This is a genomic window from Oceanobacillus oncorhynchi (genome assembly GCF_000821065.1).
Lineage (GTDB): Bacteria > Bacillota > Bacilli > Bacillales > Amphibacillaceae > Oceanobacillus > Oceanobacillus oncorhynchi.
In genome coordinates this window covers 1,207,454-1,668,826 of sequence record NZ_CDGG01000001.1, presented here as the reverse complement: position 1 = coordinate 1,668,826, position 461,373 = coordinate 1,207,454, and the positions used below count along the sequence as shown (strand labels likewise).

Below are 461,373 nucleotides of genomic sequence, written 5' to 3'. Positions count from 1 at the left end.
TCTTGCAATCGACATATGATCTTTTACGTCCGCAAAGATAGTCGGTTCTACAAAATATCCTTGATCCCCTGTACGCTTACCGCCAGTAATAAGCCGCGCACCTTCTTCCTTTCCTTTTTCAATATACCCTAAAACAGTATTCATTTGTTTTTCAGATACAAGCGGCCCCATATCCGTAGCACTGTCTAACCCAGGGCCAACGACCGTTTCTTCAGCTTTTTTCTTGAGCTTATCCAGTACTTCATCATACAAACTTCGATGCACAAAAATACGGGTAGTTGCACTGCAATTTTGACCGTGATTATACATCGTACCATCAAAAACACCATCTAATGTTGTTTCTAAATCAGCATCCTCTAAAACAATAGCTGGAGATTTCCCTCCAAGTTCTAAAGTGACCGCCTTCACATCATCTGCTGCTTTTCTCATAATTTCCTTACCAGTTTCTGTGGAGCCGGTGAACGCAACTTTGTTCACTTGAGGATGTGTTACCAAAGCATTTCCAACAACACTCCCCGGCCCGGAAACAATATTGACTACACCATCCGGAAAACCAGCTTCTTTAAATAACTTCGCTGCATATAAAATGGATAATGGTGTATCTTCTGCAGGTTTTAAAACAACCGTACACCCTGCTGCAAGTGCTGAACCCAGCTTCCAAGCAGCCATTAGCAAAGGATAGTTCCATGGAATAATCTGCGCTACTACACCAACAGGCTCGTGAACTGTATACGTAGCATATTCCGGTGAAACGTTTGTTGTCTTTCCAAAGATTTTTGTTGCCCAACCTGCATAATATCTAAAATGCTCAATCGTCCCTTCTATATCATCTTCCAAAGCTTGCTGATAAGGCTTGCCGTTATCAAGAGACTCTAATTGGGCAAGTTCTTCTTTATGCTCCTCTAATAAGTCTGCAAATTTATAAATTATACGGGAACGCTCGGCAGCCTCCATCTTGGTCCATTGCCCTTCATCAAAAGCTTTACGAGCTGCTTGAACAGCCAAATCAAGATCGGATTCATCTGCTTGGCTTACTTTTGCAATCACTTCCTCCGTTGCCGGGTTCAAAACGTCAAATGTTTGACCGTTCTGTGCTGTAACATATTGACCATTAATATAGAACCCATTCACCTCTTCTAAAAACGCTTTCACTTTTGGTTTCAACGTATCTAGTGACATACACAAACATCTCCCTTAATATAGATTTATTTAACCTCAAAATATAGCAATCTCCAGATTAAATATTCTGTTAATTAACAGGATAGTCTATGAATACATAAAAAGCAATCATTTTTTCACTCACCGTGAAAAAATGATTGCGCTTTTACCTATTATGCAGATAAATACCATACATTATTTTATAAAATTTCAGGCTCTCCATTTTATTTCAAACCAAACAAAAGGTGACTCAAAAGGAATTTAACAAGAATTATTCTGTGTCCTTTTCAAAATATCAAAATCAAAATAATTATATCCTCTATAAAACCGAATTAATTTTCAAAATACTAACATAATGCTATAGTAAAAAATAGATTGTGTCATTACAATATCATAACTTTGATAAATTTTACCTCTATGGGAATTTACGATACCTTTTTTCAAATATCCCAATGGATTATTTGATCATAAACACATGCAATATAATATAACAAAAATGGAGGTTTAAAAGATGATTATTGACTATCAAACAAGATTACAAACTTTACTGGAACACTTAAACGAAAAGAACATTGATATCGCTTTGATCACTTCACCAGCAAATGTTTTCTATTTCACTGGGTTCAATTCCGATCCGCATGAACGTTTTATGGCATTAATTATTGATTGCCGCAACAACAAATTCACTTTGTTTGTTCCCGCATTAGACAAAGAGATAGCTGGTGCAGAATCCTTTGTGAAAAATATCATTCCAATTTCTGATGAAGAGAGTCCCTTTTCCAAACTTAAAAGCAAGCTCAGTTCAAATGTGAAATGTATTGGTTTAGAGATGAAAGTGGTCAGCATGTTTCAACATAATCAATTACAAGCTGCCTTCACAGATGCTTCGTATATTGATATTCAATCCGATATCAATAAGCAACGACTTATAAAATCAAGAAACGAAATTATATATTTACAACAAGCTGTTGATATTATTGAGAAAGTACTATCTGAAGGGATTAAAAAAGTGCACGTCGGCATGACAGAATTAGAACTAGCCGCAGAACTAGAGTATTTAATGAAGAGTTTTGGTGCAGTTGGTCCATCTTTTCCAACAATTGTTCTAGCCGGTGAAAGGGCCGCATTACCCCACGGGACTCCTGGTGAACGTGAATTTAAAAAGGGGGATTTCTTATTAATTGATTTTGGTGTCTTAACAAAAGCGGGATATTGTTCAGATATTACCAGGACTTTTATTATTGAAGAGGCTTCAGACAAACAGAAAGACATCTATAACATTGTTCTCCAATCTAATCAGGCCGGTGTAAATGCTGTAAAAAGTGGAGTCCCATTAAAAACATTTGATATGGAAGCAAGGGATGTCATAAAAGAAAATGGTTATGGAGACTATTTTAACAATCGTGTAGGGCACGGCCTTGGTATCGAATTACATGAAGAACCATCTATCCATGAAAATAATAATCAAATAGCAGCAAATGGCTTACTATTTACAATCGAGCCTGGAATATACATACCTGATTATGGTGGAGTTCGTATTGAAGATGAAGTTTATATAAATGAGGTTGGTGACGCTGAATTATTAACTTCGTTTCCTAGAGAGCTTCAGGTACTATAGAGTAAATAACCTTCTGTACAAATAAATATAAGAAACCCAAATAAAATAAACAAGCAGGCTATAAAGACGAAAATCCTATATTAATGCTAAAACCATTATTAATATAGGATTTTATATTGTAATTGGCATTACATGTCTTATGCTTTAAAAGCATTATTAATTTACTTAACGTCTGCTTCCAATTCATAATCATTTGCTGCTGTACCAGTAAATTGATCTGGTGCTATCTTTGCTTTTATTTTCATCGCTGCATAGTATACAACACCGGAAGCAATTAATGATTGAACTGCAGGAAGTCCAAAAGTTACAACATATTGTGTTACATAACCCAGCGCCGTACCAGCCGCTAAGGCAATTGTTGCCATCCAGTTCCATCCGCTATTGTCCTGCCATGTACGTTTTCTAATGAGGAAAAAATCGACCATCATAATGCCCGCTACGGCTGGATAAATCAATGCTGTTAAATATAAAAAATCCATAAAGTAATCTAGTATTCCTGCTAATGCTACAATAATAGCAATAAAAGTTCCAGCTAATGTTAGCAGCGCTCTTCCTTTATTTGAATTGACATTTAACATATTAGATAACGCCAACCCCATGCTGTAATTGTTTACTAGTTGACTCGTCCATGTTGCAAACCATAATATAAAAAATCCCCAAACCGGAAAACCTAAATTCATCATTACATTAACGATGTCAGCATCCCCTACACCTACAGACATAACAGCTCCAACAATAAATAAAGGAAAACCTACTAGAACAATACCTGCTGGAATTAGTACATTGTCTTTAATAGTTGGTTTTGCATATCTGGTATAATCTGAAGCAATAACCCACTGGGATACATTAGCACCAATAATAAGACTGATTGCTGCTAAAATTCCCATGGATGGTTCCGGGCTCCAATTCGCAATTGTTTCCCACCCAGTATTTTTTAATGCAAAATAAATACCTCCCCCAATTAGAAGTAAACCAGCCGGAACTGCAATGTAATCGGTCCACTTCATTGAGTTATAACCGATAATGGAAGGGATTGCAAAAAGTAATCCTGCTACTACAGTTATTATTGCCCACAATCCCCATTGTTGGGTATAATCTATTCCTAACATTACAGAAATTGCATTTCCAGCAACCGAAGTTTGTACAGCCCACCAGCCAAGCGAAACAACAAAAATAGTCAACCCAACGATAAAACGTGCTTGCATAGCTCCAAAACTAGTACGAGCAATCACAGATGAAGAGCGGCCAGTCTTCGCACCCATATAACCTTGCAATGTATTACCAATCCATTGGATACCGAACAAAGCAATGATTAAGAGCAAAAAGATTTTACCAAGACCAAAACTCCCCGCTAATGTTGCCCCGACCATTAGTACAGGTATCGTAAACTCTAGTCCTCCAAAAATCATCGCGGGGGTAATCCAATGTTGTCGCTGGTTATTTGGAACTGGCTGAAGTGCTTCATCTTTTTCAATACTTTTTTCGTTTTTCCCACTCATACTTATACACACTTCCTTCATAATTTAGGATTCTTTACATTGATTTTGAATGGCATTACCGCTGTTATATTTAAAATATTCAGATAAATAAAAATGTAGTGGTAGCAGAAATTATTCTTTTCTACTACCTTTTTTCATTTACTTTTCCTTCACAAGTGCCCACACTATTTCGCATGGTTCTTTACCTGAATTAATAGCCCAGTGTTCTTCTCCAGCAGGAATTAAAGTGGCATTAGAATCAGAAACTGCGAAGGGGATACCTCCACATTCACCTTCGATTTCACCTTTAATAATAATGGAATATTCGTTTTCCTCGTGTAATGATAAACCTTCTTTGGGAACTCTTTCACCAGGAGAAATTGTTACTGTTCCAAATTTAACCTCTATATTATCCGTTTTTTCTTCAAACAATGTTAATAAACCTGTTTCATCAAAACCGCGTTCTTTTACTTTCATATCCATTGTCCTCCTCATTAAGTTATTTTCTGACATCTAGCTCTTGATAATTAAATGTAGCTGGATCAATCTCAACACCAAATAAATCTTTTGCTTCTTCCGTTGTGTAATATTCATTTTTCACATCTTTCACAACTTGTTCTGCTGGTCTATTTAATGGATTCCCATAACCGCCACCAGTTGCAGTCATTAATTTTAAAACATCATTTTTTTGTAATGCATAACGTGGATAAACACCATAAGGACCATCAACTTTTCCACTTGCTTTATGAATATAAAATTCATTCACAGATCCTTCAAAACCGCCATTTGTACCCCATAAGCGGTATTGATTTCTACCATAGGTGATAGTAGCAGCTTGTTCATCTGTTAATGCTCGATATGATCTAATTACTCCTTTACCGCCAATATACTCACCTGCTCCCGTACCATCTATTCGTAAACTATATTCGTCAAGCATTACACCATATCGTGTTTCTGCTACTTCAACAGGAACATTGTATGTCTCTCCATCTAAAATACAAAATTGTCCACTTGCTCCATCTTGTCCATCAGCTCCGCCCCATCCACCAACAGAAGGTTCCACAATAAGAAACGGTTCGTTCGTATCTTGATGCAAACCAGATAATGTAACCGAACAAACAGATAACAGATGGGCAGCAGCGAGTCTATGAGGTATATGTGGCGCCAAAGCTTTCCAAATTAAATCTGCACATCCTAACATTGTTTCAAAGTAATTCGATGTTGGAGCAGGTCTTTCAGCTGACATAATTGATCTTTCATCCACTATTATTTCTAATGGTCTAAATACACCATCATTAACATTTTGATCTGGATTGGTTATTGCAAGGAAAATAGTTCGAACCGCAGATGCAAGACCAGTGAAAGAACAATTTACAGGTCCAGGAACTTGGGAACTGCTTCCTCTAAAATCACATGTGAATTTATCATCATCAATTGTAACTTCCACTTGTATAGGAAACGGCCCATTTCCAAGTCCGTCCGTTTCAACATAGCCATCTGCTGTAAACGTACCTTTTGGTAATTTTGTAAGTTCTTGCTTTGATATCGTTTCCCCATGATCCAACTGGTCATTTATAGCTGCAAGTATCATCTCTTTCCCATGTTTTTCACAAATTTCCTTTACTCTTCTTTCACCTGTTTTAAGTGCAGCTACTTGCGCCCACATATCACCAAGAGATAAATCAGGAAAACGGACGTTTGCACGGATAATTTCAACAAGTCCCTCATTTAATTTTCCAGCGTCATATAACTTAACAGAAGGAAATTGCAAACCTTCTTGAAAAATATCTCTTGAATCATTCGTAAATGAACCAGGGTCTTTTCCGCCTACCTCTGTCCAATGGGCTTTGTTTGCAGAAAATGCAATTAACTCATCTTCGTAAAAAATAGGCATTACTAATCCAACATCTGATAAGTGAGAACCTCCCCCACCATATGGATCATTAATGATAATGATATCGCCTGGGTTAAGTTCATCTTTTTCACCGTATTTTTTAATTGTTTGCTTAACCATAAATGAAAGCATTCCAATAAAACCTGTAACTCCATTACCTTGTGTCAATAATTGTCCCTTCGCATCTGTAAGTCCACTGGCATAGTCCAATACCTCATATATAATCGGACTCATTGATGTTTTTGCTAAAGCAATAAACATTTCATCTCCAGTAGCAAGTAGCGAATCCTTTACAATTTCCAATGTAAATGGATCAATTTTTGTTTCATTTATCTCCATTTATTCCGCCCCCGTTTCGATTATTAAGTTCCCATAATCATCTACCATAAGTGTTTGCCCTTTATAGATTACTGTAACTGCTGCTTTTTCTTCGACAATTACCGGACCTTGAACTATTGTGTTCACAGGTAACCATTCACGTTGATATACACCCGTTTGGACCCATCCCTTAGGATTTTCAAAATACACATTTCTTGTTTCAATTTTTGCATCTTCTAATGTTGTATTTCTATCTATCTTTTGAATGACAGGCTTTTCAACTTTTCCAAATGCTGTTACATGTATATTGACAATTTCTGTTCCAGAGTCGTCAAGTCTGAATGTATAGTTTTGTTCATGTAGCTGATGGAATTTTTCAACAATTACTTCTACATCCTTTTCTGACCAATCTCCATTTGGAACAGGAACCTTCACTGTATGTTCTTGACCCAGATAACGCATATCTGCAAACCGATTAAATACGACATCTTCCTTTAAAATACCTTCATTTTCAAACTGTTGATAAGCTTCACTTTCAATCTCATTCCATTCCGCCATCATTTCATTCAGTTCTAAATCTTCTATTCTTTTTATATATGTTTTGATATAATCATGACGCAAATCACTCATTAACATTCCCCATGCAGAAAATACAGGTGATGCTATTGGAATAACAACTTTTTTGACCCCTAATTCCTTCGCTAAAGCTGGGGCATGCATTGATCCGCCCCCTCCAAAAGCAACTAATGTGAAGTCTTGCGGATTGTGACCTTTTCTAATTGATATTAACTTTAAAGCATTCAACATATTGGAATTTGCGATTCGAATAATGCCAAGTGCTGCCTCTTCTGCAGTCATATCAAAGTGATTTGCGATTTTTTCTTCGATAACTTCTTTTACAAGATTTAAATTGACATCATAATCGAAGTTCTTAGCTGATAGTCTGCCTGTTAAAAGATTAGCATCTGTGGTAGTTGGTTCTGTCCCGCCTTGTCCATATGATACCGGTCCCGGTACAGCTCCAGCAGATTCAGGGCCAACCTTTAAAGAACCAGCTTCATCCAGCCAGGCAATGGACCCGCCTCCATTACCAATCTCCACTATATCAACTACCGGTGTTTTAATTGGATATCCTGCATTTCGATCATTTCGTTCGATATAGTAATCCGTAGAAACTTTTACTTCTCCTTTCTCAATTAGCGAACATTTTGCAGTTGTTCCACCTATATCAAATCCAATAATATTTTTCTCCCCAATTAATTCACCCAGTACTGCAGCACCATATATACCTGCTACAGGACCTGATTCAACCATGTTAATCGGAACTTTTTTCGCCTCTTCAAATGTGGTAGTACCACCATTTGACTGCATAATAAAATTTTGATTGCTTGAATTAAAATCTATCAATTTATTATTTAATTTATTTACATACGTAGCTGCAATAGGTTGTACATATGCATTTAACGCCACCGTATTTGTACGTTCATATTCACGCCATTCTTGTGTAACATCAAATGAAGCAGAGACTGCAACTTCTGGCCAAAGCTCTTTAATTAATCGTACTGTTTCCTTTTCATGAACTGGATTTACATAAGAATGCAAATATACTATTGCTATTGCTTCCACCTTTTCTTGCTTAAAATATTCTATAACTTCTTTTACTTGCTCTTTATCAAGCGGTGTAAGAACTTCTCCTTTATAATTTAACCGTTCATTGACTTCCTTTCTTAAGTAACGTTCTATAAAAGGTGTCGGTTTCTGATAACGGATATTAAACAGATCAGGGCGGTTACCACGAGCGATTTCTAGAATATCCCTGAATCCTTTTGTCGTAATTAAACCAGTCTTTGCACCTTTCCTTTCTGTCAGTGTATTAATTATTACAGTTGTACCGTGAATAAAAGTGGAAATTGCTTCTTTATCTATGTTACTTCTATCAAGTACATCTAGGACTCCATTTTCAAAATTTGGCGGAGTTGTATGACTTTTAGCAACTTCCACTTTTCCACTGTCATCAACATAAACCAAATCTGTAAATGTTCCTCCAATATCTGTTGCAACTCTCATTTTTTTCACCCTTCTCTAAATATATTTAAAATTCTTAAAAAATAACCGGAGTTAATACACTTATTAAAACTGTTTCTTCATTTGCAGGATTCTTCCACTGGTGTACTTTTTCTGAAGGAAAATGAATCGAATCACCCTTTTTTAAGATATATTCTTTATCTTCAATCCTAAATATCACAATGCCTTTTAATACATAATAAAACTCTTCTCCCGGATGACTATACCTTTCAACAAATATTTCGTTTGGAGGTATTGTAACCATCATTGGTTCCATTCTGCGATCTGAGAACTCTCCAGCCAGGCGAACGTGAGTAACATCGGAACCTTCTAGCTTAAATGGTCTTTGTTCTTCTTTATGTAATGCATAATTATGTTGCTCTATTTCCTCAAAAAAATAAGAAATATTAATCCTAAATGCATCTGATATTTTTTTTAAAGAAGTTATAGCAAGAGATGATGATCCCCTCTCTATTTGTGATAGGAAGCTTACGGAAAGTTCTGTTTTTTCACTCAGGTCTTTTAATGTCATTTCATTTTCTAATCTTAGATTCTTTATTTTTTTATGAATATTTTCCATTTAATTCTCCATTTTTCACAATTTAATTACAGTGACAACGGATTTTTTTCACCTCCACTTGATTTTTTATTATACTAACATAAAAAATATATAATTAAAAGAAAAATTAATTTATTTTTTCAATTACAATATTTCTGAATCTTACTTCATGAAGATAAACTTAGTGAATAAATTATTTTAATAACTTTTATAATTTTTATCACACAAAAGATATCCCTACCTTTTTCTATCAAAATAATTTTTCAACGTCTACAATTAATGGTATAGTTATGAAAGGGATTGTAAAATAAGGTACGGTCCTTAAAATGTTTTTTCAAGCTTAACAACTCAAAGAAATCGAAATAGATATACACTCCTATTTTCGCAGCGAATATAGATATACAATTAATGACACTCAAAAGGAGAAACCAAGTGGAAAAAACAGTAGAATCCGGAATATCCAGTGCAATCGGAAAACTTTTTCGAGATAATTTCGGAAAGGGACCCGAAGCTATTTTTGTATCTATAGCAAAACCATACATTACAATCTATTTAAGAAACTTTTTAGCTCCGATGGAAAAAATTCTGCTGAAGCAGGAAAATGAATTGAAGTTTCAGGAGACCCGTGATTTATTAATGAAAGAACTGACTCCGGAGATACAATCGATTATCTCCTCGCAGGCCGGCGTAAAAGTGGACAAGATCTACTATGACTGGTCGGTAGAAAATAGCAGCGGAATTCTTTTTACCGAGCTGGATTCCAATCTGGATGAGACAATAGAAGATTATCTTGATTATCCAGCCAAAGAACAAGTACACGAGGAAATCAGCCGTTTTACTCAAAAAGCACAAAAATCTCCGAAACAGCTTACGTCTAGTATGCTTAATTCCCGGACTTTAATCTCAAGACGCGAGGATATCCTTGTGCTAATTGAAAAAGAGCTGATTCAATCGGGCTTTGAAAACCAGCTTAGGCTGTCCAAACGAAAGCTGGAAAAGAGTTTAATTGATAAACAATTCTTAGAATCTGTACTCCATCAGGAAATACAAGATTTATTTGTAGATTGGGATTTTGACAATGATACAGGGTTTGTTATATTTATACTTAAACCCAAAAAATAATATGGTGGAAATGTCTAGACAATAGCGCTAAGGCATGAGCCGAAAAGGATGTTTATTCCTTTTCGGCTTTTTTTATTAAATAAAAGGAAAGCAGGTTAATAAATAAGAACGCAAACAGAAAGACTGTTTTATTTAATATATTGATTGATTTAGATATCCATCTCCAGAAGCTTCCTACTGTGCTGAATCTGAAGCAATGCATCTTAAAACTTTATCAGAAACTGGGGGAAACGACTATGAAAACATCTTATGTAAACATCCATAAGGAATTGGATATCGTTCATGCAAGGCAGATTGGCAGGGATATAGCAAAGCAGATTGGCTTTGGTACAGTGGATCAGGCACGTATCACCACTGCCATATCCGAATTAGCCCGCAACATCTATTTATATGCAGAAAAAGGGGGAATTTCTTTTGAGGTCATCGATACTCTTGGGCGTAAAGGTATTATTATGACTGCAATCGACTCCGGCCCAGGAATAAATGATATTCGATTGGTACTCCAGGATGGCTATACCACTTCAGGAGGACTGGGGGCTGGTCTCCCTGGCGTGAAGCGTTTGATGGATGAATTTGAAATCCAATCAGACATTGGACAAGGAACAACAATTAAGGTGGCCAAATGGATTTAATTAGCAGCATGTCGGCAACTGGAACAATTCCGGCATATTCCCAAAGAGAATTTCATAAATTTTTGCTTGTAACACTGATCTTTTCTACGTTTGTTTCATCGTTGCTGTATTCAGGTTTTGATTCATTGCTTTTACATAAGTAAGAGAATACAATCCTCAAAGAAATCTTATTCATCTTTAACTCCAGCCGCTTTGAAAGTTAATTACAATTCAGCCTCTAAACCCGTCTTATCTTACCCAAACAAATTTTTTATTTATCTAAAAAGCATCTCTTCAGATAAAATATCCAAAGAGATGCTCGATAGATTTAAAATAATTCAGCGATTTTTTATCATCCCTTTATTCCGGCCACGGGGAATGTATAATACAGCTGCAGAAATTCTTATTACGGTATTCCGGCCGAAAATGCTGGACGACATCTTCTTTCATATTACCAAAAGTTGTTTCCGGCTTATGCTTAAATCCTTCATAAAATGCCGGGATAATTTTCTTTTTAAAATTATTCCGAGGGAAAGCCTGTATAACTTCTTCACGCAAATCAGCCGGGAACTCTTCAAATCCGTCTCCCATCACATCTAAACCAACACCAGAGAAAAGAAGGGCTACTTCCGATTCCTTGTGTTCGGCAACTCCAGGAGTTGTGTGTAGAGCAATCGCATCCCATACAAGCTGAATAGATTCTTTTGGAATTTGATACTGCTGTAAAAAGCTTCTGGCTGCATTAGCCCCGTCTACTTCAAAACGCAAATCGGGACTGCTGTACGCTTTGGTCAATCCTAAGTCATGGAATAATGCACTGACATACAGCAACTCTAAATCATAATTCAACTTTGCCTGTTTACCGTTTACCGCTCCAAAAAAGAAGACACGATTGGAATGGTTCCACAGCAAGTCATTTCCATATTCCCTTAGAATATCTGCCGCATCCTTTGCCAATCGCGTATCTGGAACTTTGATACCTGCTACTTCTTGAATCATCATTCAAACTCCCCTTTACGATTTATTTTCATCTTGGCTCCATTGTAAAAGGATTATTTCCATATAGCAATGCAATTATTTCTATGATAATCATAGAAATCATCTATGATAAAGTATTTTGTAAAGTAGTCATTTCCTTTTCTTCTGTATGGAATTGCAGCTTTACAATTTCCTGCATTAATAACTCCAAATACTTACGAGCAGGCAGGGTAGTTCACAAAACAATTCTTTTTCATTGCTAAATATACTGCTCTTGTCAAAGTTGGCTTTTCGATATGTTGGAAAAACAAATCTTCTGTATCATAAAATTCATATAACGTACGTGATACAACACTATGACCAACCCCATTGCGCACTAGATTTAAGATAGCTTCAATACTGGAGGTTTCAACAGCAGGATCCAATTGTCTCCCAACTTCTTCGCTCGTTCTATCAAGTATTTTTCTGCATTGATGCTTATTAGGAAATAATACAATTGGGCTGTCAAAAATAGCTGAAAAAGGAATCTTCTTTCTTCCATCATGCTGGTTACTGATTAAATAAAAAGCTTCTTCATACAGCTTGGTTACTTGCAATTTATCCTGTTGATGGAAATGAAAACCAATCCCAAAATCCGCTTGATTTTCCAAAACAGCTTTTTCTAACTCATCTGTAGTCTGAATAACTACCTTAATGTTCGGATACAAGCGATTAAAATGAATACATAAGGTAGATACCAAGTCGGTGATTTCTCCAGGCAATACAGCTATCTTCAGCTCTCCTATCTCCGCTTTTGTAAATGCAGTATTTTGAGAGGTCATGCTTTGCAGCGAGCCTTGAACATTTAATGCCTCCTTCTGTACAATTTCTCCCGCCTTTGTCAGCTCAATTTTCTTGCCAACACGGTTGAAAAGAGGGTAGCCAACCTCTTGTTCCAATATTTTGATTTGATGACTTAAAGTAGGCTGTGATATTCCTAATTTTTCAGCTGCTTTAGTAAAATGCAGCTCTTTGCAAACCATTAAAAAGTATTCTAAATGTCGTAATTCGATTATAGTTCAGTCCTTTCAGTTGAAATAGCCTTTTCATTTCTATCTTAAATCAAATTCATTATGAAGTTAATTTTTTGAGGTAAATTTAGAAGGAATACTGCAGAAAGTCCATTAGCCTGGTGTAGTATACTTTCGGATGAATTCATTTACCATATCTTGAACTACCCCCACTTACCAATCTTCAAGGTTGCTTGAAGTGGGAGATTCCTAAGAACACCAACCTACCGGTCAGTTATGGATTAGGCTATCCCCGCAGTCCCTGCGGTTAATCGTAATGCTTCTTTACGAAGATTCCTGCTTGCGTTAATATCTCTTTGGTGATGGCATTGACAGATATCACACGTCCATGCACGCAAAGCAAGATTTTTAACGTCTTTGTTTTGGTGTCCACAATGAGAACATAACTGACTGGATGGATAGCTTTTCGAAACTACAACAACCTGCTTTCCATACCAAGCCGCTTTATATTCCAGCATCGTTCGGAACGTTGACCAGGATACATCGCTAATAGCTTTTGCAAGATTATGATTTTTCAACATGTTTATCACAGACAAATCTTCTATTCCGATGATATCGTGGTTTTTGATTATCTCGGTGGAGATTTTATCTAACATGTCTTTTCTTTTATTAGCAGCCGATTGTCTTATGGATGAAGGTGATTTGTTTTTTGTTCGGATAGATACGAAAACGAAATGCTTTTTTTACTTTCATGGCTTCTTACCTCCTCCTGTCTATTATATCAGAAGAAGGATGTTTTTGGAACGTTTGTTCGATTCGATGTTGAACAATTGAGACACTCCAAAGCAATCTTTTGTACATGGGAGATTCATCTCCCCCTTACCTCTGCGCGCTTGAAGAGAGAGTTTTCTCTCCTTTTTTTGATAAATTAATGGTAAGATATTTTAAATTTAACTCTGAAGGGAGAAAATAAAATGGAAAGAAACAGCCAGATCATCTGTGAAAAAAGAACCTATTCAAAAGAATTTCATTCGCATCAGCATGCCTTCGGACAGTTTCTTTTCTCTTTACAAGGCTCCCTGGATATCCAAACAAATCAACAGGAACTTCATCTGAAAGCGGATTGCGGATTCTATCTGCCGCCAAACTTCCAGCATCATTACCGCTCTATTGACAGAAATGAATTTCTAATATTGGATATACCGCTGCGATATTTGCCCAGTGATACGGAAAGTATGCATATCAAACTGGATAAACAATGGAATGCAATCCGGTATTTACTATTGGAAGAGGCGGACGCAAAGGACAATATCTCTGCCTTAACCGATTTGACCCGCTATGTAACCAAAAAACTGCAGACTTCCAATCCTCCTTCCATAGACTATATTCACAACCATTTTAAGGAGCCGATTCGATTGGAAACGCTGGCAAAAATAGAGCATTATCACCCTGTTTATTACTCGGAATGGTTTAAGAAAAGAACTGGCAAAAGCCCGCAAGCCTACATTTTAGACCTGCGTTTACAGGAGGCGGAGCATTTATTGCTTTCAACCAGATTGTCCATATCCCGAATTAGCGAGGAATTAGGCTTCGAGAATGCCTCTTCCTTTACAAGATGGTTTGCTAAACATAAAGGAATGGCGCCAAACAAATATAGATTTCTTTAAAGAAGGTAAAAAGTATATGAAACTCAGTATAGAAAAAAGAACAGTCTTTATCTATGATGGGTATATATTCTTTTATTTCGGAGTGAAATCGATGCAAGGAAAACTTTCTGCCTTTCTTATTCTTTTTGCTGCTGTACTTTGGGGAACAACTGGGACAGTACAGGCTTTTGCACCAGAAAATGCCCATCCTATTGCGATTGGGACGATTCGTTTAGCAGTAGGAGGACTCTTTTTATTATCACTTGTCCTTCTATTCGGCAAATTAGAACTAAAAAATTGGCCCATCAAAGCTACGGTGTTAGCTGCTTTAAGCATGGCTTTATATCAGCCGTTATTTTTTACCGCTGTCACCGTCACTGGCGTAGCTATCGGAACCGTTGTAGCCATCGGGAGCGCGCCAATTTTATCAGGGCTTCTGGAATGGATATTTTTTAAAGCTCGTCCGTCAAAAATTTGGTGGGTGTCTACTTTCCTCTCCATTTCCGGCTGTATCCTGTTATTTACCAACAGAGAATCCACGTATGTTGATCCAGTCGGTGTCGTGATGGCTTTAGGTGCAGGACTTACCTTTGCCAGCTACACCCTCGCAAGCAGAGATATGGTTCAAAAATTCTCTTCCTTAAACGTGGTTGCAATCATTTTTACAATAAGTGCGATTTTCTTAGCTCCATTCCTATTTATTTTTGATATGTCATGGGTGGCGAGCTTGCAGGGTATCGGCGTCAGTATTCAACTAGGTGTTGTAGCTACAGGCATAGCCTATTTTCTTTTCGCCAAAGGGTTGGCTAACGTTTCTTCTTCGACTGCGGTTACTCTTGCTTTAGCAGAGCCGTTAACAGCAGCATTATTAGGGGTATTTCTGTTAGGAGAGAGCTTAAATACGACTGCCTGGCTGGGTATCTTTCTTTTGATTATGGGGATTGCGATATTGATTGGTTCATCCAGAGCAGCTAACCGGAAGAATAAAACTGCCGTGAGAGCTACACTTTAAAAACGTAATGATTTCATTTATTTAATTTTTCATCATACAGCTGAATAAAGGGCAGCGAGATACTATTCTCATTGCCCTTTTTAAATTTACTTTTTACCCGTCGCAATAAATAATGAAGCGTCCTGATTCATGAAAATATTGCTTCCATGATGAAATGTATGCATTTCTGTATCTCGAAGACCTGCGTGATTCAATGCTTGATTTATTTCTGCTTCTGTGAAGCCATTATGCACTTTGGGATGCTGTATCTTTTCATTTTTATCAAAATCGGCAATAATAAGTATTCCATTTGGGTTTAGGCGCGTACTTAATTTTTGCAGAAGTGTTTCTATATCTGGCACATGCAGCAAAACCAACGATAGGATGATGATATCTGCATACACATCCAAGTTATCTTCTTCTGCTAAATTACATTCCATCGCTTTAAAATGCTTTAATTGCTGCTGTTCTATTTTAGCTTGCGCAACTTGAATCATTTCCTCCGAAGCATCCACAATCCATCCCTTCTCAAAGCGGTCAGCCAGTTGAAAAGCCACTAATCCCGTTCCACCGCCATAATCCAATATGGAGTGATATTGCTTCTCAGCTATGCTTTTCTTTATCTCATCGGCTATCACCGTTGCCAGCTCTATTCGTTCTTCTGTGTCATATTTTTTTGCCATTCGATTGAATACATTCTCTTCCAACTTATAGCCTCCTGCACATGGGTGTCTTTTATTTTCCCAAATGAAATCTCTTTGGCTTCTCAATATACCATAATCGCAGATATAAACAAGCCATATGCTGGTACAATCAAAACCTTCTAATCATGCATTACCGCTACAATCATCCCTAATTTGTGAAGAATCCGGCACATTTAAAAATCAAACAAACGATTGATTTATTATATCGGGAAGCTTTATATACAAGCCTTTTGCATCCATCTTATAATCATCACTGTTTGTTCCTTATCTGGTTTAATAGTCCATTCTATTCTCAGCGTCTTTCCAGATTTGAAATGGTTTATCGTACTTATCCGGGCGAACCTGCATCATCTCGATATCACGCTCTTCTACAGGAAGTGCAATTTGCTCATAAATAAAATGATCATCAAACCCTGCTTCTGCAGCTTCTGTTTTAGAAGCCGCATAATAAACCGCCTCTGGCCTGGCCCAATAAATGGCGCCAATACACATGGGACATGGCTCACAGCTGGTATAGATTTCACAATCCGTTAATTGGAAACTGCCCAGTTTCTGGCACGCTTCCCGAATCGCCTGCACCTCTGCATGAGCTGTGGGATCATTCGCTGCTGTGACTTGATTATTTCCCGTACTGATAATTTCTCCACCCTTTACAACAATCGCTCCAAATGGACCGCCGCCCGCAACTGCACTTTCCAGGGCAATTTCCACTGCCTTTTCCATCCATTTCTTATTACCCACAAGTAACCCTCCATTTTGTTCATAAATTGTCTCCATCCTACACATATTGAAAACGCATTCACCATTATAACATATCAGCTTTTACTCATCCTATCATGCCCGACCCCTTGATAAAAAAAACTGCTGTGTTATCATTGCCTCAGTATTGAAATAAAGGAGATATTACCCATGAATGTTCCAATCCTTTATGAGGATAATCATTTACTTTTTGTAGAAAAGCCTGTCAATGTGCCTGTACAGGAGGACCAGTCAAAGGATCAGGATTTGCTGAATTTCTTGAAGGAGGATATAAAAATACGTTATCAAAAACCAGGCAATGTTTACCTGGCGCTGGTTCATCGCCTGGACCGCCCTGCAGGAGGTGTCATGGTATTTTCGAAAACATCTAAAGCAGCCTCCCGTCTATCTGATGCCATTCGCCGGCAGGATGTAGAAAAGAAATATTTGGCAGTTGTGCGGGGAGTGCCTGATAAAAAGCAAGCTTTATTAGAAGATCATTTAGTCAAAGATAAACATGAAAACAAGGTATATACAACGCACGCAAATCATAAAGATGCCAAAAAAGCGAAGTTAGAGTATGAAGTAATTGGGAGCAAAAAAAATTTAAGCCTCCTTTCCATTAAACTGCACACCGGCAGACCGCATCAAATTCGTGTACAGCTCTCCTCCCGCAATTTGCCGCTTTACGGCGATCAAAAATACGGAGAAAAATGGAACCAGACTGGCGAACAGATTGCTTTATGGTCAGAAACACTTGCCGTAGAACATCCTACTAAAAAAGAAGAAATAAAAGTACAATCTCAGCCGCCAAATAAATTTCCATGGAATCTGTGGTGAATCGAAAGAAGCCTTTTTGTTCTCCCCAGCAGCAGATTTTTCCGTTAATTTCCTCTGCAACACCATCGCTGCACTCCAGAAAAAGAGCGTACATTGTTAAATTTTCCATTCATAGATACATTCATATTTCCGCATAATAAGCTTGAAATGCCTGAAGGAGGTATCTATAATGGGTGAAATCAGTCAGTTCAAGGGTGGAGAAAAGGCTCCCAATAACGGGATCTATATTGAAGTTGGTGAAACAGGCAGCAATGTAGAAGACCCGCAGCAGGTTTCGATGAAAGCTGGGGAAAAGTTTCCAGGAACGAAGAACAACGACCGTGTTTGGAAAAACAAACGCAGCCAGTCCCATCCAAGCCCGCGAAATAGCAGAAGTACGAATTAATTCAAAAAAGCAAAGGAGTTTCTAGTCTGGATTCCTTTGCTTTTTGTATATACAATCTCTTTTATTACGCCTTTTCCTATTCTGATTGCCTTCCGTATCTATGAAATAGCGCTTCTCCCACCAAGCCCAGTCCTATTCCTATCATGGTTCCCGCAGCAACATTTCCTGTAAATAAACCAACACCGATTCCCAAACACGTCAAACCTCCGATAATCATCCTATCCCTCCTCTATTCAAACTAAAAATAAACGCCTTATTTTATTACCCGTTCTTTTAATAAAAATTTAATAAATGATTTAGATTTCTTTAAGATATTACTCTTAGTATATGAATTGTAAGCGAAAAAAGTATGATAACAAAATAGAAAGGAGCTTATTTGATGACCATTCATAAAATAAATGATTATTTAGGTATACCGGTGCTTACTTTACTATTGCTTTCTCTGTTAGGCGTTCCCCGCGTCGTTTTACACGATTTATCCATGGTGGAGGAGGGAAGTTGGATTAACAGCATCTTGGTCTTTGCACCGATTATTATATGGATTCTGTTTATTGTTTTAAAAAAGGTGGAAAAACCCTTTTTATCTTTATTACTCATTGGGTTTTTCTACGGGATATTTTTAGCAATCGTTCACCAAATTCTTTGGACTACTGCTTTAGACACACCTATTCAATTTGGCGGTAACTTAAGTGACCTGCCACAGTCAGCAGTAAATATTATTGCTCGTACATTTGCATTCTTCAGCAGCGTCACAACCGGCATCGTAATAGGCGCAATCACAGGAGCAGCCGGCTCCCTAGTGAATGTTATTAAGAAAGGCTTTAAGTCAGCATAAGCACAGAAAACAGACCAGCATTAACAGACAGCTGCGCTCCGATAAAGGAAAAGCTCCTGAAATTTATAAAATGAATCGGATTATGATGCGCCATTTCAATATAAAAAAATAAAGCAAACCGCTCTTTTCAAAGGGCAGTTTGCTTTTTGGAATTAACATTTACTAATCATCAGGATATTCCCGTCCGGATCTTTAAAATTAAAATAATGATGATGCTCTATCTCTGTAAGCAAATGCACCTGTTTATCTTTCATATATTGAAATGCTTCTTCAATATTATTAGTATTCAGGTGAAATGCCGGTGTTTTAAAAGTTTTATCCTTTGCGTATATTTTACTATCCAACACAATTCCCGCGCCCTTCATAGGGATAACATAAAGATGACCAAAAAGGATTTCTCCATCTGCATGTAATCCTAAAATATCACAATACCAGTCTCTTGCTTTTTCGATATCACTTACCGGGATAAACACGGTTCCAATCTGTTTGAGGATAGGACTATCCATTAAAGCACCTCTCTTCTAATTTTTCAAACGGATTATTCATACATACTTCCCGTAACAAAAAATTTGTCTTTTCCTCCAAATGAAAAGGACTATCAAACCTGCTTTTCATCTAAATCTGAATAAAGCATTCCGTACACAATGCTATCTGTCCATTCACCCTTATTCCAAAAATCCTGTATAAAATGCGCTTCTTTCCTCATCCCTATACGCTCACATAATTTTTGCGATGCTTCATTTCTCGCATCCAGATTTGCCTGGATACGATGCACATCAAATGTGTTAAACAGTCTTTCCACTAAACCACGCACAGCTTCAGTTGCATAGCCTTTTCCCGAAGCTTCTTGAGAAAAGCTGTAACCAATTTCAACCGTACCTTTCATCTCTGTATACCATACAGATAAATCACCAATCACCTTATTGCCACTTACCACTGCTAAATTTAAAGCAGTTTCTTTTGTAAGCACATTATTCTCCAGCTTATTATGAAATTCCTCTTGTTTATTTTCATCGGTCCACTTCTCATGCAACAGATATTTACAGGTGGCTTCGTTATGATAAATATGAAATACATCCTCTAAATCGTCCACATTAAATGGTCTAATAAGTAACCTGTCTGTTTTAAATTCCAAAGCGTATCCTCCTATTTTTCTGTTATTTTGAATGGTGATGATAATACAAATTTGTCTAATTAAATTATACCAAATCTTCTTACAATATATCACTTTTCGTGCAATTCGGAATCACCTTCTTAAACGAAACATCCTTTTATCAGTGTTCATAAGGGATTATCTATAATAAAATATTTTGTATCAAACTTTAATATGCACTTTACAATAGTGTGTGTCATACACTATAATGAAAGTAGGAGTTGATAACATGGCGGATGCAAATGAACATTTAGATAAAATCATGCAGGAATTGAGAAGAGGAACCATTACAATAGGTGCATTAAGCCAGCTCTCAGAGCCGCAGTATGGTTATTCTCTCGTGACAATGCTTCATGAAAAAGGAATACACGTTGAACCTGGCACATTATATCCACTGCTGAGGAGACTGGAAAAACAGGGACTCTTAGATAGTACATGGGACACGAATGAATCGAGACCGAGGAAATATTACGTACTGAGTAAAACAGGAAAAGAAGTCTTTGATTTACTGGTTGTTGAATGGAAGAACATTGCTGCCAGCATGGATCAGGTAATAGAAAATAAGAGAGGTGACGAAAATGGAGATGATTAACCGGTATATTTATGCAGTTACGCAAAAGCTGCCTCAATCCCAGCGTGAAGATATTGCTATTGAGCTGCGCGGGCTAATTGAGGATATGCTGGAGGAACGATCCGGGCAAGGGAACAGAAGAGAAAACGATGTAGAAGAAATCCTGCTGGAGCTGGGCAGTCCAAGGTCATTAGCTGATAAATATCGAGGGAAAAAGAAATATATCATCGGCCCAGAGCTTTTTGATACCTATATTTTAGTAGTTAAGATTGTTCTCATTGTTATAAGTTCTTTGATAGGTATTGTATTTATCATCCAAACTATTTTAGAGCCGATGTCTATTTTAGATCATTTTATTGATATGATTGTTTCTGCCGTTACAGAACTTCCACAGGCTTTCGGCTGGACGACATTTTGGTTTGCTATTGGTGAGCTGTACGGTGGAATGAAACAAAAAGATTTAATCGGGAAGGAATGGAAGCCTGCAGACTTACCTCCCATTCCAGATGAAAAGAGACAAATCAAACGCAGTGAGTCGATTATCGGAATTATTTTCTACACGATTATCATTGTATTTCTCGCCTTTTCGAATGAGTTCTTTGGAATTTGGGTATTTCAGGATGAATTTAACGGTGTTGTTCCATTTTTAAATGAACAGACCTATGGCTCCTATTTATTGTTCATTGTTCTCATATTCGGATCTGGAATTATCAAAGAATGCCTGAAGCTCGTCGCCGGGGAATGGACGTATAGGTTAGCTGCTTATACAACAATTGTAAATGTCGTATCGATGGCAGCAGTACTATTTATGATTAGCGGGCCTGATTTTTGGAATCCTGAATTTATGAATCAATTGGCAGAAGCCGGAGTGGTTACGGCTGGTTCTGAAACATTTAATACGGTAACCATGATTTGGAATCAATCCACGTTCTGGATCCTTATTCTGTTTATTGTCGGTTTAGTGTGGGATGCTGTGGACGGATTTATCAAGTCTCGAAAAAAATAATTATATTCTAATGACGCATGGTTGAACAGAGAACAATTCAATCATGCGTCATTTCTCAGATTTTAACGTTGAGATAATTAGCGAATAGTTGATGCATCCATATTCACCTTTCCTGGTTAAAGGAATGTTCTGCCCATTTAGATACGTTTAACCAACTTCCCATTTTTTTAAATAATGTAAGTACTGTTTGCTTGGGCATCTATCCTCTCTATCCCCAGTCATTTTAAACCATTTATCCATATTTTCATTTGGTTGTCTCTCTTCAATCAACACCTTTAAATAATAACATTCAGTTTATAAGCTGATAATATTTGAATTAAAGACTCCAAGTACCAATCCTCTCAAAGCCGAATAAAACCGTTTCTGTATAATAGCTTTTCCAGTAAAGAATTATGAAATTTTATATTCTCACCGTTTTCTAATCAAATTGTAATCATCATCTTATCCGTTTCATTTAAGATGTTGTATGGAATGGAGGTGAAAAAATTGGCAATAGAGATTTTCAAAAGAAGAGAGCAAAAATATCTGATTACGTTAGAACAATATTCGCTCTTGCTGGAACAAATAATGCCCTATATGCGGTCAGATAAATTGGGTGTAGATGGAAGATATGTTGTCAGCAGCTTATATTTTGATAGCGATGATCACAAAATTTATTTTGAAACAAAGAATAAATTGGCTTTCCGGCAAAAACTTCGCCTACGCACCTATAATGAAACTGGTATTGAGAAGTCAGCTTTTTTTGAGATGAAGCAAAAACATAACAATGTGGTCAACAAACGAAGGATGTTACTTCCGTTAAAAGAAGCATATCACTATCTTGAAAAAGGAGATAAAAAACATTTAAATGACTTTCATACATCTAATTCGCAAGTACTTCGTGAAATTGATCACTTTCGAACATTATACGGACTAAAACCGGAAATGGTTGTTAGTTATGATCGCCATGCACTTCACGGAATAGACAACCCTGAGTTGCGTATTACATTTGATTTTAATCTACGCTGTCGCAATGATGATTTGCTTCTGGAACACGGTTCTGATGGAGAGTACTTTATTGATTGCAATCTAGTTGTATTGGAAGTCAAAGTAAATGATAGTGTTCCATTATGGTTAACCCGTATTTTACAGGCCCTTCAATGCGAACAGCGAAGTGCATCTAAATACTGTACCAGTATGGAATTGCTGCAGAGAAATCAACTGCCAGGTAAAATTGAAAGAGAAGTTGTATAAACAGGAGGAATATAGAATGGATTTTATGAATAAAATATTCGATTTACAAGCAAGTGAACCATCCAGCATTTATATGATTTTACTTGCATTGGTCATATCAACTTTATTGAGCCTAGTTATTACGAAGGTTTACATAATCACATTTACAGGCGAACGTTATGCACAATCCTTCGTACACACTATTATTATTTTGAGCATTATTGTCTCTGTCGTTATGAACGTTGTTAGTGATAATGCCGGAGTTGCGTTTGGACTATTTGCTATTTTTTCACTGATTCGATTCAGAAGTGCGGTCACCAATGTGAAAGATATTGCGTATATTTTCTTCGGTCTTTGCGCAGGCATGACATGTGGGCTTTTTCGATTTGATTTAGCGATCATACTTACCTTATTTGCTTGTTTAGTACTTTACTTGCTTTACAAATTTGAATATGGAAAAGGAAAAGATACACAAATTTTAAAGGTAACTGTACCGGAAAACTTAAATTATGAAAATCTGATGCATGATCTACTTGCTGAGTATACACTAAGTTCTTCATTACGACAGGTTGAAACTACTAATCTCGGAACAATGATTTTGTATACTTATGCTATCCGTATGAAAAATGAAGTGCATGATAAAGAACTATTAGATCATATTCGCGAAAAAAATGCTAATTTAAAAGTATCCATTACTTATATGGAAAATACTGATGGGTAGAGTAAGCAGATAGCGTAAAGCCTTTTTATTAAGATGCGCTATATAAAAGAGGATATTAAAAAAGCCGAAAAGCAAGCGTTAAATAAGATAATCCTTTGAAAAATCATTTTATTTAACGCTGGCATTCTAACCTCGGAAATATATTATGACAATATACCTACCGAGAATGCTGAACAACTTTAATTGTTATATTTACATTACTCCTTTATTTATTACGCCTTCTATAAAATCGACAATGCCATCTTCCACTTCTTCTCGAATATCTCGATAGTTGTGAATTTCGTGGCGATAACCACTGTACAGTTTTGTTTTTACCGTATGGCCTGTCTCTGCTAACCAATTGGATACAGCATAAACCCCTTCTCCATATAAACCGACTGGATCCTGATCACCAGCAATATTATATATAGCTATGGAGATAGGGACATTCTCTGCCCACTCTGTTCCAACAATCTGCTCCATCATTTGTACAAAATCATATAAAGACCGGATATTAGGAGGCGATGTGAAGTTATTAAATGGATCATTGGCATGATCAGCTACAATATCCGGATCTCCACTGATCCAATCATTCGCTGTATTCGGTTGATCTATCCGATCTGTCATCCAGCCCAATAACTTACCCAGCGCCTCTGCATCCACTTGGTCCCCCTCACCTGCATCAATTCGGTTTTTCAACTCTATACTCAACTCAGCGGCAGTCGGTAAAACACCCGATGTGCCACATAATATAGCACCTTCCACTCCTTCACCATATTTAGTTAGATAATTTCTAACAATCATCGAACCCATACTATGACCAAATAAGAAAAATGGCAGATGAGGGAATCTCTCTTGTACCATTCGACGTAATTGGTGTTCATCTTCCACCATCGTCATATATCCTTTCTCTCCCCAATTCTCCCAATTACCAGAATCAAATGCTGTTTTTCCATGACCAATATGGTCATCACAAGCTACAATAAAACCTTCTTCATTTAACCTTAAAATCATATGCAAATATCTTCTGGAATGCTCTCCGAATCCATGCACCAGCTGTATAATTCCTTTTGATTTACGAATTGGTGTATAAATCCACCCCTTAATCGTATCCTGCTCACTAAATGACGTAAATGATATCTCATGCAGTCCCATATTCATTTCCTCCTTCATAAAAATAATAAAAAAAGATACACTAAAACCGATCCTTTCTAATTCAGACCATCTAGTGAGCCTTCTCCAATTCTCATCTCTTTTTCATTAACTTTAATTTCAATTAAAAACCCGTTTGTAAGCGTTGTCAATATATATTTGTAATTATGAATTTTAAGAGAGTATCTTCTTTATTAACAAAAAATGATTTCATTAGCACACCTATTAACTCTTAATACAATTTATAATAGCATTTTATTGACAAACCAAAGACACTGATTCTCCTTTCATTGAATCCGTGTCTCTCCATTTCAATCTTTATTCCCTCAATATCTTCTCCATCTTCTTCCCTTTTGCCAATTCATCAATAAGCTTATCCAAATAACGGATTTCCTGCATCAGCGGCTCTTCTATATCCTCTACACGCACACCGCAAATGACGCCTTTGATCAGGGAGCGGGAATCGTTCATCCGCGGAGCTTCTGCAAAGAAAGTCTCAAAGGTTACCTCTTTTTCAATTTGCGCTTCCATTTCTTCTTGACTGTAACCTGTCAGCCAAGTAATAATCTCATCGACTTCTTCTTTGGTACGGTCTTTTCTCTCTGCTTTGTTTACATAATGCGGATATACACTTGCAAAAGTCATTGTGTAGATACGATGATTAGCCATGGTATAGCCTCCCTTTTACTGTTCCGTCACTGCGTCTTCTGTTTCCAAATGAAACGCGTCCAGCAACTTTCGAACTTCATCCGTTGTTTCGGTATGCATCAATTGATTTCTTAATTCACCGGCTCCCCGGAATCCCCGCACGTAAATTTTAAAGAATCGGCGCAATGGTTTGAAGGCGCGCGGCTCCTGCTCTGAATATTTATCATGCAGATCCAGCTGCAATCGTAACAAATCCAGCAATTCCTGACTGCTGTGCTCCCGCGGCTCTTTTTCGAATGCGAATGGATTTTTAAAAATTCCCCGTCCAATCATCACCCCATCGACACCAAATTCTTCAACAAGCTTCAAGCCTGCTTCCCGGTCCGGTATATCTCCATTGATGGTTAACATCGTATCAGGTGCAATCTCATCACGAAGCTTCTTGATTTCTCCAATCAATTCCCAGTGCGCATCGACCTTACTCATTTCTTTTCTCGTACGCAGGTGGATGGAAAGATTCGCTATATCCTGCTCAAACACGTGCTTCAGCCAGTCACGCCATTCATCTATATTTGAATAACCAAGTCGCGTTTTCACACTGACAGGGATTCCGCCAGCTTTGGCAGCCTGGATGATCTCCGCTGCTACTTCCGGACGAAGAATCAATCCGCTTCCCTTTCCTTTGGAAGCCACATTCGGCACAGGACATCCCATATTAAGGTCTATGCCTTTATAGCCCATTTCCGCCATTCCAATGCTCATCTCACGAAAATTATCCGGCTTGTCCCCCCATATATGGGCAACCATCGGCTGTTCGTCCTCGGTAAAAGTCAAACGCCCGCGCACACTATAAATGCCCTCTGGATGACAATAGCTCTCCGTATTTGTAAACTCTGTAAAAAAGACATCCGGGCGGCCTGCTTCAGCTACAACGTGACGAAAAACAACATCCGTTACATCCTCCATCGGCGCCAATATAAAAAACGGTCGTGGTAAATCACGCCAAAAATTATTAGTCATTTCTCCATTTCAATCCTCTCATTTATGGATGGATAAGGCATTATATACTTATCCTATATGTTAAAGCAGTCATCGATACTGCTTCTTTTTTATTTTGTCCATGATAATATTATCATAAGAGGGCTGCAGAGTACAAAAAGACTGAATTACTATTGAATCCAGCTTTTGTAGATTTGAAATAAAGTTTGATCATTTTCTACCTGTGTTGTTCTGCAATCAATCTTGATTATAGATAAAACAAGCTTAAATTTACTTCAGGTTATTTTTGACTTGGTTTGTGCCATCCTTCTTTTGTGAGATACGTACTTAAAGAGAAAACATTTGTCCAGAATTATGATTGATTCCGATTTTCCACTTGATGAATCCAATTTAAATCTGCTTCTAAATGTAAAAGAGTACCAGTGATTAATAAATACCTATTCTCGTCTCCTTGCAAAAGAAAATCCGTTTTTAATTTAGTCAATTCCATGACATTTTTCATTATCATCGCTTTTTGCTGTTCGAGCATCTCCTTTTCCTGTTCGAAACCAACCTTACGAGCACAGCTCCATTTAAAATGAAAGTCGTCTTTCGTAGAATGATAGGGCACTGGTTCCAGCATCCAATTTTCCAATTCTTTTTTTCCTTCCGCAGTTATTTCATAAAGTTTTCTTTCTTGGTCATCCATTCCTACAGATAAGACAAGTTGATCACGGATGAGACGATCCAGAGTCGTATAAATTTGACCAGCATTAATTTTCCCTTTCGTTCCTAGAAGGGATTCTAGTTCTAATTTTAATTCATACCCGTGATTTTTTTGTGAATATAGTAATGTTAATATTCCGTACTTAACTGACATAATTGCTCAACCTTTTTTGAGTGATGATATAATATTGATTTTACTTGCTGTAGCACTAGAAATCCAAGCAGCAAAAAGGCTTAGTGAAATTCCAGCAATCAGTGCCAGTATAATATTTCTCAAAGGTAGTTGAAAAGATATAAATCCTCCCAAAAGTTCGGATTGACTAGTGACATAAAGTAAAACCACACCTGAAAGTATACCTCCAATGACCCCTGATAATCCAATAAGAAATCCTTCTCCAACTATCATCTTTTTAACCTGCTGTTTTGTAAATCCAAGCGCTCGCATCGTTCCTATCTCCGGTGCGCGCTCCAAAGTGTTCATTAATAACGTGTTAGCTGTACCAATACTTGCTAGCCCGATGATTAAAACTAACATGATTAGGATTAACTCGTTCATACCAGATAATGCTGAAGTAGTTGATTTAATTTCATCTTCTACAGTTTCCACTTTTGAGAGATGATTGCTGAAATCCAGCCATAATTGATCACGTAATTGCTCACCATTATATCCGTCAAGTAAAGTTAAAAGCATGTCAAAACTATTCGCCCAACCAAATTCATTGTTTAAATGATTCTCATTCATAAATGCGACATAACCTGAGTAATTCGATGTTTTCACCACGTCAATAACTTCAAGTTGTTGTTTGCCTGATGGTGTATTAATGGAAATATATTCTCCCACATTTCCGCCCCATTCATCAAAAGCTCTTTCACCAAGGAGAATAGAAGGTTCCTTAGTTAGGTCATTATATAAATTCTCTTTTTTAGAACTCTCAAACAAGGCAGGTCCTTCTTTATCTACAGCAAAAACGGAAAACTGTTTCTTCTCTCCATCGATTGTTTCCCATGTAATTGGTGCAGCTTCTGTTAACGGTTCAGCCTTGGCAACAGAATCATAAGATAGCAGTTTTGTTCTGTCCTGATTAGTCCAAGGCGCTTCTGATGTAACTCTGAGGTCACCTCCATACGTATCCCTGATTTCATTTTCATAACCTTCAGGAGCAGATTCTATAACAGCGCTTAGTAATAATATCACCGCTATCCCAACAGCAAGAATGGCAGCAGTATTGGCATTTCGATTTAATTGTTGTGTAAGGTTTTGGGCTGCAAGATTGCCAGGATAACCGAAGAACACCTTCAAAACCGGTTTAAGTATTCGCTTCAGCACCAGTAAAAGTAATGGAAACAACAGAATAACACTTATTAATATAGCTAAATAAGAGGCAGAGTGATCAATAAATATAAAAGAAAGTAAGCCGCCCCCCACAACAACTCTCAGCACAAATTGCCTTGTCGATGAATACGTTTGATTTCCCATTTTTAATGTCATTAAGACCGAAGTTTTCCCAGCATTGTAAATAGGAAATAAAGAAAAGACAACAGGAAACAGAATCCCAATTACTACAGATATGAATGTAGGCATTTTCCAATTTAATGTGTAAACCATATCAAACTCAAACACGCCCAGCAACGTTTGCATAAATATATCCCCAAGCCAAATTCCTATAGGAACTCCAATAGCTGTACCAATTAATGCTAAAAGTATTACTTCAATAAGAATAAGTCTAGAAACAGAACTTTGAAGATAACCAAGACTCTTCATTATCGCAAATTCCTTTTTCCGCTCCATAACGCTTGTATAAATCATATTAAAAACGATGAATCCGCTGATAAAAATCGATAGCCCAGCAATTAAGTAAAAAAATGTATAAAGTCCTCCAATATCATTACTTTGCAGATCATCTGCGACAACTGGCTGTATGTATACATTTGAATTACCAAATTCGTTCTGGAGAGATTGGAAAAGTTCCTCCCCTTCTCCATTTATTTGAAATCTTACATAGGAAAGCTCGTTATCCATACCAGTCCAATCTCTTAACAAATCAAGTGGAGCCATGATTCGGAAGTTATTTGACTCAGCACCTTCCCAATCACTCGGACTTGCAAGCAGTTGCGTATATTCAACAATAGCGGAAACCTTAGCTTCTCCCAAATCGGTAAACCTAATTGTATCTCCTACTTTTTTATTTAACAGATTTGCAACAACGTCTGGTATCACCAACCCTTCATTATCTAAATCCCCGTCGATAACAGGAAGTTTTAGTAAAGAACTATTTTGGTTATTTACACCTGTAATTCGTACGGACCGTTGATTTAAGGTTTGATCTCCCTCAAGTTCAAAGAAAGCTTGCTTGTCAAGCGCAAACATTGTTTCCGTTACATCTGGATTCGCCAAAATGGAGGAAACCGCATCTTCAGAATAAGTATGTTCATCACTTAGAACCCAGTAATCCGCATTTGCCACATACATTTGTTCGTAATAATCGAAAACATCATTTGTTGTTTTGTCGGCAATCAGCATGGATGTGACAAACGATATCCCTAAAATAATCCCCAGCATTGAAATGAAAAATCGTTTTTTATTTTGTGTTATGTTACGCCATGAAATTCGCCACATATTTAGCATAATCATCTTCCTTTCTAGAGATGACTTGATCAATAACTCCATCTTTAAAAAGAATAATTCGATCTGCAAACCCAGCTGCGAAAATATCATGTGTAACCATGATGACTGTTTGATTGCTTTCTCGGTTGAATCTTGATATTAATCCGAGAATTTCCTCTGCTTTATTTCTATCTAAATTTCCTGTTGGCTCGTCAGCTAATAAAACGGAAGGATTGTTGACTAGCGCTCTAGCTATAGCTACTCGTTGTTGTTGACCACCACTAAGTAAATTAACATGTTTCCGGCCAAGCCCTTTCAGTCCTACAGCATCAAGTAATTCTAAAATCATTTGGTTCTTCTCTTTCGTTAAGCTGCCATCTGCATGTAGAGGGAAAGCTATATTTTCCTTTACATTTAATGTAGGTAGCAGTTGGTAATTTTGAAAAATAAAACCTATATACTTTCTACGGAATATGGTTCTTTCTTTTTCCGTCATGTTACTTAAATGATTTTGATTTATTAATATATCTCCTTCAGTTGGTATATCGAGACCACCTAGGAGTTGGAGTAATGTACTTTTCCCAGAACCGCTAGGTCCCATTATAGCCACAAATTCTCCTTCTTCAACGTTCAAATCCACATTTTTCAACACTTCCGTTCTTTCTTGCCCTTGTATAAATTCCTTTTTTAGGTTCCTGACCTTAATCATGTTTTAATTCCTCCTGTCCTCAAAAACATTATATACTAAGTATATAATTTAATAAAGTTAATTCAATTATTTTTCTTTATATATTTGAGTTCACAGTAAAAACACCTATAAATAACACATACTTAGTATATGTTATTTATAGGTGTTTTTACTCTTTAAAACGAAATTTAATTTCCCTTCCAGCATTTACTGTTATGGCAAGGTGTCGCTCAATTGTACTCCAAGCCATTCAACGTGGGCAGGAACCAGCATCTTAATGCAGATAATTTGATGCCCTTATTTCTTTTCATCAAAATACCGCTAAGCGATTTTATTATATACATAACCGCCATTAAATGTATTGCTTTATCATATTGATTGTCGCGGATAAGTTCACGTTTTAGTTCCACCACAACAATGCCAACACCCTCTTCCATTAACTCCTCATCGTCGATATCTTGGTCCAGCAATTCCAGAAAAATTTCATATTGTCCGTCTAATGGAAGCTGTTCAAAGTGGTCAAACCTCTATTCTCTTTGTTCTGTGAAAGAGATCAACGTTATCAAACTCCCTATATCATTTCATCCTATGATTTTTTCTTGTGAGCAAAAATCGAACCATCGTTATGAAGTATCACTTACAACTATATATCTATATTCTGAAACGTATCGATTTCTTTGGAAAGTGCGTTTTTCATCTTCTGGCCACATTTATCATCGCAAACCGTAAACAGGCCGTCTTGTCCATGCTTTTTTGCTTCTGAGTCAGCAGTGGGAACAACCATTGGTACACTTGTCCCCCGTGAGGATAGATAGACCTGAATGATTTCTCCTTCTTTATCCTTGAAATCTACTCCTTCAGCAAACTTCACATTTAGCGCGGTTAATGGCTGGTTTTCTCCTATTTTCTTCATACACCATGCACATCGGAACATTATTGACTCCTCCCTCTATATAAATATTTGCTTTAAATCTAATTCTAAATTAGGCAGTGTCTCAACAGAAATCATATCGCTTTTTGTAAAGATTCCTTTAAATGGATATTGCTCGTCAGTTAGCAAATGGATTTCTACAGATTCATTCACCGGATCAACAATCCAGTATTCTTTCCCTTCAAGAAAACAGAAAAAGCAGCAGACAGCTCCCGCAATACTTGCTGGTGTTTACGTGAAGAGCCAGGCGAGATATTAAAAATAGCTCCATCAATTAATTGAATGTTTTCCTCTTCATCCCAGGTCAGATAATCCGCATACGAATATGTCTCCTTTTTATTTGGAATAGACGTAAAATCATTCTCTTTAACGCGTATTTTACAGTTAGCATAGCATAATCAGAACGATTACTCATCTAACATGGATAAGCTTCTTAAAAATAAATATATTCGTTTCGATAGTATTTCCTATATTTATTTTATCATTTCTTGATACATTATCATCAAAAAAAGACTGAAACATATCTTTCCTGAACAATCCCCAGATTCAGAAAAAGCGTTCCAGCCTTCACATCTATTTATTTTTATGCAAATATTTATTTAACGCTGCTTCCTGTCTTTTAAAGTATAGATACCAGCAGAACCAGTTGACGACATACAGAAGGATAAAAATCAAACTGCCCCATAAAATAACCCAGCCGTTGAGAGGAATCCAACCGACTAAACCAGCAATAATCAGCCAAAAACTATACGTAAGGACAAAATGGATAATCGATTTTTTAATCAGATGGTTCCCGCTTTCTCCAAAGATAAGCGAAGATATGCCGAAATAGACGCCCATTAACATGCTTGCTCCCATATGCATCCATATTTCCGAAACTGTTGACTCCACAGCATTGAGTTTCATAATGGTGAGGACAATAAACGTTAATATCGCTCCGAAAGCGATGCCCAGTGTCGAACGCTTCAACATTTCAAGTATCATATTACTGTCCTCCCTGCATTAGTTTGTTTTTAATGGCACTGACATATTTTCGCGTAATATATTCCTTGTTGCCAGATTGAAAATAAACACATAAATTTCCATTAAAGGATGCTTCAAATTTTTCAATACGATGGATATTCCCGATAACCGACTTGGAAAAGCGCATAAAACCATATGGAACTAAGAACTCCTCCACTTCATACAGCTTCATTCGTACTTCAAAACGCCAATCCTTGGACACCGCATAGATTTTTCGTTTTTCCGCATGAATAAAATCAATCTCCTTTGGCTCCAGCAGGACCGTCTGTTCCTCATCAACCCCAAATAAACGCTGCTGTTTTTTCCTTTTAATCACATTCACGATATCCTCCAGCTCCTGCGTCCATTCCTTAGCCTGGATAGTGATTTGCGTTTCTTCATGGTTATCATCGATATCAATGTTTATTTTCATTCCGACCCCTCCACATTCGTTTCACATCTACGGCTAATTCACAGCTCGTTTCAAAAAATATGGGTACCGGATAATGGCAATACTAAATGCAGCTAATCCAATCGCTAATAAGACACCTAACGTCTGGAATAATTCCGAAGCTTGCGTGGTTCCTGCCATCGCATCCTGAAAAGACTGGTGTGCCCAGTATTGAGGCAGAAAACGGGCAATTGTCTGCATAAAGTCCGGAAGCATTTCAAGGGGCATCCATAATCCGCTCAGCATCGCTCCACCGAGAGCAATAATTTGTGTAATTGCAATTCCCATATTTTCGGTGTTTACTATCAGTGACATAGCGAGCCCGATTGCTGTCACTGTAAATGTGATAAACAAGGACAAAATCAATAAAATAATCGGCTCACCTAACGAAATATCATAAACGACCTTTCCAAATAAAAATAACACAATAATCTGAAATAATACAATAAACATGAACGGAAGCCATTTACCTAGTAAATAGGAATAACTTTTGAGAGGGGTACTTGCCAGTCTTGCTGTTACCCCTTTGTCTCTGTCTTTAATAAATACCTGAACCATTGAAATCATAATAAAAAATACAAACATCACCACATATCCTGGAACAATGGACTGAATAACTTCCTGCCTCATTGCATCATCCACCCCTGAAGTAAAGATAGCAATAAATAATACCGTAAATAGAATAGGCAGTAAGAATATCCAAAACACAAGCCCTTTATCCTGTACATGCTTTTTTAATTCTACTATCATAACAGCATTCATCATGAACACCTCCAGCTTTATTTTTAATCTCTCAAGTTACTTCCAGTCAACCGGAAAAATACATCTTCCAACCGCGGTCGAACAAGCTCCAGCCGCTCTACGTCTATTTTCTTCTCTCTGCAATAGGAAATCAGATTTTCCATCGCTGACAGAGCTTCTTCTGTATAGATTAAAAATGCATCCTTCTCCTGCGAAACGTCACCATACGATTCCAGCTGCTCAGCCGAAATATGATCTGCTTTGATATAAATGGATGGAATCGCATATTGTTGAAGTAATTCACTTACCAGTCCATTCTCTATCAATTCTCCTCTATCGAGAAATGCCACATCGTCACAGAGTCTTTCCACTTCCTCCATGTAATGACTTGCATAGATAACCGTCTTCCCTGCTGTTTTCAGTTCTTCAATCATTTGAAATATATATTGCCTTGATTGGGGATCGATACCGACTGTTGGCTCATCCATGATGATAAGCTCCGGATTATGCATCAGTGCACAGCCAATATTCAGCCTGCGCTTCATTCCCCCTGAAAAAGTGGATACTTTATCTTTGCTCCTTTCGCTAAGACCGATTAGCGCCAGCACTTCCTTTGTCCGTTGAGCCAGTTTGTTTCCTTTTAATCCATATATTCTTCCAAATAAATATAAGTTGCCGGATGCTGTGATATTCTCTTCCAATACAATATCCTGTGGAACATAGCCTAATTTCTGTTTTGTTTTATCGGAGATCCGTTGTTCATTGAATTCAATTTTTCCTTCATAGTCGCGGATAATAGAAGTAATCATCTTAATTAAAGTGGATTTCCCTGCCCCATTCGGACCGACCAATCCATAGCAGGTTCCCTCAGGGACAGCCATGGAAATATCTTTTAATGCCTCTGCCTTCTCATAATGCTTTGTTACATTTTGAATCGTCAGCATTACTCACCATCTCCTTTTACTTATATTATGGCAAAGGAATGAAAGGCTGCGGGAAGAATTGGAATAACATGCGAGGTTGAATGTATGAAATGCTGCAAATTTTGCTTCACATTTACACAACTTAAAAAATCATTTTAATAATGGATGCCTTTTTTATATAACATCTTTTTCACATGAAAAAACCCTTCAGCTCAACCTACCTAAAGGGTTATCATTCATATCTTTTTTGAAAAATAGAATACCTGTAAACAAAAGCTTAATCTTCTTTCCCTATATTTCTAAACTTCCATACAATACTCACTATTAAGATAAACAAACCAATTACCGTTATTCCATAGACCGTTTGAAGCGCAGTGGTAAATGATGACTGTATAGCTTGAAGCATTTCCGGGAATCTTTCTGATACGGCAACAGCTGAACCAACGTTTTCCATGGCTGAATCAGCTATTTCTGCAGGCACTCCAGCGGGAATAGCATCCATCAGCACCGAACGGTAAACTAACATTCCAAGACTCCCAATGAATGCAATACTCACTACCGAGCCAAATCCGCTGCTTACATCGGACATCGCAGAAGCTGAGCCAGCGCGCTCTTGTGGAACACTGGAGATAAGCTGCTCACCGGTAATAGTCATAGCAGGACCTACTCCGAATGCGAGAAGGGAAGCACCAATAATTAACAGAAGTGCTCCTGCATCATGCACAGTTAACATAATAAATAATGCACCAGCTGAAGCAGTTAACAAACCTGCTACCATAGCATATGCCGGACGTATCCATCTTGTAAGCACAGGAGATATTAACGTTCCCGCCATCGACAAGAGTGCAGGGATAATCAACAGAAGGCCTGCCTCTGTTGGAGTCAGTCCAACAACTGCTTGCAAATGTTGTGCAAAAAGCATATCTGTCCCAGTCGTTACAAGTAATATAATCATCAAAGCAATCAATGAAAAATTAAATTTGCGAATTCGAAACATGCTCAAATCCAATAGTGGATCTTCCGCTTTTAACTGCCGACGAATAAACAGTACTCCAACTCCAATACCAATCACTACTGATCCAGCGTAAAGCATATTAAAACCAGCGTTAGCCATTTCCTGCAAACCGAAAATCAAAGTTATCAATGCGAATGAGGATAACAAAACACTGATAAAATCGAGACGTTTTGAATCCTTGTTGCGATACTCAGGAAGTAGGGGCGATATAACTAACAATACAATGGCAATCGGAACATTAATGAGAAATACAGCTCCCCATCCAAAGTAATCCAAGAGTAAACCGCCCATTGGAGGCCCTAGCGCCATGCCAGCTGAGAATGCGCTAAGGTTAATAGCAATTGCTACTGAAAATTGTTTTGGATTGAAAAACATATTGCGTAGTAAAGACATCGTGGACGGCATCACAGTTGCAGCCGCTACACCAAGAAGTGCTCTTGTCGCAATCAACATCCAAGGCTCCGTCGAAATTGTAGCAATAAAGGAGGCTGCCCCATAGACAGTTACACCAATCACAAGCAATCGCCTTCTTCCTATATTGTCACCCAAACGCCCCATCGTTAATGCGAATCCCACAGCCAGCAATTCGCCAACATGAATAATCCAAAGCATTTGTGTACTGCTTGGTTCCAAATCAGCAGCAATTGATGGTGTGGCAAGAAAGAGAACGGTCATGTCGGTTGAAAGCATAAAAACTGCTAAAGTTAATGCTCCAAGCCCTATCCATTCTCGCCATGTTGCCCTTTGCGCTTCATCAATATGCGCATTACTGCCATTTTGATTATCGTTTGTGTTACTCATAGCTGCCTGCTCTCCTTTTAATATGACTTAACCATTTCCATACTCAAGGTTATTGTTCACTTCTACAAATCTCCCTTTAACTTTTTAAAAATATCCATTCCAAGTTCCTCAAGCACATCTATGGCATTTTCGACTGGCAATTTAGGAAGTTCAAATTCCTGATTGATAACCTCGCGAATAGATTGACGATCTGCTAATATATGCTTTTCAACCTCTCCATCACTATATTGAATACTTAACACATTATTAACTAAAGATAGAGACCGCCGTTGATCCAATTGCCAAATTTGGCAACGTAAATCAGACGTAAATAATCCATTAGGCTGGAAATATTCTTTGATTGCCTGCTGAAAATCATCAAATTGGTAGATTTTCTTTGTATCAAAATCCCAGACTATATTCTCAGATAATTCTCTATTCACATATCGGTAATACCTATACGTTCCTGGTTCATTTCCCGGACGAAGTTTTATCTCAACATTTCCAAATCGGGAGACATTCATCGGGTCTGTTTGCAAATGAACCGGTTCAAAAAAAGGAGCACCATTACCAGCATCTACATACACTTCTTCCTCTTCACCTGGTATCTGAACGAGCAAAGCAACATGCCTTCCGCCTAAAAAAGCATAACGGTTTTGGAAGCCAAGCTGTTTTAATAGCTGATGAAGACTACTGTTGATTACATAACACGTCCCGCCCATATGATACTGAAATAGCTGTCTAACAAACCGCTTTTCATCTTGAACAAGCTTCCCTTTTTTTTGATATTCCTCCAATTGCAGCAACGTGCTAATATTTTCAAAAGGAATTTGATTTAAATGAGCGCTGGATATTTCAGTTAAATATTCCAGCGAAGGCTCTTTAACAGAGACCTGAATATAGTGCAAATACTCCCTTGCCCACCCAGGCAATTGTTTTTGATTCATCATTCTCTTCACTCTCCTTTATTTCTTGTTTTTATCTACTTTCACTATACTAACCCTTAAAATAAAGCACATCCTACAGCTGTCTAAAAATCCCATAGAAAAAAGGCCTTACCATAAATAAGACCTTTTCTACGACGACCGTCGTATACTTATACTTCAAACCATCTATGTTTTAAAGCATGAATCGCCGCTTGAGTTCGATCTTGAACCTCCATTTTACCAAGGATACTTGTAATATGTGTTTTCACCGTTTTCTCTGTGATATAGAGTGCTGCAGCAATCTCCTTGTTACTTTCTCCATATGTGATATGTTTCAAAACCATCCGTTCTCTAGGTGTTAATTCATAGTAGCTGGATTGTTTCTCATCTTCTTTGGCGACATGCACCATTAAATGGCTAGTTATTTGCGAATGAAGCGAAGTTCCTCCCTCCATAACAGCGATGAGGGTTTCTTCCAAAAAGGTTGGGTCAACATCTTTTAGCTGATAACCGCTGGCACCCGCACGAATTGCCGGTATGACATGGTCCTTATCAGAGGAGCTAGTGAGTATAACCACCTTCACTTCAGGATAGTCTGCTTTTATTTGTCTGGTCGCTTCGATTCCATCCATATTTGGCATGATCACATCCATCAACACAATATCCGGCTGCAGTTTTTTCACTTGCTGCAATGCTTCTTTTCCATCCTGGGCTTCACCTACAATATCGATACCAGGCCTTGTTTGCAGAAAAAAGCGCAGACCTTTTAAAACGACAAGATGATCATCGACAAGTAATACTTTCAAAGAATATCACCTTCCTTTTCGATGGATTGGAACACGAACAATAATCGTCGTACCCTTTCCTTTTTCACTATTTATATGGAAAGAACCTTCAAGTTCTTCGACTCTTTCTTTCATACTTGTAATACCAAGGGATTGCTGTTTCTCAACAGCACCTCCACTGCCTTGATCTCTCACTTTCATTGTAAAGCCATCAGCATCTGATTGTATGACCATCGCAGCTTTAGATGTCCCAGCATGTTTTTGAATATTATTCAATGCTTCCTGTCCAATTCGCCACAATGCTTCTTTATACGATTGATTTATCTCTAAATCATCCGGAGCCTCCATAGATAAATCCAGCCCAATTTTTTGTGCATATTCGTGGAATGAAGTAATCAGTCCCTGTTCAAGGTGATTGGGACGAAGCTGCCAAATCAAACTCCGCATGTCTATTAAAGCTTCTTTTGAAAGCTGCTGAACTTCCAGAACAGCTTTCAAAATGGCACGTTCCTTCTTATCAATTAATCTTTGCAGCCCACCTGATATTAATGAGAGAGCAAACAATTTTTGATTGACAGAGTCGTGTAGATCCCGTGCAAGTCGATTTCTTTCCTTATCGACAAGCAATGCTTCCCATTCTTCATGTAGACGGATACGCTCAATACCCATAGAAAGATGATCAGCGAGTCCTTCCAGCATTCCGATTTCCAAATGATCACATGCTGTGGTGTTTCGGCTAAGCAATAACACACCGAATGTTGCCTCAGGTCTATCACGCATAAACAAAGGAAAAGCAATGGAATAAAGAGATTGATAGTCTTTTAAAGAGAAAAAATGCAACGGCTGTTTATTGTTCTGTGTAACACGCTGTTGTGCATAAGCTTTTCGAATGAAATCTGGTCGAGAAAGGTTTATTTCTTGTTCCGTATCAAAAACTTCTTTAGGCCCATGTTCATCTGAATGGAATTGGACGGTCAGCCTCTCTTCCTCCATTGTAATAATAGCGGCATGTGTCCAATGGGGTAAATGATGATGCAACGCTTGCATGATTCTCTGAAACAATTCATTTCGGTTAAGAACATTTCCAATTTCATGTTTAATTTTTTCGGCATTGGCATAAGCATTGATAAGATAACGTGCAGTAGCATTTACTTCTTCTTTGGTTTGCTCCACGTGCAAACGCGTCCGTTCTACTGCTGCACCTATTTGATAAGCAATGGTTTCCAAAAGGATAAGGTCCTCCTCTTGAAAACGAAGACGCCCAGGTGAAGCTAAATTAAGCAAGCCGATTTTCTTCCCGCGAATCGTAAGAGGGATACTCGCATGATGGGTAAGTCCCCGTGTTTCACCCATCTTATCCGTGACAGCTTGTTTAAGACGAAAACATTTCACATGGTTGACAGCCTGTTTCATACGTCCTTCCCAATAAAGCTGCAAACACGTACAATCGGTGCATCCTTCCTGACAATGCATCAGTTCTTCTCTGTTATCAGCCATCGCAGGCGGAAGTTGATAATCAGCAGCAAGACGGTAAAAAGTAGCATCCTCCGTTAAAAATATCCATCCGGTTTCCAATTCCATTAATTCAAGCAAGCGTTCTAATGATAATTGCAGAATTTCATGGAGGTCCGTGCTCTTATTCAATGTCTCCGAAATTTCCCGCTGGATTTGCAGTGCTTTTTGATAATTTGATAGATGACTCGACATCTATGCTTCCTCCTTTTGCCCGCTTATACAGTCGTTTCTTCTTTACAGGAAGCAACATTATTCTTCGTTAAAGCTTTATTCAAAACTGTATAGCCTAAAACAATTAGCAAGCGCTTTCTTTCTTGAATTCATTATCCTTTAAACTGAATTATTTTTACTTTCTTCATCTTAAAGTTAGCGTATCAAATACTTTGTATCCTCACAAGATATCTATTTCAAAATGGATTATATCCATCTCCCTTTCATATCATATTATCTATTTTAGAAGAGAAGATGCCAAATACTTATATACTTTTCTTGTATAAAATATGCTTTGGATTAATAACAACAAACAGTAACGCCACAACAAAATAAAACAGCATAACATATACCAATATATCTAATAAATCTCCTCTAATGATTACAAGGGAAAAATTAAATATCTGATGGGCAACAATCGGTATGAGCAGATTTTTGTTTAAATTATAAAACAACGTCACAATAATGGAAAAAGAAATAATCCCAATCATAAACAGGACGATATACTTGATTAAGTCTATCCCAGTATACCCTGAGGCAAACCATAATGGCATGTGCCAAAAACCCCATAAAACACCTATGATGAATGCTGCTGATAAAGGAGAATGTTTCTTTTGAAGTTCATTTAAGGCATACCCCCTCCACCCCAACTCTTCACCTAAAGGCCCCCGGACGAATTGATCGAAAAATACGAGAGATAAGATTCCCATACTGGTATACGATATTGCTGCACCTTCCGTTGAAGTTGTTGAAGTTGATAATAGAAATATGGTTATGCCGATGATGATAATTTGGAGGATGAACACGCTGCTGAGAACAGAAAATTTAACCTTTGGCGCAAATTGTTGTTTAACAAAATCCTTCAGCCTTAATCCGGGATAAATCTTTTTAAATAAAATAATAAATGCAAAGGTGGATGACCATGCAGCTATGATTTGTAAAAGGTTTGTTATGCTCTCTGGCGCACCAAACATCATGCTGATACCGATAATCAGAAAAAGTACAATAAAAATGATGTAAGATAATACAACAAAACATTCAAATGCGCTTTTTGTTGTTTGGATGATTAAATTCCCCCTTAGTGCTATTTTTAGCCTCATGAAAGCTGCTAATTATATCTTATTAAATCATCTAGCTTTTTGACGCACAAGCGACCCAGGTCTGATTTCTGTATTTGGTTCCATTTCACGTGTGTTTTTAATATATAGGCAAAATCTCGGAAAAACGTTTGAATTCACTGATGTGGGAAAAATCTAATTTTTGCAAAACCATTCATTAACATGGTTTAGCCCATATCAAATACAAAGAGCCTGCCAAATAACGCTCCTCCCTGACAAGCTTCATATCAGCATTTTTTACAATAGCAGAAATATTTCTGTTTTGATGGCACCCTACAATCTTTACTGCCAATGGATCTGCCATTTTTTGCATTCCTGCCAGGAGTTTATTATCGCTAATCCCATGTTCCAGCATCAGTATCTTCCCTTCCGGCTTGCACCACTTTTGAAACTTATTCAGGACATCCACTGGTCTTTGATAGGCACAAAAACTAGTAGAAGATACGATGGTATCAAAGCTATTCGCATCAAAATCCACTCTTTCCACATCATTTTGGATAAGCGTCGTTTGAAAAGGATAATCTTTCGCCGCATGCGCTGCTTTTTTCAACATTTCGGGGCTAAAATCCACCCCTGTCAGTTCGATATCTCTACGATAAAAAGGAAAATTAAGACCCGAGCCAATAGCAACTTCCAAAACGTTTCCTTCTGCTTCTTGAAAAATTCGTCGGCGAAAACGAGACATTGGATCATTCTTACGCCGTTTATCATATTTTTCTGCCTGCTTATTAAATTTTTTAATTAATGTTTTTTGATCCATACCATCCCTCGATTTCCTATTTATTTAGTGATATTTTAGCTATTCTACATGAAATACTGCTTTTATGTTTTAATATTTTGTCTTTTCCGTCTAAAAAATTCTGTTTATTTTGAGTGCTTCATCTGGTAAGTCTATATAAATGGCAACGTACCGATATGCATACAGGTTCGATTTTCTCCATCCATTCTATTATAGTCCCCCTGGCTCACATATTGCATTATTTAGAAGCATTTACATTGTGTTGTATTTCACCAACAATACGCCACATCCTTTTCTCTTTCAATTTAGCACCAATTGCTTCTGCTCTTATATTATCGGGAAAGCCATTTGATTTCTATATAAAAATGAAAAAAACGTTAGCGAATTTCCATCCCTGTCTCCTTTCAAAAAAGATAGGAATTTTTTTCACCAACGTCACATATTGACTGGAATAAGGCCTTCACACCATTTAACGACTTTACAGAGACGTCTTTCAGCCATTCGAATACTTTCCCTCCCCATAAAAAAAAGACCTCACAGAGAGAGTCTATACCTTTGACCAGCAGCTTAGAAGGCTGTTACTCTATCCTTCTGCGTTAAGGGGACAATGATAATTCTTATATTAACATACGAATGTATGAAATTTGCACTGTGAATATATGTATAAGTAATGGGCCTGAGTGGACTCGAACCACCGACCTCACGCTTATCAGGCGTGCGCTCTAACCAGCTGAGCTACAGGCCCATTTTAGTAATGGAGCGGGTGAAGGGAATCGAACCCTCATCATCAGCTTGGAAGGCTGAGGTTTTACCACTAAACTACACCCGCATATTTAAGATGGTGGAGGGAGTAGGACTCGAACCTACGAACCCGATGGGAGCGGATTTACAGTCCGCCGCGTTTGGCCAACTTCGCTATCCCTCCACTATGAATTTAAAAAAGGTGGCTCGGGACGGAATCGAACCGCCGACACAAGGATTTTCAGTCCTCTGCTCTACCGACTGAGCTACCAAGCCAATTAACAATTATGTATGGAGGAGGTAGAGGGATTCGAACCCCCGCGCGGTTTGACCCGCCTGTCGGTTTTCAAGACCAATCCCTTCAGCCAGACTTGGGTATACCTCCACTTTATTATAAAATCTGCAAATTAAATCTGAATCATCAATGAATATGGCGGTCCGGACGGGACTCGAACCCGCGACCTCCTGCGTGACAGGCAGGCATTCTAACCAACTGAACTACCGGACCATTTTGGTTGCGGGGGTAGGATTTGAACCTACGACCTTTGGGTTATGAGCCCAACGAGCTGCCAAGATCAAACTCTCCATAAAAGTGTTTGAAACATTAGCTTTCAGAAGTCAACTTCTGACTTATTTTTTAAGAAAAACGAGGTTGTCTTTCTTCTTTCGTACTGGTTGTTTTGTTCAGTTTTCAAAGAGCAATTTGTTTGTCGCTGTTTCAAATTGGCGACTTTATTAATTTATCATATCTGCAATTCGATGTCAACAACTTTTTAAATTTATGTTAGCTGAACGATCGCTCGAATTAGCAACGAGATTAAATTTACCATGCTGAAAATAGAAAGTCAACGATTATTTTAAAATATATCCAAATTAAATTAAATTAAATAACTTCATACTATGAATCAATAATTCTATCAAACAGCAAATAACGCAACAAAATGCTGATACGCCAGTCTTTCAGTGGTAGTAACTTATATTTAAAACGTTAGATAAATAATAGTTAGTCAAAAACAATTTCGAACGAAACTTTCTTTCCCCAATTCTATTCGAGCTCTTCTTTGATTTAAAAAGAGGTGCCCGATTCTGCTTTTTGTAATAACGAGTATAAGAATCATGCACATTTTCAACGGCTTTTTAGAGGCTAATACAATCAGCTTCTTTGAGGATGGGATAATGAACTCCCGAACCGTTTTATTCGACGCACAGTCATTAAAAAACTGGCCATTCAATTATATTGAAGGGGCTGTCCGTTTTGCAATATCTCATCCCTTATTATTTTTAATTATTTCACTCAACTGAAATATTCCCTTTTCAATTTCATCCAGCGAAGCAAAACCATAGGACAGTCGTACAAATTGTCCTGCTTTTTCCTTATAAATACTTCCTGGATTGATGAGAATCCCTTTGGATAATGCTTTTTCAAATAGCTTTTTCACTTTAAAAGCAGGATTTATTTTCACCCATATAAAGAAGCTGCCTTTTGGAACATCCCAAGTGGCGACAGAACCTAAATATTTTTCCAATGCCTCTAAAGCTCTTTGTCGGCGAATCCTCAGTTGTTTTTGAACTTTTTCGATATGATGTTCATACAAACTGCTGGATAACCATTTCTCTGCTACAAGCTGAGATAATGTACTTGACCCGTAATCTAATTGCATTTTCAAGTCCGCTAACCGGTCAATAACAGGCTCTGGACCGACCAGCCAGCCGATGCGTAATCCAGGACTTAATGTCTTTGATAAGCTTCCAATATATAAGACATTGCCATGACGATCTTTGGCTTTTAATGGTTCTGGAGGTGCGTTATCCATCCATAAATCACGATACACATCATCTTCAATAACAGGAATCTGTTCTCTAATGCAGTATTCCATTAATTCTTCTCTTCTTCTGTCCTCCATTAAGATACCTGTTGGGTTATGAAAGGAAGGTATGGTATATAAAATATTTCTGCCCGTTTCCTTCGTTTGGTAAATAGAATCGACCTTAACGCCCTTGTTATCCATCGGCAACCCCTCGAGATCCATACCGGCTGACTGAAAAACAGATAACGAATAAAGGTAAGAAGGTTCTTCCAAGAATACCGTTGATTTATCCTTTAAAAGGCCAATGGAGATAAGATAGAGGGCTTGAAGCGCTCCAGAAACCACTAAGATGGATGATGGCGACACATCGATACCTCTTTCTTTCAAATAATTACTAATGGCCTCTCGCAGCTTTATATTCCCTTTTGGCTCTTCATACCCGAACGGGGTCAATTGTTTCGAAACTTTTTGGATGATATCCTGCATTTCTTCTAAAGGAAATAACTCTGGTGATAATTCCCCTTTACTTAATTGAATGAAACGATTATCTGATTCCGTTTCATTGATTTCTTGCACTGTAGAGACACTTGCCTTATGAATACCCTGCGTGACATTCCCATTCCAGTTTGTGGAAAGATGGTCTCCCATCAATGTCCATGTGTTATTGGTGACAACAGTCCCTTTTCCTGCTTTTCCTTCTATTAATCCATCTGCCATTAATTCCTCTAACGCTATGATAACCGTACTTCGATTGACTCCAAACATTCTTGCCAAATGACGCTGGCTCGGTATTTGGCTTCCAATCGCCCACTCTCCTTTAGAAATTTTCTCTTTTATAAAATCAATAATGATTTGATATTTGGGCTTTTTCATAGATACTCCTTTTCCAACCCTATTTAAACTGGTTGGATTTTTTCTATTTAAGCTGTTGCAGACATTCTAACACACTCATATTACCATAGGAAACACCGTTCGAAACTGGTTGTACTTAAAATAAATGAGGTGTACTTATGATAAAATCTTTCCATGTAAAAATCGCTTTTGCTCATTTGGTAACCATTATTTTATGGGCATCTGCATTTCCCGGAATCCGAGCTGCTCTGACTGCTTACTCCCCAGAGCATATATCCCTTTTACGATTATTAGTTGGATCATTGATGCTGATTCTTGCAGCTTTTATCAAAAGAATTCGTTTGCCGGAAATCAAAGATATACCCATTATTTTATTATTAGGTTTTCTGGGGTTCTCCGTCTATCAAACAGCACTAAATTATGGGGAACAAACGGTTAGTGCAGGGATTGCAAGTTTATTGGTCTCTACAACACCTATATTCGCTGCATTATTGGCTTTATTATTTTTCCGTGAAAAATTTGGCCTGTGGGGATGGATAGGCTCCTTTATCAGTTTTTGCGGGGTAGCTTTTATTGCTTTCGGTGACTCCGCCGGCAGCTTTTCATTTAACGCTGGCATTATCCTTATTTTAATCGCATCCCTTTCAGAAAGTATTTACTTTGTTTTTCAAAATGCTTACTTAAAAAAATATGGTTTTTTCGCATTCACGATATATACGATTTGGGCAGGCACGCTTTTCATGTTGATTTTTATGCCTGGACTTGGAGAGGCAATCATGAACGCGCCAATGGACGCAACACTGGCAGTGGTTTATCTGGGAATTTTTCCAACGGTTATTCCCTACTTCACTTTGGCCTACGTTACGTCCAAAACCGGGGCTTCCGAGGCAACGAGTTCACTTTATTTAACACCAGTGTTTGCTTTCCTTATTGCATGGGTTTGGTTGAATGAGATTCCTCATTTCCTTGCAATCGCGGGAGGCATGATTACTTTATCAGGGGTGTTTATGTCAAATATAAAGAGAGAGGATGAGTTACAGGTTAGCCAGACACCGTTAAAAAATTTATAAAAGCACAAAGAGAGAACCGGAGCTAAACTCAAGTAAACAAGTTTAGCTCCGATTCTCTCTGTTTATTTACAGCCATCCCTCTTGTAAACTCAGACAATGATATAGCGATAAAATCAATGGAGGAATAGCGCCTTATCGATTAGACGGAATTATCTTTTTTCAGACATAGGATATAAAGGATATTCCCATTGGTGCGTACATTCTTCCAGCATATAATATCCGCGTTCCTTGTTTGGCACAATACGCGAGCATTGCTGTGTCGGAATGGCTCCAGCCTCATTCTCATTGGCTATGTCAATCCACTCTTGATTTGCAGCCGCATCATACCGTACTGTTAATGTATTTCCATTCACGGTGATGGTTTTTCCGCCCTCTTTCTTTTCAGCATTATCCATAAACTGCTCTATCGCTTCCTCCAGGTTTTCCGTCTCGTCTGTTTCAGATGAAGGTTGTGTAGAATCTAAATAAACATCCTCCGTCCCTTTCCAAGTATGGAAACGAACAGAATCTGCTGTTAACCACTCTACATTTCCTAACCCCAAAGCATTTTCAGCATTGAAGCTTTCAGACGGATAGTCCCTGCGTCGAGCAACTATGCTAATGGATTGGTCATCCAGTTGTTTGCCGATAAAGCCAAATTTCGTCTTGTAAAAATTATAAGAATAGGTTGTCTCCCCAAGGGTAAAGCTGCGATGCTCGATTACCAGCGACTGCTGATCGTATGGTGAATCGATTTTTGTGTAACTATATTCCATCAACAAAACCATGAAGCCATGAAACAATATGATTGGTATAAAAATAACAAGCCCGGCAATTGTCCATATTTTAGGAAGGTTTGAACGAATAGGGAGCTTTGCACGAAAACCGATTGCAGCAAGAACGATCAGGTTTATAACCATAGGAATAACATATCCAGTTGGTTTTAAAAAAAGAAAATAATAATCGGTACCATGCATCATGATAAGAACCAAATCCATGATTCCTAAAACAAGGAGCGCCCATTTTGTTTTTGTCATAAGATTCCCCGTTCTTAGTTCATTTCTTGTGGAATGGTTTTCTTTTAACCCATTCGCCTTTATCAAAAGATTCTACTGAAACCAATACCCATTTCGCTTATTACGTGATTAATTTAAGCCCGATTACAGAGCATAAAACCATAGCGATAAAAACCATACGCTTCCAGTCTTTTGATTCTCCATAAAATATCATGCCGATAAGTGCGCCGCCGACAACACCAATCCCTGTCCAAATGGCGTAGCCTGTTCCCATAGGGATGAATTGTAAGGAATAACTCAGCAAAGCAAGACTTGAACCAAACCCTAAAATAAGTAGAATGACTGTTTGCCAATTCCGTTTTACAGAGAGCTGATTAATCATGGCAACACCAAATGTCTCCAGTAAGCCTGCGATAATTAAAGTAAACCAAGCCATCAGGATTCAGCTCCTTTCTCTGCCTTATCTGGTGTGACCAATTTCAAACCCATCACTCCAGCTAATAATGTTGCTATGAGAATTACTTTTTCCCATTTAAACGCTTCTCCAAAGAAAAGAAATCCTGCAATAACAGTACCTGCTGTCCCTAACCCTACAAAAATAGCATAAACCGTTCCTGCCGGCAGTACTTGTGCCGCTGTAATCATTAAATAATTACTAACAATAATACATATAACTGTGCCAGTCCATGTCCAAAAATCATATGCATGCGTTAAACCAATCACCCAAAAAATTTCCAAAAAAGCTGCAACGAATACTTTCATCCAATTTCGATTCACTGCAAACACCTCCACTTTTATTATTTCCAAAAAACGAATTAAAAAAAGCCCTGAGAGGCAACTGTACATACAGCTTCTCCCGGGCTTTTATCCCTCCGTGACACAGTAATTCACTGTGTGTTTTCTCTCGGACCAGACCAGCATTTGATGTGCGGAACCCTAGAAAACATTTTTTTCAACGTAATTTCTTATCATAATAGACGTTTTTTTTCTGCCATAAAAGCTTTCATTTAAAAAACCATATCAAAAAGAAGAAATTGATGCAACATTTTTACATACGTCAACTTTCCCCATCAACAAAGCGCAGCATCCCTCTATCAACCGATATAACATCCTCCTGATTAAAAATAATACAGGCTTTTCCACCAACATATTTATCAGACTCGAACTCCCCAAGAACAGTTACATAGCCTTTTTCAAAAAGATAAGCAAGCTGTTTGTCATTTTCCTCCGATTCAAAAGCCGTTAAATCATTATGTAAATACGCTGTTACCGGTTTATCATATAACCGCATGTATCTCTCTTCCTTCCCCTCATTTTGTCCCTTTCTTCCATCGCTTTCTAACACATTTATTCCCCTATTTTGCTGCTTTGTCCCGATATACAAATATAGTAATAGCATTTAATAGGATGGTAACGATAAGCAGAACCGCTGCGGCAGAAACAACAGCACCTGCTGTATCCATCAGAGCAATCCAATCCTCTATTTTTACTAAATGATAGTTATAAGCTAACTGAAAACATAACGAAATAGCACAAGCACTCATGCTCGCAAGGGAAAACGCAGCCCAATTCTTTGGATTGTTTTTATCATATCTTGTGAGAATAATAACAGGAAGTATCCACGCAACGAGTCCAAGCAGAAGACTGCCTATATTAAGTAAACCGATCATAGCTGGTTCCTCTTTTCATTTTTCAAATGGGAGACGGGGCTTCCGTCTTGATATATGGAATAAGTCCACTCGCCATTTTATTACTTCATGTATAAAACATTGATAATCTTTTATTCATAACCGCCCTTAGCATCAGGTAACGCTTTATACGCATCCTTTTCCTTAACAACGCTAAATACATCATCGCGTAATCCGATAAATTCCTTTGTATCTTCAGTCGGTTCACAGTAAGCTCCAGAAACAGAATGTGTTATTGTTTCTCCGTTGACGATAATTTCCCACGCATCCTCTTCATGTGGTTCTACACTGCAAATCGTTCCGTCGACGGGTTCTGGAGTAAACTCTTTTGGTTCTTTTATATTGATTTCTTTCATTTTTTCATAAATTTGGTTCATTTCTTCCTCTGTTAAGCTGATTTCTGCAGTTGCTGTACCATTTTCTATTAAATCCTTCGTCACTGTGCCTTCGAAAGTGTTAATCTCATTATTTTTGCCCACACCAAACTGGATGGAAAAATCAAAGTCATCCGGCATACTTTCCGGCATATTGGCAACCGAATCAACGGGAGTCGTTTCAGGTTCGGGTTCATTTGTTTCCGGTTGACTGCACGCGTATAGAGAAAGCGTAAGCAGCATAAAAAGGAATAACTTCTTCATTAGATATACCCGCCTTTACTAAAGAATAGTATGGTATGCTCACTTATTTCAGTTCCAAAGCAATATTTCCCAAAGCTCCCGATCTTCTATGACTAAGTCATACGGATTTTTTATGTCCAGACAATGAATACTCCTCTTTTTAAAAAGAGCTAAATCTTCTTCGCCATTCCAAGATGTAAAATACTCAACAACTTGACTATTTTGAATTGCTTCGTCCATATAATTGTATAGTATAGTTAAACATTTCTCTTCTTCTGCAGGTCCTTTAATTTGATTGTTCAAAGGAATTTGATTAGCATATGCAGCTGCTTGATGCTTGTATGAAAAATGAGAACTATACGAAAACCTGCGTTTAATTGTGCTATCATAATTATTTTCAATTAAATAATCTTGGCTCATTGAAGTAAAGTCATTTAATTAATAATAGCCTATCAAAGATATAGATTAATAATCTGACATTTTAATATCCTTATTCGAACATTCACTGCAAATCACAGGAACGTTCTCCCACTCAAAACTTTTTCTAGGCATTGTTTGCGTCTTCAAATGGCTGGGAGGGAAATTCCACTTTATCCAGCACTTTTCACCTGTTTCTATGATTTTATCGCAATGATCACAATGGAATTTTTTATCTTTATTATTATACATAATGAAGCCGCTCCTCTCTATGGCGTCCTTTGGTTAAGAAAAATGATCCGCATTTATTTTCATCCTTTAGAAACTCCAAGGTGCTTCTATTGGTGTCTTGCTTAGAAGTCTTCCTGCGTATTATCGTATTCATTGCATTCGCTTCTCAACAAATAACAAAATTAATGTTGCTATCGGGCCTAATACAAGGGAAAGCAAGAACCAATTTAACCCTGTCCGATTCTTTCCCTGTGCAAGTCCGGCATTTATCAATGCCAGTGTGCCCCATCCTACAAAATATTGGTTATCCATCATTGATCCTCCCCTCTAAAATAATCAGCACATCAGCTGCCAACAACACACCACACTTTATTATTGTCATCACGTTCTCCTAAAATCCTATTAATGCATCCCATCCTATGACGGCCTCTTTCCCTCTATGTTAACTGTAGTCATGCTTTGCCTGTCAACTTCATAAGAAGCTGTCCAAGTACCTGATTCCCTCCCCTTTTTCCAGTGTTCTGTAAAGGTGACAATATACGTTTCATCCCCAATTTCTTCTGCATCTGTTTCCTTTGTAATGTGATAGCCTTCCACTGTACCTTCCCATTGTCCAATATTGTCAGGGAAGTCATCTGTTAACGTTCCTTCACCAGAAGTTGCAAAATCAACCGCATCTTCTTTGGTAAATGGGGGCATAGGCGGAGAGGTTACTTCTAAATAACCCCAGCTTATTCCAAGGCAAGCGATTGGGATAATCCAAAAAGGTTTAACGCTCTTTTTCTTCCTCTTTCTTCTGTCTAGCCACTTATCAAACATCCCATAGATGATGGCGGCTGGCATTCCGTATAAGGCAGCCATTCCATCTTGAAAGATGACGCCATTAGCCAGTCCGAAAAAGCCGAGAATCAACACATACAGCCAGTCATGTTGACGAAACCACTTACTTTGCAAATATTCTATTGCTATTGCCACCGCGTTTCCATAAATCAGGATAATCATCCCAATATACAGGGCATAAACGGTAAACCAGCCCATGAATTGATTTCCGCGATGGTATGCAGATTCAAACCCATTTATAAAATGAATAACAATAAACAATGCCGATAGAAAGATGGTGGTCACAAAGGTTGCGCTTAGCTTTCTTAGAAAGAGGCTTTCTAAATTATTTTCCATATGTATTTACTCCTGACGCTTCGTAATTCATTTGAGTTTCACACTGTAAAACCGCATTGCTTTGGGAACACCTTTTATTTCAAAAACGCCCTTCAAAATTAAACGTCTTACGCTATACTCCACAAACACATCGCTAATATATTGATCTAAATAGCAGATCACCTCGCCAATAAGACGTGCTGATAGGATGAATTCCGTATTCTTTTGCTCCTGATGCAGCATTTTTGCTTTGTTGATTATCAAGTCGTCATAATAGCTTTCATCTACACTTTTTATATCTCTATTTTCCCATATCCTCAGAGCTTCTTGTGTAGCAGCTAATGCTTGCCATTTCTGCTCGAATTTTTCCCGCTGCTCTTTGCTTAAAGCAGGTGTCTTACTGCTATTTTGATAAATCAACTGCAGCTTTTCAGACATGATTTCCCCGGTGTGCAACGGATAATTATCCTTTTCTGGAATATTGAATTGTTTTTTATACTGTTTCGTTGTGTTTATAGCGGTTATATCATTCCTTTTATCTCTCAATAAATACAGAACATAGCTTAAAGCAATCTGTTCATGAGCGTTTTCCCCAGTCCAAATGATAATAGACGCCGTTTCAGGGATAGCACTTATCATGGAGAGTGTACGGTTGAAATGATGTCGGTATTCATCTAGATAATCATCATCCAGGAGAAGATGGTTTTTTAGCCATTCCTCCCTGTAGTCAAGTCCCGCTTGATTATGCAACTGCCAAATTGGGCCGATTGAAAAGACATCTGAAAAGGAGATAACCATTTCTTCATCTTGTAATCCCATTTCTTTTAATACCCATTTCAAGCTTCCAGCCGCGGAATCATCAAAGAGGATATGCACAACTTTATCATTGGTACTATTTTTTATTTTTGTTTGGCCTCTTTTGACATTTAGAAAATCATGGTATGTTTTCTTCAAGTCTGCTACAAACTGCTCCTCCGTATATTGGTCTAATTCTTCAAGCATATGGATTCGAAAAAAGGTTTGAAATAAAAGGGACTTCACTTCCTCTTCCCCAGCATGATTAAGGGTTCCTTTTAATTCATCGATCAATGTATCTCCCACCTTTATAGGTTTTATTACGATAGCGCCTATTATCTCTTAATTAAACGTAACTGCTCGATCACATAAGAATTTTTTTCATAATCCTCCATCATTCATTTCAACTATTTCCATACATTCACGTTACACGAAATTGCTTATTGATGTAAATACTTATTAAAAGATAACCTCATACTCCCTTTTCTAACTAATAAAAAATCTTTATAGAACGGATCTGTTTCTATCAATACCCTTGCCTATTTTGCTTGTGCATTTTTAAACCAGCAAAATTGCCCGGCATGCTTTATCCGAGCATGCCGGGTAATTTTTTAGTATGTGTTCAAAAAGCAGCCACGTTTTTCAAACATCCTCCTTTTATCAAAACTTCTCCCGATAATTCGCCAAAGCAAGCAACGGAAACAAATATTCATAGCTATGGTAATGAATATAAAACCCTCCAGGAAGCCCCTGCCCCTTCGGATAGGCTGTTGTCCAATCCACTTTTTCCGCCGTCTCCAGCAAATACGCAATACCCCGCTTGATTTCCGGCGTTGCTTTTCCTTCTGCAGCAATCAGTGCATCTAACGCCCAGGCGGTATGTGTACGCGTGCTTTCCTTGAGCGGGACATATTTTTTCTCTATATCACTTTTACACGACTCTCCCCAGCCGCCATCCTGATTTTGAATGGCGTATAACCATTGGATCGCTTTTTGCATCTGCGGATGATTGCTGCGTGTTTTAACCGCTGCTAATCCTGTAATCGCCGACCAGGTTCCGTAGATATAACAAATCCCCCATCTGCCATACCAGGATCCATCCTTTTCCTGATTTTGCAGAAGCCACTTCATGCCGCGTTTTATAAAAGGCTGATACGTATCTGTATGCGTGTCATTTCCAAAGAACTCCAATGTCCTCCCTGTTAAATCTGCCGTTGATGGATCCAGCAGCATCGATCCTCCCCCTTCAATCGGCAGCCAGGAAAGCAATGTATTATCTACATTCTTCTCAAAGGCCGGCCAGCCGCCATCATCATTCTGCATGGAGACTGCCCACTGAATTCCACGGTCCCAGGCTTGTCGATAGACGGGGGTGTGACGGGCAAAGGAACGAATAGACCTCAACGCAGCTGTTGTATCGTCCAGATCAGGATTGAACGTATTGATATGAGAGAAACCCCATCCGCCCGGTGTCACATCCTGGTTATGGATGCTCCAATCGCCGTACTTCATCTGTTGTCTCCCAAGTAAATACTGATTTGCCTTCTTAATTACCGTGGCAGAGGGGGATACACCAGCCTTTTGCAAAGCATGGCTGATTAAAGCCGTATTCCAGACGTTTGCTGTCGTATACTGCATGTGCGTTTGTTTTCCAATGCTGGTTTGAAAAGCTTTTAGTCCCTCTACTGCCTTGATAATAATCGGATCCTTTTTCGAATAGCCCCTGGCCATCAGAGCAAATATCATCAAAAATGTTGCACTGAAATAGCTGTAAAATGTCCCGTCTGATTCCCTTCGATTCAGCATATACTCCTCTGCACGCTGCAAGGCTAATTCATGGAGCTGTTCCGGCTTTCCTATCAGACTGCTAATCTCCCGCCCGAAAGGGGTTTGAAAGGAGCGCCAATCGTTTAACTCCGTTTCCCAATCGCCGTCATCTTCCCGTTGTAAAAATAAATCGGACAAATCAGGCGAACGCTTTGTCTTTCGGCTGAATTTATAATCCGCCGTAATTAATATAGGAACCAAATTGGACCGTGCATATAACGATAAGTCAAATAGATTAAGTGGAAAAGAAACTGGAAAAAGAATGAATTTAACTGGAACAGGAAGATAACGCGGCCATTTATACTGCCCTGTCAGAGCTAACATGACCTTTGCAAACATATTGATTTCTTTTAAGCCCCCATGCCGCTGGATAAACTTTGTGGCCAAACGTATCTCCCGGTCCTCCTCTTTTCGGCGGCCGGAATAAAGGAGCGCATAACAGGCCTCTACCGTTGCTGTGAGGTTCCCTTCCACTTCATCGTGGAATATTTTCCAGGCGCCATTTTTCCCTTGTTTACGAAGGATCCTGCTTACCAGCGCATCGATAAGGTCCTCATCATCCATTTCCAATGTACGCAAGAGGATAATCATATAACAATCTGTGGAAATCCCTGTTTCAAAGGGATACGCCCAGGAACCATCGTGCTCTTGTTCTTTTGTAAGCCTGTCAACCAGACGATTGATTTCTACATCTATCTTTTCCTTCATCAGAAAACCTCTCTTATAAGAACCGTTTTTCCTATACATATGAGACACCGTGTAAGCATATTCCTTAGAGAGGGAGGAGACTGGATGACAATTGGCTGTTTCAAAAAAAGAAAAGTGTATGAAAAGTCTGTTCTTGAGATAAAAAAAGAACTGAAGAATATAAGGAATCCAAAAGCAAACGGCCTATCCGTATCCATGCTTCCTAAAAGAGAGCAGGTATTCATTCAACGCATTCATCAACTGACAATTAAATGGAATAAAAATAATGTCACCCGGACACAAGCCTACTTCGATTTTTATATGCAGCACCCAGAAATCCATTGGGCTTTATTAGGGCATATGGTATCACGCAACGGCGGTTGGAACATGACTGATTTGAAAGGCGACCTCCTATCGCGTTTGTTATCCGAAAAAGAACAAAAAAACTTCTATTTATTTTTAGAACGGGGAAATTGGTTAATATTCCAGGATGTTTATCCGCAATTATTGCTGTATCAGCAAAGTGTAAGAATGAATCAAAATCTTTTTCACCTTCTTCCTTTCTTGAATGTCTCTGTATTTATGGAAGTGGTATGGAATCATTTTTGGGAGCATGGTGACCGTTATCTGTTAGCCATCGCAACCATTATTAATGAACAAAGCTATTTAGAAAAAAGAGTGGTGCATCACCCACATTTTAAAGAAACGGTATTAGATACATTGGGTTTTAAGCTGTATGATTTTTTACGCTTTAACCATGTTATTTTCCCGCATTATCACCTTGGAAAAATAGAAAAGAAGCCCGCATTAATCGGTGATACCCTGCACCATTTCGGCTCTCTCCATGAGCGGATTATGCTGGGGAAACGTTTATATGCCATCCTTTTTCAACAGAAATCTGTCTTAAAAGATATTCTGCTATGGGCAGGGAAGCATCCGCATACAGGCTCCCGAGCCGATTATTGGAAGGATTTGTTTCATTCTGTGAATGAATCTGCACCGGGTACGGTCTATCGGCGAAGAACAAGGCATTGTGAACGCAGAAAAGGAGCTCCCCGAATCTATAGCCCTCCATTGAAATATGCTTGGAAAAACGTTAACCACTCCCCGGCTGAAAGAGGAGACTGGTTTAACGATGTAAGTGTGATTGATTATTTCGTAGAAGAAGAAATAAATACAGGTGGGGAAATTCATGAAAAATACTGCAAAGCAATGGAAAAAATCGAGCTTATCATCATTGCAAAAAAGGCGACCTTCCTCAGACAGGAGTAAAGAACAGCAGGCGTATGTCATCGCAGCTCTCTTTTCTTCCATCGTCGGGACCTATTTAGATTTATTTTTTGTCGGCATCGGCATGTATCACTTTCCTATGCGGCTTTTCCCAGAAATATTTACAGTCAATATTGCCTTTACACTGCTGATTCTTCCTGTTTCCGTCATTTTATTCTTGTACCTGGCCAATCGGATGAGGACCCTTCCGCGGTGCATAATGATTCTTACGATTAGTACAGCGGTCATTTTTATCGAAAAAACCGCTGAAAAGCTGGGAGGATTTATGCCTCATCCAGATTGGAATCATGCCTATTCCTTTTTCGGGTATATGCTTTTCCTCATGATTGTTTGGATAATTTTTCGGTTTTTTCAGGTGAAAATTTGAAAAGCTGGTATTTACTCGTCCTCCTAATCATAGAAATGATGAGGAGGTGGCGTGATGCGGAATCGAAAAATTTCTATATTGCTGTTAGCAGCTACATATGTTGGAACGGTTATTGGGGCAGGCTTTTCTTCAGGGAAAGAAATTGTTACGTTTTTTAGTGTCTATGGAGCTTTAGGGACCGTCGGCATTGCAATCAGCGGAGTCTTGTTTATTCTGATTGGAACTAAAATAATGATTATATCAGCCCGAATTGGGGCCTATTCTTACCAGGATTTAAATGAATATCTCTTTGGAAGAAAGATTGCCAAAGTGATTAATCTTTTTATTTTCTTCGTTGTTATTGGCGTCACTTCTGTCATGCTTTCCGGGGCTGGCGCTGTATTTCATGAACAGCTCGGTCTTCCATTTCAATTAGGAGTGATCCTTACACTCATTCTCTCTTATATCGTTGTCATGAAAGGATTAATTGGATTATTTGCCATCAACTCCTATATTGTGCCACTAATGCTTCTTTTCGTCCTGTTTGTAGCAGGCTCTATCGCGGGCGAGCATCCGCATCTGCTGGCAGAAAAACTCCTACCTGTTCAGTTATCGGACAACCTTTCTTGGGCAGGCTCTCCTTTTGCCTATGCAGCATTTAATCTGATGACAGCACAGGTTGTTCTTGTACCATTGGGAAAGGAAATTCAGGATGAACACGTTTTACGCTGGGGCGGATTTTTGGGTGGAATGGCTTTATTTTTCATCCTATTATTAATCCATTTTTCATTGTCCGTCTTTCCGCAAACATTTCCTTATGAAATACCGATGGCCGAGATTGTCCAACATTTTGGAGCCCTTATTCATATTCTGTTCTTAATCGTTATTTACGGCGAGATTTTCAATACAGTGGTCGGGAATGTGTTTGGAATCACACGACAGCTGCAGTCGGCATTTCGTCTTCGTTATCAACATGCTGTCCTGGTAATTCTGTTTGTTGTCTTTTTAATCAGCCAGGTGGGATATGGAAAATTACTGTCGGTATTGTACCCGTTGTTTGGTTATCTGGGGTTGTTCTTTCTGTTGTGGTTATTGATCAAAAGAATGCCTGAGAAATAAAGCAGGGATAATAAAGTAAATAGATATTTCATTTTATTTTAATATGAATTCGCTTATACTTCAAATAAGGATGGTGCTTGAATTGCTTGTATCAGATAGGAATTTCAACACCTATGAAGCATTTGAAGAGAAACGACAACAAACCGATGAGATATTAGAATATATCGATGGAATTATTTACATTTCTCCTTCTCCAAGCATAACACATCAAAGAATGGCTTCTTTTCTTCATGGTGAACTTCATAACTTATTAAAAAATAGCGGTTGCGAAGTATTTTCCGCACCAACGGATGTCCTGTTTGAACAAAGCGGGAATGATCATAATAAAAATAAAAGGGTTGTTCCCGACTTATTTGTGACATGTAACCCCTAATTTTTGAAGAACTCTTTGAGATTGCGTATTTTCAACCATACACGATGCCTCAATCTTATTTACTTCCATATTTTCAAATTTAAACTTAATTACCTTAGAAACAGCTTCAACGATTAAACCTTTTCTCCAATAATCCTTTGATAATATAAATCCTGTTTCATCCCTATAATGAAAAGTTGGCCAGGCAACAAAATCTATGGTTCCTATCACTTTCTTAATTTCTTTGTATTCAATTGCCCAAGGAAGTAAATTCCCTTAACTATATAATGAGTAAGAATATAATTCAAAAACTTATTTGTATCATTACTCTCACACCGCTTCCCCAATCTTTGTCATAGAAAAATTACGTTCCTGCTGATGGATTTCCCAACGAAATTAAACATAAAAAACCCGAAGGTCCAGCGGCAATATACCGGGGAGACCTTCAAGTTTGGGAATGTTACTTTTTATAAGAAACGTTAATTTTATATACGCACTTCATTCTCTCTACTTTCATTATACTATTCTTTCTAAATTATTTATAGACTATTCTTTCTAAAATTCCGAGACTATACTATTATATACAAGCCTAAAATACGAGGGGATGTTTCCGTATGAATAACAAAAAAGATGTCTTAGATTTGGGTCCTTTTTTCCATGGTACTAAAACAAAATTAAAAATTGGAGATTTATTAGAACCACATTTCTTATCAAATTACCAAGACAAAAAATCTAACTATATATATTTTACTGCAACATTAGATGCTGCTAAATGGGGCGCTGAATTAGCAACATCTAAATCAAAAGAAAGAATTTATATTGTAGAACCTTTAGGTGATTTTGAAAATGATCCGAACTTAACTGACAAAAGGTTTCCTGGAAACCCCACACGTTCTTATAGATCTAAATCCCCTTTAAAAATAATAGCTGAATTAGGTTCCTGGCAAAGACATTCCGATGAAGAAATAAATCATATGCTTACATCTTTAAAAAAGCTGACGGAAGAAGGAAGAAATGTAATATACGATTAAGCCTTAAAATTTATAAAGCATGACCCAAGTAAACCAAAAATTAAGCCTCCAATTGAGGGGCTTAATTTCAATAAATTTATTTTCCCTATATAAAATTAACGCTCCACCCAGCACCGCTTCTCTCTCATGCTCTCACATCACATTTCTGAGTTCGTAAATATAAGAAAAATGGAGAACAGGACTTTCAAAATTGTCGTGGAAAGACATTAGAATCCAAGCCAAATCTGATGGAAGAAGAGAAATTAGAGCTTCAAATCAAGGAACTGGAACACCGTAAAATCAGTATTTGGAGACAAAAAATGGCCTCCTAAAAAAGTTAGAGGAAACCGACAGGAGAGAGTAGAACCATTAGAGAGACAACTTCCTGCATTTGAAGCGGTTCATGAATATCATAAAGAAGCAGGTATCTCTATTCAATTGTTATGCAACATTTTAAAGGTATCCCGCTATGGGTATATTCTGAAGTGCATTCGTCGATTAATGATTGTGTTAGACCTAAAATCAATTATACACCGTTCCAATGGTTACTCCACAAAACAAGCTATGTCAATATCGAGGAAATATTCTTGATCAGGAATTTACAGCAGACCCTTCAAATCAAAAATGGGTAACAGATATCAAACACTTAGAATACAGCTTGATTAATAAAGCATATCTAAGTGTCATCAAAGACCTTTATGATGGTCCTACCGTTGCCTATCAGGCGGGTTACTATAACAATAATGAGCTGGTCATGGAAACATCAAAGCAGCCTTGGAAGCAAACCCAGATGCCGCTCTTTGTTGCATAGGGTTCTGGTTCGCAATATACGTAAAAGAAATATCGGTACCAGCCTGTTGCATAGATTTTTTGTTTTTTCACTATCTAATTGACAGAGCACAGTACCCTTTACTTGTCCCGATTAGTCGTTTTGTATTTTTCGCCTTTGCTGTCATAAGTGATCCACTCACCAACAGGCTCCCCATTTCCAAAATACCCTGAACGTTTTATGGTTCCATCCGCACGATACCATTCCCAATAGCCCTCTGGCTGATCTCCAATCATTTTCCCCTTTGACCATATAGTTTTTCCGTTTGCATGATACTTTATCGTGAACCCGTCAATCACTTCTAGTTTCTTTTCCTTAACACCCTTTGGCTGTATTATATCGCACTGTTTTTTCTCCATAATGGACCTCCGTTAACTTTCAAAATTAATATCTCCTTTCCCAAAACTTATTCATCTTAAAAATAAAGACACTAAAAGCCTCATCCCAATTCTTTTTGTATGCATTCTTATCTTGTAAATCACAGAAGAAATACACTAAATTCCATTTTGTTCCTACGTATAATAAAACGAGAATCCCTTAAACCGCCTACCACAAACCCGTATTCCGCAATTTCAGTTAAAATAAAGAGTTCTGGCAAAATAGCAAGGCATACCACAGGATGAAGCCAGAATATATTAATTTTTTATTGAAGTATATCATACAAATTACGCGCTCTCTACCATGTGCCCACCGGAAAAGGTGAAGACATGAAGCGTGGTTAATTTTGAATTTTCTACCGGATTTGGACATAAAAAAAACCCGAAGGCACAGTAGAAATATATCAGAAAGGCCTTCGGGTTTGGGAATATTAATTTTCTATTGGGACACAAACAGAAATAATGAATATTTCCACTTATTCCACCGTAACACTCTTCGCCAAATTCCGTGGTTTATCCACGTCACAATCACGGTGCAATGCTGCATAATAAGCCAGGAGCTGCATTGGAATCACACTTACCAATGGAGTCAATAGCTCATGCACTGCCGGCAGTACAAAAGCATCCTCATCCTGCTCTAAGCCTTTTGAGCTGATGATAAGTGCATTTGCACCGCGTGCAACAACTTCCTGCACGTTTCCGCGAATAGAATAGTTTACATTTTCTTGTGTAGTTAAAGCAATAACTGGCGTACCATCCTCAATCAATGCGATAGTACCATGCTTCAACTCTCCTCCAGCAAAGCCTTCTGCTTGGATATAGGAGATTTCTTTTAGCTTCAATGCTGCTTCTTGCGCAACATGATAATCTGTACTGCGGCCAATAAAGAAAGCATTGCGTGTTGTCGCAAAATAATCTCTTGCTAACTGCTCCAGCTCTTCTTTTTGGTTCGTAATGATTTCCATTGCATTCGCTACGATAGCCAGCTCTTGTAATGGATCAAAATCTAATTTAATACCTTTTACCCTTGCTGTATCTACTGCAAGAACCGCTAAAACAGCAATTTGTGCTGTATATGCTTTTGTGGAAGCAACAGCGATTTCTGGTCCAGCATGTAAAGGCAAGGTATAATCTGCTTCACGAGAAAGGGTTGATCCAGGCACATTTGTTAATGTCAGTGCTGGATGTCCTAATTCTTTTACTTTAACTAATACAGCACGGCTATCTGCAGTTTCCCCACTTTGGGAAATAAAGATAAATAAAGGTTTTTCAGATAGCAGTGGCATGTTATAGGAAAATTCACTTGCAACATGTACTTCTACAGGGATATTAGAAAGCTTTTCTAGAAACTCTTTTCCAACTAATCCGGCATGATAGCTCGTTCCTGCTGCAATAATATATATGCGATCTGCTTTTTGCATGGCTTTACGAATATTTTTTTCTAGCTTTAATTCGCCTTTTTCATTCTGATATTCACGAATAATATTGCGCATCACAATTGGCTGTTCATCGATCTCTTTCAGCATGAAATGAGGATACGTTCCTTTTTCTGTATCACTTGCATCGATTTCCGCTGTAAACGGCTCGCGGTTGATAACTTCTCCATCTAATGTCTGCACTTCTACAAAGCTTCGATTGACAAGAACAATTTCTTTATCATAGATTTCCAAGTACTCGTTTGTTTCTTTCAACGTCGCCATAGCATCGCTGGCAATCAGGTTAAAACCTTCGCCTAAACCAACCAATAGCGGACTTTTATTTTTGGATACATATAAAGTTTCCTGATCTTCTGCATCAATCAGACCAATAGCATAAGAACCTTTCAGCAGGCTCATTGCTTCACCAAATGCTTTTTTGGTATTTTTATGTTTTTCATAAAGTTTTTCAATAAGCTGTACGATAACCTCTGTGTCTGTTTCACTTACAAAGTCAACATCTTCCAGATATTCCTTCTTCAGGTCTACATAGTTTTCAATAACCCCATTATGCACAATGGTAAAACGTTCTGTTGAGCTCTGATGTGGATGTGCGTTTTGCACACTTGGCACACCATGCGTCGCCCAACGCGTATGACCGATACCAATAGTCGCATCCTTGCTGTTATCTACTTCTTTGCGTAACGCTGCGATACGTCCTTTTACCTTTGTTACGTGTACGCCATCTTCCCCTAAAGTCGCAATACCTGCAGAGTCATATCCGCGATATTCTAATTTTTCCAAGCCTGTTAATAAAATTTCTTTCGTATCATTTTGTCCAATGTAACCGACGATTCCGCACATGTCGATGTCCTCCTTGTTTGAAGGGGCAGAGACAAAAGACCGATTCGAAGCGAAGGGGCCTTGTTCTGCCCCTTTCTCGTGTTAGTTTTTATAGACATCATTCTTTATCTCTTTGTTCATCAAGTCACCCTGATGGTTTAAAGATAAAGCAGCAGCTGCGATGGACAGCTGGGAGGCACCCGCCGAATAATTCGATAACCCCCGACCTCGTCAACTATTCTTCCTGACCGTCCGTAGAATAGTCCTGGCGCTTGTTATTATAGTTTCCTTTCGTGTTTCTCTGCTCCTCTCTCCTTTTATTTGCTCTTGTTAAACGGACTTCTTTCATTTGGAAAACAAGAACTTTCTATATTCTATCGGAAAGTCGTATTCAAGGTCAACCTTTTTCTTGCTTTCCGATAAGATAGTTTATGAAATCCTTCTAAAATGTTGCAGAATATCCATAAGTGTCGGGAGGTATCCGCCTTACAGAAGTGGATGGGAGAAGGTTTGAAGAGGGGTGAAGCAGAGTGATATAATGAAAAATAAATGAAAAGACTTTAAAGAAAATTTTAAAACCTCACCTGACAAAAGGAGCTTCCCCATGACAAAAATTATTTGGATCAACGGTGCTTTTGGAGCAGGAAAAACACAAACAGCATATGAGCTTCACAGAAGACTGGAAAACTCCTTCGTGTACGACCCAGAAAATATTGGTTTCTTCCTAAATCAGAATTTGCCTGACACGTTGAGAAAGAATGACTTTCAAGATTATGAAATGTGGAGAGAATTTAATTGCAAGATCATAAAGTATATCGCTGAAAACGATAAAGAGCCAATTATTATTCCAATGACAATCACAGATAAGCTTTATTTTAAAGAAATTACCGGAAGTTTGGAATCAGAAGAAATCCAATTATATCCGTTCGTTTTATCCGCATCAAAAGAAGTCATTGAACGCCGGTTAAAGAAACGGCTGGAAAGAAAGAATTCATGGAGCTTCAGACAAATGGACCGATGTATAACACGTTTAGCTGATGACGCATTTGGAGAAAAAATACAGACAGACCATTTATCCATTGACGGCGTTGTAGAAATCCTTGCAGCAAAAGCCAATTTAGTATTACAAGAAGATAACCGCTCCAATCTAAAAAAGCGATTGGACCGGATAACAACACAGATAAAACATATTCGATAATTTATAAACAAAAAACATCAGCAAAGCTATCCCATTCGCAGCTTCACTGATGTTTTTTCTACTTATGCTTTTCCATAAAATCTAACATCCGCTTATACACTTTAATCTCATTCTCTTTTTTAGAGAATCCGTGCCCCTCATCCTCCAGCACCAGGTACTCCACATCGCGGCCTTTATCCTGCAGCTTTTGGACAATTTGATCTGATTCTTCCTTCACCACACGCGGATCTTTTGCACCTTGGATAACCAGCATCGGCTTTGTCATGGTTTCCAAATAAGTCACTGGAGAATCATTTACAAAGCGCTCCTTATCACGCTCTGAATCACCTAGCCATCTTTCCATAATCGGCTTCCAATCCGCCGGTACAGAATTGACAAAGGTAAATAAGTCGGACGGGCCAAAGATATCAATCACTGCTTTAAAATATTCTGGATGACGTCCATGCAGGAGCAGCGCCATATAACCGCCGTAGCTTCCTCCTACTAAGAATAGATGATCCGGGTCCGTAATCTTTTGATCAAACAGCCATTTGATGCCTTCCACATTATCGAGGCGCGGTCCATGCCCCCAATCCTGCTCGACGAGTTTCACAAAAGAGGAACCATAGCCTGTACTCCCGCGAAAGTTTGGTGCGAAAATATGATAGCCGCGATTGAGGATGCTTTGGAACATCGCACGGAAAAATTTCCGTTCTGCTGCCTGCGGTCCGCCATGCGGCCAAAAAACGGTATACCCATTGGCATTTTCCGGTTTTGCCCTGAACAGAAGTGATTCGATTTCCATCCCGTCAAATGAAGCATAGGTCACAATTTCAGGATCCACGAGCTCCTCTTCCGATACACCCAGAACACGATTATCTGTGAGCTGCTCCCATTTCTCACCATTTGTCAGACGATAAATGTTATCCGGCTTTACTGCGGATCCTCCAAGGAGATATACTGCCCCTGATTCTGTTACAGTCACCTGATCAATCAAATCAAAAGGCTTTGTGATTTCTTTCAGCTCTCCTGATTTTATTTTATACTGATAAAGCTTATCGACAACACCCTTTTCTGTCACTACATACAATGAATCGGATGATTTATCATATTTTACGGTTTCAATCGATTCTTCCTCCAGCTCAAGAACTTTTGAAAACGTCTCTTGCTTCATGTCATACTTGGCTAAATACATATATTCGCCTTCATAATCCGTCGGGAAATAAATGCTGTGATTATCCGTAAAAACTGGATCATAGGATACATGCACTTTTTTCGGATCAGGAGTAAGATAGATTTTCTCTTCCTCTTTTTCGATGAATATATTATTATACGTGTTCGCAAACACGCTTTCGTATATTAGTGTCTCTTCATCTTCCGATACACCTGCCAGTGTAGTCGGCGCTCCTTCTCCCTCTGCTATCAGCTCATCTTTATCTGTATCCAGATGGCGCACATGTGTGTTTAAAAAGCTCGGATTATTTTTAGAGGTATTATAATAAATTCGTTTTCCGTCCTTGCTCAGGTGTGCAAACAAGTATTTTTCGTCCTCTGCTCCCGTAATCAGCGACTGCGGTAATCCGCCCTCCGGAGGCAGGGCGTAAATGTGATAATTTTCATCCCCATCTGCATCAAAGCTTGTTAAAACATACTTCCCATTTGGATCAAACTGAATAAATGAGGAGGATTCATCCTTTTGAGAAAACTGAAATGGATACGCATGCTCTTTACTCAAGTCTAATGCCCATAAATTACGTTTACCGCTCAAGTTCGTTGAAAATACCAGCTTTTGTTCATCTTTGCTCACTTGGAAATGATCAATACTATACGTATAAAAGAACTGTTCTACTTTCGGTTTTGGAAATTTTATCATTCTGCCCGCACTCCCTTTTATCTGTATTTTCTATATTATACCACTATTTATAAAATACACCATACACTCTGGCCTTTCCGTGCGGAACAGCAAAACTATCTTTAATTCAAGCTACTTTGATTGTCATTTTATCATTTGAATAGTAAAGTGATATAGAGAGGAGAATTTGAGACGATACATGCAGAAAATAACACGCCATTTTCCTATCTGCCTGTAGCTCACTTCCTCCCCAAAGCAATTTACTTCAAATACATTTTTTAATAGATAGGTTTAACCTTAAAATCTAAAACAATGGAGGAGCATAGGTATGGAACAATATCGCATTGACCAAAAGAAAGGATTAGAATTTGGGCTCTATACACTGGGAGACCATCTGGCCAACCCTTTCACCGGAAAACGGATTTCGGCACAGCAGCGTCTTCAGGAAATTATCGAATTAGCAAAGCTGGCAGAACAAGCAGGGTTAGATTTTTTCAGTGTCGGAGAAAGTCATCAGGATTATTTCACTACGCAGGCACACAGCGTGGTATTGGCGGCGATTGCGCAGGCGACCAAAACCATCAAGCTGGGCAGCTCGTCAACGATTATCAGCACTTCTGACCCCGTTCGGGTTTATGAAGATTTTGCTACGATTGATTTAATTTCGAATGGACGTGCCGAAATTATTGCCGGAAGAGCTTCCCGAATCGGGCTATTTGAATTATTAGGATATGACGTACAGGATTATGAAGCGTTATATGAAGAAAAATTTGATTTGCTGCTGCAAATTAATGAGAAGGAAAGGCTCAGCTGGGAAGGGGACTATCGTGCACCCTTAAAAGATGCCCATGTGCTGCCCCGCCCGAAAGATAATACACTGCCCATCTGGCGTGCAGTTGGCGGAACCCCGGCCAGTGCAATGAAGGCAGGCTATACCGGGGTACCGATGATGCTGGCAACACTTGGCGGACCGGCCAGCGCTTTTAAAAATGTTATTGATGCGTATCGGGAAACAGCTGAAAGAAGCGGACATCATACTGACGATCTTCCTGTCGGCGTCACCGGTTTTTTCCATGTGGCAGAAACAAGCCAGGAGGCACTGCAGCAAATGTACCCTTATATCAATGAAGGAATGAAGCTGACGAATGGACAAGGATTTCCAAAGCAGGCATTTGCACAAGCAAAGGATAAGCGCAGTGTCATCAATGTCGGCAGTCCGCAGGAGGTTATTGAAAAAATTCTCTATCAGCATGAGCTGTTTGGACATCAGCGCTACTTAGCGCAAATGGACTTTGGTGGCGTTCCATTTGAACAATTGGCTAAGAATATTGAAATGATTGGCACGAAAATTTTGCCTGCCATTCGTAAGCACACTGGCATGAATCAGGAGGATTAGCACATGAAGATCATTGGTTTATCCGGCTCCATTGTCGGTTCAAAAACACGGACAGTCATGGATGCTGTAGCAAAAGAAATTGCTGAAAAATATCCAGAAGCAGATTTTCAGCTGATTGATTTAAAAGATTATGATTTGCAATTTAGTGACGGCCGGAACTATCTCGATTATTCCGGAGACACCGCCTGGGTCACCAGGCAAGTGATGGAGGCAGATGTGATGATTATCGGCACGCCTGTCTTCCAGGCATCGATTCCGGCAAGCTTAAAGAATATTTTTGATTTGCTTCCTGTCGGGGCATTTCAGGATAAGACCGTAAGCTTTTTCGTAACCGCAGGCTCTTCCAAGCATTATTTAGTTGCTGATCATCAATTAAAACCAACTTTATCCTATATGAAAGCACAAATAGTACAAACCTTTGTTTATGTTGAGGAAAAGAGCTTTCAACAAAAGAAAATCGTCGATGACGATGTCTTCATTCGATTAGAGCGTTTGATTGAGGATACCATGGACACGTATGAAGCCAACGAAATCATCCGGAAAAAGAAAGAGGATTCCTATGGATTCTAGAAGCTAAAAAAACGCATGGATGGGTACATCCATGCGTTTTTTTACTTTAGGTACATGATATTATTAAGCACCTAAATGATTTTCAATGACTTTTACGATTCGTTCTGCATAGGTCTGGCAATCTTCCTCTGTCTTCGCCTCTACCATGACACGCACAAGCGGTTCTGTTCCAGATGGGCGGACTAAAACGCGTCCATTCTCTCCCAGTTCTTCTTCAACAGCTTGTACTTCATCTAAGATGATTGGACTGGTCAATGCTTCATTCTTATCTGTAACCCGAACATTAATCAATGTCTGCGGGAAAATAGTCATTTCGTCTGCCAGTTCTGACAAGGTCTTGCCTGATTCACGCATTACATTCACAAGCTGCAATGCAGATAACAGACCGTCTCCTGTCGTAATATAATCTAAAAAGATAATATGGCCGGATTGTTCCCCGCCTAGGTTATAGTCGTTTTTACGCATTTCTTCCATAACATATCGGTCACCGACTGCCGTCTTATCGCTTTTCAGACCAGCTTCTTCTAATGCCTTATAAAAGCCTAAGTTACTCATGACAGTGGATACGACAGTGTCCTTACGAAGCATCCCAATTTCTTTCAGGTATTTTGCGCAGATGAACATGATTTTATCGCCGTCCACGATGTTTCCTTTTTCATCCACAGCAATCAAGCGATCACCGTCTCCATCAAAAGCCAGTCCGACATCCGCTTCTTTATCCAGCACATATTGCTGTAGTCCTTCCGGATGTGTAGAACCGACACCATCATTAATATTCAGGCCGTTCGGTGTAGAGCCCATGGAATGAATGTCAGCCTCCAAATCTGCGAATAGATGTGTAGCCAGGCTGGATGTTGCTCCATGTGCACAATCTACAGCGATACGTATTCCGTCAAAATCGTTATCAATCGTATCTTTTAAGAAGGACAGGTATTTCTGTCTGCCTTCAAAATAATCACTCACTGATCCGATACCAGCGCCTGTCGGGCGAGGCAGATCATCCTCTTCTTGTTCTAATAAAGCTTCAATTTCCGCTTCCTGAGCATCTGTCAGCTTAAATCCATCTGAGCCGAAGAATTTAATCCCGTTATCTTCTACAGGATTATGGGATGCAGAAATCATCACCCCTGCCTGCGCGCTCATTGCTTTTGTTAAGTAAGCGACCCCCGGCGTTGAAATAACACCCAGCCGCATTGCTTCTACGCCTGTTGACAGAAGTCCTGCAATCAACGCGCCTTCCAGCATATGTCCAGAAATACGTGTATCTCTGCCGATTAAAACGCGTGGCTTTTCACTGCCTTTTGTTAACGTATATCCGCCAAAACGACCGAGCTTAAATGCCATTTCAGGAGTCAGCCCTTCATTTGCTACTCCCCTGACACCGTCTGTTCCAAAAAATTTACCCATTATTATATCTCTCCTTTGACCATACAATATACAACTATTCTTCTGCTGTTTCAGCCGGATCGATTATTTCCACCGTGACCTCTTCCACATTTCCTGTGGCAGTGACATCCTCAGGAGCTTCAATGTCAATAGGCACTTCATGCTCTCCTGATTCTAAATCAGATAAATCCAGTACGGCGTTGATATCATCTGCCGTTAAACCATTTACCACCGAGGCATCCCCTGTCACTTCTACTTCTAATGCAGGGTCTGCATAAGATGCTTCCAATCCATTTGCTAAGCCTTCTTCTTCTAAAGCTACATTCTCGATTACATTTGTTCCTTCTACTTCTACCGTAACTTCTACCTCTTCCGTCTCCGGTGCTTGCACGTTTTCAGGCAAATCAAGCGGTACTTCAACTGTGCCGGATTCTTCAATCTCGGATAAGTCCAGCGGCTCGGTAGTCACTTCTGAAATATCCTCCAGCACGTCACTTTGAGAGTAAATCTCCACTTCCTCTTCATTTGGAGAAATAGAGTCCAGCTCAAGGTCTTCTTCCAGCTCACCTGTTGTCTCTACAGACAGTGGTACAGACTTGCTTGGATTGTCGACTTCTACGGAGACCTGAACACTTTCAGGGTCTAATCCGACATTCAATTCATTTCCTTGTATATCATATACACTAATCGGAAGCTCCCGATTGTTAATTGACTCATCGACACCTTCCATATTCACATAAGCCCTTACAGAGCCAATCGATTCAATGACGCTCGCTGAGCTTGTTATCGTTATCGTTTCCGGATCGACACTATAATCGACCACTTCGTAACCATCTGCCATCAGGTCTTGATTAATCAGATCAGCAGTTACAGTAAACTCTTGAGATGCCCGTTCTTCAATGGTGACTTCTGCTGTTTTCGGCTCAATAAATACTTCCACATCTCCTGCTATATTATGCTGCAGTTCAACAACATGCGTTCCTTCTTCTAAGCCTTCTAAGTCGACGTATACATCAAAATTACGTTGAAGTATATACGGTGTCATACTGCCTCGATTCCCTTGTAAAGTAACATCGACCTCTTCTGGAACATCACTGACAACATAGCTGTCGCGGTCAATACGGATATCTACTGGAATTTGTTCCAAGGTTTCTGTGGAAGTGGTTGAACCAGAAAATGTTGAATCGGAATTTGGTGTTTCGGACACATTGACAAAAGCATAGAGTGTTACCGCAAAAGCTAAGGAAAGGATACGGACAAACCACTTACTCTTAAACCAATTATCCACGCTTACCAGTCCTCCGTTTCCATGATTTTTTGTCAGAGGCTTTCGGGACGATTGATAAATGCGTTAAAAGCATTTCTCTTAATTTTTCTTCATCGATATCACGATGCAGCTCTCCATTTTTTGTACAAGAGACGGCACCTGTTTCCTCAGAAACAACAATCGTTAACGCATCTGTTACTTCACTTATTCCCATTGCGGCACGGTGCCTTGTTCCTAATTCCTTGGAGATAAATGGACTCTCGGATAAAGGCAGGTAACAAGCCGCAGCTGTGATCTCTTCATTTTTTATAATTACTGCCCCATCATGAAGCGGTGTATTTGGTGTAAATATGTTTGTCAGAAGCTGGTGAGTAAGCTTTCCGTTGATTGGAATCCCGGTTTCCGCATAATCCCCAATTCCTGTTTCTCTTTCAATGGAGATAAGCGCACCAATTCTTCTTTTACCCATATAATTACAAGATGTAACGATAGCCTCAATTTCATTTTGAATAATTTCTTCAGCAGAGCTTCCCGATCTGGCGAAGATATTCCCTCGCCCCAGCTGTTCCAGTGCTCTTCGTAATTCCGGCTGGAATAAAATAACAATTACAATAACTCCCCAATTAATAACTTGGCCTGTGATAAATTGGATGGTTTGTAAGTTTAACAGCATACTTACTCCCCACACAACCATTACAACTGCTATTCCCTTTAATAGCTGAATAGCCTTTGTACCTCTGATCAGCATGATTAATTTATATAATACATACCAGACGAGAGCGATATCAACGCCAATTCGCAGCAGATCTAAAAAGTCAAATCCCCCATCAAGCATGTGCACACATCCTTTACCCAATAGAATTACCTGTTTGTTTTAAACATTATCTTAAAAGCAATTATTTCTCTCAGAGAACCGGCCGTAAAATTCCCGCCTTTAAATAGAGAATGAAACTCGATTTATTTAAGCAGAAGATAACGTGATGCAGCTCTCTGAATCCTTCAGCGGAGGGAAAGAATAAATTCCCGCTGAATGAAGTTTCGTTTTATATTATCATGAACTATTATGAATTACAGTCGATAATTATTATATCATAAATTTGTAAAAACAGACCTGTCTGTAGTTTTTTATTTTCTTTAGAAAATGGAACACCATTAAAATGTGTGTGTGTAGAAATCCTGCCAAATTTGACCACTCCAATACCCTGAACCAGCTGTTTTTTCATAATTGATGGAGCAGCTATGTTTTACTCCATTATGACAGTTTCTTTCGCCCAAAAAAAGAGAGCGACATCATCTCGCTCCTTTTTTCATTGTTTTATCTTAAAATGCGAATAATCCTTTAAAGAAATTCTTTATATGATACCATATCCACTCAAACGTTTGGTCTACGGTTTCCAGTTCTCCGTTGACTCCTCCTGCAGAGGCCATCAGGCCGCCGCCTTCCAGCTCCGATTCGCCGTCTAAAAGCTCTCCATTAAACAAGGTAACATTGCCGTCCACCGTTCCAAGCACTAATAAATCACCGTTTTTCACGTAGACATCTCCGGAAACAGTGACACCCTCCGGCACAATCACGGTGTCTCCATCAACGACAAGCTCTTCCTGTGCAGAAACAACAAGCTGATCCGTTCCTTGATTAAAAGTGGAGGAAAGACTGCCTATCATCAACAAGAAGAAAATAGCTGCTGCAACAAGGATTGGATGATGTTTAAACCAGCGCTTATACTTTACCGATTTCTTTTCTGTCGGCAATTTATTCATAACATTTTCTGTAAAACCAACCGGGGCTTCCATCCGTTCCGCACTTTTTATTAAAGCAATGGTTCGATGAAGCTCATGAAAATGCTTCTGACAATCTTCACAATCCTCCAGATGCCTTCTTAGTAAGCTTTCTTCTTCTGCGGAAATATCCCCATCTAAATAGTCATGCATTTTTTTTATATACTCTTTATTGCAGCTCACATCAAGCACGCTCCTTTACACATGTCGAAGCCTCTTTCTCAAGGCCTCTCTTCCACGATGAATCCGCGTTTTTACCGTACCAAGAGGAACATCAAGAATTTCACTGATTTCCTTTAGTGAAAATTCTTCCAGGTACCTGAGCATGATAATACTCCGGTATTTAGAAGGAAGCTGAGAAATCTCATGATGAATATACCGCTGCAGTTCTCTGCTTTCCACTTCTTCTCCAGGCAGACGTTCCGTACTGGCAAGCTGAGAATACATATCCAAACCTTCTGTCCCTTTTACTTCTGCATCAAGATGAAAGTCCGGTTTACGCTTGCGCATGCGGTCAATGGTTAAATTCGTAGCTATGCGGTATAACCATGTAGAGAATTTTCTGCTCTCATCAAATGAATCAATATTCACATATGCACGTATAAACGCTTCTTGTGCAATATCTTCCGCTTCGTGCTTATTACCCAGCATACGGTAGCAGTGCTGGTATATTTTATCTTGATAAAAGGATACGACATCCGAAAAAGCAGATTGGTCTCCTTTTTTAACTTCTATAATCTTTTTCTTTATAAATTGGTCCATCTAATTACCTCCGCACTATGCGGTACTCTCTATACGAAACAACCGCTTGTAAGGTTTCACATTTTAAAAAAGAATGTTTATTTTTTTTCCGACAGGGTATATCTAACGATAAGTATACTAAAAAAGGAGTGAAATTTGTGGATAAAAAATCGTTATTCATGGAGATTGAACAATGCAGGCAAGAAATGCTGGCATTGTCTGAGGAGCATGGATTAGACTCAGAACCTGTTCTGTCCACAAGCGAAAAATTGGATGCATTAATTTTTGCTTATTTAAAAAAAACCTCTTAAATCATCCTTACTCAATTTTCAAAGACATCTCCTGTGTATGTCTTTTTTTGTTACATTTCCTATCCACAAACATCTCTATGTAATCTTCCCCTCACCAACTATATCTCTATGAATAATAATATCTTATTTTGTCCTTCACTTCATTAAACATTTTTTATTTTTTATAAGAAACTTGAAAATATTTGAAGATGGTATCAGAATTCCTTTGATTTAAATGCAAAAATAAAAGAACCGATTTACAATGCATCGAATTGCAAAACGGCTCTCCTTTATCTTTTCTAATATTTCTTAAACAGAATGATTCTCTTCCATCACCGTCTCTCCGCCAGTAGAAGGAGATAACGTCAAAGCTTTGATTCCTGCTTCTTCCCACGCATGCGCTAGTTGTTCCGCAGCTTCCTGCGAAGGCATAAAAGCAATCCCGCAATCTCCGCCTCCAGCGCCAGAAGGCTTTCCTGCGCCACCCAAATCCTCTGCCAAGTTACATAAGACGGTTAAATCGGGTGTCTCAATATTTGTATCTGCTGCTTTCCCAACTTGATTCAACGCTTTTCGGTTAGCTGTTATCCCAGCAAATAATTGATTGATATCATTGTCTTTTGAGCCAGTTAAAAACTGAGATACGGCATGTTCACTGTCTTTCAGAAATGAAGTATAAGCTTTCGCATTGTTTATTTTCAATAACCGCACCTGGTTCACTAAATCTTTCGTAGATGCAGCACTGCCTGTCCAGCCTACACAAAAGTAAACATTTTCTGGCAGCGTAATCGGCTTCGTTTTATAATATTTCCAATCCTTCTCTACGACTTCTGTGACAGACCCCGCTTCCTGGTATGCTTCGAGAAGCCAATCTGCCTGAAAAGAAGAGAATTGAAGCAGCCCGCCATAAGTGGATGCAGCGATATCTGCTCCCGATCCGTTTCCTTGCGTAATCACATGCGATATCGCAGCCAGACGGAAAATGGTATCTTTTTCAGCCAATTGCGGAGCCTGAAAACGTAATACTCCCGCTACGATAGAAGTAACAATCGCTGCACTGGAGCCCAATCCATATTTCACGCCAGAGGCATCATCCAGCTCACTGCGTGTAGAAACATGCATCGGAAGAACTGGCAGTCCTTGTTCTTCTAAATAACGATATGTAATCCGGAGTGCATTCTTAACAAAAGACAGCCTGGGATCGTCTGAATCAATATGTATGTCTGTCTCTCGCCAAGACCATGGAACCTTATGAAGAGAAAAGTCCGAAAGAGTCAGCTGGTGGCTATCTGCTTCCGCTACCGTCGCATAGACAAAACGGTTCACAGCCATCACTGCCAGATTCTGATAAGGCTCTAATACGGCAAATTCTCCCGCAATCATTAATTTCCCTGGTACTTTGACCGTGATTGATTTTGCCACCATATTATCCTCCTATCTATAGCTTATTCCGCTTCCGGGTTTGCTGATTATAATATCCTCCACGCCTTCTGTTGCCTGCAGGCGTTTTTTCACCTTAGCTTCGTTTTCTGGTAAATATAAAACTTTTACATTTGGGCCGGCATCAATCGTAAAAAAGGCAGGAATCCCTTGTTCTCTTAAGGTTTGTACCGTCTGCATCACTCGCATCGTGGTATCCTGCCAGTATGTAAACGGAGGATTCGCTCCCAAAGTTGTAGCATGCATGCGCATGCAGTTCGCTTCTGCAACGCTTCCCATCTTCTCAAAATCCTTCACTTTAATGGCTTGTTTTATTTCTTGCAGATCCTTTGCTGTCTGCTCCAGCCAGCCTGCATAAAAAGGAGAGGTTTCTACGGTACGGCGCATCCCCTCCCTGCTTGAGACCTTTTTCTCTGTTTTTGACAAAACCACAGCAGCAATGCGAATATCCCAGTGTGACTTGTCAGCAATTTGCACGGCAAACGAATCGGATCCATCTTCCCGTTCCCCCATCTGCCATTCAACAAAACCGCCGAAAATCGAACGGGAAGCAGAACCAGAGCCTTGACGAGCCAGCTTCGATAATTCCGTATCATTTAGAGAAAGTCCGATTGCTTTGGAGCTTGCTGCAGCTAATGCTGCAAGACCAGATGCTGAAGAAGCAAATCCGGCAGCAGTAGGAACATGATTCACAGATTGAACCTGTGCATAGATTTCCTTTCCAGAAAGAGCACGCACCTTATCTAAAAATATCGCTACCTTTCCAAGCGCATCTCCTTCTACATTCTGTTCATTCAAATGAAAGGAATCTTTTTTTAACCCTTCCTGAAAATGAACGGTTGTCTCTGTAGAAAAACCATCTAATGTCACGGAAAGGTTACTGTTGGCAGGAAGAATCAATGATTCATTCCGCTTCCCCCAATACTTGATTAAAGCAATATTTGTATGCGCTCTTGCTGTTGCCTTCATATATTTGAATCTCCTTTTCTACAATCCCTGTCAAATCATTCTTTTCATGCGGCTTCATTCAGCCGGGGAAAAGCCCCGCCGAATGAGGCATCGCTTTATTTCTTCAAAACAAACGGCCAGACTGCTGCTGCACCAAAACGGCGTAATTTCTCTGCCAGCTGCTTTGAATGAACTTCATTTTGCGCAAGCGCAATGATACAGCCGCCATTTCCGCCGCCTGTCAATTTCGCACCCAAAGCCCCTTCTTCCCGGGCAAAGCGAATCAATTTATTTAATCCGGCATCACTGACTCCTAGTGCTTCCAGTTCTTTTTGTGCTTCATTTAACAGTTGACCTAAAAACTGTTTACTAGCTTTTTCCAATGCATCTTTTGCATGATGCGTTAACGCCCCGATCCGTTCTATTTTGGAATGGATACGCTGCGGAGCTGCTTTTAACAGACTTGCTACCGATTCAACTGATGTACGTGTATCCCCAAATCTGCCGGAGTCTGCAACAATAAAATGCAGGTCTTCTCCTAATTCAATGTGCTCAACAGGACTTCCTTTTTTATACCACACTGGTTTATCGGAAGTGATCGTTAAGGTGTCCAGCCCGCTTGGTGCTCCATGCGCATAGGTTTCTGCCACATTCGCTAATTGCAGCAAATCTTCTGTCGAGCATTCCTTATCGCAATAATGGAATAAAGAGCGAATAATAGAAATAGCGACAGATGCACTTGAACCAAGACCCTTTCCTGGCGGTACCGAGGAATTAATCCGTATTAACAAATCCTTATAAGGAATCCCAAGATATTCACAAGAACTAGAGACACATTCCACAATCCCTTCCAGCTCTTTCGGGGCATGCCGCAATGGGCCATGATAAAAGGTACTGTCCATTTTCACCGCTCCAGGAACATACTCAATTACCGTCTCTACGCCAATTAAAGGAAATGGAATAGCAATTGCCGGCTGCCCGTGTACAACCGAATGCTCTCCAATTAAAATGACCTTACTATGAGCTACGCCAATAGCTGTTTTTTCCGATGCTGTTACTTTTTCTGCACTCATTGTTTATACTGTTCCACCAATTCTTTAGCTTTTCCCACACGGATTTCTTGTTGTTCTACTAATTGTTTTGCTATCACATCAATCATCTCCCCAGTTGCTCCGCCAGCTATCGCAACAGAACGTGAATGAAGCGCCATATGCCCTTTTTGAATCCCATCGGTCGCCAACGCTTTGAGCGCTCCAAGATTTTGAGCAAGACCAACTGCTACAATTACCTGCGCAAGCTCTTCTGCTGATTCAATTTGCATAACGGATAAAGAAAAATCAGCTAATGGGTGCACGCGAGTCGCTCCCCCGACAGTTCCTATCGACATTGGCAACTCAATTTCACCAACGAGATTACCTTCTTCATCCTTTGACCACGTAGTCATGGAGCCATAATGACCATTTCTGGCAGCATAAGCATGTGCCCCCGCCTCTACTGCCCGCCAATCATTTCCTGTCGCAATCACAACAGGGTCAATGCCGTTCATAATCCCTTTATTATGCGTTACTGCACGATACGGGTCAGAGGCAGCAAATTCATACGCATGGATGACACCATCTCTGACCTCTTCTCCAGCAAACGAACCTGTTTTTAGCAGATGCGGAGGTATTACACATTTTGCTGTAGCCAGGCTGCGATCGGCATAGTTCGATAAAATACGCAAATGCACTTTTCCTTTGGTTATTTCTTCCACGATTGGCGCAATCGATTCCACCATGGTATTAATCATATTCGCTCCCATGGCGTCACAGGTGTCTACATAGATATGCATGACCAGCATTTTGCTATAAGACGATGCATCGTTCTCATTCAAAACCCGTACATCTAAGTCTCTCACACCGCCTCCGCGGCTGACAATGCTTGGATAGGCATTATCGGCAGCTTTCATTAATATATCTTTTTGACGAAGGATTTGCTGCTTTGCTTCTTGAAAATCCGGACATCCAACCACTTGAATCTGCCCAATCATCAGTCTTTCTTTTGATTCTGTCCGAAAACCGCCAGCCTCTCTGACTATCTTCGCAATATGACTGGCAGAAGCAACAACAGAAGCTTCTTCAATAGCCATCGGTACTACATATTCTTTCCCGTTTATTAAAAAGTTTAATCCCAATCCGAATGGTAATTGATAGGTGCCAATGACGTTTTCAATCATATTATCTGCTTTTCCTACCGTAAGCGCATCGGCGTTAGACAAATTTTGCGTTTCTGCATCTGTTAAAGTAAAGGCCTCACGTAATAATGCCCGCCTTTCTTCTACCGTCATATTATAAAAACCTGATATCCTTGAAGAGGTCATGCCTAGCTCATCCTTTTTATTTATCATATCTGAAATATGCTTTTTTATTACAATGTACTAAAATAAACTATTTTGATTATAACACGAATTCTATCGTTTTTTCATTCAGAAGATACTTATTTCGTGACTAAAACTATGTTTGCAGCATTACCGTAATGCATTGGTATTTCCAGCTTCTAACATATACCAAAAACGCTGGACTGCTCAGACTATGTCAGACTCTTTACTAACGTCGAACTGTTGTTCAAATAATATGAGATTTTTATGCTGATAAAGAAAAAAACGAGATAAAATTATCCCGTTTTTCTGTATTTTATACTTGTCATGCTTGTAGTGAGCCATGAAGGATTCGAACCTTCGACCCTCTGATTAAAAGTCAGATGCTCTACCGACTGAGCTAATGGCTCGTTTTATAAATAGAATGGTACCTTATTTCGTGCTTCTTTATTTGGTGGACCCCTGCATCTGCAAGCATTTGCTTCGAAGTGAATGCTTCGGGGTTACTCGAAGCTGATTCGGCAGAAGTTTCGCTCGTTGCTCTACCGACTGAGCTAATGGCTCCTATGATAAGACAGGTTATTATATATAGCCCTGTCCATAAAAAAATACTATTATCAGTAATAGTATTATCATGTATTTCTTCTAAAAAATAAAATTGGCTGGGCCACCAGGATTCGAACCTGGGGTACACGGGATCAAAACCCGATGCCTTACCGCTTGGCTATGGCCCAACAAAAACATGGTGGAGGGGGGCAGATTCGAACTGCCGAACCCTGAGGGAGCGGATTTACAGTCCGCCGCGTTTAGCCACTTCGCTACCCCTCCATATTATTGTTAACCATATTATCAATTATATACATGAAAAAATGGTGCCGGCCAGAGGACTTGAACCCCCAACCTACTGATTACAAGTCAGTTGCTCTACCAGTTGAGCTAGGCCGGCGTGATGGTGGAGGATGCAGGGCTCGAACCTGCGACCCCCTGCTTGTAAGGCAGGTGCTCTCCCAGCTGAGCTAATCCTCCATTTGGTGACCCGTACGGGATTCGAACCCGTGTTACCGCCGTGAAAGGGCGGTGTCTTAACCGCTTGACCAACGGGCCATAGTGCGTTTCTGAGAGGCTTTTTGAAAGCTTCTCTCGCAAACTGACGAATTTTATTATATCGAGGAACCAACCGTTTGTAAAGGGAAAAATGAAAAAAACTTTATTTTATTTTTCAAAAGTCGATAAATCACTCCACCAAACCCGTTATGACACTATTTCCAAGGCTTCTCATTTCTTATTTCCTCTCTTTTCTTCTATAAATATAAAACCAGCGTGAGTATCTTTTTTGACAACATGAATTCTCCGGCAGGAAAGTACCGTATATTTTCCCGACTGCGATTACCTGGGTTCTGAATCGGCAAAGCAGTCCAACTGAACTGCTTTTTTACTTATCACACATACTTCTTATAGAAAAGAAAAACAGTTTATAACTTTATCACCTGGTACTAATCCGTTATAATAGATGCTAAGTTAAATGTTGAATGGAGGATACGTATGACAAAATTATTAGAAGGTAAAAACATTGTTGTAATGGGCGTCGCTAACGAAAGAAGTATTGCTTGGGGTATTACAAAATCTCTACATAATGCCGGAGCGAACCTTATTTTCACCAATAGACAGGAAAGATCCTACAAAAAATTAGTAAAACTTTTAGAGAAGCATGAAATTGAACCAAAAGCAATCATCTCTTGCGATGTTGAATCCGATGAAAGTATTCAGGGAGCCTTTCATGAAATAAAAGAAAAAATCGGCGTGATTCACGGCTTGGTTCACTCTGTTGCCTTTGCAAAACGGGAAGACCTGCAGGGTGAATTTGTCACTACTTCCCGCGATGGCTTTCTGCTTGCTCAAGAAATCAGCGCTTATTCCTTAGTAACCATAACAAATGCTGCGAAGGAACTGATGACTGAAGGCGGTTCGATCGTGACACAAACTTACATCGGAGCAGAACAAGTCGTTCCTGGCTATAACGTGATGGGTGTTGCTAAAGCTTCTCTGGAAGCAAGCGTCCGCTACCTAGCTGAAGATGTGGGCAAAGATGGCATTCGTGTGAACGCTGTGTCAGCCGGCCCAATCCGTACACTCTCCGCAAAAGGAGTAGCTAATTTCAACGAAAAATCTCAAGTTGTGGAAGAAAAAGCTCCGCTGCGCCGCAACATCGATCAAGACGAAGTTGGAGATGCAACATTATTCCTTCTTAGCGAACTGGCACGTGGAATCACCGGCGAAGTATTGCATGTAGATGCCGGATTCAATATTATTGGCGGCTAATCTCTCAAAAACTGTCTCTCTTCATTATTTAAGAAGAGACAGTTTTTTTATTGGCTAAATCCATGTTCTCTACTACGTTTAATCACTTTTTATTGCGGGAACAAGTAGTAATGGATATTCAAAAAGGCTGATAACGTATTATTGAATATTCTTTATTGAAAAACAAGCAAAGGGGTGGAGAAAATGTATAACTATATACAGCATTATATTAACGGTCAGTGGGTTGATTCCACTGGAAACGAAACAATTGATGTAATCAACCCTGCAACCGAAGAAAAAATTGGTGAAATCAGCTCTGGTACCAAAGAGGATCTTGATAAAGCAGTTCAAGCTGCACGGGATGCTTTCCCGGCGTTTTCACAAACAACCAAAGAAGAACGTGCTGATTTATTAGACCGAATCGCAGATGAATATGAAAAACGAAAAGATCAATTTATTGAAGTTATCATGGCAGAGCTTGGCTCTCCAGTAACATTTACAACCAACGTACAATATCAGATGGGATTAAATCATTTCCGGACAGCGGCAAAACTGGTACGTGATTTTGACTTTACTGAAAACCGGGAAAACTCCTTTATCCAAAAGGATGCGATTGGCGTCGCTGGTTTAATCACGCCTTGGAATTTCCCGACAAATCAGGCGTCTACAAAGCTGGCTAGTGCGTTTGCAGCGGGCAGCACCGTCGTATTAAAACCATCAACAGAAACACCTTTCGCGGCTGTCTTATTAAAAGAAGTGTTCGAAGCTGCCGGTGTTCCAAAAGGTGTATTCAATCTGGTAAACGGAACAGGCTCTACCATCGGTAACGGCATCAGCTCTCATCCAGATATCGACTTTGTATCCTTTACAGGATCCGGCGGCGTAGGTACGAAAATTATGGAAAACGCCGCTCAAGATATTAAAAAGGTTTCCTTAGAGCTTGGCGGCAAATCGCCAATTGTCGTATTGGATGATGCAGATGTGGATTATGCTGCAAAAACAGCTATTTCCCATATCGCTGGCAATACAGGTCAAGTATGTACAGCAGGAACGCGAGCATTGGTCCCAGAATCCATGCATGATGATTTTATCCAAGCGATTAAAAACCATATTTCCGAATATCCTGTCGGCGATCCAAAAGACGAGTCTACTTTCACCGGACCACAGGTATCGGAGGATCAATGGAAAACCGTTCAAGACTATATCCAAAAAGGAATCGACAGTAACGCAACTCTAGTTACCGGCGGAACAGGTAAACCAGAAGGCTTGGAAACCGGATATTATTCTAAACTGACTGTATTTACTAATGTAAAACCTGAAGATACGATTGCCCAGGAAGAGATTTTCGGTCCTGTACTTTCCGTTATCACCTATAACGATTTAGATGAAGCAATTGAAATTGCCAATGGTACAATTTATGGGTTAGCAGGCTATGTTGTCGGTAATGATCCGGAGGCGCTGACCAAAACAGCAAAAAGCCTTCGCTCCGGCAGAATTGTAGTCAATAATGAACAAGCTGACTTTACCGCTCCATTTGGCGGTTTCGACCAGTCTGGTATTGGACGCGAATGGGGAGATTACGGCATCGAAGAATTCTTAGAACCAAAAACGATTGTCGGCTTACCTTAATAAATACCACATCCATTGTCAGCAGCAAATGAGCTGCTGACAATTTTTTTGTAAAAAACTCCTTGACAACCCCTCTAAAAACCTGTAAATTTTAAATCGTAACGATTACGAATAATAAGAATTACAGGTTCATTGTTTGTTTTTTACGAAGCAAACCATAATAATAAGGATTACTTATTTTTCTTTTTTATAAGAAATTCAAACGCACTATATAAATTAATGGAGGTTCAATTCAATGAAAAAACGGGTCATTCTCTTTTTCGGTTTATTCCTTCTTTTCCTTGCAGGCTGTCAATCCGCAGAGGACAGTCAGGATGGAGATCAGGAACAGCTTGAAATTTCTACTACTATTTTCGCATTAGAAGATTTTATTTCCAAAATCGGCGGCGATTATGTCGATGTAGAAAGCATCTACCCGCCAAATGCGGATGCACACACATACGAACCAAGCTCACGTGAGATGGTCGATTTAGCTAAGAAGGATTTATTTATTTATTCCGGTGTCGGCATGGAGCCTTTTGCTTCCAAAGCGGAGGATATTTTAGAAGGAGAAAATGTAGAGGTTTCTGCCATCGGTGAAGATATCCCTCTTCGCGGAGAAGCGGAGCACGCTCATGAGAATGAAGAAGAACATTACAACGAGGAAGAAGCAGAGGACAACGGCGACATTATCATTGACGGCATCAATGACCATTACCACAGCGGCGATACAGCTTCCATAGAAGCAGAAGCAAATGTCGATGAAGACATCGCGGAATGGAACTGGTATTTCCGCACAGAGGGTTCAGAGGAATGGGAATTGGATGAAGAAGCGGACGATGCTTCCTTTGAAACACAAATCAACGATACGTTAGAAGTAAAACTGGAGCTTGAAGATGCAGATGGAGAAGTAATTGCCGAATCAGGCGTCGTTGAATTATTGATCGATAATCATGACGGCGAAAGCGGTGTGGGTGATCCGCATGTTTTCCTTGACCCTGTCATCAGCATTCAATTAGCTGAAAATATTACCGATCTTCTTATCGAAAAAATGCCAGAACATGAAGCATATTTCACGGAGAACTTAGAGGAATTAGAAGGACAATTGGAACAGGTGGATCAGGAATTAGCACAAACGATTGAGAACGCGGACCATCCGCAAATGATTGTCTCCCATGCAGCATATGGCTATTGGGAAGATCGATACGGCTTAGAACAAATCAGCATCCATGGACTCTCCTCTTCGCAGGAGCCTTCTCAGTCTGCTTTGGTGGAAATAGTGGATACTGCCCGCGAATATGATTTAAAGAATGTTGTCTTTGAACGAAATATCAGCAGCAGAATTAGTGAAATTATCCAAGACGAAATTGGCGCTGACAGTGCTGTACTGAGCAATATGGAGACTATTACCGAAGAGGATATAGAAAACGGCGAAGATTACTTCAGTCTAATGGAAAAAAATATTGAAACGTTAAAAACCGTACTAAATGATTAAAAAGAAGCTTTCAGCCAGATATGATTTATCAGGTTGAAAGCTCCTTTTTTGTTCTATTATTCAGAAACCGGATAAGCATAGGCAACAAAACGATCCGGCGCACTGCCCACAAAGTGGAATGGATAACAGGTAGTGACAACTAATACCTCTTCCCCCATCTCACCGATGACAGAAGTGTCATCCTCAGGCACAATTTCCGTTTCTCTTATTTCATACGTATACTCACCATAAGGCATCTGCACCACAAATGTATCCCCTATCTCCAATTCACCAAAATCACGAAAAACCGTATCCCGATGCCCGGATAAGAGGATTTGCTCCCCCTGCCCAGGAAAAACGGAATTGGATAAGTGTCCGACTCCTTTTTGCAATGAATCTGGGTCTGTCCCCTCCACAATAGGCAACGTTTTTCCCAATTTAGGTATCTCTAATGTAGCAAATGCTTCGTCCTGGTCCGCATCGAACGCTTCTATTGATTTTTCTGTATCCTCCCCGCCTGCTTCACCCTGCTCATTGGCGCCTTGTTTGATTCTTTCCTCCGCCTGAATCAAAGACTGCTTTTGCGATTGTTCGTGTCCTATAATTTGATTGCCAAAAACACCAATACAAATGACACCTGCTATTATAAAAAGGATTCCTATCCGTTTCATTGAAGCCACTCCTTCATCAACCAAAATATGTATCTCCAACACTGAATCTATAACAATTATACTATACTTTCGCTTTTCTATCCAAACCTCGCCAGAAGTTATTTTTCACCGTTTTCATATGTTATAATTAATTTCTAAAATAGAAATAAAGAGGTGCGCAATGAATACCGGTCAACGAATCATTCAATTACGGTCGCAACGAAATTGGACACAAAAAGAGCTGGCTAAACAAGTAAATATGAACGTCAGTGTCATGAATCGGATCGAATCTGGCGAACGCCCAATTAAAGGAGAAGAATTAACCGCTATTGCCGATACATTGAAGGTTACTGCAGACTATTTATTAGGCAGAGCAGAAGAAGCTCCTTCTAGTGTAGCTGACCACGAGAATGAATTGGTCCAGCACATTCAAAAGATAAGTCCCGATGCCGAAGCGATGCTCCGTGATATGGCAGCTCTCACTCCCGAGGAAATGCAGGATGTGTATGATTATATGCTATTTAAAAAAAGCAGAAGAAAGGATTGAGAATCCTGTTTCTATCTGATTTGCCCCATGACGTTGGCACGGTGATTTAAAATGCACCCAAGCTGTTGAACAGCCATTCTTGTAAACTTCTACCTGAAAGGGGTGATGTATTGCCAAAACTCGAATTCGTCTGCCCTCCGGCGAATGTACAGTTTCTTTTAAAAGGTACAATGAAACACCTATACGATAGAGGGAAAAATACAATCATAAATGGAAACGCATTCAAAAAGCAGAAAGCGAGGATAATAATATGAGAAAACCAGTCGTTGGAATCAGCTATAAAACATATGTTAACACAATCGACAAAGCAACGGAATTAGTAAAAGCCTTAGCAGAAGTGGCCAAAAACGAAAACGAAGTAGAAAAATTCGCCTTCCCATCTTTAGGTGTCCTCTACCCAGCAGCACAAGCCTTAAAAGGGTCTGAAATTGCCTTTGGCGCACAAAATATTTCACCCTATGAAAATGGCGCTTATACCGGAGAGATTTCAATCGAATCCATTATCGACATGGGCGCAACCCATGTGGAAATCGGACACGCGGAGAGACAACATATTTTCCACGAAACACTGGAAATGATTCATTTAAAAACTAAGCTTACGCTGGAAAAAGGGCTGACTCCTGTTCTATGCATTGGTGAAGAAGCGTACTTGGAGAATAAATCGGAACGGAAACAGGTATTGAAGGAACAAATCCTTACTTCCTTTGGTGAGGTCGACACACAACATATTGGAAGGGTTATCTTAGCTTATGAGCCAGTCTGGGCAATCGGAAAGGCAGAAGCAGCCGATGCAGCATATGTGCAACAGACACATGAACTAATCCGCGAAATTGTTAAAGAAGCATACCATACAGAAACAGCAGAAGCCATCCGTATCATTTATGGCGGTTCGGTGAGCAAAGACAATGTCTATGAGATTATCACCCATGACGATGTAGACGGCGTATTCATTGGCCGATTCGGACATGACCCTGCAAATTACAAACAAATTCTTCATACGGTGAAACAAGTAAAAATAAAATAAAAGCAAATGAAATAAAATAATAATTGATTTAAAAAATAATTAAAGCCTTTAACGTCCTCTCGTATATCTAAAATGTATACTTTGAATCAAAAGAATCTTTTTCCGTAGAATTGTACACAGTCGAAAAAGATGCTTCCATAAAGTATGCAATTTTATTTTCATTTATTATCATATTGATTAAAAATGAAAATAAAAGTTGATAAAAGAAAATTAGAAGTATATAATGAAAGTAGATTAAATATACGAGAGGAGTTTGCAGAATGAAAATTGGTATTGGTGCAGACCATAACGGATATGAATTAAAAGAAACGTTAAAGAAATTTATTGAAGAATCAACCGATCATGAAGTGGTGGACTTCGGAGCACATTCCGGCGATGCTGTGGACTATCCTGGGGTTTCCTTCAATGTAGCAGAAGCCATCAGCGAGAAGAAAATAGAACGCGGCGTGCTTATTTGCGGAACTGGTCTCGGCGTTGCAATTGCAGCTAATAAATACCCAGGAATCCGCGCAGCAACAGCGCATGACACGTACTCTGCAGAACGCGCTCAATTAAGTAATAACGCCCAAATCATCGCACTGGGAGCCCAAGTCATCGGACCAGAGTCCGCTAAAAAAGTAGTGGAAGCCTACCTGAATGTAGCATGGTCCGGCGGATCTCAACGCAAAGTAGATCAAATCACTGACAGAGAAAGCCAATTTCTTGATCAGAACTTCAAAGATGCAGCAAAAAGTTCTTGTTAACGCTTTCGATATTGTCATAAGGAAAAGCACTGTACGTAAGAAAATTCTTGTACAGTGCTTTTCCTTAAAGTTATATAAAAACAAAAAATTACTGCCTTTACAGCGCAGAAATCACTTGAATATTATGATTCACAAGAATTCGCTCTGTATCCGAATCAATGGAATCATTGGTAATAAGTACATCTATCTGATCTGTACTTGCAAACGGCGCACTAGAAGTCACCCCAATTTTAGAATGGTCAATAACAGCCACAATTTTCTGCGCTTTCTTCACCATATGTTGTTTTAATTCAACCTCATACAAATTAAAATCGGTCATTCCATTTTCTACCGAAAACCCATTGGCAGAAGTAAAAAGAATATCAATATTAAGCTTGTTTAATAACTCCACCCCTAATGTGCCTTCCATTGTCGTAGAACCCTTCGTCACTACACCACCAATTAAAATAACCGTAATATTCGGGTTATCCTTTAACTCCAGCGCTGTTTGAATCCCGCTCGTTACCACTGTCAGCCGGATCATTTGTTCATTAAGATAACGTGCTAACTCAAGTGCTGTCGAACTGGCATCGAGCAAGATACATTGCTTTTCTTCAATGAACTGAAAAGCTTCCTTAGCAATCAATGATTTTTCTTTACGGTTTTGCTTTTCACGCACAGAAAAACTGGTGTCATAATCCACTTCACTCTGTTGATTTAACATTGCACCGCCATGTGTACGAGTTAAAAGACCGTTTTTCTCCATTTTGTTTAAATCTGTACGCAAGGTTGCTTCAGACACACCGATTTGCTCCGACAATTCTTTCACGGTCAGCCGCTGCTTATCATGCAAGAGTTCCATTATCTTGTTTCTTCTTTCCGTAACAAACATTTTCATCATCCGTCATCCTCGCAAAAAAAGTATCTATTCCTATTCCTAATTAGTCCATAGTTGTCTATGGTGTATTATACCATAAAATGAATGAATAAAATAATAAATGAAAGCGATTGATAATTTTACTTTAAATAATGAGTTTTTTTATTAAAAGTTATGTATCCATGCTCCCTAAGCAGAAACAAAGGAAATGAAATATCCTCCATCTATCGGATTCGGTTTGCTCCCGATTCTTCATAGATGAGGATATTATGAGTTTGGCAGAATTAATATTGGGTTCACCAAAAAATTAAATCTATGCGGATCCTAAACAAATAAATGCTCCACTTGTGCCACAATATTTTCAACACAAAATCCATATTCTTCGATTAACTTATCTCCATTTCCAGAAGCCCCAAACGTATCTATACCAATCATTACTCCATCATTACCAAGATAACGGTCCCACCCAAATGGAGAGGCCATTTCAATAGCAACCCGCTTCTTCACGTTAGGCAGCAAAACACTTTCTTTATAAGAGGATGTTTGTACTTCAAAACGATCCCAAGATGGCATACTTACGACAGAAGTATCTATATTCTTCTCCCGCAATACCTTTTGAGCCTCGACAGCCAGCTGAACTTCAGAACCGGTTGCCAAAAGAATAGCATCAGGCTCACCTTGAGAAGAATCACTCACCACATAAGCACCTTTCTTCACGCCTTCATAAGCACTTTCCTTTGTTCCTGGTAAAGTCGGAAGGTTCTGCCTCGATAATACAATAGCTGTTGGCTGATTCGTTGTCTCCAAAGCAAGTCTCCACGCTGCCTGCGTTTCATTTCCATCCGCAGGTCTGATAAGAGACAAACCAGGCATTGCACGGAAAGAAGCAAGATGCTCCACCGGTTCATGAGTGGGCCCGTCTTCTCCAACTGCAATAGAATCATGTGTCCAAACATAGGTGACTGGCAATTTCATTAAAGAAGATAATCTTACTGCCGGACGTAAATAATCACTGAATACAAAGAAGGTGCCGCCAAATACGTTTAACCCGCCATGAAGGGCCATCCCATTAAGCGCTGCCGCCATTGCAAATTCACGCACTCCAAACCAAATATTTTTCCCGGCGTAATCAGCCTTTGAAAAATCAGATACATCCTTTATCGTTGTTTTATTAGATCCCGCCAAATCCGCACTGCCACCGATGAAATTAGGTACATTCTTCGCGATGGCATTTAGCACTTCTCCAGACGAGGCTCGCGTTGCCAGAGAAGAACCAGCTTCATAGACCGGGAGATTTTTATCCCAATTAGCCGGTAATTCTCCTTTCATCACTGATTGCAATTGTTTCCCCTCTTCTGGATACTTATCAGCATAAGCTTCTACCAGTTCATTCCAATCACTTTCTGCCTTGGCACCTTTTTCTGCAACTTTATTTTTAAAATCGTCATATACTTCAACGGGGACGTGAAAAGCACCATATTCCCAGTTATAGTTTTGTTTCGTAAGTTTCGCTTCCTCTTCACCAAGAGGCGCTCCATGCGAAGAAGAAGATCCTGATTTATTGGGCGACCCATACCCAATTACCGTTTTCACTTCAATTAGTGTCGGCTGTTCCGTATTTTGTTTCGCTGCTTTCATTGCCTTTCTCAAAGCATCGACATCATTTCCATCTTCCACCCGAATGACTTCCCAGCCATAGCTTTGAAAACGCTCCTGCACATTCTCTGAAAAAGATCTATCTAAATCACCATCTAGTGAAATATCATTTGAATCATACAAGACAACTAATTTCCCTAAACCAAGATGACCGGCTAAGGAGGCAGTTTCATGAGAAATTCCTTCCATTAAATCTCCGTCACCCACAAGTGCAAAGGTATGATGATCGACTACATTAAAACCTTCCTTATTATAAGTAGCAGCCAGGTGCGTTTCCGCTATCGCCATTCCAACAGCTGTCGCAATTCCTTGTCCGAGCGGGCCAGTTGTGGTTTCTACCCCATCCGTATGATGCACTTCCGGATGCCCTGGGGTTTTAGATCCGTATTGACGAAAATTTTTAATATCATTTAATGATACGTCATAGCCTGATAAATGCAGCAAACTGTACAAAAGCATCGAACCATGACCAGCCGAAAGGACAAAACGGTCACGGTTAAACCATTTTGAACTTTTCGGATGATGCCTCATAAATTCCGTCCATAGCGTGTAAGCCATTGGTGCTGCCCCCATCGGCAGACCGGGATGTCCTGAATTTGCTTTTTCAATGGCATCAATGGATAATGTTCGAATTGTATTAATAGATAATTGTTCTGTTGATACGTTTGTAGTACTTGTCATTTTAAATCACCTTCTCCTTACTTTATATAAGCTGCTGTTTTTAATCGCCTCAATAATATAGAGGCACTCCTTAGAAATGCCTCTATATTAACCTCGTATCTATTTATTTAATTGCTCTACCCATTCTCTCATGGATTTAAAGATGATCCATACACTTGTAGCACCAGCATCTTGATTACCAAGCGCTCTTTCCCCTAAAGATTTTGCTCTTCCAAATTTCGCAATATAATTCTTAGATTTCTCTACTCCATCAGCAGCATTTTCTTCTGCTTTTTTCAAAGCTTCTAATAGTGTTGCAGAGTCAGTTACACTCTCTTTCAACCCATTAACAGCCGGCTCCAGAGCGTCAATCATTGTTTTATCTCCTAAACTGGCTTTACCCCGCTGCTTAATCGCATCTAAGGATGCACTAAAAATTTCCGAAAGTACAGGTACATCTAATTCACTTTTAGAATCCAGATCTTTTACACCGCCAAGAAACATCGTGCCGAAAATAACGCCAGAAGCTCCTCCCATAGATTGCACCATGGACATACCCGTCTTTTTAAAAATATCATTAATCGTTGTAAATTCTTGATCTTTTAGATTTTCTTCCACTTTTTCAAAGCCTACTGACATACCAATTCCATGGTCGCCATCACCAATCGCGCTATCCACTTTTGTTAACAATGGCTTATTTTCTCTTATTTTTTCTCCTGCATAGAGAATCATTGCTTTTGTTTGCGCAGCATCCAATTTTTTTACGTCCGTTGCCGTCATTGTAAATCCCTCCAACTCCATTATTTCTTGTAGTATGGTGCATTTGCCGGAGCATCATAATATGCTTTTAATTCATCATCCAATTCCAGTAAAGAAATCGAAAAGCCTCCCATTTCTTGCGTTGTACAATAATTATTTACATCGATATCATGAATGCCAATTCCTTTTTCATCCAGAATTTGCGCTACTTTGCGGTTAACGATAAACAGCTCCATTAACGTTGTTGAGCCAAGTCCATTGATTAAAACACTCACTTCATCATCCGAGGTCAATTGACTTTCATCTAACAACTTTTCCATTAATTGATTGGTAAGTTCATCAGCCGGCATTAGTTTTGTCCGCTCCATCCCTGGTTCTCCGTGGATACCCATGCCTAACTCTATTTCATCATCAGCTAATGTAAACGTAGGTTCTCCAGAATCAGGAATGGTTCCCGGCGATAATGCTACCCCAATAGAGTAAGTATGTTCATTCGCTTTTTGTGATACCGCTGTCACTTCTTCTAAAGAAAGACCTTTCTCAGCAGCTGCTCCTGCCACTTTAATAACGAAAATATCTCCCGCAATTCCACGACGATCTTCTTTTCTTTCTAACGGTGCAGAAACCACATCATCCGTCACTTTAACAGTCGTCGTCTGCACATCTTCAAATTCAAGTAACTCTGCTGCCATATCAAAGTTAAGAACATCCCCTGCATAGTTCCCGTATATAAATAAAACTCCTTTACCAGAGTCCACTGTTTTCGCTACCTCTTGAACCGTATTCGGCGTAGGAGCAGCAAAAACATTTCCAATCGCAACTCCGTCAGCCAGCCCATCACCAACTACACCAAAGAAAAGAGGTTCATGACCGCTTCCGCCACCAGTAACAACAGCAACTTTATCTTTTAATTCTTTTTTAACGATTCCGTTTACTCCCTCTACTTTTTGGAAGCTACCATGATGCGCGCGCATGATCCCTTCTAACATTTCTTCAACTACATCACCTGGATTGTTAATGACTTTTTTCATGAGAGGAACCTCCTCGGTTATTTATGTATTGTTTTGCAGAGTTCTCTCCTTTCTCTTTAGAGGAGGGAACTCTACAAGTTGTAATAGCTTTACTTATAGCCGTTATTGATTAATTTCACACACAATTTTAATGACTCTTCTAGTGCATTTGAATCGGCAATTCCTTTACCTGCAATATCAAATGCTGTCCCATGAGCAGGGGTTGTAATTACAATTGGCAATCCACCACTAATCGTAATTCCTTTGCTAAATCCTAATGTTTTCATTCCTATTTGAGCTTGGTCATGATACATTGCGAGCAGAGTGTTAAATGATTCTTTTTCTAACCTAAGGAACATTGTATCTGCCGGGAATGGCCCATGAGCATCCACACCATTCTCTTTCGCTTCTTCAATTGCCGGGATGATAATATCATTCTCTTCATCACCTAATAATCCATTATCTCCTGCATGTGGATTCAGCCCAGCAATTGCTATTTTTGGTTTAATACCAGCTTTAGAAACAATCTCATTAGCAAAATAGATACTTTCTAGTACACTTTCTTTAGTAATATTTTCTGCAACTTCTTTTAAAGGCACGTGAGATGTCACACGCGTAAACCATACATCATTCATTACATTCACTTCACTAAATCCTGATTCTAATTCAAATACAGAAGCTACTAAATGAATATCATCCTTAAATTCATACCCTCCCTGATACAGGGCACTTTTATTCATAGAACCATAAGTTAAACCGTCCAACTTTCCTTCTTTTGCCAAATTAAGCGCATATACTAAATTGTCTCCTGCAGCTTTTCCTGAAGCAGCAGATAAAGTACCATATTCGACATCATTAGGATCAGTAGATTTTACATCAATAAGCCATAAGCTGCCCTTCGCAGGATCAACATCGTCTATTGTATCTACCTTTTGATACTTCATTTCATTACCCGCTACCTCAGCACCTCTTTGAAAGATTCTTTCGTCTCCTATTAAAACCCATGTTGCTTGTTCTAAAATTTCTTCCTTTATCATTGCTCTCGCAACAATTTCCGGTCCTACCCCTGCCGCATCTCCATATAATAACCCAACTCGTGGTTTACTCATTTAAACTCCTCCTCAATAAATAATTTCACATTCTTTGATGATGATATTTCTCTTGCCTTTCATTTTAATGAGAGCAAATATAAATCATTAATTTTCTTTATCTATTAGGTTAGCCCTCTTGCTCTTGATTTTTTCTCTTTTTAAATAATCCGCTAATTAATGGGAAAAACAACATTAATGCTGAAATAATCAATAAAGTTAAGCTAATAGGTCTTGTGAAGAAAATAGAAAAGTCTCCGCTAGACATCTCAACAGCTCTTCTAAATTGACTTTCCGTTAACGGACCTAACACGACACCCAGAATAATTGTCGCCAAAGGAAAACGGTATTTTTCAAGGATAAAACCAATAATCCCAAACACAACCATAATCAAAATATCAACATAACTATTCCGGACTGTGTAAGTACCAATAACACAAAACACAACAATAAGCGGACCTAAAATAGAATAAGGAACATTAACTATTTTTTGAAATATTTTTATAAATGGTTTTGATACAATCAGCATAACTAAATTCGCAATCAGCAATGCTGCAAATATGGTATACATCAATTCTGGCTCCGTACTGAATAGTGTCGGGCCCGGCTGCATTCCATGAAGAACAAAAGCACCTAATAAAACTGCTGCAGTTGCGCCGCCCGGAATCCCCAATGATAATAACGGAACAAGCGTCCCCATTGCTGCAGCATTATTTGCTGTTTCCGATGCAGCAATCCCCTTTGGATTACCTTTACCATAAGAATCTTTTTCTTTTTCTTTAGACCACCTTACCGTTTCACTGTAACTAAGCATAGAGGCGGTAGTTGCACCTATCCCCGGTAAAATGCCGACAAATATACCAATAATAGTAGATCTGGCCATTGTACCTTTTATTTTTTTAAATATTTCTATTTCAAATAACTTTGTTTTAACATTTGATATTACCTCTTGCACAGCATGGCTCTCTGTCGTTTTTTTAAGGAATTCCGATAAAGCAAAAAGTCCAATAATTACCGGAATCAAATCAATTCCTGATAATAAAGCTGAAGATCCAAAAGTATAACGCAATGTTCCTGTCAACGGATCCATACCTATTGTACTAATCATTAACCCGATTAATACTCCTATCAACCCTTTTGCCAAAGCCTTTCCACTAAGCGAAGCTACTACCGTCAATCCCATTACTGCTAAAGCAAAATACTCTGGAGCTGAAAAAGAGAGGGCTACGTTCGCCAACGCTGGGGAAATTAGCATCAAACAGAGTGTACCAATAACTCCTCCTACAACGGAGCAGAAAATTGCTATCCCCAGAGCTCTTCCAGGCTGCCCTTTCTGCGCCATAGGATAGCCGTCAAACGTGGTTACTACCGCTTCTGGAGTTCCTGGTGTTCTAAGTAAAATAGCACTAATAGCACCTGAAAATGCAGTTATTGCATATATCCCAGTAAGTAAAATAAAAGCCGAATCTGGTTCAAATGAATAAGTAACCGGAACCATTATTACCACCAGCATTGTTCCACTAACCCCCGGAATAGCTCCGCCCAAATATCCAATAAATATTGCAGCAATTAGCATAATTAGGTTTATTGGGTCAGTGACTACATTTAATAGTCCCGATATTAAATAATCCAACATTGTGTTGCCCCCTTACAACTTAGTAAAAAAACAGGCTGAGTTCTCTAAAAACACCTATACCCCTTGGTAATGGGATTTGTAATAAAACAGAAAACAGAATAACAAAAACTACCATTGTTATAATTGAAAATAAAATAGCCGTTAATTGTTTTTTTGTACCAAGTAAAAGCGTAATGCCATATAAGAACAAAACGGTAGAGAAAATAAAACCAATTACATTCAGCAATAATACATAAATAATTACTACCAATAAAGAAACAACCGGAATGGACAAATGAAATATTTTCTTTACTGGTGCTGCTTCTTCTTTAGCTATTAATTCCTCTGACTTCATTACCTTTGCTTTAATTAATGTGCTAACAATCCCGTACAGTCCCAAAAAAATCATTAAAATCAGAAGAATATATGGCCATGTCGCTGGTCCAATAATAAAAGATTGATTTGTACTCTGGATTTGAGGAGTAGAAGCAAGAAAAAAAATAGCAAAGATCATGACAATACTATAGAAAATATAGTCTTTTTTTGCTTGATTCATTTTCGTCCCACCTTTATATCGTAATGCTTAAGAAAGGAGGGTTCTTCCCTCCCTTTCTCAATTAATTTCCTTGCAATTCATCAGCAACTTCTGTATATCGTTCAATTAACTCCTCTGTCCGCTGTGTAAACTCTTCTGAATCCATCCATCCTTCACGTAAGTGCAGATAATTTTCCTCTTCATACGCTTTATATTCTTCAGAATCATAGACTTCTTTCATAGCCTCTTCTAATACACTAATAATTTCAGGGTCAGCATCGCTTTTTATATAAAAACCACGCTCATTCCCATCTGTTAAGTCCCAACCATTCTCAACCGTTGTGGGTAAATCTGGAAATTCATCTAATCTCTCTTCTGAAAAAACTACAAGAGGTTCAACTGAACCATCATCATAAAGCGCTTTTGCCGGACCGAATTCTTCAACCATTGCATCTAAATGTCCTCCAATAACTCCAGCGTGCATATCACCTGCACCTTCCATCGCTATAAAACTCAAATCTACTTCTGCTTCTTGTCCTAGAAGAAATACTGTAAATTCATCCATCCCCATAGAACCTGTTCCACCTACAGTAATTTCACCTGGGTTGTCCTCTGCAGCTTGGATAAAATCTTCAATGCTGCTATATTTATCAGGGTCTACCCAAAGCGCATATGTATCACTTTGAAAACGGGCAATTGGGGTAAAATCATCTAACCCATGCTGATTCGTACCCGCAGCTACTGTAAGCGGGAAAGCAGCATCCCCCACTAAAGTATATCCGTCTGATGGAGCATTATAAGCATTCTGAGCCGCAACAACCCCAGCTCCTCCTTCTTGGTTAACAACATTAATATTTACTCCTAAAATATCTTCTAACTCCGAAGTCACAGCACGTGCAAATAAGTCTGTTCCTCCTCCTGCACCATGCCCTACTAAAACTTCAATGTTTCTTTCCGGATAATTATTTGCCGCATTACCCTCTTCACTGTTTCCCCCACATCCTGCCAATAACATCATCACGGATAATAAAACAAGACCTATTTTAAACTTCATAATAATCCTCCCTCATCCTTTATAAATATTGAAAATCAACTAGCGTTAAATTAAAAACCTAAAAATATTACTGTAAAACGGAAATTAGTTATCCTGGTTAACACCATCTGTAATCGGTCTCAATTTTTCCTCAACATATTTCCCAACATTTAAAATCACCTGATTCGGGTCTTCCGCAGCCTCTTCTGTTTCCTCTTCAATCATTATCCACCCCTGGTAACCGCTATCTTTTAAAGTCTGTACGATATAAGGGAAATCAATATCTCCAGTGCCCATTTCCTTCCACTCAAAATTATTAGAACAATCTTTAAAATGTACATGTTTGATAATAGAAAGATTCTCTTTAATAATTTCTTCTGGGCGCATTCCTCCAGCTTTTATATGACCAGCATCAGGAGTATAACTCATATATGTTTTATCTAGCAGTTCAAACAAAACATCATAGTCTTGCTTTGTTCTGAAATAAGACGTTTTTGGTGAAGCAGGATGAAAAGAAGCTTGTACTCCTTTTTCATATGCTCTTTTTCCTACGGCATTTGCACAAGCGATAATCTGCTTTTGACGCTTTAATAAATTATCTCTATTAGGACCGACACGAGACGGGAGATTCATAACTGCTCCAGGAAAATTTATCAGATAATCAATATAATAGTCCGCACGTTCCTTTTCTTTTTCTGTTTCTTCATCATTTTCCCAAGTAAAAGGTACTGTTAAAGCTGCTAAATATATACCTCTTTCATCTAATGCTCTTTTTAGTTTTTCAGGATTATTTTGATATCTTCCTAACATCGCAACCTGTACGTCTACCCCTTTAAATCCTGCATCCTTCACTGTGTTCATTACATTGTCTAAATAGTCTGTCTCTTTATCGTAATCTAGTTCCCAAGTTGATGTATGACAACCAAATTTAATACTCATTTGTAACCTCCCTATTTGTATAAAGGATAAAACTTTAAAAGTGACTTGAAATCGGTTTCAAAATCCTTAGATTAATATTATCATTTATTTTCGATTTGTCAATAATATTTTTGTTTTTTTGTGATAAATTTAGTTAATATTTTTTTTCGTTGTTGATTATGTTTGTAATTATTAATTATATCATTTTCATTTTGATTATTTTCCCAATTAAACCAACGAAAAGACCTATCTTATTTAAATTTCTCTTTTTTAACAAGTTCAATTACTTAATTCTTGCTATCTTATATAACTTAGATGCAGCGTTTGAGCATACTTATTGAAGCTACTCTGATTAATTACAATAGGTGTCAGAAATTACGAAATCATCAGGTTTTCAATATGAATGATTAAATACTATCTTTAACTCTAAAAGAGTCATCGTTTATTAGCCTTTAAAACATTATATTAAACGAAAACATTTGAAAAAAATCAAAAACAGGAAATTCATAAATAGAATTAAGAGATGTTGAAAAATCTACTTAGAAACATTTACAACATTGAAGGCAAAACAGAACAATAATGGAAAGGTTTTATTTAACAACCACCGAGGAAAACATTTTGAGGGTTTCATTGTCTTATGGAGAAATCTATTACTTACGCACATAAAAAAGGGGTGTCAGTATATGTAGTTCCCTAACTGAATACCCCTCATAGTTTATTCTTTATCAACAAGATAAAGTGAAATACTCTCTAATAGATCATCGCAGCTATCTGCATGAACTCTTAATTTTAAAGGTTCTGTCAAATCCAGGCTGAATATCCCCATAATGGATTTTGCACTTAATATATATGTGTCAGAAATAACCTCTGCCTTGTATTCAAACCCAGATACTCTTTCTACAAAATCTTTAACGTCATTAATTTTATCTAATTTAACATAACGCTCAACCATCAAACTCCTCCTCCAATACTTTTCTTTATCATCTAGCTCTTCTATAATAGATTATAATGCATTTATTCTATCAAGATATATACTATTTATTTTCTCATTCATCCCGTATTTTGTAAACTTTTTTCAAACCTGTTGTATCTATCTGCATAGATAATAATTAAGTAAGTCAAGATAATTACTGCATTTAAGGAGGCGTTCCTTTGAACCATGGTCTAATTCATCATATTGAAATTTATGTTACTAATTTAAATAAAACGATTCATTTTTGGGACTGGTTTTTAAGCGAGCTGGGATATACACCTTTTCAAAATTGGGACGGCGGGCAAAGCTGGAAACTGGGAGAAACGTATCTCGTTTTTGTACAAGCGGAAGAAAGATTTCTGGATATTCCTTATCATCGATGCCGAGTTGGCTTAAATCACTTAGCCTTCCATGCAGATTCCCGGAGATTTGTAGATGACATGACGAAAAGGCTCCAGCAAAGAGGGGTATCTATTCTTTATGCTGACCAACATCCATTTGCGGGCGGAGACAATCATTATGCCGTTTATTTTGAAGATCCGGATAGAATAAAAGTAGAGCTGGTTGCACCTTAATATCAGCTATTTGTTGTACAACGGATGTAGTATAGTTTAATGCCTATATAAAAAAGCAAATCCTATTTTCAATGGATTTGCTTTTTTATATAGGCATTTTCAATTTTGAAAAAGGTAGAGAATTTAAAATGGATTACACATGTTTTATTTACTCTTTTCCTCTATCGGATGCTAGCCTGAGGGAAGAAGACTCATTAGCTACATAATGCTTTTATTTCTACTTTTTGAGCTTTTTAAATTCAATTATTAACTATATTAAATTTAATTTTTTCTAACATCATATGTTGTTTAAACTACTTTGATTTCCTATGATCTAAGCGTTCCAAACTAAGACTGTACTCTTGAAAATTATTTGCTAAATTCCTACCACCCTATACTTCCAATACATAAACTTCTAACTAAAATTCGAAAGCAACATGTAATACAGAGATAGACGCAGTAAAAGGCTGCTCTTTTACAGAAACCTATGTTTAATCCGCTTTTAACAACTTATTTATGCAGAAACAACTATTTTTAGCGTTTGAATTAAAAACCTAATAAGTATAGCATTGATTCTGCCGGCTCATAACAAACTCTGTGTATTATAAAGTAATTGGTAACGTTATTAGAAAAGCAGTACATAAAATTGGAGGGTATTTTTACATATGATGAAATTTAAGAAATTCACTTGGAAAAGTCTCGGTATAATTACTGGTTTATCTTTATCACTCATTGTTGCAGGCTGCAATTCCAATGATGGGGACGTACACGCTGAAGCAAATATTAGTGACGAACTAGATTATACAATCACTGGAACAGAACCTGGTGCCGGGCAAACTCTAAAAAATGAAGAAGTTTTAGATTCCTACAATAATCTTGCTGGTTGGGAGCAGGAGCTGTCTTCCGCAGGAGCAATGTTAACGCAATTAAGTGATGCTATTGAAAATGAAGAACCAATCGTTTTCAGTGCTTGGTCTCCTCACTATAAGTTTGCTCAGTGGGATTTAAAATACTTAGATGATCCACAGGGAATCCATGGAGATGAAGAACAAATCACAACGATAGCAAGAGAGGGCCTGAAGGATGAAATGCCTGAAGCTTATACAATTCTTGATCGTATCGAGTTAGAGCTTCCAGACGTAGAAGATGCGCTATTAGAAGCTCAAGAAAAGGATTTTGAAACAGTAGCGCAGGACTGGGCAGATGCTAATCAGGAAATTGTTACAGAGTGGACAGATGGCGTAGATTCTGTAGAGGGCACTTCCATTGAGTTGGCTCTTTTACCCTGGGATGATGCTATTTTCACAGCAAATATTGCTAAAATTGCATTAGAACAACAAGGGTTTCAGGTAACATTGACACAGGTTGACCCAGCTATTATGTTTGAATCCATCGCTACCGGAAGTGCTGATGCATCCTTAGCTGTATGGATGCCCGTGACACATGCCGAATTATATGAGCAATACGAAAGCGATTTTGATGATTTGGGACCAAACTTAGATGGTGCTAAGACTGGTTTGGCAGTACCAGCTTATATGGATATTGATTCACTTGAGGATTTAGAACCAAAGGATTAATTCTTAGCTCTAATCATTGTTATATAATTAAAAGGTTTCCATTCAATAAATATATCTATTGAATGGAAACCTTTTTTAAGTCTGATATCCACACATCTACATGAGAATCTTTTATTCCTAATAACTCTGTGATAAAATGATGATGCACTCTTTTCCTCTCCCATTCCTTTTGTCTCGACAACTCAAGGGTATCAGAGAGAGGAAAAGGAGTGTATTTTTTTGCCTTCTTTCCATCTGACGATGGAACGGAGGACACCACCACATTCAGTATAGAGCCTTATAAACACAAAAAAACGCCCTACCCTTTATAGGATAAGCGTTTAACACTAAGCTTCCAAGCGGACTCGAACCGCTGACCCCCACCTTACCATGGTGGTGCTCTACCAGCTGAGCTATGGAAGCAAAAGGCTCCACAGGTAGGATTCGAACCTACGACCGATCGGTTAACAGCCGATTGCTCTACCACTGAGCTACTGTGGAATATAAATTAAATATGTAAAAAAATAAGCCTGGCGGCGTCCTACTCTCGCAGGGGGAAGCCCCCAACTACCATCGGCGCTGAAGAACTTAACTTCTGTGTTCGGCATGAGAACAGGTGTGACCTCTTCGCTATCGCTACCAGACTTACTTAATATAGGGATTTGCACCCTGAAAACTAAATAAGAGTAACGTGACATGAAAAAACTTAGATAAGTCCTCAATCGATTAGTATCCGTCAGCTGCACGTGTCGCCACGCTTCCACCTCGGACCTATCAACCTCATAAAAGTGTTTGAAACATTAGCTTTCAGAAGTCAACTTCTGACTTATTTTTTAAGAAAAACGAGGTTGTCTTTCTTCTTTCGTACTGGTTGTTTTGTTCAGTTTTCAAAGAGCAATTTGTTTCTGTCGTTTTTAGCGACAAGATATAATTTATCATGTTTCGTTTTTGTTGTCAACACTTTTTTAAAAGTATTTTGTCGAAATAATTTCGCTTTATTTCGTTTGCTTCCGACAACAAAAATTAATATACCATAGAAAATAGAGAAGGGCAATACCTTTTTATAAAAAAATGACTAAACAAATCACTTTTTCTATTTTCTATGTAAAAATGATTGTAAAACCGCAGACTGAGCATCGTCATTTTAATCAGGATGAACAGTTCCAGTCACAATCAGTAAATGTGATACATAATTACAACGCTTTTAGCCGGAATGTTTCATCAGTAATAGTTTTGGTGAAACAAGTAACCACAAAAAGCTCCTTCTGCCTCCTCTCAATTTTAACATTATCTCTGCAAAATATACCTATACCATATATAACTTGCCGTTTCTTTCCTTCGCCAACACATCCGCTGCTCCTCTGGATACCAATTGTCTTTAAAAGAATATTGCAAGCTTGTACATATCTCTATAAACAGAACATATACATAAACTAGAACGAATTATTTCGCACTACTACAAATGCTTGTCATGGGTTGTACTACATTAAAAAAGGAGGAACAAAAGTGAATCACTTCTACACAATTCGTTTGAACCGGAAGAAAATTATATTAAGCACCGTGATTGTTTTAGCAGCAGCCATTCTTATTTGGACGCAAACCCCTTCTATTATGGCTATGTTCACGAAGGATGAGCCTGCTGCTCTTTCAAAAGGGAATGAAGATTTAGAAGATGTTGCCGTCACCTTCAATATCAGTTGGGGAGAGGAAAAAGTAGAAAGCATTCTTGAAGTACTGGAGAAAGAAGAAGTACAAGCTACCTTTTTCGTCAGCGGAGAATGGGCGGAACGTCATCCGGATTTATTAGAAGCAATTTCTGAAGGCACACATGAAATTGGGCTGCTCGGCTATCGTTATAAAAGTTATTTAGATCAGGAACCAGAACAAATAAGACAAGATTTAATAAAAGCACAAGAGGTTATGGATAAATTGGGGTATGAAGATATTCGCCTTCTCCGCACACCTCATGGCCATCTGAATGAAGAAATCATCGAATTGGCAGAAAGTATGCAATTTCAGGTTGTTCATTGGAATGTCAACCCGGATGATTGGGAAAATCCTGGAGTAGAATCAATCATTGATGAAGTCATGGAGCAAACAGAAAATGGTGATATCATCCTGCTGCACGCTTCTGATAGCGCCAAACAGACTGCCGAAGCTTTAGAGACAGTTCTTCCCGGCTTGAAAAACAAAGGGTATGGTTTAATTACTATATCGGAAATGGTCAACCAGGCAAAAGCAGATACGGAACTTATTGATTAATCCTTGTTTCCATTTCTCAATTCTTCCTCTTTCATAAGGAATTTCATTCACAAATTTAGACTTAGGCGATGAGCCGGTCTTTTAAATATAAATTATCAACACAGACGTAAACGTGAAAGGCAGCTCCCCTCATTATCTGAAGAGGAGCTGTCTTTTTATCATATAGAAGAAACAGCTTCGGCATACTTTTACATAAATCAGATAAAGCAAGCTGACAGAGCTCTTCCATGGTAAGGAAGGGAGGGCTCTGAGACTTACGCTTTCTTCGTTTGCCCTTTTTTTGGATTTGATGCCGATTTTTGCTCCTTTTTCGGTTCTTTTTCCACAAAAGGCAAGCGATGCAGCGTTAACATCTGGTAGGTGTTGCATACTAATAGCGGAACAACCATTAACCAGGCATAATCTGTACCATCTACCATTAAGCCGGGAACCCATTCGACAGTTGTAAAAACAACCATGAAAAAAAGTGCTGGAATAAAAGCTGTCGAATTCGTCCCTTTTGCTTTTATCTTTGCTACAATCCAGCCAATCAAAAGCATCGCAGCAGCAATCAATATAAACCAATAAATTGCTACCTCTCCATCTGTGGCGCGATATGGAAAATGGACCAGATCAAATAAAATAAAAATAATCAAACCAACCTGCACAGTAGGCCAGTATCCTTTAAAAACATTCAGCCCCATCCGATTCACAAATAAATATGCAAAGAAACCTGTCATACTTACCGCCGCAAAAGTCAGGCCAAGCCCTAAAAAGAAAACAAATACCCCAAATAACTCCATTGCATCAAACGGAGACATATATGTAAGATATTCCTCCGGCCGTATAAAAAAGCTCGCAATTAATCCAGCAAGCCCGCCAAGCCAGAATGCTTTCCAAAAGAAATTAACCAATATTCTTGTGTTCAATTCTTCACCCCCTAAAGAAGTAACCACTGGTATTTTATCATGAAGTGACCTATTTTTCTTCATTGCTTGTGTATATTTTGTTAAATTATCAAACATATTAAGAGTGTAGATTATATTCTTATCACTGAAGAAGTATCAACGACTGAAACACATGATTATTGCGGAAAATGTTGATTTTTGGCACCTGAGGCCAAGCTAATGTAATCCCAACCTGAAAATAAATTCATGAAAAAGGTATACTTTCTGATTCCATGAAGAAAGGAGCGTATATTATGAAACGTCACCTGTCCATTCTATTTCTACTCCTATTGTTTTGCTTTATCTCTGCTTGTGGAAATAATGATGAATCCCGTGAAGCAGAATACGAAACCACGAAACGAATGGTTGTCGATATCCTGCAGACTGAGGAAGGTAAAAAAGCGTTAAAGGATATACTAAACGATGACGAACTGCAGGAAAGCGTGGTTATTGAATCGGATGAAGTAAAAGAGGCAGTTACAAAAGCTTTATCATCTGAAGACAGCAAGGAAAACTGGAAAAAAATGTTCCAAGACCCTGAATTCATACAAACTTATGCGAAATCCATCTCCGCAGAACAAAAGAACCTGATGAAGGACCTGATGCATGATAGTCAGTTTCAAGAGCAAATGATTGAGATATTAAATAACCCTAAGGTGGATGAGCAAATGCTTTCTATCATGACGAGCCAAGCATTCCGTGCTCATTTGGAGAAAACAATTCAAGAAGCGTTTCAATCTCCATTATTTCAGGAAAAGATAGATCAGGCATTAAAAGAAGCTGCCAAGCAAAACGCTTCCGGCGGTGGTGGAGAAAATAGCGGAAATTCCGAAGAGAATAAAGAAGAAAAGAAAAACGAAAACGAAGGCGCAAATTCATCCGGTTAAGGAATTACTGCATGCATTTCTCTAAAACAAATAGGGTGCTGTTTATCTAAACAGACACCCCGTTTGTTTGCACCCCTATTCCTCTAATTTCGCAATGATTTTGGCAGCTACCTTATGATACTCTTTGCCATTTGGATGGTCCTCCTGGTAAACAGACGGCGCGAATTCATCCTCTTCTTCATACGGCTGTTGTAGTGACAATTGACCAAGAACCTTTGTTTTCAAAACATCGGCAAGCTTCTTACCTCCGCCTTTTCCGAAAACATATTCCTTCTCACCGGTTTTCTTGCTTTCAAAATATGCCATATTCTCCACAACACCAAGGATTTCATGATCTGTTTTCAGAGCCATTTGTCCCGCACGAGCCGCTACAAAAGCTGCGGTCGGATGAGGTGTTGTTACAATAACCTCTTTACAAGATGGTAAGAGTTCATGGACATCCATTGCGATATCGCCTGTTCCAGGTGGTAAATCAAGCAATAGATAATCTAATTCTCCCCACTCTACTTCTGTGAAAAAGCTGTTTAACATTTTCCCGAGCATCGGTCCGCGCCAGATAATTGGCGAATTATCTTCCACAAAGAATCCCATGGAGACGACTTTGACACCAAAGCGCTCAACAGGAATAATCTTTTCTCCGCGAACGACTGGTCTTTCCTCGATGCCCATCATATCCGGTACACTAAAGCCATAAATATCTGCATCAATTATTCCTACTTTTTTGCCTAGACGCATCAAGGAAACAGCTAAGTTAACGGTTACAGTTGATTTACCAACACCGCCTTTTCCACTTGCCACGGCGATAAATTGTGTATTAGTGGCGCCGCTGATCAGCGTTTCTTCTTTTTCTTTTTCTGCTTCAGACTGATATTTCTTCACTGTTTCATCAGGAAGCTGTTCAAATCGGAGACCAACTGTATTGGCACCATTCCGTTTTAAAACACCAACAATTTCTTGCTGCATCTGCATCTGCTCGCCAGTATTCATCTTGGAAATTCCAACCTTGACACTGACATGCTTCTTCTCTTCCTTAATGGTAACAGAAGTAATCGCGTTCAATTCCTTCAAGTTTCTATGTAAAAAAGGATCCTTTATAGAGCTGAGTAACTCAATAACCTCTTCTTGTGTTAACATATTTTCACCATCCCTTATGAATCTGTCCAAGTGCAAGTATAACATAAAACGAAACTTCATTCAGTTGGTTTGCTCTTTAACCAACTGAATGTTAGCTTGAGTTAATCAGGAAATGCAGCGTCCGTTTTTCTCCATCTATTATTTACATTTCTTTTCTGTCCCTCGTTGGAGAAATTACGGACGCTCATGCTGCGATAGTATTTATCCATAAAAAAGACCTGACATCTGCCAAAGCCTCTTCACGGGTCAAAGTTAAAAAGCCATCGTCATCCTGGCACTGTTTACTCACTTTCCTCTGCCTGCGGTTCTTCCGTAACGTAACGCAAGATTCCTTCATAAATACTAGCCGCCATTTGTCTCTGATACGTATCATCTTTTAATAGCTCCCGTTCTACCTCATTCGATAAAAAACCAATCTCTACTAACGCACCAGGAACCTCTGCATGCTTTAATAAATACATTTGGTCAATCGCAAGGGGCTGTCTATCCGTATTTTCTAAATTACGGATAATTTCCTCCTGAATCATTGTCGCCAGATGTTCTCCCTCCTCAAACCTTGGGTAATAAAAGGTCTGAGCCCCATGCCACTGGGAATCAGGTAATGCATTTAAATGGATGGAAATAAAAAACTCAGCTTCTTTCTCCTGAATAAACGCTAATCGATTTCGTATATCCTCTGATTTACGATTAGCCAGACCGCTTGTCCCCTCCGCTGCCAGATCCACATCCTCTTCACGCGTCAAATGAACAATCGCACCATGCTGCATCAAATAAGACTGCACAATTTTAGCTACAGACAGTGCAATATCTTTTTCAACGGTGCCGTCTGATCCTACCGCGCCGCCATCTGGTCCGCCGTGCCCCGGATCAATAACAATCACTTTTCCGTTTAACGGCATCGACCACGTAGAATTAGAAGAATTAATTGCTTGTTTGGTGGGATACTGTAATAAGAAAATAAGTAATAATAAACCAAGAAACCAGAAGGCCTGCTTTTTCTTTTTAGACATATTGTCTCGTTCCTTTCGTTCCCATCTTCAGGGATGTATTTTGGCACTATCCAGAAATAGTCGATATAAGGATGGCAATAATACATGTTAGTAACCTTTTACCGGGACGAGCAGCCGCTGTCTCAAGCTAATCTGAGAAAAACGGATTCTTCACACGTTCTGCTATTACAAAGCTGTTTCCTACAGCATGTACAAACGTTAAGGAATATAAACTGCCAAAGCCTTTATTAAAATTTATGGGCGCATCCTTAGGTTTATGACTTATCTTTTGTAGTATGCTAAAATAAAAATAAATGTTTGAAACTGTTCCTCATGTGATATTGTATATTTAGGAATAATGATTCGGAGGTATGATTATGGCTGATTGGATATTAATTGTATTAGGTATTGGAGCTGTTCTGATTGGACTTGGTTTATTGGCGGTAGCTGCTTTTCTTTTTCTAAAATTAGGAGGGGCGGGCAAACTCATCGCAAGTGCTCAAAAAACAACGGATCAACTGCCGGAGCAAGTAGAAGGCATCACCTCGCAAATAACAGATGTCCTTAAAACAGGAAATGAAACCTTGCAGCAAGTGAATCAACAAATCAAGGAATTATCTCCTTTATTCTACTTAGTTGGTGATGCAGGACGAGCTACACACAACCTGTCGTCGTCTGTACTTAAAACAGCAAATCAATTACAGGAAACTACAGAAGAAGCAAATATGACGATAGCCAATAAAAATTTGCAAGGCATTTATGGCTTAGCTACTATTGGATATTTTCTTGTAAAACAGAACAGAAAGTAGCTCCATTCAAAAACGCTTGGAACAAAGGTTCCAAGCGTTTTTTTTACTTTTCTTCTGCAATTCTATTTTCTACTTCCTGCCGTATCTCCTGAAGCTCTGTCGATTTTTGAAAACCATCATGATACAGACGCTGTTCAAAATCACGCAGACGAGTTAATAATGACGGATTTTCTTCTAAATTTCGTTTCTTATCTACATAAGAACTTGCTGCCCAGCCTAATACAGCACCAACAGCTGAACTGACAACGATACCCGTTTTAGATCCTTTATTGCTCATGGGTATATGCCCGTTTCTCGCGTTTTAAATCCCGCTTTTTCTTTAACCAATAATAACCAAGGGCAACTCCGCCATACACGCCGCCTAAGTTGTTTTTACCGGAAACTTCCTGACCAACTTCTGTTTTTGTTTTTACAGAATCGGTTACATCCACTAAGGAAGAAGATAGTTTCCGTGTTGCATTCCCAACATCACCAACGATATAAAACAGCGGGCTCAGCTGCTCCATCTTGTTATTAATATCAGCTAAAGCCTGGTTACTTTCATGCATAATACTTGTTGTCTCTTTTAAAATACCATCCATTTGCTCCGGTAATTGCTGTACTGTCTTATCGACGCCGCTTAATACACTTGCTAAGTTATTTAATAAATGAGCAATAAAAATAGCTAAAATAACACTTGCGACTCCAATAATAATGACGCCGACTCCGATTAATGTCATTTTACTTCCTCCCTCGTCTGGTTGACTTTATTTGTTTTACCTGCCTGGTAACTTTTATAAATCTGCATCGCAGCTTCACTCCACGTGATACCTTTCATTGCCAGATTTAATTTTTCTTCCAATTTCGCATCATCCAATGCTTGTCGTTTCACTTTATAAGCTTCATTTAAGCTCTGGACAGAGGTGCCTACATCTTCTAAAGACCCAAAGACACTGTCTGTTGCCTGCAGCTTCTCGTGCGTATCATCAATTAAATGGTTCACTTCTTGTAAGGATTTCGAAATTTCAGGTGTGATGTGATTCATTTCTTCTTCCATTTTTACGACTGATTTGCCGAGCGAACGAATATTATACGTAAGCCGATTTAACATAAAGGCTATATAACAACACACGACCGCAAACGCGATAGCAACAAGTAAAATCCCTACGGAAATAATAGGCATATGTAAAAAACCCCTCCTTCTTCAAAATATAAGCGCGTATAAGTTTGGGCTTGAATATTTCTTATCTAAGAACAGCTGCACCCGGCTCCTGCTTGTTCAAAAGGACCAAATGGCCTTGCCGATTCTCTTCGATTGCCGCCCATATTTCTCAATTTTTTCAATCAGACTTTTTGAATAGCCTCTTTAAACAATATTATACCACCTGCCAAAATAAATAAAACGTTTCTTCTTTATAATATCAGAAAACCCGGCATTCGTTAAAGGGAGTCATACAAGTACATGGTATTTTCTTCAAATTCTTTGCCCACTGACGCACAACTCTTCAGGCAAACAAACGCCTCCCCAGACAATCTTCCTGCGGTGATGAAAATCATCAAGGCTGGTGTTCGTCTTCTGTCATACGTACAGAAAGTTATCTTATTTCCCATTTACCAAGATTACATCTCTTCATTTTTGGGTATAGAATTTACATACCTTCATCTTTCCCTAATCGTTATGGATATATTTATTCCATTTTTCAGGGACTCCCTCTAAAATGGAAAGGTATGAAAAAATTTTATTGGAGGCGACTATGGATATTAAACAATTCGGCAAAGATTTTATGAAACGTTTCACCGAAAATAATACGACATTACTTGCAGCTGCGCTTGCTTATTATTTTCTATTAGCCGTCTTCCCGCTTCTTATCGTTGGCTTTGCAATTATCCCTTATTTTAACATAAGCCCGGAAGATGCTGTCGGGTTCCTCGGCTCCATCTTACCGCAAGAGCTTGCAGCAACCTTTGAAGAAAATATTATCAGCTTGGTAGAGACCCCCCGCGGCGGATTATTGACTGTCGGGATTTTAGGTACAATCTGGTCTGCATCCAACGGAATCAATGCTTTCATTAAGGTATCCAATCAAGCATTTGAAGTGGAAGAAACCAGATCATTTATTAAAGCCCGCGGAATAGCTATCCTGCTGACTATCGGCGTACTGTTAGCGGCCATTTCATCTATCATTTTGCTTGTATTCGGAGATGCTATTATCAATTTCTTGATTTCCTTTATCGGCATCAGCGAAGGCACCGGGTTTATTCTGCAAATCTCACGTTTAGTGATGGTCATTGTAATTGTTACCATTATTTTACTCGGCTTATATCGTTTTGCGCCCAATAAACGGCTTCCTTTCCGCCATATTTTACCTGGAACATTAACAGCAAGTATTTTATGGCTGGTGAGTTCTTTTGCTTTTTCCATTTATGTATCTAACTTCGGCAATTACTCTGCAACGTATGGAAGTCTTGGAGGAATTATCATTCTGATGATCTGGTTCTTCTTAACAGGTATTATTCTTCTGGTAGGCGCGTTATTAAATAGTATGTATCACCAGAAAAAAATAGATGATGCTACAGAAGCCAAAAAAGAAACGGCAAGCAGTAAGGAAGTCTAATGGAAAAAACCAAAGTCTGTCTTCTTGATATAGAGGATCGACTTTGGTTTTTATTGTAGTTTAGAAAAAATCTGCAAGATACGGATGTTTTTTCTTAGGGAGATACGTATCCAGCTTTATCATATTTTTTAATTCACCTGAGATAAACGCCTGCTGGTAAAGCTGCTCCAAGGTTTGTTTCCCTAACAAAATCATCGTTAATTGTTGAATTGTCACCGATGCTGTCACATTCTCTCCTGCCGTCTCCTCTGTTTTTTCTGCATAATGTGATCCGTTTTGAAAATAAATCTGATAAACGCCACTGTTTTCTTCCAAAACGCCATCTTCCACTTTCAATCTAAAGCTTTCTTCCTTTTCTGCCGGCGTCAAAAATGGATATACCTTTAGAAAGGCTTCTACATCAACAACTCTTGTCATAAAATATGGCTTTTGTTCTTGCTTTGCTCTCGGCTCTTCCAGAAAAAGCGGAAATAAATCATCATCCGGCAGTGTCATCTGTACTTCGTTTGCCATTGAATCATGATTAGCAATAAACTGCAGCAGCCGCTTTTTACTTTCCGGGGTAACCGCAGCCCATTCATCGATGTCCAGCTTACTATTCTTTACCTGATAACGGACATATCCGTCTGCCTTGCCCGCATCATCATAACTAATCGCTGTAATTAATTCTTCTTTACTGAAAATCTTGTGCTCCCACCAATGATTATCGCGTACCAGCATCCCTGTATACTGTTCGGTATAAGCATGATAAACCTCTTTTAAAATCGCTTCTTCACCCTTTTTCATCCGACGCACACAGCCTGTTATATCCTTGTATTTAGGCACATGTTCCATTGGAATTGTAAACTGCATTTCATTGATGGTCATTTCCCAGCCAAACTTCCGGTAAAACGGGACACTGAATGGCGCCAAATAAGAAACAAGATAACCTGCTTTTTTCATTTCACCTAGAGCGTGGATAAGCAGCTGCCGAACAGCTCCTTTCCTCCGATACTCCGGCCAAGTTGCCACAGAGGCAATGCCCCCTGTTTTGATAACCTTGCCATGGATACGTGTTTCCAATGGAATCAGATGGACCTTTGCAGCAAGATTTTCTCCTTCCACCCAGCCCCAAACTGTTTCATTCTTTTTTGCTTCTTTTTTCTTTTCTATTTCTCCTGGTGCGGGTGTAACTTGAAAGGCAAAAGCGGACAGATCATAAATTTCATCATTGGTTACTGGAATTTGTTTAATCATAACAGTCCTCCTCTTTGACGGATAAAATGAAACTTCATTCAGTGAAAATGATACGGGCGATTCCTCTTTTAAAGCCAATTATTTCTTCTGCTGGCGGTACAAATCAATCGATTTATACCCTTGAGACAAAATATCAAGCATTTGCTGTTTACGCTTGTCACGTGTTTTTTGCTGTTTCGCGGAAAAAAGATAGCGCGCCCAGTCTTTTTGATAGCCAGGTGTCAGACTCTGATAAAATGAAAGCACCTCAGGAAATGCTGCCAATAACGCTTCAATATCTTTCACATTCTCGGCATAATCTGCTACGCGCTGGCTCGACGAGGCGGATTTCTTCTCTTTTTGCTTCTCGCGTTTTAAGCCAATTACGGTAAACACGTCATCCATACTTACCATACGGGCAAATTTCAGATCACTTCCTGACACATACCCTTCTTCGTCCACCTTCATAGCGGGGAAAATCTCATCTCTATGGATAGAGGTTGTATACCGCTTATTTCCCTTTTTAGGGTAGGCAAAAAATAAATATCCTTTGGGAAGCAGTAATTGCTGCTCTAAAATTTGATTTGTATATGTAATCATCTCATCCAACGTTTCTACAAAAATAAATATCGCATCATGCTCTTGTTGCAATGCTTGATTTGATTCCGTGAATACACCATAGTCATTCGGCTGATTAATAACAGCCATACTGTTGTATTTATGAAGCTTTAATTTATCTATAATTGACATAATATTCACTCCCTGCCTTATGTAAATATATCATTTTTACCAAGAATCAAGAAAGCATATTGATGGGCAAATACGGTGTTCTCGTTCTTTTCTATTCAGTAAAGCACATTATCATTTTTCTCTAATTTCAAATGTTCAACCATAAAGGATACGAGTGTATCTAACGGGTTAATAATCGGCTTCGATGAATTACCCTCCACCTGCCGGGATGCCTCAACCATAGATAATTGCGCAACAGAAATAATTTTATTATTATCCTTTGTCATTTGATTTAAGAACTCGGAAATTTTTTGATTATATTCTTTTTTCATCCCCTGCATGATCAAGTCAAAAGTATCATAGATAATTTTAACTTCTATATCTAACGGTTGCTGATGACAATCTGCATGCTGCTTCAGACGTTCCATCGTCCCTTTAACAGTTGCAGGGTTTGAAAAAAGAATAACCTGAGGCTGATCTATCTGGCAAATGGAATCAAAAAAAGGTTCATCGATTTTTATAATCGGCACAGCTATAGAGAGCTGGTCTTCCTTTAAAAGGCCTATATAATTTGTACAAGTAATAAGGATGGCATCGACATCACATTGAGCCATCCACGCTATTTGTTCATTGACTTTCTTTTGAGCGTCGGATTCTTGGAATTTTTCATCAGAAGTAACTCGATACATTAATGCAGGATCAACAAAATGAATCAATTCGATATTAAATTCGGAAAGTACATCATCCAAATATTTTATATTGGAGTAATGAGCGTGTAAACATCCCATTCTTTTTCTCATCGTTATCCCGCCCCATCTTATTTTTTCATGCTGCTTACTTTACACGGAGTGATATTAAAAAGTCCCGGAATCAACCAATTGACTCCGGGACATCATAGCATTATTAAAAATCAAACATCTTTCTCACAAATTCATTAAAACCATTGTGAATGGAATACACCATCTTTATCCTTACGCTCATACGTATGCGCACCGAAATAATCGCGCTGCGCCTGGATTAAGTTAGCTGGCAGGTCCTCTGAACGATAGCTGTCATAGTAAGCAATCGCACTCGCGAACGTCGGTACAGCAACACCATGCTGCACAGCTAAAGAAACAACCTTACGAAGAGACGCTTGATATCCTTCAACAATCTCTTTGAAGTATGGATCGAGCATCAGGTTTGGCAGATCTCCATCGCGATCATATGCTTCTTTGATTTTTTGCAGGAAGTTTGCACGGATAATACATCCGCCGCGCCAAATCATTGCGATATCGCCATATTTCAAGTCCCAATTGTTTTCTTCAGACGCTGCACGCATTTGCGCAAAGCCCTGTGCGTAAGAAACAATTTTACTCATGTAAAGCGCCTGACGAATTGCTTCCACAAGCTCTTCTTTGCTCTCAGATACTTCCGTTTTAGCAGGACCGGAGAACACTTTGCTTGCTTTTACGCGCTCGTCTTTTAAGGAAGAAATAAAACGTGCAAATACAGACTCTGTAATTAATGGAAGCGGCACACCTAAGTCCAGGGCATTTTTGCTTGTCCATTTTCCAGTACCTTTTTGGCCCGCTTTATCAAGGATCACTTCCACTAACGGTTTGCCCGTTTCCTCATCCACTTTTGTGAAAATATCTGCTGTAATTTCAATTAGAAAGCTGTCTAGCTCTCCTTTATTCCACTCTTTAAACACTTCATGCAATTCTTTTGCATCTAAGCCGACCACATTCTTCATTAAATCATATGCTTCAGCGATTAACTGCATATCTCCATATTCAATTCCATTATGAACCATTTTCACAAAATGACCTGCACCATTTGGTCCGATATACGTTACACATGGTTCGCCATCTACTTTAGCAGAAATTGCTTCAAAGATTGGAGCAACTAAATCATATGCTTCTTTTTGTCCGCCAGGCATCATAGAAGGTCCTTTTAATGCGCCTTCTTCCCCGCCGGATACACCAGTTCCAATGAAATGGATACCGGTTTTATCTAATTCCTCATTACGGCGCATCGTATTTTCATAAAGTGTATTTCCTCCATCAATCAACACGTCGCCGTCTTCTAAGTATGGCTGCAGGGATGCGATCGTTGCATCTGTCGCTGGTCCAGCTTTCACCATAAGCATTATTCTGCGGGGCTTCTCTAAAGATTGAACAAAATCTTCAATCGTTTCGGCACCATAGAAGTTCTTCCCTTTTGCTTCGTTTGCCATAAATTCTTCTGTTTTCTGGTAGGTACGGTTGAAAACAGATACAGCGAAGCCACGGCTTTCTATATTTAATGCAATATTTTTACCCATAACAGCTAAGCCAATAACACCAATCTCTTGCTTCATATATACTCGATCCTCTCTGCCTAAAAATTTAAAATGAACCTTTTCCTATTATAACGGATTTCTTCTAAAGAAACCAAGTCCCACGCTATTTTTTCTCAATACTATGATAACTTGGCCGATTTTTTGACAGAGAAAAATCACCAATCCGCAGCATCACATCAAACTGCGAATCGATGATTTTTCTAGTTACACACAAAGCTCCTTAGCATCCGCAAGGGCCTTGCGGCGGACAAGGATGATGCGGCTTTCCGCACATAACATGCTGTTCTTTAATATCATTTACAACAGATTCTGTATGAGGGAAATAGTGTTTGTGTGTTGTCATATGCTTATTAACATTTGTAGTGTGACTAGGATGGACATGCTTTACCTCAGTATTAGAAACGTTTGTTTTAACGTATTGCTTTGTTGGAGATACTTGTGTTGGGCCTTGTTGTGTAGGTGATACTTGTGGTGCACAGTATTCTGGCTGCATTTGTTGCTGCGGCATTTGCTGCATTGGCATTTGCTGTGGCATTCCATTGCAATTCCCATTCAACCCATTCATCCCATTCATAGAAGCTCCTTGTACCTGTTGATTTTGGTTCCCCCAGCCTTGATTAAATTGTCCTTGATGATGTTTGTTACTACCTCTCACCGTAAAGGACCTCCTTTCCATTTCTTTAATCTTTCTCTATAGACTATGTGTCCCCCCCGTACTCGGTTTGATATAATAACCTATTTTTCAGGAATTTCTCTTGGATTCTTATTTAAGTGGCGATTCTAAAAAGGAACAGAGAGCTTTATTCTCCTGTTCTTTGTATGAGAGAGGGATCAGGATAAAAGTTTCAGATTAATTACATCCAAAATCGGGAAACTTTATATAATAGAAGCGTCATATTTAGTTCAGTTACTGGAGTGATATAATGGAATTTTTAACAGGATACTTACCAATCATGCTTGGCGTTGCCGCTATTCTCATATTAATAAGTATATTTGTGAAAGAGAAACGGATTGTTCCACCGATGGTTGTCAGTTCAATCAGCCTTATTTCTATCTTTATCAGTTATTTCTTTGAGGGGGAAGATGCCGCTCTTATCGGCAATATCAGTCTGGCTGCCTTTATCAGTTCCGTCATTGTTCTGATTATAATGACAGCTATTTCCTGGTCTCGTACACGTCCAAAAGCATAAGATTGGCTGCCTCCATCGGAGGAATTACAGCAAGTCCGGCTGTGAAAATATTGCTTAAACAAAAATCCCAGAATGTCTTCCGTTCAAATAATAGAAGACATCCTAGGGTTTGTTTGTTTGTTTCCAAATCAAAAGTGTAAACTATCGAAAGATACCTTTCAGGTTACCGCCGGCATTTTTTGGTTAAAACGCTTTGCAATTTCCTTTCCTATTTCAATCGAGCACGTTGCAGCAGGTGATGGCGCATTCAACACATGTAAACTTGACGCATTTTCTTCAAAATAGAAATCATCTAGCATGGTCCCATCCGGTTTCATCGCTTGCGCACGTACTCCCGCTTCCATCGGCTTGATATCCGCTGCTGTTAATGAAGGAATTAATTTTTGTGCTTCTTTGACAAATGCTTTTTTACTAAATGACCGATAATATTCACCGATAGCTTCCTTCATATTTTTTATGCCCATTCGATACAGCCCCGGAAAGGTTATGATTTGCGTTGTTTCTTTCAGGTTAAAACCAATTTTTTGATATGCTTCTTTTTTAAATCCCAACACGGCATTAGGCCCTACATCGACTCCGCCGCCAATCATATTTGTAAAATGGACACCCAGGAATGGCAAATCCGGATTAGGGACTGGATAAATCAACGTTTTTACATAATGTTCAATACGCTCATCTAATTCAAAATACTCGCCGCGAAATGGAATAATTTGAACATCTGTCTCGATACGCGCCATACGCGCCAGTTTATCACTATATAACCCGGCACAATTAATCAAATAATCCGCTTCATATGTCGTTTCATTCGTTACTACGGTTATTTTTTCTGTTTCCATTTGGATATCTTTCACTTCATTATGTAACCGCAGCATGCCGCCATTTTCTATAAACAGCTCGGCGTATTTCTCTGTAACCTTTTTAAAATCCACAATGCCGGTATTTTTAACGTGGATCCCGCCGACTGTATTTACAAATGGTTCAATCTCTTTTACTTCATCACGGCTTAAACGTTCGACATCTAATCCATTTTCGATTCCCCGCTCATATAGTTTATTCATATTCGCAAGCTGGGACTCACTTGTTGCTACAATTACTTTGCCACATTGGTTATACTCAATTTGATGCTTTTCACAGAACTCCACCATAGATTTCGATCCATTACGGGCAAATCTCGCTTTGTAGGAGCCCGGTTTATAATAAATTCCTGAATGAATCACACCGCTATTATGTCCTGTCTGATGCTTCGCTACCTCTGCTTCTTTATCTACGACTGCAATGTCTTTATCTGGATGCATTTTCGATAGCTGGTAAGCGGTGCTCAAGCCAATAATCCCTGCTCCAACAATCACTATGTCTACTTTCACTGTGCTTCCCCTGCCTCTGCTTAAGTTGTTTGAATACCGCAAGCTTCCGCGACTACTTCCACAATATGCTTCACTGAAATCACATTCGATAAGCCTTCTCTTTCTACTCCCAGCTGCATTTGGATATGACAGCCCGGATTGGAAGTGATGATTAATTCCGGTCTTGCTGTTTTAACGTTTTTCATCTTCATATCTAAAATTTGCATGGATTCCTCAAAATGCAGGATATTATAAATACCTGCTGAGCCACAGCAGAGCGCTTTATCTTTTAACTCCATGTAGTTCAGGCCGGGAATACGTTTAATGATTTTTAACGGGTCCTCAAACACCTGCTGTACATTCTCCAAATGACATGACGGCTGAAATACAGCATTCTTCGGAATTTCATATTGAAAATCCAAATCAGCCATTGCCATCAGTTCAGAAATATCCCTAACCTTTGCCGTAAACTTCAATGCCCGCTCATGCCATTCCGTTCCTTCCTGAAATAACTTAGGGTATTCTTTTAACGTCGCTCCACAGCCGCCGATGGTATTAACAATATAGTCAAAGTCATATCCCTCATAGGCTGCGATATTTTTCTTGGCTAGCTCTACCGTCTGATTGTGCTCTCCTGCATGATGCTGCAGGGCACCACAGCATGTTTGTGACGGAATATTCGTCACTTCCATTCCATGTCCGTTTAAAATGTTAACAGCTAGATCATTAATCCGGCTGAAAAATACGTCCATAATACAGCCTTGAAAGAAACCAACCTGAATTGCTGATTTTCTAAAAGGATTCGGCGGATTTTTCAGCCGCTTACTTAGTTGGACTTCCGGCATGGCTTTATTCAAGTCTCGGTATTTCTCCATCGGTTTTAGAAGATTACGCCGATTAACCACACGCTTCACTCCGGTCACCTGATAAGCATATAAACTCCTGTTCACCAGTCTCAGAATCTGTTTGTTTTTCAAAACCACTTTAAAAGCAGCTGTTCTGACTCCCTTCTCGAACAGTCCCATTTTTTTATTATCTTTCAGCACCTCGACGGCCGACATCAGAATATCGCCGTAACGGACATTGGTGGGGCATACTGTTTCACATGCCCGGCAACCCAGACATAAATCAATCCCTTCCCGCATGTCTTCTATATCTATCTTTCCTTCCGCTGCCATCTGCACTAAATTAATACGCCCTCTCGGTGAATGCTTTTCTTTTTTAAAAGCCAGATAGGTGGGGCAAGCAGGCAAGCAGTACCCGCATTGCACACAATCAAAGGTTGCCTGATAATCCAATTTTTCAATTAATTGCTCAGTCATTTTTTAACACTAGCCTTTTCTCTCCCGCTTCCGGGAATATTTTTCCTGGATTCAAGATATTCTTCGGATCAAGCGCTTGTTTAATCGCTTTCTGGAATACCATGCCGGCTTCTCCTACTTCTTTTGGGAAAAACGGTTTTTTCATCGTTCCGATTCCATGTTCACCTGATAAGGTCCCGCCTAATTCAATGGCGTAATGAAAGATTTCTTCGACCGCATCCTCCACTCTGGTAACTTCATCCGCATCCCGCATATTGGTATTAATCGTTGGGTGCAGGTTGCCATCACCAGCGTGGCCAAATACAACAATATTCAGATTATACTTTTTCTTCATTTCATCTATCTTCCGAAACATGTCTGGAATCTTACTCAACGGGACGGTCGCATCTTCTGATATTTTGGTGTAGCCGCTTTGGACAATTGCAGGTGAAACTAATTTTCTCACCTGCCAGAGCCTTGCTTCTTCCTCTTTGGTTTTCGCAATTTGCACATTCTCTACACCAATTTCTAAAAGAGCCTGCTGAATAACATGCAGTTCCTTCATCAATACATCTGTATCCCCATCCACTTCAACAAGCAGAATAGCCGCGGCCGTTCTGGGTAAATCCAGTCCGGCATAATCCTCCACTTTGTTTATCGCATTCTGATCAAGAATCTCCATTTTAGAAGGTCTTACTCCCGATGTTAATATTTTGGAAATAGACTTTCCTGCAGTATACAAATCCTCGAATATAATCATTGCTGTCTTCGTATCCATCGGCTTTGGAATCAGCCTTAAAGTTGCCTCTGTAATAATTCCAAGGGTCCCCTCTGATCCGATTAAAAGCTTCGTTAAATCATAGCCGGTCACATTTTTAACGGTATTTCCACCCGTACGGATAACTTCTCCTTCCGCGGTAACCACCTCCAGCCCCAATACATAATCCTTTGTCACACCATATTTTACTCCTCGGGGACCGCCGGCGTTTTCTGCTAAATTCCCGCCAATAGTGCAGATCGAGGAAGAAGAAGGGTCGGGCGCATACATTAAGTTATACTTTTCTGCCAATTGATGAATATCTCCTGTTTTCACACCTGGACTTGCCTTGATTAACAAATCATCCGGAAAAATTTCCAGATACTGATTCCACTGGGAAAAATCCATTACAATACCTGCGTGTACAGGTAGAGGACCTCCAGAAAGGCTTGTGCTCGCTCCTCTTGGATAAATGGGAATTTCATAAGCATTCGCCAGCTGTACAATTTTCTGTACCTCTTCCGTTGACATCACTTGAACAACATAATCCGGCATATACTGTCCAAAGGACGCATCATAGCCGTATGAGACACGGTCATCCACATCTATTAACAAACGCTCTCCTACTATTTCAGTCAATTTTTCTATTATTTTTTCTTTCATTATTTAACCCACCTATATTCTGTCGTCCCCCAACTTTCTGCGCATGTTTGTCAGATGTAAGTACATCGCTTCCTTGGCTTCTGCTGCATTTTGGGATTTGATTGCCAAATAAATACGTTCGTGCTCGCTATAAACCTCTTCTCTTTTTCTAGGTTTTCCTACATTCAGTTTCAATGAATATTCCAAAGCATTTCTGTGTACACGCTCTAAATTTTGAAAGGTTTGAATCATATAATTATTCTCTGTGGATTGGATAATCGCTTGATGAAAATTATAATCCGCTTTTAAACCAATCGAATATTCATTGCTCGTGATTTCTTCAAAGTCCTTCAGCGCCTGCTCAATTTTCGAAAGTGCTTCTTGTGTATGCCTTACTGCACTGTAGCCTGCTGCTTCCACTTCCAATAGCGCTCGCATTTCTAACAGATCAAATAACTCTTTTTTTGTAAATTCGCCGTAAGTATATTCTTTAAATTCATCCGCAGCATCCAGGCGCTTGACATAACTTCCCTTCCCCTGCATCGACTCTACATAGCCTACTGAGACTAATTTACTGATTGCTTCCCGAATAGGAACTCTGCTGACATCAAAATATTTTGCGAGCTCATTCTCTGAAGGAAGCTTTTGTCCTTCAGCGTATTCGCCAGTTTTAATCATATTTTCTAACTGGGAAAAAATAATATCAGATAACTTTTCTTTTTTGAACGGTTTCATTTTATTATCCTGCCTCCAGGAGCCGCCTGCTTCTTATAAAATGGAAAGCAAGTACAATTACAAACAATGCCAGGCCGATGACGTCTAATAATTGACTCGTAGAAATCAAGAAGAAGGCCACTCCGATTAATATGATTCTTTCTACTATATTTAATTTTACTCGAATATAGTTTCCGAATCCAACAGAGAGGGCATAAACTCCTATAATCGCAGAAATAAATGCTTGTGCTAATAGGAAATAATTAATCGGTCCTTCGTCCGTTTGCAGCAGCAAGATTGGATCATAAACAATAATGATCGGGATAATAAACCCTGGAAATGCTAACCGTAAAGCTGTCCAAGCTGTTTGCATCGGATTCGCTTTCGCAATTCCTGCCCCGGTATAAGCAGCTAACGCTACAGGCGGCGTTACGTTAGACATGGCACCATAATAAAATACAAAAAAGTGAGCTGCTAAAGGATTAACGCCTACTTGGACAAGCGCCGGCGCAGCTGTTACAGCTACCACAATATATAATGCTGTTGATGGAAGCCCCAGACTGAGCACAATACAAGTAATCATAATCAGTATTAATATAATAAACAGATTTCCGCCTGCAAGATCTGCGACATTATAGGCGAGCATCGATCCGACACCGCTCATAGAAACAACGGCAATAATAATCCCTACAGATGCACAGGCAATAGCAACCTGAACGGAGTTTCTGGCTCCATCAATAAGTGCCTCAAAGAGCTTAGAGAAGGTAATCCGATTTGTTTTATCTTTGGTTAAGTAGGAAGTGATAATCGTAGCAATGATTCCGGCAAAGCCGGCAAAAATTGCCGTTTTTCCTAATAGAAGCACCCCCATCACAACAATAATCGGCAAAAGCAAGGCGCCTCTTTCCAATAGTACCTTTTTGATATCTGGGATATTCTCCTTACTAATTCCTTTCAGTCCAAGCTTCTTTGCTTCTGTATCAATCGCAAATACCAAAGCAATAAAATATAACAAGGAAGGCAGAATGCTGGCTAAAACAATCGCCGTATAAGGAATTCCTAAAAAACCTGCCATAATAAATGCTGCAGCTCCCATAATCGGCGGCATCAGCATGCCTCCCGTAGAAGCTGCAGCCTCTACCCCGCCTGCAAACTTCGGCTTTAATCCGATACTTTTCATCAGTGGAATCGTAAAGGCACCCGTTGTCGCCACATTCGCTACAGCGCTTCCGTTCAATGACCCTGTCAGTGCACTTGTAATAACTGCAACCTGGGCAGGTCCTCCCCGGCGCTGTCCTGCAATCGCCAGAGCTAAATCATTAAACAAATTACTTGCACCGCTCACAGTAAGGAATGAACCAAATAAGATAAACAACACAATATAAGTAGAAGCAATGGATAGCGTGCTGCCGAAAACTCCATCAGACGTCATGTAAATACGATACAGCATTCTTTCAAATGTAAAGCCGGAGTGAGCAAAATCAATAGGGAAGTACGCACCATAAATACCATAAAGCAAAGCAATAACACTCAAAATAGGAATAAACCAGCCGATAGCCCGGCGTGTTATCTCAAACAATACTAAAATACATAAGACAGCAAATATATAATCGACTGTATTCGCCTGGGATAACCGATCCACATGCAAATTTGTATACGTTACCGTAATATAGCCAATGGAAATAATCGACAGGAACAGCATAACGATATCTATTGATGATATTTTCCCTGTCTTCTTTTTGTTTGACGGATGAAGCAAAAATCCCATTACAAAGATTAAGATTAAAAAAATCGTATTTCTATAAAATTCCTGAATGTTTAGATAACTGGAAGTGAGTAAAACAAAGACCGATAGGATAATACCGACAACAGCGATAATTTTATTACGCAACGATTTAGGATCTGCAACTGGATTATCATTTGGATTTTTCTCGATATCTACCTTTTTTGCCTGTGCATTCGCCATTAATTTTCCTCCTCTCTTAACTCTTCTGGTTTCAGATGCTCTTCAATCTCTATACCTTGCTCTTCAAAATAGCGGTAAGCTCCAGCATGAAGCGGTGTATTCAAGCCTTCTAAAGCTGTCTCCACCTGCATTTCCCGGGCGGAATTATGAATCCCAATCATATATTCACGATTTTCAAATAGTATCTTGGTTAAGTTATAAACCATTTCTTCATCCATATCCGAAGTGGTAACTAAAATATTCGGCTGGGCAATCGTATCAATATCTTTTTCCTGCCTCGGGTAAGAACCAGCCTCAATGGTGTAGCGATACCATGTATGAACAATATCGTTAATATCCTCCATTTGTTCATCGGTCACCTCTAAAATAGCGGCATTCAACCCGCTTGCATACATATCTGTAATAGCAGACACGGGTACCCCTGCAGGAAGAGATCCGCCATTTAGCCGGCCATCCCTCATTGCCGAAATCGTATCATCATATCCAAGGTATTCTGTTCTGATATCACTTTTCCCTAACTCAATCCCTTCCATCATTGTTACGGTAGATTGTTCTGTTCCACTTGCCTGAGGGCCTACAGAAAACGATCTGCCCGCAATATCAGAGATATCTCCAGACGCAACAAAATCTTCCATTAATACAAAATGCTCTACGTTTGGCCAAATCATCCCCACAGACCGAAGCTCTTCGTATTGGTCTCCTTCATAAATACCGCTTCCCTCTGCTGCCTGTGTCGAAATCAACCCTTGGAGTATGGCAAAATCAGCTTCTCCATTTTTGAGTAAATCAATGTTCTCAACAGAACCTGCGGAGGCCTGTCCATTAAATTTGATATTCTGATCCCGGTAATGCTCTGTCCAAAGCTGCCCCATTCCGACCCCGATCGGATAATATGTACCTCCGGTGGTTGCTGTTGCGATGTTGTAAATTTCTTTCTTCTCAAAATTACATCCAGATAAAACAAAGGTAAAAATAAGTACTGTAAATAAAAATAGCTTACCTTTCATTCAAACACCCCTTTGTATGCGCTTTCAGTTGAACTTGTAATACAATGTTACAACATTGAACATTTTGTGACAATACCTAAATATAAAATTCTGATAAATGATTTAAAATTTATTTTAAATTTCCCATTTTTTAAGGTTTATTCAATCCGCGTTCCGTATAGGCCCAAGCCTTGTTTTAGTAAGCATTAAAAAACAGGAAGAGATATCTACCCTTGTACAGAAATAGTTAAAAAGACATAACAGCAGGGAATCTGACACTTTTATTGGGCAAATCAAAAAACCAGAGTAATCCGAAGATCGCTCTGGTTTTTTGATTAAAATAAATTAAATTCCTCCAAAGTCCACGCCAACCAGGAAATACGATGCAACAATAAGCACCAGCTGATATACCGTTAATGTCCAAAAGACATCAAACCGGGATTTTTCCATAAGCGCTAAAAATAAATAAACATGTATAAAGCCGAAAAGTAATAATGAAAATACATATGTTACAATAAATAAATCAATGAATAATAAGCCAAAAAATAATGTCACGAGACAAAACACAAGGACAAACGGAATATTGACCACCACGTATTTTGTCAATAATTCCTTATGCTCCATTGTTTTATTCCCGAACTGTTTCAGCAGAATATAGAGCGAGAAGTAACCTATCGCAAAAGTAATAAGCCAAGAGACAAAGGTTTGTAAAACAAAAGTGAAATTAATGTCTCCCAAAAAGTAGAACAGCCCATCAAAACCATATCTATAAAATAAATAATGGCAAATACTTACAAGCACAGCTAATAAAGCGAAAATAATGAGACTGGTTTCCACTTTTATCGACCGGCCGGAATGAATAAGTGTATTTGGCCTTAATGTTGCGTCTAATGCAATTCCTTTGATTTCATTAAAGCTTTCTTGAAAATCAAATTGCGATCCCTTTGTTTTCTCCTTCTGCCCTGCTTCATTGGATTCGCCGGCAGCCTGCTCTAGATGTGTTTTTGCTTCGTTCGGCTCTTGCTCAAGCTGATTAGAAGGTTCCTGCTGCTGTGTCCCATGCTCCATACGCTGCTCTTCCGCTTTCTCTCCACCAGGTATCGATGCAGCATATCCCTCCTCTACACTTTCTTCTTGCTGTTTATCCTCTTTCTCCATCCTACCACTCCTTATTTTTTGAGTTATACTTCATCAAACGAATTACCCTAAGCGTTCATTACGCACAGAATGAAAATGTTTGGTATTTTAGTATATACTTAACATTAGCACAAATTAATTATTTTCAAACTCAAAAGCTGCAGAATTAGGGTATTTAACAGAAAAACAGGAAGGAAGTTTCACGTTCTATATATAAAAGCCTATATTCCCGATTATTAAAATCTAATTTAAAACTAAATACCCACACCCAAATCATCATATTAGACATCTATGTTTTATCAATGAATATTACACGTAAGACACCTGAAATTGTTTGTAAAACCAGATGTCTTTAACGTATACTGTTAAAAAAGAACAAAGGAGGAAACTTTATGAACAAATTTTTCAGTTTTGAAGAGATGATTACACCTATTATCATCAAAGTATTATTTTGGGTTGGTCTTGCTGCATCCGTTATATTCGGCCTTATTACTATTTTTACAGGTATTATTGAAGAAGAATTTTTACTTATTTTCTCAGGTCTTCTCACGATTGTTATTGGAAGCCTCTTAGTGCGAGTTTATTGTGAGTTATTGATTATTATGTTCAAAATCTATGAAACATTAAAACAAATAAGGGATAAATAATTTATCAGAGTTAAAAAAAGAAAGGGAATGGTGTATCACATAAAGCGATACACCATTCCCTTTCAAGCTTCAAACAAAAATCTTATTTCGATTGTACTCCTTCAATAATTACCCCGCTCTCTGGAACAGGCGGAATTTCATTCATCTCATAATCCAAATCCTGTTCAATAAATGTAAACGAAAGATGGTTTACGAAAAAGTCGAGTGTCGTTTTTAAAACATCCATTGTCATCCATTCGCCGGCACAGCGGTGACCGATGTCAAATTCTCCGCCGCCCTGCGGAATAAAATTAAATGGAGATTCCTTCCATCCTTGAAATCTTTCCGGCTGAAACCGATCTGGTTCTTCCCAAATAGCCGGGTCATGGTTTGTACCATATAAATCCAATAGGGTTAACGTTCCTTCTTTAAAAGTATATTCACCCCAGGTAAAATCCGCTTTGACTCGTGCAGGAGCAACTGGGAAAAACGGATAGAATCGTCTTACTTCCTGAATAAACCGATGCAAATCTTCTTCTGTCTCCAATTTCACTGCTTCTTCTGGATAATCGTGTACAGCCAGCAGGACAAAGTCTATATAAACAGCAATTGCGACGATTGGACGCAACAAGTTCAGTAATTCAACGGCAACAACAGAAGCATCCAGTAATTCTTCGTTCACGTCCCGATGCATTGCAAAATGGTACACGGCACTATCCTTACGAACCTCTTCCGCCGTATTTTCGCGAACTCTCTCCACCAAGCCTGTTATTCGTTCTTCCGCTTTCGATCTGGATTGTCTGGCCTGCCAATGGCTCCATCCAACTGCACCGGCATCTTCAAACATGTCACTTAGCTGGTCTGCCCATTCGGGGATGTCTTCTTGTTCATAAGGAACCCCCGTCCATCGTAAGGCCGATTTCGTCAATACATATTTGGCTGTTTGATAAACCTGTATTTCTTCCTTAGAATTACGCTTCATTTCCTGCTCCCATTCTTCCCGGATGATAGCAGATATCTCGTTCAGCCTTTCTTCTGTCATCAGAGACATAAACATTGCTTTCCGATGATGGTGATCCGCTCCGTCTAATCCCTGAACGCCTCCCTCACCAAACAGCGTTTTCTGAATTCGCCCGGGAGAAGCATCCTTTCGAGAAAATTTGGCATTATCATAAAAAAGTTCTGCTTCCTTCTCACCTACCATACAAATGGTTTTCTCCCCTAACAGCCTTGTTTCAAATACACGGGATTCAAACTTATCCGAACGATTGGTTACAAATCGGTACCCTTCATCCAAGAGCTTCAGCGTATGATCCAAACCTTTGTCTTTTGGCATGTGTGTCTCTGTCATTTCGTTTCACCCTCCATAAATAATGTACTTTATTATATCGTTCCTTTTTTATTTCCTATTTAAACAAAAAATAGTGATTCTCCACCCTTCGGTGAAAAACCACTACCTGTTATCCAGCGTATATTTCTGTCCTAATCTTTTTTCCCGCTTATCTCTAAAACCGTATCATAAAGTACATTGGCGGCAATCACAATGTCTTCATCTGAACTGTATTCTAATGGGTTATGACTAATCCCATCCTTCGACCTGACAAATAACATAGCAACCGGAGCGGCCGCAGCGATATTCATGGCATCATGACCAGCGCCGCTGACTAAAGCATAAGGACGGATGCCCTGCTTTTCAATACTAGCGGCAAATTGCTGCTGCAGGGATTCGTCAGCTTTTGCAGGCTTCGCACGCTGCAGCTCTACTATCGCTGCGGTGACATGACGGCGCGCTGCTATGTCATTAACTTGCTGCTCCACTTCTTGTTCTATTTCACGGATAGTATGCTCATCAATATCACGAATATCAATGGTAAAGGTTACTTTTCCCGGAATAACATTGACCCCGTTTGGCTCTACCTGCAATTTCCCAACAGTGCCCACAGAATCATCTTTTTTCTGGAAGCATTGCTCCACTGCCAAAATCATTTCACTGGCTGCGGTTAATGCATCGTGTCTGATATGCATTGGCGTTGCTCCAGCATGCTCACTGATTCCATTCACCGTTACCTCTAACCACAATGGAGCGGCAATTCCAGTGACTACCCCTACCGGCAAGTCTTCTTTTTCCAGTACTTTCCCCTGTTCAATATGCAGCTCCAAATAGGCTTTGATATCCTCCCGCTTTAATTTTTCTAAAGGAAAAGGGGATAATCCAAATTGCCGTGCTGCTTCTTCGATGGCGATATTCGCAGCATCGGTTTTCTGTAATTGTTCTGGCTTTAACAGTCCTGCCATCGCGCGGCTTCCAATCAGTCCGAAACCGAAACGCGTTCCTTCTTCATCTTTAAATGCAGTTACTTCCACCTTTTTATGAAGCGGAACCTGCTGTTCATGAAGGGTTTGCACGACTTCAATGGCCGCCAGCACCCCTAAAGCACCGTCGAATTTCCCGCCGTCCGGAACGGTATCGATATGCGAGCCCAGCATAACTGTTTCTTGCGCATCTCCATAAGAGCCAACAATATTTCCAATTCCATCCACATTTACCTGCATACCCGCTTCTTTCATATATTCTGTTACAAGGTCAATTGCCTGTTGTTCTTCCTTTGTAAAAGAGAAGCGGTTTATGCCGCCTGTTTCGTGGTTCCGGCCAATCTGGCTTAACTCATCCAGCCGCTGCAACAATCTTTTGGCATTTATCATGGCCTTACTCCTTCATCTGAAACTGGAAGTGACATTGACCTTCACGCAATACATACTGGTCATGCACCACTTCAAAATTTTTATTATATCCTTTCGCCACAGAAGGATCGATTACCTGGCAGTAAAGAATGCCGTATTTGCCCATATCATCATCTGCCCACTGCTGACCAAACGGACAATACGTAAAGGTTTGTTCTACTTCATTTTCTTTATGCACGGTATCTACTTCAAAGAGTTCACTGCGGGCCATATCATAGTTTTTCAAGTAATTATCCGAGTTATTTTCTAACCCATTGGCACGCGCACGCTGGGCAATCCCTTCTCCGCGCTTTCTTCCGTACCTTTCTACAGCACGCCGAATAACATCCTCTCCTTCTTCTTCATATTTGTCTACGACCTGCTTTGAAATTTGAGCGAACATTTTGGAAAAACGTGCAAAGGTTGTTAATTCTGCATATTTTTCTTCTTCCTCCACAACCTGTGGTAAATATTCATAAAAGGCATGATTTTGTCCTTCTGCTGTTGCTTTTTGTGCCATGGTTTCTGCATCTTTTAACCCGAATGCTTCCAAACCTTGCTGTACAAGCTTTCGTCCTTCTTTTTCACCATATGCTTCTATAATCGAAAGATGAAGTTCCGTAAACATTTTCGCTGTAATAATATCCATGGACAAAGCTTTCATCATCAGCTTTTCTTCACTCATCTTATCTATCTCCTTAAATTCTTATTATTTTACTTGGGTTTAAATCTATTATAAAATAAAATCAACTATAAATCGAATGAATATTTTAATATAGCACTATGAAATAAATTCATAGAAATACATTGAAAAGGGAGTTTATAATATGCCTACATTAGCGCAATATATTGCTCTTCATACGTTGATTGAAACCGGCAACTTTACAGAAACCGGTCAGAAGCTCAATCTGACACAATCATCTATCACCCATGCAATGAATAATTTAGAAAAAGAGCTGGACCTATCCTTAATCATACGGAATAGGAATAATATTATTTTAACAAGCAATGGAAAAATGGTCTATGAACACGTTTCGAAAATTCTGCAAGAGCAGCAAAGGCTTGAAAATACCGTTGCCAACTTAAAAAAATTGATTGGCGGAACGATTACTGTCGGCGTCCTTCCCAGTATTTCGCTTGTATTGCTGCCAAAGGTTTTATCCTACTTCGAGGAGCATCATCCAGACGTCACTATTCAGCTGATGGAAGGGGATTATGATCAAATTGAAAATTGGCTGCAGCACGGTGTCGTGGATATTGGATTTCTTGCGAAGCCTGTATCTGAAAATCTAGTATTTGATTTTATCTTTGAGGATGAGCTTCTGTGCATTATGGCAAAAGATCACCCGCTTGCTGCTGAAGATTACCTGACACTGAATCAGTTAAAGGACGAGCGCTGGATTATGCCAAAACAAAACATTGACCGCGATGTATTACGCATTTTATCCAAGCATAACATCACCCCAAATATCGTATATGAATTATCGGTCGATCAAGCCATTTTAACAATGGTAACGGAAAATTTAGGTGTTTCCATTGTTCCTAAATCTATTTTACACCATGCGCCTGCGAGTCTTGTTCAAAAGAACTTTTCTGAACACCACGCACGCACCGTTGGCATTGCTCATAAACGAAACACGTACCCATCACCGGCAGCAATGAAATTTGTAGAAATATGTAAAATATTAGCGGAGGATTTTCTAAATAAGGATTGACAAATCTTTAAAAACAGCATAATATCTGATAAAACTAATAGGTATTATCTTATTTTAATTGTAGATGGAGGAAAAAGCTTGTGCAAACGGTAATTTACGTAGAAATTATTCTCTATTTGCTCGCCATGCTTGCAATAGGAATTTATTTTAGCAAAAAAGATTTAACACATAATGATTATTTTCTGGGAGGCAACAAAGTCCCGGGCTGGGTACTCGCTTTTTCAGAACGTGCTACCGGGGAATCTGCTTATATGTTTCTTGGAGCAATTGGATTTATTTATGTCGCCGGTTTATCCGGTATCTGGGTATTATCAGGAATGTTCTTTGGCGTGCTCGCTTCCTGGTTATTCCTGTCCAAACGATTTATGATGGAACAGCAAAAATACAAGGTAAATAGTTTAACAGATTATATTGCAGTTAAATTTCCGGAGCATGCGGATATCATCCGCTGGTTAGCATCGATTGTCATGGTATTTTTCTTTGTCTGTTATTTAGCAGCCCAGTTTTCTGGAATGGGAAAAACCATTTATTCTATTTCCGGATTCAGCATTACCTGGGGAACGATTATTATCGCAATGATTATTATCGCCTATTCCTGTTTGGGCGGCTTTATGTCCGTTGTCTGGACAGATGCTGTACAAAGCTTTTTAATGCTGTTTTCTTTTATTATCATACCTATTGTTGCCTTTATGGAGATTAAAAACCAAGGCTTGAGCGTCTCTGCAGAACTCTCCTTAAGAGGCGGAGGTGCTGACAGCTGGACTGGCGGTCTGAACGGTCTCGCCTTAGGAGCAATGCTCTTTACCAATTTCTCTTGGTTTTTTGGCTGGCTCGGTGGACAGCCGCAGCTAAGCTCCCGATTTATGGCAATTACAACCGAAAAGGAACGGGTTACCGGACGAAACATGGCTATTATCTGGACAATGATTGTCTATGTAGGAGCCTTTCTATCAGCTATTTTTGCCTCTGCTTTATATTCACAAGGCACACTGGCTGACCCGGAAATGATTCTGCCGCATATGATATTTGAAATTTTACCACCATGGGTTGCCGGAATTATCATAGCAGGGATTCTGGCTGCGATTATGTCGACAGCATCTTCGCAGTTATTAGTTATCACCACCTCCATCAGCGAGGATATCATCCATAAAACGCTCAGGTGGAATATTACCAGTAAAAAACTCGTACATTTATCCCGTTTCGTGGCATTGATCAGCGGGATTATCGGCATTATTATTTCACTGAAATCAGAATCGGTTATTTACAGCCTTGTTTCTTTTGCATGGGCAGGAATCGGAAACACTTTTTCCGTCGTCGTGCTGCTCATCTTCTTTTGGAAACGCGTCTCAGGAATCGGGGTCATCGCGACCATTATTGTCGGCGCAGTCAGTGCTGTCGTCTGGTCTCTTTCACCGCTCGAAGCAATGGTATCTGCCAAAGCGGCAACCTTCTTTATCTGTTTGATTGTCGGGATTGTATTTTCTTTACTTTATCCGGGTAAAGAACCAAAAACTGCGGCTTAAAATAGGAAATAGATGTAAAAAGAGCTCATTCTTCAGGTTGAATGAGCTCTTTTTTGTCCTTATGTTACTGTTTACCCGCATGTGCCGCTATTCGGGAACAGGCAATTTTTTATCTTATTCAATATTATCCGGAAAAACAGATTCATCTAAATCATACGCATCTACCGCTTCTTGCACACTGATTTCCGTATCTATCAGCTCTGCTTCATAGAAGGTATCAGCTAATTGCTGTTGGTTTGCAATCACTTCTTCTGTCATCCTTTGCACGCCAAACTGCCGTCGCTCATTTGCAACCTCCATCGGTTCCGGATCTAATCCTAACTCTTCCGCCAAAATTTCAGCGGCCTCTCTTTTCTCTTCATTTGCCCACTGATCCATATTTTCCAATTCCTCTAAAATAATGGTGAGCGCTTCTGGCTGTTCTTCTGCAAAGCCATCTCTCGCTAAATAAAACGTACGGTTTTCAATGAGATCTGTTCCGTCAAGAATCGTATGTGTTTCATTTTGGTCCTGAACAATCGCATAGAATGGATCCCATGTTCCAAACACGTCAAATTCATCGTTGGAAAAAGCCATCAAGCCTTCGGAGGCATCCTTATAAAACTTCATATCTACCTCATCCCAATCGATACCTGCTTCCTTTAGTGATTCTAATAGGAGGTAGTGCTGGTTCCCGCCATTGGTCACACCGATTACTTTCCCTTTCAAATCTTCTAATGTTTCAATGCCTGAACCATCTCTTGCCAGTAACGCAACACCTTCTGGGTAAGGGGACTCCGACGCTACATAATTGACGTTATGCCCTCCCGACTGCATCAGAACACTATGTACATCCGAGGAATGACCAAAGTCAATATTATCCGTATTTAACGCTTCGATTAATGGAGCGCCCATAGAAAATTCTTTCCATTCTACGTTATAGCCGGCTTCATGTAATGCTTCATCTAACGTACCATGCGCTTTTAATAGATTCATGGTATTCCCTTTTTGGTAGCCTAAGCGAATCGTTTCGCCATCCTCAGACGCATCAGAATCCGAATTCGCTCCACAAGCTGCCAGCACAGCTATGAAACTAAAAATAATCAGTGCAAAGAGTAATTTCTTCATCATTTATCCTCCTACTATCTGGTCCAGTATTTTCTTTTCGTAACTTGTAAACTTGTCATCTCGTTCCCGAGGCCGCCCTAAATCAATCTCCTGATCCAATTTCACGCCTCCTTCATCCAGAACAATAACACGATCTGCTAAATAAACTGCTTCAGATACATCATGTGTTACTAAAATAGAAGTAAAATGCTGTTCTTGCCACAGCCCTTCCATTAAATGCTGCATGTCCATCCGGGTTAAAGCATCCAATGCTCCCAATGGTTCATCAAATAATAAAACATCCGGGCTGCTCGCCAAGGCTCTCGCTAGTGCTACACGCTGTTTTTGCCCGCCAGACAATTCATCTGGCCAATCCCCTTTTTTATCACGCAGCCCTACCTTTTCTAATGCTATTTCCGCGTCCACCTTGTTTACTCCGCCAATAGCAATATTCTTTAAAATATTTTTCCATGGAAGCAGGCGATCATCCTGAAACATAATGCGTATATTCGATTTTTTTGCTTCTGCACCTGTATAAGCTAAAGATCCGCTGGTCACCTCTTCCAGTCCAGCAATCACTCTTAACAGCGTACTTTTCCCACACCCGCTTTTTCCAACGATCGCTGTAAAGCTGCCTTTCGGTATGGATAAATCTATATCTCGTAGAACCTCATTTGCCCCAAAACGTTTCCCTACATTCTTTAACTCAATACCAAACATGTAACCCCTCCTGACTGACCTTGGCAGTTAATTCTTCCGGTATGCCGGGTTCCATTTTAACAAGCGCTGTTCACAAACCTTTGCAATGAAGTCGGACAGCTTTCCTAAAATCGCATAAAGTACAATCGTTAACACCACAATATCCATTTGCATAAACTCACGGGCTGTGGTTGCCAAATAGCCGATCCCTGCATCAGCACCTATCGTCTCCGCAACAATTAACGAAATCCATGTCACCCCAAGCGCATAGCGGATTCCGACCAAAATATTTGGCATCGCACCAGGTAAAATAATATTCGTGAACAGCTGCCATTTCGACATGCCGTACACTTTCCCCATCTCAATTAATTTATAATCCACATTCTTAATACCGTTAAACGTATTGATATAAATTGGAAACATTACGCCAACCGCAACAAGAAATATTTTGGCACTCTCTCCAATTCCAAACCATAAAATAACGAGCGGAATAAGTGCTAAATGTGGAATCGTCCGTATCATTTGTATCGATGTATCAATTAATTTTTCTAAAAATAGAACGGTTCCATTAAAGAGCCCAAGCAGAAAACCAATGGTACCGCCAATAAAGAATCCAATAATAGCCCGCTCCGTACTTATATACACATGCTTCTGCAGCTCCCCCGTCTGGAATAAATTTTTCCCGGCCTCGACAACTTCAAGCGGAGTCGGCAGCATAGTAGACTTAATCAAACCACGGTCGCCAAGCACCTGCCATAAAAGCACCACAACAATTGGTAATAACCACGGAAATAGCTGGTTATTATACCACTTATCCTTTTTCACTCGTTCTGCCCCTTTCGTATGTATGAATTTTTTGATAAGTTTTTGTATCTCATCCCCGCACTCTGTTTCAATCAGATCAACGAAAATATGTAAACAGATTGACTGCATTTGGTAAAAGCCAAAAAGAAGACTCGTAACTTCATGATGATATATATCTATTTCAAAGCTTTAAATACCCTTAATTCATTGAATAACGCTTTAATTATAACCTTTCTTCTAGGAATTGTAAACATTCAATTTTATGTCATTTCAGCTTGTACAACTGTATCATATTATAAATGAATTAACATGATAAATTTATATAACAGGATTTTTGCAATGAATAAAGGGAGTGTGTTCTGTTCATTTTGAAGCAAAATAAATGGTACGTTTTCTATATATTTAGCTAGTAAAAGTACACACTTCTAATTTATTGAGGAAGATTTCTCTAAAATTTACTTCATAAAAAATAACCTCTGACTACCAGAGGTTAAAGTATTTCGTTAAATAGAATAGTAGAAAGATTATTTATCCAGCAGCTTTCCTTCACTGATTAACGTGTTAAGCAAACCTGTAAATCGCATTCTTTACTTTAATTTGCTCCTGCCGATTTCCTCCCGAAATGGTAACGATAAAAGGTTTCTCATCTCTTTTTTTCAACGTATCAGAAACTATCCCTTCACCTTCAGGCTCATAAAACAAAATGTCTCCGCCTGGCAGCTTTAAACGATGTCCTGTTGCAGATAACCCTTCATCAAAGAACGATTCTCCCTGCTCCAATCCCAAATAAGTCTCCCACTTTTCGATAACAGCTTTTGCATCCTTTACAGCAAATCCAACAGATTCTAAGGAAAGATTTCCTTTTTGATGAGCAGCAATCGTTCCTTGCTTTTTCAGGGTTTCCCTGCGCTCTTCATCGGTTTCTTCCCATTCAATAAAGAATGGCAAGGATAGCTTTTCTTCTGGATTTCCCGCAAATAACAACTTCCAATGTATCATGCTGCCGTCTGGTCTTTTTCTTCCTAAAGGAACTGGACCAATAACCTCCAGTCCAAGTGATTTAAAACGCTTTGCTTCCTCCTCCAGATTACGAGACCTTAATGCAATTCTGGATAAACCTGAAGCATAATCGTCTTTTTGAAAGGTATCTCTCAGACTATATTTTTCAGCAGGCTGGTCAGCTAACTGCTTATCAAACACGCCAATCAGTTCGATATAACTTAAATCAAAATGGCTAAGCGCATTATAAGTACCGCCATTATCATGCTTTCCTCCATCTACAGCATGGAGACCAAGCTTCTTTAACGCTTCTTTTGCTTCTTCCGGACTGTCAACAAAATGAACGAGATGGTCAAACTGAAAATGCATTTGTGTTCTCTCCTTTTTATTTTTTGATAAAGTTATTCATATTGGAATCTTCTAAATTTCATACAGTTACTCCAAGCTGTATACCTTCTATTCATTTTAAACTATTTTCATACCTCTTGAAGAAAAAAACAATATATTCTTATCACGTAACTTGCTTTAAATTTAACAAGTTTGGGTTGAAAAAAGCAATTACACCAAAAAGCCGGCGGAGTATTCCCTCGCCGGCGTTATAAACAGAGAAGCTATGATATCCTTTTAATTTCTTACACTGGATGGAAAATATCGATTTTTCAATTGCGTTGAAAACACTTCGAGAATAATCGCAATCAATAAGATAGCGTACGTAATAAATCCAACCTCATTCAGATCGAAATAAAACCCAGAGGCCATAAATAATTCAAATCCAATTCCGCCAGCTCCCGCAGCAGCCCCCATCGCCACAGCCACAGAAAAGTTAATTTCAAAACGCAGGAAGGTCCATGATAATAAATAGGTAAACGTAGAAGGAATAATGCCATGTATAACAACATGCCACCAGCCGGACCCTGCAGCTCTTAATGCTTCCAAAATGCCTTTATCGACTTCTTCAAATGCTTCGGAAAATGCTTTTACTAAATACGCAATGGAATGAAACAGCATACCTAATACTGCAGCTTCACTGCCGAGCCCGGCAGCAATTGCAAAAATAAGCACCCATAATACGGTTGGCACTGCGCGAATAAAGGCTACAATGACACGAACGACCTTGGTAACCCATTCCTTCGATAAATTAGCTGCAGCTGTTAATGCTAAAAAGAAAGCAATAACAGCACCAATAATTGTAGACAAAACAGCAAGTCCCATCGTCACTCCAATTTGATATAATGCTTCGGCCCATGTGAAATGGTTAAGTGCCGGCTTAAAAAACATCGCATATAGATTAGAAGCTGTCTCCACTACCGCAGTTCTTATTTCTAAACCCGTATAATCAAACAATAAAAAACCGGCAATTGTTAAGACAAATAGCGTAATCATCGTCATCCGTATAACGAATTTTGATTTATTTCCAGCCCTTAAGGATATGCTTCCATTCTTCTTGCGCTTTATATACGTGGATTTTACTATTGTTTCCATTACATAATCACCTTCCGTATATAGTTTGACATAAGCTCAATAATGATTACTGCGAGCACAATGCTGAAGGTGACTAGAGCAACTGCATTATAGTTCATTGATTTATAGTACATATCAAAGGTATATCCGATTCCTGTACCTGTTAAAATACCTACTAATGTCGAACTGCGGATATTTGTTTCAATCATAAATAAAATCCAGCTGATCATTTGTGGTAAACTTTGCGGAATGACTGCTTTATTTACAATATGAAAATAGGTTGCTCCTGTAGCTGTCAAGGCTTCAACCGCACTGGGACTTGCTTCATCAATGGATTCAATAAATACCCTTGTTAAGAATCCAACTGTTCCTACAAATAATGCTAAATACCCCGTTAACGAATTTTGTCCAAAAGAAAGCAATAAAATCAATGCCCAAGCCACAACCGGGATATTACGTGATACAGATGCAATGAAGCGGGCAAACACACTTAACAAACTATTTACGCTCGTCGTTTTTGATCCCATGATGCCAAGAAAGATGGAAACAATCGCAGCTGTCGTCGTTGCTGCTATGGACATAAAAATAGTCTCTATCAGTTTGTCCAAAATGGTTGGCAGCCTTTCTAGCGACTCCTGGGTAATGAACAAATTAGAAAACATCCAGCCAATCGCTTCAGGAAATGCTGCGAACCCATCCATAAAGTTAAAATTCGTTATCGCTGCAGATAAATATGTTATGGCAATGATAATCAACAAAGCTATCGTCAGTTGCCATTTTCTTTTTTGCATCCCCTTTTCACTCACGTCAATTCCCCTCACACTGTTATTAATTCCCGCATTTGCGTACCATAAATATGATTGATTTTTTCCTCTGTCAGCTTATAATTTGGTCCGTCAAATACAACTTCCCCTTGATTTAAACCAATAATTCGATCTGAATATTGCTGTGCCACTTCTACTTGATGTAAATTAATCAGACAAGTTATCTCTAGTTCAGTAGTAATGGACTTCAAATGATCCATAATAATTTTTGAAGCATTTGGATCGAGTGAGGCAATCGGTTCATCGCACAGGATGAGCTTTGGATTTTGAATAAGTGCGCGAGCAATGCCAACTCGTTGCTGCTGTCCTCCGCTTAACTGATCACAGCGTTTATAAGCATGCTCCTCGATTCCAAGTTTACGAAGAAGAAAAAAAGCATGCTCTTTTTCTTCTTCTGTAAACCTGCCAAGTACGCCCTGCAGGGTGGACTTATAACCTAAGCGCCCGTGAAGAACATTTTCAATAACGGTTAGCCGTGGAACTAAATTATAATGTTGAAATACCATGCCAATATCCGTACGCAGTTGTCGCAATGCCCGTTTTTTTAATTTGGTTATTGGCGCATGATCAAAAACCACCTCTCCATCACTTATGGAAACCATTCGATTAATACAGCGCAGCAACGTAGATTTTCCTGCACCTGATGGGCCAATAATGGAAACAAATTCTCCAGCTTTTACGTTAAAAGAAATATCTTTTAATACGGTCGTTTCGTTATTATATGATTTACTTAGTCCTGCAATTTGTAAAAATGTCATACTTAGGCTCCCTCCTATAAAGTGAAACTGCATTCAGAGGAGGACTTTCCATCCCCCTCTGAAGGTTAGTTGAACGAATCGGGCCATTACTGGCTGTTTAATCTCCCGCTTCCCCTTGTTAGAACACCTGGATGATGAAAACGGGGTCCTTCCGACACATTACACGCGCAAAATGATGCGTGCAGTCCATTTTGTACTATTAACATCCGCTATAGATTTCATGACGAGCAGGTTATTGAAGTTCACGAATCGGGTCAAACCACTCATCTTCTACTGGCGCAAAACGTTCTTTGTCCGATTTAAAAAACAATGCCGACCTCTCCGAATCTTCCGGTACAAAAATCCCTTCATTATCAGCTACTTCATCTGAGGTTAATGCTTCTTGTAATTTCTTATAGTCTTCTTCACCCAAGGTATCCATGTTTGCTGCAAATGGCGCATTAAGAACAGGCGTTACATCCATTAACGTGAACTCTTTTCCTGTTACGTTGTTAAATGGCTGTTCCGCATTTTCCTTTACTTTGTAGATGGAGCCAACTTCATTCTCTTCTCCTTCAGCTACCTCTACGTAGTTTTCTACGCAGGTATCACAAAAAGCTGCTACATCTGCATTTCCATCCAATAAATTCACTGCAGAACCCTGGTGAGAGTTTCCAAAAAGAACTTGTGAAAAAAGCGGTCCGCCCTCCATTAAATCTTCTTCTGTCAAATCTTTATACGAATCTTGCTCTGTAAAATGAGCAATAATTCCTGAAGATGGCACTTTGAATCCTGAAGTGGAGCTGTTAGACACAAATGAAAACCTCTTGTCCGCTATTGTATCTAAGGAATATTCGCCATCTTTTTTATAATTGTCCTGATCGTCTACATTTACTGCCAGCCAGCTATGATACACTGCGTCATCTAATGTTCCAGACGGCCCAGTTGGAACAACGATTGGCTGGATCGCGTCGTTGCCATTCTTTGCTTCAATATAACCTTGAGCACCCATAAATGCTACATCTGCGTTATTATTCACTAACGTCTCAATTGCAATCGCATAATCTGTTGTTAAATGATGCTCTACTTCTTTTCCAGTAGTATCTTCAATTATTCTTCCAATCTCATCACGAGATGATTTCAAATCTTCCCCCGACTCATTGGGGTACCAGACAACATCAATCACATCATCTACTTCCGCTTGCCCTTCTCCTGCACCCGCGCTGCTTTCTGAACATCCTGCTGCGAATAGAACCAATAAAAGCAAAATACCTAATTTAGTTAACGTTTTCTTCATGGTAACGCTCCTTTTTATTGATAGATTAGTGATCAGAACGAATAATGAGATTTTCATCAGTTTGCTTCTGTTAGTAAATAGCCCTCCTTAATAATTATTTCCTCTGCTTTTCCTCTTCTAATTAAAACATGGCTTAACTGAATATAGTTTATATTTACAATAGTTTCATAGAACATTTAGCAACTTTACAAATGCTTAACCTTTAATCGATTAACACTTGATTTAAAAGGGAAGGGCTCGTAATCGAACCGACCTCTATTTGCATTCCAAAATCACCATGATAATCTGTACCGCCAGTCATGATTAAACCGTATTTTTCAGCTAATTCTTCTACTTGTTTATGATCTTTTGCAGTATGATCAGGGTGATTCCGTTCAATCCCGCCTAAACCAGCTTCCACAAGTTCGGGAATCATTTCATAGGAATTCAGCTGACCTGGATGGGCAACAACAGCTACACCTCCATCAGCCACTATCGCTTCTACAGCAAGAAATGCATCCACATATTCAATATCTCCGGCAGCAGACCCATCTCCCTTAAAAAGATTGTGATACAACGCTTGATACGACTTAGAATCGTATGCAGCTGATGTAATTTCCTGCATAACATGCTGCTTATAAATGGTTTCACTCGGGTACGCTGCTTGGATAACTGCTTGCGGATCAATCTGATAGCCATGTTTATTAAGCTGGCCGATTTGCCAAAGGGTATGAGCCTGTCTCCTGTTTCGTACCGTTTTACAAAGGGCTTCGATGTTCTTCGCTTCAGAATAATAATTATAGCCAAGTACGTGCACTTTTCGTTTTCGCTTCAAATCATAAGCCGATATTTCAATGCCTGGAATTACTTCTATGCCATAGCTTTTTCCTAAAGCTTTTTTTTCGAAAAAACCAGCTATGCTATCGTGATCGACAAAGCTGATTTGTGTCACGCCATGTTTCACTGCTTGCTCGAGCACCTTTTCCACATGGTCAGAACCATCCGAATAGGTGCTATGCACATGGAGATCAGCTTTCATGCATAACGCCTTCTTTCACAAGTCCGACTTGACTAATTTGCATATCAAATACGTGGTCACATAACCCATCCATAAATTCTATGTCGTGAAAAATGCCGACCAGTGTAGTGCCGCTTGCTTTCAGCTTTTCAATCATTTCGCGTACTTTCATTTTCGATTGCTGATCCAGACTTGCAGTAGGTTCATCAAGCAATAGCAATCGTGGTTTTTTGACAGTCGCCATGGCAATATTTAACCGCAGCTTTTCACCACCCGAAAATGTATTTGGATAATGATCCCAAAGCTTTTGGTCCAGCTCAAAATGTGTTAGCACCTTTTCCGCTTCTAATTTTGCAGTCTCTTCTGTTTCGCCCATTTCCAGTATTGCTGTCTCTACAAGCTCTCTAGATGTCGTTCGCGGCATGACATCTAAAAACTGCGAAACATATCCTATTTCATGCTTTCGCAAATAAAGAATTTCCCGTTCTGTTGCCTGGGTTAAGTCAATCAACCCATAGTGTGCCGAGTCATAAATAATATTCCCCGTATCTGGATAGTACGTACGATAAATGCTTTTTAAGATGGTTGATTTGCCGCTTCCGCTTTTGCCGACAATTCCAAGAAATCCGCCCTGCTCCAGTGAGAAATGAATATGCTCCACTGCTTGTCTCGTTTTGCCCAAATGATGAATTGTAAACCGTTTGCCAAAATCTTTCACTTGAAGCATCGTCATTGATGGAACCTCCTATTTTTTAGTTTATACGGTAATTTGTCGTTGTAATTAACGAACCATTTACCATCGCTTTCGTTAACATTGGATAACCGTCATCCATTCGTTCAATAACAAGCATATCTGCTTTTTTACCAGGTTTTATGGAACCTATTTCATTATCCATTCGCACAGCCTTTGCAGGATTAAGCGTTACTTTCATAAACATGTCGTGCAAATCATTTCCATGCGTTTCACTTAAAGAAAAAATGGCGTGCAACAAAGCTGCAGGGTAATAATCACTGCATAAAATATCAATACAATCTTCTGAAATTGCTTCAGCCGCTGATAAATTCCCTGAATGCGAGCCGCCAAGCAATACGTTAGGAGCGCCCGCTACTGTCTTCAATCCAAGCTTCTTTGCTTTCTTGGCAATTTTCATCGTAATTGGGAACTCGCTGATTGTCGTACCAAAGGATTGTACAAGATGAAGCTTATCGATATTGTCATCGTCATGTGATGCTACTGCTATCCCTTTGGATATAGCTAATTCAGCAACCTCCTGCATGCGTTCAATCGTGATACTCTCTACATTTTGTCTTTCTAAAATAATGGTTTGTACCGCCTCATCAGATAAATCGCGATAGCCTTGTAAGGTTTCTCGGTATACTTCTAAGTCACGATACTGTCCTTGACCAGGTGTATGATCCATAAATGAGAGGAGATGAACCTTATCTGCCTCGACATTGCGGATTAACTGGTCTACCTCTAAGATATTATCGATTTCAAATCGGGCATGTAATCGATGACGAATCAAATGCAGTTCATGATGGGTATTGGCAATCGCATCTATCATCCGTTGTACATTTTCAGGTTTACGGATTGGCTTATGACCAAATGCATCTTCCCGAAAAAAAGATAACGAGTGAAATATCGTTGTAATTCCGTGACCAATTAATATTTTCTCTGCTTCTCTCAAGCTGATATTAAAATCCATCATACTCGTTGGCCTCGGTGAAGCAACTGTTTCAATATAGTCTGAATGGATATCAATAAAGCCTGGCGAAATATATCCGCCATTCGCATTAACTCTGTCAGCCTCGGGATAATTATCGATTTCCGTTTCTTGAATGATTGATTGAATGGTGCTCTTTTCCACAAGTACAGCATGGTCTTCAAGTATCGTTTCTTCTGTAATCACTTTTCCATTATGAATAACATACACAATAAGCGCCCCTCCTATAATAATGAATAAACTAAACGTTGCGTATAAGCTTGTTGCGGATCTTCTAAAATTTGATCCGTCAAGCCTTCTTCAATAACAGCTCCATTCAGCATGACCATCGTTCGATCGGCCAGCATGCGAATAACTGCGAGATCATGAGAAACTACAATCATACTAATGCCCCATTTGCGCTGAATTTCTTTTATTAAATCGAGTACATTCGCCTGGACAGACAAGTCTAACCCTGTCGTTACTTCATCTAAAAATAGTATCGGCGGATTATTCGACAAGGCCTTCGCTATTTGCACCCGCTGCTGCATCCCGCCGGAAAAGTTTCGCGGTTCTTCTTTTGAACGAAACAGCGGGATTTGCACATGTTCAAGCAGCCTTTTTCCCGTTGCTTCCATAGATGATACATTACGGTTTCCAGCTGCAATAAGCTTTTCCGCAATATTTCCGATAGAAGAAAAATTCATTTTCAGCCCATTTACTGGGTTTTGATAAACCATTCCGTATTTGTGATTACGAATATACCTTTTCTTCTGTTGTGATAAATCAAAAATATTTTGACCAGTTAACTCCGCATTGTTTAAATAGACTTCACCAGAAGTTACTGGTGCATCAAAATAGAGACACTGCATCATCGTTGATTTCCCGCTGCCACTCTCTCCAACAATTCCTAATATTTCTCCTGGAAACAAATCCAGGGATACATCCTGGCATGCATACACTGTTCCACATATCGGGCAGTAATTTTTCTCCAATTGCCTTTCTCTTTTATCAAAACAATGGATACAACCTTTTCCAAACTGTTTATTTAGATTTCGCACATGTAATATCGGTTCTTCATGCATGATAATGCCCCACCTCCGCTGGTTCCTCGCTGTTTAATCGATCTATACAGTAGCTCGTATCATTACATTGATAATATGTTTCACCCGTTTCCTCATCGACCAGTTCATCAAGAAAAACATCTTTGGTTCCACATAAATGACACGCATGGCCAGCAAATGATTCCACGCTGAACGGATAGTCCTCAAAGGCAAGAGATGCCACTTCCGTATACGGCGGCACAGCATAGATTTTCTTCTCCCGGCCTGCACCAAGTAATGTCAGGGCTTTGGACGCATGCAATTTGGGATTGTCGAATCTTGGAATGGGACTTGGCGCCATCACATAGCGGCCATTTACATATACCGGATGATCTGCACCTGTCGCTGTCTTCCCATACTTCATAATCTGCTCAAACAGCAAAAGCCAAGCACCGCTGTATTCTTCTTCCGCATGCAGCCGTTTCGTTGCATACTCGCTAGCTTCTACCTTACGTAATGGTTCAGGTGTCGGGACCTGTAATACCAAAATTTGCTCTTCTGAAAGCTGTGCTTCCGGGATGCGGTGCCTCGATTGAATGATGGAGGCCGCTTCTGTATGATTTGTTAACTCAACATTTGTTGTTTGCTGTACGAGTTTCTTAATACTGACAGCATTGACCGATTCATCTGCACCTTGGTCAATTACTTTTAATGTATCTTCTTTACCAATTAAAGATAAGGTAAGCTGCAATCCTCCTGTGCCCCAGCCTCTTGCAATCGGCATTTCTCTAGAGGCAAATGGGACTTGATAGCCCGGAATAGCCACTGCTTTTAATGTTGTTCGGCGAATTTCTTTTTTTGACCCTTCATCAAAAAAAGCAAAATGTGTTGTATGCTTCATTGCGCTCCCCCTTTCTTTTTAACCTCACGTATACTTCCCAGCTTCGATTGGAAGGTAACATAATGCGGGAGTTTCAGATGCGATATAAATCCTGTTGCTTCCACCGAATCGATATGCAATAGAACAAACTCTTCATCATGCGTAGGAAAACTGGCTTCCGGATGCTCTAAACACTGATCTAAAATGCTCATTGCTATTGCTTTTGTTTCATTTTGTCCATAGCATATGCCATAGCCAATCTCAAAATCTAATTCTTCTTCATTTTGCTCGTTTTTAATAGAGACAGGTACAAACGATTCTACTTCAGAAACCTTGATCTCTCCGATATAGTAACTATCTTCTGCTGTCTGTTCAGGCTCATTGGGATGCTCTACATAGATTGGCAGCTTTCCGACACGAACCTCCCCAACAGTTGGATGAACCTGACCGTAACCCCGTAAAGAAGCATAACCAAGTGCTGTTACTGCACCTGTCTGTCCACGCGTCAGCGTTTGTAATCTGGCACTTCGGGAAGCTGGAAAAGAAAGGTTTTCTTTTGTAATATCGGTTGGCATGGTGTTATCTAATTCATATGTTCCAAACAGTCCTTCCTCCCGTAAATAATCTACTACCTTTGGTAAATATGAAATTTCGCCATCTTCTTTTACTTCTTGCTTTATTTTTTCCATATACTGTTTCATCCATTGATCATTCTTCAGCCGCGTTTCCTCTGCTAATGAAAAATCAAGTAAACGGTGGGTATAATCTGTGGTAGCCCCCAATATTTGACCACCAGGAATATCCTTGAAGCTTGCTGATATTCGTCGTTCTACCAGCATCGAGTCAGACTCTATGATATTGCTATAATATAATCTTGGTAATGTAGAGCGATGGGATCGCATAATAAACACCGCTTCTTCCATACTTCCTTCCGCTTGTTTAATAGCTAATGCCGCAAGAAATGGCGAATATAAGCTGCTTTCTGACATTACTTGATCTACCATTGCCCGCATTGTTGCGATAATCGTGTTTACTTCTATTATTTCTCTCTCTTTTAAACGGTCATATGTTAACCGATTGATAGATGCTTCAATTGCCATCGTTCCGCCTTTGACAGCTACATATCCCAATCATCTCACCTCCTGCTCAGAAACATTGGTTGTTCGGGGTATACAAGTAATTTGCCATTTTTCATCCGTAAGCATCAGATCAATGCCGAGTGGATATTCTTGTACTGTCTCACTTCTAGTTTGCCAAATACTTGGTTTAAAACTGGTAAATAAATCCTTTTGTTTTTTAATCCCTGGCCCAGTTAATTTCAATTGATTCTGATTCGAAAGAGGCGCGCTGCTTTCCATTATCCAGGTAGAAGAATGCTGCGGATTAATCAAGTCTCCTGTTTTTGCAGCTCTCATTCCTTCTACAATGGAAGCATCTGGAGCATCTTTCAATACAATAATAAAATCTGCTTCTTCTACAGGTGCATGCTTAGCTAATGTATAAGCTGCAATCTTATCTTTAACTACCTGGCTGTTCTCTGAAATAACATGAAACGATACTTCTCCATCCAGTAAAGTCATCGTAATCAATAAGGTCGTATCATAGCATGCTATTTCATAATCCATCCGCTCTTTATATGCTTCTAAATTAGTCACCTTTCCCGGTCTAGCCATACTGTCCAATATACTCCGATACACCTTTTGTAAATCATGAACTTGGTCAATAGGCATACAATCTCTCCTGTTTTTTTATTTTAAACTGCGGTTTACAATCATCTTTCATCTAAACATCCATTGTTTCAAAGCTTACTTTTGTTTCCATTAATTCTGCCTGTTGTTTTGCTTTTTTACGCTTTATCTCTGCTTCAGCCGCTACTAAAGCATCCTTCCAAGACAATGTTTCCGGGAAGCTCGCATTATAGGCAGCATCAATAATAGCTAAGTTCAATGCCAAACCATCATGCATTCCTTGTATTATCCCTATACCGATTTGCCCATTTAGCTCTACCTTTGCTTCTGTAACAAGAACTTCACCAATATAGAATAAAGATTTTTTTGCGCTTTCTCGCATTTTTACCATCGTTAATCCATATTGTGGAGCAACAATCTCCTTGAAGCTGTATGTCTGTTTTATTTGATTTGCCAAGCTCTCTGCCAAATCAGTGTCTGATTGGATAAGAATCTCAGTCCTTCTCTTTCTTTTCATTCATACATCCTCCTTTACAAGTTCATACTAACTTGTTGCCAAGTTGCTGTGTTTTAAGATAACGTAAAGTATTTGTAAACAGCACTTTATATTTATTGCTTAAGAAGAGACATCTTACACCGCAGGCATAAACAGATATTTAGACGTGACAAAAGTAAAAGAATCACAGCGAGATGCGGTAATCGATTTATCATTTTTTAACCATAAAAAAACGGTGAGATCTCAATATAGACCTCACCGACTTTCATCTGTTGTAATATCATATTTAAATTTATCACTGCGATAAATAATTTTCGTGTATTCCAGCACCTTCTCCGTTTTGACATCGATACAACCCGTCTCAAGCACGATAAGGGGAACCATACTGCCGCACGACAACAGTTCTTGTTCATAAGAAGTGGGAAATGTAATACTTAATAATGATTGTTTACTCTTAAATTCCTCATATCCTAATTGACGGTAATAAGCAAACATAGACAATATTTGCGGCCCATTTTGAGCTATATCCGGAAATAGTGCTTGGTTTACAAACGACTGATGAATCGCTATTGGTTCATTATCAATTAATCGTAGCCGGCCAATTTTATAAACTTCTGCTTCCAAATCTGCCTGTAACGCATCATAGACTGTACTATCATAATTAATTTTTGTACAGTACATGTTTTTTGTCGTCAAATGATAACCCGCTTGCTTCATCTTATCCGTGAAACTGGTGCTTCCTGTTAAATGCAATTGAATTGGCTTGGACGTTTCTTTTAAAAAGCGGCCTTTCCCCTGTACAGAATAAATATACCCTCGTGCTTCCAATGTAGTTAAAGCATTTCTTGCTGTGATACGCGACACATTATACTTTTCTGCGAGTTTATTTTCAGAAGAGAGCTTTTCACCAGGGTGCATCGTTTTCGCTATAATCTTTTCCATTATGTCGTCAATAATTCTTGTTTCTTTATCTATAGCCATCCATATCCCCTTACCAAGCTGCTTTGTTTTTTCTTTAATTCGTATTTGGCCATTTCCATACTGCCAACAAAACAAAAAAGACCATCATCAAATTCAAAGTGCATGTTATTTCCTCCTTTTCCGTTCCATTTTATACGAAACAGCTGATAAAATGAAGCAACGTTCAGGAAAAAATAGGTTGTTTTTCAAATAAGTCAGTTAATTCGAACAAAATAGAACACCTAATTACCATGGTTTCCTACACTTCTTTTCTATACTTCAGCGTGATTCCCCATCGCAATAGACAATCTATTCCATGTATTAATTTGAATAATTACCATTACAAGCTCCACATATTCCTTTTCATCAAAATATTCCCTTACCTTCTCATACAACGCATCACTGACTCCATTTTCTGAAACTAGCGTCATATTCTCTGCCAGTTCAAATGCAGCCCGATCCATCTCCGTAAATATTTCTTCCGTTTTCCAATGCTTCAGTGCATCTATCTGTTTGTCGGATACGTTTAGCTTTTTCGCTGCTTTGGTATGCATATTCAGACAATAAGAGCACCCATTAATCTGTGAAACTCTAATCTTAATAAGCTCTTTCAGCTTCCTGTCAATCGAAGTTTTCCGTACATATTTTTCAGATTCCATAATGGGTGTCATTGCATTTGGAGCAACTTTAAAATAGTTTATTCGATTATCCATTTTCATCATTCCTGCCGCTTTCACAATCCCTTTGTTGACCAGCTTTGCCATATCCATTCTCCTTTTTGTAAATGTTATAAAATCCACGTACCTTCTTATTTCCCATCAAATAAGTGCAACATTTGTTGCAATGTTAAGGGTATCTTATACTAGCAGTAATAAAGAATCAATACAATTTAAGTAAGTCCTACAAAACCCCATTATATGTAGGGTGTACAGAGAGGAGTGGAACAAGATGTCTGATACAAGCAATAATCCTTCTGCCATCAGGTCTCAAGAATGGCTGACAGACGCGCTTTTATCTCTTTTGGAAGAAAAATCCTTCTATAAAATCACCATTAAAGAGATTGCTGAACAAGCCGTTTTAGACCGAAGTACCTTCTACCGGCATTTTGATTCGAAAAATGCTGTTCTGGAACGATACCTCCATCAGCTGGCACAAGAATACCTGCGAAGGCTGGATGCAGGAGAAATTATGGACATGGGGAAAGTGGCAAGCATTTTCATTACTTTTTGGATGGAAAATATAGACTTTATTCGTATCATTCGAAAAAATGATTTAGATAGTTTACTATTAAAGACTTTTAATAAACACCTGCCTTCTATCCATAGGCTCACTGAAAACAAATTTAGCTATATCATCAGTGAAGAAAATATGGAATTTGCTTTAGCTTTCAACGCAGGCGGAATGTGGAATATCCTGATGAAGTGGGTTGATAGTGATTTTCAACATACGTATGACGATTTGATAAAAGCTTTTGAGGAAATAACCCGGTTTAACTATGCTAGGCAGGATATGGAAACAAAAGAAAAGTGAGCCGAACTTTTTAGGAGGGCTCACTTTTTTACTACAGTATAAGGAAGAACCAGCTTCTTTGATGGTGGATTACTTCAATTTATTGGCTGGGTTATTCTTGGGACATTAATGACTGTCTTCACACTAGGAATTTGTTATCTTTGGTCAATTACAATGATTTATGGGTGGAGAATAAATCATACAGTTGTTGATGGCAAACGAATGCATTTTTCAGGTTCAGCTGTCGGTCTTTTTGGCAACTGGATCAAATGGTGGGTTTTAACGATTATCACATTAGGTATCTATGGATTCTGGGTGTTTATTAAACTGGAAGATTGGAAAGCACGTCATACTCATTTTATTAATTGATTTTTATACTGCAAACATGTTGGTTTTTTTAAATAGAAACTCCTCTCATTACAAATTTGTAATGTAGAGGAGTTTTGTTGAAGCAGTAAAGAATACTTTTTTCGCTTTTACCTTCAAGCTCTAGTTTACTTCCTTTTCATCTAATTTCTTTTCAATGGCAGCAATTTTACTGTCAAAAGTACTTTTATAGTAAGCATTGTTTACTTTGTACTCCAGATTTTCGATATATTGCTCCATCTCTCCAAACTTGGAGAAAGGTTTTTCTGATGATTCATCCACGACCCGATTGATTTGGTGATTTGCTTTGGCAATATTTTCACGTCCCATCAGCTCCATACGACGCAGGTGCATATCCTTCAGGCGATGCTTCATTTCTTCGTATTTCTGCTCCAGATTTTCAAGCTGCGTAATCGCTTCTTCTCTGGATGCTTTCATGCGTTCAGCACGATTTTGATACTCTTCATGCTCTTTTAAAGCAAATTCATGCATTTCCTCTTCTTGCGCACGATCGGCAATTTGTGCTTGTTTTAAGCGCTTATCTGCAAGTTCTTGTGCTTTTATATACTCACGTGCAAACTCTTCTTTCAATTTATACTGACGGTCAATCAGCTTTCTTACTTTTTCTTTTTCCTGCTCACTTTGGCGTAAATAATGGTTTAGTGCTGCAATCGGATTTTTTTGTTCCTTTTTGTCCATCATCGTGTGTAAATCTGCTGAAATAGAATCCTTCATTCGCGTAAAAATATTTGTTGACATAGTCAATCTCTCCTTTAAATTTTTTTATTTATTTAACTCTGCCCACTGTTTTTCAAAATTCGTAAATGGATCATCATCTTCTTTTATTTCGTGGACAACAGAGTCTTCCGGTGTGTTCCAATTTTTATAGATAAGGTAAAGTGCATAAGCCGCTGCAACGCCTAAAACAGCATAAATGTTAGAGAATGTGATGCTTAATACGATTAACCCTAAAATCACCCATCCTATTTTTGCGGCAACTGAATCTGTTTTAATAAATTTTTTAAAGCATACATAAAGTAAGCCTACACTTAACACCAGCAATACCATCGGTCCTAAATTTGCAAGAAGGACAAGCACTGCAATGAGTCCTCCGATAAACAACATGAATTTTTTCATTTTGTTTTTCCCCTTTCGTTATCTTATCTTTATCTTATCGGTTCTAACGAGTTTTCGTAATGAGCCTGAGAAATATCTTTATCTACGCCTTAAGGTCTATTTGCATCTAATCCATGGTTAAGGGAGTATTCAAAAGAGACAATAATGAAGGTGGTCAGCAGCTTACAGTATCCTCGAACTGGGAAGATTTATGTGTCGTAAAGATAAAATTGGACAGACAGTGACTTTAAATAAGCTTATAGCAGTGTTGTTAAAAACTTTTTTTGGAAGTGATGTTCAAATTAAAGTTTATGGAAACAACGTACTTTTTCTTTTATACGCGCTTTTACTTCTACACTCCCCTCATAAAAAAACAACTAACACCTCAACTATCTTTTTATATAAGATAGTTGACAATTATCTTATATTCAACTATAGTGTATTACAAGATAGTTAAGGAGGAACGACATGTCAGTATCTGATCAGATGATGAAGGGATTATTAGACGGTGCAATACTAGGATTGATTTCGCAAGGGGAAACGTATGGATATGAAATCCTTGAGAAATTAAAAGAACGAGATTTTCCGGAAATCAGTGACGGAAGTATCTATCCTGTCCTTCTTCGCTTAAGCAAAAAAGGGTATGTTCAAACCGAACTTAAAAAATCCGATACGGGCGGACCGAAACGAAAATACTACACCATTACAGATAAAGGATTAGAAGAATTAGCTGTATTTCGTAATAAATGGTCTTATTTGAATAAGGGGATGAATAATTTGATGAGGAGTGTGGAGGATGCTAAGTAAAGAAGCGGAAAAATTCTTATTGAATTTACGCCTGGAATTAATGAGCCGGGGAAAAAAGGATAAAGATATTCAAGAAATAGAAGCAGAATTGCGAGATCATTTAAAAGAAGCAGAAGCACATGGACAAAGTGTCGAAAGCATTACCGGAGGCTCTGTCAAAGATTATATCCGTTCCATTTCCGAAGAACTGCCGCGGGATAAAGGCTTTATAAAATACAGTATTTTATTGCTTATCTATTTGCTGGGGGTATTTATCATTCCCGATTTAATTAGCGGGGATTTCGAGTTAAATACTAGTGTCATCCTTTATAACCTTGCAGTATTGGCTATTGGAACAGTTGGTACAATTATTATTGTAAAAAAAATCGTTACAAAATACGGCGACAGCAAAAAAACCTATATTAGCTATGGAATTTTCTTTTCCCTTTTCATGGCATCTATGGTCGGCGCACAGTTTATTATTCGAAACCACCCGGGAATCGTTATCGCAGAAAGTAATCAATCTGTAAACCTTATTATCGGGGCTATTCTCTTAAGCATATTCATTATCGTTCCGCTTATTATGAAACAAGGCTTTTTGGCTTTGTTTACATTCTTAATCTGCTTGCCCGAGATCATTGCTAAAATAGTAACTGGCGGCGGCAGCCCAGAGAGCGAATCTTATGTATGGATCTCTGCCATTGTATTTTTTGTTATCGCTATTACTGCGATAGGAATTTTAATATACACATCGAAAAAAGAGGATAAAAAGACCTCTAATTAAAAATTTTATAACGAAGCAGCACGTATAATACAGAAAACGTGCTGCTTTTTTCGATTATTCTTTTCATTTCTCCAATCTATTCTCCATCTGCTCTGCAATCCGCTCAGAATCAGAATCCCCTTCCTTCTTCAAATGCTCAATAATATGCTGATAATCTGTTTCGTTCCGGTTCTGACTTAATTTATACGCAGCCTGCACCTCTGTCACTTTTATCTCAAAACCCACAATTGCTTTCAACTGTGCATCCAATAGCTTCGGTGTATAACCCTCCACTGAAAAGGAAGGGTCCCGATGCTTTTCATACGTATCCGATAACGTTTTTAATGATTCCAAAAGTTCTTCTTTTTCCAATATACGCGGCGTTCCGTACATATGGACAGCTTGATAATTCCATGTCGGAACATTCTCATGGGCATACCATGTCGATGAAACATAAGCGTGAGGCCCTTGAAATATCACTAATGCATCATCCACGCTTTCAAATGTTTTCCATTGCAGGTTGGCATACGCCATATGACCTGTGATTCGATAATCATCATCCGCCCTGCTCACAGTTACTGGCAGATGTGTCGCAACAGGTATATTATCTTCTGCTGTCACCAGCGTTGCAAAAGAATGCTGTTTGACAAATTCCCATATTTCTTTCGTATCTGTTACTTTAAAACGCTTCGGTACATACATTGTCTGCCTCCTTTAAGCGTATACTTTCAATGTTTTCGTCATGATATAATCCGTCTGTTCATCGCTCCCCATAAAAAAGGAATGTGATCCCGTCTGTACAAAACCATTCTTTTCATAAAAAAGAAGCGCCTGTTTATTATATTCCCAAACTCCCAGCCATACTTTTTTCTTCTTTTTGTCCTTCGCTATTTCAATTGCTTTGTCCATCAAATATTTTCCTAATCCCTTTCGCTGGAACCCGCTTCGAATATAAATCCTTTCTATTTCCAATGCGTCTTCTCCAACTTCTTCTGATTGCGCATCATCGGTATTCACTTTCATATATCCAGCAAGCTGGTCATTATAAAAGATGAAAAAGAATGTTGAATCACTCTGTGACATTTCCTTTTGAAGCTTATCCAATGTATATGCGTTTTCTAAATACGCTTGCATATTCTCCGGTGTATTCTGTTCTTGGAATGTTTCCGTAAATGTTTCGATACTGATTTCTTGGAGCGCCTGCAAATCATCCTGACTGCAAACTTTTATTTTGATAGCCATCTTTCTATCTTCCCTTCTTCCCATTTAATACGCACGCTTATTACCTTTCTTCACAAATTCCCAGTCTACCTCCATATTTTTTCGAACCTTTTCAAGTAAATAAACCAGGGCTGCTGCTTCTTCCTCTGTCAGTCCTTCTAAAGCAACCTGATTAGAGTAATCATTTTCCTTTTTGATCATTGGATAAATGCTTTCTCCCTTTTCTGTGGGGAACAGCTTTTTTATCTTTCTGTTATTCGCATCCGACTTCTTGTGAATAAAACCATTTGTCTCCAATTTTTTGATGGCGCGGGCTGCTGTTGTCCGGTCTACTTTAATCATTTCAGCGAGCTTTTCTTGAATAATACCCGGATTTTCACAAATACGGACCAGATATAAATATTGACCTTTGGTAAGGTCATATTCCTTAAACTCAATGTTGCTGATAGAATCGAGCGCTCTCGCAATCATTCCAATTTCTCGCAGGATTTCAGCCATGCTTTCACCCCCGGCGATTTCTGTTATACGTAAATTTTAATTTATTTTTGTTGTATTTACAACAAAAAACACTCAACGAAATTTAAACAGTTCGCTGAGTATTGATTACTTATTACTCCATATTACTTTCCCTGCCCGCTCCTACAATTAAAACTGCAGCCTTTTTCTTTCAGAAAATCGATAATAGAATTAGCAAACATTTCCAAAAGGAAAGAATTTTCGTTTTAAAAACAGGTGATGACTGTCAGCTTCTCACAGTCATCACCTGTTTAGTAAATTTCTATTCCACCGGACCATCCGTCACTTTAGTCAATGTCTCATTGATCCCGAACACTTTTGCCCGTACATTCTCCAGCCCAAATTGTGCCAGACGTTTTGTATGCATATCTAAATATTTCTCAGCAGCTTCCTTTGTTTCAAAAACATAAATGCCGCCAGCTTCTTTTGCATCCGGATTTTCTGTCCATATCTTCCATTGGAAGCCTTCCTCTTCGCGAATGCTCATTGCCAAATCATGGAATGCAGTTGCCATCTCTTCGCCAAAAGGCCCTTCCATCGTAAAATCGATTTGTAAAATATATGCCATTCTTACGCACCTCTCTTATTTTTTAAGGGTATAATAATTTTCTCCAAGAAGATTATGAATCTGATAATCTTCCGCTTCCAGCTCTTTCTCAGCAAAGCTGCCGACTTGGCTGTGCTCCAGGTCATATAGTACTTCCACTTCTTTAGAGAATAAAAGGTTCTCCTGTTTTAATAAATCCGCAAATGCAGGAGTCTGTTTCGGCTGCAGTCTGTCTTCTGGAAGCACCTGCTGCAGACCTCTGACATAATCATCAAACGCACGGGCACCGACTATTTTAATTCCTTGTCCTTCCTGATTCACCATAATAATCGTCGGGAATCCTCTGACACCAAGATTGTCTTTCAGGTTGAAGTCTTCCTCCAGCAATTGATGCCCCAATGCTGAATCAGCCTGCTGAACAATTTTTTCTCCATCCAGACCCAATCCTTCTATCAGTTCAACAAGTATTTTAGAATCGGAGATGTTCTGGTTAAAAGCAAATAATGCTTCTCTTGCATGTCTCAAAAACGTATACGCCAGATTGTCATTGTATTCTTTTTGAATTACTTTAAAAACGCGGGACGGCGGGTACGATGAGGTGACATAGTCATCCGCCATTAATGACCCATCAATCGGCATTCTGGAATGCTGCCCAACCTCTTTCCAATGCGCTACGACGTCAGCTGGTCCTGATATGCCATTAGCCGGGTCAACTGGCGTATCGCTCCATTTTTCCAAAAGTCCGCCCATCACAGTATGAAACTTAAAATACGATCCAAATTGCAGCTGAAAACGCCGTAATACCGGCTCGAGCGCCCAGCAATGAGAACAAATCGGATCTGTCACATAATAGATATCAATCTCTTTCTTGGGCTGGTTGAATTGAACTGCCTCCATCTCTTCCCCGTCAGCTTCTCCACACAGACCTGTTTCCACATCGCATACCATCTTTTTTTGACTCATTCTTCAATCTCCTTATTCTAAATTACTTTAAATAGCAGCTATTTCATCCTAATTTCTTTTATTTACACTGTTCTTATTCTATTATAGGATACAAGCAATAACATAAAAACCAATAAACTTCTAGATTTATCGTATATACAACATATTTTAAAAACTGTTGAAAAACAGGAGGGATTCCGGTGACCGAAGAGAAAACAGATTTGAGAATATTACGGACGCGAAGACTCATCATGGATGCATTTATTGCCCTTTCCGAGAAGAAAGAATTCAATGATATCCGCATCACCGATATTACCGAAGCAGCGATGGTCAATCGCGCTACTTTCTACTATCACTACGAAGATAAATATGATTTATTAGAAAAAGTGTTATCTGAAGTCCTGCTTTTTAATTTAGATACGAAAGCAATCCATCAAATGACATGGGGGGACCATGCTGCCACCCAGTTATTTATTGCGGTGGCAAACTTTCAAACCACTTTATCATCCCGTTGTCACCAAGGGTATGAAGAAACAATTGCGCGTATTATTAGAGAACATCTGGCAGTTATCATCTATCCGCTGCTGCAAAAAGAGAATCCTGCTAAAGAAGAAGATATCCTTCGCAAAATGGCAGCCATCCTAAGCTGGACCATTTACGGAGCTTCCGTAGAATGGAAAAAAAGCACGTTGTCTCCTGAAGCATTCATTCAACCACTGCTTTCTTTTATTCTGCATAAACTGGAATGAGGATACAGGTGAAATGAGGTAAAATGAAGAGAATTCGGAAGGAATGAACTAAAATGCATAAACAAAAAATGATCTCTGGTTTACTTATTTCATTAGGCGGTCTAATATCCGCTATCCAGTTCTTTTTTATCTATTCCAGCTTAGACAGTTATGAATTTTCCGAGATAGATACAATTTTTCCATTCTTCCCAATCATTGAATTGACTTCCGGATTATTTGATCTCGTAAGCGGGATTTTTCATACAGGGTATATGATATATACGTTCATTATTATGTGTGCAGCTATTGTTGTCTTTTTCCTTGGGATTATCATGTCAGTCAAACCGCATATATCCGTAGCTGTCATTGCCATGATCTTTTCGTTTTTTCTCGGAAGTATTATTCCTTTATTGCTTACTTTATCTGGGGGCAGCTTGGGATTATATGCCATTTCAAATGAAACGCAACAAGCCTCGAAGGACGATGAATTTAGTGCATAATACAAAATCCTGCTTAAGATTTTTGGATATCTATCATTTCAGCCAAGAGGACTCCTTCCTCAAAAATTCGATGGAATTTTAGGTGGGAGGTGAATTGGCGGTTTTCGCTTTTTTTTGCTAGAATTTTTATTCCCTTTATAGTAAAATAAGTTATAGAACATTAGTTCGATATAGAGGGGGGGTGAAAAGTAAATGGCGAATTACCAAACAATGCAAATATGGGTAAAAAAGAATCACCGTATGCACGGATATTTCAAAGAAATGTGTCAACATGCAAAGAATATGCATAACACGACCAATTTTTATATCCGGCAGGTATTTACAGCTTTCACGCAGGAAAAAGCGTTTCAGCCGCTTCAGGAAGAAGTGTTAGATACTATCCAAAAACATATGCCAATAATCAACGCTAACCAATTCGTTGTTTATCAAAAGAAGGTCGTAAAAGAACATTCAAAACCCGCCCGAGAACGAAAAGAAATCAAGTGTCATTTATTCAAAGAACCTTCTAGAGAAAACCCTTATGTTGATTACAATTTTTTGGATGCTCTTTTTAAATCCATGGCACAAGAAGATTATCGCTCTCTGCCAACGCAATCGAGTCAAGGGGTTATGAAAACGGTGTTCCAAAATTGGAAAGCATTTTATGGCAGTTTACGAGAATATAAAACGAACCCTTCCAAGTTTAAAGCAAGACCAAAAATTCCAGGATATCGTCGTAAGAAAGAAAAAGAAGTTCTTTTTTCAAACCAAGATTGTGTCATAAAAGAGAATAAATTTTTGAAGTTTCCTAAAACGAAGGAACGTTTAAACATCGGTAAATTAGGGTTTACGGAAGGAAGACTGAAACAAGTCCGCCTTATCCCAAAGTATGGTCACTACATGGTAGAGCTGATTTTTCAAATGCCGTCAGAACAAGAAATGAAAGCATCGAAAAAACGGTACATGTCCGTTGATTTAGGAATGGATAACCTTGCAACCATTGTCACCAACACAGGACGAAAGCCTGTTATAGTGAAGGGCAAAAATATCAAATCCATCAATCAACGCTACAACCAATTGAAAGCGCATTATCACGGAATTCTTAGACAGGGTAAAAACACCAATGAAGGTCTGTTTACGTCGAAACGATTGGAGAAAATCAACTACAAACGCTTTAATCAAATCAAAGATTTATTTCATAAAGCGAGTTACCGAATCGAAAAAATAGCCCTGGAAGAGGATATTGATACCATCATTATTGGGCAAAATAAAGCGTGGAAACAACATGCCAAAATGGGGAAACGAAACAACCAATCGTTTACAACCATTCCGCATCGTCTTTTGATGCAAATGATCAAATACAAAGCCCAGAGACATGGAATCAAAGTTATTGTGACAGAAGAAACTGGCCGGGTTTCCCGCATGTCAATGCGCCGTCATCTGCCACAAAATCTACCGTATAATCAATATTTATCAATGCTTTTTTCATGGATTATTCCTCATTTCTTAAATGTTATGAAGCTGGTAATGATAATTAATGAATGCTATTTTATCTCTCCATCCACTTGCTTTTCCCAATCCTCCAGTACCCCCCAAGCAATATCCGGTTCTCCATTCAACGATTTCATCGTGCCTACATATACTTTATTTGTTGATTTGCCAATTTCCATATAGTGTTTCATCATTTCTTTCGTGGTGGCTGTGACTGCCTGATTAACAATATCCTGCGCATTCACCCAAGATAACTCTCCTTCGTCACTTTCAAGTAGATTAGAATGGACTGATACGCTTCCAAAATAGACATATTGGATTCTAATTTCACTGTTATTTCTCATTCTGTGTACAACATAGCGAAGTCTCAGATTGTTTAACTGCTTCTCTGTTAATCCTGTTTCTTCTTTAATCTCTCTTATACATGCATGATATGGTGTATTTATTTCCCCCGCCTCTATATGTCCGCCAATTGGAACCATTCTCCCGGGGAGAAAGGGACTGTTTGATTTTTTCTGAAGAAACAAAACTTCCTGCTGATCATTAAAAAGAAAAGCGACCGCCATTTGCCGAAGCTTCATTATATTTCCTCCCGCCATTTTAATTTGATAACGTTTCTATACAAATAATAACCGCCCTTTTTAAATCATCATGGCTCCAGCTGGGGATTTTTCCATGCTCGATTGCAAGCTCATGGGAGGCAGGAAGATGAATAAAACCAGCAGGTAGATGGCGGTTATTTGCCTTCGCATAATGCAAAGCTTGATACATTACATGATTACAGAGATAGGTTCCCGCTGTGTTCGAGATTTCAGCAGGAAGACCTTGAGCTTGTAATTGTTCAACCATCCTGCTTATCGGCAATGTAGAGAAAAGTCCGTCTGCTCCATCCTCTTGTATCACTTCATTTTCCGGCTTGTAACCTTGATTATCCCTGGGTCCATCATTCACATTAATGGCAATGCGTTCTGGATTAACCTTGAATCTGCCGCCGGCAAGCCCAAGCAAAATAATAGCATCAGGTTTCGTCTCCTCTATTAATTGGAGGAGCTGCTTCCCAGCCTTACGAAAATCTACAGATAACACATGGGAGATAACCGTGTAATCACCCATCACTGCCCCGTTTAATTCTCCTGCAATTTTCTTCGTTGGATTCACAGAAAAATCGAGAAAGGGTTCAAACCCAGTTAACAACAGCTTTTTTGTCATCTACTGCACCTGCCTTGTTTAAAAATATATATTTGATTTCAGTATAGCATACGATATGTGATATCTAATTGAATGTAATCACTAAACCCACCTCATCATAACCGTCCCGATATACAGACGCTGCCTCTTCCAACAATGCAGTAAACCATGATTTCAACTGCGATTCATCCACCTGTTGAAACCATAAAATGCTTTATCTTGACAGTTAACGATATATCGCTTATTATTACATTACGATATATCGTTAACTTTAAAGTAAAAAATAATAACAGGAGGAATATATTATGTTTCAACGAGAAGAACATCCCTTTTTCCAAAAGCAGGCTCATTTTAATCATCATCCTTTTGCTGGAGACAACACATTTCATAAGGATTTCTTAAAACGGAATAAATTTGGAATGGGGAATGAACATTTTGAAAGACGAGGCGGCCCTCATTTCTTTGCAGGACATGACGCTAGAGGCGGAGGCCGTGGCGGCGAACGTTTTTTCAAACGCGGAGATATTAAAATTGTTTTGTTGAAGATATTACAAAAACAGCCAAGACATGGCTATGACATTATCAAGGTGCTGGAAGAAAGATTTAAGGGTTTTTATTCACCCAGCCCCGGTTCAGTTTATCCAACCCTGCAAATGCTGGAAGATCAGGATTTTGTAGAAGCCGTTAAAGAGGGCAGGAAAAAGGTATATCACATTACCGAGGAAGGCAATGCCTATTTAGACCAACATCAGAAGGAGGATCCGTTTGTTTCACGGATGAATCAATTTGAAAATGTAGATATTGAGGAAATGCAGCACTTACGATCTGAGATGCAACAGCTATTCCATGATTTCTTTAAGACAGGTCGCCAGGTTATGGACAATCCCGAAAAGAAAAAACAGCTGCAGGAGCTGCTTGAAAAAACACGGGAAGAGCTTTTAGAAATTGCCGGCGATGAGAAAACAACGGATGATGAATAATCTAAAACTTCATTCCATGGGTGCAAAAAAACATGGAATGAAGTTTTACTTTATCATTTATTTAATCTATCTGCTGCAACAGCCAAGCTGAATACCTGTATAGATACAAAGATATTAGCTGCCATTGCTAGAATATACATACATCATTTCCGAAACCGATACCCCACGCCCCAAATCGTTTCAATAAACTGCGGCAAGGACGGATTCTCCTCTATCTTCTCCCGGATTTTCCGGATATGAACCGTCACGGTCGTATTATCTCCGACAGCATCATATCCCCAAATTTGTTCAAATAAATGCTCTTTCGTGAAAACGATATTCGGATGAGATGCTAGAAAATACAATAAGTCATACTCTTTTGCAGTAAATATTTTCTCTTCATTATCCAGAAAAACCCGTCGTGAATCAGAATCCATCATCAAGTTCCTAATATGAATTTCATTTAATTTCTTATCACGTTTGGTTAAGCGGTCGTATCTTGCCATATGTGCTTTCACTCTTGCGATCAGTTCATTCGGATTAAACGGTTTTACAATATAATCATCCGCTCCTCTGCCAAACCCGCGGATTTTATCAATATCTTCTTTTCTGGCCGTCACCATCAATATGGGCACATCCAATGTCGCCCGCAGCTTTTCACATAAATCAAAACCATCGATACCCGGCAGCATGAGATCTAATAAAATAAGGCTGTAGGAATTCGCCGCTGCAAGTTTCAATCCCTCTTCTCCCGTTGCAGCAATATCACTCTCAATTCCATTTATCTCCAAGTAGTCTCTTTCTAATTCTGCAATATCCTTCTCATCTTCAATAATCAATACACGTTGCATTTACATCATCCTTTTCAATGTAAAATAGATACTCGTTCCTTGCCCGCGCCGGCTCTCTGCCCAAATCTCTCCCCCATGCGCTTGAATGATTTTCGCAGCAATCGATAACCCCAGACCGCTTCCGCCGGTTGCAGAGTTCCTCGACGCATCTGTCCGGTAAAAGCTTTCGAAAATATAAGGAATATCCTCCTCCCTTATACCACTGCCATTATCTCTCATTTCTACAACGATTCTATCTGTATCAGATGTCAAATTCACTTGAATTTCTTTCTGCTTTTTATCGATATATTTTAAGCTGTTTTGAATAATATTCATCACAACTCTTCGTAATTTTTCCCGGTCTGCTTCTACCATATAGTCTTTCTTAGGATCAGCTGCTAAAATCGCTTTCCCTTGTTCCTTTTCTAAATTAAAGGCCAGTTCCTCCATAAAATCCGCATAGAAGGCATATAAATCTACTTTTTCAAATTGAAAGGCTTCCTTCTTTAAATCAAGTTTGGAGTATAGAAATAATTCATCAATCAGTCCGTCCATATCATTGGCTGTTCTATAAATCGTATCCATATACCTGTCCAGCTTCTCCGGCGTGTTCGCTACCCCGTCTTGAATCCCTTTCACATAGCCTTTGATGGAGGTCAGCGGTGTTTTTAAATCATGAGAGATACTGGCAATCAGCTCCTGCCGGTTCGCTTCATACCGCTTTTGCTCTCTATCCGCTTCTTTCAATTTAAGGCGCATGGTCTCAAATGTATTCGCAAGCTCGCCTAACTCATCTTTTTTATCCGACTGGACGCTGTATTCCAAATCGCCTTCACTGATTTTTTTAGCTGCAGTTGATAATTTAGAAATAGGGTTGATAATACTCCTGGACATAAAATAGGTCAATAAACCATTGGTCAGGATTAAAATAAGAGCAATTGCGATAAATCGAAATTGAACAAAAACCTTTAAATCATCCCCTTGCGGATTGCCGTTAAAAACAACAAATAGGAGATAGCCGAGAACAATTTCTGCTATCAACAATAAAGCACCCGGGATAAGAATCATCGCTATATTAGATAAAATCAGCCGTTTTCTGATAGACAATGGAAACACCTTCTTTCCCTTCTATTATAATAAAATCCAGGCTGCCATGCTGTAAAAAGAAGAGACAGCTGTCCCTTCTTTTATCCTTGACGAAATGTCTCGAATCTATAAAAGGGCGCTTTTCCTTCGTTCGGAAAAACGCGTTTTCCAAAACAACTATCCCTTTTTATATGGTATTGCTGCAGCAATGACACCCAGTACAAATCCCCAAACAATATTAGTAATAAAAACACTGACCAATGCAATTGGATTTGTCAATGGCCCCTGTAATCCGCCGTCAAGAACAGGCGACAGGATACCGCTTAGGATAATTGCAAAAGCTGCGTAGCTGACGCCTGCTAAAACAAGAACTGGAATTGGATTAGATACTCTTTTCTTGATAACAATCAGAATCCAGGCTATGGAGATTAGGATTATCATCGCAATACTTCCTATCGCTTCACTGCCAAAGATATGGATCAATCCGGTTATTTTCATCAATGGTCTGATAAGTGCTAACACACCTAATCCTAAAATAAGTGTTCTAGTTTGCTGCTTTGCTTGGTTAGTTGTCATTTACAGTCATTCCCTTTCCAAATATATTTTCGGCTTGCTTTCACGCTCCCCGTTTAGTTGTCTTCTGCATCATTCGATAGAATAGATATTACAGCCCGTCTATTATTAATTTCTAAAGCATTTATTAAATTTTTCTTAAACTGCAGGGAAACGTCTAGTTAATGAAAGAAAAGAAAGTCGATAACCGCAAAAAGAGGCTGGGACATAACTAGCCAAAAATAAAAAAGATGGATTCCACATCGAGTTTTGATGCGAAATCCATCTTTTTTGAAATCATTTATAAGTAAATACATAAAAAAGCGGCTAGAGGCAGTGTATCTTCTCAGATTCACTGCCATTAAGGCGAATCCCAATTCATTTTCCACTTTGGGTTTTCCTCGTACCGAGAAACGAGTGAAACCCAAATTAGCCTTCAAGAATCCAAAGAATGGCTCCACATCTATCTTACGTTTCCCGTAAAGCTTGCCCATTTCTTCATCTGAAAGCTGTTCTCGTATCGTCTTCTTTTGTGCTTCCCATTTTTCATTATAAAATATTTTCCGGTTGTTGCCTTCCTTTGCTTTGGTACATTGCTCTCGTAAAGGACAGCCTGTACAATCTTCACATTCATAGACTTTAAATTGTCGCTCGTAACCATACTTGTCTGTCCGTTTGGAGTCATAGCGATAAGTAACAGCTTGCCCATTTGGACAAGTAAAGGCATCTTTTTCGGCATCATAATCCCAGTTAGCGGTGTTAAAAGGATTGTTTTTGTATTTTTTCTTCTTCTCTTTCCGATACATATTGTAAGTGATGAGGGCAGTTCGTAATCGTTCCAGGGTGACATTTTCTATATTCTGTTCACTTCCATAAGCTGCATCTGCTACGAGGAAATCAGGCAACGCAAAATAATCCTTTTCTATCCGATCTAAAAAAGGAATCCATGTTCGTGTGTCCGTAGGGTTCGGAAAAATATCATAGGCTAATGCGTAACGTCCTTCCGTTGCCAATTGCACATTATAAGCAGCTTTCAACTGCCCATTCTTCATATGATCATCTTTCAACCGCATAAAGGTGGCGTCATGATCCGTCTTAGAATAGCTGTTACGTTCTTCTAAAATCTCCAATGCTTCTTCATATTTTTCTTTACGGCGAATGAAATCGTGTACCTTTTTTAAGGCTTGTTTTGGTTGCTTTCGTTCCGAACGCAAAACTTTTCGGTCTTGTGCTTCTTCCCTTGATTCGATTTGTTCCGTATAGGTTTGGACAGACTTATCCAAATCCGTTGCCATCTGTTGAAGTTCCTTTGTCGTTAGAGCCTCAGGGCTTTCCCGTTCGATTTCTGGAATAATTTCTTTTTCTACCAGTTCTTCATAGAGTGCATTCGATTTCTTGATAAGGTTTGCTTGATAGCGTTCAATCGATTTTCGCCAGACAAACGTGAATTTATTGGCATTGGCTTCGATTTTGGTTCCATCGATAAAGATAGCCTCTGCATCAATCAACTCTTTTTCCACCAGCTGACAACGAAACTGAACGAAGCACTGACGCAATAGTTCTTTTACTTCCGGATTCACACGAAAACGGTTGATGGTACGATAGCTGGGCTCATATCCTTGCGCAAGCCACATCATCCGCACACTGTCTTTTAATAATCCTTCGATTTTTCGGCCAGAGAACACTGACTGGGTATAAGCACATAAAATAATTTTCATCATCATACGCGGATGATAGGCTGGACAGCCTGTCTGACGGATAAAACCGGTGAAAGCTTCTTCTGGAATCTGTTCAATAAATTCATGGACTGTATAAGCTATATCATTTTCTTGTAATTTCATCTCGAAATCTAATGGCAAAACGATTTGATTTACGTTATAATATTTATACATAAGGATACCTCGATTCTGTTTTTGTAGTGGTACTTTAACTTTATCAGAAGGTATCCTTTTTTTGTACATTTATTTCATTTTTTTTATCCAATTAAAAAAGTGACTTCCTACTTGCCTTAGTAGAAAGTCACTTTTTCTGTTTTTACTGGGTTTTGTCCCAGCCTCTTTTCATGTATTATGAAGCAATGCTATTGAAATTATGCTGGGTGATGCTGGACAAATATTTCAAATGTAGATATTTCCGAACCAAGAATCGGATTGTCTTCTTTTTCTTGTTTGTCCTGTGATCCATGGGCTTTTCTAGTTTCTCTGCTTTCTCTCCAAACTTCAAAGGAAGCATGATCTTCCCATGTTGTGCAGACCTGCAGCTCATCATATTCCTCTGTGTTCTCTTTTATCAGTACCTCCATGAATACAAATCCATTAAAGGTATGCACCGATTTAGCCTTGCTGAATAATGCTGCGACTTCATTTACTTTTCCTTTTTTGACGCGTAATGTATTTACAACTTTAATCATCGTTCACAGCCTCCTTTGGTTTGGATAATCATCCTTATATCTATTCTAATACCGCTCCTGCTTGTTTTCCACCCATTTCCGCATGCTGAATGAGCAGGATGCCATGCGGACCTCTTACATGAAGCGCACTTTGCTGACTTTCAACAATATCATGAACAAATGTCATTTGTATACCGTTCATTCTGGCTATACATTAAACTGATGAAAAAACTTAGCAGCTCTGAAACAGCTGCTACTTGATTTATCACGGAAATATTTTCATAAAAATAACTTAACAGATAGATAAAGCAGCAAGAAATAGGCAATGCAAAATATAGATATCGATATACTATGTTTAGGGCGATGATACTTATATTCCGCATCCATGTTTTCTCCGTCACTTTCAATATAATTTAGAATTTGCTCATATGTTTTTAAGTTATGGTTATGAATGATACTTTTTTTATACTTTTCTGTTCGATAACCTGCATAAAGGCCAGCTCCTGCAAAAGGAAGCAGCACAAGAAAACCATACATATCGAAATAACGGAAACTGGGGATGATCAACAAAGCCAGCGCACCAAAAGAAATGAGCATTATTGTACTCCATTGATTAAACCGCATTAAATGAATCTCATTTTTCATTTCTTTGACATCTCCTTTCACCAAATGATCAATTGTTACATCAAAAAGAATACTCATTCGCAACAGCATTTCAATATCCGGGTAATTATTCCCCCTTTCCCAATTTGACACCGAATTACGACTTACGTAGACTTTTTCAGCTAAATCTTCTTGAGTTAACCCATCTCGCTTCCTGTAGTATTGAATTTGTTTGCCTATTTCCATGAAACGGTACCTCCTGTATGTAAATTAACAAGTCTCCTTGGTTCTCACCGCCAAAACAATGGTGCATTCAACACAAATCGTGAAATTTCCCATGCCAAAATCGTTGTGCATGGGTTTTATTTATATCATTATGCAGTAAAAATCACATCTAAGAATATTTCCGGGGAAATAATGTCGAAAAAAGTCACATGTATTAGTTTAACGGATGGTAAGACTCCATATGCAAATGGATATACCGCATCATTCTACCATATTCAAAATAAAAAGAAATATATCATTTCCCAAAGCACAATAGAACAAAGTATGGCGATTTATGGAAGTAACAGCTGCGAGATGATATAAAACCCCCTCCTTTAAAACAGAAATCCTAACATAAAACACCTCTCATCACGCAACCTGACAAGGTTAAAGTGAGTTTGTGAAAAATTACACAAATATGTAACAGGTTTTTTTATCACAAATACGCCGAAAAATGCTATGCTTAAATCAGAAAAAACAAAGGGGTGATAAAAATGATTCTAAATGAATGGAAAGAGTTTAACACGGATGCTGAATCGTACTCACAAGAAATCTTTGAACAGCATATCGGCGACACTTTTGAAGCGATGTGTCTGGAAGAAGGTCATGACATACCAAATTATATTTGGACGAAGCATTATACCGTCGTTATCAAACCGAATACATGTCTCATTAAAGATATAGCTTTTGTCAAAGTCCCCCGTCACCCGTCAACAATGTAGTTTTATTTTTTTGGAATATCATGCTCAATGTTTCACAAACTAATATAAAGGAGCTTTTAACATGATTACAAAAGAGCAGATGAAACAGGAAGTAACCGTTGAGGAAAGTATTGATAAGCTGGTCCAGAACGCTCAGACAGCATTAACCGAAATGCGGCAGTTAAATCAGGAGCAAATCGATAACATTGTAAAGGAAATGGCGCTTGCAGGATTAGATCAGCACATGGAGCTCGCAAAATTAGCTGTCGAGGAAACCGGCCGCGGCGTCTATGAGGATAAGATCATCAAAAATATCTTCGCCACCGAATATGTCTATCATAATATCAAGTATGATAAAACGATTGGTGTCATCAGCAAAGATGAGCAGGAGGGCATGATTGAAATAGCTGAACCAATTGGTGTGATAGCCGGTGTAACGCCTGTAACGAACCCGACTTCTACCACCTTATTTAAATCTATTATATCTATTAAAACAGGAAACCCGATCATCTTTGCCTTTCATCCATCTGCCCAAAAATGCAGCTCGGAAGCGGCAAGAGTTGTCCATGAAGCAGCTGTTAAAGCCGGGGCGCCAAGAAATTGTATTCAGTGGATTGAAAAGCCGTCTATTAAAGCAACGCAGGCACTCATGAAGCATAACGGCGTCGCAACCATTCTGGCAACTGGAGGACCGGGAATGGTGAAATCGGCATACAGCTCCGGAAAACCGGCATTAGGCGTAGGAGCCGGCAATGTTCCCTGCTATATCGAAAAGTCAGTCAATGTGAAACGTGCAGTTAATGATGTCATTCTATCTAAATCCTTTGATAACGGCATGATTTGTGCCTCTGAACAAGCAATCATCGTCGATAAAGAAATCTATGAGCAGGTAAAACAGGAAATGATAGATAACAACGTATATTTCTTAAACAAAGAGGAAAAAGCAAAGGTAGAAAAGCTGGTCATTAATGCGGACACCTGTGCCGTGAACCCTGTTATTGTTGGGATGAAAGCATCGAAAATTGCTGAGATGGCTGGTATTCAAGTTCCTCAGGATACGAAAATACTTGTTGCTGAATTAACCGGTGTGGGAGCCGAGCATCCGCTTTCCCGCGAGAAGCTGAGCCCCGTCTTAGCTGCTTATAAAGTAAACAGCACGGAAGAAGGGCTGCAGCGCGCGGAGGAAATGCTGGAATTTGGAGGACTGGGACATTCTGCCGTGCTTCATTCCGATAATCAGGAGATACAGGATGCTTTCGGTAAAAGGATGAAGGCAGGACGAATCATCTTAAACTCCCCATCTTCTCACGGAGCGATTGGCGATATCTATAATGCTTATATGCCATCACTGACACTTGGCTGTGGCTCATACGGCGGCAACTCTGTTTCCTCCAATGTAGGGGCAATGCATTTAATGAACATTAAAAAAATGGCGAGAAGGAATGTAAATATGCAATGGTTCAAGGTACCTCCTAAAATCTATTTCGAAAAAAATGCGGTTCAATATCTAGCGAAAATGCCAAATATATCTAAAGCCTTTATTGTTACTGATCCGATGATGGTGGAATTAGGCTATGTTGACAAGGTGCTCTATTACCTGCGCAGACGCCCGGATTATGTTCACTGTGAAATCTTCTCTGATGTAGAAGCAGACCCGTCAAAGGATACCGTCATGCGCGGCGCAGCAGCAATCGATGCCTTTCAGCCAGATGTCATTATTGCACTTGGAGGCGGGTCAGCAATGGATGCAGCTAAAGGAATGTGGCTGTTCCATGAACATCCAGACACAGAATTTAATGGCTTAAAACAAAAGTTTATGGATATTCGTAAGCGTGTCTATCAATATCCGAAGCTGGGTCAGCAGGCACAGTTTGTCGCGATTCCGACTACATCCGGAACAGGCTCTGAGGTGACTTCCTTCTCAGTAATTACCGATAAAGAGACCAATACAAAATATCCGTTGGCAGATTATGAATTAACACCGGATGTAGCGATTATTGACCCGCAATTTGTTATGACAGTGCCGAAAACCGTTACAGCAGATACCGGAATGGACGTATTGACCCATGCGATTGAAGCTTATGTTTCAAATATGGCTAATGACTATACGGACGGACTGGCAATCAAAGCGATTCAGCTGGTGTTTGAATACCTGCCTCAAGCGTACCATGATGGCAGTAACGCTTTAGCAAGAGAAAAAATGCATAATGCTTCTACGATAGCCGGTATGGCATTCGCCAATGCGTTCTTAGGCATCAACCACAGCCTGGCCCATAAATTAGGAGCCCAATTCCATATTGCACATGGCCGCGCCAATGCTATTCTCTTGCCGCACGTGATTCGATATAATGCCAAGAAACCGACAAAATTCGTTTCATTCCCTAAATATGAGCATTTTATCGCTGACAAACGCTATGCAGAGATTGCACGTGTATTAGGGCTGCCAGCAGCAACAACAGAACAGGGAGTAGAAAGTCTTGTGCAGGCCATCTACCAATTAGCAGAAGAATTAAATATTCCGATGAGCATCGCGGAAAACGGTGTCGATGCCAAAGAATTTGAAGCGCAGGCAGATGACCTTGCCGACCGTGCCTTCGAGGATCAATGTACCACAGCGAATCCTAAATTGCCGCTTGTAACGGAATTGGCTGAGGTTTACCGCCAGGCGTATAAGGGATAGTTCATAGCAATAGATAAAGCATAAGAACGGTATAGCGAATAGAGCTATGCCGTTTTTTTGTATGTTATAACATCTAAAAGTATGTTATATTATTAGATAATGATTTTCTAAATAAAACAGAAGAATTTATGAAGGAGGAAGGCGATGAAGGAAATCACAGAGTATATCAGTAAAAACCTGCAAACCATCCGCAAAGAACGTGGCTTAAGTTTAGATAAAACGGCAAAACTCACTGAAGTAAGTAAAGCCATGCTTGCACAAATCGAGCGCGGAGACTCTGCCCCAACAGTAACCACACTCTGGAAAATTGCCAATGGTCTGAAAGTATCCTTCTCATCCCTGATCAGTCAACAGACAAATCCGATTAGAGTGATAAAAAAACAAGACAGATATTTGGTTACCGAAGCAGAAAACCATTATAGAGTCCATGCAGCTGTACCTTTTTCCCCGGAAAAGCAATTTGAAGTTTTTATGGTTGAGCTGGACCCTGAAAATGAACATAAATCATCTCCTCACAATCCAGGTGTGGAAGAGCACGTATTTGTACAAGAGGGTCAATTAGAAATGGATATTGACGGTACTGTCGAAAAAATTGAAGAAGGAGAAGCAATTATTTTTGACGGGAATCAAATCCATATCTACAGAAATATCGGTGACAAGATACTTCACCTTCTTGTTTTAATCTATTATGCAAAATAAATAGTTTCCATTGTTTGAAAGCGAGTGAATGAAATATGTCTTTAAACGATCATCTATCCACATTGAAATATGCCTTTCCAAAAACGTTGCCGATACTGGCAGGATTTACTTTTTTAGGCATTGCTTATGGCGTTTACATGCATTCTTTAGGGTTTCCGCCAATCTATGCCATTCTAATGAGTGTTCTTATTTTCGCCGGTTCCATGGAATTTGTAGCTGGGAGCCTGCTATTGGGAGCATTTAACCCATTCAGTGCATTTTTATTAACGCTAATGATTAATGCCAGACACCTTTTCTATGGTATCTCTATGTTAGATAAATTCAAAGGAACCGGCAAGAAAAAAATGTATCTCATCTATGGGATGTGCGACGAATCCTTTGTTATTAACAATACCGCCCGCACACCTTCTGACATAAATAGCGGATGGTTTATGTTCTATGTCACCTTATTAAATCAAATCTACTGGGTCAGCGGTGCCACTGTCGGCAGTTTATTCAGTTCGCTGATTACCTTTAATACGGATGGTCTGGAATTCGTGATGACGGCACTGTTCGTGGTTATCTTTTTAGACCAGTGGATGAAAGAGCGTAACCATATCAGCTCCCTCATCGGGATAGCCGCTTCCGTTTTATGTTTAATTCTATTTGGCACAGAAAACTTTATTATTCCTGCCATGCTTATCATCTTGATTTTTCTGAGCCTCATTAAAAAATTCATTACGAAAAATGAGGTGATTTCATCATGATGTCGATAACCCAGCAAATCATTATGATTGCTTGTGTGGTTGCAGGCACCTTGTTAACGAGATTCCTGCCGTTTATGATTTTTAAAGCAGATAAGCCTACGCCAAAATATATTAAATACTTAGGATACGTCTTACCGCCAGCTGTATTTGGATTATTAGTTGTTTATTCCTTAAAAGATGTGCAGGTTACATCATTAGAAGGCTTCCTGCCAGAGCTTCTGGCAATTGGGTTAATTATCGGCCTGCACTATTGGAAGCGGAGCATGCTGCTGTCTATTGCGGGCGGGACCATATTTTATATGGTTTTGGTACAGGTTGTTTTTTGATGTGAGAAAACGAGGGTTAAGTAGACATACCTTCTGCTTGATTATATTCGCATTTTAATTACTTAATAGAGGATAGGCAGTAAGCACGCATCACAAATAGCGTTTCACTGCATATCCTCTATTATTTTGGTTCTACTTTATTCAAGATTAGCATGCTTACCATACATCTTATGTGAATCCAAACCTTTTTTCTCCATACAGCACAGAATCAAGGCATCATAAAATAATAAGGACGTTTGTTCAAAAAGAGATCCCATCGGCTGAATCGTCTTATAACCGCCTTCAGACTGATCCTTTGTTACCCCTGGTAATTCAATCGTAATATCAGCTAACTCACCAATAGTGGATTGAGGAGAAATGGTTACAGCCGCAACAATTCCTCCAAGACTTTTTGCTTTCTCAGCAATAGCTCCTAATGTTTTCGTTTCCCCTGAGCCTGATCCGATGATTAATAAATCATCCTTCTCTAAATTAGCCGTTACCGTCTCCCCCACGGCATAAGCTTCCAGACCCATATGCATCATTCGCATGACAAGGGATTTCGCCATGAATCCAGATCTTCCTGCACCAGCCACAAAAACCTTCTTGGATGCTAATATCTGATTCACTAACTTCTCTGTTTCTGAATCAGATATAAGTTCTGCTGTTTGACTTAGTTCTTGAACAATGTTGGTTAAATATTGGGTTGTTTTCATCTTTACATTACCCTTGCAACATTAATTCTTTCATTTCGCTTGCAGCAGCTTTTTTATCTTCTTTACTCGTAATTCCTCCGCCTACAATAATTAAATCAGGCTGATGCTTCACGACTTCAGCAAGTGTTTCTAATTTGATTCCGCCTGCAATCGCTGTTTTCGCATTCTTGACAACGCTCTTGATGGTATGCAGATCTTCAAAAGAATTTTGCCCTACAGCTTGCAGATCATATCCTGTATGAACGCAAATATAATCTGCACCGAGTTCATCCAGCTCTTTTGCACGAGTTTCGATATCTTTTACAGCAATCATATCCACCAGGATTTGTTTGCCTTGCTTTTTCGCTTCTTCTACAGCGCCTTTTATGGACTCATCCTCCGCAGCGCCAAGAATGGTGATAATATCCGCACCTGCAGCAGAAGCTTGGCTTACCTCGTATCCAGCCGCATCCATAATTTTCAAGTCTGCTAATACCGTTAAGTCAGGAAAAGCAGTCTTTACTTCCTTCACCGCTTTTAGTCCTTCATTAATCACGACAGGTGTTCCAATCTCTACCACATCGACATGCTCTTCTACCTCTTTTATTAAATCAATTGCTCCTTGAATATCGACAAGATCTAGCGCTAATTGTAATTTCATTATTTTCGCTCCCTCATTTTTTAAATTTATTGTGCTAAATGGTTTTTAGAAGGCAAGCTCGCATTACCGCTTCAAACCCTATTTACGCATCAGCATGTCATCAAGTATACTGAGTATATCCGGAAATGAGAAGTACGCACTTTTACCGCATATAGTGCTAAAAAGTATACTATTGGATGAAATAAAGCGGAGGTGAAGGAAATGCCGAATTTAGGAGAGAGAACTTTTAATTGTGAAAAGGAATTAACACTTGCGGTCATTGGCGGGAAGTGGAAAATGTTGATTTTGTGGCATCTGGGCAAGGAAGGGACAAAACGTTTTGGTGAATTAAAGGCACTGATGCCCGGTATTACCCAAAGAATGCTTGTTAATCAATTACGCGAGCTGGAAGACCATTTAATCGTTCACCGTGAAGTATATCCTGTTGTTCCGCCCAAAGTAGAGTATTCTCTTACAAAGCATGGCGAAAAGCTGTTGCCGATTTTAGATGCAATGTATGAATGGGGCAAGGATTATATTGAGAATGTGTTAGAAAAAGAGGATCAGACCGCTATGAAATAGATACATTCTTGTTGACATGCTATGTGGTAATTATTTTTTATCACGCTTCATTTACAACAAATGTATGACCAAGCCTTGAACAGCGATAATCGTTCAAGGCTTTTTATGCGCTTCATTATTTTAGCCCTTTTGCAATAAACTTGAAAAAAGACTAAAATAATCAAATAGGCACTTAACCAATCCATGACAATACACATTGGTTCGACAAATTTGTTTAACTGCCCTTTCTTCGGCAGAAAATACGACTGTAATTTACATATATAAGGTGATGCATACAATGACAGAAACGATTCGTAAACCATGGTTGTTCATTTTAACGATTGGACTTGGAACACTGCTCAATCCGTTAAACTCATCGATGATTTCAGTGGCATTAACACGATTACAGAATGAATTTACATTAACCTTCGCGGATGCTTCCTGGCTGATTTCTATCTTTTACCTCGCAAGCGCAGCGGGGCAGCCTGTCATGGGCAAATTGAGTGATATGTTTGGTCCGAAAAAGCTGTTTATGGCAGGGCTCATTATCGTAGCAGCTGCATCGATATTAGCTTCCTTTTCACCAAACTACCCGTTTTTATTGGGTTGCCGTGCCTTGCAGGCGATTGGGAGTTCGACTTTATTCCCCAGTGGCATGAGTATGGTACGGACACATATTACAAAAGGGCAAGGGAAAGCATTGGCTGTATTATCGATCTTTGCTTCCACATCTGCTGCTTTCGGTCCTTCTATTGGCGGATTTTTAGTCGCTTCTTGGGATTGGCATTCCATTTTCCTGATTAATTTTCCGTTTATTATTTTATCCTTTTTACTGGCTCTTTTTATTTTACCGAATACAAGACAAGGAGAATTTGAAGCAAAACGGATTGATTTCAGCGGTATCCTTCTTTTTATTATCGCGATTGTAGGATTAATTCTGTTCTTGCTTTCGCTGGATCAGAATATTCGCTGGTGGGCATTGTTGCTCTTTTTATCTGCTGCTGTCAGCTTTTACTTTTTCGAGCTTAAGCAGGAAGAACCCTTTATTGATGTCAAAGGGTTAACGAAAAATCGCTATGTTTCTTTTATTTACTTACAATTCATGAGTATTAACCTGATACATTATTGTTTCTTTTTTGGGTTTCCAACTTATCTGCAGCAGGTTCGTGAATACAGCGAGCAGCATACCGGTGTGATTATGTTGTCCCTGGCAGGATTCGGTGTCATTGTTTCGCCCTTAGCCGGCCGTCTGATTGATAAATACGGTTCTAAACTGCCGATGGTCATCGGTGCTTTCTTGCTTTTAGGCGGTACCGGTCTGCTATTAACATATAATGATGGCTCTCCTTTGATCTGGCTGGTTATTATTATGGCTGTCCTTGGCATGAGTAACGGATTTAATAATATCTCTGCACAAACAGCACTTTATGAACATGTGGACCCAGAGGATACGGGATCCGCTTCCGGATTATTTCAAACCAGCCGCTATTTGGGGTCAATTTTATCCTCCAGCCTCCTTGGTTTAACATTTAATCGTCATTTAGATACAGAGCACCTGCATCTCGTTGCAATGGTTTGTTTTGTCTTTTGTATAGTTGTTGTGGCTCTGGCGTTTAAGCTTCCGGGGAAATTGCGGGGTAAAGACGCATAGGAAAAACAGCAATCCTCTATTTTAAAATAATGGAGGATTGCTGTTTTTAACCTTATCTGCTTCATTCACAGCGAATGTCCAGGCTTCTTTCTTTAATCATTCTGCTTAGGAAGTAATTGATAAAAATAGTAATATGCCAATTTTAAATGCACTTCCTCTGATATCTTTTGATTTCTTTTCCTTGTTTTTTGGTGACACTACGAACGTTACGAGACTTGAATAAACCTGCACTTTGTGTATAATGGAAATTAACTTCATTATATGAGAATGTTTTCTAGGGTTCCGCAATACAAATTGGTCTGGTCCGAGAGAAAACTCACAGCCTGAGCTGTGCCACGGAAGGATAAAAGCCTGGGAGAGACTGTTTATACAGTTATCTCTCAGGTTTTTTTGTTTTTTATTGGAAAGAATAAACGCGGAGGTGTTATCTACATGAATATGGTGTGGTTACAAGTAATTATCGCAGCAGTTATTGAAGTTTTTTGGGTAATCGGGCTAAAGCATGCCGATGATTTTTGGACTTGGACAGGAACAATTATCGCGATCATTCTTAGTTTCTATTTAATGATCATGGCTGGGAAGAAGCTTCCTGTTGGAACGGTTTATGCTGTTTTTGTCGGACTGGGAACAGCAGGAACAACGTTTGCAGATATTGCTTTCTTCGGCGAGCCGTTTCAGTTTATAAAGATTCTTTTGATCGCCATTTTATTAGCCGGTGTCATTGGTTTGAAGTTAGTAACGAAAGACAAAGAGACAGAAGGAGCTGAATCGTAATGGCCTGGACTTCATTAATTATCGCTGGATTATTCGAAGTAGTTGGTGTAACGATGATAAACAAGCTGCATAAAGATCGTAATTGGCAGGCATTGGTCTTGCTCGTTCTTGGTTTTGGAGCCAGCTTCTTTTTCCTTTCGTACGCTATGGAAACATTGCCTATGGGGACTGCTTATGCGGTATGGACTGGTATCGGCGCCTCTGGCGGGGCAATAGCAGGAATGCTTTTTTATAATGAACCAAAGGAATGGAAGCGAATGGTGTGTATCGCCATGGTTTTAGGAGCGGCTGTCGGGTTAAAATTATTTTCGTAATGCATCTCTAAAAAATAATTTTCACTGCTTATATCAATTTATTGGTTATTAAATCTATATTCAAACTTAAATAATGCAGCCTCACTGCTTGCTCAAATATCAAAGAAGGAAGTAGTGAGGCTTTCGTTTTATCAACAAATTTAAAGCCAATTAAATTTGTTGATACAGCTCCCTTTTTTGATTAACTTCCTGTCTTCTAAAGTGAATAAAAGAAATTGAACAAGCCAGAAAGCATGTCCCCGCTAAAAAAATAAATGCATGCTTCATGGATAAATGCTCATAAATACTCCCGCTAATTATTGGAAAAATTGTCATTCCCAGCGCATAGACAGCTTGAAAGAAGCCCATTGCAGTAGAACGCTTTTGGTCAGGAGCGAGAACAAAATTCCAGTACCTAATCCCGGTATCAGTTGTAAAAGGCAAACAAGCAAGATAGAATTTGTCTGGGGAACCAGTACACAGTAAATGCCGAGGAAGAGAAAGCTGAAACAAATCCATAACTTCATAGACATCATTGCCAGGAATTTAGTCGAAGCCAATCTGGCAAAAACGACTGCTGACAGCATATAAATAATAGACGACATACCAATAACTAGATTGGAGCCGCCCAGCTCCTGAACAATCTGGTTTGTAAAGGACATGGTGGTAGACATTTGCACACCCTGCTGCACTAATGCCAAGAAGGAAAAAAGAACTAAGCTTTTATTTGCAGTCACCTTTATTAATTCCCTGAAGGAAACGTTATTTGTGTGATGAGATGGTTTGGTTGACTGAAGAAAGAAAGCGAGTACAAAACCAATCAGTCCTGCAGCTAAACTGAAGGCACAAATCATCATCATGCCGACTTTATCATAGAGAAGCGTGCTGGTTACAAAACCAAGCAGCATGCCGGCATTGTTAGCCATAATAATTCTGCTGGTGGCGCGTATCTGATCCTTTGGGTTAAAAAAGCTCATATAAAGAATCATAAAAGAAATCCAGGTGGCGCTTGCAGTTCCTGATAAAATATTCCCAAGGAAAAAACCAATATCATCCGGCAGTAAAATCCTGCTTAGCGAGGCGCCGCCCGCAAATAAAGATCCAAGTATGATAAACAGCTTGTGATTGCTGCTAATATCAGCCAAAATACCTACTGGCAGCCGGAGCATAAGCTGTGAAATGCCATATGCACCAATAATCATACCTACCAGATTACTAGAAATATTTACCATAATTAAGTAGGTCGTTTGATAGGGAATGTAAACATATTGCGCGAACCAGAAACAGACAACAACCCATAAAATTAACGATGCCTGCTTTTTTTGTGCATTATTCATCTTTTCATTACTCCTTCTATTTTCCAGTGAAATGTTGGGGAATTCAAGGTTTACGCAGCATATAATCAGGCCTTTTTCTCCTGTTTTTTTAGCGGTTTCCCGATTCGTTTCCCCTGCATTTCTAACTGCTTTAAAACAAAGATTTTTCAGTACAATCCCTATTTTCAAAGTTCTAATGCAGTATCATCTAAGATTAAAATTTGCACAAGCATCATTTATTTCTTCATTTTTTCCAGAAAAAAGATTTAAAAATCGCTTGCATCGAAAATGAAAGCGTGTTAGTATATTTGCAAAGCTTCATACTGGAATACATTTGACGTGTTACTGATAATGCAGGCAAGATCAAGTGTACACTTTAATAATCATGGGAAAGCTGTGTTTTCCCCTTGAGATTATTTGTGTGCGTTTGGTCTTTTTTTTGTGTCAATATGTGTTCTTCATTTTATAGGGGAAATGATATTATACATATACAATATGTACCACTCTTTTACTATTGGTTTATAAAATATTTGATTATTTTCTGCCTGTGTTGCTCAACAATCGCGCCCGATTGCTGCATAAATCAAATAAAGGTTCCTAAGCTGGCGCGACCATTAATTGAATTATAATAACGTACCAAGAAAGAAACAGTTGAATAACTTTGATGAAGTATCATATCAAGGTGGTGGAACTTCAACTTCTGTATTTTTTTCATTATCACGAACAATGCATATTGAAACTTAAATTTGAAATAAGTGCTACTTCTTTTTAATGATCGATATGTAGAACGTAATATTGTAAACCATTTAATTATATCGGTTGACAATCATCCCCCTTTCGATTAAAATAATTTTTAATCGAAAGGGGACGTTTACATTGAATCGACAAGGTAATAAACTGAGAATTATGCTTAAGATCGCTATATTTGCCGCTATAACTGCAATACTTGCACAGGTGGAAATTCCGCTTCCGCTTATTCCAATCAGTGGCCAGACACTGGCAGTAGGGATTGCAGCAACTATCCTTGGAAGCCGTCAGGGATCATTGGCAATGGTGCTCTATATGGCGATTGGAGCGGTCGGCCTTCCCGTATTCGCTGGATTCAGCGGGGGACCACAGGTGCTTGTAGGCCCTTCAGGTGGATATATTTTTGGGTTTATAGCCGCAGCGTACGTTACTGGTCTCATTTTGGAAAAAACAAGGTTTACAATCCCAATGGCTGTCATCGCAAATATTATGGGAATGTTTGTAACACTGGTTTTTGGTACTATTCAATTGAAACTTGTACTGGATCTTGGATGGAGTGCCTCCTTGGCTGCCGGAGTATACCCGTTTCTTGCTGTAGGATTCATTAAGGCATTTCTAGCCAGCTGGATTGGCATTGTTGTCAGAAGACGTCTGATACAAGCAAAACTGCTTGGAGATATGCCAAAAGAAGTTGCATAAGTTATAACACTAATTGAATAAAATAGAAACACCATAAAAGTGTCACTTTGACCGATAATTTGCACTTATTTAAAGCGTTATTTGCATAATCCGGTTATAAAGCTCAGCTACCATTACATAAAAAGTTTAGCTGGGCTTCTTCCATAAAAGGTTTCACTATACTGTCGTAAAAAAAGGTCATGTTCTTCAACAATCTAGCCCTATTGCGGCACATATTTACTCGGTTATAGCGCCGTTTAATTAAATAATTAAAACTATACTAACTAGCGTTAAACCTTATTGCATCATTAGGAATCTTTTCTTTTTTAATCCAATCTTCTATTAATTCATTGAAATATGTGGGATTATATAGGGGTACATGTCCTACACCAGATATTACAACTCCCAAGCAATTTTCATTTCTTTCTAATATATCTGCCATTGATTTCTTAATAATTGAATTTTCCTTTTTCCCTATTAGAACTAAAATTCTACTGCGAGCTGTTTCAAATCCTTCTGGTATTGAAAACGACATATTTTCAAACATTACCCTAAAAAAATGTTTCTTTTGTAATCGCCAATGTTTCTTAGTAATAATCGTTAAAGTACCGATCATTCAAGTACATATATTTTGCTTGCATTCGCGAAAACATTTTATTTCTAGCTAACGGAAGGCTCCATGTTGCTACTCTTGCAGTGATTCTAGGAAGCGTAAGTGGCTTTGTTGAAGCACTTATAATGATAGCTTTGTCAATAAGATTACTGTTTTCACTTAACATTAAAATTAAAACTTGAGCACCTAATGAAAAGCCTATTACAGTTACCTGTTGATCAGCCTTCAATAATTGTTGAAATTTTGTCAGCAATATCTTTAATAGAGAAATTGTAACCACCACTACTCTTTCCATGTCCCGGAAGATTGGGCACCAAGCATTTATAATCATTAAAATATTTTACTTGCTTAAGCCACATCCAGCCACTTACACCGCCACCATGTAAAAAAACAAGTAAAGGTTTATCCGCATCTCCATACAAATCAAAATGTATTGTCTCTCTTCTATCCCTCCTCTAACTAATTATTATATATTATCTTAATCTTCAGTTATGTGGCGCTATTATGGCACATATTTATTCGGTTACCGCGCCCGTTTGTTTAAGGACATCATTATTGTATTAAAAGATACTTCCCTTTAACTTTAAAAGTTTTAGTTAGAATTTAAATAATTCAAGACAATATTCACTTGTTCCTCAACTGAATAATCCCCTTCAATCCTTAATATTGGACAAGATAAGTCTGCCATCCAGTGTTCTTGTAATGTTTTACTTCTAACTTCCATACCCGCATTATCGTATAAGGAAGCCCACTCTAAAAAAACTTTTGATTGGTCGTATTTACTGCCACCAGCTAATATTTCATTTCCATACCTCTGAAATTCCCTTTGCTGTAATCTCTGAAGCCTTATATTTTGAGGGATCCACAAGAATATAACCAGGTCAAAATAGGGTTTAAATTCGTCACCCCAGCCACATACTGCTCCAGACAAAATCCATTTTTCATATAATGATAAATCTTTTTTAAGCACTTTTATTCTTTCAGTCACTTGTCTTTGTTCGACGAATATCTATGTGAAGTGGCAAAACCTTCACTTTTCAATTGACTATCGTCACCTTTCCAGGAAAGTAGCGGGTTATCCTGTAGTTTCCCAGTAAGTAACTTTAGTGAATTCTCTACGACTAACATAGCCGTTTTTTCACTATCAAGGAAACTATACGGTACATAAATAGAACCGCATCCAGTGAGGTCTTTTGAAAAATCTTGATTTGGTTTTGTAAATGAAGAACGATTATGGATTGTTTTACCTTCCATTGGTTTAAATAGACATTGATAACAGCCTTTCTTTTCATTATTCAATGTAATTAAAGAATGCCCTCCTATTCCTAAAGGCTCGTTCCAAGCATATATTGTTGGAGGTGGTTGCTTCATAGAATGCATTTTTTCATTTATGTCCATTTCTTGATTGGCTAAGCCAATTGCTATTACTAATAGATCGTAATCTTTCCAATTTATTGAGCCTTCCTCCCACAACTCGACAAAACTTTTTGGTAAGGAAGTCACTTGAATAAAAGGATATTTTCTTCTTATCTCTTTCTCAAGGGCTAATACCTTCGGAACATTTATCAGCTGATTATCTTCGTTTCTTGCATAGACACTATCATTGCCTAATGCGTGTCTATACACATTGTCCATTTCTAAAATGTCGTTATCTATAACTGTAATATGCTGAACACCTGATTTAGCAAATCTTGTAGCTATTTCGCTCCCAACCGAGCCCACACCAACAATAGCTACGTGTTTATCTGCCACTTCTGTATTTCCACCAGTTCGATTCAGCAAGTAATTTGGATGCCATCTTTCGACCATAAGGGGAATTAAGTTTACATTTTTGGGCTTTTGAACCAAAGGATGTAGATAGTCGATACCAGTTCCAGGCATAACATACGCGAATAGCGCTGTGTTCTCGTTTGAGATTGGAAGCCCAAAAATAATAAATTCCAATTTTTTAGTGGAGTTGCCTTTCCTTCTAATAATCCTCTGAAATTTTTGTTTGGATTTTTTAGTTATGTGCTTTGAAAAAATATTTTTAACGAATGAATAATCCCATTCTTCTTCAGCTGCTGGTGGGAGTATAGAAGTACCGTGCTTTAGAGGGATGTAAATACACCTGAACTTCTCTTCCTGATATATATCAATATGGAATAAAGTATTCATAATGACTTCTGTGTTCTTAATGTTTTTTTCACTTGCAACTATCGTAAAGTTACTTTCAGATGTCTCACACCAAAGATTGATTTCTCGAACGTTATAATTATCCGTATCAATTGCACCATAAATTTTCCCTTTAACGATATGGCACCAATAGGCTTCAAATTCCAATTGGAAATCTTCGTGGTTCTCTCCACTTATTCCCTTTGCAATCAATTCAATTACATTTTCAAGGCAGTTAAGCAAGAGAGAGACGGGATATCTCTTATCTATAACAATAGCCTCTGATCTGGTAAAACAAATAAAACCATCTTTTTCTTTATGCGGTATCCTCCCAAAGGAATCATTCAAATCAAAAAACAGAGGGAGGCTTCCTGGATAATTGTCTTTAAATCCGACAAAGATCGTAGCAGGCTCACCATTCATAATGATGACTAGTTCAGCCAAATATTTACACCCTCTGTATACATCGCTGTTTACATTAGTTATTTTAACTACTTCTTTGATCATACTTTGTTCGTGTAATTCCAACTCGCTTTTTAAGTTATAAGGATTAAAAGTCAATTTCATCACTTCTTTGCAGATTCAGAGCTTGGAATAACAGCCTTCTGGGTAGCGCGCTTTCCTGTTGTTGGCCTAGGTGGAACAGGGAAGTCTTTTCCAAACTGCTTTTGTAGTATTTCCGCAGCGTCAGTTGGGTCTTCTTTGCTTCTTGCTTCCTCAAGACTTTCTAACAATCTTTCCAACTTCTGTTTAAAAGTGTTCATTTGTTTATTGCTCATTTTTTCGAACAAATCTGAGTATGGTTCAACTGGAAGTTCTACCTTTAACCTGTAAAAAGTGTTTAACTCGCCATTTTCATCTCGCTCAACTTCTGAACTAAATCCATTAATCATTTGTCGGATCAAGGCGATTAGTGCGTCAAGGTCTTTATATGTTCTATCTCAACTAAATGGATCTACATCTTTTTCAACTGCAAACCAATTATAAGCGCAAGAGGTCAAGGCAATTCCTGTCGGACGACCATTACCTTTTATTAATTTTTCATCTTTCCATCTCTTCAAGTACCGAATGATGCGTCGGAATTGTTTTCTATCCTCTGAATCAGATAAATGATCTCGAATTTCCTTTATCAAATCTTTTGGATTGGATTCTTCCCAACACTTATCTTCCCCATTGCTTGTTGGTTTTCCTTTAGCTAAATAAACTTTTCCATCAGCATTGTCGGCTGCGTAGACTGTTATATCTACGTGGTATCCCGCAGCATACGCAACTGTAATACAGGGGTTCTTCATTTTTACATCTTTTGTATGGCCCTCAACTGCATTCAAGATCCACTGCTTAGCTTGTACAGGTTTAATATCCTCTTTGGAAATATCGAAGTAAAGTCCCACATCTATATCATAATCATTGTCTAACGGCTTGATTCCAGTATGCATTGCATATGAACCTTGAGTAAATATAGTGAAGCTTTTTGAAGTTTCCTTGGGTAGATTGTTTTTAATCGTATTAATTATGATATCTCTTTTTTCTTTTAATACCTCGTTCTCTTCTAACAAACGTATGTTGTCGTGAAATTTATTAAACTGTTTTATACAGCACCATACCTTTTCTCCCCTTTAAAAAACTGAAGTTTATTTTAAGTATTATTTAATCCTAAGGTTTGGAAACATACACTACTTTCAGAATATTATTGACGCACTACTACAACAAACAATTCCTTGTTAGTCATCCGAGCTTTATATACGTCAATACTAAAGATCTATTGTACTATATACTATTAGCATTGTTAACAGGATCGTTTAAGCGAAAAGATAAATTGAGATATGAAAGACCCATTTGAAAGTTGATATTGATAAAGTTGTCTTGAATGAGAAATAGTTATAGTACCAGCCGGAGTAGGACAAGGTTATAATAAGTATTTTTTCTATAAAAGATTTAATACAGTCCATTGTTGTACTGCCCGAAGTTCATTTTATGAAATAGTTCTATTAACAGATTCTCTGTTTTTATAAAAGGAGGTACTTTAAAAGAAAGAAGACTGTAGTTTAGAATAACGGGTTCAGTTTAAGGAGAGAAAAGTAAATCGCAGACAAAATAAAACACCAATTAACACACTTATTCGTAGTAAATTGGCAAGTGAGTCAACACCATAAATTACAAACAAAAACACTCAGAATTAATCTGAGCGTTTTTCAACTTATTTCACTATCGGCTTTCTGACTAAAATGCCTGTTACCAGAACAATTTTATTACACAATCGCGCCCGTTAGTTTAAGTACATTTGTTCACAAACTTTAAGTTTTTAAGACCTGCCTGTTTTCTTTCTCTAAGTTACTTTTTGGAGTATAGTTTAACTGCCGTTACAAATAATACCCCTATAACAAATTAGGGGGTTAATAAAATGGAAGAAGCACTCACTAGTAATAATGCTATGAGCACAAGCAATAACGGAATGAGTACATCTAATAAGATAAACCTTTCAGGTCTTGGTGTTGGAGCAATTGTACTAACCACTGTTTATACGGCAATTTTGGCTTCACAGTTAATGGCTACAAAGCATAAAGTCGATTACCTTTATTATAAAGAATTAACACAAAATAAATAGCTAACCCTCCTAACGAACCGGGGGTCTGGCCCCTTTTTCCGAGAAAGTGAAAGTGTTCTGGGAGTTGTTGATCGATTTATTTGGATAAATGCACGCGGGGACGGGATTCCGTCCCCTTTTAATGTGCTAGCGGGGCAACCAGTGTGTCCCTCCATCTCTTATTTATACAAAACGTATACTATCCTTCTTAATGTGAATATTAAAGGGGTATCTTTAGGTATCTTAAACAAGTGGCCTCCTTCTATATGACACATTACCTAAAAGAAAGTTGCCGCTGAAGACTAGGTACCCGTAAATCCCTAAGAAAAACACTCTAAAAACTAAGAAAAAGGAGGTCTGTTTCATTGGATAAGTATCAATTGGCTCCACACGAATCTTTGGACCTGCATGAAGCGATCAATTTGAAAACTTTATGTGTAGCAAAGTCAAAATTGATGCAGGGTCTTGTTTTGGACCAGGACCTGAGAGAATTGATGGAAAAAGATGTGCAGCAATCCATGTTGGATCTTGCTGAATTACAGCAGATCTATAAACACGCACCATTTGAAGCCCCGGTTCCCCAGAGCCGCCCGACACCAATTATCGATGATAAGGAGGGTAACGTACATTGAACCAAGATTATTTAGATCCTATTAATGCACTGAATATGCCGGAACTCGCTGATATGACATTTGCAATGGATTTTCTCATTCGTGCAAAAGAGGGTGTTAGAAATACGGCTGTTGCTTTAACGGAAACCACCACACCCGAATTAAGAGCAGCTCTTCGTAAACAGCTTTTTCAAGGCATCGCCATGCACCAGGAAATCACAGAGTTGATGGTCCAGAAAAAATGGTTCCATCCTCATGACCTGAGTGAACAGTATCAATTAGATCAGCTCTCTGCGAAGAATACAAACATGATTGCAAATATGAACCTGTTCCCTGTTGACTCTAACAGAAAAGGAATGTTTGACCGGACACCGGATGACCAATAACACTGGAGGTGAATCAGTATGAAAGCAGTAACCTATCAAGGCGTCAAGAATGTCGAAGTGAAAGAAGTTCCAGATCCAAAGATTGAAAAGCCGGATGACATGATAGTCAAAATCACAAGTACCGCCATCTGCGGATCTGACCTCCACTTGATCCATGGAATGATCCCGAACATGCAGGAAGACTATATCATTGGACATGAACCAATGGGTATTGTTGAAGAAGTAGGTCCTGAAGTGAGAAATCTCAAAAAAGGCGACCGCGTCATCATCCCGTTCAATATTGCATGCGGGGAATGTATTTATTGTAAAAATCAACTGGAAAGCCAATGCGATAATTCCAATGACAATGGTGATATGGGAGCCTATTTCGGTTATTCAGGTACTACCGGCGGTTTTGCTGGCGGGCAGGCTGAGTATCTAAGAGTTCCTTATGCCAATTTCACCCACTTTAAAATTCCTGAATCATGCGAGGAACCGGATGAGAAATTAAGCTGTATTGCTGATGCGATGTCCACCGGCTTTTGGAGCGTTGACAATGCAGGAGTTAAAAACGGAGATACGGTCATTGTCCTTGGCTGCGGCCCGGTTGGATTATTCGCCCAGAAATTTGCCTGGATGAAGGGTGCTAAACGGGTAATAGCAGTAGATTATGTCAAGTACCGTTTGGATCATGCCAAACGCACAAACAAAGTGGAAATCGTCAATTTTGAAGACCATGAAAACGTTGGCAGCTACCTTAAGGAAATTACCAAAGGAGGCGCTGATATTGTCATTGATGCGGTTGGGATGGATGGAAAAATGACGGATATGGAATTTTTGGCTAGCGGCCTTAAGCTACAAGGTGGAGCCATGAGTGCCCTGGTCATAGCATCCCAGGCTGTACGAAAAGCAGGAACGATTCAGATCACAGGTGTATACGGCGGCCGATATAACGGCTTCCCGCTAGGAGATATCATGCAGCGAAACGTCAATATCCGGTCGGGACAAGCCCCAATGATTCACCTTATGCCACATATGTATGATTTGGCTACATCCGGCAATATTGACCTTGGTGATGTCGTTACCCATGTTCTGCCACTGAGCGAAGCCAAGCGTGGTTATGAAATTTTTGATACTAAGACAGATAATTGCATTAAAGTCGTACTGAAACCATAATCAAAGCTTTCTGGCGGGAGTTTAGAATGAACTCCCGTCAAATCAAAGGAGGTTGAAGAAATGGATTATGTATTACATGAAGTTTTGGAAGTCCAGGAAATGGCTGCCTTTAAGTCAAACTGTTTGACTAAGTCCAAAACCATGAAAGCCCTTGTTGCAGATGAGAAACTCAAGAGAATCATGGAGAATGATGTGCAAATATCTACACGTCAACTCAAGGAATTCTCTGCTATTCTTTCCAAAGCAAAACAATAATGAGGAGTTGAAAAAGGATGAACTTTATTGCTGAAAATTTAACAGGCATGAAGGCACTTACAGATCAAGTAGTTGCAACAGACCTTCTGATTGCAGCCAAAAGCGGCGTTCGAAATTATGCGATGGCCATAACTGAAACAGGTTCCCCTGAAATCAAAGAAGTTCTGACAAAGCATCTTGAAGAAGCCCTTGACCTGCACGAACAAATCTCTAGTTTTATGGTGGAACGGGGCTGGTATCATGCCTTTGATACGAACGAACAGCTTGATCTCAACCTGCAGAATATCGACACTGCTTTAAAACTGCCGACACTATAAAAACCAAGGAGCAGGTTTGATCGATCATCAACTGTTCCTTGGTTTTAGTTAATCTTCATTACGCAAAACTAGCTTGTTATAAAAAGTGAAACTATTGGCTGTTTGAAGAGAAATCGGGCTGGTTTCCCAGTGGTTGTCCTTTACTACTCAATAATGGGGTCATAACAGCAAAACGTGTGATAGCGGTGGACTACTTGGATTACCGGGCCACTCATGCGAAAAAGATGAACAATGTTGGGGTATTTAAGTTCACAAAATACCCCGATATGGGCGAACATTTAAAAGAAATTACTCATGGCGGTGCAGACGTAGTCATCGATTGTGTCGGTATGGATGGAAAAAATCACCTTTGGAATTTCTCGAACAGAAGTTAAAGCTACAGGGTGGAACGCTTGGACCTATTCAAATTTCTACAAAAGCTGTCCGAAAGTATGGGACAGTACGAATGACTGGTGTTTACGGGGGCAACTATAATGTGTTTCCATTAGGTGCATTTTGGGTTAGAAATATCAATCTCAAAATGGGCCAAGCACCGTCATTCACTTTATGCCTGAACTATTTGAAAAAATAACGAATAACGAGTTTGACCCAAGAGAGATCATCACACATAAAATGTCCCTTAAAGAAGCAAGTCATGGTTATCAAATTTTTAATAATCGTGAGGACGATTGTATAAAAGTCATTTTGAAACCGTAAATTTCCCTTTCCGACATAAAAATGAACGAAAAAGACTTCCATACTGTGTATAGAAGTCTTTTTACCTGTAAATTATTTAGATTATTGGATAATTAAGTTTGTAAATTGGATAGCAATAATAAGGGGATCTAAGCCCAATTTTGGGCATTAACCAAGAATCCTCCATGTAAACCATCTTTACTTTTTCATCCGAATGGTTCACGAGTAATAGCTTTACCTCTGGATTAAATTCATATCTGACAATCATAACCTCCTCTACTCTAGGAATGAAAAAGGGATTATCACTGAAAAGTAAAGCCAGCTTTCACCCCAGAATGAGGTTATTCCACCAGCCCACGCTTGTCCTATTAGCATAAATAACAATGCAGTAATTAAAGAAATTATTATTCCGAAAACTACCCCTGTAATTTGTTTGCTCATAACTATTCACCTTCACCAACTGATAATGTATCCAATACTTATTAAACAATCTTGCCTCTTTAGTTGAAGTACATTTCTTTGCAAGATCTCTTTATTTTAACATCCAAGTACGAAATCACCTATAAAGGATTATTCCATTATATGGTCCTTATCTGGAGTGAAACTCACTTTTATCTCGAAATCAAGTCTTCAAGATAATGGCCCGTTTGTTGCATTACCCCAATGTAATTGTATCAAACTTAATTTCAAAATCACAGCTTCTTTTTCTCTAAATTATTTGTCTACTACTTGTATGTTATGTGTATGCTACGTGTGAATTTTCCCCTGTTTTTAAAGCACTGCATATACAGTAAAATCCCCCAACCATAGGTAGTTGAGGGATTTGCAAGTGTTGATTTATTAACGTTTTGAGAACTGAGGAGCACGACGGGCTTTCTTAAGGCCATATTTCTTACGCTCTTTCGCTCTAGGATCACGTGTAAGAAATCCTTCTGTTTTTAATGAAGCACGGTATTCTGGATCTGCTTGCAGTAAAGCACGTGCGATTCCGTGACGGATTGCACCTGCTTGACCAGTAAATCCTCCGCCATGTACATTTACAAGAACATCATATGTTCCTTGAGTTTCTGTAGTAGCAAGCGGCTGGTTCAAGATTAAAAGTTGTGTTTCATATGGAAAATAGTCTCTAGCATCGCGACCATTGATTGTAACGTTTCCTGTACCTGGTACTAGACGTACGCGGGCAGTTGACTTTTTACGGCGACCTGTGCCATAGTATTGTACTTGTGCCAATTCATTTACCTCCCTTTAATTATCCGCGAAGTTCGTAAACTTCTGGTTTTTGAGCTTGATGGCTATGCTCAGCGCCTCTGTATACGTGCAATTTCTTCTTCATTTTACGTCCTAAAGGTCCTTTTGGAAGCATTCCTTTGATTGCAACTTCAAGCATTTCTTCAGGGTATTTTGTACGCATTTCGTATGCGTTACGTGCTCTTAATCCACCTGGATGATGGGAATGATTGTAGTACATTTTGTCATTCATTTTGTTTCCAGATAGTTCAATTTTGTCTGCATTGATGATAATTACATAATCACCAGTGTCTGCATGTGGTGTGTACGTAGGTTTATGTTTACCACGTAAGATAGCAGCTACTTCGCTTGCTAAACGTCCTAAACGTTGTCCTTCCGCATCCACAACCAACCATTTGCGTTCGATGTTCGCTTCATTTGCCATGAAAGTTGTGCGCATGATTTTTTCCCTCCATATATCGTTCATTCTTTATTCTTCGTAATCATATTTTTATTCTTAACATAATTAGATTCCGGGGCTAATCATGGTTTAGAAATAAAATGCCATATATCATCTTATACTTTTCCCAACCAAAAGTCAAGCCTCGTATGAAAGTAATTGCAAAAATTCTTCTCTTTTTTTATGCCTATTCTTTCAATCTCCGGAATGCTTCTCTTTTTCCTGCTCATGATAGCTTACTTCCCATAGATACAGTCCATTTGGAGAAATTGTTTTCCCCAGCTGACCTCTCTCTTTCGCAGCTAAGAGGGCTGGTATTTCCTCTGGACGCCGCTTGCCAACTCCCACGTCTAAAAGTGCACTGACCATTATTCGCACCATATTGTACAAAAAGCCGCTTCCACGGAAAACAAATTCAATATCGTCTTCTTTCTTCCTGCAGGATGCATGGAACAATGTACGTATTTTAGAGCCTTTCACAGACGACTTTGCGGAAGAAAAGGTGGTAAAGTCATGTGTCCCCTCTAAATGCTTACAGGCAGCTTGTATGGCTTCTATATCAAGACATTTAGGAAAGTGCAATACATAATTGCGGCGGAATACATCGGGATCTTCCCTGTTCAAGACGATATAATGGTATTCTTTCTGCTTTACACTGTAGCGGGCATGAAAGGCAGCATCCACTTTCTCTACGTATAATACCCGGACATCATCCGGCAAAAGGGTGTTGACAGCTTGTTTCCAGTTTCGCTCAGGTATCGTTAAAGGGGTATCAAAATGAATAACCTGTCCAACTGCATGGACACCTGTATCCGTTCGCCCCGATGCCTGGATACGTATCGTTTCCCCTTTATGGATTTTAGCTAAGGCTTTTTCCAGTGAGCCCTGAACGGTACGGTGATCAGGCTGTACCTGAAAACCCGCAAAGCCTGAACCGTCATAAGTAATCGTGCATTTTATCCGTTCCATTTACACAGTCCCTTTCCTTTCCTTACTGTCTTAACACAAACAAGGCTGCCAACATTAGTACAAAAGCAATCAATATAAGAATATCCTTTGTACCTACGTGCAATTCACGGAGCTTGCTTCTCCCTTCCCCGCCTTGATAACCGCGCGCTTCCATCGCCATTGCCAGGTCCTCGGCACGTTTAAACGCACTCACAAACAAAGGAACCAGTAATGGAATAACTGCCATAATCCGATCCTTCACCGGGCCTGTACGAAAATCAACACCGCGTGCCGCCTGCGCTCGGGATATTTTATCTGTTTCCTGCATCAATGTCGGAATAAACCGCAGAGAAATAGACATCATCAACGCCAGCTCATGAACAGGGAACTTAATTTTTTTCAATGGGTGAAGCATTTCCTCCATGGCATCCGTTATTTCAATCGGTGTGGTCGTCAACGTTAATAAAGAAGTCGTCAGGATGAGCAGGAAAAAGCGTAAGGAAATCGCAAAACCTTGGATAATCCCGCCGCTGTAAATCTTAAAAAATCCCCAATCGACTACGACATTTCCTTCATTTGTGATAATCAGATGCAGAATAAATGTAAAAATAATTAAAAACCAGACGGGCAGCAATCCTTTTAATATAAACTGTAACGGTACTTTGGAATTCAGTACACAAAGCAAGGAGAAAGCAGTTAATAAGCTGTACGTCGGTACATTGTTTGCAAAAAAGACAACAATCACAAAGAAAAAGACAACTGTGATTTTGGTTCTTGGGTCTAACCGGTGGATAAAGGAGTTTCCAGGAACATATTGACCAATGATTAATGCATTATTCATCCGATTCCACCTCCAGCTGTCCCTTTATCTCATTTGCTAACTCCTGCAAGGTTTGGTGCTGATAGTTTAAAGAAGTACCGAATCGTTCATTATACTGATTCAGAAAATGAATAACTTCCGGCGTGTCCAATTGGACCTCCTGCAGCTTGTCTGTTTGTTTAAATACTTCCAGCGGCGGGCCTTCCATATATTTTTTACCGCCATTTAGAATAATCACTTTATCCGCATAAGCGAGCGCATCCTCCATGCTATGCGTTACCAATACCGTCGTCAGTTGACGCTCCTGATGCAGCTGATAAAACATATCCATGATTTCACGCTGTCCGCGCGGATCCAGCCCGGCAGTCGGCTCGTCCAATACAAGCACTTCTGGAGCCATCGCCAATACGCCTGCAATAGCTACACGCCGCTTCTGTCCGCCGCTTAAATCAAACGGAGAACGCTCTAATATTTCTGCTGGCAGTCCAACGGCAGGGAGAAGTCGCTCTATTCTGCGGTCAATTTCCTCCTGCTCCACATCAAAATTTTTCGGACCAAAAGCAATATCCTTCGCAACGGTTTCTTCAAATAGCTGATGCTCCGGATATTGAAACACCACACCAACTTTTCTTCTTAAATCACGGATATTCTTAGGCTTTCCTTCTGAACTCAGCAGGAAATCACCAATCGTTATCTCTCCCCTGCTCGGCAGGCTTAAACCATTTAAATGCTGGATGAGTGTTGATTTCCCAGAGCCTGTATGACCAATCACAGCAACAAACGAACCAGCTTCCACCGTGAAAGAAATGTCTTCAAGGGCTTTGTGGGCAAAGGGGCTATTCTCTTGATAAATATAACTTACATCTTTGAATTGAATTTCCATAATTCCTCCAACAACTCTTCGTGGTTTAATGCTGCTTCTTTTAATTCGACGCCCTGCTTCATCAGCTCATCAGTTAATTGTGCAACAAAGGGCACGTCCAAGCCAATTTCACGCAAGCTTTCCCGCTGCAGGAATAACTCTCTTGGTGTGGTTTCTTCCCAAATTTCTCCCTTATTCATCACAATCACACGATCTGCTTGAACAATTTCCTGCAAGTCATGTGTGATGGTAATCAGAGAAAGTCCTTCTGATTCCTGGATATCATTTACGGTATGCATAATTTCTTTTCTGCCAGTCGGATCGAGCATTGCTGTTGCCTCATCTAAAATCAATACTTTTGGAGCAATCGCTAAGACGCTGGCAATCGCCACTCGCTGTTTTTGCCCGCCAGACAGCCGGTGGGGTTCAGTGATTAAATAATCCTGCATACGAACGGCAGATAAGGTGCGCTGGATTCTCTCTCTCATCTCTTCTCTGGGGATTCCTCTGTTTTCCATTCCAAATGCCACATCATCTTGAACGGTTGCCCCAACAAATTGATTATCTGGATTTTGAAAGACCATCCCTACGTCTTTACGTATATCCCAGACGGTATCATCATCTACTTTTTGACCATCGACAACGATTTCCCCATCTTTTGGCATTAATAATCCATTAAGCAGCTTGGCGATGGTTGATTTTCCAGAGCCATTGTGTCCAATAATCGCAACCCATTCGCCTTCATAAATCTCAAAGGAAACCTGATTTAACACAAGCGCTCCCTCTTCCTCATATTGAAAGGAAACATTCTTAAACTCTACTAGCTTTTTTCTGTCCATCCAGACACCCCCTTCTCCTGTTTTTTTATTATGTAATTTGTTTTTCTATTATGGTTATTATTTTACCCATAGCGGCGGATGAACGAAAGTATTTACTTAAACAAAAGCTGATAATGTTTAATAGTAATTCTGGCCAACGCTACGGAAATACACTACGCTTTCCATGGGCTTGCGCTCAGCCTCCTCGAAAAAGAAGACCACTTTTTCCCTGCGGAGGCATACAGGATGTATGTCAGTTCGGTGTTGCGACAGGACGTCGCGAACTTAACCGAACTTCCTTTTACGCTTTCCCGTAGGAGTCTCCGTATATTTCCTCCGCTGGGTGTTGAGTATAAAATTCGTTTTTCTCTATAAACAAAAAGACTATGGTAATATTAATCAAGATTTTTATATCAAAACTGGTGAATAATCATTTTCCAATACAAAAAAAGGGCTTGGATAACCTCTGAGAGAGATTGAGTCCTGCCCCTTGCCGTTTGTAGTAATTAAACCAACTCAATGATTGCCATTTTAGCGCCATCGCCTTGGCGTTCACCAAGTTTAAGAACGCGTGTATATCCACCTTGTCTATCTTCATAGCGCGCAGCAACATCATCAAATAGTTTTTGAATTACATTATTTTCTTCATCCGCTTCTTTGTTGTATAAAAATGCTGCAGCTTGACGGCGTGCATGTAAATCCCCACGCTTACCAAGAGTAATCATTTTATCTACAATCGATCTTAACTCTTTCGCTTTTGCTTCTGTTGTTTCAATGCGTTCATGAATGATTACATCAGCTGCAAGGTTGCGAAGAAGAGCCATACGACTATCTGTTGAACGTCCTAATTTTCTAGCCACGGACTATCCCTCCCTTTTTTGAAACTAGTCAGGTGACTGTTATATCAGTCATCATCTCGAAGACCTAATCCTAGATCCTCTAATTTTACTTTTACTTCTTCTAATGATTTACGTCCTAAATTACGAACCTTCATCATATCTTCTTCAGATTTATTTGCAAGCTCTTGTACAGTGTTGATGCCAGCACGTTTCAAACAGTTGTAAGAACGAACAGAAAGATCAAGCTCTTCAATGGTCATTTCCATTACTTTTTCTTTTTGATCTTCTTCTTTTTCAACCATAATTTCTACGTTCTGTGCTTCATCTGTCAAGCCGACAAAAATATTCAAATGCTCCGTAATGATTTTTGCACCTAGAGAAACTGCTTCTTCTGGGCGAATACTACCGTCAGTCGAAACATCCAATGTCAGTTTATCATAATTAGCGATTTGACCTACACGTGTGTTCTCTACTTGATACGTAACACGTGATACTGGTGTAAAAATGGAATCAATTGGAATGACACCAATTGGCTGATCATCAAAATTGTTTTCATCTGCCGGGCGATATCCGCGGCCTCTTTCAGCAGTTAACTTCATATGAAGGTTAGCTTTACTGTTTAATGTCGCAATATGAAGATCTGGGTTCATCACTTCCACATCACTATCATATGTCAAGTCTGCAGCAGTTACTGCTCCTTCTCCCTGAACATCAATTTCTAATGTCTTCGGTTCATCAGAGTAGATTTTTAGTGCAAGCTTTTTCAAATTAAGAATGATAGTAGTAACGTCCTCCACAACCCCATCAATCGTTGAAAATTCATGCAGTGCTCCATCGATATGAACAGTTGTTACAGCAGCACCTGGTAGTGAGGATAGTAAGATACGACGCAAGGAGTTTCCAAGTGTGGCACCATATCCACGTTCTAGCGGTTCAACTACAAATTTACCAAACATAGCATCATCGCTAATTTCAATCGTTTCAATTTTTGGCTTTTCTATCTCGATCATTTAACAAACCCTCCTTTAAAACGTCGAAACCCCGGCTAGACAACAAAGTCTAACCGAAATTCCTCAAATAGGCAGTTGGCGTTTCTGCTCTACCTAATAATCTTTTGTACAAACTGTCTTTGGAATCTGTTTATCTACACATGTAGATAACCGTATGTTTTATCAACCAGTATGACCAAGTTGATAAAATTCTATACGGTTAAATTAAACACGACGACGTTTTGGCGGGCGGCAACCATTATGAGGAACTGGAGTTACGTCAACAATTGCAGTAACTTCTAATCCAGCAGCCTGTAAAGAACGGATTGCAGCTTCACGACCAGCGCCAGGTCCTTTAACAGTAACTTCTAATGTTTTCATGCCGTTTTCGGTTGCAGACTTCGCAGCTGTTTCAGCAGCCATTTGTGCAGCAAACGGAGTTGATTTTTTAGATCCTTTAAAACCTAGAGCACCAGCAGAGCTCCAGCCGATAGCATTACCTTGTGTATCCGTGATAGTAACAATTGTATTGTTAAAAGTAGAACGGATATGAGCAATACCAGATTCTATATTCTTTTTCACACGACGTTTACGCGTATTTGTTTTACGTGCCATTTGTAAGCTTACCTCCTTACATTACTTTTTCTTGTTAGCCATTGTCTTACGTGGGCCTTTACGTGTACGAGAGTTATTCTTTGTCTTTTGTCCGCGAACTGGTAATCCGCGACGATGACGAATACCTCTGTAAGCACCGATTTCGATCAAACGTTTGATGTTCAAGGATACTTCACGACGAAGATCCCCTTCTGTAGTGTAGCTATCAATCGCTTGACGGATTCTTGTTAATTCGTCTTCCGTTAAATCACGGACACGAGTATCTTCAGAAACGCCTGCTTCTTTAAGGACTTCCTGTGCAGTAGTTTTTCCAATACCATAAACATATGTTAAGGAAATTACTACTCTTTTATCACGTGGAATATCAATACCTGCAATACGTGCCATAGAATGCTAGCACCTCCTATTTATTAGCCTTGTTTTTGTTTGTGTTTTGGATTTTCACAAATTACCATTACTTTACCTTTGCGTTTGATGACTTTGCATTTCTCGCAAATTGGTTTTACAGATGCTCTTACCTTCATCATCATTACCTCCTTTTAGATCGGAGCTCGTTTATTTATAACGGTACGTAATTCGTCCTTTGGTTAAATCATACGGAGAAAGCTCAACCGTAACTTTATCGCCCGGTAAAATGCGGATAAAGTGCATACGGATTTTACCAGATACATGCGCCAATACGGTATGGCCGTTTTCAAGCTCCACTTTAAACATCGCATTCGGCAATGTATCTGTCACTGTACCTTCTACTTCAATAACATCGTCTTTCGCCATTGTGTGTGATCTCCCTTCTTCAAATCAGTTACAACCTTATCTAAATCTAGGATAAAGCTTTCGTTTCCTTTTGTGACAAGCCAGTCTTGATATGCTGCTCGCTTATCTTCCGGGAAACATTGAACGTACATCTGGCGCTCTATCATCAGAAGATGATTTATAAACGCACTGCTTGCTTCTTCCATTGGCCAGCGTAGGACAACCGGCCGTTCACAACCGAGATATCAATTGTACTGACCTGAATCACTATCCTGCATCATACGTACAAATTGACCCTTGCTTTTAGAAAATCAATTTGTTAACGTATATCAGCTCTCACCATCACCTAGGCAATTGTTTGTTTTATATCAAAAGGTTGATGAACCAATTTTTTATCGTGTTTGATAAAAGCATTACACATTATCTCACCTATTATAACTCGCAGACCTAAGTTTTGCACTTATTCTGTCTGCTAAAAGGGGTGACTTATTTATCCAAAATGGATTCAATATCGGAGAACACATCGTTAATATCACGATCACCGTCCACCTTCAAAAGATATCCTTTTTCTTGATAAAAATCAAGTAATGGCTGTGTTTGCTCTACGTTAACGGCTAACCGTTTTTTCACCGTTTCAGGTTGATCATCATCTCGCTGAATTAACTGGGAGCCATCTTTATCACAAATACCTTCTGTTTTAGGAGGGTTATAAACAACGTGATAAGTTGTTCCGCAAGTCGGACAAATTCTCCGTCCAGTTAAACGCTCTACCAATTTTTCTTCTGGTACATCCACATGTATACAATAGTCGATGGTTCTATTCAAATCAGCTGTCAATTCTTCAAGTGCTTCCGCTTGAGCAATTGTGCGCGGGAATCCATCTAATAGGAAACCTTCTTTACAATCGTCCTTTGCTAAGCGCTCTTTGACTATACCGATGGTTACTTCATCTGGAACAAGATTTCCTTGGTCCATATATTCCTTTGCTTTCTTACCAAGATCCGTACCTTCTTTAATCGCCAGTCGGAACATATCCCCCGTTGAAATGTGAGGGATGTTATATTTTTCTTCGATTTTCTCGGCCTGGGTACCTTTCCCAGCACCAGGTAGCCCCATTAAGATTAAATTCATTCTTTCCCCTCGCTTTTGTAGGCAGGAAATTTACTTAATAAACCCTTTATAATGTCGCTTTACAAGCTGACCTTCTAATTGCTTCATGGTTGTTAATGCAACACCGACAACAATGATCAAGCTCGTGCCGCCGATTTGAACTGTCTGCGGAAGATTTGCAAGACCGCCCAAGATAATTGGGAACACAGAAACAGCTGCTAAGAATAATGCACCAACAAAGGTCAATCTGCGAATCACCCTTGTTAAATATTCTTCTGTATTGTGCCCCGGACGAATTCCAGGAATGTAGCCGCCCTGTCTTTGCAAGTTCTCGGACATTTGTTCTGGATTGACCTGAACAAATGTATAGAAATAGGAGAAAGCAATGATCAGTGCAACATAGATTATCATACCTACAGGTTGTGTGTAATCAAAAACGTACGTTACGATATTTGCTACTTGATTTCCTTCAAAAAATCCAGCAATGGTCGTAGGTGCAATCATAAAGGCAATCGCAAAAATAACTGGAATTACCCCTGCTGCATTTACCTTGATTGGCAGATGCGTTGACTGTCCGCCTACTGGTGTACGATTAACTAACTTTTTCGCATACTGCACTGGAATTTTACGCAATGCTTCGTTTACGAAAATAATTCCAACCGTCACAGCAATAACCACTAACACAATTAACGTTACAATAACGATATTGATAAACAATTCACTTCCCGGGTTCGAGAAATATTGATTGTATATTTGGCCAGCGCCGTTCGGAATAGCAGCAACGATACCGGCAAAGATAATGATAGAAATACCATTACCTACACCGTGAGCAGTAATCTGTTCACCTAACCACATTAGAAAAGCTGTTCCGCCTGTTAATACGATAGCAATCGTTAAGAATTTGATGACGCCAGGATCCTGAATCAGTAATCCCCCTGCCATGGCATTAAAACCGATGGACATAGCAATTGCCTGAACAAATGCTATACCGACAGCCGCATAACGTGTGACCTGAGCGATTTTCTTTCGACCCATTTCTCCTTGCTTCTTCCATTCAGCAAACTTCGGAACAACATCCATTTGCAACAACTGCATGATAATTGATGCGGTGATGTAAGGCATGATCCCCATCGCAAAAATAGAGAAGTTTTCTAACGCCCCACCGCCAAACGTATTTATGAAGCCAAACATATTTTGCTGGCTCATCATAAATTGAATTGCTGATTGATCTGTAAAGGGCACGGTAATAAACGTACCAATACGGAATATAATAAGCATTAGCAGTGTAAATATAATTTTATTTCTTATATCTTTCACACGTAAAAAATTGGAGAGTGTCTGAAACAAATTAGATCACCTCAGATTGACCGCCCGCTGCCTCAATTGCTTCTTTCGCAGATGCAGAGAACTTATGAGCTTTTACAGTCAGTTTCTTTTCTAATTGACCTTTTCCAAGAACCTTAATTCCAGCATTCAATTTGCTTACGACACCAGTTTCTAATAATAGCTCTGGAGTAACTTCAGTTCCTTCTTCAAAGCGATTAAGTGTATCCAGGTTCACAATTGCATATTCTTTACGGTTGATATTTGTAAAACCGCGCTTCGGCAAACGTTGGAATAAGGGCATTTGACCACCTTCAAAACCAAGTCTTACACCGCCGCCAGAACGTGCTTTTTGACCTTTATGTCCACGACCAGAAGTTTTTCCGTTACCTGAAGAAGTTCCGCGACCTACACGGTTTCTTTCTTTACGAGTTCCTTCTGCTGCTTTTAATTCATGAAGTTTCATGCGAGCACCTCCTCTTCACAATAAATTTATTAAACTTCTTTAACTGTCAATAAGTGGGACACTCTGTTAACCATACCGCGAACGGCTGGAGTATCTTCACGTACAACCGATTGACGAATTTTCTTTAACCCTAACGCTTCAACAGTTTTACGTTGAACGTCACTGCCTCCGATAACACTGCGAGTGAGGGTTATTTCTAATTTTTTAGACATAGTGATTCCCTCCTTATCCTAACAGTTCTTCAACAGACTTTCCACGTAATTTCGCTACGTCCTCAGCTGTTTTTAAATTAGTTAAACCGTTCAATGTAGCACGGATAACGTTAATTGGTGTGTTGGATCCTAATGATTTTGTCAGGATATCACCTACACCAGCAAGCTCTAAAATCGCACGTACTGGACCACCGGAGATAACTCCAGTACCTTCAGAAGCAGGCTTCATCAATACGTTACCAGAACCAAACTGACCATGGATTTGGTGTGGAATGGTTGTGCCTACGATTGGTACAGTAATTAAGTTTTTCTTCGCATCATCTACTGCTTTTTTAATAGCTTCAGGTACTTCTTGTGCTTTACCAGTACCGAAACCTACATGACCGTTCTTGTCACCTACAACTACTAATGCTGCAAAGCGGAAACGACGTCCACCTTTTACAACCTTTGCAACACGGTTGACCGTAACAACACGTTCTTCAAGATCTAATTTGCTCGGATCAATATTCGTAATCATTATAGATGGTTACCTCCTTTTACTTTTAAAATTCAAGGCCTTCCTCGCGAGCTGCCTCTGCTAAAGCTTTGATTCGTCCATGATATAAATAACCACCACGATCAAATACAATAGATTTATATCCTTTGTCAATTGCACGTTTTGCAACAGCTGCCCCAACTGCTTTCGCAGCGTCGACATTGCTTCCGTTGATTTCAAGCTCTTTATCAACTGTAGAAGCACTTGCCAGGGTTACACCATTGACATCATCAATCAATTGAGCATAAATGTTTTTGTTGGAACGATACACATTCAAACGTGGACGTTCTGCAGTTCCTGATAATGTTCTGCGTACACGGTTGTGACGCTTTTTACGGATAACATTTTTGTCAGGCTTTGTGATCATCTGGGTCACTCCTTTCTCGGGCTAAAAAACTTACTTAGCAGTTTTACCTTCTTTACGACGTACATATTCATCCGCATATTTGATTCCTTTACCTTTATAAGGCTCTGGCGGGCGGATTGCTCGGATATTAGCAGCAACTGCTCCTACTAACTCTTTATCGATACCTTTAACAACGATTTGTGTGTTTTTAGGTACTTCGATTTCAATACCGTCAATTGGGTCAAGTTCAACAGGATGTGAATAACCAGCGTTAACAACTGTTTTGTTTCCCTGCTTTTGAGCACGGTAACCAACACCGTTGATTTCCAATGATTTTTCAAAACCTTTACTTACTCCAACTACCATGTTATTGATTAAGCTGCGAGTAGTACCATGCAGTGCTCGGTGTTCTTTATGATCACTCGGGCGCTCCAAAGTTACGATATTACCCTCAACGTTAACTTTAATATCTGGATGAAAATCTCTTGTTAATTCACCCTTTGGTCCTTTAACTGTCAGTGTAGTTCCGTTGAATTTCAACTCTACACCTTCTGGAATTTCAATAGGCTTAAGTCCGACACGAGACATTCTCTGCACCTCCTCTGATAAATTATAGTTCTTACCAAACGTACGCTAGTACTTCTCCGCCAACTGCCTGAGAACGAGCTTCTTTGTCAGAAAGCATTCCGTTAGAAGTTGATACGATAGCAATGCCAAGTCCGTTCAATACACGTGGTACTTCATTTGCTTTAGCATATACGCGTAAACCTGGTTTACTGATACGTTTGATTCCTGTGATAACTCTATCTTCGTTTGCACTATATTTTAAGAAGATACGTAATATACCTTGTTTGTTATCTTCAACTAACTCATAATCCTTCACATAGCCTTCACGTTTCAGGATATCAGCGATCTCTTTTTTAATTTTAGAAGCAGGAAGCTCTAATTGTTCATGTTTAACCATGTTCGCATTACGAATGCGAGTAAGCATATCTGCAATTGGATCTGTCATAACCATTACTAATTACCTCCTTCCCGAATCGGGGATTACCAACTTGCTTTTTTGACACCAGGAATTTGACCTTTATAGGCAAGTTCACGGAAACAAATACGGCAAAGTTTAAATTTACGAATTACTGAATGCGGGCGACCACAGCGTTCGCAACGAGTGTACTCTTGTACTTTATATTTTTGCGGGCGCTTTTGTTTCGCTATCATAGATTTTTTAGCCAAAATTTTCCCTCCTTGTATTAGCTCACGACTACTTTTGGAAAGGCATGCCCAGCCCAGCTAAAAGTTCACGAGCTTCTTCGTCAGTGTTAGAAGTTGTTACAATAACAATATCCATACCACGAACTTTATTGACTTTATCGTAATTAATTTCTGGGAAAATCAACTGTTCTTTCACACCTAAAGTGTAGTTTCCACGACCATCAAATGCTTTTTTAGAAATACCGCGGAAGTCACGTACACGTGGAAGAGATACAGCAATCAGTTTTTGCAAGAAGTCATACATGCGTTCTCCACGCAAAGTAACTTTTGCACCAATTGGCATTCCTTCACGAAGACGGAAACCTGCGATGGATTTCTTAGCACGAGTAATCAATGGTTTTTGACCAGAAATTAAAGCTAATTCTTCAACAGCACTATCCAATGCCTTAGAGTTTTGTACTGCGTCACCAACACCCATGTTGATTACGATTTTCTCTATTTTAGGTACTTCCATTACGGAATCATAATTGAATTTATTCATTAAAGATGAAGTGATTTCATCATTATACTTTTGTTTTAATTCGTTCATGTGTTAGCCCTCCTTTCACAGAAAAACTTATTTATCTAATGCTTCACCGGATTTTTTTGCAATACGGATTTTTTTACCATCTTTTATTTCATAGCCAACACGAGTTGGTTCTCCGGACTTCGGATCGATTGGCAATACATTAGAAACATGAATTGGAGCTTCGATATTCAAGATTCCGCCTTGCGGATTATCTTGAGATGGCTTCGCATGTTTTTGGATCATGTTCACACCTTCTACTAATACGCGCTCTTTCTTCGGAAATGCTTCTAATACAGTGCCTTCTTTACCGCGGTCTTTGCCGGATAACACTTTGACTTTATCACCTTTTTTTACATGCATGCTTTACGCACCTCCTTGATGAGGAAATTTCTTCTTATAAAACTTCTGGAGCTAGAGATACGATTTTCATGAATTGAGCCTCACGTAATTCACGTGCAACAGGTCCGAAGATACGAGTTCCTCTTGGACTTTTATCATCACGGATAATTACGGCAGCATTTTCATCAAAACGGATGTAAGAACCATCTTTACGACGAGCACCAGATTTAGAACGTACAATCACTGCCTTTACAACGTCGCCTTTCTTGACAACGCCCCCTGGTGTTGCTTGTTTGACCGTGCAAACAATAACATCACCAATGTTGGCAGTTTTGCGACCGGAACCGCCTAATACTTTAATGGTTAATACTTCACGAGCACCAGAGTTATCTGCAACCTTCAAACGAGTTTCTTGTTGAATCATAACACTGTGACCTCCCTTCGGATACCTTCCGAGCGAACTTTATTAAATAATTACCGCTTCTTCTACTACTTCTACTAAACGGAAACGTTTTGTAGCTGATAGCGGGCGAGTTTCCATGATTTTTACAACATCACCAGTTTTTGCAACATTGTTTTCATCATGTGTTTTAAATTTCTTAGAATACTTAACACGTTTTCCATAAAGCTTATGGAATTTGTAAGTTTCAACTAAAACTGTAATAGTTTTATCCATTTTGTCGGATACAACACGACCAGTATAAACTTTACGATCATTACGTTCAGACATTGAGGTTAACCTCCCCTCTGGAATCTTTAGTTATTTGCACTTAGTTCGCGCTCGCGAACAACGGTTTTAAGACGAGCAATTGATTTGCGTACTTCACGGATACGTGCAGTGTTTTCCAATTGACCAGTAGCTAATTGGAAACGTAAATTAAATAACTCTTCTTTCAACGTTTTAACATTTTTTTCAATTTCGGCAGTGGTTAAATCTCTGATTTCTTTAGCCTTCATTGCTTTCACCACCAATTTCTTCACGTTTTACGAATTTCGTTTTAATAGGTAATTTATGTGCTGCAAGCCGAAGTGCTTCACGAGCTACCTCTTCAGATACACCTGCAATTTCAAACATAATTTTACCAGGCTTTACTACTGCTACCCATCCTTCTGGAGCACCTTTACCGGATCCCATACGAACCTCTAAAGGCTTTGCAGTGTAAGGTTTGTCTGGAAAGATTTTGATCCAAACTTTACCGCCACGTTTCATGTAACGAGTCATTGCAATACGCGCTGCCTCGATTTGGCGGCTTGTAATCCAAGAAGCGTCAAGTGCTTGTAAACCATATTCTCCGAAAGAAACAGTTGTACCGCCTTTTGCTTGGCCTCTCATTTTACCACGATGTTGTCTACGATATTTAACACGTTTAGGCATTAACATAGTAATGAGCCCCCTCCCTTATTTATCGGTTTTTGTTGGAAGGACTTCTCCACGATAAATCCATACTTTAACACCTAATTTACCATACGTAGTATCAGCTTCTGCTGTACCATAGTCAATGTCAGCACGTAAAGTATGAAGTGGTACTGTTCCTTCACTGTAATGTTCTGCACGAGCGATGTCCGCACCGCCTAGACGTCCAGATACTTGTGTTTTGATTCCTTTAGCTCCAGCACGCATCGCACGTTGGATAGCTTGCTTTTGAGCACGACGGAATGAAATACGATTTTCTAATTGACGAGCAATATTATCAGCAACAAGTGCTGCATCAATATCTACTTTTTTGATTTCAACGATATTGATATGAACTCGTTTGCCAGTTAAGTTGTTTAAAGATTTACGTAAAGCTTCAACTTCGGATCCGCCTTTACCAATGACCATACCTGGTTTGCCAGTATGGATAGTAATGTTTACACGGTTTGCTGCACGTTCAATTTCAATAGAAGAAACAGCAGCCGTTTTAAGACGTCCTTCAAGATATTCTCTGATTTTAATATCTTCATGCAGTAAGTCTGCATAGTCTTTCCCAGCGTACCATTTAGACTCCCAGTCCTTAATGACACCTACGCGAAGACCTGTTGGATTAACTTTTTGACCCACTGACTATCCCTCCTTCTTTTCGTTTACCACAACTGTGATGTGGCTGGTACGTTTATTGATTCTGCTTGCACGTCCTTGTGCACGTGGACGGAAACGTTTCAAAGTAGCTCCTTCGTTCACATATGCTTCAGATACTACTAAATTGTCTGCATCCATTTCATAATTGTGCTCTGCGTTCGCAACAGCAGAATTTAATACTTTTTCTACGACTGGAGAAGCTCCGCGCTGAGTATGTTTTAAAATAGCGATTGCTTCGCCAACCTCTTTTCCTCGAATTAGATCTACAACTAAACGAACCTTACGAGGAGCAATACGAACTGATTTCGCAACGGCTTTAGCTTGCATGCCTGGTACCTCCTCTCATTTAACGTCTTGTTTTTTTATCGTCACCAGCGTGTCCTCTGTACGTACGAGTTGGTGCGAATTCACCTAATTTATGACCGACCATATCTTCCGTGATATATACTGGCACATGCTTACGTCCATCATATACTGCAACGGTATGACCAACGAATTGCGGGAAAATTGTTGAGCGACGAGACCAAGTTTTTATTACTTGCTTCTTGTCTTCTGTGTTCAATACTTCAATTTTCTTCATTAGATGGTCATCTGCAAAAGGTCCTTTTTTCAAACTGCGACCCATGGATAAGCCTCCTTCCAGGGATTAGAGACGGGTGCTTTAGCCCGCCCGTTTTTCCGTTTATTTTTTACGTCTACGAACGATATACTTATCAGATGGTTTATTACGTTTACGTGTTTTGTAACCAAGTGTTGGTTTGCCCCAAGGTGACATTGGTGATTTACGTCCGATTGGCGCGCGTCCTTCACCACCACCATGCGGGTGATCATTAGGGTTCATAACAGAACCGCGAACAGTTGGACGGATACCTTTCCAACGGGAACGACCAGCTTTACCTACACGGATGAGTTCATGTTCAATGTTACCGACTTGACCAATTGTAGCACGGCAAGTTGTTAATACTAAACGAACTTCTCCAGAAGCAAGGCGTACAAGTGTATATTTTTCTTCGCGTCCCAAGATTTGAGCTTCTGCACCAGCAGAACGAGCAATTTGGCCTCCGCGTCCCGGTTTTAATTCGATATTATGGATAACAGTACCTACTGGAATGCTTCCAAGCGGTAATGCGTTACCTACTTTAATATCTGCATTTTCACCAGATTCAATTACTTGCCCTACTTTAACATTTTTCGGAGCAAGGATATAACGTTTCTCCCCATCAGCATAATGGATTAATGCAATGTTTGCTGAACGGTTAGGATCGTATTCGATTGTAGCAACGCGTCCTGGCACACCATCTTTATCGCGTTTGAAGTCGATAATACGATATTGGCGCTTATGACCGCCGCCGTGATGACGAACCGTTAATTTCCCTTGATTGTTACGTCCACCACGTTTAGATAATGGAGCTAAAAGGGATTTCTCAGGGGTATTCGTAGTAATCTCTGCAAAGTCTGATCCAGACATATTACGTCTACCATTTGAGGTTGGTTTATACTTTTTAATCGCCATCGTTGTCCCTCCTTTTAGTTTGGAATATATTCATTCGTATGATTAAGCCTCAAAGAAATCTAAATCTTCGCTATCTGCCGATAACTGAACGATAGCTTTTTTACGGTCCGGACGATATCCACCGTAGCGGCCCATTCGCTTAAATTTACCTTTAAGGTTCATTGTGTTTACTTTTTCTACTTTCACACCAAAGATGGTTTCTACAGCATCTTTGATTTCTGTTTTGTTCGCTTTCACAGCTACTTCAAACGTGTATTTTTTCTCTGCCATTAAGTCAGCAGAATTCTCTGTAATGACAGGGCGTTTAATTACATCGCGCAAATCTTTCATTATGCGAGCACCTCCCCTGCTTTTTCAGCTGCATCTTTTGTGATGATCAGCTTGTCATGCGTAAGCAAGTCAAGTACATTTAATTCTTCTACAGTTAATACCTTTACGTTTTGCAAGTTGTTTGCAGAGCGGGCAACTGTTTCGTCTTTCTCAGAAAGAACAACAAGTGCTTTCTCTTCAACTTTCAATCCGTTTAAGATATTTACAATTTCTTTTGTTTTTGGAGCATCGATTGTGATTGCTTCTAAAACAAACAAGCTTTCTTCTTTTACTTTAGAAGATAATGCTGACTTTAACGCTAAGCGACGAACTTTCTTTGGTAATTTATAGCTATAGCTGCGTGGAGTAGGTCCGAAAACAGTTCCACCGCCAACCCATTGTGGTGAACGGATAGATCCTTGACGTGCACGGCCAGTTCCTTTTTGGCGCCATGGTTTGCGGCCTCCGCCACGAACTTCTGAACGATTTTTAACAGCATGTGTACCTTGACGTAAAGATGCACGTTGCATAACAACCGCTTCATGAAGTACATGTGTGTTTGGCTCGATACCAAAAACAGCGTCATTTAATTCGATTTCTCCAACATTACTTCCATCCTGTTTTAAAAGTGCTACTTTAGGCATGACATATCCTCCCTTCGTTTATGTGATTAGTTACCTTTTACTGCACTCGTAATTTTTACGTAAGATTTTTTTGCACCAGGAATATTTCCTTTGATCAGCAGTAAATTCTTTTCAGTATCTACACTGACAACTTCAAGGTTTTGAATTGTTTTTTGTTCAGAACCCATATGACCTGGCAATTTTTTACCTTTGAAAACACGCATTGCATCAATTGCAGCCATCGCACCTGGAGCTCTATGGAAATGAGAACCGTGTGTTTTTGGCCCGCGTTGTTGATTGTGACGTTTGATAGCACCTTGGAATCCTTTCCCTTTAGATGTTCCTGTCACATCGATTTTTTCACCGGCTTCAAAGATATCAACATTGATTTCTTGACCAACTTCATAGTTGTCAACCTCTGCGCCACGGATTTCACGAACGTAGCGCTTAGGGGCAGTGCCTGCTTTCTCAGCATGACCTTTCTCCGCTTTGTTTGTACGTGATTCCTTTTTATCAGCAAAACCGATTTGCAACGCTTCGTAACCATCATTTTCTAATGTTTTCTTTTGCAACACAACATTTGCCTCAGCTTGAACAACTGTTACTGGTACAAGTTCTCCATTTTCAGAGAAAAGCTGAGTCATGCCGATTTTACGACCTAAGATTCCTTTCGTCATCCGTTACACCTCCTGTATTTAAAACGAATTATAATTTGATTTCAATATCTACACCAGATGGAAGATCTAAACGCATCAGCGCATCAACCGTTTTTGGTGTAGGCTCAAGAATATCGATCAGACGCTTGTGCGTACGCATTTCGAACTGTTCACGAGCATCTTTGTACTTATGAACCGCACGCAACACTGTATAAACAGCTCTTTCAGTCGGCAATGGAATCGGACCAGACACTTTTGCTCCGGAACGTTTTGCAGTTTCCACAATTTTCACAGCAGACTGATCTAAAATGCGGTGATCGTATGCTTTTAAACGAATTCTGATTTTCTCTTTTGCCATCATTTTCCCTCCTTCTCGCCTATATTATTATAGACATTCTCCGCGAAAATTCCTTAACACACCGCCATGGCAAAGGGGCCGGGTGTGCCAACAACCTTCCGCATCATCGCATTAATTGGTCAACTACATTAGTATAACAAATATCTTTGACCTTAGCAAGCTTATACATAGCTATCTACAAGTTTGCACATTTTTATATTATACATAGCATCTAGTATGATTGCAAGCTTATTTTAAAAGTTTTTTTATTTCCTTATATAATCAGAAATTCTGCTTGTTCTTACGCTAAAAACTTTTAAATAAAACAAAGAATAAGCGGAATCGGCTGTTTTACCGTTCCGCTTCACAATGTTATATAATCTTTCTATTATAATAGTAGAAACCCGATCGCAATCGGAATAAAGGTAAACAGTAGAATCATGACACAAAAGCCCATAATATCCCGAATCTTCAACCCGGCAATGGCGAGTACAGGCAGGGCCCAAAATGGCTGTATCATATTTGTCCAGGCATCTCCCCAGGCAACTGCCATGGCTGTTTTTGCTGTATCGGCTCCAATTTCAAGCGCTGCTTGTATCATGATAGGGCCTTGGACAGCCCATTGTCCGCCGCCGGAAGGTACTAACGCATTAACCAAACCTGCGCTGAGAAAAGTGAAAATAGGCAGTGTATATTCGGTTGCGAAACTGACAAACCATAATGAAATCTTATCTGATAATCCAGATGCCACCATCATCCCCATTATTCCAGCGTAGAATGGAAACTGTATAATAATTCCGCCGGCGTTCTTCACACCTCTCCCTACCGTATCCAGAAACCGTCTTGGTGTTCTGTGAAGAAGGATTCCCAAGAAAAGAAAAATAAAATTGACGATATTGATATTTAGGTCAAATCCATTGGCAACGAAATGATACCCAATAAAAAGGAGTCCCATCATGCCAATCAGAAAAGACAAGGCCTGACTGTTCTCCAGCCTTTCTGCGGGTGTTACCGACTGAGGAACTTCCGCTTCCGTTTCCTCTCCGGATTCTTCCTTCCATAATGAAGGATCGATTTTACCTATAGGATCTGCTCCCTTTAATAAGTACCGATTAAAAAGCGGAAGTGTAATTAATAAGGTAATGACAATAAACAGATTAAATGAACTGAACAATGTCTCTGTTACAGGAATTATTCCAATAGCATCTTCAAAAAAATGCCCTGGTGTGGCAATGAGCAGCGGTACCGACCCGGAAAAACCGCCATGCCAGATGACCATACCGCTGTAGGCGCTGGCAATCAATATCCGATAGTCCACTGCAGGAACCCGCTTTGCCACATGAACAGCAAATAATGCTCCGACAACAAGTCCAAAGCCATAGTTTATTAAACAAGCAAGCAAAGCAACGAATGTTACCAGCATCACCGCTTGCCCCGGTGTTTTTGCCGCTCTGCTGAGTTTCGCTAAAAAACCTTTCACAACAGGTGTACTTGCTAAAATATACCCTGTCACAACCACCAGTGACATTTGCATTCCAAATTCAAGCAGGTCCCAAAAACCCTCTCCCCAATACGTTATCATTTCCATCGGGCCGCTGCTTGTTATAGTGACACCCAGTAAGTAAACCAAAATCGTTAAAATAATAGCAAATAAAAATGCATCTGGTAAATATCTCTGTACCACCCCGTCAAAGAATCTTGTTAAAACTTTCAATCGAGCTCCCCCCTTGTATGCTGCTATATTATCAACCGAAATGCTCTCCCAACAACATCACCGTTTCGGTTCTTTCTATAATATATTATGACATACCGTTTCTTTAGCACGACTTCTTATGAATAAAACTTCCAGCAGTCAAGTTTTCATTCTGCTCCTTTCACAGAATTCAAAGCGTATACGATCACGACCCAGCTGTTGGATTTGTGTTTTATCTATCCCTCTAGTAGATGCCCAAAGACGCTAAAATGATTGCGGCCGCTGTTGCTAAAACTGGAATAGCTACCGCTACTACAAAAATATCCTTATAGCTGTCTTTATGTGTCATCCCTGTAATGGTAAGCAACGTTAGCACTGCACCATTATGCGGCATCGCATCCAGTCCTCCCGAGGAAAGAGACGCAATTCGGTGGAATGCTTCCGGAGCAATACCTGTACTGAGTGCCAGCTCATAATATCTCTCCCCTAAAGCTTCCAAGGCGATACCCATCCCGCCTGAAGCAGAGCCTGTGGAGCCGGCTAAAACATTTACCGCAATGGCTTCAGAAATTAAGGGGTTTCCTTTCACTCCCATTAACAGCGCCGTCAACCGATCAAAGCCCGGCACTGCCTGAACAACCGTACCAAACCCAACAGCAGCGCTGGTATTTACAATGGCTGTAACAGAGCCTACTGCACCACTATTAATTGCTTTCACAAACCCTCTGAATTTCGTAATATTTAATAGAAGCAGCAGAATAATTCCGGACAATAAAGCAATCACAATATCCCATTGAAAAATATTCAACGTTACCACAACGGTGACTAACGGTAAGATAGATAATATAAAATGAGGCGCGTTCCCTTCTACCTGTACGATTTTATTATCTTTTGGCTCGGTATAGCCCTCCCCTTTTGCAGTCAGCTGCTTTTCTCTCCATCGCATGTAACCATAACCGCCAACAGCCATAATAACAGCTGCTGTTATCCCCATAACCGGAGCTGCCATCGCATTCGTATTAAAATACGGAACCGGAATTAAGTTTTGAATTTGAGGAGTCCCGGGAATAGCTGTCATCGTAAATGTAAAAGCCCCTAATGCGACAGTACCCGGAATCAGACGTCTGCTGATATTTGCCTCCCGGAATAATGTCAACGCTAATGGATAAACAGCAAACACGACAACGAATAAACTGACCCCTCCATAGGTTAAAACCGCACAGGAAACAAGCACCCCCAGTATAGCTCGTTTCGTGCCAATTACCTTTGTTAATGCAATAGCAACGGACTTCGCCATCCCTGTGTCTTCCATCAACTTGCCAAAAACTGCCCCCAGCATAAACACAGGAAACCATTGCTTAGCAAAATTAACAAACCCGCTCATATATGTGTCTGTATATGCCTCTAAAAGATCCAGACCTCCAGCGAGTGCCACTACTCCTGCTGCAATGGGCGCTACCCAAATAATAGACCACCCTAAATAAGCAAGAACCATCAGCACAACTAAGCCTAATATAATTCCAAACATGCATACCCCTCCATTTCTCTCTTTTTTGTCGCTATGCTAATTAGAAAGAACAAATCATTTTACCGCAAATTAAATTGCCCTCTCACAGCAGAGAAGAATCTATTCTTGATGTATCATTTCAGGTTAAACAGCCTCCAAAATCATCGCAATCCCCTGCCCTCCACCAATACATAAGGAGGCAATGCCATATTTCTTCCTGCTTCGTTTCAGCTCCTTCGTTAATGTGTAGAGCACCCTTGTTCCGCTGGCTCCAATCGGATGTCCCAAAGCGATAGCGCCCCCATTGACATTGACCTTTTCCCGATCCAAGCCAAGCACTTTTTCAACAGCTAAATACTGGGCAGCAAATGCCTCATTTACTTCTATTACATCTATATCATCCAAGGTAAGATCGGCTTTTTTTAAGGCCTGTTTTATCGCAGGCACCGGCCCAATCCCCATATATTCCGGTTCCACGCCCGCAACTCCCCATGACACGATTCTTGCCAGAGGCTTTACCTGATGCCGCTCTACGTAGTGCTCATCGGCTACAATAACTGCTCCAGCACCATCATTAATCCCGCTGGCATTCCCTCCTGTCACCGTTCCATCCTTCTTAAAAGCACCCTTGAGCCCCGCAAGCTTCTCCACCGTCGTACTCTCACGGATATGCTCATCCGTATTTACAACTGTTGTTCCTTTTCTGGACATTATCTCCACTGGAATGATTTCCTCCTCCAGCTTTCCTGCTTTCTGTGCTTTTGCAGCCCGCTGGTGACTCAAACAAGCATATACATCCTGTTCTTCACGGGAAATATGATATTTCTCAGCTAAATTCTCTGCAGTAACTCCCATCCCCGAACCAATATATTCATCGGTTAAAGCTGCCCAAAGCATGTCATCCACATGAGGTGTTTTTAATTTTGTCCCGAACCTGCTTCCCCTTAATGCATAGGGAGACTGACTCATATTTTCGACTCCTCCAGCCAGTGCCACACTCGCCTCGCCGAGTAAAATGGATTGCGCGGCCGAGACGACAGACTGCAGGCCGGAGCCGCATAAACGGTTGACCGTCAAAGCAGGACTCGCTAACGGTATGCCCGCCTGCAGCGCGACATGTCTGGAAAGATAGGGCGCATTCTTTTCGGAATGAATAACATTGCCCAAAACGCTCAGATCAATAACTTCGGCCGGTATTCCGCTGCGGCGAATTGCTTCCTTACTAACTGCTATACCTAATTCAGCAGGTCCGACATCCTTCAAACTTCCGCCGAAGGTGCCAAATGGTGTTCTTGCTCCTTCAATCAAATATACATTTGTCATTTTTATTCTCACCTCTTCTTTTTATTATTGAGCTGTATAGCCGCCATCTAATGCAATTGCCTGCCCCGTAATTCCCTTTGCTTTATCACTGGCTAAGAACATGACATAATCCGCAACCTCCTGAACATCTAAAAGCCGTTTCTGAGGCACTAATGGGTATAATACTTCTTCCAGTACTTTTTCAATTGGCACACCACGATTTTTTGCCAAATCCTCAAACTGTCCGCGCACCAGCGGCGTGTCGACATACCCAGGGCAAATCGCATTCACCGTAATCCCATCTGCAGCTCCTTCTAAAGCAGACACCTTGGTCAAACCGATCACCCCGTGCTTAGCACTGTTATAGGCTGCCTTACCTGCAAAACCAATCAGCCCATTAATCGAAGCCATATTAATAATCCGTCCAAATCCTTGCTTTTTCATCAGCGGGAAAATAAGCTTGGTTGCCATAAATGGAGCAACCAGCATAACCTTAGTCATAAACTCAAATTTTTCAGTTGGAAAATCTTCAATAGCAGATACATGCTGTAACCCTGCATTGTTAATTAAAACGTCGATTCTTCCATACTTTTCTTCTGTGTAATCCAAAGCCTGTTTAAGCTCTTCTTCACTGGTAACATCGCATTTCAGTCCGATACAGTCATGGCCCTTCTTCTTTAAATTCTCCGAAGCCTCCACCACTTTCTCTTCATTCACATCTGACAAAGCTACCTTTGCACCGTTTTTTGCAAACGCACGGCCAATTTCATACCCGATACCGCTTGCTGCACCTGTTATAAAAACTACTTTATTTTCTATCATATATAATCCCCCTCGCAATACTAACCCTTAATAAAGTTTCATTTTATATCCAATCATACCAGCATTCCGGCAAAGAGATTAATAAGCTCCCGGTTGCAAATGCTCACTAATTCGAAGCTCAGCTTCTGTTGACGCGATAATCTCTTCTGCCGTCCAGCCTTCTGCTACTTCGACAAGCATAAGACCATCTTCCTCCACATCAATCACCGCTCGATCGGTAATAATTCGATTGACGACCTGTTTGCCGGTTAAAGGCAAGCTGCATTTTTTTAAGATCTTTGGCTCGTTATGCTTATTAACATGGTCCATAATAACAACGATTTTTTTTGCTCCATGGACAATATCCATTGCTCCCCCCATACCTTTGATCATTTTTCCCGGAATCATCCAGTTTGCCAAATCCCCGGTTTCAGAAACTTCCATCCCTCCCAGGATAGCAAGATTTAAATGTTCCCCCCGTATCATTGCAAATGACTCTGCATTACTAAAATAGGATGCACCGATTTGAGCTGTAACCGTCTCCTTCCCGGCATTAATCAAATCCGGATCAACCTCCGTTTTTAAAGGAGACTTTCCTATCCCGAGCAGCCCATTTTCTGATTGAAGGACAACCTGTTTCCCTTCCTGAATGTAGTTAGCAACCATGGTAGGCATTCCAATCCCTAAGTTAACGTAGTAACCGCTTTCGATTTCTTTTTCAGCCCTCCTGGCAATTCTTTCTCTGACAGAAGCTTTATCTAATTGTTTTACCATAACCTTCATCCTCCTTGATCTCGATTACATTTCCTGCCGTAATGTCAGACGTTCAATTCTTTTCTCCTGTTTCCCTTCAATCATTCCCTGAACATAGATTCCCGGCGTATGGACATGATCTGGATCGATAGAACCTGTTTCAACCAGCTGCTCTACCTCTGCAATGGTTATTTTTCCTGCAGCAGCCATCATCGGATTAAAATTTCTCGCTGTCTTGTTGTAAACTAAATTTCCGGCATCATCTCCGACAGCGGCTCTGATTAAGCTGAAATCTGCCTTTAATGCAGTCTGCAGCAAATACTCTTTTCGATCAAAAACACGCACTTCTCCATTTTCTGCAACAGGGGTTCCGACTCCAGCCGGTGTATAAAACGCAGGAATACCTGCCCCCCCTGCCCGAATCCGCTCTGCCAGCGTGCCCTGAGGTGTTAATTCTACCTCTAATTCTCCCGCCAGCACCTGCCGCTCAAACTTTTTATTTTCTCCAACATAGGAACCAATCATTTTATCTATTTGCTTATTTTTTAAAAGTAATCCCAGTCCCCAATCATCTACTCCGCAATTATTCGATATAACTGTAAGGTGTTTAACTCCTGAGTCCACCAATGCCAAAATAAGATTCTCGGGAATACCGACCAGCCCAAACCCTCCTACCATAATCGTGGAACCATCCTGAATATTTTTTACAGCGTCTTCAAAAGATGTATAAATTGTTTTCATTTGCATCTCCCCCCTCCACAGTACAGTAGCAAAAAACATGCCAAAAATGATTAAACTGAAGAATAAAGGATAGACAACAAAGTAAGCCGATAAACAGAAGGCCCGTATTCCAGATTTATGGAATACAGGCCTTCCGCTAACATTTATGTATTTGTAAGCACTTACACAGAAAGAGTTTTAAATTTTCCGGATTCACGGAATTTATTCCACGTTTCTGGAATCTATAAGTCATATTTTTTTATTTTCTCATAAAAACTCGACTTGCCGATTCCAAGTAAATCAGCAGCTTTTATCTTATCTCCATTTGATTTGTGGATAGCATGTAGCAAAGCTTGTTTTTCTGCTCTGCTCAAAATTTCTTTCAACCCCATCCCGTCTTCCGTTATATAGAGGCTTTGCTGCATATGATCAGGCAGGTCTTCCAATTCAATCATTTCTGTATTGGTCAGATGTACTGCAGATTCAATCACATTTTCCAGTTCGCGGACATTCCCCGGCCAATCATAGTGCATAAAGAAATGCATTACCGCATCACTGAAGCTGACCACTCGTTTGCCTGTACGCTGTGTGATTTTCCTCAGCAAAAACTTTGCCGTTACCCGAATATCTTCCGCTCTTTCCTTTAAAGGAGGAATTTTAATGGAAATTACATTAATCCGGTAATAAAGATCCTCCCGAAAACGATTCTCCTTTATCAGCTCTTCAATTGACTGATTTGTTGCAGAAATAATTCGGACATCAATTTTCTGTGTTTTTTCCGTTCCAACTGCTTCAATCTCTCCTTCTTGCAGCGCACGAAGAATTTTAACCTGTGCCGTTAATGGCATATCTCCAATCTCATCCAAAAACAGTGTCCCGCCATCAGCCAGTTGAAATTTACCCTTTTTTCCTTCTTTTTTAGCTCCGGTAAATGCGCCGCCTTCATAACCAAATAATTCGGACTCCAGTAAATCTACTGGAATGGCTGCACAGTTCACTTTTATAAATGGCTTAGCACTGCGTTCACTTAAATGATGAATACTATGGGCAAATAGCTCCTTTCCCGTGCCGCTGCCTCCCTCTAATAATATCGAGGCATCTCCTGATGAAACCTTTTTAATCTTTTCTTTAATGTCATTTATCTGGATAGAGCTGCCGACAATATCATTTAATGAATAGGTGGCCCCTTTTGGATTACGTAATTTTTTCTGATAGTTTTCAATTTCTAATAACAACGCTTTCACATGGGAGTTCATTTTCTTCCATTCTTCGGTGTCTTTGTATAGCACGGTTCCGACAGCTCCAACTAGCTCCCCTTCAGCAAATAGCGGGATGCGATTTGCAATCATATGGTTCCCTTTTATATATTGCAGATCTGCAATTTCTTCTGTTCCCGTCTCTGCGACAATATGCATCCTGGTATTTTCAATAACATCGGTGACATGCTTACCCAGCACATCATCTAATGTCACCTCAATGAAATCACAGTAATTTTTATTTAAATAAGTAACCAATCCCTCTCGATTGACTACAACAAAACAAAAATTAGTTTTTTCAAATACAGCTTCAATAATCTCTTCTCTGTACTTATTATTAAAAAGCATCTTCTCTCTCCCATCACAAAAATCCTGATTGCATATCCAATTTACTAACACGTATTTTCATTTACTGCTCTTTTATCATAACAAATTCATATCTATTGGAGGAGTTGTTTTTTATCTAACTTTTTATATCGTATGGCAGTTCCACCACAGTCTTATTCCTTCATTACATATCGCTATCTTAACAAGCATCACGAAATAAAAACTAAAAATAATAATCAATAATAAATGAAATATATTGATATAAAATGAAAACTGTATTACTATTAATTTAATACTCATTTTGTTATATCACTTTAAAAGCGCCTTCTGAATGATGTATTTCATGATCGTTATTTCGTTTTACAAATAAAAATTCTAAAGGAGTTGGCAGTTATGAATCAGTTCATTCAAGAATTTCTGCATGTTACCGAGTCCGCAGCACTTGCAACATATCCTTGGATTGGCACGGGAAATAAAATAGAAGCTGATCAGGCAGCTACAGATTCGATGCGTACCCAGCTAAATAAAATCCATATGGACGGGGAAATCGTTATCGGGGAAGGAGAAATCGATGAAGCGCCTATGCTGTTTATCGGTGAAAAGGTGGGCACCGGACACGGAAAAGGCATTGACTTGGCTGTTGATCCAATTGATGGGACTACTTCTACTTCTAAAGGAAAAAATAATGCGATTGCCGTCATTGCCATTGCAAAGAAAGGTACACTGCTTCATGCGCCTGATATGTATATGGAGAAGATTGTAACTGGTCCGGAAGCAGCCGGCAAAATTAATATTGATTTTCCTCTGGAGAAAAACTTGCGTATCATTGCAGAGGCCAAAGGAAAGAAGCTGGAAGAATTAAAAATAATTACACAGGATAGAGAAAGACACAATCACTGGGTAGAAGAAGCACGTGCTTTAGGTGTTCGAACAGAATTGTTTGAAGAGGGAGATATTATCCCTGCCATTTCAACATGTATACATCGCCAAGGTAACGCTGACTTATTTATTGGTATCGGCGGTGCACCAGAAGGAGTTCTGGCAGCTGTCGGAGTAAAAAGCTTAGGCGGAGAAATGCAGGCAAGGTTGCTTCCTAATACAGATGAGCAATGGAATCGTTGCGTATCTATGGGACTTGCCCGCCCAAATGAAGCACTTTCTCACCATGGACTGGTCAACACAGATGAATGCGCTTTTATAGCTACAAGTATAACCAGTAATATGCTCTCACAAGGAATTGAAAATAATCAAGATGTCTTTATAACACATTCTATCGTTTTAAATGGATTAGATAAATGCTTTCGCCATATTGCAACGGAACACCCTAAAGTTACTGTATAATATAAAAAAGAACCTTCGATAATCAGCTGATAATTTATCGAAGGTTCTTTTTTATTAGGAATAGAAAGACAACGTCGTCACGCTGCCTTCCTATATGAAAAGCATTTATTATTTTTCGATAGTAGATACAACGCCAGATCCAACTGTACGTCCACCTTCACGGATAGAGAAACGAGTTCCGTCTTCAATCGCGATTGGTGCAATAAGTTCTACTGACATTTCGATGTTATCTCCAGGCATTACCATTTCAGTTCCTTCTGGAAGCGTGATTACTCCAGTTACATCCGTTGTACGGAAGTAGAACTGTGGACGGTAGTTAGAGAAAAATGGAGTATGACGTCCACCTTCATCTTTTGATAATACATAAACTTCTGCTTTGAAGTTTGTATGTGGAGTGATTGAACCAGGCTTAGCTAGTACTTGTCCACGGTTGATATCTTCACGGGAAACACCACGAAGTAGTGCACCAATGTTATCACCAGCTTCAGCATAGTCAAGAAGCTTACGGAACATTTCTACTCCAGTTACAGTAGTTTTAGAAGATTCTTCGTTGATACCGATGATTTCTACTTCGTCTCCAACGCGAACTTCTCCACGCTCAACACGGCCTGTAGCAACAGTACCACGACCAGTGATAGAGAATACGTCCTCAACTGGCATCATGAATGGTTTATCTGTATCACGTTCTGGAGTTGGAACATATTCGTCCACTGCAGCCATTAATTCAACGATTTTTTCTTCATACTCTTCATCGCCTTCAAGTGCTTTAAGAGCAGAACCTGCGATAACTGGTACATCATCACCAGGGAAATCATATTCAGATAATAAATCACGAACTTCCATTTCTACTAATTCAAGTAGCTCTTCATCGTCTACCATATCTGTTTTGTTAAGGAATACTACGATAGAAGGTACCCCAACGTTACGAGATAATAGGATATGCTCACGAGTTTGTGGCATTGGGCCATCTGCAGCAGATACTACAAGGATAGCTCCGTCCATTTGTGCAGCACCAGTGATCATGTTTTTAACATAGTCAGCGTGACCTGGGCAGTCAACGTGTGCATAGTGACGAGTTTCAGTTTCGTACTCTACGTGAGAAGTTGCGATTGTAATTCCGCGTTCTTTCTCTTCTGGAGCACCATCAATTTGGTCATAAGCCATTGCAGTGCCATCACCATTTCTTTTTGCCATTACTGTAGTGATTGCAGCAGTTAAAGTTGTTTTACCATGGTCAACGTGACCAATTGTTCCAATGTTTACGTGACTTTTCGAGCGGTCGAATTTTTCTTTAGCCATTTATAGTTCCTCCTTTAAATATATAGCAATTTTTTATATGCCAGGAAATCGTTAAAAATTTCCCAGCCTTTATTAAATGTTATACGTCAGATTGAAGAAAAAATCAATTATTGACCTGCATTTTTCTTGATAATTTCTTCTGTAATGCTTTTAGGTGTTTCTTCATAGTGGTCAAAGTGCATCGTGTACACTCCACGACCTTGTGTGTTTGAACGTAATGCAGTTGCATAACCAAACATTTCAGCAAGCGGTACGAACGCTTTAACTACTTGAGCAGTTCCGCGTGCTTCCATACCTTCTACACGTCCACGACGAGATGTTACATCACCCATGATGTCTCCCATGTATTCTTCTGGAACAACAATTTCTACTCTCATCATTGGTTCAAGCAGAACTGGGTTACATTTGTTTTTAGCAGCTTTAAGTGCCATAGAAGCAGCTACTTTAAACGCCATTTCGTTGGAATCGACATCATGATAGCTTCCATCATATAATGTAGCTTTTACGTCGATTAATGGATATCCGGCAAGGACACCATTTTCCATGGATTCTTCGATACCTTGTTGAACAGCCGGAATGTATTCACGAGGAACAACACCACCAACGATATTGTTAACAAATTCGAATCCAGCGCCTTCTTCGTTTGGCTCAAATTTAACCCAAACGTGACCGAACTGTCCACGTCCACCAGACTGACGTACGAATTTACCTTCTACTTCAGCAGCAGCACGGAAAGTTTCTCTGTAAGAAACTTGTGGAGCACCAACTTGTGCACCAACTTTAAATTCACGTTTTAAACGATCAACGATGATATCTAAGTGAAGCTCACCCATACCAGAGATAATTGTTTGTCCAGTTTCTACGTTTGTTTCTGTACGGAAGGTTGGATCCTCTTCTGCAAGTTTAGCAAGAGCAATCGCCATTTTATCTTGGTCTGCTTTTGTTTCTGGTTCAATCGCAACCGAGATAACCGGCTCAGGGAATTCCATGGACTCAAGAATAACAAGATCCTTTTCATCGCATAGTGTATCACCTGTTGAAGTATCCTTCAAGCCTACCGCAGCAGCGATTTCGCCAGCATATGCAACCGAAATCTCTTCACGGGAGTTTGCGTGCATTTGCAGGATACGTCCAATACGCTCACGCTTATCTTTTACAGAGTTCTTCACATAAGAACCTGATTTAAGTGTACCGGAGTACACACGGAAGAATGTTAATCTACCAACATAAGGGTCAGTCATTACTTTAAATGCCAATGCAGAGAATGGACCTTCATCAGATGATGGACGAGTTACTTTTTCTTCTGTTCCAGGAACAATACCTTCGATTGGAGGTACGTCTGTTGGAGCAGGGAGATAATCGATAACCGCATCCAGCATTAACTGAACACCTTTGTTTTTAAATGCAGAACCGCAAAGTACCGGATAGAAATCAACATTCAAAGTAGCTTGACGAATTGCGTTTACAAGCTCCTCTTCAGAGATTTCTTCTCCTTCAAGATACTTCATCATAAGCTCTTCATCCGTTTCGGCTACGCCTTCAATCAGGTTAGCACGTAACTCTTCCGCTTGGTCTTTTAATTCATCAGGAATTTCAGTTGTTTCCGATTTTTGCCCTAAATCATCTAAATAGATGTGAGCTTCCATCTTAATCAAGTCGATAATTCCGTTAAATTCATCTTCAGCACCAATTGGCATTTGAATTGGATGTGCGTTTGCACCAAGGCGTTCTTTTAATGTATTTGTTGAATACAAGAAATCAGCGCCTGTTTTATCCATTTTGTTAATAAACACAATACGAGGAACACCGTATGTTGTCGCTTGACGCCATACTGTCTCCGTTTGTGGCTCTACACCTGATTGTGCATCAAGTACAGTTACCGCACCATCAAGTACACGAAGGGAACGCTCAACTTCAACAGTGAAGTCCACGTGTCCAGGTGTATCGATAATGTTTATACGATGGTCATTCCAAGCAGCAGTTGTTGCAGCGGAAGTAATCGTGATTCCACGCTCCTGCTCTTGTTCCATCCAGTCCATTTGTGAAGCACCCTCGTGGGTTTCACCAATTTTATGAATACGTCCTGTATAGAAAAGAATACGCTCAGTAGTTGTTGTCTTTCCCGCATCAATGTGCGCCATAATACCGATATTACGTGTCTTTTCCAAGGAGAACTCTCTAGCCATGTATTCTTCTCCTTCCTATAAAAAGCTTTTGTTAGATTTATATTACCAACGGTAGTGAGCGAATGCTTTGTTCGCTTCTGCCATTTTATGCATATCTTCTCTTCTCTTAACAGCAGCTCCTGTGTTATTAGAAGCATCAAGAATTTCATTAGCAAGACGTTCTTCCATTGTTTTTTCTCCGCGCAGACGGGAGTAGTTAACAATATAACGTAATCCTAACGCTTGACGACGTTCTGGACGAACCTCCACTGGCACTTGATAGTTTGAACCACCAACACGGCGGGCACGTACTTCAAGTACTGGCATAACATTTTTCATTGCCTGCTCAAAAACTTCCATTGCGTTTTGGCCGCTTCTTTCAGCAACTAATTCAAACGCATTATAAAGGATTTTTTGTGCTTTACCACGCTTACCATCAATCATAATTTGATTAATGAGACGTGTAACTAATTTTGAGTTATAAAGCGGATCTGGTAATACATCACGCTTTGGTACTGGACCTTTACGAGGCATTGTACATCCTCCTTTCCTTCATATGAGTAATTTTATTTATTTTTTCTGTTTCGGTTTTTTCGTTCCGTATTTTGAACGACCTTGCATACGGCCTTCTACTCCAGCAGTATCAAGTGCACCACGTACGATGTGATAACGTACCCCAGGTAAGTCTTTTACACGACCGCCGCGGATAAGAACAACACTATGCTCCTGCAGATTGTGACCAATTCCAGGAATGTATGCAGTTACCTCCATGTTGTTAGACAAACGTACACGCGCATATTTACGAAGTGCAGAGTTTGGTTTCTTAGGAGTCAGTGTACCTACACGAGTACATACACCACGCTTTTGCGGAGCGTTCTCATCAGTCATTTTCTTTTTAAAGCTGTTATAACCTTTATTAAGTGCTGGTGAGTCAGATTTCTTTGACTTTGACACACGGCCTTTACGCACTAACTGATTAATTGTTGGCATTGCATTTTCCTCCTCTCAATTTCAATTTAGTAATCAAACAACAACCTTTTGTAATACCACACATCCAGGTGGTTCATTTTTAGTGATAAAAAAATCTCTCACAAATCAATGCGAAAAATGATTTACCTTATACTCAGATTGCTTTTTGTTATTATTATTTAGCATAAACCGAAGTTCCGATTAGGCTCTGCTCTGATAATTACTTTTGCAAGCATAATCAGAAGCACCTTGAATATAGTACCACCCTCAATATTGTTTGTCAATATATTCATGGTATTTTTTTAGACTGCTTTCAAAAATAGCGCACTTATTTATTATCAGGAGGGAGAGGCTCCCTCCTGATTACATATTATACTCTTTGTGTGCTTTCTTCGTCTGCGACTTCTTCATCTGATTCCGGCGCATCAAGCTCTGCTTCTAACGTACGGTATTGAGGCATCCCTGTACCAGCTGGAACAAGTTTACCAATGATAACATTCTCTTTTAAGCCGAGAAGTTCATCGCGTTTTCCTTTAATCGCAGCATCTGTCAAGACACGAGTCGTTTCTTGGAAGGATGCAGCTGATAAGAAGGAATCTGTTTCAAGCGATGCTTTGGTAATACCAAGTAATACCGGGCGGCCTGTTGCAGGCTCTGTACCTTCTTTAAATACCTTATGATTTGCATCTCGGAATTGGTGCAGTTCAAGCAGGGAACCTGGCAATACTTCTGTATCTCCAGAAGATACAACACGGATTTTACGAAGCATCTGGCGAACCATTACCTCAACGTGTTTGTCTCCAATTTCTACCCCTTGCATACGATATACACGCTGTACTTCTTTCAGCAAGTAGTCTTGAACACCTTCTACACCTTTCACTCGAAGAAGTTCTTTTGGATCAACGGAACCTTCTGTAAGCTCTTGCCCGGCTTCCACTTGATCTCCTTCTTGAACTTTCATACGGGCGTTGTAAGGAACGGCATAGCTGCGCTGTTCTACATTCCCTTGGATAACAATTTCTTGTTTATCCTTCACTTCCTTCATTTCCAGAACGGTACCGGCAACTTCTGTAATGACTGCCTGCCCTTTTGGATTACGGGCTTCAAACAGCTCTTGGATACGCGGTAAACCTTGCGTAATATCGTCTCCGGCAACCCCGCCTGTATGGAAGGTACGCATTGTCAGCTGTGTACCAGGCTCACCGATAGATTGAGCTGCGATAATTCCAACCGCTTCGCCAACCTCTACATCGGAGCCTGTAGCTAAGTTACGGCCATAACATTTCTGACATACGCCATGTTTTGTGTTACAAGTGAAGGCAGTACGAATAATGACTTCCTCGATACCGGCTTCCACAATAGCTTTTGCCTGGTCTTCGTGAATAAGTTCATTTTTCTCGACAATGACTTCTCCTGTTTCCGGATGTGCCACATTTTCGAATGCTGTTCTGCCAATCAAACGATCTAGAAGCGGTTCAATCACTTCTGAGCCGTCTACGAGTGCAGCAACTTTCAAGCCGCGATCCGTTCCGCAATCTTCCTCACGAATAATAACATCCTGTGCCACATCTACAAGGCGGCGGGTCAAGTAACCTGAATCGGCTGTTTTCAGTGCTGTATCGGCAAGACCTTTACGAGCCCCGTGTGTGGAAATAAAGTATTCCATTACTGTTAGTCCTTCACGGAAACTTGATTTGATTGGGATCTCAATGATTTTACCAGATGGGTCGGCCATCAATCCACGCATACCAGCAAGCTGGGTGAAGTTTGATGCATTACCACGGGCACCGGAATCACTCATCATATAAATCGGATTTCGGTTGCTCAATGAGCCCATCAAGCGATCCTGAATAACATCTTTCGCTTCTGACCAGATGGCAATGACACGGTCATACCGCTCTTCTTCTGTAATCAGACCACGACGGAATTGTTTTAACACTTTATCTACTTTCGATTGTGCTTCATCTAAGATACCCTGTTTTTCAGCAAGTACAACGATATCTGAGATACCAACTGTCATACCGGCTTTGGTAGAGTAGCTGAAGCCTAAATCTTTCATACGGTCAAGCATTTTAGAGGTTTCTGTGATTTTGAATCGTTTGAATACCTCCGCAATAATATCACCTAAGAAGCCTTTCTTAAATGGCTTAACCTCTTCACGGTTTTTAATTTCCTCTTTAATGTCTGTACCAGGATCAATAAAATAATTTTCTGGTGTTTTTTCTTCTAAATTCCCTTTTGTAGGTTCGTTCATGTAAGGGAAAGAATCCGGAAGAATTTCATTAAAGATCAGCTTACCAACTGTAGTTAACAATAGCTGGCTATTTTGTTTCTCTGTAAATGTTTTATTATTTAAGCTGGATGCTTGCACTGCAATACGTGTATGCAGATGAGCATACCCAGTTTGATAAGCAATTAATGCTTCGTTCGTATCTTTGAAGTAGGAACCTTCTCCAACAGCACCTTCACGCTCTAAGGTAAGGTAGTAGTTTCCAAGTACCATATCCTGTGATGGTGTAACAACTGGTTTCCCGTCTTTCGGGTTAAGAATGTTTTGTGCTGCCAGCATTAAGATTCTTGCTTCTGCCTGTGCTTCTGCTCCAAGCGGAACGTGTACAGCCATTTGGTCTCCGTCAAAGTCAGCGTTATATGCGGTACATACAAGCGGATGCAAACGGATGGCACGGCCATCGACCAATGTAGGTTCGAATGCCTGAATACCTAATCTGTGAAGCGTTGGTGCACGGTTAAGCAGTACCGGGTGTTCTTTAATAACATCCTCCAGAACATCCCATACATCAGGGTGCACTCTTTCAATTTTTCGCTTCGCTGATTTAATGTTGTGAGCAAGGCCTCTGGATACGAGTTCTTTCATAATGAATGGTTTGAATAGCTCTAACGCCATCTCTCTTGGCAGACCACACTGGTACATTTTCAAATGCGGTCCAACAACGATAACGGAACGTCCGGAATAGTCAACACGTTTACCTAACAGGTTTTGACGGAAACGCCCCTGCTTCCCTTTCAGCATATGAGAAAGAGATTTTAACGGACGGTTACCTGGTCCTGTTACTGGACGGCCGCGACGGCCATTATCGATCAAAGCATCGACAGCTTCCTGAAGCATCCGTTTTTCGTTCTGAACGATAATGCTTGGAGCACCTAAATCGAGCAGACGTTTTAAACGGTTGTTACGGTTGATAACACGACGGTAAAGGTCATTTAAATCTGAAGTAGCGAAACGTCCGCCGTCTAATTGAACCATTGGACGAATTTCTGGAGGGATAACCGGAAGAACATCTAAAATCATCCAGCTTGCTTCGTTTCCAGAATTACGGAATGCTTCCATTACTTCCAAGCGTTTGATTGCACGAGTACGACGCTGACCATGAGCTGATTTCAACTCTTCACGCAGTGCATCCACTTCTTTTTCTAAATCAAGGTCTTGCAATAATTTGCGGATAGCTTCTGCTCCCATTTGAGCTTTAAAGTTATTGCCATATTTATCATAATAAGAGCGAAACTCTTTTTCAGAAAGCAATTGCTTTTTCTCAAGCGGCGTGCTTCCCGGATCTGTTACGATATATGCAGCAAAATAGATAACTTCCTCTAATGCACGGGGAGACATATCCAATACTAATCCCATACGGCTTGGGATACCTTTGAAGTACCAAATGTGTGATACCGGTGCAGCAAGTTCAATATGTCCCATACGTTCACGGCGCACTTTCGCTTTGGTTACTTCTACGCCACAGCGGTCACAGACAACACCTTTGTAACGAACGCGTTTATATTTACCACAGTGACATTCCCAATCCTTCTGCGGGCCAAAGATACGCTCACAGAATAAACCGTCTTTTTCTGGTTTTAACGTACGATAGTTAATTGTTTCTGGTTTTTTCACTTCACCGTAAGACCAAGAACGAATCTTTTCTGGTGAAGCAAGCCCTATTTTCATGTACTCAAAATTATTTACATCCAACAAGGGGCAATCCTCCCTTTTACAAGTTAAGAAAGTTTGAGAAAACCTGGCTTATCGTCATGTCTCGGCGAAAGTCGGGGATTTTCTTAAATCAGGTTTCGTTTTTATAGAAAGCGCAGAATGGTTCTAAGGAAAAGGAAATTCTACGTAACCCGCGTCTGCGGGCAACGTAGAAGTCACCCTAACACATGAAAAGTGAACCATTACTGCACAAATTTTTATTGATTAAGCGGTTCTTCCACTTCAATGTTAAGCTTCGTGGATGTTTGACCTTCCTCATCTTCCAGTTCACGCATATCAATCTCATCTTCGTTACTAGAAAGCATCTTCACGTCCATACCAAGACTTTGAAGCTCTTTGATGAGTACTTTAAATGACTCAGGAACACCCGGTTCTGGCGCATTATCCCCTTTTACGATTGCTTCATATGTCTTCACGCGTCCAACGGTATCATCTGATTTAACCGTTAAGATTTCTTGAAGTGTGTATGCAGCACCGTAAGCTTCTAATGCCCAAACCTCCATCTCACCAAAACGCTGTCCGCCGAATTGTGCTTTACCGCCAAGCGGCTGCTGCGTTACGAGAGAGTAAGGTCCAGTTGAACGAGCGTGCAGCTTATCATCAACCATGTGTGCAAGTTTAATCATATACATGACACCTACAGATATACGGTTGTCAAAAGCTTCTCCTGTACGTCCATCATAAAGAACGGTTTTTGCGTCCCTCGGCATACCGGCTTCTTCAAGTGTTTCCCAAACATCCTCTTCTGTCGCTCCGTCGAATACCGGACTTGCTACATGCAGTCCGAGCTGTCTTGCAGCCATTCCTAAATGAAGCTCAAACACCTGTCCGATATTCATACGTGATGGTACCCCTAATGGGTTCAACATAATGTCGATTGGTGTACCGTCCGGCAAGAATGGCATATCCTCTTCCGGTAAGATTTTGGAGATAACCCCTTTGTTACCGTGACGTCCTGCCATTTTATCGCCTTCATGAATTTTACGTTTTTGAACAATATATACACGAACCAGCTGATTCACACCTGGTGGTAACTCATCGCCATCTTCACGATTAAAGATTTTTACATCTAAGACGATGCCGTCACCGCCATGAGGAACACGCAGGGAAGTATCTCTTACTTCACGCGCCTTCTCACCGAAAATCGCATGTAATAAGCGTTCTTCTGCGGAAAGCTCTGTCATTCCTTTCGGTGTTACTTTCCCTACAAGAATATCACTGTCTGTTACTTCTGCACCGACACGGATAATTCCTTGTTCATCAAGGTTTTTAAGGGCATCTTCCCCAACGTTAGGAATATCTCTTGTGATTTCTTCAGGTCCCAGCTTCGTATCGCGGGATTCTGATTCAAATTCTTCAATGTGAATAGAAGTATATACATCATCTTTTACAAGACGTTCGCTCATAATGATAGCATCCTCGTAGTTATAACCTTCCCAAGTCATAAAACCTACAAGAACGTTTTGACCTAATGCTAATTCGCCGTCTTCCATAGAAGGACCATCTGCAAGAACTTCTCCTTTTGTCACACGTTCTCCTTCTGCAACAATCGGACGCTGGTTATAGCAAGTTCCCTGGTTAGAACGTTTGTATTTCTGTAAACCATAACGATCTAAGTCACCTTCTACTTCTTTGCCATCTACTTCTGAAATGCGGCGCACCATAACGGTTTTTGCTTCCACACGCTCGACAATTCCATCATGACGGCAGATAACAGCAGCACCAGAGTCTTTCCCGTTGACGTATTCCATACCAGTTCCAACAATCGGCGCCTTTGGATTCATCAAAGGAACAGCCTGACGTTGCATGTTTGCTCCCATTAGTGCACGGTTGGAGTCATCATTTTCCAAGAATGGAATACATGCAGTCGCTGCGGATACAACCTGTTTTGGTGATACGTCCATATAATCAATTCGATCGCGTGACACAATAATGTTATCTTCACGGAAACGAGCGATAACTTCATCATTCACAAAGAAGTTATCATCATCTAATTGGGAGTTAGCCTGTGCAACAATATAATTATCTTGTTCATCCGCTGTCAGATAATCAATCGTATCTGTTACTTTTCCAGTCTCCGGGTCAACACGGCGATATGGTGATTCAATAAAACCAAACTTATTCACTCGCGCATAGCTGGACAGCGAGTTAATAAGACCGATGTTCGGCCCCTCCGGCGTCTCAATCGGACACATACGGCCATAGTGAGAATAGTGAACGTCTCGTACTTCGAATCCGGCACGTTCACGTGTCAAACCACCTGGTCCAAGAGCTGACAGACGACGCTTATGCGTTAACTCGCCCAACGGATTGGTCTGGTCCATAAACTGTGATAGCTGTGAGCTTCCAAAGAATTCTTTAATGGATGCAATAACCGGACGAATATTGATCAATTGCTGTGGTGTTACGCTGGAAGTGTCCTGGATAGACATTCTTTCACGCACAACACGCTCCATACGGGATAATCCGATACGGAATTGATTTTGAAGTAATTCGCCGACCGAACGCAGACGGCGGTTCCCCAAGTGATCAATATCATCTGTGTCCCCTACTTGATGAAGCAGATTAAAGAAATAACTGATAGAAGCTAAAATATCAGCTGGTGTGATATTTTTAATTTCTTTTGTTACTTCCCCATTTCCGATAACAGTTAGTTCACGTTCTCCGTTCGGATCAGTTGGATCAAGAATTTTCACAGATTGTACTGTGATTTCTTCTTCCAGCACACCGTCATGCGGAGTGATCGCTTTGTCTCCGAAACGATCTTCTTTTCGCTCAAGATATGGAAGAATCTTATCTAATAATTTTCTTTCCAAACGGTCGCCTTTATTCGCAATGACTTCTCCAGTTTCAGAATCAACAACAGGCTCTGCAAGCACTTGGTTGAACAAGCGATTCTTGATATGGAGTTTTTTATTCATTTTATAACGTCCCACATGCGCTAAATCATAGCGTTTCGGGTCAAAGAAGCGAGATACTAATAGACTCTTCGCATTATCTACTGTCGGCGGTTCGCCAGGACGAAGACGTTCGTAGATTTCTAAAAGAGCTTTCTCTGCATTCTCTGTGTTATCTTTTTCTAGCGTATTTCGTAAATATTCATTTTCGCCTAACAAATCAACAATCTCTTGATCTGTACCAAATCCTAAAGCTCTTAACAGAACGGTAATTGGTAATTTACGAGTACGATCGATACGGACATAAGCAACATCTTTTGCATCTGTTTCAAACTCTAACCATGCTCCACGGTTTGGAATAACCGTTGTTGCAATGCCGCGTTTCCCATTCTTGTCGATTTTTTCGTTGTAATAAACACTCGGCGAACGCACAAGCTGTGATACAATAACACGCTCTGCACCATTGATAATAAATGTTCCTGTGTCTGTCATTAATGGGAAATCACCCATAAATACTTCCTGTTCCTTTACTTCTCCGGTTTCATTATTGATTAAACGAACCTTCACGCGAAGGGGAGCATTGTATGTCACGTCTCTTTCTTTTGCTTCGTCTACAGGATATTTCGGATCACCCAAACTATAATCCACAAACTCAAGTGATAGATTTCCTGTAAAGTCTTCAATCGGAGAGATATCCTGGAACATCTCCCTTAAACCTTCTTCTAAGAACCATTCATAAGAAGCGGTTTGAATTTCGATTAGGTTAGGTAATTCTAACACTTCATTAATACGTGCATAGCTCCTGCGTTGGCGGTGCCGTCCATACTGAACTAGTTGACCTGTCAACTGCTTCACCCCTTAAATCATCCATTTTAGTAGTTGTTTCTACAAAATGTAACTCATATTTAAAAGAACGTCTGAATAAATCATCTGTTCTTTAAAAAATAAAACTATAAACTCATTATCCTATCATTTGCATCCTTTATCACTTTCCCTCTCTACGGCTTATTTTTCTTAAAGATAAAACTTTCTTTTCGCTCATTGAAAAATATAGCCTTTCCAAGGATGTTGTGATTTTAGATTGTGCAGATGAAAGAATTTTGATAAACTATAGAAAAGCGATTTGTCGAACCTTTGTTTTTCCCGATTCTACAAGCCTTTCCCATTTATAAAGATTTTATACGTCCAGCCTGGAAAAATGCGCTAGGCAAACGTACCCTAATCTTAGCATCTTCCAATCTTAGCATATCCCTATTTATTAGTCAAACTTTTTCGCTCGTAATATAAAATAACCTTTTTTCTTTACAACTACTTCTACATTGCCAAAAACCTCTTCCAGTTTACCTTTCGCAGATGGAGCTCCCTGCTTTTTCTGAATAACCGCCCATAAATCTCCATGATTGGATAAATGACCCCAGGCTTCTTCAAAAATAGCATGCACCACTTTTTTACCGGCGCGTATCGGCGGGTTTGTTACAATGGAAGCAAATGTTTTTTCATTTAATTGCTGATATAAATCACTTTGAAGAATGGTTGTATTGGAGATTTTATTGATTTCTGCATTTTTTTGAGCCAATTCCACAGCACGTTCATTCACATCAACCATAAAAATGTGTCTGTCTGAAAAGTCGGAGGCTAAGGATAATCCGATTGGCCCGTACCCGCATCCCACATCTAATATTGGTCCATCAACCTCGGGCTCCTGAAAAGATTCAATAAGCACCCTTGATCCAAAATCCACTTCACTTTTTGAAAAGACACCAACATCACTCGTAAATTGAAACGTCCTCCCCCGCAGGTCAAAAGACCAGCTTTGCGGCAGCGATTTTGCTTGAGGCTGTTTAGAATAATAATGCTCCGTCATATGGATCCGCACCCACTTTATATGAATTAAGAAAAATACCTGGGCCGCAATCGTACACTTCCTGATGATAGGACGATGTTCGAGCCGGCAACACTAACTTACATCTAATAGAAACAACCCAAATATTTTCTTGTTTAAAAAAAGGTCACCTGTTCAACTAAAAAACATTCTCGTATATAAACTTGAACTTTTTCTAGTGACAAAAGTGACCTTTATGGTTTCGTGATAAAAGAGCCCGCCTAAAATACGACGAGCTCTTTTTCTTATATTTGCTAAATTATTTAACTTCTACAGAAGCACCAGCTTCTTCAAGTTTACCTTTAATTTCTTCAGCTTCTTCTTTAGATGCTCCTTCTTTAATTGCTTTAGGAGCGTTATCTACTAAGTCTTTCGCATCTTTCAAGCCAAGTCCAGTGATTTCACGAACCGCTTTAACAACTTTGATCTTAGATGCACCAGCATCGTTAAGAACAACGTCAAATTCTGTTTTTTCTTCTTCAGCAGCACCGCCGCCAGCAGCACCTGCTGCAGCAACTGGAGCAGCAGCTGTTACGCCGAACTCTTCTTCGATTGCTTTTACTAAATCGTTTAATTCAAGTACAGTCATTTCTTTAATTGCACTGATCATTTCTTCGTTTGTCATGATTAAAATCCTCCTAATAATAAGTTTGTTTTTATAAATAAACCGTTTGGTGTATTATGCACCTTGTTCTTCTTTTTGCTCTGCAACAGCTTTTGTAGCATAAGCAAAGTTGCGGATTGGAGCTTGAAGTACGCTAAGCAGCATAGATACCATACCTTCGTAGTTTGGCAGGTCTGCAAGCTCTTTGATTTGTTCAAGTGAAGCAACACTTCCTTCAATAACCCCGCCTTTAATTTCTAAGGCTTCATGGTCTTTACTGAAGTTATTCAAGATTCTCGCTGGAGCTACTACATCTTCACTGAATGCAATGGCGTTCGGTCCAGTTAAGACTTCACTAAGTTCATTCAGTTCTACAGATTCTACCGCACGGCGAACCATCGTATTTTTATATACTTTGAATTCAACACCTGCTTCACGAAGTTCTTTACGAAGTGCAGTAACCTCTGAAACGTCAAGACCGCGATAGTCAACTACTACTGCAGATTGGCTATTGCGAAACTTATCTGCGATTTCCTCTACTAATTGTTTCTTCTGTTCAATAATCCCTGACATCTTTCCACCTCCTAATAACAGTCCCTATTATTACACCGTTCGAACGTGCTTTTCTATTAAAAAAGCTCCCATGCAGACATGAGAGCTTACTTAGATTGGCAAAACGGTTTGCCTTTCTATAAATAAACACCTCGGCAGGCTGATTAAGCTCTAAAGAGCCCCTGCTGTCTACGGTATAACATTCGATTTTATTAAACCGAAAATTAGTATATCGAACGTTGGCTTAAAAGTCAACTACTAATTAACGGAAGCTTGAAACGTCAACTTTGATTCCTGGTCCCATTGTAGATGCAATAGAAGCATTTTTAAGGTAGGTTCCTTTAGAAGCTTGAGGTTTCACTTTTACAAGTTGATCGGTAAGAGCAGTAAAGTTTTCTACTAATTTCTCTTCATCGAAAGAAATTTTTCCGATTGGAACATGAATATTAGCAGATTTATCAACACGATATTCTACTTTACCAGCTTTAATGTCTTGAACAGCTTTTTCTACTTCGAAAGTTACTGTTCCTGTTTTAGGGTTTGGCATTAAACCTTTTGGTCCTAAAACACGACCTAATTTACCTACTTGAGCCATCATATCCGGAGTAGCAACAATCACATCAAAATCGAACCAGCCTTGGTTGATTTTATTAATATAATCTTCTTCTCCAACATAATCTGCACCAGCAGCTTCTGCTTCTTTCGCTTTCTCACCTTTAGCAAATACAAGAACGCGTTGTGTTTTACCAGTACCATGCGGTAAAACCATTGCTCCGCGGATTTGTTGATCTGCTTTTTTAGGGTCTACACCAAGACGAAAAGCAGCTTCTACTGATTCATCAAAGTTTGCTTTTGCAGTCTTTTTTGCAAGCTCTACAGCTTCTTTTATTTCATATGCTTTTGTACGATCAATCTGCTTTAAAGCTTCTTGATGTTTTTTACCATATTTAGCCATATTAATTATATCCTCCTCTTTTGTGGTTATAACGGTTGTACCTCCCACGAGACAAGAGAATCACTCTTGTCCAGCATGTGAATCATCTATCGATTTATTCTTCTCCCGAATAAGGCTGCGGATGAAAACAGCCGCAACCTTTTAACTACAAAACGTTTGTCTACGGAATACCGAATTAGTCTTCGATGGTGATTCCCATACTGCGCGCAGTACCTTCAACCATGCGCATTGCCGCATCAACATCAGCTGCATTTAAATCCGGCATTTTTGTTTCAGCGATTTCTTTTACCTGGTCGCGTTTTACAGTAGCGACTTTTGTTTTGTTAGGTTCACCTGAACCAGACTCGATTCCAGCTGCTTTTTTAAGTAGCACTGCTGCCGGCGGAGTCTTTGTAACAAATGTAAATGAACGATCCTCGAATACAGTGATTTCTACAGGGATAATTAAACCTGCTTGTTCTTGTGTTCGAGCGTTAAATTCTTTACAGAATCCCATAATGTTAACACCTGCTTGACCTAGAGCCGGCCCAACTGGTGGTGCTGGATTTGCTTTTCCCGCAGGAATTTGCAATTTTACTAATTTGATTACTTTTTTAGCCACGAGACACACCTCCTTAAAGTCCGTGATGTGGTAATAGGGTCTCTTATTTTATTTACCCTCCCACTCATTTCCTGTTCCCCTTTTAATTGAGAACAAGAATAACAAAAGAATCTTAGCATGAATTTGTGAAAAAAGCAAGCCTTGATTCTTGAAAATACCTTACTCCGCAGAACTTGTCTATACTGCTGTCACATTCTTGCTGGTCTGAAAGACTTATGAAAGCTTGTCTACTTGGGAGAAATCCAGTTCAACTGGTGTCTCTCTTCCAAACATATTCACATGTACTTTCAGTTTTTGTTTATCTGTATCAATTTGTTCAATCGTTCCTGTGAAATCTGCAAATGGACCATCTGTGACACGAACGCTTTCTTTGATCTCAAAGTCAACTTGAACAGTTGGTTCGCTGACACCCATTCTTTTCAGCACAACGTCTACTTCATCCGGCAATATCGGTGTCGGCTTTGCGCCGTGTCCGCTGGAGCCTACAAATCCGGTAACGCCAGGAGTGTTTCGTACCACGTACCACGAGTCGTCTGTCATCACCATTTCTGTTAAAACATAGCCTGGGAAAGATTTTTTCTTCACCATTTTTTTCTTGCCGTCTTTAATCTCTGCTTCTTCATCTTCCGGAACAATTACACGGAATATTTTATCTTCCATGCCCATGGACTCTACTCTTTTTTCAAGGTTCATTTTCACTTTGTTCTCATAGCCGGAATACGTGTGAACCACATACCAATTCTTTTCCATTTATATCGGACAATAACTGTCCTGTCCCCTCCTCTTCATGAATAAACGATAGCTTTTTTATCTAGCTCCGAGCGCCAAACTTTAGAGATTTCACGTCGCGCTTATGCCCTGCGGGTGAAAGTCAACATCGGTTCGTTACCTCACCGTGTTTCCTTTATCTCTTTAAGCAAAGGAAGTTCGACTAAGGTCGAACCACCCCAAAGTTCGGGGCGCAATCTCTACGTTTTTAGCAGGCGCTCTCCGCTTTTCTTATCCAATTTAAAAAACCCGCATAAATCGGGTTTTCACTGACTTTTTCTTCTTTTCATTATACCTGCATTATAAAGGAATTATTCAAAAAATGCATCTAAAAATTCTGATATGCCTAAATCAACAACGAAAAAGAATATTGCCATAAAGATAACTGTAGAAATTACCACAAAGGTATAGTTTCTTAGTTCTTTCCCTTTTGGCCAGCTTACTTTCTTCATTTCATTGGAAACATTCTTTAAGAACTTAAACATTTTATCTCTTTCCCCCCGAACTTACGCGAATCTATCCATCAATCTATATCTACTTGGTCTCACGGTGCAGCGTATGTGTTTGGCAATGTTTACAGAACTTGTTCACTTCTAATCTCTGCGATTGATTGGCTGCGTTTTTGTTCGTTGAATAGTTCCTGCTAGAACATACTGCACATGATAAGACAATCTTTTTGCTCATAATTTCCACCCCCATACATAGGGACATAGACTATATTAACATAGCACTTCGCTATCATTATGTCAATGTTATCACTCTTTTCAAAAGCACGACATTCTCTTCCGTTTCTATACAGGATAAGATAAAATGTTTGTTTAAAAGCATTTATTCCGTTACTGGCGCTGCGCTTTATTAAAAAATAAATATTTTATTTTGTTAGATGTAAAAGGAGGAAGTCCGGTAATTCCACATATATACTTCTTTGATTTCCTCTCTAAAATCTACAGGCAGATAACAGCGTTTTAAATGGTAACCCCATTCTCTTCAAGCAGGATTTCTAATTTTCGTTTCACCCGTACTAAAGCGTTATCAATTGATTTTACATGGCGATTTAATTGTTCAGCAATTTCTTGATAGGTACAGCCGTCCAAATATAGCTGCAGCACCTGTTTTTCCAATCCGCTCAACAATTCTGATAATTTAAATTCCATTGCTCCGTACGCTTCCCGATTAATAAGCGTTTCCTCCGGGTCGCTGTCCTCTGGACTGGAGATGACATCCATCAATGTCCGGTCAGATTCTTCCTCATAGATTGGCTTATCTAAAGAGACATACGAATTTAAGGGGAGATGTTTTTGCCTCGTTGCTGTTTTAATCGCCGTAATAATTTGTCTGGTCACGCATAATTCTGCAAATGCTTTAAAAGAAGTTGGCTGCTCCAGATCAAAGTCACGGATAGCCTTATATAATCCAATCATTCCCTCTTGAATAATATCTTCTTTGTCTGCGCCGACCAAAAAGTAGGTTCTTGCTTTTAACCGTACAAAATTTAAATACCGATGTATCAGGAGGTCCAATGCATAACTGTCACCTTGATCGATTAATTCCAGCAAATTAATATCTTCTAGCTTGTCCAGTTTCTTGCTGCGTGTATTGATTTGCCCACCATTCACCAACAATCCCCTCCTAAATCGATATCTCCAAATATATCCACGATAGGCACTATTATACTAGACGAGCCGAAATATCGTCAACGACCCTTTTATGACAGAAGCAGTCGCAATTTGTCGTTTTCGTGAAAATCACTAAGACTTTTCACCTAATGAATGAGTGTCTAAAAAAACGTGAACTGCTTACCTGCCATGCTCTCAAGCTGTATTTTTATTTCCTATCTAAAAATATTTTTCATCAAAGCCATGTTTGTTCGGAGCGACATGGACAGGAACACTTCTCATGAACTGGCTGAGAGGCATTCCAGTCTATTATACTTTCCATGTATTATTCTATTTCCCGCGGCGCATCTCTTCAAACCGTTTTCGTAACTCTTGGTTTATCGGAATTTTAACAGCAGGCTTTTCTTTTTGATGCACCTCAAGATTTATACGGATTTCCTGGTTCATATCATCCATCTCAATCTGCAGCTCTCTGGCAGACTTACGCAGCGCACCCTGTCCGAAAATAGTACGCTGCTCTGCATAATCGGACGTTGCAACATACACCTGCGTTTGGATATTTTTTACGGTCTTCACGAGCTTCTCGATACATTCATCTGCAGTTTCTTTTTCCTTTGTGTAGATTACTTCCACTTTATGTTTTTCTTCTTTCGATTCAATTCCACGAACATAGTAAGCATCAAAGACGACAATCACGCGGTCTCCGGTAAATGCCTGATACTCTGCAAGGAGTTCAATAAGCCGGTCTCTTGCCTGTCCAATATCTTTTTCCTTCAGCTGCTCAAGCTCCGGCCACGCACCGATGATATTATAGCCATCTACAATTAATACAACCATTTAAGCACTCCCTAGCGGCAGACGCTTTCTGAGCACTTCATAAAGAAGTAAACTGCATGCAACAGAGGCATTTAGGGAGGATACTTGTCCAACCATCGGCAGGCTCACCGTCCAGTCACATTTCTTTCGCACGAGGCGGCTTATTCCTTTTCCTTCATTTCCAATAACTAATCCGAGAGGCAGCGTTCCATCCAGCTGCCGGTAATCTTCATCCGCATCCGCTTCCGTCCCAATAATCCATACATTTCTTTCCTTAAGTTCATCAATGGTATTCGCTATATTGGTCACTCTGGCAACAGGAATATGCTCTAACGCTCCTGCTGCTGTTTTCGCTACCGTTGCGGTTAAACCCACGGAACGATGCTTCGGGATAATTACTCCATGTGCCCCTGTTGCATCCGCCGTACGTAAAATAGATCCCAGATTATGCGGGTCCTCTAATTCATCCAGCAAAATAAAGAAAGGAGCCTCCTCTCTTTCCTCCGCTTTGGCAAAAAGGTCTTCCAGCGAGGCATAGGGATAAGAAGCAACGGAAGCAATCACTCCCTGATGATTCCCCTCCTGCATCTTATCCAGCTTCGACCTCGGAGCCTTCTGAACCACTGCTCCTGCTTCACGGGCAAGCTGCTGTATTTTATGCGCAGCCGCTCCCTGCAATTGTTCGGATATCCAAACCTTATTAACAGAACGGCCAGATTTCAATGCTTCGATTACGGGATTCTTGCCCATAATCCATTCCTTTTCCTGCGTCATTTTAAGCACTCCCTTCTTCTAGAAAATCCATTGCTTGCGTCATCAATTCCTGCAGTCTCTGTTCATTTTTTAATAAATAGTGATAGCCAATCAACGCTTCAAACGCTGTACTATAACGATACGTCTGTACATTAATATTTTTAGGAATACTGCCTGATTTTGCATTTCTCCCCCGGATGACCACTCTGCTCTCTTCTTCTGTTAAAAAGGCATCCTGTTCCAGCCAATGGAGGATAACCTTTGCCTGTGACTTACCGGATACATAACGAATCGCTGCCTGATGTAGTTGATTCGGTTTAATGGTTCCCCGCTCTAATAATTGTTCGCGCACATACACCTCATAAATCGCATCGCCGATATAGGCTAAAGCGAGACTTTTCATTTGCCTGACATCACTGGCTTTCATTATTTACCTCTTTTCCATCTTACTCCTTGTGGCGTATCCTCTAAGATAATCTGTTCCTGTTTCAATTGATCGCGTATTTCATCCGCACGGGCAAAATCACGATTTTTCCGGGCTTCATTCCGCTCTGCAATCAATGCTTCAATCGTTTCATCCAGTAATTCTTCCTGTTCATTTTCAATGTCAATTCCCAATACTCCAAGCATCGAAGCAAGGGCTTCACGGAAAGCATCAATGACTTCTTTAGCCGTTTGCTCCTCTTGGACATAGACATTCGCCTCTTTAGATAAATCAAACAGAATAGAAATTGCATTAGCTGTATTAAAGTCATCGTCCATCTCTGCTTCAAACCGTTTTGTACGCTCTTCAATACGGTCTATCCATTCCTTGTTATCTCCTCTTAAATCCATGCTTGTTTGGCGTCGATGCCCTAAATTATGATAAGCTGTTTCAATGCGTTCCAAACTTGTTTTTGCGCTTTGTAATAGCTCTTCTGTAAAGTTAATCGGATTGCGGTAGTGAACAGAAAGCATAAAGAAACGCAGCACTTTCGGGTCATGCATATTTATTAAATCACGTGCCAGCACAAAATTACCAAGTGACTTCGACATTTTTTCATTATCGATATTAATATAGCCGTTATGCATCCAGTAGTTCGCAAAGGTGGTATCATTATGTGCTTCCGATTGTGCAATCTCATTCTCATGATGCGGAAAAGTTAAGTCCTGTCCCCCGGCATGGATATCAATGGTATCTCCTAAATGTTTCTTAGCCATTGCTGAGCATTCAATATGCCAGCCTGGACGTCCTTTGCCCCATGGCGCTTCCCACGCAATTTCTCCCTCTTTTGCTTCTTTCCATAAAGCAAAATCCAGCGGATCCTCTTTTTTCTCCCCTACTTGGATTCGTGCACCAGAACGTAATTCGTCAATAGACTGATGAGAAAGCTTTCCATACCCTTTAAAGGAACGCGGTTTGAAATAAACATCTCCTTCTGCTTCATAAGCATAGCCCTTGTCTATCAATTCTTTGATAAACGCTATAATTTCCTGCATCGAATCCATGACACGCGGATTTTTCGTTGCTTTTTTGACGCCTAATGCGCCCACGTCTTCTAAATACGCATCGATAAACCGGTCAGCCAATGCACCGACTTCCTCTTCTGCTTCCTTGGCTGCTTTAATAATTTTATCGTCTACATCAGTAAAGTTGAGGACATAGTTGACCTCATATCCCCGATATTCAAAATACCTGCGAACCGTGTCGAATACAATTGCCGGACGTGCATTTCCGATATGGATATAGTTATATACCGTCGGACCGCATACGTACATAGACACTTTCTCAGGCTCAATGGGTTTGAAATCTTCCTTCTGTCTCGTTAGCGTATTATATATTTGAATCGTCATGGTTGTTCATTCTCCCTTTCTTTAAATGCTCCATTTCTGCTTTCAGTTCCTCGATTTGCTCTTGCAGGCTTTTGCATTTTTCTGCAACTGGATCTGGAATATTTTGATGATCCAGGTCTCTGTTCAGGCGTATTCCATCTTGAACAACAACCTGCCCAGGAACACCGACGACTGTAGCGTTAGCAGGAACATTCTTTAATACCACTGAGCCGCCCCCGATTTTCGAGTTTTCTCCAATCGTAATGGCTCCAAGCACCTTTGCCCCTGTTGAAACCATCGCATTGTCTTCAATGGTAGGATGCCGTTTCCCTTGTTCTTTTCCCGTTCCGCCGAGTGTTACTCCTTGGAAAATAGTGACGTTATCACCTATTTCACAGGTTTCCCCGATAACCACGCCCATGCCATGGTCAATAAACAATCTTCTTCCTATTTTGGCTCCAGGATGAATTTCAATACCAGTTATAAAACGAGAGAATTGCGAAATAAAACGAGCCAAGAATTTCAGATTTTTGTTATACAGCCAATGTGCGATACGATGCGCCCAAATCGCATGTACACCAGAGTAAGTTAACATAACTTCAAAATACGTGCGGGCGGCTGGATCCTGTTCAAAAACAACATCCATATCCTCCTTCATTTTCCGAAAGACCACTATATACAGCCCCTTCTGTTTAAATTAGTTAGCAAAATCGATTACTGCCTAATGAAGTAAAAATGAATTCATCTTTTCTTTGATTAGATATAAAAAAAGCGTCTCTGTGTTATTGAAAACACAGAGACGCTTTTTAGCGCGGTTCCACTCTGTTTAGAGAAAAAAATATCTTTCTCCCCTTTGCTCTGTTAACGGCAGAGAACCGCTACCATGTACTTTATGTTCCACAATAGACTCTGAGGCGCACTTCAAAAAGAAATCTTAAAGTCACTCGCAGCAACTGTGACTCTCTCTGTGTAAGAAATTCATTTTTACTTTACCTCTTCAACGATTTAAATTTATTTGATTTTCATAGCTATCATAACATAGGCGAAACTTATAAAGATAATATATTATATTACACAAGAAATGTGAACTATTAAGCTCCCATTTCCTTTAATAATTTATCAAGACGCTTCACGATAACATCTTTCCCCAGCAATTCGATAGCAAACGGAAGCTCTGGACCGTGCATTTGTCCTGTTGTTGCAACCCGTATCGGCATAAAGAGTTTTTTACCGCGATGTCCTGTTTCTTTTTGGGTTGCTTTAAACTGCGCTTTAATCGAATCTTTATCAAACGACTCTAAATGAATTAATTTATCTGTGAACACTTGCAATACTTCAGGCACCTGCTCTTCTCCTAAAACTTCCCGTTCTGCTTCACCATAGGTAATATCCTCCTGGAAGAACAGCTCTGTCAATTCAACGATTTCTGCCCCGTAGCGCAATTGTTCACGATATAGACTAATTACATTTTCCGCCCATACACGCGTCTTCTCATCCATATTCTCTGGAAGCTTGCCCGCGTTGATTAAATGCGGTAACGCTAGATCGATGACACGGCTTAAATCTGCTTTTTTAATATATTCATTGTTCATCCATTTCAATTTATGCTGGTCAAAAATAGCGGCAGACGTAGATAAACGCTCTGGATCAAATATAGTAATCAGTTCATCCTGTGTAAACATCTCTTCTTCGCCAACTGGAGACCATCCAAGCAAGCTGATGAAGTTAAACATCGCTTCCGGCAAATAGCCTAAATTACGATATTGCTCAATAAACTGCAGAATGTGCTCATCACGTTTACTCAGCTTTTTACGCTCTTCATTCAGAATTAACGTCATATGCCCGTAACGCGGTGCTGTCCATCCAAACGCATCATATATCATCATTTGCTTTGGTGTATTGGAAATATGCTCTTCCCCGCGCAATACATCGGTGATTTCCATCAAATGATCATCGATAGCCACAGCGAAATTATAGGTAGGAATTCCGTTTTTCTTTACAATGACCCAGTCGCCAAAATCACTGGACTCAAACGTGATTTCACCGCGGACAATGTCTTGGAACGTGTATGTTTTATTTTCAGGAACACGAATACGGATACTTGGCGTTCTGCCTTCTGCTTCAAAGCCCTGAATTTCTTCCTCTGTTAAGTTGCTATGTTTCCCGGCGTATTTAGGGACTTGTCCATTTGCACGCTGTGCTTCCCGTTCTGCCTCTAACTCGTCCTCTGTCATATAGCATTTATAAGCTAAATCACGCTCAAGCAGTTCATCTACAAACTTCTGATAGATATCTAAGCGCTCTGTCTGGCGATAAGGACCATAATTACCGCCGATATCGGCACCTTCATCCCATTCTAAGCCGAGCCATTTTAAATATTTTAATTGACTCTCTTCGCCGCCCTCTACGTTTCTTTTATCATCTGTGTCTTCTGTGCGGATAATGAATTTTCCATCAAAATGTTTTGCATATAAATAATTAAATAAAGCTGTACGAGCGTTACCAATGTGTAAATGACCCGTTGGACTAGGTGCATAACGTACGCGAACTTCCTTACTCATTTAAAATGCCTCCTTCATTGTTTATATATCATCGCTGCCTGCCTTGTACCTGTTCAAAAGATCTGATAGAAATCTTTTGAAACATCTTTTATAAAAGGAATTCCTCCCCTTATCTTCCTAAACAAGCTCTATACGAAAAGTGATAACATATATATGTTATCACTTTTTTTATCCTTTATCAGTTATACCCTTTTTACAACGCTTTTTCAAGTAATTTTGGTTTTGCAAAGATCATCCGTCCCGCAGAGGTTTGTAAAACACTCGTAATAACAACCTCAATATTTTTGCCGATATAATCTCTGCCTTCTTCCACTACAATCATCGTCCCGTCATCTAAATAGGCAACACCTTGATTATGCTCTTTCCCGTCTTTGATAACCTGCACATGCAGTTCTTCCCCTGGAAGAACGACCGGCTTCACTGCATTGGCCAGGTCATTAATATTTAAAACAGGCACTCCCTGGAAGTCACATACTTTATTTAAATTGAAATCGTTCGTAACTACAATGCCATCAATGACTTTTGCCAATTTGATCAATTTGCTGTCTACTTCTGGAATATCCTCAAAATCGCCTTCATAAATTTCTACTTTTACAGCGAGCTCTTTCTGAATTCTGTTCAAAATATCTAAACCGCGTCTGCCGCGGTTTCGCTTCAGCGCGTCCGATGAATCTGCAATATGCTGTAATTCACCAAGAACAAACTGCGGAATCACAATGGTTCCTTCTAAAAAGTTAGTCTGACAAATATCAGCAATTCGCCCATCAATAATCACACTTGTATCCAAAATTTTGGGACTTAAGCTTTGCGTACCCGCATCTGTGTCCTCTTCCTCGCCGCTGCGGCGCTTGTCCTTTTTCGCCGGTTTGAGTATATTCATAAATTCCTCACGACGGCGAAAGCCAACCTGGAATCCTAAATAACCAAGTATAATCATAATGAACAGCGGCAAGACCTGTGAGAAAATACGAATACTCATATCTTGAAACGGCATATTAACAAAGTAAGCTATAACTAGACCGACAATTAACCCGATACTGCCAAAAAATAAATCCATGGCTGGTAATTTGACCAGTGCATCTTCCACCCAACGAAAGAAATTTACAATATAGTTTACTAGTAAATAAGACAAGATAAAAAATATAATAGCTCCAACAATCATTCCCAAGATAGATGAAGTTAGCCAGCTTGATTCTGCAACATTTAACAGCTGGACGATTTCTGGAATATAAAGATATCCCATGGTACCTCCTAAAATAATAAAAAATAAGTGTACTACTTTTTTCATCAATTCCTTTCACCTCCTGACTCGTATTAGTAGTATTACCAAATGACATATAATATATGCTTATCTGCTCGGAATTCTTCTAAATTTTCATCCTCAAAAAAATCTATTGATGTAATCCGATTTCTAAAGCTTCCTGTACATTGGAAACACCAATTACTTCGATACCAGCCGGATAATTCCAGCCGTCTAAATTATTTTTCGGGCAGATTACCCGTTTAAACCCCAGTTTCGCAGCCTCCTGCACCCGTTGTTCGATTCGGGATACTCTGCGAATTTCTCCTGTTAACCCAACCTCACCGATAAAAATATCCTCTGGTTTGGTTGGGTGATCGCGGAAACTCGATGCAATACTGACCGCCAGCGCTAAGTCAATCGCCGGTTCATCCAGCTTGACCCCGCCCGCTACTTTGATATAAGCATCCTGGTTTTGCAGCATCAGTCCAACGCGTTTTTCCAGCACAGCCATTAAAAGCGGCACGCGATTATGGTCTACTCCCGTGGCTGTTCTGCGCGGGTTCCCGAAGCTTGTTGGAGAAATCAGCGCTTGAATCTCTACTAAAACAGGGCGTGTACCTTCCATTGATGCTACAACGGTCGAGCCGGCAGCTCCTTGGGATCTCTCTTCTAAAAAGATTTCAGACGGATTCATTACTTCACGTAATCCTTCCTCCTTCATCTCAAAAATCCCCATTTCATTCGTACTTCCAAAGCGATTTTTTACACCTCTTAAAATACGATAGGTGTGATGACGTTCTCCTTCAAAATACAATACCGCATCCACCATATGCTCCAGTAAACGCGGACCCGCAATCGAACCTTCTTTGGTTACGTGCCCGACAATAAAAACAGGAACGCCTTTGGTCTTCGCAATTTTCATAAGCTCCATTGTACATTCTCTGACCTGTGACACGCTCCCCGGCGCGCTGGTTATCTCTTCTTTAAAAATGGTTTGAATGGAATCGACGACGACAAAGGAAGGATTGATTTCTTCTATCTGCCTGCTGATATCCATTAAATTCGTTTCTGATAATACATATAGTTCATCCGTTTTTATATCTAAACGATCTGCACGCAATTTGGTTTGCCTTGTGGATTCTTCACCAGATACGTAGAGAACCGGTAAAGCCTTCTCTGCCAGCTGTGCAGATATTTGCAACAGGAGTGTTGATTTTCCAATACCCGGATCTCCGCCAATTAAAACCAGTGACCCTAATACCACTCCCCCGCCTAATACACGGTTAAATTCCCGCATCTTCGTCGTAATACGGGGTTCCTTCTTTGATTCGATGGAGGTAATCTTTTCGGGTTTTTGTGAGGAGGCTGCACCAGACGTGTATCCTGTCCTGCCTTTTACAGAAGCAGCTTCAATTTCTTCAACCATCGTATTCCATTGATGGCAAGCTGGACATTTCCCCATCCACTTAGCCGATTCATATCCACATTCCTGACAGACAAATTTTGTTTTCCTTTTTGCCAACGTTTCTAACCTCCTTCAAGTGAGATTCAAGCCTAGCGTCTTCTCTTGAACCACCCTTATTTATTATTATAGACTATTTCTGGTTTTCATAGGTTACAGAAAAGCATCAAATTCACAAAGAATCTTCCATACTTATGCCACAAGCATTTTTTGAGAAATGGAGAAAGCTAGAAGAACCGTGTTCTTCTAGCTTTCTGTACCTTACATCCTGTTTAAGAAAGGACAATAAATTCCCCTTTGCTGTTCAACCCTATTTTCACCTTTTGTTCCTTTTGAATGGTTCCCTTTAACAACTCTTCTGATAATAAATTCTCGATATTACTTTGAATAGAGCGTCTCAGCGGACGGGCACCATATTCTGGATCAAAGCCTTCATTAGCAATTTTTTCAATTGCCTTATCTGTAAGGGAAAGGGTCAGCTCTTGCTCTTCCAGGCGTTTTTGCAGCTGTTTAAGCATTAATGATGCAATATCTTTCATGTGTTTTCTCTCCAGGGAGTGGAACACAATGGTCTCATCAATACGATTTAGGAATTCAGGACGGAATGCTTTTTTCAATTCGTCCATCACCTTCGACTTCATATCTTCATGCTCTCTCTTCTCATCATTGTCTAGTGTAAAACCGACATATTTATTACGTCTTAATTCACTTGCTCCGACATTAGAGGTCATGATAATAACCGTATTGCGGAAATCAACTACTCTCCCCTTTGAATCTGTTAACCGGCCATCTTCAAGAACCTGCAAGAGGATATTAAAGACTTCTGGATGTGCTTTTTCTACTTCATCCAACAGCACAACAGAATATGGTTTACGGCGAACACGTTCGGTTAATTGACCGCCCTCTTCATAGCCAACATAGCCTGGAGGCGAACCAACTAAACGGGACGTCGCATGCCTTTCCATATACTCTGACATATCGATTCGGATCATCGCATCCTCGTCCGCAAACATGACTTCAGCAAGGGCGCGGGCAAGCTCTGTTTTTCCGATACCTGTCGGCCCCAGGAATATAAAGGAACCAATTGGACGTTTAGGATCTTTTAACCCGGCACGGGCACGGCGGATTGCTTTAGCTACAGCATTCACTGCTTCCGATTGACCAATAACGCGATCATGAAGAATCTCTTCCATGTTCAGCAGGCGGTCACTTTCATCTTTCGTCAGTTTTGCAACAGGAACCCCTGTCCAGATAGATACCACTGCAGCGATATCTTCCATCGTTACTTCCGAATCGGTCTGTCCTTGTTTTTCCTTCCATTCATCCTTTGTTTTCTCAAGCTTTTCACGGTAACGCTGTTCAGAGTCCCGCAAGGATGCTGCTTTTTCAAATTCCTGACTTTGGACAGCAGCGTCTTTTTCTTTCCTTACTTCTTCCAGCTTTTGTTCTAATTCTTTTAAATTTGGCGGAACCGTGTAAGAATTTAAACGTACTTTAGAGCCAGCCTCATCGATTAAATCAATTGCCTTATCCGGCAGAAAACGATCTGTGATATATCGATCCGACAGAGATGCTGCTGCTTCAATCGCTTCATCTGTAATAGTCACACGGTGATGCGCTTCGTAGCGGTCTCTTAAACCTTTCAAGATTTGAATGGTTTCATCCAAGGTCGGCTCATCTACCTGAATTGGCTGGAAACGACGCTCTAACGCAGCATCCTTTTCAATATATTTCCGGTATTCATCTAATGTCGTTGCGCCGATACATTGCAGTTCACCGCGGGCAAGCGACGGTTTTAGAATGTTTGATGCATCGATTGCACCTTCTGCTCCCCCGGCTCCGATCAGCGTATGGAGTTCATCGATAAATAAAATAACATTGCCGGATTGACGGATTTCTTCCATTACTTTTTTCAAACGGTCCTCAAACTCACCGCGATATTTTGTACCTGCAACCACAGTACCCATATCTAACGTCATCACACGTTTGTCACGTAGTGTTTCCGGTACTTCATTATCAATGATTTGCTGTGCCAGTCCTTCTGCAACAGCTGTCTTTCCGACACCAGGCTCCCCAATCAACACAGGGTTGTTTTTGGTGCGGCGGCTCAATACTTGGATTACACGTTCAATTTCCTTAGAGCGTCCTATAACAGGATCAATTTTTCCTTCTTTCGCACTGACTGTTAAATCGCGGGCTAAAGAATCTAACGTAGGGGTGCTTGCGTTTGTTTGCTGTCCTGCACGTCCCTGACGGCCTGTCTGAGACTCATTGCTACCTAACAGTTGAAGAACTTGCTGACGGGCCTTATTTAAGCTCACACCAAGATTATTTAAAACACGGGCAGCAACACCTTCTCCTTCACGGATTAAACCTAAAAGAATATGCTCTGTTCCCACATAGGAGTGGCCCAGTTTTCTTGCTTCGTCCTGAGATAATTCAACAACCTTTTTTGCTCTGGGCGTATAATGAATCGATTGAGAAGGCTGCTTGCCGACACCAATGAGCTTTTCCACTTCTTCTTGAATTTTAGCTACTTCCAACCCAAGAGATTGCAATGCCTTGGCAGCTATGCCTTCTCCTTCACGTACTAAACCAAGAAGAATATGTTCTGTTCCAATATTATTATGGCCTAATCGTACGGCCTCATCTTGAGATAATGCCAATACCTTTTGTGCCCTCTCTGTAAAGCGACCAAACATCATATGTTTTTTCCTCCTATTTTTTCAAATTTAATCTTTCACGAATAATTGAAGCCCTGCGGATATCACGTTCATCTGAACGAAGTGCTTTATTCGCATAGTGCTGCAAGAATCCAGGCTGTGTTAAAACCATCAGTTCATTTAATATATTCTCGGAAATGTTTTCTATTATGCCTAAATCAATTCCCAAACGCAAATTAGAAATACAGGTAGCAGCCTCCTTCGAATCAATGATTCTGCTATTTTTTAACGTGCCATAGGAACGGAAGACACGATCCTCCAAGCTAATCTCAGATTGCTCGTAAATATACTGCCGCGCCATCCGTTCGTGCTCCACAAGCTGATTAACAATACTCTCCAGGTCTTCCACAATATCCTCTTCGGACTTGCCCAGTGTAATCTGATTCGATATTTGAAAAATATTCCCTCTTGCCTCACTGCCTTCACCATATATCCCTCTGACAACCAGTCCCAATTGATTAATTGCAGGAATAAGCCGGTTGATTTGCTTTGTCAGTACAAGCGCAGGCAAATGCAGCATAATCGAAGCCCGCATGCCTGTTCCAATATTGGTAGGGCAGCTGGTCAGATAACCTTTTGTTTCATCAAATGCATAGTCGGCTTCTTCCTCCAGCCAATCATCTAAGTAGTACGCTTCCTCTAAAGCTTTTTTCAGCTGAAGTCCAGGATAATACACCTGAATACGCAAATGATCCTCTTCATTTACCATAATGGAGGTCTGCTCCTGTTCGGATAATAACACTGCAGCATAATCACTATGTTTGATTAAATGTGGACTTATTAAGTGTTTTTCCACCAGAACAAGTTTTTCAATCATATTTAATTGCTTCATTGGTATAAAAGTTAGTGAATCCTGCTCCGTATCCTCTTCCTTTATATAATTTTTCTTTATAAATTGCAGTACCTCTTCCAACGCTTCCTTATTACCGGATGTCGGGTACAATTTATCCGCAAAGTTGCGGGCCAGACGGACACGGCTGCTCATTACAATGTCTTTATCCGGACCGTCCTCCAGCATCCACGGGCTAATCGCTTCATTGATAAATGATTCTAATGTCACGTGTTATCACCCGCTTCCTTATCTTGATGATTCGCTTTTTCCAGCTCTCTGATTTTATCGCGCAGAACTGCTGCTTTTTCAAATTCTTCATCTTCAATCAGCTGTTTTAATTCCTCTTTGTGGGAGGATATTAATTGCTTTTGCTGAATATACTTCCCGGCACGCTTTGGAATCCTGCCAGTATGTTTGGTATTCCCAGCATGCACACGCCGTAAAATAGGCTCTACCTTGGAGTCAAAGGACGCATAACAATTTGCACATCCAAATTTCCCTGCTTTTTTAAATTCACTAAAAGTTCTCCCGCAAGAAGAACATTTCAGCTCCTGCGGCTGTTTAGGCTGATTGGAATTTGCTGTCCCTGCAGCGTTCAAAGGTATTCCATCTTTTTGAAAAAGCCCAGATAAAAGGTCATTTAATGAGAATCCTTCCTCCGGATAGGTCAAATAACCTTTTTTCTTTGCACATACTTCACAAAGGCTCACTTTCGTCTCCTGACCGTTTATAATGTGCTTAAAATGCAGGGTAGCCTTTCTTTCATGGCATTCTTGGCATTCCATACGATTCCTCCCCCCTTCAGGTAATTAATCGTTCAGATACTTGAGTGCAGTTAATGCAGATTTAAGAATACGTGCACGCAATTCATCTCTTAGCGGCAATTGAAAAGCTAACGTTGTTCGATCAATACTTGCCAATATCAGCTTTGCTTCACGTGCTGTAATCAGCTCCTCCTCTAAAAGCCGATCTAAAATATCTATAGCAGCACGCTGCGGAATCGAATCACCGATTAAATAAATAATCTCATCAATCAATTCCGATTTATCCTGATGCCGTATGCGTATAATACGAATATAGCCGCCACCGCCGCGTTTACTTTCTACGATATACCCTTTCTCAATGGTAAAACGCGTATTAATAACATAATTTATTTGAGAAGGTACACATTGAAACTGATCTGCAATTTCACTCCTTTTAATCTCAATCGCTTGTTGTTCTTCTGACTGTAATACTTTTTTCAAATATTGTTCAATGATATCTGAAATGTTACTCATCCTTCGCACCTCAAATCAAATAATTTATTTGATAAATTATTCCTTTTGACTTTGACTAACTTTGACTATGGTTTTATTATAATAAGAAATTGCCACAGTTGCAAATGGATGATATTTCTATTTTGGACAAACAGGCCAAAAAACAAAACATAATTATAAAAATCTATGAAAATATTTATGTTTTAATTTCGCTTTGTTATATTAACCACTCCCGGAAGCTTCGATATTTCATCAAATAAATAAATTAACTTATTATCCTTTTTCATATTTGTCCATATATGAATTCTGCGCCTGTTACCTTCTAACAGCTTTATCTCAACCTGCTTTATCGTAAAACCGTTCTTTTCCACTGATTTTACAGCTTCATGTATTTCAAATTCCTCTGAAGCAATCAATTCAATAAAATTACTGGTTGTAAACCGAGGGAAAAAATGCTCCATCCGGTTAAAAAATATTAAACTGATAAGGATAATAAGTGTCGTTACAATAGCAACACTATACATGCCGGCTCCAATCACTAATCCTATTCCTGCTACAGCCCATATAGAAGCAGCTGTTGTTAATCCTTTGATGGTTCCTCCATATACAATAATGGTACCAGCCCCAAGAAAACCGATACCGCTAATTACATAAGAAGGGATACGAGCAGGGTCAAATTGAATGTTATCGTATTGATTCATAAATGTAATAAAACCAAAAATCGATAAAATCATCATCAAACAAGAGCCTACTCCTACCAGTATATGCGTACGAAACCCGGCTGAATGATTATTAATTTCTCTCTCAAAACCAATTAAACCGGATAACAGCAAAGCAATAAACAAACGTAACACGATAACTCCGAAATCATCACCGATAAATTGTTCTAACTCCATTCCCTGCACCCCCTTATTGTTTTATATATTTTACAGTTTATTTATATGTATAGGCTATCATTTCATTTTATAAAATAAAACTTTATTCAGCGGGGGTCTTTCCATACCAACTATCATGAAAATTAATTTTAAACTATTTAAATAGAAGTATTCATTGCAATAAGTGTATTTTTACTTTAGCAGTAAATTGATTTATCTTCCAGAAATAAATACCAAAGAAAGGATATTTGAAGATAAACAAGCAAAAACCCATTAGACGAGCCGTATCAGCAATGAAACATTTTTTGACTCTATACTAAGTGTGGCACGTCCTCTTGTTTTCAATCATAGATAGAGTGAAGACAAAAAAATACACTTCATTTGCCACGGTGTTATTTAGGAATAAAAGGTGTCTATGTGAAGCGAAAACGCAGGGAATCAGAGAAGAAAGTCATTTCGTTGCGGGGTTATTCACAAAACGGCGTATGTAAAAATATCTATTTTGTCGAGGAAAAACCAAACCCATGGATGGCTATCACTGGCAAAGCATTCATTCAAGGATCCGCCTTTACGACAATAAATCCTATTTTATGGTGGAAAAAACGTAACATTTGTATATTTTGTCATCGTACCTACTATGAACAGATTCAGATGACATAAAACGGCATTTCTCCTAAAAAATATGCAAAAAAAGAGCTAAGCATGATGCTTAACTCTTTTTCAATATGCCTGGCAACGTCCTACTCTCGCAGGGGGAAGCCCCCAACTACCATTGGCGCTGAAGAACTTAACTTCTGTGTTCGGCATGGGAACAGGTGTGACCTCTTCGCTCTCGCCACCAGACAATAAAATATGTAACTTGAAGATGTTTCCTGAAAATGCAACACTTTTTTTCAAGAATTTGCACCCTGAAAACTAAATAAGAGTAACGTGACATGAAAAAACTTAGATAAGTCCTCAATCGATTAGTATCCGTCAGCTGCACGTGTCGCCACGCTTCCACCTCGGACCTATCAACCTCATCGTCTCTGAGGGATTTTACTCACTTCAAGTGATGGGAAGTTTCATCTTGAGGGGGGCTTCATGCTTAGATGCTTTCAGCACTTATCCTTACCACACGTAGCTACCCAGCTATGCTCCTGGCGGAACAACTGGTACACCAGCGGTGTGTCCATCCCGGTCCTCTCGTACTAAGGACAGCTCCTCTCAAACTTCCAACGCCCACGACGGATAGGGACCGAACTGTCTCACGACGTTCTGAACCCAGCTCGCGTACCGCTTTAATGGGCGAACAGCCCAACCCTTGGGACCGACTACAGCCCCAGGATGCGATGAGCCGACATCGAGGTGCCAAACCTCCCCGTCGATGTGAACTCTTGGGGGAGATAAGCCTGTTATCCCCGGGGTAGCTTTTATCCGTTGAGCGATGGCCCTTCCATGCGGAACCACCGGATCACTAAGCCCGACTTTCGTCCCTGCTCGACTTGTAGGTCTCGCAGTCAAGCTCCCTTCTGCCTTTACACTCTTCGAATGATTTCCAACCATTCTGAGGGAACCTTTGGGCGCCTCCGTTACCTTTTAGGAGGCGACCGCCCCAGTCAAACTGCCCGCCTGACACTGTCTCCGAACCGGATTACGGTCCTGGGTTAGAATGGTCATACAGTTAGGGTGGTATCCCACGGATGCCTCCACGTAAGCTGGCGCTCACGCTTCAAAGGCTCCCACCTATCCTGTACAAACTGCACAAACATTCCATATCAGGCTACAGTAAAGCTCCACGGGGTCTTTCCGTCCTGTCGCGGGTAATGCGCATCTTCACGCATAGTATAATTTCACCGGGTCTCTCGTTGAGACAGTGCCCAAGTCGTTGCACCTTTCGTGCGGGTCGGAACTTACCCGACAAGGAATTTCGCTACCTTAGGACCGTTATAGTTACGGCCGCCGTTTACTGGGGCTTCGGTTCAAAGCTTCGCTCCGAAGAGCTAACTCTTCCCCTTAACCTTCCAGCACCGGGCAGGTGTCAGCCCCTATACTTCGCCTTTCGGCTTCGCAGAGACCTGTGTTTTTGCTAAACAGTCGCTTGGGCCTATTCACTGCGGCTCACTCACAAGTGAGCACCCCTTCTCCCGAAGTTACGGGGTCATTTTGCCGAGTTCCTTAACGAGAGTTCTCCCGCTCACCTTAGGATTCTCTCCTCGCCTACCTGTGTCGGTTTGCGGTACGGGCACCTATGATCTAACTAGAGGCTTTTCTTGGCAGTGTGAAATCAGGAACTTCGGTACTCTATTTCCCTCCCCGTCACAGCTCAGAATCATGTCAGACGGATTTGCCTATCTGACTTCCTCGCATGCTTGGACGCACATCCATCGGTGCGCACTCCTTATCCTCCTGCGTCCCCCCATTGCTCAAACAATCATGAGGTGGTACAGGAATATCAACCTGTTGTCCATCGCCTACGCCTGTCGGCCTCGGCTTAGGTCCCGACTAACCCTGAGAGGACGAGCCTTCCTCAGGAAACCTTAGGCATTCGGTGAAAGAGATTCTCACTCTTTTTTCGCTACTCATACCGGCATTCTCACTTCAAAGCGCTCCACCAGTCCTCACGGTCTGACTTCACAGCACTTTGAACGCTCTCCTACCATTGTTCGTAAGAACAATCCGCAGCTTCGGTGATACGTTTAGCCCCGGTACATTTTCGGCGCAGCGTCACTCGACCAGTGAGCTATTACGCACTCTTTCAATGATGGCTGCTTCTAAGCCAACATCCTGGTTGTCTGTGCAACGCCACATCCTTTTCCACTTAACGTATACTTTGGGACCTTAGCTGGCGGTCTGGGCTGTTTCCCTTTCGACTATGAACCTTATCACCCATAGTCTGACTCCCAAGTGTAAGTAACTGGCATTCGGAGTTTGACTGAATTCGGTAACCCGGTAGGGGCCCCTAGTCCAATCAGTGCTCTACCTCCAGTACTCTCTATCTTGAGGCTAGCCCTAAAGCTATTTCGGAGAGAACCAGCTATCTCTGTGTTCGATTGGAATTTCACCGCTACCCACACCTCATCCCCGCATTTTTCAACATACGTGGGTTCGGGCCTCCAGTCAGTGTTACCTGACCTTCACCCTGGACATGGGTAGATCACACAGTTTCGGGTCTACGACCGCATACTCATTCGCCCTGTTCAGACTCGCTTTCGCTACGGCTCCGTGTCTTCCACTTAACCTTGCATACGATCGTAACTCGCCGGTCCATTCTACAAAAGGTACGCCGTCACCCATTAACGGGCTTCGACTACTTGTAGGCACACGGTTTCAGGTTCTATTTCACTCCCCTCCCGGGGTGCTTTTCACCTTTCCCTCACGGTACTGGTTCACTATCGGTCACTAGGGAGTATTTAGCCTTGGGAGATGGTCCTCCCGGATTCCGACGGAATTCCACGTGTTCCGCCGTACTCAGGATACACTCCGGAGGAAATTCCTTTTCGATTACAGGGCTGTTACCTTCTTTGGCTGACCTTTCCAGGTCGATTCATCTAAAGAATTTCTTTGTCACTCCAATGGAATGTCCTACAACCCCAAGAAGCAAGCTTCTTGGTTTGGGCTCTTTCCGTTTCGCTCGCCGCTACTCAGGAAATCGATGTTTCTTTCTCTTCCTCCAGGTACTGAGATGTTTCAGTTCCCCGGGTCTGCCTCACCTATCCTATGTATTCAGATAGATGTACTGTTCCATTACGAACAGTGGGTTCCCCCATTCGGAAATCCTCGGATATCATGTTTACTTACAACTCCCCGAGGCATATCGGTGTTAGTCCCGTCCTTCATCGGCTCCTAGTGCCAAGGCATCCACCGTGCGCCCTTATTCACTTAACTAAAGTTTTTGAATAAGATGGCTGATTACAGAATGTAATCAGTTGTGTCGCTATATCAATAGCTTTTTTGCCTTATTTTTAAAGTTTGATGTCGTTGTTACTCTTATTTAGTTTTCAAGGTACAAAAATGGAGCCTAGCGGGATCGAACCGCTGACCTCCTGCGTGCAAGGCAGGCGCTCTCCCAGCTGAGCTAAGGCCCCATAAATATAATATAATTAGATGGTGGGCCTGAGTGGACTCGAACCACCGACCTCACGCTTATCAGGCGTGCGCTCTAACCAGCTGAGCTACAGGCCCATCTAAATATGATAGAGAATTGCTCTCTCAAAACTGAACCAAACAACCACGTACGAATTCCGTTATATATCCTTAGAAAGGAGGTGATCCAGCCGCACCTTCCGATACGGCTACCTTGTTACGACTTCACCCCAATCATTCGTCCCACCTTCGGCGGCTGGCTCCAAAAGGTTACCTCACCGACTTCGGGTGTTACGAACTCTCGTGGTGTGACGGGCGGTGTGTACAAGACCCGGGAACGTATTCACCGCGGCATGCTGATCCGCGATTACTAGCGATTCCGGCTTCATGCAGGCGAGTTGCAGCCTGCAATCCGAACTGAGAACGGTTTTATGGGATTTGCTGGACCTCGCGGGTTCGCTTCCCTTTGTTCCGTCCATTGTAGCACGTGTGTAGCCCAGGTCATAAGGGGCATGATGATTTGACGTCATCCCCACCTTCCTCCGGTTTGTCACCGGCAGTCACCTTAGAGTGCCCAACTAAATGCTGGCAACTAAGATTAAGGGTTGCGCTCGTTGCGGGACTTAACCCAACATCTCACGACACGAGCTGACGACAACCATGCACCACCTGTCACTTTGTCCCCGAAGGGAAAACTCTATCTCTAGAGCGGTCAAAGGATGTCAAGACCTGGTAAGGTTCTTCGCGTTGCTTCGAATTAAACCACATGCTCCACCGCTTGTGCGGGTCCCCGTCAATTCTTTTGAGTTTCAGCCTTGCGGCCGTACTCCCCAGGCGGAGTGCTTAATGCGTTAACTTCAGCACTAAGGGGCGGAAACCCCCTAACACCTAGCACTCATCGTTTACGGCGTGGACTACCAGGGTATCTAATCCTGTTCGCTCCCCACGCTTTCGCTCCTCAGCGTCAGTTACAGACCAGAGAGTCGCCTTCGCCACTGGTGTTCCTCCACATCTCTACGCATTTCACCGCTACACGTGGAATTCCACTCTCCTCTTCTGCACTCAAGTCCTCCAGTTTCCAATGCACGTTTGCGGTTGAGCCGCAAGATTTCACATCAGACTTAAAGAACCGCCTGCGAGCGCTTTACGCCCAATAATTCCGGACAACGCTTGCCACCTACGTATTACCGCGGCTGCTGGCACGTAGTTAGCCGTGGCTTTCTGGTCAGGTACCGTCAAGGTACGATCAGTTACTATCGTACTTGTTCTTCCCTGACAACAGAGTTTTACGATCCGAAAACCTTCATCACTCACGCGGCGTTGCTCCGTCAGACTTTCGTCCATTGCGGAAGATTCCCTACTGCTGCCTCCCGTAGGAGTCTGGGCCGTGTCTCAGTCCCAGTGTGGCCGATCACCCTCTCAGGTCGGCTACGCATCGTCGCCTTGGTGAGCCGTTACCTCACCAACTAGCTAATGCGCCGCAGGCCCATCTGTAAGTGACAGCAAAAGCCGCCTTTCAACTTTCCATCAGGTGATAGAAAGTGTTATCCGGTATTAGCTCGCGTTTCCGCGAGTTATCCCAGTCTTACAGGCAGGTTGCCTACGTGTTACTCACCCGTCCGCCGCTCGTTCCACGAACTTCCCTCCGAAGAGTTCCGTTCGCTTCCCGCGCTCGACTTGCATGTATTAGGCACGCCGCCAGCGTTCGTCCTGAGCCAAGATCAAACTCTCCATAAAAGTGTTTGAAACATTAGCTTTCAGAAGTCAACTTCTGACTTATTTTTTAAGAAAAACGAGGTTGTCTTTCTTCTTTCGTACTGGTTGTTTTGTTCAGTTTTCAAAGAGCAATTTGTTGCTGTTTCAAATCAGCAACTTTATTAATATATCAGATAACCAATGCTGCGTCAACAACTTTTTTATAAAATTATTTTTACAAAATCGCTAACTCAACGCTGGAAATTTATTATAGCATTATCGACAAATTAAGTCAACACAAAACGAGAAAATTTCTTTTTATCTAATGAAGGGATTAAATAAAGCTGTATTATGTCCTTTTTTGTACTCCCTTCATTAAATTATAAATCTCGTATTGTCTGGTTACCTTACTCCTGCTCAGCATAAAAATCCCGCGGGAATTTATTTTCCCGCGGAATATCCTCTATAGAGTCTATAAATTCGTCACGCTTATGGAATTATTTAATAATAATTTCTCCATCCCACTCCAGCATTCCGCCGCTCATGTTTGATACATTAAACCCTTGCTCTTGTAAAAAAGCGGTTGCGTTATGGCTTCTTCTTCCAGACCGGCAAATCATAATATATTCCTTATCTTTATCTAATTTCTCATAAGCAGCCGGTATATCGCCTAAAGGAATATGCAAAGCATTTTCAATGATTCCTTGTGCTACTTCTTCATCTTCTCTGACATCGATCAACTGAATATTATCGTTTTCTCTGATAGTATCCACTTCTGCCGGTGTAAGCTCTTTTATATCTGCCATTTTCTCTCATCTCCTTCTGTTTTCCTTCTTTATTATATTAAATGCATTATGAATAGGATTCAAATCGTTTGATTAAACTAAGGCAAAACTTAATTATTTTATGAATAGAAGGTGTTATTGATGGCTTATATCAGTTTATTGTTTTTAGCTCTCTTTTTCGCTCCGGCAGAAGCAGCTTCGAATGATGCGATGCTAATCCAAACGTATGAAGAGGATGTTACAGGAGATGGAGAGAAAGAGCTGTTAGAGTTAAAAGGAAAATTATTTGCTGCAGATGGTGTTTATTATCAAGATATTTGGGTTGAAATTTCCAGCCCCTCTACTGATAAAACATGGCGGATAAACTATGGTGGAGGATACGATCCCGAATTACATTTTGCAGAATTAACTCACAACGGTGTCATGGATATTCTTTATCAGAGTCCTACCGGCGGAAGCGGCGGATTATATACTTCTCAGTTAAATCAATGGGAAAAAGATGATTTTATCGAGCTTCCACTGCCAGTAGAGCAGCCCGTGAAAGGGGAATTTATGGATGGTTTTCGAGTGTCCATTCAATTGCTTCCAGATGAAGACCCCATCATTTTAGATGTCTCGGGCCAAAAAGAAGAATATATCCGTTTAAAGCTATACGATGAGCAGGGTAAACTTCTGGAACCTACAACACTTATGATTGATCCTGTTGCATTTTTTGACATCATTGACTTAGACGATGAAGGTCAAAAAGGTCTTAAGAGCTTTCAGCAAATAAGTGGTGCTTATCATGCAGACGGAATTGGAACCGTGGAATCGATTTGGATGTATGATGAGGGGAAATGGATGCTGCTAGAAACAGACTTGCAAACAGATCTTCCGCGTTTGGATAATTCCTCCAGTTAGTATTTTTTATCACTAGCGTTGCATAAAAAAATAAATGCAAAAGTAAGCAATATGCTTTGTAAATTTTGATTTATTATTGTAATTTTCAGATATAGACAATGTCTTATTTTAAAAAAAGACAATGGGTATGCAAGGTAGCCCTTCATCCATTTTCTGAATTTTATACGAGCTCCTTATAATTTGGGATTTGGACAGGACTACCATTCCCTTATTATAAGGTTTTTTTATGGATATTTGTATTGAAAACTCCCATTATTCCTAATTTTCCAATATATTGTTTTTCTTGACTTTTGGTTAAAAACTTTATGCAACGCTAGTGATTTTTTATAAAGAAAACATAGAAAAACCGGACTATAATCAATTTCTGCCAAGCGAATTTTGATTATAGCCCGGTTTTCAGTTAGAGAAAATGGATTAATTAGCTACAACATTAACAAGTTTATCTGGAACAACAATCACTTTTCGAATTGTCTTCCCGTCCAGCCATTTTTTTATACTTTCTTGATTTAAAGCCATTTTTTCAAGGTCGTCTTTTTCAGTACCTGCTGGAACGCTTAGTTTCGCACGTACCTTGCCCATCACCTGCAAAACAACTTCCACTTCTTCTTCCACCAGCTTCGATTCATCGTAAGCAGGCCAGCCAGCAAGGCTTATAGAATCTTCATTGCCCAGCTTTTGCCAAATCTCTTCACACATATGCGGAGCGACTGGAGAAAGAAGCTTCACAAAGCCTTCTGCGTAATTTTTCGGGATTGATTCTGCTTTGTAGCATTCATTTACAAATACCATCATTTGAGAAATACCTGTATTAAAGTGAAGATTCTCAAAGTCCTCTGTCACTTTCTTAACCGTTTCATGATAAACCTTATCTAATTCTGTTGCAGCTTCATCTGTAATCTTATCTGTTAATGAATTATCATCATTGATATACAGTCTCCAAACACGATCCAAGAAACGCCGGGAGCCATCTAAACCATTTGTTGACCAGGCAACAGAAGCATCTAATGGTCCCATAAACATTTCATACAATCTTAGCGTATCTGCGCCATGAGAAGAAATAATATCATCCGGATTAACAACATTTCCTTTTGATTTACTCATTTTCTCATTACCTTCTCCAAGAATCATCCCTTGGTTAAATAATTTTTGGAAAGGCTCCTTCGTGGAAACAACTCCAATATCATAAAGGAATTTATGCCAGAAACGTGCATATAACAAGTGAAGCACAGCATGCTCTGCTCCGCCGATATATATGTCGATTGGAAGCCATTCCTCCAATGCTTTTGGATCAGCAAGCTGTTCCGTATTATGCGGATCAACATAGCGCAGGAAGTACCAGCAGCTGCCGGCCCATTGCGGCATCGTATTTGTTTCTCTTCTGCCCTTCATTCCTGTTTTCGGATCAACTACATTTACCCAATCTCCATTCGTGGCAAGCGGAGATTCTCCAGTTCCCGATGGTTTAATCTCGGTCATTTCCGGAAGTTCCAATGGAAGCTCCTCATCCGGCACAGCAGTCATGCTGCCATCTTCCCAATGAATGATTGGAATCGGCTCTCCCCAATAACGCTGCCTTGCAAAAAGCCAGTCACGCAAACGATACGTGATTTTCTTTGTCCCTTTTTTATTTTCTTCCAGCCATTCAATCATTTTAGAAATAGCCTCATCTTTATCCAGTCCATCCAAAAATCCAGAATTAACATGGGGTCCGTCTCCTGTATAAGCTTCCTCTTCTATATTTCCGCCAGCGACTACTTCTCTGATTGGCAAATCAAACACAGAAGCAAATTCATAGTCACGCTCGTCATGTCCAGGAACTGCCATAATTGCTCCGCTTCCGTAACTCATCAATACATAATCTGCTACCCAGATCGGCATCTTCTCTCCATTAACAGGATTAATCGCATAGGCTCCCGTAAATACACCTGTTTTTTCTTTGGCAAGATCCGTACGTTCTAAATCAGACTTCGTTTGTACGTCATGCAAATATTTTTCCACAGCTTCTTTTTGTGCTGCGGTTGTAATTTTTTTAACAAAATCATGCTCTGGTGCCATAACAGCATACGTTGCTCCGAACAATGTATCCGGACGTGTTGTAAATACAGTAAAGGTTTCCTCATGTCCTTCAATGGAGAAGGTCACCTCAGCCCCTTCGGAACGCCCAATCCAGTTACGCTGCATTTCCTTCAGGCTTTCCGGCCAATCCAATTCTTCCAAATCAGAAAGCAGTCGATCTGCGTACGCCGTTATTTTAAGCATCCACTGCTTCATCGGTTTACGAACTACCGGATGCCCCCCGCGTTCACTCTTCCCATCAATTACTTCTTCATTGGCAAGCACCGTTCCAAGAGCAGGACACCAGTTGACAGCCACTTCATCCATATAAGCCAAATCATTTTCATAAAGCTTTTTGAAAATCCATTGTGTCCACTTATAATAATGAGGATCTGTTGTATTGATTTCCCGGTCCCAATCATAAGAAAAGCCTAACTCTTTAATCTGTCTCTTAAAGGTTTGAATATTTGCTTCTGTAAATTCTTTAGGGCTGTTTCCTGTATCAATGGCATATTGCTCTGCCGGAAGTCCAAAAGCGTCCCAGCCCATCGGATGCATGACCTCATATCCTTGCATTCTTTTCATTCTGGCTAAAATATCAGTTGCCGTATAACCTTCCGGGTGGCCAACGTGCAGCCCCTGGCCGGATGGATAAGGGAACATATCAAGTGCATAAAATTTCTCTTTATTAGAAAATGTATTTGTTTTGAATGTTTGATTGTTATCCCAATATTTTTGCCATTTTCTCTCGATTTCCTGATGTTGAAAGCTCATTATAATCCTTCCTTTCGTCCTGACTCTTGTATCGTTCAATCACATACGGCACGGACATCTATATCCCGATTTCTTATAAAATCAGGTATAAAAAAAGCCACTCATCCCAATGAAGGGACGAGAAGCTGTGTTTATTCCCGCGGTACCACCCAAATTAACGCTAAGAAGCGCTCGCTTGACATCGGTAACGTTGATGAAACGACAGTAACTACTCTGATTTCATTACTGCAAACTAAAAAGGTGAGTTCATACGTCTATCAGTAGCAGTTTTCACCACCCACTGCTTCTCTAAAACTGATAAAACCTATTACTAATCCTTTTTCATCGTCTTTCGTTTTATGATAGATACTGGAATTATAATGAAATAAATATTCCGTGTCAAGTTGACCTGACGTATCTTACTTCTTAGTATACACTTATTTTTATAATTGGAAACCATATCACGAGGAAAAATATAATACAGACTGTTGACTATTCAATTGGAAGCGGAGCAATAAACATTTTACCGTTTTTCTTGTTATAATGAAATACAGCATATTTCCATTGGAAAAAATACAGAAGGAGACAGTAACATGCTATTAAATGTTTTAACCTGCGCACATGCACTTTTAAAAGAAAGCCTGAAAGAAGGAGATACAGCTATCGACGCGACCTGTGGAAACGGATATGATACATTATTTTTAAGCCAGACTGTCGGCCCTTCCGGCAAGGTATATGGATTTGATATCCAGGAGCAGGCCATTCAAAATACGAAAGCGACACTTTACGAAAATGACTGTCATAATGTAACCCTTATTCAGGACAGCCATGAAAAGATACATAGCAATATTAAAGAAGAAATTTTTGGCGGCGCTATTTTTAACCTTGGCTATTTGCCAAAAAGCGATAAATCAATAGTCACAAAAGCGCCCTCCACCATCGCCTCGGTTGAAGCGATATTGAAAAAACTGAAAACAAACGGTCTGATCGTTCTGGTTATTTATTATGGACACCCGGGCGGCGGGGAAGAAAAAGAAGCGGTTCTTTCTTACGCTTCACAATTAAATCAAAAAGAATATCAAGTGCTCAGGTACCAATTTATCAATCAGCAAAATCAAGCACCTTTTTTAATTGCTATCGAAAAAAAGAAACGCTCTGCATCATAGAGCGTTTCTTATGCAATTCCTAAAAATAGTAATCGAAAGAATAAATTTAAGAAGTGCCCGGCTGTCATGATAATAAATATAATAAATGAAATCATGAGCACACGGGAGCGAAGTGTCTTATATTTTTTGGGATAGGGAATCCAAATATAAGCTGATACAACCATGAGCGGGACAGAATATAAATATCCAAATAGATAAACCCAGTCGCGCAATGCAGAAAGGTCACCCAGTTCAGGGTCTTGCAGGCTGTTCAACTGATTCATATATCCGGCTGCAAAAATAATAGTTAGCAAAATAAAATAACCAAATGTTGTCAGACGCAGCCATTTTTGCTCATCGCTTATCAGTATATAGACACCGATAAAAAATAAAATCCCTATTACAATTTGAATCAACATGAAAGTACAACCCCATTTTTAACGATAAATCAGTTCTCTGCGCCACATGCAAAACTTTCTCTCTCTGTAAAAGTCCGCCTGTTTGTATGGATGTCCCATTATCCATAGCGAGATTAAAACAGATTTATACAATTACTTATTCCAGTTATGACTGGAACATCTGTTACTGCTCCCATTGTCAAATCAACAACGTGGAAATTACTTAGAATAGCATTTCTGTTTATCTCTTTATGTTATTACTATCCTTAAGTAACCAGCTTATTTATTCTACCATAAAAAGATGCGTATCTGTAGAGGATAAAAAGAAATAAATCTACATTCAAACTTATTATCCACATCAAACAAATGACTTAGAATATATGCCTACAATTAGGAGATTACGATAGGAATAACAAGTCTTTCTCCTTCATTCAGTACTAAAATCAACTCATTTAGAACTGCCTTTCCAGATAATATTTCCTTTGATATACTTTAATCAATATGACTGAGTTGGAGGAATACAAATGATTGAATCATATAAAGGAATAACCCCGTCTATTGATTCTGCCGCATTCATTGCCAAAAATGCAGTAATCAACGGAGACGTGACGATTGAAGAAGAAGCAAGTATTTGGTTTCATACGGTGATTCGCGGTGATGTAGCACCGACAAAAATAGGTAAGCGTACCAATGTCCAGGATCTCTCTATGCTGCATCAAAGTCCTGATATGCCGTTAATTCTTGAAGATGATGTCACTGTTGGACACCAAGTCACCTTGCATTCAGCAATTATACGCCATCATGCGCTGATTGGCATGGGGTCCATTATTTTAGATGGCGCAGAGATCGGGGAGCATGCTTTTGTCGGCGCAGGAAGTCTGGTGCCGCCGGGCAAAAAAATACCGCCCCGCACATTAGCTATGGGTAGGCCGGCTAAAGTGGTTCGTGAATTAACCGATAAAGACTATCAAGAAATGGACCGCATCCGTAAATCCTATGTGGAAAAAGGACAATATTATTTAAAAGAAACAAACATGGGCGGAAATGAGTAAAACCATCCTATTCCAAAGAAAAACGTCAGGCATCTTCAAACACCTGACGTTTTTTTATTTTGCAGTCAACGCTTTTAATTCTTCGACTTTATCTGTTTTTTCCCATGGGAATGTAATATCTGTACGTCCGAAATGGCCGTAAGCAGCTGTGTTTTTAAAGATTGGCCTTCTTAAATCAAGCATGCGGATAATACCTGCCGGACGCAAATCAAAAAGCTCCCGGACTGCTTCCACTAATCTCTCTTCACTGACTTCCCCTGTACCGAACGTATTGATTGAGATAGAAACGGGCTGTGCAACGCCAATCGCATAAGCCAGCTGAACCTCACAAGAATCAGCAAGACCTGCAGCAACAATATTTTTAGCAACATAACGGGCCGCGTATGCAGCAGAACGATCCACTTTCGTTGCATCTTTACCGCTAAAAGCGCCGCCGCCATGTCTGGCATAGCCTCCATAAGTGTCTACAATAATCTTTCTTCCGGTCAAGCCGACATCGCCTTGCGGACCGCCTAAAACAAAGCGCCCGGTCGGGTTAATATAGTACTTTGTTTTTTCATCCAGTAATTCACCGGGTACAACAGCTTCGACAACATGTTTAATAATATCCGCTTCGATTTGTTCATTCGTAATATCCGGATGATGCTGCGCGGAAATGACAACCGTATCTACACGCAGCGGCTGGTTATCTTCACCGTATTCAACGGTTACCTGTGTTTTCCCGTCTGGACGCAGATAGCCGATAATCTCTTCCTTCCGGACATCTGCTAATCTTTTGGATAAACGGTGTGCTAAAGAAATTGGTAAAGGCATCAGCTCTTCAGTTTCATTACATGCATAACCAAACATTAATCCCTGGTCACCGGCACCAATTGCCTCGATTTCTTCTTCGCTTTCTTGTCCTTGTCTTGCTTCCAGCGCAACATCCACACCGCCGGCAATATCAGGAGACTGCTCATCAATAGCAGTCAATACAGCACATGTTTCTGAATCAAAACCATATTTTGCCCGTGTATAGCCAATTCCTTGTACTGTTTCACGTACAATTGCAGGAATATCTACATATGTACTTGTAGAAATCTCTCCGGCAACTAAAACAATTCCAGTTGTAACCGTAGTTTCACAAGCTACTCTGGCATTCGGATCCTTCGAGAGAATCTCATCCAGAATAGCGTCTGAAATTTGGTCAGACATCTTATCCGGATGCCCTTCAGTAACTGACTCAGAAGTAAATAAACGACGATTTGCAGCCATAAGGCTAACTCCCCTTCTCCAATAATGTTACGGAACTCTATTTCAATATAAATTTATCATTCCACCCAATGTGGTTTCATTTTTTAGAGGATATTTAAAAAGTCTCCTAAAAACAAAAAAACCTCTCCTTCAAAATATATGAGGAAAGGAAAACTTATTGGCCTTTCGCTCTTATTGTTCAAGGAATGATCCTTGCATCAGGTTAGCACCTTTCACTTCAAGTGAGGTTGCTGGGCTTCATCGGGACTGTCCCTCCACCATCTCCAAATAAGAGTATCCGTTCAATATTTAGATTAACGAAACAAGCCTCTCCTGTCAACCTTATTATCATTTGTGACAGAAAAAATAATTTTTCATAAATTAGTATGGACTATTATATTTAATGTGTTATACTAATAAACATATTTCAAGATAAAATCAATTCTAAACCATTAATTAAGGAGTGAATAATTGCTTTATGAAAATATTGCGGAGAAGTATACTGGAGGAGCTCACTTTAACTAATATTTACAGCAACTATTCTGTTGGCCAGCTTATTGAAAAAATTATTCATCGTGATGAAGCAAAATTAACATCTACTGGCGCGGTCCGTGCCACCACTGGAAAATACACGGGACGTTCTCCAAAAGATAAATTTATTGTAAAAGATGCTTTGTCAGCGGATAAGGTAGACTGGGGAAATGTTAATCAGTCTATTGAAGAGGAAGTCTTTAATCAGCTGCTGGGCAAAGTGATTGCCTATCTAGATAACCAAGAGGAAATTTTTCACCTGCAAGCTTATGCGGGTGCGGATGAAAAATACAAACTGCCTATTCAGGTAATCAATGAATACGCTTGGCATAATTTATTCGCAAGACAATTATTTATTCCTGTTGAAAAAGACATGGAGCAATTACATGAAGCTGATTTTACAGTAATCTCCGCTCCCGGTTTTAAAGCAGACCCGGAAGTTGACGGTACAAACTCCGAGGCTTTTGTTCTCATTTCCTTTGAACAGCGCATTGTGCTTATCGGCGGAACAGAATATGCTGGAGAGATAAAAAAATCTATCTTCTCTGTAGCTAATTTCCTGCTCCCTGAGCAAAATGTTCTGTCCATGCATTGCTCCTCTAACGTTGGAGATGAAGGCGATGTTGCTTTATTTTTCGGGTTATCCGGAACTGGAAAGACCACACTTTCAGCTGACATTGACAGAAGATTAATCGGTGATGATGAGCATGGCTGGAGTGACGAGGGTGTCTTTAATATTGAAGGCGGCTGCTATGCAAAATGCATTAATTTATCCGCAGAAAAAGAACCGCAAATCTTTGATGCGATCCGCTACGGATCTGTTCTGGAAAATGTCGCCTTGGATGAAGATACACGCGTCCCGGATTATGATGATACTTCGTTAACAGAAAATACACGGGCAGCTTATCCATTAGAAAATATTGATAACAGCTTAGAGCCAAGTGTGGCTGGACATCCAAATACAATTATTTTCCTGACCGCAGATGCTTCCGGTACTTTGCCGCCAATCAGTAAATTGACAAAAGAGCAGGCAATGTATCATTTCTTAAGCGGATACACGAGCAAACTGGCTGGTACAGAACGTGGTGTAACTAAGCCTGTAGCTACATTCTCAGCATGCTTCGGATCTCCGTTTTTACCATTAAATCCATCTGTCTATGCAGAAATGCTCGGAGAAAAAATTGATAAATTTGATGCAAATGTATTTCTGATTAATACTGGCTGGACCGGCGGCATGTTCGGTGTGGGAACGAGAATGAAATTATCCTACACGCGTGCGATAGTGCATTCCGCTTTAATCGGCGAGTTAAATGACGCGGAAACAACAACAGATGAAATTTTCGGATTGGCTATTCCAAAATCCATTCCAGGTGTTCCTGATGAAGTGCTTGTTCCTAAAAATGCTTGGGCGGATAAGGAAAGTTATGAATTGGAAGCTAAAAAATTAGCTGGAAAATTTCATATGAATTTCGAGAAATTCACGGAAGTCAGCGAAACAATTCAACAGGCTGGTCCGCTGTATCGTCCAGTATAATCAAACAGCTTCTCCAAAATAGCATATTCACGCGTTAAAAGGGTAAACTCCAATTTGGATTTACCCTTTTTTCTTGCTGCTCTTTCCTTTTCACCTCACAAAATCTCCAAATTCTAGGCGTTCACACAATCATCCCGCGAAACATATATTTATAGAAGATATTCAAGAACAGTTTTTTGAGAAAGGAAGGAAGAAGAAAATGAGAAAGCTTGCTTGTTTCATTCTATTGATTTGTTCTCTGCTTCTCATTAGTGCCTGTAATGAAAATAAAATGACCCAGATAGACCTTGCAGAAGTCACACGATCTATTTTTTATGCACCGCAATATGTTGCTTTAGAAAAAGGCTTTTTCGAAGAAGAAGGACTGGAGGTTGATTTGCAAACAACATGGGGCGGCGATACGACAATGACAGCACTGTTATCTGACAGCGCAGATATTGCGCTGGTCGGCTCAGAAACATCTATCTATGTCTATGCTCAGGATTCCAGGGATTACGCCGTGAACTTTGCCCAGCTGACTCAGACAGACGGCACATTTTTAGTAGCCAAGGATGCAGATGAAGAATTTAATTGGGAGGATTTACGCGACAGCCATTTTCTCGGCCAGCGTGTCGGCGGAATGCCCCAGATGGTTGGAGAGTATGTTTTGAAGCAGCATGATATCAACCCTCAAGAAGATTTAAATTTAGTTCAGAATATTGATTTTGCAAATATTCCAGGCGCTTTTGCCAGCGGCGATTATGAGTATGTGCAGTTATTTGAACCAACCGCAAGTATTTTTGAAGCGAATGGCCAGGGTGAGATTGTCGCCTCTTTCGGAGAAGAATCCGGGCAAGTGCCGTACACTGTCTTCATGGCAAAGCAAAGCTTTTTAGATGAAGAAGAGGAAACGGTCGAAGCATTTACCAGAGCAATCTATAAAGCACAGCAATGGGTGCAGGAAACAGATTCGTTAGAAATTGCCGAAGTGGTAGAGCCATATTTTGAAGATACCGATGTAGAAATGCTCGCGAATGCCATCGACCGTTATAAACAGCAGGGATCCTTTGCGACATCTCCACTGCTGAAAGAGGATGCCTGGGAAAACCTAAAAGATATTATGGATGAAGCTGGAGAACTCCCTGGAGACGCTCCCTATGAAGATCTCGTCAACACAGAGTATGCAGAGCGGATTATCGGGGAATAAAGGAGGCCAACAATGTCTTATCTTACATTAGACCGGGTATCTCATTACTACTTCTCCAAAAAACAATATACAGAAGCGCTGCACAATATCTCTTTCTCTGTGAAAAAGAATGAATTCATTTCATTGCTCGGACCAAGCGGCTGTGGTAAATCTACGCTGCTCTCTCTTATCTCTGGAATGCTGCAACCTGCTGAAGGCAATATTTTAGTGAACGGTAAGAAAATAGAGGGAAGCGATTTAGAAATCGGTTACATGCTCCAGCAGGATTATCTGTTTCCCTGGAAAAATATTATTGATAATGTGCTCATTGGACCCAGAATCAGAAAACGGCAGCCAGAGGATTTAAAGCAAAGAGCAATTGCCCTTTTGGAAGAAGTCGGTCTAGAAAATGTCGCAGATAAATACCCTAATGAATTATCAGGAGGGATGCGGCAGCGGGCGGCATTAATCAGAACACTTATCACAGAGCCGGAAATTCTCTTACTGGATGAACCCTTTTCTGCTCTGGATTTTCAGACAAAGCTAAAACTGGAAGTATTGGTAGCTGATTTATTAAAAGCTTATCAAAAAACAGCGATTCTGGTAACACATGATATTGGGGAAGCTATTTCAATGAGCGACCGGATTATTCTGATGTCTTCGCATCCCGGTGCAATTGAAAAAGTATATGACGTGCCTGTTGAATTACGAAATGAATCACCGTTTATGGCAAGAAAGCATCCAAAATACAGCCGGCTTTTCGATAAAATCTGGGCGGACTTAGACCAGCAAAAAGATACAGTAAAGCCTCTAGAGGAGGATGCTTATGAACGGCCCTAAGTTATTTGCACTCTATCAGCAAAAATTAAAAAAAGAGGCTAAGATTGTACTGACCTGGCAGCTGTCTATTTTAATTTTATTTTTTGCTCTCTGGGAGACAGCCAGCAGGTTTTACTGGATAGATCCGCTGCTCTTCAGCTCGCCCAGCCGGGTATTCAGCTCGATATGGAGCCGGCTCTTAGAGGGATCCTTACTCAGTCATATTCAGATTACGCTGCTTGAAACCATCCTCGGCTTTTTGATCGGCACAATTGCCGGGATTATCATTGCTTCTATGCTCTGGAGCTTTCATCGTTTTGCGAAAGTCATGGATCCTTATCTGGTAGTTTTTAACGCGATGCCAAAAGTGGCTCTCGGCCCGATACTCATCGTAGCACTTGGTCCCGGCTATTTATCCATCATTGCGATGGGATTTATTATTTCTGTTATTGTTACCACCCTTGTTGTATTTGCGGCTTTCAACGAGGTAGACCAAAATTATTTAAAAGTGTTGCGGAGCTTTGAAGCAACAAAATGGCAATGCTTTAAAGAAGCGGTTTTTCCTGCCTCCTTACCAGCTATTATCTCCACCTTAAAGGTGAATGTCGGGCTATCCTGGGTAGGAGTTATTGTCGGGGAATATTTAGTTTCCAAACAGGGGTTAGGATATTTAATTATTTACGGCTTTCAGGTATTTGATTTTACGCTTGTTATGTCCAGCCTTGTCATCATCGCTATCCTTGCGGCGATTATGTACAAAACCGTAGAAAAAATAGAGCAGATGCTGATCCGAAAATAGCAGCCAGCGCTCAGCTGACTGCTATTTTTATACATACGATTTTTTTATCCGGAGCAAACAGGATTCCAGTACAGTATCCTTCATAATAAAACTAAAATCCGTTTTCCTTTTTACATTCGCCGGGATATTCTTTAGGAATACCGGACCTTTCGTTTCATAATAAGTAGATTGCGGAATCAATTCATCAATTTCCGCATAGTAGACATTCTTAATGACTGTTTCATAACGCCCGTCCACTTTATACTGTCCAATGTAATGGAGCTTGTTTACCGTTGCCCCTGTTTCCTCCATAACTTCCCGGACAGCTGCCTGCTCTGCTGTCTCTCCAGGTTCGACCTTCCCTCCAGGAAATTCAATTCCTCTTTCCTTGTGATCCGTTAACAGCCATCTATCTTTATATCTGCAAATCACCCATACATGCTTAGGGCTTTTTGAAAATGGATGATCTAAAAAAGATAATTGTACCGTATTATTGTAAAAATCCTTAAAAACGTTCACTACTTCCACTACTTTCCCACAGGGCTGTTATCACTTATAGCTTATATCTTGAATTTTCCAGCCGTTTTGAAATGCCATCTCCACCACAAGAGTGTAACTCCCTACCATGTCATTTTCATTTTCCTGTACTACTTGTACAGAATGATTTGATATATTTATCATATCATATTCATTTTCTTCTTGAAACCATGGCTCCGTTTGTGTCGGGATAACATAAACGCCTTCCGCTTCAGCCCGGAAGTAATAGTCAACAAAGGCTGCGGCTAATTCTGGTGTAACATATGCTTCAAAAGCTTCTGTAAGCTCCTGTTCTGTTGCATAATGCTTCAGCTTATACGAATCATCCGCATCCTGCTTCAATGTATCTTCTAACCCATTCATAACGCGAATAACTTCATCCTGATCCGGCTGCATTTCTTCTGCTTCTGCAGATGCATCAATCTGATTGTTTCCTTCGCCAGCAGACTCTCCAGGTACAGTGATAGATAAAATAACGGCTGTCATCATTGTAAAACAAAGAATTAAAGCGAGCTTTCTCATCTACAAGCACTCCCTCTTCTTATCTATGTTTCCTGTCTAAACAAAACCTGTTTTTACTGATGAAAAATTCTTTATTTCTGATTTTCCATACACTATACTGTACCTTTTTATTATATCATCTAAACATTTTCATACCAAAGTACTTTTTTACCTACTCTTCATCCAATATTCCCATAGTCCGAATATGGTTCTTCGTATTTTCATCCCCCAGATCATATAACGCTTGATACACTCCTGCCATCGTTTCATCATAGACATCATTGGCAGTGTCCAAATGGTAGGGCACAAAAGGGATATGTGAACGTTTATAGCTGTCAAAACTCGCTTCATGCAGTCCTTCAAATTTTCTGCGCAGCATTAATATCTCTTCTGCCGTCGCATAAATCACAAAATCATCATTTCCCTGATACGGAATCCGGGAAATCTCACCTTGTCCAATACTGATAAAATATTTTTGTTTATCCAATATCATCACCTCACGATTATATTCTCCGCAAAAAACGAAAATAATCTCTTAAATATGAAAAAAGCGCATATACCTTTGAAGGTATACACGCCTTTTCAAACTGTTATTACAGATTATCATTATTGTCCGTATTATCCGTACGATTCTGCTGCTCCTGATTAATGGAAGTATTATCAATTGTTCTATCAAATTTCTGCAGATATTTTGCTGCAAAATCTTTTCCTCCCAAACCAAAGGCAAGTCCAAAGGCCAATGCTAATGCGGCCAGCAGCAAGATAAATGCACTATTTACAATAGTTGATGCAATACCTAATTGGGATACAGCCATAAATGCTGCCAGAATCAAAATACTATACTTGGCAAACCCTGCAAGTACACCAGTTGCCGGTCCATTTAACAGATGCAGTAATACTTTTTGCACCATTGAACCGAGTAATAAAGCAATGCCCAAAATAAGCACTGCTGCCAGAACATTTGGCAGATAAGCAGTAATTGCGGTTGCAATTCCTACCAGGAAATCCAACTGAATAATATACAATGCCTGCACCGTTAAGAAGAAAATAATTAAAATCTGTACAACATAGCCGCCAATATAAGATGGTGTCCATTTCGCCTGGTCCACTGCTTTATTATTGCTGACCGTGGAGACAAAACGATTAAATCCTAATTTAGCAAGATAACTGCTGACAAATTCGCCAATCAGTTTACCTAACCAGATGCCAACCAGAATTAAACCAATTGCAATCAAGATATTCGGAATCATCTGCACAACACTGTGCAGCATGCCAATCGCCGGCTCTGTAATCCCTGCTAATTCCAATTGTTCTAAAGCAGAGATGGTAATTGGAATCAGAATAAGAATGAAAACAATGTTTCCGACAAATTTTGCAAAAGATGTCCCTTCAAATAAATTGGACAGCTTTAATTTTTGAATCCATTTCTCTGTACCTGCTGCGTCTAATAAATTCGTTACGACACTGCGGACAATCTTGCCGACAAACCAGCCTACTGCAAAAATAAGTATGGCTGCAGCAAGTTTAGGGATAAAGTTTAAAACAGACGCCAACAGACCGCTAAACGGTTCGGCAACCCCCTGAATATTTAAAGCCTGCAGTACACCAGGAATAAATAGGAGTAAAATAAGATAGAACGCAAATTTCCCGATAGTTTCCGTTGTTTTTCGGATTCCATCCTCAGAATCAGCAACTCCTATTTTGGAAAACAGGCGCTGAATGCGCAGTTTCTTGCTTCCTTCAACAATCATCCATTGGACAACGGTTGCAATGACCCAAGCCAATAGTAAAATTAATGCTGCCTTCACTACTGCCGGTATGAAATTTAAGAATGTTGAGATCAAATCCGATAATGGATTAGCAATCATCGACAGATTAAGAATATTGAAGAACAAAATAAATGCAACAATCAGCAGTATGTAATAAACTGCTTTTGCAATAACCTTTTCTGACTTCACCGGTTCCCCTTTTAACCGGAACCGATTAAATAGCTTATCATCCCAGTTCGTTTTCTTTAACGCTTTTTCTATTACGTTGCTTATCAGTTTAGCAAGCAGCCATACGATAAGAAGAACAATAAGCGCTATAACCACATTTTGGAGTCCAGTCCAAAAGTTTGCTGTAAAATAATCGTTCATAAAGTTTTCCATTGATTTTTGCCCCTTTCTAAACAGTATAGTTAGCGCTACCCGTCATTAAAAAGAGCCAAACCTATTTTATGAAACTGTAAAGAAACAGCAAAAAATTTGTTACAAACTTGCTATGCGCCTATCGATAATTCTTTAATGCCTGACGAACCAGCTTATTTGCAGCATTTCTCGGTAATTGATCCATATAATGAATTTCCTTCGGATGTTTATAACGTGCTAATTTATCCTTTAAGAAAGAAAGAATCTCCTCTTTTGTAATCATTTTGTCCGTAACAACAAAAGCAACCGGAATTTCTCCCCATTCCTTGTCCGTCAAGCCGGTTACCCCCGCTTCCCGAATTCCTTCTATCTGCAGCAATATATTTTCAATTTCTGACGGATAAATATTTTCCCCGCCGGAAATAATTAGATCACTGCGGCGATCAACCACATATAAGAAGCCTTCTTCATCTAAATACCCCACATCGCCTGTTGCCAGCCAGCCATTTAAGAAAGATTTTTCATTCGCTTCTGGTCTATTATAATAACCAGGTGTCACCATTGGCCCCTTAACAAGTATCTCCCCAACTTCATTCGCCTGCTGTCCGCGTATTTTTAATTGCGCCGGAAACAGCGGTTTTCCTGCTGACCCCACTTTTCGAAGTGCGTCTCTCGGACTTAATGTCACAATTTGAGAAGCTGTTTCCGTCATACCATAGGACTGGAATACAGGAATTTGTTTTGCTTTCGTTTGCTGCAGCAGCGATTCTGGGGCTGGCCCTCCTCCGAGAAGCATACAGCGGAAACTCTCCGGATAACTTGATTCCCCCAGATAACTTACCAGGCGCTGCAGCATGACAGTGACAACAGAGGCAATCGTTACTTCCTTATTCATAATCGCATCGTGGACATCTTCCACATCAAATTTTTCCAATAAGTAAATTGGCATGCCGTAAATAATTCCTTTTAACATCGTGGACAATCCGCTCACATGGAATAGCGGGAGTGGAATCAGCCATTTATCGTCATTGTGCTTTCCAAAATTCAAGCTGGAGCTTGTTGCACTCCACCAGTGATTTTCATACGTATGCTGGACAGCCTTCGGAAAACCGGATGTCCCGGACGTATACATCATTGTGAATACATCAGACAGCTCTATCTCTTCCAAAAGCTGCATATGAGGAGAGGCTTTTAACTGATTCAGTTTTTCAAACGTCAGCTGTTTTATTTCTGTCAAAGCCTCCTCCTCTGCTTCTGCAACCAGCAGCGTAACTTCCGCATCTTCCATTTGCTGTTTTCGTTCGAAAGCAGTTAAGCGCATATTTAATAAAACAGCCACTGCACCTAAATAACTGCAAGCATGAATGGTCTCTATCATTTCGATGCTGTTGCCTGAAAGCACCGCCACATGATCACCTTTTGTTACATCAGCGGCAGCAAGCTTTCTTGCTTTTTCCCGGCTGTTTTCAGCCAGCTGGCTAAACGTCACGGTAGTGCCATCTTTCCATTCTACGGCTGTTTCATCGGGGGATAAATCGGCTTGTTTATCAAGCCAATGGGGAATAACTGTACTCATTTTACTTCCTCCGTCGTTATTAAAATATATTCCTTCCCTTGCGAAAAGAAACCTTTGCGTAATCTGCAAAGGTTTCTTCCATACTGACTTAAGGGAATCTAGGGAACTGTTTGAAGTTCGGCTTTCTTTTTTCTTTAAACGCGTCTCTGCCTTCTTTTGCTTCATCTGTTGTGTAGTAAAGAAGGGTTGCATCCCCGCCAAGCTGCTGCAGTCCTGCTAAGCCATCCGTATCAGCATTAAAGGATGCTTTCAGGAAGCGTAATGCCATTGGCGATTTTTCTAAGATTTCTTCACACCATTGTAAGGTTTCTTCTTCTAATTTTTCCAAAGGTACCACGGTGTTTACCAATCCCATTTCATATGCTTCTTCCGCATTATATTGACGGCACAGGTACCAGATTTCACGTGCACGCTTGTGTCCTACTAAGCGGGCTAAATAGCCTGCACCATAGCCTGCATCGAAGCTGCCCACTTTTGGTCCGGTTTGTCCAAAGATTGCATTATCTGCAGCAATCGTTAAGTCACAAACTACATGAAGCACGTGTCCGCCTCCGATTGCATATCCAGAAACCATTGCAACTACCGGCTTCGGAATGGTACGGATCAAGCGCTGCAGATCAAGTACATTTAAACGCGGAACTTCATCGCCGCCAACATAGCCGCCATGACCGCGGACAGACTGGTCTCCGCCGGAACAAAATGCTTTATCTCCTTCTCCAGCTAACACAATCACGCCGATGGAGGAATCGTCTCTTGCATCTGTAAAAGCCTCAATCATTTCTTTTACGGTATTTGGTGTAAAGGCATTACGTTTTTCAGGACGATTAATCGTTACTTTTGCAATCCCGTTGTATTTTTCATAAATTATTTCTTCAAAGTTCTTCACTTTTTGCCATTCTACTGTCATGTTAATGACTCCTTTCAAGCGCAAGGCTTATGACGTAATATGATTTTCATTTAAGAACACATTTACCATTTTACCAAAGTTTCGCGATTTTTCCACATGAACAGCATGACCGGCTTTCGGACAAAGCATGAATGCTGCCTGTGGAATTGCTTTTTGCATCATTTGATTTATGGCGACAAATTTCTCGTCCTCTTCGCCGGCAATCAATAAAGTCGGTTTCGCAAGCTCTGATAATTGCCCCCACCAGGAGGGCTGAGTACCTGTTCCCATCGCCTGCAGAGACATCGCCAAGCCTTCCTCCTTTTGAGAAAGACGTTCATTACGGATATTCCGCTGCACATGATCCGGCAGCTGTTTTTGAGTGGCGAATAAAGGAAGCTCCTGCCATGTATCTACAAATGCTTCGATGCCATTTTCTAAAATACGCTGTGCCAGCTGCTCATCCTTTTCTTTCCTTTCACGACGGGCAGCTTCCTCTTTTAATCCTGGAGAGGCACTCTCTAATATAAGAGAAGCAATATACTCCGGATAATACATTGCAAAGCTGAGTGCGGTTCTTCCTCCCATAGAATAGCCGACGACATGCGCTTTTTTTATTCCTAATGTATCTAAAAGCTCCGCAAGCAGGGTACAGCAATCTTTCATCGAAGAAATGGTACTGTCTGCCTCTCCATGCCCCGGCAAATCCACTAAAATACATTGATAGCCGGATAAATACGAGCAAGTCTCGCGCCAGGTCTCGCGTGTTCCGGTAAATCCATGTAAAAACAGCACAGGTTCTCCTTCACCGATGATTTCGTATGGTAAACCCGCTGGACTCATTGCCATCCCTCTTTTATCTCTGCCATAACACGATTCCATTTCTCCCGGTGCCAAACAGCATTTTCATCACGATCTGTTTTCACTTCAATGATGGATAAGCCGGATTGCTGATAACTTTGCTCCAGCTGTTCCTTTAAAGCACGCTCTGTTGAAACAACCTGATAAGCTGCACCATATAACGCTCCGGCTTTTTCAAAAGGCAAGTCAACCGGCGTGCCAAAAAGTGCTTCAAAATGCTTCTTATCATTAGCCTGTGGAAGAAAAGAAAAAATTCCTCCACCGTTATTATTTACTAATACAATAGTGATTGGGAGCTGGTATTGTTTTGCCGCCAGCAGCCCATTCATATCATGGAAAAAGGAGAGGTCTCCAATCAGCAGGGTAACCCGCTGGCCAGCTGCTGCTGCACCAACAGCACTTGAAATCACACCATCAATCCCATTAGCTCCCCGATTGCAAAGGATGGAAACAGCCTTCGAAGACACCATAAAAAAGCTATCCACATCACGGACAGCCATACTGTTTCCGACATATAATGTTGTCTGGTCAGGAATAACCGCTGCTATTCCGCGGGCGGCTTCTCCCTCTGTTACCTGCGTTTCTTCTCCAGATAATAAATGATTCTTAGCAATTTGATTATAATGCAGCCATTCATCCAGCCATGCTGCAGTTGAAAGCTTATCCGGCGCTTTTTCAATCAGCTGGCTGCATAGTTGTCTTGGGTCAGCATAGATATAAGCTGTATCATTGCCGGTCGGGTCACGGAAGCCTTCATTCTCTTCTACAACAAACTGCGGAATATGGCTATGCTCTTTGACATAAAACAAATATGCTTTCGATACCGGCATCGCTCCGAAGCGGATAATATAATCCGGCTGCAGCCGCTCACGGATTTCCGAATCTCGTAAGAACGCATCGTACCCTTCGATGACATGAGTTTTGTCATGTTCCCCTGTCCGCAGCTGTGATAAAGGATCAGCCAGAACAGGCAGATTCCAAACTTGAGCCAGTTCGCATACACGCTCTGCGAAATTTACATTCATCTCTGGTCCGCACACGAGGAGCCCTTTTCGAGAAGAACCAAAAAGAGCCGTAAGTTCCTGTATTTGTTCTTCGCCTAAATACTTCATGCCTTCCATTCTATTTATGCGGGCAGTAGATTTCTCTTTTTCAGCACCCCAAATATCAGGAAGGGTGAAATCTGGCGTGAGCGGTTCTCTAAAGGGAAAGTTTACTTGAACAGGCCCTTTATTCCCCTGCTCTGTAAAGGCAAAAGCCTGCGCTGCTTTTTGACGCGCATAACGCAGCATTGGCGGCGTTCCTTCCGGGGTCGCCATCTCATGAAACCATTTGACATAATCTCCATACATTTTTATTTGCTCAATGGCTTGCGGAGCCCCGACCTGACGTAATTCATGCGGACGGTCCGCTGTCAAAACGAGCAGGGGCACTCTGCTGTAAAAAGCCTCTACCACAGCCGGATAATAATTTGCAGCAGCCGTTCCTGATGTACATACCAGTGCTACCGGCCGATTTGATTTTTTCGCTAATCCCAATGCAAAAAAGGCTGCTGACCTTTCATCGATAACAATCCATTCTTTGATAGATGGATGCTCTCTAAACACCAGCGCCAGCGGAGTGGACCTGGAGCCGGGAGAAATAACAACATCCGTCATCCCATTCCTCGCCAGCTCGTCAATAAAGTTTGCAGTATAACGTGTTAAGCTTTCTGTATAATTCATTTCTCTAATCCACTCCTAAAACAGATAACATCGGCATCAATTTAATATTAGTCTCTTCATATTCACTTTCCGGAATCGAATCCTCGACAATTCCGCACCCTGCAAACAGGGAAGCTTCGTCCTTTTGGATAAGTGCGGAACGTAAGGCGACAGCAAATTCTCCATGATTATTACTGTCCATCCAGCCAATAGGTGCTCCGTACCAGCCCCGGTCCAATAATTCATTTTCCCGGATAAACGCTAACGCTTCCTGTCTCGGCGTTCCGCCAAGAGCAGGCGTCGGATGCAGACCGCTGATAATGGAAAAAATACGATGGTTTTTTTTCAGTTTTGCACGCACCGGCGTATATAAATGTTGAAGTGTTTTATATTGATGCACAGCCGGTTCAAACGGAACATTAACATCTGTACAGTAAGCCTCCATCGTATTGCGGATCATCTGCACGACATAATCATGCTCCTCGCGGTTTTTTGGGTCTCTAAACAGATTATCAGCGATTTGCTCGTCCTCTTCCATTGTCTCTCCGCGTGGTGCTGTACCGGCTAAACAGGTAGAAAGTACTTCGTCATCTTTCACTTTAACGAGACGCTCCGGCGTTGCTCCAAGGAAACAATCCTCTCCCATTTCATAGCCAAACACATAGGTATTTGGCTGCGTATCTACAAGACGCTTGAGAATGTCGGGAATGTTTGCTGATTGATTAAAATGCAGCCGTACCTCTCTTGCCAGCACAATTTTATCAACTGCCGTATTTTTCATCACATCTGTAGCCTTTTTAATTGTTTCCTTCCATTGTTCCGGATCAATCTCTGTTTTACGTTGAATGTGCAATACATATCCATCCCTCTTATTCTCTGCATTATTCAGCAGGGTCTGACGATGGTCTTGTAATTGCTCCAATACACCAGCATACGTTTCGTCTGTGCAGATGAAGCGATTTAGGGTAAGGTAATAATTCCCTTCTGCATGAGTTAGAATATAATTTGGAATAGAAAAATGACTGCAGGGAAAGTTTTCCCACAGCTTTGTCTGGGGCTTTAACGGGTCAAAAGAAAAACCTCCAAGTGCGACAACCCCAGTACCTGAAACATGATAGGGGTTATAAATAACAGCATCACTTAATAAAGCATGCCATTCCTGCTCCACTTGTTCATAGCGAGATGGAGAATCTTTAGCAGATAATTCAAAAGCATGCCCCGCCCCCGCCATTTGAAAATCTTCATTTGCACTGGACCAAAATGTACGAGGAAGCTTTAAATCAGCCGCTTTTTCTAAAAATCTATATAAATTAACTGGATTTATTTTTTCCGTATAACTAAACAGTTTGTTTTTTTGATCTGTATGAACGGACTGTATAGCAGCTTCCAATTCAGCAGTAAACTGTTTTTCTTTTACTTCGATCATGTTGATAAACCTCCGTAATAGGTACGTGTTCAAGAATCACAAAAGAGATAACCTCTTTTTTATTATACTTCTTGAACATCCTTTCATAAGTTGGACAGGTATTTTTTATCCTCTCCTATTTTATGCCCTTTTCGTTACTTTCTCAAGAAAAGCCTACTAATTCGTTTAAATCTGCTATACTTTTCTCATTTTCCATCCATAACTGTCTGTTCCTCCCGCAAAATAGGTTTGACACGTCTCTGTCCCTTATCTAAAATAAATACGATATTGTTTTTTAGGAGGAAGCAGGTAATGACGACGAAAGATTCGGCTGATATAAAAGAATTACTGAATGAACGGGAAGGATTTCATAAATGGTGGCGGTTAATCCGGCCGCATACACTGACAGCATCCTTTGTCCCTGTTTTTGTCGGGACAATGATTGCTTTTAATGAAGGTACCATTGATTGGCTGCTGTTTTTTGCGATGATGGTTGCCTCTTTACTGATTCAGGCAGCTACCAATATGTTTAATGAATACTACGATTTTGTACGCGGATTAGATAACGATCAATCGGTCGGAATCAGCGGTTCAATTGTCCGGGACGGGATGCACCCAAAGCGGATTCGTAACATTGCTTTACTTTTTTATGCTATATCCGTTGGAATTGGTGTATACATATGTATCGCATCGAGCTGGTGGATTGCAATTATTGGTTTATTTTGCATGGCAATCGGTTATTTATATACTGGAGGTCCTATTCCGATTTCCTACACACCTTTTGGAGAATTATTCTCTGGTGTGCTGATGGGATCCGTTATTATTGGGATCACCTATTATATTCAAACGGCTTCCGTGACGACGGAAATGATCTGGATCTCCCTTCCAATTACTATATTTATCGGCTGTATTAACTTTGCCAACAATATCCGGGATCGTGATGGAGATGAGAGAGGCGGAAGAAAAACCATTGCCGTTCTTCTTGGTAGACCAAAATCAATCAAGCTGCTTGCTTTGCTGTTTATTGTTTCATTTTCAATCACTATTATTCTTATACTGACAGGCGCTCTGCCCTTATGGTCTTTCCTTACTTTACTGAGTATTCCACCGGCAGCCAGTGTCATCATCCAATTTAAGGGGAAGACAAAAGCAATTGAAATGATGCCGGCAATGGCAAAAACAGCGAAAACAAATACAATTTACGGGATGCTGTTAGGTCTCTCTTTGTTAATTTCCGGATTGTTCTAAAACGAAACTTCACGCAGTAGGGGTTTTTACGGACAGTTCTCTGTGAGAAAAGTGCTTGTTCAAAAAGTCCGATAGAAATTTGATATGTCATGTTGATTGGGCTTTTTGAACATCGTTTATAAGCATTTGTGGATAAATCATTTAGAAAGGATGGTAATCATGCAAGCGGAACATTTAACTAAAGAAGATATCACTTATTTTAAAAAAAGGCTTTTAGACATGAAAGAGGAAGCGGAAGCCCATATAGAAACAGATAATAATCAAGATGATGAACTTGCTTCCGTCAATAATCATCCGGCAGATTTAGGAACAGAGCAGTTTGAACAGCAGCGGGAGGCCGGGTTCAATCTAATGCGAAAAGAAGAGATTACAGAAATTGACGATGCGTTACAAAGAATAGAAGATGGCACATACGGAATCAGTGAAAAATCCGGAAAACCCATCCCTAAAGAAAGACTTGAGGTATTGCCTACTGCAAGCATTCTTGTGGAAGAAGCTTCCGACACAGAATAATTATCTGGGACTAAAAACAGAATAAAAAAAAGCAGAGACTTATTTTATCCAAGTCTCTGCTTTTTTTTGCATATAACCTTCAGCGGAAAGTTTCTTTACAGCTCCCGGCTGAAGGAATTTCACTTTATATAAATCTGGTCCGCTGCTGCTGAATCCAGCTTTGCATTCTATTAAATAACGGGATAAACAAAATCGCGATAATAATTCCTTTAATAAAATTGAACGGAAGCACCCCGCCGATAACGGTAACCCACTTCACTTGCTCAGACATTTCCCAGCCCATAAACCAGCCGTACGCCGGTAAAATGAAGTAATAGTTGAGTACGCTCATGCCAACCGCCATGATAACGGTACCCGCTGCAAGTCCTGTAATAAGACCTTTTAAGCCTTTGACCCGATGATAAATGAGTGATACTGGCAATACAATCATAACCCCTGCCACAAAATTAGATAACACGCCAATCGGCTCTCCAGAACCAGATACAGCCAGATATAACAAGTTTTTAAATCCTACGACAAGCACTCCGGCCAACGGTGAGAATATCAACGATGCGATTAACGCTGGAACATCACTGAAATCGACCTTTAAATATGGTGTTGGTAAAAATGGCAACGGAAAATTGATAAAAAATAACACGAGTGAAATAGTACTTAATAATGCGATAATAATTAACTTTAACAGCTGATTTTTCTTCTTTTTTTGCATCAGTCTGCCTCCTCCATCATTTTTCCGATTCCAACTCGTGATGAAGGTTCGATGCTATTCTTTATTCTGTGTATAACCCAGAAAAGCGGTATCTCTTTACTAAACATTATCATGCCTATCCCGCTAAAAAAACCCTAAAGCTTTTGAGGCTTTAGGGTTCTGTGTCATCGCTAAATAAATACGCAAAAACATACACGTATAGTGAATAAAATAAGCTCGACATCTTCTCCCATCCAGACTATCACTGTCGGTTCTGGAATTTCACCAGATCAACTGTAACGTTATACAGTTCGCGGACTATTTCCGCCGGTCGGGAATTACACCCTGCCCCGAAGATTGGAATCGAATATTTAATTTAGGTATAGTATACCATATAAAACGCATTTGACAAGAGAAAAATTTTTAATTCAATATATCTTCACATTATCCATTTTTCTCATCATATAATGGGTTTAAATTTTCTTTTCCTGTCATATTTTCAAGCATCGTTACTAATAATTCAATTTCCATTTCCATATCTTTTTTACTTACTGTTTCTACAGGTGAATGCATATACCTGAGCGGCAAGGACACCAGCGCTACTGGCACACCTTTGCCTGTATAGCGCATTTTATCTGCATCTGTACTTGTCGCCTTAGGCGTTAACTCATATTGTAAAGGTATGTCTTTTTCCTTCGCTGCTTTTTTCAGCCACTGATTGATTTTACGGTGAATTGGAGCGCCTTTAGCTAAAACCGGACCGCCTTCTAACTCAACTTCCACTTGCTTTTTCGTATTCACATTAGGGTGGTCCGTTGCAAAGGTTACATCCATAGCGATGGCAAAATCCGGCTCTATACCAGCAGCGGCAAAATACGCCCCTCCCATATTTGTTTCTTCATTGACCGTACTTGCGCCATAAACACCAATGGACAAACCTTTTTCAGAGAGTCTGCGAATTACCTCCGCAACCATAAAAGCTCCGGTACGATTATCCAATCCTCTCGCTGAAATATAACGGTCCTGTAATATTTCCGGCTCCGTTTTGAACACACAGAGATCGCCAACCTGCACCTTCCTGAGCGCTTCTCCCTTTGATTGGAAGCCGCAATCAATGTATAAGTCCTGTACATCAAAATCACCCTTTATTCCGCCGAGATGCTGCGCATTTACCCCAACAACACCTGTAAAGGTTTCCTGATAGCCCAGCACCGTTACCCGCATCCCTACAGCTGCTTTTGGATTGACGCCACCCATTTTTTCAAAAAATAAAAAGCCTCGCTCATCGATGCGTTGAATCATTAAGCCAATTTCATCACAATGACCTGCTAAAAGTACTTTAAATGGAGCAGCCGGATTCAATACTGCAATTGCATTGCCGACATGATCTGTTCTGATTTCATCTGCAAACTCCTTAACATAGTGGATCCATTTCTTTTGAATTTCCATTTCCATACTTGATGGAGACGGGGTATGAAGTAAATCCATTAAAAAATCATATTGTTTATCTGCCATTTTATAGCCTCCTATCACCTATTCTTCCATCTAAAGTGATTTACCATTCACGCTTCATTTGAAGGAGGAAGATTTACAGAACCTCTCCATAATAAGTAACAACTGTTTACCAAATTTACAGAAGAAGGTACACTTACTATATCAAATAATTGAAATGAGGGATATAGATGTCATTAAACGAATGGTATGACAAAGGACTTGATCCAGATGAATACATTGAAGCAATGGAAGTAAATAAAGAGGATTTATTATACATCTATGATAATTTTTCATTACCAGCTGATGAAGCCTTTTTTGAAGAAGTTAAAAATAAGAACTTAAGAGCCATTATTCTTACAGAAGATTGGTGTGGCGACGCGATGTTAAATATGCCGATTCTTCTTAAAATTTCAGAGGCTGTCAATATGCCTGTTAAAGCTTTGCTTCGGGAAGATAATCTTGAATTAATGGATCAATACTTGACAAACGGAACAGCAAGATCAATTCCGATTATCATTTTTATTGATTCAGAAGGAAATGAGGCTGGCAAATGGGGACCGAGGGCGTCTAAAATTCAAGCTTATATAGATGAAGCACGTGCGCAGCTTCCTTCTAAGGATGCCGATGACTTTGAGGAAAAACAAAAACAAATGCATCGTTTTATCTCCAAATCTTATCGGGACGACCAAGATAATTGGTCCATTGTTTATGAAAGTATGAAAGAAACGTTGAAAGCAATATAATATTTTCTAAAAGCATCCATTCACTTGTGTAATGGATGTTTTTTTAAAGATGGGAGCGGATATTGTCTACTCCTGCGGGAAAAGCAACAGGTAGACCTGATCAGGAAGCGGTTTTCTTCCGAAGAGACTGAAGCGTTGCTTCGGAAAGCGACTTCCCGGAGCGGACATCTGCTCTCCTCTTTTTCATAAATGCTCCAGACAAAAACACTCCCCCTGGGCATGCAAGGCAGCTGCAAAAGAAAACGAATAATGACCCCTGCTCTCTGCACATACTAACCAATATAGATTGGAGGGCTCCCGATGAACGTACGTTTTTTCAGACTGCTTTATTACCGTATACCCAATATCCTGAAACTCCTGCTGCTTGTACTGATCGCGATGCCGTTCTTTGGATACCTTATTTATTTAATTGAACCGGAAACCTTCCCTTCATTAACAGATGGTATTTGGTGGGCGCTTGTCACCGGGGCGACTGTCGGCTATGGAGATTATGTGCCGGCAACATTAATCGGGAGATTACTTGCTGCATTTTTAATTTTAAGCGGCGGGGGGTTAATTGCATTCTATATTGCATCCTTATCTACGACCGTTATTAAACGTGAAAAAAAATCACAGGAAGGAAAGCTCGCTTTTCATGGAACAGACCATTATGTCTTTATCGGTTTTAATGAACGGACCCGTCAGCTTGTCCATTTAATCATCGAATATTACTACAATAAGAAAATCGTTATCATTGACCGGACATTGAATAACCTCTCTTACACCAAATTGCCAGTCCATTACATTAAAGGCAATGCAACAGAAGATGCCATCCTGCATATGGCCAATATCAAAGCAGCATCCTGTGTTTTTATTGCTGCAGATAATCAAAAATCAGATTATGAATCGGATACACATACTATACTGACTACGATTGCTGTTCGCGGAAATAACCCTGATATCCCTATCGTTTCCGAGATTCTCTCCAAGAAGCAGATTGATAATGCTGCCCGTGCAGGAGCAACAACGATTATCCGATCAAATGATTTTATGAGCAGCCTGTTTTTTCATGAATTGGATCCCGAGGTGCAATCGACACCGTTTGAAGATATTTATCACCTTCTCACCCAGCAAAAATTTGTTCATCGAGCTGTACCTTCTTCTTTAACAGGAAGAACCTATACAGAAGCAGTCACTTCTTTCTTGGAAAAAGAGATTCTAGTAATTGGCATTATTCGTGAAAAAGACTATATCCTTCATCCGGAGACAACATATATACTTGAAGAAAAAGATACCCTTATCTGTCTCAGCAAACGGCAGCATTGAAAGCATAATTGTTAGATTAGCCATTTCCTATAGATTGTGATATACTGTTTTATTGTTGAAAAAGTACGTGTTCAAAAGATGCAGAAAAAGATAACGGTTTTAATCAGCTGATTCTCAGCAAAAATTGATAAAAACCTCACCAAAATCTGGTTTTTCTTTTTCCATCCGCTTTGGATAGCTTATAAAAGGTATAAAAAGATATAGGAGATGTTTAATGTGACTGCAAACGTAGAAATTGGTCAAGTAATAGAAGGAAAAGTAACTGGTATCCAGCCTTATGGTGCATTTGTTGCAATTGATGGAGACACCCAGGGGTTAGTTCATATTTCTGAAATCATGCACGGATATGTAAAAGATATTAATGAACACTTGAATGTCGGTGATACAGTTAATGTGAAAGTCATTCAAATTGATGAAGAAAAAGGAAAAATTTCTTTATCTATCCGCGCTACCGAGGAAGCACCAAAAGAGACGGTGAAACAAGAGAATACCGCAAACAATTATGATTCTAATAATGACTCAAGCGGTTTTAATATTCTGAAGGACAAATTGCAGGACTGGATTGACCAGACACAGAATAAGTAAGACAAAAATCGTCACCCAAGAGCGTTATCGCTCTTGGGTGATTTTCATATTCTGTTACCTCTGTTCTTCGGACTTTGTTTCTCTTCTAAACAGCCTATTATTATCCTCTTTTTTAAGAACATCCCGTTATTTTCAACCTTTTTTCCAGAACGTTATTTTCCTTTTGTGCACCCCCCTTTCAGACCCTTAGCCTTGATTTCATCACATTAATAGATTAAAGTAGAATAAGATATGGAATCAATTTTTAAGGGGGAAATCTAAATGACACATGTTACGTTTAAATATGATAAAGCACTTTCATTTTTTGGCAAAGAAGAGATTAAAAACTTGTCTCCATTTGTATTGCGTGCGCACCAGATGATTCATGAAAAAATTGGTGCAGGTAATGACTTTTTAGGCTGGGTGGATCTACCTAAAAACTATGATCAGGAAGAATATGCACGCATCAAGAAAAGTGCAGAAAAAATTAAAAATGACTCTGATATCCTGCTTGTTATCGGTATCGGCGGTTCTTATCTTGGAGCGAAAGCAGCGTTAGAAATGCTCAACCACTCCTTCCAAAATCTGCTTTCCTCAGAAGAGCGAAAAGCACCTCAAGTTATTTTTGTTGGCCACCACCTAAGCTCTACTTATATGAGTGAACTGACAGATATACTGAAAGATAAAGATTTCTCTATTAATGTTATTTCTAAAAGTGGAACAACTACAGAGCCTGCCATTGCTTTCCGTATCTTTAAAAAGCTGCTGGAAGAAAAATATGGTCAAGAAGAGGCTAAAAAACGTATCTATGCAACAACCGACCGCAAACGCGGCGCATTAAAAACTACAGCTGATGAAAACGGTTATGAAACATTCGTTATTCCTGATGATGTCGGCGGACGTTATTCTGTATTAACTGCAGTAGGTCTATTACCGATTGCAGCAAGCAACATTGATATAGATGCTATGATGAAAGGGGCACAAACTGCCATGGAAGACCTGGCTGTTCCTGACGTCTATCGCAACCCGGCATATCAATATGCAACCGTGCGTAACATTCTGTATCAAAAAGGAAAAGTAACTGAGTTGCTCATTAATTATGAGCCGGCGCTTCAATATTTTTCTGAATGGTGGAAACAGCTGTTTGGTGAAAGTGAAGGGAAAGATCAAAAAGGTATCTACCCGTCATCTGCCAACTTCTCTACAGACTTACACTCCCTTGGACAATATATCCAAGAAGGAAGAAGAAATATTTTCGAAACCATCCTTCATGTGAATGAGCCTAAGAAGAATTTGAAGGTAGAAGAAGAAGAAAATGATTTGGATGGCTTAAATTATCTGGCTGGCAAAAGTATTCATGAAATTAACGATAAAGCATTCCAAGGAACCTTATTAGCACATACAGATGGTGATGTTCCAAACCTGATTATCGAGGTTCCAAAACTGGATGCATATACTTTCGGCTATTTAGTATACTTCTTTGAAAAAGCATGTGCTGTCAGCGGGTATCTGCTTGGTGTTAATCCATTCGATCAGCCTGGTGTAGAAGCATATAAGAAAAATATGTTTGCCCTGCTTGGTAAAGCTGGTTTTGAAGCAGAAAAAGAAGAACTTGAGAAGAGATTGTAAAAAATAGAAAACCTTTCTTTTATGGAGAGAATCCATAAAAGAAAGGTTTTCTGCATTTGTGAGCACCGTTAAATAAGCAATCTTTAATAAAAATAAATTTAATAAACTTTTTTAAAAGTTTTTGGTTTATTTTTATTAACAGCGGGTATTACTATAATTGTAAGGCTTTCTCGTATTCCCCCTGTAGGCAGAGCGTATTCACGCTTTGCTTTTTTTTGTCCTAAAATGAATAACTGCAAGTTTCTGGGGCTCTATACTGAATGTGGTGGTGTCCTCCGTTCCATCGCCAGATGGAACGGAGGCAAAAAAATACACTCCTTTTCCTCTCTCTGATAACCTTGAGTTGTCGAGACAAAAGGAATGGGAGAGGAAAAGAGTGCAACATCATTTTATCACAGAGTTATTAGGAATTAAAGATACACATGTAGATGTGTGGGATATCAGAGAAGAAGAAAGTTATTTGATTGCGGAATTATTCACGAAACAGCGTATGCAGAAATGTCCTTGTTGCGGGAAAAGAACGAAACGGATACACAGTTACCGCTGGCAAAGCATCCAAGGACCAGTGTTAACGACAAAAGAAGTTCATATATCTCTGCGAAAGAGACGTTATATTTGTATGTCGTGTCACCACACATTTTATGAGCGTCTCCAAATGATCCATCGGTATCAACGGTGTACGGCGAGTGTGCAAACGGCAGCGATGATGCATGCCGCTGTAAGTTCCTTTCGTACAGCGGCGCTGGTAACGGGAGTAACAGTGAATCGTGTGTTACGGTGGTTTGATCAGAAGGAACTGCCCACCAGCAAAGTGTTACCGCGAGTCATTGCGATCGATGAGTTTAAAGGCGACGCAGATGGAGAGAGGTTTCAATTGAATGTGGTCGATGTGGAGAACCGAAGAATTATCGATATCTTGCCAGATCGAAAAGTGGAGACCATTGAAGCGTACTTAAATTCCTGCGATACAGGTAAAGTGGAAATGGTAGTAATGGATTTATCTCAAGCGTTTAAACAAGCGATTCGAAAAGCGCTGGGAAACCCATTGATTATCGCTGACCGTTTTCACTTTATGCGTCAGGCCTACTGGGCTTTGGATGAGGTCCGCCGTGAAGTTCAAAAGCAATTGCCCAAGAAAGATCGAATTCGAATGAAACGCTCCAAAAAACTTCTGTGGAAATCATGGACAACCTGTTCGGATGATCAGAAGAAGAAAGTCCAGGAATTATTAAAGATAGATCTCCGTTTAAAGGAAGCCTATGATTTAAAGCATGAACTGGATACGTGGTTTAAGGAAAGTGATGCGCACAATGCCACAGCGGGATTAGAAGCATGTCTGGAAAAGTTGAATGCATCCAGATTAGAAGGATTTCATCGTGTCGCACGTACATTTAAAAGATGGCAACAAGAAATTCTGCATTCTTTTATGTATCCTTTTAATAATGGCTACATAGAAGGCGTTAATAATACGATTAAAGTATTAAAAAGATTATCTTATGGAATTAAACAGTTTGATCGAATGAGAAAGAAAATTCTATGGCAACAAGAGGTAAAGCTTGTGTTAAAGCAAGCTTATAAATAAAGAGGTGGAGGAATGATATTCCACCACCACATTTGACATAGAACCTAAAAAAAGGTAAAGGAGCTTATCGATGCGACGACGGAATAAAAAGTTATGGATGCTCTCTCTAATGATGTTATTTTTTTTATCAGGATGCTTGCTGCCGCATGAAAACTCAGAAACGCTGGAGATGTATAATGCGGATGGAGATCGTGTAGGAACAGCCAGATTAAATGAAACCGATGGCGGTGTTTCTGTAAATGTGGAAGTAGAAGGTTTAAGTCCTGGTTTTCATGCAATACATGTTCATGAATACGGAAAATGTGAGGGGCCTGATTTTTCTTCCAGCGGAAATCATTTTAACCCGGATGGGAAAGACCATGGTCTGATGCAAACAGATGGACCGCACGTCGGTGATCTCCCGAATATTGAAGCGGATGCGGACGGGGCTGTTCAAGAAGAGCTGATTATTAATGAGGCAACATTAAAAAAAGGAAAAAATAGCCTGACGGCAGATAACGGAACTTCTTTAATTATTCATGATGGGGTAGATGATGGGATGAGCCAGCCGGCAGGTAATTCAGGAGACCGTATCGTTTGCGGAGTAATCAGCGGAGATTCTCAAAGCGGGGAAGAGCAGGACGCACCGACTGATCCGACGGAAAATAATGATAAACAGAAAAACGAAGAAAACGGCTAAAGATGTAATTGCATTTGGCTGTGAAATATAATAATGTCTGATTTCATGATAATAGAAACTGCATTCTCCCAAGGATGAATGCAGTTTTTACTCTTTTCTAATTAATTAGTAGATGCTCTCCATGCCTCGACTGCATGAATAATTCGTTGTACGCCTTCTTCAATGGTTGCCCGGGGGCATGCGACATTAATACGCATAAAAGCGTCCCCTTCATCTCCATAGTCCTGACCAGGATTTAAGCCGACTCGTCCTTTATCAATCATGAATCGGTTTAATTCTTTTTTATCCATATTCAGCTGGGAGCAATCTACCCAGACAAGGTAGGTTCCTTCCGACTTGATTACTTTTAGTTCAGGTGCATGAGCGGCAAACATTTCTTTAATATATGCTGTATGGCTTTCAACAACTTCGAGCAGTTCTTCCAGCCAAGGCCCGCCATGACGGTAGGCTGCTTCCATAGCTGTAATAGCCATTCCGTTTAAAGAGTTATTTAAACCTTGACGGAGAAATGCTTTTTCTAATTTTTGTTTGTTTTGCTTGTTTGGCGTCACGGCATAGGAAGCTTGCAAGCCTGCTAAATTAAAAGTTTTAGAGGGAGCCATGCAAGTAATGGTTTTATCAGCAATTTCTTCTGATAAACTGGCAATTGGCAGATGTTTATGTCCTTTGAAAACTAAATCAGCATGAATTTCATCAGAGAAAATCATCGCATCATATTGTAAACACAGCTCTGCCATTTTTCGAAGCTCTTCCTCTGTCCAGACACGCCCTACCGGATTATGAGGTGAACATAAAATAAATGCCTTCACACCGCTTGCTAGTTTCTTTTCCATATCCTCAAAATCTATGGTGTAATAGTCATCTTGTTGAATTAATGGATTCTTTACAACCTCACGGTCCAACACCTTTATAATATTATAAAAGGGTGTGTACACAGGTGTTTGAATCATAATCTTATCGCCGGGTTCAGTGAATGCCTGCAATGCCATATGTAGCGTATTGATCACGCCAGGACTGTAGTTAAGCGAGTCCGCTTGGATATCCCATCCGTGCCGGTTTTTAACCCAATCTGTAATAGAAGATGTGACATCTTCATCGATTACTGTATATCCGTAAATTCCGTGCTCTGCACGTTTAATAAGCGCCTGATTCACAGCTTCCGGGGCTTTAAAGTCCATATCTGCTACCCACATTGGGATAACATCTTCCGACTGGAATCTTTTTTGAAGCATATCCCATTTCATTGATTTGGTTTGCTTACGGTCATGTACCTCTTCAAAAATACTCATTCTTCGTTTGCCTCCTTACATGATTTCATTTTTCTATTATAACAAAGATTCCTCAGAAAGATAGAAAGCTGACCAGAAACGGTTCTATGTCAAATGTGGTGGTGGAATATCATTCCTCCACCTCTTTATTTATAAGCTTGCTTTAACACAAGCTTTACCTCTTGTTGCCATAGAATTTTCTTTCTCATTCGATCAAACTGTTTAATTCCATAAGATAATCTTTTTAATACTTTAATCGTATTATTAACGCCTTCTATGTAGCCATTATTAAAAGGATACATAAAAGAATGCAGAATTTCTTGTTGCCATCTTTTAAATGTACGTGCGACACGATGAAATCCTTCTAATCTGGATGCATTCAACTTTTCCAGACATGCTTCTAATCCCGCTGTGGCATTGTGCGCATCACTTTCCTTAAACCACGTATCCAGTTCATGCTTTAAATCATAGGCTTCCTTTAAACGGAGATCTATCTTTAATAATTCCTGGACTTTCTTCTTCTGATCATCCGAACAGGTTGTCCATGATTTCCACAGAAGTTTTTTGGAGCGTTTCATTCGAATTCGATCTTTCTTGGGCAATTGCTTTTGAACTTCACGGCGGACCTCATCCAAAGCCCAGTAGGCCTGACGCATAAAGTGAAAACGGTCAGCGATAATCAATGGGTTTCCCAGCGCTTTTCGAATCGCTTGTTTAAACGCTTGAGATAAATCCATTACTACCATTTCCACTTTACCTGTATCGCAGGAATTTAAGTACGCTTCAATGGTCTCCACTTTTCGATCTGGCAAGATATCGATAATTCTTCGGTTCTCCACATCGACCACATTCAATTGAAACCTCTCTCCATCTGCGTCGCCTTTAAACTCATCGATCGCAATGACTCGCGGTAACACTTTGCTGGTGGGCAGTTCCTTCTGATCAAACCACCGTAACACACGATTCACTGTTACTCCCGTTACCAGCGCCGCTGTACGAAAGGAACTTACAGCGGCATGCATCATCGCTGCCGTTTGCACACTCGCCGTACACCGTTGATACCGATGGATCATTTGGAGACGCTCATAAAATGTGTGGTGACACGACATACAAATATAACGTCTCTTTCGCAGAGATATATGAACTTCTTTTGTCGTTAACACTGGTCCTTGGATGCTTTGCCAGCGGTAACTGTGTATCCGTTTCGTTCTTTTCCCGCAACAAGGACATTTCTGCATACGCTGTTTCGTGAATAATTCCGCAATCAAATAACTTTCTTCTTCTCTGATATCCCACACATCTACATGTGTATCTTTAATTCCTAATAACTCTGTGATAAAATGATGTTGCACTCTTTTCCTCTCCCATTCCTTTTGTCTCGACAACTCAAGGTTATCAGAGAGAGGAAAAGGAGTGTATTTTTTTGCCTCCGTTCCATCTGGCGATGGAACGGAGGACACCACCACATTCAGTATAGAGCCTTTTTTTATAGTTTAGGCAAAGAAGTAATTTTTAATCAAAAAACTCCTCAAATCTTATTGATTAGAGGAGGTATTTGTCACATTATTATTTTTTTGCGTTTGCTGTAAAACATCCTGGTACTCCTGCTCAAAACGTTCCTGATCTTTTTTCGACTTTTTCATCATCCACCGCATCACTGTGACGGCCAATGCGATAAAAATAATTAGTGATATCACTGCAGGAATATACTCCATTTTATCTTCCGGGAAATAAAGAAATGGCATCATAAAGCTATTCACACCTTTCTGAAGACAATTATATCAAATATTCGATGCATGTAAATATGAGCATTTTTGAAAACCATATGTATATACATAAAAGCGCCCTGAAATCAGGACGCTTTTATGCATCATGTAAAATTATTCACCTAAATGTTCTTTAATTACGTCAGCGATACCGTTTAAAGCATCCGCTTCGTCTTTTCCGTCTGCGCTTACTTCAATTTCAGCACCTTTTGGAATTCCTAAAGACATTACACCCATGATGGATTTAAGGTTAACATTTTTACCTTTGTAGCTCACTTCAATTTCTGAATCAAATTGACCAGCTTTATTTACTAACAAAGTAGCCGGACGTGCGTGTACTCCAGTTTCTGCAGTGATTGTAAAAGTTTGCGATTTCATTATATACAACATCCTTTCTTTTTTTGAAAACCTGTATCGTTTATGTACCAAATTAATTAATTCACATAAACCTATGTTCTATTATATACAAAAATCACGAAATATGAAATACATAACTGCTTTTTTTATGAAATAAAGAATCGGATACGCTTTCATTTTGAATTCACACTTAGTTTAGAAACAACTATACATACACAGCTTTGTGTTCCAATCTTTGAATTTTTCTGCTTTTTATTTTGAAAATGGATTCATTTGTTTTTCAAAAATCTTTATGATACCTTTAATTTAAAGACGGAAACTAATAATGGAGGGATATGAAAATGAGTGTACATATCGGAGCAAAGCAGGGAGAAATAGCAGATAAAATCTTATTGCCGGGTGATCCGTTGCGGGCAAAATACATCGCAGAAAATTATTTAGAGGATGCTGTATTATATAATGAAGTCAGAGGCATGTACGGGTATACCGGCACTTACAAAGGAGAGCGTGTTTCTGTACAGGGAACCGGCATGGGTGTCCCTTCTATCTCCATCTATGTGAATGAGCTGATTCAAAGTTATGATGTCAAAAAACTGATTCGCGTCGGCACATGCGGTGCAATTCAAAAAGATGTCAAGGTCCGTGATGTAATCCTGGCACAGGGAGCCACAACAGACTCGCAAATAAATCAGCTTATTTTTAACGGCATTGATTATGCGCCAATTTCTGACTTTGAATTATTAAAAAATGCTTATGATGCCGGAACAGAAAAAGGATTACAGCTCCGTGTCGGAAATGTATTTACAAGCGATACCTTCTATCGTGATAATGCCAAAGAAGTAAATGAATTACTTGCCAAATATCAAGTGCTTGCCATTGAAATGGAATCTACTGCATTATATACCCTGGCTGCGAAATACGGACGTCAGGCATTATCCATTCTTACTGTTTCTGATCATATCATCACCGGCGAAGAAACAACAGCAGAAGAGCGTCAAACCACATTCCATGAAATGATGGAAATAGCATTAGATACGATTATTCAATAAAACGAAACTTCATTCAGCGGGAGTTTCACGGACGATTCTCCGTGATAAATTATTACAGAGAAGGCTCAAGCACTTCCAGGAATACACTTTTCTAATCTGCAAAACCGCATATTCCTGATAGTACCTGAGCCTTTCTTTTATTCCGGTACAAACTATGGTAAAATAATTAGAAAACTTGGTTGTCACCAAGCCTGTAGGTGACAACCTTAGCTACACTTATGCAGTAAGAAAGTATATACTTTCTTAACTGCCAAAAATTGATGCGTTACTTAGGAAGGAAGTTCCCTCATCCATGACTTTATTAACGAATTTCCCATTATGGGCTGCACTCATTGCGATTGTGTTCGCTCAAGTTATAAAGATACCAATTAAACTGATTTTCACCAAAGAATTTCAGCCTGGACTTGCTTTCAGTACAGGGGGAATGCCCAGCAGCCATTCTGCAGCAGTGACATCGTTAGCTACTGCTGTCGGCATTGCAGAAGGTGTATCATCAAGTGTATTTGCGCTTGCTTGTATATTCAGTGTCATTACCATGTTTGATGCTTCCGGGGTCCGCAGGCAGGCTGGTGAACAGGCAATTGTGATTAATCAGCTCGTCCGTGATTTTCAATTGATTACCTCCAGCGCCAAAGACTGGAGCAAAAAGAAGGAAAACGAAAAAATACAAGAACTGAAAGAATTACTCGGGCACCAGCCGATTGAAGTATTTTTTGGCGCCATCACAGGAATTATTATTGCCTTTTCCCTTGCACCGTTTTTTTCTTATTAATCCATAAGAACCAAAAGACCAATGCTCCTGCTCGGAGCATTGGTCTTTTCTTTTATGTAATCCCGTTTCTCTGTTAAAACATTTGATAGCCGCTTTTCCTTAAAAACCGGATAACCAAACCAGATACAATCGTTCCAATAAAACCAGATAATAAAATCACAATATCAGCAATTGTTAAAGCAACAATTCGTTCTCCAAGCGCCGAAAAAGATTCTCCCGGACTTGTGAAATAGCTGAAAAAAGAAACATTATCTATAATAAAAATCATTAGAATCGGATATAAGCACGCCATCAGCCATGTTTTTCTTAATAACATATTTAATATAAATGCAATTCCAAAAAAGATAACAAAATATAATACAACAGAAACAACAAGTTGAACCATTCTCTTCCCTCCGTCCTTTCTAAGGATGCATACAAAGCACATTTTATCTTAAAATGACAAAAAAGCAAAGCAGCTTCTGCCAACCTTTGCTTTTTTGTCACTATATTTCTATCTATTATTATTTATAATAAATGAAAGTTTCCTTTTTTTAGTAATAATTGCCATCCGCCTAATTGAAATAAATAATGATTATCGTAAATTCGTTTGACTAATACAGCTCGCCATCCAAACACCTTTCGATTCTTTATAACCGCCACTCCGTCTTCTTGACCTAAAGTGGCGAGCATTCCTTGTTTAACCGGCTGACAAGCAGTAAGTTCTTTATTCCGTAACCTGGAAGAAACATTTTTTGCGACTACAGCGGATTCCTCGATAGCTTTTTTTGCAGTTGGAAGGACTTCCTCCCCATGTTCATCTGCTGTATATGCACATTCTCCAACGACAAATATGGAATCATCTTTTGTAGAAAGCATATTGGGATCCACTTCAATTTTTTTATTTTTCAAAGCAAGTCCGGCTTTTTCAAATGCAGGATTGGCCTGTACCCCGCCAGTCCAAATAAATGTGTGTGTACAAATTTTATGATTTTTTCCTTCTGTTTCATAAATAATTTTATTATCCTGACATTCCTTCAGTTTAGCTTGATGGATAATCTCTACTCCTCTGGATTGTAGAGACGTAGCTGCGTAATGTGCCAGTTTCTCATCGAACCCTGGCAGAAGAGATTTACTTTCCTCCAGTATGGAAATATGCACCTGCGTTTTCTCAATGTCAAATTCTCTGCATATCTCTGGTATTTGATTAATCAGTTCCCCTGCAAATTCAACACCTAGAATTCCACCGCCGCCAATAACAATATTTAACTTGCTCTCATCCTTCTTTTCAGCATTCGCATAACTGGCAAAATTATATTCGATATGCTCACGGACAAAACGGGCGCTGTTGATATCCGTGATAGAATAAGCATGTTCATCCAGTCCCGGAATTCCTTCAGCCCTCGGCTCAAAGCCAAGACCGATAACAAGTAAATCATAGTGTAATTCCTTATTTTTAAGCTTGATTTTTTTAGAATTTCTTTTGATAGAAACAACTTCATCTATAATAAAATTTATTTTAGAACGATTAATAATTTCTTTGATTTTTATTTTGGAGCGATCTTGATGCCGTGTACCAGCAGCATTTTCATGCAGACAGCTTGCTTGAAAATGATAGTCATATTTATGAACCAGCGTTATCTCTGCTTCATTCTTTCCAAGCTGTTTCTGAAGCTTAACTGCCGTCATTATACCTCCATAACCCGCCCCTAATATTACAATATGCGGTTTAATCATGGTTTTTCACTACTCCTATTAATTTTGTAATTTATCACTAAAATGCGAAACAAAACGCATTTTGTCATATAAATAACTTCGTTTTGTAATCAAAATGTAATAATACTAACTTATCTTAAATGCTTTAATCAAAAATAGCAAGCTTTAAAACCTCTTTTTTATCTATACCTATGAAGAAAGCATTTAGACATGCTATTATCTAAATGAAAATTTCTTCCCTTTTGAAACGATATAATTCAAACTAAAACAAGTTTGTGATACCATAGGATAGGTAAACGTCTAGAAAGAAAAGAGGTATTGTATGGAGAAAGTTTTTGATGTAACAATCATTGGAGCTGGACCCACTGGCTTATTCACAGCCTTTTACGGCGGCATGCGTCAAGCTAGTGTTAAGATAATTGAAAGCCTGCCTCATATTGGAGGACAGTTAACAGCACTATATCCAGAGAAATATATATACGATGTTGCAGGATTTCCAAAAGTCCGTGCGCAGGAGCTTGTCGACCAGCTGGAAGAACAAGCCAATTTATTCGATCCTGAAATTGTACTTGGACAAGCCATTGAGACAGTGGAACGATTAGAAGATGACAGCTTTCGTCTTGTGTCAAACACCGGGGAAGTTCATTTGACAAAAACAATGATTATCACGGCCGGCAATGGGGCTTTTCAGCCTAGAAGATTAAACGTAGGAGACAGCGAAGCCTACGAAAATACGAACTTACACTATTATGTGACGGATATGAATAAATACAAGGACAAGCATGTTGCTATTCTAGGTGGCGGAGATTCAGCTGTAGACTGGGCTTTGATGCTTGAAAAAGTTGCTTCTAAAGTGACATTGATTCATCGCAGAGACCAATTCCGAGCTCATGAGCATAGTGTAGAGCAATTAGAGGCCTCTGCTGTAGAAAAGCTGACGCCATATGCTCCAACAGCCATTGTAGCAAATAAGAAGATTGAAAAGCTTATTTTACAAAAGATAAAAGAAGAAGAATTGATTGAATTAGAAGTCGATGATGTTATTTGTAACTATGGGTTCATCTCCAGTCTCGGGCCAATTAAAAACTGGGGATTAGAAATTGAAAAAAATAGTATCGTTGTAAATTCTAAAATGGAGACAAATATTCCTGGAATATACGCTGCTGGAGATATTTGTACGTATGACGGAAAAGTTAAACTGATTGCAACAGGATTTGGTGAAGGGCCGACAGCAATCAATAATGCTAAAAATTACATCGATCCCAAAGCAAGAATTCAACCGAAACACTCAACAGCAATGTTTTAAAAAGGGGAATACATGATGGAATAATCGTTTGAATGAGAATTTTCTCTGCTTCAGACGATTTTCTTTTTTTATACAGTTCACTTCATTAAATCCTGGGGATAAAAAGAGCTTGAACACCACATTGTTTAGTTTGAGGATCTTGGAGATATTTTTAGTAGAAATTTAGATAAAAGATTTAAAAGAAAGATTGGCAGTATTTCTCTGCCAATCTTTCTTAATTAACAATCGCCAGGCGCGCCGGCATTTTGTGCAGTGCGGAAGGAAGAGCCGCATCCGCAGGAAATAATTGCGTTCGGATTATCAATGCTGAATCCGCCGCCCATCATGTTTTCTTTATAATCTATCTTGGTACCTTCAATAATTGGAATATCCTGGTTAAAAAAGACGATTGGAATACCGTTAATGGTTTCAATAATATCCAACTCCTCATTTACTTCATCAGCAAAACCCAAGGAGTAGGATAAGCCGCTGCAGCCGCCGCCTTTCACGCCAAAACGAAGCATCGCCTGGTCTGATTCCTCTTTCATCATTTCTTTAATCTGTGCACTTGCACGATCAGTCAGTTCAATAATCATCTTCTGAACCTCCTTTTTTCCTTGTATATCCTATATGTTTAGTATACACCTGAACTTGTCAGAATCAAGTAATTCATTTTAAGCATAAAAAATTCCCGATGCGATGATTTCTGCTCCGCCGGTCATCCAGATATGATCATCCTCTCTCCATTCAATGATTAAATCTCCGCCGGCTAAATGAACAACAATCTTTTTACCTTTGGTTACTTTTTTATTTAATGTTGCTGCAACGACAGCCGCACAGGCTCCTGTTCCGCATGCTTCTGTCACGCCGGAGCCGCGTTCCCAGACACGGAAATGTATTTCCTCATCTGACACAACCTCAATAAACTCTGTATTAACCCCTTCAGGGAAGCGTTCATCCTTTTCAATAACCGGTCCCAGCGTTGTCAGCGGCGCATCATCAATCGCATCCACCATCGTTATCACATGCGGATTTCCCATGGAAACCGCAGTGACATGCAGTGTCTTATCTGCAACCTTGAACGGCTCATTTATAACAGTTGTTCCTGCTTCTCCAAGCATCGGAATCTGTTCTCTTTGTAATATCGGAGCTCCCATATCAATGGTTACTTCGTTGACTTTCTGCTCGTTATTCTCTTTCACAGTAGCCCGAACAATATTAGCTTTTGTCTGTATCGTAAATTCTTTTTTATCCACAATTCCTGTTTCATAAGCATATTTAGCTGTACAGCGCAATCCATTCCCGCAATTCATTCCCTCTGAACCGTCCTTATTAAAGATACGCATACCTACATCTGCTTTTTCTGCCGGATGAATCAAAATCATTCCATCCGAACCAATGCCCGTATTCTGATTTGACATGTTGATAGCTAATTCAGACAGCCGGTTCTCTGGCAGCTCTGTTTGAAAAAGATCAATATAGATATAATTATTTCCCAGCCCATGCATCTTCGTAAAAGGTATTTTCATCTTCTCTTCCCCTCTTCTGCTCATCCTTCTATTTCTTCCAGTCCCAGTTCTTCCAATGCTTGATAAATTGGCTTTAAACGCGGGATTCCTTCTGCTACCATTTTATCATTAATCCATACAACTGGATAAAAAAGATGTTCTTCTATTATTTTCTCTACATATGCTTGCTGACCAGCGTCTGGTTGCGTTTGATTGATATCGATATAATTATATTGAACGCCGTCAGAAGCATATTTCCTCCCTATTGCTGCCTGAAGCCACTCATACGTATCTTTGGAACTTGGTGCTCCGACACAGCTTGCGCAGATTTGTTCACTTCCATAGACAGTTATCGTTATTGCCGGCATGTTAACACCCTCCCCTTCCAAATATCTCTTTCCTTTCGCCTGTCCTCCATATTAATTATTTTACAAAATAAGCGTAAAAAGATAAAATAAAATTAACCAGCTAATTGAAAATCATTTTCAAATAGATTTTTATGCTTAACCGCGTTATAATAGATTTGTGGGAAAGGAGTAGGTGACTGTGGAAGAGCAAGTACAAGAAGTATTAAGCAAGCTTCGTCCATTCTTATTACGTGATGGCGGAGACGTAGAGTTAGTTGACGTTGACGATGATGGCGTTGTTTTACTTCGTCTCATGGGAGCATGCGGCAATTGCCCTAGTTCAACCATTACATTAAAAGCAGGAATTGAGCGTGCATTGATGGCAGAGGTTCCTGGCGTAACAGAAATAGAACAAGTATTTTAATTAAATATAAACGGAGAGGCTTTTGGCAATATCAAAATCCTGCTCCGTTTTTTATTTTTTTAAAATCAAATTTTGTTCTATGAAATTGGTGTAATTGCTTCTTTTCCGCTGACGACTGCCAGGATATTATCCATGCATAACTCTACCATTCTTTTTCTTGTTTCTACACTGGCAGACCCGATATGCGGAAGACATACGGTATTATTTAAACCGACAAGCGGATGATCTGCTCTAATCGGCTCTTCTTCAAAGACGTCCAACCCTGCTGCTTGGATTTCTCCCGTTTTAAGTGCATGGACAAGTGCATCCTCATCCACTACTTTTCCGCGTGAGATATTAATAAAAATAGCACTTGATTTCATTTTTTCAAAAGTAGCCCGGTTAAACATTTTATCCGTTTCCTTCGTATGCGGAACTACTGTCACAACAAAATCAGAAGTCTCCAAAAGTTCTTCAAAGCTGACATACGTTGCTTGCAATCGTTCTTCTGCATCTTTTTTACGGGAACGGTTATGATATTGGATATTCATATCAAAACCTGCTGCACGTTTCGCTATTGCTTCTCCAATTCTCCCCATTCCTACAATACCGATAGTTTTTGCGTGAATATCTGAGCCGGCAAAGAAAAATGGCGCCCACGCCTGCCACTTATCCTCCTTCACCCACGCATCCGCTTCTACAATTCGTCTGGCAGCAGCCATCAATAAGGAAAAGCCTAAATCTGCGGTCGTTTCCGATAAAACATCGGGTGTATTCGCTGCGATAACATCATGCTTCTCACATGCTTCCAAATCGATGTTATCGTAACCGACAGCCATATTCGCAACCACCTTCAATTGAGGAGCTTTAGACAGAAGCTCTTCATCAATAGAATCACTTAATACGGCAAATAAGGCATCTGCGTCAGCAGCCTCTTTCAAAAGCGTCTCTCTTGGTACAGGCTCCTCCTCTTTTTCCCACATCCTGATTTCCAGCTGTTCCTGATAAGCTTTTACATATTTCTCCTCTAATTTGCGCGTAATATAAACCTTTGGCTTGGACATATACGAGTATTCTCCTTCCTGCGATGAAATAATGAATTTTTGCTTATAACCAGCTTATCATAGGTATCTGCCAATCCGAAACATCAACACCTACCGTTTCATAAAACCTCGCCAGTCTCCTCTCATAAACCTCTTGATGCTTTAATAATTGCTCTAACGCTTGAGAATTCGGGTACTGGAAAGCGCCCTCTAAAAAATCGTAAAGATGGATCGGATAGAACAACCTGGCAAAGATAAGTCTCCACGCAAATACAGACAGCGGCTGATAGTTTTGATAATCATTTAAAAATTGATTAATTTCTGCCTCCGATTTATTTTGTAAAAAAGCATAACGGATATACTCGGCAATATCACGCGTCGGATGGTCATATACGAGTTCATCTGTCCAAACAATTTTCTTTTCAGATGTATTCCATCTGGCAAAAGCAACCGTACTCTGATCTGTTTGTAAGATGCGCTGCTCTTTTTCGCTTTCCCGTAAATATTGAATAGCATTTTCGCTGATTCCTACAATATATGGCAAAATATCCATCACTTCAGATAAATAATTACTCGCTCCTTCTTCTTTTGCCTGTCTTGTTAATTCTTCCTCAAAAAAAGTCAGTTTTTCTTCCCAAAGCTTTCTCCATAACCCATAGCTTGAAATCGCCTTCGGTTCATACTGAAAACTGCTCCCAATGCGGTGAATATCACCGAGCATTTTACCAGGGCTTTCCTGACGAGATCTTTGTGACTCATCGTCTAATACAAGAACCATCCACAGTTCATTGCCATAATTGGTAAACCAATCTCCGTTGATATTCCGAATGGGATAAGCTACATTGTATAATCCGTTTTCTCTTAAGAAATAGGCCAAAGTGGCTTGTTCCATCAATATCATTTCCTTGTTTGTCGCAGGAATGGTAAAATAGTGATAGCGCTCTTTTTGATAACCCTCACGCTCTTCGATGAATTGCTTCCCTTCTATCTGGATAGCGTATTGACTGCGGAGCATTTCTGACATCGGCATCAACAAACTCCTCCTTATCGTATATATTAACTATATGAAGGAAAGGACTATACAATTATATTAAATCGAAAAAAGGTGTGTTTTAAATGACGAAGTATACAAGCAAAACAGAACTTGAAGTAAGAGCAAGACAGCTTTTAAAAGAACGTGGTGTCAAAATAGATGATATTGCAGAATTGGTATACTATCTGCAATCAAAATATCATAACGATTTAACGATGGATACCTGCCGTTTTAATGTAAATCGTGTGTTAACGAAAAGGGAAGTACAAAATGCAGTCATCACAGGCATTGAATTAGACATGCTGGCGGAGAAAAAGCTATTAAGCGAGCCGCTTCAGGAAACAATTCAGATTGATGAAGGCTTATATGGAATTGATGAAGTCATTGCCTTGTCTATTGTCAATGTTTACGGTTCCATCGGCTTGACCAATTTTGGATATATCGATAAACAAAAACCCGGTATCTTAGAAAAACTGAATGATAAAAGCAGCGGCGAAATCCACACATTTTTAGATGATATCGTCGGCGCTGTCGCAGCTGCAGCCTCCAGTCGTCTGGCTCATGGAGATGCGGAAAACGAACATGAAGAATTAGATGGATAAAAAACATTGGACACAAAAAAGCATTCATCCTCCCTATGCTCATATTAGATAGGGGATGAATGCTTTTTTGCTATTCAAAGGTCCATTCTGATAAATTTTCAATGATATATGTCGGCTGCTCTTCAAAGGTTGCCAGCTCTTCTGTAGAAGTCACCCCGGTAGAAACAAATAACGTATCTACACCGGCATGGATTCCCGACTGGATATCTGTCTGGTAATTATCTCCAACCATTACAACATCCTCTCTCAGCAAACCGAGTACATCTAATGCCTCTTTCATGATAACCGTATCCGGCTTGCCAATAAATACAGGCGCCTGCTGGGTGCTTGTCTGAATCAAAGCAGTAAAAGCCCCGTTGCCTGGTCCCATACCGTCTTCAGTTGGAATAGCGTGATCCCGATTGGTAGAAATAAACTGTGCACCCTTGCGGATAGCTATGCATGCTTTAGCAAGCTTGTCATAGGTAATATCCCTGTCCAGGCCTACAACAACCGCATCCGCATCTGTACTATCCGTTAATTGAATACCATGTTCTTTTATTGGGTTCTTCAGACCGCTCTGCCCGATACAGTAGCAGGTTTTTACAGATTGGTCCTGCAGATACTTCGCCGTTGCCATGCTGCTGGTAACAACCTGTTTGTGATTTGCCAGGATTCCTAATCCGTTTAACTTTTCAGCTACTTCCCGGGTGCTTTTTGTAGAATTATTTGTTACAAACACATAAGGAATATTTTTTTCTGCTAATTGCTTTATAAAAGGAATTGCTTCAGGAATAACCTCATTCCCTCTGTAAACAGTCCCGTCTAAATCAATAAGATATCCTTTATATTTCTTCACATTATTACCTCTCTATCTCGATTACATCATACCTATTTTAAGACGCTTGACTGACCGATGTTTACTCTGAGTTAGCAGCTATCCGCCACTGACAGCATTTATCTCCATCAACCAGCAGCGCTTTTGTCTTAATTTCCTGATTCGGAAACAAGGCTTCATACATTTCTTTTTCATGCTGGCACATCACAGGATAATCCCTTGCCACTTCTAAAAAAGGGCAATGAAAATTATTTAATTGAAAGCCTTGCGCACCTTTATCTTCTGCCTGAAACATATAGCCGCTCCGATTTTGAAAATCCTTTAACGCAGCTACTTTTTCTTCCTTTGTAGAACAGGAATCTAAAAGCTTCTTTAATTGCTCTTTTTCCTTCGTTGACTGTTTTTTTAAAAGCTCACTGATTAGCTGTTTTCCCTGTAATGCTTCTAAATCATGGAGCAGGTCTAAGGAGAGTTCTTTATAGCGATTAGGGAAACTTTCTTGACTTTTCTCTGTTAAACGATAAGTATGATACGGCCGTCCAATCTCTTTTTTATGCTGCTGCACCTCAATAAATCCCTCTTGCACAAGCGTATGAATCTGCTTCCGGACAGCTGTTTCTGAGATAGTAAAATGGACCATCAGTGTATCCATCGTTATCGTACCCTGTTCTTTCAACACCTGGATAACCTTATCCTTTGTCGAGACACGTTTCCCCATCCGCTTGCCCTCCCTTTTTAAACATACGTTTTATTTATTTGAAAAAGCATTTGCTACGCCAAGTTCATTCTGCAGATACGTATGAATCCGCTTTGAAAAATAGGTAAATACCTCTGCGTGCTCTTCAAAAAACTGCTCCAGACTTTGATGATCGATTGCCTGATATTCATGTACTAAAGGTTTACGCCAATGAATCAGAGCTTTATATACTGCTTCTTCCTCCGCAGGAATAACTTTTTCATCTGTTAAGATGTCAATAATATCCTCATAACTACCCGGATCCCTCATAATAAAACCGTCTATCATCATATTTCCTACATCCAGCACACCTTCGATAAAGACATGCGCCATGCGCTCCAACGCAAGATATTCTACTGGGCTGTGATAGGAATGATTCTTTAACGTATCTAAAATCTCATTCATAAATGTCAATGTCTGATTAATTTTTTCCTGATCTACAAAATACATTATGATTCCCCCAAAAACGTCTATACTAAAGGATGTTTCCATACTACTATTATCATATCATAATTTGTAATGTATTTTCACTGAACTTTCTTGATAAAGTATAGAATTAAGAAGCGAATCTTTCCTTCTTTTTCAAAAAACGTGATATAGTAAGTCTAATACGTGTGAAGGAGATAAATGCCGGATGGAAAAGCGAGATATTTTAAAAATGGATGCCACGGGTATAGCATCCGCAATTAAAAAGAAGCATCTAACCTCTATAGATGCTGTAACAGCTTTTATTGAACAAATCAAAGCGATTAACCCTTCCATTAATGCAGTTGTTGAAGAAAGATTTACTGAAGCGCTGCAAGAGGCTCAGGAAGCAGATGAACTGCTGCAGAATAATGGGGCTCTGGGTAAATTACACGGAGTTCCCATCAGCATCAAAGAGTGCTTTCATGTGAAGGGAATGAAAACTACAGCAGGCTTAGAACACCGTCAGGACCTTATTTATCAAGAGGATGCAGAAGTTGTTCAGCAATTAAAGCAGGAGGGCGCTATTATACTCGGAAAAACAAATACGCCTGCACTTTGCTTCTGTCAGGAAACGGATAATAAGTTATATGGCAGAACAAATAATCCCTGGGACATCACCAAAACCGCTGGAGGCTCCAGCGGTGGTGAAGGTGCGCTGCTTGCTTCCGGCGGGTCTGCTGTCGGGATTGGTTCAGATATTGGCGGTTCCATTCGTTTTCCATCTCATTTTAATGGAGTTATCGGTTTCAAACCCGGGAAGGATACCATTTCCACAGAAGGCCATTTTCCGTCTGTCCAGCATGAACTGCAACATCGGATGCTGACAGTCGGGCCAATGGGGAAATCTGTAGAGGATATGCAGCTTATTTATGAAATTTTATCTCCAAGCCACTTCAAGCATCAGACATTGCAGGAATTTAAAATAGAAATATTACCAGCTAATCCAGGCTATCCGCTTTCCACAAGAACAGGGAATTTATTAGGGCAGCTGGAAAATTTTCTTGAAAGAATTTACAATGTCCAGCAGGTGATGCCGCCTTATTTTAGGGACAGTGCCTTAATATGGCAGGAAATCATGTCGATTAATGGAAGTAAATTGGTTGAAGATGAAGCTTTTAATAATGACCGCTCCGGATTAGTGCGTTCCTTTTTAAAAGAGAAACTGAGACAGCGTACGAATGTCCACCCATATTTATCCTGGGCCATTATTGGAGCAAAAATGTTTAAACCTTCGCAAAAAAGAGTCCGGGAAATAATGGATATCATTCAGCAGGGTGACGAGCTGTTAAAAACATATTTAGATAAAAGGCTGCTGATAATGCCCGTGTATTATCAGTCCGCATTAGATCACGGGCAGGTTTTTAAAGAGATTTTCTCTATCCGTAAAACCTATTTGCAATACATGCCTTATACTGCCTATGCGAATGTATGGGGGCTTCCTGCTCTGACTATTCCAGTTGGAGAAGACGAGAAAAACATGCCCATCGGCGTACAAATTATCAGCAGTATTGGTAATGAGGATGCCATTTTTCGTCTGGGTAAATTACTTACGAAACGCTTTCGCGGGTATAAGCTGGCAGAGGTGACAGACAGGTAATTATTAGAAGGCGTGATTTCCCTCCATCTGCACAAAATACAAACTAACGGGAGGGAAATAACGATGCCAAAAAAAGATTATCAAGAGCATTCAACCGTTCAAAAACAGCATGATGCCCTCATTCCAGAGGAATTTCCCGAAGGGCCTTTTGGATCTGATATTCGTGAACATGACTTGGTTTCTGGAAAGTCAACAGATTGGGAAGAAGGCCAGCAGCGCACAAGTGCCTTCACCTACGCAGACAAAAAACAGCATAAAAAGCTGCAACGAAGAGCTCCCGGAGCCCATCCTCTCGAAGAAAAAGATAATTAAAGCTTTCCTGCTGTATAAAAAAAGAAGTTCAAAATGTCTTCTTAGCCATAAGAAGATAGATTGAACTTCTTTTATTTCTGCATCTTTTTCAAAACAAAATAAGCACAGCCGAAATTACAGTATTCATAAATATAATCCTGAAAACAGCTGATTTTCGCATCTATTGGTGCTTTGGCATGATTATCATGATAAAACCCTTTTAAACGAAGCTGTTCATACGCCCAATCGCCTACGATAAAATCATATTTTGATAAAACCTCTGAATAGCGCTCTTTCACAGCTTCTGCTTCAAAGCCTTCTTTATTTTCTTCAATTAATTCATATGTTTTTCCATTTAACTCAATCATAAGAGAATAGTCACACTCCTTATCAATTATTCTTAGTTTATCACAGAAACAGTTAGAAAAACCAGAAAAAATTACCTGCATGATTTACGCTTGTTTTCCAAAACTAAGATGTAAGAAATAGTTCTTGGAAAGGAGACTTAAAGATGAAAAAAGGATTTGGAATCATTTTATTAAGCCTTGTTATAACGCTTGCAGCTTGTGCAACAGATCAAAATAACTCCGATTCTGACCCATTAGATCCAAAAAACAGAAACCCGGAGATGGAATCAAACACGAATTCGCCATCTCGTGATCAGCTTGGTTTTGTCCGTTATACACAGGATGAATTTAATCAAGATAATACATCAGAACCAAAAGAGATTCATGTAGACCGGGAAGAGATGGCTGATATGATTACCCGCATTTTATTACAGAACCCTGATTTTAAAGAAGTAGCCACGCTTGTAACGGATGAAGAAGCTTTGATTGCTTTTGAAGCTTCAGATAACCTATCCAAAGAAATGGCAATTGATAATGCAGAAAAAACAGCAATGTCTGTACTGCCTGGCTATTATACGATTCATGCTTCTAATAACAGAAGCTTGATTCAAAACATTGAAACCCTGCATTATTCTGTGATGGAGAATGAAGATGTAGATACCGGGCCTCTGGTACAGGAAATTGTCGACACGATGAAGAAGGATGATTAAAAAATACTTATCCCATAAGGAGGTGATTTATCTGGCTAGAATTCGCACTACGGTCCTGATTATGTGCTGCTTTCTTACCTTTATGCAAACCACCGCTGTTGTCCATGCAGAATCAGAGGATCAAATATATACAGACCGCATGGCTCTATTCAAAAAGGTAGAAAGCCTTACCCAGGTCCCTTGGTATTATTTTGCTGCAATGGATAATTACGAACGTAACACACTCTCTTCCTCAGAAGAAGAAAAGGTTATTTCCATACAATTTGAAGAGACCGCATGGTTTGGGCTGGGAAATGCAGCTAAATCAACAAAACAGGGAGTTATCAGACAATTTGGCGGAATCGGTAAAGACGGAAATGGTGATGGCCAGGCAGATCCCGATGATCCTGAAGACATCCTTTATACGATGGCAAATCATATCTTAGCATATGGTCTGCATAAGGATGATGTTAAAATCGCACTCTGGGAGCATTATAAACGTGACTTGACTGTCCAGACAATCATGAACACCGCCAAAGTGTTTCAAAATTTTGGCGAAATCAACCTGACAGATCGTGCCTTTCCTTTAGATACAGATTATAATTACAGTTACCGCAGTACGTGGGGAGACCGCCGCGGTTTTGGCGGCTTGCGCATCCATGAGGGGACCGATATCTTTGCATCCTACGGCGTCCCTGTCCGCTCAACAACCTATGGTGTGGTCGAAATGATGGGATGGAACTTATATGGAGGCTGGCGTATTGGTATACGGGATATCTATAATATTTATCATTATTATGGACATATGAGCGGCTATGAGGATGATGTAAAAGTAGGCCAGGTAGTAAAACCGGGAGACGTGTTAGGCAGCGTCGGATCTACTGGTTACGGCCCTCCTGGAACTTCTGGAAAATTCCCGCCGCACCTGCATTATGGCATGTATAAAGATAATGGATACAGTGAATTTTCATTTGATCCTTATCCTTATATCTCGAAATGGGAACGGATGGAGAAAAATAATTAATAACAATCCTATCCGTGAAAAAGGTGTGTATCCCAGTTGTAAAACAGGATACACACCTTTTTAAATAAAATATTGAGGATAGCCGCTCCAACGGGTTTCATGGAATGAATAACCTTCGACCCCAGAAATACACTACGCTTTCCGTCGGCTTAAGCTAAGCCGTTACCCGCGGAAAGCGACTTCCCGGAGCGGACATCTACTCGGCAAGAATACCAGTATTTTAAAGACCAATTTATTCTCTTGGCTTTTCTTAAGTTTAAATAAGAGTAACACTTATCCTTTACTTTTCTGGACAGCGTTCCAAATACTAGCTGCTAATCCGCCCCATATCACAACAATACCGATAATCATTACAATGATAGCTGAAGCACCCATACGCATCTTCCCTCCTATTTATCTTCATAATCGGATAGAGAATTTTCTGACTTCCATTTCAAAGCTGCCAGGATAATTCCAAGAACTAACACACCTACTACTACGGCCCAGCCTGTATTATTGATAAAGGCATTCGAGTAATTTTCATAGTTCCCGGTATCTGTATCAAACTCTCTTAATAAATTCTGCTTAAACAGCCCAAACATCATATAACCCATAACTACTGGTGTAATCATAGCTAAGCTGATTGTCCACCAGGAACCTAAACGGATATCTGAAATTTCATTAGCATGATTTTTAAGCATATTGGTTTTACGAAGAATCCAGGCAATCAGGACAACTTCGACAAGACCGATCATGGCAACTCCGAACTGGTTAATGAAATAATCGACATTATCTAAGAAGTACAAGCCGCCTCTGGAAGCATATAATAAGGAAATCAATGCTGCGAGACCGCCTCCGAAAAGAACGGCTTTCGATCGTGTGATTTTAAACTTATCTACCAATGCTGCTACATACGCTTCTGTAATGGACATAAGAGATGTAATTCCGGCAAGCGTCAATGAGATAAAGAAGAGCGCTCCGAACAATCCATTAAATGCCGGCAACTCATTGATAATGGCCGGAAAGACAACAAAAGCAAGACCGACCCCGCCAGCGACGACTTCATCCACACTGACACCGGCAGAAAATGCCATAAATCCTAATATTCCAAACACCCCAATTCCCGCTAATAATTCAAAGCCGGAATTTCCAAAACCAACAATAAATGCATTATTGGTAATATCAGATTTTTTAGGGAGATAACTTGAATACGTAATCATAATTGCAAAAGCAATCGATAAGCTGAAGAAAATTTGTCCATATGCTGCAATCCATACACTTGGTGACAAAATTTGACTGAAATCAGGTGTAAAGAAGGCATTCAATCCATTCATTGCTCCTGGCAGCGTGACTGCTCTTATTACAATAATAATAAATACGATGAGAAGCAAAGGAATAAAAATCCGGTTTGCAACCTCGATTCCTTTTTTTACACCGCGGAATAAAATTCCCAGCACCAATAGCCAAACAATCACTAACGGAATAACTACTCCCGGTACCAATCCGCCTATTTCCCCAGGAATCTCCGCCAATTGAAGATGCTCCCCAAATAAAAATCCTTCTGTATCTTCTCCCCAAGACAGATTAAACGAAAAGATAGAATAAGATATTGCCCAGGCAATAATTACCGAATAATATGTTGAAATAACAAAAGCAACAAGTACTGCCCACCATCCAATAAACTCTGTTTTCTTATTCATTTTTCGAAATGTCAAAGGTGCAGAACCCCGATACTTTTGACCCATGGTAAATTCCATAATTAAAATTGGAATACCCGCAGTCAGTAAAGCAAATAGATAAGGAATAAAAAATGCTCCGCCGCCATTTTCATAAGCAACAGCAGGAAATCTCCATATATTTCCTAAACCAACTGCTGATCCGACAGCCGCTAAAATAAACCCCGCCCTTGTTCCCCATTGTGATCGACTCTCCATCCATCATAACCCCCTTTTTTAATGAATAACAACAGAATGAAAGCGCATTAAATAAGAATAATAACAAAAATCATTACTTTCAGACTATTCATCTTGTATTATAGCTTTTTTGACATTTTTGTCAAATATCTAATTATGGAAATAGCAGGATTTAATTGCAATACCCTTATTACATCATAAAAGGCTTGGAATACTAAAATGTATTCCAAGCCTTCTGTTAAGATGCCTTCTTTTTATTTTTATTAATCAGGAAATGAGTAATCCAGACAATCCCAGCCAAAAGAACAAGCGTTACAGTTAAAGCTAACCACGTAGAATGAGTTAGTCCAATAACCAAGAAACCAATCAAAGCAGTAAAAGCAGCAATGAAAGCATAAGGCAGCTGTGTAATAACGTGGTCTATATGGTGCGCCCCGGCTCCGGTTGCAGATAAAATTGTTGTATCAGAAATAGGTGTACAATGATCACCGAACACTGCTCCGGCTAATACAGCCGCTAATGCAGGTAAAAATAGCCCCATATCTGTGTTCGCCATAACCTCCGCTGCAATCGGAAGCATAATGCCAAAAGTTCCCCATGATGACCCGGTTGCCAAAGCCATTAAACCGGCAATAATAAACAGAATAGCCGGCAGAAAATCTGCAGAAATAGAGGAATTATTTACTAAACCAGCTAAATAGCTTCCAGTCTCTAAAGCACCGATAATCGAACCAATCATCCACGCAAGAACGAGAATATTAATTGCAGGAATCATGGTTTTAAAGCCTTCAATAAAAATACGTCCCATGTCTGAGCGCGGTTTTCTTTGCTGCATATGAAAAATAATAGAAGTAAGAACAGCTGCAACACCGCCAATAATTAAGGAAAGATTAACATTCGTATTGGCAAAGGCATCAAGGATAGATGCGCTCCCTTCTGTTTCCATAATCCCTGTCACAATCATAGCAAGGACGGTAACAATAAATAAGACAATGATAGGAACAATTAAATGAAATACTTTTCCATCCTTATGCGGATCAAAAATATCACCTAAATCCCCAGAAACCTGATTTCTTTTTGGATCCAGCAGTTCTCCCTTTTCTTTTGCTCTTTTTTCATGCGTGCGCATCGGACCGATATCAAAATGAAAATACGCCACAATAAACACCAGAACAATCGAAGCAATCGCATAAAAGTTTAATGGAATCATTTGTATAAATGCTTCAATCGGCTGCAAATTTGTAATTCCATTTGCTGCAAATAACCCGCCTAAAATACCAATAATATAGGCTCCCCAGCTTGATATAGGTGCGATTACGGTAACGGGAGCAGAACTGGAATCAATGTAATATGCCAGTTTCGCCCGGGAAATTTTTTGCCTGTCTGTTACAGGTCTTGCAATCTGTCCAACTGCTAAGCTGTTAAAATAGTCATCTATAAAAATAATCAATCCAATTACAGCAGTCATGATTTCCGCACCGGTACGTGTTTTCACCCGGCGCAGCATCCAATCTCCAAAAGCTTTAGCCCCGCCAGAAGCTTGGAGAAACGCAGTAAGCACGCCCAGAAAGAGAAGAAAACTGATTAATAATAGATTCCCCATCTCCAAGGCTTCATCTGCATAAAAAATTGTATAAAATACCGTCCATATTTCTTTTAATGTTCCCCATATATGGAAATCATTTAATAATAATGCTCCTACAACAATCCCTGTTCCTATTGAGATAAGAACCTTTCTTGTTAACACCACTAATATCAGCATGACAATTGCAGGTATCAGTGACCAAAACGTACCTTCCATGTTAAGACCTCCAACGATTTATTTTCGAGCTGAGTATTTAAGCATTTTGAATAAGGTCAACGACGCGTAATGAATAATGGAAACTGCAGTTCCTTTTGAAATAATTACGTGCATATAACCGATTCGAAATAGGAAAGTAAGACACAGGGATATCTATCATACTCAAGTACTGTTTCACAGTAAAAACATATACAAATTACCCTTTAAAAACGCAAAAAAACAATGATAGAAAATAACCTATCATTGTTTCACCAATTCACGTTATCCTCCATTTCGATCAGTAGTTCTCCATGTAAATCATTACATGACAGCATAATACTTTTTCAGTAATATGCCAGCAATATAAAGCATGACCTCTTTATATACTTCGGCAAACTATCCTTTCTCCAGCAATCTTCGTTGTCATTCTCCTGCCGGATACTCATCTAATCTGCGCCTCTACCTCACCGATCTGATAAGGTTTTTATTCAATTATAAATATCTTCTCAACTAATTTGTACTATACTACATATTCAGTCGCTCTGCAAATCATCTTTTGGTACGGCAATATCAGGAGCATTTCCATCCCCGCCATAGAAATCAGGCACTTTTCCCATAATTGCGCCTCCATCTAAATAAAGCTCGGTATGTACAGTTCTAACTTCGGAGGTAAATGGCACAATAATTTGTACATCTGCTTCTACATTGATATACAGGGAAACCCAAGCTCCATTAATCCCAAATTCTTCTTTATCCTCGACCACATTTGTCCGCACTGCTCCAACCACTTCCATATTAATAGGAATTTTAGGACCTAAATTAGCCAGTACAGAATTTCCCGTTACTTGCCCTAAAGGAATCTCAATCAGCGTAGGATCAATCTGTACCCTGCCATCCGCACCGCCCTCATAGTCATAAGGCTCATGCAGATTATGCTCAAATTCAAGCTGCTCCCCCCGATTCACATGCGCAAAATACTCCTCTACCCGGTCAGTAGCTACCCGGTTGATTTCACTGATAACTGCAGGATCTCGGTTATATGTTACTAAATTTCCTTCATTGTCATAGGTAATGTTCAGGATATCCTCAAATCCATATTCCTCTACATAATATACAGCGGAGTTAATCGCTCTCGTAGCAAATTCATCCGCTTTTCGTTTGGCAATATCAATAACAATCGGTTCAATTTTGACGTTTATCAAATAAAAACTAAAGCCCACTACTGCAAAGAATAAAATTAACGTCAGCATCAGAATGGAGCGTCGAGAGGGGGGCATTCTTCTTTTTCTTCCCGTTCGCTTTCGAAATCGATATCTTCTTTTAAGTTTCAATGCAACAACCCCCTTCGTAATAATTTATGCAATTATGGAAGGGAATTAGAACAAAGGAAAATGGATTGGTTTTACATGTAAAAAGACACTTCTTCTGTCCCCTGCAAGAACAAAAAAAGTGTCTTTCCATGTATTATGATATTTTAAGCAATGCTTCTTTTCCTGTCATCCCGACTTCCCAGCCGTGCTCCTTCGATGCATCTGTTATTTTCTGCAACGGAGCGTTCAGCAATTGATCAATGGTTCTTACTCCCATTGCCCGGCCGGCGATAACGTTTCTTTCTTTCAGCTTAGGTATTTCATTAAAAATATCCACATCGAGCGCTGCACACATAATATACCCTACATCATTGCTGATTGTTAATAAGGTTGTTTGCGGCAATTCCACACTCACTGCTGTAAAAATAATTCCATCCACCTCAAGAGGTTCTACCGTAATCATAAAAATGCCCCCTCTGTTTTTCTCTCGTGATAAGTGTATGCAGAGGGGCTAAAGAACGTCACACATAAAACGAAACTTCACTCAGCGGGAATTTTCGGACGGCTCTCCGTGATAGAATGGAAATGAATCAATGCTGTTTGACAGCATATACTAATAAGTCACGCAAAAATTCCGGGACAAAATATTGTTTTTTTGCAGAACGGGCAATTTCCGGCAGGAGCTGGCCAAAAGTAAAAGTATCTGCAGTAGCAACATAGTATACTTTGTCTGGATGAATAGGGTAACCATCTTCAGTATACACCCGCTTCACATACACTTCCCCATTCCGATGAAAGGCTGTCTCGACCTGAATGCCTGAAAAAATCATTTTCCCTAAGATTTCCCCGCGGAAACCAAAGCCCTTTAATTTTAATTCTGTAAAAGCAGGAGATAATGCCGCTCTGACCGTTTCTATGATTTGATCCCCCTTTAAATCCACAAGGACGGGATTGATTGGATGAGGGCAAATTCGGTGTATATCCCCTTTTGTGATTGCCCCGGCAGGCAGCGAATCTAACAGCACGCCAGCATTCAGCATAGCTATATCCGCATTGGTCCATCTTCGGAGCACTTTAGTCAGTGAATCAATAATGGGGGTTTCTCCAAACCAGTTTACTTCCAGCGGCTTTTCTACACTTGCTACCGCCTGACCCAGATATTGGTCAGCCTGTTGTAATAGCTGCTGTAAATGTTCTTCCGTCTCCAAATCCTTTCCTGTATCCTGCAGACTGATTGCTGCTGCTTCCTTCGAAATTACTTTTTTCTCCTTATGATCCCAAATAAGCTCCACTTCACCGATATAGTAGCAATGCTTTCCCGCTGCAGTGATTAAGGTCTGATTTACCAGTTCACCCTCTTTTAACAGATGATGCGTATGTCCCCCGATAATCAGATCAATTGCCGGATAACGCCGGGAAATCTCCTGGTCAACGGAAATTCCTAAATGGGAAAGAAGCACAATAATATCCGATTCTTTTTTCAAGTCTTCTATATAACGTTCAATAATGTCAAATTCATTTTCTACATGCCAGTCAAGCAGCTCGTAAAAGGCATTAAACGGTGCCGTTAAACCTAAGACACCTATCCGTATCCCGCTTTCTGTCATAAAAGTGTGTGTCCGCTTCAGCCAAAATGGCGTCAATTCATCTCTGCTGAATAAATTACTGCAGACCACTTGGAAATCGGCTTTATCATATAATTGATATAATTCTTGATGGGAAAGCGTTATCCCCTCATTGTTTCCCAGCGTCACGATATCATAGCCTGCTTCATTCAGCAGCTCCACATTGGCTAACCCATTTGAAGCTTCTGTAATTGGATGAGAGCGGTCAACGTGGTCTCCTATATCCATTGTAAAGGCAGCTTCATTATTCTCTTTCCGCAGGCCCTGCTTTTCTTTTAAAAAGGCTGTTACTCTAGGCCATTGTTCAAAATGACTATGTAAATCATTTGTATAGTAAAAGTAAACTTTCTCTTCTGACATACTTCATCGCCCCTAACCAATTCCTTGTAAAATCATGCGAATCCCCATCACAATTAATAAGATTCTCAAAAGCAGCTCTAAGAGCGAACTTGAATTTTTTTGATTGGTGAACGCACCCAGTTTGCCCCAATCCATTCCCCCGGTATAAAGAAAAGCACATATGCCCACTCTATGTTGCCAAGCGCAACATGAGTGGTGCTTCCAAACAAGCTGACGAATATAATCATAAACATCGATGTCGCCGTAGCAGTATGGGCGGACCAAATACAAGCAGCATAACTGGAACCATGATTGCTCCTCCGCCGATGCCAAAAAAGCCCGATAACATCCTGGCAAAAAAAGCAATAGCTACAGCAGGTATAATTTGAAATTTATATGTATATATTTCTGCCCCTATTTCTGCCTGGCGGGATTCTTTTTCAGAAACATCTACTTCCCGCGGCTTTATTCCTCTTAACTGCCGGTAAAAAAGAATAGCTGCAATCAAAATAATTAAAATTTCAAAGTAAATATAAAACGAAACTTCATGCAGTGGGAGTTTTTTCCTTTCTCCCACTGCATGATTAGTTGAGTGATTCAGGGAGTTAGCGTCCATTATCTCCCGCTTAAATAAATTTATTTTTACGCTTTATTTTGAGGCGAGAGTTTTACGGACGATTCTCCGTGATAAAATATATTCGCCTGAACATATTGGTTCAACCAGGCTCCACACATACTCCCCGGGATACTGCCAATCAGAAACAAACCGCCAGCTTTATAATCGATCCGCTTTGTTTTTGCAAAGGATAGAGCGGAGGAAATGTCTGTAAAAACATCACCAGCAAGGACATTGCGACAACCGTTTGCGGAGTCACCCACTCAAAACCTTCGATATTCCCATTTGCAAGAAAAAGCAATGGAATTAAAACCACACCGCCCCCCAGTCCGGCCAGACTTCCAACAAAGGCTGCCAGCATGGCGATAGTGAAACAAATTAGAATAACTAGTAACACCTGAGAACACCTTCTTTCTATCTGTAATCATATCATATTGCAGAATAGATGAAAGGGAAGGAGCTTTATATTATATCAAAAAATAAGGATACTATCTCCTCCAAGACAGCACCCTTATTTTTAATCTATTTTTCGTATTTAAACCAGCTTATGTCCACAATTCCCGCAGAAATTCATTCCCTGTGTTTTACTTCCGCAATTCGGACAGAAGTTTGGAATTGATCCGCTTCCTTCATTATCAGAAGCATTCTGCTGGTTTCCGGTCTGTTGATTCTGGCTTTGTTGTCCACCCTGATTTTGCTGCCCACCCTGATTGGACTGCTGGTGATTTGCTGTATTTTGGTCATTCGTACCGTTCATCATTTCCTTTGCCATCTGCATTCCCATCATCATTCCGGCCATATCTGTTGCGGAATTGCCGCCATCTGATTTCCCGGAAGCAATCGCATCCGTCATAGCGACATCTTTATACCGTCCCATATCGCCGATCATGCCATGCGAAGCAGTTTTTGTAATCATATCCTGGATTTCTTTTGGATAATTAAAGCTCATGATTTGAAAACCTTTAATCTCAAAACCATCCTGATTGACTTGCTTATCTAAATCCTCTTTGATACCCTCGCCGATTTCAAAGGAATTCGCCTGAAGATTAAACATATCCTTTCCTTCTCTGGTAATCCACTTCATTAATAATTGATCTAAAACAGCAGTAATTCTCAGGCGAATGTCTTCCACCAGAAAACTGTCTCTGACGCCTGCGATATTATCTATCAGCTTCACATAATCTTTCACTGTAAACTGAAAGGTTCCATTAGCACGAATCGGTATACCGCCAGGAAGCTGTGGAGAAGGTATGTTTATCGCATTTTTTGTGCCCCATTTCACAGTAAATTGTTTTGTATTGACAAAAAGCACTTCCACACGCATTCCGCTGTTAAATCCAAATTTAAATCCTTTTAAGGTAGATAAAAAAGGAATAATGTCTGATTCAATTTCATATTCGCCCTCTTCTTTAAAAACCCCTTCAATTTTTCCCTGGTTGAAAAAAATAGCATCCTGGCCCGGACGAACAATTAATTTACTTCCTTTTTTCACCTCGTTGTTATTCCATTTCCAAAAGATCATATCATCACGAAATGATTCCCATTCAATCACATTTGCTAATTGCCCTCTAAAAAAGCCCATCATTCTGTTCATCCTTTCTTTATTTCAATACCTTCATTCAATCTATAATTAAAACTTTGCACGTCCGGAAGAGCGGGAATGTCCGCCGCCAGTTCTGCCTATACTGCCGCCTCCCCGGCCTCCGCCGCTGTTGTTCTTCTGAATTTTCGTTTTCGTAACGGTTTGACGTAAATATCTATCTGACTTGCTTTTAATTCTTGAATTATCCGCATCAAGATACGTACTTGCATTCGTTGTCACACGGCCGCCCATATTAAAAATCATGGAACCTACAATAACTGCACCAATTATAACAGCAGCCAGCAACTGGAACCAAGTTTGAAGAAAAATACTGTCCGGGTTGATACTCGGGTTCACACCCATATATCGCTCTACCTTCTCAAAATATAATAAGCTGGCATCGTAATAATCGTTATTTCGTAAATCAGGAACTAAATCATCGGCAAGCTGCTGCGCACGCTCAGGGCCAACATACTCTTCTCCCTTATAAAATCCGCTTACCGCAATATCTCTTTCTCCGGAAGGTCCTGAAAAATCAAGCCCCATAAATACCGTATCTCCATGTTCTCCATCATATCCGGGGCCCTGTTCATCATAGAAGTCATCGATATATTTTTGGATATCTCTTCCGTCAGACTCATCCTTCGTCAAAATAAGAATATCAATCTCGTTCTCTTCACTATATTCTGCCGCTCTCTGCTCCAGATCCGTCCGCTCATTATCTGTAAATATGTTTGCATCATCATAAATATACTGCTTCTCTGCAGACACTGCAGGCAGCATTAGGAAAGATATAAGTACAAGTATACCAGCCGTAATTAAAAACTTCTTCATAGTAAATCACCGCCCAGCATCATCGCTATTGCTTTAAATAAAACAAAAGACCCGCCAGCAATGCTGGAAAACCAAAGCGCTGCCTTCGAATAGCTCAACGGCGGCTTTCCGACAATTTTTCCAGTCTGCCCATTCATTGCAAAGGTATGCTCCTGCTGATCAAAATCGTAATATACCATCCAGACTGGCAGCAGGACATAGTAGCTGTTTGCTTTCTTGGTGCGTATGTTTTTCTGTTGATAGCTTACAGAGCTGTATCCCCGGATGGTCGAAGCTATATACGTATCCATAAAACCTTGAATTTTTGCCTTCACCCGGTCAAATAATTCATCATCGGTATAATTATACTTTTCAGCTAAGTATCCTGCTAGATAAGGCGTTTTAAAATCCTCCAGCTTGTTATAATCATAAGGCTCTATTTTATCCATCAGCTCATCATTCATTTTTTCTGATGCATCGACCGGCACTTTTAAATAACTGATATCAATATCTCTATGCACACGATAATACTTGGTTTCCGTATAACGATAATCGCCGCGCCGATACGTGCGCACTTTCGTTCCTGTTGCTTTCACGTCTACATCATTATCTAAATCATACATCCAAAATGGGACATACATTCCTGTAATATTTTTTACACGGTCTGCAGTCATAAAGCCCTTAGGCGTCAACCTGCCATTTTTACACCATTTTTTAAATGCTTCCATTGCTTCTTCTTTACTGATGGTAAACGGAATTACTTTCGCAGGTGCCAACTCCCCGGATAACCGGTCAGCAAGCACCACCCCGGCCCCGCAGAAGCTGCATGAGGTCGCCGTTGTATCTGCATCAGTTAAAACAATAGCACCGCAATTCTCACAATGATATTCCTTCGCCTCGTCTTCCTCAAAGGACTGTGAGATATTCACGTCATTATACGTATCAATATGTTCCTCATGCCCGCAGCTGTCACAGGCCAAATGACCGGAAGCACTGTCAAATTCCATATCCGCCCCGCAGTTGGGACATTTATAATGCACTAACATCCGTCTTCACCTCATTTTTCTGATCGCAATTCAAGCAGCGCCTCTGCTTCAGCAAGCTCAAACTGGATCTTCTCTTCTTGTGCTGTAGTGTATTTCATTATATCTGCTTCATTTTCTTTCGCAGAGGTCTCCATCTCTAAAGCATCCAGCTGGTCAAAGGTTTCTGAAAATGTTTGACGCATTCGGTCATAGCTTTGCTGGAAAGGGACCATCTGTGTTTCAAAATCATATCTTTGGCGTTGTAATTTTTCAATTTCTTTCTGTGCCGCTTCTTTTTGCATTTGAAACCGGCTTTTTTCATTTGCTTGTTCCGAACTTTCTTCATATCTGGCAAACTTATCTGCCAGTCCTTGCTGCTCTATTAGCTTTTCCTGTGTTCTGGTAATGTTTAGTTGAATAGTGTCTATTTTGGCGTGCATTTCCCGCATTACGCTATCCATTTCTTTTCTGCTTTTTTGCAGCTTTTGTCTGTTTTTCTTCGCTTCTCTTTCAGATGAAAAAAGGCCTTTAAAAAAACGCATTCTGAATCATCCTTTCTGCCTCGCTTAAATAATTGTACGTTTGAACTCCACAAAAGGTTTCACTGCCTTTTCAGAACGGTAAGGACGTTTCAAAATAATCAATTACCTTATAAGGATAACTTATTTTCTATTAAAACTCTAATTACCTTTTTAAAAATTTCGATTTCTTTTACAAGATTGTAATATTAATAGCTTTTCGAAATGAAAATGAAATGAAAAAACCGTAAATTTATCTGAAAATGTTGATAGAACTTGATTCGAAACCTGTCGATTGATGTAATATATTTTAATAATTTGTTACCGACCTTTAAAAATTTGGACACCTTCTTGTGATATCTCTATGTTACCTTGTATATAGTGAAAAAATAAAAGTTCAGCGAAAATATAGCTGAATCAAGTCTGGGTTGGTTTCAGTCCGTTATCTTCTGCTTCAATCAATTTGTACTCCCCTATATACAATACATCATAGAATAGGAGATTAACGGACGGCCATATCACGATTTGAGCGAAATCTTGCTACATAGGTTTCTGTTTTTCAACAAAATAATACAAACATTCTTAAGGAGGAATTCTTTTGGCACCATTGAATCTTGATGCAAAAAAATATGTTATTTCGACTGCGTTTGCTGCAACGTTAGCACTCACTCCGGTAGTAGGCTCCAGTGTATTAGCAAATGCGGGAGAAGGATCAACAGAAGGAGATATCACCTACGAAGAAAGTAGCCTCCCTGAAGCTCAAGAGGAACAATCTTCTGAAGAAACACCTTCTGCAACAGTTAACTCTTCTCTTGTTCAACAAGGTGATTCCGGATCAGAGGTAGAAAATATACAAAGTTCATTGCACGATCAAGGCTATTCTTCTAGTAACGTAGATGGTATTTTTGGAGAGCTTACGGAACAAGACGTAAGAGATTTCCAATCTGATCAAGGCTTGCAAGAAGACGGTATTGTAGGACCAGCTACTTCTGATGCACTAGGTACTCCTGTTGAATCCGCTCCAAGCTCTGAAGAAGCTTCAGAACCAGAAGCTAGTGAAGAGGAAGCAACAGAAGGAACAAGTGAAAATGATATTGTTATTGAAGAAGTATCTAACGACTCCGATGGAACAGATAATGATAATGTAGGAACAGAAAGTGCTTCTGCCAGCGATCAGGCTATTGTTGATGCAGCTCGAAGTGCACTAGGAATCCCATATCAATTTGGAGCATATACTCCAGGAGAATCAAACCCTTCTGCATTAGACAGCAGCGGATTGATCAACTATACGTTTGACCAAGTAGGCATTGATGTTTCTCGTACGCACAGTGAAATGTGGGCAAGTGACGGGGTACATGTAGATTCTCCAAGCGTTGGCGATGTTGTCTTCTTTGAAGGAACATATGATACAGCTGGCGCATCTCACAGCGGAATTTACATTGGTAACAACCAAATGATCCACGCAAGCAGCGGCAGCGGTGCAATGGTTGTAGCTGACATGAGCGTTGATTATTGGCAGCAACATTACCTTGGAGCAAAATCTTTCAATTAATAGTTTTAAAAAACAAGCGCGAAATTGCGCTTGTTTTTTTTATGTTTGCTTTTTATCCTTTTCTAGCATTGAAAATTTTATATAGACTTTTTAATTTTTTTGCGATATACTTGTCAACAATTTCTTAGAAGGATTTCCGAAAAAAGGGATAAAGGAAGATTTTACATAAATATTATTTTCAGACTAATCCAATATTATTTATTTATCACAAAGTTTGTACATTCTATTCCGTCTATCCAAACTTAAAGTTTATTTCTTGTCTATGCATACTCAGAAAATGTGCATCAAAATAAAATACGGAATCCTATTCTATTATATTGAAGTAAGGGAGTATCATAGAAGTATGAAATTATTCATTCACATCAGTAATTTTTCGAATAAGTATTTTGCATTCATCACTATTTTAGTCGCTGTTGCTGCCTTCTATATGCCCGGCGGTTTTAATTGGTTAAACAATTATATGACCATATTACTTGGAATCGTTATGTTTGGAATGGGGCTCACCATGACACCAAACGATTTTAAGCTGGTGTTAACAAAACCTGTACCAGTTATTATTGGCGTTATTCTGCAATTCACCATTATGCCGCTGCTTGCATTTGGAATTGCAAAGCTTTTAAATTTACCGCCTGCTCTGGCAGCTGGAATTATCTTAGTAGGATCTGTTCCCGGAGGTACTGCATCGAATGTCATGGTATATCTCGCTAAAGGAAATGTAGCGTTATCCGTTACGATGACATCTGTTTCTACTATGCTGGCACCAATTATGACACCAGTGCTTTTGTATCTTCTAGCTGGACAATGGATCCCAGTAAATCCGTTTGCCATGTTTATTTCTATCATTCAAGTTATTATTGTTCCCATTGTGTTAGGACTTATTTTTCAAAGGTTCTTTCCAGTGGCAGTTGACAAAAGTATAGAAATTTTGCCGCTGATTTCGGTTATAGCTATTTCGGGAGTAGTGGCTGCAGTTGTTTCAGGAAATACAGAAAATATTGCATCTTCAGGAGCGCTTATTTTTGTCACCGTTCTCTTGCATAATTGGTCGGGACTTTTGCTTGGCTTCTTAGTTGCCACAGTGCTTCGTCTCAATGAAGAGACAAGAAGAGCAATATCCATCGAAGTCGGCATTCAAAATGCTGGATTAGGCACCACCTTAGCGAGCGCCCATTTTGCTGCACAGCCATTGGCTGCATTGCCAGGTGCTATTGCCGTTGTGATGCATGTAATCAGCGGGTCTATCCTTGCATCCATCTGGTCAAAAATACCGGTGAATAATAATGAAAAAGGAAATAAGAGAGAAATAGCTTAATTTGCTGAGGCTATCCCCATGGGGCTGATTAAAAATGAAACAGAGGACACAGGTGATTGAAAAGCAGAGGCACGTTCCTTTTCAATCATTTTTCAAAAAAGCGATACCCAATAAAAAGGAATAGAAAAGGAGATTCGTCCATTGCAATATACAGACAATAATCTAAGCATTCGTACAATTGAAGAAAAGGATCTGCCGCGTCTGTGGGAGTTGATATTTAAGGAAGAAAAGCCAGAATGGAAAAAATGGGATGCCCCCTATTTCCCGCATCAGGCAAAATCATATGAAGCTTTTTTAACAGAACAGGCGCATTGGATAAATTCTGAAAAATATTGGGCTGTAGAGCTTGATGGTCATATTCTTGGTACGATTTCTTATTATTGGGAGCATCAGCCCTCCTGCTGGTTAGAGATTGGTATTGTTTTACATGAAGCAGCATCCTGGGGAAAGGGAATCGGCACCCGCGCTTTGAAACTATGGATCAATCATCTTTTTAATCAGCTGCCGTTAGTTCGTATCGGTTTAACGACTTGGTCCGGTAACATTCGAATGATTCGGGTAGCGGAAAAACTCGGGATGCAAATGGAAGCACAAATTCGCAAGGTTCGGTATTATCAAGATGAATATTATGATTCCATCCGCATGGGGATGCTGCGTGAGGAATGGGAGCAGCAACATTACAGCAACTAGAAGACAGGTCTATTTTAAGACCTGTCTTCTCGATTACAACAAACGATTTTCCAACTCCTTTTTATCAAGCAGTTTTATCATACTTCCCTTCCTCTGAATAAGTCCTTCTTCTTCCAGCCATTTCAATTTTCGAGACAGTGTTTCTGGCGTCGTTCCCAGAAAAGAAGCCAGCTCCTTCATCTTCATAGGAATCTCTACTTGCTTGGATGCTGCAGTTTTATATAAATCAAGAAGATACGTCATTAAACGATTTTCTACTTTTTCCATCATTAAAAATTGTGCTTGCTGCTCTGCCTCCATCAATTTTTGAGCATTGATTTCTAACAGCTTCAAGCTTATTTGCGGGTATTGCAATAGTATTTTTTGAAAATCCTCCTGTTTTAACAGGCAGACTTCTGTTTTCTGCATTGCTTCCCCGAATAAATTTTCATTTTGGGCACCAAGCAGTAATCCTTCTCCTTCATAGCCGTTCGGTCCGACAACTCTTAATAATTGCTCGCGGCCAGTCGCTGAAAGCTGATATACCTTCATGTTTCCCTGGGCAATCACAACTAACTGCGGGTTTTCGTCTGGAGTAATAATTTGTTCACCCTTTTGAAAAATATGGTGCTTTACCAACCGGTTAATTATCCTTTGATCTTCTAAATCTAAATGCTGGAAAAGCGGTACTGCAGCTACACATAAATGCTCCTGGCTCACGGCAAGTCCTCCTTTTCAACATGGCAGCTTTTTTAAGCAGATAGATAAAGCTGCCATGTTATTGTCTTTCCTCTATTATACGCCTTGTACTTTTGTATTTTCTACTGTATACCCCAGTTTTTCAATGACTTCTGATAATTTATTCGCACTAGTTACCTTACTATTAATTTCTGTTTTTACCTTACCCGCATGAAATAAGACATTCACCTTTGCTACGCCTTGCTGCTTCTGAACAGCACTTTCGATTTTTTGAATACATGACGGACAGGTTAAGCTTTCTAATTGAATCGTTACTTTTTCCATAATTAATCCCCTCTTTCCTTGTATTTATATTTCTATCATACTTCTAAAGTTTTATTTTGTACTTGATAGCTATCAAGTTTTTCATCCTTCGTACGATAGCGTAATAAACGCATGCCATTGATAACTACTGCTAGAATACTTAATTCATGTACCAGCATACCGCTGGCCATGTGGATATATCCAAAAATCAATCCGATGAGGAGAAAAACCACCGTCCCGACTGCAATGATGATATTTCCCTTCATATTGGCTGTTGTTTTCTTTGTTAAACCAAAGGCGTGGATCAATTTTTTAAAATGAGAGTGCATGAGGATAATATCAGAGGTTTCCACTGCTATATCCGTCCCGCTTCCCATCGCAATTCCTGCATCAGCTAAAGCAATAGAAGGACTGTCATTCACTCCATCTCCGATAAAAGCTACCGTTCTTCCTTCTTCTTGAAGCCGTTTTATAAAGCTGGACTTATCCTCTGGAAGGAAATCCCCATGAACCTCCGTTATACCCAATTCATTTCCCACTATTTCTGCCGTTGTCTGATTATCTCCTGTCAACATCACAAAACGCTTGATTCCCATTTGTTTTAAAATACGCAACGTTCTTTTTGCCTCTGGCCGAACCTGGTCTTTGATACCAATCAGCAGTGTTAATTGACGATTGATTGCTACAAATACGGTAGAATTCCCTGACTGTTGAAGATAAAGTAAATCCTGTTTTGCCTGATTATTTATCCAAACAGCATGATTCTCCATGAAGGTCTGATTACCAATCATTATTTCCTCCGAACCGACGTGAGCAATAATTCCTTGTCCTTTCACAACCTCTGTTTTATCAATTTTTGCATATTCGGTTTTCCCCACATAATCTAAGATTGCTTGTCCCAATGGATGCTCTGATTCTCTCTCCACACTCGCAGCTAACCGAAGCGCTTCTTGCAAATCATCCGTATATGCTTTCGCTTCAGAAACTGCCGGTTTGCCACTCGTTAATGTTCCAGTTTTATCAAATACCATCGTATCTGCCTTGCTGAATGCAGCCATCAATTCCCCGCTCTTGATTAGAATGCCATTTTTTGCTCCATTGCCAATTCCGGCAACATTAGAGACCGGGACACCAATAACCAGCGCCCCCGGACATCCTAAAATTAAAATCGTAATTGCTAGATGGACATTCTGAAAAATCAAACCGACAATAAGCGCAAGCAGCAACACAATCGGCGTATAATATTTGGCAAACCGATCCATAAAACGTTCCGCTTCGGATTTATTATCCTGTGCTTCTTCCACGAGTTCAATAATTTTTCCAAAGGTCGTGTCTTCTCCAATTTTCTCCGCTTCTATCTTCAACGTACCATTTTCTAAAATTGTACCGGCAAACACTTTCTCTCCGGTTGTTTTTCCTGCTGTCATGGATTCACCTGTCACACTTGCTTCATTGATATATCCTTTTCCTTCTTGAATAATACCATCCACAGGAATTTGCGCTCCTGTCTTAACAAGGAGCAAATCCCCTTTCGTTACGTCATCAATATTAATTTCTTCTATATTATCACCGTTGATTCGTAAAGCGCTGGCGGGAGCCATTTTGGTAAGTTCCCGAATAGCAGAGCGTGTTTTTTCCAATGTTTTTTGTTCCAATAACCCTCCGAACAAAAACAGGAAAATAACAATAGCAGCTTCACTGAATTCACCGATGATAAACGCTCCAGTAACAGCAATGGATACTAACAGTTCAATACTGATTATTTTTACTTTCAGTGCTTGGTACGCTTGGATAAATATCGGCGGAACCCCAATAATCGCAGCCATTGCCATTGTAAGTGAATATACCGGGTTCCAATCAAATAAAAATTTTGAAATAAATGCTGAAACAATCAAAATCCCACTGATAAGAACAACGGGATGCTTATGTTTCATTAAAAATTGCTGCAGTTTCATTTTCTCTCCCCCTTTCCGATTACACTGTCATTTTATCGTGAAAGAAAGAGAATATAATTGATGCTTATCAAGATAGGAAAACTCATTTTGCAAAACGGTTATTTGTACAAATAAAAAAAGCATCCTCGAAAGATACTTTCTTTACATATACCGAAATAATTTCCAAACAGTGGGCTATTTTGAACATAAACCTACAAAATTCCTTTTGTTATCCTCGTTAATACTTTATGAAGCAAATCTAAACAAAAAAAGAGGACGGCAGCTATCATTACAAAAAATGCAGCCGAACGGAGAAATACAAATGGAATAAAGCTGACCAGCCAGTTTCCAGCATAGTATATTAGCACAAATGCTATCGCAATCGTTACCAAGTAGGAGATAATAACACCGATTATTTGAACAGAATGAAGTTTTGAATAGGTTGCTTTCAACTCTTTTCTGTTTTTCCAAAAATTAAAAGCGAATAGAACTATACTCAAAAAAAGAAAATACACCTGCCAAGATTCTCCTCCTTTACTTCTATATTGTAAATCTCTTATTTCTTTTTCGTAGTAATCAACGTTTTCTATTTGCCATTATCAGAAATAGCACCATAATAATCCCAGTATAAACCATTATCCATAAAAATGGAAATCCCGATAAATGGGTCAGGTTTTCTTCCTCCCATTGAAATAGCGGCTTCTGGGTAATCGTGGCCGGTGGAATAATCCATGTAATATATTTGAGAGATGCCGGTAAAGCATTCTCGATACCTAGTGCAGCAATGGAAAGAATGACCGTCAGTGCTAAACCGCCATAGGCATTGATGGCACTTTCCATCATTACGCTACTGAAAAAAGCGGCAATACAAATTCCGAGCGCAGCCAATAGGAGATGATTCACTATCGATACGAAGCCAACTGTCATGGATACAGAATCAGAAAATAGATGAAATATAATCGGATAAAGAAAGGCAAACACTGCCAATAGCAAGGCAATCAGCCAAACGGCTGCTAATTTTGCCAAGTAGTATCGATAGCTGCTTCTCAGATTTAAAATCAGCAGCTGTCTTTGTACTGGTGAATCTAGAGACAAGACGCTCATGCACAGCCATGCAGATATCACAAACATAAACAATGCCGTAATTGCATAGCTATCGACAACTGGATTCGGCTTATATGTATAAAAAACAGCAATCAATACAATAAAGGTGGAGACCGGCGGAAAATATTTATGGGAACGAATATAATCATGCAAGCTGTATTTAATGACTACTTTCAAATAAATCTCTCCTTTATGTAAAACGAACAAGCACATAATTTGTTCTTCACTCTATTTTATAATCGATGTTTCCGACGTACTCAATGCTTCCCTGCAATTCAAGAATCCTGGACAGGATCTGATCGCTATTTTCTGAATTCACATATAGCAGTAAGCTATTTTCTCTTCTTTCTTTATTTATTAGTTCGTTCCATTCCTGCACATCTATATCCGTTAAACCCTTTACTTCAATCACCTTCACAGCATCTTTTTCCACAAGTTTTTCTTCTGTTAATTGCCCATCTTTTATGTAATAGGCTTGGTCAACAACCTCTTCAAAAATGGGAGCTTCATGATAGGTTAATAGAATGGAGGTTCCTCGTTCCTTTAATTCGTCTAGAATCAAAAGTAATTCCTGCTGCGCGGAAAAATCGAGCCCGGATAACGGTTCATCTAAAACTAGCAGCTCCGGCTGCGGAAGAATGGCTTGAATAATACCTACTTTTTGGATATTCCCTTTAGACAACGTGCTAATTCGCCGGTCACTCCATTTATCCAATTGAAACCGATGCAATAACGACGAAATACGCTGTTTGAGCTCAGCCTCTGAAATACCGCCTATCCTTCCGGTATAGTGCAAATATTCATTTGGTGTAAAACGGAGATAGTTTGGGAACCGTTCTGGTACATACCCTATCCGGATATTCTTATCAGCGTATACTACCTGCCCTGAATCCGGTCGTTCTACTCCTGCTGCCATACGTAAAAAGGTGCTCTTTCCACTGCCATTCCCGCCTAATACAGCAATGACCTGCTTTTCTTCCAAGCGAAGTGACATGTCGTATAAAATAGTTTTCTTCCCGTATTTTTTCTTGATACTCTTTAGCTCTACAAGCTGATTCATGTAATTCTCCTTGTCATATCATTTGGTATATACTGACATACTCAATCCTGCCTTTTTACAGTTCCTTCGCTAAATGATCTATGTTCAAAGGATATTATTATAGCTATTTATCATATTACATTTATTTATCTTACAATTAAATATAAATGATAAATAGAAACTTCATTAAAGCCAGTTACACTGCGAAAAATTGATTATAAAATAACTCTCGATGATTTCCATAAAGCTGCTGAACGATTTACTGACTTAATTCTCTTTTTCCTGCCTCCATTTATTAAATTCTAGATATTCTCTAAAATGCTCTTTCGACACACCAGATTCCATTGCTTCTTTTACAATATTCACCCATTCACTATCTAACTCTGTTTCATGTATCGAGTTGTTTTCAATTATTAACTCTTTCACAGAAACCTCTAACACTTGGCTGATTTTCTCAATGAATTGGATGGAGGGGTTTGATTGAAGGTCTCGCTCGATGGAACTTAAATAGGATTTTGCTACTCCTGCCTTTTCAGCCAGTTCTGATAGCGACATTCGCTTTTTTTGACGTAATTGTTTGATTTTTTCACCAATCAAGTTCTTCACCTGCTTTTTCTGAAAATTATATCATAATATTGCTGGGGAGTTCTATTATTAAAAATTAACAGTTTGTTCTTAGATAGAGGCTAAATATAATCAGAAGAAGAATAAATTAGATGAACAATCGTTCCGTTTTTAAAACAATTTAAGTTATTTAGATAACCGATATGATTAATTCATTTAAAAGGATTTATTTTTACATATAATCTTTCCATATAAATCTGTCGAAAAAACTAAAGTAACCCACTGCGGATTATACAATGTCTCCAAGCTTTGTGTTGTTTATCTTTATTCTCTGTAATAGACTTCGAGTGTCCTGTTAGTTGGGTTGCATTACTTGAAGCGAAGACTCTTGCTGATTTTTCATCTCCGTTATCGTCATGATTTCTCTTTTTATTTTGCAGAATTGAAATGAAAATATACAACTCATCCGTTCATTCTCTTGTGAAAACGCATAGCCTGCAGTTACATTTTTTCTGATATTTGGCTCATACTAACCAAAAAGGAGGTATTGGAATGAGCGTAGATAAAGGAAAAAAGAAGAAGAAAAAGAATAAAGAAGAATTAAATGCCATGAAGGGCGGGAAAGAAAGGCATCGCAGAAATCGTTCTTAGGTTGGTGTATAAGAGGAAGGCTGAATCAAAGTTATTTCATCGCTGAGGCTGCATCATATAACGAAAGCCTCCCTGAATTGAATTCCAAGGAGGCTTTCGTTATGATCTATATTACAAGTAAAAATCGAATACATAAATACCATCCAGCTGCCTAATTCCAATCAATTCCCGCTCAAGAATTCACTTGGAATGGAGGTTAAATCAATTCCCCAAACTATTGGAACAAAATAATACACAGCTAAAATAATAATAATTGTTCCTACGATATTGACCCAGAATCCGGTTTTGATCATCTCAATAATTTTCAGTTTTCCTGTACCGAAAATAATGGCATTCGGCGGTGTTCCAACCGGTAGCATGAATGCACAGTTTGCTGCCAGTGCACATGGAATCATCAGCGCAAACGGATGAATGTTTAACGCAACGGCCAATGCTCCAACTACCGGCAAAATCATGGTCGCTGTTGCTGTATTGGAAGTAATCTCCGTCAGAGCCATAATCATCAAGGTTGCTGCAGCAATAACCACAAGAATATGGAAGCCGTCTAAAACAGTCAGCTGCTCCCCGAGCCAATCGGATAAACCTGTTTCTGTAAAACCTGCAGCAATTGCCAATCCGCCTCCAAACAGCAGGAGTACGCCCCATGGAATATCACGGGAATCCTTCCAAGATAAAATACGTTCCTCTTTTTTTGCTGGAATAGCAAATAATAATACTGCGGCTACAATTGCAATCATCCCATCAGAAATCCCTGGAACGTTAACAATGCTAAAATTTCCATCTGTCCAGAGGAAATCTCTTGTAATCCACATAAATGCAGCAAAAATAAACACTACTGCGACCATCTTCTCTTCATAGCCTGTTTTCCCCAGTTTACTTCTTTCACGCTGGATTAATTCTTTTCCGCCAGGCAGCTGCTTGATGCCCGGTTTAAACGCAATTTTACCTATATATAACCATGTAAAAAAGAGCATAAACACCACTACTGGAAAAGCAAACAGCATCCACGTTGCAAAAGAAATATTTACACCGAATAACTCATCCAGCTGCCCTGCCAGAATAATATTCGGAGGTGTTCCAATCAATGTTCCCAAACCGCCGATTGTTCCAGCGTAACCAATCCCAAAAATCAGGGATTTTTCAAACTTTGGTAATTCTTTTTCTTCCGGAGTTCCTTTTAACACACTTGCTACCTGTACTGTAATCGCCAGCCCCATTGGAACCATCATCATTACCGCAGCCGTATTGGAAACCCACATAGAAAGAAAACCGGTAGCTGCCATGAAACCAAGCAGAATTCGCTGTACACTTGTTCCAATTACCGCAATGATGAAAAGGGCAATACGCTTATGCAGATTCCACTTTTCCATGGCTGTGGCAATAAAAAATCCGCCTAAAAATAGAAAAATAATATCATTTCCATAGGCAGAAGCAACATCTCCGCCTTCCATCGCTCCCGTTATCGGGATCAATATCAATGGCAGAAGCGACGTAGCCGGGATAGGCAATGCCTCTGTGATCCACCATGTGGCTACCCATAATGTCGTAGCCAGAACAGCCTTTCCTTCGGCTGATAATCCTTCCGGCTGAAAAAATAACATCGTTAAAACGAATAAAAGCGGTCCTAAAATTAAACCGACGATTTGTGCCCTGGAATAAGGTTTCTTTGGCGGTTCGTCGCCTGAATCTTCAGTCTGCCCCTGAACCGTGCTGTCCTTTGCAGAAGTTTGTTTATGTTTTTCAACATCTTTTTCAGTAACATTTTTATGGAGAGCAAAAATATTTAATAGACTTTTTGTACGTTTATGCTGCCTCCAAAGTTCGTTCCATGCCGATGTTACATAGTTCATCGTTCATACCCCTCTCTGAAAACGCTTACCAAAAATGGTTATTCTTATTTTCGTCTATTTTCTCTGGTTTGTATATATTTTTTAACTAATCGAAACTAGAAATGCGTGTTCAAAAAGTTCGATAAATAGCTCGTCAACGTAGAAATTCGCCGTGTCATTTTTATTGGACGTTTTGAACATCCTCTAGAAATGACGAAAATTGTTTTTTCCTGTTTGTGAGAGTTTATACTGCTGCAGCGGACGTCCGAAGCTATGGTAAATCACATTTTTTTCAAGCAATCTTTTTTCCTCAAAAAAACGTAAATATTTACGCAAGGATACATGGGAAATGTTTGCATGAGCACTTAAATCTGCCGCTGACAGCCAATCCTCATGCTCCATCATGACCGTTAATATATTTCGACATGTTTCTTTCGTGATTCCTTTTGGCAGATCCTCCGGTTTTAACACAACAGGCTGTTCATGCGGGTGAAATAAACGATCCACTTCTGATTGATGCACCTTTCCTTCCGTCACTCTTATGGTTTGCTGATAACGTAGGAGGGACGCCTGGAAACGTTCGAAGGTAAATGGCTTCAGCAGATAATCTACTACTCCGTAGCGATAACCAGTCTGTAACGATTGCTGATCATTGGCGGATGTGATTAAAATAACGTCCACATTTATTTCTTCTGAACGGATTTGTTTTAATACATCCAGCCCATTTTTCTGCTGTAAATAAACATCCAGTAAAATCAAATCAACATCGGGGTGCCTTGCCAGCTCAATACCCTCCTCGAGCGTTTCTACACTCCCTGTACAGCAAAATCCATCAATTTTTTCAATATACTTCTGGTGAAATTTAGCAATAAGCGGTTCATCTTCAATAATAGCTATCCGTATCATTGTGAATTATTCCCCTCTTTGTCGTTCCATTCATATGGCATCGTAATTTGTAAACAAACGCCTGCACCAATCTCAGATTGGATATGATAATTTCCATTGCCTGCTTTAACTGCATTAATCATAATCGTCATCCCGTAGCCGCGGTTCAATCCTTTTGTCGAATAGCCTTTTTCCAGGATAGAAGGTAAATCCTCGACGTCAAATCCTTCTCCATTATCACGGATTTCATAGAATAACGCTCCATCAAAAACATCAAAAATCAATGTGACCTTTTTTTCTTCCTGACCGACCATCGCCTCGACTGCATTTTCCAGGCTGTTTCCAATAATCGTTATCCAGCGGTCAACAGCTGTTGGATCAGAAAGGCTCGGCCATTTATTTTCCCCTTGTATATCTACATCAATTTGAAGCTGTTCCAGGCGCTCCAATTTGGTCAATAAATATCCTGCAATGGCTACATCATCAATATGAGCGGAAATAATCCCTGTTTCCCGCTGATAGATCATGGAAAGGCTATCTACATATTCCGCGAGCTCTTCATAGGATTCGGTATAGACCATTGCTCCGATAATATGAAGCTTATTCATAAACTCATGCGTCTGCATCCGTAACGTATGGGCATAGGACTCTACTCCAGAAAGCTTCTTCATCATGGCGTCCAGCTCATTTCGATCCCGGAAAGTGACAAGTGCCCCGACATTATGTTTATCCACTTGAAAGGAAACACTGTTCGTGATCATTTCTAACTCACCGAAGCGGACAGCTTTATCATAAACGGCCTTTTCCCCGTTTACGAATACTTCCAGTGACAGTTCAGGCCAGATCTCACTTATTTTTTGTCCAATAATATTCTCATGAAGCCCGGCGCGCTCCAGCATTATTTCCGCGGATGGATTCGCAATAATGATGTGACCGTCTGCATTAATAGCGATAACTCCTTCACTTACGCTGTCAAGCATTGCTTCCCGTTCCTCTATCAGATAGGCAATCTCCTGAGGCTCCAGGTTAAATAAGGTTTTCTTCAGCCTTCTTGCTAAAAGGTAAGAGCCTGCTAAACCGAGAATAAGACTTACAGCTGTTCCGTAAATAGTTATCTTTACACTATCCCATACAGCCTGATTAATAACCTCTGTGGAAATCCCTACAGAAATCGCTCCGATCTGCATACCATCTTGATCATAAACCGGTTCAAAAGCGCGCATCGACGGTCCTAAAGTGCCAACTGCCTCAGACGTATAGCTTTTTCCTTCAAACACATCATCAATATCCCCGCCGACAAAATGTTCTCCAATCCGCTCCGGAACAGGATGCATCAGCCGGATCCCTTCCATATTCATCAACACAATATATTGTAGATTATTATTCTCGCGAACCTCGGCTGCAATAGTGCGGAGCTCGTCATCTGCCTCCCCTTCTGCAAGCGCATCCGCAACGATAGGCATGCGGGCAAAATGACTTGCACTCAAGCTCGCTTTATCAGCAAGCGCTTCCTTTGTATCTGCTGCTTGATTATATCCAATAAGCAGTCCTGTAACAAGCAGCGTCAGGCAGATTAATCCGCTGGTGAACAGCAGCATTTGAAGCATGAAGGGCATGTCTTTTTTCCGCATACCAGCTCGTCCTCCTCCCTGTTCAGCCAAAACTGCTTCTTTTTTTACAATTGTACAATTTTTATTCATATCAAGGAGTGCAGCTTTCCCAGCACACTCCATAACTGTCCGTATATTTAAAAATAATAACACAGATTCGAAAGCCCGAACGTAAATCAGCTATATTTTTCACTGCTTTCTGTTAAAATTCGATAAGCTATGAAAATAGGCACTGTTCATTCAAATTGTTAAAAGAACTAACTATGTAATAAGAGCTTGATGTATTTTTTCACAGGAGATATAACAAGAGATTTTTTGATTTGATATACTAAAGTTCTACCCCTAATTCTTGCAAAAATCTCTTTTTCCTGTTCAAAAATATTTTCCGATAAAAAATGCTGAATATCCAAATCCAGAGTCCTGTCCATAGGATTCCTAAAAAACCAAAAGGATGATCAAAGATACCACTAACTACATAGAGCACAGCCAGCAGGTACATGATCGTATACATAACTAAAAATGCATAATTTGTATATAGAATTCGGCCAAGGTCTTTTTTGCGAATTTTCCCCTCTGTAGCAGCTGTTTATCTTTTTTCATTTCAGCAAAGGCTATTCTGTAAAGATACAGCAAAAAGTGTTTTAATCGTTGCATTGATTGATAGTTCCTCTTTTTCTAATATTTCGGTATATACCGCTTTCGTTCTCATTTATTTCCAATCCAATCACATTGTATCGCACAACTTTTCAAAATCCAACTGCTTTTATTTCTCTCTCCTGTTTTTAATAACAATTCATGAAAAAATCCGGATAACCTTCACATACAATAAAGCGTATGTTAAGATCATCCAGATTTACAAAGCCGGCAGCAATACGAGCAAACTCAATGATCACGCAAAATTAAATAATCTAACAGCTGATAAAAGAAAGGGATATCCGGCAGCAACGTGAATTCTTTTCTTGCTGCCATGTAGTGACGCCACATTTCCTTCTGTGCTTCTTCCTTGCCAAGGATGGACACAAACGTCGAGCTGTTATTCCGCTCGTCTCTTCCCGGCTGTTTGCCCAACAGATTCGCATCCCCCGTTATATCTAATAAATCGTCCTTGATTTGAAAGGCAATGCCTGCGTGGTACGCGAAACGCTGGACTGCCTGCTTCCGCTCGTCCGATTCTCCAGCCATAATCATCGGCATCATCAGGGCCGCTTCAAAACCAAAGGAGGTCTTATAAACCGATAATTCTCTCAGCTCATCCAGCGTTAATTGCTTTCCTTTTGCCTGCAAATCCAAAAATTGTCCCTGACACATATTTTGGGTGGTCCAGGTGGAATAAGCAATAAGCTCTAGCAGCCTGCCAGGTTCTTGATGCTTGATTACAGCCTGCTCTTCTACAGCGCGCTGTGTTAACCAAAGTCCAGTCAGTTCCGCCGTCGCATGATTATATTTCTCATGCAGCGTCTGCTTGCCTCTTCTTTCGGGTGCATTATCCTGTGACGGCAAATCATCAAAAATAAGCGAGGCGGTATGCATATATTCTATTGATTTTACTAAGGGCAGGACCAAATGGTCTGGAAGATGAAGCCCTTCTTTTGCCAGCACCCATGTCATCATTGGTCGTAAACGCTTCGCATTGCCTGACAAGCTGTCGTTTGCCGCTTCTTCTAACGAATTTTTCGCTGACTCAAAGGGAAGCTGTTCTTCTACTTGTTCTTTGATTTCTTTCATTTTCGATACAAACTGTTTCTTTAATTGCTGATTTTGTTTTAATGTATCTAAAAATTGATCACGGATCCATTTATCAAAGAATGCTACGTTGTGCGTACGATGTACTGTTTTCTCTAAAGCTTTGTCAAAATTCGGATCAAAGGAAAACTGCTGCATCAATTTCTGATAGCGTTCTTTTCCCAATCTTGCCTTTAGCCGTTTTAAACCGTTTATTGCCCTGTCCAAAATAACATCTCTTATCTCCGGCTTTCCCGGATAGAGCTTATGAATAAAATAATAAATAACAGACCAATACATGGCAAAGGGATTGATTAAATTAGAATTCTGTTCACGATACGTCACAAAATACGTATACGGCGTGACATTCCTATTCGCCAGGTCTTCATCTAAATCTGTTAAATCATCCGCAAGCTGGTTATACATCCCGTAATGAAACATATTTGCTTCGATGTTCTCGACCTCTGAAAAAGGCTTAAACGAACGGATAATCAGTCTGGAGGAAGCCGATTTTAAAATAACAGATGTATACAGTTCTTCATTGGTATACCTGCCATTATCCAAATGCTTTTGCCTGTCCAGTTCCTGTGCTTCGAAAAATAAATACGCATTTTCCAGAAAAAGCTGTCTATTCTCCTCCGGCTGGCAGGATTTTAAATAATGAAATGCTTCCGACAGCTCCTGATGCACAGCAGAAATGAATTCCCAATGATTCTCCTGCCAATCGTCAGCTTTTACTGGAAGCACCTCCCCTGTGAATAACGTCTGCCGGATAAAATAAGCGAAAGTCTTCTTCTCTGATAATGTTAACACGTCCGCATCCAGCACATCATCAATCAACGGATAGGTCAACCCATAATAATATCCTGTACGAACAGCCTGATCTAACAGCTGCCTCCTCCGATTTTCGGACAGTTCTCCATCCAATTCTTCCAATTCATGCATAACGACACCAGCAATAATCTTCATTATTTTTCGTTTCGCTTCGTTTTTATCCAAACCATCCGGAAGTATCGCGGAGACACGTTTAAGTTTATCCGATACCCAGAAGAATACTTCTTCCAGCGATTCTTTTTGTGCCATTTGGTAAAGCTCTGTCAGATGAAACGGCACTCGCTGCTCCTTCTGATTCAAGTAATTTTTGACACCTTCTGTGACAGCAGTTATTCTGCTCTGCATTGCTTCAGAGGTAATATCCCTTCCCAGGTCACGGAAATAAATGTACGAAATACTTCGATGCAAATAAGCATCAAGCTGGCCTGATTTCGCTAAATAAGAAATAAATAATTTGCTTGGCTGCTGCTTCCAATGATCTATATTTACCCATGTTTTCTTTTTATCTTGTTGATATTGATGAAGCGTCTCTATCAAGGCTGACGCAAAATTCTCTTCTTGTATTTGAGCCTGCAGCGTTTGAAAATATGCCTTTGCCTGCTCCTGCTTTGTCTGAAAATAATCTTTGTCCATCTGCATGTTCCGTCCTCATTTTTTTGTTAAGTAATTAAGTATACCACGATGTTCCGTACACAATAATGATGCAAGCAAAACTTAACAAAATCTTTACATTTGTTAAAAATATGCCGTTTACCTGACCTAAAAATCCCAAGTAAAACGGCATATTTTTTTAAGAGGTTATTCAAAAAGCCCGTTAAAAAGGACTTTTTGAATACACACTTTAACTTATTTCTATTCATTTCGTTTATGCTCTATGAAAAATCTTTTTTGCTATTTCCATACAAACCACAGCGGCAGCTGCCAGTCCTGTTGCAATTCCCCATTCCTGGAAACCAAAGGAAGCAGGTATATTAAACACCTCTCTTGCAAAAGGAAGCAGCGTTATCCCATATAAAGCAAACCCGATTACAACTGCTCCTATCACATATTTATTAGAGAAGAAGCCAATTTTAATCGATGTCTGTGTATTCGAACGTGCAGCAAAGGTCTGCAGGGTACGTGACATAATCAACGTCGTAAATGCCATCGCCACACCCATTTCATTGGAATGGGACAGACCAATATAGAAAGAAATAACAACAGCAGCAGCAATTAAAATCCCTCTTGTCAAAACAGTCCGCAGCGTACCGCCGGCAAATATACCTTCGTTAACCGGACGCGGTTTCCGCTTCATCACGCCTGCCTCTGATTTTTCCACACCTAACGCAATTGCAGGCAGCGAGTCATTGACTAAATTAATAAACAAGAGCTGCAACGCTGTAAATGGATTCGGCAGATTGAAGATAACAGCATACAGAATCGCGAGGATGGCTCCAAGATTCCCGGCAAATAAATAACCGATTGCTTTTTTAATATTATCAAATACAGTTCTCCCGACCTGAACAGCATTAACAATAGATACAAAATTATCATCGGTCAGAATCATTGCCGACGAATCCTTGGATACATCCGTTCCGCTTCCCATCGCAATACCAATATCCGCCTGTTTTAAAGCAGGCGCGTCATTCACTCCGTCACCCGTCATGGCTGTTACAGCACCTCTTTGCTGCCAGGCTCGGACAATTCTTATCTTATTTTCAGGTGATACGCGGGCGTAAACGGAAATCTGCTCAATTTTATCCTCTAATTCTTCCTCTGACATCTTATCGAGATCTTTTCCTGTGATTGCAATATCCTCATTTTCCATTAAGCCGATATCCCGACCAATTGCCTGTGCAGTAGTTTTATGATCGCCGGTAATCATAATGGTCCGGATCCCGGCTGCTTTTGCTTCTTCAATCGATCCGTACACCGCTTCCCTTGGCGGATCCATCATCGCAGTCAGTCCGACTAACACAAAATCCCGCTCATCCTCATACGTAATATCTGTCTGATTATCAGGCAAGTGTTTATAACCATAAGCCAATACGCGCAGAGCCTGGTTGGAGAAGTCTTCATTGGCTCCTTCAAACCGCTCCAGCAAATCATCGGTCAACGGCTGTTCTTCACCATCCAGCAGCACATGACTTGCGCGATGAAACATTACATCTGGACCGCCCTTGGCAAATAACAGGCGTTCCCCGTCCATATGGTGAACAGTGGACATCAGCTTGCGGTCAGAATCAAATGGCAGTTCTGCTTCCCGTGGATATTTTTTTCGTAATTCCTGATAACTGTGCGCATGTTTATCCGCAAATTGAATTAAAGCAACCTCCGTCGGATCGCCAATCTCTTGGTTCTCCTGATTAATATACGAATCATTACAAAGGGCTGCAATATAGACAAGAAATCTCTCGGACTTATCCCATTCATCCGGATTCTCCGGTAAACGTTCATTTTTATGAAAAGGGATAAAATCATCGGTAACGGTCATTTTATTTTGGGTCAGTGTCCCTGTTTTGTCTGTACAAATAATCCGTGTAGACCCAAGTGTCTCTACAGCTGGCAGCTTACGAATAATGGCATGCTGCTTTGCCATTTTATTTGTGCCGACAGATAAGACAATGGTAACAATCGATTGCAAAGCCTCAGGGATAGCAGCAACTGCGATAGCTACCGAGAACATCAGCGCATTTAATAATGCAGTGGTTGTATCTGCCTCACTGTCGCCAAACCAGATACGAGCTGCCTGAACAGCAAAAATAGCAATACATAAAATCAAAATGCCAACACCGAGCTTCTTGCTGAAGCTGTTTAATTTCTGTTGTAACGGCGTTTCTTTCTGCTCTGCAGTAGAAAGCATATCGGCAATTTTACCGACCTCTGTTTGGTTTCCTGTACCGGTAACTACAAAGGTTCCCCGTCCATAAACAACCAAAGAGCTGCTGTACACCATATTTAGTCTGTCTCCTAAAGCAGCCTCGTCCTCAATGATATCGGTGTTCTTTTCTACCGCCTCCGATTCGCCGGTAAGCATTCCTTCATTTACTCGTAAAGAGCCGCTTTCCAGCATACGTCCATCCGCAGGTATATAGTCTCCCGCTTCTAAGTAGACAATATCACCGGGAACAAGCTCTTTGGCAGCGATTGTTTTTTCGGTTCCATCCCGCATCACATTCGCATCTGGGGCAGACATATCCCGTAATGCCTCCAGCGAGCTTTCCGCTTTTCTCGTCTGTACCACGCTGATTACCGAGTTAATCAGCAGAACAAGAAAGATAATAATGGATTCTACCCATTCTCCAATCAATATTTGTACTGCAGCCGCCGCTAACAGGACAATAACCATCGGATCTTTGAAGGTCTCTAAGAAAAGCTTCCACGTCGGTACTTTTTCTTTATCCGCTATCTCATTATATCCGTATTGATCCAGTCTAGATGCTGCTTCTTCGGTTGATAGCCCCTGTTGGGAAGCCTCTAATTCTTCCAAAACATCTGCAGCTTTTTTTTGATACATTTCCATTTTCAAAATCTCCCTGCTTGTTCATTTTTCAATTATAGAGTGCATTTATTGCTTATTTTGCATTCTTCAACACATTCCATCCCCATTTTTAACATATTACAGCAATGAAAGGTTTTTCTTTATCTTGAGCTATTGCCTTTTTTCATTCGATTGAAACCTTATTACTGCAGAAAAGAAGGAATCTTTACAAAATCTTCATATTTATCTTTAGCTCTTCACCAAAATCTATGGGTGACATAGTAGATATATATTTGCTGTAAGCGACCGCTACGGAAATACACTACGCTTTCCATGGGCTTGCGCTCAGCCTCCTTTAAAGAAGACTTGCTGATTGGCAAGCCGTCAGGCGCAGACAGAAGCAAAGTCGCACTTATGCCCCGAGGGTAGAAAAAAAGAAGTTCGCTTTTTTTCTGCGGGGTCTTCACACTGGGACTGGGACTGCGATTACTCGCCCCATCGAAGAGCTTTTGCGATTACTCGCCCCACCGAAGACCATTGCGCTTTCCCATAGGAGTCTCCGTGTATTTCCTCCGCTAGCTAGTTGCTTTTATCACATTTAATTATATTTTCCAACCATAGATTTTGGTGTTGATCCTTATCTTTTAAAAATGTTTTAACTTATCCTGCTGCTATGGAAGCTATTATATACTTCTTTTTCCTTTTATGCTTGCTTGGATATACTCTAATCTGCCAAAAGCCAATATAGACTTTGCAACAGTCAGTTTTTGTCCATCAAAAAAACTGACCTTGTCTCTGGTCAGTTTTTCTGCCGATGTTACTTCTACTCATTCCCCATCTCAATAATCCGCTGATTCCGGCTGCCGCGAAAGGATAAGGTTAAATCCCGCTCAGCCAATATAAAAGGACCGTCCACCAGCACATCCACGTATTTAAGTAACTCCAGCTGATGTGGATCTTTGTTCTCACGCAGCTCTTCTATCGTCCATCCAGTATACGCCCATATATTTTTCCCAAGCTCCTTCAATTGTCTGGCAACACTTGCTGCAGCTTCTGCCTGAAAGAATGGATCCCCGCCACTTAATGTAATATCTGTCAATGGATTCCATGCCTCCTTGACAATCTGCTGCACATCCATCTCTCTGCCATTTCGTATATTCCACGACCTTGGATTATGGCATCCTTTGCAGTAATGGGGACAGCCGGCAAAGAAAATAACCGTACGTAATCCCTCTCCGTCGACGACCGAATCATGATAAATGGATAAAACCCGCGCTATTTCCATCATACATGCCTCACCCTGTCCCGTTCTTCCGATGCTTTTGCTGTATTCCATTTATCCATCGTTCCTACCAGATAGCCGGTAATACGGCGAATCCGGTCAAATTGTCTTTCATCCGTGATTTCACAGCTTGGACACGCGTTATCGATTGTTCCGGTATAGCCGCAGCTTTTACAGCGGTCGACCGGATGGTTTACACTGCCATAACCAATACCGCTTTCAGCCATGGTTTTCACAAGGATATCGATAGCTTTTATATTTTTGCTGACATCTCCGTCTACTTCAATATAAGTGATATGACCCGCATTGGTATATGGGTGATAGACAGCTTCCCGTTTTATTTTCTCCACAGCTTGAATCGGATAGTACACTGGGATATGAAACGAATTTGTATAATAATCTCTGTCTGTAATCCCTTCTCTTATCCCAAAATCCTTGCGATCCTGCTTCACAAATCGGCCGCTCAGCCCTTCTGCCGGTGTTGCAATCAGCGAATAATTCAAATCATAGTCTTCTGCAGCCTCGTCACATTTCTTCCGTAGAAAGGCAACAATCTCTTCTCCGAGTTCCTGTGCCTGTTCTGATTCTCCATGATGCTTGCCTGTCAATGCTTTTAAACACTCCGCCAGGCCAATAAAACCGACACTTAAACTCCCCTGCTTCAACACCTCTTCCAATGTATCCTCTGGATTTAATTCGTCACTGCCTGACCAGACGCCTTCTCCATGCAAAAAAGTGAAGTTATTCACAAGTTTATTTGCCTGAAATACATACCGTTCATACAATTGACGAATGACCATTTCCGTATAGACCTCTAATTTCGCCATAAATGCCTCGACGGTTGATGAGGTCAGCGCTATTTTCACTAAATTAATACTGGTAAAGGAGATATTGCCGCGCCCGAGACTATTTTCTTCTCCATGACGATTAGCCATAATACGCGTGCGGCAGCCCATATAAGCTACTTCCGAATCCGGGTTTCCTTCTTCATAATAAACGAAATTGAAGGGTGCATCGATAAAGCTGAAGTTTGGAAAAAGCCTTTTTGCTGTTGTTTCCAGAGCAAGCTGATACAAATCATAGTTTGGATCCGCTTTATAAAAATTAACGCCTTTTTTCATTTTAAAAATTTGAATCGGAAAAATTGGGGTCTCCCCTTTTCCTAAACCAGACTGTGTAGCTAAAAGAAGATTTTTTATAATCAGTCTTCCTTCTCTGCTTGAATCTGTTCCATAATTGATTGACGTAAATGGAACCTGACCGCCGCTTCTGGAATGGAGGCTGTTCAAATTATGAATAAACGCTTCACAGGCCTGGTAGCATTCCCGATCCGTTTCCTCCCAAGCTAACTTCTCCAATTCCTGTGGAGCAAGGGGAAGCTGATATTGCTGTAATCTATGCAGCCGCTTTTGATAGGACTTCTTCACAAACGGCGCTAAATCATAATCAAACGCCTGGAAGCTCTGTCCACCATGCTGCTGATTTTGGTTGCTTTGAAAAACGATTGCCGCTAATGCCATCGCACTCAGAATGCTTTGTGGGGAGCGCATATGTCCATGCCCCGTGTTAAACCCTTTTTCCAACAATTTTCCTAAAGGAATTTGGCAGCAGGTCGCTGTCCCTGTGGGCATATAATCTAAATCATGAATATGAATATAATTATCCTCCATTGCCTGCTTCGCTTCCCGGCTCAACATCTTTTCTTTCGCATAAAGTTTTGCACTTTCACTAGCAAACTTGTTCATCTGCCCGCATGGTGATTTCCCGTCCACATTGGCATTTTCCTGTATTAAATCCTGATTGGTGCTGGATACAATCTCTTGAAAATCCTGCATTAAATCTGCTTCTGTACTTTCAGGAGCAGTCATTACTTCCGCCATCTTCTATTCCTCCTTCTTCGTCTCCGCAAATACGTTTCAACGCACTCGAAAAACTATATATAGTATGTTTAAAAACAAAATCAAACTATATATAGTTCTATGGTAAAGGAGGTTAGAAAGGAGTTCAAATGGATATTTTATGACTTTTACCACTTTTTCTTCTCATTCTCTATCCCGATTATGAATTTTTTAAGTCATTTTTGAACCGCTTCAAGCATTTCTTCCAGAAGCTGCTGCCGGTTACCCTGCCGCAGGAATTCCTCTTCTGTAATTTTCTGCAGAATCTGCTTTTTTTGCTCGGGTGTTAAAGGCAGGGTGAGGATTCTTTTTCTTGCCTGATCAAGAAAGATAAGATCAGCTTCTATTTCTGCTGGCAGCTGATCCGCCAGCTTATTTTTTAACTGTTTTGCATAAACTGGACTCGCACCGCCGGTGGACAACGCAAGGCTTAGCGCTCCCCTTTGAAGAACAGCAGGAAAGGATACATCACTTTTCATGGCATCATTGGCAACATAAGCCAGCTGATGCGGCTGTTTGTTTTCATAAAGGGACATATTCAGTTCTTTCTTATCTGTCATCAATAAAAGAAATAGACAATTAAAATGTTCTCCCTCGTGAACCTCTCTTTCCTGCCACTTGATTTTTCCTTTTTGATAAAGCTGCTGCAAAAATGGATGAAGCTTCGGCGCAATGATAGTGATAGCAGCTCCAGCATCTAAAAAATGACGTACTTTTCTCGCTGCAACAGCTCCTCCGCCGACTGCAATGACGGTCTGATTCTTCACCTCTAAAAAAAGCGGCATGTGCATCAGCTGACTTTTCCTTTCAGCAATGCTTCGACCCGGTCAACTAAGACTGTAACGAGCTGATCATCAAATCCCAAGTACGGACAAAGAATAAATTGTTTATCTGTCCGTTCAGAGAGTTCATCTAATTTCTGGCGCAGCTCCCTCATTAATACACCGGAGAATAACAAATAGGGGACAACATACACCACCGAATTAGGACTTTTAAGCAATTGCTCCAGTCCCTCATCCAATGTAGGACGGGTTGCTGCCAGATAACATGTATTTACTTCATTTACCGGAGCTGCCTCCCATAATAAGCGTGCAATTTTAGTAAGGTCGCTATTCGCATCCGGATCACTGCTGCCTCGGCCGACAAGTAATACAGAAGCAGCTTCGCGTTCTTCATACACAGGCGATTTACCGGTTTGCTTCAGCCCTCCCATTTCCAGGCGTTTGTTTAGTAAATCAATGATTGCCGGATCAACTCCCATCACCTTTCCGTACGTAAAGGTGATATCTGGATAGCGTTTTTCAGCCTGCTCTATTTCTTTTGGGATATCCTGCTTTGCATGCCCAGCTGAAAGCAATAGAACAGGCACCACTGCAATCTGTGCTGCTCCCTGCCGGACACAGCTGTCGATGCCCGTTTGGATGGATGGCGAAGCAAGTTCGATAAAGCAGGTCTCCTGTATCTGAATCTGCGAATTTTTTTTCTTTGCTCTGTCTACAAAAGCCAGCAGCTCTTCATTCCCTCGTTGTACCCGGCTTCCATGCCCGATATATAAAATAGCCTGCATCCTGTATTCCCCTTCCTCTTATTCTCTTTCAAGTCTAGCAAATTTCTGCTTAATGAACGATATTAATTGTAAAACTGAAAAATTTTAAGACAAGGCCGCAGCAACCAGCGGAGCTTCTTTTTGCAAAAGAACTTCCTGCAGTGCTTCTTCGGTTGGTTCAGATAATACCTCCGAAACAGCATACCCTGCTTTGACAGCAGCCTGTTTTGATTTTTCTCCAAAACAAATCACGCGTGCATAGGTACTAATGTTTTCTGGCGTTTCTCCACAAGCTTGAAACCCTTCCGTCACTGTTTTCACAGAACGCGCATTAGGAAAAATGATCGTTTCGATACGCTCCTCCTCCTGAAGACGGCTGAACGTTTGCTCCGTCTGCTGCACACGAATAAAGCTATGCGTAGCAATGAAATCAGGCTCAAATACGAATGGATAACGCTGCTCTTTTCGATGGAAGCCTTCCGGATCTCCTAATATTACCAGCGGGGGAGCGTCGGGGCTCCGTTCTGCTATTTCTTTTCCAAAACAATGATAGGATTCTATGGCCTTTACTGTTTTTTTAGAAATTCCATAGAATTCGCCTTGAATCCTTCGAATATCGATTTTATTTGCCTGCAGAGACTCGAAGAAAATGTCCACACTTGCCGGTGATAGAAAAAGAAGATCCCGATTTGCCGGAATATCGGCTTTTTTCAACAGATGCTTTTTCTTTTGCATCCGCGGAAATTCAAAAACCTCTGCTCCCTGCTCCCGTAAATGCCGAGCCATCTCACTCGGTTCTTCACCAGCCCGCCCGAGAAGCAAATGCTGACTAAACAGCGGCTTGCTTTCAAACCAGCTTTCTCCTTTTTTCAGTGTGCTTACATCTCCTACTAAGATGATAGCTGGATTTTTAAACTGTGCCGCTTTTGCTTTCTGTACAATAGTTGCAAGATTTCCCTGCAGCGTTCTCTGTTTTCCGGTCGTGCCCCATTGAATTAATAAAACTGGCGTATCCGAAGACCGCCCATGTGAGATGAGCTGTTCTGAAATGTAAGGCAGATTGCCCAATCCCATATAGAACGCAATGGTGTCGATCCCGTTCGCTAAAGCATGCCAGTCAATCAGCGGTTCACCTGAAGGCGACTTATCATGACCTGTAATAACAGCAAAGGATAAGCTATGCTCACGATGTGTAACAGGCACGCCTGCATAAGCAGCAGCTCCGATTCCCGCCGTTATCCCTGGAACAATCTCGTAAGGCACACCGGCCTGTTCAAGTGCAGCTGCCTCCTCGCCTACCCGGCCGAATACGCTTGGGTCGCCGCCTTTCAAACGCACAACATTCTTTCCTTCTAAGCCATGCTTTACTAATAATTCATTAATTGCTTCCTGACGCAGTATATGTTTTTTAGGCATTTTACCACAATATATAAATTCTGCTTGCTGCGAAGCATATTCCAGTAAGAGAGGGTTAACCAGCCTATCGTATAAAACAACTTCTGCCTGCTGCAAATACGTATAACCTTTTAATGTCACTAACCCAATATCTCCAGGACCAGCTCCGACTAAATACACACATCCTGGTTTTGTCATCATTCGTCACCCTCATTTCATCCATTTCTAAACTTTTTCGTATCAAATCGGCTATTCAAGTCAACAGCTCTGCTTTTCTTAAAGTTAAAGAAGAGCAGGGCGATAACCGCTGCCCTGCGTCTTCTTTAAAGTTTTCAACTAATCATGAAAGTTTACTCCAGAAGTAACAGCCTTCACATACTCTTTTCGAACTACAAAATCACCGAAGTGTTCGCCATCCAGACGCTCTTTTGCATAATGCCGGATAATCGGCTGCAGCGTTTCTAAAATTTCTTTTTCTCCAATGCTTTCCCGGTAAATTTTGCTTAAACGCTGTCCGGCAAATCCTGCTCCTAAATACATATTATATTTTCCTGGGGCTTTCCCAATAAAGCCAATTTCTCCTAATGCTGCTCGTGAGCATCCGTTCGGGCAGCCAGACATCCGAATGACAATTTCTTCATCACGTAGCCCTTCTTCTTCCAGCAGTGTTTCTAATTTCTCAATCAAGGAAGGCAAATAACGCTCTGATTCAGCCATCGCCAAGCCGCAGGTCGGAAATGCAACACAAGCCATGGAATTACGGCGTAATGCAGATTGCTCTTTTCCATCTGACAGTCCATACTGCTCGATAAGCGCGATGATTTCCTTTTTCTTCTGACTGGTGACATTTCCGATTACCAGGTTTTGATTTGCCGTTAAACGGAAATCTCCGGTATGAATTTTGGCAATTTCCCGCAGTCCCGTCATCAGCTGATAGTCTTCTTTATCCTGAATACGTCCATTTTGAATAAAAAGCGTAAAATTCCAGCGATTCTTCGTCCCTTTCACCCAGCCATAGCGGTCGCCGTTATGGTCAAAATGAAAGTCGCGTGCTTCGTCCAGCTGCCAGCCTAAACGTTCCGTCAGCTCATTTTTAAGCCAATCAATCCCTCTGGCATCAATCGTATATTTAAAGCGTGCATATTTTCGTTCGGAACGATTTCCATAATCCCGCTGAATGGTAATGATTTTTTCGGCTACATCCGTGATTTGATCCGGCTTAGAAAAACCGATAACTCTTCCAAGCTGCGGATACGTATTGGTATCGCCATGAGTCATGCCCATGCCGCCGCCAACCGATACATTGAATCCTTGAAGCTTTCCATCCTCCAGAACAGCAATAAAACCTAAATCCTGCGAAAAGATATCCACATCATTGGATGGCGGAACTGCAATTCCAATCTTAAACTTTCTTGGCAGATAAACCGTTCCATACATTGGCTCTACTTCATCAGTTTCTTTAGAATCAACCACCTTATCCCCATCAAGCCAAATTTCATGGTACGCATTCGTGCGCGGAGATAAATAGTCACTCAATACTTTTGACCACTCGTGGACTTCTGCATGCACCTCCGATTGATCCGGGTTAGGGTTACACATAACATTCCTGTTAACGTCTCCGCAGGCTGCAAGGGTATCCATCAAAGCATCATTAATCCCTTTTATACTTGCTTTCATATTCCACTTTAAAATGCCATGCATCTGAAACGCCTGTCTGGTAGTCAATTTAATCGTCTGATTCCCGTAGGTGTTGGCCAATTCATCAATAACCAGCCATTGCTCCGGTGTAGCAACTCCTCCGGGCACACGGACCCGCACCATAAATTGATAGGCAGGCTCAAGCTTCTGCCGCTGCCGTTCGGTACGCAGGTCCCGGTCATCCTGTAAATAGCTTCCATGGAATTTCATTAACCGGTTATCGTCATCCGGGATCCCTGCACTTAACGGATCACTCAGCGTTTCTTCCAATGTCCCGCGTAAATAATTACTCTCTTTTTTGATTCTTTCTACATCACTTGGCGGTCCGTCCTGAATATGGACCGGTTTATTAACTGTTTTACTATCTGACATTTCTGATTCTCCTTTACTTACTAATAGACATCCCGCTGGTAGCGTTTCTCCTGCTGCATCTCCATTAAATAATGCTGCGCATCTTCTGTACTGAGATTTCCTTCCCGTTCCAGGATAGTCACTAGCGTATCGTGGACATCACTTGCCATGTTTTTCTCATCACCGCATACGTAGACGACTGCGCCTTCTTTCAGCCATTCATAAAGCTCCTTGCTTTGCTCCAGCATACGATGCTGTACATAGACTTTTTCTGCCTTATCCCGCGAAAAAGCCACATCTACTTTAGATAAAACGCCGCTCTTCAACCAGCGCTGCCAATCTGTCTGATAAAGAAAATCGGTAACAAAATGCTGGTCTCCAAAGAACAGCCATGACTTTCCGTTTGCTTCCATTATTTCACGTTCTTCTACGAAGGAGCGGAATGGGGCGATTCCAGTTCCCGGGCCAATCATGATAATTGGTTTATCCGGATCAGCCGGCAGCTTGAAATTCGGGTTTTTATGAACATAAACGGAAAGGGTCTGCCCCGGCTCTTTTCGATCTGCGCATTGCACAGAGCAAACGCCGCTCCGCTCTCTGCCATAAGTTTGGTAACGTACTGCTCCAACCGTCAAATGAACCTCCTCCGGATTTGCTTTGTAGCTGCTTGCTACAGAATATAGTCTCGGCGGCATTTTTCGTAACAGCGCAATAAATTCCTTTGCCGGAAGATCCTTTATCTGATAATCACGAATCAAATCTAATAAATCACGTCCGTATATATATTCTGTTACCGCTTCTTCATTCCCCTGCTCCAGTAATTGCTGTAATTCCGGAATTTGTGTGAATTCCGCTATTTTTTTCAGCAATGGCTTTGTCAGTACAGTGATTTCATAATTTTTTTGCAATGCTTCTTGCAGAGGAACTTCATCCCCTTTTTTATTCACTGGGATCAGCTCATTCGGAGCCCACCCTGTTTCTTTGATAAGCTCTTCGACAATGACCGGATCGTTTTCAGGATAAATTCCAATGCTGTCTCCTGGTTCATACTCCAGGTTCGACCCTTCCAGCGACAATTCCATATGATAGGTTTCTTTATTCGAGCCGCGCCCATTTATATTCAGACTTTCAAAGATTTCTGCTTCAAATGGATTAGTTCTTGAAAATGCGGAAGCTTGTGTTTCTACGGCAGCAGCTGCTTCAGCTATTGTCGGAGCCTGAGCCGTTTCCTGTGACTCAGAAAGTTTATTTAATACATTTTCCAGCCATTCCTCAGCCGCTTCATCATAATCCAAATCACAATCCACACGGTCGATAATTCGATTTCCTCCCAATTCTGCCAATCTCTCATCAAACTGTCTGCCAGTTTCACAGAAAAGTTCATAAGAGCTGTCTCCGAGCGCCAATACGGAATAATTCAAGTCCTCCAGCTTTGGAGCCCGGCGTCCGTGGAGAAATTCATGAAATTGAAGCGCTGTATCCGGCGGATCTCCTTCTCCCTGTGTACTGATTACAACCAGCAGGTTTTGAAGATTTTTCAGCTTATTGGGTTTAAAATCAGCCATAGAGGCAAGGGTAACCTTCATTCCTTTTTCTTTTAGCTTTCCTGACACCTCTGTTGCCAATCCTTGACAATTCCCTGTCTGTGACCCGAAAAGAACCGTCACCTCTACCGGGGAAGCTTCTGTTACAGCAGCGGTTGGCAATTGCGCTGTGACTGCTTCTGCGACAGGTGCAGCCGGGACGGCGCCGGCACTTTGTAAAGCAGAAAGATAACCGCCAAGCCATATTTGTTGGGTTTCCGTCAATGTTGGAAATAGACGATTGAGCAGCTCAACCTGCTCTTGATTAAATGGACTATTATTCACTTGAAATTGCAACGCTATCTACCTCTCAAAATTAATTTTAAATTTAAAGGATGTGTTCAAATTAAATATCCTCTTAATGTGTTATGCGAACCTATTAATCTGGCAAATAATTTCTTTCTCGTAAGAATGTAATCATCTGATTAACGCATGCTTCAATAGAATGCTGGTCAGAATCAACAACCAATTCCGGCTGCAGCGGTTCCTCATAAGGAGAACTGATACCAGTAAAATTACTGATTTCTCCTGTACGTGCTTTTTTATACAGCCCTTTCGGATCGCGGTCTTCACAGGCTTCTAAGGAGCACCGTACATAAATTTCCACAAATTCATCCTCTTGAACCAGCGCTCTCACCCGATTTCGATCCTCTGCAAATGGAGAAATAAATGCTGTGCAGACAATCAACCCTGCATCTACAAACAGCTTCGCCACCTCGCCAATTCGGCGGATATTTTCCTTTCGATCTTCTTCACCGAAGCCAAGTCCTTTATTCAGGCCGTGCCGGACATTATCGCCATCCAGCACATAGCTGTTTAAACCTCGTTCAAATAAACGATGCTCCAATGCATTAGCTAGTGTTGACTTCCCTGCTCCGGAAAGTCCGGTAAACCATAAAATACAGCTTTTATGCTGGTTTCTCTGCTGCCGTTCTTGTTTCTGTACAGCCGTATCATGCCAAACGATATGTTTTGTTTCTTGTTTCAAATAAACACCATCCTTCTATAACTGTTCATTCTGATGTATTTACTAAGGTTTAATGCATTAAATGCCTCCGCCTTCGTCATACGTGGAACGACGCTCTGCTCTTGTAGACAAATAAAGACTGTAGACACCTGCTGTGGCAATAAAAACGGAAAGGATTACGAAAAGCGTATAATAATCCGTTGTTTTAAATAAAAGAATAAGACCGTACGACAGCACTAATGAAATAACCGGTGAAACAACCCAGACTTTAATAATTTGTTTCACAATGCTCTGCTGCCACATTTGAAATCCTTTGTCTGCTGTACCAACCCCAACGATGGCAGAGGTTGTTATTTGTGTCAGCGGCACCGGCAAACCAAAAATGGATGCCGTTATCACTAGACTGCCTCCCGTCAAAGAAACAGCACTTCCCTGCAGCAAGGACAGCCGCGTAATTTTTTTCCCATTTGTTTCTAACACGCGGCCTCCCAGTAACACTGCCCCAAGAGATACGAAAAGTCCGCCAAGCAATACTGCCATGGTCACATCAAGCAGCCCGACACCAACTAACGGGCCGACAGCATTAGCTACATTATTCATTCCAGCAGCATATGCCTCGATACAGCCGGCCGCGATGAGCAAAAAAGCCAGTGGTTTCTTCCATTTACCAAGCTCTGTAAGCTCCTTCCAGCGATTTTCCGCATAGCGTATCCATTTCCCTAACACCAATCCAAGCAAAAAAGCGGTAATAGGAGTAATCAGCCAAAATGCAATGATGATAATCAACTGATCGAATAGGAGTGCCTGATAAGCGATACCTGCTCCAATAATTGCACCGACAACCACTTCACTCGTAGATAGCGGAATTCCTAATACGTTGGCAAAGAATAAAGTCAGACAAGCTGCCGCTAAAATAATAATGACAATTTCTACATCAAGGACCCCTGGGGAAATGATTCCATTTCCAATCGTGCGGACAACCTCGCCTCCAGATAAGGCACCTAATAAAGCAAAAATACTGACCAGGATCATTGCCGTTCTCTTCTTGGGGATAGCACCGCTCCCATAAGCCGGCCCCATCGAAGCAGCCGTTCCGCTGGCTCCAATGTTCATCGCAAAAAATAAAGCAATTATAAAAGCAACAGCAACCAGCATAACTCTAAAACACCTCTCTCTTTCTTACTTACACACTTGCTTGCTGCTGCATCCCCCGGATAAGCACCTCGACAACCTCTTTCCGGCTGAATTCAGGAGGAGGAGTAATTCCATTGGTCAACATCTCTCGTACCTTTGTTCCAGACAAGATCACATGGCTTTTTTTGTCATGAGGACATGTTTTCGTCGATGCCATATTCCCGCATGCTTTGCAATAAAAGCTATGTTCAAAAAATAATGGCGTAATCTCGAGATCTTCTTCTGAAAATTGCTGGAAGATAACCTGCGCATCATAGGTTCCATAATAGTCGCCTACCCCTGCATGGTCCCGGCCGACAATAAAATGGGTACAGCCATAATTTTTACGGACTAATGCATGAAAAATCGCTTCTCTTGGCCCGGCATAACGCATCGCTGCTGGAAATACAGCGAGAAATACCCGGTTTCGCGGATAATATTTGGACAATAGCACTTCATAGCTTTCCATTCTGACATCTGCCGGAATATCATCTGCTTTCGTATCTCCTACCAGTGGGTTTAAGAATAACCCATCCACAATTTCGAGTGCTGATTTCTGAATATATTCATGAGCCCGGTGAACCGGATTCCTCGTTTGAAAGCCGACTACCTTTTTCCAGCCTTGTTTTTCAAAATGTGCTCTGGTTTCTTTTGGATCGAGATAATAGGCCTGAAAACGATCACGCTGCAGCCGCTTGGTTAATGTAATTGGACCAGCTGCATAATAATCAGGACGTTCAAACAGCTTCTTCACACCTGGATGCGCCTGATCATCCGTCCGGTATACCTGTTTTGCTTCTTTCCATTTATTTGGTTCATACACCTCGGTAATATCGATGACACCATACACTTCATTGTTAAAAGTTAACTTAGCGCGTGTTCCGATTTCCAATGTGTTTGCTGCTGTTTCTGAAATTGGCAATGTGATTGGTATACTCCAAACCGTTCCATCTGCTAGACGCATATCGCTGACTACCGATTCGTAATCTGCTTTTCCCATAAAACCTGTTAACGGGCTGAATCCCCCAATACCAATCAGCTCTAAATCGGAAAGAGCAAAGGAATCCAGCTCTATTTCCTGTGTGATTCCCTGTGTATCATAGTCTGGCTCATACTGTTGAATCAATGTTCCTCCATGTGGAGCAATGGTTGTCATAACGTTTACCTCCAATAATATTCAATTTCATCCTGGCTAGATTGCTTATTTATCCAGATGTAAGCCGCATTCTGTTTTGTTTGTGTCTGCCCATCTGCCGCTTCTTGCGTCTTCCCCTGCCAACACCGCTTTTGTACAATGTTCACAGCCAATGCTCGGGTAATTTTTATCATGAAGCTCATTATAAGGCAGCTGATGCAGACGGATATACATCCAGATTTCTTCTTCTGTCCAATGAATCAAAGGACAAATTTTAATCGATTGAAACCGTCTGTCTTGATTAACAAATTCCGTATTAGCTCTTGTCGGGGATTGTTCCCGCCGTAAGCCGGATATCCAGGCAGTGTATTGATTTAATTGCTGCTCCAAAGGAATCAGCTTACGAATGCTGCAGCATAAATCAGGATTCACCTTCCATAGCTCAGGACCATGAACTTCCGCCTGCTCCTCCGGTGTCAGCTCCGGTTTCGTCATTTCAATCCGTAAACTCGGATACCGTTCTTTTACTCGATCAATGAGTTCGTAGGTTTCTTTAAAATGAAAATCGGTATCCAGAAAAACGATGACAGCATCTTTTTTTACCTTATGGATCATATCAATCAAAACAATACCTTCCGCCCCAAAGCTGCAGGCGTAGACAAGCTCATCACCATAGGTCTGATATGCCCATTTCAATATCTCCAGGCTGTCTTTCTTTTTAAGCTTTTGATTCAGAGATTCATAATCCTCTGCCGCAGCTTTTTGATAGGTTAATTGCATGCATAAACCTTCTTTCTCAGATAATACTTGACCATTAAAAAAGACGCCGCTCCTCCAGAATTTCTTCTGAACAGAACGCCGCCTCTAGTTGTCTAGTCAGCAGTGTTTTTTCGTGTTTACTTTAATCTTACTTTTTCATTTTTCTCTAATTGGATTACCTTTCCATCTTGAACCACAATCGTTATGGTGCCATAATTCAAGTCATTTAATAATTCCTTCAACTTCACATAAAAATCATCCATTTCATGCTCTTTTGACATGTTATCTTCCCCCTAATTATTTTTCGTTGCTTGAGGAAGTTCAATTCCCTGTAATTTGATAAGATTTATTAGTATTCTATCCATATTTCTGCCTTTTGTCAATCACTCATTTAAAAATTTTTAAATGTAATGAAAATTGCTTTGATTTTCTGTTAAAAAACCAGGAAAATCACTTTGTCTTTAAAACATCGGTGCCCTTGCCAAAGAGATGTCCGCTGCGACGTTTTTCGATGGGGCGAGTAATCGCAATGGTTTTCGGTGGGGCGAGTAACCGCAGTCCCAGCCCCTGTGGGAAGAACCCCGCAGGAAATAAGCGTGACTTTAGCTCTGTCTGCGCCTGTCGGCTTGCCAATCAGCAAGTCTTCTTTAAAGAATGCTGAGCTCGGGGCCCACCGAAAGCTTAGTGTATTTCTGGGGCCTAAGATTACTCACCCCATGAAACCCGTTGGAGCGGCTATCCTTAACATTTTATTTCTTACTCTTTAAAAAACTTTATATGAGCTTCAATTCTTTTTGATTAATTACTTATTATACTATCAAACTTCATAAAAAAGTATTCTTATCTTAATGATATGATTTAATCTCAAAAAAGACACTTTTTCAGTTATTATATTTCAAAAAAACACGAAATAATGGCTCACACTGCGAATGGTTTCGCTCCAAGCAACTATTTCGTGTCTAAAAAAGTTAATTCATTTTAAGCTGACAAATTTTCCTTAATACACATGCTCCACTTCATAGCCTTTGTCTTCAAGCTCTGTGATAATACTTGGTTCCACGGTAAAGTGTGCTGTGCCTACGAAAACAAAATACACCTGACCGCTGTCTTCCTGTAAAATGTCATCCAGGCTGTTTGCCATGTCAATATTCCGATTATCATTTAATTCTTCCATATACTCCGCATTGATTCCAGCTTCTCCATAGTCATCAGACATCGTTTCCATCGCTTCGATGTCTCCTTCAAGCCAAGCTTCAGCAAGCTCCTCCATCTCTTCTGGAGCCTCTTCATAGCCATCAATCGCTAGTTCCAATGTCTGTACTTGTGTTTCCATCGAATAACCGCTCAGCACTTCAAATTGTTCCTCTGCACTTTCTAATGAAACAATTTCCTTTTCATCCTCTGTTGCTTTTTCAAGGAAGTATAGGTCAACGGCTTCTTGTGGATCGACGTCACTGGACATGGTTGTAAATTCAAGCAGCATCATCTCTACAAACCATGGCTGAAATTCATTCATTGTTTCCAAATCTAATCCATTCTCTTCAAAAATAGAAGCAAGCCCTTCATATGTCTCGTCTGAAAGTTCGTCTTCCAATGTTGTCCCCTCTTCCAGCATGGCATACTCTAAGACTTCTTCCTGAGCCGGCATTTCCTCCAGCAGATTAAATTCTGGCAGTACCACATCCGCACTGTCAAACGCTTCTTCAATCGCTGGATCTAATGGATAAAAGTCATCCGTTCCTAAATGGATGGTTCCTTGTAAGTACATTTCGGTATCACCGGATTCTACCTTCCATAAGAAACCGCCTTTTCCTTCACCGCTCTCTGCTTCTTCTTCCTCTACTTCATCAGCGCCAGCCTCATCCTCTTCTGTTGCCGGCTCCTCTGCAGTCTCTTCTGGTTCGGATGCATCCTCATCCCCACTGCATGCCGTAAGCACACCGGCAAGCAAAAGCGTGAATAATGCTAATAAAAGTTTTTTCATTCCCATTTTCCTCCTTAGTCTGCATCATCATTTTTATTTATAAAAAATACAATACGTTCATTCTAACAGAATAACTAGAGTATTTGGAAAGCTTTTGAAATAAATCTGTATTTTACTCACAAAGAATTGCCCATAAAGATTTACTAAGAATGATTATTTATGTACAAACTCGTTTACTAAAATACTTTTTATCATATGAATCATACGCATTTATGTACAAAAAAGTGACTTCCGCAGAAGCCACTTTTTTATTTCATCTTATAATCATTCTTAGCCGATAGAACCTTCCATTTCGAAGCTGATCAATCGATTCATCTCAACAGCATATTCCATTGGAAGTTCTTTTGTAAATGGTTCAATGAAGCCCATAACGATCATTTCTGTTGCTTCTTCCTCTGATAAGCCGCGGCTCATTAGATAGAAGAGCTGTTCCTCAGATACTTTCGAAACTTTTGCTTCGTGCTCTAAGGAAATGTTGTCGTTTAGAATTTCATTGTACGGAATCGTATCTGAAGTAGACTCGTTATCCATAATCAGCGTATCACACTCAATATTGGAACGAGCTCCGTCTGCTTTACGTCCAAAGTGTACCAGTCCGCGGTAAGATACTTTTCCGCCTTGTTTAGAGATAGACTTAGACACGATGGTAGAAGACGTATTTGGAGCCAAGTGATGCATTTTCGCACCAGCATCCTGTAATTGTCCTTTTCCAGCTAAAGCGATAGAAAGCGTATTTCCGCGTGCACCTTCTCCTTTGAGCAGGATAGCAGGATATTTCATCGTTAACTTCGAACCAATGTTTCCGTCAATCCATTCCATGGTTGCATTCGCATCACAGGTCGCACGTTTCGTAACCAGGTTATAAACGTTATTTGCCCAGTTTTGAATCGTTGTATAACGGCAGTAGGCATCCTTTTTAACAATAATCTCAACAACAGCACTGTGAAGCGAGTTCGTTGTATAAACAGGTGCTGTACAGCCTTCTACATAGTGTACAGATGCTCCTTCGTCTACAATAATCAGCGTACGTTCAAACTGTCCCATATTTTCAGAGTTAATACGGAAGTAAGCTTGTAATGGCGTTGTTGCTTCCACGCCTTTTGGCACATAGATAAATGAGCCGCCGGACCAAACTGCCGAGTTTAATGCAGAAAACTTATTGTCTGAGTAAGGAATAACCTTACCAAAATATTCTTTAAACAGCTCTTCATTTTCTTTAAGTGCTGTATCTGTGTCCTTAAAGACGATGCCAAGCTCTTGAAGATCTTCTTTCAAGCTGTGGTAAACAACTTCTGATTCATACTGTGCAGATACACCGGCAAGATATTTTTGTTCTGCCTCCGGGATACCTAATTTATCAAACGTCTGCTTGATTTCATCAGGCACTTCATCCCATGTTCTGCCTTGTTTCTCAGAAGGTTTTACATAATAAACAATCTCATCGAAGTCTAAACCAGTAAGGTCTCCGCCCCATTGCGGCATTGGACGGCTATAAAAATGCTCCAGCGCCTTCAAACGATAATCGAGCATCCACTCCGGCTCTTCCTTCATTTTCGAAATTTCTTTAACAATATTTGGCGTTAATCCTTTTTCTGTACGGAAAATAGATACGTCTTTATCGTGAAATCCATATTTATACTCTTCCATTTCCGGCATATTTTTTGCCATTGTTAATAACCTCCCTCTGACAGATTAAAAACTCTGTCTTATTCGTTGTGTACACCCTTTTCCATGGCTTTCCAAGCGAGTGTTGCACATTTGATCCGTGCAGGAAATTTGGAAACTCCCTGAAGTGCTTCAATATCTCCCATCTCCTCTGAATCGACGTCATGTCCTAACATCATTTCAGAGAAGGCTTCTGACATTTTCAATGCTGCTTCCACTTCCATTCCCTTGATTGCCTGTGTCATCATCGATGCGGATGCCATACTGATCGAACAGCCTTCTCCCTGGAATTTCGCGTCCTTTACAATGCCATCTTGTACATCTAATTGTAATTGAATACGATCCCCGCAGGTCGGATTGTTCATATCTACTGTCACAGATTCTTTCTCCAAGGTTCCTTTGTTACGCGGATTTTTATAATGATCCATAATAACTTGTCTATAAAGTGTATCGAGGTTATTCAAAGCCATTCCCAAAATACTCCTTTGTCTTTAACAGCCCAGCTACTAAAAGGTCAATATCCTCTTTGGTATTATAAAGATAGAAACTCGCTCTGGCTGTTGCTGTTACATCCAGCCATTTCATCAAAGGCTGAGCACAATGATGTCCGGCACGAACAGCAATTCCTTCTGCATCAAGCACGGTTGCTGTATCATGCGGATGTACATCATCCAGATTAAACGTAACCAGCCCGGCTCGTTTCTCCGGTCCATAGAGCTGAATACCATCGATGGTGCGCATCTGTTCCAGCGCGTAGGCTGCCAGCTCTGTTTCATGAGCTAGTATTTCATCTTGACCGACTTCTTGAAGAAAGTCGATTGCTGCTGCAAGTCCAATTGCTCCTGCAATGATAGGTGTACCGCCTTCGAATTTCCAAGGCAGCTCCTTCCATGTAGAATCGTGTAGATTTACAAAATCAATCATCTCTCCGCCAAATTCAATCGGCTCCATGTTTTCTAAAAGCTCCTGCTTCCCATAAAGAACGCCAATGCCGGTCGGCCCGCACATCTTATGCCCTGAGAAAGCATAGAAATCGCAATCGATATCCTGCACATCCACGTTGATATGCGGAGCACCCTGTGCGCCATCCACAACCATCACAGCTTGATGCTGGTGTGCAATTTCGGCTATTTCTTTTATTGGATTAATCGTTCCAAGAACATTGGAAACATGTGTTATCGCAACGATTTTTGTTTTTTCATTCACTATATTCTTTACATCGTCTAATAAAATCGAGCCGTCTTCCTGTAATGGCAGATATACCAGACGGGCTCCAGTTACTTTAGCAACCTGCTGCCACGGTATCAAATTACTATGATGCTCCATTGGCGTAATCACTATTTCATCATCCGGGCCGACGTTATCTCTGGCATAGCTTGATGCTACCAAGTTGAGTCCCGCGGTGGTACCCCGGTTAAAGATAATTTCTTTCGTGCTTCCCGCATTGATAAACTCCCGGATCTTTTCGCGTGCTCCTTCGTATTGATCGGTTGCTCTTGATCCGAGGGTATGGACCCCGCGATGAACGTTGGAATTATTTTGCTTATAATAATCATTCACCGCTTCAATCACCTGAATCGGCTTTTGCGACGTCGCAGAAGAATCCAAATATACTAAGGGGTGTCCATTTACTTCCTGTTGAAGGATTGGAAATTGTTCTTTAATGGCCTTGATATCCATTAATAAACTTTCCTTTCAATCACTTGTGTTAATTGCTTACGTACTGACTCAATTGGAATTTGAGCTACTACAGGAGCCAAGAAACCATGAATAACTAGACGTTCTGCTTCTTCACGCTCTAACCCTCTGCTCATAAGATAATACATTTGCAGCGGATCCACACGGCCTACAGAAGCAGCGTGACCTGCTGTTACGTCATCCTCATCAATAAGAAGAATTGGATTGGCATCTCCACGGGATTTTTCACTCAGCATCAATACACGGGACTCCTGCTCAGAGTTCGATTTTGTACCGCCATGTTCAATTTTACCGATAGCATTGAAAATCGTAGATGCAGAACCCTTCATCACACCGCGCTGTAAAATATACGCATCGGTTTCTTTTCCGAATTGGCGAATGCTTGACGTGAAGTTCTGTGTCTGCTTTCCGCGTCCGACAGATACTGCTTTTGCTTCGGAAGCTGAATTATCCTCCATAAGGTAGGTAATGTTTTCAGAAACCGTATTTCCATCGTTCATTTGTCCAAGTGCCCAGTCAATTCTTGCATCACGCTTAGCAACACCGCGACGGTTCACATACGTAGTTGTGCCGGCAGCAAAGTTATCTACTGCACCGTAAGCAACCTGTGCGTTATCATGCGCAAATACTTCCGTTACAAGGTTCGCAACGTTTTCTTCTGTATCATTATGAGAAATATAGTTTTCTACATAGGTTAATGAGCTGCCTTCTTCTGCTACAACAAGCACGTGATTCAATAATGCGCTGCTGTTATCTTCCTGCCAGAAGATTGCTTGAAGCGGTTCTTCCACCTGTACATTTTTAGGAACATATACAAATACGCCGCCGTTCATCAGTGCTGCATGAAGCGCTGTTAAACGGTTCTGATCAACAGCAACTGCATCATTCATATAATATTTTTCAACCAGCTCGCTGTGCTCTCTGACTGCTGTAAAAATATCTGTGAAAATAACCCCTTTATCCTGAAGCTTCTGCGCAAGGCTGTTATATGCAGCTGTCTGATTACGCTGAATATAGAGATTCTCCATGCTGGCATCTTCATCAAAGTATTCTTTTAATTCTTCAGGCAGTTCATCAAGAGAAGCAATTTTTGCCGCTTCTTTATAGGAATGCTGGAAATCTGTAAAATTCCAGTTTGAAATCTTTGTTTTATCTGGTTTTGGCATTTCTAGCGAATCAGCCATTTCCAAAGCTTTGGAACGAAGCGTAGCCATCCAGCCGGGTTCATTTCGTTCTTTGGAAAATGCCTGGATATATTCTTGATTGAATGAAAGCTTTGTTTCTACAGTCATGATTATCCCTCCTTACATTACGCGTTTTGTTCTGCAGTTTCTTCGTCTTCGATTCCTAATTCTTCTTTAATCCACTCGTAACCTTCTGCTTCAAGACGTTTTGCTAACTCTGGTCCGCCAGACTTCACAACGCGTCCCTGCATCATTACGTGTACGAAATCAGGTGTAATATAGTTTAATAGACGTTGATAGTGAGTAATAATCAAGCAGCCAAAATTATCCGAACGCATTTGGTTGATTCCTTTTGATACTACTTTTAATGCGTCGATATCCAGCCCTGAATCAATTTCATCAAGGATAGCAATGTTTGGCTCCAGCTGCATTAATTGCAGAATTTCATTACGCTTTTTCTCCCCGCCGGAGAAACCTTCATTAAGGTAACGTGTTGCCATATTTTGATCAATATCAAGGTAATCTAAGTCCTTATCCAATTTTTTGATGAATTTCATCAATGGAATTTCATCGCCTTCTTCGCGTTTTGCATTAATCGCAGAACGTAAGAAGTCAGAAGTAGTTACACCGCTGATTTCACTTGGGTACTGCATTGCTAAAAACAGACCGGCACGGGCACGTTCGTCTACTTCCATCTCTAAAACATCTTCCCCGTCAAGGGTGATGGACCCTTCTGTTATTTCATATTTAGGGTGACCCATAATGGCAGATGCCAATGTGGATTTACCTGTACCATTCGGTCCCATGACAGCATGGAATTCTCCACCTTTAATGGTTAGGTCTACCCCTTTTAATATCTCCTTATCTTCAATAGATACGTGAAGATTCTTAACTTCTAATACTGAGCCTGACATAAATCATACCTCCAAAAACTGTATTTTAAATGAAATGAATATGATATCCATTCTCAATTTATTCTCATTACAATCTTAAAGCATTTCAAATTAATTCGCAACTGTTATCATTCGTCTTAAAAAAGCTTTTAAATATGCTTCTTTAGACACTTTTTTCATAGTCTGTTCCCATTTAAAAAGCTGATGCCCCGTGACATCAGCTTTTGTTATTTTTATCTTAAATTACCAGAAACTGCTTCTGTAGAAAGTCTCTTCGCCTTCTGGTATTCCTGTTCTCTTTCTTTTTCCACTTTTAACTTTTTATTCAAGCTTCGGTCATATTCCTCGTAATTGACACCTCTTGATTGACCAATTCCTTTTTCCATTTCCGAAGTGTAGCTTAAACCATTTTCAGTGGTAATAATAAATCATCCTTTCGGTTTGTTTAACACATTCAATATGCTAACACAGGTATGATTCCCGCTCAAAATCGATTTAAACTTATATTTTCGGATAATTTATGAAAATCTTTCGCTATAGGTGGATATACTCTCACATTCTTAGTATTCTTCGGAAATGCTCTTTATTCTGCATCAGTTGGTGTTGGAATTACAGCACCATCATAGTTATCCGTAATAAAATCCTGAATTTCTTGAGATTGCAGTACCTCTACTAATGTATTTAATGCTTCGCTGTCTTTGTCTTCTGAACGTACAGCTATAACATTTACATAATCTGATTCATCGCCTTCAATGAAAAGCGCATCTTCAAGTGGATTTAATCCTGCTCCGATAGCAAAGTTGGTGTTAATAACCACTAATGAATCTTCTTCACTATTATAAATATCCGGTGTAATCTCAGGAGCAACGTCCGGGTGGAAGGATAAATCTTTCGGATTTTCCTCAATATCGTCTATTGTTGCAGCAACTTTATCCACATCTTCATTTAATGTAATTAATCCATTTGCTTCAAATAAAGATAAAATTCTCCCCTGATCTGATACAGAGTTACTTAATACTACCTCTGTTCCATCTGGAATATCATCAATACTTTCAATACCTTGAGAATAGACTCCCATTGGTTCTACATGACCCCCGCCGATAGATTCAATCTCATATCCGGCATCCTCTATCGTTTGGTCAAGAAACGGCTGATGCTGGAAGAAGTTCGCATCCAGTGTTCCATTATCTAAATCATCATTCGGTAAAACATAGTCTTCATACTGTTCAATTTCTAATGTAATTCCTTCTTCTTCTAATAATGGTGCTGCTTCTTCTAAGATTTCAGCATGCGGGATACTGGAAGCACCTACTGTAATTTCAGCCGGCTCGTCCCCATCACTGCCTGTACCTTCTTCGTTGTTGGAAGAATCATCATTTCCTCCGCATGCTGCTAATAATAAAATCAAACTCGCAGCTGCTAAAAACCAAAGCTTTTTCATGTTGAACGCCCCTTTTTATTTTTTATTATGTGAATCAAGAAATTCTTGAATAGCACCTTTCTTAACGCTTGTCTATCTTTCTGGTTATAGCATCCCCAATAAACTGGAAGATAAATACGATAATCACAATGATGACTGTGCTGACAAATACAACATCCCAGCTTTTCCGCTGAAACCCGAAATAGTAAGCATGGTTCCCTAATCCTCCTGCTCCAATCGCACCTGCCATCGCAGTATAACCGATTAAAGCAATCGCTGTAACCGTCAGCCCCGATACAAGTGCAGGCTTGGACTCCGGAAGCAGCACCTTAAAAATAATCGTACTTGCTTTAGCCCCCATTGCTTTGGCAGCTTCTACAACCCCTTTATCTACTTCCTTCAATGCGATCTCCACTAATCTTGCATAGAATGGAGCAGAACCGAGAATTAAAGCCGGTAAAGCAGCATTAGGTCCGCGCAGTGTCCCTACTACAAAATCGGTGAAAGGAAATAACAGCAGGATTAATATAATAAACGGAACGGCACGAAATACATTGACAAATGTTGCAACAACAAAATTAATCAATCGATTTTCCCAAAAGTTCCCTTTCGATGTTAAAAATAACAGCAGGCCTAAAAGTAAGCCAATAATAGCTGTACCGACTAAAGCTATAATGGTCATGTAAAGTGTTTCTTGAGAAGCTTCTACTAAATCTTCAATCGTAACGTTCGGAAATAATTCCTCAAGCATGCTGAATTACCTCCAATTCAATAACATCCTGTTCCTCCAGGTACTGCATTGCCTCTTTCTGCTGATTTCCAATCAGCTGAACAATCAATGTCCCATAGCTCCCAACCTGTGTCTGGGTGATTTTCCCCTGCAAAATATTAACATGGATATCAAAATTCTTCACAAGCTGGCTGATTACGGTCTGGTTTGCACTTTCTCCTAAAAACTGAATCCGTAATAACGCGCCCTCTTGATATCTTTCCTTCAACTCTGTCATGTCTTCCTCTTCCTCATCCGGACCGGTCAGCTGTTCAACAAATTTCTGCGTTACCGGCTGCTTTGGTCTGGTAAATACATCGAGAACCGTTCCTTCTTCTACCACTTTCCCTTGTTCCATCACAGCAACCCGATTACAAATTTTGCGGATAACATGCATTTCATGGGTAATTAAAATAATGGTTAGACCCAGCTTTTCATTAATATCCTGCAATAAACGCAGGATTTGATTCGTTGTTTCCGGATCAAGTGCAGAGGTCGCTTCATCACAAAGCAGGACTTTCGGTGAATTCGCCAATGCTCTTGCAATTCCGACCCGCTGCTTTTGTCCGCCGCTTAACTGTGCCGGATAGGCATTTTCCTTGCCTGCCAAGCCTACTAATTCAATCAATTCCAGCACCCGCTTTTTCCGATCACTTTTCTCTACGCCGGAAATCTCGAGCGGAAATTCAATATTTTCAGCGACTGTTCGGGACCAGAGCAGATTAAAATGCTGGAATATCATTCCAATATCCTGTCTGGCAACACGTAAATCTTTTTTCGATAAGGAGGTAATAACCTGATCGCCGATTTTTATCGTACCTGACGTCGGTTCTTCCAGCCTGTTAATCAAACGGACAAAAGTACTTTTCCCCGCGCCGCTGTATCCGATTACGCCATAGATATCTCCATCCGCTACGTTTAGATTTAAATTATCTACGGCGACAATATCTTTTTTTTCTAAAGAGAATATTTTCTTCAATCCTTCAATGGATATCACTTTATTTCACTCCTATATGTGTACAAACCTATTTTATTGTGTACGATTTACTTTTCTCTTCATTGAAAAAGCGTCTTTCTGCAAGAGAACAGAAAGACGCTTTATTATACACAATATCGTCCATTGCTCCCTTATCTTTACAGTTTCCTGCAGGAATTGGCACCTTTTCAATGATTGAAGGTTGCCGCGGTTTCAATGGGCCAGTCCCTCCACCGCTCTTGATAAGAGTTTGCCTATTTTTAAATGAAGTGCCATTATAGTAGCATGCCATTTGTGCCTTGTCAATCATAATCCCTAGTCATTCACTCAGGTTTCTGTGGAATCTGCTGCTTCTCGTATATTGAACCGTCCTCTTGTACAGAAAAAATTAGGTGTTTATTGCTGTGAATAATTCCGGTTTGTATTTCATCAAATACTGATAAATATTTGCTGTCGATTGAAACGTGTACACTTTCTCAATCATTTTACCGTTTTCCATAAATGCAAGACATGGCACGCTTTCGACTTGATGAGACTGCATAAAATCAGGGTGCATGGACGCGTTCATTTCCGTAAAAATATCTGTTTTATGCAGTCTTTCTATTTTTTCAAGCATAGCGCGGGCTACCGTACATGTCCCGCAAAATGGTGTATAAATATATAGTATGAATCGCTGATGATTCTTTTCTTCTCCACTAAACTGTTTCAAGTTCATTCCCCTCAATCTTTTTCTTCCCATAAAATAATATATGCTGAGTGAAAGGATTACACTGGTTGCGTATAAAACGACTTCGCATCTTTCCTTATTTATTTCCTCGGCGGATAGAATCCATTCTTATTTTAACGTTTTACGTTACCATTTTGCAAGATAATTGAGATTGATTCCAATGCGTTTTCCTGCCAGAATACTTGCCAACATTCTTTTTGGGGTGGCGGCAACCTCACGAAATTCACTGCTTACATAAATATGCTCTGCGTGCGGCAGTTCCCTGGCTAGCTGTTTTCGGAGTTTCATTCCCGAATCATCCTCGTCCACCAGAATAAATACATCTGTATCGTCCAAATGATAATATTCCAACAGCTCTTCAAATTTTTCTACACCGATGGTTCCATTTGTACAAACAATGGTGATGGTATTGTCGTCAAGAATTTTTTCTAGATGCTTTTTATCAGATAACCCTTCAACGATTATGACTTTGTTGTAATCATCTTCCATCATCGTTTTGCACTCCTTATCGAAGTGATTAGGTAAACATCTTTTTTAACCTAATCCTATCCTATGCTTTTTCTATATTATATGAAAAGAAAAGAGCTAACTATACACGAATGTGGAAAAGTCAGCTCTTTTTCACCTATTTTTAGAGCCTTTTTTGAAAATTCAGGAGCACCGCCTGTATTTTCACTTTCTCTAAAATAGGTGCAATGTAATTTTATTATCCTTCTATAAATTCCTGGTATGCTTTCGAATCTAATAATTCCTCTAAATCCGCTTCATTCTCAAGTTCAATAACAATCATCCATGCTTTTTCATGCGGTGATTCATTCACAAGCTCTGGGCTGTCTTCCAGTTCTTCATTTACTTCTACCACTTTCCCGCTGACTGGAGCATACAGCTCGGATACCGTTTTAACAGATTCCACACTTCCAAATGGCTCTTCCAGCTCTAAAGAATCGCCGACTTCCGGTAATTCTACGAAAACAATATCGCCAAGCTCATCCTGTGCAAAGTCTGTAATTCCTATACGAACTTTTCCATCTTCTTTTTTTACCCATTCATGTTCTTTTGAATATAAATAATCATTTGGCAAGCTCATTTCGTATCCCTCCAACAAAACTTTATTCTTATTAATTGTTCAAAAAGTACGATGAAAAGGACCGGTCGGCTAAGTACGCGACGTCCTGTCGCAAAGCCGACACTAGCACGTCCTGGGACTGCGATTACCAATGTTGTCAGGTTAGTGCTACCGCTGCGGAAAAACACTACGCTTTCCATGGGCTTGCGCTCAGCCTCCTCGCAAAAAGAAGACCACTTTTTTCTGCGGGGTCTTCCCACTTCGCTTTCCCATAGGAGTCTCCGTGTTTTTCCTCCGCTAGATAGTTTTATTGTTATTTGTATTGAATTTAAGAAAATTCATTAACCTGACAACATTGCTGCGATTACACGCCCCACCGGAAACACTTGTGCGCCGAAAGTTCAAGGCGACGAGCTTTTTACGAACGGGCTTCCACAGGATGTGGTGACTTCTGTGTTGTCCACAGGACGTGGACGGTTTTAACAGAAGTTCCCGTATGCTTTATAATACGTGAGTAACGGAAAAAGCTCGTCAACGCACTTCCGCAGGATACGGTGGCTCCTATGTTGCCCACATGACGTGGGCGTTCTTAGTAGAATTTCCTTTTCCCGCCGTGTCATTTTTATTGGACTTTTTGAACATCCACTTTAACTATACATGGAAGTACTGCTCATTTCTAGCACTATTTCCAGACAGATTCATAGGTTTCTTCTTTAAATCCGACAGTTACTTTCTTGCCGTCGGTTAAGACCGGTCTTTTGATGAGCATACCATCAGAAGCTAAAATCTCCGCCATTTCCTGCGGGGATAAATCATTTATTCTTTCTTTCAAATTTAATTCCCGATATTTTTTACCGCTGGTATTAAAGAATTTTTTAGGCGGCAGGTCGCTTGTTTCCATCCAAGACAGCAGCTCACTCGCACTTGGAGGCTCTTCAGCAATCGGAATCGCCTTATAATCAATTTGGTTTGCATCCAGCCATTTTTTTGCATTTCGGCAGGTGCCGCATTTCGAATACCAATAAAAAGATAATGTCATTATTCTTCCTCCGCTTCTTCTATTGATCCTCTTTCGTCGGTCCCATAACGCCCGGCACCTCTAAGCCAGCCTGTCTAAGCAGCACAGTCATCTGACCGCGATGATGGATTTGATGACTGACCAGCATACGTAAAATACTTCCTTTCGGAGCAGGTCCGCCGAAATCACCTACTTCATTTACTAATGCTTCATCCGTCAGCTGCTCTTTTGCTTTCTCTGCAACGCTAGTTGAGATATCCTCATATGCTTCCAGTATGTCACTTGCTTTTGTTGGAACGGCGTCTGGATCATAAGAAGAGTCTAAATCAATTCCGACCAGGCTCATAAAGAAAACAGGGCTATTCACCAAATGCCAGCCCAGCCAGCCAAGGCTGTTATGTCCCTCTACAATTGACTGATTTAATTTATCATCCTCTAAAGCTTTTAATACAGATTTTGTACCATCAGCAGACTGTGACCATTCTGTTAAAAAATCATTTAAATTTCGATACATGCTAGTCCCTCCTAAGATAATGTTTCTTTTTTATTAGCGTACCACGAAACTTCTGCTTTAATCCAATATATTGAATCCATATCTGCTGTCCGTAAATGTAATCAGAAGTGACAAAATAAAAAAGTATTCGTACAATAATAGTTGTGGAAAAAAGAGGTCTTTTAAATTGTAATTCAAATTATTTTACATATCGGATGAACACTTAATAGAGAGAGGATATTTATTATGATAAAAAATTCTTTTCAAGCAAAATGTGCTGCGATTGCAGAAAACAAAATATTCACGAACACGATTATCGGATTAATTATTTTTAATGCTATTATTGTAGGCTTTGAAACGTACCCTGCTATTTCCAATCAATTCCCTTCTATCATTTATTGGCTGGATACTTTATTATTAGCTGTATTTACAATTGAAATTATTATTAGATTAATAGGAAGCTCTTCTCTTACAGCTTTTTTTAAAAGCCCGTGGAATGTGTTTGATTTCATCATTATATCGGCCAGTTTCGTATTCCTCGGCTCAAGTTACATCATGGTATTACGTATCCTGAGAGTTCTTCGTGTATTAAGAGCGATATCGATTATTCCGTCCTTAAGAAAAATGGTTAATGCGTTACTGCTGACGATACCTTCGATGGGAACAATCATGATTCTTTTAGGGCTGTTCTTCTATGTCTATGCCGTTATTGGAACCACTCTTTTTGCATCCATTTCTCCTGAATACTTCGGTTCTTTGCATCGAACCCTACTCACCTTATTTCAGGTAATTACATTAGAGTCATGGGCAAGTGGTGTGATGTACCCTATTTTAGAACAAGATCCTTCCTCCTGGTGGTATTTTGTAACCTTTATTTTAATTGGTGCATTCGTTATTATTAATTTATTTGTCGGGGTTGTTGTCAATAATGTGGAAGAAGCAAGCCGGGAAGAGACACCATCGCCAACTGATTTAAAATTGGAAGAAATGGAAAAAGAGCTGAAAGAAATTAAAGCTTTATTAAAAGAAAAATCCACGAAGGATTAGAACACAAGGGAGCTGTCATCAAATGCATCCTATGCATTTTACGACAGCTCCTTTGTGTTAGTTAAACAATATATTTTTCTTCTTCAATAACCTTCGCAGCAATTTCGCGTTTCTTCTTAACCACATTGATTGGTGTATGCCTTGTCAGCTTACGTAAAGAAGATAACATGACGCGCAGCGAATCCCCTTCTTCCGCAGTAATCAGAATTTCTTTTGCTGCTGCCTCCATTCTGTTAAACGCTTCTTGTACATACACTTCCGTATATAGTAATTTCAGCTGTGCTTTTTCTGAACCGGCATTGGAAATGGCTTTTTCGGTACGAAGGATAGCAGATTCCATATTAAATACCTCTGCTGTCATATCTGCCAATTTAACAAGTATTTCCTGCTCCTGTTCTAATTTTTTACCGTATTTCTGTGCTGCCAATCCAGCTCCGAGCAAGATGAGCTTTTTCGCATTCCTCAATAAATATTTTTCCTGCTCTAATGCTTCTGTGCCGACTTCCTCCGGCATCATCATCATTAATTCTTCCTGCAGTCCCTGTGCCTTTTCCAATAATGGCAGCTCACCTTTCATTGCTTTTTTCAGCAATGTTCCCGGCACAAGCAGGCGATTGATTTCATTCGTTCCTTCAAAAATACGGTTAATACGGGAATCACGATAAATCCGTTCTACTTCGTATTCCTGCATAAATCCGTATCCGCCATGGAGCTGAACGGCTTCGTCCACTGCATAATCCAACAATTCGGAAACCATGTATTTTGCCATCGAGCATTCAATTTGATACTCCGCGATTGCCCTGGCAACCTCACGTCCATCCTGCAGCTGCTCTTCAGATAATGCGCCCATCCGCTGTTCAAATAAACCGACAATCCGGTAAACGGCACTTTCATTCGCATATAGTTTGGAAGCAATCGTTGCTAATTTTTCCTGTGTCAGCGAAAAGCTTGAAATCGGTGTTTGGAACTGCTTGCGCTCATTTGCATATTTTACAGCTAATTCCAGAGTACGCTTCGCTGCTCCGATACCGCCGACAGCCAGTTTATAACGGCCGACATTCAAAATATTAAAAGCAATCACGTGTCCGCGGCCTTTTTCACCAAGCAGATTTTCTACCGGAACCTCGGCATCCTCTAAGACCAGTGTTCTTGTAGAAGAACTCTTGATACCCATTTTCTTTTCTTCCGGCCCTGTAGATACACCCGGATATTCTCTTTCCACAATAAAGGCGCTGAAATGCTCGCCGTCAATTTTAGCGTAGACGATAAAGACATCTGCAAAAGCAGAGTTGGTGATCCACTGCTTCTCGCCATTTAAAATATAATGCGTGCCGGCATCATTTAGTTTGGCTGTTGCTTTTGCACCAAGCGCATCAGAGCCTGAACTTGGCTCAGTGAGTGCATAGGCAGCAATTAACTCACCTGTGGCTAATTTAGGAAGATATTTTTCCTTCTGTGCATCGTTCCCAAAGAAGACGATTGGCAGGGAGCCGATTCCGACATGTGCGCCATGTGTAATAGAGAAACCGCCGGCGCGGGAAAACTTCTCTGCAATTAAGGAAGAACTGATTTTATCTAACGCGAGACCGCCATATGCTTCCGGCACATCAGCACCCAATAAACCTAATTCTCCGGCTTTTTTCAGCAAATCAACGGAATGCTCAAACTCTTGATTTTCCAGATTATCGATTTTAGGAACAACCTCTCCTAATACAAAATCCTCCGTTGTTTTCGCAATCATCTTGTGCTCATCGGTAAAATCTTCCGGTGTGATAATATCTTCTGCCGTAATATCCTCTACTAAAAAACCGCCGCCTTTAAATAATCTTTCTTTTGTTTCACTCATCGCAATTTCCCCTTTTCAAATAGATTATAGAAGTTCAAATACACCGGCTGCTCCCATCCCGCCGCCAATACACATCGTTACAATTCCGAATTGCTCGTTTCTCCGCTTCATTTCATGCATTAAACTGACTGTCAGCTTGGTTCCTGTACAGCCCAGCGGATGCCCTAATGCAATGGCACCGCCATTTACATTCACTTTAGCCGTATCTAGATCTAATGCCCGGATAACTCGAAGTGCCTGGGAAGCAAAAGCTTCATTTAATTCAAATAAACCGATATCCGATAATTCCAACCCTGCCATTTTCACTGCTTTCGGAATCGCTTCCACCGGTCCGACTCCCATGATTTCCGGTGCTACACCAGCTACTGCAAAGGATCGGAATTTTAAAATCGGTGTGAGTCCTTCCGCTTCTGCTTTCTCTTTATCCATCAATAAAACAGAGGCTGCTCCGTCACTCATTTGAGAAGCATTCCCGGCCGTGACACTGCCTTTTATATGGAAGGCCGGACGCAGGGAACGGAGTGTCTCTGCATTCGTTCCTGCCCGGACGCCCTCATCCATTTCAAAGGAAAAAGATTTCTCTTCAATCTTATTGTTCTTCCCGACATAGCGTTCCTTCACCTCTACCGGAACGATTTCCTCTTGAAATAAACCATCCTCTATGGCCTTAGCAGCACGTGCATGACTCTGTACTGCAAAAGCATCCTGGTCGTTTCTTGAAATCTCGAAACGATTGGCTACTTCTTCGGCAGTATGCCCCATGTTCATATAATATTCTGGTGCATGTTCCACCAAGGCCGGATTAGGCTTAATCACATGTCCGCCCATTGGAATCATTGACATCGATTCTGCACCGCCAGCGATAATCGTATCTGCAGCGCCTACCATAATCCGTTCAGCACCATAAGCAATCGTTTGTAACCCGGAAGCACAGTAGCGATTTACTGTGATGCCCGGCACCTCCTGACTTAATCCGGCGAGCCCGGCAATATTCCGGGCCATGTTCATTCCCTGCTCAGCTTCCGGCATCGCACAGCCAATAATGACGTCATCGATCGAACCTTGATAATCGCCGGCCCGTTTTAACGTTTCTTTTACCGTAAGCGCTGCCAAATCATCTGGTCTGACATCCCGCAATGAACCTTTATTTGCTTTTCCTACTGGTGTTCTTGCACCAGCTACAATCACTGCTTCTTTCACGGACGTATCCTCCTTTGAACTTTCTTTAATTCCGTAATGGCTTTCCTTTCACAAGCATATGCTGCATCCTCTGCTGAGTCAGCGGTTCGGCAATAAGACTTAAGAAGGCCTCTCTTTCTAAATCCAGCATGACCTGTTCATCAATCTCCGTACCTTCTTTTATTCTTCCGCCAGATAAGACATAGGCCAGTTTTTCAGCAATTTTTAAATCATGCTCGGAAGCATAGCCGCTGTAATACAGCGATTTAGCACCCATGACCATAGTTGCATAGCCTGCTTCTCCGACAACTGGAATTTTCTCACGTACAGGCTTCTCATATCCCCCATCGGCTAAAGCTAATACACGTTTTTTCGCATCATAGAGAACATGATCCGGGTTCCTGCTGATACGATCGTTTTTATTGAGATAGCCATTTTCCATTGCTTCTCTTGCTGAAGTAGAAACTTTTGCTGTTGCTACTTTTTCAAATACATCATTCGCGACCTTCGTTAAATCGATATCCACACCCTCTGGGATATTACGAAGCTCTTTTAAGTAAAGCTCTTTCGTTCCTCCCCCTCCAGGAATAAGACCGACACCAAATTCAACCAGCCCCATATACGTTTCCGGAGAAGCCTGAATCGCAGCAGCCGGCAAGGATACTTCTGCCCCTCCGCCTAATGTCATATTAAATGGAGCAGCCACCACAGGTTTATCAGCATATTTAATATTCATCGCCATGTTTTGAAATTGACGGACAACGAGATCTAATTCAAATATATTATCATCCTGCGCTTCCATCAGCATCATTGCTAAGTTGGCACCGACACAGAAATTCTTGCCCTGGTTTCCAATCACCAGTCCTTTGTAATTTTTATTTACTTCCTCAATGGATTCATTGACCATCTGGATAATATCAAGACCAATCGCATTACTTCTGGAATGAAATTCTAATAAAGCAACATCATCCCCGATATCGATTAGACTGGCGCCGGTATTTTTCTTGATGACACCTTTTTGCTCCTTGATTGCTGCTAAGGAGATCTCTTTCTTATTGACGTCCTTTTGTTTATAGGCATCTTCATGAAAGAAGTAAATAGCTCCATTTTCCTTTTTATAGAAGGTTTCGTTCCCTTCCTCCAGCATATCCAGCACCCAGCTTGGCACCGCTGTCTCTTCATCCTGAATTCGTTCCACTGCAGCCCTTACGCCAACTGCATCCCATATTTCAAATGGTCCTGACTCCCAGCCAAAGCCCCATTTCATCGCATCATCAATGGAGACGACATCATCGGCAATCTCTCCGACTAAATCAGCAGAATATAATAATACCGGCTTGATAATAGACCAAATAAAATCGGAAGCTTTATCTCCCTTTTGGTTAATAAGCGCTTTCATTTTTCTGTTTAATCCTTTTTCCTGCTTAGCTAATTCAACAGCAGCTGTTTTCAGCTTCTTTCTTTCCTGATACTCCAGCGTGCTTGGATTTATTTCTACAATGCTTTTATCCTTCTTCTTTTCATAGAAGCCCTTCCCGCTTTTCGCACCAATCCATCCTTTTTCAATCATTTGCTTTAAAAAGTCCGGAACCGTAAAAATGGCTTTCTCTTTCGGGTCGGATACATGGTGGTAAACATTATTCGCAACATGGTAAAAGGTATCAATTCCGACGACATCCAGCGTCCGGAACGTAGCGCTTTTTGGTCTGCCAATAAGCGGACCGGTAACCGAATCCACTTCACCGACACTTAATCCCTGCTTCTCCATTTCCTGGACAGTTACTAACAGCCCGTAAGTTCCAATCCGGTTTGCAATAAAGTTTGGCGTATCCTTCGCTTCGACAACACCCTTGCCTAATACATCCTCTCCAAATGTTTTCATGAAGGAAAGCACTTCTGCCTTCGTTTTTTCTATCGGTATAACTTCTAACAGCTTTAAGTATCGCGGCGGATTAAAAAAGTGCGTGCCTAAAAAATGCTCCTGCAGGTCTTCTGAGGAATCTGCAATCATGGCGTCCACAGAAATCCCGGATGTATTGGAGGTGACCAGGCTTCCTTCCCTGCGATGTGTATCCACCTTTTTAAACAGCTCTTTTTTTGCCTCTAAATTCTCAACAATCACCTCGACGATCCAATCTGCTTCAGATAATAATGCCAAGTCATCCTCCAAATTGGCAATCCGAATCAAATCTAAGCTTTTTTTTGATGTAATCGGTGACGGCTTTTGTTTTAATAATTTCTTTTTACTCTCACTCACAAGCCGATTCCTGACCTGCCTGTCTTCTAAGGTAAAGCCCTGCTTCTTTTCCTTGTCTGTCAAGGAATCTGGTACTCTGTCAAACATTGTTACAGATATTCCCGCATTTGCTAAATGAGCGGCAATTCCAGAACCCATCACACCTGAACCTATTACTGCTGCATGTTTAATCGAATAAGTCATTTCACAATCCTCCAGCCTCTCTTGAATGAATGCTCATTCATTTTTAAGCCAAAAAATAAAGATATTGGCAAATCGCATATCTCACGTTACTTATACTATAACGGATTATTAATTTTTTGGCAATATATTTAGCAATTTTTTGTAAGGGGTTTCAAAGTGAAAGTTTATTTTAAACGTATTAGAAAACATTGTGATAGGTGTTACGAAAGCACACTGCTCTTCCTGCAGCTTTTAAGCTTTTACTTCAAATCGTTCTTAAGAATCGGATTCAAGGAAGTTCCTTTGCTAATCCAGCAACAATCATCGCAGCTAAAATAACGCGTTTCTTCTATATTGGTTAGGCGAGAGGACTCCCAACCTCAAAGAATGTGCAGGGTGAAACCCAATGAGTAGGTGGGAGGTGAATCGCCTTTTTACATTTACGAACATAAGTTTGCATGGTACAATGTTCTTGAAAGACGCTCTTTGAAAACTGAACATAATAGGTTGTGGCGAGAATCGTTGCTTTGCCACGTAAAATGTTCAAGCCAAACATGCCAGCCAAGGCACACAAACGTGTGAACCTCATATAGGCTGAAAAGTAGTCCCAGAGGCAGGACCAATGGGATAGCGGGGTTGGGTGTTTTTAGCACACCGATGTGTCAACTCCACTGGCGGTTAATCGTCATCTTGAAAGTCGACACCCCAGAAACCCACACTTCAAATTTCTTTAGAAATGAAGTGGTGGGAGTATTCATATTAATATGCGTTTTCATTCAGGAGTTTCTAAAAATCGTAATCGTTCCTATTTACAAACAGAAACCCTTACGATATCATAGGTAGAGTACGAACTTGAAAGTACGTTCCATTATTATTTTAAAATGAATGGGGGAATACGATGACAACACCTGTTGTGTCTATGTCAAATATTAACTTCCATTATGAATCTCGTAAAGTCTTAGATAATATAAACTTTGAAATCCCTCAAGGAGCTTTCATGGGATTAGTCGGACCGAATGGCGGCGGAAAGACAACCTTGATCCGGCTCATTCTCGGCCTGGAAAGACCGGAAACGGGAGAAATAATGGTTTTCGGACAATCGATTCAAAAGCTTAAAAATAGAGATCGAATCGGCTTTGTCTCGCAAAAAGCAAATGCATTTAATAAAGGATTTCCTGCAACCGTATATGAAGTAGTTGCTTCCGGGCTTACTGCACAGCTTGGTTATTTAAAATTCTTAACCAAAAAAGATAAGCAAAAAATTCATGGAGCAATTGCCCAGGTTGGTATGACAGAGTATACCAAACAGAACATCGGGAATCTATCAGGTGGTCAGCAGCAGCGCATCTTTATCGCACGCGCTCTGGTCAGCGACCCTGAGCTGATTATTTTGGACGAACCTACTGTAGGAATCGACTATGAAAATGTAAAAATTTTTTATGAGCTGCTTTATAAGCTTAATACAGAATTCAAGAAAACATTACTGCTGGTAACACATGATACAGGCACAATGACCCAATATGCGACAGATATTGTTTGTTTAAATAAAACACTGCATTTTCACGGAAATCCGGATGAATATGCATCACTTACAGAAGCAGACTTTTCTCAAATATATGGTCATCCAGTCAGCCTGGTTACGCATTAATTATCGTTGGAGGAAAGACAATGCTTTTGGATTTTTTAACTTACCCCTTTTTAAGATATACGTTTCTCACAGGTATCTTAATCGGTCTCATCGCACCATTACTAGGAACTTTTATTGTTGTCAGAAGACAATCATTAATAGCAGATGCTTTATCGCACGTTACTTTAGCCGGAATTTCATTTGGGCTGATGACTGAGAAGGTATACGGCTGGGTTATCTCACCGATATACAGCGGCATGTTTTTTTCCGTACTCGGCTCTATCTTTATTGAAAAGCTGCGTACCGTGTATAAAGCGTATCAGGAAATTTCCATTCCTATCATTTTGTCGGCCGGCGTCGGCTTAAGTGTTATCTTCATTTCCGTTGCAGACGGGTTTAATACGGATTTATTCAACTATCTATTCGGATCTGTATCTGCCGTAACGGTTAATGATTTTTACGTCATTTCTGGAGTAGCTGCCTTTGTACTTGTCATTATCTGGCTTTTCTTTAAAGAACTATTTACCATGTCCTTTGATGAAGAGCAAGCAACGATTGCCGGGCTGCATGTCAAATGGATTAATATGCTGTTTATTGTATTAACAGCGCTTGTCATTGCTGCTTCCATTCGTATCGTCGGAGTGCTGCTGGTTTCCGCTTTGATGACACTGCCTGTTGCAGCAAGCATGCGAATCGCTAAAGGGTTTAAACAAATGATATTCCTGTCAATTCTCTTTGGTGAAATTGCCGTGATATTTGGAATTATTTCAGGCTATTATTTAGATATTCCACCTGGCGGAACAATTGTCATGACGTCGTTAATTTTATTATTAATTGCTATAGGAATGAAAAAACTACGAAAGTAAACGGAGGTTTTTTCGATGAATCTTCAAGATGCCATCACTGTTTTAAAAGAAAAAGGATATAAAACTACCGGAAAACGGAAGGATATCTTAGAATTTTTTGCATCTGAGGATGGATATCGTCCTGCTAAGGATTTAATTGTCCATCTCGAAAAAAAATATGGGACAATCAGCTTCGATACCATTTATCGGAACCTGCACCTATATTATGATTTAGGGATATTAGAAAAAACAGATTTAGAAGGTGAAAAGCATTTCCGCCTAAGCTGCAGCCATCATCATCATCACCATTTTATCTGCAAGGATTGCGGTAAAACAAAAGAAATTGAAGTATGTCCAATGGATTCTGCTTCTGCTGAGCTGTCAAATTATGAAATTGAAGATCATAAATTTGAGATTTATGGCAAATGCCCGGAATGCCTTCACGCTTAACATGTTTCAATTAATATAAGAATAAAACATCAGAAAAAACTGCGGATTCGCTATTGTACGAGCAAACCCGCAGTTTTTCTCATGATTTACACATTTTTTTTGGAAATTCTATTTCTTTATGTCGAAAAGTTATGTATACTACTTTTAGAACAATTATATTAGGAGCAGAGTAGTATGCGTAAAAGTAGTAAATTTCGATTATTGTTATTATTCATCGCAGGAATTATCTTTATTGTATTTGTTTTAGTGATGCAAAGACAATTTAACAATCCAGATTTCGACTTTCAAAATGAAGCATCTGAAGTAAACGAATTGGAAAATGATGAAGAAACGGAAGAAGCAGATGCAGCAGATAAGGATGCAGATACAGATGAGGAATCGGGGGATTCTGAATCGGAGGAGGAATCTGAAGAAACGGATGCGGACACTGGCGACTCCAATGAAGAGGAGTATGAGGTTACTGCAGAGGTATTAAATATCCGAAGCAGCCCCAACGCAGACAGTGAGGTTGTAGAAACGCTGGTTAACGGGGATATTGTCCAGCTTATCGGTGAAGAAGACGAGTATGAGTGGGTTGAGATTTCTTATCAAGACGTCACTGGCTATGCAAATGCCGGATACCTGGAAGCTGTTGAGTGATTAAAAAGATTTTTTCTCTTGACTGAAATTATTAAATGGATTATCTAAGCTTCCTATCCTCATAGAAAAAACGAACTTAAATCTCCTTTTCATTTATGGAATGGATAGAGATTTAAGTTCGTTTTTTTATTTATAGAGAAGATAGTTTAAGAGATTTTGCATCATTATCTATTTAATCGAGTACAGTATCTAAAACCTTACTCTCCTCGTGATCCAGCATATTCTTTAAGATGACCTCTTCTACCTCTTTATTCATTTCTGTTTCCAGTGTTTTGGAAGCAGGTGCCTCGCCGACAATGAAAATACGTTTCCATTCTCTGTCTTTTGCCTGCTTATCCAGTTTAGGCGCAATACTTTTATACCAGCGATATTGGTTCGCTTCATAGCGGTCATTGAATAGATCTTTTTGTACACTGCTTGCTCCAAGTCCCTGCTTCGCTCTGCCATGACGAGGGCCTTGTTTCATCTTCCATGTATCCTCCTCCACATCCAGTTCATATTCTGCTGTATCCTTTACCTGATTTAGATTGGTGTCCATCAGTTTGACCTGATTTTGCTGCACTAGAATAATTCCTGTTTTCGGATACTTTTCAGACAGTGTCTTTAATTGATCTAATACAGGTGTCTCCTGCCACTCAAATTCATTTTGCAGATGCATTTGTACACGCTCAGCAAACCAGACCTCGCCGTCAGCTGAAGCAATAATGATAACTCCGCGCATGAGATCTCTTTCTATTTCTCCCATAAAATCTTTCACACGCTGTTTTATTTGCCTAAAATTTTTGAGTTCTTCCTGATCATCTGCTTCTTTTAAATAATGCTCAAAATTATTCAAACCATTTTTCAGATGAATCTTCCACTCCCCACTTTGCTGATCCGGGTCGCTTAAATCTGTATTTAGGTACATGGTAAATATCTTATTTGCTCCTGTTCCTCTCACATTCTCTAACTCTTTCACAATATCTTGAATATCCTTCATGATAAGCCTCCTCGAAAATCAGTATCTATTTAGTGTGTAACCAAAATAAAAGGAGTTTAAACTTTAATATCTGAATAAAGGATATGATAGAGTTATTTTAAGCTATAAAAAAGGAAAGAGCTTCATCACTCTTTCCTTCTTCACCATCAAACTTTATTGTTTCAACTTTTTTTTATTTACGTTCTAATCTTGTTCCATTTCTTCTTCTGATAAGGTTTTAGTGATTCTCACTCTTTTAATCTGATACCCGTCTTTTTCAATCAGAGTAAATTCATACCCTTCAACCTCCATCACCGTTCCTACATCCGCTTCAAGGTTATGGGTGAAGAACCAGCCGCCGATAGTGTCCACTTCATCATCTTCCAAAGTAATACCCAGCTTTTGATTGATATCATCCAAGCTGACACGGCCTGCTACTAAATAAGTAGTATCATCAATCGTTTCAAAATCAGGTACTTCGTCTTCGTCAAATTCATCCCGGATATCGCCAACGATTTCTTCCAGTATATCCTCAACCGTTACTAACCCGGCCGTACCGCCATATTCATCATTGACAATCGCCATATGGATGCGCTCCTTTTGCATTTTTAAAAGGAGATGACGAATTGGGGTAGCTTCGGATACATGAATAATTGGCCGAATATAATCTTCAATCGTCGCAGGTTCATCCTTGCTCAGCTTTCCAGTAAACACTTCTTTTAAATTTACCAGACCGATAATATTGTCCTTATCCTGATCAGCAACCGGGTACCGGGTAAACTGGCCTTGATGAATCGTTTCTAAGTTTTCTTCAAAACTGGCTTCTGTCGAGAAATAAATCATTTCTGTTCTCGGTGTCATAATTTCTCTGGCTACCCGTTCATCAAATTCAAATATATTGTTTACATACATCATTTCAGATTGATTGATTTCACCACTTTTATAGCTGTCAGCCAGAATTAAACGCAGCTCCTCTTCTGTATGTGTTTCCTCATGCCCGCTCATTGGCTGTAAGCCAACTGCTTTGGTTAATAATCGTGCGGATCCATTTAATAACCAGATAAACGGAAACAACAGGCGATAGAACCAGGTCAGCGGTCTGGCTACAGCCAATGTGACCTGTTCTGCTTTTTGAATTGCTAATGTTTTCGGCGCAAGCTCCCCGACAACCACGTGCAAGAACGTTGCAATCAGGAAGGAAATAAAAATGGAAAGGGTTGTAACAAGACCTGCTCCAAGATTAAATTCCTCCAAAAGGGGATGTAACATTCTCTCAAATGTCGGTTCGGCTAAGCGCCCAATTCCAAGTGCTGTAATTGTAATCCCCAATTGACAGGCAGATAAATACTCATCAAGATGGGTAATGACTTTCTTAGCTGAAGCAGCTGAACCTCTTCCCGCTGCAATATGAGGCTCCAGCTGAGTACTTCGAATTTTTACTATAGCAAATTCTGACATAACAAAAAAAGCAGTTAATGCGATTAAAATAGCAACCGCAAATAAATTAATCATGGTCGATATGTCCAATTAAGATCCTTGTGTAACATTACACAAGGATTTCACCTCCTGAAATTTTAAAAATTATTATAAGTTCATGTTCAAAAGTATCCAATTGTGTTTGAAAATCAAGAAGCTTCTTAATACAGGACGGCGATTGCACTTATTCGTCTCACTGAAAATTAATTTACTCCTTCCGCAATTCCATTGGATAAAAACTTTTTGAACATCCTCTTATTATCTTTTCTGCACGCAGATAATCCAAATGATTAGGCGCAATGGATAGTCCTGCATGATAAACATATATAAAGTTCCATATTACCTTCCCATCGAATCACCCTTTCTCTTATTCTTTATTATAATGGAAAGGGGCACACTGTGTCTACTTGACTATGAAAGTGCTGCAGATAAATATTAATACAATAAAATAAACCGGCTGTTATCAAAAAACAGCCGGTTTATTTTATTTCACAGATTATTTTTTTAGCTTGTCGTTCTCTTCTCTCTGCAATATTTTAATAAAGGAAATCATCAGCATGATAATAATTATGACAAAAGGAAGCGCTGATGTGAGAGATGCTGTCTGCAGCGCTTCTAACCCTCCAGCAACTAAAAGGACGACTGCAATAGCTGTTATAAGTCCTCCCCAGATAAATTTTGTAATCAAAGCCGGATTCAAACTTCCTTTTGATGTCATGCTTCCTAAAATATACGTTGCAGAATCTGCTGAAGTGACGAGGAATGTAAAAATCAAAATAATCGCCATCAAAGAAGTGATGGTACTTAACGGCAAGGTACCAAATGTTTCAAATAAGGCGACAGCTAAATCATGATCAACAGCTTCAGCAATCATCGTTCCATTCATCAAATCGCTATATAAGCTGGTTCCACCAAAGACAGCAATCCAAATGCAGGCAATAGCAGGAGAGGTGACAAGCACACCAAAAATATACTGACGGATAGTACGCCCTCTTGATACACGGGCGACAAATGCCCCTACAAATGGTGACCATGAAATCGCCCAAGCCCAATAGAAAATAGTCCAATCCATTACCCAGTTGTCTCCAGTATACGGAGTTAAACGTAAACTGTATTCGACAAAATTAGTTAAATAATCTCCCAGACCCAGCACAAAGGTTTCTAAAATAAATACAGTCGGCCCCATCAGAAAAACAAAGACAAGCAGAATTAAACAAAAGGATAAGTTAATGCTGCTTAACCATTTCATTCCGCGGTTTAAACCACTGACAGATGAACCTAAATAAACAAGAAGCATAGCTAATGCAATTGCAATTTGCATCCATACCCCGTCTGGCAGCCCAAAAACAGATGACAGACCGCCGCTCATTTGCATAATTCCTAATCCTAGAGAAGTCGCTACTCCCATAACAGTAGCAATTACAGCAAGCGAGTTGATAGAAGTGGCCGTAATAGGGTTATTTCCGACAACGGGCTTTACTGCTGTTGAAATTAACCCGTCTTTTCCTTTGCGAAATTGTAAGTATGCAATAACCAGTCCGACTAACGCAAAAACAGACCATTGGCTAATGCCCCAGTTAAAGAAAGCATATCCCATAGCCACCCTCGCAGCTTCTTCTGTTTGCGGTTCCAAGCCTGGAAATGGTGTATTAAAAAAGTGACTCATTGGCTCTGCTACGCCCCAGAATACCAGTCCAGAGCCGAAGCCTGTGGAAAATAGCATTCCAATCCAAGGAAAGAAACCGAATTCTGGTTTCGAATTTTTTGGACCTAATTTTATTTTACCGTATTTACTAATCGATAAGCCAATTAGAAAGAGGACAAACACAAAAACGGATATTAAATAGAGCCATCCAAAATTCTGTGTCGTCAAATCAAATAATAGAGTTGCTACACTTTGAAAGCCTGTAGAATTAAACGCACCAATTATAACGAATGCTAAAATTACTGATGCAGAAATAAAAAATACAGGATTTAAAAAACGTTTATTTCTTTTTTTCATACCTCCATCCTTTCTATGTTTATTTACTGCGAAAATGGGATATATAATTCTATACCCATTAGCCGAGATAGTAAACGATTTAAATGAAGTGGTTAGATTGGTTATTGAAATAGTCTCTTATGAAGGAAGATTATTACCGCATTCATTCAGATAAAATTCAATAACCGCTTGAAATAAATAAATAGATTTAAGGGAGTTTATTTCCATTCATACAGGGAATGGATACATAAAAGAGCCACTTGTCATTAGTTTTTAATTTATTATATAAAAAAGCCCTCACATGAAGCTTATCTTCATGCAAGGACCCTTGGGATTAAATATTTATTGTACGCGGCGTACTGTTCCGCTAAATTCTCCGCCCCAGTAGCTTCCTGGTGACATATCAGCAACAGCAACTCCTGTACTGCTTTGTGAACCGATAAATTTATTTCCGCCAAGATAAATACCAACATGGCCATTTGTTCCATTCGTATTGAAGAATACTAAGTCTCCAGGCTGCATATTACTTGCAGATACAGATGTACCTGTATTAACTAATGCACCTGTGTAAGACGGGATGGAATATCCAGCTTGAGCGAATGCCCAAGATACAAATCCGGAGCAGTCAAAACCAGTGCTAGGGCTTTTTCCTCCCCAAACATACGTGTTTTGGTGTGTTTGGCTCTGTGCAGCACTAAGCACTCCACTGATTCCAGAACCGGTTGATGGTGCAGGCTCTTCTGCTTTTTCTTCTTTAGGTTCTGATTTATTTTGATCAGAATTACTGGAACTACTGTTGGACCCGCTATTAGAGCTTGTATTAGAGCTTGATTCATTTGAGCTCGCAGTACTACTACTGCTTTCAGAATTGTTATTGCTGCTATTATTACTGCTGCTATTGTTGTTATTGCTGCTGTTATTATTGCTTTCGCTATTTGAAGAAGTTTCTTCTTGGTCTTCATTGGAAGAAGTTTCTTGCTGTTCTGGTTCACTTGCTTCTTCTTCAGCTTCATTTGCAGATTCAGTTTCTTCTTCAACCTCTGCTTCTGCTTCTTCATTGCTGCTTTCATCGCTAGAGCCTACGCTGACACTTGCTACCAATGTTTCTGGTGCTGGAGCAGTTGCTACTTCCAAACGATCTGCTACATCCTGCTCAATAGCAGCCAAGCGGGAATCTTCAATTTCTAAATCTTCAATAAGTGCTGTTAAATCTGCTTCTTTATCTTTTAATGAAGCTTCTTTATCCTCAGCAGCATCTTTTTGCTCTGTAATTGTATTATTAATTCCTGTTAAATCTGTTTTCAATTGTGTTAATTCATCCAATTTTGTTTCAACTGTTTCCTGTTTATCTGCTACTTCCTGTTTATCAGCTTCCTGCTGTTCAAGTAAAGCTAAATCTGAATCTGTAATTTTATTTACTGCAGAAACACGGCTTACAAAATCGCTGAAATCCTGTGCTCCGAACAATACTTCAATATAGCTGATATCTCCGCCATTTTGTTGTAAAGCAACTGCACGTTCTTTTAAAATATCCGTACGTTTTTCGATTGCTTCTTCTAATTCTTCGATTGCAGCTTCCAACTCACTGACTTCATCTTCCGTAGTTGAAATATCTTCTTCTGTTTCATCTAATTTCTGTTCATTTTTTTGTAGAGCAGAATTTAAATCATCAATTTCTTTCTGTAAATCTTGTAAATCTACTAAAACATCTGCTACTTCATTTTCAGCATCTGATAGATTAGATTGAACAGAATCACGATCATCCTGTACTTCAGTCTGTCTGTTTTCCAGGTCTTCTACTGATTCTGCTTTTACCGGCCCTGCAAAAAATACACTGCTCAAACCTACTACGGAAGCCGCAGTCAATGTCATTACTGTCTTTTTCAACTTCTATTCCCCGCTTTCAAATTTTGCACCGCAAATATATTATCTATGTATTTGAGTTCCCGAACATTTGCGATTAGTTTTTTATATTAATATTTTTTATATTCTTCTTCTAATTTGTAACTTTGTAAAGCTTAACATAAGAAAATGTCATGCATATTATAGAAATATTACATTTATGTTTCAATAACGACAAAACTCTTTCAAAATCGTCATAGAATACGCAATAACACCCGTCTGACAATGTTTTTCATTTTAGTAGATTTGTCTGGTGCTCCCCAATAAATATACCTAATCTAATTTTTTTCGTCATTTAATTTACGCAATAAATGATACAATACAATATAATAAATGAAAATATCTTATTAAATTTATTTGTTACAAATTATTTAACATGAGGAAAAGTAGGGATTGACGTGAAGGTTCAAACTATCATTGGAAATAGAGTGATTAAAACGGGGATTGCTGTATTTTTCACAGCGCTTATTTGTAAATGGTTCAATTTCCCGCCGACATTTGCCGTTATTACAGCTATCGTTACAATTGAACCAACTGTGACAGATTCTATTAAGAAAGGACTTGTCCGTTTTCCTGCCTCGGCGATTGGCGCTGCCTATGCCGTTATATTTCTGGCTATATTCGGTAATTCACCGTTTACTTATATGTTAGCTGCAATACTTACTATTTTCACTTGCTTTCGCTTAAACCTTCATGCAGGGTTACTGGTTGCAACCTTAACAGCAATTGCAATGATTGAATTAGTGGACGACAGTTATTTTCTTAGCTTTCTTATTCGACTGGCAACAACAACAATTGGATTGTCTGTCTCCACACTGGTAAATATGTTTGTTTTTCCGCCAAATTACCATCGTTCGATTGATAAACAGATTGTACCTATCCGCAAGCAATTAAGTAATCATATGAAGCGATGTTATTATGAATTGATTTTCACAAAAACACCTCTAGATTTTGGTGTAAATGAAAAAGTCGGCAGTGTATACAAAGAACTTGAAAGAGTAGAGTTGCTTTCACTCTACCAAAAGAAGGATTTGAAATTCCATCATATTTTAGAAAAACGCGAGGATGAATTAACACAATTAAGACAGCAGATTCATTATCTGCGAATGATTCAATATCATGTTACTAATATAGCAGAGCAGCCTACAATGAAATTTGAATGGGATGCACTGAAACAAAAACACGCTTTTGAAACAGTATGTTATTTTGCAAATGTGCTGGCTGGCAAAATCGACTTTGAGAAAGAAGAATGGATTGCTAAACGCGGACAGCTCAATCAGCTATTTCAAGAAATGTTAAAATCCAATCAAATGAGCAGTACAGAAAAATTGCCGATAGAATTAGTTGCTATCTATGAGTTGATTTCTATTGTGGAAATTATAGAAGATTATTTCTCATTGGATGAATAATTTATGAAAAAGAAACAAAATTTTTCAGATAACTTTGTTTCTTTTTCTAATACTTTACCCAAAGATAAAGAGCATAATAATGTTTCTACTCTCTGTCTAATTCTTCTTTTATCATCGCTGTTTCCTTATCTGACATTCCAGTTATATTTTTTACAAATAAATTATCCATCCCTTGTTCAAATAAGTTACGTGCAACGACTTTTCCATAACGGATAACCACCTTCGCCGCTTCCCGATTAGCAAGCACTGCATTTTCTTCTGCTTTTATTCTTTTCTCTCTCTCCTCTATCAGTTTAATTTTTTGCTGTTTATATTGATTTTTCATTTGATTATAATTCAGCTCTGCAACTGCTGCTCTTTCTTCTGCTTCCTGTCTTTTTTCTTCTGATTTTTCTATCTCTTTTAAAAAGTGCTGTTCTATCATATGTCGATACCTGTCCTGATAGGTCAATTGATTTTTTTCCGTATTGCTGATATCTCCCCAGTATTTCATAGCGATATTTAAATCTTGATCAACCATTGCCAGTTTCTCCAGTTCTTTATAGATATCCAGATGAAAATAATTATTACCTGCATCCACCGCAGCTAAAAGCAATAACCATCTCGCTAAAGTATCTTTCTCCAGATTTAACTTTCCTTGTTTCCAGCTGCGGATCAGCTTAGGTATCTCAACAAATTGATTTTCCTGCAGATTGGTCAGCGGGATATTTTTATCTTTATCTGACAATCTGAATACGCTATGGAATTCATCACTTTTATGGAATATTTCAAAATTCATGATGCTTATGGTTACCACGGAATGCTGGCTGTCCAAATCTGAATCTGCTTCAAATTGCCGGCGATACATTTTTGACCAAAAATATAAAGATTGATTTTCCGGGGTATCTTGATCCGGGAAAAGTATTTCTACAAAAACCGCTTCTTTATCTTCTGTCTCAACAAACAATGATAAAGAAGTGTTTTCGCCTTCGTCAGCTGCATTCTTATTTTGAAATTCAAGATTCTGGATTTGTGCTCTGTCGGAATTGGTAAAAAAAGCATTTAAAAAGGCTATTATAATCTTCTTATTGCGCTCATCACCAAACAGCATTTTAAAGGCATAATCAATTTTTAAGTCCATCAGTCGATTTGGACCATTTTTAGGAATAGCATTTTTGTATACTTCGCCATTTTCGCATATCTGAGGGAATAATAGTGTTGCGTTGCGAGGATAAATCATGGAAACACATCCTTATGTTTTAGTAGAGGACTTACCAAGAAGAGGTTCTAAATACAGTTAACCAAACATATGTTCTTTTGTCAACAAAAAACTTAAAAAAACTGCAGGAACATCCCTACAGTTTTTCTTTCTTTCTTTTCCTGATATACCAGGCAATGAAAATGAATATTCCTGCAATGATAAAGGTATAGACAACATTAGAATAGATATCCATAAAAGCTGCTACACGATGCCAATTCTCTCCCAAAATGGTTCCAATACCGATGAGGATACTGTTCCAAATAATAGAACCTGCTGCTGTTAATAGCATAAACATCCAGAAGTTCATTCTTGCCATCCCTGCTGGAATAGAGATTAAGCTCCGCAGCAGCGGCACCATCCGGCAAAAAAATACAGTCCAATAGCCATACTTTCCGAACCATTCATCTGCCTTATAAATATCTGTTTTTTTCAAACGCAATAGATGCCCGCACCGGTCAACAATTTTCTCCAGCCGCTCCACATCGAGTATCATCCCAATACAATATAAAAGCATGGCGCCAATCAGCGCTCCTAATGTGGCTGCTGTTAATACACCGGTATAGGTTAATGTACTGCCTATTGTCATGAATCCTCCAAAAGGCAGGATGATTTCAGATGGTATCGGCGGGAATAAATTCTCTAACGTCATCATCAGAAAAATTCCAAAATACCCAAATTGCTCCATCATGGCTGTAACCCATTGTCCCATAATATCCTCCATTTACGCTTGTCCTCTTTATTAAGGTATATTCTATCATGCTGCAGCCTATGATTTTTATTTCATTTTGAAAACAAGTGTTAAGAATTTAAGGGATGGCAGCTTTATTTGGTCTGGTTCATTATTTCTGCCAGCTGACGGTAAGAATATTCTCTTGCTTTATACGTTGGCGCCATCGTGAGCACCATTATTTCATCACATTGATATGCTTCCTGCAGTTTCGTGAGTTTTTCTTGTACGAGGGCTTTATCTCCAATAATTTGTTTATCGGCAAATTGGGCTTGCTCCTCCTGATCTGCCTGCGGAGATGGATCCTGCTCTTCTCTTTTGCGCTTTGCTTCTTCTGCTAATTCCAAAGCTTCCTTTTCTGTTTCAGCGCACAGAACAGATACCGCAACGATAGCGGAGGGACTCTCAGCGTGTCTCAGGTAGCCGGCCATAATTTCCGGTCCATTATCAGCGCCCATAAAGTGACCAAAAACATAAGGCAGTTTTTTAGTTACGGCCAGCTGAGCACTCCGCTGGCTTGTCCCCAACAGCCAAGGCACAGGCTGAACAGGAGGTACGGGGGCAGCGGTCACACGTGAATAAAGATGCTCCGGCGAAAAGTCATCCTGAAGGAAATGAAGCAATTCATCTATATAATCCGGCATTGCTTTCACCTTTTCCAAAAAGTTTCCAGCAAGGGCTATAGAAGCTTCTGCGGAACCGCCCGGCGCCCGGCCGATTCCTAAATCTACCCGGTTCGGATACAATGCAGCCAGCATCCGGTAGCGCTCAGCAATATTAAACGGCCGGTAATTCGGCAATAGCACTGCTCCTGAACCGATTCGGATTCTTTCTGTTCTGCTGCCGATAATCCCCAGCAATATATCCGGAGCAGGGCTCGCCAATCCTTGCATGTCATGATGCTCCGCAACCCAATAACGTTCATAGCCTAATTGGTCGGCCAGGACTGCCAGATCCATACTTGCTTCCAGCGCCTGCTTTGCGTCCGCATCTGCAAATAATGGAGATTGATCCAAGATACTTAATTTCATTCTTCGTGCTCCCCTTTCTGCTCTAATTGATCTACCAGGTTTTCCGCTGCCCTGCGGTAAAAGTTACTCATCCCTGTCAGACTGGTAATCAGTAATACTTGTTTTAGATATTCATCATCTACAATATCTTTGTCCAATTCTGTCTCAAATATTTCTTCCTGGTTCTTCATATGTTCTTCAAAACTCGCTGCGTTTCTATCCATTAACTGAATGTAATTGGTATAAAAATTCGCCAGGTCAAAATCATCATCCTGCACTCTCTGATTCATCTCTTCAAATGTTTTCCCGATATCCTTTATAGATAACACACTTTTCATTTGATAAATCATACTAATCAGCAGCAAATGCTCTTTCGAATATTTTTTATTATTGATAGGGAAGAATAACTTAGCCTTCGCATAATTGTTAATCATGGTTTTCGTTAACACTTTATCTTCTTCATACCGCTTGGAAGAAGCAAATTTACTTTCAAAAAGCTGAATAACCTGATCCATATATAAATCTAAATCGGGTATTTCTTCCGATTTCAACTGGTTCTCTAAATGAAGTCCTTCTAATTGCTTTTGTATATCCACGAAATGACCTCTCTCTCATAATATAAAGATAGTAAGCAAAGCAAGAAATTTAATTATTTATCGTTCAGCTATCTACTTTTCATTATAGACGTAATTCGTTAAATTTCAATCATTGACTACTTGATGAAATAGGTATATAGTTATTACATAGTATTTGAAACTACATAACGGATTGGAGATGTTTTTTTGAATAAATTTATTCGGGAACCAATGAATGCTTTTACTCATTTTATTGGGATTGTTTTATCTATCGTCGGACTGATATTACTTGTTGTCAAAGCAGCACGGGTCGGAACGCCATTAGACGTCGGTGCTGTCGCAGCTTTTGGTATTAGTTTAATTCTATTATATACTGCTTCAACGGTTTATCATTCTGTGATTGCCGGTCCAAAAACAATTGCTTTTTTGAGAAGAATGGATCATTCCATGATTTATGTACTGATTGCCGGCACGTATATTCCACTATGTCTGATTGCTCTCGAGGGAACGGTTGGCTGGGTACTATTCTGGGTAGTTACGGGATTGGCAGTCCTTGGCGTTCTATTTAAATTAATATGGTTTCATTCCCCGAGATGGCTGTCTACCCTTCTCTATGTTTTAATGGGATGGATTGCCATATTTTATACAGGCCCGCTTGCTCCAATTATCGGGACTGGCGGAATAACCTGCTTAATTGTGGGAGGAATATTTTATACGATTGGGGCATTTATTTACTGGTTAAAGCCGGAGTTTCTGCGTTCCCGCTATTTCGGCTTCCATGAGATATTTCATATTTTTATCCTGCTTGGCAGTATTTCACACTTCTTGTGTATTTATCTGTACGTCATTTAAATAGGCTAAAACCTCGAATTCATTCTTGGAGAATTCGAGGTTTTTTTCGAGTTTATTCGAATATATTTATTCAAGCACTCTTACTTTATAATACAACTTCTACTTTACTATTTTCGTAACCATTTTAATTAATTCCTGCTGATAATTCTTTATATCAAAGCTTTCACTTTGCAGCAGCATACTCTCACTCGCAGCGCCATTTATCAGTATAGCCGTTGCTTTGGGGTCAAAGTCAGCTGAAAAGATACGTTTCTCCTGTCCTTCTGACAAAATGGTTTCTAATCGCAGGTAAAGCGGATCTTCTTCCTCTTCATTCAATTTATAGTAAGGAATATTATCCTCCGTCCGGGCATTAAAGATGATTTCAATCAGTGCTACATTATTTTCAACATATTCATTTTGGTACGTGAGCGTTGCTGTTATATAAGCCAGCAGCTGCTCAAAGATATCTGTCTCTGCCTTCATCCGTTCTTCAATAAATTCGAGCTGGGCACCAATTAAGTAATTTAAGGTATGCTGGATCAGCTCTTCTTTATCGGCAAAATGATAGGAAATCAATCCCGTGCTGATTTTCGCTTGTTTTGCTATTTTAGCAAGACTTAATTTGACATAGCCAATATCATTCAACACATCAATCGTCGCTTTTAAAATTTGTTCTCTCCGCGCTTCAGAGATAAATGTTTTTTCCTTCGTCACTTCATATCACCCTCTTATCATTCGGACATACTGCCGCTTGTCCTCATCACGAATCACAGCTCCCTTAGCCGCTAAATCCTTCCGCAGCACCGCTGCTTCTTTTACATTATCTTCCCTCAGCACCTTTTCTCTCGCAGCAAGCAAACTGTTCACAGAAGCAGGAAAATCAGGATGCTCCGGAATCCAGCGCTGGTAATCCGCTTGATAAGGATCCTGAGACTTCCAGGGAAAATAGTGTTCCAAAAAAGCTGCTTTTATTTTCGGCTGCTTTACATCTGTTTGCGACCGATACAGCTCCTCTCCTTTTTGGCCTAAAACGACAATATCCTTTCTATCCATATAAATTGCTGAAATATCATTTTTTTGCAAGGTAACTTCTTGATCATACCTTTTCATTGTAACTTCTTGATCTGCAATCGTCATTTTTAATGATTCACTGAAGACATACACCGCAAAGAGAATTCCTGCAATCAAACCAACAATTACTCCGATAATCGATACCCAGGAGCTATTCCAGGATACAATCCATTCAAAAAACGGACCAAACGGGACAAATGGAATTTTAATCAGCCAGCTCGAAATAATTTGAATAAACCAGCCAATAATTGCTCCAAGAAGCGGACCTCCTATAATAATAATCGCTTTATCCATTTTTGATAAACCAAGTACGGTTTCATTTTGCATATTTTATATTCTCCTCTGGATATAGTTTATTTTTTGATTGGTTAATCAAATTCTAACATAAATAATTAAATTTCACTAGTTAAGAGGAAGCAATCCGTATTTTAAAATAGAATAAAAGGTTAAATTGATTTCAGCCATAAATGGATATGTTTTAATTCACTTAAACCGGGAAAACACATGATAGAACAAACATTAACAGGAAGGATGATTATTCATGAGAAATACACAATATCAGCCAGCAAAAAAGAGAGACATTGCTGACGCTCAAGAGGTCCATTACTCTAAAGAATTTAAGCAGGCAGATATTGCTGGCGGCTATCGGAAACCTCGTGTTAATGAGGCAAAATCCGAGAACCCTAAATTAAAACAATAACTAGTTACCTTTTTGACAATATAAAATTTTTAAAAGGAGCTGCAGCACAATCAGTAACTGATTGTGCTGCAGCTCCTTGATTTTTATCTTAAACTCTGAATTCTTGCATCCCCTTCATGCACCACTATATTTTCGCGAGAATGATAAAGAAAAACCAGAATACCGCTTGGTCTTTAAATCACAGGTGTCCTCGCCAAAGCGATGTCCGCTGCGGGAAGTCGCTTTCCGCGGGCAACGCTTCAGTCTCCTCGGAAGAAAACCGCTTCCTGCGGGGCATAAGTGCGACTATGCTTGTGTCTGTTCCTGCCGGCTTGCCAATCAGCAAGTCTTCTTTAAAGGAGATGAGCTCGGGGCCTATGGAAAGCGTAGTATTTTTCCGCAGCGGCTATATTCAGCTTTTTTTATATACTTTCTTATTCTTTGAAAAAAACAATATTCACGATCAGATTGATCTTTTCTTCATTCTTCCTATCGATTCATTCTTACAATTGCCAAAAAGCTGCCTTTTGCGTTGAACAAAAGACAGCTTCCTGCTTCTTAACGTCTATTAACAATAGTGATTTTCCGCATAAACGGAAAACCTATCAAGTAAAAAACAATACCGATGAAAAACATGCTTACAAAGGTCATTATAGTCACATCAGAGAACAGATTGACAACGGCATCAACCAGCCAGCCTTCAAAAGCACCATATAGGGTAACAACCATCAGGACTCCCAGCACAGTTCCTCCACCGACTAATCCCGTCCGGTAAAATAGTAATGCAATGTAATACAATACAGCCATAATTAGGAACATGACAAGGGCATCCACGACAATCCGCATAATCCAGTTATCTGTCAAAAACATAGCCGGATGAACATAAATATAGTTTGTCACACCAACTGCCTGGAATAGCCATTCTGTTACCTGCTGCAGGGTGCTTCCAATAAAAGCTATCGCCAAGGAGTATGCAAACATAAAATACAGCTGCATGACATACATGTTTTTACGGGTAGCTCCCATTTTTAATCCAAACGGAACATTGCCTTTCACTAATTGAAACCCGACAATACCAACGTTAAAGTATGTTGCAAACGGGATGGCAAAATACATTTTAAATTCATCGACTCCCAATAATAAATAACAAATAATAGCTGATGCAATGATGATACCTGTTAATATGGAAAAAAATATTTTAGCGGTTCGAACCACATCAACCGTATAATAATAAAACATGCCTTTTATTTGATTGTTCATGGATTAAGCCCCTTTCTTCTTCTCTGTTAAATGAATCATCAGCTCCTGCACCGGAACACCTTCCACTTCTAGACCGGCTTCTTCTGCTTCTTTCCTGCTGCCGAAAGCATATGCCATGGAGCTGCCTGCTAAATCCGTACGCTGGATAATATCCTTATCCACTAAATAAGCATCCACTTTATCCTTTGGTCCAGAAACAGCGACTGTCTTTGCCCGCAATTCTTCCGAGCTTTCCTGGAGCACGACAGCACCCTTTTTAAGAATAATAACCTCTTCAAACATTAAACTGACTTCATCAATCAAATGCGTAGAAAAAATGATTGTCCGGGGGTTTTCCTGATAATCATCCAATAGGATGTCATAAAACATTTTACGGGAAGGAGCATCCATACCGATATAGGGCTCATCAAATACAGTGATAGGTGCTCTGCTTGCCAGACCGGTTGTAATTCCTAACGCAGACTCCATTCCTTTTGATAACGTCTTTACTTTTGCAGATTGCTTCAAATTAAACGTCTCTAATAATTCTTCCGCCATTTCCTGGTCCCAGTTCGGGTAAAAATAAGCAAAAATCTTCAATACTTGCTTTATCTTTAACTCTGGACTGAAATTATTCGCTTCTTTGATCAGACAGATGGATTCTGTGAGCCGCTGATTTTCAAATGGGTTCTCTCCATCAATGGTGATATCTCCCGAAGATGCTAACATTTGACCACTTAAAATATCCATGAAAGTCGTCTTTCCTGCTCCATTTCTGCCAAGCAGACCATAGATTTTATTTCCTTCCAAAGTAAAGGAAACCTGATCCAAAGCATGATTGTCACCATAGGTTTTACTTAATTGATTCACTTTAATTTCCATGTGCCTCATCCTCTCGATTAAGCATATTAATTAGTTCCTGTCTATCCATTTCCAGCTTCTCCGCTTCCCTTTTCATTGGAAGCAGGTAATTCTCATAAAATGTCTGCTTTCTTTTTTCAATCACAATGCTTTTCGCTTCCTCTGTCACAAACATGCCAACGCCCCGTTTCTTGATTAAAATACCTTCCAGGACAAGCTCATTGATTCCCTTGCCTGCTGTAGCCGGATTAATCTGATAAAATTTCGCAAATTCGTTGGTGGAAGGCGCCCTTTCTCCGCCATTCAATGAGCCATCGATAATGGAATCTTCAATTTGCTCTTTTATCTGCAGGAAAATCGGTTTGTTTTCATCTAATTCTTTTTTCATTAGCCTCATTCCTTAATTGGTTAATTACTTATGTAACTAACCCTATAACATAATCAGTATAAAGTCAACTTGTTTATTTAAAAATAATCTGCTTATATTCGTAGTGAAACCTTGTGTACAAAGGGTGATTTACACACTTTTATTTTTCATTTTGAATTGTACAGTTTTGTTAGAGAGGTCTATTTTTCACGCAAAAAAATAAGACCAGGTAAGGTACCCGGTCTTATTCTTCATTCCATTATTCCTCTGCCATTTCCGACTGCACATAATGATAAACCAAATTCTCCGTATGTTTAAGAGATAATTCGTGTGTGCGTTCGAACGCATGCGATGCATCAATTCCCGGTCCAATTAAGCCATGAACGACATCATATCCAGCTCGGATAGCTGCTGATGCATCGGATTGATAGTACGGATAAATATCTAATTGATATTCGATGCCGTTCGCCTTAGCAATTTCTGTAAGATGATTGCGCAGACCGTAATGGTACGGCCCGGAAGCATCCTTCACACAAATCGATACTGTATATTCATCGGTTCTCTGTCCGTCTCCGATAGCCCCCATATCAACCGCTAGGTATTCTACCGTTTCCGGCGGGATATTCGAATTGCCGCCATAGCCGATTTCTTCATTATTGGAAAAGAGAAAATGTGTTGTGTAAGGCAGCTCTGTCAGATCTGCTGCCAGCTTTTCAATCACGTTAATTAAGATTGCTGCACTTGCTTTATCATCCAAATGACGCGATTTAATAAAGCCGGATTCTGTTAATTCTACTCGCGGGTCAAAGGAAATAAAATCGCCTACTTCTATTCCCAATTTACGGGTGTCTTCTTTATTCTTCACCACTTCGTCAATACGCACTTCCATATTTTCCGTATCTCTTTTCAGTTCGCCTGCTTTTCGATACACATGAACAGCGGTTTGATGCATTAAAATCGTTCCCGTATATTTTTCTCCGCTCACGGTATGGATGGTACAATATTCCCCTTCCACAAAATTTAGCGGGAAGCCGCCGATGACTTGTATTTTCAGGCGGCCGTCTGCTTTGATTTCTTTAACAATGGCTCCTAGTGTGTCTACATGCGCTGTCAAGAAGCGATGTTTTGAAGTATCCTTCCCTGGCAGCGTTGCAATCAGACCGCCTTTATTGTTGCGTTTGGTTTGTACGTTACTTTTCGCTAATCGGTTTTCAATAAATTGAATGGCATCTTTAGTATAGCCGCTTGGACTTGCTATTTTCACTAAATCTTTAATTAGTGTTTTTGTTTCCTCTACATTGGGAAAACTACTCATTATATTACCTCCTCCAGGTTTTGAAATGAAGATGAACTTGTCTATTACAGTTTATCAGAAAACGCAGCGTTCGATAAAGCGCATCTCAACAGCTCATTTCACTTTCTTAGCGGCCTTACGCACAAGTCTTCAGGTGCGCACAAAATTACATTTATACCAAAATAGAAAAGCCTTCCTTTTATGTTTGCCTGGAAATTGCATTGTCATGAATTGTTCATAGTTCAAGGAAATGTTACTTTTTTGATTTGACTATACTTGTCTTACACTTTATTCTGCTATAACCTTAAATCTGGAGAAATTATACTGAATTCAATAAATAGAAGGAGGAAAAACGATGAAAAAACTTACAGGGGCGTTCGCTTTTGTTGTCTTACTTTTCGCATTTAGTGCAAGTCCTGTCTTTGCACATACACATCTTGATACGTCTGATCCAGAGGAAGACTCAACGGTAACAGATACGTTAGACGATATTACGCTATATTTTGAAACAGTGATTGAAGATAGTGCTGTGATGGAGCTTCATGCTGAGGACGGCACAGAAATCGCGCTTGATAATCTGACTGTCAATGAAGATGAATTTTCTGCTGATGTCACGGAGCCTTTAGAAAATGGAACATATACCCTCAGCTGGGATATTATCGGTGTAGATGGTCATCCAATGGAAGACTCTATTTCATTCGAAGTGGACATAGAGGAATCTGCCGTTGAGGAAGAGGAAGACACCAATACTGCGGAAGATGAAGAGAATACAGCAGATACACCCGAAGAGCAGGCTGATGAAAATGAAGCAGCCGCAGAAAATAACGTGCAGGAAGAAGCTGCAGATGATACGAATTCCAATACCTTGCTAATTGCTGTGCTGGTTATTGCTATTGTCGCTGTCATCGCCATTGTACTACTAAAAAGGAAGAAATAATATGTTTTTTGTAACCATTTTTACAGAAACGTTCTTATATCTTTGCCTTGCATTTTTAGCGGGAAGCTTTCTGATTCGACTGCTTCCTGCCACTTCTCATATCAGGGTTAACATATCTTCCAATCTGCAGCTTGCTGCAGTCTGGGGGATTGCTTTATTTGCATTTGTCCCTCTTATCCAGTTAATAACTCATATCGCAGGCCGTTCTACCTTAGGCTCCGCGTTTGAAGATGTTCTATTATCCTTTCGAATTGGAAATGCATGGCTATTCTTATTTATTATTTGTATTCTTTTCAGTGTTTACATTGCTTATATCAAAAATACAGACAGTAAACAGGCAGCTTGGGTCGGAATGGTGTTCACAGGCTTTGCGGCATTTGGAGTCGGCTGGGCAAGCCACGCAGGTTCTTTCGAGGGATTTCTTGGCGTCTTCACACATGGCGTACACATGCTGGCAGTCAGCGCGTGGATTGGAACGCTGTTGATGGCCTCGTGGTTTGTACCAAAGTCTATGGATTGGCAGCGTTTTGTCACCAGCTACCATCCCTTTGCACTTATCTGTTTTGTCATTGTTGTCTTAAGCGGTATTTTATTAGCCCAATTCACCGTGGATTTCAGACAGTATGATGAAGCCCTGCTCGTTTCTTACGGCCAAAGTTTATTCTTAAAACAATTATTTATCATTCCATTAGTCATATACGCTATCTTTAACGGGATTTGGATGAAACGGCGTTTACAGGCAGATGCAAGCCTTCAGGCAAGACCTTGGATACGTGTAGAGTTCTTTATTATTTTATTTATCCTGCTGCTGACAGGCATCATGAATGAGCAATCACCGCCGCTTTACATGGAAAGCCTTATCGAACATAGCGGTTACGCTCCTATTTTAAATATGTTTTATGATGGAACCATGGATGGCGCAGCAATTAGCTTAGCTTTAGACGGCTCTGTTTTCTTCTTTATTGCCTTAGCACTTGCTTGTATTGCCGGCAGTATCTATATTTTTAAAGCTAAAAAACACCCGGCGCTTTCTTGGCTGACCTCGCTGCTCTTTGTCGTCATGGGATACTTTGCTTTTATTCAAAGCATTGTAATCAACTGATTGTCTTTTATTAAACTGAAAAAAGTCTCAAAATGGATAGAAGTGCATTTTGCGACTTTTTTTGATGATAAAAATTTACCTAGATGCAGGTTCTTATTAAAAGTACTCTGACTGCTGATATATCCCTAACAAAAAAGCATGTGTTCGAAATAGTATTCAGAACACATGCGTTATATTTACATTATCTCAGTATCGTAACTTTTACATCTTTTCTTCCCCAGCTGAGTGCTTGAGATTGATCCGATACGAATACATCAATTTTATTTCCATTGATTGCTCCGCCGGTATCACGTGCTACAGCTACACCATAGCCTTCCACCTCTACCACACTGCCAAGCGGAATAACGCTAGGGTCAACAGCGATTACTTTTGCACCTGGATTGTTCTTTAAATTAAATCCAGTTGTTGTAATGCCGGTACATCCGGTGCAATCAGCTGTATAAGCTGTTGATGAAACGGTAAATGTTTTACCTGAGCTTTCTTCCTTACTTGAACTCTCTTCTTTTTCTGCAGAATCTTCTTTCGGCTTAGAAGTCTCTTCCTTCGATTCTTCTTTCTTTTCAGGCTCTTCTTTTTCTGCAGGAGCCTCTTCTTCTTCCGGGTCATTTGTGATTGTTTTTGATGCTACACTTGTCTCTTTTTCTTGATGGACTTTAGTTTCTTCTTCCTCTGCTGCTTCCGCTTCTTTAGCTGCTTTTTCTTCTGCGGCTGCGAGCTTAGCCGCTTCCTCTTCTTTTGCTTTTTCTTCCGCCGCAGCAATTTCTGCTTGCGTATCCGCTTCTAAAGAGGCTAATTGGGAATCTGTGATTTCCAGTTCATCTACAAGCGCTTCTAGGTCTGCCTGCTTCGTTTCCAGTTCATCCTTTTGTGCATTGCTGTCAGCAAGTGCAACTTCTACGTTATCTTTTGCAGCGCTTTGCTCTTCTTTTAAGTCATTCAAAGCATTCATTTTTTCAGTTTCTTCTTTTTGCTTGTCTTCTAAAGAAGCAATATCTGTTTCCTGCTGTTCAATTAACTTCGCATCGGAATCTGCTATTTTATTCACTGCATTTGCGCGTGAAATAAAATCTTCAAAGCTCTGTGCGCCGAAGAGAACTTCCAGATAATTGATGTCTCCGCCGGATTGCTGAACAGATACCATCCGCTCTTGTAATAGTTCAAAACGTTCCTCTATCTTTTGTTCAAGCTCTTGCATTTCATCTTCTAAAACAACAATATCGTCTAATAAAGCATCAATCTGTTGATCTGTTTCATCAATCTCCTGCTGCTTTGCTTCTAATTCATTTTCAGTACTTGCGATCTCACTCTTTAACTGCTCCAGTTCTTCTAATACGGAAGCAATCTGTTGTTCAGAATCAGATAACTCTGTTTTAACATCTGAACGCTGATCGCGAATTTCTTCAAGATCATCAGCAGTTTCTGCTTGAACTGGTATAATACTTGAACTCATGAAACCAACTATCATTACTATCGCTAGCAAAAATGATTTCTTCAATTCTACTCCCCCTGTTCCTGCATCACTACTACATAGCTCTCTCTGTAAAAGGACATTGATCCTTTTGCTATTATGCAGCTTTGTGAATCATAGGATAAATTTAACACTATATAAATTCCTAATGAAGTGTAACATCTACAGATTGCAGAAAGGTTATAGAAATATTACAGTTTTGTATCGCCGGAAGCTGGTTTTCACCTTAAAGCCTGTCATACGAATGCTTATGGGTGTAATATTACATTCTAATTACAATACAGAATATAAATGAATTTCCCATGGTGAATCCTGGTCTTCAAATGTTTCCTCCAACGATAATCCGATATCTTCCGCATTTTCGATCGGGACAGCAGACAGGATGTAATCTCCTCCCAGATCATTCAGTGCGTCTGTATCAATAGCCAAGTCCTGAATCGGTTCATTTTTGTTTCTAGTATACATATAATCCTTTCCATGCTCGGCTACATACATGTACAGCCTTCCGCCCCATGTATCAAAATAGTGTTCTAATGTCGGACTCTTATCCAGCTCTCCGGCAATTACTTCCCGAAAACGGTGCTTATAATCCAGCGGGAAGCTATTGTTATACGTATCCAACGTGTAGAAGCCATTAAATTGAGCGATGGTCGGATGTAATCCGATGCTGACCACGCGGTAATCACTCGGATCTTCTCCAATATAATCTTGAATCGATGTAAACAGGTCCTCTGAATAAAACTCTTTAAAGGTCGGTGTGTTTACTTCCCGGTACTTAAACTCTTCTGACTGCCCGAAAAGCAGTATACTCTGCCAGATAATCAGGACGGCAACAAGAACCTTCCCGACTTTTTTCAGCTGCCACAAAATAAGTAAGGCTAGTGCAAAGGCAATATACCAGATTGGCGGATCCATAAAATGAATCCGTGCAAAATTAAATGTATTCAAAACAGAAATGCTCTCTTTTAATGGCTGCCAGCCTTCCCAATACCAGAAAGCGTACCAGAAGGAGAGGGCTAAATTAATCAAAAACAGGATGAAGAGCCATTTTGGCTGCCTGTTTTTAAATAAGGCAAGCAAGATAGCTATTAAAATAACCGGAATAATAATATAAGCCTGTACGGCCTCGTCATGGGTGTGCCCATATAAAAAATTCTCCCATGCTAATTCATAGCTTCGTTCAAAGGTATTTCCGCTTAACTCCAGCTCCTCCCGGTGAGAAGTAAAGCTGTCATCGAAAAACATGGAGGTAATCAATAAATAATCCTTCATCACAAAGATACCTGCCATGATGGCAATGGCAGCAAAAAAAGCACCATTCCATTTTTTATTGCGAATCCAGTCAATCAGCCACAGCAAGCCAATAACTGCTAAAAAGAAAACAAAGCTGAGGACAAAATTAGCAAAAAACGGAATCAGGCATAGCAGTATCCATGTATGCTTCGGCGCCTCTGTCCGGTATTTGCGAATCATTAAAAAGACATATAAAGCAAGCGGCATCCCTGCAATGGAAAGAACTCCCGAAGGCCAGTAAGGAAGCATCGCAAAAGCAAGCGAAACGCCTACCGTTATCCAAGGTGCTGTCTCTTTTTTCACAATAAAACGCGTTAATAATAAATACATGCCAAAAAACGCTGCAAAGCGCATAATAGTCTGGCTGATGGTATAGGCTGTGATTGGTTCAAACAGTACATAGAGCCAAAGCGCCGCATCAAAAGCAGACGGCAATGCACTTCTCGGCAATCCGTCAATCGCATACGGCAGCGGCACGTCTGTTAACGTGAAAATAGACCCGCTCTCTGCAAGTACTTTATACCAGACAATATTAGAGTCCATGTTGTCATGGACTCTAATATGTACATCTTCTCCATAAATCACATAAGGAGATAAGTAGGCAAGCAAAACAAGGCAGCCCACCCATATCCATTTATTGTGCATAAAATTGCTGAATGCTTTGAATGACATATGCTACATCCCCTTTACTTATTCCATAGTAAAGTGGTAATCGTATCAAACGTTCACTTTCTATCGTTGTATATCTGTCTTCTCCAGAGAAGACGCCGCATGCTTTTCCTGCGACAGATGAATGCAGCGGGACATAGTGCGTTGCTGTCATAATACCAAGCTGCTTTAAATAACGGATCAATTGACTCCGCACTTCTATATTTCTTGTTTTAATAAAGAATATGTGTCCATTGAAGGCTCTACCTTCTGGAATATAAGGAAGCTCTATCTTTCCTGCATCTGCAAGATCAGCCAATCCTTCTTTATACATTTGCCAGGTTCCGAGACGATTATCATTTATTTCCTTCGCATGCTCCAGCTGTACAGACAGATAAGCTGCATTCAGCTCGCTGAGCAGATACGAGGAACCAATGTCTCTCCAAGAATATTTATCCACTTCTCCACGGATAAACTGTGAACGGTCCGTCCCTTTCTCTTGAATCATCTCCGCACGCTCAACGAGAGAAGGATCATTAATATATAATGCCCCTCCCTCCCCGCAAACATAATTTTTGGTTTCATGAAAGCTGATCGTTCCCATGTGGCCAATCGTTCCCAATGCTTTTCCTTTATAAAAGCTCATTAATCCTTGTGCAGCATCTTCGACCACCCATAGGTTATGTTTCTCTGCAAGCTCCATAATCCGGTCCATATCACAGGATACGCCGGCGTAATGAACGACCACGATGACTTTTGTCTTTTCGGTAATTGCCGCTGCAATTTGTTCCGGGTCGACATTCATTGTCCTTGGTTCGACATCTGCAAAGACAATGTTCGCGCCTCGGAGGGCAAATGCATTTGCTGTCGAAACAAAGGTGTATGAAGGCATAATGACTTCATCTCCTTCTCCAACCTCTGTGAGCAGCGCAGTCATTTCCAGTGCCGCTGTGCAGGATGGAGTAAGCATGACTTTTTTCACGCCCATATTTTCTTCCATCCATTGCACACACTTTTTCCCGTAAGGGCCGTTTCCTGATAATTTCTTTCCTGCGATGGCATCTTTGATTGCTGTATTTTCTTTTCCTATATAACATGGTACATTGAATGGTATCATGGTATCACCTCATTATCAGAATACCTGCTACTACAAAAGCAAAGCCGATGATTTTCTGTGTACTGATTGGTTCTCCAAATAAAAAAACCGAGAATATAAAAACAAGAATAAAAGAAAGACTCATAAATGGATAGGCATAGCTGATATCAAATTTAGTCATCGCAGCCATCCAGCTTAATGCCGCTAAGAAAGCAGCAATAAAACCGGAGAGTATCCAGGGGTTCCAGACAAGCTGAAATAAAAATAGAAATTTATCAAAGAGCCCATCCGGCAATTCCCCTTGCCGATCCATTGTCCACTTAATAATTAATTGTCCATAAACGGTAAACAAAACGGTTCCAGCAATATAAAAATAACCCAAACCTCTCTCCCCCTGACATTCCTTTGTATACTTCTACCGCGATACAAAATAAATGGATATGTGTTTAATAGTATCTGTTTAATAGAAGGAACCGTTCACCTTATGATAAATATCCTTCCCAGCCCGCAACCGGAATCCTAAGTCGATGAAAACATTTAATGACGCCGGATTGCTGGGTGAAATCGATGTAACCAGTTGCTCCCTGCCAGTACGCTCAAATTGCTCTTTGACGCATGCAGCTGTAAAAGGTTTAGCAAATCCCTGTCCGCGAATGTCCTTATGCATTGCTAAAAGCAATACATTTTCTTCCTGATAAGCAAAGAATCCTTTCACACGGCCATCCTGCTTATAAGCAAGAATCAGCTCCTGATCAATCAAGTCCTTTACCCAATTTCGGTAGCGGAGATCGGCCATTTCATTCGGAACATGAAAATCACGGTGATACCTACCGCCTTGAAATGCTTCTTCGGCAATCGTTAAAATGTCAGCTGCATCATAATTTTCATGGAAGGTAACATCTCCAGCTTCTTCTTCTAAAAATTTATTGCGGTAACAATAGGGCTCCATTAATGTATCTGCATAATAAAAACCATATTTGTGAAGCAATGCCTTATCAGCCAGCGGATCTACTTTAACGGTAAAATGCCCCTCGACATCTGCTGCAGCCTGCAGCGCAGCTTCACTATATTCGGTTAATTGAAAGGTATCAAGCGGGAAATTCCGGCTGTCCCAAGGCGTCGGCTTTAAATATTCACTCATTTTCCTCTTCCTCCCTGTTTCACTTCTAACGTTTCATTTTTTTGGATTTCCCCTTTTATGTCCTTAATTAAATAAATAGGACGGTTCTTCGCTTCGTTGAAAATTTTCCCAAGGTAGAGACCAATAATTCCAAGCTGGAAGAATAGTAAACCGCCAATAAAAAAGATGGACACCATCACACTGGTCCAGCCTTGAACAGGCTCATCCAAAAAGAAATAGCGGGAAAATAAATACAGCGCATAGATAAACGAAGCGAATGCCATCAGAAAGCCTACACCAATCGAAAGCCGGAGCGGTTTATTCGATTGGGAGACAATCGCATCTGTTGCTAAAGCGAATAATTTTTTCAATTGATAGGAGGACTTTCCTTCTTTTCTGGCATCATGCTGTACTTCTATTTTTGTCTGCTGATATCCCATCCATTGAATAAAGAAAGGAAAATAACGATTTTGCTCGCGCAGTTTACGAAAGCTCTCCACTACTTTTTTTCGGGATATACTGAAATTGGCGATTGTTGCATCTGTCTTCTTCCCGGTAAAATAATCATAGACTTTATAGAAGGCTTTTGATGTGAGTTTTTTTACATTCTTATCCTGCCTTTGCATGCGCTGTGCAAAGACAACATCATAGCCGTCCTGGGCCCGTTCGTACAGCGAAGCAATTTCTTCCGGCCGGTCCTGCAAATCACAATCCATCACAACCACCCAGTCTCCTGAGGTAAAGTCAAGACCTGCCGTGATGGCATGATGCTGTCCAAAATTACGGGACAAATTAATTCCTTTTATTTTTTTATCTTTCTGATGAAGCTTAAGCATTGTTTCCCAGGCATGGTCCGGGCTCGCATCATTTACCATAATGATTTCATAATCTGCCTGAATGGACTGGATAGTTTGAATAATGCGTTCTGCGAGCTCGACAAGGCAGCGTTCACAGCCATAGACCGGGACAACAACTGAAATCAAATCGGTACGTTTGTTTTCCATTTTGCTACATACCATTCCACAGTTTTTCTCAGTCCATCCTCTAAATCAACTTGCGGCTGCCAGCCTAGTTCCCTTTGAATTTTACTTGCATCGATGGCGTATCTCTTATCATGTCCTTTTCGATCCGTCACAAAGGTAATCAAATCAGAAAAATGCGCTAAACGATACTTTTGCAGTAAATCTGGTCTTTGCTCGTCTAATAAATAACAAACTGCATTGGTGATGGTGATATTTTCCTGTTCATTATTTCCGCCGACATTATAGGTTTCCATCGTTTTACCCTGATGATAAACCATATCGATTGCTCGGCAGTGGTCCTCAACAAACAGCCAGTCACGGATATTCTTCCCATCCCCGTAAATCGGTATCGGCTCATTTGCCAAAGCCTGCCGGATAATCGTAGGCAGAAGCTTCTCATCATGCTGTCTTGGTCCATAATTATTCGAGCAGGAGGAAATAATCACATTCATCCCATACGTATGACCAAAGCTTTTTACTAAAAAGTTCGCTCCAGCTTTCGATGAGCTGTATGGATTTCTTGGGTCATAAGGCGTGTCCTCTGTAAATTTTCCAGATTCACCTAATGAGCCATAAATTTCATCCGTGGATATGTGATGAAATCTGCGCTCACCAAGCTCTCCTTTTTCCTCCCAATCTGCTCTCGCCGCCTGCAAAAGATTCAACGTACCAACGACATTTGTATCGATGAACGGGCTCGCATCATGAATCGAACGGTCTACATGGGATTCTGCAGCAAAATGAATAACCCCTTCAATATCATACTCTTTGAAAATCGCTGCTACGGTTTTCATATCTGCAATATCGCCATGAATAAATTGATAATTCCCGTTATTCTCGACTTCAGTTAAATTAGCTAAAGAGCCGGCATAGGTTAGCTTATCTACATTAATCAATTGCTGATCAGGATATTTCTGCTGGTAATAGTGGATGAAGTTGGAGCCGATAAAGCCAGCTCCGCCAGTAATTAAGATAGCCCTACTCATTTTCAACCAGTCCTAACATCGGATGATGGTCGATGGTATCCCAGTATTGCTGGCTATGCTTGCGATTGGCAATTTCTATTAAATATTGCCCATAATCGGTTTTTTCCATCGACTTTCCTTTTTCATATAATATATCTCTTGATATATATCCCAGATAGAAAGCAATCTCTTCCAGGCAGGCAATTTTAAATCCTTGGCGCTGCTGGGTCGTTTTGATAAATTCCGCTGCATCAAACAACGACTCCTGGGTGCCTGTATCCATCCACGCAAAGCCTCTGCCTAACAGCTCTACATGAAGCTGATTCCATTTTAAATATTCTTTATTTAAGTCGGTAATTTCTAATTCCCCTCGTTCTGAAGGTTTGAGCTTTTTAGCAATCTTCACCGCTCTGGAATCATAAATATACAGTCCCGTAACGGCAAAGTCTGATTTTGGGTCATCTGGTTTTTCCTCAATCGAAATTGCTTTTTGATGATGATCAAATTCAACCACACCAAAACGCTCGGGGTCTTTAACCCGATATCCAAATACAGTCGCATGCTGATGGTTCTTTATCGCATTCCGCAATAAGGTGGTAAACCCTTGCCCGAAGAAGATATTATCCGCTAGAATCAGCGTAACATCATCCTTCCCGGTGAATTCTTCACCAAGAATAAGCGCTTCAGGGATTCCTTTTGGTTCAGCCTGTTCTTTATAGACGATTTGAATACCTAATGCCGATCCGTCTCCCAGTAATGTCTCGAAACGAGCAATATCCTCTGGTGTACTAATAATCATTACTTCTTTAATACCACCCAGCATCAAGACAGATAACGGATAATAAATCATCGGCTTGTCATAAACAGGCAGCAGGTGCTTATTCATACTATCTGTACTCGGAGACAGACGTGTTCCACTTCCTCCAGCCAGAATAATTCCTTTCATGATACACACCCTCCATCAAAATTTATTTTTATTGTTTTTAAAACATAGGTCTTGTTATTATCTACATTATTCCTTTAAAGACCGTTTTGTAAACTTACATTCTTGTTTCAAATTTATTTCGTGAACAGAAAAGATGTTGCAGATTTACCATGAAATTGCCACAATTGTATAGAAACAGGAAATGATGCAGATTTATTTTATCGCAGGCACCTGTTTTTTAATATAATAAACCATCTCTATGTTTGTTAAAAATATGTATGCGAATAATTTAAAACGCACTATTACAAACAGAAATCTGTTAGAGTAATAGCTAGAATAGAAATAGATAAAGTAAGGAAGATTTTAAATGAACAGACAGCAATTAGAGAAAAACATATACAAATATGCCTCTGAGTTACTTACGGAGAAAGGTTATGTCAGTCCAATCGATGTTTTGATAAAAATGGAGAAATTATCAAAGAAACAAGCTGAGGATTGGCGCTTTAAACGGATTCCTTATTTGGAAAAAGTCATTTCTCTTAATCTGGGGAAATTGAATCATTTGCTTCAAACCCTTAAAAAAATTGCTAAAGAGAACCAGTTAAAGCCTTCCACGACTGTCTATCAATCATGGGGAAAAGGAGCAAAAAAGACATTACGATTCTCTAAAACAGGAAACCCGCATATGGAAAAATTATATTCAACACATTATATGAAACAATCAAAATAAGAAGAGGGAGGAGTTTGTACATGACTAAAACAAAGCAGCTGAAGATTCCAGAATTAAAAAAGCACCTGCGTACGTGTGATAAAAAAGAACTTATTCAAATAATTACGGAGTTATATAAGCTAAATAGTGATGCAGCTGAATATTTATCAGTTAAATACGGCGGGGATGAGGAGATACAAGCATTATTTGAAAAAGCACAGCAGGAAATTAACAATGAATTCTTTCCTGACAGAGGGTTTGGAAAAATGCGGCTATCCCATGCCAAAAAAGCCATATCCCGCTTTAAGAAACTCACAAACGATGAGAGAAAAACAATCGAATTAATGGTTTATTATGTTGAAATTGGCACTTTATTCACCAATACCTATGGAGATATTGACGAGAGATTTTATGATAGTATGAATTCCATGTATGATCGAGTCATTGCTGCTTGTGAGAAAGATGAGCAGCTTTTTAAACAGCTGCAGCCCAGATTATTTAACATTGTAGAAAACGCCAACGGTATTGGATGGGGCTACCACGATAATCTGGCAGATAGCTACAATTCTATCAACTGGTTAAATTCATAAATCGAAACTTCACTCAACGGGCGTTTTACGGACGGTTCTCCGTGATAAAATGTGGTTTTATATTAGAATTAATTGCCATACCTCCCTTCATTATTATAGATGGATAGAAAAAGACGCAGCCTATGGATTGTACACATAAGCTGCGTCTTTTTGTATTACATTTACCTGCCTATCGTCGAACGCTATCTTTCTCTTTTGCGATACATTTCCTAATATCCATCATCGCCTGCAAATGCATGCCTTCATGAAAAATCGTCCGTATTAAAACCTGTTCTATTGTATAAATCCCCATATCAATCGGTGCAAATTGCTCTGTCAACCGGTGCTGATACTGCTTTTTAATCACATTGGGCTGGTCTCTCAGCAAATTATTCAAGGCTTCAAAAGCTAGTGTTTCTGATGTTAAGTCTTTTGGCGATGTACCAAACCCAAACCATTGATTAAAATATTTCGTTGCTTCGGAGGTTTCTTGAGTCAATGCAAAGAAATTGATCCAATTGAACTACCCCCACTTATCAACCTTATAGGCTGCTTGAAGTAGGAGATTCCTAAGAACACCAACCCATTGGTCAGTTATGGATTAGGCTATCCCCGCAGTCCCTGCGGTTATTCGTAATGCTTCCTTACGAAGATTCCTGCTTGCGTTCCTATCTCTTTGGTGATGGCATTGACAGATACCACACGTCCATGCACGCAAAGCAAGATTTTTAACGTCTGGGTTTTGGTGTCCACAATGGGAACACAGCTGGCTGGATGGATAATTTTTAGCGACTGTAACAACCTGCTTTCCATACCAGGCCGCTTTATATTCCAGCATCGTTTGGAAAGCTGACCAGGATACATCGCTAATCGCTTTCGCAAGATTTCGATTCTTTAACATGTTTTTTACAGACAAATCTTCTATCCCGATGATATCGTGGTTTTTGACTATCTCGGTGGAGATTTTATCCAACATGTCTTTTCTTTTATTCGCAATTTTTTCGTGAATCCGGGCTACTTTTCGTTTTTGTTTCTGCCAATTTGCTGAGCCTACCTGCCTCCTAGACAGAATCACCTGCGCTTTTGCCAATTTTTCTTCTAATATCCGGAAGAACCTTGGATTTTCATACACAGTTCCATCAGAAAGGGTTGCAAAATCAGTTAATCCGACATCGATGCCTACAGAGGAACCTGTCTTTTCATCGTATGCAACTTCCGTTTCCGCTACAATCGAAACAAAGTACTTGCCTGAAGGATTGCGCCGAATCGTTGCATTGATAATACGTCCTTCCACTTCCCGACTTTTGGCAAAACGAACCAATCCGAGCTTAGGCAGTTTGATATGTTTATCCAATACAGCAATATTTCTATTGACATGTTTCGTGGTATACGATTGAACAGGATTCTTTTTTGATTTAAAACGAGGTGCCTTATTCTGCTTCTTATAATAGCGCGTATAGGAATCATTCACATTTTCCACCGCTTTTTGAAGGGCAATGCTATCGACTTCTTTGAGGAAGGGATAGTTTTTCTTTAATTCCCGAACTGCTTTAATCGCCTTATTTTTATTGAAAAATTCTCCCTTCCAATTATTTTGAAGAAGCTGTCCGTTTTGTACCATTTCATTCACCGTATGCCAATAGTGGTCTTTTTCTTTTTGTTTTCCTGTAAAATAGTTGTAGACAAAGCGGGAGCAGCCGATTGTGAACTGCGCCCTGTCAAGTAGACAGTGAAAAAACAAAAAATCTATGCGACAGCCTGGTGCCGGAATTCTAACGGTGCAAGGCTGTTTAATTTTGCTTGATATCGTTCTTCATTATAAAACGTTATATATTCGTCAATATCTTCCTTTAGCTCCTCAAACGACTTATACTGCTTTAGGTTGTAACATTCACATTTAAAGTGACCGAAAAAGCTCTCAATCGGAGCATTGTCAATACAGTTACCGACACGAGACATACTGCGCGTCATGCCAGCTTCTGTAGTAATATAACGATACTCCTTTGATGTATACTGCGAACCTCGATCACTATGAATCAATGGAGTTGTGTCAGGATTTGCTTGTATAGCCGCTTTGATGGTATCCATAACTAGAGGGTTGTCATTATAGCGTCCAACCTGGTAAGCAATGATTGAGCCGTCATAAAGGTCCTTAATGGCACTTAAATAAGCTTTACTGCCAAAACCATAATGCATGTGCGTAATATCCGTTACCCACTTCTCATTCGGCTTCTCTGCGGTAAATTCTCGGTTTAAAATATTTTCTTCAATATTTTCGTGACTTGTCTTCGTTGAATAACCATTCGACCGGCGAATATGCGATTTTAGGCCCATTTGATCCATTAAGCGTCGAATTCTTTTCTCGTTATACTGCTTCTTATATTTGCGGTTGATCACCATGGTTATTCGACGATAACCAAAGTTACCGTGATACTTTTTAAATTCTTCTTTCACTACTTTCATGAGCCATTCATTTTCTTTTTCGGATTCTGTTGGGTCATAGTTCAACCATTTATAGTATCCGGAGCGTGATACAACTAAGATTTCACAGAGTAATAGAATCGGAGTGTCTGTCTCCTGTTGGTAATCATGAATTGCTTGGAATTTAGCTAAATGTGTTCCTAGTCGCGCGGTCCCATCCCCCTTTCGATTTCCTTCAACTTTTTTAATAAGCCATTCTCCGCCTCTAAATACTGATTACGGTGTTCCAGCTCTTTAATACGAAGCTGTAATTCTTCCTCTTCTGTAAGTGTAGGCTTTGACTCCAGGGACTTTCCACGACGATCCTGAAGACCTTGTTCCCCATCTTTTTCATACTTGCGTACCCAGCTATATACTTGTTGATAAGAAACGTTATACTTTTCAGCTGCCTTATGATAGTCGCGGTCGTTGGCAATCGTATATTGTACAATTTCGATACGCTCTTGAAGATTGGTTTTACGCCCTTTAGTCACGGTTCCTCTTCCTTTACTAGTAGATTTTATCTCTTTCCCACTAGTATACTGATTTATCCATTGACGTAAAACCGAATGAGATGAAATATTGAACTTTTCACAAGTCGTTCTCAAACTGCCTTCTCCATTTAAATAAAATTCAACAGCTTCCCTTTTCAGCTCGCTGGAATATCCCTTCCATGTCCTCAAATCCTTTAAACCATAGCCCCCATTTTCTTTGTACTTGCGAACCCATACGTTAATCGTCGTTCGGTCGACAGCGTATTCTTTAGCAATCCTGCTTACAGACACGCTCCCCTCCATCACACGTAATACTGCCTCTATCCTTTCATTTAAAGTATGTTTACTTCTCCTTTTAGACATAGAAAATGCCCCCAATACAGTAGTAGAGAATTTTTATTATTTCTCTGTCCACTGTATTGGGAGCATATCAATTGTCTTATGGATGAAGATGATTTGTTTTTTGTTCGGATAGATACGAAAACGAAATGCTTTTTTTACTTTCATAGCTTCTTACCTCCTCCTGTCCATTATATCAGAAGAAGGATGATTTTGGAACGTTTGTTCGATTTAGTGTTGGACAGTCGAGACACTCCAAAGCAATCTTTTGTGCATAGGAAATTCACCTCCCCCTTACCTCTACGCGCTTGAAGAGGGAGTTTTCCCTCCTTTTTTTGATAAATAAAAGGCATGACGCTCATCTCTTAAAGAGCAACATACCTTTTATTCAACATCTATCTATGCTTCCCTCTTGTATTTCTTATCCGCAGCTGACTGCAAAGTTGATTTTTTCTCTGTTATTCCATACCAATAAGCTGCACCAATGAAAACTGCCCCGCCGACAAGATTTCCAAGAGATACCGGAATCAAGTTAGCAGCAAGACCTGCAAAAGTAATTGTTTCCGGATGCGGGATCATTAAAGCAGTTGACAGCACAGTCATATTTGCCACACTATGCTCAAAGCCAGATGTGATAAAAGCGAATAAACACCAGAAAATCATGATGAGCTTTGCTGTTTCATCCTTTAATTTAACAGAGCACCAGACGGCCAGACAGACCAGAATATTACAGAGAATCCCGCGAACAAACAGCTCCATAAATGGTCCGCTCATCTTGGCGCTTGCAGAGGAAATAATGAAATCTGCCGTTCCTCCCGTAGCCAATCCCGAATAAAAGAATAATCCAGCTACAACAATAGACCCGGCAAAGTTGCCAAAATAACTGAATACCCATATCCGCAGCACATCTAAAACCCTTGTTTTCTTTGTTAAAAAGCCAATTGTCATTATCATATTATTTCCCGTAAACAAGTCAGATCCAGCCATAATGACCAGACTCAAAGCAATCCCAAAGGAAACACCCATGACAATCGATGTTCCGGCAAACTCTGTCGGAGCAAGCATCCCGCCGATAGTAAAAATTAAAATAATTCCTAGACCGACAAAAAATCCTGCCAGCATCGTCATGATGAGATATTTGCTTTTACTATGATTCAATTGTTTTACCTTGGAAACAGCTGTGTTACTGAAAGTGGTTATGGTCTCCATCATTTTTTGTTCCTCCTCTTTGCATCCCATTCTATCGCATTCTCAGTCCTACTTCTATCCTGTTTTTCCAGCTTCTCTTTCAACTCTTTGGTAAGTACCAGGCCGGCGTCAGATGTTGAAAGTGCCACTGTCAATTTTTCCTGACTGAGTCCTGCTAAAGCAATAAAATTAGATAGCTCATTTTGACTTGTATCATGGACCCACTGGTTATCTGCCGCACATCGGCAAACATACGCGTTGACTGCTTGATTATCCGTTGCCGCAAAAATGAGATGTGCATTTTTTATGTCTTGTGCTTCAAATTTTTTCTGCTTCCAGACCACATCATGCATTTTAAATAGCTCCTCCCGTATCCCCGGACTGATTACGGTGATTTTGGCTCCTGTTCCTGCCAGTTCTTTTGCCTTACGCAGAGCTGTCTCCCCGCCCCCGATAATTGCCACCCTTTTTCTGTCGAGGTTCATCATCACCGGATACATCTTCTCCATCACACGCTTCCTCCATTCGCTTGATTAACGTTTTTTTCATCAGCTCATCAAATTCTAAGTTTGGGCAAATAACAAAAGTATCCTTTGAAGAGAAAACAATCTGTTCTATTTTTTCAAGCTGCAGACCAGTAAATAACAAATATGGCATCACATAAACTTTTTTATATCGATAAGGAAGAAATTCCAATGTTTCTTCCAGGCTGGGTTTCCCCAGCTGCAGGAATGCTGTATACACCGGAATATCCAATTTCTGCTCAACGCTCTTTCCAATCTGCTGCAGCTCTTGAATAGGCCTGAGATGACTGCTCCCGCCGCCAACAAGCATAATTGCTGTATCCTTTTCATTTTTTTCAGCTCCGATACGTTTCACCACAAGATCAACCATATATGGATGCGCTCCAAACGGCTCCGAGATTTCAAACGAAATAAAGGGATATTTCCTTTGAACCGCACGCAGCTCCTCCGGAATATCCAATTGGTGTTGAATTGCTGAAAAAAGAAGAACAGGCACAATCAAAAACCGCTTTGCCCCATCAGCAATTAACTTTTCCATTGTCTCTGCAATGGTCGGAGCGGTTAATTCCAAAAAAGCTATTTCCTGGTTTGGAGAAGCAACCTCCTCCTTCACAGATTCAATAAATCTCTTAAACTGAGCTTCTCCTTCTTCACAACGGCTTCCATGACCAATATAAACCACTGCATCAAACATGTGTATCCCTCCCATTTATTCGATTTATTTTTGGCTGTATCCGCTTCTCCAGTTTTATAGAATCTTTGTTACATCATGTATTCTAATATTCTCACATTTATCAACCTGCTTTTTAGCAGCGATTACACGTCCCGCCAAGATCATTTCGCTTATTCCTTACATTCTTTATACATTATTAAATCTGTAAAATTATTTGTGAATAAATTCACAAATGTAGTTAAAAAAAAGATACCTTCCAGTTTTTCTTTCCAGAGAATAACTCCCTCACTGTTAGTGTAGCACATTCTATTTTTGAATTGCGTTGATTTTTTGAACAGTTTGTGTCTGGTTTAGTAATGTTGGGTGAATCAGCGGAAAATGCCAGCTGCCAAACAAGCAAGATGCTTCATTCTGATTTCCGGGACACAGATATGTTTAACATCGTGTTTCATATATTCGGCAGGAAAGAAGCATTTCTTCCCTGTCGAAATACAATGCAAATCATCTATTTGCGGATAATAAATACATTCTCATACAGAACATTTAAGGCCAAAACCCCAGCCATTTCCACCACGTAAAAGCAACAAGAAGCGTTATGAGCGTGCTGGCAAGCGTGGATAATAAACCAGGCAGGTAAAAGTCCTGTTGATTTATCATTCCGGTTCCGTGAACGACAACGTTGGGCATCGTTTCTACAATTAACACATATCCGAATAAAATGGTTAGTGCAGAAGTAAAAGCAATCACTACCGGATCAAGATTTGCCTGAAACGACAGACTGATAAGCACAGGAAGTAATGTAACTACCGCTGTTGATACATTCGTAACCCCTAAATGGTAAAGCTGCGATATTAAAATAACGATAAGTATCGCAAGCCATGGATTCGCAAATATATTTACGATTTGTTCCGAGGTAATCAGCACCTCCAGGATTTCAATGGCTCCGGATTCAATTAAGGCGAAACCTAAAGAGAGCGTTGCTCCAATTAATAGAACTAAATCAAAATTGACACCGACCAGCTTCCGCCACTCTACAAAACCTATTTTAGGCATTGCCATTAAAACGACCGCCATTAAAGCCGGGACGGTGGGGTGATAGCCATGGAGCGGCTCTGTCATCCAGAGAATAACTGTTACCAACAGGATAATCATACATTTCAGTTCTGCACCGTTTATCCTCCCTAATTCTTTCTTTTTCTGTTTCATTTCGTTCGATAAGGTTTCAAAAGAAAAATTTTCAGGCGGGTAGCATTTCCAAACAATATACGGAATAACGATAATTAATAAAGTCCATATTGGAAAAGCATATAACAGCCAGTCTAAATACGATAGGGTGCGCCCTGTATATAATTGTAAAATTTCGATGGTCAAAATATTCCCGATAGCTGCTGTTAAAATGGCTGTCCCGCTGACATTCCCTGCATAAGCTGTTCCTACCAGCATCAGCTTGCTAAAGTTGCTCCCCTTTTTCGCACCTACGGATTTCAAAATAGACAGAACAACTGGAACCATCAGCGAGGCGCGCACTGCAGTTGCAGGTATAAAAAAAGCCTGGATTTGCATAAGTAAAAACAAGCCCATAAAAATCCCTTTAGCTGAAGCTCCCCACTTAGCCAGCAATATGTAAGTAATCCTGTCCATCAAAGAAGTTTCGTTTACTCCTTTGGCAATCATCATGCCAGCCACAATTAAAAATACCGCCGGAGACCCGAAGCCGCTTAAGACAACATCAATGGAGACAGCGTGTAAAAATAGTAATAATACCATGGTAAGAACAGATGTCATTCCAAGCGGAAGGGACTCAAAAGCCCATAACAAAATTCCATACACCATGATGCTGATTGTAGCTTTTGCAGACCAGGGAATCTCTGCCGGCAAAAAAATCAATAAGCCGATAAAAATAATCGTAGATATCAAAAACGTTATAATTTTTCCATTTACATGGATTCGACCTCTTGGTTGGTTCGTTTTTTTCCTGAATAACATAAGAGCAGCCTTCTTTTTATCATTTTAATTTTTCCTATCTCAATGAGCTAAAAACTATTTTAACAGGAAATCCATACCATAACAGTACGGATTTCCAATTTACTAGTCAAGATGAGGCACTGATATCTTCATGTGTCACAGCTTGCCGAGGGTCAGACTTATTAATAAACTTTTGAATACCTATTAATGCAATTGTAAGAATAATCCCAATCACATCTGTCTGAATCCCGGAAAGCATAAACATAATTGCTGCACCTAAAAGAATGATTCGGCTATACCAGCTGGCCGTTTTTCCAAAAAACCATCCCTGAACAGCAGCAGATAATAAATATACTCCTATCAATGCTGTAATAACCGCCAGGATAATGGAGCCGGTTGTCCCGCTTTCCAGCAATAATTCTGGGCTGAAGAAAAACATAAACGGCACAATAAAGGCAGCAAGTCCAATTTTAAATGCTTCTACACTTGTTTTCATAGGATCTGTCCCTGATATACCAGCCGCTGCAAATGCTGCCAGCGCAACTGGCGGTGTAATGGCAGAAATAACAGCATAATAGAAGACAAACATATGTGCAATAATCGGTTCTATTCCTAGATTCACTAATCCCGGGGCAATTACAGAAGCGGCGACAGCATAAGCCGCTGTTGTCGGCATCCCCATGCCTAGAATAATAGAAATGGCCATGGCAAAAATTAAAGCGATAAGAAGATTATTATCTGCTATCGTAAGCAGCATCGAACTAAATCGCTGACCAACCCCCGTTAACGCGATGACACCCACAATAATCCCGGCTGTAGCTACAATGGCAATCAGTTGAATGGCATTTTTCATGCCTAATTCTAGTGCTTCTAAGATCTTCATCAGACCCATTCTATTTTCTTTACTAAATAGACTTAAAATAAAACAAGCCACGATTCCAACAGTACCTGCAAAGATTACAGAAAATCCATTTACTAACAGATAGATTAATAAAACTACTGGCGTAAATAGATAGAATTTCTTCATTAATTTTTTTAAGTTAGGCAGCCGGTCCCGAGATAAACCAACCATTCCACTTTTCACAGCCTGGAAATCTACCATAAAATAAACGGACACAAAATATAAAATCGCTGGAATGGTTGCCGCTATAATAATACTTGAGTAAGGCATTCCAGTAATTTCCGCCATCAAAAATGCGCCAGCTCCCATAATCGGCGGCAGCAGCTGACCCCCTGAGGAGGCAGTTGCTTCTGTTGCTGCGGCAAACATGGGGCGGTATCCAGTCTTTCTCATCAGAGGTATTGTCAAAGATCCAGTCGCAACAACATTACCTGCTGAAGTTCCGTTTATCATCCCCATGAGGCCCGAAGAAACCACAGCAACCTTTGCCGGCCCGCCTCTGAGTCCGCCTGCTATCCTGAAGGCTACATCAATAAAATACTGGCCGACACCAGACATTTGCAAGAATGCGCCAAAGATGATAAAAAGAATAATATATTTGGAGGAGACATCTGTCGTTACCCCAAATACCCCATCTAAACCATATACATATGTTGCGAACCTCTCCAATGAATAACCATTATGATTTAAAATCCCTGGCAAATACGGTCCTGCAAAAGAATACAGAATAAACACAAACGCCAATATAGGTAAAATCCAGCCGCTCGCCCGACGAGTTATTTCTAAAACTAACAATAAACCAAGAGCTGCAACAATAAAGTCCATCGTAGTAGGCGCTACTCCAAACCGAAAGACAAGCTGACTCAAATTGATATAAATATATAAAGCAACGAAAATAGCAACTGCAATAAGCAGCCAATCTATAATAGACACTTTATTTGACTTTGTCTTCCAGCCTTTGTAAAGCATTAAGGCAAGTACTGTGCCAAAAGCCAGATGCGTACTTCGGAATACCCAAGGGTCAATTGGATTAAAATTAAGTATATACAAATGATAGAGTGCTCCAATAACAGCAATAGCTAAAAACAGGTAGCGTACAAATCCAGATAGATTTCGTATCTGCTCTGAAGTTTCTATCTCATCTTCTCCAAGCGTGGTATCTATTTTTTTATTTTCGTTTTCCTCTTTTTTTTCTACCTGCTTTTCACCTTCTTTATTCCAATTTTTTTGTTTTTTCTCTTTTGACATATATTGCCCTCCTTGTTAACACGCCGAAATGATAATATTGAAACTTTATGTTAGCTTTTTATTCAAATGGATATTATCTATTGAGCAGGGATATAGGTGGGACTTGGAGGCCCCACCATCCCTTCATGTATATGAAGTACCCTTCTCCCGCTGTTTTATTTAAGCGAATTAACCCTTCCGATAAAACGCTTTCATCCAATTCATCATTGTTTTAAACCTTATTACAATAAAAGCGTGTTTAAGATTTGCTATAACAAAGGCTAGTTATCATTGTGTCAATAAATAAAATTCATATTTTCCTTTTCCTCGCCCGCATTTATTCCCACTCGGGCGGATAAACAGCTTCTGGAAGTTCAATACCAATCTCCTCATAATAGCGAATTGCTCCAGGATGCATCGGATACTCTTCATTTCTCAGAATTGTTTCCGGATCTTCAGATTCTTGAGCTGATGCGTGGGTAGAAATCATTTGATCAATATTCTCATGATATGCTTTCACCAAATCATAGACAAATTCCTCATTCGCATCTTTTTGAACAACACCAAAATTAAACTGAGCTATGGTCTCCTCATCACTATCCAAGGAATCATACGTACCGGCCGGAATGACAAAATCCTCGAAATAAGGCAGTGCTTCTTTTACTGTTTCACGTTCTTCCCCATCGATACCATAAATGTTAATATCCATCTGTGTTTCTACCTCTGTTACCGCAGCAATTGGCATTCCTGCTGAAAAACCAATATGATCTAACTGCCCGTCAAGCATTTGAGATGCTAAATCACTTGCTCCTGCTGCAACCTGTTCACCTGTTTCAATACCAAGCGCATCATAAATCAATGGATTATATGTGCCCGGTGTACCGCCGGAAGGGCCTATACCAACCCGCTCTCCTTCATGTTCTGTAATGCTTGTGACGTCAGAATCTGCGCTGGACCACCAATGGAACGGTGTATCATACATTGGGAAGATAACACGAATATCATCATATTCTTTTTCAGCCCAATCCCCCTCATTATAATATCCTTCAAACAATGGTCCGGTTGTAACCATGCCAAGTTGAACATCGTCCACATCCAAAAGTTGAATATTGTGTACTGGTCCGCCTGTTACTTCTACATTTGACGTAACATCCAGATGATTTTCCAGCAATGTAGCTAAGCCGCCTCCCCAAATGTAATAGGTTCCGCCTTGTGAAGCTGTCCCAATAGTTACCGTAGATGGATAATCTTTTTCTTCAAACTCTCCATTATCTTCTCCACTTGCTTCTTCATCCCCACATGCCGCTAAAAATATAAGTCCTAATATAAATGCGAATAGATATAGCTTTTTCAAACCTTTCATAAGAAATCCCCCTATATTTTTAAATATTCTGTCAAAAAATCTCAAAAATCTGGCTGTCGTACTTCTTCATTATCAGTTAACTCCAAGGTACTACGAAATAAATTTTCCAACTTATTTTATTCCGCTTTGAAATCCAGTTCTAGAAAATCTAAGGATCAAATGGCGGTCTCTAAGAAGGCGTCCTTTACTTAAACTGCATGTTCAAAAAACTGCCCGCAGGTAATAGGACTTTTTGATTAACTTCTTCAAACATTTCGACATTCTTCATCATGCAAATGGTATTCTATTAATTCCCCCCTTTATTCATACCTAAAATAGAATTGATGATATAAAGCGCTTACATTATTACAGGAAATATTTTCGGGATATTGTAGAACTGGATACAATTAATTGTAGAGCATAATAACTATTTTGTAAACTATTTTTAGAATTATTTGTTTTTATATAGCACCGTTTGATATGCCTTCATCCTTTCATGAAATTAAAATCAATTTCTTTTACATATCAATTCATGGACCATTTCAATCATTCGGTTATATAATTCGAAATCTCTATTAAATTATTATCCGGATCTCGAATGTAAGAAGAAGTTATCGCTCCTAAAGCTCCTGTTCTTTTTACCGGACCTTCTTCAACTATCACTTCATAACTCTTCAAATGCTCTATCACATCTGAAATCGGCACATCGGTGATAAAACATAAATCAGCCGAGCCAGGCATAGGGGTTTTTGCTTTTGGTTCAAATTCTTTACCAGCTTCATGCAGATTTATTTTCTGTCCCCCAAAACGCAGTGCTTTTCTTCCCTCTCCAAATGTAATAACTTCCATTCCTAGAACCTGGCTGTAAAATGCACAGGTTTTATCCATATTCTTTACAGTCAGCACTAAATGATCTAATTTAGAAATTTTCATTGCATCCTTCTTTTTTTCTATTTAAATACATGCTTCAAGAGCAGCTAAAGATTTCCTGGCCAATTAAACCGACTAACGCCAAATCATTCGGCACTGCTTTTAAATACAGCTTGTGATTCCTTATACCAATCCCTTCCCTCTGCATCATTAATAACCATACAAGGGAAATCTTCTACTTCTAATTTCCGGATTGCTTCCGTACCTAAGTCTTCATATGCTACTAATTCAACAGCTCGGATGCGCTTGGCTAATAAAGCTCCTGATCCGCCTATTGCGGCAAAGTAAACAGCCTGTTTAGCAGAAATCGCATCTATCACTTCCTGACTGCGGTAACCCTTTCCAACCATTCCTTTTAATCCTTTTTCAAGCAAAAATGGTGTATACTTATCCATCCTGCTGCTAGTTGTCGGTCCGGCCGCCCCAATAACTTCTCCCTCTCGTGCCGGAGTCGGGCCAACATAGTAAATAACCTGATTGGTTAAATCTACAGGAAGTTTTTCTCCCTTCTCCAATTGCTCTGCCATCCGTTTATGTGCAGCATCTCTCGCAGTAAAAATGGTGCCGGTCAGCAATACCTGATCGCCGGCCTGCAGTGATTGGATGATTGTTTCATCTTGAAATGGCACACGTATTTTTTTCGGAACCATACGCTCCCTCCTAAGTAAAAATAACGAATCAGATAACCAAATGCTTATGTCTGCTTGCATGACAATTTAAATTAACAGCGACTGGCAAAGCAGCAATATGGCAGGGGGCTGTTTCAATCTTTACATCTAATGTCGTTGTATTGCCGCCTAACCCCTGAGGTCCAATTCCTAATGCATTAATCGATTGAATTAATTCTTCTTCCAATTGAGCAATTTCTCTCTCCCTATGCCGTTCTCCAACTGGTTTAAATAAAGACTTTTTAGCCAAATACGCACAGCTTTCAAAATTTCCGCCGATGCCAATCCCTACCACTAAAGGCGGGCAAGCATTCGGCCCGGCATGCTTTACCGTATCCAGGATAAAGTTTTTTACTCCCTCCAGCCCATCACTTGGTGTAAGCATTTTAAGTGCACTCATATTTTCTGCTCCGCCGCCTTTCGCAGTCATTTGAATTTCTAATTTGTCTCCTTCTGTTAATTCAATATGAATCACAGCAGGTGTATTGTCTCCCGTATTTTTTCTGCTTAAAGGGTCATCCACAATCGAATACCGCAAGTACCCCTCTTCATACCCTTGTTTAACCCCTTCATTAATTGCCTGATATAAGCTGCCGCCTGCAATATGACAATCCTGTCCAAGCTTTACAATAAATACGGAAACGCCCGTGTCCTGACACATTGGAACACGATTTTCACTGGCAATATTGGCATTTTCAATTAATTGTGTCAGTACACCTTTACCTATATCTGAGGATTCTGTTTGAACTGCTTGCTCAAACGCCTGGATAACATCCTGCCCTAAATCATAATTCGCTTCCTGACAGAGCTCTTTTACACGATCAACAATCTCTTGGTAATGAATTTGTCTCAAGAGCAAGCCACTCCTTTTTATTTTCAATCCGGTTTCGCATCATTTCGCTGTCCTTTTTAATGGATTTATTTCACTTTTGCGAATTCAAATAGAGGCTCTATCGATTCAGCATTCTCTAATTGTAATAGGTTAGTGGATAGAACATGCTGCTCGTTCTCTGTTAAATCCGTTGTCAGGGACCGAAATTTCTCTAGAATCTCATCTACAGATAATTTATTCTCCGGATCTCCTTTTGGAAAGTCGATTTCCTTTTGAATCTTTTCTCCAGAGGTTAAATTCACTTCTGCGATAGCTCCCCATTTTTCAGGATAATGATTTTGAATATCCTCATCTACGCTTACCTCGATACGCTGCATCAGAGCACGAACCGCTTCATCCCAAAGGGCGTCTTCATTAAACGTATCAACACTTCCCTTGCCTTTCAGCAAACTTACAGCTGTACAGAATTGCATGCTGAATTTAGAAGCATATATCGTATCTGGTTCAGGATTATCTGTAATATCGATGGCTACCTGATATGTTTTGACACGGATACTCTCCACATCCTCCAAACGAATATGCCGTTCTTTAGCCAAATCTATCATTAAATCCATCACATGATGTGTGTGCCTGCAGGAAGCATGGACCTTAAAGGAGTTTTCTAAGATTTTAAATTCCTCTCCCAGCCTCTCTGTTACGTTTGAAAGGGTATATTCCTCACTCATCGCTTCAAAAAAACCGCGTTTCCCTTCTAAAATCTGACTAGCTCCAGTAAAGTTTTTTTCTCCCAAAAGCGCACTGATGACACCATTCATTGCAGCTTTCCCTGGATGCAGCTGCTTTGACATCGCTCCATCCTCTATAAATTCCCATAAACCGGCAGCCTGTGTTCCTGCACTCCCAAGCGCATGAATAATTTGCTTTTTATCTAATCCCAGTAATTTGGCTGCCGCCGCTGCTGCGCCAAATGTCCCGCACGTTGCGGTATTATGCCAGTAATAATAATGTGACGGGGTAACCGCTTCCCCAATCCGGTAGCATACTTCATAGCCTATCACGATAGATTCAATAACATCTTTGCCAGAAAGATTTTTCCATTCCGCTACTGCTAATGCAGACGGGATGACAACTGTAGCTGCATGAATAATAGAGGCTTTATGAATATCGTCCTGCTCCATGATGTGACTTGCCGCTCCGTTCAATAATGCTGCATGCGTTACTGATGTTTCCCCACCTGTTATTAAAGAAGCCTGAGGCGTTCCTCCAAGTTCTTTTACCAATTCATCGATTTTTTGCACGGGATATTGGCTTGCTCCTGCAATCGCAGACGAAAAGTAATCTATGATGCATAGCTTGGTAAATTCAACCACTTCCTTTGGCAAATCCTCATAATCTGTATCAATAATATAGTCTGCAAGTTTTTCGCTTAATCCCACAGGAATAACCTCCTACTTTTTTATTTATCACACTTACTATTCAAAAAAAGGGGTTAATATGACCTCGGCATTCCAAGCACATGCTGTCCAAGGTAAGCGAGAATCAGATTATTGTTCACCGGGGCTACCTGATACATCCGCGTCTCCCTGAATTTACGCTCGACATCATATTCATCAACAAAACCGTTTCCTCCGAATGTATTGATGCAAACATTTGCTGCTTCCCAGCTTGCTTCACTGGACAAGAGCTTTGCCATATTGGCTTCTTCTCCGCATACTTCGCCGGAATCAAATTTTTCTGCAGCTTCATAACGCAGAAGATCAGCTGCTTTAATAGATGCATAGGCACGTGCAATCGGAAATTGAACACCCTGATTCTGGCCGATTTTTCTGTCAAAGACTTCCCGTTCGTTTGCATAATCTACCGCTTTATCAATGAAAAAGTAACCGTCTCCAATCGTTTCTGCAGCAAGTAGAATTCGTTCTGCATTCATCCCGTCAAGTACGTATTTAAAACCTTTTCCTTCTTCCCCGATAATACAGTCATGCGGAACCTTCATCTCCTTATACCATACCTTATTGGTGGCGTAGTTGAACATGGTACGCACAGGTTCAACGACAAAGGAATCGGGCTGATTTTCTCTGACTTCACGTAAATCGACTAAAAAGAGGCTGATTCCATTTGATTTTTTATCTACCTGCCCGAGTGGCGTTGTTCTGGCTAATACGAGTATTAAATCAGATTGTAAAACACGGCTGGTCCAGTTTTTATGGCCCGTAATCACGTAGCCGTCCTCTGTTTTTTCAGCGAAGGTTTTGATTCCGGTCGTATTCGATCCTGCTTCCGGCTCGGTTATGGAAAAAGCCTGTAACCGAAGTTCTCCTTTGGCAATCCCAGGCAAGTATCTTTCCTTCTGTTCCGGGCTTCCATGTCTTAATAATGCTCCCATCGTATACATCTGCGCATGACAAGCAGCTGCATGCCCGCCGGCCCGATGGATTTCTTCCAAAATAATGGTTGCTTCAGCAATCCCATATCCTTTTCCGCCATACTCCTGAGGAATCAATACGGATAAATAGCCTTCTTTGGTTAAGGCATCTACAAATTCATGCGGGTATTCATGAGGAACATCTAATTTTCTCCAATAAGCGTTTCCGAAAGATTCGCATAATTCACGTACAGATTCTCTTAATTCTTGTCGTTCTGTTTCATTCAATTGAATCGGCTTATCTGTTTGTTTTGCATCAATCATTCCGAACATCTCCTTTATACTTTTACAGACTATCGAAACGCAGCTGTTCTATTTCTCCATACTTACTATTTGTTTTGCAGTTCTTTTTCCAGTACCTGTTCCAATAATTTATTCTCTCTTGTCGGGGCAGAATCCTTTTTATAAATCATAAATGTTCGTTTAAATGTAATCACAACTTCTCCTCTTTGGTTATAACCGCTTGTTTTAACATTGACAATGCCAACATTCGGACGGGATTTCGATTCGCGCTTATCCTGCACTTCCGAATAGGAATAAATCGTATCTCCCTCAAACACCGGATTAGGCAGACGAACTTCATCCCAGCCTAAGTTTGCCATGGCATTCTGGGAGAGATCCGTCACAGACTGTCCTGTTACTAAAGCTATGGTAAATGTAGAATCGACGAGCGGTTTTCCAAATTCAGTCTGCTCCGAATAATAATCATCAAAATGAATCGGGTTTGTATTCTGTGTCAATAAGGTCATATAAATATTATCTGTTTTTGTTACCGTTCTTCCTAATGGATGCGAATAAATATCTCCAACTTCAAAATCCTCATAAAATCTGCCTTTCCAGCCTTCCTTTACACTCATTATTATTCCTCCATTTTATTATATTTTTGATTGTGCCAATCCCAGCTCTTCTAAAATAGCTTCGGTATGCTCGCCAAGGTCTGGTATCGGATTCATCACATAATCTATTCCGGCCATAGTCACCGGCGGTTTTAGTGCAACAATTTCTCCTTGCGGTGTCTGGACCTGCTTCCAACGCTTGCGTGCTGTAAGCTGTGGATGCGCGAAGAAATCCTTCATCGTATTTAACCGTGCATTGGCTATTTTGGCCTCTTCTACCCTTTCAATAATTTGATCGGATGTAAATGCTTCAAACTTTGCTTCAATAATCTGTTTTAATTCGTCTTTGTTTGTTGACCGATCCGTATTTGTAATAAATCTAGCGTCTTCACTTAAAGCGGAATCTTCTAAAACAAACTCGCAAAAGCGCTTCCATTCTCTTTCATTTTGTAATCCGATAAATACAGTTTTGTTATCTCCGCATAGAAATGGTCCATACGGATAAATCGTTGCGTGGCTGGCTCCGGACCGTTGAGGCTCTTTTCCGCCATATGCCGCATAATAAGCAGGATAGCCCATCCACTCGCCAAGTGCTTCAAGCATCGATACCTCCATAACAGTTCCTTTTCCTGTTTTCATCCGATTAAATAAAGCAGTCAGAACGCCCGTATAGGCATACATTCCAGCAGCAATATCCGCGATTGAAATCCCCGCTTTTGACGGTGTTTCTTCACTGCCAGTTATTGAAACAAGTCCCGCCTCACATTGAACCAAGAGGTCATATGCTTTCTTCTGCTCATAAGTACCGCCTTTTCCATATCCTGATATACTGCACACAATCAATTCGGGATGCTTCGCAGTTAACTCTTCCGGTGCAAAGCCCATTCTTTCAATTGCTCCAGGAGCTAAATTTTGAATCAATACATCCGCTTTTTCTATTAAACTGCCAAGTATCTCTTTTCCTTCATCTGATTTCAAATCAAGCTCCATTGACTCTTTTGAACGGTTGCACCAAACAAAATGGCTGGACATTCCATTCACCGTAGAATCATAGCCCCTGGCAAAGTCCCCGACATCCGGTCTTTCTATTTTAATGACTCTCGCTCCTAAATCTGCCAATTGCCTCGTAGCAAATGGAGCGGCGATTGCCTGCTCTAAAGCAACAACGGTGATTCCTTCTAATGGCAACATATCCTTCTCCCCCATTTCAAAAACATTCGTTCATTACATGTCAGCATGTGATAGTACCTTTCTTGCCCGTTCAACCACGGGAGCGTCAATCATCTTTCCATCTATCTCAAGCGCACCTTTTCCATTTTTTAAAGATTCTCCATACAAAGCAATAATTTTTTCTGCTTCTTTCACCTGCTCACGTGTAGGTGAAAAAGCATGATGTACAGGCGCAATTTGTTTTGGATGAATAAGCAGCTTCCCTTGGAATCCAGCACACTTTGCACGTTCCGTTTCCTTTTCTAATCCTGCTTCATCTTTAAAATCGACAAAAACAGAATCAACCGGCGGTTCTTTTCCCGCCGCTTTGGAAGCAATCACCAGCTGTGTTCGGGCATACATTAAATTTTCTCCCATTTCCCCTGCATCGATATGAAGGTCAAGCATAAAATCCTCCGCTCCGAAACAGAGACATAAAATCCGATTACTCGCACAGACGATTTCTTGGACATTCTGAATTCCGGAAGCGGTTTCAATTAATGGTACGATAGCAAGCGAGCCTTGTTCTAAACCATACTTTTCCTCCATTTGTCCAAGCAAATAAGCTGCGATGATAATATCGTGTTGATTATTCACTTTAGGCAGAACGATTCCAGAAAGATTCTCTGCGATAATTCCATCTAAGTCTTCTATAAAATAGGGTGTAGTTAAATCATTCACACGTACAAAATTCACTTGGTGACTTATCTTACAAATTGCTTCTTTCACTTTTTGTCTGGCTATTACTTTTTCATTCACTGGTACAGCATCTTCCAAATCATAAATAATCACATCGGCCTGCAAATCCTTTACTTTGTTCAGATTTTTTTCTTGATTCCCCGGAACAAATAGCCAAGATCTGTACATCAGAATCTCTCCTTTCCACGTATGTTTCATGGGAACTAATAAATAAGCATTTTCCAGATTGGATATTGGATACAATTTAATAATAATATATACAATGCTTTCTGTAAATGTATTTTTTGATTTTTTTAAAATTTAAGTCTATGTTAACGACTCCCTATACTCTCTTATTCAAGCATACCTGTAATTTTCAGCAATAAAAAATTCAAGTCTGATTATGTATACGGGACAGAACAGAGTTAAACTTTTTCGTTCATCTATCCTTTAACGCTGCTTCTGTCCCTGCTTTTATCATGATATATGCGATAAACTAAATAGATTTTTTTAATGACAACCTTTTTACCACGGAGAAGAACAAAAACTCCCACTGAATGAAGTTTCGTTTTATGGAAACTTCATTATATCTTAATAATAATTCTGGATGACTCCCCTTTCGCCAGCTTATCAAATCCTTCATTTATCTCTTCCAGCTTAATAATATCAGTAAGCAATTTATCAACCGGCAGCCTCCCTTGATTAAATAAGCGAATATAATTCGGAATATCCCGATCTGGAACACAGCTTCCTACATAGGATCCTTTAATACTTTTTTCTTCTGCAGTTAAACTCACATACGGAAAGGAAAAATGATGGTCCGGATGCGGTAATCCTGTTGTAACTGTCGTTCCGCCGCGTTTTGTTATTCCATAAGCCACCTCCATCGCCGGAACGGCTCCAGCAGTTTCAAATGCAAAATCCAGTCCACCATTCGTTGCTTCACGGATCTGTTCGATGACATCAGGGTCCTTCGAATTAAATGTATCCGTTGCACCCAGCTCCTTCGCTTGTTTTAATTTGGATTCATTGATATCTACAGCAACCACTCTGCTCGCACCTGCAGAGATTGCTCCCAGCAAAGCACTTAATCCAATTCCTCCAAGACCAATAATCGCAACAGTACTCCCTAATTTAATATTAGCCGTATTGACAACAGCACCCACGCCGGTAATCACAGCACAACCAAATAGTGCTAGTTTCTCAAAAGGAATCTCTTTAGGGACTTTAATTAATGAATTTCTTGATACGACGGCATATTCGGCAAAAGCGGATACGCCAACATGATGATGGATGGTTTCTTCCTTTTCGTGCATGCGAATTCCTCCGCCAATCAAGGTTCCTGCTGTATTGGATTCCGCTCCAGGTTCACATAATGCCGGACGGCCTTCCTTACAAGGGATACAGTGGCCACAGCTGGGGACGAAGACACAGACGATATGATCCCCTGCTTCTAAATCTGTTACCCCTTCTCCTGCTTCTACAACAACACCGGACGCTTCATGCCCCAGCGCCATCGGCAATGGTCTTGGTCTGCTGCCGTTAATAACCGATAAATCAGAGTGACAAAGGCTGGCCGCTTTTATTTGAATCAATACTTCTCCTAATTCTGGAGCATCTAATTCGACCGTTTCAATTTTAATTGGTTTGCTTTCTGCATAGGGTGTTTCAGCTCCAGAGGTTCGTAACACTGCTGTTTTCACATTCATGATTATCTACCCCTCATTCTATTTTTGTAAATTAGAACATTATATAGTTGTTCGATGCATCCGCGGGTATTGATAAGCCAATCATAAATACTAAAATCAATAGAGCTTTATACCAACAAATTTTGTATCCAGCATGTCTTCTATCGCATATTTAATTCCTTCTTTTCCAATCCCGCTATCTTTGATGCCTCCGTATGGCATATGGTCATAACGCCTGACGGATACTTCATTAATCCAGACTCCTCCTGTTTCAATGGCATCCGCCATACGCATGGCACGGTTGATATCACGTGTAAATACGCCGGCATGCAGCCCTAAATCCGTATCATTTGCATAGGCAACGACTTCTTCTTCCGTAGAAAAGGGAATGACACTTACAATTGGAGCAAAGACTTCCATGCAAACGACCTTCATATTGGGAGTAGTGCTTCCAATGATTGTCGGCTCTAAAACTGCTCCTTTTCGATGTCCTCCGGTTAATAATGCCGCGCCTTGTGCCACAGCTTCTTCTATCCACGACTGTGCCCGTTCTGCTGCTTCTTCTGTAATCATCGGGCCTAATTCTGTCGACTCTTCACGTGGATCGCCAAGCTTTAGAGCTTCTGCTGCTGCAACTAATTTTTCTGTAAATGCCTGATAGACACTGTCGTGGACATACACCCTCTGTGCAGAAACACATGCCTGACCGGCAAAGGTATAACCGCCTTGCAGGATGGATTGGACAGCAATATCTAAATCCCCATCCTCAAAAATAATATTGGGAGCATTGGATCCTAATTCAAGTGTTACTTTTTTCTTTTTCGCCATTTCGTGAATTTTCCAGCCGACTGCTCCGCTTCCCGTAAACGTCACTTTTTTTACATCCTTATGGGTTACCAGCGGTTCTACAAGCTGCTGTCCCGGCCCCATCACAATATTCAACGCCCCTTTCGGCAGCCCTGCCTCTTCCAATACGTGATAAAGCATCATCGAAGATAACGGTGTTTTTTCTGCTGGTTTAAGAACGACTGTATTCCCGGCTGCTATGGCAGGTGCAATCTTATGAAGCGCAAGATTTAATGGAAAGTTAAAGGGAGTAATTGCTGCAACTACCCCTAGCGGTACACGCTTTGTGATCCCGATTTGATGTTCTCCGCCGATGGCACTATCCATTGGAATCTGTTCACCATAAATCGACTTTGCCCCTTCTGATGCAAAGCGCAGCACTTGAATCGCCCGAATAACCTCCCCGCGGCTTTCGTTGATTGGTTTCCCAGCCTCCAGCGTCAATATATCAGCAAATGCTCCTTCTTGTTCTTCCAAGCGTTCAGCAGCTTTCCGCAAAATAGCAGAGCGTTCATGTGCCGGCATCTTCTTCATAATTTGAACAAAAGTCTGCTGTGCAGTATCAATGGCGTCATGCACATCCTCTGTGGTTGCACATGCTATTTTTCCAATAACCTCCCCATTATATGGATTGGTTACAGCCAGTTCTTCTCTTTCTCCATTTCTTTCTTCTCCATTAATGATGGACCCGGTAATATTTTCATGGATATCAATCATCGTCGTCCCCTCCTTGCCATGCTTTCATAAACAAGCCTCATGACGTTGCTGCATACAGGTCATAAGGCTGTTTATTCTGATTATCGATTACTCATAAAATCCTTCTGTCGATTTTACAAACTCCCTAAATTGCTTGGCATCATGCCCAAACCAGACCTGAGAATTTGTCCTTTCCGCATATTTTCTAATTTTTTCTACCGCATTTAAATATCCGATTGAATCATAAATAATTCCTGGCGGCTTTACAGGAGGACCAAAGCTTTCCGAGGTATAGACTGCATCGGAAGCTAAAATAATTCCTCCCTCACCCGGTAATTCTACATGCAGGCCAAGCAAGCCCCATGCATGTCCGGGACCAAAGTTCAGAATTTTAACCCCTTTCGCCAGCTCCAGTTCATCTTCATTCGGCATAACCGTTTTCCATTTTAAATCATTGGTAATCCAGGCATTGATATCTGCCCAAATGTAAGCTCCCATGTCTTTGGTCATCGCATACTGCTTCATGGTTTTCGAGAGCTCTGTGTCATGGACGATAATGGTTGCATTTGTAAATAATTCCAAACACCCTGCATGGTCTAAATGTAAATGCGAAGCAACTACATATTTAATATCCTCCGGGCGGGTGTTCAATTGTTCTAACCGGTTGATTAAATAGCAGGATTCATCCTGAAAGGACGGAAACATTTTTTGCACGCCCTCCGGCCAGCGCCCCTCTTCTCCCATACCGTCCGGATTACATCCCGTGTCAAACAGGATTTTACCTTCCGGATGATCAATTAACACTGCATATACTGGAAATTCCACAAACTCGGCTGGCGGACTGGGATTATCCACGCTTGCCGGATTGTGCATGGCAATCATATAATTTTTATCCATTTTCATGGTGCCTGTGTCCAAAACAAATAACTTTGGTTTACTCATAAGTCACCCTCCATGTGTTAAATAGATTTTTATTTCTCACCTGATTCTGTTGACTGTTAAAACCAAAATCCAGACGCATAACCCAGCAGTACATTTATATTTAGCCGCTATCACCACCCATAATAATGGTTCCTCTCGTTACCTCTCTTGCTGCCGATTTATCCAATGCTGTTTTAATATCTTCTAATGTAAACGCGGCATCCAGCAATTTATCAAAAGGATATATATCCTTTGTCTGTGAAAGAAATAGCAGAGCCTTACTTAAATACCAAGGGTTATACCTGACAACAGGGATAATCTGAATCGATTTTCTGGTTAGCAGACCTGGATCAAACTCGACCAGCTTTCCAGGTGTTATATTTCCAATCGTGACATATTTACCTCCTGGTCTGATAAAGTGGATACCTTCTGCAAAGGCGGCAGGAACGCCGGCGACTTCTAAAGCAACATCAGCTCCTATTCCATTGGTTAAATCTAAAATAGCATTCGTTCGGTCTTCCACCGTCTCATAGTCATTTATATTTATTGTATAATCCGCTCCAAATTTCTTTGCCTGCTGTAATCTGCTCTCTACTCCATCTATCACAATCACCGTTGCTCCCCGTTCTTTTGCAACAGCTGCCGCATTTAAACCAAGTCCTCCAGCCCCTTGAATGACAATCGATTGATTAAAGGAAATACCAGACTTATCTAAGCCAAAATAAACCTGCGATAAGGCACAGTTGGCACTTGCAGCTGCGGCATCGGATACATCGTCAGGGACTTTATAAAAATACTGATTCGGATGAATATAATAATGGGACGCGAATGTACCATGGAAATGCGGCATTGCCTCTGGCTGCATATTCCAGAAATCATAGGCATGCTCACATAAATGAAAGTGTCCCTCCCGGCAGGCAGCGCATTTTAGACACGTAATATAATAGGCGGAAACAATACGGTCACCTATTTTTACGGGACTGCCTGCATAATCCGTTTCCACGCCTTCTCCAAGCGCATATACTTCCCCAACCATTTCATGCCCGAGCACGCCCCGTTTCTTCGTCGGATGCAGCCCTTTCCATATATGCAATTCAGAACCACAGATATTGGACCGCCGTACCTTTAATAAAACCGCTCCTTTCTCTACCTTTGGAAGCTTATATTCCTTATAGCTTAACTTTTCCGGCTCTTCCATCACAGCTACTCTTCCGTATTGCTCCTCCGATTCCTGTCCCATTATTCATATCCTCCTTTGTAATAGATGAATTTACTTCATAACTGCTAATAAAACAGGTATTCCATTTTTTGAAGCGCTTTCATTTACAAACAACAAAACTTTTTGGATATTGTAACTTTGGATACAATTAAATTCTATGATATATTATTTGATTTGTAAACTATCTTTTGAATTTTTTGTTTTTATTTTACTCTATGGCAAACGATTCTCTTTGAATACAAAAAAGAGTGAAGTTTATCCTCTCTGATATTCTCCACTCTTTGAATCTATTAATGGCTCTGATTTCATGCTTTTATAAATGTTGTTATTTTATTTCTCCAATATAGCAAGCAGCTCTTCCCCAGTCCGTTGAATGTGCTTTGCAAGTGCGTCCGAAGCCTTTTCAGCATCTCCGTTTTCAATTGCTTCTAAAATCGTCGCATGTTCTTTATTTGATTTTTGAATTTGACCGGGAATGATTTGCGGCGTATCCAATGCAAAGCCCATGGAAATGGTATCAATAAAGCTTACTAAGCGGGAGCTGTCACAACGGCTGATCAACACTTTATGAAATTTCGCATTATTTTCGACATAGGCTTCATTGGATGCAGTATTCAGCATCGATTGATGAAATTCCGATAAGGTTTTGAGATCTGCTTGGGTAAAATGCTCCATACTTTTCTTTAATGCCAACGCTTCTAGAACGGAGCGTAATTCATATATCTCTTGAATATCCGCTTTCTTTATCTCCCGGACGACCGCTCCCTTATGCGGCTCCATGGTAATAAGTCCCTCCAGCTCTAATGTTCGAAGCGCCTCTCTAATTGGCATACGACTTACCCCAATAAGTGAAGCAAGCTCGGTTTGCACCAAACGTTCTCCCGGTTTAAAGTCTCCTTTAAGGATTGCTTGCCGTAACACACTGCATACACGATTATGCAGCATTTCTCTATCACCGATTTCTAAATTTATATGATCAGGCATAAGCTTATCTCCTATTCTCCATTTTGAATATTGTATCCACATATTATAGCAAATGAAGAATCTAAATAAAAGATTTTACTTTTTTAAAAATTTACTAAACTAAAATTAAATAAAAGAAATGAAACAACGATTAAGTTTTCCACTGTGAAATCTTCGTTCTCGTACATATCAGAAAATCTTAACAGAGCATCTTAATCTCCAATAATACTCAACGAAAAATTCCCACACTTTCCTAAATACCAAGGAAATTTATGTTATGATTAGTAGATTATTATAGTTACAGAAAGAGAGGCGGAGATATGGGCGAAATACCAACTAATTCTAAAAGTATTTTTGTTTTGATCACATTTCTTTTCATAACAATCGGTTTTACATGGCTGTATATCCATTTCAGCAGCACTATTAAAGATGAACCAGTGGAAGAAACGATTGAATTAAAATACAGCAAAAAAGGATTGTATTTATACCCGCGTTATGAAATCCTTGTCTCCAATTCAGATCGGCCAAGCACCGTATCTAAAGAGCAATTTGAATCGATTGAAGCAGGAGATACGATTTCTGGATACATGAAAAACAAAGATACCTTTGTAACAGAAAAAGACATTCAGTTTGAAAAACTATTAGGGATTCCGATTCTTATTGCTTTATATCTAGTTGTGTTCATCTTTGGTGCTGGCTTACTGAAAAATACAACATTTATTAAAAATAAGCTGGCCTATAAAAACATCGTGCAAAAAATATTTATGACAAGCCTTTTAACGCTTTTAGGGCTCTATCTTCTGACAGGGTTAATTCTCATTGCACTAATAACAACAAATATTTTTCATAAAATAAATCCATGGAATCAAACAGAAGTAACAGCGACTGTTTTAGGCGGAGACCATAATGAAACACGATCACAAAGAGGTGCTTCTTACACAACATATGAGCTATTCCTTCATTTTCAAGATCAAGAAGGGAACGATTACATAACCAAAAAAGCAGTCACCGGTACGACATATAATAAATATGATTTAGGCGAAAGCATTCCACTGATTTATCGTAATAATAACGCAGATGATACCTTTATCGCTACGAAAAGTGCCAACGAAATCTGGCCTGCCTTTTTGAATTTATATACTTTTTTTATCGGCTTTTATTTATTTTCCGTATTTGCCATGATTAGAGGATGGCGTAAAAAGAAAAAACGGCAGCAAGAGAAGGATACTGCGCTTCATAATACGATTTGAGACTTGCATGGAATAACTTGACAAGGCTGGTTAGCCAGCTTTATCAAGTCATTCTGCAAATACTTCTCCCTTTGATTTTTTTATTGTATAATAAAGCGTAATCCTATCTATACTCAACTGCCAGGACAGTAGTTTTAATCAATTTACGCTTATATCAATAAATTCGTATTTATTTGTGAATCACGTCACAAATAAATGGAAGGGGAGAAGATAAGTGCAACGACAAATGAAAATGGGGACGATGATTCATGGTGTAGGAGAAAAAATGTCTGATTGGAGACATCCTGAGCTACCGTCAGATGCAAGTGTCAGCCTTAAATTTTATATAGAACAGGCGCAAAAGGCTGAAGAAGGTAAATTTGATTTTGTTTTTATTGCGGATGCGTTACACATTAATGAGCATTCTAATCCACATTATTTGAATCGTTTCGAGCCGCTTACGATTTTATCTGCGCTGGCAGCTGTTACCTCACATATTGGATTGGTTGGCACATTATCAACAACCTATAGCGAGCCTTTTTCAGCAGCACGCCAGTTTGCCTCTCTGGATATGATCAGCGGTGGCAGAGCGGGCTGGAATGTGGTCACATCAGGCCTTGAAAAAACAGCCTTGAATTTTAGCCAAGAGGTAAAAGATCATCCTGATCATGCGGCGCGTTATAGAAAGGCATCAGAATATATCGATGTGATGCAAGGGTTATGGAAAAGCTGGGAAGATGACGCGTTTATAAGGGATAAAGAAACAGGAATATTTATGTATAAGGAAAAAATGCATGAATTAAACCATGCTGGAGAGTTTTTCTCGGTTAAAGGGCCGTTGAATATCGGCCGCTCTAGACAAGGTGAACCAGTGATTTTTCAGGCAGGCTCTTCTGCTGATGGGAAGGATTTAGCAGCGAAAAAAGCGGATACCGTATTTGCAATCATCCCATCTATAACAAAAGCTCAAAACTATTACCATGATTTGAAACAGCGCGTCGAACAATATGGAAGAAATCCAGAAGATGTGTTTGTCATGCAAGGAATCTCACCTATTATTGGCAAAACAGATAAGGAAGCTGAGGCAAAATATCAAGAACTCGCTCGTTTAGTAGAGATAGACCAGGCACTGGCATTTCTCAGCAGACTGTTTGAATTTCATGATTTTTCAACATATCCGCTAGACGAACTCTTCCCTGATGTCGGAGATCTAGGGAAGAACAGTTTTAGAAGTGATACAGACCGAATCAAGCAGGAGGCAATCGAGGAAAGCCTTACGCTGCGTGAAGTAGCTTTACGTGAAGCAACACCTCGGCCGCTTTTTATGGGAACGCCTGAAAAAGTAGCGGACCTGATGGAAGAATGGTTTGAATCACGTGCGACTGATGGATTTATCATTATTGCTAATTTGCCAAGTTATCTGGGAGACTTTATTGATGCGGTTGTGCCTATTCTGCAGGAACGGGGCCTTTTTCGAAAGAACTATGAAGCAAATACATTGCGTGAAAATCTTGGACTACGTATTCCAAGACACTGTTCTATGACAGATATTTCCATATAAGGGTAGATTTATATTCGATGCTTCATTTGTAACACTGCTTTTTTAAGCGTTTAATGAATGAAGAAGCAAAACAGATTTATAAATAAATTGGAATAAAGAGGAAGATATAGGCAGATACACTGTGCTTGTCTTCCCCTTTATATACTTCACGCTCATAGAGGGCAATTTAAAGAAAATGACTGTGGATAGAATTCAGCATGCTCACTGTTTATTATTAAAATAAAAAGTGCCAAAACCCTATTATCAAGGATTTTGACACTTCATGAAACTAGTCGATAAAACTAAAATGGAGACGGAGGGAGTCGAACCCTCGTCCAGAGATATCGCCACTCAAGTATCTACACGCTTAGTTGGTATATTATCATTCGCTCACATGTCGGCCTGCCAACAGGCTTCCATGGAGCTAGTCTGATTCAGTTCTTCTGCCCATCCTCAGACGGTGGATAGCAGTATAGCCCGCTTCATTTGAGACCCTTCAATCTGCCACACGGGCGATGGCAGGAAGGATCGTTTTAGGCTACTTACGCAGCTGCTAAAACAGGTTGATTGTTTTCTTTGCCAGTTATATTTAGGCGTAACGTTTTACGAGCCGTAACCTCGACGTGCAACTTGAGCTCAATCTATCCCTGTCGAATCCGTAACGTCCCCGTATCATAAAAAACACAGGGAATAATTAAGCAAACTTAAATTATTCAACTGTACCCTGCTATCCTGATAGCAGCTGTTTTCTTCACAGCATACCACGAATAGGGTACCTTTCATTATAACAAACCATACCTAATTGTCAAGTATGCTCCGGATTACCGCATATGATCTTTAATGGCCCTGTCCACATCCCGTTTCATTTGTTTACGTTTCAGGTCTTCACGCTTGTCGTATTTCTTTTTCCCTCTTCCAAGACCAATTAATACTTTTGCATAGCCATTTTTAATATAAATCTTTAATGGAACTAATGCATAGCCCTGCTGCTGGGTTAAGCCGATTAATTTATCAATTTCCTTCCGATGAAGCAGCAGCTTTCTTGAACGGGTCGGGTCGTGATTATACCGGTTCCCCTGCTCATATTCGGCAATATGCAGGTTCACTAATTGCACTTCCCCTTTTCTGTCGATTCGCGCATGGGCGTCCTTAATATTTACTCTGCCATTCCGAATAGACTTGATTTCTGTCCCCTGCAGGACAATGCCTGCCTCGTAGGTTTCTTCAATAAAATAATCGTGGGAAGCTTTTTTATTTTGTGCAATGGTTTTTCCATTTCCTTTTGGCATTTGAAATCATCCTCTTCCATCGAACTTTGAAAAGTTCTTATTCACTCAAAAAGAAATTCATTTCTCCATGAATGAATCCTCATTATAGTTTACCAAAAAATACGCCTTATCTCAAAGCTTTCACATAATTAAAACGTTTCTATCGCTGTGCGAAAAAAACGATAAAATCTCCTGAAAGAGATTCTATCGTTTCGGTTTATTCTTTTTCTTGTTTTTGGGTTTTGCTTTGCCTTTGCCCTTTGGCTTGCTTTTGGATTTTCCGTTGTTCTTTCCAGGAGATTGGATAACTCTTCCTGCGGGCTTCTGCTTTCTTTCCTTCCGGCGCGGAGAACCTAAGGATGTCAATTCGAAGTCGACCGTGTATTCTTCTAAGTTTACATCAGCCACTTTAATATCGACCTCATCGCCGACGCGGAATACTTTGGCCGTCCGCTCGCCGATCATCGCCTGACTGCGTTCATCATAATGATAATAATCATCTGTCAAATAGCTGACATGAACCAGTCCTTCTACCGTATTTTCCAGTTCCACAAACATGCCAAAATTCGTTACCGAGCTGATAATACCAGTAAATTCTTCGCCGATTTTATCTTTCATAAATTCTGCTTTCTTCATATTATCGGTATCACGCTCTGCATCGACTGCCCGGCGTTCCATTTCAGAAGTATGACGGGCGATTTCCGGCATTCTGTCCTTCCAATGCTTCATCGTTTTCTTATCCATTTTCTTCTCAATTAAATAGGTGCGGATTAACCGATGCACGATTAAATCTGGATAACGGCGGATTGGCGACGTGAAATGCGTATAAAAATCCGTTGCCAAACCAAAGTGTCCAACACTTTGCGGAGAATATTTTGCCTGCTGCATCGAGCGCAGCATTAATTTAGATACAATCATTTCCTCGGGATCATCTTTAATCGATTCCAGCACTTTTTGCAGCTGCTGCGGATGAACTTCGTTGGCCGTTCCTTTGACAGAAATGCCTAGACCAGCTAAGAATTCATAGAATTTCTCAAGTTTCCCTTCATCCGGTTCCTCATGGATACGGTGGATAAATGGGACGTCCATCCAATGGAAATGCTCCGCAATTGTTTCATTCGCTGCCAGCATAAATTCTTCAATTAATTTTTCTCCGACAGAGCGTTCACGAATAACCACATCGGTCGGATGGCCTTTTTCATCAACGAGTACCTTTGCTTCTTTAAAATCAAAGTCAATGGCGCCGCGGCCAAAGCGTTTTCCGCGTAAAATAGCTGCCAGCTCTTCCATATGCTCAAACATTGGAACCAGCGGCTCATATTTTTTGCGCAGCGCTTCATCCTTATCGACTAAAATCTTATTCACATCCGAATAAGTCATTCGCTCATTGGAATTGATCACACTTTGAAAAATTTCATGGTTCACGACTTGTCCGCTCGTATTGATTTCCATCTGACAGCCAAGTGTCAGTCTGTCCACATGAGGATTAAGCGAGCATATCCCATTTGATAAGCGGTGAGGAATCATCGGAATCACGCGGTCAACTAAATAAACGCTGGTTCCCCGCTCAAAGGCTTCCTTATCCAGCGGCGTACCTTCTTCTACATAATGACTGACATCAGCAATATAGACTCCAAGCTGGTAATTTCCATTCTCAAGACGTTTGACGCTTACCGCATCATCTAAGTCCTTGGCGTCTGCGCCGTCAATCGTAACGACGACCTCATCGCGCAGGTCCTTTCTCCCTTGGATATCATCTGGGGCAATTTCTTCAGGAACTTTATTTGCCTGCTCGATAACTTCTTCCGGAAAATCAATCGGGATTCCATGCTTATAAATAATGGAGAGAATATCAATTCCCGGATCATTTTTATGACCAAGAATCTGGATGATTTCTCCTTCTGCACTTTTTCTTCCCTCCGGATATTTAGTGATGCGGGCGAGTACTTTATGACCGTCAATCGCTCCATGCGTATGTCCTTTAGAAATAAAAATATCATTTGGAATCCGCTTGTCATCCGCGATAACAAATCCAAAGGAACGATTATCTTCAAATGTACCGACTACGGTGACGACTGCTCGTTCCAGAATACGAATAACCTTTCCTTCCGGGCGCGTGTCCTCCGTATCCTTTTTTTCCAGACGGACGAGCACTTTATCCTTATTCATGGCAGAGCCCATATCATTTGCATGGATATACACATCTGTTTGGTCTTCATCTTCCGGAATCAGAAAAGCAAAGCCCTTGGCATGCATTTGGAGAGTTCCTTTGACCAAATTCATTTTATCCGGCAGTCCAAATCGATTTTTTCTGGTACGGACAAGGTCTCCCTCTAATTCCAGTTCATTTAAAGCGACAACCAGCTCCTTAAACTCTTCTGCGTTTTCTAAAGCCAGCGCCTCTTCTAATTCTTGGACAGACAAGGGTTTCGTGCTGTTCTCTTTAATATAATCTAAAATGCGTTCTTTCATAACGTTCACCTTCTTTCTGTTTATCTTTCCATCTTTCTACTTTATACTTCCCAATCCAAGCTCTCTAAAAACGCATAAATATCTTCGTGAAGCTGATCTTTTTCTTTATCCATTGTAATCACGTGGCCTGAATTAGCATACCATTTGATTTCTTTTTGTGTGGATTCGACATTATCATAAATATAATTCGCACTGTCTGTATTGATCATTTGATCCTTCTCAGCCTGTACGACTAAGGTAGGTGTGTAAATCATATCAATATTTGATTTTACTTCCTTCACTGTGTCCCTGACACCGATAAAGAGGTTCTTGGAATTATCCATGATGGTATCGACTTCTTCTTTTATAACTGCTTCGTCTTTTTGTTCCAGCTGTTTAAACTCTTTAGAAAACTCCCGGAATCCTTTGGTCAGTTCTTCCTCATTATCAAAAAACATCGGAGCACACATGGATACCATACCTTTAATTTTCTCCGAATAGGCAAGTTTTAAACCTAATACTCCTCCAAGAGACAGACCGGCAACTGCAATTTCCTGATATCCAAGGTCCTTCAGATGGTTAAAAGCAGCTTTCACATCTGCCCACCATTGGTCCGGATTACTTTTGATCAATTCCTCCGGCGGCAGTCCATGTCCGCGATAAATCGGCGCATGGCTTGTGTAGCCTTTCTTTTCTAGAAACCGTCCAAGCATGCGGACGTCTGCAGAGTGCCCGGTAAATCCATGCAGTAATAATACAGCACGCTCTCCTGCTTCAAATGTAAACGGCTGTGGTAACTTTATTTTCACAATCATCCATTCCTTTCATCTTCCTGAAAAATAAAACTGTCCGTTAAACTGCGGGAAATCATTTTTCCCAATTCATTTCTAGTATACCCTGTATTATGAAAAGCGAAAATAAAAAAACCTTACCACACCACTGTGATAAGGAATATCATTTATTGTAATACGTACGCTGCCAAGAAAGCTAATAAAAAGAACAGCACCGCTGTAACAATTGTCATACGATGTAGCACCAAGTCAATTCCGCGTGCTTTCTGTTTTCCAAATAACTGTTCTGCACCGCCGGAAATCGCTCCTGAAAGACCAGCGCTTTTTCCAGACTGCAATAAGACAAGTGCAATCATCACGATAACGTCAATTACTAATATCACATTAACCACAGTTAACAACATGTTTTCATACTCCTCCTATGTTCCGACAATCCCTATCTTATACTTTATCATACTTTGAATTTGTTGTGCAAGATTGATTTGTGAAATACGATTTCTTAACGGCTTATGAATTATTTAATGCTTTATCATGTCTTCCACAATTTCGGAATATGAGTGTATCTGGTTTTTCATATTCAAAAGTAATTCTTAAATCCATATTCACACTTGCTTCCCATATATCAGGGTTTTTATAACCTTGCATGTTTTTCATTCTTAAAGAAGGATGTGAAAAATCTTGTACTAGCCTGATGATGGTTTTATCTGTTTATTCATTCGGGACTCCCTGCTTTCATCTGTATTTACAGCCATTATATGCGTCACTCCTTTTATGATTTTTTATAATTTCTGTTTTTCCTATATTCTGATTTTATTATAACAAGATAAGAAATTAAAATGAAGTCTTTAGCCTGACTGAAAGGCTATTCTTTATTTGTTTATTAAAATTTAAGTATATGAACCAAGTCGGCTAAGACGCAGTATCTTGGACATAGAAATGGGTCTGAGATTGCGACTACTCGTAATAACCATTGTGTATATATCCCTTTTTTGAATTTGTCCAACAACCCGTCTTCAACGTATAATGAATATAGCAGTCCCGCGTAAATAAAAAAGCATCGTTATTAATGATACCAAGGGGGAAGAAAACATGGAGATGAAAACAGATTGGCTGACAGTTTCTGACGGAACCCGCATCTATATCAAACAATGGCTTCCGGAAAGAAGACCCATTGCCATCCTGCAGATTGCCCACGGCATGGTGGAACATATTGAACGCTATCATGGTTTCGCTTCCTACTGCACTTCTTTAGGTTACATCGTGATTGGCAATGATCATCGCGGACATGGGAAAACAGGTGATTTAGGAATACAAGGCTACTTTACAGAGAAAAATGGTTTTCAGCGCGTCGTAACAGATTTGTATGAAATCATGCAATATGAAAAAAAAGCTTTTCCTCATCTTCCCTATTACTTTTTGGGGCATAGCATGGGTTCTTTTTTAATGCGAAATTTCATTCAGCATTATAGTAATGAAATGGATGGATTGATATTAACTGGTACAGGACATTATTCCAGACTTCTCGCCACTGCAGGAAAAGCAGCTGCTTCCCTCCTGCCGTCAAGGAAACCTTCTCCTTTCATGAATCAGCTCGTTTTAGGGAATGGTATAAAACAGGATAAACATTATAAACACGAATGGCTTACAAGAGAAAAAGCATATGCAGACGCTTATGAAGCAGATTCCTATACCGGCTTTATTCCGACAGCCCGTTTCTTCTATGATTTATTGGAAGGTATCTATCAGACCAGAAAGCAAAGGCTCAATCAAAACATACGTAAAAATCTTCCGCTTCTCCTTATCAGCGGCGACGAGGATCCTATTGGTCAATATGGAAAGGGAGTATGGAAAACAGCTTCTCTCTTTCAAAAAAATGGCCTGGAGAATATTGTCGTTCAGGTTTATGAGGGTGGAAAGCATGAATTATTAAATGACACCTGCCGGGAAGAGGTATATGCGTTTATCGGAGATTGGCTGAAGAATGCTGGTAAAAAATAACGGATTATATTGATTTTAACAATTAAAGAAAACCCTTTAAACTTGCACCACAGCACACGCTAATTTAGTATAGATATGTTATAATTAATAAGATAGTTTTATTAAAGAAAGGATGCTCTCATAATGAAAAAATTGAATGGAATTGCTGCATCTAGTGGAATTGCCATTGCGAAAGTATACGAACTGAAAGACCCGGATTTAAATTTTGAAAAAACGTCTATTGATAATCCAGGACAAGAGATTGAGCGTCTTGAAAGCGCATTAGAAGTTTCTAGACAGGAACTGGAAAAAATCAAAGCACATACATTAAAAGAACTCGGGGAAGAGCATGCAGAAATTTTCTCTGCGCATTTGCTTGTATTAGGAGACCCAGAGCTGATTAATCCGATTAAAGATAAAATCAACGATGATAAAGTAAACGCAGAAGCTGCCTTGGACGAAGTTGCTACGATGTTTATCGAAATGTTTAAAGCCATGGATAACGAATACATGCGCGAACGTGCAGCAGATATCCATGATGTAACTAAACGTGTAATGTCTCACCTGCTTCAGGTTACCTTCCCGGACCCTGCTTTAATCGATGAGCAAGTGATTGTTATCGCAAGAGATTTAACACCATCTGACACCGCTCAGTTAAACCGTGAATTTGTAAAAGGGTTTGCAACCGATATCGGCGGCAGGACTTCTCACTCTGCTATCATGGCCCGCTCCTTAGAAATTCCTGCTGTGGTAGGTACAAAAGAAATTACCGGCGCTGTGAAAAAGGACGACCAGATTATTGTCGATGGCATTGAAGGTACAGTTATCATCAATCCGACAGAAGAAGAGATTAAAGTATATGAAGCGAAACAAGCTGCATTTGCTAAGCAGCAGGAAGAATGGGCAAAATTAAAGGATGAGCCTACTTTCTCTGCAGACGGTGAACAAGTTGAGCTTGCTGCAAACATCGGTACACCGAATGATGTAGAAGGTGTTCTTAATAATGGCGGCGAGGGCGTCGGACTTTATCGTACCGAATTCCTTTATATGGGTAACTCTGAATTGCCTTCCGAAGATGTTCAATTTGAAGCTTATAAAGCTGTATTAGAAAAAATGGGAGACAAGCCTGTCGTTGTAAGAACACTTGATGTCGGCGGCGATAAGGAAATCAGCTACTTAGATATGCCGCATGAAATGAACCCGTTCTTAGGATTCCGTGCAATTCGTTTCTGTCTGGAAAATGAACATGTCTTCCGCCCGCAATTACGTGCATTACTGCGTGCGAGTGCTTACGGCAACCTGAAAATCATGTTCCCGATGATTGCTACATTGGAAGAATTCCGTCAGGCAAAAGCGTTATTGCTAGAAGAAACAGACAATCTTAAAAAAGATGGCGTTAAAGTTTCCGACAACATTGAAGTAGGAATCATGGTAGAAATTCCATCTACTGCAGTGATTGCAAAACAATTTGCGAAGGAAGTCGATTTCTTCAGTATCGGAACAAATGACTTAATCCAATATACGATGGCTGCTGACCGTATGAATGAACAGGTTTCTTATCTGTATCAGCCATATCACCCAGCTATCCTGAATCTGGTAAACAATGTCATCGAAGCTGCTCACGCAGAAGGCAAATGGGCAGGCATGTGCGGTGAAATGGCAGGAGATTCTACTGCTATTCCATTGCTTCTTGCTCTTGGACTGGATGAATTCAGCATGAGCGCAACTTCTATCTTACCGGCAAGAACTCAGATTCTTAGCTTGAACAAAAAAGAGCTTGCAGCACTTAAAGATGAATTCCTTTCCTTAAGCACTGCAGAAGAAGTGGTTGCATTAGCGGAGAAGACGATTAATAAATAAGTATACTGAAAAACCCTGATTATTGTTTGCACAACAATAATCAGGGTTTTTTATTAATACATCCGCGCCATTCCCGCAGAATTCGGGGCCGTATGACGAAAGCCGAACTGTTCATATAATTTATCAGCGGGAATATCTGCAATCAAGCTGACATAAGAGCCTTTGTAGGTATGGTTATCTAAATAAGCCATAATCTCCTGCATAATGACCTTTCCAAGCCCTTGTCCCTGATAGCTTGGTTTGACCACGATATCTACTACGTGAAAAACAATTCCCCCATCTCCCACTACTCTGCCCATCCCAATCAACGTATCACCGTCATAGATGGATACAGCAAATAACGTATTAGGAAGCCCAATTTCAATCGCTGCTTTTTCTTTATTGCTTAATCCAGCCTCGACACGAAGCTCATTAAATGCTTCGACTGCTGGTGTTTGATGACTGATCTGATAACGTTCATTCATTGATTCCCATCCTTTTCATCCTATTTATTTCTTCTATTTTACCATCTAAGTCTATTTCCTATCATATTTTCTTATCTCCTTTGATTAAAAAACACGATTATCCACAGATAACAAAGAAGACTATAATGAATGATAACAACACCATTCAAGGAGGGAATGCTTTGGATTTTCACAGTAAAGATAATATGTACAGCTATACTGGCCGGGACGCGGATGCAGCGTGGAAAGAAAAAATCAGAGAACTCATTGATATTTCATCCATTCACCATGCTGCGGACATAGGCTGCGGAGGCGGAATTTATTCAAGAGCTTTAGCTGCTATCGGGATACCATCTATCCTAGCCATCGATTCTTCCAAGCCAATATTAGAAGGTGCGAAGAAAGACTGCAGCAGGTACCCGAATATTTCTTTTCAGCTTGGGCTGGCAGACAAAACCGGCCTGGAATCGGAAAGTGTTGATTTGATACTAAGCAGAGCATTGGTCCATCATCTTAAAAATCTTGATTCCGTATTTGCAGAAGCATACAGGGTATTAAACAGCAATGGCTATTATCTTATTCAAGACCGGACATTGGACGATTGTTTACTGGAAGGGAGTAAAGAGCACATCCGCGGATACTTTTTTGAAGCTTTTCCGAAATTAAGAGAATTTGAAAAGAAACGGAGATACTCCAGTGATGATATAAAAATAAGTCTTCAGCAGGCTGGTTTTAAAGAGATAACAGCGCATCGCCTCTGGGAGATTAGAAAAACATATCCAAACAAACGAGCACTTCTCGCTGATATTCAATCCAGAACGGGACGAAGTATTTTACATGAATTATCAGATGAAGAGCTGCAGTATTTAAGCGATTATATCGATTATTCGATTGGGGATGATATGGAAGAAGTTGTTGAAAAAGACAGATGGACATTGATTAAAGCAGTGAAATAACTATACTGAATCGTTGAATCTCTATTACTCGAATGCCCGACATAATATCCCCTTTATTCTCTTTCAAAAAACCATTAAATACGTATTGTATATTTATACAATACGTATTATAATTAACCGAAGCTATTTTTCATCTAACCTTAAAAATAACTATAAACAGCTTAGATAAATTATATTTTATGTCTTTTATAATAATGTATATTTATCATACATCTTATGCAATAATTGTTTTATCACGGAGAACCGCCCGTAAAACTCCCGCCTCAAAATAAAGAGCGAAAATAAATTTATTTAGGCGGGAGATAACGGGCGCTAACTCCCTGAATCACTTAACTAATCATTCAGCGGGAGAAGGGCGAAAACTCCCACTGAATGAAGTTTCGTTTTATCGCAATGTAATGAAATGGAGGATTTAAAATGGAAAGAAAGCAAAAAGATTGGGAGCATTTAGTTGATTCGATTGGAAACTTCCTTGCTCCGAGTATGGCAAAAGACCATCCTAACTTGCCTGTTGTAAAGGCAGAGGGCTGTTATTACTATGGGACAGACGGCAAAAAATACTTAGATTTCACTTCAGGGATCGCTGTTGAAAATGTTGGACACCGTCACCCCAAAGTCGTGCAGGCTATCAAAGACAGCGCGGATCATTTGATTCATGGACCATCCGGCGTGATTATCTATGAATCTATTTTAAAATTGGCAGAAGAGCTTCAGGAAATACTTCCGCCCAAGCTGGATAATTTCTTTTTTGGAAATAGCGGAACAGAAGCAATTGAGGGAGCCCTAAAACTCGCAAAGCATGTATCTAATCGTCCTTATGTAATTTCTTTCACAAGCGGATTCCACGGACGGACCATCGGCTCACTCAGTGTTTCTACCTCTAAAAGTAAATATAGAAAACACCTTCAGCCTTCCTGGTTAACTTACCAGCTTCCATACGCACATTCGGAAGACTGTCCGGCCGGGGAAGATCCGGAGGTATTTTTTGCAGAAAAGCTTGAAAAAGAAGCAGCGAATTTATTCCGTCATCAGGTTGACCCGGAAGAAGTTGCCTGTATGATTGTAGAGCCTGTGTTAGGTGAAGGCGGCTATGTTATCCCGCCTAAATCATGGCTGAAGAAAATGCGGGAGATTTGTGACCGGCATGGGATTTTATTAATTTTTGATGAAGTACAGACCGGGTTTGGCAGGACAGGAAACTGGTTTGCAGCCCAAACCTTTGACGTGACACCAGATATCATGGCTGTTGCAAAAGGAATTGCAGCAGGGATGCCGCTTGGCGTAACAATTGCTTCCAAGGAATTAATGGACCAATGGCCAATGGGGTCCCACGCAACGACTTTCGGCGGAAATCCTATCGCCTGCGCAGCAGCACGGGCATCCATTGAAGTCATCAAGGAAGAAAAACTTCTTGAAAATGCACGTACTGTCGGGGATTACGCCCTTAACCAGCTGATACAGTTAAAAGATAAATTTTCGATTATTCATGATGTTCGCGGTGTTGGATTAATGATTGGAATTGCGCTAAAAGATGCAGAAACCGGTGAACCTGACGGAGAAGCCGTGATGAATGTATTAAACAGCTGTCTAGAGAAAGGTGTTCTCTTCTATTTATGCGGAAATGCCGGGGAAATTATCCGGATGATTCCTCCATTAACGGTAACAAAAGCACAAGTAGATGAAGGAATAAAAGTACTTGAAGAGGCATTGACTGCTGTTCAAAACGAAAAATAAGCTCACGTTTTTATAAGGAGGTAGACCATTGAACCATAATAGTGAACAAACAGAAGAGCATACCGTGTCCGAAAAACATTCCAAAAAAGATTTCCTGAAATTTTTGCTGCCCTCCTTATTTGGTATTTTTATATTTCTTTTTCCCATCGTCGATGGAGATACGTTTAATATACCGCTGGGCATTATAACTGAATTTCTTATTGAACAGCTGGAGAACTTCCTGCCTGGTATCATTACATTTACAATGGTTATTTCTACTGTTCTTACGCTCATTGCAATGCTGCTAAAGCCAGCATTTATCGTAAATTCAGAGTTTCTTTCATCCTTATTTAATGTATCTTTTTTCTGGATGGTTGTCCGAGTGCTCGGAACTATTTTCGCTGTGATGACATTCTTCGGAGCCGGGATTACATTTATCCATTCCGAAATTACCGGGCAAGTGATGTTCGGATTATTGACAACCTTGATTGTCTGGTTTTTTGTAGCCTCCTATCTCTTGCCTTATCTCATTAATTTTGGGGCGATGGAATTTGTGGGGACATTACTTCAGAAAGTCATTAAACCATTATTTACACTGCCGGGCCGTTCTGCCATTGATTTATTGGCGTCATGGGTCGGAAATGTCAATGTTGGAGTTGTTCTTACAAGAGAGCAATATCAGGATGGATTTTATACAGGACGTGAAGCAGCAGCAATTACAACCTGCTTCTCAACCGTCTCTCTGCCATTCTGTCTCGTCATCGCGAATATGCTGAATGTTGGACATATGTTTCCTGTCTTTTATTTAACGATTGTCATTGCAGGAGTCGTAAGTGCCATCATTATTCCGAGAATTCCGCCTGTTTCCAGAATTCCGGATACGTATTATAAAGAAAGTCATTTCCAAGAAGAAATTCCAGCAAACACTTCCCCGCTTAAATGGGGAGTTGATCAGGCTGTCAGAAGAGCAAAAAAAGCAGGCACGTTAACAGATCAATTAAAGCAGGGCTCTGAAATATTTCTGGGAATTATTTTCGTTTTATTGCCGCAAGTCATGGCGATTGGAACCATAGCTCTTATTATTGCTGAATTCACACCTGTTTTCCATTGGATTTCCCAGCCGATGATTCCGCTTTTACATCTATTGCAGATTCCTGAAGCGGCAGCTGCTGCACCAGCATCCATTATTGGCTTTATTGATATGTTTTTACCAGCTGTGCTGGCCTCTGGAATTGAAGCCGAGATAACACGATTTGTGATTGGTGCTTTATCGTTAGTTCAAATCATTTATTTAACAGAGATGGGCACCCTGTTGCTGATTTCAAAAATACCGGTTAAATTATGGCACTTACTCGTTATTTTTATTGAACGTACCCTTATTTCATTACCGATTATTGCTTTAATCGCACATATGATTTATTAATTTTTAGTGAACAACTGGCAGGTGGATAGATTTTGTTATATGTTGAAAAACTTTACGAACAATTAGGCAGGGAAAAAGTAACGCAGCAGGAATCCGAATTAAAAAAGCACAGCAAGGATGAATCGATTCATGAAGCAGTGACCCCGGATGTGGTATGTTTTCCGGAATCAAAGAAAGATATACAAATGATCCTTCGTATCGCTTCCAAATATCAGATAGCTGTGACCGCCTATGGGGCAGGCTCCGGTTTGGAAGGACAGGCTATTCCTGTACAAAAAGGAATCAGTCTCGATTTTCGAAACATGAATCAGATTTTGGACTTTTCTCCAGAGGATATGCGTATTACCGTACAGCCGGGATTGATGAAAAGTGAATTGAATCAGTTTGTCCGTCAGCAAGGATTATTTTTTGCAGGAGGTCCTGATTACGATGCAACCATCGGCGGCATGGCAGCTACAAATGCGAGCGGAACCAGAGCTGTACGATACGGGGTAATGAGAGATCAATTACTGGATTTAGAGGTGGTACTGGCTGATGGAATGACCTTTCATACCGGAACAAAAGCAAAAAAATCCTCTTCCGGGTATCATTTAACCAGCCTTTTTGCCGGCTCAGAAGGCACATTGGGGATTATTACAGAAATCACCTTAAAACTCTATGGCATCCCGGAATATTCAACCGTAGCAAGATGTACCTTTGAAACACCGGAGCTATGTGCGATTGCAGCGCAAACCATACAATTAAAAGGCATCCCGGTTATGCGGATGGAATTGATTGATTCTGTCAGCATCGGTATCATCAATGAGCAATGCGGACTTGATTTCCCTGTAAACCATTCTTTATTTTTAGAGTTTGCCGGGCCAAAAAATACGGTTGCGGAAGAGGTAAAGCTCGCTTCCGAAATCATGCATGAGCTTGGCTGCGAGGACTGGGCAGCAGCAAGTGATCCGATCGAGAAAGAGAAGCTTTGGGAAGCGCGGGTAAAATTAGCTGTTTCCTTTCAACATTTAAAAGAATTAAAGGAAATTGGCGGAGATGTATGTGTTCCTATTTCTCAGCTCCCAAAGCTTGTTTCTTTCACCCGTCACAGCATGGATACAAGCGGATTAAAAGGAGCAATCTGGGGGCATATTGGAGATGGTAATTTCCATACCAGCATTATGTTTAATCCAAATGCAGATGGAGAACAAGCATTGGCAGAGCAAACCAATGATGCCATTGTCAAGCTGGCCATTGAATCAGGCGGAACCTGTACTGGTGAACATGGAGTTGGTCTTGGCAAGAAGAAATTTCAGGAAGCGGAGCACGGCACCGCTTTAGAAATGATGCGGCGCACGAAGCAGCTTTATGACTCTAAAGGGATTTTAAATCCAGGGAAGATTTTTTCTTAAACATAAACCTTTTCCCCGTAAATGACTAAAATAAGGCAGTTATTCTTTTGAACCCTTTTAGAGAATAGCTGCTTTTATTCGTGATAACCGTGCTGATTCCTATAAGTTTTTAGTGTTCAAATAACGATATTACGTTTCTGTATAATGCATTTTTATCATCTAAAACCTCATAAGGAACGCCTTCATTGTCAATCACATAGCCTTTTCCTACTGTATAGGATAAACTGTCCCCATTTCTTAATTCTACCTCTATCAGATACTCGTTTTCTTTGTCATCTTTCACCCTATCTACACTATTTATCTGATAAATCCTGTAATCGCTATTAATATATTTGCTTATTTGCTCAGACCCTTCCATCACAAATCTTCTCTCATCCTCTGGAGGGATATAATCCGATAGATTATTAAAATCTTCTGGTATTTTACCAGTCATTTCAATCTCTATTTTTTCAATGTCATTTACGGTAGTTCCCGCGTTATCCTCAACCACCTTATCGAAGGTAGTCGGTAAAGAAAAAGATAAATTAAATATCCACATAATGACTGTTACAACGATTGCCAGTAATAAGATAATGTCAAATAACTTATTTAACCTGGACTTTGGTTCGCGCAAGTTATACCTCCTTTGTTTTCAAATTTTAAATAAATTCATTTATACGAAACGCTAACTTCATACCCTTGTTACTCTATGTATACCCGAATTTTCAACACAATAAAAACCCCCTGCCTACAATGAATTTATCATCGTAAACAGAGGGTTCTGCATGTAAACTGATTTATTATTTATCAGCCAAGTTATAGAAAGAAGTCAATCCGCCATACTCGCCCATGCCAGCTAGTTCATCTTCAATGCGAAGTAACTGGTTGTATTTTGCTACGCGGTCTGTACGGGATGGAGCTCCGGTTTTGATTTGACCGGCATTTGTTGCAACTGCGATATCAGCGATGGTTGTATCTTCTGTTTCACCAGAGCGGTGAGAGATAACAGCTGTGTAGCCAGCGCGTTTCGCCATTTCGATTGCTTCAAATGTTTCCGTAAGTGTACCGATTTGGTTCACTTTAACAAGGATTGAGTTGCCGATGCCTTGCTCGATACCTCTGGAAAGTTTAGCAGTGTTTGTAACAAATAGGTCGTCACCTACAAGCTGTACTTTATCACCAAGACGGTCTGTTAATACTTTGAAGCCGTCCCAGTCGTTTTCATCTAAACCATCTTCAATTGAGATGATTGGGTATTTTGAAATCATTTCTTCATACCAGTCAACCATTTCTTCCGAAGTACGTACCACGCCTTCTCCTTTAAGGTTGTATTTACCATCGTTGTAGATTTCAGAAGCAGCTACGTCCATTGCAAGTTTCACTTCTTCGCCTGGTTTGTAGCCGGCAGCTTCAATTGCTTCTACAATGGTTTGAAGTGCTTCTTCGTTGGAACCAAGGTTTGGAGCAAATCCGCCTTCGTCCCCAACAGCTGTATTGTAGCCTTTAGATCCTAATACTTTTTTCAATGCGTGGAAGATTTCAGCACCAGTGCGCAATGCTTCTTTGAAAGAATCAGCGCCTACAGGCATAATCATGAATTCTTGGATATCCACGTTGTTATCCGCATGCTCTCCACCGTTTAAGATGTTCATCATTGGTGTTGGAAGCGTTTTGGCATTGAATCCGCCAAGATAGTTGTATAAAGGCACTTCCAGGTGATTCGCTGCTGCACGAGCTGCTGCCATCGATACGCCCAGGATAGCATTTGCACCTAATTTCCCTTTATTTTCTGTACCATCTAAATCGATCATTAATGCATCAATGATGTTTTGACGTGTTGCATCTAAACCGATTAATTCAGGAGCGATGATTTCATTAACGTTTTCAACCGCTTTTTCAACGCCTTTTCCTAAATAACGATCTTTATCGCCATCGCGAAGTTCTACCGCTTCATATTCCCCTGTAGAAGCACCGCTTGGTACGATTGCAGAGCCAAAAGCTCCAGATTCTGTGAAAATTTCTACCTCAATAGTCGGGTTACCTCTTGAGTCTAATACTTCTCTTGCGTATACGTCAGTAATATATGGCATTATTTTCTCTCCTTTAATAACATTTATTTTTATTTTTTAATTAAGGATGAACCAGTCATTTCTTCCGGTTTCTCTACATCAAGTAAATCTAATAAGGTTGGTGCTAAATCGGCAAGAATACCGCCATCCCGCAATGTTACGTCATCTTTTGTCACGATAACAGGAACCGGGTTGGTTGTGTGAGCAGTCATCGGTTGATCTTCCAAGGTGATAACCTCATCAGAGTTCCCGTGGTCAGCGGTAATAATCGCATGTCCGCCTAACTCTGTAATTTTATCAACGATTTTACCCAGACATTCGTCTACTGCTTCAATCGCATCGATGGTTGGCTGCAGCATTCCGGAATGTCCAACCATATCCGGGTTTGCAAAGTTTAAAAGAATGGCGTTTTGGGTTCCAGCATCCAGTTCTTTTAATAAAGCATCTGTTACTTCATAAGCGCTCATTTCTGGCTGCAAATCATAGGTTGCTACTTTGGGCGAATCAATCAGAATACGTTTTTCGCCTTCAAATTCTTTTTCACGTCCGCCGCTCATAAAGAAGGTAACATGCGGATATTTTTCTGTTTCGGCAATACGTAATTGGTTAAGCTTATTCTGTTCCAGAACCTCCCCAACGGTATTGTCGAGATTAACTGGTTTATATGCAACATGGCCATCTACCGTTTCACTGAAGTTGGTCATCATGACGAATTCAAGATTTTTCGGAGCGCTCTCGCCGCGGTCGAAATCTCGGAAATCCTCATTCGCAAACGTTCTGGAAACTTGAATTGCACGGTCAGGACGGAAATTGTAAAAGACAATCGCGTCTTCGTCCTGAATTGTTGCCACAGGCTTGTCATTTTCATCTGTAATCACAGACGGAATAACAAATTCATCATAGATTTCGTTCTTGTAGCTGTCTTCAACCACTTCTGCAGCACTATGATAAGAAGGTCCTTCGCCATAAACCATAGCATCATATGCTTTTTTCACACGATCCCAGCGCTTATCACGGTCCATGGAATAATAACGACCGGATACCGTTGCAATTTTACCTACGCCAAGCTCTTTCATTTTATCCTCTGTCTGCTGCAGATATTCACCGGCAGTTTGCGGACCAACATCACGTCCGTCTAAAAATGCATGTACATATACTTCTTCTAAATCATACTGTTTTGCCATTTTTAATAACGCAAACAGGTGGTTGATGTGGCTGTGTACACCGCCATCAGATAACAGACCGAAAAGATGCAATGCTTTGCCCTTTTCTTTCGCATGTTTTACAGCATTCACAAGCTCTTCTACCTCGAAAAAGTCGCCTTCTTCAATCGACAGATTCACACGTGTCAAGCTTTGATAAACAATGCGGCCTGCTCCAATATTTAAGTGACCCACTTCAGAATTACCCATTTGCCCCTCTGGCAGGCCAACAGCATTTCCAGACGCTGTCAACTGGTTATGGGCATAAGCATTCCAATAGCGATCAAAATTCGGTGTGTTTGCTTGCTTGACTGCATTTCCTTTTTCTTCATCGCGGATCGCAAAGCCATCCAGAATAATTAATGCAGCTAATTTATCTTGACTCATTTTGTACCTGCCTCCACTAATTGAACAAATGATTCAGGTTCTAAGCTTGCGCCGCCGACTAGTGCGCCGTCAATATCTGATTGAGAAAGCAACTCATCAATGTTCGCCGGCTTAACGCTTCCGCCGTATTGAATAACAACTTGATCAGCAATGTCTCCGGAAGTAACTTCTGCAATTACCTTACGTGTTTTTGCACAAACTTCATTGGCATCTTCACTGGAAGCTGTTTTCCCTGTTCCGATTGCCCAAATTGGTTCATAAGCAATAATCGTCTGTGTTACCTGTTCATCCGATAATCCTGCTAATGCTTTTTTCACCTGGCCGCCGACAACATTCATTGTTTCGTTTGCTTCGCGCTGTTCTAACGTTTCACCTACACAAACAATTGGAGTTAAGCCATGTGCAAAGGCAGCTTTTGTTTTTTGGTTAACAGATTCGTCTGTTTCTGCATAATACTCACGACGCTCGGAGTGTCCAATAACGACATGCGTTACACCGATATCTGTTAACATAACTGGGCTCACTTCCCCAGTAAAAGCACCTGATTCTTCAAAGTGCATGTTTTGAGCAGCAACTTTTACATTGGACCCTTTTGCTTTTTCAACAAGAGCAGGTAAATGTACGAAAGGTGCACAAACAATTGCTTCTGTATTCCCGCCTGGAGCTTTTGGAATCACAGCATCCATAAAATCAGTTGCTTCTGCTAATGTTTTATTCATTTTCCAGTTTCCCGCAATAACTACTTTCCGCATGCGCTCACCTCATCCATTCTAAATTTATTATTTATCGTTAAGTGCGTCTACTCCCGGCAGAACTTTTCCTTCCATAAATTCCAAGGAAGCTCCTCCGCCTGTAGATACATGATTCATTTCACTTGCCAGACCGAATTTTTCTACTGCTGCTGCAGAGTCTCCTCCGCCGATAACAGAGAATCCTTCTGTTTCTGCTACTGCATCAGCAACAGCTTTTGTACCGCCGGCAAATGCATTTAATTCAAATACACCCATTGGTCCATTCCAAATAACCAGTTTAGATTCTTTGATAATCGAAGCATATTCTTCGCGTGTTTGAATGCCGATATCCAACGCTTCCCAATCAGCAGGGATTTGATCAATACCTACATTTTTTGTATTTGCATCTTCTGAGAAATCATCAGCTACGACAACATCTGTCGGCAATACAAAGTTAACGCCTTTGTCTTTCGCTTTTTGCATGAATTCTTTTGCTAAATCCATTTTATCTTCTTCTAATAATGACTTCCCAATTTCATGGCCTAACGCTTTTACAAACGTATAAGCTAATCCGCCGCCAATAATCAAATTATCCACTTTATCAAGCAAGTTATCAATCACATTGATTTTATCTTTTACTTTTGCTCCGCCGATAATGGCTGTAAATGGCCGTGCCGGATCTTCCAATGCTTGTCCAAGAACTTCAATTTCTTTTTCCATTAATAGTCCTGCCGCGGCTGGAAGCTTTGTAGCAATACCTGTTGTGGAAGCATGTGCACGATGTGCCGCTCCGAATGCATCATTGACATATACGTCTGCCATTTTAGCGAAGGCATCAACAAGCTCTGGATCGTTCTTCTCTTCACCAGCTTCAAAACGAACATTTTCAATTAATAACACATCGCCATTGTTCAATTGGTCAATGGCTTTATTCACTTCTTCTCCGTAGACTTCATCCGTTTTAAGAACCTCTTTGTTTAAGAGTTCACTTAAACGTTTTGCTACCGGGTCTAAACGAAGTTCATCCACAGCAGTTCCTTTTGGACGCCCTAAATGGCTCGCTAAAATAAGTTTTGCTCCTTTATCCGTCAGCTCACGGATCGTTGGCAATGCAGCACGAATACGCGTATCGTCCGTAATTTCATCGTCTTTTAAAGGCACGTTAAAATCGACACGGCAAAATACGCGTTTCCCTTCTACTTGTAAATCAGCAATGGTTTTCTTGTTCAACGGAATCCCTCCTAGTTTGGTATATGCAACTCTTGTTATTATACCATTTTATCTTGCATTCCTGCTAATTCTACAAAAATGAATGTTCTAAAATGAAAATAGAGGAGGAATTGCTCCCTCCTCTATTTCATACCGTTCGGAGAGGCTTGCCTTACAACGAACGTCAATTATTATTTTACAGTCCTTTTTCAGCCATGAATACAGCTAAGTCTACACAACGGCTGGAGTAACCCATTTCGTTATCATACCAAGAAACAACTTTAACCAGGTTGCCTTCCATTACGATTGTAGATAGAGAATCGAAAATAGAAGAGTGGTTGTTTCCTACGATATCAGAAGAAACGATTGGATCTTCTGTATACTCAAGAATTCCTTTAAGCGGTCCTTGAGCAGCTTCTTTCATTGCATTGTTTACATCTTCAACAGTTACTTCTTTATCAAGCTCTGCAACTAAGTCAGTTAATGAACCATCTGGAGTTGGAACGCGTACTGCGTTACCATTTAATTTACCATTAAGTTCCGGTAATACTAAACCTACTGCTTTTGCAGCTCCAGTTGAAGTAGGGATGATGTTTTGAGCAGCTGCACGCGCACGACGATAGTCTTTATGCGGTAAATCAAGGATTTGCTGGTCATTTGTATAAGAGTGGATAGTAGTCATTAATCCACGTTTGATGCCAAAGTTATCATTTAATACTTTAGCGAATGGCGCTAAGCAGTTTGTTGTACAAGATGCGTTAGATACAACATGGTGCTGAGCTGGATCATATTTATCATCGTTAACACCCATAACGATTGTTAAGTCTTCACCTTTAGCTGGTGCAGAGATGATAACTTTTTTCGCTCCTGCTTTAATATGCTTTTCAGCAGCTTCTTTTTCTGTGAAGATACCAGTAGATTCGATAACGATTTCTACGCCAAGGTCTCCCCATCCAAGGTTTTCTGGATCACGTTCAGAAAGTACGTTGATTTCTTTTCCGTCAACAACAAGATTAGAACCATTTACACTGATTTCTTCTTCTAGTTTGCCGTGAACAGAATCATATTTCAATAAGTGTGCAAGCATGTTAGCATCTGTTAAGTCATTGATTGCCACGATTTCCACTTGGTCATTTTTTAAAGATTGACGAAATACGTTACGTCCAATTCTTCCAAAGCCGTTAATACCAACTTTTACAGTCATATTAAATTCCTCCTAAGAATTTCTTGTTTTTTTATTTATATAAAGAGGTTATCCTCTTAATATCTTTTCTGCAGCACCTTGATCGGTTATCAGCAAATTGCTCTTCCCTTGTTTAAAGTAAGAATGAATGGCATGTCCCTTTGATGAGCCTCCGGCAACCGTAATGATATGCTTGGATTCATCCATATCCTCCAGCTGCAGTCCCACTGTTTTTACTTTGTAAACGACGCGTCCATCTGCGTCAAAGTAATAACCAAACGCTTCTGAAACAGCATTTTCTGACTCCAATACATCAATTACTTTTTCGGAAGACCTTCTTCGTTCTGCCATGCGCAGCGCATCACCAACACCGTGTAAAACAATGTCAGCATTTTTTATGACAGCTAACGCATCAATCACATGTGGTTCCTGAATAATTAATTCATATGTGGAATCACTGATTGGATCTGGTACATAAAGCATTCTATACTGGCCATTTGACCTTCTTGCCATCTCTGAAACAATACGTGATGCTTGATTCTCCACCTTTTCGCCAATGCCGCCTCTTGCTGGAACAAATAATACATCCGTTCCCTCTGGCAATGGTTTCATTGCATCAGCTACTGCCGCTATGGTGCTTCCGCCTGTCACGGCAACGGTATTGTTTTTCTGCAGAGTAGATTGCAAATGCGTCACACATGCTTTTCCCATCTCTGCCTTGATTTGAGGGTTATGATCACTATCACCAGGCACTACAATCACATTATCAATAGACAAGGTGCGTTTTAACTGATCCTCCAGATTTTCTAACCGGGACATATCTCCAATCAAAGCAGCTAACTGATCTAGAACTACTTTTCCCTCATTGGTAATAAACATACCTTTGGAGGTCACTTCGACTAAACCTTGTTCATGCAGAAAATCAATCTCTCCGCGAACATGCCGCTCTGTTAAATTTGTACTTTCTGCTAATGCCCGTCTTCCAATCGGCTGATGTAAATGCACATGCTGTAATAACGTGTACCTTTCCTGCATCAAACTTACCAATTCAGGTACGATTTTTCTCTGTAGGGCCATGATGGATTCCATATTAACCATTCTCCTCCATACGGGATTGAAAACGTCCCATGTGGTTGTTTTATGTCCCGATTCATTTGTATTATAACATACCTCTTATCAAAAGCAAAGAAAAACTCTTGAAAATAACGCTGTTTCGCACCCCTTTTGTCTAAAAACAAGGAACCTGTCCTGCCGCCAGTTAAATGCGAAAAAGCATAGGAGTGTTTTCGTTATACTTTTGTGATGAAGAGCAATTATGTCCCGGGGTGTGGTTACCTCCTTACCAAAACATCTGCTAAATCTTATAGCATAAAAAGGCATACAGTTTACTATTCCCATTGCATATGAACTTAAACACAGAATCGAATGTTTACAAAATTTTAATGTTTATATGCGCTGAAACATTTCTTCCGGGTCAATAATGTCCCGAAATACATGATAAGCGTTTAACCATACACATTCTGTTCTTCCATCCAGACAGGGGTACTTCTATATAACTCAACATTCGCACCTAAGAATAAGCATATATATCTTGCTATTCCAGGATGAGCATGTTCTCCATTACCATGCTTGCTTTTTGGTTAAATATCCGTCCATTTGGGAATTAGTGATGATGCATAGCTCCGCTCCGGCCAACCACTCTCGCTTTCCGACGCAGCGGCGCTCTACACTTCACCTTCTATATCTTTATCAAGGGTGTTAGCGAAGGAACAATCAACTCCTGTTTCTATGGAAATAAAGTTACTTTTTAATGTGTGAAAGTTGAGTATATAATAAAAAGGCATTCTCTAAAGCACTTACATTTGCTTTAGAGAATGCCTTTTCCTTTATTCAGCTAACAGTCTGCTGATATTTTCTATGCTGATATCATTTCCATATAATTCATTATTCTTATAAACGATGACAGGAATCATTAATTGATACGTTTCCAGTAAATCATCTGATTGATAAATATCTATTTCCTCGACAGGAATAGGAGCTGTGTTCAGTAAATCTAATAACCCCTTCGCTTCTTCACATAGCGGACAATTCGTTTTTGTATAAAATTTAATCATTATTTCTGCTCGTTCTCCTTTTGCGCTTGGAGGAAGAGGGAATACCCAGCTCTTCCCGGTATTTCATCACCGTTCTTCTTGCTACATGCACCTGATACAGCTCTTCCAGTTTCCTGCGGATTTTTTCATCAGAAAGCGGGCGGGTCTGGTCTTCCTCCGCAATTATTTGCTGTACATATTGCTTCGCAACCACACGGGCGACTCCTCCCCCTTTCCGGGATTCACGCTGCAATAAATATTTGACTCGGAGGATACCAAAACTTGTCTGCAGATATTTATTGCTGATGGTCCGGCTGATCGTTGAAACATGCAGATCCAATACATCCGCTATCTCCTGAAGGGTTAACGGTTTTAATGCCGTTATCCCTTCTTCAAAAAAGGATAATTGTTTATTGACAATAATATGCAAAACCTGCTCCAAGGTCTTCCCACGGTATTGGATCGCCTGCTCCAGCATCTCTATCTCCTTCTTCTTCTCCTTCAAAAAGTCTGCTCCCTCTTTCGGCATATCAGCCTGCAGGATATCATCCCGAAGCTGAATAGTAGGGCTTGACCAATTGAAAAAGGACAGCTGCCACTCTCCCTTTTCCTTCAACACTGCCGCTTCCGGAATAATATATTCTGTCTCTTCTTCCTCCAATAATTTACCCGGATTCGGATGACAAAGTTTCATATTCGAAATTAATCTGCCAGCTTCCTCTTCTGTAATCCCGTAGGCTTCAGCTAAAGCCTGGGCATCCTCCTCGGCTATCAGGACCAAATCATTTTCAAAAAGCTCCTCTAAAAAGGGATAATCACAATCCATTTCTTTTAATTGCAGCTGGATACACTCCTGTAAGCTCCGGGCTCCAATTCCCGGCGGCTCAAGGGATTGTAAATAGGATAGAGCCTGTTCTATTTCTTCCATGGATAACTGACAGCCGGAAGCCCACTCTTCCATAGTAATATCCAGATAGCCATTTTCATTTAAGGAATCAATTCCAAAAAGAACCGCCTTTTTTAAATTTTCCTCCGAAATAGAAAGCATGTACACATTCTCTTTTAATTGCTCGTACATATTTTTTTTCGAAGCATTCATATTTTCAAATGCGTTTGTCTCTCCATGAAATTGACTGAGCACCTGCTGATCAATGGGACGGATATCCTCAATCAAAGGATTCTCTTCAGCAATTCTTTGTACATGATCATATAATTCAATACCAGAGAGCTGCAGGATTTCAATGGATTGATGAAGCGATTGATTCATTTTCCAAGCTAATGCTTGCTTTAACACCAGACTCTGCTGCATGCTTTAACCTCCATGCATTTCAGTAGGAAATCATTTTTTTCGTATTGCTGCCGTTCCCTGTATTACCCTATACAGATATTATACTTTCTTCACCTGGTTTTCCATAGTTCCAATTCCTTCTACTTCTAACTTCACCCGGTCTCCTTCCTGAAGCAGGCCGGATGGCTCCATTGCTAAACCGACACCATGCGGCGTTCCGGTTAAAATAATATCTCCCGGCTCCAGCGTCATGATTTCAGAAATAAAATTTATAAGGAAAGGGATATCAAAAATAAGATGCGCTGTATTAGAAGACTGGCGCACCTCCCCATTTACATAGGAGCGGATAGCTAATTCATGCGGATTATCCACTTCCTCCTTTGTCACAACCCATGGCCCTACCGGCGTGGTATGATCCAGTGATTTCCCCTGCAGCCATTGCGGCGTCCGTTTTTGCAAATCACGTGCGGAGGTATCATTGGCAAGGGTATAGCCGGCAATATAATCAAAAGCATCTTCTTTTTTCACTTTAGAAGCTGTTTTTCCAATGACAATGGTTAATTCTGCTTCATAATCTAATTTTTCAGTTATTGAAGGATAATAAATATCATCCTCCGGCCCAATAATAGCATTATCAAATTTCGCAAATAAAACAGGAAAATCAGGTATATCTGATTTCATTTCATGAACATGCTCTTGATAGTTTTTTCCAACGCAAATAACCTTTCTCGCTTCTCCGAGCGGCATTCCCAATTGCACATCCTGAAGGGAAAGGTTTTCATATCTGCCCGTTTCTGGAAGTATTTTCTGCAACGCTTCTATGTATTCGGATGCATGTGCATAAAATTCACTAGGATTCGCAGGAAGTGATTTTCCTCCAAATTGCTGCGACAGGCTTTCCACATCTGCAATGGATTCCGCATCTGTTAAAACACCAACACGATAATTTTCATCTTTGTTTTTCCGATAAGCTACTAGTTTCATGTCTATTCCTCCCTTTCCCTCATTATAGTAGAGTTAGAGTTGGAAAGGAATAAATATGTCATAATTTATTCAACCTCTCCTTTGGCTGGTCATGCTATACTAGGTGTCGGGAGACAATAATAGAGAGGGGTATACATAATAATGAAGAAAAAAATATTTTTTATCCTCATCGTTCTGATGGCTGCTTTAGCTGCTTGCTCAAATAATGAAGCGGATACAGCAGAGGAAGATGACACGGATTCCATGGAACTGCCTGTTCTGGAAGTAGATTTCGATGTGCCGGAGCATGTTGAAGTCGGAGAAACCATTGATTTAACAGCTCATGTCACCTTTGACGACGAGCCTGTAGAAGATGCTCGTGAAGTGTTATTTGAGGTATGGACACAGGGGCATGCGGATGACAGTGTGGAAATCGAAGGCGTTCATCAAGAGGACGGCACCTATACAGCCAGCTTTACCTTTGAAGAAGAAGCAGTTTATGAAATGTATGCTCATACTACCGCAAGGGAGCTGCATGTCATGCCATTGAAAACGGTTATTGCCGGTGATGCAGAGCCATCGGAAGAAGAAGCCCATGATGAGATGGATCATGAGCACCATGAACACGGTCATGATGCAGACGAACATAATCAGGAAGAGGAATAATTTAGCATCATTTTTCAAGCCATTCCTGGCCCGCACGCATTCCTTTTTGATTTAAAATTCGTTATAATATGAATATAGAAAAGAACGATTTGGCGGGGGGGGGATATGCTTTGATTCAGGTTTATACAGACGGCGCTACAAACGTGAATACAGAAAAAAGCGGGGCCGGCATTTATATAAAGGCTGGGGAAAAGAAGCTGGAATATACTGTCCCCTTACCTTATATGTCCAATCATGAAGCCGAGTTTCACGCTATCATAGAAGCATTAAAAATTTGTAAGATGAACTTCCCTGAAGAAATCTTATCTTTTCGAACTGACTCTAAAGTAGCCGCAGACGTGATTGATAAAGGACGAACCAAAAACAAACAATTTCTTCCTTTGCTTGAAATCATCCAGGCTGAAGCAGCAGACTTTCCATTCTTATTTATTAAATGGATACCGGAAAAAGAAAATAGCAGAGCAGACCAATTGGCAAGAAAAGCAATCCATCAGCAATCATCGTAACGTGCTGGATGACGAGGGGGAATGTCATATGAGAGAAATACCATTAAAGGAACAAAGTATTGTACTAATTGGATTTATGGGTGTTGGAAAAACAACCATTGGTCAAGCTGTTGCCAAAAAACTGTATCGTGATTTTATTGATATCGATGAAGAAATTGAGCGCAGATTCGGAATGCCTCCGAAAGAGATTTTTGCGAAATATGGAGAAGCCGTCTTCCGTCAGCATGAAAAAGAAATTATTTCTGAAATATGCCATAAGAAATTAAAGGTTATCTCTTTAGGCGGCGGCGCTTTTCTTCAAAAAGAAGTACAGGATGTCTGTCTCGCAACCACTACAATATTCTTTCTCGACCTGTCTTGGGACAGCTGGAAGGATCGAATCAGCCTGCTGATTGACAGCCGCCCCGTTCTACAGGGGAAGAATATGGAGGAAATCAAACAGCTTTTTGATGATAGGCAGCCAATTTATGGACAGCATCACTCCCGTGTAGTGACAGATAATCAAGAAATTGAAGAAATTGCAGATTATATTGCCGATTCCTTAAAATTAGCATGGGAGCTTTACGCTTAAAAACAAGAAATTGCACGTAAAAAACAGGCTAAGGTCACCCTAGCCTGTTTTTTTCGATTTCATGATTTATTAATGTTTACGCTTTGCGCTCAAAGATATCATCTATGATGCCATATTCTTTAGACTGTTCTGCACTCATGAATTTATCACGCTCTGTATCACGTTCAATAACTTCTAAAGGCTGACCAGTATTTTCAGACATGATGCGGTTCATACGTTTTTTAATCTCGATAATTCGATTTGCATGAATCTCAATATCTGTTGCCTGTCCCTGCGTACCGCCTAAAGGCTGGTGAATCATAATCTCACTGTTTGGCAATGCAAAACGTTTGCCTTTCTCTCCGGCATTAAGCAGGAAAGCACCCATAGAAGCTGCCATACCGATGCAGATGGTAGATACATCTGACTTAATAAAGTTCATGGTATCAAAAATAGCCATACCAGCTGTGATAGAACCACCAGGAGAATTAATATATAAAGAGATATCTTTTCCTGGATCTTCTGCTTCTAAGAATAAAAGCTGTGCTACAATAGAGTTGGCTACATTGTCATCAATGCCGCTGCCAAGTAAAATAATCCGGTCTTTTAATAAGCGGGAGTAAATATCATATGCGCGTTCACCACGATTTGTTTGTTCAATAACTGTAGGTACTAAATTCATTTAAAAATCCTCCTTAAGTTGCCAACGTTAATGGCTGATGATTTTTTCTATACTTTATATGATAGCTCATTGGTCAATGAAGGTCAAACAAAAAGTTTCACCAAATTTCTACTTTAACCATCCTTCCCGATTTTATGTTTGTTAAACATGAACCATTTAAACTTATTGAAAGACGCATAAAATAATTTTTCATCTAAATTATATAAAAAGGACTTGTCTCAAAGGAACTTCCTATGTATAATTAAGATTGTGTTTTTAATTCAATGAGATGCGCCCATAGCTCAGCTGGATAGAGCACTGGTTTCCGGTACCAGGTTTGCCGGGGGTTCGAATCCCTCTGGGCGCGCTAGATAAATCCAATAATGACAAGGGTTAGAAAGTGATTCTACCCTTGTCTTTTTTTATGTAACAATGCTGTTTGCAAACGAATTGCAAACCTTCGTATTTCGAATTAATTTATTTCTCTATTTAAGTCTGTTCTATAAAATCATTTACTGTATCCTTTTATGTACCGTTATGCATGGTTTATCCCTGCAACGCCTGTCCACGTATTATTTTTTTAATTACCATTCAGACACAATGTCCACTATTGCTTTAAATGCTGGTTGTGCAATCCACCAACGCTTTCTATTCTTACGGACCTCATGTACCCTCATTCTTGGATCACGAAGAATTTCATCTTCCAAATATTTCACCGACATACAAGTGACCTCAGCTAATTTATTGATGTCTACAAGCACCAATTGCTGATGAATTTGCTTACTAACTTCTTGTTCAACGAAATCTCTTAAAGCTTTCTCATCTAATGAAATTTTTATCTCTCCAGTTGGAAACAAATTTTCACCTCCTATATACTTTATATTCTACTTAGAAAGAATTTTCCCTTCTATAATAAATGTTAGCAGAATTTAAATTATCAAACAAAACATAATAAAGAGTATCTTAAAGTATAGACTTATGATAGAATCTGGATCTATGTCAATAAATTGGACAATAGAAATGGTGAATTTTTTAATTTCCTACCGCGCTCCGCTTGCTCCCCTCTGTGTTAAAGGAAGGGGAAAGTACGCCCCTTCCTTTAACACAGAGGCTAATGATATTCTTCTATGAAGCTATCTTGCGCAGATACATTTTCTCATACGCTATTGGTGATATATATCCAATCGTTGAGTGAATTCGCTTGGAATTATAAAATGTCATGATGTAAGAAAAGATACTACGCTTTGCTTCTTCTCGGCTTTGATAATCTTCATGAAAGATTAATTCTTTCTTAATCACACTATGAAATGATTCGATACAAGCATTGTCATAACAGTTGCCTTTCCGGCTCATGCTTGTGATGATATGATGTTTTCTTATTAGTGCTTGATACTCCTTAGCTGCATATTGACTGCCTCTATCGGAATGATGAATCAAGCCTTCTTGCGGCGTTTGCTGATTAATAGCCCTTCTTAAAGCTGTGAGTGTTAATTCTTTGGTCATCCGATGACTCATTGCCCAGCCAATAATCCTTCTAGAAAATAAATCCATTACGGTCGCTAAATACAGCCATCCTTCTTTGGTCCAAATGTAAGTTATATCACTTACCCATACTTTTCCTGGTTTATCTGCCTGGAAATTTTGGTTTAGTAAATTCGGATAGACAGGGTGCGAATGCTTGGAATTCGTTGTCGCTTTATATTTCTTCACCGTTTTCGAATGCAAGCCATTTTCTTTCATAATACGAGACACTGTTTTTTGGGAAACAGGTGTCCCTTCACCACGTAAAACCTGCGTGATTTTAGGACTTCCATATCTTTTTTTCGACTCAATAAATACACGTTTTATTCGGGCCGTCAGTTTTTGTTTACGGTTGGCTCGATCGCTGACAGGACGATTTCTCCACTCATAATAGCCACTCTTGGAAACACCTCATACTTGGCACATCTTCTCGACACGAAATTCGTGGCGGTGTTTATGGATAAATGCATAGATTACCTCTACTTTTTGGCGAAGATGCCCATTGCCTTTTTTAAGATAGCTACCTCCTCTTCCAAATCACGGATTCGCTTATCTTTTTCATATTCCACTTGATCTTTGGGGCTGCGGTTTCCGCTACCTACAAAACTATC

Annotated in this window: 464 protein-coding genes, 17 tRNA genes, 4 rRNA genes, 1 other RNA gene, 5 pseudogenes, 6 riboswitches and 3 other annotated features (2 of these 500 only partly in view); of the genes and pseudogenes, 117 read left to right on the top strand and 374 right to left on the bottom strand. The window is 40.0% G+C overall.

Translation table 11 applies throughout. From position 1 onward, the window contains the following. Positions 1–1,179: the 5' portion of an aldehyde dehydrogenase family protein gene (locus BN997_RS07930; protein WP_042531168.1), read on the bottom strand. The gene continues 306 nt to the left of window position 1, outside the view; only the first 1,179 of its 1,485 coding nucleotides appear in the window; the start codon lies at positions 1,177–1,179; the stop codon falls past the left edge of the window. 490 nt (positions 1,180–1,669) lie between these two features. Here BN997_RS07930 and BN997_RS07925 point away from each other — a divergent pair, with 490 nt between their 5' ends. After that, positions 1,670–2,776, top strand: a complete 1,107-nt coding sequence (locus BN997_RS07925) for a M24 family metallopeptidase (RefSeq protein ID WP_042531166.1) — start codon at positions 1,670–1,672, stop codon at positions 2,774–2,776. Positions 2,777–2,937: 161 nt separating this feature from the next. On the opposite strand, the gene BN997_RS07920 is transcribed toward BN997_RS07925, so the two are convergent. The 5 genes from BN997_RS07920 to BN997_RS07900 form a co-directional block, all read right to left on the bottom strand. Beyond that, positions 2,938–4,275 carry a purine-cytosine permease family protein gene (locus BN997_RS07920; RefSeq protein ID WP_244882349.1) on the bottom strand — a complete coding sequence of 446 codons (1,338 nt, stop codon included), beginning with the start codon at positions 4,273–4,275 and terminating at the stop codon, positions 2,938–2,940. A gap of 138 nt (positions 4,276–4,413) precedes the next feature. Beyond that, entirely contained in the window at positions 4,414–4,731 is a 318-nt protein-coding gene (locus tag BN997_RS07915) for a cupin domain-containing protein (protein ID WP_052484951.1), read from the bottom strand. A gap of 22 nt (positions 4,732–4,753) precedes the next feature. Next, positions 4,754–6,487 (bottom strand): hydantoinase B/oxoprolinase family protein, encoded by a 1,734-nt coding sequence (locus BN997_RS07910; RefSeq protein ID WP_042531160.1) that lies wholly within the window; start codon positions 6,485–6,487, stop codon positions 4,754–4,756. Beyond that, complete coding sequence (locus BN997_RS07905; RefSeq protein WP_042531158.1) at positions 6,488–8,533, bottom strand: hydantoinase/oxoprolinase family protein; 2,046 nt, start codon at positions 8,531–8,533, stop codon at positions 6,488–6,490. It lies immediately after the preceding gene. A gap of 34 nt (positions 8,534–8,567) precedes the next feature. Beyond that, a complete protein-coding gene (locus tag BN997_RS07900) occupies positions 8,568–9,110 on the bottom strand; it encodes a helix-turn-helix domain-containing protein (protein WP_042531156.1) in 543 nt (180 codons plus the stop codon). 411 nt (positions 9,111–9,521) lie between these two features. Between BN997_RS07900 and BN997_RS07895 the strand changes: the two genes are divergently transcribed. Together BN997_RS07895 and BN997_RS07890 are read left to right on the top strand one after the other, a co-directional pair. Next, positions 9,522–10,211 carry a Na-translocating system protein MpsC family protein gene (locus tag BN997_RS07895; RefSeq protein ID WP_042531154.1) on the top strand — a complete coding sequence of 230 codons (690 nt, stop codon included), beginning with the start codon at positions 9,522–9,524 and terminating at the stop codon, positions 10,209–10,211. Between the two features lie 236 nt (positions 10,212–10,447). Next, positions 10,448–10,843, top strand: a complete 396-nt coding sequence (locus BN997_RS07890) for an anti-sigma regulatory factor (RefSeq protein WP_042531152.1) — start codon at positions 10,448–10,450, stop codon at positions 10,841–10,843. Between the two features lie 339 nt (positions 10,844–11,182). On the opposite strand, the gene BN997_RS07885 is transcribed toward BN997_RS07890, so the two are convergent. The 4 genes and pseudogenes from BN997_RS07885 to BN997_RS23825 form a co-directional block, all read right to left on the bottom strand. Further along, the gene (locus tag BN997_RS07885; protein ID WP_042535900.1) at positions 11,183–11,821 is read right to left on the bottom strand and encodes an HD domain-containing protein; all 639 of its coding nucleotides are present in this window, start codon (positions 11,819–11,821) and stop codon (positions 11,183–11,185) included. Between the two features lie 194 nt (positions 11,822–12,015). Continuing rightward, the gene (locus BN997_RS07880; RefSeq protein WP_244882348.1) at positions 12,016–12,822 is read right to left on the bottom strand and encodes a LysR family transcriptional regulator; all 807 of its coding nucleotides are present in this window, start codon (positions 12,820–12,822) and stop codon (positions 12,016–12,018) included. A gap of 269 nt (positions 12,823–13,091) precedes the next feature. Further along, positions 13,092–13,481 (bottom strand): annotated as a pseudogene (locus tag BN997_RS07875) (RNA-guided endonuclease TnpB family protein); the annotation flags it as partial. After that, a complete protein-coding gene (locus BN997_RS23825; RefSeq protein WP_084612882.1) occupies positions 13,480–13,563 on the bottom strand; it encodes a helix-turn-helix domain-containing protein in 84 nt (27 codons plus the stop codon). The pseudogene BN997_RS07875 and the gene BN997_RS23825, both read right to left, overlap by 2 nt. Positions 13,564–13,784: 221 nt before the next feature. On the opposite strand from BN997_RS23825, the gene BN997_RS07870 reads away from it, so the two are divergent. Together BN997_RS07870 and BN997_RS07865 are read left to right on the top strand one after the other, a co-directional pair. Further along, positions 13,785–14,477: a helix-turn-helix transcriptional regulator gene (locus tag BN997_RS07870; RefSeq protein WP_042531150.1), complete on the top strand. Its 693-nt coding sequence runs from the start codon at positions 13,785–13,787 to the stop codon at positions 14,475–14,477. Between the two features lie 91 nt (positions 14,478–14,568). After that, positions 14,569–15,468: an EamA family transporter gene (locus BN997_RS07865; protein ID WP_042535898.1), complete on the top strand. Its 900-nt coding sequence runs from the start codon at positions 14,569–14,571 to the stop codon at positions 15,466–15,468. An 86-nt stretch (positions 15,469–15,554) separates the two neighbouring features. Here BN997_RS07865 and BN997_RS07860 read toward each other — a convergent pair whose 3' ends face one another. Together BN997_RS07860 and BN997_RS07855 are read right to left on the bottom strand one after the other, a co-directional pair. Further along, a complete protein-coding gene (locus BN997_RS07860) occupies positions 15,555–16,154 on the bottom strand; it encodes a class I SAM-dependent DNA methyltransferase (RefSeq protein ID WP_042531148.1) in 600 nt (199 codons plus the stop codon). A 270-nt stretch (positions 16,155–16,424) separates the two neighbouring features. Then, positions 16,425–16,892 (bottom strand): nucleoside deaminase, encoded by a 468-nt coding sequence (locus BN997_RS07855; RefSeq protein WP_042531147.1) that lies wholly within the window; start codon positions 16,890–16,892, stop codon positions 16,425–16,427. A gap of 168 nt (positions 16,893–17,060) precedes the next feature. On the opposite strand from BN997_RS07855, the gene BN997_RS07850 reads away from it, so the two are divergent. Together BN997_RS07850 and BN997_RS07845 are read left to right on the top strand one after the other, a co-directional pair. Then, positions 17,061–17,729, top strand: a complete 669-nt coding sequence (locus tag BN997_RS07850; protein ID WP_042531144.1) for an RluA family pseudouridine synthase — start codon at positions 17,061–17,063, stop codon at positions 17,727–17,729. A 169-nt stretch (positions 17,730–17,898) separates the two neighbouring features. After that, positions 17,899–18,114: a YjzC family protein gene (locus tag BN997_RS07845; protein WP_042531142.1), complete on the top strand. Its 216-nt coding sequence runs from the start codon at positions 17,899–17,901 to the stop codon at positions 18,112–18,114. A 76-nt stretch (positions 18,115–18,190) separates the two neighbouring features. On the opposite strand, the gene BN997_RS23160 is transcribed toward BN997_RS07845, so the two are convergent. Further along, positions 18,191–18,331 carry a hypothetical protein gene (locus BN997_RS23160; RefSeq protein WP_175297021.1) on the bottom strand — a complete coding sequence of 47 codons (141 nt, stop codon included), beginning with the start codon at positions 18,329–18,331 and terminating at the stop codon, positions 18,191–18,193. A gap of 162 nt (positions 18,332–18,493) precedes the next feature. Between BN997_RS23160 and BN997_RS07840 the strand changes: the two genes are divergently transcribed. Then, positions 18,494–18,949, top strand: coding sequence for a hypothetical protein (locus BN997_RS07840; protein WP_042531140.1), 456 nt, complete (start codon positions 18,494–18,496; stop codon positions 18,947–18,949). Positions 18,950–19,101: 152 nt separating this feature from the next. On the opposite strand, the gene BN997_RS07835 is transcribed toward BN997_RS07840, so the two are convergent. Together BN997_RS07835 and BN997_RS07830 are read right to left on the bottom strand one after the other, a co-directional pair. Further along, positions 19,102–19,455: a VOC family protein gene (locus tag BN997_RS07835; protein ID WP_042531138.1), complete on the bottom strand. Its 354-nt coding sequence runs from the start codon at positions 19,453–19,455 to the stop codon at positions 19,102–19,104. Between the two features lie 92 nt (positions 19,456–19,547). Next, a complete protein-coding gene (locus BN997_RS07830; protein WP_042531136.1) occupies positions 19,548–20,084 on the bottom strand; it encodes a GNAT family N-acetyltransferase in 537 nt (178 codons plus the stop codon). Between the two features lie 247 nt (positions 20,085–20,331). On the opposite strand from BN997_RS07830, the gene BN997_RS07825 reads away from it, so the two are divergent. The 4 genes from BN997_RS07825 (at position 20,332) to BN997_RS07810 (ending at position 23,612) form a co-directional block, all read left to right on the top strand. Then, positions 20,332–20,694, top strand: a complete 363-nt coding sequence (locus tag BN997_RS07825; RefSeq protein WP_042531134.1) for a PadR family transcriptional regulator — start codon at positions 20,332–20,334, stop codon at positions 20,692–20,694. Beyond that, the gene (locus tag BN997_RS07820; RefSeq protein ID WP_042531132.1) at positions 20,681–21,679 is read left to right on the top strand and encodes an HAAS signaling domain-containing protein; all 999 of its coding nucleotides are present in this window, start codon (positions 20,681–20,683) and stop codon (positions 21,677–21,679) included. Before BN997_RS07825 ends, BN997_RS07820 begins: the two co-directional genes overlap by 14 nt. 477 nt (positions 21,680–22,156) lie before the next feature. After that, the gene (locus BN997_RS07815; RefSeq protein WP_244882419.1) at positions 22,157–22,912 is read left to right on the top strand and encodes a polyphosphate polymerase domain-containing protein; all 756 of its coding nucleotides are present in this window, start codon (positions 22,157–22,159) and stop codon (positions 22,910–22,912) included. Positions 22,913–22,928: 16 nt separating this feature from the next. Continuing rightward, entirely contained in the window at positions 22,929–23,612 is a 684-nt protein-coding gene (locus BN997_RS07810) for a DUF4956 domain-containing protein (protein ID WP_139089043.1), read from the top strand. Between the two features lie 192 nt (positions 23,613–23,804). Here the strand turns inward: BN997_RS07810 and BN997_RS07805 are convergent, their stop codons facing one another. The 26 genes from BN997_RS07805 to BN997_RS07685 all read right to left on the bottom strand — a co-directional run bounded on the left by BN997_RS07805 (position 23,805) and on the right by BN997_RS07685 (position 44,946). Further along, entirely contained in the window at positions 23,805–24,746 is a 942-nt protein-coding gene (locus BN997_RS07805; protein WP_042531128.1) for an alpha/beta fold hydrolase, read from the bottom strand. A gap of 315 nt (positions 24,747–25,061) precedes the next feature. Then, positions 25,062–25,412, bottom strand: a complete 351-nt coding sequence (locus BN997_RS07800; RefSeq protein WP_042531126.1) for a DUF2200 domain-containing protein — start codon at positions 25,410–25,412, stop codon at positions 25,062–25,064. Between the two features lie 15 nt (positions 25,413–25,427). Then, positions 25,428–26,411: a tRNA dihydrouridine synthase gene (locus BN997_RS07795; RefSeq protein ID WP_042531124.1), complete on the bottom strand. Its 984-nt coding sequence runs from the start codon at positions 26,409–26,411 to the stop codon at positions 25,428–25,430. A 331-nt stretch (positions 26,412–26,742) separates the two neighbouring features. Beyond that, positions 26,743–27,249 carry a PadR family transcriptional regulator gene (locus BN997_RS07790; RefSeq protein WP_042531123.1) on the bottom strand — a complete coding sequence of 169 codons (507 nt, stop codon included), beginning with the start codon at positions 27,247–27,249 and terminating at the stop codon, positions 26,743–26,745. Between the two features lie 6 nt (positions 27,250–27,255). After that, positions 27,256–29,721 (bottom strand): ABC transporter permease, encoded by a 2,466-nt coding sequence (locus BN997_RS07785; protein ID WP_042531121.1) that lies wholly within the window; start codon positions 29,719–29,721, stop codon positions 27,256–27,258. Beyond that, positions 29,690–30,409, bottom strand: a complete 720-nt coding sequence (locus tag BN997_RS07780; RefSeq protein WP_042531119.1) for an ABC transporter ATP-binding protein — start codon at positions 30,407–30,409, stop codon at positions 29,690–29,692. The genes BN997_RS07785 and BN997_RS07780 overlap by 32 nt, the downstream gene beginning before the upstream one ends. Before the next feature lie 209 nt (positions 30,410–30,618). Beyond that, the gene (locus BN997_RS07775; protein ID WP_042531117.1) at positions 30,619–30,825 is read right to left on the bottom strand and encodes a hypothetical protein; all 207 of its coding nucleotides are present in this window, start codon (positions 30,823–30,825) and stop codon (positions 30,619–30,621) included. 206 nt (positions 30,826–31,031) lie between these two features. Next, a complete protein-coding gene (locus tag BN997_RS07770) occupies positions 31,032–31,322 on the bottom strand; it encodes a hypothetical protein (protein ID WP_042531115.1) in 291 nt (96 codons plus the stop codon). Positions 31,323–31,337: 15 nt separating this feature from the next. After that, complete coding sequence (locus BN997_RS23470) at positions 31,338–31,472, bottom strand: hypothetical protein (protein ID WP_244882347.1); 135 nt, start codon at positions 31,470–31,472, stop codon at positions 31,338–31,340. A 420-nt stretch (positions 31,473–31,892) separates the two neighbouring features. Next, positions 31,893–32,303, bottom strand: coding sequence for a DUF3021 domain-containing protein (locus tag BN997_RS07765; protein ID WP_042531113.1), 411 nt, complete (start codon positions 32,301–32,303; stop codon positions 31,893–31,895). Between the two features lies 1 nt (position 32,304). Next, on the bottom strand, positions 32,305–32,754 hold the full coding sequence (locus tag BN997_RS07760; protein WP_042531111.1) for a LytTR family DNA-binding domain-containing protein: 450 nt from the start codon (positions 32,752–32,754) through the stop codon (positions 32,305–32,307). A 33-nt stretch (positions 32,755–32,787) separates the two neighbouring features. After that, positions 32,788–33,537, bottom strand: a complete 750-nt coding sequence (locus tag BN997_RS07755) for an ABC transporter permease (RefSeq protein ID WP_244882346.1) — start codon at positions 33,535–33,537, stop codon at positions 32,788–32,790. 20 nt (positions 33,538–33,557) lie between these two features. Next, a complete protein-coding gene (locus BN997_RS07750; RefSeq protein ID WP_042531108.1) occupies positions 33,558–34,457 on the bottom strand; it encodes an ABC transporter ATP-binding protein in 900 nt (299 codons plus the stop codon). A gap of 256 nt (positions 34,458–34,713) precedes the next feature. Continuing rightward, positions 34,714–36,252, bottom strand: coding sequence for an MFS transporter (locus BN997_RS07745; RefSeq protein ID WP_042531106.1), 1,539 nt, complete (start codon positions 36,250–36,252; stop codon positions 34,714–34,716). A gap of 62 nt (positions 36,253–36,314) precedes the next feature. Beyond that, positions 36,315–37,181 carry an arylamine N-acetyltransferase gene (locus tag BN997_RS07740; RefSeq protein WP_052484949.1) on the bottom strand — a complete coding sequence of 289 codons (867 nt, stop codon included), beginning with the start codon at positions 37,179–37,181 and terminating at the stop codon, positions 36,315–36,317. Positions 37,182–37,327: 146 nt separating this feature from the next. Beyond that, positions 37,328–37,963, bottom strand: a complete 636-nt coding sequence (locus BN997_RS07735) for a response regulator (RefSeq protein WP_042531104.1) — start codon at positions 37,961–37,963, stop codon at positions 37,328–37,330. 6 nt (positions 37,964–37,969) lie between these two features. Further along, the gene (locus BN997_RS07730; protein WP_042531102.1) at positions 37,970–39,649 is read right to left on the bottom strand and encodes a sensor histidine kinase; all 1,680 of its coding nucleotides are present in this window, start codon (positions 39,647–39,649) and stop codon (positions 37,970–37,972) included. Positions 39,650–39,933: 284 nt separating this feature from the next. Further along, on the bottom strand, positions 39,934–40,767 hold the full coding sequence (locus tag BN997_RS07725; RefSeq protein WP_084612880.1) for a CPBP family intramembrane glutamic endopeptidase: 834 nt from the start codon (positions 40,765–40,767) through the stop codon (positions 39,934–39,936). A gap of 175 nt (positions 40,768–40,942) precedes the next feature. After that, positions 40,943–41,545 (bottom strand): class I SAM-dependent methyltransferase, encoded by a 603-nt coding sequence (locus tag BN997_RS07720; RefSeq protein ID WP_042531100.1) that lies wholly within the window; start codon positions 41,543–41,545, stop codon positions 40,943–40,945. Positions 41,546–42,195: 650 nt separating this feature from the next. Further along, positions 42,196–42,269: transfer RNA gene (locus BN997_RS07715), tRNA-Ile, on the bottom strand. Positions 42,270–42,279: 10 nt separating this feature from the next. Continuing rightward, positions 42,280–42,353: transfer RNA gene (locus BN997_RS07710), tRNA-Gly, on the bottom strand. A gap of 10 nt (positions 42,354–42,363) precedes the next feature. Next, positions 42,364–42,449: transfer RNA gene (locus tag BN997_RS07705), tRNA-Tyr, on the bottom strand. Between the two features lie 19 nt (positions 42,450–42,468). Further along, positions 42,469–42,541 (bottom strand) — tRNA-Phe (locus tag BN997_RS07700). Between the two features lie 16 nt (positions 42,542–42,557). Further along, positions 42,558–42,650: transfer RNA gene (locus BN997_RS07695), tRNA-Ser, on the bottom strand. 46 nt (positions 42,651–42,696) lie between these two features. Further along, positions 42,697–42,773 (bottom strand) — tRNA-Asp (locus BN997_RS07690). A gap of 757 nt (positions 42,774–43,530) precedes the next feature. Continuing rightward, on the bottom strand, positions 43,531–44,946 hold the full coding sequence (locus BN997_RS07685) for a MocR-like pyridoxine biosynthesis transcription factor PdxR (RefSeq protein ID WP_042531097.1): 1,416 nt from the start codon (positions 44,944–44,946) through the stop codon (positions 43,531–43,533). A gap of 137 nt (positions 44,947–45,083) precedes the next feature. On the opposite strand from BN997_RS07685, the gene BN997_RS07680 reads away from it, so the two are divergent. Beyond that, positions 45,084–45,995 carry a DMT family transporter gene (locus BN997_RS07680; RefSeq protein WP_042531095.1) on the top strand — a complete coding sequence of 304 codons (912 nt, stop codon included), beginning with the start codon at positions 45,084–45,086 and terminating at the stop codon, positions 45,993–45,995. A gap of 149 nt (positions 45,996–46,144) precedes the next feature. Here the strand turns inward: BN997_RS07680 and BN997_RS07675 are convergent, their stop codons facing one another. From BN997_RS07675 to shc, 11 genes are all read right to left on the bottom strand, one after another. Continuing rightward, positions 46,145–47,011, bottom strand: coding sequence for a hypothetical protein (locus BN997_RS07675; RefSeq protein ID WP_175297020.1), 867 nt, complete (start codon positions 47,009–47,011; stop codon positions 46,145–46,147). A 100-nt stretch (positions 47,012–47,111) separates the two neighbouring features. Further along, on the bottom strand, positions 47,112–47,426 hold the full coding sequence (locus BN997_RS07670; RefSeq protein WP_040979342.1) for a DMT family transporter: 315 nt from the start codon (positions 47,424–47,426) through the stop codon (positions 47,112–47,114). Then, the gene (locus BN997_RS07665; RefSeq protein ID WP_042535888.1) at positions 47,426–47,767 is read right to left on the bottom strand and encodes a DMT family transporter; all 342 of its coding nucleotides are present in this window, start codon (positions 47,765–47,767) and stop codon (positions 47,426–47,428) included. Before BN997_RS07665 ends, BN997_RS07670 begins: the two co-directional genes overlap by 1 nt. Positions 47,768–47,841: 74 nt before the next feature. Continuing rightward, positions 47,842–47,941: riboswitch (guanidine-I (ykkC/yxkD leader) on the bottom strand. A gap of 106 nt (positions 47,942–48,047) precedes the next feature. Then, complete coding sequence (locus BN997_RS07660) at positions 48,048–48,335, bottom strand: hypothetical protein (protein ID WP_042531093.1); 288 nt, start codon at positions 48,333–48,335, stop codon at positions 48,048–48,050. 10 nt (positions 48,336–48,345) lie between these two features. After that, entirely contained in the window at positions 48,346–48,660 is a 315-nt protein-coding gene (locus tag BN997_RS07655; RefSeq protein WP_042531090.1) for a hypothetical protein, read from the bottom strand. A 110-nt stretch (positions 48,661–48,770) separates the two neighbouring features. Beyond that, entirely contained in the window at positions 48,771–49,316 is a 546-nt protein-coding gene (locus BN997_RS07650; RefSeq protein WP_052484948.1) for a hypothetical protein, read from the bottom strand. Between the two features lie 48 nt (positions 49,317–49,364). Further along, positions 49,365–49,715 (bottom strand): hypothetical protein, encoded by a 351-nt coding sequence (locus BN997_RS22160; RefSeq protein ID WP_175297019.1) that lies wholly within the window; start codon positions 49,713–49,715, stop codon positions 49,365–49,367. A gap of 378 nt (positions 49,716–50,093) precedes the next feature. Continuing rightward, positions 50,094–50,258 carry a hypothetical protein gene (locus BN997_RS23155; RefSeq protein ID WP_175296989.1) on the bottom strand — a complete coding sequence of 55 codons (165 nt, stop codon included), beginning with the start codon at positions 50,256–50,258 and terminating at the stop codon, positions 50,094–50,096. Between the two features lie 102 nt (positions 50,259–50,360). Next, the gene (locus BN997_RS07635; protein ID WP_042531086.1) at positions 50,361–51,119 is read right to left on the bottom strand and encodes a hypothetical protein; all 759 of its coding nucleotides are present in this window, start codon (positions 51,117–51,119) and stop codon (positions 50,361–50,363) included. Between the two features lie 27 nt (positions 51,120–51,146). Beyond that, positions 51,147–52,187 (bottom strand): DUF1835 domain-containing protein, encoded by a 1,041-nt coding sequence (locus BN997_RS07630; protein ID WP_042531083.1) that lies wholly within the window; start codon positions 52,185–52,187, stop codon positions 51,147–51,149. Between the two features lie 366 nt (positions 52,188–52,553). Further along, positions 52,554–54,428: a squalene--hopene cyclase gene (shc, locus tag BN997_RS07625; RefSeq protein ID WP_042531082.1), complete on the bottom strand. Its 1,875-nt coding sequence runs from the start codon at positions 54,426–54,428 to the stop codon at positions 52,554–52,556. 84 nt (positions 54,429–54,512) lie between these two features. On the opposite strand from shc, the gene BN997_RS07620 reads away from it, so the two are divergent. From BN997_RS07620 to BN997_RS07605, 4 genes are all read left to right on the top strand, one after another. Beyond that, positions 54,513–55,679 (top strand): DUF2515 domain-containing protein, encoded by a 1,167-nt coding sequence (locus tag BN997_RS07620; RefSeq protein WP_042531080.1) that lies wholly within the window; start codon positions 54,513–54,515, stop codon positions 55,677–55,679. Continuing rightward, complete coding sequence (locus BN997_RS07615; RefSeq protein ID WP_042531077.1) at positions 55,600–56,064, top strand: CBO0543 family protein; 465 nt, start codon at positions 55,600–55,602, stop codon at positions 56,062–56,064. Before BN997_RS07620 ends, BN997_RS07615 begins: the two co-directional genes overlap by 80 nt. Before the next feature lie 54 nt (positions 56,065–56,118). Beyond that, positions 56,119–57,162: a YkvI family membrane protein gene (locus tag BN997_RS07610; protein ID WP_042531076.1), complete on the top strand. Its 1,044-nt coding sequence runs from the start codon at positions 56,119–56,121 to the stop codon at positions 57,160–57,162. A gap of 82 nt (positions 57,163–57,244) precedes the next feature. Then, positions 57,245–57,535 (top strand): Uma2 family endonuclease, encoded by a 291-nt coding sequence (locus BN997_RS07605; RefSeq protein WP_052484947.1) that lies wholly within the window; start codon positions 57,245–57,247, stop codon positions 57,533–57,535. Here BN997_RS07605 and BN997_RS07600 read toward each other — a convergent pair. Next, positions 57,512–57,745, bottom strand: a complete 234-nt coding sequence (locus tag BN997_RS07600) for a GNAT family N-acetyltransferase (protein ID WP_052484946.1) — start codon at positions 57,743–57,745, stop codon at positions 57,512–57,514. The two genes, BN997_RS07605 and BN997_RS07600, sit on opposite strands and share 24 nt — an antisense overlap. Positions 57,746–58,128: 383 nt before the next feature. Here BN997_RS07600 and arr point away from each other — a divergent pair, with 383 nt between their 5' ends. Further along, positions 58,129–58,545: an NAD(+)--rifampin ADP-ribosyltransferase gene (gene arr / locus BN997_RS07595; RefSeq protein WP_042531074.1), complete on the top strand. Its 417-nt coding sequence runs from the start codon at positions 58,129–58,131 to the stop codon at positions 58,543–58,545. Positions 58,546–59,065: 520 nt separating this feature from the next. After that, a complete protein-coding gene (locus BN997_RS07590) occupies positions 59,066–59,335 on the top strand; it encodes a hypothetical protein (RefSeq protein WP_042531072.1) in 270 nt (89 codons plus the stop codon). Between the two features lie 98 nt (positions 59,336–59,433). Here BN997_RS07590 and BN997_RS07585 read toward each other — a convergent pair whose 3' ends face one another. Together BN997_RS07585 and glmS are read right to left on the bottom strand one after the other, a co-directional pair. Next, positions 59,434–59,712 (bottom strand): toxin-antitoxin system YwqK family antitoxin, encoded by a 279-nt coding sequence (locus BN997_RS07585; protein ID WP_042531069.1) that lies wholly within the window; start codon positions 59,710–59,712, stop codon positions 59,434–59,436. Between the two features lie 494 nt (positions 59,713–60,206). Beyond that, entirely contained in the window at positions 60,207–62,009 is a 1,803-nt protein-coding gene (gene glmS, locus BN997_RS07580) for a glutamine--fructose-6-phosphate transaminase (isomerizing) (RefSeq protein ID WP_042531067.1), read from the bottom strand. A gap of 583 nt (positions 62,010–62,592) precedes the next feature. Between glmS and BN997_RS07575 the strand changes: the two genes are divergently transcribed. Continuing rightward, positions 62,593–63,186, top strand: coding sequence for an AAA family ATPase (locus tag BN997_RS07575; RefSeq protein WP_042531065.1), 594 nt, complete (start codon positions 62,593–62,595; stop codon positions 63,184–63,186). A 58-nt stretch (positions 63,187–63,244) separates the two neighbouring features. Here BN997_RS07575 and BN997_RS07570 read toward each other — a convergent pair whose 3' ends face one another. Further along, positions 63,245–65,038: a S9 family peptidase gene (locus tag BN997_RS07570; RefSeq protein ID WP_042531063.1), complete on the bottom strand. Its 1,794-nt coding sequence runs from the start codon at positions 65,036–65,038 to the stop codon at positions 63,245–63,247. Positions 65,039–65,345: 307 nt separating this feature from the next. Here BN997_RS07570 and BN997_RS07565 point away from each other — a divergent pair, with 307 nt between their 5' ends. Continuing rightward, positions 65,346–66,413, top strand: a complete 1,068-nt coding sequence (locus BN997_RS07565; protein ID WP_042531061.1) for an LLM class flavin-dependent oxidoreductase — start codon at positions 65,346–65,348, stop codon at positions 66,411–66,413. A gap of 3 nt (positions 66,414–66,416) precedes the next feature. After that, the gene (locus BN997_RS07560) at positions 66,417–66,983 is read left to right on the top strand and encodes an NADPH-dependent FMN reductase (RefSeq protein ID WP_042531059.1); all 567 of its coding nucleotides are present in this window, start codon (positions 66,417–66,419) and stop codon (positions 66,981–66,983) included. A gap of 63 nt (positions 66,984–67,046) precedes the next feature. Here BN997_RS07560 and glmM read toward each other — a convergent pair whose 3' ends face one another. The 5 genes from glmM to sigW form a co-directional block, all read right to left on the bottom strand. Beyond that, positions 67,047–68,390, bottom strand: a complete 1,344-nt coding sequence (gene glmM / locus BN997_RS07555) for a phosphoglucosamine mutase (protein ID WP_042531057.1) — start codon at positions 68,388–68,390, stop codon at positions 67,047–67,049. 34 nt (positions 68,391–68,424) lie between these two features. Further along, complete coding sequence (locus BN997_RS07550; RefSeq protein ID WP_042531055.1) at positions 68,425–69,657, bottom strand: CdaR family protein; 1,233 nt, start codon at positions 69,655–69,657, stop codon at positions 68,425–68,427. Beyond that, entirely contained in the window at positions 69,650–70,471 is an 822-nt protein-coding gene (gene cdaA / locus BN997_RS07545) for a diadenylate cyclase CdaA (protein WP_042531053.1), read from the bottom strand. Before cdaA ends, BN997_RS07550 begins: the two co-directional genes overlap by 8 nt. A gap of 485 nt (positions 70,472–70,956) precedes the next feature. Continuing rightward, positions 70,957–71,598, bottom strand: a complete 642-nt coding sequence (rsiW, locus tag BN997_RS07540; RefSeq protein ID WP_042531051.1) for an anti-sigma-W factor RsiW — start codon at positions 71,596–71,598, stop codon at positions 70,957–70,959. Positions 71,599–71,613: 15 nt separating this feature from the next. After that, a complete protein-coding gene (gene sigW, locus BN997_RS07535; protein ID WP_042531049.1) occupies positions 71,614–72,177 on the bottom strand; it encodes an RNA polymerase sigma factor SigW in 564 nt (187 codons plus the stop codon). A gap of 137 nt (positions 72,178–72,314) precedes the next feature. Between sigW and BN997_RS22495 the strand changes: the two genes are divergently transcribed. Next, complete coding sequence (locus BN997_RS22495) at positions 72,315–72,467, top strand: aspartyl-phosphate phosphatase Spo0E family protein (RefSeq protein WP_139089041.1); 153 nt, start codon at positions 72,315–72,317, stop codon at positions 72,465–72,467. A gap of 288 nt (positions 72,468–72,755) precedes the next feature. Here BN997_RS22495 and BN997_RS07530 read toward each other — a convergent pair whose 3' ends face one another. The 10 genes from BN997_RS07530 to BN997_RS07485 all read right to left on the bottom strand — a co-directional run bounded on the left by BN997_RS07530 (position 72,756) and on the right by BN997_RS07485 (position 78,294). Continuing rightward, positions 72,756–73,871 carry a phosphomevalonate kinase gene (locus tag BN997_RS07530; protein ID WP_042531047.1) on the bottom strand — a complete coding sequence of 372 codons (1,116 nt, stop codon included), beginning with the start codon at positions 73,869–73,871 and terminating at the stop codon, positions 72,756–72,758. Between the two features lie 9 nt (positions 73,872–73,880). Further along, a complete protein-coding gene (gene mvaD / locus BN997_RS07525) occupies positions 73,881–74,855 on the bottom strand; it encodes a diphosphomevalonate decarboxylase (RefSeq protein ID WP_042531045.1) in 975 nt (324 codons plus the stop codon). Between the two features lie 95 nt (positions 74,856–74,950). Beyond that, on the bottom strand, positions 74,951–75,907 hold the full coding sequence (gene mvk, locus BN997_RS07520) for a mevalonate kinase (RefSeq protein ID WP_042531043.1): 957 nt from the start codon (positions 75,905–75,907) through the stop codon (positions 74,951–74,953). Beyond that, on the bottom strand, positions 75,904–77,193 hold the full coding sequence (locus tag BN997_RS07515; protein WP_042531041.1) for a hydroxymethylglutaryl-CoA reductase, degradative: 1,290 nt from the start codon (positions 77,191–77,193) through the stop codon (positions 75,904–75,906). Before BN997_RS07515 ends, mvk begins: the two co-directional genes overlap by 4 nt. A gap of 334 nt (positions 77,194–77,527) precedes the next feature. Beyond that, positions 77,528–77,600 (bottom strand) — tRNA-Lys (locus tag BN997_RS07510). Positions 77,601–77,849: 249 nt separating this feature from the next. Beyond that, positions 77,850–77,924: transfer RNA gene (locus tag BN997_RS07505), tRNA-Gln, on the bottom strand. A 9-nt stretch (positions 77,925–77,933) separates the two neighbouring features. Beyond that, positions 77,934–78,018, bottom strand: a tRNA-Tyr gene (locus tag BN997_RS07500). 42 nt (positions 78,019–78,060) lie between these two features. Beyond that, positions 78,061–78,136: transfer RNA gene (locus BN997_RS07495), tRNA-Thr, on the bottom strand. Positions 78,137–78,140: 4 nt separating this feature from the next. Next, positions 78,141–78,216, bottom strand: a tRNA-Val gene (locus BN997_RS07490). Between the two features lie 3 nt (positions 78,217–78,219). After that, positions 78,220–78,294 (bottom strand) — tRNA-Glu (locus tag BN997_RS07485). A gap of 438 nt (positions 78,295–78,732) precedes the next feature. Here BN997_RS07485 and fabI point away from each other — a divergent pair. The 3 genes from fabI to BN997_RS07470 all read left to right on the top strand — a co-directional run bounded on the left by fabI (position 78,733) and on the right by BN997_RS07470 (position 82,591). Further along, positions 78,733–79,509 (top strand): enoyl-ACP reductase FabI, encoded by a 777-nt coding sequence (gene fabI / locus BN997_RS07480; protein WP_042531039.1) that lies wholly within the window; start codon positions 78,733–78,735, stop codon positions 79,507–79,509. Positions 79,510–79,692: 183 nt separating this feature from the next. Then, a complete protein-coding gene (locus tag BN997_RS07475; protein ID WP_042531037.1) occupies positions 79,693–81,117 on the top strand; it encodes an aldehyde dehydrogenase family protein in 1,425 nt (474 codons plus the stop codon). A gap of 235 nt (positions 81,118–81,352) precedes the next feature. Further along, on the top strand, positions 81,353–82,591 hold the full coding sequence (locus tag BN997_RS07470) for a metal ABC transporter solute-binding protein, Zn/Mn family (RefSeq protein WP_042531035.1): 1,239 nt from the start codon (positions 81,353–81,355) through the stop codon (positions 82,589–82,591). Positions 82,592–82,647: 56 nt separating this feature from the next. Here BN997_RS07470 and BN997_RS07465 read toward each other — a convergent pair whose 3' ends face one another. Beyond that, on the bottom strand, positions 82,648–83,241 hold the full coding sequence (locus tag BN997_RS07465; RefSeq protein WP_042531033.1) for a class D sortase: 594 nt from the start codon (positions 83,239–83,241) through the stop codon (positions 82,648–82,650). 160 nt (positions 83,242–83,401) lie between these two features. Between BN997_RS07465 and BN997_RS07460 the strand changes: the two genes are divergently transcribed. The 3 genes from BN997_RS07460 to BN997_RS07450 all read left to right on the top strand — a co-directional run bounded on the left by BN997_RS07460 (position 83,402) and on the right by BN997_RS07450 (position 85,534). Then, complete coding sequence (locus tag BN997_RS07460) at positions 83,402–83,767, top strand: helix-turn-helix domain-containing protein (RefSeq protein ID WP_042531031.1); 366 nt, start codon at positions 83,402–83,404, stop codon at positions 83,765–83,767. A 250-nt stretch (positions 83,768–84,017) separates the two neighbouring features. Beyond that, positions 84,018–84,791 carry a triose-phosphate isomerase gene (gene tpiA, locus BN997_RS07455; RefSeq protein ID WP_042531029.1) on the top strand — a complete coding sequence of 258 codons (774 nt, stop codon included), beginning with the start codon at positions 84,018–84,020 and terminating at the stop codon, positions 84,789–84,791. A 260-nt stretch (positions 84,792–85,051) separates the two neighbouring features. Then, positions 85,052–85,534 (top strand): RpiB/LacA/LacB family sugar-phosphate isomerase, encoded by a 483-nt coding sequence (locus tag BN997_RS07450; protein WP_042531027.1) that lies wholly within the window; start codon positions 85,052–85,054, stop codon positions 85,532–85,534. Positions 85,535–85,631: 97 nt separating this feature from the next. Here BN997_RS07450 and BN997_RS07445 read toward each other — a convergent pair whose 3' ends face one another. From BN997_RS07445 to BN997_RS07400, 10 genes are all read right to left on the bottom strand, one after another. Next, entirely contained in the window at positions 85,632–86,414 is a 783-nt protein-coding gene (locus BN997_RS07445; protein WP_319022584.1) for a DeoR/GlpR family DNA-binding transcription regulator, read from the bottom strand. A 300-nt stretch (positions 86,415–86,714) separates the two neighbouring features. Then, positions 86,715–88,727: a transketolase gene (tkt, locus tag BN997_RS07440; RefSeq protein ID WP_042531023.1), complete on the bottom strand. Its 2,013-nt coding sequence runs from the start codon at positions 88,725–88,727 to the stop codon at positions 86,715–86,717. A 99-nt stretch (positions 88,728–88,826) separates the two neighbouring features. Beyond that, complete coding sequence (gene dhaL / locus BN997_RS23150) at positions 88,827–89,486, bottom strand: dihydroxyacetone kinase subunit DhaL (protein ID WP_042531021.1); 660 nt, start codon at positions 89,484–89,486, stop codon at positions 88,827–88,829. Between the two features lie 20 nt (positions 89,487–89,506). After that, on the bottom strand, positions 89,507–90,496 hold the full coding sequence (locus BN997_RS23145) for a dihydroxyacetone kinase subunit DhaK (protein WP_042531020.1): 990 nt from the start codon (positions 90,494–90,496) through the stop codon (positions 89,507–89,509). An 89-nt stretch (positions 90,497–90,585) separates the two neighbouring features. Then, a complete protein-coding gene (locus tag BN997_RS07425) occupies positions 90,586–91,584 on the bottom strand; it encodes a PdxA family dehydrogenase (RefSeq protein ID WP_042531018.1) in 999 nt (332 codons plus the stop codon). A gap of 109 nt (positions 91,585–91,693) precedes the next feature. Beyond that, positions 91,694–93,199 (bottom strand): tripartite tricarboxylate transporter permease, encoded by a 1,506-nt coding sequence (locus BN997_RS07420; protein ID WP_042531015.1) that lies wholly within the window; start codon positions 93,197–93,199, stop codon positions 91,694–91,696. 19 nt (positions 93,200–93,218) lie between these two features. Continuing rightward, on the bottom strand, positions 93,219–93,734 hold the full coding sequence (locus BN997_RS22155) for a tripartite tricarboxylate transporter TctB family protein (RefSeq protein WP_052484944.1): 516 nt from the start codon (positions 93,732–93,734) through the stop codon (positions 93,219–93,221). 61 nt (positions 93,735–93,795) lie between these two features. Beyond that, entirely contained in the window at positions 93,796–94,767 is a 972-nt protein-coding gene (locus BN997_RS07410; protein WP_042531013.1) for a tripartite tricarboxylate transporter substrate binding protein, read from the bottom strand. 84 nt (positions 94,768–94,851) lie between these two features. Then, on the bottom strand, positions 94,852–95,685 hold the full coding sequence (locus BN997_RS07405; RefSeq protein ID WP_052484943.1) for a sugar phosphate isomerase/epimerase family protein: 834 nt from the start codon (positions 95,683–95,685) through the stop codon (positions 94,852–94,854). A 694-nt stretch (positions 95,686–96,379) separates the two neighbouring features. After that, the gene (locus BN997_RS07400) at positions 96,380–96,616 is read right to left on the bottom strand and encodes a hypothetical protein (RefSeq protein ID WP_042531011.1); all 237 of its coding nucleotides are present in this window, start codon (positions 96,614–96,616) and stop codon (positions 96,380–96,382) included. A gap of 200 nt (positions 96,617–96,816) precedes the next feature. Here BN997_RS07400 and BN997_RS07395 point away from each other — a divergent pair, with 200 nt between their 5' ends. Together BN997_RS07395 and BN997_RS07390 are read left to right on the top strand one after the other, a co-directional pair. Then, positions 96,817–97,212 (top strand): VOC family protein, encoded by a 396-nt coding sequence (locus BN997_RS07395; protein WP_042531008.1) that lies wholly within the window; start codon positions 96,817–96,819, stop codon positions 97,210–97,212. A gap of 644 nt (positions 97,213–97,856) precedes the next feature. Beyond that, positions 97,857–98,768 carry a glycine betaine ABC transporter substrate-binding protein gene (locus tag BN997_RS07390; RefSeq protein WP_244882345.1) on the top strand — a complete coding sequence of 304 codons (912 nt, stop codon included), beginning with the start codon at positions 97,857–97,859 and terminating at the stop codon, positions 98,766–98,768. A 329-nt stretch (positions 98,769–99,097) separates the two neighbouring features. Here the strand turns inward: BN997_RS07390 and BN997_RS07385 are convergent. From BN997_RS07385 to rrf (BN997_RS07375), 3 genes are all read right to left on the bottom strand, one after another. Further along, positions 99,098–99,170: transfer RNA gene (locus BN997_RS07385), tRNA-Thr, on the bottom strand. 6 nt (positions 99,171–99,176) lie between these two features. Beyond that, a tRNA-Asn gene (locus tag BN997_RS07380) sits at positions 99,177–99,248 on the bottom strand. Between the two features lie 27 nt (positions 99,249–99,275). Further along, positions 99,276–99,391 (bottom strand): 5S ribosomal RNA (gene rrf / locus BN997_RS07375). Positions 99,392–100,253: 862 nt separating this feature from the next. On the opposite strand from rrf (BN997_RS07375), the gene pdaB reads away from it, so the two are divergent. Further along, positions 100,254–101,009, top strand: coding sequence for a polysaccharide deacetylase family sporulation protein PdaB (pdaB, locus tag BN997_RS07370; RefSeq protein ID WP_042531006.1), 756 nt, complete (start codon positions 100,254–100,256; stop codon positions 101,007–101,009). Between the two features lie 254 nt (positions 101,010–101,263). On the opposite strand, the gene BN997_RS07365 is transcribed toward pdaB, so the two are convergent. Further along, positions 101,264–101,917: a KinB-signaling pathway activation protein gene (locus tag BN997_RS07365; protein WP_042531004.1), complete on the bottom strand. Its 654-nt coding sequence runs from the start codon at positions 101,915–101,917 to the stop codon at positions 101,264–101,266. A 272-nt stretch (positions 101,918–102,189) separates the two neighbouring features. Between BN997_RS07365 and gerD the strand changes: the two genes are divergently transcribed. Beyond that, positions 102,190–102,822: a spore germination lipoprotein GerD gene (gene gerD, locus BN997_RS07360; RefSeq protein ID WP_042531002.1), complete on the top strand. Its 633-nt coding sequence runs from the start codon at positions 102,190–102,192 to the stop codon at positions 102,820–102,822. Positions 102,823–102,897: 75 nt separating this feature from the next. Here the strand turns inward: gerD and BN997_RS07355 are convergent, their stop codons facing one another. Together BN997_RS07355 and cwlD are read right to left on the bottom strand one after the other, a co-directional pair. Then, positions 102,898–103,956 carry an Mrp/NBP35 family ATP-binding protein gene (locus BN997_RS07355; RefSeq protein ID WP_042531000.1) on the bottom strand — a complete coding sequence of 353 codons (1,059 nt, stop codon included), beginning with the start codon at positions 103,954–103,956 and terminating at the stop codon, positions 102,898–102,900. A gap of 281 nt (positions 103,957–104,237) precedes the next feature. Then, a complete protein-coding gene (cwlD, locus tag BN997_RS07350; protein WP_042530998.1) occupies positions 104,238–104,966 on the bottom strand; it encodes an N-acetylmuramoyl-L-alanine amidase CwlD in 729 nt (242 codons plus the stop codon). Between the two features lie 356 nt (positions 104,967–105,322). Between cwlD and BN997_RS07345 the strand changes: the two genes are divergently transcribed. Then, positions 105,323–105,754 (top strand): DUF948 domain-containing protein, encoded by a 432-nt coding sequence (locus BN997_RS07345; protein ID WP_042530996.1) that lies wholly within the window; start codon positions 105,323–105,325, stop codon positions 105,752–105,754. A 43-nt stretch (positions 105,755–105,797) separates the two neighbouring features. Here BN997_RS07345 and BN997_RS07340 read toward each other — a convergent pair whose 3' ends face one another. From BN997_RS07340 to BN997_RS07330, 3 genes are read right to left on the bottom strand one after another with little or no spacing between them, the layout of a single operon-like run. Further along, positions 105,798–106,031, bottom strand: coding sequence for a hypothetical protein (locus BN997_RS07340; protein WP_042530993.1), 234 nt, complete (start codon positions 106,029–106,031; stop codon positions 105,798–105,800). Next, positions 106,021–106,473: a DUF948 domain-containing protein gene (locus tag BN997_RS07335; protein ID WP_042530991.1), complete on the bottom strand. Its 453-nt coding sequence runs from the start codon at positions 106,471–106,473 to the stop codon at positions 106,021–106,023. The genes BN997_RS07340 and BN997_RS07335 overlap by 11 nt, the downstream gene beginning before the upstream one ends. Continuing rightward, positions 106,470–106,916 carry a DUF948 domain-containing protein gene (locus tag BN997_RS07330; RefSeq protein WP_042530989.1) on the bottom strand — a complete coding sequence of 149 codons (447 nt, stop codon included), beginning with the start codon at positions 106,914–106,916 and terminating at the stop codon, positions 106,470–106,472. Before BN997_RS07330 ends, BN997_RS07335 begins: the two co-directional genes overlap by 4 nt. A gap of 571 nt (positions 106,917–107,487) precedes the next feature. Between BN997_RS07330 and BN997_RS07320 the strand changes: the two genes are divergently transcribed. Beyond that, a complete protein-coding gene (locus BN997_RS07320) occupies positions 107,488–108,348 on the top strand; it encodes a YihY/virulence factor BrkB family protein (protein WP_042535876.1) in 861 nt (286 codons plus the stop codon). A gap of 60 nt (positions 108,349–108,408) precedes the next feature. On the opposite strand, the gene BN997_RS07315 is transcribed toward BN997_RS07320, so the two are convergent. The 5 genes from BN997_RS07315 to BN997_RS23820 all read right to left on the bottom strand — a co-directional run bounded on the left by BN997_RS07315 (position 108,409) and on the right by BN997_RS23820 (position 113,270). Beyond that, positions 108,409–109,584, bottom strand: coding sequence for a GNAT family N-acetyltransferase (locus BN997_RS07315; protein ID WP_042530985.1), 1,176 nt, complete (start codon positions 109,582–109,584; stop codon positions 108,409–108,411). Positions 109,585–109,662: 78 nt separating this feature from the next. Then, positions 109,663–110,313, bottom strand: coding sequence for a YdeI/OmpD-associated family protein (locus BN997_RS07310; protein ID WP_042530983.1), 651 nt, complete (start codon positions 110,311–110,313; stop codon positions 109,663–109,665). Positions 110,314–110,408: 95 nt separating this feature from the next. Beyond that, a complete protein-coding gene (locus tag BN997_RS07305) occupies positions 110,409–111,092 on the bottom strand; it encodes a hypothetical protein (protein WP_042530981.1) in 684 nt (227 codons plus the stop codon). A 134-nt stretch (positions 111,093–111,226) separates the two neighbouring features. Further along, entirely contained in the window at positions 111,227–112,633 is a 1,407-nt protein-coding gene (gndA, locus tag BN997_RS07300; RefSeq protein ID WP_042530979.1) for an NADP-dependent phosphogluconate dehydrogenase, read from the bottom strand. 202 nt (positions 112,634–112,835) lie between these two features. Then, a complete protein-coding gene (locus tag BN997_RS23820; RefSeq protein WP_425311619.1) occupies positions 112,836–113,270 on the bottom strand; it encodes a CotD family spore coat protein in 435 nt (144 codons plus the stop codon). Positions 113,271–113,538: 268 nt separating this feature from the next. Here BN997_RS23820 and BN997_RS07290 point away from each other — a divergent pair, with 268 nt between their 5' ends. After that, complete coding sequence (locus tag BN997_RS07290) at positions 113,539–113,805, top strand: hypothetical protein (RefSeq protein WP_042530976.1); 267 nt, start codon at positions 113,539–113,541, stop codon at positions 113,803–113,805. 158 nt (positions 113,806–113,963) lie between these two features. On the opposite strand, the gene lhgO is transcribed toward BN997_RS07290, so the two are convergent. The 7 genes from lhgO to BN997_RS07255 form a co-directional block, all read right to left on the bottom strand. Next, positions 113,964–115,169 carry an L-2-hydroxyglutarate oxidase gene (gene lhgO, locus BN997_RS07285; protein ID WP_042530974.1) on the bottom strand — a complete coding sequence of 402 codons (1,206 nt, stop codon included), beginning with the start codon at positions 115,167–115,169 and terminating at the stop codon, positions 113,964–113,966. Positions 115,170–115,189: 20 nt separating this feature from the next. After that, positions 115,190–116,470: a (Fe-S)-binding protein gene (locus BN997_RS07280; protein WP_042530972.1), complete on the bottom strand. Its 1,281-nt coding sequence runs from the start codon at positions 116,468–116,470 to the stop codon at positions 115,190–115,192. After that, entirely contained in the window at positions 116,463–117,869 is a 1,407-nt protein-coding gene (locus tag BN997_RS07275; RefSeq protein WP_042530970.1) for an FAD-binding oxidoreductase, read from the bottom strand. The genes BN997_RS07280 and BN997_RS07275 overlap by 8 nt, the downstream gene beginning before the upstream one ends. A 12-nt stretch (positions 117,870–117,881) precedes the next feature. Beyond that, positions 117,882–118,583 carry a FadR/GntR family transcriptional regulator gene (locus BN997_RS07270; RefSeq protein WP_042530968.1) on the bottom strand — a complete coding sequence of 234 codons (702 nt, stop codon included), beginning with the start codon at positions 118,581–118,583 and terminating at the stop codon, positions 117,882–117,884. A 4-nt stretch (positions 118,584–118,587) separates the two neighbouring features. Beyond that, complete coding sequence (locus BN997_RS07265; RefSeq protein ID WP_084612877.1) at positions 118,588–120,528, bottom strand: TRAP transporter permease; 1,941 nt, start codon at positions 120,526–120,528, stop codon at positions 118,588–118,590. After that, positions 120,528–121,535, bottom strand: a complete 1,008-nt coding sequence (locus BN997_RS07260) for a TAXI family TRAP transporter solute-binding subunit (protein WP_042530966.1) — start codon at positions 121,533–121,535, stop codon at positions 120,528–120,530. The genes BN997_RS07265 and BN997_RS07260 overlap by 1 nt, the downstream gene beginning before the upstream one ends. A gap of 324 nt (positions 121,536–121,859) precedes the next feature. Continuing rightward, positions 121,860–122,672 (bottom strand): hypothetical protein, encoded by an 813-nt coding sequence (locus BN997_RS07255; protein ID WP_042530964.1) that lies wholly within the window; start codon positions 122,670–122,672, stop codon positions 121,860–121,862. Between the two features lie 371 nt (positions 122,673–123,043). Here BN997_RS07255 and BN997_RS07250 point away from each other — a divergent pair, with 371 nt between their 5' ends. Next, positions 123,044–123,298: a DUF4282 domain-containing protein gene (locus BN997_RS07250; RefSeq protein ID WP_042530962.1), complete on the top strand. Its 255-nt coding sequence runs from the start codon at positions 123,044–123,046 to the stop codon at positions 123,296–123,298. A gap of 82 nt (positions 123,299–123,380) precedes the next feature. Here BN997_RS07250 and BN997_RS07245 read toward each other — a convergent pair whose 3' ends face one another. The 3 genes from BN997_RS07245 to BN997_RS07235 all read right to left on the bottom strand — a co-directional run bounded on the left by BN997_RS07245 (position 123,381) and on the right by BN997_RS07235 (position 126,683). Then, complete coding sequence (locus BN997_RS07245) at positions 123,381–124,628, bottom strand: cytochrome P450 (RefSeq protein ID WP_042530961.1); 1,248 nt, start codon at positions 124,626–124,628, stop codon at positions 123,381–123,383. A gap of 131 nt (positions 124,629–124,759) precedes the next feature. Next, positions 124,760–125,980 carry a Zn-dependent hydrolase gene (locus BN997_RS07240; RefSeq protein WP_042530959.1) on the bottom strand — a complete coding sequence of 407 codons (1,221 nt, stop codon included), beginning with the start codon at positions 125,978–125,980 and terminating at the stop codon, positions 124,760–124,762. Between the two features lie 4 nt (positions 125,981–125,984). After that, a complete protein-coding gene (locus BN997_RS07235) occupies positions 125,985–126,683 on the bottom strand; it encodes an L-2-amino-thiazoline-4-carboxylic acid hydrolase (RefSeq protein WP_042530957.1) in 699 nt (232 codons plus the stop codon). A gap of 142 nt (positions 126,684–126,825) precedes the next feature. Here BN997_RS07235 and BN997_RS07230 point away from each other — a divergent pair, with 142 nt between their 5' ends. Next, positions 126,826–127,713, top strand: coding sequence for a LysR family transcriptional regulator (locus BN997_RS07230; RefSeq protein WP_042530955.1), 888 nt, complete (start codon positions 126,826–126,828; stop codon positions 127,711–127,713). An 80-nt stretch (positions 127,714–127,793) separates the two neighbouring features. Next, the gene (locus BN997_RS07225; protein ID WP_042530953.1) at positions 127,794–129,236 is read left to right on the top strand and encodes a sodium/proline symporter; all 1,443 of its coding nucleotides are present in this window, start codon (positions 127,794–127,796) and stop codon (positions 129,234–129,236) included. 114 nt (positions 129,237–129,350) lie between these two features. Here BN997_RS07225 and BN997_RS07220 read toward each other — a convergent pair whose 3' ends face one another. The 18 genes from BN997_RS07220 to BN997_RS07135 all read right to left on the bottom strand — a co-directional run bounded on the left by BN997_RS07220 (position 129,351) and on the right by BN997_RS07135 (position 145,623). Next, on the bottom strand, positions 129,351–130,343 hold the full coding sequence (locus BN997_RS07220) for an aliphatic sulfonate ABC transporter substrate-binding protein (protein ID WP_052484942.1): 993 nt from the start codon (positions 130,341–130,343) through the stop codon (positions 129,351–129,353). A 3-nt stretch (positions 130,344–130,346) separates the two neighbouring features. Then, on the bottom strand, positions 130,347–131,042 hold the full coding sequence (locus tag BN997_RS07215) for an ABC transporter ATP-binding protein (RefSeq protein ID WP_042530950.1): 696 nt from the start codon (positions 131,040–131,042) through the stop codon (positions 130,347–130,349). Positions 131,043–131,069: 27 nt separating this feature from the next. Beyond that, the gene (locus BN997_RS07210; protein ID WP_042530948.1) at positions 131,070–131,846 is read right to left on the bottom strand and encodes an ABC transporter permease subunit; all 777 of its coding nucleotides are present in this window, start codon (positions 131,844–131,846) and stop codon (positions 131,070–131,072) included. A 540-nt stretch (positions 131,847–132,386) separates the two neighbouring features. Further along, positions 132,387–133,193, bottom strand: a complete 807-nt coding sequence (locus BN997_RS07205; protein WP_042530946.1) for a VOC family protein — start codon at positions 133,191–133,193, stop codon at positions 132,387–132,389. Between the two features lie 255 nt (positions 133,194–133,448). After that, positions 133,449–134,306, bottom strand: a complete 858-nt coding sequence (locus tag BN997_RS07200) for an ABC transporter permease subunit (protein WP_042530944.1) — start codon at positions 134,304–134,306, stop codon at positions 133,449–133,451. Continuing rightward, positions 134,306–135,091 carry a phosphonate ABC transporter, permease protein PhnE gene (gene phnE, locus BN997_RS07195; RefSeq protein ID WP_042530943.1) on the bottom strand — a complete coding sequence of 262 codons (786 nt, stop codon included), beginning with the start codon at positions 135,089–135,091 and terminating at the stop codon, positions 134,306–134,308. Before phnE ends, BN997_RS07200 begins: the two co-directional genes overlap by 1 nt. A gap of 11 nt (positions 135,092–135,102) precedes the next feature. Then, complete coding sequence (phnC, locus tag BN997_RS07190; protein ID WP_042530941.1) at positions 135,103–135,867, bottom strand: phosphonate ABC transporter ATP-binding protein; 765 nt, start codon at positions 135,865–135,867, stop codon at positions 135,103–135,105. Between the two features lie 232 nt (positions 135,868–136,099). Then, on the bottom strand, positions 136,100–137,143 hold the full coding sequence (locus BN997_RS07185; protein WP_042530939.1) for a PhnD/SsuA/transferrin family substrate-binding protein: 1,044 nt from the start codon (positions 137,141–137,143) through the stop codon (positions 136,100–136,102). A 202-nt stretch (positions 137,144–137,345) separates the two neighbouring features. Next, the gene (locus tag BN997_RS07180) at positions 137,346–138,161 is read right to left on the bottom strand and encodes a PHP domain-containing protein (protein WP_042530937.1); all 816 of its coding nucleotides are present in this window, start codon (positions 138,159–138,161) and stop codon (positions 137,346–137,348) included. After that, on the bottom strand, positions 138,151–138,873 hold the full coding sequence (gene phnL, locus BN997_RS07175) for a phosphonate C-P lyase system protein PhnL (protein WP_042530935.1): 723 nt from the start codon (positions 138,871–138,873) through the stop codon (positions 138,151–138,153). Before phnL ends, BN997_RS07180 begins: the two co-directional genes overlap by 11 nt. 19 nt (positions 138,874–138,892) lie before the next feature. Then, the gene (gene phnM / locus BN997_RS07170; protein ID WP_042530933.1) at positions 138,893–140,074 is read right to left on the bottom strand and encodes a phosphonate metabolism protein PhnM; all 1,182 of its coding nucleotides are present in this window, start codon (positions 140,072–140,074) and stop codon (positions 138,893–138,895) included. A 14-nt stretch (positions 140,075–140,088) separates the two neighbouring features. Then, the gene (locus BN997_RS07165; protein ID WP_042530931.1) at positions 140,089–140,928 is read right to left on the bottom strand and encodes an ATP-binding cassette domain-containing protein; all 840 of its coding nucleotides are present in this window, start codon (positions 140,926–140,928) and stop codon (positions 140,089–140,091) included. After that, positions 140,921–141,787, bottom strand: coding sequence for an alpha-D-ribose 1-methylphosphonate 5-phosphate C-P-lyase PhnJ (locus BN997_RS07160; RefSeq protein WP_042530929.1), 867 nt, complete (start codon positions 141,785–141,787; stop codon positions 140,921–140,923). The genes BN997_RS07165 and BN997_RS07160 overlap by 8 nt, the downstream gene beginning before the upstream one ends. Further along, positions 141,784–142,896 carry a carbon-phosphorus lyase complex subunit PhnI gene (locus BN997_RS07155; RefSeq protein ID WP_042530927.1) on the bottom strand — a complete coding sequence of 371 codons (1,113 nt, stop codon included), beginning with the start codon at positions 142,894–142,896 and terminating at the stop codon, positions 141,784–141,786. The genes BN997_RS07160 and BN997_RS07155 overlap by 4 nt, the downstream gene beginning before the upstream one ends. Then, positions 142,897–143,496 (bottom strand): phosphonate C-P lyase system protein PhnH, encoded by a 600-nt coding sequence (gene phnH / locus BN997_RS07150; protein WP_042530925.1) that lies wholly within the window; start codon positions 143,494–143,496, stop codon positions 142,897–142,899. Between the two features lie 52 nt (positions 143,497–143,548). Then, positions 143,549–143,971, bottom strand: coding sequence for a phosphonate C-P lyase system protein PhnG (phnG, locus tag BN997_RS07145; protein WP_042530924.1), 423 nt, complete (start codon positions 143,969–143,971; stop codon positions 143,549–143,551). A 234-nt stretch (positions 143,972–144,205) separates the two neighbouring features. Next, a complete protein-coding gene (locus BN997_RS07140) occupies positions 144,206–144,931 on the bottom strand; it encodes a GntR family transcriptional regulator (RefSeq protein ID WP_042530922.1) in 726 nt (241 codons plus the stop codon). 251 nt (positions 144,932–145,182) lie between these two features. Further along, positions 145,183–145,623, bottom strand: coding sequence for a carboxymuconolactone decarboxylase family protein (locus BN997_RS07135; RefSeq protein WP_042535870.1), 441 nt, complete (start codon positions 145,621–145,623; stop codon positions 145,183–145,185). 235 nt (positions 145,624–145,858) lie between these two features. Between BN997_RS07135 and BN997_RS07130 the strand changes: the two genes are divergently transcribed. Both BN997_RS07130 and BN997_RS07125 read left to right on the top strand, forming a co-directional pair. Further along, positions 145,859–146,440, top strand: coding sequence for a TetR/AcrR family transcriptional regulator (locus tag BN997_RS07130; RefSeq protein ID WP_052484941.1), 582 nt, complete (start codon positions 145,859–145,861; stop codon positions 146,438–146,440). An 81-nt stretch (positions 146,441–146,521) separates the two neighbouring features. Then, positions 146,522–146,788, top strand: coding sequence for a YjgN family protein (locus tag BN997_RS07125; protein ID WP_042530920.1), 267 nt, complete (start codon positions 146,522–146,524; stop codon positions 146,786–146,788). Positions 146,789–146,908: 120 nt separating this feature from the next. Here the strand turns inward: BN997_RS07125 and BN997_RS07120 are convergent, their stop codons facing one another. Both BN997_RS07120 and BN997_RS07115 read right to left on the bottom strand, forming a co-directional pair. Beyond that, positions 146,909–147,544: a PspA/IM30 family protein gene (locus tag BN997_RS07120; RefSeq protein ID WP_042530918.1), complete on the bottom strand. Its 636-nt coding sequence runs from the start codon at positions 147,542–147,544 to the stop codon at positions 146,909–146,911. Positions 147,545–147,568: 24 nt separating this feature from the next. Continuing rightward, positions 147,569–147,922: a lmo0954 family membrane protein gene (locus tag BN997_RS07115; RefSeq protein ID WP_042530916.1), complete on the bottom strand. Its 354-nt coding sequence runs from the start codon at positions 147,920–147,922 to the stop codon at positions 147,569–147,571. A gap of 447 nt (positions 147,923–148,369) precedes the next feature. Here BN997_RS07115 and BN997_RS07105 point away from each other — a divergent pair, with 447 nt between their 5' ends. Together BN997_RS07105 and BN997_RS07100 are read left to right on the top strand one after the other, a co-directional pair. Beyond that, a complete protein-coding gene (locus tag BN997_RS07105) occupies positions 148,370–148,708 on the top strand; it encodes a PadR family transcriptional regulator (protein WP_042530912.1) in 339 nt (112 codons plus the stop codon). Beyond that, positions 148,698–149,471, top strand: coding sequence for a hypothetical protein (locus BN997_RS07100; protein ID WP_042530910.1), 774 nt, complete (start codon positions 148,698–148,700; stop codon positions 149,469–149,471). The genes BN997_RS07105 and BN997_RS07100 overlap by 11 nt, the downstream gene beginning before the upstream one ends. A 63-nt stretch (positions 149,472–149,534) precedes the next feature. Here the strand turns inward: BN997_RS07100 and BN997_RS07095 are convergent, their stop codons facing one another. From BN997_RS07095 to BN997_RS07075, 5 genes are all read right to left on the bottom strand, one after another. After that, positions 149,535–150,152 (bottom strand): FMN-binding negative transcriptional regulator, encoded by a 618-nt coding sequence (locus BN997_RS07095; RefSeq protein ID WP_042530909.1) that lies wholly within the window; start codon positions 150,150–150,152, stop codon positions 149,535–149,537. A 12-nt stretch (positions 150,153–150,164) separates the two neighbouring features. Then, complete coding sequence (locus BN997_RS07090; protein WP_042530907.1) at positions 150,165–150,692, bottom strand: spermidine/spermine N(1)-acetyltransferase; 528 nt, start codon at positions 150,690–150,692, stop codon at positions 150,165–150,167. Positions 150,693–150,716: 24 nt separating this feature from the next. After that, complete coding sequence (locus BN997_RS07085) at positions 150,717–151,169, bottom strand: MarR family winged helix-turn-helix transcriptional regulator (RefSeq protein ID WP_042530905.1); 453 nt, start codon at positions 151,167–151,169, stop codon at positions 150,717–150,719. A 280-nt stretch (positions 151,170–151,449) separates the two neighbouring features. Continuing rightward, positions 151,450–151,755 carry a monooxygenase gene (locus BN997_RS07080; protein WP_042530904.1) on the bottom strand — a complete coding sequence of 102 codons (306 nt, stop codon included), beginning with the start codon at positions 151,753–151,755 and terminating at the stop codon, positions 151,450–151,452. 15 nt (positions 151,756–151,770) lie between these two features. Beyond that, complete coding sequence (locus BN997_RS07075; RefSeq protein ID WP_042530902.1) at positions 151,771–152,697, bottom strand: DsbA family protein; 927 nt, start codon at positions 152,695–152,697, stop codon at positions 151,771–151,773. Positions 152,698–152,876: 179 nt separating this feature from the next. Here BN997_RS07075 and BN997_RS07070 point away from each other — a divergent pair, with 179 nt between their 5' ends. From BN997_RS07070 to BN997_RS23745, 3 genes are all read left to right on the top strand, one after another. Next, a complete protein-coding gene (locus BN997_RS07070) occupies positions 152,877–153,425 on the top strand; it encodes a TetR/AcrR family transcriptional regulator (RefSeq protein ID WP_042530901.1) in 549 nt (182 codons plus the stop codon). 53 nt (positions 153,426–153,478) lie between these two features. Further along, entirely contained in the window at positions 153,479–153,904 is a 426-nt protein-coding gene (locus BN997_RS07065) for a hypothetical protein (protein ID WP_042530899.1), read from the top strand. A 192-nt stretch (positions 153,905–154,096) separates the two neighbouring features. Continuing rightward, a complete protein-coding gene (locus tag BN997_RS23745) occupies positions 154,097–155,557 on the top strand; it encodes an RNA-guided endonuclease InsQ/TnpB family protein (RefSeq protein WP_425311617.1) in 1,461 nt (486 codons plus the stop codon). 14 nt (positions 155,558–155,571) lie between these two features. Here BN997_RS23745 and BN997_RS07055 read toward each other — a convergent pair. Continuing rightward, positions 155,572–155,940: pseudogene (locus BN997_RS07055) on the bottom strand (NUDIX domain-containing protein); the annotation flags it as partial. Between the two features lie 34 nt (positions 155,941–155,974). After that, on the bottom strand, positions 155,975–156,583 hold the full coding sequence (locus BN997_RS07050) for a pyroglutamyl-peptidase I (RefSeq protein ID WP_042530895.1): 609 nt from the start codon (positions 156,581–156,583) through the stop codon (positions 155,975–155,977). 284 nt (positions 156,584–156,867) lie between these two features. Here BN997_RS07050 and BN997_RS07045 point away from each other — a divergent pair, with 284 nt between their 5' ends. Next, a complete protein-coding gene (locus BN997_RS07045) occupies positions 156,868–157,542 on the top strand; it encodes a PadR family transcriptional regulator (RefSeq protein ID WP_084612874.1) in 675 nt (224 codons plus the stop codon). Between the two features lie 143 nt (positions 157,543–157,685). On the opposite strand, the gene BN997_RS07040 is transcribed toward BN997_RS07045, so the two are convergent. From BN997_RS07040 to BN997_RS07010, 7 genes are all read right to left on the bottom strand, one after another. Next, positions 157,686–158,372: a response regulator transcription factor gene (locus tag BN997_RS07040; protein ID WP_042530893.1), complete on the bottom strand. Its 687-nt coding sequence runs from the start codon at positions 158,370–158,372 to the stop codon at positions 157,686–157,688. Then, on the bottom strand, positions 158,373–159,467 hold the full coding sequence (locus BN997_RS07035; RefSeq protein ID WP_244882344.1) for a sensor histidine kinase: 1,095 nt from the start codon (positions 159,465–159,467) through the stop codon (positions 158,373–158,375). A 147-nt stretch (positions 159,468–159,614) separates the two neighbouring features. Next, complete coding sequence (locus BN997_RS07025; protein WP_042530887.1) at positions 159,615–160,013, bottom strand: hypothetical protein; 399 nt, start codon at positions 160,011–160,013, stop codon at positions 159,615–159,617. A 158-nt stretch (positions 160,014–160,171) separates the two neighbouring features. Further along, complete coding sequence (locus BN997_RS07020) at positions 160,172–161,881, bottom strand: IS1182 family transposase (RefSeq protein ID WP_084612873.1); 1,710 nt, start codon at positions 161,879–161,881, stop codon at positions 160,172–160,174. A 197-nt stretch (positions 161,882–162,078) separates the two neighbouring features. After that, positions 162,079–162,399 carry an antibiotic biosynthesis monooxygenase gene (locus tag BN997_RS07015; protein WP_042530884.1) on the bottom strand — a complete coding sequence of 107 codons (321 nt, stop codon included), beginning with the start codon at positions 162,397–162,399 and terminating at the stop codon, positions 162,079–162,081. 40 nt (positions 162,400–162,439) lie between these two features. Beyond that, complete coding sequence (locus BN997_RS23675; RefSeq protein WP_276325296.1) at positions 162,440–162,565, bottom strand: hypothetical protein; 126 nt, start codon at positions 162,563–162,565, stop codon at positions 162,440–162,442. A gap of 92 nt (positions 162,566–162,657) precedes the next feature. Next, on the bottom strand, positions 162,658–163,227 hold the full coding sequence (locus BN997_RS07010) for a helix-turn-helix domain-containing protein (RefSeq protein WP_042530882.1): 570 nt from the start codon (positions 163,225–163,227) through the stop codon (positions 162,658–162,660). A gap of 512 nt (positions 163,228–163,739) precedes the next feature. Between BN997_RS07010 and BN997_RS07005 the strand changes: the two genes are divergently transcribed. The 5 genes from BN997_RS07005 to BN997_RS06985 all read left to right on the top strand — a co-directional run bounded on the left by BN997_RS07005 (position 163,740) and on the right by BN997_RS06985 (position 168,397). Then, the gene (locus BN997_RS07005; RefSeq protein ID WP_042530880.1) at positions 163,740–163,967 is read left to right on the top strand and encodes a hypothetical protein; all 228 of its coding nucleotides are present in this window, start codon (positions 163,740–163,742) and stop codon (positions 163,965–163,967) included. A gap of 61 nt (positions 163,968–164,028) precedes the next feature. After that, positions 164,029–166,626: a bifunctional acetaldehyde-CoA/alcohol dehydrogenase gene (adhE, locus tag BN997_RS07000; RefSeq protein WP_042530878.1), complete on the top strand. Its 2,598-nt coding sequence runs from the start codon at positions 164,029–164,031 to the stop codon at positions 166,624–166,626. 144 nt (positions 166,627–166,770) lie between these two features. Beyond that, on the top strand, positions 166,771–167,325 hold the full coding sequence (locus BN997_RS06995; protein WP_042530876.1) for a helix-turn-helix domain-containing protein: 555 nt from the start codon (positions 166,771–166,773) through the stop codon (positions 167,323–167,325). Between the two features lie 35 nt (positions 167,326–167,360). Then, positions 167,361–168,071 carry an AzlC family ABC transporter permease gene (locus tag BN997_RS06990; RefSeq protein ID WP_042530874.1) on the top strand — a complete coding sequence of 237 codons (711 nt, stop codon included), beginning with the start codon at positions 167,361–167,363 and terminating at the stop codon, positions 168,069–168,071. Beyond that, positions 168,071–168,397 carry a branched-chain amino acid transporter permease gene (locus BN997_RS06985; RefSeq protein ID WP_139089184.1) on the top strand — a complete coding sequence of 109 codons (327 nt, stop codon included), beginning with the start codon at positions 168,071–168,073 and terminating at the stop codon, positions 168,395–168,397. Before BN997_RS06990 ends, BN997_RS06985 begins: the two co-directional genes overlap by 1 nt. Before the next feature lie 137 nt (positions 168,398–168,534). On the opposite strand, the gene hxlB is transcribed toward BN997_RS06985, so the two are convergent. Then, positions 168,535–169,092: a 6-phospho-3-hexuloisomerase gene (hxlB, locus tag BN997_RS06980; protein ID WP_042530870.1), complete on the bottom strand. Its 558-nt coding sequence runs from the start codon at positions 169,090–169,092 to the stop codon at positions 168,535–168,537. Positions 169,093–169,099: 7 nt separating this feature from the next. Further along, the gene (gene hxlA / locus BN997_RS06975) at positions 169,100–169,732 is read right to left on the bottom strand and encodes a 3-hexulose-6-phosphate synthase (RefSeq protein WP_042530868.1); all 633 of its coding nucleotides are present in this window, start codon (positions 169,730–169,732) and stop codon (positions 169,100–169,102) included. A 201-nt stretch (positions 169,733–169,933) separates the two neighbouring features. Between hxlA and BN997_RS06970 the strand changes: the two genes are divergently transcribed. The 4 genes from BN997_RS06970 (at position 169,934) to BN997_RS06955 (ending at position 173,011) form a co-directional block, all read left to right on the top strand. Next, the gene (locus BN997_RS06970) at positions 169,934–170,293 is read left to right on the top strand and encodes a transcriptional activator HxlR (RefSeq protein ID WP_042530866.1); all 360 of its coding nucleotides are present in this window, start codon (positions 169,934–169,936) and stop codon (positions 170,291–170,293) included. A gap of 277 nt (positions 170,294–170,570) precedes the next feature. Beyond that, positions 170,571–171,923 (top strand): MFS transporter, encoded by a 1,353-nt coding sequence (locus BN997_RS06965; protein ID WP_042530864.1) that lies wholly within the window; start codon positions 170,571–170,573, stop codon positions 171,921–171,923. A 263-nt stretch (positions 171,924–172,186) separates the two neighbouring features. Continuing rightward, a riboswitch (guanidine-I (ykkC/yxkD leader) is annotated at positions 172,187–172,283 on the top strand. A gap of 72 nt (positions 172,284–172,355) precedes the next feature. Beyond that, positions 172,356–172,697: a DMT family transporter gene (locus BN997_RS06960; protein WP_042530862.1), complete on the top strand. Its 342-nt coding sequence runs from the start codon at positions 172,356–172,358 to the stop codon at positions 172,695–172,697. Continuing rightward, positions 172,697–173,011: a DMT family transporter gene (locus BN997_RS06955; protein ID WP_042530860.1), complete on the top strand. Its 315-nt coding sequence runs from the start codon at positions 172,697–172,699 to the stop codon at positions 173,009–173,011. Before BN997_RS06960 ends, BN997_RS06955 begins: the two co-directional genes overlap by 1 nt. 150 nt (positions 173,012–173,161) lie before the next feature. Here BN997_RS06955 and BN997_RS23815 read toward each other — a convergent pair whose 3' ends face one another. Next, positions 173,162–173,359, bottom strand: coding sequence for an MFS transporter (locus BN997_RS23815; RefSeq protein ID WP_139089039.1), 198 nt, complete (start codon positions 173,357–173,359; stop codon positions 173,162–173,164). Further along, complete coding sequence (locus BN997_RS06950) at positions 173,323–174,327, bottom strand: MFS transporter (protein WP_139089037.1); 1,005 nt, start codon at positions 174,325–174,327, stop codon at positions 173,323–173,325. Before BN997_RS06950 ends, BN997_RS23815 begins: the two co-directional genes overlap by 37 nt. Before the next feature lie 855 nt (positions 174,328–175,182). Between BN997_RS06950 and BN997_RS06945 the strand changes: the two genes are divergently transcribed. Then, positions 175,183–175,752 (top strand): biotin transporter BioY, encoded by a 570-nt coding sequence (locus BN997_RS06945; protein ID WP_374705740.1) that lies wholly within the window; start codon positions 175,183–175,185, stop codon positions 175,750–175,752. A gap of 259 nt (positions 175,753–176,011) precedes the next feature. On the opposite strand, the gene BN997_RS22150 is transcribed toward BN997_RS06945, so the two are convergent. The 6 genes and pseudogenes from BN997_RS22150 to BN997_RS23450 form a co-directional block, all read right to left on the bottom strand. Then, complete coding sequence (locus tag BN997_RS22150) at positions 176,012–176,347, bottom strand: alpha/beta fold hydrolase (RefSeq protein ID WP_052484940.1); 336 nt, start codon at positions 176,345–176,347, stop codon at positions 176,012–176,014. A gap of 215 nt (positions 176,348–176,562) precedes the next feature. Then, positions 176,563–176,766: an alpha/beta fold hydrolase gene (locus BN997_RS22145; protein ID WP_052484939.1), complete on the bottom strand. Its 204-nt coding sequence runs from the start codon at positions 176,764–176,766 to the stop codon at positions 176,563–176,565. A 170-nt stretch (positions 176,767–176,936) separates the two neighbouring features. Beyond that, positions 176,937–177,332: pseudogene (locus BN997_RS06935) on the bottom strand (hypothetical protein); the annotation flags it as partial. After that, on the bottom strand, positions 177,329–179,005 hold the full coding sequence (locus BN997_RS06930) for a ThiF family adenylyltransferase (protein ID WP_338112901.1): 1,677 nt from the start codon (positions 179,003–179,005) through the stop codon (positions 177,329–177,331). The pseudogene BN997_RS06935 and the gene BN997_RS06930, both read right to left, overlap by 4 nt. 59 nt (positions 179,006–179,064) lie before the next feature. Continuing rightward, the gene (locus tag BN997_RS23455) at positions 179,065–179,391 is read right to left on the bottom strand and encodes a hypothetical protein (RefSeq protein ID WP_052484938.1); all 327 of its coding nucleotides are present in this window, start codon (positions 179,389–179,391) and stop codon (positions 179,065–179,067) included. Between the two features lie 48 nt (positions 179,392–179,439). Then, positions 179,440–180,090, bottom strand: a complete 651-nt coding sequence (locus BN997_RS23450) for a nucleotidyltransferase domain-containing protein (protein WP_276325310.1) — start codon at positions 180,088–180,090, stop codon at positions 179,440–179,442. Positions 180,091–180,899: 809 nt separating this feature from the next. Between BN997_RS23450 and BN997_RS06920 the strand changes: the two genes are divergently transcribed. From BN997_RS06920 to BN997_RS06890, 7 genes and pseudogenes are all read left to right on the top strand, one after another. Then, positions 180,900–181,103, top strand: coding sequence for a hypothetical protein (locus BN997_RS06920; protein WP_042530854.1), 204 nt, complete (start codon positions 180,900–180,902; stop codon positions 181,101–181,103). Positions 181,104–181,447: 344 nt separating this feature from the next. After that, complete coding sequence (locus BN997_RS06915) at positions 181,448–181,714, top strand: hypothetical protein (protein ID WP_042530852.1); 267 nt, start codon at positions 181,448–181,450, stop codon at positions 181,712–181,714. Beyond that, complete coding sequence (locus tag BN997_RS06910; protein WP_042530850.1) at positions 181,711–182,079, top strand: spore coat protein; 369 nt, start codon at positions 181,711–181,713, stop codon at positions 182,077–182,079. Before BN997_RS06915 ends, BN997_RS06910 begins: the two co-directional genes overlap by 4 nt. An 18-nt stretch (positions 182,080–182,097) precedes the next feature. After that, on the top strand, positions 182,098–183,234 hold the full coding sequence (locus BN997_RS06905; protein ID WP_042530848.1) for a zinc-dependent alcohol dehydrogenase: 1,137 nt from the start codon (positions 182,098–182,100) through the stop codon (positions 183,232–183,234). A gap of 60 nt (positions 183,235–183,294) precedes the next feature. Next, positions 183,295–183,489 (top strand): hypothetical protein, encoded by a 195-nt coding sequence (locus BN997_RS06900; protein ID WP_042530846.1) that lies wholly within the window; start codon positions 183,295–183,297, stop codon positions 183,487–183,489. A 17-nt stretch (positions 183,490–183,506) separates the two neighbouring features. Further along, positions 183,507–183,806 carry a spore coat protein gene (locus BN997_RS06895; RefSeq protein ID WP_042530844.1) on the top strand — a complete coding sequence of 100 codons (300 nt, stop codon included), beginning with the start codon at positions 183,507–183,509 and terminating at the stop codon, positions 183,804–183,806. Positions 183,807–183,973: 167 nt separating this feature from the next. Continuing rightward, a pseudogene (locus BN997_RS06890) lies at positions 183,974–184,502 on the top strand (glutathione-dependent formaldehyde dehydrogenase); the annotation flags it as partial. A gap of 819 nt (positions 184,503–185,321) precedes the next feature. Here BN997_RS06890 and rpsI read toward each other — a convergent pair. The 42 genes from rpsI to BN997_RS06680 all read right to left on the bottom strand — a co-directional run bounded on the left by rpsI (position 185,322) and on the right by BN997_RS06680 (position 212,803). After that, the gene (gene rpsI / locus BN997_RS06885) at positions 185,322–185,714 is read right to left on the bottom strand and encodes a 30S ribosomal protein S9 (RefSeq protein ID WP_042530842.1); all 393 of its coding nucleotides are present in this window, start codon (positions 185,712–185,714) and stop codon (positions 185,322–185,324) included. 19 nt (positions 185,715–185,733) lie between these two features. Then, positions 185,734–186,171 carry a 50S ribosomal protein L13 gene (gene rplM, locus BN997_RS06880; protein WP_042530840.1) on the bottom strand — a complete coding sequence of 146 codons (438 nt, stop codon included), beginning with the start codon at positions 186,169–186,171 and terminating at the stop codon, positions 185,734–185,736. A 195-nt stretch (positions 186,172–186,366) separates the two neighbouring features. Then, the gene (truA, locus tag BN997_RS06875; protein ID WP_042530838.1) at positions 186,367–187,140 is read right to left on the bottom strand and encodes a tRNA pseudouridine(38-40) synthase TruA; all 774 of its coding nucleotides are present in this window, start codon (positions 187,138–187,140) and stop codon (positions 186,367–186,369) included. 22 nt (positions 187,141–187,162) lie between these two features. Continuing rightward, positions 187,163–187,960: an energy-coupling factor transporter transmembrane component T family protein gene (locus BN997_RS06870; protein WP_042530836.1), complete on the bottom strand. Its 798-nt coding sequence runs from the start codon at positions 187,958–187,960 to the stop codon at positions 187,163–187,165. Continuing rightward, positions 187,953–188,822: an energy-coupling factor ABC transporter ATP-binding protein gene (locus BN997_RS06865; protein ID WP_042530834.1), complete on the bottom strand. Its 870-nt coding sequence runs from the start codon at positions 188,820–188,822 to the stop codon at positions 187,953–187,955. Before BN997_RS06865 ends, BN997_RS06870 begins: the two co-directional genes overlap by 8 nt. Beyond that, positions 188,798–189,640: an energy-coupling factor ABC transporter ATP-binding protein gene (locus tag BN997_RS06860; RefSeq protein ID WP_042530833.1), complete on the bottom strand. Its 843-nt coding sequence runs from the start codon at positions 189,638–189,640 to the stop codon at positions 188,798–188,800. The genes BN997_RS06865 and BN997_RS06860 overlap by 25 nt, the downstream gene beginning before the upstream one ends. A gap of 485 nt (positions 189,641–190,125) precedes the next feature. Next, positions 190,126–190,479, bottom strand: coding sequence for a 50S ribosomal protein L17 (gene rplQ / locus BN997_RS06855; protein ID WP_042530831.1), 354 nt, complete (start codon positions 190,477–190,479; stop codon positions 190,126–190,128). Between the two features lie 44 nt (positions 190,480–190,523). Continuing rightward, positions 190,524–191,468 (bottom strand): DNA-directed RNA polymerase subunit alpha, encoded by a 945-nt coding sequence (locus BN997_RS06850; RefSeq protein ID WP_042530829.1) that lies wholly within the window; start codon positions 191,466–191,468, stop codon positions 190,524–190,526. A 204-nt stretch (positions 191,469–191,672) separates the two neighbouring features. Then, positions 191,673–192,062 (bottom strand): 30S ribosomal protein S11, encoded by a 390-nt coding sequence (gene rpsK / locus BN997_RS06845; protein WP_042530827.1) that lies wholly within the window; start codon positions 192,060–192,062, stop codon positions 191,673–191,675. A 21-nt stretch (positions 192,063–192,083) separates the two neighbouring features. After that, entirely contained in the window at positions 192,084–192,449 is a 366-nt protein-coding gene (rpsM, locus tag BN997_RS06840) for a 30S ribosomal protein S13 (protein ID WP_042530825.1), read from the bottom strand. Between the two features lie 23 nt (positions 192,450–192,472). Beyond that, a complete protein-coding gene (rpmJ, locus tag BN997_RS06835) occupies positions 192,473–192,586 on the bottom strand; it encodes a 50S ribosomal protein L36 (protein WP_010095733.1) in 114 nt (37 codons plus the stop codon). Positions 192,587–192,617: 31 nt separating this feature from the next. After that, positions 192,618–192,836, bottom strand: coding sequence for a translation initiation factor IF-1 (infA, locus tag BN997_RS06830; RefSeq protein WP_040985051.1), 219 nt, complete (start codon positions 192,834–192,836; stop codon positions 192,618–192,620). Between the two features lie 465 nt (positions 192,837–193,301). Beyond that, positions 193,302–193,946 (bottom strand): adenylate kinase, encoded by a 645-nt coding sequence (locus BN997_RS06825; protein WP_042530822.1) that lies wholly within the window; start codon positions 193,944–193,946, stop codon positions 193,302–193,304. Positions 193,947–193,976: 30 nt separating this feature from the next. Next, the gene (gene secY / locus BN997_RS06820; RefSeq protein WP_042530819.1) at positions 193,977–195,272 is read right to left on the bottom strand and encodes a preprotein translocase subunit SecY; all 1,296 of its coding nucleotides are present in this window, start codon (positions 195,270–195,272) and stop codon (positions 193,977–193,979) included. A gap of 1 nt (position 195,273) precedes the next feature. After that, on the bottom strand, positions 195,274–195,714 hold the full coding sequence (rplO, locus tag BN997_RS06815; RefSeq protein WP_042530817.1) for a 50S ribosomal protein L15: 441 nt from the start codon (positions 195,712–195,714) through the stop codon (positions 195,274–195,276). Between the two features lie 29 nt (positions 195,715–195,743). After that, a complete protein-coding gene (rpmD, locus tag BN997_RS06810; RefSeq protein WP_042530815.1) occupies positions 195,744–195,926 on the bottom strand; it encodes a 50S ribosomal protein L30 in 183 nt (60 codons plus the stop codon). 13 nt (positions 195,927–195,939) lie between these two features. Continuing rightward, positions 195,940–196,440 carry a 30S ribosomal protein S5 gene (gene rpsE, locus BN997_RS06805; RefSeq protein ID WP_139089182.1) on the bottom strand — a complete coding sequence of 167 codons (501 nt, stop codon included), beginning with the start codon at positions 196,438–196,440 and terminating at the stop codon, positions 195,940–195,942. A 28-nt stretch (positions 196,441–196,468) separates the two neighbouring features. After that, entirely contained in the window at positions 196,469–196,828 is a 360-nt protein-coding gene (gene rplR, locus BN997_RS06800; protein ID WP_042530812.1) for a 50S ribosomal protein L18, read from the bottom strand. A 30-nt stretch (positions 196,829–196,858) separates the two neighbouring features. Further along, positions 196,859–197,395: a 50S ribosomal protein L6 gene (gene rplF, locus BN997_RS06795; RefSeq protein WP_042530810.1), complete on the bottom strand. Its 537-nt coding sequence runs from the start codon at positions 197,393–197,395 to the stop codon at positions 196,859–196,861. Between the two features lie 31 nt (positions 197,396–197,426). Further along, entirely contained in the window at positions 197,427–197,825 is a 399-nt protein-coding gene (gene rpsH, locus BN997_RS06790) for a 30S ribosomal protein S8 (RefSeq protein ID WP_042530808.1), read from the bottom strand. A 29-nt stretch (positions 197,826–197,854) separates the two neighbouring features. Further along, positions 197,855–198,040: a type Z 30S ribosomal protein S14 gene (locus BN997_RS06785; protein ID WP_010652082.1), complete on the bottom strand. Its 186-nt coding sequence runs from the start codon at positions 198,038–198,040 to the stop codon at positions 197,855–197,857. 28 nt (positions 198,041–198,068) lie between these two features. After that, the gene (gene rplE, locus BN997_RS06780; protein WP_042530805.1) at positions 198,069–198,608 is read right to left on the bottom strand and encodes a 50S ribosomal protein L5; all 540 of its coding nucleotides are present in this window, start codon (positions 198,606–198,608) and stop codon (positions 198,069–198,071) included. 27 nt (positions 198,609–198,635) lie between these two features. Continuing rightward, on the bottom strand, positions 198,636–198,947 hold the full coding sequence (gene rplX, locus BN997_RS06775) for a 50S ribosomal protein L24 (RefSeq protein WP_042530803.1): 312 nt from the start codon (positions 198,945–198,947) through the stop codon (positions 198,636–198,638). Between the two features lie 34 nt (positions 198,948–198,981). Beyond that, positions 198,982–199,350, bottom strand: a complete 369-nt coding sequence (rplN, locus tag BN997_RS06770; RefSeq protein WP_040985075.1) for a 50S ribosomal protein L14 — start codon at positions 199,348–199,350, stop codon at positions 198,982–198,984. Between the two features lie 42 nt (positions 199,351–199,392). Next, positions 199,393–199,656 (bottom strand): 30S ribosomal protein S17, encoded by a 264-nt coding sequence (gene rpsQ, locus BN997_RS06765; protein WP_042530801.1) that lies wholly within the window; start codon positions 199,654–199,656, stop codon positions 199,393–199,395. A gap of 26 nt (positions 199,657–199,682) precedes the next feature. Beyond that, positions 199,683–199,883, bottom strand: coding sequence for a 50S ribosomal protein L29 (rpmC, locus tag BN997_RS06760; RefSeq protein WP_042530799.1), 201 nt, complete (start codon positions 199,881–199,883; stop codon positions 199,683–199,685). Then, positions 199,873–200,307 (bottom strand): 50S ribosomal protein L16, encoded by a 435-nt coding sequence (rplP, locus tag BN997_RS06755; RefSeq protein WP_042530797.1) that lies wholly within the window; start codon positions 200,305–200,307, stop codon positions 199,873–199,875. The genes rpmC and rplP overlap by 11 nt, the downstream gene beginning before the upstream one ends. Positions 200,308–200,325: 18 nt before the next feature. Continuing rightward, complete coding sequence (gene rpsC / locus BN997_RS06750; RefSeq protein WP_042530795.1) at positions 200,326–200,967, bottom strand: 30S ribosomal protein S3; 642 nt, start codon at positions 200,965–200,967, stop codon at positions 200,326–200,328. 3 nt (positions 200,968–200,970) lie between these two features. Further along, complete coding sequence (gene rplV, locus BN997_RS06745) at positions 200,971–201,312, bottom strand: 50S ribosomal protein L22 (protein ID WP_042530793.1); 342 nt, start codon at positions 201,310–201,312, stop codon at positions 200,971–200,973. A gap of 19 nt (positions 201,313–201,331) precedes the next feature. Then, positions 201,332–201,610, bottom strand: a complete 279-nt coding sequence (rpsS, locus tag BN997_RS06740; RefSeq protein WP_042530791.1) for a 30S ribosomal protein S19 — start codon at positions 201,608–201,610, stop codon at positions 201,332–201,334. Between the two features lie 57 nt (positions 201,611–201,667). After that, complete coding sequence (gene rplB, locus BN997_RS06735) at positions 201,668–202,498, bottom strand: 50S ribosomal protein L2 (RefSeq protein WP_042530789.1); 831 nt, start codon at positions 202,496–202,498, stop codon at positions 201,668–201,670. 42 nt (positions 202,499–202,540) lie between these two features. After that, positions 202,541–202,828, bottom strand: a complete 288-nt coding sequence (gene rplW, locus BN997_RS06730) for a 50S ribosomal protein L23 (protein WP_042530787.1) — start codon at positions 202,826–202,828, stop codon at positions 202,541–202,543. Then, complete coding sequence (gene rplD / locus BN997_RS06725; RefSeq protein ID WP_042530785.1) at positions 202,828–203,451, bottom strand: 50S ribosomal protein L4; 624 nt, start codon at positions 203,449–203,451, stop codon at positions 202,828–202,830. The genes rplW and rplD overlap by 1 nt, the downstream gene beginning before the upstream one ends. Before the next feature lie 26 nt (positions 203,452–203,477). Then, positions 203,478–204,107 (bottom strand): 50S ribosomal protein L3, encoded by a 630-nt coding sequence (gene rplC / locus BN997_RS06720; protein WP_042530784.1) that lies wholly within the window; start codon positions 204,105–204,107, stop codon positions 203,478–203,480. 28 nt (positions 204,108–204,135) lie between these two features. Further along, positions 204,136–204,444, bottom strand: a complete 309-nt coding sequence (rpsJ, locus tag BN997_RS06715; protein ID WP_042530782.1) for a 30S ribosomal protein S10 — start codon at positions 204,442–204,444, stop codon at positions 204,136–204,138. Between the two features lie 367 nt (positions 204,445–204,811). Next, the gene (locus BN997_RS06710; protein WP_042530780.1) at positions 204,812–206,137 is read right to left on the bottom strand and encodes a short-chain fatty acid transporter; all 1,326 of its coding nucleotides are present in this window, start codon (positions 206,135–206,137) and stop codon (positions 204,812–204,814) included. A 223-nt stretch (positions 206,138–206,360) separates the two neighbouring features. Continuing rightward, positions 206,361–207,644, bottom strand: a complete 1,284-nt coding sequence (locus BN997_RS06705; protein WP_042530778.1) for a GntP family permease — start codon at positions 207,642–207,644, stop codon at positions 206,361–206,363. A 123-nt stretch (positions 207,645–207,767) separates the two neighbouring features. Next, positions 207,768–208,946 carry a thiolase family protein gene (locus tag BN997_RS06700; protein ID WP_042530776.1) on the bottom strand — a complete coding sequence of 393 codons (1,179 nt, stop codon included), beginning with the start codon at positions 208,944–208,946 and terminating at the stop codon, positions 207,768–207,770. Between the two features lie 24 nt (positions 208,947–208,970). After that, positions 208,971–209,747: a 3-hydroxybutyrate dehydrogenase gene (locus tag BN997_RS06695; RefSeq protein ID WP_042530774.1), complete on the bottom strand. Its 777-nt coding sequence runs from the start codon at positions 209,745–209,747 to the stop codon at positions 208,971–208,973. 78 nt (positions 209,748–209,825) lie between these two features. Next, the gene (locus tag BN997_RS06690; protein ID WP_042530773.1) at positions 209,826–210,500 is read right to left on the bottom strand and encodes a 3-oxoacid CoA-transferase subunit B; all 675 of its coding nucleotides are present in this window, start codon (positions 210,498–210,500) and stop codon (positions 209,826–209,828) included. Between the two features lie 24 nt (positions 210,501–210,524). After that, positions 210,525–211,220 carry a CoA transferase subunit A gene (locus BN997_RS06685; protein ID WP_042530771.1) on the bottom strand — a complete coding sequence of 232 codons (696 nt, stop codon included), beginning with the start codon at positions 211,218–211,220 and terminating at the stop codon, positions 210,525–210,527. 221 nt (positions 211,221–211,441) lie between these two features. Further along, entirely contained in the window at positions 211,442–212,803 is a 1,362-nt protein-coding gene (locus tag BN997_RS06680; RefSeq protein WP_052484936.1) for a sigma-54 interaction domain-containing protein, read from the bottom strand. A gap of 372 nt (positions 212,804–213,175) precedes the next feature. On the opposite strand from BN997_RS06680, the gene glpX reads away from it, so the two are divergent. Then, on the top strand, positions 213,176–214,123 hold the full coding sequence (glpX, locus tag BN997_RS06675; protein ID WP_042530769.1) for a class II fructose-bisphosphatase: 948 nt from the start codon (positions 213,176–213,178) through the stop codon (positions 214,121–214,123). A gap of 108 nt (positions 214,124–214,231) precedes the next feature. On the opposite strand, the gene tuf is transcribed toward glpX, so the two are convergent. The 28 genes from tuf to BN997_RS06540 form a co-directional block, all read right to left on the bottom strand. Continuing rightward, on the bottom strand, positions 214,232–215,422 hold the full coding sequence (gene tuf, locus BN997_RS06670) for an elongation factor Tu (protein WP_042530767.1): 1,191 nt from the start codon (positions 215,420–215,422) through the stop codon (positions 214,232–214,234). Between the two features lie 107 nt (positions 215,423–215,529). Next, positions 215,530–217,608 (bottom strand): elongation factor G, encoded by a 2,079-nt coding sequence (fusA, locus tag BN997_RS06665; RefSeq protein ID WP_042530764.1) that lies wholly within the window; start codon positions 217,606–217,608, stop codon positions 215,530–215,532. A 42-nt stretch (positions 217,609–217,650) separates the two neighbouring features. Continuing rightward, the gene (gene rpsG, locus BN997_RS06660) at positions 217,651–218,121 is read right to left on the bottom strand and encodes a 30S ribosomal protein S7 (protein WP_040985105.1); all 471 of its coding nucleotides are present in this window, start codon (positions 218,119–218,121) and stop codon (positions 217,651–217,653) included. A gap of 36 nt (positions 218,122–218,157) precedes the next feature. Continuing rightward, on the bottom strand, positions 218,158–218,577 hold the full coding sequence (gene rpsL / locus BN997_RS06655; protein ID WP_042530761.1) for a 30S ribosomal protein S12: 420 nt from the start codon (positions 218,575–218,577) through the stop codon (positions 218,158–218,160). A gap of 349 nt (positions 218,578–218,926) precedes the next feature. After that, positions 218,927–222,541, bottom strand: coding sequence for a DNA-directed RNA polymerase subunit beta' (rpoC, locus tag BN997_RS06650; protein WP_042530759.1), 3,615 nt, complete (start codon positions 222,539–222,541; stop codon positions 218,927–218,929). Between the two features lie 215 nt (positions 222,542–222,756). After that, positions 222,757–226,302 carry a DNA-directed RNA polymerase subunit beta gene (gene rpoB, locus BN997_RS06645; protein WP_042530757.1) on the bottom strand — a complete coding sequence of 1,182 codons (3,546 nt, stop codon included), beginning with the start codon at positions 226,300–226,302 and terminating at the stop codon, positions 222,757–222,759. A 412-nt stretch (positions 226,303–226,714) separates the two neighbouring features. Beyond that, positions 226,715–227,320: a class I SAM-dependent methyltransferase gene (locus BN997_RS06640; RefSeq protein WP_042530755.1), complete on the bottom strand. Its 606-nt coding sequence runs from the start codon at positions 227,318–227,320 to the stop codon at positions 226,715–226,717. A gap of 277 nt (positions 227,321–227,597) precedes the next feature. Continuing rightward, complete coding sequence (gene rplL, locus BN997_RS06635) at positions 227,598–227,963, bottom strand: 50S ribosomal protein L7/L12 (RefSeq protein ID WP_042530753.1); 366 nt, start codon at positions 227,961–227,963, stop codon at positions 227,598–227,600. Between the two features lie 54 nt (positions 227,964–228,017). Further along, positions 228,018–228,515 carry a 50S ribosomal protein L10 gene (rplJ, locus tag BN997_RS06630; RefSeq protein WP_042530751.1) on the bottom strand — a complete coding sequence of 166 codons (498 nt, stop codon included), beginning with the start codon at positions 228,513–228,515 and terminating at the stop codon, positions 228,018–228,020. 49 nt (positions 228,516–228,564) lie between these two features. Continuing rightward, positions 228,565–228,707: a sequence feature (ribosomal protein L10 leader region), on the bottom strand. Positions 228,708–228,756: 49 nt separating this feature from the next. After that, positions 228,757–229,449, bottom strand: a complete 693-nt coding sequence (gene rplA, locus BN997_RS06625) for a 50S ribosomal protein L1 (RefSeq protein WP_042530749.1) — start codon at positions 229,447–229,449, stop codon at positions 228,757–228,759. Between the two features lie 175 nt (positions 229,450–229,624). Then, a complete protein-coding gene (gene rplK / locus BN997_RS06620) occupies positions 229,625–230,050 on the bottom strand; it encodes a 50S ribosomal protein L11 (protein ID WP_042530747.1) in 426 nt (141 codons plus the stop codon). Between the two features lie 213 nt (positions 230,051–230,263). Continuing rightward, positions 230,264–230,800, bottom strand: a complete 537-nt coding sequence (nusG, locus tag BN997_RS06615) for a transcription termination/antitermination protein NusG (RefSeq protein WP_042530745.1) — start codon at positions 230,798–230,800, stop codon at positions 230,264–230,266. A 329-nt stretch (positions 230,801–231,129) separates the two neighbouring features. Beyond that, the gene (gene secE, locus BN997_RS06610; RefSeq protein ID WP_042530743.1) at positions 231,130–231,303 is read right to left on the bottom strand and encodes a preprotein translocase subunit SecE; all 174 of its coding nucleotides are present in this window, start codon (positions 231,301–231,303) and stop codon (positions 231,130–231,132) included. 49 nt (positions 231,304–231,352) lie between these two features. Next, positions 231,353–231,517 carry a 50S ribosomal protein L33 gene (gene rpmG / locus BN997_RS22475; protein ID WP_256705463.1) on the bottom strand — a complete coding sequence of 55 codons (165 nt, stop codon included), beginning with the start codon at positions 231,515–231,517 and terminating at the stop codon, positions 231,353–231,355. A gap of 266 nt (positions 231,518–231,783) precedes the next feature. Beyond that, positions 231,784–232,437, bottom strand: a complete 654-nt coding sequence (gene sigH / locus BN997_RS06605; RefSeq protein ID WP_042530741.1) for an RNA polymerase sporulation sigma factor SigH — start codon at positions 232,435–232,437, stop codon at positions 231,784–231,786. A 327-nt stretch (positions 232,438–232,764) separates the two neighbouring features. After that, a complete protein-coding gene (locus tag BN997_RS06600; RefSeq protein WP_042530739.1) occupies positions 232,765–233,271 on the bottom strand; it encodes an NYN domain-containing protein in 507 nt (168 codons plus the stop codon). Then, positions 233,272–234,024: a 23S rRNA (guanosine(2251)-2'-O)-methyltransferase RlmB gene (rlmB, locus tag BN997_RS06595; protein ID WP_042530737.1), complete on the bottom strand. Its 753-nt coding sequence runs from the start codon at positions 234,022–234,024 to the stop codon at positions 233,272–233,274. It lies immediately after the preceding gene. 1 nt (position 234,025) lies between these two features. Next, positions 234,026–234,430 (bottom strand): Mini-ribonuclease 3, encoded by a 405-nt coding sequence (locus BN997_RS06590; RefSeq protein WP_042530735.1) that lies wholly within the window; start codon positions 234,428–234,430, stop codon positions 234,026–234,028. Next, positions 234,430–235,836: a cysteine--tRNA ligase gene (cysS, locus tag BN997_RS06585; protein WP_042530733.1), complete on the bottom strand. Its 1,407-nt coding sequence runs from the start codon at positions 235,834–235,836 to the stop codon at positions 234,430–234,432. The genes BN997_RS06590 and cysS overlap by 1 nt, the downstream gene beginning before the upstream one ends. Then, complete coding sequence (gene cysE, locus BN997_RS06580) at positions 235,817–236,473, bottom strand: serine O-acetyltransferase (RefSeq protein ID WP_042535862.1); 657 nt, start codon at positions 236,471–236,473, stop codon at positions 235,817–235,819. Before cysE ends, cysS begins: the two co-directional genes overlap by 20 nt. A 134-nt stretch (positions 236,474–236,607) precedes the next feature. Then, positions 236,608–236,825 (bottom strand) — a binding site (T-box leader). An 81-nt stretch (positions 236,826–236,906) separates the two neighbouring features. Then, entirely contained in the window at positions 236,907–238,376 is a 1,470-nt protein-coding gene (gene gltX, locus BN997_RS06575; RefSeq protein ID WP_042530731.1) for a glutamate--tRNA ligase, read from the bottom strand. Between the two features lie 193 nt (positions 238,377–238,569). After that, on the bottom strand, positions 238,570–239,667 hold the full coding sequence (locus BN997_RS06570) for a PIN/TRAM domain-containing protein (protein ID WP_042530729.1): 1,098 nt from the start codon (positions 239,665–239,667) through the stop codon (positions 238,570–238,572). A 100-nt stretch (positions 239,668–239,767) separates the two neighbouring features. Next, positions 239,768–241,141 (bottom strand): DNA repair protein RadA, encoded by a 1,374-nt coding sequence (radA, locus tag BN997_RS06565; RefSeq protein ID WP_042530726.1) that lies wholly within the window; start codon positions 241,139–241,141, stop codon positions 239,768–239,770. Between the two features lie 212 nt (positions 241,142–241,353). Then, positions 241,354–243,786 carry an ATP-dependent protease ATP-binding subunit ClpC gene (clpC, locus tag BN997_RS06560; protein WP_042530725.1) on the bottom strand — a complete coding sequence of 811 codons (2,433 nt, stop codon included), beginning with the start codon at positions 243,784–243,786 and terminating at the stop codon, positions 241,354–241,356. Positions 243,787–243,799: 13 nt separating this feature from the next. After that, positions 243,800–244,864 (bottom strand): protein-arginine kinase McsB, encoded by a 1,065-nt coding sequence (locus BN997_RS06555; protein WP_042530723.1) that lies wholly within the window; start codon positions 244,862–244,864, stop codon positions 243,800–243,802. Beyond that, positions 244,861–245,421 carry a protein-arginine kinase activator protein McsA gene (locus BN997_RS06550; RefSeq protein ID WP_042530721.1) on the bottom strand — a complete coding sequence of 187 codons (561 nt, stop codon included), beginning with the start codon at positions 245,419–245,421 and terminating at the stop codon, positions 244,861–244,863. The genes BN997_RS06555 and BN997_RS06550 overlap by 4 nt, the downstream gene beginning before the upstream one ends. Before the next feature lie 24 nt (positions 245,422–245,445). Next, positions 245,446–245,913, bottom strand: a complete 468-nt coding sequence (locus tag BN997_RS06545; protein WP_042530719.1) for a CtsR family transcriptional regulator — start codon at positions 245,911–245,913, stop codon at positions 245,446–245,448. Positions 245,914–246,095: 182 nt separating this feature from the next. Then, positions 246,096–246,788 (bottom strand): MgtC/SapB family protein, encoded by a 693-nt coding sequence (locus BN997_RS06540; RefSeq protein ID WP_042530717.1) that lies wholly within the window; start codon positions 246,786–246,788, stop codon positions 246,096–246,098. Positions 246,789–247,184: 396 nt separating this feature from the next. Here BN997_RS06540 and BN997_RS22870 point away from each other — a divergent pair, with 396 nt between their 5' ends. Then, entirely contained in the window at positions 247,185–247,427 is a 243-nt protein-coding gene (locus tag BN997_RS22870; protein WP_139089035.1) for a hypothetical protein, read from the top strand. 67 nt (positions 247,428–247,494) lie between these two features. Here BN997_RS22870 and rrf (BN997_RS06535) read toward each other — a convergent pair. From rrf (BN997_RS06535) to BN997_RS06510, 6 genes are all read right to left on the bottom strand, one after another. Continuing rightward, positions 247,495–247,610: ribosomal RNA gene (gene rrf, locus BN997_RS06535) — 5S ribosomal RNA — on the bottom strand. Between the two features lie 102 nt (positions 247,611–247,712). Next, positions 247,713–250,634, bottom strand: a 23S ribosomal RNA gene (locus BN997_RS06530). Between the two features lie 127 nt (positions 250,635–250,761). After that, positions 250,762–250,834, bottom strand: a tRNA-Ala gene (locus BN997_RS06525). Between the two features lie 20 nt (positions 250,835–250,854). Further along, positions 250,855–250,931, bottom strand: a tRNA-Ile gene (locus tag BN997_RS06520). 76 nt (positions 250,932–251,007) lie between these two features. After that, positions 251,008–252,569, bottom strand: a 16S ribosomal RNA gene (locus BN997_RS06515). Together the 16S, 23S and 5S rRNA genes with 2 tRNA genes alongside form the textbook arrangement of a ribosomal RNA operon. 455 nt (positions 252,570–253,024) lie before the next feature. After that, on the bottom strand, positions 253,025–253,333 hold the full coding sequence (locus BN997_RS06510; RefSeq protein ID WP_042530715.1) for a rhodanese-like domain-containing protein: 309 nt from the start codon (positions 253,331–253,333) through the stop codon (positions 253,025–253,027). Positions 253,334–253,453: 120 nt separating this feature from the next. Here BN997_RS06510 and BN997_RS06505 point away from each other — a divergent pair, with 120 nt between their 5' ends. Next, positions 253,454–254,212: a hypothetical protein gene (locus tag BN997_RS06505; RefSeq protein ID WP_042530713.1), complete on the top strand. Its 759-nt coding sequence runs from the start codon at positions 253,454–253,456 to the stop codon at positions 254,210–254,212. A 414-nt stretch (positions 254,213–254,626) separates the two neighbouring features. On the opposite strand, the gene leuS is transcribed toward BN997_RS06505, so the two are convergent. After that, the gene (gene leuS / locus BN997_RS06500) at positions 254,627–257,041 is read right to left on the bottom strand and encodes a leucine--tRNA ligase (protein WP_042530711.1); all 2,415 of its coding nucleotides are present in this window, start codon (positions 257,039–257,041) and stop codon (positions 254,627–254,629) included. 110 nt (positions 257,042–257,151) lie between these two features. After that, positions 257,152–257,375: a binding site (T-box leader), on the bottom strand. A gap of 238 nt (positions 257,376–257,613) precedes the next feature. On the opposite strand from leuS, the gene BN997_RS06495 reads away from it, so the two are divergent. Beyond that, complete coding sequence (locus BN997_RS06495) at positions 257,614–258,186, top strand: tRNA 5-(aminomethyl)-2-thiouridylate-methyltransferase MnmM (protein WP_042530709.1); 573 nt, start codon at positions 257,614–257,616, stop codon at positions 258,184–258,186. Between the two features lie 8 nt (positions 258,187–258,194). Here the strand turns inward: BN997_RS06495 and BN997_RS06490 are convergent, their stop codons facing one another. Beyond that, positions 258,195–258,584, bottom strand: a complete 390-nt coding sequence (locus BN997_RS06490; protein ID WP_042530708.1) for a hypothetical protein — start codon at positions 258,582–258,584, stop codon at positions 258,195–258,197. 503 nt (positions 258,585–259,087) lie between these two features. Between BN997_RS06490 and BN997_RS06485 the strand changes: the two genes are divergently transcribed. Next, complete coding sequence (locus tag BN997_RS06485) at positions 259,088–259,615, top strand: gamma carbonic anhydrase (RefSeq protein WP_042530706.1); 528 nt, start codon at positions 259,088–259,090, stop codon at positions 259,613–259,615. 54 nt (positions 259,616–259,669) lie between these two features. Here BN997_RS06485 and metK read toward each other — a convergent pair whose 3' ends face one another. Continuing rightward, positions 259,670–260,869 carry a methionine adenosyltransferase gene (metK, locus tag BN997_RS06480; protein ID WP_042530704.1) on the bottom strand — a complete coding sequence of 400 codons (1,200 nt, stop codon included), beginning with the start codon at positions 260,867–260,869 and terminating at the stop codon, positions 259,670–259,672. A gap of 168 nt (positions 260,870–261,037) precedes the next feature. Beyond that, a riboswitch (SAM riboswitch) is annotated at positions 261,038–261,143 on the bottom strand. A 183-nt stretch (positions 261,144–261,326) separates the two neighbouring features. Between metK and pckA the strand changes: the two genes are divergently transcribed. The 4 genes from pckA to BN997_RS06460 all read left to right on the top strand — a co-directional run bounded on the left by pckA (position 261,327) and on the right by BN997_RS06460 (position 265,696). Continuing rightward, a complete protein-coding gene (pckA, locus tag BN997_RS06475; protein WP_084612869.1) occupies positions 261,327–262,913 on the top strand; it encodes a phosphoenolpyruvate carboxykinase (ATP) in 1,587 nt (528 codons plus the stop codon). Positions 262,914–263,112: 199 nt separating this feature from the next. Then, positions 263,113–264,099 carry an ABC transporter substrate-binding protein gene (locus BN997_RS06470; protein ID WP_042530702.1) on the top strand — a complete coding sequence of 329 codons (987 nt, stop codon included), beginning with the start codon at positions 263,113–263,115 and terminating at the stop codon, positions 264,097–264,099. A gap of 12 nt (positions 264,100–264,111) precedes the next feature. Then, on the top strand, positions 264,112–264,918 hold the full coding sequence (locus BN997_RS06465; protein ID WP_042530700.1) for an ABC transporter ATP-binding protein: 807 nt from the start codon (positions 264,112–264,114) through the stop codon (positions 264,916–264,918). Continuing rightward, positions 264,905–265,696, top strand: coding sequence for an ABC transporter permease (locus BN997_RS06460; protein WP_139089033.1), 792 nt, complete (start codon positions 264,905–264,907; stop codon positions 265,694–265,696). The genes BN997_RS06465 and BN997_RS06460 overlap by 14 nt, the downstream gene beginning before the upstream one ends. 27 nt (positions 265,697–265,723) lie before the next feature. Here BN997_RS06460 and ytkD read toward each other — a convergent pair whose 3' ends face one another. From ytkD to BN997_RS06415, 9 genes are all read right to left on the bottom strand, one after another. Beyond that, positions 265,724–266,194 (bottom strand): RNA deprotection pyrophosphohydrolase, encoded by a 471-nt coding sequence (gene ytkD, locus BN997_RS06455; protein ID WP_042535859.1) that lies wholly within the window; start codon positions 266,192–266,194, stop codon positions 265,724–265,726. A gap of 30 nt (positions 266,195–266,224) precedes the next feature. Continuing rightward, positions 266,225–266,734, bottom strand: coding sequence for a hypothetical protein (locus tag BN997_RS06450; RefSeq protein WP_052484935.1), 510 nt, complete (start codon positions 266,732–266,734; stop codon positions 266,225–266,227). A gap of 151 nt (positions 266,735–266,885) precedes the next feature. Continuing rightward, on the bottom strand, positions 266,886–267,200 hold the full coding sequence (locus BN997_RS06445; protein WP_042530696.1) for a hypothetical protein: 315 nt from the start codon (positions 267,198–267,200) through the stop codon (positions 266,886–266,888). A 106-nt stretch (positions 267,201–267,306) separates the two neighbouring features. Continuing rightward, positions 267,307–268,863, bottom strand: a complete 1,557-nt coding sequence (locus BN997_RS06440; RefSeq protein ID WP_052484934.1) for a mechanosensitive ion channel — start codon at positions 268,861–268,863, stop codon at positions 267,307–267,309. 118 nt (positions 268,864–268,981) lie between these two features. Continuing rightward, entirely contained in the window at positions 268,982–270,418 is a 1,437-nt protein-coding gene (locus BN997_RS06435) for an o-succinylbenzoate--CoA ligase (protein WP_042530694.1), read from the bottom strand. A gap of 88 nt (positions 270,419–270,506) precedes the next feature. Continuing rightward, complete coding sequence (gene menB, locus BN997_RS06430; RefSeq protein WP_042530692.1) at positions 270,507–271,325, bottom strand: 1,4-dihydroxy-2-naphthoyl-CoA synthase; 819 nt, start codon at positions 271,323–271,325, stop codon at positions 270,507–270,509. Positions 271,326–271,352: 27 nt separating this feature from the next. Further along, on the bottom strand, positions 271,353–272,147 hold the full coding sequence (gene menH / locus BN997_RS06425; protein ID WP_042530690.1) for a 2-succinyl-6-hydroxy-2,4-cyclohexadiene-1-carboxylate synthase: 795 nt from the start codon (positions 272,145–272,147) through the stop codon (positions 271,353–271,355). Further along, positions 272,144–273,889 carry a 2-succinyl-5-enolpyruvyl-6-hydroxy-3-cyclohexene-1-carboxylic-acid synthase gene (gene menD, locus BN997_RS06420; RefSeq protein ID WP_042530689.1) on the bottom strand — a complete coding sequence of 582 codons (1,746 nt, stop codon included), beginning with the start codon at positions 273,887–273,889 and terminating at the stop codon, positions 272,144–272,146. Before menD ends, menH begins: the two co-directional genes overlap by 4 nt. A gap of 4 nt (positions 273,890–273,893) precedes the next feature. Continuing rightward, complete coding sequence (locus BN997_RS06415; protein WP_042530686.1) at positions 273,894–275,294, bottom strand: isochorismate synthase; 1,401 nt, start codon at positions 275,292–275,294, stop codon at positions 273,894–273,896. 291 nt (positions 275,295–275,585) lie between these two features. On the opposite strand from BN997_RS06415, the gene BN997_RS06410 reads away from it, so the two are divergent. Both BN997_RS06410 and BN997_RS06405 read left to right on the top strand, forming a co-directional pair. Then, a complete protein-coding gene (locus BN997_RS06410) occupies positions 275,586–276,521 on the top strand; it encodes a 1,4-dihydroxy-2-naphthoate polyprenyltransferase (protein WP_042530684.1) in 936 nt (311 codons plus the stop codon). A 159-nt stretch (positions 276,522–276,680) separates the two neighbouring features. Then, a complete protein-coding gene (locus tag BN997_RS06405; protein ID WP_042530682.1) occupies positions 276,681–277,034 on the top strand; it encodes a TraR/DksA C4-type zinc finger protein in 354 nt (117 codons plus the stop codon). Positions 277,035–277,158: 124 nt separating this feature from the next. Here the strand turns inward: BN997_RS06405 and BN997_RS06400 are convergent, their stop codons facing one another. Then, entirely contained in the window at positions 277,159–277,740 is a 582-nt protein-coding gene (locus BN997_RS06400) for an ECF transporter S component (RefSeq protein ID WP_042530680.1), read from the bottom strand. 217 nt (positions 277,741–277,957) lie between these two features. After that, positions 277,958–278,081, bottom strand: a riboswitch (FMN riboswitch). A gap of 82 nt (positions 278,082–278,163) precedes the next feature. Then, the gene (locus BN997_RS06395; RefSeq protein ID WP_042530679.1) at positions 278,164–279,234 is read right to left on the bottom strand and encodes a M20/M25/M40 family metallo-hydrolase; all 1,071 of its coding nucleotides are present in this window, start codon (positions 279,232–279,234) and stop codon (positions 278,164–278,166) included. A 167-nt stretch (positions 279,235–279,401) separates the two neighbouring features. Here BN997_RS06395 and BN997_RS06390 point away from each other — a divergent pair, with 167 nt between their 5' ends. The 6 genes from BN997_RS06390 to BN997_RS06365 all read left to right on the top strand — a co-directional run bounded on the left by BN997_RS06390 (position 279,402) and on the right by BN997_RS06365 (position 285,715). Then, positions 279,402–279,956, top strand: coding sequence for a thioredoxin family protein (locus tag BN997_RS06390; protein WP_042530677.1), 555 nt, complete (start codon positions 279,402–279,404; stop codon positions 279,954–279,956). A gap of 300 nt (positions 279,957–280,256) precedes the next feature. Further along, a complete protein-coding gene (locus tag BN997_RS06385) occupies positions 280,257–281,261 on the top strand; it encodes a potassium channel family protein (RefSeq protein WP_042530675.1) in 1,005 nt (334 codons plus the stop codon). Positions 281,262–281,477: 216 nt separating this feature from the next. Beyond that, a complete protein-coding gene (yugI, locus tag BN997_RS06380; protein WP_042530673.1) occupies positions 281,478–281,846 on the top strand; it encodes a S1 domain-containing post-transcriptional regulator GSP13 in 369 nt (122 codons plus the stop codon). Between the two features lie 261 nt (positions 281,847–282,107). Beyond that, a complete protein-coding gene (locus BN997_RS06375; RefSeq protein ID WP_042530671.1) occupies positions 282,108–283,454 on the top strand; it encodes a glucose-6-phosphate isomerase in 1,347 nt (448 codons plus the stop codon). A 376-nt stretch (positions 283,455–283,830) separates the two neighbouring features. Further along, a complete protein-coding gene (locus BN997_RS06370) occupies positions 283,831–285,036 on the top strand; it encodes an ISL3 family transposase (RefSeq protein ID WP_042529866.1) in 1,206 nt (401 codons plus the stop codon). Positions 285,037–285,145: 109 nt separating this feature from the next. Then, a complete protein-coding gene (locus tag BN997_RS06365; protein ID WP_244882341.1) occupies positions 285,146–285,715 on the top strand; it encodes a superoxide dismutase family protein in 570 nt (189 codons plus the stop codon). Between the two features lie 101 nt (positions 285,716–285,816). Here the strand turns inward: BN997_RS06365 and BN997_RS06360 are convergent, their stop codons facing one another. The 4 genes from BN997_RS06360 to BN997_RS06345 all read right to left on the bottom strand — a co-directional run bounded on the left by BN997_RS06360 (position 285,817) and on the right by BN997_RS06345 (position 289,127). Then, complete coding sequence (locus BN997_RS06360; RefSeq protein WP_042530669.1) at positions 285,817–287,004, bottom strand: MalY/PatB family protein; 1,188 nt, start codon at positions 287,002–287,004, stop codon at positions 285,817–285,819. A 125-nt stretch (positions 287,005–287,129) separates the two neighbouring features. After that, on the bottom strand, positions 287,130–288,335 hold the full coding sequence (locus BN997_RS06355) for an ISL3 family transposase (protein ID WP_042529866.1): 1,206 nt from the start codon (positions 288,333–288,335) through the stop codon (positions 287,130–287,132). A 183-nt stretch (positions 288,336–288,518) separates the two neighbouring features. Then, positions 288,519–288,731 (bottom strand): hypothetical protein, encoded by a 213-nt coding sequence (locus BN997_RS06350; RefSeq protein ID WP_042530667.1) that lies wholly within the window; start codon positions 288,729–288,731, stop codon positions 288,519–288,521. Positions 288,732–288,863: 132 nt separating this feature from the next. Then, positions 288,864–289,127 (bottom strand): phosphocarrier protein HPr, encoded by a 264-nt coding sequence (locus BN997_RS06345; protein ID WP_042530665.1) that lies wholly within the window; start codon positions 289,125–289,127, stop codon positions 288,864–288,866. A 320-nt stretch (positions 289,128–289,447) separates the two neighbouring features. Between BN997_RS06345 and deoD the strand changes: the two genes are divergently transcribed. Both deoD and BN997_RS06335 read left to right on the top strand, forming a co-directional pair. Then, a complete protein-coding gene (gene deoD / locus BN997_RS06340) occupies positions 289,448–290,155 on the top strand; it encodes a purine-nucleoside phosphorylase (protein WP_042530663.1) in 708 nt (235 codons plus the stop codon). A gap of 292 nt (positions 290,156–290,447) precedes the next feature. Then, positions 290,448–290,927, top strand: a complete 480-nt coding sequence (locus BN997_RS06335) for a divergent PAP2 family protein (protein WP_042530661.1) — start codon at positions 290,448–290,450, stop codon at positions 290,925–290,927. Positions 290,928–291,000: 73 nt separating this feature from the next. Here the strand turns inward: BN997_RS06335 and BN997_RS06330 are convergent, their stop codons facing one another. Beyond that, positions 291,001–291,312, bottom strand: a complete 312-nt coding sequence (locus BN997_RS06330) for a YuiB family protein (RefSeq protein WP_042530659.1) — start codon at positions 291,310–291,312, stop codon at positions 291,001–291,003. Positions 291,313–291,434: 122 nt separating this feature from the next. Continuing rightward, entirely contained in the window at positions 291,435–292,643 is a 1,209-nt protein-coding gene (locus BN997_RS06325; protein ID WP_042530657.1) for an NAD(P)/FAD-dependent oxidoreductase, read from the bottom strand. A 301-nt stretch (positions 292,644–292,944) separates the two neighbouring features. Between BN997_RS06325 and BN997_RS06320 the strand changes: the two genes are divergently transcribed. Further along, the gene (locus tag BN997_RS06320; RefSeq protein ID WP_042530654.1) at positions 292,945–293,928 is read left to right on the top strand and encodes an NAD(P)/FAD-dependent oxidoreductase; all 984 of its coding nucleotides are present in this window, start codon (positions 292,945–292,947) and stop codon (positions 293,926–293,928) included. A 218-nt stretch (positions 293,929–294,146) separates the two neighbouring features. Here BN997_RS06320 and BN997_RS06315 read toward each other — a convergent pair whose 3' ends face one another. The 3 genes from BN997_RS06315 to BN997_RS06305 form a co-directional block, all read right to left on the bottom strand. Then, positions 294,147–294,503 (bottom strand): HesB/IscA family protein, encoded by a 357-nt coding sequence (locus BN997_RS06315; RefSeq protein WP_042530651.1) that lies wholly within the window; start codon positions 294,501–294,503, stop codon positions 294,147–294,149. A 78-nt stretch (positions 294,504–294,581) separates the two neighbouring features. Further along, a complete protein-coding gene (gene dapF, locus BN997_RS06310; RefSeq protein WP_042535851.1) occupies positions 294,582–295,436 on the bottom strand; it encodes a diaminopimelate epimerase in 855 nt (284 codons plus the stop codon). Positions 295,437–295,456: 20 nt separating this feature from the next. Next, entirely contained in the window at positions 295,457–295,783 is a 327-nt protein-coding gene (locus BN997_RS06305) for a YuzD family protein (RefSeq protein WP_042530649.1), read from the bottom strand. A gap of 178 nt (positions 295,784–295,961) precedes the next feature. Here BN997_RS06305 and BN997_RS06300 point away from each other — a divergent pair, with 178 nt between their 5' ends. Next, entirely contained in the window at positions 295,962–296,186 is a 225-nt protein-coding gene (locus tag BN997_RS06300) for a NifU family protein (protein WP_040979025.1), read from the top strand. 77 nt (positions 296,187–296,263) lie between these two features. Here BN997_RS06300 and BN997_RS06295 read toward each other — a convergent pair whose 3' ends face one another. Both BN997_RS06295 and BN997_RS06290 read right to left on the bottom strand, forming a co-directional pair. After that, the gene (locus BN997_RS06295) at positions 296,264–297,229 is read right to left on the bottom strand and encodes a 2-hydroxyacid dehydrogenase (RefSeq protein WP_042530647.1); all 966 of its coding nucleotides are present in this window, start codon (positions 297,227–297,229) and stop codon (positions 296,264–296,266) included. Between the two features lie 43 nt (positions 297,230–297,272). Continuing rightward, on the bottom strand, positions 297,273–298,238 hold the full coding sequence (locus BN997_RS06290) for a hypothetical protein (protein WP_042530645.1): 966 nt from the start codon (positions 298,236–298,238) through the stop codon (positions 297,273–297,275). 86 nt (positions 298,239–298,324) lie between these two features. Here BN997_RS06290 and BN997_RS06285 point away from each other — a divergent pair, with 86 nt between their 5' ends. Beyond that, positions 298,325–298,843: a phosphatidylglycerophosphatase A family protein gene (locus BN997_RS06285; RefSeq protein ID WP_042530643.1), complete on the top strand. Its 519-nt coding sequence runs from the start codon at positions 298,325–298,327 to the stop codon at positions 298,841–298,843. Between the two features lie 70 nt (positions 298,844–298,913). Here BN997_RS06285 and BN997_RS06280 read toward each other — a convergent pair whose 3' ends face one another. From BN997_RS06280 to BN997_RS06270, 3 genes are all read right to left on the bottom strand, one after another. Next, positions 298,914–299,681 carry a TIGR01457 family HAD-type hydrolase gene (locus BN997_RS06280; RefSeq protein WP_042530641.1) on the bottom strand — a complete coding sequence of 256 codons (768 nt, stop codon included), beginning with the start codon at positions 299,679–299,681 and terminating at the stop codon, positions 298,914–298,916. Positions 299,682–299,742: 61 nt separating this feature from the next. Further along, positions 299,743–300,378 (bottom strand): helix-turn-helix transcriptional regulator, encoded by a 636-nt coding sequence (locus tag BN997_RS06275; protein ID WP_042530639.1) that lies wholly within the window; start codon positions 300,376–300,378, stop codon positions 299,743–299,745. Positions 300,379–300,408: 30 nt separating this feature from the next. Next, positions 300,409–300,846, bottom strand: a complete 438-nt coding sequence (locus tag BN997_RS06270) for a DUF86 domain-containing protein (protein WP_042530636.1) — start codon at positions 300,844–300,846, stop codon at positions 300,409–300,411. A 184-nt stretch (positions 300,847–301,030) separates the two neighbouring features. Here BN997_RS06270 and BN997_RS06265 point away from each other — a divergent pair, with 184 nt between their 5' ends. Continuing rightward, positions 301,031–302,461, top strand: coding sequence for an amidase (locus BN997_RS06265; protein WP_042530635.1), 1,431 nt, complete (start codon positions 301,031–301,033; stop codon positions 302,459–302,461). Between the two features lie 63 nt (positions 302,462–302,524). Continuing rightward, positions 302,525–302,773, top strand: coding sequence for a hypothetical protein (locus BN997_RS06260; protein ID WP_042530633.1), 249 nt, complete (start codon positions 302,525–302,527; stop codon positions 302,771–302,773). Positions 302,774–302,844: 71 nt separating this feature from the next. Here BN997_RS06260 and BN997_RS06255 read toward each other — a convergent pair whose 3' ends face one another. Next, a complete protein-coding gene (locus BN997_RS06255; RefSeq protein ID WP_042530631.1) occupies positions 302,845–303,120 on the bottom strand; it encodes a YutD family protein in 276 nt (91 codons plus the stop codon). A 143-nt stretch (positions 303,121–303,263) separates the two neighbouring features. Here BN997_RS06255 and BN997_RS06250 point away from each other — a divergent pair, with 143 nt between their 5' ends. Together BN997_RS06250 and BN997_RS06245 are read left to right on the top strand one after the other, a co-directional pair. Continuing rightward, positions 303,264–303,809, top strand: coding sequence for a YhcN/YlaJ family sporulation lipoprotein (locus tag BN997_RS06250; protein ID WP_042530629.1), 546 nt, complete (start codon positions 303,264–303,266; stop codon positions 303,807–303,809). Further along, entirely contained in the window at positions 303,802–304,812 is a 1,011-nt protein-coding gene (locus tag BN997_RS06245; RefSeq protein WP_425311615.1) for a M23 family metallopeptidase, read from the top strand. Before BN997_RS06250 ends, BN997_RS06245 begins: the two co-directional genes overlap by 8 nt. A gap of 273 nt (positions 304,813–305,085) precedes the next feature. Here BN997_RS06245 and BN997_RS22865 read toward each other — a convergent pair whose 3' ends face one another. From BN997_RS22865 to BN997_RS06190, 13 genes are all read right to left on the bottom strand, one after another. Beyond that, complete coding sequence (locus BN997_RS22865; RefSeq protein ID WP_139089031.1) at positions 305,086–305,187, bottom strand: methionine/alanine import family NSS transporter small subunit; 102 nt, start codon at positions 305,185–305,187, stop codon at positions 305,086–305,088. A gap of 14 nt (positions 305,188–305,201) precedes the next feature. After that, positions 305,202–306,725 (bottom strand): sodium-dependent transporter, encoded by a 1,524-nt coding sequence (locus BN997_RS06240; RefSeq protein WP_042530628.1) that lies wholly within the window; start codon positions 306,723–306,725, stop codon positions 305,202–305,204. Between the two features lie 217 nt (positions 306,726–306,942). Beyond that, entirely contained in the window at positions 306,943–308,505 is a 1,563-nt protein-coding gene (locus BN997_RS06235) for a Na+/H+ antiporter NhaC family protein (protein WP_042530627.1), read from the bottom strand. Between the two features lie 273 nt (positions 308,506–308,778). Next, a riboswitch (Lysine riboswitch) is annotated at positions 308,779–308,954 on the bottom strand. 63 nt (positions 308,955–309,017) lie between these two features. Continuing rightward, a complete protein-coding gene (yunB, locus tag BN997_RS06230) occupies positions 309,018–309,815 on the bottom strand; it encodes a sporulation protein YunB (protein WP_226894835.1) in 798 nt (265 codons plus the stop codon). A gap of 133 nt (positions 309,816–309,948) precedes the next feature. Then, the gene (locus tag BN997_RS06225) at positions 309,949–310,257 is read right to left on the bottom strand and encodes a YunC family protein (RefSeq protein ID WP_040979011.1); all 309 of its coding nucleotides are present in this window, start codon (positions 310,255–310,257) and stop codon (positions 309,949–309,951) included. A 127-nt stretch (positions 310,258–310,384) separates the two neighbouring features. Beyond that, entirely contained in the window at positions 310,385–311,779 is a 1,395-nt protein-coding gene (locus tag BN997_RS06220; RefSeq protein WP_042530623.1) for a bifunctional metallophosphatase/5'-nucleotidase, read from the bottom strand. Between the two features lie 223 nt (positions 311,780–312,002). Beyond that, positions 312,003–312,374: a TSUP family transporter gene (locus tag BN997_RS22130; RefSeq protein WP_052484933.1), complete on the bottom strand. Its 372-nt coding sequence runs from the start codon at positions 312,372–312,374 to the stop codon at positions 312,003–312,005. A gap of 26 nt (positions 312,375–312,400) precedes the next feature. Then, positions 312,401–312,544 carry a hypothetical protein gene (locus tag BN997_RS23740; protein ID WP_338112900.1) on the bottom strand — a complete coding sequence of 48 codons (144 nt, stop codon included), beginning with the start codon at positions 312,542–312,544 and terminating at the stop codon, positions 312,401–312,403. Next, positions 312,514–312,771 carry a TSUP family transporter gene (locus tag BN997_RS06210; protein ID WP_244882340.1) on the bottom strand — a complete coding sequence of 86 codons (258 nt, stop codon included), beginning with the start codon at positions 312,769–312,771 and terminating at the stop codon, positions 312,514–312,516. Before BN997_RS06210 ends, BN997_RS23740 begins: the two co-directional genes overlap by 31 nt. Before the next feature lie 138 nt (positions 312,772–312,909). Further along, on the bottom strand, positions 312,910–313,956 hold the full coding sequence (locus tag BN997_RS06205) for an SPFH domain-containing protein (RefSeq protein WP_042530621.1): 1,047 nt from the start codon (positions 313,954–313,956) through the stop codon (positions 312,910–312,912). A gap of 48 nt (positions 313,957–314,004) precedes the next feature. Then, positions 314,005–314,790 (bottom strand): TPM domain-containing protein, encoded by a 786-nt coding sequence (locus tag BN997_RS06200; protein WP_042530618.1) that lies wholly within the window; start codon positions 314,788–314,790, stop codon positions 314,005–314,007. Next, positions 314,787–315,815 (bottom strand): TFIIB-type zinc ribbon-containing protein, encoded by a 1,029-nt coding sequence (locus tag BN997_RS06195; protein ID WP_042530616.1) that lies wholly within the window; start codon positions 315,813–315,815, stop codon positions 314,787–314,789. Before BN997_RS06195 ends, BN997_RS06200 begins: the two co-directional genes overlap by 4 nt. A gap of 11 nt (positions 315,816–315,826) precedes the next feature. Beyond that, positions 315,827–316,336: a hypothetical protein gene (locus BN997_RS06190; RefSeq protein WP_042530614.1), complete on the bottom strand. Its 510-nt coding sequence runs from the start codon at positions 316,334–316,336 to the stop codon at positions 315,827–315,829. Between the two features lie 574 nt (positions 316,337–316,910). Between BN997_RS06190 and BN997_RS06185 the strand changes: the two genes are divergently transcribed. The 3 genes from BN997_RS06185 (at position 316,911) to BN997_RS06175 (ending at position 319,866) form a co-directional block, all read left to right on the top strand. Next, positions 316,911–317,864: a C40 family peptidase gene (locus BN997_RS06185; RefSeq protein ID WP_042530612.1), complete on the top strand. Its 954-nt coding sequence runs from the start codon at positions 316,911–316,913 to the stop codon at positions 317,862–317,864. Positions 317,865–318,207: 343 nt separating this feature from the next. Next, entirely contained in the window at positions 318,208–319,176 is a 969-nt protein-coding gene (locus BN997_RS06180) for a bile acid:sodium symporter family protein (RefSeq protein WP_042530610.1), read from the top strand. Positions 319,177–319,317: 141 nt separating this feature from the next. Further along, on the top strand, positions 319,318–319,866 hold the full coding sequence (locus tag BN997_RS06175; protein ID WP_042530608.1) for a GNAT family N-acetyltransferase: 549 nt from the start codon (positions 319,318–319,320) through the stop codon (positions 319,864–319,866). Positions 319,867–319,899: 33 nt separating this feature from the next. Here the strand turns inward: BN997_RS06175 and BN997_RS06170 are convergent, their stop codons facing one another. From BN997_RS06170 to BN997_RS05980, 39 genes are all read right to left on the bottom strand, one after another. Continuing rightward, positions 319,900–320,565, bottom strand: coding sequence for a Crp/Fnr family transcriptional regulator (locus BN997_RS06170; RefSeq protein ID WP_042530606.1), 666 nt, complete (start codon positions 320,563–320,565; stop codon positions 319,900–319,902). A gap of 75 nt (positions 320,566–320,640) precedes the next feature. Beyond that, entirely contained in the window at positions 320,641–320,868 is a 228-nt protein-coding gene (locus BN997_RS06165; RefSeq protein ID WP_042530604.1) for a heavy-metal-associated domain-containing protein, read from the bottom strand. A 35-nt stretch (positions 320,869–320,903) separates the two neighbouring features. After that, on the bottom strand, positions 320,904–322,802 hold the full coding sequence (locus BN997_RS06160) for a heavy metal translocating P-type ATPase (protein ID WP_042530602.1): 1,899 nt from the start codon (positions 322,800–322,802) through the stop codon (positions 320,904–320,906). 191 nt (positions 322,803–322,993) lie between these two features. Beyond that, positions 322,994–323,281 carry a hypothetical protein gene (locus BN997_RS06155; RefSeq protein WP_244882339.1) on the bottom strand — a complete coding sequence of 96 codons (288 nt, stop codon included), beginning with the start codon at positions 323,279–323,281 and terminating at the stop codon, positions 322,994–322,996. 76 nt (positions 323,282–323,357) lie between these two features. Then, positions 323,358–324,062: an ABC transporter permease gene (locus BN997_RS06150; RefSeq protein ID WP_042530598.1), complete on the bottom strand. Its 705-nt coding sequence runs from the start codon at positions 324,060–324,062 to the stop codon at positions 323,358–323,360. 46 nt (positions 324,063–324,108) lie between these two features. After that, positions 324,109–324,945 (bottom strand): ABC transporter ATP-binding protein, encoded by an 837-nt coding sequence (locus BN997_RS06145; RefSeq protein WP_052484931.1) that lies wholly within the window; start codon positions 324,943–324,945, stop codon positions 324,109–324,111. A 246-nt stretch (positions 324,946–325,191) separates the two neighbouring features. Then, positions 325,192–325,521: a helix-turn-helix domain-containing protein gene (locus BN997_RS06140; RefSeq protein WP_042530596.1), complete on the bottom strand. Its 330-nt coding sequence runs from the start codon at positions 325,519–325,521 to the stop codon at positions 325,192–325,194. A gap of 779 nt (positions 325,522–326,300) precedes the next feature. Then, positions 326,301–327,989 carry an SLC13 family permease gene (locus BN997_RS06135; RefSeq protein WP_042530593.1) on the bottom strand — a complete coding sequence of 563 codons (1,689 nt, stop codon included), beginning with the start codon at positions 327,987–327,989 and terminating at the stop codon, positions 326,301–326,303. A gap of 183 nt (positions 327,990–328,172) precedes the next feature. Next, positions 328,173–328,874: a response regulator gene (locus tag BN997_RS06130; protein ID WP_042530591.1), complete on the bottom strand. Its 702-nt coding sequence runs from the start codon at positions 328,872–328,874 to the stop codon at positions 328,173–328,175. Next, the gene (locus tag BN997_RS06125; RefSeq protein WP_042535845.1) at positions 328,871–330,484 is read right to left on the bottom strand and encodes an ATP-binding protein; all 1,614 of its coding nucleotides are present in this window, start codon (positions 330,482–330,484) and stop codon (positions 328,871–328,873) included. The genes BN997_RS06130 and BN997_RS06125 overlap by 4 nt, the downstream gene beginning before the upstream one ends. Positions 330,485–331,345: 861 nt before the next feature. After that, positions 331,346–333,658, bottom strand: a complete 2,313-nt coding sequence (locus BN997_RS06120) for a polyprenyl synthetase family protein (protein ID WP_244882338.1) — start codon at positions 333,656–333,658, stop codon at positions 331,346–331,348. A 226-nt stretch (positions 333,659–333,884) separates the two neighbouring features. Continuing rightward, entirely contained in the window at positions 333,885–336,521 is a 2,637-nt protein-coding gene (locus tag BN997_RS06115; RefSeq protein WP_042530589.1) for a cation-translocating P-type ATPase, read from the bottom strand. Positions 336,522–337,302: 781 nt separating this feature from the next. Then, entirely contained in the window at positions 337,303–337,767 is a 465-nt protein-coding gene (gene nrdG, locus BN997_RS06110) for an anaerobic ribonucleoside-triphosphate reductase activating protein (protein ID WP_244882337.1), read from the bottom strand. Then, positions 337,764–339,641: an anaerobic ribonucleoside triphosphate reductase gene (locus BN997_RS06105; protein ID WP_244882336.1), complete on the bottom strand. Its 1,878-nt coding sequence runs from the start codon at positions 339,639–339,641 to the stop codon at positions 337,764–337,766. Before BN997_RS06105 ends, nrdG begins: the two co-directional genes overlap by 4 nt. A gap of 194 nt (positions 339,642–339,835) precedes the next feature. Continuing rightward, on the bottom strand, positions 339,836–340,450 hold the full coding sequence (locus tag BN997_RS06100) for a precorrin-2 dehydrogenase/sirohydrochlorin ferrochelatase family protein (RefSeq protein ID WP_042530588.1): 615 nt from the start codon (positions 340,448–340,450) through the stop codon (positions 339,836–339,838). Continuing rightward, complete coding sequence (locus BN997_RS06095; RefSeq protein ID WP_042530586.1) at positions 340,450–341,226, bottom strand: sirohydrochlorin chelatase; 777 nt, start codon at positions 341,224–341,226, stop codon at positions 340,450–340,452. Before BN997_RS06095 ends, BN997_RS06100 begins: the two co-directional genes overlap by 1 nt. A gap of 84 nt (positions 341,227–341,310) precedes the next feature. Beyond that, on the bottom strand, positions 341,311–342,801 hold the full coding sequence (gene cobA, locus BN997_RS06090) for a uroporphyrinogen-III C-methyltransferase (protein ID WP_042530583.1): 1,491 nt from the start codon (positions 342,799–342,801) through the stop codon (positions 341,311–341,313). A 135-nt stretch (positions 342,802–342,936) separates the two neighbouring features. Beyond that, positions 342,937–344,670, bottom strand: coding sequence for an assimilatory sulfite reductase (NADPH) hemoprotein subunit (gene cysI / locus BN997_RS06085; RefSeq protein WP_042530581.1), 1,734 nt, complete (start codon positions 344,668–344,670; stop codon positions 342,937–342,939). 20 nt (positions 344,671–344,690) lie between these two features. Beyond that, positions 344,691–346,529 carry an assimilatory sulfite reductase (NADPH) flavoprotein subunit gene (locus BN997_RS06080; RefSeq protein ID WP_042530579.1) on the bottom strand — a complete coding sequence of 613 codons (1,839 nt, stop codon included), beginning with the start codon at positions 346,527–346,529 and terminating at the stop codon, positions 344,691–344,693. An 82-nt stretch (positions 346,530–346,611) separates the two neighbouring features. After that, positions 346,612–347,220, bottom strand: coding sequence for an adenylyl-sulfate kinase (cysC, locus tag BN997_RS06075; RefSeq protein WP_042530577.1), 609 nt, complete (start codon positions 347,218–347,220; stop codon positions 346,612–346,614). A 57-nt stretch (positions 347,221–347,277) separates the two neighbouring features. Next, entirely contained in the window at positions 347,278–348,354 is a 1,077-nt protein-coding gene (locus tag BN997_RS06070) for an inorganic phosphate transporter (protein ID WP_042530575.1), read from the bottom strand. A gap of 28 nt (positions 348,355–348,382) precedes the next feature. Continuing rightward, positions 348,383–349,528: a sulfate adenylyltransferase gene (gene sat / locus BN997_RS06065; RefSeq protein WP_042530573.1), complete on the bottom strand. Its 1,146-nt coding sequence runs from the start codon at positions 349,526–349,528 to the stop codon at positions 348,383–348,385. A gap of 45 nt (positions 349,529–349,573) precedes the next feature. Then, positions 349,574–350,287, bottom strand: a complete 714-nt coding sequence (locus BN997_RS06060; RefSeq protein ID WP_042530572.1) for a phosphoadenylyl-sulfate reductase — start codon at positions 350,285–350,287, stop codon at positions 349,574–349,576. A gap of 116 nt (positions 350,288–350,403) precedes the next feature. After that, positions 350,404–350,529, bottom strand: coding sequence for a YezD family protein (locus BN997_RS22470; protein WP_226894844.1), 126 nt, complete (start codon positions 350,527–350,529; stop codon positions 350,404–350,406). Between the two features lie 734 nt (positions 350,530–351,263). Further along, entirely contained in the window at positions 351,264–352,250 is a 987-nt protein-coding gene (locus BN997_RS06055; protein ID WP_042530570.1) for a TraB/GumN family protein, read from the bottom strand. Between the two features lie 270 nt (positions 352,251–352,520). After that, a complete protein-coding gene (gene sufB / locus BN997_RS06050) occupies positions 352,521–353,918 on the bottom strand; it encodes a Fe-S cluster assembly protein SufB (RefSeq protein WP_042530568.1) in 1,398 nt (465 codons plus the stop codon). A gap of 38 nt (positions 353,919–353,956) precedes the next feature. Further along, positions 353,957–354,385 (bottom strand): Fe-S cluster assembly sulfur transfer protein SufU, encoded by a 429-nt coding sequence (gene sufU / locus BN997_RS06045; protein WP_042530566.1) that lies wholly within the window; start codon positions 354,383–354,385, stop codon positions 353,957–353,959. Next, positions 354,372–355,595 (bottom strand): cysteine desulfurase, encoded by a 1,224-nt coding sequence (locus tag BN997_RS06040; RefSeq protein ID WP_042530564.1) that lies wholly within the window; start codon positions 355,593–355,595, stop codon positions 354,372–354,374. The genes sufU and BN997_RS06040 overlap by 14 nt, the downstream gene beginning before the upstream one ends. Further along, complete coding sequence (gene sufD, locus BN997_RS06035) at positions 355,595–356,905, bottom strand: Fe-S cluster assembly protein SufD (protein ID WP_042530562.1); 1,311 nt, start codon at positions 356,903–356,905, stop codon at positions 355,595–355,597. The genes BN997_RS06040 and sufD overlap by 1 nt, the downstream gene beginning before the upstream one ends. 17 nt (positions 356,906–356,922) lie before the next feature. Continuing rightward, positions 356,923–357,711 (bottom strand): Fe-S cluster assembly ATPase SufC, encoded by a 789-nt coding sequence (gene sufC / locus BN997_RS06030; protein ID WP_042530560.1) that lies wholly within the window; start codon positions 357,709–357,711, stop codon positions 356,923–356,925. A gap of 212 nt (positions 357,712–357,923) precedes the next feature. Beyond that, positions 357,924–358,076 carry a YuzK family famiily protein gene (locus BN997_RS23140; protein WP_175297017.1) on the bottom strand — a complete coding sequence of 51 codons (153 nt, stop codon included), beginning with the start codon at positions 358,074–358,076 and terminating at the stop codon, positions 357,924–357,926. A 197-nt stretch (positions 358,077–358,273) separates the two neighbouring features. After that, complete coding sequence (locus tag BN997_RS06025; protein WP_042530558.1) at positions 358,274–359,131, bottom strand: MetQ/NlpA family ABC transporter substrate-binding protein; 858 nt, start codon at positions 359,129–359,131, stop codon at positions 358,274–358,276. 61 nt (positions 359,132–359,192) lie between these two features. Next, the gene (locus tag BN997_RS06020; RefSeq protein ID WP_042530557.1) at positions 359,193–359,861 is read right to left on the bottom strand and encodes a methionine ABC transporter permease; all 669 of its coding nucleotides are present in this window, start codon (positions 359,859–359,861) and stop codon (positions 359,193–359,195) included. Then, positions 359,854–360,876 carry a methionine ABC transporter ATP-binding protein gene (locus BN997_RS06015; RefSeq protein ID WP_042530555.1) on the bottom strand — a complete coding sequence of 341 codons (1,023 nt, stop codon included), beginning with the start codon at positions 360,874–360,876 and terminating at the stop codon, positions 359,854–359,856. Before BN997_RS06015 ends, BN997_RS06020 begins: the two co-directional genes overlap by 8 nt. 128 nt (positions 360,877–361,004) lie before the next feature. Next, positions 361,005–361,104, bottom strand: a riboswitch (SAM riboswitch). A gap of 139 nt (positions 361,105–361,243) precedes the next feature. Further along, positions 361,244–361,564, bottom strand: coding sequence for a thioredoxin family protein (locus tag BN997_RS06005; RefSeq protein ID WP_052484929.1), 321 nt, complete (start codon positions 361,562–361,564; stop codon positions 361,244–361,246). Positions 361,565–361,708: 144 nt separating this feature from the next. Further along, the gene (locus BN997_RS06000; RefSeq protein ID WP_042530551.1) at positions 361,709–362,074 is read right to left on the bottom strand and encodes a toprim domain-containing protein; all 366 of its coding nucleotides are present in this window, start codon (positions 362,072–362,074) and stop codon (positions 361,709–361,711) included. A gap of 214 nt (positions 362,075–362,288) precedes the next feature. Further along, on the bottom strand, positions 362,289–362,669 hold the full coding sequence (gcvH, locus tag BN997_RS05995; RefSeq protein WP_042530549.1) for a glycine cleavage system protein GcvH: 381 nt from the start codon (positions 362,667–362,669) through the stop codon (positions 362,289–362,291). A 661-nt stretch (positions 362,670–363,330) separates the two neighbouring features. Then, positions 363,331–363,687, bottom strand: coding sequence for an arsenate reductase family protein (locus BN997_RS05985; RefSeq protein WP_042530545.1), 357 nt, complete (start codon positions 363,685–363,687; stop codon positions 363,331–363,333). A gap of 19 nt (positions 363,688–363,706) precedes the next feature. Next, complete coding sequence (locus BN997_RS05980; RefSeq protein WP_042530544.1) at positions 363,707–364,180, bottom strand: DinB family protein; 474 nt, start codon at positions 364,178–364,180, stop codon at positions 363,707–363,709. A 225-nt stretch (positions 364,181–364,405) separates the two neighbouring features. Between BN997_RS05980 and BN997_RS05975 the strand changes: the two genes are divergently transcribed. After that, positions 364,406–365,206, top strand: coding sequence for an ion transporter (locus tag BN997_RS05975; protein WP_042530542.1), 801 nt, complete (start codon positions 364,406–364,408; stop codon positions 365,204–365,206). A 61-nt stretch (positions 365,207–365,267) separates the two neighbouring features. Here the strand turns inward: BN997_RS05975 and BN997_RS05970 are convergent, their stop codons facing one another. The 3 genes from BN997_RS05970 to BN997_RS05960 are packed head-to-tail and all read right to left on the bottom strand — an operon-like array spanning position 365,268 to position 370,671. Continuing rightward, complete coding sequence (locus BN997_RS05970) at positions 365,268–367,052, bottom strand: acyl-CoA dehydrogenase family protein (protein WP_042530540.1); 1,785 nt, start codon at positions 367,050–367,052, stop codon at positions 365,268–365,270. 24 nt (positions 367,053–367,076) lie between these two features. Then, the gene (locus BN997_RS05965; protein ID WP_042530538.1) at positions 367,077–368,252 is read right to left on the bottom strand and encodes an acetyl-CoA C-acetyltransferase; all 1,176 of its coding nucleotides are present in this window, start codon (positions 368,250–368,252) and stop codon (positions 367,077–367,079) included. A gap of 25 nt (positions 368,253–368,277) precedes the next feature. After that, positions 368,278–370,671: a 3-hydroxyacyl-CoA dehydrogenase/enoyl-CoA hydratase family protein gene (locus BN997_RS05960; RefSeq protein WP_042530537.1), complete on the bottom strand. Its 2,394-nt coding sequence runs from the start codon at positions 370,669–370,671 to the stop codon at positions 368,278–368,280. An 877-nt stretch (positions 370,672–371,548) separates the two neighbouring features. Between BN997_RS05960 and BN997_RS05955 the strand changes: the two genes are divergently transcribed. The 4 genes from BN997_RS05955 to BN997_RS05940 all read left to right on the top strand — a co-directional run bounded on the left by BN997_RS05955 (position 371,549) and on the right by BN997_RS05940 (position 374,211). After that, positions 371,549–372,298, top strand: a complete 750-nt coding sequence (locus tag BN997_RS05955) for a metal ABC transporter ATP-binding protein (RefSeq protein WP_042530535.1) — start codon at positions 371,549–371,551, stop codon at positions 372,296–372,298. 20 nt (positions 372,299–372,318) lie between these two features. Next, positions 372,319–373,143, top strand: a complete 825-nt coding sequence (locus BN997_RS05950; protein WP_042530533.1) for a metal ABC transporter permease — start codon at positions 372,319–372,321, stop codon at positions 373,141–373,143. Between the two features lie 15 nt (positions 373,144–373,158). Then, a complete protein-coding gene (locus BN997_RS05945) occupies positions 373,159–373,572 on the top strand; it encodes a Fur family transcriptional regulator (protein WP_042530531.1) in 414 nt (137 codons plus the stop codon). A 174-nt stretch (positions 373,573–373,746) separates the two neighbouring features. Then, positions 373,747–374,211, top strand: coding sequence for an SH3 domain-containing protein (locus BN997_RS05940; protein WP_042530529.1), 465 nt, complete (start codon positions 373,747–373,749; stop codon positions 374,209–374,211). 172 nt (positions 374,212–374,383) lie between these two features. Here the strand turns inward: BN997_RS05940 and BN997_RS05935 are convergent, their stop codons facing one another. From BN997_RS05935 to BN997_RS05920, 4 genes are all read right to left on the bottom strand, one after another. Then, entirely contained in the window at positions 374,384–375,190 is an 807-nt protein-coding gene (locus BN997_RS05935; protein WP_042530528.1) for a VLRF1 family aeRF1-type release factor, read from the bottom strand. 183 nt (positions 375,191–375,373) lie between these two features. Beyond that, positions 375,374–376,681, bottom strand: a complete 1,308-nt coding sequence (locus BN997_RS05930) for a hemolysin family protein (RefSeq protein WP_175297016.1) — start codon at positions 376,679–376,681, stop codon at positions 375,374–375,376. Positions 376,682–377,141: 460 nt separating this feature from the next. Then, positions 377,142–378,647: a BCCT family transporter gene (locus tag BN997_RS05925; protein ID WP_042530524.1), complete on the bottom strand. Its 1,506-nt coding sequence runs from the start codon at positions 378,645–378,647 to the stop codon at positions 377,142–377,144. A gap of 321 nt (positions 378,648–378,968) precedes the next feature. Further along, positions 378,969–380,513 (bottom strand): C40 family peptidase, encoded by a 1,545-nt coding sequence (locus BN997_RS05920; RefSeq protein ID WP_052484928.1) that lies wholly within the window; start codon positions 380,511–380,513, stop codon positions 378,969–378,971. A gap of 413 nt (positions 380,514–380,926) precedes the next feature. Here BN997_RS05920 and BN997_RS05915 point away from each other — a divergent pair, with 413 nt between their 5' ends. Further along, positions 380,927–381,937: an aromatic acid exporter family protein gene (locus BN997_RS05915; protein ID WP_042530522.1), complete on the top strand. Its 1,011-nt coding sequence runs from the start codon at positions 380,927–380,929 to the stop codon at positions 381,935–381,937. 85 nt (positions 381,938–382,022) lie between these two features. On the opposite strand, the gene BN997_RS05910 is transcribed toward BN997_RS05915, so the two are convergent. The 4 genes from BN997_RS05910 to BN997_RS05895 all read right to left on the bottom strand — a co-directional run bounded on the left by BN997_RS05910 (position 382,023) and on the right by BN997_RS05895 (position 385,510). Beyond that, a complete protein-coding gene (locus BN997_RS05910; protein WP_042530520.1) occupies positions 382,023–383,156 on the bottom strand; it encodes an Rpn family recombination-promoting nuclease/putative transposase in 1,134 nt (377 codons plus the stop codon). A gap of 115 nt (positions 383,157–383,271) precedes the next feature. After that, a complete protein-coding gene (locus tag BN997_RS05905) occupies positions 383,272–383,886 on the bottom strand; it encodes a DedA family protein (RefSeq protein WP_042535833.1) in 615 nt (204 codons plus the stop codon). 113 nt (positions 383,887–383,999) lie between these two features. Next, entirely contained in the window at positions 384,000–384,935 is a 936-nt protein-coding gene (locus BN997_RS05900) for an MsnO8 family LLM class oxidoreductase (protein ID WP_042530518.1), read from the bottom strand. After that, positions 384,932–385,510, bottom strand: a complete 579-nt coding sequence (locus tag BN997_RS05895) for a DUF1836 domain-containing protein (protein ID WP_042530516.1) — start codon at positions 385,508–385,510, stop codon at positions 384,932–384,934. The genes BN997_RS05900 and BN997_RS05895 overlap by 4 nt, the downstream gene beginning before the upstream one ends. Positions 385,511–385,696: 186 nt before the next feature. Here BN997_RS05895 and trhA point away from each other — a divergent pair, with 186 nt between their 5' ends. After that, complete coding sequence (gene trhA / locus BN997_RS05890; RefSeq protein WP_042530514.1) at positions 385,697–386,341, top strand: PAQR family membrane homeostasis protein TrhA; 645 nt, start codon at positions 385,697–385,699, stop codon at positions 386,339–386,341. Between the two features lie 99 nt (positions 386,342–386,440). On the opposite strand, the gene BN997_RS05885 is transcribed toward trhA, so the two are convergent. Then, complete coding sequence (locus BN997_RS05885) at positions 386,441–387,037, bottom strand: TetR/AcrR family transcriptional regulator (protein WP_042530512.1); 597 nt, start codon at positions 387,035–387,037, stop codon at positions 386,441–386,443. 6 nt (positions 387,038–387,043) lie between these two features. Then, on the bottom strand, positions 387,044–387,721 hold the full coding sequence (locus tag BN997_RS05880) for a YqeB family protein (protein WP_042530510.1): 678 nt from the start codon (positions 387,719–387,721) through the stop codon (positions 387,044–387,046). 214 nt (positions 387,722–387,935) lie between these two features. Here BN997_RS05880 and BN997_RS22860 point away from each other — a divergent pair, with 214 nt between their 5' ends. Further along, complete coding sequence (locus BN997_RS22860; protein WP_139089027.1) at positions 387,936–388,094, top strand: YfhE family protein; 159 nt, start codon at positions 387,936–387,938, stop codon at positions 388,092–388,094. Positions 388,095–388,631: 537 nt separating this feature from the next. On the opposite strand, the gene BN997_RS05870 is transcribed toward BN997_RS22860, so the two are convergent. From BN997_RS05870 to BN997_RS05855, 4 genes are all read right to left on the bottom strand, one after another. Further along, positions 388,632–389,333 (bottom strand): hypothetical protein, encoded by a 702-nt coding sequence (locus BN997_RS05870; protein WP_042530506.1) that lies wholly within the window; start codon positions 389,331–389,333, stop codon positions 388,632–388,634. Positions 389,334–389,336: 3 nt separating this feature from the next. Continuing rightward, positions 389,337–390,194, bottom strand: coding sequence for an ABC transporter ATP-binding protein (locus BN997_RS05865; protein WP_042530504.1), 858 nt, complete (start codon positions 390,192–390,194; stop codon positions 389,337–389,339). Then, positions 390,184–390,561, bottom strand: coding sequence for a GntR family transcriptional regulator (locus tag BN997_RS05860; protein WP_042530501.1), 378 nt, complete (start codon positions 390,559–390,561; stop codon positions 390,184–390,186). The genes BN997_RS05865 and BN997_RS05860 overlap by 11 nt, the downstream gene beginning before the upstream one ends. Positions 390,562–390,799: 238 nt before the next feature. Then, a complete protein-coding gene (locus tag BN997_RS05855) occupies positions 390,800–391,855 on the bottom strand; it encodes a M42 family metallopeptidase (RefSeq protein WP_042530499.1) in 1,056 nt (351 codons plus the stop codon). Positions 391,856–392,189: 334 nt separating this feature from the next. Here BN997_RS05855 and BN997_RS05850 point away from each other — a divergent pair, with 334 nt between their 5' ends. Together BN997_RS05850 and BN997_RS05845 are read left to right on the top strand one after the other, a co-directional pair. Then, on the top strand, positions 392,190–392,771 hold the full coding sequence (locus BN997_RS05850; protein ID WP_042530496.1) for a copper resistance CopC family protein: 582 nt from the start codon (positions 392,190–392,192) through the stop codon (positions 392,769–392,771). A 1-nt stretch (position 392,772) separates the two neighbouring features. Beyond that, entirely contained in the window at positions 392,773–393,873 is a 1,101-nt protein-coding gene (locus tag BN997_RS05845; protein WP_042530494.1) for a copper resistance D family protein, read from the top strand. Between the two features lie 181 nt (positions 393,874–394,054). Here BN997_RS05845 and BN997_RS05840 read toward each other — a convergent pair whose 3' ends face one another. The 8 genes from BN997_RS05840 to rfbA all read right to left on the bottom strand — a co-directional run bounded on the left by BN997_RS05840 (position 394,055) and on the right by rfbA (position 402,431). Then, entirely contained in the window at positions 394,055–395,368 is a 1,314-nt protein-coding gene (locus tag BN997_RS05840) for a PcsB-like coiled-coil domain-containing protein (RefSeq protein WP_042530492.1), read from the bottom strand. Positions 395,369–395,614: 246 nt separating this feature from the next. Beyond that, on the bottom strand, positions 395,615–397,306 hold the full coding sequence (locus BN997_RS05835; protein WP_042530489.1) for a DUF6044 family protein: 1,692 nt from the start codon (positions 397,304–397,306) through the stop codon (positions 395,615–395,617). After that, positions 397,269–398,399, bottom strand: a complete 1,131-nt coding sequence (gene rffA, locus BN997_RS05830) for a dTDP-4-amino-4,6-dideoxygalactose transaminase (protein WP_042530487.1) — start codon at positions 398,397–398,399, stop codon at positions 397,269–397,271. The genes BN997_RS05835 and rffA overlap by 38 nt, the downstream gene beginning before the upstream one ends. A gap of 4 nt (positions 398,400–398,403) precedes the next feature. Continuing rightward, positions 398,404–398,760 carry an EamA family transporter gene (locus BN997_RS05825; protein WP_042530485.1) on the bottom strand — a complete coding sequence of 119 codons (357 nt, stop codon included), beginning with the start codon at positions 398,758–398,760 and terminating at the stop codon, positions 398,404–398,406. A gap of 78 nt (positions 398,761–398,838) precedes the next feature. Continuing rightward, complete coding sequence (locus BN997_RS05820) at positions 398,839–399,519, bottom strand: GNAT family N-acetyltransferase (RefSeq protein WP_042530483.1); 681 nt, start codon at positions 399,517–399,519, stop codon at positions 398,839–398,841. Beyond that, complete coding sequence (locus BN997_RS05815) at positions 399,516–400,502, bottom strand: glycosyltransferase family 2 protein (RefSeq protein ID WP_042530481.1); 987 nt, start codon at positions 400,500–400,502, stop codon at positions 399,516–399,518. The genes BN997_RS05820 and BN997_RS05815 overlap by 4 nt, the downstream gene beginning before the upstream one ends. Further along, positions 400,478–401,506, bottom strand: coding sequence for a dTDP-glucose 4,6-dehydratase (rfbB, locus tag BN997_RS05810; protein WP_042530479.1), 1,029 nt, complete (start codon positions 401,504–401,506; stop codon positions 400,478–400,480). The genes BN997_RS05815 and rfbB overlap by 25 nt, the downstream gene beginning before the upstream one ends. Continuing rightward, entirely contained in the window at positions 401,499–402,431 is a 933-nt protein-coding gene (gene rfbA, locus BN997_RS05805) for a glucose-1-phosphate thymidylyltransferase RfbA (protein ID WP_042530477.1), read from the bottom strand. Before rfbA ends, rfbB begins: the two co-directional genes overlap by 8 nt. A gap of 346 nt (positions 402,432–402,777) precedes the next feature. On the opposite strand from rfbA, the gene BN997_RS05800 reads away from it, so the two are divergent. Together BN997_RS05800 and BN997_RS23445 are read left to right on the top strand one after the other, a co-directional pair. Then, entirely contained in the window at positions 402,778–403,140 is a 363-nt protein-coding gene (locus BN997_RS05800) for a hypothetical protein (RefSeq protein WP_042530475.1), read from the top strand. Positions 403,141–403,160: 20 nt separating this feature from the next. Next, positions 403,161–403,709, top strand: a complete 549-nt coding sequence (locus BN997_RS23445; RefSeq protein WP_042530473.1) for a DUF6155 family protein — start codon at positions 403,161–403,163, stop codon at positions 403,707–403,709. Between the two features lie 169 nt (positions 403,710–403,878). On the opposite strand, the gene BN997_RS05790 is transcribed toward BN997_RS23445, so the two are convergent. From BN997_RS05790 to BN997_RS05680, 23 genes are all read right to left on the bottom strand, one after another. After that, complete coding sequence (locus tag BN997_RS05790; protein WP_052484927.1) at positions 403,879–404,187, bottom strand: hypothetical protein; 309 nt, start codon at positions 404,185–404,187, stop codon at positions 403,879–403,881. Between the two features lie 102 nt (positions 404,188–404,289). After that, positions 404,290–405,429, bottom strand: coding sequence for an IS200/IS605 family element RNA-guided endonuclease TnpB (gene tnpB / locus BN997_RS05785; RefSeq protein WP_244882335.1), 1,140 nt, complete (start codon positions 405,427–405,429; stop codon positions 404,290–404,292). Between the two features lie 5 nt (positions 405,430–405,434). Beyond that, positions 405,435–407,005, bottom strand: a protein-coding gene (locus tag BN997_RS22465; RefSeq protein WP_139088971.1) for an IS3 family transposase whose coding sequence is annotated in 2 segments (ribosomal slippage) — positions 405,435–406,342 and positions 406,342–407,005 — 1,572 coding nt in all. Because the reading frame shifts where the segments join, the coding sequence is not laid out codon by codon here. 36 nt (positions 407,006–407,041) lie between these two features. Continuing rightward, entirely contained in the window at positions 407,042–407,149 is a 108-nt protein-coding gene (locus tag BN997_RS22460; protein ID WP_084612864.1) for a helix-turn-helix domain-containing protein, read from the bottom strand. Positions 407,150–407,380: 231 nt separating this feature from the next. Next, a complete protein-coding gene (locus tag BN997_RS05770; protein WP_042530469.1) occupies positions 407,381–408,193 on the bottom strand; it encodes a formate/nitrite transporter family protein in 813 nt (270 codons plus the stop codon). Further along, the gene (locus tag BN997_RS22125; RefSeq protein ID WP_084612863.1) at positions 408,190–408,678 is read right to left on the bottom strand and encodes a precorrin-2 dehydrogenase/sirohydrochlorin ferrochelatase family protein; all 489 of its coding nucleotides are present in this window, start codon (positions 408,676–408,678) and stop codon (positions 408,190–408,192) included. The genes BN997_RS05770 and BN997_RS22125 overlap by 4 nt, the downstream gene beginning before the upstream one ends. Then, entirely contained in the window at positions 408,596–409,387 is a 792-nt protein-coding gene (locus tag BN997_RS05760) for a sirohydrochlorin chelatase (protein WP_084612862.1), read from the bottom strand. Before BN997_RS05760 ends, BN997_RS22125 begins: the two co-directional genes overlap by 83 nt. A 522-nt stretch (positions 409,388–409,909) precedes the next feature. Then, complete coding sequence (locus BN997_RS05755; protein WP_042530467.1) at positions 409,910–411,352, bottom strand: SLC13 family permease; 1,443 nt, start codon at positions 411,350–411,352, stop codon at positions 409,910–409,912. Between the two features lie 106 nt (positions 411,353–411,458). Continuing rightward, positions 411,459–413,480, bottom strand: a complete 2,022-nt coding sequence (locus tag BN997_RS05750; protein WP_084612861.1) for a TRAP transporter permease — start codon at positions 413,478–413,480, stop codon at positions 411,459–411,461. Positions 413,481–413,796: 316 nt separating this feature from the next. Beyond that, positions 413,797–414,822, bottom strand: coding sequence for a TAXI family TRAP transporter solute-binding subunit (locus tag BN997_RS05745; RefSeq protein WP_042530465.1), 1,026 nt, complete (start codon positions 414,820–414,822; stop codon positions 413,797–413,799). Positions 414,823–415,347: 525 nt separating this feature from the next. Then, positions 415,348–415,734, bottom strand: coding sequence for a VOC family protein (locus BN997_RS05740; RefSeq protein ID WP_042530463.1), 387 nt, complete (start codon positions 415,732–415,734; stop codon positions 415,348–415,350). An 83-nt stretch (positions 415,735–415,817) separates the two neighbouring features. Further along, the gene (locus BN997_RS05735) at positions 415,818–416,381 is read right to left on the bottom strand and encodes a Fe-S-containing hydro-lyase (protein ID WP_042530461.1); all 564 of its coding nucleotides are present in this window, start codon (positions 416,379–416,381) and stop codon (positions 415,818–415,820) included. Positions 416,382–416,409: 28 nt separating this feature from the next. After that, positions 416,410–417,252 carry a fumarate hydratase gene (locus BN997_RS05730; RefSeq protein WP_084612860.1) on the bottom strand — a complete coding sequence of 281 codons (843 nt, stop codon included), beginning with the start codon at positions 417,250–417,252 and terminating at the stop codon, positions 416,410–416,412. A gap of 65 nt (positions 417,253–417,317) precedes the next feature. Continuing rightward, a complete protein-coding gene (locus tag BN997_RS05725; protein ID WP_042530457.1) occupies positions 417,318–418,667 on the bottom strand; it encodes an MmgE/PrpD family protein in 1,350 nt (449 codons plus the stop codon). 53 nt (positions 418,668–418,720) lie between these two features. Then, positions 418,721–419,920 (bottom strand): acyl-CoA dehydrogenase family protein, encoded by a 1,200-nt coding sequence (locus BN997_RS05720; protein WP_042530455.1) that lies wholly within the window; start codon positions 419,918–419,920, stop codon positions 418,721–418,723. A gap of 65 nt (positions 419,921–419,985) precedes the next feature. Then, complete coding sequence (locus BN997_RS05715) at positions 419,986–420,513, bottom strand: MaoC family dehydratase (RefSeq protein ID WP_042530453.1); 528 nt, start codon at positions 420,511–420,513, stop codon at positions 419,986–419,988. An 18-nt stretch (positions 420,514–420,531) separates the two neighbouring features. Continuing rightward, on the bottom strand, positions 420,532–421,683 hold the full coding sequence (locus BN997_RS05710; protein WP_042530451.1) for a CaiB/BaiF CoA transferase family protein: 1,152 nt from the start codon (positions 421,681–421,683) through the stop codon (positions 420,532–420,534). 33 nt (positions 421,684–421,716) lie between these two features. Beyond that, positions 421,717–422,568, bottom strand: coding sequence for an HpcH/HpaI aldolase/citrate lyase family protein (locus tag BN997_RS05705; protein ID WP_052484925.1), 852 nt, complete (start codon positions 422,566–422,568; stop codon positions 421,717–421,719). Positions 422,569–422,963: 395 nt separating this feature from the next. Continuing rightward, complete coding sequence (locus tag BN997_RS05700) at positions 422,964–424,088, bottom strand: zinc-dependent alcohol dehydrogenase family protein (RefSeq protein WP_042530449.1); 1,125 nt, start codon at positions 424,086–424,088, stop codon at positions 422,964–422,966. A gap of 96 nt (positions 424,089–424,184) precedes the next feature. After that, positions 424,185–425,630, bottom strand: coding sequence for an aldehyde dehydrogenase family protein (locus tag BN997_RS05695; protein WP_042530447.1), 1,446 nt, complete (start codon positions 425,628–425,630; stop codon positions 424,185–424,187). Positions 425,631–425,717: 87 nt separating this feature from the next. After that, complete coding sequence (gene ahlS / locus BN997_RS05690) at positions 425,718–426,551, bottom strand: AhlS family quorum-quenching N-acyl homoserine lactonase (protein WP_042530445.1); 834 nt, start codon at positions 426,549–426,551, stop codon at positions 425,718–425,720. Positions 426,552–426,651: 100 nt separating this feature from the next. Further along, positions 426,652–427,770 carry a zinc-binding dehydrogenase gene (locus tag BN997_RS05685; RefSeq protein WP_084612858.1) on the bottom strand — a complete coding sequence of 373 codons (1,119 nt, stop codon included), beginning with the start codon at positions 427,768–427,770 and terminating at the stop codon, positions 426,652–426,654. Positions 427,771–428,079: 309 nt separating this feature from the next. After that, a complete protein-coding gene (locus BN997_RS05680; protein ID WP_042530443.1) occupies positions 428,080–428,733 on the bottom strand; it encodes a GntR family transcriptional regulator in 654 nt (217 codons plus the stop codon). 299 nt (positions 428,734–429,032) lie between these two features. Between BN997_RS05680 and BN997_RS05675 the strand changes: the two genes are divergently transcribed. Continuing rightward, entirely contained in the window at positions 429,033–429,962 is a 930-nt protein-coding gene (locus tag BN997_RS05675) for a DUF3592 domain-containing protein (protein WP_042530441.1), read from the top strand. 226 nt (positions 429,963–430,188) lie between these two features. After that, complete coding sequence (locus BN997_RS05670; protein ID WP_175297080.1) at positions 430,189–431,502, top strand: LLM class flavin-dependent oxidoreductase; 1,314 nt, start codon at positions 430,189–430,191, stop codon at positions 431,500–431,502. Between the two features lie 284 nt (positions 431,503–431,786). On the opposite strand, the gene ssrA is transcribed toward BN997_RS05670, so the two are convergent. The 5 genes from ssrA to secG form a co-directional block, all read right to left on the bottom strand. Next, positions 431,787–432,150: a transfer-messenger RNA gene (ssrA, locus tag BN997_RS22455) on the bottom strand. A 152-nt stretch (positions 432,151–432,302) separates the two neighbouring features. Next, on the bottom strand, positions 432,303–432,770 hold the full coding sequence (gene smpB / locus BN997_RS05665; RefSeq protein ID WP_040978930.1) for an SsrA-binding protein SmpB: 468 nt from the start codon (positions 432,768–432,770) through the stop codon (positions 432,303–432,305). Positions 432,771–432,953: 183 nt separating this feature from the next. Next, positions 432,954–435,221 carry a ribonuclease R gene (gene rnr, locus BN997_RS05660; protein WP_042530436.1) on the bottom strand — a complete coding sequence of 756 codons (2,268 nt, stop codon included), beginning with the start codon at positions 435,219–435,221 and terminating at the stop codon, positions 432,954–432,956. A gap of 41 nt (positions 435,222–435,262) precedes the next feature. Next, positions 435,263–436,009, bottom strand: coding sequence for an alpha/beta hydrolase (locus BN997_RS05655; protein ID WP_042535820.1), 747 nt, complete (start codon positions 436,007–436,009; stop codon positions 435,263–435,265). A 149-nt stretch (positions 436,010–436,158) separates the two neighbouring features. Beyond that, complete coding sequence (gene secG / locus BN997_RS05650) at positions 436,159–436,395, bottom strand: preprotein translocase subunit SecG (protein WP_374705727.1); 237 nt, start codon at positions 436,393–436,395, stop codon at positions 436,159–436,161. Positions 436,396–437,080: 685 nt separating this feature from the next. Here secG and BN997_RS05640 point away from each other — a divergent pair. Both BN997_RS05640 and ptsP read left to right on the top strand, forming a co-directional pair. Then, the gene (locus BN997_RS05640) at positions 437,081–437,989 is read left to right on the top strand and encodes an alpha/beta fold hydrolase (RefSeq protein WP_042530434.1); all 909 of its coding nucleotides are present in this window, start codon (positions 437,081–437,083) and stop codon (positions 437,987–437,989) included. A 123-nt stretch (positions 437,990–438,112) separates the two neighbouring features. After that, a complete protein-coding gene (ptsP, locus tag BN997_RS05635; protein WP_042530432.1) occupies positions 438,113–439,828 on the top strand; it encodes a phosphoenolpyruvate--protein phosphotransferase in 1,716 nt (571 codons plus the stop codon). A gap of 53 nt (positions 439,829–439,881) precedes the next feature. Here the strand turns inward: ptsP and BN997_RS05630 are convergent, their stop codons facing one another. Further along, positions 439,882–440,292 (bottom strand): GNAT family N-acetyltransferase, encoded by a 411-nt coding sequence (locus tag BN997_RS05630; protein WP_042530430.1) that lies wholly within the window; start codon positions 440,290–440,292, stop codon positions 439,882–439,884. A 161-nt stretch (positions 440,293–440,453) separates the two neighbouring features. Here BN997_RS05630 and BN997_RS05625 point away from each other — a divergent pair, with 161 nt between their 5' ends. The 4 genes from BN997_RS05625 to BN997_RS05610 all read left to right on the top strand — a co-directional run bounded on the left by BN997_RS05625 (position 440,454) and on the right by BN997_RS05610 (position 445,754). Further along, on the top strand, positions 440,454–441,227 hold the full coding sequence (locus BN997_RS05625; protein ID WP_244882334.1) for a class I SAM-dependent methyltransferase: 774 nt from the start codon (positions 440,454–440,456) through the stop codon (positions 441,225–441,227). Between the two features lie 417 nt (positions 441,228–441,644). After that, positions 441,645–442,961 carry an aspartate aminotransferase family protein gene (locus BN997_RS05620; RefSeq protein WP_042530426.1) on the top strand — a complete coding sequence of 439 codons (1,317 nt, stop codon included), beginning with the start codon at positions 441,645–441,647 and terminating at the stop codon, positions 442,959–442,961. 28 nt (positions 442,962–442,989) lie between these two features. Next, a complete protein-coding gene (locus BN997_RS05615) occupies positions 442,990–444,363 on the top strand; it encodes a YjiH family protein (RefSeq protein ID WP_042530424.1) in 1,374 nt (457 codons plus the stop codon). 32 nt (positions 444,364–444,395) lie between these two features. Then, the gene (locus tag BN997_RS05610; protein WP_052484924.1) at positions 444,396–445,754 is read left to right on the top strand and encodes an FAD-binding oxidoreductase; all 1,359 of its coding nucleotides are present in this window, start codon (positions 444,396–444,398) and stop codon (positions 445,752–445,754) included. Between the two features lie 109 nt (positions 445,755–445,863). On the opposite strand, the gene BN997_RS05605 is transcribed toward BN997_RS05610, so the two are convergent. The 10 genes from BN997_RS05605 to BN997_RS05560 all read right to left on the bottom strand — a co-directional run bounded on the left by BN997_RS05605 (position 445,864) and on the right by BN997_RS05560 (position 456,879). Beyond that, a complete protein-coding gene (locus BN997_RS05605; RefSeq protein ID WP_042530419.1) occupies positions 445,864–446,367 on the bottom strand; it encodes a hypothetical protein in 504 nt (167 codons plus the stop codon). Positions 446,368–446,533: 166 nt separating this feature from the next. After that, a complete protein-coding gene (eno, locus tag BN997_RS05600) occupies positions 446,534–447,823 on the bottom strand; it encodes a phosphopyruvate hydratase (RefSeq protein WP_042530417.1) in 1,290 nt (429 codons plus the stop codon). A gap of 29 nt (positions 447,824–447,852) precedes the next feature. Then, on the bottom strand, positions 447,853–449,391 hold the full coding sequence (gene gpmI / locus BN997_RS05595) for a 2,3-bisphosphoglycerate-independent phosphoglycerate mutase (protein WP_042530415.1): 1,539 nt from the start codon (positions 449,389–449,391) through the stop codon (positions 447,853–447,855). Further along, positions 449,388–450,143 carry a triose-phosphate isomerase gene (tpiA, locus tag BN997_RS05590; RefSeq protein WP_042530413.1) on the bottom strand — a complete coding sequence of 252 codons (756 nt, stop codon included), beginning with the start codon at positions 450,141–450,143 and terminating at the stop codon, positions 449,388–449,390. The genes gpmI and tpiA (BN997_RS05590) overlap by 4 nt, the downstream gene beginning before the upstream one ends. Before the next feature lie 27 nt (positions 450,144–450,170). Beyond that, a complete protein-coding gene (locus BN997_RS05585) occupies positions 450,171–451,352 on the bottom strand; it encodes a phosphoglycerate kinase (RefSeq protein WP_042530412.1) in 1,182 nt (393 codons plus the stop codon). Between the two features lie 175 nt (positions 451,353–451,527). Next, positions 451,528–452,535 carry a type I glyceraldehyde-3-phosphate dehydrogenase gene (gap, locus tag BN997_RS05580; protein WP_042530410.1) on the bottom strand — a complete coding sequence of 336 codons (1,008 nt, stop codon included), beginning with the start codon at positions 452,533–452,535 and terminating at the stop codon, positions 451,528–451,530. Positions 452,536–452,583: 48 nt separating this feature from the next. Beyond that, positions 452,584–453,603, bottom strand: a complete 1,020-nt coding sequence (locus BN997_RS05575) for a sugar-binding transcriptional regulator (protein ID WP_042530408.1) — start codon at positions 453,601–453,603, stop codon at positions 452,584–452,586. Positions 453,604–454,400: 797 nt separating this feature from the next. Then, positions 454,401–454,628, bottom strand: coding sequence for a glutaredoxin family protein (locus BN997_RS05570; protein ID WP_052484923.1), 228 nt, complete (start codon positions 454,626–454,628; stop codon positions 454,401–454,403). Next, complete coding sequence (gene rpoN / locus BN997_RS05565) at positions 454,621–455,916, bottom strand: RNA polymerase factor sigma-54 (protein ID WP_042530404.1); 1,296 nt, start codon at positions 455,914–455,916, stop codon at positions 454,621–454,623. Before rpoN ends, BN997_RS05570 begins: the two co-directional genes overlap by 8 nt. Before the next feature lie 78 nt (positions 455,917–455,994). Next, positions 455,995–456,879: a fumarylacetoacetate hydrolase family protein gene (locus BN997_RS05560; protein ID WP_042530402.1), complete on the bottom strand. Its 885-nt coding sequence runs from the start codon at positions 456,877–456,879 to the stop codon at positions 455,995–455,997. 141 nt (positions 456,880–457,020) lie between these two features. On the opposite strand from BN997_RS05560, the gene BN997_RS05555 reads away from it, so the two are divergent. From BN997_RS05555 to BN997_RS05545, 3 genes are all read left to right on the top strand, one after another. Beyond that, on the top strand, positions 457,021–457,524 hold the full coding sequence (locus BN997_RS05555; RefSeq protein ID WP_042530400.1) for a FixH family protein: 504 nt from the start codon (positions 457,021–457,023) through the stop codon (positions 457,522–457,524). A 110-nt stretch (positions 457,525–457,634) separates the two neighbouring features. Then, on the top strand, positions 457,635–458,030 hold the full coding sequence (locus BN997_RS05550) for an RNase H family protein (RefSeq protein ID WP_042530397.1): 396 nt from the start codon (positions 457,635–457,637) through the stop codon (positions 458,028–458,030). A gap of 28 nt (positions 458,031–458,058) precedes the next feature. Further along, on the top strand, positions 458,059–458,601 hold the full coding sequence (locus BN997_RS05545) for a shikimate kinase (protein ID WP_042530395.1): 543 nt from the start codon (positions 458,059–458,061) through the stop codon (positions 458,599–458,601). Positions 458,602–458,677: 76 nt separating this feature from the next. Here the strand turns inward: BN997_RS05545 and clpP are convergent, their stop codons facing one another. Next, positions 458,678–459,262 (bottom strand): ATP-dependent Clp endopeptidase proteolytic subunit ClpP, encoded by a 585-nt coding sequence (gene clpP / locus BN997_RS05540; protein ID WP_040978891.1) that lies wholly within the window; start codon positions 459,260–459,262, stop codon positions 458,678–458,680. 270 nt (positions 459,263–459,532) lie between these two features. Here clpP and BN997_RS05535 point away from each other — a divergent pair. Then, positions 459,533–459,608, top strand: a tRNA-Arg gene (locus tag BN997_RS05535). A gap of 217 nt (positions 459,609–459,825) precedes the next feature. On the opposite strand, the gene BN997_RS05530 is transcribed toward BN997_RS05535, so the two are convergent. Next, a complete protein-coding gene (locus BN997_RS05530) occupies positions 459,826–460,098 on the bottom strand; it encodes a hypothetical protein (RefSeq protein WP_244882333.1) in 273 nt (90 codons plus the stop codon). Between the two features lie 268 nt (positions 460,099–460,366). Further along, positions 460,367–461,373: pseudogene (locus BN997_RS23135) on the bottom strand (IS3 family transposase); it runs 150 nt beyond the window's last position.

Coding starts and splice junctions, on each gene's coding strand:
- BN997_RS07925 (WP_042531166.1), top strand. CDS start 1,670: ATGATTATTGACTATCAAACAAGATTACAAACTTTACTGGAACACTTA.
- BN997_RS07920 (WP_244882349.1), bottom strand. CDS start 4,275: ATGAGTGGGAAAAACGAAAAAAGTATTGAAAAAGATGAAGCACTTCAG.
- BN997_RS07915 (WP_052484951.1), bottom strand. CDS start 4,731: ATGAAAGTAAAAGAACGCGGTTTTGATGAAACAGGTTTATTAACATTG.
- BN997_RS07910 (WP_042531160.1), bottom strand. CDS start 6,487: ATGGAGATAAATGAAACAAAAATTGATCCATTTACATTGGAAATTGTA.
- BN997_RS07905 (WP_042531158.1), bottom strand. CDS start 8,533: ATGAGAGTTGCAACAGATATTGGAGGAACATTTACAGATTTGGTTTAT.
- BN997_RS07900 (WP_042531156.1), bottom strand. CDS start 9,110: ATGGAAAATATTCATAAAAAAATAAAGAATCTAAGATTAGAAAATGAA.
- BN997_RS07890 (WP_042531152.1), top strand. CDS start 10,448: ATGAAAACATCTTATGTAAACATCCATAAGGAATTGGATATCGTTCAT.
- BN997_RS07885 (WP_042535900.1), bottom strand. CDS start 11,821: ATGATTCAAGAAGTAGCAGGTATCAAAGTTCCAGATACGCGATTGGCA.
- BN997_RS07880 (WP_244882348.1), bottom strand. CDS start 12,822: ATGGTTTGCAAAGAGCTGCATTTTACTAAAGCAGCTGAAAAATTAGGA.
- BN997_RS23825 (WP_084612882.1), bottom strand. CDS start 13,563: ATGAAAGTAAAAAAAGCATTTCGTTTTCGTATCTATCCGAACAAAAAA.
- BN997_RS07870 (WP_042531150.1), top strand. CDS start 13,785: ATGGAAAGAAACAGCCAGATCATCTGTGAAAAAAGAACCTATTCAAAA.
- BN997_RS07865 (WP_042535898.1), top strand. CDS start 14,569: ATGCAAGGAAAACTTTCTGCCTTTCTTATTCTTTTTGCTGCTGTACTT.
- BN997_RS07850 (WP_042531144.1), top strand. CDS start 17,061: ATGAATGTTCCAATCCTTTATGAGGATAATCATTTACTTTTTGTAGAA.
- BN997_RS07845 (WP_042531142.1), top strand. CDS start 17,899: ATGGGTGAAATCAGTCAGTTCAAGGGTGGAGAAAAGGCTCCCAATAAC.
- BN997_RS23160 (WP_175297021.1), bottom strand. CDS start 18,331: ATGATTATCGGAGGTTTGACGTGTTTGGGAATCGGTGTTGGTTTATTT.
- BN997_RS07840 (WP_042531140.1), top strand. CDS start 18,494: ATGACCATTCATAAAATAAATGATTATTTAGGTATACCGGTGCTTACT.
- BN997_RS07835 (WP_042531138.1), bottom strand. CDS start 19,455: ATGGATAGTCCTATCCTCAAACAGATTGGAACCGTGTTTATCCCGGTA.
- BN997_RS07825 (WP_042531134.1), top strand. CDS start 20,332: ATGGCGGATGCAAATGAACATTTAGATAAAATCATGCAGGAATTGAGA.
- BN997_RS07820 (WP_042531132.1), top strand. CDS start 20,681: ATGGAGATGATTAACCGGTATATTTATGCAGTTACGCAAAAGCTGCCT.
- BN997_RS07810 (WP_139089043.1), top strand. CDS start 22,929: ATGGATTTTATGAATAAAATATTCGATTTACAAGCAAGTGAACCATCC.
- BN997_RS07805 (WP_042531128.1), bottom strand. CDS start 24,746: ATGGGACTGCATGAGATATCATTTACGTCATTTAGTGAGCAGGATACG.
- BN997_RS07800 (WP_042531126.1), bottom strand. CDS start 25,412: ATGGCTAATCATCGTATCTACACAATGACTTTTGCAAGTGTATATCCG.
- BN997_RS07795 (WP_042531124.1), bottom strand. CDS start 26,411: ATGACTAATAATTTTTGGCGTGATTTACCACGACCGTTTTTTATATTG.
- BN997_RS07790 (WP_042531123.1), bottom strand. CDS start 27,249: ATGTCAGTTAAGTACGGAATATTAACATTACTATATTCACAAAAAAAT.
- BN997_RS07785 (WP_042531121.1), bottom strand. CDS start 29,721: ATGCTAAATATGTGGCGAATTTCATGGCGTAACATAACACAAAATAAA.
- BN997_RS07780 (WP_042531119.1), bottom strand. CDS start 30,409: ATGATTAAGGTCAGGAACCTAAAAAAGGAATTTATACAAGGGCAAGAA.
- BN997_RS07775 (WP_042531117.1), bottom strand. CDS start 30,825: ATGGAAGAGGGTGTTGGCATTGTTGTGGTGGAACTAAAACGTGAACTT.
- BN997_RS07770 (WP_042531115.1), bottom strand. CDS start 31,322: ATGTTCCGATGTGCATGGTGTATGAAGAAAATAGGAGAAAACCAGCCA.
- BN997_RS07765 (WP_042531113.1), bottom strand. CDS start 32,303: ATGATACTTGAAATGTTGAAGCGTTCGACACTGGGCATCGCTTTCGGA.
- BN997_RS07760 (WP_042531111.1), bottom strand. CDS start 32,754: ATGAAAATAAACATTGATATCGATGATAACCATGAAGAAACGCAAATC.
- BN997_RS07755 (WP_244882346.1), bottom strand. CDS start 33,537: ATGATGAATGCTGTTATGATAGTAGAATTAAAAAAGCATGTACAGGAT.
- BN997_RS07750 (WP_042531108.1), bottom strand. CDS start 34,457: ATGCTGACGATTCAAAATGTAACAAAGCATTATGAGAAGGCAGAGGCA.
- BN997_RS07745 (WP_042531106.1), bottom strand. CDS start 36,252: ATGAGTAACACAAACGATAATCAAAATGGCAGTAATGCGCATATTGAT.
- BN997_RS07740 (WP_052484949.1), bottom strand. CDS start 37,181: ATGATGAATCAAAAACAATTGCCTGGGTGGGCAAGGGAGTATTTGCAC.
- BN997_RS07730 (WP_042531102.1), bottom strand. CDS start 39,649: ATGTCGAGTCATCTATCAAATTATCAAAAAGCACTGCAAATCCAGCGG.
- BN997_RS07725 (WP_084612880.1), bottom strand. CDS start 40,767: ATGAGGCTAAAAATAGCACTAAGGGGGAATTTAATCATCCAAACAACA.
- BN997_RS07720 (WP_042531100.1), bottom strand. CDS start 41,545: ATGGATCAAAAAACATTAATTAAAAAATTTAATAAGCAGGCAGAAAAA.
- BN997_RS07685 (WP_042531097.1), bottom strand. CDS start 44,946: ATGAAAAAGCCCAAATATCAAATCATTATTGATTTTATAAAAGAGAAA.
- BN997_RS07680 (WP_042531095.1), top strand. CDS start 45,084: ATGATAAAATCTTTCCATGTAAAAATCGCTTTTGCTCATTTGGTAACC.
- BN997_RS07675 (WP_175297020.1), bottom strand. CDS start 47,011: ATGACAAAAACAAAATGGGCGCTCCTTGTTTTAGGAATCATGGATTTG.
- BN997_RS07670 (WP_040979342.1), bottom strand. CDS start 47,426: ATGGCTTGGTTTACTTTAATTATCGCAGGCTTACTGGAGACATTTGGT.
- BN997_RS07655 (WP_042531090.1), bottom strand. CDS start 48,660: ATGATCGGTTTACTTAATATAGGCAGTCTTCTGCTTGGACTCGTTGCG.
- BN997_RS07650 (WP_052484948.1), bottom strand. CDS start 49,316: ATGAAGAAGTTATTCCTTTTTATGCTGCTTACGCTTTCTCTATACGCG.
- BN997_RS22160 (WP_175297019.1), bottom strand. CDS start 49,715: ATGAGCCAAGATTATTTAATTGAAAATAATTATGATAGCACAATTAAA.
- BN997_RS23155 (WP_175296989.1), bottom strand. CDS start 50,258: ATGATGGATAACCAATATTTTGTAGGATGGGGCACACTGGCATTGATA.
- BN997_RS07635 (WP_042531086.1), bottom strand. CDS start 51,119: ATGGAAAATAATTTAGAAAGCCTCTTTCTAAGAAAGCTAAGCGCAACC.
- shc (WP_042531082.1), bottom strand. CDS start 54,428: ATGAAGGAAAAGATAGATGTAGAAATCAATCGTCTGGTTGACAGGCTT.
- BN997_RS07620 (WP_042531080.1), top strand. CDS start 54,513: ATGACAATTGGCTGTTTCAAAAAAAGAAAAGTGTATGAAAAGTCTGTT.
- BN997_RS07615 (WP_042531077.1), top strand. CDS start 55,600: ATGAAAAATACTGCAAAGCAATGGAAAAAATCGAGCTTATCATCATTG.
- BN997_RS07610 (WP_042531076.1), top strand. CDS start 56,119: ATGCGGAATCGAAAAATTTCTATATTGCTGTTAGCAGCTACATATGTT.
- arr (WP_042531074.1), top strand. CDS start 58,129: ATGAATAACAAAAAAGATGTCTTAGATTTGGGTCCTTTTTTCCATGGT.
- BN997_RS07590 (WP_042531072.1), top strand. CDS start 59,066: ATGGTTACTCCACAAAACAAGCTATGTCAATATCGAGGAAATATTCTT.
- BN997_RS07585 (WP_042531069.1), bottom strand. CDS start 59,712: ATGGAGAAAAAACAGTGCGATATAATACAGCCAAAGGGTGTTAAGGAA.
- glmS (WP_042531067.1), bottom strand. CDS start 62,009: ATGTGCGGAATCGTCGGTTACATTGGACAAAATGATACGAAAGAAATT.
- BN997_RS07575 (WP_042531065.1), top strand. CDS start 62,593: ATGACAAAAATTATTTGGATCAACGGTGCTTTTGGAGCAGGAAAAACA.
- BN997_RS07570 (WP_042531063.1), bottom strand. CDS start 65,038: ATGATAAAATTTCCAAAACCGAAAGTAGAACAGTTCTTTTATACGTAT.
- BN997_RS07565 (WP_042531061.1), top strand. CDS start 65,346: ATGGAACAATATCGCATTGACCAAAAGAAAGGATTAGAATTTGGGCTC.
- BN997_RS07560 (WP_042531059.1), top strand. CDS start 66,417: ATGAAGATCATTGGTTTATCCGGCTCCATTGTCGGTTCAAAAACACGG.
- glmM (WP_042531057.1), bottom strand. CDS start 68,390: ATGGGTAAATTTTTTGGAACAGACGGTGTCAGGGGAGTAGCAAATGAA.
- cdaA (WP_042531053.1), bottom strand. CDS start 70,471: ATGCTTGATGGGGGATTTGACTTTTTAGATCTGCTGCGAATTGGCGTT.
- sigW (WP_042531049.1), bottom strand. CDS start 72,177: ATGGACCAATTTATAAAGAAAAAGATTATAGAAGTTAAAAAAGGAGAC.
- BN997_RS07530 (WP_042531047.1), bottom strand. CDS start 73,871: ATGGTGGCAAAATCAATCACGGTCAAAGTACCAGGGAAATTAATGATT.
- mvaD (WP_042531045.1), bottom strand. CDS start 74,855: ATGAAGGCAACAGCAAGAGCGCATACAAATATTGCTTTAATCAAGTAT.
- mvk (WP_042531043.1), bottom strand. CDS start 75,907: ATGAGTGCAGAAAAAGTAACAGCATCGGAAAAAACAGCTATTGGCGTA.
- BN997_RS07515 (WP_042531041.1), bottom strand. CDS start 77,193: ATGACCTCTTCAAGGATATCAGGTTTTTATAATATGACGGTAGAAGAA.
- fabI (WP_042531039.1), top strand. CDS start 78,733: ATGACAAAATTATTAGAAGGTAAAAACATTGTTGTAATGGGCGTCGCT.
- BN997_RS07475 (WP_042531037.1), top strand. CDS start 79,693: ATGTATAACTATATACAGCATTATATTAACGGTCAGTGGGTTGATTCC.
- BN997_RS07470 (WP_042531035.1), top strand. CDS start 81,353: ATGAAAAAACGGGTCATTCTCTTTTTCGGTTTATTCCTTCTTTTCCTT.
- BN997_RS07465 (WP_042531033.1), bottom strand. CDS start 83,241: ATGAAACGGATAGGAATCCTTTTTATAATAGCAGGTGTCATTTGTATT.
- BN997_RS07460 (WP_042531031.1), top strand. CDS start 83,402: ATGAATACCGGTCAACGAATCATTCAATTACGGTCGCAACGAAATTGG.
- tpiA (WP_042531029.1), top strand. CDS start 84,018: ATGAGAAAACCAGTCGTTGGAATCAGCTATAAAACATATGTTAACACA.
- BN997_RS07450 (WP_042531027.1), top strand. CDS start 85,052: ATGAAAATTGGTATTGGTGCAGACCATAACGGATATGAATTAAAAGAA.
- BN997_RS07445 (WP_319022584.1), bottom strand. CDS start 86,414: ATGATGAAAATGTTTGTTACGGAAAGAAGAAACAAGATAATGGAACTC.
- tkt (WP_042531023.1), bottom strand. CDS start 88,727: ATGACAAGTACTACAAACGTATCAACAGAACAATTATCTATTAATACA.
- dhaL (WP_042531021.1), bottom strand. CDS start 89,486: ATGACGGCAACGGACGTAAAAAAATTGGATGCTGCGCAAACAAAAGCA.
- BN997_RS23145 (WP_042531020.1), bottom strand. CDS start 90,496: ATGAAAAAAGTCATTAACAATCCAGGTGATGTAGTTGAAGAAATGTTA.
- BN997_RS07425 (WP_042531018.1), bottom strand. CDS start 91,584: ATGAGTAAACCACGAGTTGGGTTATTATATGGAGATGCGGCAGGGGTA.
- BN997_RS07420 (WP_042531015.1), bottom strand. CDS start 93,199: ATGTTGGATTATTTAATATCGGGACTATTAAATGTAGTCACTGACCCA.
- BN997_RS22155 (WP_052484944.1), bottom strand. CDS start 93,734: ATGAATCAAGCAAAAAAAGACTATATTTTCTATAGTATTGTCATGATC.
- BN997_RS07410 (WP_042531013.1), bottom strand. CDS start 94,767: ATGAAGTTTAAAATAGGTCTTGTTTTATTATCCGTGATGATGTTATTG.
- BN997_RS07405 (WP_052484943.1), bottom strand. CDS start 95,685: ATGAGTATTAAATTTGGTTGTCATACATCAACTTGGGAACTAGATTAC.
- BN997_RS07400 (WP_042531011.1), bottom strand. CDS start 96,616: ATGGTTGAGCGTTATGTTAAATTAGATAAAATTAATGACGTTAAAGAT.
- BN997_RS07390 (WP_244882345.1), top strand. CDS start 97,857: ATGATGAAATTTAAGAAATTCACTTGGAAAAGTCTCGGTATAATTACT.
- gerD (WP_042531002.1), top strand. CDS start 102,190: ATGAAACGTCACCTGTCCATTCTATTTCTACTCCTATTGTTTTGCTTT.
- BN997_RS07355 (WP_042531000.1), bottom strand. CDS start 103,956: ATGTTAACACAAGAAGAGGTTATTGAGTTACTCAGCTCTATAAAGGAT.
- cwlD (WP_042530998.1), bottom strand. CDS start 104,966: ATGTCTAAAAAGAAAAAGCAGGCCTTCTGGTTTCTTGGTTTATTATTA.
- BN997_RS07345 (WP_042530996.1), top strand. CDS start 105,323: ATGGCTGATTGGATATTAATTGTATTAGGTATTGGAGCTGTTCTGATT.
- BN997_RS07340 (WP_042530993.1), bottom strand. CDS start 106,031: ATGAGCAATAAAGGATCTAAAACGGGTATCGTTGTCAGTTCAGCTGTT.
- BN997_RS07335 (WP_042530991.1), bottom strand. CDS start 106,473: ATGACATTAATCGGAGTCGGCGTCATTATTATTGGAGTCGCAAGTGTT.
- BN997_RS07330 (WP_042530989.1), bottom strand. CDS start 106,916: ATGCCTATTATTTCCGTAGGGATTTTACTTGTTGCTATCGCGTTTGCG.
- BN997_RS07320 (WP_042535876.1), top strand. CDS start 107,488: ATGGATATTAAACAATTCGGCAAAGATTTTATGAAACGTTTCACCGAA.
- BN997_RS07315 (WP_042530985.1), bottom strand. CDS start 109,584: ATGATTAAACAAATTCCAGTAACCAATGATGAAATTTATGATCTGTCC.
- BN997_RS07310 (WP_042530983.1), bottom strand. CDS start 110,313: ATGTCAATTATAGATAAATTAAAGCTTCATAAATACAACAGTATGGCT.
- BN997_RS07305 (WP_042530981.1), bottom strand. CDS start 111,092: ATGAGAAAAAGAATGGGATGTTTACACGCTCATTACTCCAATATAAAA.
- gndA (WP_042530979.1), bottom strand. CDS start 112,633: ATGAAGCAAGAGATTGGTGTTATTGGCTTAGCTGTTATGGGTAAAAAT.
- BN997_RS07290 (WP_042530976.1), top strand. CDS start 113,539: ATGGAATTTTTAACAGGATACTTACCAATCATGCTTGGCGTTGCCGCT.
- BN997_RS07280 (WP_042530972.1), bottom strand. CDS start 116,470: ATGACTGAGCAATTAATTGAAAAATTGGATTATCAGGCAACCTTTGAT.
- BN997_RS07275 (WP_042530970.1), bottom strand. CDS start 117,869: ATGAAAGAAAAAATAATAGAAAAATTGACTGAAATAGTAGGAGAGCGT.
- BN997_RS07270 (WP_042530968.1), bottom strand. CDS start 118,583: ATGAAACCGTTCAAAAAAGAAAAGTTATCTGATATTATTTTTTCCCAG.
- BN997_RS07265 (WP_084612877.1), bottom strand. CDS start 120,528: ATGGCGAATGCACAGGCAAAAAAGGTAGATATCGAGAAAAATCCAAAT.
- BN997_RS07260 (WP_042530966.1), bottom strand. CDS start 121,535: ATGAAAGGTAAGCTATTTTTATTTACAGTACTTATTTTTACCTTTGTT.
- BN997_RS07255 (WP_042530964.1), bottom strand. CDS start 122,672: ATGGAGAAAGAGGATAAACAGCAAGAAGAAAGTGTAGAGGAGGGATAT.
- BN997_RS07250 (WP_042530962.1), top strand. CDS start 123,044: ATGAACAAATTTTTCAGTTTTGAAGAGATGATTACACCTATTATCATC.
- BN997_RS07245 (WP_042530961.1), bottom strand. CDS start 124,628: ATGACAGAGACACACATGCCAAAAGACAAAGGTTTGGATCATACGCTG.
- BN997_RS07240 (WP_042530959.1), bottom strand. CDS start 125,980: ATGATAAATGCCAAAAGATTGTTGCAGCGGCTGGATGAGTTAAGCCAG.
- BN997_RS07235 (WP_042530957.1), bottom strand. CDS start 126,683: ATGAGTGAAGAAAAGCTGATGATGAAAGCTTTGTCCATGGATATTATT.
- BN997_RS07230 (WP_042530955.1), top strand. CDS start 126,826: ATGCCTACATTAGCGCAATATATTGCTCTTCATACGTTGATTGAAACC.
- BN997_RS07220 (WP_052484942.1), bottom strand. CDS start 130,343: ATGAAGAAATTACTCTTTGCACTGATTATTTTTAGTTTCATAGCTGTG.
- BN997_RS07215 (WP_042530950.1), bottom strand. CDS start 131,042: ATGTTTGGTATTGAGTTAAAGAATGTAGGGAAACGTTTTGGGGCAAAT.
- BN997_RS07205 (WP_042530946.1), bottom strand. CDS start 133,193: ATGCATTTTCAGTTTGACCATCTCGTTCATTTTGTTGACAGTCCGGAA.
- BN997_RS07200 (WP_042530944.1), bottom strand. CDS start 134,306: ATGGAAACAATAGTAAAATCCACGTATATAAAGCGCAAGAAGAATGGA.
- phnC (WP_042530941.1), bottom strand. CDS start 135,867: ATGACATTTTTACAAATTGCAGGACTAAGTAAATCATATAATAACGAA.
- BN997_RS07185 (WP_042530939.1), bottom strand. CDS start 137,143: ATGAAGAAAACGTTAACTAAATTAGGTATTTTGCTTTTATTGGTTCTA.
- BN997_RS07180 (WP_042530937.1), bottom strand. CDS start 138,161: ATGAAAGCTGATCTCCATGTGCATAGCACCTATTCGGATGGTTCTGAC.
- phnL (WP_042530935.1), bottom strand. CDS start 138,873: ATGACGATGCTTCAAGTGAAAGATTTTGGCAAACGGTTTACAATTCAT.
- BN997_RS07165 (WP_042530931.1), bottom strand. CDS start 140,928: ATGCATGAAGAACCGATATTACATGTGCGAAATCTAAATAAACAGTTT.
- BN997_RS07160 (WP_042530929.1), bottom strand. CDS start 141,787: ATGAAGCATACAACACATTTTGCTTTTTTTGATGAAGGGTCAAAAAAA.
- phnH (WP_042530925.1), bottom strand. CDS start 143,496: ATGCCTATTGACCAAGTTCATGATTTACAAAAGGTGTATCGGAGTATA.
- phnG (WP_042530924.1), bottom strand. CDS start 143,971: ATGAAAAGAAAGAGAAGGACTGAGATTCTTATCCAATCAGACACTGAT.
- BN997_RS07140 (WP_042530922.1), bottom strand. CDS start 144,931: ATGGCTATAGATAAAGAAACAAGAATTATTGACGACATAATGGAAAAG.
- BN997_RS07135 (WP_042535870.1), bottom strand. CDS start 145,623: ATGGATAATCGAATAAACTATTTTAAAGTTGCTCCAAATGCAATGACA.
- BN997_RS07130 (WP_052484941.1), top strand. CDS start 145,859: ATGTCTGATACAAGCAATAATCCTTCTGCCATCAGGTCTCAAGAATGG.
- BN997_RS07120 (WP_042530918.1), bottom strand. CDS start 147,544: ATGTCAACAAATATTTTTACGCGAATGAAGGATTCTATTTCAGCAGAT.
- BN997_RS07115 (WP_042530916.1), bottom strand. CDS start 147,922: ATGAAAAAATTCATGTTGTTTATCGGAGGACTCATTGCAGTGCTTGTC.
- BN997_RS07105 (WP_042530912.1), top strand. CDS start 148,370: ATGTCAGTATCTGATCAGATGATGAAGGGATTATTAGACGGTGCAATA.
- BN997_RS07100 (WP_042530910.1), top strand. CDS start 148,698: ATGCTAAGTAAAGAAGCGGAAAAATTCTTATTGAATTTACGCCTGGAA.
- BN997_RS07095 (WP_042530909.1), bottom strand. CDS start 150,152: ATGTATGTACCGAAGCGTTTTAAAGTAACAGATACGAAAGAAATATGG.
- BN997_RS07090 (WP_042530907.1), bottom strand. CDS start 150,692: ATGGCTATCAAAATAAAAGTTTGCAGTCAGGATGATTTGCAGGCGCTC.
- BN997_RS07085 (WP_042530905.1), bottom strand. CDS start 151,169: ATGGCTGAAATCCTGCGAGAAATTGGAATGATTGCGAGAGCGCTCGAT.
- BN997_RS07080 (WP_042530904.1), bottom strand. CDS start 151,755: ATGGCATATATTTTACAAATCGATTTTACGATGGAAGGGCCTTTTGGC.
- BN997_RS07075 (WP_042530902.1), bottom strand. CDS start 152,697: ATGAGTCAAAAAAAGATGGTATGCGATGTGGAAACAGGTCTGTGTGGA.
- BN997_RS07065 (WP_042530899.1), top strand. CDS start 153,479: ATGCATAAACAAAAAATGATCTCTGGTTTACTTATTTCATTAGGCGGT.
- BN997_RS23745 (WP_425311617.1), top strand. CDS start 154,097: ATGGCGAATTACCAAACAATGCAAATATGGGTAAAAAAGAATCACCGT.
- BN997_RS07050 (WP_042530895.1), bottom strand. CDS start 156,583: ATGACAAAAAAGCTGTTGTTAACTGGGTTTGAACCCTTTCTCGATTTT.
- BN997_RS07045 (WP_084612874.1), top strand. CDS start 156,868: ATGTTTCAACGAGAAGAACATCCCTTTTTCCAAAAGCAGGCTCATTTT.
- BN997_RS07040 (WP_042530893.1), bottom strand. CDS start 158,372: ATGCAACGTGTATTGATTATTGAAGATGAGAAGGATATTGCAGAATTA.
- BN997_RS07025 (WP_042530887.1), bottom strand. CDS start 160,013: ATGACAACTAACCAAGCAAAGCAGCAAACTAGAACACTTATTTTAGGA.
- BN997_RS07020 (WP_084612873.1), bottom strand. CDS start 161,881: ATGTATAAATATTATAACGTAAATCAAATCGTTTTGCCATTAGATTTC.
- BN997_RS07015 (WP_042530884.1), bottom strand. CDS start 162,399: ATGATTAAAGTTGTAAATACATTACGCGTCAAAAAAGGAAAAGTAAAT.
- BN997_RS23675 (WP_276325296.1), bottom strand. CDS start 162,565: ATGACATTTGTTCATGATATTGTTGAAAGTCAGCAAAGTGCGCTTCAT.
- BN997_RS07010 (WP_042530882.1), bottom strand. CDS start 163,227: ATGGAAATAGGCAAACAAATTCAATACTACAGGAAGCGAGATGGGTTA.
- BN997_RS07005 (WP_042530880.1), top strand. CDS start 163,740: ATGATTCTAAATGAATGGAAAGAGTTTAACACGGATGCTGAATCGTAC.
- adhE (WP_042530878.1), top strand. CDS start 164,029: ATGATTACAAAAGAGCAGATGAAACAGGAAGTAACCGTTGAGGAAAGT.
- BN997_RS06995 (WP_042530876.1), top strand. CDS start 166,771: ATGAAGGAAATCACAGAGTATATCAGTAAAAACCTGCAAACCATCCGC.
- BN997_RS06990 (WP_042530874.1), top strand. CDS start 167,361: ATGTCTTTAAACGATCATCTATCCACATTGAAATATGCCTTTCCAAAA.
- BN997_RS06985 (WP_139089184.1), top strand. CDS start 168,071: ATGTCGATAACCCAGCAAATCATTATGATTGCTTGTGTGGTTGCAGGC.
- hxlB (WP_042530870.1), bottom strand. CDS start 169,092: ATGAAAACAACCCAATATTTAACCAACATTGTTCAAGAACTAAGTCAA.
- hxlA (WP_042530868.1), bottom strand. CDS start 169,732: ATGAAATTACAATTAGCGCTAGATCTTGTCGATATTCAAGGAGCAATT.
- BN997_RS06970 (WP_042530866.1), top strand. CDS start 169,934: ATGCCGAATTTAGGAGAGAGAACTTTTAATTGTGAAAAGGAATTAACA.
- BN997_RS06965 (WP_042530864.1), top strand. CDS start 170,571: ATGACAGAAACGATTCGTAAACCATGGTTGTTCATTTTAACGATTGGA.
- BN997_RS06960 (WP_042530862.1), top strand. CDS start 172,356: ATGAATATGGTGTGGTTACAAGTAATTATCGCAGCAGTTATTGAAGTT.
- BN997_RS06955 (WP_042530860.1), top strand. CDS start 172,697: ATGGCCTGGACTTCATTAATTATCGCTGGATTATTCGAAGTAGTTGGT.
- BN997_RS23815 (WP_139089039.1), bottom strand. CDS start 173,359: ATGGGCTTCTTTCAAGCTGTCTATGCGCTGGGAATGACAATTTTTCCA.
- BN997_RS06950 (WP_139089037.1), bottom strand. CDS start 174,327: ATGAATAATGCACAAAAAAAGCAGGCATCGTTAATTTTATGGGTTGTT.
- BN997_RS22150 (WP_052484940.1), bottom strand. CDS start 176,347: ATGATCGGTACTTTAACGATTATTACTAAGAAACATTGGCGATTACAA.
- BN997_RS06930 (WP_338112901.1), bottom strand. CDS start 179,005: ATGATCAAAGAAGTAGTTAAAATAACTAATGTAAACAGCGATGTATAC.
- BN997_RS23455 (WP_052484938.1), bottom strand. CDS start 179,391: ATGATTAATGGATTTAGTTCAGAAGTTGAGCGAGATGAAAATGGCGAG.
- BN997_RS06920 (WP_042530854.1), top strand. CDS start 180,900: ATGGAAGAAGCACTCACTAGTAATAATGCTATGAGCACAAGCAATAAC.
- BN997_RS06905 (WP_042530848.1), top strand. CDS start 182,098: ATGAAAGCAGTAACCTATCAAGGCGTCAAGAATGTCGAAGTGAAAGAA.
- BN997_RS06900 (WP_042530846.1), top strand. CDS start 183,295: ATGGATTATGTATTACATGAAGTTTTGGAAGTCCAGGAAATGGCTGCC.
- BN997_RS06895 (WP_042530844.1), top strand. CDS start 183,507: ATGAACTTTATTGCTGAAAATTTAACAGGCATGAAGGCACTTACAGAT.
- rplM (WP_042530840.1), bottom strand. CDS start 186,171: ATGCGCACAACTTTCATGGCAAATGAAGCGAACATCGAACGCAAATGG.
- truA (WP_042530838.1), bottom strand. CDS start 187,140: ATGGAACGGATAAAATGCACGATTACTTATGACGGTTCAGGCTTTGCG.
- BN997_RS06870 (WP_042530836.1), bottom strand. CDS start 187,960: ATGAATAATGCATTAATCATTGGTCAATATGTTCCTGGAAACTCCTTT.
- BN997_RS06865 (WP_042530834.1), bottom strand. CDS start 188,822: ATGGAAATTCAATTCAAAGATGTAAGTTATATTTATCAAGAGAATAGC.
- BN997_RS06860 (WP_042530833.1), bottom strand. CDS start 189,640: ATGGACAGAAAAAAGCTAGTAGAGTTTAAGAATGTTTCCTTTCAATAT.
- BN997_RS06850 (WP_042530829.1), bottom strand. CDS start 191,468: ATGATCGAGATAGAAAAGCCAAAAATTGAAACGATTGAAATTAGCGAT.
- rpsK (WP_042530827.1), bottom strand. CDS start 192,062: ATGGCACGTAAAACAAATACGCGTAAACGTCGTGTGAAAAAGAATATA.
- rpsM (WP_042530825.1), bottom strand. CDS start 192,449: ATGGCACGTATTGCAGGTATTGATATTCCACGTGATAAAAGAGTAGTA.
- rpmJ (WP_010095733.1), bottom strand. CDS start 192,586: ATGAAGGTAAGAGCATCTGTAAAACCAATTTGCGAGAAATGCAAAGTC.
- infA (WP_040985051.1), bottom strand. CDS start 192,836: ATGGCGAAAGACGATGTTATTGAAGTAGAAGGTACAGTGACAGATACA.
- BN997_RS06825 (WP_042530822.1), bottom strand. CDS start 193,946: ATGAATTTAATCTTAATGGGGCTACCTGGTGCTGGGAAAGGTACCCAG.
- rplO (WP_042530817.1), bottom strand. CDS start 195,714: ATGAAACTTCATGAATTAAAAGCAGCAGAAGGAACTCGTAAAGAAAGA.
- rpmD (WP_042530815.1), bottom strand. CDS start 195,926: ATGTCTAAAAAATTAGAAATAACCCTCACTCGCAGTGTTATCGGAGGC.
- rplR (WP_042530812.1), bottom strand. CDS start 196,828: ATGATCACAAAGCCTGACAAAAATGTTATCCGTAAAAAGCGTCACAAC.
- rplF (WP_042530810.1), bottom strand. CDS start 197,395: ATGTCTCGTGTCGGACTTAAGCCTATTGAAATTCCAGAAGGTGTAGAG.
- rpsH (WP_042530808.1), bottom strand. CDS start 197,825: ATGGTTATGACAGATCCAATTGCAGATATGCTTACTCGCATTCGTAAT.
- rplE (WP_042530805.1), bottom strand. CDS start 198,608: ATGAACGAATTAAAACAAAAGTATAATGATGAAATCACTTCATCTTTA.
- rplX (WP_042530803.1), bottom strand. CDS start 198,947: ATGCATGTAAAAAAAGGTGATAAAGTCAAAGTGTTATCCGGCAAAGAC.
- rplN (WP_040985075.1), bottom strand. CDS start 199,350: ATGATTCAACAAGAAACTCGTTTGAAGGTTGCAGATAACTCTGGTGCT.
- rpsQ (WP_042530801.1), bottom strand. CDS start 199,656: ATGTCTGAACGTAATGATCGTAAAGTTTATACTGGTCGTGTTGTATCC.
- rpmC (WP_042530799.1), bottom strand. CDS start 199,883: ATGAAGGCTAAAGAAATCAGAGATTTAACCACTGCCGAAATTGAAAAA.
- rplP (WP_042530797.1), bottom strand. CDS start 200,307: ATGTTAATGCCTAAACGTGTTAAATATCGTAGACAACATCGTGGTAAA.
- rplV (WP_042530793.1), bottom strand. CDS start 201,312: ATGCAAGCTAAAGCCGTTGCGAAATCAGTTCGTATTGCTCCTCGTAAG.
- rpsS (WP_042530791.1), bottom strand. CDS start 201,610: ATGGGTCGCAGTTTGAAAAAAGGACCTTTTGCAGATGACCATCTAATG.
- rplB (WP_042530789.1), bottom strand. CDS start 202,498: ATGGCGATTAAAAAGTATAAACCAACCTCAAATGGTAGACGTAATATG.
- rplW (WP_042530787.1), bottom strand. CDS start 202,828: ATGAAAGATTTGCGCGATGTAATTAAACGCCCTGTCATTACAGAGAAT.
- rplD (WP_042530785.1), bottom strand. CDS start 203,451: ATGCCTAAAGTAGCACTTTTAAAACAGGATGGAAGTAATGTTGGAGAA.
- rplC (WP_042530784.1), bottom strand. CDS start 204,107: ATGACGAAAGGAATCTTAGGTCGTAAAATCGGCATGACTCAGCTTTTC.
- rpsJ (WP_042530782.1), bottom strand. CDS start 204,444: ATGGCAAAAGAGAAAATCAGAATTCGTTTAAAAGCATACGATCACCGC.
- BN997_RS06705 (WP_042530778.1), bottom strand. CDS start 207,644: ATGTTTGGAATTATATTAGGCTTAGTTGTGCTGATGGTTCTTGCTTAT.
- BN997_RS06700 (WP_042530776.1), bottom strand. CDS start 208,946: ATGACAAATGTATATTTGATTGAAGGAGCAAGAACACCATTTGGCACC.
- BN997_RS06695 (WP_042530774.1), bottom strand. CDS start 209,747: ATGATAGAAAATAAAGTAGTTTTTATAACAGGTGCAGCAAGCGGTATC.
- BN997_RS06690 (WP_042530773.1), bottom strand. CDS start 210,500: ATGGTAAAACAATTAGATAAAGCTTCTGTCAGAGAAAGAATTGCCAGG.
- BN997_RS06685 (WP_042530771.1), bottom strand. CDS start 211,220: ATGAAAACAATTTATACATCTTTTGAAGACGCTGTAAAAAATATTCAG.
- BN997_RS06680 (WP_052484936.1), bottom strand. CDS start 212,803: ATGCTTTTTAATAATAAGTACAGAGAAGAGATTATTGAAGCTGTATTT.
- glpX (WP_042530769.1), top strand. CDS start 213,176: ATGAATCAGTTCATTCAAGAATTTCTGCATGTTACCGAGTCCGCAGCA.
- tuf (WP_042530767.1), bottom strand. CDS start 215,422: ATGGCTAAAGAAAAATTCGACCGCTCGAAAAGTCACGTAAACATTGGA.
- fusA (WP_042530764.1), bottom strand. CDS start 217,608: ATGGCTAGAGAGTTCTCCTTGGAAAAGACACGTAATATCGGTATTATG.
- rpsG (WP_040985105.1), bottom strand. CDS start 218,121: ATGCCTCGTAAAGGTCCAGTACCAAAGCGTGATGTATTACCAGATCCG.
- rpsL (WP_042530761.1), bottom strand. CDS start 218,577: ATGCCAACAATTAATCAGTTAGTGCGTAAAGGCCGTGTGTCAAAGTCA.
- BN997_RS06640 (WP_042530755.1), bottom strand. CDS start 227,320: ATGACGGAGCATTATTATTCTAAACAGCCTCAAGCAAAATCGCTGCCG.
- rplL (WP_042530753.1), bottom strand. CDS start 227,963: ATGACAAACGAAGAAATGATCAGTGCAATTAAAGAAATGACTGTACTT.
- rplJ (WP_042530751.1), bottom strand. CDS start 228,515: ATGTCAGGGATTATTGAACAGAAGAAACAATTAGTAGAGGAAATCGCA.
- rplA (WP_042530749.1), bottom strand. CDS start 229,449: ATGGCTAAATATGGTAAAAAACATCAAGAAGCTTTAAAGCAGATTGAT.
- nusG (WP_042530745.1), bottom strand. CDS start 230,800: ATGGAAAAGAATTGGTATGTGGTTCACACGTATTCCGGCTATGAGAAC.
- secE (WP_042530743.1), bottom strand. CDS start 231,303: ATGTTTAAGTTCTTAAAGAATGTTTCCAATGAAATGAAGAAAGTAAGC.
- rpmG (WP_256705463.1), bottom strand. CDS start 231,517: ATGGGGGTGGAAATTATGAGCAAAAAGATTGTCTTATCATGTGCAGTA.
- BN997_RS06600 (WP_042530739.1), bottom strand. CDS start 233,271: ATGGTTGTATTAATTGTAGATGGCTATAATATCATCGGTGCGTGGCCG.
- rlmB (WP_042530737.1), bottom strand. CDS start 234,024: ATGACGCAGGAAAAGGAATGGATTATGGGCAAGAATCCCGTAATCGAA.
- BN997_RS06590 (WP_042530735.1), bottom strand. CDS start 234,430: ATGAAAGCCAGTGATGTCAGGCAAATGAAAAGTCTCGCTTTAGCCTAT.
- cysS (WP_042530733.1), bottom strand. CDS start 235,836: ATGACGATTCAAATATATAATACGCTAACGAGACAGAAGGAAGATTTC.
- cysE (WP_042535862.1), bottom strand. CDS start 236,473: ATGAAGGAGGATATGGATGTTGTTTTTGAACAGGATCCAGCCGCCCGC.
- gltX (WP_042530731.1), bottom strand. CDS start 238,376: ATGAGTAAGGAAGTTCGCGTACGTTATGCACCTAGTCCAACGGGTCAT.
- clpC (WP_042530725.1), bottom strand. CDS start 243,786: ATGATGTTTGGTCGCTTTACAGAGAGGGCACAAAAGGTATTGGCATTA.
- BN997_RS06550 (WP_042530721.1), bottom strand. CDS start 245,421: ATGGAATGCCAAGAATGCCATGAAAGAAAGGCTACCCTGCATTTTAAG.
- BN997_RS06545 (WP_042530719.1), bottom strand. CDS start 245,913: ATGAGTAACATTTCAGATATCATTGAACAATATTTGAAAAAAGTATTA.
- BN997_RS06540 (WP_042530717.1), bottom strand. CDS start 246,788: ATGGAGTTAGAACAATTTATCGGTGATGATTTCGGAGTTATCGTGTTA.
- BN997_RS06510 (WP_042530715.1), bottom strand. CDS start 253,333: ATGGCAGATATAAAAGAGCTTACACCGGCAGAAGTGGATACTATCAGA.
- BN997_RS06505 (WP_042530713.1), top strand. CDS start 253,454: ATGGCTTATATCAGTTTATTGTTTTTAGCTCTCTTTTTCGCTCCGGCA.
- leuS (WP_042530711.1), bottom strand. CDS start 257,041: ATGAGCTTTCAACATCAGGAAATCGAGAGAAAATGGCAAAAATATTGG.
- BN997_RS06495 (WP_042530709.1), top strand. CDS start 257,614: ATGCTATTAAATGTTTTAACCTGCGCACATGCACTTTTAAAAGAAAGC.
- BN997_RS06490 (WP_042530708.1), bottom strand. CDS start 258,584: ATGTTGATTCAAATTGTAATAGGGATTTTATTTTTTATCGGTGTCTAT.
- BN997_RS06485 (WP_042530706.1), top strand. CDS start 259,088: ATGATTGAATCATATAAAGGAATAACCCCGTCTATTGATTCTGCCGCA.
- metK (WP_042530704.1), bottom strand. CDS start 260,869: ATGGCTGCAAATCGTCGTTTATTTACTTCTGAGTCAGTTACTGAAGGG.
- pckA (WP_084612869.1), top strand. CDS start 261,327: ATGAAAATATTGCGGAGAAGTATACTGGAGGAGCTCACTTTAACTAAT.
- BN997_RS06470 (WP_042530702.1), top strand. CDS start 263,113: ATGAGAAAGCTTGCTTGTTTCATTCTATTGATTTGTTCTCTGCTTCTC.
- BN997_RS06465 (WP_042530700.1), top strand. CDS start 264,112: ATGTCTTATCTTACATTAGACCGGGTATCTCATTACTACTTCTCCAAA.
- BN997_RS06460 (WP_139089033.1), top strand. CDS start 264,905: ATGAACGGCCCTAAGTTATTTGCACTCTATCAGCAAAAATTAAAAAAA.
- BN997_RS06450 (WP_052484935.1), bottom strand. CDS start 266,734: ATGAGAAAGCTCGCTTTAATTCTTTGTTTTACAATGATGACAGCCGTT.
- BN997_RS06440 (WP_052484934.1), bottom strand. CDS start 268,863: ATGGAAAACTTTATGAACGATTATTTTACAGCAAACTTTTGGACTGGA.
- BN997_RS06435 (WP_042530694.1), bottom strand. CDS start 270,418: ATGAGTACAGTTATTCCCCATTGGCTTGATAAACAAGCCGATTTATCC.
- menB (WP_042530692.1), bottom strand. CDS start 271,325: ATGACAGTAGAATGGCAAAAAGTGAAGAACTTTGAAGAAATAATTTAT.
- menH (WP_042530690.1), bottom strand. CDS start 272,147: ATGAGTCCAGCGGGTTTACCATACGAAATCATCGGTGAAGGAGAACCT.
- menD (WP_042530689.1), bottom strand. CDS start 273,889: ATGAATTATACAGAAAGCTTAACACGTTATACTGCAAACTTTATTGAC.
- BN997_RS06415 (WP_042530686.1), bottom strand. CDS start 275,294: ATGATCGAAGTAAAAGAAAAACAGTTTACTGCTGAATTGGAAGCTGCT.
- BN997_RS06410 (WP_042530684.1), top strand. CDS start 275,586: ATGACGACGAAAGATTCGGCTGATATAAAAGAATTACTGAATGAACGG.
- BN997_RS06405 (WP_042530682.1), top strand. CDS start 276,681: ATGCAAGCGGAACATTTAACTAAAGAAGATATCACTTATTTTAAAAAA.
- BN997_RS06400 (WP_042530680.1), bottom strand. CDS start 277,740: ATGCAAAAAAAGAAGAAAAATCAGCTGTTAAAGTTAATTATTATCGCA.
- BN997_RS06395 (WP_042530679.1), bottom strand. CDS start 279,234: ATGGCAGATAAACAATATGATTTTTTAATGGATTTACTTCATACCCCG.
- BN997_RS06390 (WP_042530677.1), top strand. CDS start 279,402: ATGTCATTAAACGAATGGTATGACAAAGGACTTGATCCAGATGAATAC.
- BN997_RS06385 (WP_042530675.1), top strand. CDS start 280,257: ATGAACGTACGTTTTTTCAGACTGCTTTATTACCGTATACCCAATATC.
- BN997_RS06375 (WP_042530671.1), top strand. CDS start 282,108: ATGACACATGTTACGTTTAAATATGATAAAGCACTTTCATTTTTTGGC.
- BN997_RS06365 (WP_244882341.1), top strand. CDS start 285,146: ATGATGTTATTTTTTTTATCAGGATGCTTGCTGCCGCATGAAAACTCA.
- BN997_RS06360 (WP_042530669.1), bottom strand. CDS start 287,004: ATGAGTATTTTTGAAGAGGTACATGACCGTAAGCAAACCAAATCAATG.
- BN997_RS06350 (WP_042530667.1), bottom strand. CDS start 288,731: ATGATGCCATTTCTTTATTTCCCGGAAGATAAAATGGAGTATATTCCT.
- BN997_RS06345 (WP_042530665.1), bottom strand. CDS start 289,127: ATGAAATCGCAAACTTTTACAATCACTGCAGAAACTGGAGTACACGCA.
- deoD (WP_042530663.1), top strand. CDS start 289,448: ATGAGTGTACATATCGGAGCAAAGCAGGGAGAAATAGCAGATAAAATC.
- BN997_RS06335 (WP_042530661.1), top strand. CDS start 290,448: ATGACTTTATTAACGAATTTCCCATTATGGGCTGCACTCATTGCGATT.
- BN997_RS06330 (WP_042530659.1), bottom strand. CDS start 291,312: ATGGTTCAACTTGTTGTTTCTGTTGTATTATATTTTGTTATCTTTTTT.
- BN997_RS06325 (WP_042530657.1), bottom strand. CDS start 292,643: ATGATTAAACCGCATATTGTAATATTAGGGGCGGGTTATGGAGGTATA.
- BN997_RS06320 (WP_042530654.1), top strand. CDS start 292,945: ATGGAGAAAGTTTTTGATGTAACAATCATTGGAGCTGGACCCACTGGC.
- BN997_RS06315 (WP_042530651.1), bottom strand. CDS start 294,503: ATGATTATTGAACTGACTGATCGTGCAAGTGCACAGATTAAAGAAATG.
- dapF (WP_042535851.1), bottom strand. CDS start 295,436: ATGAAAATACCTTTTACGAAGATGCATGGGCTGGGAAATAATTATATC.
- BN997_RS06305 (WP_042530649.1), bottom strand. CDS start 295,783: ATGCCGGCAATAACGATAACTGTCTATGGAAGTGAACAAATCTGCGCA.
- BN997_RS06295 (WP_042530647.1), bottom strand. CDS start 297,229: ATGTCCAAGCCAAAGGTTTATATTACGCGCAAATTAGAGGAGAAATAT.
- BN997_RS06290 (WP_042530645.1), bottom strand. CDS start 298,238: ATGCCGATGTCAGAAATGCTCCGCAGTCAATACGCTATCCAGATAGAA.
- BN997_RS06285 (WP_042530643.1), top strand. CDS start 298,325: ATGACGAAGTATACAAGCAAAACAGAACTTGAAGTAAGAGCAAGACAG.
- BN997_RS06275 (WP_042530639.1), bottom strand. CDS start 300,378: ATGGGGAAACGTGTCTCGACAAAGGATAAGGTTATCCAGGTGTTGAAA.
- BN997_RS06270 (WP_042530636.1), bottom strand. CDS start 300,846: ATGTATTTTGTAGATCAGGAAAAAATTAATCAGACATTGACATTTATG.
- BN997_RS06265 (WP_042530635.1), top strand. CDS start 301,031: ATGGAAAAGCGAGATATTTTAAAAATGGATGCCACGGGTATAGCATCC.
- BN997_RS06260 (WP_042530633.1), top strand. CDS start 302,525: ATGCCAAAAAAAGATTATCAAGAGCATTCAACCGTTCAAAAACAGCAT.
- BN997_RS06255 (WP_042530631.1), bottom strand. CDS start 303,120: ATGATTGAGTTAAATGGAAAAACATATGAATTAATTGAAGAAAATAAA.
- BN997_RS06250 (WP_042530629.1), top strand. CDS start 303,264: ATGAAAAAAGGATTTGGAATCATTTTATTAAGCCTTGTTATAACGCTT.
- BN997_RS06245 (WP_425311615.1), top strand. CDS start 303,802: ATGATTAAAAAATACTTATCCCATAAGGAGGTGATTTATCTGGCTAGA.
- BN997_RS22865 (WP_139089031.1), bottom strand. CDS start 305,187: ATGGGTGCTTCAGCTATCATTGTAATGATTATCGGTATTGTTGTGATA.
- BN997_RS06240 (WP_042530628.1), bottom strand. CDS start 306,725: ATGGAGAGTCGATCACAATGGGGAACAAGGGCGGGGTTTATTTTAGCG.
- BN997_RS06235 (WP_042530627.1), bottom strand. CDS start 308,505: ATGGAAGGTACGTTTTGGTCACTGATACCTGCAATTGTCATGCTGATA.
- BN997_RS06225 (WP_040979011.1), bottom strand. CDS start 310,257: ATGATTACGGTAGAACCTCTTGAGGTGGATGGAATTATTTTTACAGCA.
- BN997_RS06220 (WP_042530623.1), bottom strand. CDS start 311,779: ATGTCAGAAGAGAAAGTTTACTTTTACTATACAAATGATTTACATAGT.
- BN997_RS22130 (WP_052484933.1), bottom strand. CDS start 312,374: ATGGACGCTAACTCCCTGAATCACTCAACTAATCATGCAGTGGGAGAA.
- BN997_RS06205 (WP_042530621.1), bottom strand. CDS start 313,956: ATGGGCTTTTTTAGAGGGCAATTAGCAAATGTGATTGAATGGGAATCA.
- BN997_RS06200 (WP_042530618.1), bottom strand. CDS start 314,790: ATGAAGAAGTTTTTAATTACGGCTGGTATACTTGTACTTATATCTTTC.
- BN997_RS06195 (WP_042530616.1), bottom strand. CDS start 315,815: ATGTTAGTGCATTATAAATGTCCCAACTGCGGGGCGGATATGGAATTT.
- BN997_RS06190 (WP_042530614.1), bottom strand. CDS start 316,336: ATGCGTTTTTTTAAAGGCCTTTTTTCATCTGAAAGAGAAGCGAAGAAA.
- BN997_RS06180 (WP_042530610.1), top strand. CDS start 318,208: ATGAAATTATTCATTCACATCAGTAATTTTTCGAATAAGTATTTTGCA.
- BN997_RS06165 (WP_042530604.1), bottom strand. CDS start 320,868: ATGGAAAAAGTAACGATTCAATTAGAAAGCTTAACCTGTCCGTCATGT.
- BN997_RS06160 (WP_042530602.1), bottom strand. CDS start 322,802: ATGAAACTGCAGCAATTTTTAATGAAACATAAGCATCCCGTTGTTCTT.
- BN997_RS06145 (WP_052484931.1), bottom strand. CDS start 324,945: ATGAATCAGCTTGTAGAGCTAAAGAGTATCAAGAAAAAATACGGGAAG.
- BN997_RS06135 (WP_042530593.1), bottom strand. CDS start 327,989: ATGAACTATGTAACATCGGCATGGAACGAACTTTGGAGGCAGCATAAA.
- BN997_RS06130 (WP_042530591.1), bottom strand. CDS start 328,874: ATGATACGGATAGCTATTATTGAAGATGAACCGCTTATTGCTAAATTT.
- BN997_RS06125 (WP_042535845.1), bottom strand. CDS start 330,484: ATGCGGAAAAAAGACATGCCCTTCATGCTTCAAATGCTGCTGTTCACC.
- BN997_RS06120 (WP_244882338.1), bottom strand. CDS start 333,658: ATGCAGATGGACAAAGATTATTTTCAGACAAAGCAGGAGCAGGCAAAG.
- BN997_RS06115 (WP_042530589.1), bottom strand. CDS start 336,521: ATGGAAATGTATCAAAAAAAAGCTGCAGATGTTTTGGAAGAATTAGAG.
- nrdG (WP_244882337.1), bottom strand. CDS start 337,767: ATGATGGAAATAGCGCGGGTTTTATCCATTTATCATGATTCGGTCGTC.
- BN997_RS06105 (WP_244882336.1), bottom strand. CDS start 339,641: ATGGCGGAAGTAATGACTGCTCCTGAAAGTACAGAAGCAGATTTAATG.
- BN997_RS06100 (WP_042530588.1), bottom strand. CDS start 340,450: ATGCACATGCCGCTTTTTTTAGAGGTGAAGAATCAGACCGTCATTGCA.
- BN997_RS06095 (WP_042530586.1), bottom strand. CDS start 341,226: ATGCAGGCTATTTTATATATCGGGCATGGAAGCCGGGTACAACGAGGG.
- cobA (WP_042530583.1), bottom strand. CDS start 342,801: ATGATGACAAAACCAGGATGTGTGTATTTAGTCGGAGCTGGTCCTGGA.
- cysI (WP_042530581.1), bottom strand. CDS start 344,670: ATGTCAGATAGTAAAACAGTTAATAAACCGGTCCATATTCAGGACGGA.
- BN997_RS06070 (WP_042530575.1), bottom strand. CDS start 348,354: ATGCTGGTTGCTGTTGCTTTTATAATTGCTTTATTTTTTGCGATGAAC.
- sat (WP_042530573.1), bottom strand. CDS start 349,528: ATGACAACCATTGCTCCACATGGAGGAACATTGATTCAACAGTATGAG.
- BN997_RS06060 (WP_042530572.1), bottom strand. CDS start 350,287: ATGCAATTAACCTATCAAAAAGCTGCGGCAGAGGATTATGAATCTCTG.
- BN997_RS22470 (WP_226894844.1), bottom strand. CDS start 350,529: ATGGATGATTTTTATGTGAAGTTGAAGGAATTATTAAATGACTTGAAT.
- BN997_RS06055 (WP_042530570.1), bottom strand. CDS start 352,250: ATGAAAAAACTTTTATTAGCATTATTCACGCTTTTGCTTGCCGGTGTG.
- sufB (WP_042530568.1), bottom strand. CDS start 353,918: ATGGCAAAAAATATGCCGGAAATGGAAGAGTATAAATATGGATTTCAC.
- sufU (WP_042530566.1), bottom strand. CDS start 354,385: ATGGCTTTGAATAACCTCGATACACTTTATAGACAAGTTATTATGGAT.
- BN997_RS06040 (WP_042530564.1), bottom strand. CDS start 355,595: ATGGATATCAAGGCCATTAAAGAACAATTTCCAATCCTTCAACAGGAA.
- sufD (WP_042530562.1), bottom strand. CDS start 356,905: ATGACTGTAGAAACAAAGCTTTCATTCAATCAAGAATATATCCAGGCA.
- sufC (WP_042530560.1), bottom strand. CDS start 357,711: ATGTCAGGCTCAGTATTAGAAGTTAAGAATCTTCACGTATCTATTGAA.
- BN997_RS23140 (WP_175297017.1), bottom strand. CDS start 358,076: ATGGAAAAAGGAATTGGTCAATCAAGAGGTGTCAATTACGAGGAATAT.
- BN997_RS06025 (WP_042530558.1), bottom strand. CDS start 359,131: ATGAAAAAGCTTTGGTTTTTAGCAGCTGCGAGTTTGATTTTATTATTA.
- BN997_RS06020 (WP_042530557.1), bottom strand. CDS start 359,861: ATGCTTGAGGAATTATTTCCGAACGTTACGATTGAAGATTTAGTAGAA.
- BN997_RS06000 (WP_042530551.1), bottom strand. CDS start 362,074: ATGATGGAAGATGATTACAACAAAGTCATAATCGTTGAAGGGTTATCT.
- gcvH (WP_042530549.1), bottom strand. CDS start 362,669: ATGAGCTTGCCAAATGATTATTTATATTCAAAAGAACATGAATGGGTA.
- BN997_RS05985 (WP_042530545.1), bottom strand. CDS start 363,687: ATGACATTATCTTTTTATTGGTATTCGAAATGCGGCACCTGCCGAAAT.
- BN997_RS05980 (WP_042530544.1), bottom strand. CDS start 364,180: ATGTATCGAAATTTAAATGATTTTTTAACAGAATGGTCACAGTCTGCT.
- BN997_RS05975 (WP_042530542.1), top strand. CDS start 364,406: ATGATAAAAAATTCTTTTCAAGCAAAATGTGCTGCGATTGCAGAAAAC.
- BN997_RS05970 (WP_042530540.1), bottom strand. CDS start 367,052: ATGAGTGAAACAAAAGAAAGATTATTTAAAGGCGGCGGTTTTTTAGTA.
- BN997_RS05960 (WP_042530537.1), bottom strand. CDS start 370,671: ATGACTTATTCGATTAAACATGCAGCAGTAATAGGTTCAGGTGTGATG.
- BN997_RS05955 (WP_042530535.1), top strand. CDS start 371,549: ATGACAACACCTGTTGTGTCTATGTCAAATATTAACTTCCATTATGAA.
- BN997_RS05950 (WP_042530533.1), top strand. CDS start 372,319: ATGCTTTTGGATTTTTTAACTTACCCCTTTTTAAGATATACGTTTCTC.
- BN997_RS05945 (WP_042530531.1), top strand. CDS start 373,159: ATGAATCTTCAAGATGCCATCACTGTTTTAAAAGAAAAAGGATATAAA.
- BN997_RS05940 (WP_042530529.1), top strand. CDS start 373,747: ATGCGTAAAAGTAGTAAATTTCGATTATTGTTATTATTCATCGCAGGA.
- BN997_RS05935 (WP_042530528.1), bottom strand. CDS start 375,190: ATGAAGGATATTCAAGATATTGTGAAAGAGTTAGAGAATGTGAGAGGA.
- BN997_RS05930 (WP_175297016.1), bottom strand. CDS start 376,681: ATGATTAATTTATTTGCGGTTGCTATTTTAATCGCATTAACTGCTTTT.
- BN997_RS05925 (WP_042530524.1), bottom strand. CDS start 378,647: ATGAAAAAAAGAAATAAACGTTTTTTAAATCCTGTATTTTTTATTTCT.
- BN997_RS05910 (WP_042530520.1), bottom strand. CDS start 383,156: ATGATTTATCCTCGCAACGCAACACTATTATTCCCTCAGATATGCGAA.
- BN997_RS05905 (WP_042535833.1), bottom strand. CDS start 383,886: ATGGGACAATGGGTTACAGCCATGATGGAGCAATTTGGGTATTTTGGA.
- BN997_RS05900 (WP_042530518.1), bottom strand. CDS start 384,935: ATGAAATTAAGTATCTTGGATCAATCTCCATTATTTGCAGATGCGGAC.
- BN997_RS05880 (WP_042530510.1), bottom strand. CDS start 387,721: ATGCAAAATGAAACCGTACTTGGTTTATCAAAAATGGATAAAGCGATT.
- BN997_RS22860 (WP_139089027.1), top strand. CDS start 387,936: ATGAGAAATACACAATATCAGCCAGCAAAAAAGAGAGACATTGCTGAC.
- BN997_RS05870 (WP_042530506.1), bottom strand. CDS start 389,333: ATGAACAATCAAATAAAAGGCATGTTTTATTATTATACGGTTGATGTG.
- BN997_RS05865 (WP_042530504.1), bottom strand. CDS start 390,194: ATGGAAATTAAAGTGAATCAATTAAGTAAAACCTATGGTGACAATCAT.
- BN997_RS05860 (WP_042530501.1), bottom strand. CDS start 390,561: ATGAAAAAAGAATTAGATGAAAACAAACCGATTTTCCTGCAGATAAAA.
- BN997_RS05855 (WP_042530499.1), bottom strand. CDS start 391,855: ATGAGTAGTTTTCCCAATGTAGAGGAAACAAAAACACTAATTAAAGAT.
- BN997_RS05850 (WP_042530496.1), top strand. CDS start 392,190: ATGAAAAAACTTACAGGGGCGTTCGCTTTTGTTGTCTTACTTTTCGCA.
- BN997_RS05845 (WP_042530494.1), top strand. CDS start 392,773: ATGTTTTTTGTAACCATTTTTACAGAAACGTTCTTATATCTTTGCCTT.
- BN997_RS05835 (WP_042530489.1), bottom strand. CDS start 397,306: ATGTCATTCAAAGCATTCAGCAATTTTATGCACAATAAATGGATATGG.
- rffA (WP_042530487.1), bottom strand. CDS start 398,399: ATGATACCATTCAATGTACCATGTTATATAGGAAAAGAAAATACAGCA.
- BN997_RS05820 (WP_042530483.1), bottom strand. CDS start 399,519: ATGAGTGAATATTTAAAGCCGACGCCTTGGGACAGCCGGAATTTCCCG.
- BN997_RS05815 (WP_042530481.1), bottom strand. CDS start 400,502: ATGGAAAACAAACGTACCGATTTGATTTCAGTTGTTGTCCCGGTCTAT.
- rfbB (WP_042530479.1), bottom strand. CDS start 401,506: ATGAGTAGGGCTATCTTAATTACTGGCGGAGCTGGCTTTATCGGCTCC.
- rfbA (WP_042530477.1), bottom strand. CDS start 402,431: ATGAAAGGAATTATTCTGGCTGGAGGAAGTGGAACACGTCTGTCTCCG.
- BN997_RS05800 (WP_042530475.1), top strand. CDS start 402,778: ATGAACAGACAGCAATTAGAGAAAAACATATACAAATATGCCTCTGAG.
- BN997_RS23445 (WP_042530473.1), top strand. CDS start 403,161: ATGACTAAAACAAAGCAGCTGAAGATTCCAGAATTAAAAAAGCACCTG.
- BN997_RS22460 (WP_084612864.1), bottom strand. CDS start 407,149: ATGAAAGTAAAAAAAGCATTTCGTTTTCGTATCTATCCGAACAAAAAA.
- BN997_RS05770 (WP_042530469.1), bottom strand. CDS start 408,193: ATGATGGAGACCATAACCACTTTCAGTAACACAGCTGTTTCCAAGGTA.
- BN997_RS22125 (WP_084612863.1), bottom strand. CDS start 408,678: ATGGAGAAGATGTATCCGGTGATGATGAACCTCGACAGAAAAAGGGTG.
- BN997_RS05760 (WP_084612862.1), bottom strand. CDS start 409,387: ATGTTTGATGCAGTGGTTTATATTGGTCATGGAAGCCGTTGTGAAGAA.
- BN997_RS05755 (WP_042530467.1), bottom strand. CDS start 411,352: ATGTTATTCAGGAAAAAAACGAACCAACCAAGAGGTCGAATCCATGTA.
- BN997_RS05750 (WP_084612861.1), bottom strand. CDS start 413,480: ATGTCAAAAGAGAAAAAACAAAAAAATTGGAATAAAGAAGGTGAAAAG.
- BN997_RS05745 (WP_042530465.1), bottom strand. CDS start 414,822: ATGAAAGGTTTGAAAAAGCTATATCTATTCGCATTTATATTAGGACTT.
- BN997_RS05740 (WP_042530463.1), bottom strand. CDS start 415,734: ATGAAAATTTCTAAATTAGATCATTTAGTGCTGACTGTAAAGAATATG.
- BN997_RS05735 (WP_042530461.1), bottom strand. CDS start 416,381: ATGGTTCCGAAAAAAATACGTGTGCCATTTCAAGATGAAACAATCATC.
- BN997_RS05720 (WP_042530455.1), bottom strand. CDS start 419,920: ATGATTGATGCAAAACAAACAGATAAGCCGATTCAATTGAATGAAACA.
- BN997_RS05715 (WP_042530453.1), bottom strand. CDS start 420,513: ATGAGTGTAAAGGAAGGCTGGAAAGGCAGATTTTATGAGGATTTTGAA.
- BN997_RS05710 (WP_042530451.1), bottom strand. CDS start 421,683: ATGTTGCCATTAGAAGGAATCACCGTTGTTGCTTTAGAGCAGGCAATC.
- BN997_RS05705 (WP_052484925.1), bottom strand. CDS start 422,568: ATGTACAGATCTTGGCTATTTGTTCCGGGGAATCAAGAAAAAAATCTG.
- BN997_RS05700 (WP_042530449.1), bottom strand. CDS start 424,088: ATGAATGTGAAAACAGCAGTGTTACGAACCTCTGGAGCTGAAACACCC.
- BN997_RS05695 (WP_042530447.1), bottom strand. CDS start 425,630: ATGATTGATATCCATGAAAATATTACCGGGTCCATCATTAATGGAGAA.
- ahlS (WP_042530445.1), bottom strand. CDS start 426,551: ATGAGTAAACCAAAGTTATTTGTTTTGGACACAGGCACCATGAAAATG.
- BN997_RS05685 (WP_084612858.1), bottom strand. CDS start 427,770: ATGGGACAGGAATCGGAGGAGCAATACGGAAGAGTAGCTGTGATGGAA.
- BN997_RS05680 (WP_042530443.1), bottom strand. CDS start 428,733: ATGCCTGATCATATAAATTTAGAAATCGGTGATAGAGAAATGCTGCAT.
- BN997_RS05675 (WP_042530441.1), top strand. CDS start 429,033: ATGGGCGAAATACCAACTAATTCTAAAAGTATTTTTGTTTTGATCACA.
- BN997_RS05670 (WP_175297080.1), top strand. CDS start 430,189: ATGAAAATGGGGACGATGATTCATGGTGTAGGAGAAAAAATGTCTGAT.
- smpB (WP_040978930.1), bottom strand. CDS start 432,770: ATGCCAAAAGGAAATGGAAAAACCATTGCACAAAATAAAAAAGCTTCC.
- rnr (WP_042530436.1), bottom strand. CDS start 435,221: ATGAAAGAACGCATTTTAGATTATATTAAAGAGAACAGCACGAAACCC.
- secG (WP_374705727.1), bottom strand. CDS start 436,395: ATGTTGTTAACTGTGGTTAATGTGATATTAGTAATTGACGTTATCGTG.
- BN997_RS05640 (WP_042530434.1), top strand. CDS start 437,081: ATGGAGATGAAAACAGATTGGCTGACAGTTTCTGACGGAACCCGCATC.
- ptsP (WP_042530432.1), top strand. CDS start 438,113: ATGAAAAAATTGAATGGAATTGCTGCATCTAGTGGAATTGCCATTGCG.
- BN997_RS05630 (WP_042530430.1), bottom strand. CDS start 440,292: ATGAATGAACGTTATCAGATCAGTCATCAAACACCAGCAGTCGAAGCA.
- BN997_RS05620 (WP_042530426.1), top strand. CDS start 441,645: ATGGAAAGAAAGCAAAAAGATTGGGAGCATTTAGTTGATTCGATTGGA.
- eno (WP_042530417.1), bottom strand. CDS start 447,823: ATGCCATATATTACTGACGTATACGCAAGAGAAGTATTAGACTCAAGA.
- gpmI (WP_042530415.1), bottom strand. CDS start 449,391: ATGAGTCAAGATAAATTAGCTGCATTAATTATTCTGGATGGCTTTGCG.
- tpiA (WP_042530413.1), bottom strand. CDS start 450,143: ATGCGGAAAGTAGTTATTGCGGGAAACTGGAAAATGAATAAAACATTA.
- gap (WP_042530410.1), bottom strand. CDS start 452,535: ATGACTGTAAAAGTTGGTATTAACGGCTTTGGAAGAATTGGACGTAAC.
- BN997_RS05575 (WP_042530408.1), bottom strand. CDS start 453,603: ATGGAATCCATCATGGCCCTACAGAGAAAAATCGTACCTGAATTGGTA.
- BN997_RS05570 (WP_052484923.1), bottom strand. CDS start 454,628: ATGATTAAATTTTATACAAAAACGAATTGTCCGCTATGTGAAGAAGCG.
- rpoN (WP_042530404.1), bottom strand. CDS start 455,916: ATGCAGCAGAGTCTGGTGTTAAAGCAAGCATTAGCTTGGAAAATGAAT.
- BN997_RS05560 (WP_042530402.1), bottom strand. CDS start 456,879: ATGAAACTAGTAGCTTATCGGAAAAACAAAGATGAAAATTATCGTGTT.
- BN997_RS05555 (WP_042530400.1), top strand. CDS start 457,021: ATGAAGAAAAAAATATTTTTTATCCTCATCGTTCTGATGGCTGCTTTA.
- BN997_RS05545 (WP_042530395.1), top strand. CDS start 458,059: ATGAGAGAAATACCATTAAAGGAACAAAGTATTGTACTAATTGGATTT.
- clpP (WP_040978891.1), bottom strand. CDS start 459,262: ATGAATTTAGTACCTACAGTTATTGAACAAACAAATCGTGGTGAACGC.